This window comes from Cupriavidus sp. CER-90, from assembly GCF_057652055.1.
Map to the genome: position 1 here is coordinate 1,470,886 of NZ_JBYGYM010000002.1, position 456,843 is coordinate 1,927,728.

Below are 456,843 nucleotides of genomic sequence, written 5' to 3' on the forward strand. Positions count from 1 at the left end.
TGCGTCACGACCATGCCGCCCGCGTAGCCGGCGCCCAGGATCTCGCGCGCCGCCGACGGACTGACCGCCGAAAGGCCGACCAGAAACCCGTACCAGTTTTGCGCCGCCAGTGCGCGGCCCAGGCTGCCATAGGCCAGCGTGTCGCCCGCGACGATCACTGCGCCCGGCCGGGCCGCGGCAATGCGCCGTGCGCTGTCGTCGACATTGCCAATCAGCGCCACGGCGCGCGTCGAGATGTCCTTTTCCAGGCGCGCCAGCCACGGGGTGCCGACGCCGAGCGTGCCGGCCGCGAAGTCGGGCGACACCGCCAATGCGATGCCGGTCAGCCCGTAGCTGCGCAGCTGATGCACGGCGGCGTCGAGTTCGGCCTGATAGTCGGCGCGCGTGAACCATACGTTGTCGGCGCTCAGCGCCAGCCCCGACAGCGGCGCGACGATCTGCACCCCGCGCCGCGTCAGGTCGGCCGAGCCGGCCAGCGTGGGCAGCAGGCTGTCGCCAGGCCCGAACAGCACCTCGGCACGTTCGTTGTCGGCCAGCGCCACGGCCTGTGCGACGGCGGCGCGCGGGTTCGAGGCGTCCGCATCGCGCACCACGTGCACGATGCGCAGCCCGCCATTGCCGGCCGGCGACGCATTGAAGGCATCAAACATCACCTTGGCGCCGGCCAGATAATCGCGCGCCTGATCGGCCTGCGGCCCCACGCGGTCCACCAGGTGGCCCACTACGAGCTGGCGGCGCAGGACCTGGCCAGCCGGCTGCGCCATCGCGGGCAGCACGGCGGCGGACGTCAGGGCGCCGAGTCTCTGCAAGGCGCGGCGGCGGCCCGTCGAAGCGGGCGGACACGCGGGGGGCGACTGCGGCAAGGCTGGGCGCATGGCATTGAGAGTCGGATGGACAGGATGTACGGCGGAAGCGAGTGCGGCTGGACTTGGTACTCGGCGAGCCGGGCCCGAGACTATCGGCCCTTCATGACGCTTCCGTGACTTTTGCCCGACATGAGGCCCCCCGTTGGCGGGGCTGGCAGGTGTAGGGGCGCCATGATCTTGATGCGCATCAAGGTTGTTGCACCGTGCGAGGCATAGCATCGATTGTCATTCCGCCCACAAATCGAGTTTCCGCATGTCCGCCCCCATTCCAGACGCCGCCGGCACGGCTTTCGACCGCCGCGCGCTTGCCGATTTCCGCAGCCTGGCCGGCCGTATCGACGGCAACGGCCCCCGCTATACCTCCTATCCCACCGCCGACCGCTTCCACCATGACGTGGGCGACGCCGGCTACCAGACTGCGCTGCAGGCGTGCCGCGCCGATTCGCCGGCCCCGCTGTCGCTGTATCTCCATATCCCGTTCTGCGAAAACATCTGCTACTACTGCGGCTGCAACAAGATCATCACCAAGGATCACAGCCGCAGCGCGCAGTATGTCGACTACCTGTCGCGCGAAATGGCGATGGTCGCCGGGCGCCTGGGCGAGCGACGCGCCGTGATGCAGTCGCACTGGGGCGGCGGCACGCCGACCTTCCTCGACCCCGATGAAATGCGCCGGGTCATGGCGGCGCTGCACACACATTTCGTGCTGCTGCCGGAGGGCGAACATTCGATCGAGATCGATCCGCGCCGCGTCACCGACGAACGCATGGACCTGCTGGCCGAACTCGGCTTCAACCGCATCAGCCTGGGCGTGCAGGATTTCGACCAAGAGGTGCAGGAAGCCGTGCACCGGGTGCAGTCGTATGAAGACACGCGCGCCGTGGTGGAGGCGGCGCGGCGCCTGGGATTCCAGTCGGTCAGCGTGGACCTGATCTACGGCCTGCCGCACCAGACCACGGCGCGCTTTGGCAAGACCATCGAAAAGGTGCTGGCGCTGCGGCCCAACCGGCTGTCGGTGTACAGCTACGCCCACCTGCCGCATGTGTTCAAGCCGCAACGCCGTATCGATGCCGCAACACTGCCGCCGGCGGCCGAGAAGCTCGACATCCTGGTGTCGACGATCGAACGGCTGACCGCCGCCGGCTACGTCTATATCGGCATGGATCACTTTGCGCTGCCCGACGACGACCTGGCGATCGCCCAGCGCGAAGGCCGGCTGCAACGCAATTTCCAGGGCTATGCCACGCACGCCGGCTACGACCAGATCGGTCTTGGCGTATCGGCCATCGGCGCCGTGGCCGGGCACTATGTCCAGAACGCCCGCACCACGGACGACTACTACGCCGCGATCGATGCCGGGCGCCTGCCGGTGGTGCGCGGTTTCGAGATGTCCGCCGACGATCATCTGCGCAAGGCCATCATCGGCGCGCTGATGTGCAACGGCACGCTGGACATTGCCGAGGTGGAAAAGACCTACGGCATCGACTTTGCCACCACCTTCGCCGCCGAGCTGGCCGACCTGGACAGGCTGGCGGAGGACCACCTGGTACGCCGCACGCCGGCCCGCATCGACATTACCGAACTGGGACGCCTGCTGGTACGCCGCGTGGCCATGGTCTTCGACCGCTACCTGCGCGACGACGCCGCCCGCCCGCAACCGGCGCCCAGCGCCGCCAACGATGCCCAGGCGATTCCGCTGGTGCGCTATTCGCGCGTGGTCTAGCGACAGCGGCCACGCCAGAAACGAAAAAGCCCGCGACAGATTCGCGGGCTTTTTGCTGGGCGCGGGCCCGGTGGGCCGGGCCTGGTCTGAAGCGACGCTTATTTGGCTGCGTTGGCCATGTAGTCCGATGCGGCGATCACGTCCGCATCCGGACCGGCGTAGCCACCCTTGGGCGGCATCACACCCTTGCCCTTGAGCGCGTAGTTGTGAACCACGTCCATGCCTTCCTTGAGGCGCGGAGCCCAGGCGGCCTTGTCGCCGAACTTCGGCGCACCGGCCACGCCGGCAGCGTGGCACGCGGCGCAAACCTGTTCGTAGACCTTCTTGCCCGTGTCGGCCGACGCCGCAGCCGGGGCAGCGGCGGGTGCAGCCGGTGCTGCGGCTGCCGGAGCAGGGGCTGCCGCGGGTGCGGGCGCTGCGGCGGCCGGTGCCGCAGCCGCCTCGGGCGCCGAGGCCGCAGCCTGGGCGGTGGCACCCTGGGCCGGAGCAGCCGGCTCGGGGAACTTGGCACCGCCGGCATCGGCCATGTAGACCACGGCGCGGGCCAGTTCGTAATCGCTGAGATCGTCCGGCGACGTGCCGGCGCGGGCGGGCATCGCGCCCTTGCCGTTCAGCACCGACTTCAGCAGGCCATCAAAGCCCTGGCCGATCCGGGCCGTCCAGTCACCCGCCGTGCCGTACTTCGGCGCACCGGCCGCGCCCGTGGCGTGGCACGCGGCGCAAACTTCCTTGTAGACCTGCTCGCCCGTCTTGAAGACGCGCGGGGCATTGGGATCCTTGATTTCGAGTGACGCTACCGGCGCGATACGGGTGTTCACCGCCTCCACGCTCTGGGTGGAGCCGGCGCCCTCGCGGGTGCCATGTCCGACAAAATTGACCAGCAGGATGATGACGATGATCGGCACCAGAAAGGCGGCGATCACAACAGCGACAAGCTGCTTAGGGGTCTTGATTGGCGACTCGTGGTGGTCGTTTTGATGGACGTCACTCATACAGAACTCTCGATTTTGCGGGAAACCTATTGCACAGCACGTGGGGGCGGCTTGCTTGTCTGGCCCTGTCTTCGGGGATGCATCTGTCGGTCTTCGCGTCCGGGGCGTCTCCAGCCCCGCTACGTCTCTGGTACGACGCAAATAGCTGCCGATTATAGACCCAAGACTCGGCCACGGGGGCCAAAAGCGACGGCTCAGAGACCTGTGAAAACCCGGGTTCGGCGGCCCCCGGCGCATCCCGCATGGACGGCCACGGACAAGTCGGGTATCCTATGCGACTTTCCGACGATGGCACTCGCCGTTGTCAACGCAGCTCACAACGCGCCCGTAGCTCAATGGATAGAGTACTGCCCTCCGAAGGCAGGGGTTGCTGGTTCGATCCCAGCCGGGCGCGCCAATCTCCATAAGTGTTTCCCGCTTTTACCAGCACCGCCGCGAAGGCGACTGTAGCTAACTTCGGTGCTGGCACCTCCGTTAGCGGCGCCACCCGCTGCGCCAGATGGTCCGCCGACAGGTGCGCATACCGCTGCACCATCTCCATCGTTTCCCAGCCGCCCAACTCTTTGAGCACCTGCAGCGGCGTTGCCCCGTTGCACGTGCCAGCTCGCCCAAGTGTGCCGCAGATCGTGCCAGCGGAAGTTCCGGATCCGGGCGCGGTCCAGCGCCTTGCCCCACGCGGCAGTGCTCGTCTGATGCACCGGTTTGCCCCGGTAGAGGAACACCGCCGCGACGTGCTCGGCCTCGCGCTTCTTCTGTAGCTGCCGGCGCAGCACGGCCACCGCCGTGTCCGACAGCGGCACGGTGATGGCCTTGCGCGCCTTCGCCTGGTCGGGATGGATCCACGCCACACGCCGCGCCAGATCCACCTGTGACGATTGCAGCCCGGTCACGTTGGCCCGCCGCAGCCCCGTTTCGAGGCTGAAGCGGGCCATGTCACCCAGATGCTCGGGCAGCTCGGCCAGCAGGCGCTCGGCTTCGGCGGTAGTCAGCCAGCGGATCCGCTTGCTGGCCACCTTCGTGCGCATGCGCTTGGGCGCGCTGTCCAGCCACCCGCACTCCACCGCGGCATTGAGCACCGCCGTTAGCACGCCGATCACGCGCCGTACGGTGCCGGCGCTCACAGTGCCTTCCAGCTCCTTCAGGCCCTGCTGCGTCCGTACCGTGCGGCGCTCTGCCCGTTTGGCCCGGGCAATTGCATCCACGCGGTCGCGGTCGATCCGGTCCAGCTCTAAGCCACTCAGGTGCGCGTCGAGCCAGCGCAGGTGAATCTTGCTGGTTTCCAGACTGGCCAGGCCGGCCCGGTCCTCGACGTAGCGCACCACGGCGTCGTTCCACGTGTAGCGGGGCCGCGTCCCCAGCTTCGCCTGATTCCACAGATGCACCTTCAGGCGGTCGTGCAGTTCCTGTGCCTGCCTTTGGTTGCCGGTGCGAGTGCTTCCTTGTACCGGAGGCCCGCCGCCCGGGGGTGCAGCTTGTAATACCAGTTGTTGCCACCTTTGCGTTTGAAGAGCGACATGGCTCCCCTCCCTCTGCCTAGTCGCCTTGCGCAACTCGCGGGACCCATTCTCCAGCTAGGTAACTCTCCAGAGCAATGGTCGAGAACGTCCAGCGTTTGCCGACTTTGCAGCCTGGAAGCTCCCCGGCCTTCGCCTTGAGCCGCACGGTTTTCGGGGTGGGCGCCGAGAAATAGTGCGGCGGCTTGGAGATCAATTACTTTGTCTTCCATCGTCACAATGTTCACTGTCGTAAGCATGGCAATGCGACAAATGTGGCCGCCGCCTGACCGTAGGCTGCCGCGCGCTCTCTGTTCTCTGCACGGTGGCGCATCGGGTATTGCATTCGACGGAAACGGTGCGATCCGAATATCGATGCGACTACGTGCTTCCGAAGTGGTGTATCCCCGGTCAGTTGAATCTGAGTCAGCCTTGCTCTTTGCTGGGGTCCATCCCTTTGCTCACGACTAGCCCCATGAGCCACTGCCCCAGGGTCATGTGAACCTTGTCATTGTCATAGAGCGCATCTGCAGAATTGCAGGAGTAGCTACCGTCATTGTCTAAAGCGACAACCATGACGCCTTTTATAGTCCCGACAGAACGCGAGCACGCTCCTTCTGAAGAAGCTCAAGCGATGCTAGGGAAGAGGGGGCGTTGATCGGATCCACAGCATCGTTCGACGCGCAGATCAGCTGCTGTCGTGTTCCAGGCGTCCGCCGGCACGTCGACGGCCACGGCGCTGTAGATAGTGATTGGCGCGTTGCGCCGCAAATTAACGGGGGGGGGCCGTGCCTGGAGGAAGAGCGCCAGCGCCAGGCGGAAATAGACTGGTCGACCAAGCTGGCCGGGCAGGATCCGTGGGCACTCAAGCGTGAGGCTAGGCGGCGCCGGAACTGATAAGGAATCCGTGCGGCCGCGCGGGTCATCAAACGACTCGGCGGCCATTCAGTCCGGCGCCGGGCGGGCTAGTGCAAAGGCGAGGCCGTTGGAACACCCCACTGTCGCAGGGGCAGTCCTTTGACCTTTGTATGTATTACATCTCGCAGATTTCGATAGAATCGCGAATTATTCGATTCGGGAGGTGCTATGCCAGCGACAGAACTGATGCCAGTAACAAAACTCAAGCTGGACCTCGCTAATTATCGAACGATGCGGCAGAACGGGGAGCAAAAGGCGATTGAGGCCATAATTGCCATCAAGCCTGACTGGTTTTGGGCGCTAACTGAAAGTCTCTTGGACACTGGTTATCTCCCAACGGAAAATATCCTCGTCCAAAAGAGCGGTGGGTCTCGCCCCTCATTTGAGGTCAAGGAAGGAAATCGCCGGGTATCCGCCCTAAAGCTCATCCACGGAATTGTCCCGTTGGACGGACTACCGGTGCCATCGCACATCGCCGAGGCGATCCAGAATATCTCGCCGAAGTGGAAACGAGAAAACGCGAAAGTCCCTTGCGCCATTTATGAGCCTGAAGAGGCCGACACAGTAAATCGGATACGAAGTCTCACTCACGGCAAAGGCGAAAAAGCTGGTCGCGATGGATGGACCGCGGTGGCTCGCGCGCGTCATAACAGGGAAGAAAACGGGGTGTCCGAGCCGGCGCTAGATCTTCTGGAAAAGTACCTGGCCCAGGGCAAAAACCATACGGCACAGCAGGCCCAAAGATGGGCAGGCGAGTATCCGCTAACCGTCCTGGCGGAAGCGATCAAGAAATGTGCACCGCGTATCGGTCTTTCCTCGGGAAATGAGCTTGCAGCGGGCTACCCGAAGATCAAGTTCAAGACCGAAGTTGAGAACATCTTGCGCGATATCGGCTTGAGTGTGGTCAGGTTCGACTCGCTGCGTCACGGTGACGTGCTTACCATGTACGGTATTCCCGAGGCTGCTTCTGCCGCTGGTAAGGGTAAAGGTAAGGCTGACGCTGCCGGTAACGGGACAAGTGGCACTGCTGGCGATAGCGGTGCAGGGAAGGGCGATGGCAAAGGCAAGGTTGGCACCGCCGACGCGGCCGCAGGCGCTGGCTCAAGTGCTGGAACTGGCGCAACGAATGGGAACGGGAAGCCGAAAGAACGGGCGATCCCTCTTGAAGATCCCCGAAACGTTGCTCGCGCCCTGAAGAAATTCGTACCCCGTGGCCCGAACAGGGAGAAGGTGGTGTCTCTCTTGATCGAAATCCGCAAGCTGAAGCTGGATACGAACCCGATTGCCTTTTGCTTCCTGTTTCGCAGCATGTTCGAAATCGCAGCAAAGGCGTATTGCAAGGACCATGCAGCTGACGGCCTAGCAGCGGTAAAGTCCGACGGTAACGACAGATCACTCGTGGATGTGCTGCGCGATATCACCGCCCACCTCACCAATAACAAGAAGGACAAAGAGGCGACCCGCCGGTTGCATGGCGCTATGGTGGAACTCGGGCGCCCAGAGGGAATTCTGTCGGTGACATCGATGAATCAACTGGTGCACAATCCAAGGTTTGCCCAGCAAGAGCGGGACATCGCCATCCTTTTCGCCTCCGTCTTTCCGTTGCTAGAAGCAATGTGCGAATAACCCGTACGAACAATATTTATGAGTAGATTCCGCACCCCACTTCGATATCCTGGTGGCAAGCAAAAGTTGGCCCCATTCATCGTCGAGTTGTTGAGGGAGAACGATCTTGTCGGCGGCCACTATGCCGAGCCCTACGCTGGCGGTGCGGGCGTCGCGCTTGAACTGCTGCTGGACAACTTGGTCACCAAGATTCACCTAAACGACTCCTCAGTACCCGTGTATGCATTTTGGAAGTCAGTGCTTACAAAACCGGAAGAACTGTGCCGTCTCATATCCAGTGCATCACTTACGGTAGAGGAATGGCGTCGGCGTAGGGAAATCGTAAAGAATCCACGAGGTCACTGCCAGTTGGAGGTTGGATTCAGTACGTTTTATTTGAACCGCTGTAATCGATCGGGCGTTCTTTCTGGAGGGCTCATTGGCGGGTTGGCCCAAGACGGTGAGTGGAGAATGGATGCCCGTTTTCCAAGAAATGAACTGATTCGGCGCATTGAAGTCATTGCGACACGCAGTGATTCAATTGTTCTGAAAAATTGGGATGCCGAGCGTTTCATTCAGGAGCATATCCCTAAATTGCCGGAAAACTCTCTGGTATATTGCGATCCGCCATATTTTGAAAAGGCGAGCCGGCTATACCTAAATTCTTACCACCCGTCTGATCATGAAAGAATTTCTGAAATCATTCAGAAAGACCTCGTGAGAAAATGGGTTGTATCCTACGACAGTGCGCCCGAGATCCTTGCGTACTACGCCAACCGCCGCTCCTTCCTCTATGACCTCCAGTACAACGCATCCCGTGTGTACAAGGGCAAAGAGGTTTTCGTTTTCTCGGACGATCTCAGCTTGCCGGTGAGCTCCAAGCTTCCGTCCATCGACCACGCGCTCCACGCGTCCTCGGGCCTACTCGCTCAATGCAGCGTTGCTTGCGGGAAAGGTGGCACGAAGGCCAGAACAAAGTCGTCGGCAGCGAAGTCCGGCTCCGCGCGACTGTAGCTAGATTTCACCTAGGGCACGATTGATTGGTCTTGAGTGCCCTAGGTTAGCCTTGATTTTGCGAGTTGCGAGTTGCGAGTTGCGCAAGGCATTGATTTATAAAGCCCTTTAGCGCGTCACCAAAATTCCGAAGGCAGGGGTTGCTGGTTCGATCCCAGCCGGGCGCGCCAAGAATTTTCCCGCTTTCAGCAAGCCACAATGGCCGGCCGATCACCGGCGCCCGGCCACTGTTTCCCGCCTGTTTCCAGTCACATGGCCTGTTGCCCCTGTCCCGGGGTATGCGCTTGTCGGTCCGACATTGCGGCCGCGCCGCCGATCGCCTTCCGGATGTCGGACGCCATGTCCCGGGCAATCATGGAACTCGAGTAATACGAGAGGTGGTCCGAATAGCTGTACAGGAAATTTCCTTCCCGCATGATGTTGCAGCGGTCCTTTTGCAAATCGCAAAGCAACGGCGTGGGATCGTAGACGAAAAGACCAGGATTTTGCCGCCCCAGCTCGGCCACGAAATGCCGGTACGGCGCGGTGCCCGCCAAATGCCCGGTGTAGCTGCTGGAACAACGCGGATTCTGATGTCGCCAGAATATTCGGTTCAGCAGCGGGCTCGACGTCAGCCCACCCGACACGCAGCTGGTTGGGTCCGGGAGGGTGGGATTATCGATGACGAAAATCACCCGCTTGCCCGCGGCATGCGCCTTCCGGATGACTTCGCCATAGGCCGATAGCGGTGTGTCAATCGATGGATGTCCACGCACATGGCCGTTTTCATCCGCCGGGAGCGTGTGCCGTAGCGCCACCGCCCAGATGACGAGCTTTATCGACGGGGACGCCAGGACGGATTCCAGCGCGGCATGTATGGCCGCCTTCTTGTTTTCGGCCACGGAACTGTCGGCGCCAGGTGCGACGAAGGAGCCCATCAGCACGCCGGCTCCGTCGGACGCCAGTTCATTCGCCAGGCCGAAATAAAGCGCCTGCGCCTTGCTATCGCCCAGCACCGCGAAAGCCGGCGCGCCTTGCCCGCTTGTCTGGCAGAAGGCCAAATGCCTTGCATGCTCGGCAGAGACGCCGCATTCGTGTCGATAATGTCCAAATTCGGACCCGAAGGTCAGCGTTTTCAGGTCGCCATTCACCAGGTCATCCAGACGCCCTGGAAAGCCGTCCCGTTTCTTGATTGCCACACCCACCGCGATGACCGCGGCCATGGCCAGGCACAAGCCGCCGATTGCCCAGTTCGCGGCGCTGCCGCGGCGGTCCCGGATGGGCCGCTCGATAAACCGATAAGTTGCCCAGGCCAGCACAACGCTGGCTGCGATGGCCCACAGCCTCGCTTCGGCGGCGGGCGTCTCGCCGCGCAGAATACGCGCGAAGGCAAACAGCGGCCAATGCCAGAGATAAAGCGGATAGCTGATCAGGCCGATCCAGACCAGCGGTGGCGCGGCCAGGATGCGCTGGTTGAACGGCGCCCTCGTACCGCCCAGGATCAGCAAAGCCGCGCCGACCGTCGGCAACAGCGCCCAGGCGCCAGGAAAGGCCGACGCCGGCCGCAGGCCGACGAGAGCGGCAAGGATCAACGCCGCGCCGATCCAGCCCGCGCAACGCCGATGTGCCGAGCCGAATGCGGGCCGGTGCAGCGTGACCTGGCCCAGCCATGCGCCCACGGCCAATTCCCAGAATCGCGTGACCGGGGAATAAAAATCGGCGGTGATGTCGCGGAATACCGTGGCCATGCTGTAAGCGAACGACAGCACGATCAACACGACGATGCCTTTGACCAGCCATCGGCGTTTGCGGGACAGCGCCGCCAGGATCAGCGGCCATGCAATATAGAACTGCTCCTCCACGCCCAGCGACCACAGGTGCAGTAACGGCTTTGTGTCCGCCGCGCGATCGAAATAGCCGGCTTCCTTCCAGTTCTGGATATTGGCAAAGAAGCCCGCGCCGGAAATCATGTGCCGCCCCAGCGACTCATATTCCTCGGGGGTCAGGATGAGCCATCCAAGCGCGGCGGATGCGGCCAGCACCGAGATCAGGGCCGGAAAAATCCGCTTGACGCGCTTGGCGTAAAACCGGGCGGTGCTGTACCGGCCGTCCTCGATGTCCTTGAGAATGTGCCGGGTAATCAGGTACCCGGATATGACGAAGAAAATGTCCACACCGGCAAAGCCGCCTGGAATCAGGTCTGGAAAGGCGTGGAAGCCCACCACGGCCAAGATGGCCAGTGCGCGCATTCCGTCGATGTCGGGCCGATAGTCTAGCGCCCAGACGTGGGCTTTTTGTCCGGCAACACTTGCCGGCTGATCTGATAATGCTTGGGCTGACATTGGATTACCGGGGAGGGGACAGCAACCCGTGCAAAGGGAAGCCGCCCGCACGCCAACGCACTGTTCAAGTCAGTCACCTCACTGACTTAACGGTGCGTTTGGCGCGTGTAAAACCGTGCGTGCAAAGGGCATTGCAGGTCCGGCGACGGCCGGATCTGCATGTCTTCAGTGGCTGGAATGAGGATGCGCGACCCCATCACGTGCAGCCGGGCATTTGCCGGCGCCGTGATGCGGCGCGTGCAGAAGGGAAAAGGAGGAGGATTCCGCGACAGGATGACCGAATTTCATGTTCTATTTTCTCAGGGCACTTCTTTGAGTACCCGGGTGAAGCCACGACTGGCAATCTTCAAGCCCGACATAATAAGAATCTCGATGTGCCGAGAAAATCCCTCATGGGGAGGGATAAAGATTCGGAAAATCGCGCCGCCGAGTCCCGGCCACGCCGCCGCGCCGCGTTACCGCCCCATCCGCCGCTGATAGCTTTGCGTGATCCGGTTGACCAGCCCCGGGTCGCGGGAATCGGCCGCCTGGAATTCCACGCGCACGCTGCCATCCGACTGCTGCCGGATCATGGCCGCCACGGGGGTGCTGCCGTAGTAGCCGGTGATATTGCCGGTGGTCGGCTCCTGCGTCTGCACCGCCACACCCTGATCGCGCATGGCGTCGGCCGCCGCGTAGAACGAGCGGTCGAAGCTGGTCGGTCCCGGCCCTGGCGCGGGCGGATAGCCGTAATAGCAGCCGCCAAGCAGCAGGGCCGTCCAGAGGGCAAGGATCAATGGCAGGCGTTTCATGGCATCCCCTTCAATCTGTCGGCGCCGAGTTTCCGTTCTAGCACCAGGGCGGGGGCGCTGGATATTGGGCGGAAGGCCCGGATGCGGAACGGCCCGGCAAGCGGCAGGCCCAATGGACAGGGGAATCGATGCACCGCGCATCGAGGCCGGGACAGAAAAGGGACAGAGAGGTGCCAGGATGAGTGAAACGACCGACTACCAGGTGATGGCGCTGGCCAACGGCAAGCCAGTCAAGATGTGGACGGTTGGCGTGCCCGTCGAGGAAGATGCCCGGCGGCAGTTGCAGAACACGGCGCGCATGCCCTTCGTGTTCCGCCATCTGGCCGTGATGCCGGACGTACATCTGGGTAAGGGATCGACGATAGGGACGGTTATTCCTACCCAGGGAGCCATTATCCCGGCGGCGGTCGGGGTCGATATTGGCTGCGGCATGATGGCTGCGCGCACGACGCTGAAGGCGGCGGACCTGCCCGATTCATTGCACCGGCTGCGCAGCGCCATCGAGCGCGCGGTGCCGCACGGCCGGGCGCCGGGACGGCGCGATCCGGGTGCCTGGGGGGATCGTCCGCCCCACCACGTGGACGAAATGTGGAAGACGCTGATGCCGGGCTTCGAGCGAATCTGCCAGAAGTACCCAAAGCTCACGCGGACGAATAACCATGTCCATCTGGGAACGCTCGGCACGGGCAATCACTTCATCGAAGTCTGCCTCGACGAAAGCGACACGGTCTGGCTCATGCTCCATAGCGGGTCACGTGGCGTGGGCAATGCCATCGGCACGCAGTTTATCGAACTGGCGCAGCAGGACATGCGGCAGCACATTGCCAACCTGCCCGATCGCGACCTGGCGTATTTCGAAGAAGGCAGCGCGCATTTCGACGACTACGTCGAGGCCGTGGGCTGGGCGCAGGAATATGCGCGCCGAAATCGTGAAGTGATGATGGCCGCCGTGGTCGAGGCGGCGCGGGCTGTCATCGGCAAGCCATTCGCGATGGATGAACACGCAGTGAACTGCCACCACAACTATGTGCAGAAGGAGCGCCACTTTGGCGCCGATGTCTTCGTGACGCGCAAGGGCGCGGTCTCGGCCCAGAAGGGACAGCTCGGCATCATCCCGGGGTCGATGGGCGCCAGGAGCTTCATCGTGCGCGGGCTGGGGAACGCCGAGAGCTTCTGCTCCTGCAGCCACGGCGCCGGCCGGACCATGAGCCGCAACGAAGCCAGGCGCCGCTATACGGTGGCAGACCAGGTCCAGGCCACCGCGCACGTGGAATGCCGCAAGGACGCCGCCGTGATCGACGAGATTCCGATGGCCTACAAGGACATCGACGCCGTCATGGCCGCCCAGAGCAGCCTGGTCGAAGTCGTCCACACGCTGCGGCAGGTGGTCTGCGTGAAGGGGTAGGCGGGGCCGGGCGGCGGGCAGATGTCGCTCCGTCCTATTCAATGCGCCGGCTGACATACCCCGTCAGCGAACTCGATAGCACGGCCGGCGCCAGCAAGGTTTGCAAGCGCACCTGCTGCGAGTCATCAAGAAAGTGTCATAGCAGCGGGGTCATCAAATGCCAGCTATAGACGACGATGCCGCCCGCCAGGGCTGTGCAGAGGATCCAGAACATGCCGATCATCGCCCAGTTGACCTGGTCGCGGAATGATTGGTGGCGTTTGTGCTCGCGGACACGGCCGTCATGCGCCAGGTCGCCGGGACCCATCAGTCCATGCTCTTCCGGATAGCCCGCTGGAGCACCGTCCGTTTCGCCTCCGTCAAACTCAAGATCCTGAGGGAATGCGGAGATCCTCATGGCTTCGTCGTTCATCCTGGACCTCACAGCGCGTGATGCCGGCCTTTGCGCAAGATCTGCCTATAGAAATGGGCAAGCAGGTTATTGGAAATGGGCCCGTTCTTCCCTATTTCGTCACGCGTGATACGCCAGGGTGTTCCTGGATGATGCATGGCGCCGGCCAGGGCAATTCCGTCAAGACGACCATACATGTCGGCAACCCAATCCATGAGAGCGATCTCATGCGGATCAAAATCGACAACTGGCGCGCCAGGCACCGCGTCGATGAACCGGCTGCAATAGTGCCGCACGGCGTAGTAGACACTCGGCACCATGGGTCCGAGCGGCCACGCCTGAACCTCCTCGTCGAAGAGCGGCCGCATGTGCCTCGCCAACATATGACCGTGTGCGATGTACGTAAGCTTGGTCAACTGCAAGGGAGTCAGTCCCGCTCCCGCGTCCTGACGGCGCTTTAGCATGTACTGGGCAACGGCCAGCGCCTTCCCGTCATGCGCTCTCGCATCGTATTTCGTCCAGTTCTCTCGCTTCCAGAATTTCCACATGGCGACCCCTCTGTTCTGCGTGCTTGTTTGTGATCCGGCATGAAGGCGACCATACCGTGCAGCCACACCCCAGGCCAAGTAAACATGTGTGTCATCTGCACGGCCGTGTCTCGCCCACGCCGCCTCAAGACTGCAACAAATTGTGCTACCCGCACGATCGTCAGCACGCACGTCATTGCCGCAACCGTTGCTGCGAAGCCGTTCGCCGGTGCCTGGCGCGTGCCTTGCATCCGTATCCTCGCCCGGGAAGACCGTTGTTGAAAAAGGGGAGGGTTCATCATGCCCACGCTTGCCGCCGACCACATCGATATGCTGCGCAAGGCCGTGCGCGGCAAGGTGCTGCTGCCGCACGACGCCGGTTACGACGTGGCGCGCACCGTCTGGAACGCCACGGTCGATCGCCGGCCTGCGGTCATCGTCCAATGCACGGGCACGGCCGACGTGATGCAGGCCGTCAATTTCGCGCGCGATCATGGCCTGCCGGTCGCCGTGCGCGGCGGGGGCCACAACATTGCCGGCAGCGCCATCTGTCATGACGGGCTGGTGGTCGACCTGTCAGGGTTGCGCAGCGTCCATATCGATCCGCGCGACAAGGTTGCGTGGGTGAGCCCCGGCGCCACGCTGGGTGATTTTGACCATGAGGCACAGGCTCTCGGTCTGGCCACGCCGCTCGGCATCAACTCGACGACGGGCGTGGCGGGGCTGACGCTTGGCGGCGGATTCGGCTGGCTGACGCGCCAGTACGGCATGACGGTCGATAACTTGCGGGGCTGCGAGGTGGTGACGGCCGATGGCCAGCGGCGCTGGGCCGATGCCAACCACGAGCCGGAACTGTTCTGGGCCCTGCGCGGTGGCGGCGGCAATTTCGGCGTGGTCACGCTGTTCGAATTCCAGCTGCATGCGGTGGGACCGCTGGTGACGGCCGGGCTGATCGTGTTCCCCGCCGTCGAAGGCAAGTCGGTGCTGCGCCAGTACCGCGCCTTTACGGAATCGGCCATGCCCGACGATATGAACGTCTGGGTCGTCCTGCGCAAGGCGCCGCCGCTGCCGTTCCTGCCGTCGTCGGCACACGGCGCCAATGTGGTGGTGCTGGCGGTCTTTTATACCGGCGACCCGGGGAAGGCCGACAGGGCGATCGACCCGCTGCGCCGATTCGGCCAGCCCATCGGGGAGCACGTGGGCCAGATGCCCTACACGGCCTGGCAACAGGCGTTCGACCCCTTGCTGACACCGGGCGCGCGCAATTACTGGAAGTCGCACAACTTCACGCGGCTGGACGATGCCGCCATCGACCTGATGACCGATTACGCGGCGCGCGGGCCGTCGGCCCATGCCGAGATCTTTATCGGCCAGGTGGGCGGCGTGGCCAACCGCGTGGCACCCGACGCCACGGCATACCATCATCGCGACGCGCGCTATGTGATGAATGTGCATTCGCGCTGGGACCGTACCGACGAGGACACTGCCTGCATCGGCTGGGCGCGCGATTTCTTCGACGCCACCGCGCCCTATGCCACCGGCGGCGTGTATGTGAATTTCATGACCGAGGACGAAGGCGCGCGGGTCAACGCCGCGTATGGCCACAACTTCGACCGCCTGGCGCGCGCCAAGCGCACTTACGATCCGCAGAACCTGTTCTGCTCGAACCAGAACATCAAGCCGGCGCCGTGACACGATGCGCCGCACACCGCCCGACCATGCATTGCTATGATGCGGCGCATGGCCGACGACCTGTTCATCCCTCACCACGAGTACGAGATCACCGCCATCCGCGCCCAGGGCGCGGGCGGGCAGAACATCAACAAGGTGTCCAATGCGGTACACCTGCGTTATGACGTGCGCACATCCTCGCTGGCCGCCGATCACAAGGAACGCCTGCTGGCGCTGCACGACCACCGCATCACGCGAGACGGGGTGATCGTCATCAAGGCGCAGCAGCATCGCAGCCTGGAGATGAATCGCGAGGAAGCCATCCGGCGCCTGCATGACCTGGTACGCAGCGTGGCCGAGCCGCCGCGCGTCCGGCGCGCCACCCGGCCCACCCGGGCGTCGAAGGTGCGCCGGCTCGACGCCAAGGTGCAGCGCGGGCAGATCAAGGCGCTGCGGGGGCGGGTGGTCGATTAGCGGGGCGCCTCGGAAGTCGAACAAATATTTCAAACGCAGGGAGACCGGGCGGGACAAGGCGGCGATAGACAGGCATGCTCTGGCATCGCGCTGCCCAGCCATTTCCGATTTCGACAAGGAATGCCCCCATCCATGTCATCCGTCACGCCCGCCGTTACCCTGGAACCGATTCCGCGCGATCCGGGCTGGCCCCTCGTCGGCAACCTGTTCCAGATCACGCCCGGCGAAGTCGGGCAGCACTTGCTGGCGCGCAGCCGTCATCACGACGGCATCTTCGAACTGGATTTCGCGGGGCGGCGCGTGCCGTTCGTGTCGTCGGTGGCGCTGGCGGCCGAAGTGTGCGACCCGGCGCGCTTTCGCAAGATCATCGGCCCGCCGCTGTCGTATCTGCGCGACATGGCCGGCGACGGCCTGTTCACCGCCCACAGCGACGAGCCGAACTGGGGCTGCGCGCACCGCATCCTGATGCCGGCCTTCAGCCAGCGCGCCATGAAGGGCTACTTCGACGTGATGCTGCGCGTGGCCAACCGGCTGGTGGACAAGTGGGACCACAAGGGGCCCGATGCCGATATCGCCGTGGCCGACGACATGACGCGGCTGACGCTCGACACCATCGCGCTGTCCGGCTTTGGCTACGACTTCGAGTCGTTCGCCAGCGACCAGCTTGACCCGTTTATCGTGGCAATGGTGGGCGCGCTGGAAGAGGCGATGCGCAAGCTCACGCGGCTGCCGATCCAGGACCGCTTCATGGGCCGCGCGCACCGCCAGTTCGCCGACGACGTGGCCTACATGCGCAACCTGGTGGACGACGTGATCCGCCAGCGCCGGGCCGCGCCCCGGCCGGGCATGGACCTGCTGAACCTGATGCTCGAAGCGCGCGACCCCGAAACGGACCGCCAGCTCGACGACGCCAATATCCGCAACCAGGTCATCACATTCCTGATCGCCGGCCACGAGACCACCAGCGGCCTGCTGACCTTCGCGCTGTACGAACTGCTGCGCAACCCGGCCGTATTGGCGCAGGCCTATGCCGAAGTCGATGCCGTGCTGCCCGGCGACGCCCCGCCCGTCCATGCCGACCTGGCCCGCCTGCCTGTGCTGGATCGCGTTTTGAAGGAAACACTACGCCTGTGGCCGACCGCGCCGGCCTTCGCCGTGGCGCCGTTCGACGATGTGGTGATCGGCGGCCGCTACCGGTTGCGGCAGAACCGTCGCGTCTCGGTGGTGCTGACGGCGCTGCATCGCGATCCGAAGGTGTGGGCGCACCCGGAGCGGTTCGATATCGACCGTTTCCTGCCAGAGAATGAAGCGGCGCTGCCGGCGCACGCCTATATGCCGTTCGGCCATGGCGAACGCGCCTGTATCGGCCGCCAGTTCGCGCTGACCGAGGCCAAGCTGGCACTGGCGCTGATGCTGCGCAACTTCGCCTTCCACGATCCGTACGACTACCAGTTCCGGCTCAAGGAAACGCTGACGATCAAGCCCGACAACTTCGTGCTGCGCGCCCGGCGCCGGCGCCCGCATGAGCGGATCGCGGTCCAGGCGGCCGCCGAAGTGGTGGCCGATGCCGCGCAGGCCGACGTACGCGGCAATGGCCAGGCCATGACCGTGCTGTGCGCGTCGAGCCTGGGCACGGCACGCGAGCTGGCCGAGCAGATCCATGACGGCGCGGTGGCGGTGGGGTTCGAGGCCACACTGGCCGATCTGGACGACGTGGCGGATGCCCTGCCCACATCGGGCCTGCTGGTGGTGGTGGCGGCCACCTATAACGGCCGCGCACCGGATTCCGGCCGTCGGTTCGAAGCCATGCTCGATGCCGGCGGTGCCAGCGGCTACCGCGCCGAGGGCTTGCGGCTGGCGCTGCTTGGCTGCGGCAACTCGCAATGGGCGACGTACCAGGCCTTTCCGCGCCGCGTGTTCGACTTCTTCACGGCCGCCGGCGCGGTGCCGTTGCTGCCGCGCGGCGAGGCCGATGGCAATGCCGATTTCGACCGGGCGGCGGAACGCTGGCTGGCGCAATTGTGGCAGGCGCTGCAGGCCGATGGCGCCAGCACGGGCGGCATCAGCGTGGACGTGCAGTGGCGCAGTGTCGAAGCCATGCGTGCCGACACCCTGCCGGCCGGCACGCAGACCTTCACGGTGCTGGCCAATGCCGAGCTGGTTGCCGATCCCGCCGGGCTATGGGACTTCGCCATCGAAGCGCCGCGCACATCGACGCGCGACATCCGGCTGCAACTGCCACCCGGTGCCACCTACCGGACCGGCGATCACGTTGCGGTCTGGCCGCAGAATGACGCGGCAGCGGTGACGACGCTCTGCGAGCGGCTCGACCTTGACCCCGAGGCGCTGGTCACGCTGTCGGCCCGCCAGGGCGCCGGGCGCGGGCTGCCGATCGGCGAGACGCTGCCGCTGCGGCAACTGCTGACGCACTTCGTCGAACTGCAGGACGTGGTGTCGCGCCAGACGCTCCGTTCGCTGGCCCAGGCCACGCGCTGCCCGTTCACACGGCAGTCGCTGGAGCAGCTTGCCGCCGACGATGCCGATTCCGGCTATGCCGCCCAGGTGGCCGCGCGGCGGCTCAACCTGCTCGATGTGCTGATCCGCTTTCCGGCCATCGCCCTCACGCTCCCGCAACTGCTGGCCTGCACGGTGCCGATGCGGCCGCGCTTCTATTCGATTGCATCGTCGCCGCGGGTGTCGCCCGATGTGGCCACGCTGCTGGTGGGTACGGTCTGGGCCCCGGCGCTGTCAGGGCGCGGCCAGTTCCGCGGCGTTGCGTCCACGTGGCTGCAGGGCCTGCCGCCGGGCGCGCAAATATCGGCGTCGATCCGCACGCCGAATCCGCCGTTCGCGCCGCCTGACGATCCATCGGTGCCGATGCTGCTGATCGGCCCGGGTACGGGCATCGCGCCGTTCCGGGGCTTCCTGGAAGAGCGCGCCGCCCAGCAGGCGGCCGGGCAGGCCATCACGCCGGTGCAGCTGTATTTCGGCTGCCGCCATCCCCGGCACGACTGGCTGTTCCACGACGACATCGCAGCCTGGGCCGACGCGGGTGTCGCCGAGGTCCACACCGCGTACTCGGTGCTGCCGGGCGCCGCGCGCTATGTGCAGGATCTGCTCTGGCAGCGGCGCGCGCAGGTCTGGGATCAACTGCGGGCCGGGGCGATGGTCTACGTCTGCGGCGACGGCCGCCGCATGGCGCCCGCCGTGCGGCAGGTGCTGATCGAGATCGGCGCGCAGCAGGGTGGCATGACAGCCGACGCGGCATCGGACTGGTTCGCCGGTCTGGTGGCGCAGGGCCGCTACCGCCAGGACGTATTCAACTGACAACCACGCGGTATCGGACGGCCTGCCGGACAGTCCGCCGGGTTTGGCAGGATTCCACTGAACATTGTCAGTCGGCCGCCCGGCCGGGCCCGTACGCTGGAATCCATCCCCATTCCAGAATCCGGAGACCCCCGATGGCTTCCCCCGCGATGCGCCAGGCGCGCGTGCTGGCGCTGTGCCAGGCGCTGTTCACGTCCGCCATATCTGTCGACCTGACGCTGACCGGGCTGGTCGGCTACACGCTCGCGCCAGCCAAGGCGCTGGCCACGCTGCCGTTCGCGCTGATTACGGTAGCGGGCGCGGCCACGGCGCTGGGCGTGCCGTTCGTGATCGAACGATTCGGACGCCGCTTCGCGTTCTGCCTGGGCGGCGTGGCCTGCATGCTCGGCGGATGGGTGTCGGTGGCGGCAATCTGGCGCCATGATTTCTGGCTGTTCTGCGCCGGTACGGCCCTGGTCGGCGTGTTCCAGTCGTTTGCCCGCTTCTACCGGCTGGCCGCCGCCGACGCCGCACCGTTACCGGAAAAGCCGCGCGTGATTTCGGTGGTGCTGACCGGCGGTGTGGTGGCTGCCGTGTGCGGGCCGGCCATCGCCGCGTGGAGTGCCGACATGATGCTGCCGACGCCATTTGCCGGCTCCTACGCCGTGGTGGCGGCCTTCGGGGCGCTGACCGTGATGCTGCTGATGCTGGCGTACCGCGAATCGCCGGCCGCCTTGGCCGCCGCCGCTGCCGATACCCGGCCCGCGCGCCCGCTGGGCGAGATCGTCCGGCAGCCGGTGTTCCTGGCGTCGTTTGCCAATAACGGCATCGGCAACGCGGTGATGATGTTCGTGATGACGGCCACGCCCATTGCCGCCATCGCCTGCAACCACACGATCGCGCAGGGCGCGCAGATCATCGAATGGCACCTGGTGGGCATGTACGCACCGTCGTTCTTCTCGGGGTGGCTGCTGCAGCGGTTCGGCAATCCGGTGATGCTGGTGGCGGGCATCGCGCTGTCCGCGCTGGCTGCGGGGGTGGCGCTGTGCTCGACGTCGCTGGTGGCGTTCTACGTGGCGCTGCTGTGCCTGGGCATGGGCTGGAATTTCATGTCGGTGGGCGGCACGACGCTGCTGGCTGGCAGCTACCGGCCCAGCGAACGGGCGCGCACGCAGTCGGCCAGCGAGTTTTCGTCGGCCGTGCTGACGGCGGCGGCCACGCTGGCGGCGGGTCAGGTGCTGACCGTCTGGGGCTGGCAGGGCGTGAACCTGGCGGTGCTGCCGGCGCTGGGCATCGCGCTGGCGGTGACGCTGGCGTGGCAGCGCCGGGAACGGGCAGCGGCGATGGCCGCGGCAGTATGATCTTGGGAACGCCAGCGCAGCCCGTCACTCACCCATCCCGCAAGCCATCATGCATCTCGTCCCAGACCCGCCGCGCGTGGTGGTGATCGTCGCGCCAGATCCGTCGCAGGAACTTGACGTGACCGGGCCCACGGCAGTCTTCAGCACGGCCAACAAGCTGTGCGGCCGCGACCAGCCGGCGTACGCGGTGCACGTGGCCAGTGTCAGCGACGATGCCATCGTGCATACCGAATGCGGGCTGCGGCTGCTGGCCGAGGCGCCGTACCACCAGATCGCCGGACGGATCGGCAAGCCCATCGATTCGCTGCTGATCTCCGGCGGCGCGGGCTCGCGCGCCGCGGCCGACGACGCGCGGCTGATCGACTGGCTGCGCGAGCAGGCCGGCACGGTGCGGCGCATGGGTGCCGTGTGCACGGGCGCCTTCGCGCTGTGCCGCACCGGCCTGCTCGACAGCCAGCGCGTGACCACGCATTGGCGCCACGCCGAGCGGCTGGCGCAGCGTCACCCCGAACTGACCGTCGATGCCGATCCGATCTGGATTCGCGCCGGACGCTTCTACACGTCGGCCGGCGTCACGGCAGGCATGGACCTGTCGCTGGCGCTGGTCGAGGAAGACCTGGGCCACGCGGTGTCGCTGGAAGTGGCGCGCGAACTGGTGATGTTCCTGCGGCGCCCCGGCAGCCAGGCGCAGTTTTCCACCGTGCTGCGCGCGCAGGCCGCGCAAAGCCCGGAGCTGCGCGCGCTGCAGACGTGGATCGCCGACAACCTCGGCCGCGACCTGTCGGTGGGCGTGCTGGCCGAGCAGGCGGCCATGAGCCCCCGCAACTTTGCCCGGGTTTTCGTCAAGCAGGTAGGAGAAACGCCAGCGCGCTATGTGGAGCGGCTGCGCGTGGAAGCCGTGCGGCGGCTGCTGGAAGGCAGCGACCGCCGGCTGGAAGCGATCGCCCACGCCACGGGGTTCGGCAATGCCGATGTCATGCGGCAGGCGTTCCTGCGCCATGTGCAGACCACGCCCGAACGCTACCGGGCGGCGTTCCGGTCTGACGCGGCGGCGGGGGAAGACGGGCTGGCGGCGTAGCGGTAAGGGCCACGCCGCCGGCCGACCCCGCATCAGCGGGCGTTTTGCAGCGCGGCGATACGCGATTCGATCGGCGGGTGGCTGGCGAACAGCGCCAGCCACGACTTGCCGCCCGAGATGCCCATGGCCTGCATGTTCTGCGGCAGGCCGTCGGCGTTCAGGCCGCCCAGGCGGCGCAGCGCGCCCACCATCGGCACGGGCGTGCCCATCAGGCCCGCCGCGCCGGCGTCGGCCCGGTACTCGCGATGCCGCGAGAAGGCCGCCACGATGATGCTGGCCAGGATGCCGAACACGATCTCGCAGACCACCACCGTGATCATGTAGCCGATGCCGGGGCCGCTGGACTCCTCGTCATTGCGGCGCAGCCAAGAGTCGACAAAGTAGCCGACCACGCGCGCCATGAAGATCACGAACGTGTTCACCACGCCCTGGATCAGCGTCAGCGTGACCATGTCGCCATTGGCGATGTGGGCCACTTCGTGCGCCAGCACGGCCTCCACCTCGTCATGCGACATCGATTGCAGCAGGCCCGTGGACACGGCCACCAGCGAACTGTTCTTCGACGCGCCCGTGGCAAAGGCGTTGGGCTCGCCGTCGTAGATGGCCACCTCGGGCATCGGCAGGCCGGCACGCGTGGCCAGCTTCTGGACGGTCTGCACCAGCCAGAGTTCGGTGCTGGTGCTCGGATGGGTGATGACCTGGGCACCGGTGGACCACTTGGCGATGGTCTTGGACATCAGCAGCGAGATGAACGAGCCGCCAAAGCCCATCAGCGCGGCAAAGGCCAGCAGCATGCCAAGGTTCAGGCCGTTGGACGTCAGGAAGCGGTTCACGCCCAGCAGGCTGGCGGTGATGCTGAGGACGAGCATGACGGCGAGGTTGGTCGCCAGGAACAGGAAAATGCGTTTCATGGTTGTGGGGCAGTGCAGGTAAGGACGCGGACAGGGCCGCAGGCGCGCACGGCACGCATCGGGCGTGCCACGCGACAAGGATCGGCGCGGCCCATGTCGGCCGCGCGAAAGCGGGATCAGCCGCGCGGCGGGCGCGGCAGCCGGGGCAGGTCGGGATCGGGCAGCGGGGCGGCCGCGTAGCGCGGCACGGCGCCGCGCGCCGCCGATGTCACCACGCGCGGCAGGGGCGCGGGCAGCAGTTGCTCGGCAAAGTCGGCGCCGGGTGGCGTCGGCTCCGCACTATCGGCAGGCAGCGAGGAATCGGACGAAACCGGTGTGGCAGATGGCTGGGAAACCTCAGCGGGGTCCGCGGCCACCGCCACGTTGCCTGGCGCCATGACGGCCGCGTGCGGCGCCTGCATGCCGGGGCCTGCCGTGGACATGCCAATGCCGGCCCAAGCCTGCAGCGGCAGGAAGGCAAGCAGCACGATCATCATCAGGAGGCGAAGCGGATGCACGGGGGCGGGTGATGCGCAAGACAAGAAACGATGGCGTCGATTCTACAGGATGGCTCGCCGGCCGCAGGGGAAGCGATTGCCGTGCCGACGCCCGGTACTGCAAGCCCGGCGCGACAGGTCTACACTATCGGGAAACCCTGTAATGGCTACAGGGTGGATCATCGATCCAGTTCGGAGATTTGGGCCATGCGCATCGGCGAACTGTCGCGCCATAGCGGCTGCGACGTGGAAACCATCCGGTATTACGAACGCGAAGGGCTGCTCGACGCCCCGCAACGCGAAGACAACGGCTACCGCCGCTATGGCGACGGTCATCTGGTGCAGCTGAATTTCGTGCGGCACTGCCGCTCGCTGGGCATGAGCCTGGCCGATGTGCGCCGGCTGCGCGACTTCCAGCGCAACCCGTCGCTCGCATGTGACGATATCAACACGCTGCTGGATCGCCAGATCGAGCAGATCCACGCGCAGCGTGTGGCGCTTGAGGCACTGGAGGCGCAACTCCGTACGCTGCGCCATACCTGCGAGAACCCGCACCCGCATCCGGCCAGCGAGTGCGGCATCCTCCAGAACCTGCAGCAGGCGGCCGAAGGGGCCGGCTGCGAGTGCCATCCGGCGCCGGCGCGACACTGAACTGCCTGGCAGTCCACGCGAACCCATCCCCGCCAGAGCAGGGATGTTTCTCATCGGCCATGTCGCGATGGCTGTGCTAGCATGGCCGTTCGCGTCCCAGAGACGCTCTTTTTCTCAGAAATTTCCTACGATGTCTCGCCACCTTCCGTCCGCCGCCCTTGTCCTGGTTCGCACCATGCGACCGGCGCGCGCGCGCATGGTGGCGCAGCCCATCACCGCCACCCGCCGGATCAACGCCCCGCTTGATCCTGCCCGGTTCCCGGCCTGACCGACCCCACTCCTGAGCAGCAAGGGTCCGGTGCCGAACCGGGCCCGAGCCACCACGCGAATCCGCTGTAACGCCGCCGGTGCCAGTTGCGCGCCGGCCCGACCGACATTTCCACGGCTGCCGCCTGCGCCGGGGTTTCATCCCGACGCGCGGCCGCCGCTTTTGCGAGAGGCACTGCCATGGCAAAGACCAAGAACCCGACCCTCTACCTGACCGAACTCGACGTGACCCGCCTGGAGGGCATCGCCAGCCGTGCCGGCACGGCCGAACTGGACGAGATGCTCGACGACCTGCTGGCCCGCGCGGCCATCGTGTCGCCCGATGCCATTCCCAAGGATGTCGTGACGATGAATTCGCGCGTCGTCTGCACGCTGGAAGGTGAAGCCGCGCCACGTGAGTGGACACTGGCTTATCCCGACGACGCCGACCTGGCGGCGGGCCGCCTGTCGGTGCTGTCGCCCATCGGTCAGGCGCTGCTCGGCGCCCGCGCCGGCAAGACCGTGGACTATCGCCTGCCTAACGGCGGCGCGCAGCGCGTGACCATTGTCAGCATCGCGTTCCAGCCCGAGGCCAGCGGCCAGTACACGCTCTGAACCCACGCCCGCGCTGCGTGACGCCAGACGTCCCGCGGCGCGCGCCGCCTGCCCCAGCGCGTACCGCGGGGTAGGTGGCCAGTTCCGTACAGCGGAATACCCCTCCTGGCCGCCATCCGGTCGCCAACCCCTACCGTTCATCCACAGACCCGGCATTTCACGGCGAGCAACGCACCATTCGTCGCAGCGGTGTTTCTCGTGGAAGTGCTAGCCACTAACCTTCAGTCCGTGCTCGCATCGCTACACAGATGGCGCGTCCGGGCAGTAGTCAGCTGTATCCATAAAAAAGTTGTGAATCAGTTGAAGGAGTCCCAGATGAACGCCAAACGTATCCTTGGCGGCGCTCTTGTGCTTGCCACGTTGGCGGCGTCGGCCGCTTTTGCCGCGCCCGCCACGACCAAGAAGGTCGGAAAGTTCGACGTGTATGCCGATGCCGCGCGCCAAGGCAAGTTCGACACGTACAGTGAAGGCTCGAAGATCGGCAAGTACGATTTCTTCACCGACGGCCAACGCAAGTTCGACAGCTTCACGGACGGCGCCCGCCAGGGCAAGTTCGACAGCTTCGGCGAAGGCGCACGCAGCTTCAGCGGCGAGATTTCCGGCTCCGCGCTGGACAACTCGCGCAACGGCGATCTGTACGGCTACAAGGTCTGATGACCTGCCAGCCCGCCAGAACGCAAATCGGCGGCCCCGGGTCACCTCCGGGCCGCCGATTCTGATTTCCGGTTTCTCTCCCACCTGCGCGGCCGACCTCCTCCTTCTCTCTGAAGTCGCGCAGGTGATTTTTCCCCCGCCCGCCCCCGCCGCTGTCGCATTTCTTCCCGTAGTTCTTTCCTGATTTTTCCGAAGTACCGTCAGAGTTGCCGCTGCGCGAAGGTGTCGCACTTGCGGATGTCGCCGGTCGTCAGGCCCTGGCGCAGCCAGCGCACGCGTTGTTCGCTGGTGCCGTGCGTGAACGCCTCGGGCACCACATAGCCCTGCGACTGCTTCTGCAGGCGGTCGTCGCCGATGGCGGCCGCGGCTTTCAGACCCTGTTCGATATCGCCGGGCTCGATCAGCTGCTGGTTGAGCTTGCCCGCCGTGGCGGCCCACACGCCGGCCAGGCAGTCGGCCTGTAGTTCCATGCGCACCGACAGCTGATTGGCCTGCGCCTCGTTCATGCGACGCCGCGCGGCGTCCACCTTGTTCGACACGCCGAGCAGATTCTGTACGTGATGGCCAACTTCGTGGGCAATCACATAGGCCTGGGCGAAGTCGCCGCCCGCGCCGAACCGCTGGCGCAGTTCGTTATAGAACGACAGGTCGATATAGACCTTCTGGTCGGCGGGGCAATAGAACGGCCCCATGGCCGACTGGCCCGTGCCGCACGCGGTAGGCGTGGCGCCCGTGAACATCACCAGCGTCGGCGGCGCATAGCGGCGGTTCAGGTCGGTCTCGAAGATGTGTTCCCACGTGCGCTCGGTACTGCCCAGCACCTTGCGCGTGAACACCGAAAGCTGGTCGGTGGCCGGCGGCCGGTGCGACTGCGATTGCGGTGCCTCCTGCTGTTGCTGCTGCAGCGCCGAGCCGCCCTGCAGGATCAGCCTGGGGTCGATGCCGAAGAAGTACGACGCGGCCAGCGCGACGATGATCGTGCCGATGCCGATCGATTTGCCGCCGATGCCGAATCCGCCACCTCCACCACGGCGGTCTTCCACATTCTGGCTTTCGGCTTCGTCATCGAGACGCATGTTGTTACGCTCCGGGGTCTGTTATGCCAATGGAGTATAGCAACGGCTATGCCACCGGCTCCGGCGCCCCCAGGCACACCCGCAAGGATGCCCCGCGCGCATCGCGATGCGTAAAAAAGAGCGCCGCCCACGCCAATCGGGCTGAGGATTGGCGCGGGCGGCGGGTGAACGGGGGGTCAGCCCGTCCGACGCAAGGGAAACCGGCGATGTGGGGAGCAGTCGTCAGGCGGTGGCCGTGGCGGGCGCCTTGCTGATATCCAGCCCGGCCACCTCCGTGCCGACCTCGGCCACGCGCAGCAGGTTGGTCGTGCCGCCCTGGCCGAACGGCATGCCGGCCGCAATCGTGATCTGGTCGCCCGGTGCGGCATAGCCTTCCACCAGCGCGGCGCGGGCCGCGGCTTCGACCATCTCGTCCACGCTCTGCACGTCCGGGCTCACCGTCGAATGCACGCCCCAGGTGATGGCCAGGCGGCGAGCGATATCCAGGTTCGGCGTGATGCTGACGATCGGCGCGCACGGCCGCTCGCGGGCGGCGCGCAGCGCGGTGGCGCCCGACGACGTGTACGTCACCGTGGCCTTGGCGCCGATGATATGCGTGACCTCGCGCAGCGCGGCGCAGATCGCATCCTGGCGCGTGGAAAGCGGCACCTCGTGCTGGGCGTCGATCATGTTGCGGTAGAGCGGATCGCGCTCCACCTCGGTGATGATGCGATCCATCATCGACACGGCCGGCACCGGATGGCGGCCGTTGGCCGACTCGGCCGACAGCATCACCGCATCGGCGCCGTCGTAGATGGCGCTGGCCACGTCCGACGCTTCGGCGCGCGTGGGCACCGGCGAATCGATCATCGACTCCAGCATCTGCGTGGCGATCACCACGGGCTTGCCCAGCTGGCGGCAGATGCGCAGGATGCGCTTCTGCACGCCGGGCACGCGCTCTGGCGGCAGTTCCACGCCCAGGTCGCCACGGGCCACCATGACGGAATCGGACACGCGCACGATCTCGTCGAGCTGCTGCAGCGCGGCCGGCTTCTCGATCTTCGACAGCACGCCGGCACGCGTGCCGATGATCTCGCGCGCCTCGACGATGTCCGACGGCCGCTGCACGAACGACAGCGCGATCCAGTCGGCGCCCAGTTCCAGCGCAAATGCCAGATCGCGGCGGTCCTTGTCGGTGAGCGCGGGAATCGGGATCACGGCGTCGGGCACGTTCACGCCCTTGCGGTCGGACAGCGTGCCGTTGTTGGCCACCCGCGTGGTGATGCTGCCGCTGGACACCGCCTCGATGTTCAGGCGCACCTTGCCATCGTCGATCAGCAGCGACTGGCCCTCGCTGGCCGCCTTGAACAGCTCGGGGTGCGGCAGGTAGACGCGCGTCGCGTCGCCGGGCGTGGGGTCGCTGTCCAGCACGAACGTGTCGCCGGCGCGCACGGCCACCTTGCCCACGGCAAAGGTGCCGATGCGCAGCTTGGGGCCCTGCAGGTCGGCCAGGATCGCGATGGGGCGGCCCGTCTCGGCCTCCACCTGCCGCACGGCGTCGTAGCGGGCCCGGTGGTCATCGTGCGTGCCGTGGCTGAAGTTCAGGCGGAACACGTCGGCTCCGGCATCGAACAGCTGGCGGATCACCGCGATGTCCGAGCTGGCCGGGCCCAGGGTGGCCACGATCTTGGCTTTGCGCTGGCGTCTCATGAAAGTCTCCTTCTCCATCCTCTTTTATGCTGCAGCTCGCGATCTCAAACGATCAGGATCGCGCGGAAATCGTTGACGTTGGTACGGGTCGGGCCGGTGACGACCAGATCGTCGAGTCCGGCAAAGAAGCCGTAGCCGTCGTTGTTGTCCAGGTGCGCGCGGGCCGACAGGCCACGCGATGCGGCACGCGTCAGCGTGTCGGGGCCCAGCAGCGCACCGGCGTTGTCTTCGGAACCGTCGATGCCGTCGGTGTCGGCCGCCATCGCGTGCACACCGGGCAGGCCGTCGAGTGCCACCGCCAGCGACAGCAGGAACTCCGCGTTGCGGCCGCCCCGGCCGTTGCCGCGCACGGTGACCGTGGTCTCGCCGCCGGACAGGATCACGCATGGCTTCTGGAACGGCTGCCCTTGCGCGACGATCTGGCGCGCGATGGCGGCATGCACTTCGGCCACGTCGCGGGCCTCGCCCTCGATGCTGTCCGACAGGATGTGCGCGGTCAGGCCCAGTTCGCGGGCACGGGCCGCGGCAGCTTCCAGCGACTGCTGCGCGCTGGCCAGCGTGACGCTGCGGTGGCCTGCGAAGCGGGCATCGCCGGGCTTGGGTGTTTCACCGGCGCCGGACTCCAGGTGCGCACGCACGTTGGCCGGTACGTCGATGTCGTACTTGGCGATGACCGCCAGCGCGTCGGCGCACGTGGTGGCGTCGGGCAGCGTCGGGCCGCTGGCGATCAGCGTCGGATCGTCGCCGGGAATATCGGAAATCAGCAGCGTCTCCACACGGGCCGGTGCGCAGGCCAGGGCCAGGCGGCCGCCCTTGAGCGCGGACAGGTGCTTCCGCACGCAGTTCATCTCGCCGATGCTGGCGCCGCTGCGCAGCAGCGCCTTGTTCACGGCCTGCTTGTCGGCCAGCGTGATGCCGGGCGCGGGCGCGGCCAGCAGTGCCGAGCCGCCACCGGAAATTAGGCAAAGTACGAGGTCATCGGCCGTCAGGCCCTGCACCAGTTCCACCATGCGCTGCGCGGCCTGCTGGCCCGCTGCATCGGGCACCGGATGGGCGGCCTCGACCACCTCGATGCGGTGGCAATCGGCGCCATGGTCGTAGCGCGTCACCACCAGCCCCGACAGGTCGCCTTGCCAGTGCGCGTCCACCGTCTGCGCCATCGCCGCGGCGGCCTTGCCCGCGCCGATCACCACGGTGCGGCCCTTCGGCGGTGGCGGCAGGTGCGGCGGCAGGCAGTGGCTGGCACTCACGGCGGCCACGGCCGTATCGAACAGATCGCGCAGCAACGCGCGGGCCTGGGCAGGGTTGCGATAGTCGGTCTGCCGCTGGGGCGAAAGCAGGGCGGCGTTGGCGTCGGTGGCGAACATGCGAATCCTGAGGAATCTTGGGAAAAACGATGCAATCGCCTTCACGCGAAGGCGATTGCAATACTGCTATTGCATTTACTTCGCGGCTTTGGCGATTTCGTGATTCGACATGATCTCGATCGCACGGCACAGCGCCGAGTGGTCGAGCTTGCCGTAGCCGTTGGCGGCGCACGCATTGAACAGTTCCTGCGCGGCCGACGTGTTCGGCAGCGACACGCCAAGCGTCTTGGCACCCTGCAGGGCCAGGTTCAGGTCCTTCTGGTGCAGTTCGATGCGGAAGCCCGGATCGAACGTACGCTTGACCATGCGCTCGCCATGAACTTCAAGAATCCGCGATGCCGCAAAGCCGCCCATCAGTGCCTGGCGCACCTTGGCCGGATCGGCGCCGGCCTTGGAGGCGAACAGCAGGGCCTCGGACACGGCCTGGATGTTCAGCGCCACGATGATCTGGTTGGCCACCTTGGTGGTCTGGCCGTCGCCGTTGCCGCCCACCAGCGTGATGTTCTTGCCCATCAGCTCGAACAGCGGCTTGACCTCGTCGAACGCTTCCGACGGGCCGCCCACCATGATCGTCAGCGAGGCGGCCTTGGCCCCGACTTCGCCGCCCGACACGGGGGCGTCCAGGTACGAAGCGCCGAGCTTGTTGATGCGCGCGGCAAAGTCCTTGGTGGCGATGGGCGAGATCGAGCTCATGTCGACCACGATCTTGCCGTAGGTGGCTTCCTTGCCGGCGGCCTTGAACGCGGCGGCGATGCCCTTTTCGGCGAACAGCACGGCTTCCACGTGCGGGGTGTCCGGCACCATGACGATCACGATGTCGGCGCGCTTGGCCACTTCCTCGGCGCTGGTGCAGACGGTGACGCCGGCATCGACCAGGGCCTGCGGGGCCGGGTTCACGTCATGCACGAACAGCGTGTGGCCGGCGGCGCGCAGGTGGCCCGCCATGGGCGCGCCCATGATGCCCAGGCCGATAAAGCCGACGTTGCGTTGGTTTGCCATGTTTGTCTCCAGTAAGTAAAAAAATCTGTAGGTCTTTTCTCCCCTCTCCCATTCATGGGAGAGGGGCGGGGGAGAGGGCCAGCGGTTCAAGTTGCGACGATCGGCAAGCAGAGCCTTGTTGCCCTCTCCCCCAACCCCTCTCCCGCAAGGCGGGAGAGGGGAGCGAACATTCCGTTCTTCAGACGCCGTGCGCGGCGCGCCAGCCCAGGCCGGCTTCGGTCGTGGTCTTCGGCTTGTACTCGCAGCCGATCCAGCCCTGGTAGCCGATCTCGTCGAGCAAGCGGAACAGGTAGGGGTAGTTCAGTTCGCCGGTGCCCGGTTCGTTGCGGCCCGGGTTGTCGGCCAGCTGCACGTGGCGGATCTTCGGCAGGTGGGCGCGGATGGTGTTGGCGATCTCGCCTTCCATGCGCTGCATGTGATAGATGTCGTACTGCACGTAGAGGTTGGGCGCGTTGACCTGGCCGATCAGGTCGACGGCCTGCTGCGTGCGCGACAGGAAGAAGCCGGGAATGTCGAACGTGTTGATCGGCTCGACCAGCAGGTCGATCTGTTCCCTGGCCAGCGCGTTGGCGGCAAAGCGCAGGTTCTCGACCAGCGTCTCGTTGGCCTGCTCGCGCTTGACGTTCTGCGGCAGGATGCCCACCAGGCAGTTCAGCTGCCGCACGCCCAGCACCTTGGCGTACTTGATGGCTTCGCCCACGCCGTCCTGGAACTCGCCCACGCGGTCGGGGTGGCAGGCGATGCCGCGCTCGCCGGCATCCCACTTGCCGGCCGGCAGGTTGTGCAGCACCAGGTCCAGCTGGAAGCGGCTCAGGCGGTCGGCGATCTGGTCGGCGTGGAACGCGAACGGGAACAGGAACTCCACGCCACGGAATCCGGCGCGGGCGGCGGCCTCGAAGCGGTCCAGGAAGCCCACTTCGTTGAACAGCATCGTCAGGTTGGCTGCGAGCTTTGGCATTGTGATGTCTCTCTCGGTGTTGGGAAAAACGGTGGCCCGCCCGCCCCGGTGGAGCGGGGCGGTGGGCGGACTGCTGAAACGGCGGGTGCCTGGGGCGTGTTGCCCGCGACTTACGCGGTGACGGTCTCTTCGGCCAGGATCGCTTCTTCCGCGTCTTCCAGGTCTTCGATCGGCTCGAACTCGTTGATGTTGTCGATCTCGGTGCCCATCGCGATGTTGGTCACGCGCTCCAGGATCACCTCCACGACGACCGGCACCGAGAACTCGGCCATCAGGTCGCGCGCTTCGGCAAAGGCCGGGGCGATGTCCTCGGGCTTGAACACGCGGATCGCCTTGCAGCCCAGGCCTTCCACGACCTTGACGTGGTCCACGCCGTAGCCTTCCAGTTCGGGCGCGTTGACGTTGTCGAAGGCCAGCTGCACGCAGTAGTCCATCTCGAAGTTGCGCTGCGCCTGGCGGATCAGGCCCAGGTACGAGTTGTTCACCACCACGTGGATGTACGGCACCTTGAACTGGGCGGCCACGGCCAGTTCCTCGATCATGAACTGGAAGTCGTAGTCGCCGGAGATGGCCACGATGTCCGAGTTCGGCGACGCGGTCTTCACGCCGATGGCGGCCGGAATGGTCCAGCCCAGCGGGCCGGCCTGGCCGCAGTTGATCCAATGGCGCGGCTGGTTCACCGACAGGAACTGCGCGGCGGCGATCTGCGACAGGCCGATCGTCGTCACGTAGCGCACGTCGCGCGGGAAGTACTGGTTCATCTCGCGGTACACGCGCTGCGGCTTGACCGGCACGTTGTCGAAGTCGCTCTTGCGCTTCATGGTGCGGCGGCGCTTCTGCACGTCGGCCACCCAGGCCTTGCGGCATGGCAGGCGGCCGGCCATCTTCATTTCGCGCGCCACTTCCACGAACAGCTCCAGCGCGGCTTTGGCATCGGACACGATGCCCAGGTCCGGGCCGAACACGCGGCCGATCTGGGTGGGCTCGATATCGACGTGCACGAACTTGCGGCCCTTCGTGTACACATCGACGCTGCCGGTGTGGCGGTTGGCCCAGCGGTTGCCGATGCCCATCACGAAGTCCGACGCCAGCAGCGTGGCGTTGCCGTAGCGGTGCGACGTCTGCAGGCCCACCATGCCGGCCTGCAGCGGGTGGTCGTCGGCCAGCACGCCCCAGCCCATCAGGGTCGGCACGACCGGCACGTTGACCAGTTCGGCAAACTCGACCAGCAGTTCGTCGGCGTTGGCGTTGATCACGCCGCCCCCGCAGACGATCAGCGGACGCTCCGCCTGGTTCAGCATCGAGATGGCTTTCTCGATCTGGGCGCGCGAGGCGGCCGGCTTGTACGGCTGCAGCGGCTGGTACGTTTCCGGATCGAATTCGATCTCGGCCACCTGCACGTCGAACGGCAGGTCGATCAGCACCGGACCCGGGCGGCCCGAGCGCATCAGGTGGAACGCCTGCTGGAATACCTGCGGCACCAGCGCCGGTTCACGCACGGTGACGGCCCACTTGGTCACCGGCTTGGCGATCGATTCGATATCGACGGCCTGGAAGTCTTCCTTGTACAGGCGCGCGCGCGGCGCCTGGCCCGTGATGCAGAGGATGGGGATCGAATCGGCCCAGGCCGAGTACAGGCCCGTGATCATGTCGGTGCCGGCGGGGCCCGACGTGCCGACGCAGACGCCGATGTTGCCGGGTTCGGCACGGGTGTAGCCTTCGGCCATGTGCGAGGCGCCTTCCACGTGGCGGGCCAGCAGGTGGCGGATCGACCCAGCCTTGCGCATGGCCGAGTAGAACGGGTTGATGGCGGCGCCGGGCACGCCGAACGCGGTGGTGATGCCTTCCTTTTCCAGCACGGCAATGGCCGCGTCGACTGCTCTCATCTTCGGCATGTCTCTCTCCAGTACGCTCAAAAACAATGGTTGGGATTTCGTTCTGGCGTTGACTTTATGCCCGGGGAGGGGGGCGGATAAACAGAAGGGCGATCAGTTGATTCGATACCTGGGGTAAGGAATTCCGCAGCAACTCGCCCGGAAATGTGCATTTTCAGAGACACGTCGGGACGGCCACACGGCACCCCCCGATACGTGGGGTTGGGATGATTTGCCACGGTTTTCCCCTATCGGCGGCAACGGGGCCCGGGTCAAAATAGCGGGTTTGGAATTGCCCTGTTTCGCCATGTACACGCGGCTGCCGACCACCTACGAACTGATGGAAGCGTTGCAGACGGCGCCGGCCGAAAAATCGCCCGACGGCCGGCTGCCTGGGGTCCTGTGGGCCACCTTCGTCCTGGCGCTGGTGCCGACGCTGGCGGCCGGCGGGGCGCTGGTCTGGTGGCACCACGTACTGGTGCAGGCGCCGCCCGCCTGGCTGCCGCAGGCGTTCCACGTGCTGCTGGCCGTCAGCGGGGCGTTCTATGCCGGCGCGTGGCTGTCGCGGCTGCTGGCCGGCCGTGATGCACTGCGTCATCCGCTGCGCTGGCTGAGCCGCCGTGTCGATGCCCAAAGCGAAGTCGAGAATGCGCTGCTGCTGCGCCTGGGCCGCATTCCGGTGCTGCAACTGCGCGCGCGGCAGCGGCGCGTGCTGCTGCAGGCGCGGCTGTGGGAAGGCGGCGCGCGCACGGTGGCGATGATCGTGGCGCTGTTGCCGGCCGCCGTCGTGCTGGCCGATGGCCTGGCGGTCATGGCCCCGGGCCATGGCCCGTCGGTGGTGGCGCTCTACGGCGTGGTGCTGGTCGGCGGCGGCGCGCTGGCGCTGTTCGCGCAGCTGCAATGCAGCGCGCCACTGCGGCGCCTGGCCCACGTGCTGGGCGAGGCCGCCGAGATCAACGAAAAGCTGGGCCGCTAGCCAGGCGCGGTACGTCCAGCCGCGTCCAGGCGCCATCCTCGGCGCCCTGCATGGCGTGCGACGGATGCACGGCATCGCTGTGCGGGGATGCGCACCATGGCGTCCATGCCTCACAATGTGTCGGCAGGAGACAAATGGCGTTATGGACAAACTCAAACAAATCGAAGCATTTATCGCCGTGGTGGAACACGGCAGCATGGCCGCCGCGGCGCTCACGCAGAACGTGACGCCGGTCATGATCGGCCGGCGCATCAACGCGCTGGAAGCGCGCATCGGCGTGAAGCTGCTGCACCGGTCCACCCGGCGCATCGTGGTGACGGAGCAGGGCGCGGCGTTCATGGAGCAGTGCAAGAAGGCGCTGTCGGATCTGGACCGCGCCGAGATGCTGATCGCCGAGGGCAAGCACAAGGCCACCGGGCACCTGATCGTGTCGGCGCCGGCCGCGTTTGGCCGCAAGCACGTGGCGCCGCATGCGCCAGCGTTCCTGGCGGCCAATCCCGAAGTCCAGATCTCGTTCAACCTGACCGACCGTGTGGTGGACCTGGTGCGCGAGGGCTACGACCTGGGCATCCGCATCGGCGGCGCCATCGACCCGAACTTCGTGGCGATCAAGCTGGCCACCAACAAGCGCGTGGTGTGCGGCACCCCGGCCTACTTCGCCCGGCATGGCGTGCCACATACGCTGGAAGACCTGGAAAAGCACAACTGCCTGGCGTTCAACCTGCAGGGCGGGCAGCAGCGCGGCTGGTACTTCCAGCAGAACGGCAAGACCGTGACCGTGCGGGTGCGCGGCAACCTCGACTGCAACGACGGCGAACTGCTGCACCGCTGGACCGGCGAAAGCCTGGGGCTGGGTTGGCGCTCGACGTGGGAAATCCTGCCGCAGCTCGAAAGCGGCGAGCTGATCACCGTGCTCGATGAATTCGCGCTGCCCGACTACGACATCCTGGCGGTGTACCCGCAACAGCGGCCGGTGCCGGCCAAGATCCGCTTCTTTATCGAACACCTGAAGCAGGCATTCGCCAAGCCGGGCTACTGGACCGAGCGCGGCAGCAGCTGGACCGACGCCGCGCAGCGGCAGTCGGCCTGAGGCCAGGAGATCGGGCGGGAAAGAAGGCGAAGACCGGGAAGCAGCGGAGACAGCAGCGATGCCGGAAGGGCAGCCCAAAAGAAAAAGCCCGCAGCCATTGCGGTCTGCGGGCAGCCCTTCTTGCGAAGGACGGGGAGAGCTCATGAAGTGCGCCCCCGCAACTTCATGGCGAGAGGAATGATGCGCCTCCCATCCCGTCCTCGTCCTTGATGGCGATCAAGCCAGATGCACTGTCCTACGCCAGCAGCGCGGCGACCAGATCCTTGCCCCGTGCGGCGGCCGGTACTTCCTCGAAGTGCAGCGCGCTTTCGACGTGATTCAGGTGCTCCACCATCAGCGCCACGGCGCGGTCGGCGTCGCCTGCGCGGGCGGCCTCGATGAATGCCCGGTGCTCGTCGGACGAGCACGTGGCATCGCGCCGGCTCTGGTAGAGCATGGTGATGACCGCGCTGCGCATCGACAGCTCGCGCATGATTTCCGTCAGCACGTTGTTCCCCGCCACTTCCGCCAGCACGATGTGGAAATCGCCCAGCAGGCGCGTGCGCGTCTGCGCGTCGTTGCCGGCCAGCGACTTCCGTTCGGCGGCCAGATGCTTTTCGATGCGCTTGTAGTCGGCCGGCGTGGCGCGGGCCACGAATTCGCGCGCCAGTGCGGCTTCCAGGATGCGGCGCACGGCAAAGACCTCGCGCGCCTCTTCGGCGCTGGGCTTGGCCACGAACGCACCCTTGTCCGGCACGATCTGGATGACCTTGTCCTTGGACAGCATCAGCAGCGCCGCGCGCACCTTGGTGCGGCTGACGCGGTACACGCTGGCCAGGGCTTCCTCGCGCAGCTTGGTGCCGGGCGGCAGCCGGTGCGAGACGATGGCCGCGACGATATCGTCGGCAATCGCCTCGGCGGTCATGTCTGGATCGATGTGCTCGGGCATGGTGTGCGCGTCTCTTGCCGGACCTGCGCGTTGACTGGGATGGCGCGATTCTACCGCCCCGACGCCGCCCCCGGCAGCGGCGCCGGCACAGGGACTTCCCCGACGCTGTCCACCAGCGCCGACAGTCCTTCGTCCAGTTCGCTGGCCGGGATGGTTCCGTTGAGCACGCCGTGGGCGCGTTCGCGGTCGATATCGCGTTCCCAGGCGGCCACCACCACGGTCGCCACGCAGTTGCCGATCAGGTTGCCCACGGCGCGGGCGATGCCGATGAACCAGTCCACCGACAGCACCAGCACCAGGCCGATGGCGGGGATGGCCGGGTGGGCCGACAGCGTGGCCGCCAGGATCACGATGGCCGACCCCGGAATGCCGTGCGCGCCCTTGGACGTGACCAGCGCCACGGCCAGGATGCCGAGCAGGTCGCCCAGCGCCAGCGGCGTATTGGTGGCCTGCGCGATGAACACGGCTGCCAGCGTCAGGTAGATCGAGAACGCGTCCAGGTTGAACGAATAGCCGGTCGGAATCACCAGGCCCACCACCGACTTCTTGATGCCCATGAATTCGAGCTTCTTCATGACCTGCGGCAGCACGCTGTCCGACGACGCCGTGCCCAGCACCACCAGCAGTTCGGCGCGCAGGTAGCGGATCAGCTTCAGCACCGAGAAGCCGCACAGGCGCAGGATCAGGCCCAGCACCCCCAGCACGAAGACCACCACGGCGCCGTAGAACAGGATCACCAGGAAGCCCAGCTGCTTGAGCGATCCGATGCCGTACTTGCCCACCGTGAAGGCCACCGCGCCCAGCACGCCCAGCGGCGCCAGCTTGATGATGAAGCCCATCATCTTGAACAGCGTGGCCGAGAAGTTGTCGATCATCCGCACCAGCGGCTTGCCCGGTTCGCCCACCACCGACAGCGCGCAGCCGAACAGCACCGACACCAGCAGCACCTGCAGCACGTCGCCGCTGGTGAACGCGCCCATGATCGTGTTCGGGATCAGCTTCATCAGGAAGTCCACCGTGCCGGCGCTCTTCACCTTGTCGGCCGATTCGATGTAGGCCGCCATGGCCGAGATATCGAGGCTGCGCGGGTTCACGTTCATGCCGGTGCCCGGCTGGAACACGTAGGCCAGCACGATGCCCAGCGCCAGTGCGATGGTCGTGACGATCTCGAAGTAGACCACCGCCTTGATGCCCACGCGGCCCACCTTCTTGAGTTCGCCGGCGCCGCAGATGCCGGCCACCACCACGCAGAAGACCACCGGGCCGATCAGCATCTTGATCAGCTTGATGAAGCCGTCGCCCAGGGGCTTGAGCTTGGCGGCGAATTCGGGAAAGGCGAGGCCCAGCAGGGTGCCGAGCGCCAGGGCTATCAGTACCTGGCCAAACAACGAACGGGTGAAGCGCGTGTGCAGGCGGCCTGCGGCGCGCTGCGTGGGTACGGCATGCTGCATTGTTGTCTCCGTGCCGGGCGGGTCCGTGGCGCATCGGTTGCCATCGGCCTGCCCTGATCTGGTTCAGGGGTGCCCGCCGTCACATGCCTGCCGACGCCGGGATGGTTGCACTGCTGGAAGGACCGGGGGCCAATCGGCCCGCCCGCCTTGCCCCACGCGGAAAGCCCCCCTGTTGAGGCGGAATCCACGCCATCCACTTGTCCGGACCGGATTGTCCGCGGCGGATTGTCGGTGCGTGGAAGCCAATATAGTGCATATCATTTTTGTATGCAATTTTTGAATTCACTGTGCTAACATGAATCGCACAGAATAGAGAGCACGGTCCCGGGCGCCCGCCCGGACTGGCAGGATTGCCAGGCATCCTTGAACCGGGCTCAGGCACCAAGCAGGAGAGACACGCACATGGCAGCAACCCCTACGCCGTTGTCCGCTGACACCGGCACCCGCATCATGGCCTGGGCCGACAGCCTGGCCGTCCATACCGATCAGCCCGGACTGCTCACCCGCACCTACCTGACCGACGCCCACCACGGCGCTGCCGCGCAGCTGACGGAATGGATGCAGGCGGCCGGCATGACCGTGCGCCGCGACGCCGCCGGCAACGTGATCGGGCGCTACGAAGGCACCGAACCCAATGCCCCGGCGCTGCTGACCGGCTCGCACTTCGACACCGTGCGCGACGCCGGCCGCTTCGACGGCAACCTGGGCGTGATCCTGCCGATTGCCTGCGTGGCCGAGTGGAACCGCCAGGGCAGGCGCTTTCCGTTCGCGCTGGAAGTGGTCGGGTTTGCCGAGGAAGAGGGCGTGCGCTTCAAGGCCACGCTGCTGGGCAGCCGCGCCATCGCCGGCACGTTCGACGCCAACGTGCTCGACAACGTGGACGACTCCGGCAAGACCATGCGCGAAGTAATGCGCGCCGCCGGCTTCGAGCCCGACCAGCTGCCCGCCGCCCGCCACGATCGCAGCCGCGTGCTGGCCTTTGTCGAGGTGCATATCGAACAGGGTCCCGTGCTGCTGAACGAGGGCCTCCCCGTGGGCGTGGTCACCGCGATCTCGGGCGCCACGCGCTTCATCGTCGAACTGGAAGGCCTGGCCGGCCACGCCGGCACGGTGCCGATGGACATGCGCCGCGACGCCGCGATGGCCGGCGCCGAGATCGGCCTGTTCATCGAGAAGCGCTGCGGCGGCAAGCCGGGCCTGGTGGGCACGGTGGGCCAGTTCAACGTGCCGAATGGCGCCACCAACGTGGTGCCGGGCCGCGCGACGTTCTCCATCGACATCCGCGCCGGCATCGATGCCGAGCGCGAGGCCGCCGTCAACGACGTGCTGGCCGAAATCGAACGTGTCTGCGCGCGCCGCAACGTGCGCGCGCAGATCCGCAAGACGCACGAGGCCGCCAGCGTGCCGTGCGCGCCGTGGCTGCAGTCGCAATGGGCTGCCGCCGTGGCGCGCCAGGGCGTACCCGTGCGCCACCTGCCCTCCGGTGCCGGCCATGACGCCATGGCCATCGCCGCCATCGCCGATGTGGCCATGCTGTTCGTTCGCTGCGGCAACGGCGGCATCAGCCACCATCCCACCGAGACCATGACGGCCGAAGATGCCCAGACCGCCGCGCGCGTGTTCGCGGACTTCGTCGAGCACTTTCACCGTCCCCAATAAGCCTGCCTGCAACCCGAAGACTCCCGAGATACGAAGATGACCGCACGAGACAACATGAACCCGATCGAATCCACGCTGACCCAGTACATCGACCAGCACCGTCCGCAGCAGGAAGCGTTCCTGGCCGAACTGGTCAAGGTGCCGTCGGACAACCCCGCCGGCGATTGCGCGGCCCACGGCAAGCGTGCCAAGGAACTGCTGGAAGGGCTGGGCTTCAAGGTGGAAGCGCACAAGGTGCCCGACGAACTGGTCAAGGCGGCCGGCATGATCAGCGCCACGAACCTGCTGGTGCGCAAGACGTTCGGCAGCGGCGGCCCCACCATCGCCATGAACGCGCACGGCGACGTGGTGCCGCCGGGCCTGGGCTGGACCAAGGACCCGTACGGCGGCGAGATCGCCGACAGCGAACACGGCCCGGTCATGTACGGGCGCGGCGTGGCCGTGTCGAAGTCGGACTTCGCCACCTACGCCTACGCCGTGCTGGCGCTGCAGGAAGCCGAGAAGCAGGGCGCGAAGATCAACGGCACCGTGGAACTGCAATTCACGTACGACGAGGAAACCGGCGGCGACATCGGCCCGAAGTTCCTGCTCGACGAAGGCCTGACCAAGCCCGACTATGCGATCTCGGCCGGCTTCTCGTACGGCATCACGTCGGCGCACAACGGCTGCCTGCACGTGGAAGTGACCGTCAAGGGCAAGCAGGGCCACGCCGCCATGCCGCACACCGGCGTGGACGCCATCGAGGCCGCCACGCACATCCTGCACGCGGTCTACGGCCTGCGCGCCGAACTGGCCACGCGCAAGAGCAAGGTGCCGGGTATCGACACCGCCACGCTGAACGTCGGCCTGATCAAGGGCGGCATCAACACCAACGTGGTGCCTGACCTGGTGACGTTCCGCGTGGACCGCCGCATGATTCCGGAGGAGATCGGCTTCGACGCCGAAGGCGAACTGCGCGCCGTGGTGGAAAAGGCCGCCAAGGATCGTCCGGGCATCGAGGTCAAGGTCGAGCGCATCATCCTGGCCGAGCCGCTGTCGGAACTGCCGGGCGTGGACAAGCTGATCGGTGCGCTGAAGACGCGTGCCGAATCGGTGTTCGGCGTGGAGATTCCGGTGCAGGGCGTGCCGCTCTACACCGACGCGCGCCACTACACGAGCCGTGGCATCCCGACCGTGCTGTACGGCGCCGGCCCGCGCACGCTGATGGAAGCCCGTGGCCATAACTCCGACGAGAACCTGCGCCTGAACGACCTGAACCGCGCCACCAAGGTGGTGGCCCTGGCGCTGTCCGACCTGATGGGCTGAGCCGCCGGCATCGGCAACCACGCAGAACCCTGTAGCACCCCCTTGTTGTGATGATGGCCCGTACGGCGTTTGCCGGCGGGCCTTTTTTCATGGGCGGTCGATATCGCTATTCCGCCAGATCCTCACCGGGCACGGCCAGGCTCACCAGCCAGCGCCGCACCACGGCTTCCTCGTCGGGCGTCAGCCCCGCACGCAACTGCTTGTCCACCTCGGTGGCGCGTACCTTGCACTGCGCCAGCAACGCGCGGCCGGCATCGGACAGCGCGATGGTCTGGATGCGTCCATGCACCGGATGCGGCTGGCGCACGATCGCGCCCATCTTCTCCAGATTGCCCATGATGACGCTGACCGTCTGCGGCGTCAGCATCGCCAGCCGCGCCACCTCGGCGCCCGAGATGCCGGGGTAGGCCCCGAGCATCGTCAGCACGAAGAACTGCGGCAGCGTCACGCCCAGGTCGGCCAGCGCGCGTTCCATATGCAGCCGGTTGGCCGCGCTGGCTTGCCGCAGCAGGTACGCCAGATAGCCGCTTTCGCCGCGCTTGCCTTCGCCCGGTGCCGGAATCGCCACGGCATGGGCAGGCTCGCTGTCCCGTCGCGCCGGGTGCTTCCCCTCGATTTTCCCTTTGGACGGCAGGGTCTTTGCCATAATATCAGAGCTCTTACATTAATCTTCGAACTCTGACATCTTACCCGAAGGAGTTCGACATGGATTTCCAGGCTTTCACGCAGACCGCGCCCGACGTGTACGCGTCGCTGGGGGGCGTCAGCAAGGCGGTCACCGCGTCCGGCATGGACAAGGCGCTGACCGAACTGGTCAAGCTGCGCGTCTCGCAGATCAACGGCTGTGCCTTTTGCCTGCAGTTCCACCTGAACATCGCGCGCAAGCTCGACATCGACCCGCGCAAGTTCGACCTGCTGGCCGGCTGGCGTGACGCCGGCATCTATGCCGAACGGGAAATGGCCGCGCTGGACTGGGCCGAGGCCCTGACGCAGCTGACCGATCCATCGGCCCGCGACGCCGCGCTGGCCCGGGCCCGGGCGGTGTTCGACGACAAGGAGCTGGTGTTCCTGGCCGCGACCATTGCGTCGATCAACGCCTGGAACCGTATCGCCGTCGGGCTGCACTTTCCGCCGCCGGCCGCCGAACCGCATCGGAGCCCGGCATGAGCACCACCACCGTCGCGGCCGCCGGGCACATCACCGGAATGAGCACCGGGCAGATCGCAATCCGCCGGCTGGAAACGGCCGCCGAGGTGGCCGATGCCTTCCCGCTGATGCACCAGCTGCGCCCGCACCTGACAGATGCCGCCGAACTGGTCACGCGCTGGCGCCGCCAGACCGGCGATGGCTACCATCTGGCCGGACTGTGGGACGACGGCCGCCTGGTGGCCCTGGCCGGCTATCGCTTCGCCGACAACCTGATCGTCGGCCACCATCTGTACGTGGATGATCTGGTCACCGATGCCAACGCGCGCAGCGGTGGGTACGGCCGGCAACTGATGGACTGGCTCAAGGCCGAGACCGAAGCGGCAGGCTGCACCCAGCTCGTGCTCGATACCCCGCTGACCAATGTGCTGGGGCACCGCTTCTATTACCGAAACGGCCTGCTGGCGCGGGCCCTGCGCTTCTATTTTCCGATCGGCTGATCCGGTCCACCCGAGCAACACATGGCAACCCTGCTTCACCTGAACGTCAGCCCGCGTGGCGACGCCTCCACCAGCCGCCGCGCGGGCCAGCTCGTGCGCGCGGAACTGGCTGCCCGACATGGCGAACTGACCGTGATCGAACGCGATCTGGGCGCCCAGCCGCTGCCGCCCATCGACGCGGCCTTTACCGACGCCAACATGGCGGTGGCCGCCGGCCGCACCGACGCCGATCCGGCCGCGCTGGCGCTCTCGGAAACACTGATCGCCGAACTGCAGGCCGCCGACGTGGTGCTGATCACCACGCCGATGCACAACTTCACGGTGCCGGCATCGCTGAAGACGTGGATCGACCTGGTCGTCCGGACCGACCGCACGTTCGCCCGGACGCCGCAAGGCAAGCAGGGCCTGCTGCGCGATCGCCCGGTGCTGGCCGTGGTGTCGTGCGGCGGCCGGTTCTCGGACGATGCCGCGAGCCAGCGCGATTTTTTCAGCCCGTACCTGACCTATGTGCTGGAGACGATCGGGCTGAAGCAGGTGGAGATCCTGCGCATGGAAAGTACGTCGCGCGGCCCCGACCACGTGGCCCGGGCTTTCGACAAGCTGCAGTCCTGGTGCACCACCGTGGTGCCGACGCTCCCGGCCTGGCGGCCGGGCCGCTAGCGCAGGGCGTCCGGGTCGGGCAGCGTCGCGTCGCCCGCCCCGAGCGGGCGCTGCATCAGCAGGGTGTCGATCCACTGGCCATGCTTGAGGCCGACCGATTCCAGCCGGCCAACGGTGCGAAACCCCAGCCGCTCGTGCACGGCCACCGAGCCCGCGCCTTCGCCGCTGGACGTCAGCGCCACCACGGCCACCATCTGGCGCCACGGTCCGGTCTCGCAACGCGCAATCAGCTCGGCCAGCAGCGCGCGGCCCAGGCCTTCGCCGGTATGGCGGTGGTCGATATAGATCGAGTCCTCGATCGCGAAGCGGTAGGCGCTGCGGGCGCGGTAGCTCGACGCATAGGCGTACCCCAGGATCTCGCCATCGCGCTCGGCCACGATATAGGGCAGGCCCTTGCGCAAGACTTCGGCAAAGCGCATCCGCATGTCGTCGGGCGTGGGCGCGACCTCCTCGAACGAGGCACGGCCGTGCTGCACGTGGTGGGCGTAGATGGCGTGGATGGCGGGCACGTCGGCAGGGGTGGCATCGCGCAGGCTGAAGGGCTTGCGGACGGGCACGGCAGTGGTTTCGGGCAGCGCGGACACGGTTTCTCTAATTAGTGCAGGGCGGCGCCGGCAAGGTGCCGGCGACCCTGGAAGACGGGTGGTCATGCCCATGCAGGATGCATGCCCGCCACATCCCGTACCTGAGCGCGCCAGCGTGGTGCATGCGCGCGTCGCGGCGGTATAGTGCGGGATATTTGAACGCCCCGGCAAGCGGGCAGGAGGAAGCCGCCATGATCACGATCTACCATAACCCCCGTTGCTCCAAGTCGCGCGAAACGCTGGCGCTGGTGGAGACCGCTGCGCAGCGGCTGGGCGAGCCGGTGGAGATCGTCGAATACCTGAAGTCGCCGCCCTCGCTGTCCACGCTGCGCCAGCTCCATACGATGCTGGGCGTGCCGGTGCGCGACATGATCCGCGACGGCGAGTCCGTCTACAAGGAACTGGATCTGGCCGATTCGGGCCTGACCGACGCCGAACTGCTGGCCGCCGTGGCCGACAACCCGATCCTGCTGCAGCGTCCGGTGGTGGTGCGCAACCGCCGCGCCGTCATCGGCCGCCCGCCCGAGAACGTGGCCCCGCTGCTGGCCTGATCCATGATGTTGCGGCGCACAAAATAGAACCGGCCTCCCCAGGGGAGGCCGGCCGGTCAGTTGGCGATTCGCTTCAGGCGAGTCGTCGTTTATTCAACACCCAGCCAGTGCATGGCCTCCTGACCGAAACTGATGCCTGCCAATACGACCAGCAGCACGATCGCGGTGACCGCGCTCACATAGATCAGCGCCTTGGCGACTTCGGCATCTTCCGTCGAGGAATGGAAATGCGAAACGACGTTGGTGCGCGCGTGGGAGCGATGCGGCCAATGCAGCCTGCCTGACAGGTCCTTGAGATGAAGGTCTGGATGGAAACGCATGGTCACACCTCCTGGGCATGCCGCCGCGCATCGGGGTCGGCCGTTCTCGTGGCCCCGGTGGGCCACCGCACACTTCCAATATAGGAGACGCCGCGCAAATGTGGTGCCCTTGCCGCCACTGGCGGCCGCCGATGGCCCCCGGCGCTTGTGGGCTAGCGCACCGATTTACCCGGGCCGGACGATGGATGTGAGGCTTCGCTTTCGCTGCCGTCCGCGTCAGATAATGCATCAGGCGATGATGCAAGCGCCGCCAGACGCGCTTCGCGCGTGCGCAGTTCTGCGAGCATGTTGCAGAACAGGGCGCCTTGTTCCAGGGCATCGTCCAGCGCCACATGGGTGTGCGGCAACGGGTCGTGCCAGTGCGCCGGGAAGGCTGCCTTGACCGACTTCCGGTACGGCCGGCCGGTCAGCGCGAAGCCCAGCGTCTTGATGTCCAGCGCGGCCCAGCCAAACGGCGAGCGGCCGGCAAAGCGCATCATGTACCAGAACATCCAGGTGAAATCGAACCCGGCCGGAAAGGCGATGAACACCGGCTTGCCCGGCAGCTTCTCCACCCATTCGACGTAGCGGGGCAGCACGTCCTCGGGGCGCTCCAGGTCGCGCCGGCAAGCCGCCCAGGCGTCGGGCTGGGTTTTCCACCACTGCATCTGCACCGGATGGCCCGCCGCGCCCGGCAGGGTTTCCAGGTTGGCGGAGAACGTGCCGATCACGGTCTTGTCCGCCAGCATCGCGGCCGACGCGAACGACAGCATCGAATGCGGCCCCGGAATCGGGCCATCGGCCTCGACGTCGGTGCTGACGTAAATCTCCGGTCGCGTGTCGGGCGGCTGCTTCTTGGCCATGCGTCAGGCCACGTCGATCAGGTGATCGGCCACAAACGGGTTGTTGCGGCGTTCCTGGCCGAACGTCGATGCCGGGCCGTGGCCGGGCACGAAGGTCACGTCATCGCCCAGCGGCCAGAGCCGCGTGCGGATCGAGCGGACCAGATCGGCGTGATTGCCGCGCGGAAAGTCGGTGCGGCCGATCGATCCGGCGAACAGCACGTCGCCCACGATGGCCAGCCGGTTTGCCCGCGAAAAGAACACCACGTGGCCCGGCGTATGGCCGGGGCAATGGTAGACCTCGAGCGTTTCGTTGCCGAAGGTCACGGTGTCGCCGTTCTCCAGCCAGCGGTCCGGTTCGAAGACTTCCGCGTGGCCAAAGCCGAAGCGGCGCGTCTGCTCGGGCAGTTGCTCGATCCAGAATCGTTCGTCTTCCTGTGGGCCTTCGATCGGCACGCCGTACTGACGCGCCAGCGCGGCGGCGCCTGCGCAGTGGTCCACGTGCCCATGGGTCAGGAAAATCTTCTCCAGCGTCACGCCCTGTTCGTTGATGGCCTCGGTGATGCGATTCAGGTCGCCCCCGGGATCGCAGACGGCGGCGCGCTGCGTGGCTTCATCGATCAGCAGCGAACAGTTCTGCTGGAAAGGCGTCACGGGGATCAGAAGGACTTTCATTTTTGTGATCGGTAAGCCTGTTCGGGCGGGTGCCTTCGAGGGGGTGAAGGGGGCCCGGAGGGTGGTCCATTGTAGCCGCCGAACACGCGCCCGACAGATGGTGAAACGTTTGAATCGGCGATGAGAGTCGTCTGAAAGTTGCGTTACCAGCACCCGGATTTTGCGCCGCGGCAACGGCGCAATCCCTTGCCAGGCGGTGGATTGCGGGGAATTGCGCGGCGTTGTAACAGATTTCGTAACAAAATCAAGGCACTAGCTTCAAACGACCAGTGTTAGACTGCGCGCCTATGTTCAGCCTGCCCCTTTCCCGTCCGGGGTCCGTGCGCGAGACAGCGCCCGGCTCCAACCGCTTCCTGCGTCAGTGCGCGATCCTCGTATCGGCGCTGGTGCTGGCTGCGTGCGCGACGCCGCCGGGCGGCGACACCGACAACGCATCGGGCACCACCGGCGCGCTGTCCACGAAGGCGGCCAAGCCGGCGAGACCCAGCGCCAACGTCGCGAAGACCGACGATCGCGGCAACTGGAACCTGTTCGGCTGGCAGGACGAGAATGCCCCGTCGCAGTCGTCGATCGACGGCCTGCGCGCTGACATGGGTACGTTCGAGCAGCGTGGCACGGCATCGTGGTACGGCAAGGGCTTTCATGGCCGCAAGACGGCCAACGGCGAACGCTTCGACATGCGCGCCATGACGGCGGCGCACCCGTCGCTGCCGCTCGATAGCTGGGTGCTGGTGCGCAACCTGCGCAACAACAAGGTGGCCGTGGTCCGTATCAACGACCGTGGCCCGTACCACGGCAACCGGATTCTCGACCTGTCCTACGCCGCGGCCAAGCGCCTGAGCTTTGTCGACCACGGCGCCACCCAGGTGGAAATCCGCCGGCTGTCGCGCACCGAGGTGGCGGCGCTGGGTCCGAACCTGGAAGCGGGTGGCATGGAAGCCGGTGACGGCAGCGGCGCCGACGAGGTGCCCGACACCGCCAATACGCTGGTCCCGGCGAAATCGAAGGCCAGGGCCAGGTCCGGCAAGGCCGTGGTCAAGCACAAGCACAAGTAAGGCGATGGGCACCGGCCGGAACCCGATTCTCGCGCTCCCGACCCTCCGCCCGCTGCTTCCCTCGCAAGTAAGAAAATTCTCAAAAGGCACGATCTCCCCGATCGTGCCTTTTGTGCTTTCAGGCGTCGTTGTCGCCGTCGTCCGCCCCGCCCGCCCCGTCAGCGCGCTGCGCCAGCGCCAGCTTGTACAGCGCGTCGGTCCTGGCGCCGGTCACGGCTGCCGCCAGCTTGGCGGCGCGCTTGGCCGGCAGCTCCGCCAGCAGGAGCTTCAGCACCCGCTGGGCCTCCGCGTCAGGGGTATCGGTGTCGCCGCCGTCGGCGCGGCCCGCGCCTTCCACCACCAGCACGAACTCCCCCTTGCCGCGCGTGGCTTCGGCGGCCAGCCAGGCGGGCGCTTCGGCCACCGTCAGCACCGGCGTTTCTTCAAACAGCTTGGTCAGTTCGCGCCCGATCAGCAGCCGCCGCGTGCCGGGCAGGCCGGCGGCCAGCGCCGCCAGGGTTTCGGCGATACGGTGCGGGGCTTCGTAACACACCCACGCGTGATCGAGCGCCGCCAGCCCCGCGATGGCGTCCTGGCGGGCCTTGGGCTTGCCGGGCAGGAAGCCGACAAACGTGAAGCGGCCTTCGCCGGCCTCCAGCATGGCGCCGGCCACCGACAGCGCCGTCACGGCCGCGCTGGGGCCCGGCAGCGGCACCACGTTCAGGCCGGCCGCGCGCACGGCTTCGACGAGCCGGGCGCCGGGATCGGAAATGCCGGGCGTGCCGGCATCGGATACATACGCAATGCGCTCGCCAGCCGACAGCCGTTCGACGATGCGCACGGCCGCCTCGCGCTCGTTGTGCTCATGGACGGCCACCAGCGGCCGCTGCAGCCCCACCCGGGACAGCAACTGGCCGGTGTTGCGCGTGTCTTCGCAGGCAATGGCGTCGGCCAGGCCGAGCACGTGCAGCGCGCGCAGCGACAGGTCGGCCACGTTGCCGATGGGCGTGGCCACCACGTAAAGCGTGCCGGCGGGGTACGTCTGGCCGGCGGCCAGCTGGGTCCAGTCACTCATGCTTGAGAACTTCCGTTGAATCACTCATTCAAATCCACCACGCACGCCGACGTGCGTAGTACGACGCAGCGCGGCGCGCTGGCCGAAGACCGCGCGCTGGCCTATCTTCAGCGGCAGGGGCTCGCGCCAGTCGTCCGCAATTATCGCTGCAAAGGCGGGGAGATCGACCTGATCATGCGTGCCGCCGACGGTACGCTGGTGTTCGTCGAGGTCAGGCAGCGCCGCAGCCGGGGGTTTGGCGGGGCGGCGCAGAGCGTGACGCCGGCCAAGCAGCGGCGCGTGCTGCATGCGGCGGCGCACTATCTGGCCACGCTGGACGGCGTACCGCCCTGCCGCATGGACGTGGTGGCCATGGACGCCGGCCGGATCGACTGGCTGCCCGGCGCGTTCGATCTCACGTCGGCCGATGGGCACAGCGGCGCGGGCGCTGCGTCATAATGCGCAGGATTGTGCAGATGTCACCAGACCATGAGTATTGAAAGTATCGAGCAGCATTTCCTGGACAGTGCCGACACCAAGCGGCTGGCCGCGACGCTGATGGCGCCGCATATCGATGCCGCGGTGGAGCGGATGGTGACGGCGCTGACCAGCGGCAACAAGATCCTGGTGTGCGGCAACGGCGGGTCGGCTGCCGACGCGCAGCACTTTGCCGCCGAACTGATCGGCCGCTTCGAGCGCGAGCGCCCGGGCCTGGCCGCCATCGCCCTGACCACCGACAGTTCGATCCTGACCGCCATCGGCAACGACTACGATTTCTCGGTGGTGTTTTCCAAGCAGGTGGAGGCGCTGGGCCAGCCCGGCGACATCCTGCTGGCGCTGTCCACGTCTGGCGATTCGGCCAATGTGGTAGCCGCCATCCAGGCCGCCCACCAGCGCGACATGGGCGTGGTGGCGCTGACCGGCAAGGGCGGCGGGCGGATCGCCACCCTGCTCGACGAATTCGATATCCACCTGTGCGTGCCCAGCGACCGCACGGCCCGCATCCAGGAAGTGCATCTGCTGACACTGCATTGCCTGTGCGACGGCATCGACGAAGCGTTGCTGGGCGAAGCATGACGCCCAGGCAGCCCGGACCGGCAAGTGTTATCCCGGGATATCCACAAGGCTGCCCACAATCTATGCACAGGAATCGCCATGTCTTCCACAGCCTTATCCACAGACATGGCAAAAACCTGAAACTGCAACCTGTTTCACGCATCCTTTCGGCATCCACCCAGAACCCAAGAACCGCATGACGAACGTGACCCATCCAAACAAGACCTCTCCCGCCCGCCTGGCCCGTACCGCTGTCACCGTGGCCGCACTGCTGGTGTCCGCCACGCAGCTGGCCGGCTGCTTCCCCGTCCTGGCCGGCGCCGTGGGCACCGGCGTGGTGATGGCCACCGATCGCCGCCCGACCGGCACGCAAGCCATCGACCGCGGCCTGCAGGTGGAGATCGACAGCACGCTGGGCCAGCGTTACAGCGACAGCCAGGCGCGCGTGAGCACGACCGTGTTCAACCGCAAGGTGCTGCTGACCGGCGAGGCCGCGAACGCCCAGATCAAGCAGCAGATCGAGCAGTACGTGCGTGGGCTGTCGAACACGCGCGAGGTGGTCAACGAACTGGAAATCACGGCGTCGCCGGGTTTCATGACCCGTAGCAACGACACCTACCTGACCAGCAAGGTGAAAACGTTCCTGGTCACGGCCGATGGCGTGCCGGCCAATTCGATCAAGGTCACCACCGAGAAGAGCGTCGTGTACCTGATGGGCGTGGTCACCACGGCCGAGGGCGACAAGGCCACCGACGTGGCCCGCAACGCCAGCGGCGTGCAGAAGGTGGTCAAGGTGTTCGACTACGTGAGCGAAGCCGAGCGTGCGCGCCTGGATCAAGCCGCATCGTCGCAGAACGGCAACGCCGGCAGCGATGCCGTGGGGACGCCTGCGCCGGTGCAAACCGTGCCGGGCAGCCAGCCGAACGCGCCGGTCACGTCGGATGCGCCGGCGTCGATGGGCACGTCGGGCGCCACCACCAGCCCGGTGGCCGCCCCGGTATCGTCGCCGGTGGCGCTGCCGCCGGGACGCAATCTCCCCTGATCCTTTTAAGGAAAGTGCCATGAAAACCCTGTCGCGATTCCCGATCTCCCTGCGTTGGATGGCCGGTGTCGCGGCCGGGCTGTGTGCCGCGCCGCTGCTGGCACAGTCGCCGGCATCCGCGCCTGCCCCAGCGCCTTCGGCACCGATGACCACCGGCCCCGCCGACGCGGGCAAGATGTCGATCGAGGTCCAGCGCGCGCGTACCGAGCAGGCGCGCAACCAGGCGGCGTCATGCGCCGTCTGCCATGGCCCGGACGGCCGCGCGCCCGCCGATAGTCCCGTGCCCGGCCTGGCTGGCCGCCCGCAGGCCGAACTGGTCGAACTGATGCTCAACTTCAAGAACGGCCGGCGCCCCGGCACGGTGATGCCGCAGATTGCCAAGGGCTATAGCGACACCGAGATCATCGCCATTTCCGCGTGGTTCGCGGACCAGAAATAGACCGATGCACCGACGCTCCGTACTGAAGGCGGCGCTGGCCGCCACGGCGTTGGGCGGACTGACCGTGCGCCAGGCGCGCGCCGCCGCCCCGGCCAGGGTGGTGGTCATCGGCGGCGGCTACGGCGGCGCCACGGCGGCCCGCTACCTGCGCACCTGGAGCCGCGGCGCGGTGGACGTGACGCTGGTGGAACCCGATGCCGCCTTCGTGTCGTGCCCGCTCTCGAACCTCGTCGTGGCCGGCTATCGCCAGATGGCCGATATCACGGTGCCTTACGACGCGCTGGTCAGGCGTCACGGCGTGAAGCACGTGCGCGATACGGCGACCGCCATCGACCTTGGCCGGCGCACCGTGCGGCTGGCCGGCGGCGCGACGCTGCCCTATGACCGGCTGGTCCTGTCGCCCGGCGTGGAAATGCAGTCCGGCGCGATCGACGGCCTGTCGGCGCCCGGCGGCGAGCAGATCGTCCATGCCTGGAAGGCCGGTCCGCAGACCGATGTCCTGCGCCGGCAACTGGCGGCCATGCCGGACGGCGGCACCTTTGCCATCACCATTCCGCTGGCGCCATACCGCTGCCCGCCCGGCCCCTACGAGCGCGCCTGCCTGGTGGCGGATTACCTGAAGCAGCACAAGCCGCGCAGCAAGGTGCTGGTGTTCGATGCCAATCCCGATATCACGTCGAAGGGCGCGCTGTTCCGCCAGGTCTGGCAGACGCGCTACGCGGGCATGATCGAGTACCGGCCCCAGCACGACACAGTGGGCGTCGACCCGGCCACCCGTACCATCCGGTTCGACGTGCAGGACGACGAGCGCGTGGACGTGCTCAACCTGCTGCCGCCGCAGCGGGCCGGTGCCATCGCGGTCGCGGCCGGACTGGCCACCGCCAACGGCCGCTGGTGCGAGGTCGATTTCCTGACGATGGCGTCGCGGGTGGCGCCGGACATCCATGTGCTGGGCGACGCGGTCCAGATCGCGCCGCTGATGCCAAAATCGGGCACCATGGCCAACCAGCACGGCAAGGTGGCCGCCGCGGCCATCCTGCAGCTGCTGGCCGGGCGGGCGCCAGATCCGGTGCCGCTCTATACGAATACCTGCTACAGCTTCACGTCGTCGACCGAGGCCATCCACATCGCCAGCGTGCATCGCTACGACCCCGCCGAGCGGACGATGCTGACGGTGCCGGGATCGGGCGGGCTGTCCACGGCCCCAAGCGCCCTGGAAGGCCAGTACGGATTCGCATGGGCCCGCAGCGTCTGGGCCGACATGCTGGCGTAACGCGGCACAGCTCGGAACAGCAGGAGCGCAGAAGACCGGAAGGGACGCGGGCGCCACAAACAAACCGCAGGATCGTGCAATGCCTGGCCGGCGCGGGCTGCTACGCTAGTCGTGCCGAACGTCCATGCCCCCTTGTCTGGCCACAACCAGGACGCGGCTTTCTCTCCACGATCATGCAAGCCAAAGACCGTCTGCTCGCCCTCGCCATCATCGTGGTGTGGGGTGTCAATTTCGTCGTCATCAAGGTGGGCCTGTCCGGCGTGCCCCCGATGCTGCTGGGTACGCTGCGGTTCAGCCTGGTGGTATTCCCGGCCATCTTCTTCATCCCGCGCCCGCGCATTCCGCTGCGCATGCTGGTGGCCTATGGCGCGTCGATCAGCCTGGGCCAGTTCGCGTTCCTGTTCTATGCGATGGCCGTCGGCATGCCGGCCGGGCTGGCATCGCTGGTGCTGCAGTCGCAGGTGTTCTTCACGGTGGCCATCGCCGCGCTGTGGCTGGGCGAACCGCTGCGCTGGCACAACCTGGCCGGCATGGCGATTGCTGCCGGCGGGCTGGCACTGATCGGCAGCGCCGCTGCGCACGGCCCCGGCGGCATGACGGCGGCGGGCTTCCTGCTGACGCTGTGCGCGGCGCTGTGCTGGGCCACCGGCAATATCGTCAGCAAGAAGATCGGCCCCGTGGACCTGCTGGGCCTGGTGGTGTGGGGCGCGCTGATCCCCATCGTGCCGTTTGCGCTGCTGTCGCTCTGGTTCGAGGGGCCGGCACGCATCGCCGACGCGCTGACCCATGTCTCGGGCAAGGCCGTGTTCGCGGTCGCCTACCTGGCGTTTGCCGCCACGCTCTTCGGCTACACGATGTGGGGCCGCCTGCTGACGCGCTACGCGGCCAGCAAGGTGGCGCCGCTGACGCTGCTGGTGCCGGTGGTGGGGCTGCTGTCGGCCCACCTGCTGCTGGGCGAAGACCTGGCGGCCGCGCAATGGGCCGGCGCCGTGGTGGTCATGGCCGGCCTGCTGCTGAACGTGTTCGGCAACCGGCTCTGGGCGGGCAGGACGCTGGCACGCCGATAGCGGCACCTGCGGGTACGGTGCCAGCCGATCCAAGGGTTAACCCGTAATAAGGCGACAATTCCCACCTGTTTTGTGCATATGGTTATCACTGTCGCGTCCGTATACGGGCTTTGACTTCAGGCAAAATAGCGGCCTGGCCGCATCTGCCCGGGAGCCCTCGACGATCACCGCAGGGCGCTCCTGAGAAGCCCGCCCCAACGGCGGCCAGCACGCGCCGCGCCGTGGAGCAATCCGAGCGCGGGCATTTGCCGTCCCCACGGCTCTCATTCAGTTTGGAGCACAACACATGAAGCAGTTTGTCATCGCCGCCGCGCTGCTGGCCGCCGCCGCGTCCGCGCACGCCGCCGTCGACGCCGCCAAGGCCCAGGCCATCGCCAACAAGAACGCCTGCATGGGCTGCCACCAGGTGGACAAGAAGCTGGTTGGCCCGGCCTTCAAGGACGTGGCCGCCAAGTACAAGGGTGACAAGGACGCCCTGACCAAGTTGTCGGCCAAGGTGAAAAACGGCGGTTCGGGCGTCTGGGGCCCGGTGCCGATGCCGGCCAACGCCGCCGTCAGCGACGCCGATATCAAGACCGTGGTGGAGTGGGTTCTGGCCGGCGCACCGGCCAAGTAATCCGGGCTATGGCCTGGGCGGGCGGCTGGCAATGCCGGGCGCCCGCCACGTTTGACGTATTCGCAAGATGCATGCATGGGCCGGCGACGCACCGGCGCGGCAGGGGTCGACAGGAAACCGGGTAGTACGGGAACACAGCAAGATGAACGTAAAACGACGAGATGTACTGCGGATGACCGCCGTACTGTCGCTGATGGCCGCCACCGGCCTGATCAGCGAGGCACAGGCCGCGGAATGGAACAAGACTGCCTTCGACGGCAAGAGCGTGGCCGACGTGATCAAGGCACTGGGCGGCAGCGGCACCGAGAAGAGCAGCGCCATCACCTTCAACGCCCCGGACATCGCCGAAAACGGCGCCGTGGTGCCCGTGGCGGTGACCAGCAACATCCCGGATACCGAGCAGATCGCCATCCTGGTGGAAAAGAACCCGAACACGCTGGCCGCCGATTTCACGATCCCGGCCGGCACCGAGCCATTCGTGTCCACGCGCGTGAAGATGGGCCAGACGTCGGTGGTGCATGCCGCGGTCAAGGCCGGCGGCAAGTGGTACGTCGCATCGAAGGAAATCAAGGTCACGCTGGGCGGCTGCGGCGGCTAGGCGCCGCCGGACCGTTGCACCGTTCGAGACCAGATTTCCAGATGACTGCTGACAGGAGAAACACATGGCAGACCCGATGCGCGTTCGCGCCACCGAAAACGGCGGCGTCGTAGACGTCAAGATTCTGATGAAGCACGACATGGAGACCGGCCAGCGCAAGGATTCGGCCGGCAAGACCATTCCGGCCTGGCATATCCAGACCGTGGTGGCATCGTGCAAGGGCAAGGAAGTGTTCCACGCCCAGTTCGGCGCGGCGGTGTCGAAGGACCCGTTCCTGAACTTCAAGTTCAAGGGCGGCGCCAAGGGCGACAAGGTCACCGTGACCTGGGTCGACAACCGCGGCGACAAGCGTACCGACGAAGCCACCATCGCCTGATGGCCTGAAACCGGCCTGATACGGGCGAAGGAGAAGCAGCATGCGTCGAGCATTCATTCGTGCCACGGCGGCCCTGGCCGCCATCGGACTGTCCGCCAGGGCGGGGGCCCAGCAGGCTCCGGCCGCCACGTCCGCGGCGTCGGGCAAGGGCCGCGTCAAGGTGGTGTACCAGCTGTCGGACGGTATCGACCAGGCCGTGCGCGCCATGTCGAACCTGCGCAACCACCTGAACGGGGCGCCCGATACGAAGATCGTGGTCGTGGCATTCGGCTATGGGGTGGACTTCCTGGTGGAAGGCGCCAAGGATGCGCGCGGCAACACGTTCGAGGCCGCGGTGGCGTCGCTGACGTCGTCAGGCGTGGAATTCCGCGCCTGCCGCAACACGCTGACCGCACGGCGCATCTCCGAGCAGAGCCTGCTGATGGACGCCAAGGTGGTGCCCGCGGGCGTGGTGGAAATCGCGCGCCTGCAGTTCGACGAAGGCTACGCCTACATCAAGCCGTGACGGACCAGGGCGGCCGCTGCGTATTGTCGCGGCCTGCCCGGGTTCACTGACAAGCCGTCCGGCAACGAGCCGCCGGACCCGCACAAGAAGGCCGTCCGCCCGCCAGCCATGCGGCGCGATGGCGAGGAGAATCCCCCAATGGTTACCGTGCGCAACATTCGCCGTCTGCGCCGCACCGTGGCCCCCGCGCTGGTGGCGCTGGGCGCCGTGGCGGCCGCCGTCACCGCGACGCTGTCCGGCCCCGCGCTGGCGCAGGACAACACCGCCGAGGAAATCGCCAAGTACCGCCAGATGCTGGCCGAAGGCAATCCCGCCGAACTGTGGGAAGCCGCTGGCGAGGAACTGTGGAAAAAGCCGGCCGGCCCGAAGAACGCATCGCTGGAGCAATGCGACCTGGGCAAGGGCCCGGGCGTGACCAAGGGGGCCTACGCCGAACTGCCGCGCTACTTCAAGGACGCCAACAAGGTGATGGACCTGGAACAGCGCCTGGCGTACTGCCGCGTGACGCTGCAGGGCCTGACGCAGGAAGAGGCTACCAGGAACCCGTTCGCGTCGCAGGGCAAGCCGTCCGACATCGAACGACTGGCCGCCTTTCTGACCGGCGAATCGCGCGGCGTGACGATGAACGTCCAGCTCACGCACCCCGAGGAAAAGCGCGTCTACGCGCTGGGGCAGAAGATGTTCTTCTACCGTGCCGGCGCCTATGACTTTGCCTGCGCCACCTGCCACGCCGTGGACGGCCAGCGCATCCGCCTGCAGGATCTGCCGAACCTGATGACCCAGAAGGGCGCCCAGGCTGCGTACACCACCTGGCCCGCGTACCGCGTGTCGCAGGGCGAGGTCCGCACCATGCAGCACCGCCTGTACGACTGCCTGCGCCAGCAGCGATTCCCCGAACCGGCCTACGGCTCCGACGTGATTACCGCCCTGACGATGTTCCTGGCGAAGAACGCCAACGGCGGCACGTACGACGGCCCGAACATGAAGCGCTGAGCACGGAGCAGAACAACATGAAGACACTCCATACGATGGCCGCCGCCGCGCTGGTGCTGCTGGCCGCCTCGGGCGCGCACGCGCAGACCGCCGCCAAGGGCGCCAGGGCCGACAAGCCCGTCAAGGTCACCGACGCCGACGTGCGCCAGATGATCGAATCGTCGTTCACGTCGAAGGGCCCGGCCACGGTCGAGGGCGTGATCCACCAGGACGCCACGCAGAAGGCCTGCAGCCAGTACCCGGACCGCCTGCACGTGCCCGCCGCCGTGTCCAAGAAGGTCGAGGCCGCCGAGCTCAAGCAGGTGAAGTACCCGGCCGACAACCACTTCATCGGCGACTGGAAGGAAGGCGAGAAGATCGCCCAGAACGGCCGCGGCATGCAGTTCTCGGACCAGGCGGGCGCGCCCAACGGTGCCAACTGCTACGCCTGCCACCAGCTGACCAAGGCAGAGATCTCGTTCGGCAATATCGGCCCGTCGCTCTATCAATACGGCAAGCTGCGCGGCAATGCGCCGGACGTGGTGCGCTACACGTGGGGCAAGATCTGGGATTCGAACGCGTACAGCGCGTGCTCGAACATGCCACGCTTTGGCCACAAGGGCATCCTGACCGAACAGCAGATCCGCGACGTCATGGCGCTGTTGCTGGACCCGGCCTCGCCGGTCAACCAGTAAGGGCGGCATGATGCGGGCGTGGCGCGTGGCGATGATATGGCTGCTGGCCGTGCTGGGCATGGCCAGCGCGCTCGCCCATGCCGCCGAGGTGGGCGACACCATCCGCCTGCCCGACGTAAAACTGCTGGACGGCCGCACGGTGCCTGCCTCCCAATGGGCGGGCAAGCCGGTGGTGATCGAGTTCTGGGCGTCGTGGTGCCCGTTCTGCGCGCTGCAGAACCCGCGCCTGCAGGCGCTCTACGACAAGACGCGCGGCACGACACTGCAGGTGCTGACCGTCAGCATCGACCGGCAGCCGCAGGAAGCCCTGGCGTACCTGAAGCAGCGCGGCCATACCTTCCCGGCCACGATGGATTCCGACGCGCTGCGCCGCGCCTTTGGCGCCCGCAAGGGCCTGCCCGAGCTGTACGTGCTGGATGGGCAAGGGCGTGTGGTGCAGAAGGAAGTCGGCGAGATGATCGACGACGACGTGGCCGCGCTGGCACGCTACGGCAAGCCCTGAGCCGGCGCGCCGGCGAATCAACGGACAACAGCATGAACCGACGCGAGTTCCTGCAGGTGCTGGCGGTGGCCGGCGCCGGAGGCATGACATTCCCTGGCGGCGACGCCCAGGCGGCCCAGGCCGCCACGCGGCTCTACGACGTGCCGCGCTTCGGCAACGTCCACCTGCTGCACTTCACCGATTGCCACGCGCAGTTGCGGCCCGTGCATTTCCGCGAGCCGAACGTGAACCTGGGCGTGGCCCAGTGGGCCGGCAAGCCGCCGCATCTGGTGGGCGACGCGTTCCTGCGCCAGTACGGCATCGCCCCGGGCAGCGCCACCGCGCACGCGTTCACATATCTGGATTTCACGGAAGCGGCGCGCCGTTACGGCAAGGTGGGCGGGTTTGCCCATCTGTCGACGCTGATCCAGCGCATGAAGGCCAGCCGGCCCGGCGCGCTGCTGCTGGACGGCGGCGATACCTGGCAGGGGTCGGCCACGGCGCTGTGGACCCGGGGGCAGGACATGGTCGATGCCGCGCTGCAGCTTGGCGTCGACGTGATGACGCCGCACTGGGAAATGACGCTCGGCGCGGATCGCGTGAAGCAGATCGTCGACAACGACTTCAAGGGCAAGGTGGCGTTTCTGGCCCAGAACGTGAAGACCAACGACTTCGGCGATCCGGTCTTCGATCCTTACGTGATTCGCGAGATGAATGGTGTGCCGGTGGCCATCATCGGCCAGGCGTTTCCGTACACGCCCATCGCCAACCCGCGCTACCTGGTGCCGGACTGGACCTTCGGCATCCAGGAAGAGAACCTGCAGCAGGTGATCGACGAAGTGCGCGGCAAGGGCGCCAAGGTGGTGGTGCTGCTGTCGCACAACGGCATGGATGTCGATTTGAAGCTGGCGTCGCGCGTGCGCGGGCTCGACGCCATCCTGGGCGGCCACACCCACGACGGCGTGCCGGCCCCGGTGCCGGTGAAGAACGCCGGCGGTGTCACGCTGGTGACCAATGCCGGGTCCAATGGCAAGTTCCTCGGCGTGCTGGACTTCGACGTGCGCAATGGCAAGGTGGCCGACTTCCGCTACAAGCTGCTGCCGGTCTTCGCCAATTACCTGCCGGCCGATCCGACGATGAACGCGCTGATCCAGAAGGTGCGCGCGCCCTACGAGAGCAAGCTGGCCGAAGTGCTGGCCGTGAATCGCGGCCTGCTGTACCGGCGCGGCAACTTCAATGGCACCTTCGACCAGCTGATCCTGGATGGCCTGATGGCCGTGCAAGACGCCCAGATCGCATTTTCGCCAGGTTTCCGCTGGGGCACCACGCTGCTGCCGGGCCAGAACATCACGATGGAAGCCCTGATGGACCAGACCGCCATCACGTACCCGTACACCACCGTGACGCCGATGACCGGCGAGACGATCAAGACCATCCTCGAAGACGTGGCCGACAACCTGTTCAACCCCGATCCGTACTACCAGCAGGGCGGCGACATGGTGCGCGTGGGCGGCCTGCAATACACGATCGACCCCAACCAGCCGATCGGCAAGCGCATCACCGACATGCGCCTGGCCGGCCAGCCGCTGGACGCCAGCAAGACGTACAAGGTAGCCGGCTGGGCCCCGGTGTCCGAGGAAGCCCGCCAGACCGGCGGCGCCCCGATCTGGGACGTGATGGCCCAGTGGCTGCGCGCCACCAAGGAAGTCAGCGCCCGCCCACTGAACCTGCCCACGGTGCGCGGCATGGACGGCAATCCCGGCATGGCGGCGACCTGAAACGCGGGCCAAAGTGTTGGTTCGATGCGATTGAAAGGCCGCTCGCGATTCGGCTACAATCAGTCGCGACGGGCCGATAGCTCAGCTGGGAGAGCGCTGCGTTCGCAATGCAGAGGTCGGGAGTTCGATCCTCCTTCGGTCCACCAGGATTTTCCTTGTAAAACAACGCACTACGTCGAAAGATGTGGTGCGTTGTTTTGCTTTGGAATGCGGGTTTTAGCACTTCGGGCGTGGCAGATTTGTGGCATTTGACCAACGCGCCACATCTGACGCGATGCATGACACTGCGCAACACTGCTGCTAGACTTTGCTCGCCCGCCACGCGCGAGCGTCTGTACCTGACACCGTGACTTCACACCCACAAGGCCAGGCTTCGGTGTCGCCCAGGTCAACTACCGGCCAGCTGCGCTCTGCGCGGTTGGTTCGATGACTACAGAGCCCCTGTTGCATTGCGGGCTCGCCTCGACATCGTGATTTCACACACACAAGGCCGGGCCCCGGTGTCGCCCTGGTCAATCACCGAGTAGTCCAACGGCGCAACTGCTCGATGACCCTAGCCGGCTTATTGGGTTATCGAAATGAGACAGCCATCTGTCGCGATGCCGGCCGTCCTCCTGACGGTCGATCAACTGGCGCAATGCCTCCACAAGTCCGTCGCAAGTGTTCGTAGCGACGCTACGCGCAATCCGCGATCCCTTCCTCCGATTTGTCGTCTGCTTGGTACGAAACGGCTGCTGTGGCGTGCGGAGGATGTCGAGCGTTGGCTGGCCGAACATGTCGCCGGTGTCCCCACAGTCCTTCATGCTCCTAGCGACGGTGTTAAGCATCGGCGCAGGGGAAGGCCAACAAAGACCGAGCAGGTCGCCAAACTGCGGTTACAGGGCTCCGCAGCTAACCAGCAAGCCAATGTCGGGGATTGATCGATGCCCGACGACTTTAACTTGGGCGCGCCATGGCTTCCGTCAACGGAAGATGAGCAATGGCTTTCTCTCCCCGCATCTTCGGCTCGCCTTGCACCACGCCGCCATCTTCAAGGTGACTTCTTTCTTGCGGACATTGCTGATGCGTCCCCCAAGGACGACCTCCTCAGCATTGAGCATCCGTTTTTTGCATTGCGCGCTGGCGACCGGCGTATCCGTACTTACGAACGCAATGGCAATTCCATAACGATCAAGCCAGGCGCAGACGGCTGCGCTACCATCTTTGACAAGGATCTTTGGATCTATTGCATCAGCCAGTTAGTCGAGGCCATAAATCGGGGCCGAACAGATGTGGGAGCAACTGTACGCTTCACCGCGTACGATTTCCTTGTTACGACGAATCGTCCGACTTCCGGCGTTGGCTATCGACGGTTGCTAGGGGCACTTGAACGCCTAAAAGGAACGGTGATTCAGACGAACATAGCCACTGACGGCAAACGAGAGCAGCGCGGTTTCAACATGATAGATGAATACGGTGCGGCCGAAGTTCTCAACAAGCGCTCACCAGCCATTGAGGTCATCCTTCCTGATTGGCTCTGGCACAGCATCAGGGAACGCCGCGTCCTCACCCTGAGCCGCGACTATTTTCGGTTGCGCAAGCCGCTGGACAGGCGAATCTACGAACTAGCACGCAAGCATTGCGGGTCCCAGGCAAGATGGCGAGCCAGGCTGTCGACGCTCCATGCCAAAAGCGGGAGCACGGACACCCTTCCCAAGTTTCGAGCAGCTATCAAGGCAACTGCCGAAGGAAATGAGTTGCCAGTCTATCTGCTCGCGTTGGATCCACACACCGACACGGCTACCTTCTATCCGCGATCCACAGCCGGCCGAAAAGCACAGCTCGCAGATCTCATGAGTTCTCTGAAGAAATCAACAAAGCGAGGTTGTGGATAAGTAGATGCGTCTGTGAAAGACACGTACCTTTACGGACGCTAGACCTGTGAATTGGCACGTACGTTCAGGGACGCTCCTACACGTACGTTCACGGACGCAGATGGCCGGCAAAGGTCGTGTCTTGGCGGGATCCCGCACCCGTAACACGCGCGCGGTTAACGAACTACATATCTATTAACGCTGGATCGAACGCCATGAAGGCTGCGGGAGCGACGGTTCCTCGTGTACATGGCGACCTGGATGGAAGGGCGCCCTACGCAGATTGAAGCCGGATGAGCGTTCAAAAAGCGTCGTGTCACCTCAATGGCGTCCCCTCTTTGCTTGTCTCTCACGGAGTTGCAATAGCACGTGCTTCGTGCGGAGGACCACCCGTCGGCGCGAATGTTGGCGCAGCCAACGCGACAGGCCGCTGCGCTTCTTTTTGAAGACTCTCGGGCCAAGCAGTTGATGGATCTCCCGTTCTTCGCGGATGCGTTCCGCCAGGTGTCTGCGAGTGGTCATTTTGTTGGGTGGCACCGATGCGCCTAGGCGGAGTGGAAAGAAGCGCACGTACGCGAATCCGCCCGTGCACACGTGACACCATCATCCCACGCCGAATCCACCCCCCTGTGTGCCCTATCCCGGGACGTCAGTTCGCTCAGCGAGGTTTGGCAGTGTGTGAGTCGCCGATAAAGCCGCTGCAAAGGCTAAGTGCCAACCCGCTAAAGCTGCGATGTGGGCTCGATAAAGCTTCCGGGCGATGGCCTCAAGAAGGACAAAGATAATGCAAAGCGACGAACGTGGGCAGGATATGTGAAGATAGCTAACCGGAGCCGGTTAGCTATCTTCACTCTCGCTTATTCGCGCCGGTGGCACTCAACGGGTGGATCCTCGCTCCGCGAGGGACCACTTTCTAGCCGCTAAAATTCTCGCTGGACAACGCCCCTGAGCAAGTGCCTCCGTTGTTGGTGCAGGCGGGCCAAGCGGCAAGGTGAGAAGTTACTAGCATCCAGAACAGGCCGACACGTCATCCGATCCGCGTAATCAATGCCTCAGTAGTGAGGAGAGGCCGACTCGCTCGCCAACGCCATACGTAACTTCCCTGCGGTGAAATCGCCGGCCGGTGCAATCGATTGGATGGAATATGTTAGTCGCGACGGGCGCAGCCTGCTTACCGGCCGAACGGAGAACGCATCGGATCCGCTTCGGAAGGAGTTGACCGGTTATACTCGTGTGCCCATTGTTGTCGAGGTATTGGCGCCCCCGCAGCTCGCGAACAGTTTGTGTACGATGGGTTCGGTACCGCAACAGATCTGCACCTGCTACACACTCGACTGAACGAATTTCTATTGAGACTATCGTGCGGCACACACCAGATATATGGCAACTTTAGACTATAAAAAGCACGCTCTAGATGCCGCAGCGAAAAAAGATTCAAGCTCGAAAATCGCACGTAGAATTTATCTATCGTATCCGACTTTCGCATTTTCCGAATGCCCGGAGCGGGAGTTTGAATTAAAAGACAAAATTTCCGATCAATACAAAATTGACATCTTCTCGATTCACTTTTGCGGCTCCGGAAAGACAGGGGAGAGCTATCACAAAGAAAGCACATTTTCACCGGGGAAATCTGACCTTGACGCGGCAATCATCAGTCCAGAACTTTATCTGAAGTATCTAGAAGTCGCCTCGGAGGTGACGGACGAGTTCAGAGACAGGACAAAATTCGCGGATGTTGATGAATTCAAGAGGTTCATCAGTTATCTCCATCGTGGCATATTGATTCCGGAATCTATGCCGAGCTGCGCTGAAAAATTGGAATGGAACAGTTTTTTCAATAACGTCTCGGCCGGCTACGCCGATCTTTTCGATAATGTAAATTGCTGGATATATTCAACCCAAAAAATATTTGAGTTGAAATTTTCCAAAACCATCAACTTAATCAGCAAATCCAAATGATTAGATATCAAGTCAGATCAAAAGAACTCATTGATATCGCCAATGATCTTCGTGAAGGTCGATTAGTAAAATCGCCGTATTTTCAGCGCGACTTGGTTTGGCGCGAAATTCACAAGGTGGATTTCATAAAAACCATTCTAATGGGCCTGCCATTTCCGCAGATATTCATCGCGAAAGGTGAAATTGACGTCGATTCGATGACAACATACTCATGCGTCGTCGATGGACAGCAACGACTAACGGCAATCCAAGAGTTCATTGCCGGGCAGTTCGACGTCGACGGAAAGCATTTCGCCGATCTAGGGGCTGGTGATAAAGAGGAGTTTTTGAAGTACCAAGTCCCAATCATTGACCTCGACATCAAGCAAAACGATCCGACGCTGAAAGAGATTTTCAAGAGACTTAATCGCACATTCTACGCGCTATCGAACATCGAAAAGCTGTCAACCGAATATGCGGCATCTGATTTCATGATCGTAGCCAAAATCTTGGCTGATCAACTTTTCATAATTGACAAGGATGACGAAGAAAACAGCAAGCACCGTGATATTGATCCGCTAATATCAAAAGAAGTCGTAAGAAAGGCGAAGCGTTTCAAGCCAACCGATTTCCAGCATCTCTTGCTTAATTCGGGGGTATTCTCGCCACACGAGATATCCAGAAAAGTTCATCTGAATTTCGCGCTCAACGTGATGGCAACGGTGATAATTGGATGGTATAACAGAAATTCTGGTGTGACGCAGCTTCTGGATTCTTGTACCATGGACTTTGATGAACTTTCCAAGGTGGCAAAGGATCTAGACAATGCCGCTCGATATATCAATGCAATAGGTCTGAACGAAGACTCCTATTGGCTCAATAAGGCTAATCTATACTCGTTGATTGTCGTCCTATACGCAAATTTGGCGGCATTGAAAAGCATGAAGCCTGCAGATACTCACTCGGCACTAAAGAAAGCGGAAAAGAGAATTCCGGACGACTATGCCCTTGCAGCAAAAGAGGCCGTCAACAACAAGCGCGAGAGAGTTATTCGGCACGGTTTCCTGGAGGGTATCCTCATTCCGTAGCGCCGAGTTAGGTCAGTGAGCCCGCCTCGTCTGATAGGACGGTAAGGGTAAAGTTTCTCTGGAGCTACCTGGCGGCCGCCAGGTGCCAGAATCCCACTTATTCCATCAGGCATCAGAAAGGGCCAAGATTAGGCGAGGCGTTTCGCCAACTCCTCGGCGCGCGGATGATAGTAGCGCATCAACATGCGTGGGTCTCTATGGCCAGTGATCTTCTTCAGTTCGTGCATTGGGAAAATCGAGGCCAGGCGCGATGTCGCTTCATGCCGCAAGTCGTGAAAGCGCAGGTCGGTTAGGAACTTCCCATCCGGCGGCTGCTTGGCCGCCTTGCGTTCATCGACGTAGAGCTTACGGGCTCGCGCTACTGCCCGCTCAAAGGCCCTAGTAACGTAAGCGGTGCGTGAGCACCGTATTGACGTAGTCGAGAGCAGCGTTATGAGCGGGCCGGAAGCTGGTCAGTCACAGCCCAAGGCATGAGTTCGTCGACGCGATTGATTGGATGGTCGGCGATGTGCGCCAGCACGAAGCGGAGGTAGGCTTCGGGATCGACGTTGTTGAGCTTGGCCGTTCCGACCAGGCTGTAGATTGCAGCGGCGCGCTCACCACCGGAGTCTGCGCCAGCGAAGAGATAGTTGCGCCGGCCTATGGCAACACCGCGCAACGCACGTTCGACAGGCAAGTTGTCTATTTCCAACCTACCGTCGTCGCAATAGCGAGTCAGCGCCTGCCACCTGTTTAAGGCGTAGAGGATCGCCCGACTCGTATCGGACTTCTTGGAGAGTGTCTCCAGTGTCGCCGCTAACCATGCGCGGAATTGTTCAAGCAAAGGTCCTGCGTGCTCTTGCCGGTAGGCCCGTCGCTCGTCAGGAGGCTTGCCACGGATCGTTTCCTCTACTCCATACAGTTCGCCTATGCGCTGTAGTGCTTCGGTATTCAAGGCATTGGGCCGGGCCGCGTGCAACTCGTAAAACTGTCGTCTTGCATGCGCCCAGCAAGCGGCTTCGGACACTCGCTGGCTCTCATAGATGGCCTGGTATCCGCCGTAGGCGTCGGCCTGCAGCGTACCGCTGAACGATTCGAGGTGCCGCTGAGGGTGGATGCCCTTGCGATCCGGGGTGTAGGCGAACCAGACCGCTGGCGGCGTCATGTCACACGATGCTCGGTCGTCGCGGACGTAGACCCACAGTCGTCCCGTCTTCGTCCTGCCGTTACCCGGGGCAAGCACAGGAACCGGCGTATCGTCAGCATGCAACTTCGACGCCGCCATCACGTGACGGCGCAGCGCCTCCACTAGCGGCTGCAACAACGCGGCGCTGTGACCCACCCACTTCGCAAGCAGCGAGCGATCGAGTTCCACACCTTCGCGTGCGTAGATGACCGATTGCCGATAGAGCGGAAGGTGGTCGGCGAACTTCGAGACCAATACGTGGGCTAGCAGACCAGGACCCGCCATGCCTCGGTCGATCGGTCGGCTTGGGGCCGGTGCCTGCACAATGCTGTCGCAGCAAGAGCATGCGAACTTCGGGCGCACGTGGTGGATGACGCGGAAGCTTGCCGGCACATACTCGAGTTGCTCGGCGACGTCCTCACCTAGCGGCTTCATTGGAGCACCGCAGTCTGCGCAACGCTCAGCCGACACGGGAAGGTGCACTTGGACGTCGCGCGGGAGATGCGCGGGCAACGGCTTGCGCTGTGTCTGTTCAGCCAGTATGCGGGGCGTACGGGGAATCTTGTTCGGCACCGCGCCCTCATCCGCCTCGAGTTCCTCCAGTCGTAGTTCGAGCTGTTCGATCTGATGGTCCAGCTTCTCCGACTTGCGGCCGAATTGCATGCGACGCAGCTTTGCGATCAGCAGCTTCAGGTGCTCGATCTCGGCTTTGCTTGTCGCGATGGCACATTGCTGGGAGTCGACAACATCCTGCAACTGCCTGAGCTTCTCGTCGCGTTCGAGCAGGAGACTCTTGAGGGTCTCGATGTCGTCGGGAAGGATGTCGGCAGAAGTCATGCCGACAGTCTAGGTGCCAGTGCCGAGGTTTACAACGCCGAGATGGGCTGCGCAGTGCGCATCGGCTGGCGCCAGTCGATACCTTCAAGAAGCATCGCGAGTTGTGCGGGGCTCAGGCACACCGTACCACTCGTTGCCTGTGGCCAGATGAAGCGGCCCTTCTCGAGCCGTTTCATAAGCAGGCACATTCCATCGCCGCTCCACCACAGAACCTTCAGAAGGTCCCCGCGTCTACCGCGGAAGACAAAGACATGCCCGCTGAATGGGTCACGCTCGAGAACAGTCTGAACCTTTGCGGCAAGACTATTGAAGCCGGCTCGCATGTCCGTCACGCCTGCAGCTAGCCAGACCCGTGTGCCAGCAGGCAATCCCAGCATCATGGCACGTCTCGCAGACTGGCCAGAACGACGCGCAATGCATCGAGGTCGGTGGGACCTTCAAAGCGCACGCGAAGGACTCCGCATTCAACTATGACAACCGATTGCCGCGTAGACAGCGGTGCAATTTGTACAGGAAGGAACGATTGCTCTGGGGCTTGCGGTAACGCTTCCGGCTGGGCGCGGCCCGCCCGGTCACGTCGCCACTTGGCCACCAGGTTCGCGTTTAGCCCATGCTCCTTGGCGACCTCGGAGATCGAGCGCTCTGGATGGTTTGCCTCGGAGACAACCATCTCCCGAAACTCCCTGGAGTAGTTCTTCGAACCCGGGCGCCGCCCTCGTGCACGTGCTTCCATTTTTCTGATTCCCACCAGATCTGGTGGGAATCAGAATGCCTAAGCAATCCCCATGTGAACAGACGGCCTTCAGGACACGCTTACCTAGTAACAGCATCACCGCGAATTTTGAACACGCGGCCTAGGTCGGCCCCCTCGCCATCGCGGGCTATATCCTTGGCCTCACCGTATGTGATTTGCAGGGTCTGAAACACCGCAATGGCGCGCGAGGACAGTGGCACGTCCCGAGCGCTGCCGTTCTTTGTAGAAGGCAGATGTGCGACACGCCGTTTCAAGTCCACATGTTCCCAGCGTAACGCTACGATTTCGCCGCGGCGCATTGCCGTTTCGACGGCCAGCCAGATGATAGATGGCAGCAGAACCGAGCCACTAGCCGCCACAACACGTTCAAGCTCACCATCCTGCGCGCCACGATCCGAGTCGACATCGTCCGCCCCAGGTGCATCGGCAGCGGGATTACCAACGACAATGCGACGCGTCCGCGCATTGTCGGGCTGCGGCTTACGTACCAACTCTACCGGGTTAAACAGGCTCCCCATTCCTTGCGGGCGATGCTGAACACGTGCGATGCCACAGCCAATCGGCGAAGAATCGTTGCTGGCCGATACACTTTCAACCATTCGTCGCGAAGCCTCGCCACATCGGCGCTACGAATTGACGCCAAGGGGCGTGCGGCGAGATTTGTGGCTTTGAGAGTCCTGAGGACCGAAGTTTCGGGGCCTGCGCCCTTCTTGGCGGCCGAAATTTCCTCTTCATAGCGAGTTAGCGCTTCATAGAAGGTAGTCGCTTCCGCCTCCCCGCGGCTAAGCCATACGCCGCGCGACATTTCAGATTCAATCATGCAGGCCCAAGCCTCCGCTTCGGCCTTCGTATTGAATGTCTTACTTTGGGCCGGATATCCACGTCGGCGTATCTGGGCCTCCCACTGATACTGGCCTCGCTTACGGATGGTTGCCAATTTCTTAGAATCTTCCAGTTAGTGTGGCAAGATTGTGGTAAATAAGGCTCTATATGGCTAGATCCATTGATTCTATTGGCTCTATTTTTACATTCGCAATGCAGAGGTCGGGAGTTCGATCCTCCTTCGGTCCACCAGGATTTTCCTTGTAAAACAACGTACTACGTCGAAAGATGTGGTGCGTTGTTTTGCTTTGGGGGCAAGGTGTTTGCTCATTGTCAGGTGCCAATGGCGCGCATTTGATCTGCCCGACGCCGCCGCCGTCATTCCACCATCCCTCCGTCACTATTCAAGCGAACGGCGATTGATCACTCTGCATTCCTCCGGTCGCATAGAGGGCGCTCTTCAGCGCACAACCGGAGGATCCCAATGTGGAACGAAAAGCTTGCTAAATCGATCACCTATGCGTTCGCCACGATCGGCGCACAGACGGAACGCGGTGGAACCGTAACCAAGGTCAGCACGCAAGCCGCGATCAATGGACTTGGACTTGCGTGCGTCGGCGACACCGTGACATACGCCGATGGGACCACGGCCTTCATTAGCGATGGTGCGGGCTCGGCCGCCGTCTGGGAAGGCAAGCCGGTGGCGCTCGTCGGCTCGACTCTGAGTAACGGCGACAAAATGACAAAGGGTGCGCAGGACGGCGCCGGAATTGCCGTCTGCGATGGTGAATCGATCCCTGGTCTGTTCGACCCGTCCTATGTCTCGCCATCGCGCACCAGTACGGAGATCGGAGGCGGGGATGCGTAAAGCCGCTATCAGACATGCTGACCCAACCACCACAGGCGGTGTCGTGCTCGCTCTTTCATCGACCATTTTTGACGACGGAAAGCGTGTTGCACTGAGCGGGGATGAAGCCACTTGTGGCAAATGTAAAGGCACGCACCGCATTTTGGGGACTGGCAAGGGTATATCAGAGCAAGGGCGGGATGTCGTAGTCGACGGTGACCATGTGCTTTGCCCCTGCGGAAAGAATCGCGTCATGGTCGGTGTGGCGCCTGGGATGTTTCTTCAACTTGGAGATCTACCCGATCGCCGGGCAGCGACGGAGGAGCCTTCCAAAACCGTCGCTAACACACCGCAGCCATACGACCAGCGTATTCAAATACTCGACGAACTCTCCGGCCGACCACTGGCGGGCCTGCATTACCGCCTGTCATATGAAATCGAGACGCTTGAAGGCATCACGGACGAACAAGGAATGACAGCGCGCATCGCGGCCGATTACGCGGCAACGATTAACGTCGAGATCTTCGGTAAGGAAGGCTGATGCAACCGATCAAGACAATTCAGGTTCGCCTCACCCCCGCGCAAGACCGAGCTCCGGCCCAGGTCTATGTGCTCCGCCCTCGGGGCACCTTGTATTGGGATGGCGCGGGTCTCGATGGGGACTACATATCGCCGACTGCGAAGGCGTTCAAATTGGCCGGTATTTCCTCGTTTCGTGTCGGGCTCACGAATACCGCCACAAAGACTTTCCTGGGCGATGCTGGCACGTTTGTCGATGCGCTCCGGGCTGGCCTCACCATCCGGTACGAGGATAGCGGCGAGTGGGTAATCAAGTCGGGGATGAGCCCATCGGCCGAGCAGTTCAATTTGATCGGCTACAGCTATGGCTCTCTCCTGGCTGCGCAGACTGCGAACTTTTACGCGTCACGTGGTCACTCTGTGGATCATCTGGTCTTGATTGGTAGTCCGATCGATGCGAAGTTTCTGCGCAAGCTGCGCACTCACAAGCACATCCGCAAGGTGATCGTGATCGATCTTCTGGAGCACGGCGATCCGATCTACGCAGGAATATCGCAATTGGAACTGATCGCAGTTTCGCCGGTGCTCGCGGCTCAGATGCGAGCGCGCACAGGATATGGTCATTTTTACTATGCAGACATGACGTCAGACCTGCCAGCAAGGCTTGATGCGCTTGCAGCGCGAATCGTTGCCGAAGGGGTTGCCTGACCATGGGACGATCGCTCTTCCTGCTCGCAGCCACCCTGATTCCGGGGTCCTTTATCGGTCTGGCGCTCTACTACATCGCCGCAAGGCCAACCAAGAACGACTTCTTCGTCGGGCCCGTTGGCTTCTATACGGCGCTGGTACTCTTGTTGGACCTTGTCATCGGCATTGCAGGCCTGGCCGGATTCCTGCACTTGCTGTGGGTGAGTCCAGCCGAACGTAGCAAGGCTTGCCTGATTGCGGGGCTCGCCCTGGTTGCGCTCGTCGGCACCTATGGCCTGGCGATGCAAATCCTGCGATTCGTGCGTCCGCAGGTATTGTGACGACGGCGGGGTGGCAGCGGACCCGACCGTCAATTCTTGTGCATTTTCATCCCGCGATTCGTGGTTCGCACAAGAAATGCTACCGTTCCACCTATCGCCCACCCTCTGTCTTCACCCATGCGTGAACCGCACGTCGCTCCCGCCCTTGGCGCCGACAACCTTGATGCCGAAGCCCGCCATCTGGCTGGGCGGCGGTCCACGCTGGTCAGCGTTTTTGTCAATATTGGCCTGACGATTGCCCAGGGCGTGATTGGGGTCGTCGCCGGCTCACAGGCGCTGGTGGCCGATTCGCTTCATTCGCTGTCCGACCTCGTTTCCGATTTTGTCGTGCTGTTTGCCGGCCATCACAGCCGCAAGGGGGCCGATACCGATCACCCGTACGGGCATCAGCGGTTCGAGACGGCGGCCTCGCTGGCGCTGGGCGCGCTGCTGCTGGCAGTGGGCGTGGGCATGCTGTGGGCGGCGGTTGGCAAGATCCAGCATCCGGACGGGGCGCAGCCGGTGCAGACGGTGGCGTTGTGGGTGGCGCTGGCGGCGCTGGCGGCCAAGGAGGGGCTGTTCCGCTACATGCTGCGCGTGGCGGAGCGGGTCAGGTCGAGCATGCTGGTGGCCAATGCCTGGCATGCGCGGTCCGATGCGGCGTCGTCACTGGTGGTGGCGCTGGGCATTGGCGGCAACCTGCTCGGGTATCACGTGCTCGATCCCGTGGCGGCCATCGTGGTGGGCTTGATGGTGTCGCGCATGGGCCTGCGATTTGGCTGGGATGCGATGAACGACCTGATGGACCGCGCCGCCGACGAGGATGTAGTGGCCAGCCTGCGCGACGCGATGCTGGCTACCCCCGGCGTGCTGGGCCTGCATGACCTGAAGACCCGCAAGATGGGGGACATGATCCTGGTCGACGTGCACCTGGAGATCCAGGCCGACCTGACCGTCGAGCAGGGCCACGCGATTGCCACCGAGGCGCGCCGTCGCGCGATGGCGCGCGACGACGTCCTGAACGTCATGACGCATGTGGACCCGGTCCGGGTGCCACGCACGCAGCCGGCGCCGGCCGCGTCAGCGTAGGTCGCTGCGCCGGTACAGGCTCAGGCCCACGGCCAGGAAGGCCAGCATGCCGGCACAGCCCCGGTTGATCCACTGCACGGCCCGCGCCGACAGCGTCCGCACCGCGTGGCGGCCGCCGAACGCGTAGATCGCCATCATCACCATATCCATCAGCGCGGCAATCACGGCCAGGATCACGTACTGGATGGCCACGGGCTTGTCCGCGTGGACGAACTGCGGCACGAAGGCCGACGTGAACAGGATGGTCTTGGGGTTCGACAGGGCCACGAACAGCGCGCGCAGGAAGGCCGCGCGGCCGCTGGCCGACGTGGCGTCCGACGTTGCCACCAGTTCCCGCGTGGGCGCCCGCCACATCGAGACCGCCAGGAAGAACAGGTAGGCGGCGCCGATCCACTTGATCGCCGTGAAGAGGTGCTCGGATGCCTGCAGCACCGCGCCAAGCCCGCAGCCCACGGCGCCGATCAGGATCAGGTCGGCCAGCGCGGCCCCGGCGATGCCACAGGCGGCCACGCGCATCGGGCGGGTGGCGCCGTTGCTCAGGGCCAGCAACATCGTCGGGCCCGGTGTGACCATGACGGCGGCTACCGCAATCAGGTAGAGAAAGAGAGTTGTGCTGTCCATCGAACGCGCTCCGGAAAGGCGCCGCATTGGCGACGCGTCAGTGTGAGCCGATTTGCGCCGATATGCACGTGCTTCCTGTGGATAACCGCGTGAACAAACCTGTGGGCGGGCCTGGGGGCGGCTTGTGGGACGGCTGTGGGGTGGCTGTGGACGTATACGCACAACCCGGCACGTATACGTCAGCGCCCTGGCCCAATCCTGCGGTTACCCACCCCCGTCCACGTCCGCGCCGCACGGTTTCCCATAGGGTTATCTGTTCTGTAACCCATTGATTGAAAAGGAAGAAGCGGGGTTATCCACGGCCGCGGACTGGTGTTAACCATTACTACTACTATGTATGTATACGTAAACAATATCGGTATACGTATACGGACCGTTGCGCGAAACGCGCCGGGGCAGCCCGCCGCCCACCCATAGACCCCTAGCGCGGCACCTTGAAGGCCTTGCGCGCCCGGAGCACCGCGGCACGCGTCGAGCAGCCGTCCATGTGATCGTTGACCAGCCCCATGGCCTGCATCAGCGCGTACATCGTGGTCGGGCCGACAAACTTCCAGCCGCGCTTCTTGAGATCTTTCGACAGCGCCGTCGATTCCGGGCTGACGGCCATCGTGCGCAGCACGTCGGGCGTCAGCGTCTTGGGTCGGCTTTTCGGGTCGGGCTCGAACTTCCAGAAATAGGCCGCCAGCGACGGCTCGGTCTTCAGCAGTTCCTGGGCGCACTTGGCGTTGTGGATGGCGGCCTCGATCTTGCCGCGATGGCGCACGATGCCGGCATCGCCCAGCAGCCGCTCCACGTCGCGCTCGGTAAATCGCGCCACCTTGTCGATCTCGAAATTGGCGAAGGCCTTGCGGAAGGCCTCGCGCTTGCGCAGGATGGTCAGCCAGCTCAGGCCGGACTGGAAGCCTTCCAGGCACAGCTTTTCGAACAGGCGCCGGTCGTCGTCCACCGGAAAGCCCCATTCGTTGTCGTGATAGTGGCAGTAGTCCTCCAGATCCCCGCACCAGCCGCAGCGTACCGGGGTCTGCGGCGCGGATGTCGTCGTCATTCGTCTTCGCTCCTTGGGTCCATGGCGCACACGGCGCCGCAGCGATCATGCGCCCGGAAGGCCACGCCGTAAAGACCGCGACCGGCCGGATCCGGACATCCAACTGACATACGGCGGCGCATCGCGGGCGAAAAAAAGCCAACCCGGAGGTTGGCTTCTCTTGTGGTGGGGAAACTGCCGGGTCAGGCCAGCTTCTTGCCCGTACGGTCGTGCATGAACGCCAGCGCAACCAGGCTGATGGCCGCGGCGGCAATCACGTAGTACGCCGGGGCCAGCTTGTTGTGGGTGGACTCGATCAGCCACGTCACGATCAGCGGGGCGAAGCCGCCGAAGATCGTCACGGCGAAGTTGTAGGCCAGCGACAGGCCGGTGGAGCGCACTTCGGTCGGGAACTGCTCGGCCAGCACGGCCGGCGCCGGGCCCGTGAAGGCGGCCAGCAGGATGCCCAGCACGATCTGCACCTGCAGCAGCGTGGCGGTGGTCGGCGACACGTTGAGCCAGTGGAACAGCGGGTAGGCCAGCACCAGGATGGCCAGCGCCACCACGCTCAGCATGCGCTTGCGGCCCACGCGGTCGGACAGCATGCCCATCAGCGGGCACAGCACCAGGATGATGGCACCGCAGATGGCGGTGGACTGGAACGTCGCGCCCAGCGGCAGGCCCAGCTGCTGCTTGGCGTACGACGGCATGTAGAACACCAGCACATAGGTGCAGACCGTCCACAGGATGGTCACGCCCAGGCCGGCCAGCACTTCGCGCGGATGGTCGCGCAGCACCTGCGACAGCGGCGAGAACTTCACATTGTTGGCGCGACGCTCGGCCTGGCGCTGCTCGAACTCGGGCGGCTCTTCCAGGTGCGAGCGGATGTACATGCCCACCGGGCCGATCAGCAGGCCAAACAGGAACGGGATGCGCCAGCCCCATGCGTCGATCTGGGCCTGGTCCAGGCCGTTCGTGACCAGCGCGCCCATGGCGGCGCCGAGCATGAACGAAATGCCCTGGCTGGCTTGCTGCCAGCTGGCGTAGGCGCCGCGCTCCTCGTCGGGCGCATGCTCGATCAGGAACGCCGTGGCGCCGCCCACTTCGCCGCCGGCCGAGAAGCCCTGGATCAGGCGGGCCAGCACGATCAGCGCCGGTGCCCAGAGGCCGATCGATGCATAGGTGGGGGCCAGGCCGATGATGGCCGTACCCAGCGCCATCAGCAGGATGGTCAGCGTCAGCGCGGCCTTGCGGCCCACGCGGTCGGCGTAGACGCCCAGCACGATGGCGCCCACCGGGCGCATGAAGAAGCCCACGCCGAACGTGGCCACGGTCAGCAGGAACGACGTCAGGTCGTTGCCGGTGGGGAAGAACAGCTTGGCGATGATGACCGCGAAGAAGCTGTAGACGGTGAAATCGAACCATTCCAGGCCATTGCCGATGGTGGCGGCGATGATCGCGCGTCGTCGGGTGGCTTTGGACAGGTCGTTGGCGGATGCTGCAGTAACGGACATAAGGCTGGCTACAACGATGAAGGAACCGGTGGATGCCCCCGCCAGTGTGCCCCGGCGGTGACGCAAGCCAGCATCTTAAGGGATTCCTTACATCGATTCGTCATACGGATGTTCCGACAAAGGTTGTCGATGCATCACCTGTTGCCCAGGCTCCCGAACCGCGACGGCCCTAGCCGGCGCCGTGCCCATGATGGTTGGGCGTGTGGGGCGTCTGGGTGGGCGCGGTCAGGTCGAGCGGGGTCATGTCGCGGGCCGGCAACGGGCGCTTGCGCGTGAACCACAGCCAGGCGGCGCTCGAGAGCCAGCCGATGACGAAGACGGTGTCGCCGGCATGGTTGAGCAGGGCCGGCGCCAGCGGCGTGCCGAACGCGTCGGCCAGCATTTCGGCCGGCAGGCGCGCGACGATCCAGAGCAGCACGGCCGGGCCGCTGCCGTAAACGCCGGGCTGCCACCACAGCGCGTGGGGCAGGGCGTGCAGGGGATCGAAACGCTTTGACACGGGCTTTCTCCGGCGGATGCGTGAGCCGCATCTCTGGAGCACATCATAGGCCGATTCCTGTTACGGCCGCTGTCGGTGTTTGGGGAAACCGTTCGGGGTGTGTGCGGTATCCAACGCCCAGGGGCGCCGGACCTTCAAGTTTTTTGCAGGACTTGTCCGCAAAAGCCATGTGTCACGGCGTGACATCTTTGCCACACTGCGTCCATTGGATATCTCCGCTGAACGGCCCGACGCCATGACTACCCTCTTGCCCGCCATCTATGTGTCACACGGATCGCCGATGCTGGCGATCGATCCCGGCCCCACCGGCGCCGCGTTCGACGCGCTGGGCGTGCGCCTGCGCGCGTTGAAACCGAAGGCCGTGCTGGTGATTTCCGCCCACTGGATCTACAGCACGCTGGCCGTCAGCACGCGCGCGCGCCAGGAAGCCTGGCACGACTTCGGCGGTTTTCCGCGCGAGCTGTACGCGCTGCGCTACGACGCCCCGGGATCGCCCGACCTGGCCGCGCGCGTGAAATCGCTGATCGAGGCCGCCGCCATTCCGGGCGCCGGATTCGTGGCGGAAGACGAGGAACGTCCGCTCGACCACGGCGCCTGGATGCCGCTGCGCCATTTTTTCCCCGATGCCGATGTGCCGGTGGTGCAGCTGGCCTTCAACCCTTACCTGAGCCCGGCGACCCAGATCGAGATCGGCCGCGCGCTGGCGCCGCTGCGCGCCGAAGGCGTGCTGGTGATCGGATCGGGCAGCTTCACCCATAACCTGCAGGAAGTGTTCGGCGGCGGCGCCCGCAAGGCCCAGCATGGCCCGGAGACCGAGCCCTATGTGGACGCCTTCCGTGACTGGATGGCCGATGCACTGAACGATGCGCTGGCCACCGGCGACGTGAGCCGGATTGCCGACTACCGCGCGCAGGCGCCGTTTGCGCGCCGGGCCCATCCGACCGACGAGCACCTGCTGCCGTTCTACGTGACGCTGGGTGCGGCCATTGGCCCGGCCGCGACGGCAGGCAAGGACGCCAGCGTGGCCCGTGTGGCCGACGAAGTCACGTACGGCGTGCTGGCCATGGACACCTTCGTGTTCGACGGCATCGGCACCGGCCACGCACCGCTGCCCAAGGCGGCCTGATGGCGGCCTGATGGCTGCCTGATCCCGGCCGGCCCCGCGCTGGCGCCGGTCAGGTCGTCAGATAGCGCCGCACCGACCGCGCGCCGAACAGCGCGATATAGCCCATCGTCAGCGCCACCACGGCGATGCCGATGCGCAGGCTGGCCAGGTGCGCCACGCCGCCGATCATCACGGGGCCCAGCAGCAGGCCCACGTAGGCAAAGCGCGCCACGCGCGCGATGGCTTCGGCAGCGGTCACGCCGGGCAGGCGCGACGCCGCCACGAAGAAGATCGGCACCATGTTGGCGGCGCCCAGGCCCATCAGGCTGAAGCCGATCAGCGCGGCCAGCGGCCAGGGCACGGCAATGGCCAGGGCGATACCGGCAAAGCCCAGCCAGGCGCTGCCGGTCAGCGTGCGGGCATCGCCAAAACGGGCCCGCAGGCCGTCGCCGCCGAAGCGGCCGCAGGCCATGCCGCCCGAAAAGGCCGCGTAGCCGAAGCTGATCCATGCCAGCGGCGCCTCGGTGACCTCGCGCATGTAGACCGTGGTCCAGTCGTACATCGCCCCTTCGCCCACCAGCCCCAGAAACGCCATCAGGCCCAGCAGCCACAGGCCGCGCGTGGCGTGGTCCTTGTGATGATCGGCCGTGGGCAGCACCGGATGGTCGGCCAGCAGCCCGCGATGCGTGCCCAGCGCCACGGACGCCGTCATGGCCGCGATCAGCGCCGTGTGCAGCAGCGGCGGCACCTGCAGGCTCAGCATCAGCCCGCCAAATGCCGCGCCGATCATGCCGCCCAGGCTGAACATGCCGTGCAGCGCCGACATCACGGGCCGCGTGCTGCGGCTGGCCTCGACGGTGGCGGCCTGCGCATTCATCCCGACATCGAACATCGCATTGGCCATGCCGAATACCAGCAGCGCGGGCAGCAGCAGCGCGAAACTGGGCATGGCCAGGATCATCAGCGTCATGCAGGCAAACGCGACACCGCCCAGCATCGACGCCCGCGCGCTGCCCATTTTGCCCACCCAGCGGCCCACCGGCCCCATGACCAGGATCGCGCCGCCGGCCACGGCCAGCATGGCCAGCGACAGCATGGCGTCGGACAGCCCGAAACGGGCCTTGATGGTGGGAATGTGGACCCCCCAGGTGGCAAACGTGGCGCCATTGGCAAAGAACAGCGCCATGGTGCCGCGCGTGGCGCGCGAGACGGCCGACGGGGACGGGGCGGGAACGGAGACGGAGGGCGAAGGGGTTTCGATCGAATAATCAGACATCAGGAATCAGGACAATCGGCTACGGCCGGGTTCGGCCGGGTTCGGCCGGGACAACGAGGCACCGAGGCACGGATCGGAAACATTCAGGCCGGCGCGGCGCCAGGCCACAGCAGGCCGCGCTGGTGCAGGGCGAAGGCAAATGCGGCCAGTGCACCGATGGCCAGCGCCACCATGACCCACAGCATCAGCCAGTAGCCGCCGGCCACGCGCCAGAGCAGGGCGCCAATCCACGGCGCGGCGGCTTGCATCAGCAACACCGGGGTCATCATCAGCCCGTTCAGCGTTGCATAGTGATGACGCGAGATCAACTCGGGCATGGCCATCGCGCGCAGCATGGTGTTGACGCCGTTGGCGCAGCCATAGCAGACCGCCGCCACCATCAGCCAGTAGCCGTCGCCGAGCGTCAGGCACAGCAGGCCCAGGCTCATGACGATATACACCGGCATCGACAGCCGCACGGGATGATCGATGGGCAACCGCGCCATGGCCAGACGGCCCGCCACCTGGGCCGGACCGATCAGCGCCGCCACGACCAGTTGCTGGCCCACCGGCAGGCCCTTTTCGGTCAGCATCGGAATCAGGTGGGCGCCCAGCAGCGACGCGATCACGGCGGTGGCCGTGAAGGCCAGTACCACGGCCCAGAATACGGGCTGGCGCAGCGTGGTGCGCGTGATGCTGGGCGACGCGGCGGCGGCCAGCGGGGTGTGTGCGCCGGTATGTGAATAGCTGGGGTGCACCGCGTAGCGCAGCCGGGCGTGCAGCGGCGCGCAGACAAACAGGTTCAGCGCCGCGAAGATGACCAGCGTCTCGCGCCAGCCCAGATGCAGCACCAGCCACTGCCCGATCGGAATGAAGATGGTGCTGGCAAAGCCGGCGAACAGCGTCACCTGGACAATCGGCGTCTGGTAGCCATCGCCGAACGCCTGCCGCAGGACCACGAAGGCCGGTTCGTAGAGCGTGGACGCCATGGCCAGCCCCAGCGGCAGCCACATCAGCAGGAACAGCGCCGGCGACGGGCACCAGGCCCACAGCAGCAGCCCGATGGCGGCTAGCACCGACCCGATGCCCATCACCTTGCGCGCCGGCACGCGGTCGAGCAGGCGGCCCACCGCGAACGAGCACATCGCCCACACCAGCAGTCCGAGCGAGAAACCGCCGGCCAGGAACGGCTTGCCGTAGCCGAGCGAGTCGTTCATCGGGCCGATGAAGACGGTGAACGTGAAGTACAGCGTGCCCCAGCTGATGATTTCGGTGATGCCGAGGGTCCAGACGATCTGGCGAGGCGATAGCTGGGCCGGGGCTGCGGCGGAATCGGGGGCGGCGGAAGCGGTCATGGCGCGCCCGGCGCGATGGGGGGCGCCGGTGGCGGTGCGGTCAGTGGAGCGGAAATTGTATCGGCGCAGCCACGGGTGAGGGAAGGCGCACGCCGGGGGGTATCGAGCAGTCAGCCGCCAGAACCGCCGCTGTCCGGCGGGCCCTTCAGTTCGACGGTGTTGCCGTCGGGGTCCTTCACGTAGATCGACGGACCCTCGCCTTCGGCGCCATAACGGCGTTGCACCGGACTGGCATCTACATGATGAATACGCAGGTGTTCAAAAACCGAATCGGCATCGAACGGATCGATACGCAGGCAGAAATGGTCGAGATTGCGGCCTTCCGTACCCGGCCCTGCGCCGCCGGCCTTGCCGATGGGCCCGTCCAGCGACACCAGGTCGATCAGGCTGCCGCCGGCCCGCAACTGGGTGAGGCCAAAGGCGGGCTGTTCCTTTTCCACCGTGCAGCCCAGCACATCGACATAGAAACGCACCAGCCGCGCGACGTCGGCGGTGCGCAACACCAGGTGGTCGATGCCCCGGATCGCGAACATGGCGCGTGAATCCCGTGCGTGGCTACTTGTGCAGCCCGTCGTACTCGATCACCTTGAGGCTGGCCAGGTCCACGCCGTCCAGGCAGCGCGCGTTCACGGCGGCCGTGGGATTGCCCTGCGGATCGGTGGCCTCGGAGTACGGCCCGACGCCGCAGGTGGGGCAGAAGCGGTGGGCGATCTTCATCGTGTTGAAGCGGTAGGTGGACGCGTTCGCGTCGGGCGTCTTCAGCCGGAAGTTCGCCTTGGGCACGAACCAGAGCAGGTGGCCGCGCCGGCGGCACATCGTGCAGTTGCATTGCAGTACCTGCGTGAGCTCGCCGTCCGCCTCGAAGGCGACGCGGCCGCAGTGGCAGCTTCCCTGATACGTGGTCATGGTGTCTCCGGTTTGCCGTGTCTCGTGATGGGGGTCACTGGTCCGGGATCAGCCGCTTGCCCAGACTGACCGCCGCATCGCGGCCATAGCCGAGCCGGTCGTAGAACGCCAGCACGGCGTCGTTGGTCTCGCGCACCAGCAGGTTGATCTTCGGGCAGCCGCGCTCGATCAGCAGGGCCTCGGCGTGCGCCATCAGCATACGCCCGTAGCCGCGGCCCTGGAACCCGGGATGCACGGCCAGGTAGTAGACCCAGCCGCGGTGGCCGTCGTAGCCGATCATCGCCGTGGCTACCAGCTGGCCGTCCACTTCGCCCACGCGGAACAGCTCGGGCTGGGTGGTCAGCTTGCGCGCGATGTCCTTGTGCGGGTCGTTCCACGGCCGGGTCAGGCCGCAGGCCTTCCACAGGTCGACAACGGCGGTTTCATCGGCGGGGCGGTAGGGGCGGAGTTGCATGGGTCGGCCGGGAGTCATACGGGTTCCCAGTGTAGCCATGGCCGAACGGATGTTGAAAGGCCCCCCTCTTCTCCGGCCCCTCTTCGCCGGCCCCTCTCCCGCCGAGGCGGGAGAGGGCGAAAACCGTTGGCATTCGGAGGGGAGACCCCACGACGATCGACTACGCCGCCTGCTGCCCTGCCTGCGGATCGCGGAACCGCTTCAGCAGGCGGTCCCACTTGCCGCGAGCGGCCTTGAGGTTGTTGTCCTTGACGTGGCCGAAGCCGCGGATGTCGTCGGGCACGTTGGCCAGCTCCACGGCGGTGCCGTGGTTGGCGGCCGTCAGGCCCTTCGACAGCTCGTCCAGCAGCGCCCGGTATTCGCCGATCAGCGCGCGTTCGGTGCGGCGTTCCTCGGTCTTGCCGAAGATGTCGAGCGCACCGCCGCGCAGGCCCTTGAGTCTGGCCAGGATGCGGAACAGCGTCATGGTCGATGGGCCGAAGCGGCGCTTGACCAGGTTGCCCTTGTCGTCGCGCTTGGCCGTGGTCGGCGGCGCCAGCCAGAAATTCAGCTGGTAGTCGCGGCCCGGCTCGCCCTCGAACTGCGCGCGCAGCTTGTCGAGGAAGATCGGGTCGGTGTACAGCCGCGCCACCTCGTACTCGTCCTTGTAGGCCATCAGCTTGGCCAGGTTGCGCGCCGCCGCCTCGGTCAGCGGCAGGGGCTTGCCGGTGCCCACCAGCGCGCTTTCGGCCGCACGCACGCGGTTCACGACATCCCGATACTGCTCGGCGTAGGCCGCGTTCTGGTACTTGGTCAGCAGGTCCACGCGGTTGGCGATCAGCTTTTCGAGCAGCGCGCCGCTCGACGTCGGCAGCTTCACCACGTCGGCGCCCTCGGTCTGCGTCTTGAGCTTGCCGGCCAGCGACAGCACGTGGTCCGGGTCGTGGGCCATGTGGCGGCCCCAGTCAAAGGCGGCCTTGTTCTTGTCCACCGACACGCCGTTCAGTTCGATGGCGCGCTCCAGGGCCTCTAGCGTCAGCGGAATCCAGCCCTTCTGCCACGCGTAGCCCAGCACCAGCGGGTTGGTGTAGATCGTGTCGCCCAGCAAGGCCACGGCCAGCGCGCTGGCGTTGAGGAAGTCGCACTGCTCGCCCACGGCGTTGCGGATATCCTGCTCCGCCGACAGGCCCGGGAACTGCCACTTCGGGTCCTTGATGAATGCGGCGGTCGGGGTTTGCGCCGTGTTCACCACGGCGCGCGTGCGGCCCGACTGCGTTTTCGAGATGACCTCGTCGGTGGCCGACACGATGGCATCGCAGCCGATCACCAGGTCGGCCTCGCCCATGGCGATGCGCGTGGCGTGCAGGTCGTCGGGCCTGGCCGCGATCTGCACGTGCGACAGCACCGCGCCACCCTTTTGCGCCAGGCCCGCCATGTCGAGCACCGTCACCCCCTTGCTTTCCAGGTGCGCCGCCATCCCCAGCAGACCGCCGATGGTCACCACGCCCGTGCCGCCCACGCCCGTCACCAGGATGCCGTATGCGCGCCGGATCTGCGGCAGCGCCGGCAGCGGCAGGTCGGGCAGGCCGCTCATCGACACGCCACTGGCCTTGGGCTTGCGCACCTGCGCGCCTTCGGCCGTGACAAAGCTCGGGCAGAAGCCGTTCACGCACGAGAAGTCCTTGTTGCACGACGACTGGTTGATCTGGCGCTTGGTGCCCAGTTCGGTTTCCAGCGGCTCCACGGACAGGCAGTTCGACTTGACCGAGCAGTCGCCGCAGCCTTCGCAGACGGCGTCGTTGATGAACGCACGGCGTGCCGGGTCGGGGAACGTGCCGCGCTTGCGGCGGCGGCGCTTCTCGGTGGCGCAGGTCTGGTCGTAGATCAGGATGGTGCAGCCCAGCACCTCGCGCAGTTCGCGCTGGATCGTGTCGAGCTGTTCGCGCGGATGCACGGTCAGCCCTTCGGGCAGCCTGATCGCACTGTTGTACTTCTCGGGCTGGTCCGTGACGATGACGATCTTCTTCGCGCCTTCGGCGGCCACCTGGAACGCGATGTCCTGCACCGACAGCTGGCCGTCCACCGGCTGGCCGCCGGTCATGGCCACGGCGTCGTTGTAGAGGATCTTGTAGGTGATGTTCACGCCGGCCGCGATCGATGCCCGGATCGCCAGCAGGCCCGAATGGAAGTAGGTGCCGTCGCCCAGGTTGGCAAACACGTGCTGGTCGCCGGCAAACGGCGCCTGGCCGATCCAGGCCACGCCTTCGCCGCCCATCTGGCTGAAAGTGCTGGTGTTGCGGTCCATCCACACCGTCATGTAGTGGCAGCCGATGCCGGCCAGCGCACGCGAGCCCTCGGGCACGTTGGTGGACGTGTTGTGCGGGCAGCCCGAGCAGAACCACGGCTTGCGCTCGGCGGTCACGCGCGGCGTGGCCAGGGCGCGTTCCTTGGCGTGGATGATGGCCAGCCGCGATTCGATCCGCGCGCGGATATCGGCGGGCAGGTCGAACTTTTCCAGGCGCGTGGCGATGGCCTTGGCGATGATCGCCGGCGACAGTTCATAGTGCGCCGGCAGCAGCCAGTTGTTCTGCGGGATCGACCATTCGCCGCCCGCGTTGTCCTTTTCGTCGAACTTGCCGTAGACCTTGGGGCGCACGTCGTCGCGCCAGTTGTACAGCTCTTCCTTGAGCGCGTACTCCATGATCTGGCGCTTTTCTTCGACCACCAGGATTTCCTGCAGGCCTTCGGCAAACGCGCGCGCGCCGTGGGCTTCCAGCGGCCAGACGCAGCCCACCTTGTACAGCCGGATGCCCAGCTGGGCGCAGGTGGCGTCGTCGAGGCCCAGGTCGGACAGCGCCTGGCGCGTGTCGAGGTAGGCCTTGCCCGCGGTCATGATGCCGAAGCGCGCGTGCGGCGAATCGATCTCGATACGGTCGATCTTGTTGGCCCGCACGTAGGCCAGGCCGGCGTACCACTTGAAGTCCAGCAGCCGGGCTTCCTGCTCCAGCGGCGGATCGGGCCAGCGGATATTGAGCCCGCCCTGCGGCAGGATGAAATCGTCGGGCAGCACGATCTGCACGCGGTGCGGATCGAGTTCGACCGAGGCGGACGATTCCACCACGTCGGTCACGCACTTCATGGCCACCCACAGGCCCGAGTAGCGGCTCATGGCCCAGGCGTGCAGGCCGTAGTCCAGGTATTCCTGCACGTTGGACGGGTAGAGCACGGGCAGGCCGCAGGCCTTGAAGATGTGCTCGGACTGGTGCGCCAGCGTGGAGGACTTGGCCGAGTGATCGTCGCCGGCCAGCACCAGTACGCCACCATGCTTGCTGGAACCGGCCGAGTTGGCATGCTTGAAGACGTCGCCGGTGCGATCGACGCCGGGGCCCTTGCCGTACCACATGCCGAACACGCCATCGAACTTGGCGTCCGGATACATGTTGACCTGCTGCGAGCCCCACACCGCCGTGGCGGCCAGGTCTTCGTTCAGCCCGGCCTGGAACACGACGTTGTGCGCCGCCAGGTGCTTCTTGGCCTTCCAGAGCGACTGGTCGAGTGCGCCGAGCGGGGAACCGCGATAGCCGGAAATGAAGCCGGCGGTATTCAGGCCGGCGGCGCGGTCGCGTTCCTGCTGCAGCATCGGCAGACGTACCAGTGCCTGCGTGCCGCTGATGTAGATGCGGCCTCGCTCCAGCGTGTACTTGTCTTCGAGGGAAACGTTTTCGAGCGCGCGGCGGATGGCGTCGCTGACCGGTGGGGTCAGGGGGGCATTCATATGTGCTCCTCTTTGGGCCCTGCGTGGGGCATGCTGTCGGGATCACCGACACATCATTGATGGGCAGCCGTCCGTGGTCTCTTGTGGAGGCGTCGGGCGGCCGTGTCTCTGCGCGGCATGGTAGCACCGGCGTGCAGGCCGCGGTACCGTGCGATGCAGCATAAAACGCGCCAGATACCCCCGTGCTTTCCCGTATACGCCTATGCTGCACGTGTACACTGCGGTGCATCCAAATGGCGCGCGCGTCAGATCGATGATGTCTGCGCGCCACACGCCGGGAACGCCGCCATGGTGCAACCCGGCCCCATCCAGAAGAACCGAACATGACCAATTCCCCCCGCCAGGGCGCTACCCTGGCCGTGCTGATCGACGCCGACAACGCGGCGCCCGCCATCGTCGAAGGCCTGCTGGCCGAAGTGGCCAAGTACGGCGTGGCCGCCGTCAAGCGCATCTACGGTGACTGGACGCGCCCGAACCTGTCGGGCTGGAAGGACCGCCTGCTGGCCCACTCGATCCAGCCGATCCAGCAGTTCCGCTACACGGTGGGCAAGAACGCCACCGACAGCGCCATGATCATCGACGCCATGGACCTGCTCTACACGGGCCGCTTCGATGGGTTCTGCATCGTGTCGAGCGACAGCGACTTCACCCGCCTGGCGTCGCGCATCCGCGAGCAGGGCCTGACCGTCTACGGCTTCGGCGAGCGCAAGACGCCCAAGCCGTTCGTCACCGCCTGCGACAAGTTCATCTACGCGGACGTGCTGCGCGGCGATGCCGACACGGACGCCGATGCCGACACCGACACCGGCACGGCGCCGACGCGCCGCCGCAGTTCGCAGGAGCTGCGGCAGGACTCGCGCCTGGTGCGGCTGCTGCAGAGCGCATCGCAGGCCGTATCGGACGAGGACGGCTGGTCCACGCTGGGCGGCATCGGCAACTACATCGCCAAGCAGGCCCCCGAATTCGATTCGCGCAACTACGGCTACGGCAAGCTGTCGGAGCTGGTTGCCGCCACCAACCTGTTCGAAGTGGAAGCCCGCAACGGCGGCAACAACAAGACGATCTGGGTGCGGCTGAAGAAGCGAGGCAAGGGCGAGGGCGGCCAAGGCGGCCAGCAGGGTGGCCAGGCCCAGCAGGGCGGCCAGCCGCAGCAGGCCCAGCCGCAACCCCAGGCCCAGCGCCCGGCTCAGGTGAAGCCGGCACCGGCACCCATTCCCACGCAGACCGTGGCGCAGCCGGTGCCCCCGGTGGAAACGCCCGCGCCGGTGGTGGACATGGAAGCCCTTCCCGAACCCGCGCCCGCGCTGTCGGCAGACGACGAGGCAGCCGGCTCGGCCTCGACGCTGATCCCGGAGACCGTGGAAGCCGCCGACGAGATGCCGGCACCGCGCGGCAGGCGTTCCCGGCGTCCGGACGTGACGCTCAGCGAAACGCCATGGCCGATCGATCAGTCGGTATTCGCCGCACCGGGCACGACGGTCCTGGCGGCGCAGGTGACGGAGGCAGCGCCGGCGGTCTCGGCCGAGCCTGCCGCCGATGTCGCCGAGGCATCGTCGCCCGAAGCCGATACGGAGACCAAGGCACCCGCCAAGCGGAAGCCCGCCGCCAAGAAGGCCGCCCCGCGCAAGCGTGCGCCGGCGAAGAAGGCGGCCAAGGCTGCGGAATAAGCGTTAGCGGGCCCGCGCGGGCGCCGCGCCCTCTCCCCCGGCCCCTCTCCCGCTGTGCGGGAGAGGGGAGAACCCACGAGGTATTTCGAATGCTGGTGGTTTGCTCCCCTCTCCCGCCATGCGGGAGAGGGGTTGGGGGAGAGGGCCAGGCGCTTGAACGGCTACCGCTTTACCGCACCAGCTGATTGATCTCGATGATCGGCATCAGCACCGCCAGCACGATCAGCAGCACCACCACCCCCATCGTCAGGATCAGCAGCGGCTCCAGCAGGCTGGTCAGGAACAGCGTGCGGCGCTCCAGTTCCTGCCCTTCTCCGATGGCGGCGCGCTCCAGCATGATGGGCAGGTTGCCCGTGGCTTCACCGGATCGGATCAGGTGCACCAGCACCGGCGGAAACTGGTTCTGCGCGGCCAGCGCGCGGGCCAGCGACGCGCCTTCGCGCACGCGCGTGGTGGCGTCGTCGACGTTGTTCCTGAGCGCCACGTTCGTCAGCGTTTCGCCTGCGGCCTGCAGGCTGCGCAGGATCGGCACCCCGGCCGACACCAGGATGGCCAGCGTACTGGCAAAGCGCGCGGTGTTGTAGCCGCGAATCAGCTTGCCCACCAGCGGCGCGGTCAGCAGCCAGCGATGCCACGACAGCTTGATGTCGGGCTGCTTCAGCAAGCTGCGGATGATCGCCGAAATCACCGCGATCACGGCCACCGCGGCCCACCACCAGTTGCGCACGAAATCGGACAGCCACAGCATGATGATGGTCAGCATGGGCAGCTTCTGCTTGGTGTTGGCGAACACGCTGACCACCTGCGGCACCACGTACGACAGCAGGAAGATCACGATGGCAAACGCCACGAACGTGACGATGGCCGGATAGGTGAACGCCAGGCGGATCTTCGACGTCAGCTGGTTGCGCGTCTCGATATAGGTGGCCAGCCGCTCCAGCACCACGCCCAGATGGCCCGAGTGCTCGCCCGCCGACACCAGCGCACGATAGATATCCGGGAAGTCCTTGGGATGCTGGGCCAGCGCCACGGACAGCGAACTGCCGCCCATGACCTCGGCCCGGATGCCAGCCAGCAGTTCGTGCACGTACTGGCGCTCCGCCTGGTCGGCCAGCGCGCCCAGCGCTTCGTCGAGCGGCAGGCCCGACACGATCAGGCTGGCCAGCTGGCGGGTGAACAGCGCCTGCTCCTGCGTCGACAGTCGCCGCACAAAAAGGGTACTGCTGCTGCGCTGGGCCAGGCCGGCACCGGCCAGCGGATCGACGGTAAGCGGCGTCAGGCCGCGCGCACGCAACTGGGCGCGCGCCTGCTTGGGACTGTCGGCCTCGACGACGCCCCGGTCGGCGCGGCCGGTGGCATCGGCAGCTTCGTAGCGATAGGCAGGCATGCTGCGGTCCCCGGATTATTCGCGCGTCACGCGCAGCACCTCTTCCAGCGAGGTGGCGCCGCTGTCGATCCAGCGTTGCGCATCGCCGCGCATCGTGTGCATGCCCTTGGTCAGCGCCACCTGCTTGATCTCGGATTCCGGCTGCTGGCGATGGATCATGGTCTGGATCTCGTTGTCCACGGTCAGCAGCTCGTAGACGCCCATCCGGCCCTGGTAGCCCGAATGGCCGCACTTGTCGCAGCCCACCGCGTGCCACACGCGCTGCAGCGGCTTGCCCTGCGCGTGCAAGGCTTCCGACTCCGTCGCCTTGACCTCGATCACTTCCTCGCGCTTGCAGTGCGGGCACAGGCGCCGTACCAGCCGCTGCGCCAGCACGCCAAGCAGCGACGACGACAGCAGGAACGGCTCGATACCCATGTCCACCAGCCGCGTGACGGCCGATGCCGAATCGTTGGTGTGCAGCGTGGCCAGCACCAGATGGCCGGTCAGCGATGCCTGCACCGCGATCTGCGCGGTCTCCAGGTCGCGGATTTCACCGATCATCACCACGTCCGGGTCCTGGCGCAGGATGGCGCGCAGCGCCTTGCCGAACGTCATGTCGATACGCGGGTTGATCTGCGTCTGGCCGATGCCGTCGAGGTCGTACTCGATCGGATCTTCCACGGTCATGATGTTGGTCGTGTGCGAATCGAGCCGCGACAGCGCCGCGTAGAGCGTGGTGGTCTTGCCGGAGCCGGTCGGCCCCGTCACCAGCACGATGCCGTGGGGCTGGCGTACCAGGTGGTCGAAACCGGCCAGCGTTTCGGGTGCCATGCCCAGCCTGGCCAGGTCCAGCCGGCCGGCTTCCTTGTCCAGCAGACGCAGCACCGCGCGCTCGCCGTGGCCGGTGGGCAGTGTCGAGACGCGCACATCCACCGGGCGGCCGCCCACGCGCAGCGTGATGCGGCCGTCCTGGGGCAGGCGTTTCTCGGCAATGTCCAGCTGCGCCATGATCTTGATCCGCGAGATCAGCGCGCCGTGCAGCGCCTTCTTGGGCCGCACCACGTCACGCAGCGTGCCGTCCACGCGGAATCGCACCACCGACGACGACTCGAACGGCTCGATGTGGATATCCGATGCCTGCTCGCGCGCGGCCTGGGTCAGCAGCGCATTGATCATGCGGATGATCGGCGCGTCGTCCTCGGATTCCAGCAGGTCTTCGACGGCGGGAATGTCCTGCATCAGGCGCGACAGGTCCACCTCGCCCTCGACCTCGCCCACCACCTGCGCGGCCGAACCATCCTGGCGGTTGTAGGCATCCGACATCGCCGCGTCCAGCGCCGCCGGCTCCAGCACGCGCAGGTGCAGCGCGCCATGCACGCGTGCCACTTCGGCCAGCGCGGCCGGCGACGTCTGGCGGCTGACCCAGACTTCGAGCCCGTCCGGGCGCTGGTGCGCAATCAGCAGCGGCGCCTCGCGCGAGAACGAATACGGCACGAGCCGCGCCGCCATCGGCGACGGCGGCTCCAGGGGCGCTTCGGCTCCGGCGGCGGTGGCGAGTGTTTCGGTGGCCATGTCGATGATGCTCAGCTCTGCGAGGCCTGACGCGTCGCGAACGACTTGTCATTGAACGACAGCGGCCGCGGTGTCGCGGACTGGGGCGCCTGTTGCGGCGCTTGTTGCGGCAGCGGTTGCGGCGCCGGCTGCGAACCCGGCTGCGAACCCGGCTGCGAACCCGGCTGGCCGGGTGTCTGGTCCAGCGGCAGCGGACCCTGCTGCAGGGTGCCGCCGCGCGGATCCACGAACGGCGTGGTCGGCGCGTTGGCCGGCGGCAGCACCGGCGTCACCGCGTCATGCACGATCATGTTAGGCGACACGAAGCCTTGCTGCTGCGTGCGCATGTAGTCGTAGCGGTCCTGCGTCAGGCGGTCGGTGGCGGCCGTCGTACGCATCACATATGGGCGCAGGAACACCAGCAGGTTGGTCTTGGCGCGGTTCTTGTTTTCGTAGCGGAACAGCGAGCCGATCCAGGGGATATCGCCCAGCAGCGGCACCTTCTGCACGCCGTCGCCGTAGTTGTCCTCGATCAGGCCGCCCAGCACGATGATCTGGCCGTCGTCCACCAGCACGTTCGTCTCGATCGAGCGGACGTTGGTGGTCGGGCCCGAGGTATTGGCGAGCGTGCCGGCGACCACCGACGACGATTCCTGGTAGATCTGCATCTTGACCAGCCCGCCTTCGCTGATCTGCGGGCGCACGCGCAACGTGATACCGACGTCCTTGCGGTCGAAGGTCTGGAACGGCGTCACCGAGGCGCTGCTGCCGGTCTGCGCATAGGAACCGGTCGTGATCGGAATGTTCTGGCCGATCAGGATCTTGGCCTCTTCGTTCTCGAGCGTGATGAGGTTCGGCGTGGACAGCAGGTTGACGCTGCCATTGGTGCCCAGCGCCCGCAGCAGCGCGCCAAGGCCCAGGGCCTTGTTCACGACGCCCAGGTTCAGGCCGCCCGCCGTGGGCAGCAGCTGCTGGATCGCCGCCAGCCCGGCGGTCTTGTTCTCGCCGTAGAGCACGCCGGCCGCGGTCAGGTTGACGATGTTCTGGCCGCCCGTCCCGAAGTTCGTGCCGGCAAAGCCGGTCACGCTGCCGCCGCTGTTGACCAGGCCCTGCCACTGGATGCCCAGTTCGCTGGCCTGCGTGGACGTCACCTCGACGATCATCGATTCGATGTAGACCTGGGCACGGCGCGCGTCCAGATCGTCGATCACGCCGCGCAGGTTGCGGTAGACCGGTTCGCTGGCCGTGATGATCAGCGAATTGGTCGACGGATCGGCCTGGATGATGCCGCCCGTGGTGGGCTGCTGGTTCACGGCAAACGACGACGAGAACGCATTCGATCCGCCGCCCGAGCTGCCAAAGCCCGACGAGCCCGACCCGCTGCGGTTGTAGCCGCTGCTGCTGCCGCCGGTGTACTGGCCGCCTTGCGGCAGCGAGGTGGTCTGCGACATGGCCCCCGTGGCGCCGGCGATGCCGCCGGCCTGACCGCCCTGCGTCGAACTCGTGAAACTGCTATCCGCCGCGACGATGGCGCGCAGCGTGGCCGCCAGTTTCACCGCATCGGCATTCTTCAGCGGCACCACCCAGATATTGCCGGGGCGCGCATAGGGCTGGTCGATCTTCTCGATCAGCTGGCGCGCCTGCTGCACCCGGGCGCGGCTGGTGGCGCGAATAATCAGCGAATTGCTACGTGGCTCGGCGACGACGGTCGTGCGCAGCGACGCATCGCCGGCTGCCGCGCCGCCCCCGGCACCACCGGCCGCCGATGGGTCGAGCAGCTTCTGCAGCACCACGGCCGCATCGCTGGCCACGGCGTTCTTGAGCGGAACCAGTTCGACTTCGCCCGATGCCGGCGCATCCACGGCCGCGATGATGCGGGCCAGGCGGCGCAGGTTGTCGGCGTAGTCGGTGATCACCAGCGTGTTGTTGGCCGGGTAGGCGGTGATGGTGTTGTTGGGCGCGATCATCGGCCGCAGCACCGGCACCAGGTTGTTGGCCGACTCGTAGTTCAGCCGAAACACCTGCGTCACCACCTGGTCACCGCGGCCGACGCCGGCGCCGATCACGGTCGGCGACCCCTGCAGCTTGGCATCGGCTTCGGGCACCACCTTCGTGAAACCGTTGGATTCCACCATCGCGTAGCCCTGCATGCGCAGGACCGATCCCAGCGTTTCCAGCGCCTGGGCACGCGACACCGGCTGCTCGGTCACCAGGTTCACGGTGCCCTTCACGCGCGGGTCGATCACGAAATTCTTGCCCGTGGCCTGGCCCACCGCCTTCACCACCGATTCGAGATCGGCGTTGACGAAGTTCAACACCACCTGGTCACGGTTGCGTGGCGAGATGTCGTTGGGTTGCGGTACCTGCTGCTGCGGCTGCGCCCACGCCATGGCGGGCGACAGCAGCGACAGGGTGCACAGCAGCGCGGTAGCGCGGGCGCAGACGGTGCGGACGAGGTGGTGGTGTGCTTGCGTTGTCATCATCGGTTTCAGGCCCGGGCTTCGGCGATCAGAAGCGCAGCCTTGTCACGTTGTTTTCTGTTCGTCCCAGCAGGCTCAGCAGGCCCGCCAGCTGGGTGGCCGCCTCGGGGTCGGCATGGGCCGTACCTTCGAAGCGGGACTGCCGGCCGAGCGTGCCGCTGCCCTCCAGATGCAGCGGTCCGGCCGTGGTCTTCAATTGCAGGCGGCCGGCGGCGCCGGCCAGGTCGACTTCCGCGCGATAGCTGCCCAGCGGGCGCAGGCGACTCACCGCCGCCGACATCTGATCCAGTTGCAAGGTCAGATGCCCGAATGTCTGGTTGCCGGCAAACTTGCCCTGCAGCGCCGTCCAGTCGATCCGCATCGTGCCGTCCGGCCGCAGCGTGTTGAACGGGGCGCCAATGCCTTCCAGCAGCGACGCCGGCAGGCGGATGCCGCCCGACTGCACGGTCCAGCCGGCGGGCGTCACCGCCACCGCTACCGGCGCGGCCATCGTCATGTCCTGTTCCAGCACCAGCCGCAGCGTGCCGGTCAGCAATGGCCAGAACGCCACGTCCCAGGTCAGCCGGCCCGGCAGCACGGTCGATGTCTGGCTGCCCGCGCCGGCGGATAGCGCCAGCGTGGCGCTGCCATGCCACAGCGTGCCGGCCGCATCGGCCAGCAGCACGCGGCGTCCGCTTTCCGTGGCAATGCGTTCGGCCATCCACGTGGCGGGCAACGAAGCCGTCACCGTCACCACCACGGTTGCCGCGCCCAGCAGCGCCCAGCGCAGCCATAGCGAGCCGCGCGACGCGCGGACGCGCCGACGGGGCAGGCGCAGGGCCTCGAGCCGCGCCATCAGTTGCGGCCACCGGCACCGGGGCCTTGCAGCGTTGCCGTGACATTGACCAGCGCCGTGGCGCCGACATAGCTGATGCGGGCGTCCGTGACCTTGAGCCGCTGCTGGGCGCGCACATCCTGCAGCCAGCTGGCCACGGCGCCAAAGGCCACCTTGTCCAGCTGGACCTGCACGGCGTTGTCGCCGGTGGCCGCCAGGCGCGTGGCCTTCAGGCCGTGCTGCCCGAGGTTGTCCTGCAGCGCCTGGGTCAGCGCATCGCCGCGCAGCGACGGCGCCGGGCTGGCCTGCAGGCCGCGCGCTTCCTGCGCCAGCGTTTCCATTTCGGCCAGGTCGGCGCGCTGCGCCGGCAGGTTGCGCATCAGGCGGTCGCGGCCGGTCGCGGCCGGCTCCCACAGCACCAGGTAGCCGAACACCAGCACCAGCACCACCGCGCCACCGCCCAGGATGGCCTGTTCGCGCGGATTGCGGGCGTTCCAGAACGTGTCGAAGCGTTCGCGCCACGCGTCGGGCACGCGCGGGCGCAGCCGGCCAAGGCGGCCGAGGCGGCCAGCGGACGTACCCGTTGCGGCGGTGCCGGCGGCGGGGCGCTTGGCGGATGGACCGAACTTCATGCGCCGGCCCTGCCTTGCGCCGGACTGTCGGCGCGCGCTTCGCTCTTGATCGTCCAGCGCGAGCCGGGCGGGGTCGGGGCGCCGCCCGCACGCACGGCGGCGTCCGGCGGCGTCTTGTCTTCTTCCATCTGCAGGCCTGCTTGCCGCGCCGCACTGCGCAGCGCATTGGTATTGGTGCCCGGCTTGAGCGTGACATAGAGCGCCCCGGCGCGATAGTCGAGCTGCAGCAGCGCGTCGGGGGGCAGGCTGTGGGCGGCGCGTGCGAAGCCATCGGCCAGCGGCAGGAAATCGCTCGGTGTGCTGCGGCCGCTGGCGGTGCGCAGCTGTTCCATCTGGCGGCGCATCAGCAGCGGCGGCTCGGCCACCGGCGGCACGTTCGGAAAGGCGGTATGGAGGATATCGATCTGGGCGGCATCGATGCGCTTCGACTCCTGCCGCAACATCAGCCATTGGGCGTTCATGCCGATGATCTGCACCAGTGCCAGCCCGACGGCCAGCGCCACCGGCAGGCGCCAGGCCAGCACGTTCCAGCGGTCCATGCGGCCCTGCGCGAACTCGAACTGCGCCAGGTCGACCTGCGGATCGCGCAGGCAGGCTTCGGCGCCCGCCAGCCAGATGCGCCAGTTTTCGGAAATCCGCGATGCACGTGCGACCGGCCGCTGCGCACGCAGCGCGGGGACCGGCGCGTGGGCCAGTGCGGCAGGGTCGCCGTGCCATACGCCGGCCGGGGCCAGCACCTGCCAGGCGGCCAGGGCCTGGTCATTGAGCAACAGGCCGTAGCCGTCGTAAGGGCCGGTCCGGACCGTCAGCTGCCAGAGTCGGGCCGTGTCGGCGGCGGCCGGCGGCGGCGCGGCGGCGTCCAGCAGCGAGGCCGACTGGGCCAGCGCCGATGTCGCGGCTTCCACCACCAGCGTGGCCGGCTGGGCCGCGTCATCGGCCGTGGCGGGCGCCTCGGGGACAGAAGGCTGCGGTGCGGGGGCGGGCGCGGCGTCTCCGGCCATCGCCGGTTCCGGTGTCGGTGTCGGCGCCGGGACATCGACGACATCGACGACATCGACGACATCGGCGGGTGCCGGCGCCGGCGCGGTGGCTTCCTCCAGTGGCAGGCACAACTGGGCCGGCAGCACGTTGCGCCGGCGGTGCTTGTGTTCGGTGAACTGGTCGAGCGCGGCGCGCAGCCAGGCGCGGTCGGTGACCATCAGCAGGCGACGGCGCGGGCCGCGCGCCGGGGCGGCGGGATCGAGCGCCGGGCCCAGGGCGATATGGCAGGGCGCGGCGTCCGTGGCCAGCATGTCTTCCACCAGGTTCGGCAGGGCCAGCCGCAGCCGGGCGGGCGGCAGCGGCGGCACCATGGCTGCCGTGAGCAGCACATCGCTGGCGGCCACAATCAGGACCAGGCGGTCCGCCGCCGGCATTTCCGCCGCCAGGGCGTGGCCTTCGCGCAACAGCTCGGGCGCCGCAGACAGGCCGCCGGCGCGGCTTTTTTCCGCGGATGCCCGTACCAGCGCAAAAGGCATCGCGCCAAACTGCCACGGTTGCGGCTGGTCATGCGGCCGGTGCGGCAGGCGGACGTAGAGCGTGGTACTCAAGATTTCCCTGTTGTCTGTGGCGAAGATGCGCTGGAGGCGCGTGACGGGCCGGTCAGCCGCCCGCTGGCGCCCCTGGCGCCATGCGCCGGCGCAGGCTGGCGGGCACAATCCCCGGGCTGGCGGCAGTTGGCGGCACCGGACCCGGCTCGGCGCAGCAGCATACCTTGCCTGTGTGACTTACGCGCGTCAATAGTGGTCCGACTGATTCTGCAGAACGTTGATTCCTACACGCATCCGGGCAAAAACGGCTTGCGGGCTGGCCCCGTTTCAGCGTTGCTCGGGCATGGCGTCGGCGTCGCGGGTCCAGATGATCCTGGTGGTGTTTCCGCTGCCCAGCACGTCGGCCCGGAACACCAGCGACACCTTCAGGCGGCGCGCCCGCTCGTGCCGGACCAGTCCGTAGATCAGGAAATAGTGCGTGCGCACGTCCACCGCGTCGCCGGGGTTGACCGCCTGTGGGGCAATACCTTGCAGTTGGGACGTCACGTCGCCGGTGTTGTTGAAGTAGCTGCGGTCGCGCTGGCGCACCAGCTCGCGCGCCCGGTCGAGCGGCAACTTGTCGATCACGGCGGACAGGACTTCGGCTTCGGCGGTGTTGGCGTTGACCTTGGACCGTTCGGGCAACACCGTGACGAACGGCTCGAGCACCGCCACCATTGCCGGCGTATAGCCGGGCACGGCGAGCAGGTCTTCCACGCTGTCGGGCGGACGCGGCGCGGGCTGGCCATTCGCCGAAACCCCACGGGCCGCGCGCAGGAAATACTGCGCGGTCGGCTCGGCCAGGCCGGCGTTCATGCCCAGCGTTTGAAGCAGGCGCCGGAAGGCCAGCAGCGACGGCTGGTCGATATTGGCCACGCGGCCCGTGCCATCGGCCTGCCAGATATAGAGGTTGGTCAGGTTGAAGCGCGCCTGCGCGTCGAGGATGCGGCCGGACACGAACGATGTCTCGCCGCCTTCGGACGTGCTGACGCCCGCGCCCAGGAAGTCGGACAGCCGGGTCTCGGCCACGGGCACCGACCACGGTTCGCCCAGGTAGTCCACCTGCGAGCGGCGCTGGTCGTCGCGCAGGATCAGGCGCGACCAGTCCACCGCCGCCCGTTCGATCCAGGCAGCCTGGGCCACCAGCCGCTGGTTCTCGATCGAGCGGATCTGCACCTGCTGGCGCCACAGCATGCCGGATACCACCACCACGGCCAGCGTCACCATCAGCAGGGCCGTCACCACGGCGGCGCCTTGCTGGCGGCGCGGGCGCATGCGAAACGATGCGGGGAAGGGCGCGCGTGTCATCACATCCCCGTCATGCAGATTTTCTGGAACTGCCGCGTGGCATCGCCGTCGCCCATGCGCGCAAACACGTTCAGTTCGACGGCACGCACGGCCACGCTGTTCGAGATCGTGCCGAGTCCGGCCTGGGCATCGCTGGCGCCCGTGGCGGCCGCCGCGGCCGCTGCCGCCGCCTCGGCCGCGTTGGCCACGGCGCTGCCCTGCATCAGCGCGGCACGTATGCGGCCGGTATCGATCAGCCAGCCTGCCGGCTCGACCCAGGCACGCGCCGACAACTGGTCGGCGTTGCCCAGCAGCGGGCGAATCTGCAGGCCTGCGCTGCCCGGCTGGCGCAGGGCCATCAGCGCGCCCTGCACGTCGTTGCGGGAATAGGCGGCGCGGCTGGCCGCGCGTACGACGGTATTGCCGTCGAGCCGGTAGGCCACCACCTGCCAGGACGGCGGCTGGCCTTCGTCGCGGCGGTCGCGCACCAGCAGCAGCTGGTTGGCGCCGATCTCCACGGGGCTGGCCTGCAGCTGGGCCGGTTGGGCCAGGTGCTCGCAATCGGACTGGAACTGGCCGTAAAGCACCTTCAGCGCATCGAGCCGGGCGTCGTGGTCGGTCAGCCGTTCGCGGCTGCGGGTCAGGGAATCGAGCGCGCGCCAGCCGATGACGGCCATCACCGCCAGCAGCGTGATGGCGACCAGCATCTCCAGCAGCGTGAACCCGCGCCGGGCACCGGGCCGCATGCGGCGCTCAGAGAACATTGCGGGTTTCATTGGGCACCAGCGTGACCAGCCACGCCAGCCGCACCGACTTGTTGCCGGCGGATGGATAAACGGCGACTTCCACGCGACGGAACGACGGGTTGGGCGTGGCCGAGACCAATTCCTCGCACCACAATGCCACGCCGCCCTGGGGGCAGTCGTAGCCGCGCGTGCCCGGTTCGGGCCAGGTCTTGGACAGCCGCAGCGTGGCCAGGTGGTTTTCGGCGCTGAACTCGGCCAGCATGCGCTGCTGCAGCGACGCGCTGGACTCGACCATCGATCCCATCGCGCGCATGGCGGCGGTGAGCGCCACGGCCAGGATGGTCAGCGCGACCAGCACTTCGATCAGCGTGAAGCCCCGGGCCGGGGGGCGGTTGGGGAAGGGCGGGCGGATCATTGCGTCACCGTCGCCACGTAGCGGCCGCTGCCGTCGCCGGTCACGTCCACGCGGATGTCGCCGCGCGTCAGCACCAGCCGCTGCGGTTCGTCGATCAGTTCGCGTCCGAAGACCAGCCGTATCGGGCCGGTGCCCAGCTGGCGGCCGCCCTGTACCACGACCGCGCCATCCAGCGGAATGCGCCAGTGGCCCGGCGCAAAGACGTCGGTGCGCATCGGCACCCAGCCTTGCGGCGTGGATTCCAGAAAACGCCATCCCGAAGCGTCGCCTTCCCAGGCCAGCGGCCGGGCGCCGAGCTGGGCATCTTCCTGGGCCAGTTCGAACAGGCGGGCGATGCGCTGGCCATCGTCGAGTACGCGGCCGCGATCATTGGGGGTGGCGTTGACCGCCACCAGGGAGATGACGATGCCGGCGATCACCATGACCACCAGCAGTTCGAGCAGCGTGAAGCCGTGCAGCCGGCGGCGCTGGAGTAGGGCGGACTGGCCGCGCGGCGTCGCCGGAGTCATGAAGGGAAGGGGTGGGGTTTATTCCCAGTTGCCGATATCCGCGTCGTTGCCGCTGCCGCCGGCCTGGCCGTCGGCGGCAAAGCTGAACACGTCGATCTCGCCGCGCACACCCGGGTTCAGGTACTGGTACGGATGGCCCCAGGGGTCCTTGGGCAGCTTTTCCAGATAGCCGCCGCCCTTCCAGTTGTTGGGGATCGGCTCGGTCGTGGGCTTGTTGACCAGCGCCGCCAGGCCTTGCTCGGTGGTCGGGTAGCGGCCGTTATCCAGGCGATAGAGCTTGAGCGCCTGCATGATCGACGAGATATCCTGACGCGCGGCAACGATACGTGCCTCGTCGGGACGGCTCATGATCTTGGGCACCACCAGCGCCGCCAGCACGCCCAGGATCACGATCACCACCATGATTTCGATCAGGGTGAAGCCGCGGGCGAGGCGGCGATGAAGTTGCGTCCGGAGGGCGGCAGTCTGGGTCACGGTTCTGCGCATCGGTTGTATGCCTTGAGGGTCGAGGTATGGTCGGAGAGTATAACCCCCGCCAGATGACCGTTTGGTGTGCTGCCGGGGTATCCGGGCCGGATAAATGTACCAATGTGCAACTGCAATAAAAATATTGCATTCAAGATGCATGTTATCTATGATTCGAGGCACGATGCAACTGACCCGATTCTCCGACTATGCCTTGCGCCTGCTGATGTATGTGTCACGCGGCGACGGCACCCGTCCGATCACGATTGCCGAAGTCGGCCAGCAGTTTGACATATCGCACAATCACCTCGTGAAGGTGGCGGCGCGGCTGTCGAAGCTGGGCTGGATTTCGGCCACGCGTGGGCGGCATGGCGGGCTGCAACTGGGCCCGGGCGCGGAGACGCTGTCGATCGGTACGATCCTGCGCGAGCTGGAAGGGCACAAGTCGGTGATCGACTGTGCCGACCCGCCGTGCGCGCTGCACGGCAATTGCCGGCTGAAGCGGGCGCTGGAGCAGGCCGAAGAGGCGTTCTACCAGGCGCTGGACGGTGTCACGCTGGCCGAAGTCTCCGGCAACAGCCGGACGGCCGAGTCGATCATCAGTCTGCATCGCGATTTCCTGAGCCGGCGCGTGGCCTGAGGCAGCGGGGCGAGACCCCAGCCGCAGTCTAAAGCCGGCTTTATCGTGCCCAAAAACATGCATTTGCAATGCATGAATACACAGGAGTTTTTGCTGATGTTGTCCGCTGCTTCCCGCCCCTATATCGATGCCAGCGTCCCCGTGCTGCGCGAGCACGGTCTTGCGATTACCACGCACTTCTACCGCGAGATGTTCGCGGCGCGCCCCGAGCTCAGGCGTCTGTTCAACATGGGCAACCAGGCCAACGGTTCGCAGCAGCAGTCGCTGGCGTCCGCGGTGTTTGCCTATGCCGCCAATGTCGACCGTGCCGATGTGCTGGCGCCCGTGGTGGAGCGCATTGTCCACAAGCACGTGGCTGTCGGCCTGACCTCGGCCCACTATCCGATCGTCGGCAAGTATCTGCTCGAAGCCATTGCCGCCGTGCTGGGCGATGCCGCCACCCCGCCGCTACTGGCCGCCTGGGACGAAGCCTACTGGCTGCTGGCCGGCGAACTGATCGCGGCCGAAGCGCGCCTGTATGAGCGGCACGGCGTCAAGGCCGGCGAACTGCAGCGTGTGCGCGTGATCGCCCGCGAGCAGCAAGACGAGCAGGTGGTCTCGCTCACGCTGGCGGCCGCCGACGGCAAGCCGCTGCGCGACTTTGCCCCGGGCCAGTACATCAGCGTGGAAGCCATGCTTGCCGACGGTCATCGCCAGCTGCGCCAGTACTCGCTGTCTGGCGAGCGCGGCCTGCCCACGTGGCGCATTTCGGTCAAGCGCGAGGACGGCAGCGCCGAAACCCCGGCCGGGGCGGTATCGAACTGGCTGCACGACAACGCGCATGTCGACACCACGCTGCATGTCAGCACGCCGTGGGGCGAGTTTGCGCCGGCCATCGACGACCGCCGCCCGATCGTGCTGATGTCGGCCGGCATCGGCGTCACCCCGATGGTGTCGGTGCTGCGCACGCTGGCCAGGGAAAATCCGCACCGCCCCGTGCTGTTCGCGCATGCGGCGCGCCATGGCCGGCACCACGCACATCGCGACGACCTGAGCTGGGCGCGCGAACGGATGCCGAACCTGCGTACCCACATCAGCTACGAAACCCCGCAGGCTGCCGATGTATCGGGCCGCGACTACGACCACGCCGGCACGATGCCGATCGAATCGCTGCTCAAGGCCGAAGACACCTCGGCATTCAACGATGCGCGCTTCTATCTGTGCGGCCCGCTGGGCTTCATGCAAGCCCAGCGTCATGCGCTGATCAATGCGGGGATTCCGGTGGGTCATATCCACCGCGAAGTGTTCGGTCCCGACCTGCTCGACGACCTGCTCTGATCCTGGTCGCCCCGGCCAGCCGCGGGCGGGCACGACGGACAGACAATCGACACCGGCGTCTGGTACGCTAGGCGACCTCCTGCATTCCGCCGCCTGGCGTACCGCTCGTGCCAACCCTGACCCGGCCTGCCTTCCGCTTCGACCTTTCCGCCGCCTGGCTGCCGCGCGCAGCCGGTCTGTTGCTATTTGTCGCACTGTGCGCACTGGCCACGCACTGGGTGCTGGCGTTCAGCGCGATGCGGACGATTCCCGTCCCCAAATCGGCGCGTATCGCCCAGACCGAGGCCGTGGAAACCGGTGCGGTGGCCACGCTGTTCGGCGGCAGTGCGCAAGCGGGGGTGCGGGATATCCAGTTGATCGGCGTGGTGGCGGACCTCGATGGCGTGGGGCCGGCGGCAGCCATCCTGTCGCTGGATGGCGGGCCGCCCAAGGCCGTGCGCGCCGGTGCCTCGCTTTCGCCCCAGATCCGCCTGACCGAAATTCATGGCCGCAATATCGTGATCGAGCGCAATGGTGTGCGCCAGGAAATTGCGCTGCCGCTACAGAACACCGTATCGGTCGGTCGTCCGGGCAATGCGCCGGCGGCGCCGCCGTCCGGTGCGGCCGCACCGCTGTCCACGCCGATGCCGCCCCCCATGCAGTCGCCGCCGCCGGTGGCCAGTGCGCCGATACAGCAGCCTCAGCAGCCTCAGCAGTTCCAGCCGCCGGCACCCCAACAGCAGGGCTTCGCGCCGCAGGACTTCCAGTCAATGCCGCCGCACGGGGCCGAGAACCTGCTGCCGAAAGACTGATCAAATCGTAAAAATACGAGTTTCACAATATTGCGCAATCTTTGACTGTATTGCGGCGGTTTACGGCCCGAGTCGATTCTGTGAGGCCAGTAACATCGTATTAAAACTGCCAACTTGGCGTGGTTGTCTGCGTTCTAATCCGTACATGCCCAACGTGATGACAAGGAGCACAGACATGCAACGCAATCACAAGACGCACATCCTCAAGAGCCTTATTGCTGCCTCGGCCGTGTTCATGGCTGCCGGTGCCGCCTTCGCGCAAACCACGCCAGCCCCGGCTGCCCCGCAGGGTGGTCCCGCGCCTCACCACCGCATGGGCGGACCGGGCGAGCACCATCATGGCGGCATGATGTGGATGAAGTCGGTCGACACCGACGGCGATGGCGCGATCTCGAAGGCCGAAGCCGACGCGCTGTTCAACAAGATCGACACCAACCACGACGGCAAGCTCGACAAGACCGAACTGGCTGCCTATCGCAAGGCCGCCTGGGAGCAGCGTCGCGCCGAGATGAAGGCCGAATTCGAAGCCAAGTTCAAGGCGGCGGACAAGAACAACGACGGTGCGCTGACGCGCGACGAGTTCAAGGCCGCCTTCCCGCGCATGGCCGACCGCTTCGACAAGCTCGACGCGAACCATGACGGCAAGGTGACCATGGCTGAAATCCAGTCGGACATGCAGAAGATGCACAAGGACCGGATGGATCGCATGCAGCGTCGCGGCCCTGACGGCGCCTCGGCTCCGGCCGTTCCGTCGCCGAGCGGCAACTAAGCCATCGCCCCGGCACTGCCAGGCGCGGCCTTCGGGCCGCGCTTTTTTGTTTGGCTGGCACCATCCTTGCCTCCCCCCACGTGACGCATGCGCCCGCTGCAAATGGCTGCCGTACTCGTCCCTGCATGAAATAAATTGCGGACTTGTGCACGACTTGCTAAATTTGCGCAAAAAAATTGCCGACAAACATATTGCGGAGCAACAAAACGTGAGCAAGGTGGAGCTGGACAAGATCGACCGGAAGATTCTGGAGGTCCTGCAGACCAACGGGAGGCTGACCAATCTGGAAGTGGCGGAGCGCGTGAATCTGTCGCCGAGCCCCTGCCTGCGCCGCATCCGTCGGCTTGAGGAAATTGGCGTGATTCGCCAGTATGCGGCGCTGCTCGAACCGAACAAGATCGGGCTGGGCCTGCTTGCCTATATCAATGTGCGGCTGGAAAAGCAGGGCGGCACACCCAAGGGCAAGGCGCCGCTGGACCTGTTCCGGGCCGCCATCCAGACCTGGCCGGAAGTGGCCGCCTGCCACGCCATGACGGGCGAGATGGATCTGTTGCTGAAGGTCTACGTCGAAGACATGGAGCACTTTGCGCGCTTCATGCAGGAACAATTGCTGGCGCATCCGTCGGTGATCGATGTGCGTTCCAGCTTTGCGCTGGAATCGATCAAGGACACCACGGCGCTGCCCGTGGCCGGCGGCGCCTGACAGCGGCTCAGGCTGCGCTTCGCTCCGCACCAAACAGAAACGGCGCACCTTGCGGGTGCGCCGTTCTTCATTCGGGGCGGCCGGAACGGGTCAGGCGGTGCCCTTCTGCGGCACCAGCGAGCGCCAGAAGCGCAGGCCAAAGCGGCGGACATCGCGCAGGTTGCGGCGGACCATATAGTCAAGGTCGGCCACCTGTTCGTCGATGGCCTCGGTCAGGCGGCTCACCGTGTCGGCGGGCGGCAGTTCCAGGTAGGCATCGGCCTCGCCATAGGCATATTGCACCTTCATGCCGGCCTTCTTGGCGATATGCATCATCGCGGCGTTGCGCGACAGGCAGTGCATGTACAGCGTGCGGACGTTGGTATTGCGGCCATGGATGGCGGCGCGCTGGAACAGGGCGCTGCCGATGCCGCGTCCCCGGGCGCTCTTGGACACCGACACGCCGAACTCTGCCACGCGGCCCTGGGCGTTGTCGCGCAGGTTTGCGAAGTGGCCCACGCCCACCAGTTCCAGGTGCTCGTCATAGACGCCAAACACGCTGTCGTGGTCGAAATCGATGCTTTCCACATACGCCTCGATCACGTGGTTGCCAACCGACTGGCCAAAACGGAGCAGGCGATCTTCCTCGCCCAGGGCGAGAAAATGCTTCTGCAGACGCGAGCGATGATGGGCAGCCAGTTCGCGCACCAGGGTGGTGGGACGCTGGGTTGCCTGGCTCGCCTCGGCGGCACGGCGAAGATCTTCGTCGGTGACTGCGCCGACGGCCTTGCTCAGTTCGAGCGGGTTCACTTGGTTTCCTTCTTCAGTGATCGGTATAAAAATAGCACCGTCGCGGTGGTCGTCCCTGCTCTTTCATCAAACTCTGTGCGGCATGCGTTGGATTTGTGATCCAGAATGCGGGATTCGGGCAAACACTAGGTTGCTGCGGCGCGAAAAGTATTGTAGTGGAATTGTCAGTAACGCGTAAGCTACCCGTCCGCCGAACTGTGGCGCGAAAGCGATGCATATCAAAAAACGCTGACAATTCAACAGGTTATGAACGCGGCTGGGACGCCGCTGGTGTGTGGGTTGTGGATTTGCTGCAACGCCGCACCGGCTGGCTTGTCTGTCGCATCGATCCCTCAAGGGAAAGACAACGCCCCATTCATGAACGAGCCACCGATTGTTGTGATCTATGCGCATCCCGCGCCTCGACGCTCGCGCGTCAACCATCCCCTTGCCGAAGCGCTTGCCCAACTGCCCCATGTGGCAGTGCGCGAGCTCTACAACCTTTATGTCGACTACGACATCGACGTCGTAGCGGAACAGCGGCTGCTGTCCACGGCTGAGACCGTGGTGCTGCTGTTTCCGGTGCGCTGGTACAGCGTGCCGGCGCTGATGAAGCTCTGGCTCGACGACGTGCTCGAATTGGGTTGGGCCTACGGTCCGGGCGGCACGGCGCTGCGCGGCAAGTCGATGCTGGCCGTGGTCAGCGCGGGCGGCCAGGCCGATGCTTATGGTCCCGACGGCGCCCATGGCCATCCGATCGGCGATTTCCTGCTGCCGCTGGAGCAGACCGCCCTGCAGTGCGGCATGAGCTGGATGCCCCCGGTCGTGCTGCACGATGCCGACCGCGCCGACACCGACGCCGTGGCGCTGCACATCGAACATGTGGCGCGCCATCTGGCAGCCCCGCCGCTGCCCCCGGAAACACAGGACTGGCCCGCAACCGAGGTCAGCGGGGAGGACGCGCCATGAACCAGCATGACTTCCTGATTGCCCTGCTGGTGTTCCTGGTGGCGGCCGTGGTGGCCGTGCCGGTCGCGCGCCGGTTCCAGCTGGGCGCGGTGCTGGGCTACCTGATCGCGGGTGCCGCCATCGGTCCCTTTGCCTTGCGCCTGGTGACCAACGTCGAGTCGATCCTCCATTTCTCGGAATTCGGCGTCGTGCTGATGATGTTCGTGATCGGGCTCGAACTGGAGCCGCGCAAGCTCAAGGCGCTGAAGCAGAGCATCTTTGGCTACGGTTCGATACAGATGGCGGCGTGCGCGCTGGCCATCGGCATCGTTGCGGCGCTGTTCGGCGCGCCCTGGCAGGTGGCCATCGTCGCCGGGCTGGGCCTGGCGCTGTCGTCCACGGCGATTGCGTTCGCCACGCTGGCCGAGCGCAACCTGATGCAGACCGGCGCCGGCGCCGCCAGCTTCGGCATTCTGCTATTCCAGGATATCGCCGCGATTCCGATGATCGCGCTGTTGCCGCTGCTGGCCGCGGACGGCGCGGGTGCCACGGCCCACGGCCCGGAGAACTGGCAGACCGCCGCCAAGGCGGTGGCCGTGATTGGCGCGGTGGTCGTAGGCGGCCGCTACCTGGTGCGGCCGGCCTTGCGCGTGATTGCCCGCACCGGCATGCGCGAGATGTTCACCGCGTTTTCGCTGCTGCTGGTGGTCGGCATCGCGCTGATGATGGACGCCGTGGGCCTGTCGATGGCGCTTGGCACCTTCGTGGCCGGCGTGCTGCTGGCGGACTCGGAATATCGCCATGCGCTGGAGGCCGACATCGAGCCGTTCAAGGGCCTGCTGCTCGGACTGTTCTTCATGGCGGTGGGCATGTCGATCGATTTCGCCATCCTCGCGCAGCAGCCCGGCAAGGTGATGGGCTTCGTGGCGGCGTTCGTGCTGATCAAGACGGCGGTGCTGACGCTGCTGGCCAAGCGTTTCAGGGTGTCGCGCGGGCAGTGGCTACTGTTTGGCCTGCTGATCTCGCAGGGCGGCGAGTTTGCGTTCGTGGTGTTTGCCGAGGCGCGTACGGTCGGCCTGCTGCCCAAGGAAACCGAGGCGCTGCTGGTGCTGATCGTGGCGCTGTCGATGGTGGCCACGCCGCTGTTGCTGCTGCTGTTCGACCAGTTGCTGGCGCCGCGTCTGAACGCGATGTCGAAGCGGCCCGACGACGAGATCACCAATCATCACAATCCTGTGATCATTGCCGGGTTTGGCCGTTTCGGCCAGATCATCGGGCGCCTGCTGTATGCGCAGGGCATCGGCGTGACCGTGCTGGACCATGATCCCGACCAGATCGAATTCCTGCGCCAGTACGGCTTCAAGATCTTCTATGGCGATGCCACGCGCATGGACCTGCTCGAAGCGGCTGGCGCCGGCGAGGCGAAGATCATGATCGTGGCGATCGAGGACCTGGACGACAACCTGAGCCTGATCGACAAGGTGCGCCACCGCTGGCCGGACCTGAAGATCTACACGCGCGCGCGGCATGTGTCGCACGTCTACCAGCTCATGGATCGCGGCATCGGCATCGACAACTACGAGCGCGAGATGTTTGAAGGTTCGCTGATGCTGGGACGCAAGGTGCTGGAGGGACTGGGCTTTGACCGGGTGGAGGCGCGCAGCGTGGCGCTGCGCTTCCGGCGCCACAATATCGAGGCCATCGACCGCTTCTACCCGTACTACAAGGATCAGAAAAAGCTGGTCTCGATGGCCAAGCAGGCGCGCGACGAACTGGAGGAGATGTTCCGCCAGGACCGCGACCAGCGGCGCAAGCTGGAAGACGCCGAATGGTCCTGAGGCTGCCCCGGCAGCCGTGCGCCCGGCCGGCCCGACGGGCTCAGCGGGCGCCCGGCATGCCCGGTGCCAGGCCGTGCTCGAGCAGCCCGACCACCATCTCGGCGAAGGCCGCATAGGACAGCCGGCCACCGGGCTTGAGCCAGGTGAAGGTCCAGTTGATCATGCCGAACACGGTCATGGTCAGCGCGGTCTGGTTGTCGCGTGTCACGCGCTCCGGATAGGCGCGCTGCAGCAGGCGCGCGAACGCCGCCACCACGTCGCGCTCGCGTTGCAGGATCTGGTCGCGCTGCTCCTCGGCCAGAAACTTCACATCGTTGATCAGCGCGATATGGCGCGTTTGCGATGTCTCGTATTCCGCCAGGAAGGCGCGCAGCAGATGGCCGAATGTCTCGCGATGACTGCGCGACTGGCGCGTGCCTTCGGCCTCCACATCGGTGACGATCTGCATCAGCTGCCGGGTGTAGCGGTCCAGCAGGTCGAACAGGATCGCTTCCTTGCTCTCGTAATAGTGATAGAGCCGGGCCTTGGACGTACCGCAGGCCGCAGCCAGGTCGGCCATCGAGGTGCTGGGGTAGCTGGAGGCGGCAAAGGCGGCGGCCGCCAGGTCGAGAATCTGTTCGCGTTGCGCCTCGAAATCGGGCGCCTTGGTTCGTGCCATAGGGGTCGGATCGATCCGCCTGTTGTTCTGTTATCGGTACGGCGTCAATCGGTGTGGGCGGCGAGACGGTTGCGGCGGATCTCGCATGATTCGAGGCTTTGCGGGTCGCCGCGCAGCGCCAGCGGCCCGGTGCTGACCAGCTCGCGGCAGCGCCAGAAGACGAACCAGTCGCTGGCCAGCAGGCCTTCGATGGCACCCATCACGCTGCCCACCACCTGCGCGGCCGGCGTCCAGTCGTCGGGGGCGCGCTCCAGGATCACGTCGTCGACGTTGTGATAGGCCGCCGGCACCAGCGTATTGCCCTTCCACAGCCGCACATCGGCGTTTTCCTTGACGTTCTGCTGCCACTCGTAGCCGAGCCGGCCCAGGCGCAGCACCGAGACCGGCGCGATCGTCGAAAAGCGACGTGCCAGGCGGGCGGACGGATACATGCCGATGGCGGTCAGGCTGCCGTGCGTGGGGGCTTCCAGCTCGCGCAGGTCCATCGCCACTTCGTTGATGCGCTGCGGGGCCTGGTAGAGGTGGAACACCACCCGGCGCAGCATCAGCTGGTCCGATGCGCTCTGGCCATGCCAGATGGCCACTTCCATGTCGTCGCGACGCAGTTGCTGGAGCTGATCCAGCGCCTGGCGCATCTCGGCCGCGAAGTCGATATCGGTGTGCGGCGCCACGCGCTGCCAGAAGCCCGAGCGGATCAGGCCGGTACTGTCGATATCGGCGATCGGGCCCACGGCAAGATCGTCGCGCAGGACGACCACCGGGTCGGGCCGGGCAGCCTGGGCCAGCGCCTGGCGCAGCGTGTTGCCCGCGACATCGCCGTTGACGACATGTATGTATTGCATGACCGTGATTGTATAGGGTGCGACGGGTGCCGGACCTCCGCATGCGGCCGCCGCCACCGCCGGCAGGCGGCCGCCCGGCGGGCGATGCGACGCATGAAGCGTGTTCCGCCATTGTAATCACGGTGCGACGCCGGCCGGGCATCGGCGGCAGTCTGACATGTGGGATTCCCGCCATAGGCCCGACACCCTTGACATCGGTCAGCCCCGCTGGTCGGCTCTTACCGTTCGTCGTAGCTGACCACCACCCGGGGCGTCAGCGCGCGCGCCTGGCATGTCAGGACAAAGCCCTTTTCCATCTCCCACGGTTCGAGCGTGTAGTTCTTTTCCATTTCGACCTTGCCCTCCAGCACCTTGGCGCGGCAGGTACAGCAGACGCCGCCCTTGCAGGCATAAGGCAGGTCCAGCCCGGCCGCCAGCGCGGTGTCCAGCACTTTGCCATCGGTCAAAGGCAGGCGCATCTTGTGCTGCTTGCCGTCCAGTACCACCACCAGTTCGGCGGTGCCCGCCTGGTCGGCATGGGCGGGCGGGGCCGGGCGGGGCTGGGTCAGCGGCACGCCGAATCGCTCGGCGTGGATGCGGTGCGGGTCCAGCCCGGCGGCCTTGAGGGCTTCCTCGACTTCGTCGATCATCGATGCGGGGCCGCACACGAAGGCCGCGTCGATGTCGTCCACGGGCAGCAGGGTTTGCAGGAACGTGGTCACGCGGTCGCGGTCGAGCCGGCCATGCAGCAGATCCACCTCCTGCGGCTGGCGCGACAGCACGTGGTACAGCGTGAAGCGCGACAGATACTGGTTCTTCAGGTCTTCGAGCGCCTCGGAGAAGATGATCGAATCGACGCTGCGGTTGCCATAGACCAGCGTGAAGCGGCTGCGCGGCTCCTGCGCCAGCGTGGTGCGGATCAGCGACAGCACCGGCGTGATGCCGCTGCCGGCCGCAAAGGCCACGTAATGGCGCGATGCATCGGGATCGAGCGGCACGTGGAAGCGGCCATCGGGTGTCATGACGTCGAGCACCTGGCCGACGGCCACGGTGTCATGGATCCACGTGGAAAATACGCCGTCGTCCACCAGCTTTACGGCCACGCGCAGTTCGCCGTGATCGTCGTAATCCTGCACGCCGCAGCAGATCGAGTACGAGCGGCGCACGTCCTTGCCCTCGACGGGGGCCTTGATCGTCAGGAACTGGCCCTGCGTGAAGCGGTAGGCATCGCGCAGGTCCGGCGGGACATCGAAGGCAATCGAAACCGTGTCCGGCGTCTCGGGGCGAACCTGCGCCACGCGTAGCGGATGGAACTGTGGGGTCATGGGCCGGCGGTGCTCAATAGGGTTTGAAGTAGTCGAACGGCTCGCGGCAATCCAGGCAGCGGTAGAGCGCCTTGCAGGCCGTGGAGGCAAAGCGCGACAGCTCCTGCGTGTGGACGCTGCCGCAGCGCGGGCATGCAATGGCCGGCGCCTGCGGCTGGCGCGCCACGAAGCGCAATGGCTGGACGTTGCCACCGTGCGTGGCCGGGCTGGCGCACCGGCCCGGCGGCGCGATGCCAAATGCGCGCAGGCTGGCGCGGCCGGCTTCGGTGATCCAGTCGGTGGTCCAGGCCGGTGCCAGCACGGTGCGCACGCGCCACGGCGCCAGGCCGGCGGCTTCGAGCGCGCGGCCGGCGTCTTCCTCGATCTGCGACATCGCGGGGCAGCCCGAATACGTGGGGGTGATGATGGCCTCGATGGTCTGGCCGTCATCGGCCAGCGCCACGTCGCGCAGGATGCCGAGGTCGCGGATCGACACGACCGGGATTTCGGGGTCGGGCACGGCTTCCAGCGCGGCCCAGGCGCGGGCCAGCCGGTCTTCGGGCGAAACCGCGGAACCGGCGGGCGTGGAGGCGCCGCCGTGGGTGAATGTTGGCGCGAATGTCGGCGCGAATGGCGATGCCGGAGCCGGTGTCATCGGTGCGGGAACGGTGCGCATGGCCGGCCTCGCATTACCACTGCGCGCCCGGATGGGCCCGCGCCAGCCCCTGCAGTTCGGCCAGCAGGTAGCTCATGTGTTCGGAATGCACGCCGTGCTTGCCGGTGGACACGAAGGCCGACGGGGCCGGCCGCCGCAGGGTGGCGTCATCGAGCGTGGCGGCAACGGTGGCCTCCCAGGCCGGACGCAGGCTGGACGTCAGCACGCCCACGCCCTGCGCCGCCACTTGCTGCTCCACCGCGTCATCGACGAAGCACTCGTTCATATAGGGCAGCAGGTGATCGAGCGCCCGTTGCATGCGCGCGTGCGACGTATCGGTACCGTCGCCCAGGCGCACCACCCAGTCGGCGGCATGGTGCAGGTGGTAGCGCACCTCCTTGGCCGACTTTGCCGCGATGGCCGCCAGCTCGGTGTCGGTGCTGCGCGCCAGCGCCGGCCAGAGTTCGGCCATCAGCGCGCTGTACAGGAAGTTGCGCATGAGGGTGACCGCGTAGTCGCGGTCGGCGCGCGCCGTGCCGGCCAGTGGGCCGTGGTGCGGCAGTTCCTGCAGCGTCCAGTTGCGGAATTCCGGTTCGCTGCGCCAGTAGGCGTAGTCGTCCTCGTGGCGCACGCGGCCGGTCAGCCGGCCTTCCAGCGCGCCGGCGTGGCTGTACAGCAGGCGTGCCTGGCCGATCAGGTCGAGGCTGATATTGGCCAGCGCGATGTCTTCTTCCAGCACCGGGCCGTGGCCGCACCATTCGGCGTTGCGCTGACCCAGGATCAGCGCGTTGTCGGCCAGGCGCAGCACGTATTGCAGGGGGGCCGTCTGCACCAGGGGCAGGCGTGCCAGGGCGATGCCGTCGGCTACGTTGGGTTGCGTCATGGGGCCGGCCTTACATATGGTTCACTTCGTCGGGCAACTGGTAGAACGTGGGGTGGCGGTAGATCTTGTCGGCGGCCGGGTCGAACAGCTCCGCCTTTTCGGCCGGCGCGCTGGCCGTGATGGCCGCCGACGGCACCACCCAGATCGACACGCCTTCCTGCCGGCGCGTGTAGACATCGCGCGCCATGTGCAGCGCCTGCTGCGCGTCGGCGGCGTGCAGGCTGCCGCAGTGCTTGTGTTCCAGGCCCTGCTTGCTGCGGACGAAAACTTCCCACAGCGGCCATTCCTTTTGTTGTGTCATGGTGGTCTCCGGGTCAGGCCGCCTTGGCCGGGGATGCGCGCCTGGCGCGCTTTTCGGCATGGGCCAGCGCCGCCTCGCGTACCCAGGCGCCGTCTTCGTGCGCCTTCACGCGCGTGGCCAGCCGCTCGCGATTGCAGGGGCCGTCGCCATGGATCACGCGCCAGAATTCTTCCCAGTCCAGCGGGCTGTAGTCGTAGTGGCCGCGCTCGTCGTTCCAGACCAGGCCGGGGTCGGGCAGCGTCACGCCAAGCACCCTGGCCTGCTCGACGGTGGCATCGACAAACTTCTGGCGCAGGTCGTCGTTCGAAATGCGCTTGATGCCCCAGGCCATGGTCTGGGTGCTGTTGGTGGACGCCGCGTCCGGCGGCCCGAACATCATCAGCACCGGAAACCACCAGCGGTCCACGGCGTCCTGCACCATGGCGCGCTGGGCTTCGGTGCCGCGCATCATGCTGAGCAGCGCGTCAAAGCCCTGGCGCTGGTGGAACGACTCTTCCTTGCAGATGCGGATCATGGCCCGCGCGTAAGGGCCGTACGAGCAGCGGCACAGCGGGATCTGGTTCATGATCGCCGCGCCATCGACGAGCCAGCCGATCACGCCGACGTCGGCCCAGGTCAGCGTGGGGTAGTTGAAGATCGACGAATATTTGGCGCGGCCGCTGTGCAGGCCATCGAGCAGGTCGTCGCGCGATGCATCGAGCGTTTCGGCCGCACTATATAGATAGAGGCCATGGCCGCCTTCGTCCTGCACCTTGGCCAGCAGGATGGCCTTGCGCTTGAGCGACGGGGCGCGGCTGATCCAGTTGCCCTCGGGCTGCATGCCGATGATTTCCGAATGCGCATGTTGCGAGATCTGCCGCACCAGCGTCTTGCGGTAGGCCTCGGGCATCCAGTCCATCGGCTCGATCTTGGCGTCTTCGGCGATGCGCGCGTCAAAGGCGGCCTGCCGCGTGGCCTGGTCGGCGTCGGCCGATATGGGCCCATGCTGCGGCTGGCCTGGCAGGTCGAGGCTCTGTGTGTACATCACGTCTCCTTGACGTTCGTCTTGGGCGGGGGCCGACCTGTTTGGGGTGCGCGGGCGCGATACGGCCGAGAACGGCGCGGACTGTTGTGGGGTCGGTCAGTCGGCTAAATATAAATATAAACCGACTGGTCGGTCAATTTATAGTTTTCTGATGGACACGTGGATTCGGCGCCACGTGTAGTATCGAGCTTCCACGTCTTAATGGAGGGCAAGGCTATGTCGAGCAAGGCTTACGGCAAGATCGCGGTGGCTGTGGATGGCAGCAGCACGTCGGATCTGGCACTGCAGGAGGCGATTCGGGTGGCCAGCGGCGGCGGCACCGTGCTGGCGCTCTATGTGGTCGATAACGGCGTGATGCTGTTCGATGCGGGTTTCTACGATCCCACGCAGATCGAACGGCCCTATGTGGACAGCGGCAAGAAGGCGCTCGAGGCCGCCAGCCGGGTGCTCGGCAATGCCGGCGTGCCCTTCGAGACGAAGCTGGTGACCGATCCGGCCGTGATCGGCGACATCGCGGGATCGATCAATGCGGCCGCCAGCGAATGGGGCGCGGACCTGCTGGTCATCGGCACCCATGGCCGCCGGGGCGTACGTCGTCTGGTGCTGGGCAGCGTGGCCGAGGCCGTGATTCGCCAATCGACGACGCCGGTGCTGCTGGTGCGCGGCCAGGCATCCGCCGATTGACCGTCGGCGGGCAGCCAGCCATGCCGGGCCGCCGGCGCCAGCGCGGAGGTCAGCCGGCGAACCGGAAATGGCCGCCGCGCAGCACGATCTCGCGGGCTTCGGTCAGCTCGAATAGCGTTTCCGCGAGCTGTTCGATACGCCTGCGGTTGCTGGTGAAGGCGCGGACGAGATCCTCCTCGCGTGCCGATTGCGCCCCGCAATAGGCTTCCAGTGCTTCTGCCGTGACCGAGTATTGCGACCGGGTGCCGTTCACGGTGGCGGGGCAGGACAGCGTCAGGCTGGCCCCGCAATAGGTGGGAACGGCGCTGGGGAAGGTGATATCGACCATGGCGTACCTCGTCTTGCCGGGAACGGGGAAATCGCGGATATCCGTTCAATATAGGCAATCGCGGTGGCCAGGCAAGTGGGCAGGCCCGTGTCTCAGGGCAAGCCCCGATCCGCTGCGTCAGCCGGCCCGCGCGCCCGGCAGCCGGACGCGCCCCGCCTCGGCCTGCTCGGCCGCCAGCGCGCGCAGGTGCGAAACGGTTTGATGGGCGCTATCGATATGCGCATCCGCGTAGGCGCACTGTTCGGCCAGGAAGTGTTCGAACGGGGCATCGGACGGCGTCAGCGGCGCCATGCGCGCGGAGGCAATCGCGGCACTGACCCCGGTGCGACCCGGCCGCACGGCCACTTCGGCCAGGCGGGCTTCCAGATCGGTCAGCAACGACTGCATGGCGGCACCGGGCGCGGCATGCACTTCTCCCGATTCCGCGCCCGCCCGGACCAGGCCGGCCAGCGACGCCATGCGTCGCGCCGTGACGTGCAGGGCGGCATGGGCCGCGCCAAGGCGTGGGTCGAGGTCTGCGGCGCACTGGGCCAGCGTGTCTTCGGCACGGGTGGAAGCCCGGCCGGCCGCCACGCGCAGGGCTTCCAGCCGCATGCGGGCCGGCGTGACGCTGCGGGCAGTGCTGATCGCGGCACGCAGGTAGACGGCATTGACGGACAGCGCGTCCAGGCTGTGCCGGTACGCGCGCGACAACTCGGCGCGCGGGGCCAGTATGTAATAGCTGGCCAGCGCGATCAGGCAGCCGATGGCGGTATCCATGCCGCGCAGCGCGGCCACATGGCTGCTGCTCGACGCGGGCTCGCCCAGCCCCGAAAACAGAATGACCGCCGGCGTCAGGCAGAATGCGAAGCCGCCGGCGCTGCCGGCGAGCCGCAGGGCGTAGGCGGCGGCCAGGAACATGGCGCTCAGCCCGAGCGCCAGTGTCGGGCTCGGATGGGCCAGGCCGACCAGGCAAGCCAGCAAGGCGCCAGCCAGCGAGCCGGCAAAGCGGTGGAACGAGATCTGCCGCGTGGTCTGCAGGCGCGGACTCAATACCATGATCACCGTGACGGCCACCCAATAGCCATGATCGACCTGCAGCAGTTGCGATGGCAGCAGGCTCAGGCCGCCGGCGAACGCCATCCGCAGCGCATGTCTCGTGATTCTGGCATCACGTGCCGCGATATCGGCAAGCGTATGGCCGATCCGGTCGACGATTCCGGCCAGTCCGGCATTGGGCCAGGCAAACGATTCGCGCCAGCGATCGAATGAAGGATGCTGGGCCAGCGCCGCCAGGGCGGACTGATAGGCCGGCGGGGCGCCGGCGTTGGCGCGCTGGCCGATCAGCCTGCGCACATCGCGATCGAGCATGGCGCTCAGGGCGGGCAGATCGGGCGCATGGCGGGTCAGCGCCTGCCGTACCTGCGCCTGCGTATCGGCCAGGCACCGCGCGGCATATGCCAGAGGCAGGCTGTGCTCTCCGCCCGCCCGCTCGCGCAGTTCGCCGGCGACGATCAGCAGCGCAAAGATGGCGTCGGCCACCGTGACCGCGTAGGCGTAGTGCAGCATGCCCACCGGATCGACCATGCCGCGCCGGCCCATGACGGCGGTGCGCGCGGCTTCGATCCGCAGGCGGATTTCTTTCTTGTATAGCGAGGTGTCTTGCAGCCCCGGCGCCGCCAGGTGCTCGGCAAAGCGCCGGAGCGCGTCGTAGACGGCGGTGATCTCGGGCCGGGGTCGTGCATCGCGCTGCGAGGGAATCAGCACCAGCGAAATCAGGCACGCAAACACGCCGCCGCGCAGATAATCCACGCCCGCCGTCCAGGCATGAACCAGCACCGACGGTTCGGCCACCGGCTGCAGGCACGCGGCGATCAGCACGACATAGAGCAGCTTGAAGCACAGTGCGGCGGCGGGGCCGCGTATTTCCGCCAGACCGGCGACCAGGCCCGCGCAGACCACGACCGCCAGCGCGATCAGAGGCGACGACGCCAGGCTGGCGCCGAGCACGCTGGCCGCGGCCCCGCCGACCCCCACCGCGCCAAGCCCCCGCATGCGAGCGCCAGCCGTACCCTGCCGATCTGCCAGACACGTCCAGATCGAAGCCGTGGCCGACCACAGATAGCCGTTGTCTCCCGTCAGCCAGGCAATGCTGGCCAGGGCGAAAAACGAAACGGCATAGACCACGCCGCGCTGCAGGAAGGCGGAATCGGGCCAGAAGGAGAGTGAGCGCGGGACGCGGCGCATGGTCGGGGGCGTTGGCGTGGACGTCTCAGGGTGAGTACGGAGTCCACTCTACGGGGACTATTGCTGCGTCGCAACATTTCCGTCAATCCGGACGCCTTTGCCCGGCAAGTGTGCGGTATCGCACCAGCGGCGGGAAATGTGACGCAACACGGTGCAATTGTCACATTTCCGAAGTTCTACGATTGAAAGAACTTCGGTCGGGGCGGGATTCCCCAGATTTTGGGTAAAAAAAACCCGCGCAGGTTGTGCGCGGGTTGGAATCCACCGAGGTGGTGGAGGAGACAGACTTCACTATACACGACTTGTTGCGACGCACCAAGCAGCATCGAAAAAAATGACTGCAAACCAGCACAATCACCGTTGTTGTCGTACAACACGGGCGGGAACGTCACCGAAACAGGTAGGCAATCCACACCGCGGCACCCATGCCGACGATGTCGGCGAACAGCGCGCAACCCAGGGCGTGCCGGGTATTACGCACATTGACGCTGCCGAAGTAGACCGCCAGCACATAGAAGGTGGTTTCCGTCGATCCCTGGATGATGGCGGCAAGCCGCGCCTGGAAGGAATCCACGCCGTAGGTGGTCATCACATCGACCATCAGGCCGCGGGCGCCGGCCCCGGACAGGATCTTCATCAGCCCCACGGGCAGTGCCGGCACAAAATCGGTGTTGACCCCGAGCCACGTAAAGCCGGCGGTCAGCCCATGCATGACCACGTCCATGCAGCCGCTGGCCCGGAAAAGTCCTATCGCCACCAGGATCGCGACCAGATAAGGAATGATCTGCACGGCCACGCCGAAACCTTCCTTGGCGCCGTCGATAAAGGCATCGTAGACATTGACGCGCCGGAGCGCGCCGCAGACCAGGAACAGCGTGATCAGCGACAGGATAAAGCCGCTACCGGCCAGCGCCGTCATCTGGCTGACCTGCTCGGACGGGGCGTGCCGCAGCCAGGCAAACAGGCCGGCCACGCCCAGGCCCGCCACCGCAAAGGCGACCAGCACGGCGGGCTTGAGCAGGTTCAGTCGCTGGACCCACGCCACGGCCAGCAACCCGGCCAGGCACGACGCGCCCGTGGCCAGCAGCGTGGGCAGGAAGATGTCGGCGGCATTGAAATTGACCAACCCCTGCTTGACGGCCATGGCCTGGCGAATGGCGATGACCGAGGTCGGAATCAGCGTCAGACCGGCCGTGTTCAGCACGATGAACATGATCTGGGCGTTGGTCGCCGTGTCCGGCTGCCGGTTCAGCGACTGCAGTTCGCGCATCGCGTTCAGCCCCAGCGGCGTGGCCGCGTTGTCCAGCCCGAGCATATTGGCGGACACATTCATCATCATCGCGCCCTGCGCCGGATGCCCCTGCGGCACGCCCGGGAAGAAATGGCGCAGCAACGGGTTCACCAGCCGCGCGAACAGGTCGATGACCCCGGCGCGTTCGCCAATCCGCATGATGCCGATCCACAGGCTCATCACGCCGACCAGGCCGAGAGAAATCTCAAACGCAGTGCGGGAGCTGTCGAAAAGGCTGGTCAGCAGGGCCGGGAACACCGTGGTGTCGCCGCCAATGAGCCGCACACAGGCGGCCAGGAAGGAAAGTAGGAAGAATCCGAGCCAGACGAGGTTCAGTGCCATCGACGTAAATAAGGCCAGTGGAGGACTTCGCCACGTGGGTCGCGGCGAAGCCCAGCATCATAGCCTGCCGGTCTCACGCGATGTCGGCCCCGCGTTCCGCCAGCAACGCCCGCAGGATCGAGCGATGGCAGTGCGACGCATCCTCGCAATAGCAACCGAGCGAGAAATTCGTCTGATGGGAGAAGGCGGCCAGCAGATCGAGCGTGCGGCTGGCATCGGGCTGGGCCATCTCGGCACGAAAGTGCTTCTCGAAGGCGCGCCATGCCTTGGGATCGTTGGTAGCCTGGGCTGCCAGGGCTTCACACACCAGTTCGGCGGACGGCGAGAGCACGGGATACCAGACATCGTAGAAATCCCGGCTGGCGAATTCGGCTTTCGGCACCCCGCGCGGCGGGCGGCGAACGGTGCCCATGCGCAGGCCTTCGCCCTGGGTGCGCGGTTCGCCGAGCCTGACGATGCGGATGGTCATCGTAATCTCTCCAGAATCTCAAGAATTACGCCGTGACGGCCTGCTGCAGCCCGAGGTCGTGAATCATGGTGTCACGCATGACAAACTTCTGCACCTTTCCCGTCACAGTCATCGGCATTTCTTCAACAAAGCGGATATAGCGCGGAATCTTGTAATGCGCGATCTGGTCGCGGCAGAAGGCACGGATATCGTCCTCGGTGGCGGACTGTCCGGGTTTGAGCACGATCCATGCGCAGACTTCCTCGCCGTATTTAGGGTCGGGCACGCCGAACACCTGTACCGCCTGCACTTTGGGATGGCGGAACAGGAATTCCTCGATCTCGCGCGGATAGATGTTCTCGCCGCCACGGATCAGCATGTCCTTGACGCGTCCGACGATGTTGCAATAGCCGTCCGCATCGATGGTGGCCAGGTCGCCCGTATGCATCCAGCCGTCGCGGATGGCCTCGCGCGTGCGTTGGTCGTCGTCCCAGTAGCCCCGCATCACGGAGTAGCCACGGGTGCAAAGTTCGCCGGTCTCGCCGCGCGGTACGATGGCGCCCGTGGCATCGACCACCTTGCATTCCAGGTGCGGCTGGACGCGGCCCACCGTGGCCACGCGCTTGTCGAGCGGATCGTCGGTGGCGCTCTGAAACGACACCGGGCTGGTTTCCGTCATGCCGTAGGCAATTGTCACCTCCGCCATATGCATGTCATTGACCACTCGCTTCATCACTTCGATCGGGCACGGGGCGCCAGCCATGATACCGGTGCGCAGGGTCGAGAAATCGAACTGGCGGAAGTCCGGATGATCGAGCTGGGCGATGAACATGGTCGGCACGCCATGCAGCGCGGTGCACCGCTCTTCGGAAACGGCCTGCATGGTCGCCAGTGGATCGAATGCCTCGCCCGGAAAGACCATGCAGGCGCCGACTGACACGCAGGCCAGCACGGACAGGACCATGCCGAAGCAGTGATATAGCGGGACGGGAATGCAAAGGCGGTCGGCGGCACCCAGCCGCATGGCCATGGCCACGAAGCGGCCGTTGTTGACCACGTTGTGATGCGTCAGCGTCGCGCCCTTGGGGTTGCCGGTGGTGCCGCTGGTGAACTGGATATTGATCGGGTCCTGGGCATCCAGCTGGCGAGTGACGGTATCGAGCACGCCGCGTTCGGGCGGCTGCAGCAGGCTGGCATAGTTGAGCATGCCCGGCGTCGGGTCTTCGCCCAGACGAACCACTGACTTCAGATGGGGCAGGCGGGCGGCGCGCAACTGGCCAGGCGTCGCATCGGACAATTCTGGTGCCAGCGCCTGCAGCATGCCTAGATAGTCACTCGACTTGAATCGCGTCGCCGTGATCAGCATCCGCACGCCGGCCTTGTTTAGCGCGTATTCCAGCTCTGCCTGACGGTAGGCGGGGTTGATGTTGACCAGGATCGCGCCAATCCGGGCGGTCGCGAATTGCGTCACCAGCCATTCCGCCCGGTTTGGCGACCAGATGCCGACCCGGTCGCCGGGGGAGATCCCTCTGGCCAGCAGGCCGGTGGCCAGCCGGTCGACCTGATCGGAAAATTCCCGCCAGGTCCAGCGGATGGACTGCTCCCGGAAGACCACTGCGTCACCGTCGGGGTTTGCCGTGACGGCACGCGCCAGCAGTGCGGGGATCGTATCGTCGGACAGCGGGATATCGGTCGCACCAACCACGTGTGAACGGTCGATGGGCACGGATGGCTTCATGGGTGTCTCCTTCAACAGCGTCTTCTGATAGGTTGGCTGCCAGCTTAGGACAGTTCCGAAACCAAGGCTGTCTCCCCCGTGACAGTTGGGCCGATTCGGGCGCTTTGAACTTTTCGCGGAAAGCGCTTGCGCCCCCGGCCAATCCCATCTAATATTCGCCCCCTCGCAACACAAAGCGCGCTGCAAACGCAGCGGCGACAACGGTTGCGGGGTTGGCAGAAGGTTGGGGTTGCGAGGTTCGCGGCACCGGCCGGCAGAAAAAAGTTCTGCAAAAACTGTTGACGAAACGTTGAATGCTCTGCATAATCTCGTTTCTCCGCTGCGACGAAAGACGCGGCGACAGCGAACGGCAAAGCCGGTCGCTCGGGTTCTTTAACAAACAAACAACCGATAAGTGTGGGCGCTTGATGGCGAACGCCACGGAGCTTCGGCTTCGTGATGCTTCAAAAGTTATCAGTGCTCGCACAGTAAAACATGTTGGTTTGCGTCGCGAGACGTGAACCAGTCAGTTTTCTGAGAGTGAGCGACCGCTCGAAAGAGCGAGGTGCTTCGGCACCACACAGAGATTGAACTGAAGAGTTTGATCCTGGCTCAGATTGAACGCTGGCGGCATGCCTTACACATGCAAGTCGAACGGCAGCGCGGACTTCGGTCTGGCGGCGAGTGGCGAACGGGTGAGTAATACATCGGAACGTACCCTGTTGTGGGGGATAACTAGTCGAAAGATTAGCTAATACCGCATACGACCTGAGGGTGAAAGCGGGGGACCGCAAGGCCTCGCGCAGCAGGAGCGGCCGATGTCTGATTAGCTAGTTGGTGGGGTAAAGGCCCACCAAGGCGACGATCAGTAGCTGGTCTGAGAGGACGATCAGCCACACTGGGACTGAGACACGGCCCAGACTCCTACGGGAGGCAGCAGTGGGGAATTTTGGACAATGGGGGCAACCCTGATCCAGCAATGCCGCGTGTGTGAAGAAGGCCTTCGGGTTGTAAAGCACTTTTGTCCGGAAAGAAAACGCTCTGGTTAATACCTGGGGCGGATGACGGTACCGGAAGAATAAGCACCGGCTAACTACGTGCCAGCAGCCGCGGTAATACGTAGGGTGCGAGCGTTAATCGGAATTACTGGGCGTAAAGCGTGCGCAGGCGGTTTTGTAAGACAGGCGTGAAATCCCCGAGCTCAACTTGGGAATTGCGCTTGTGACTGCAAGGCTAGAGTATGTCAGAGGGGGGTAGAATTCCACGTGTAGCAGTGAAATGCGTAGAGATGTGGAGGAATACCGATGGCGAAGGCAGCCCCCTGGGACGTCACTGACGCTCATGCACGAAAGCGTGGGGAGCAAACAGGATTAGATACCCTGGTAGTCCACGCCCTAAACGATGTCAACTAGTTGTTGGGGATTCATTTCTTCAGTAACGTAGCTAACGCGTGAAGTTGACCGCCTGGGGAGTACGGTCGCAAGATTAAAACTCAAAGGAATTGACGGGGACCCGCACAAGCGGTGGATGATGTGGATTAATTCGATGCAACGCGAAAAACCTTACCTACCCTTGACATGCCACTAACGAAGCAGAGATGCATCAGGTGCCCGAAAGGGAAAGTGGACACAGGTGCTGCATGGCTGTCGTCAGCTCGTGTCGTGAGATGTTGGGTTAAGTCCCGCAACGAGCGCAACCCTTATCTTTAGTTGCTACGCAAGGGCACTCTAGAGAGACTGCCGGTGACAAACCGGAGGAAGGTGGGGATGACGTCAAGTCCTCATGGCCCTTATGGGTAGGGCTTCACACGTCATACAATGGTGCGTACAGAGGGTTGCCAACCCGCGAGGGGGAGCTAATCCCAGAAAACGCATCGTAGTCCGGATCGTAGTCTGCAACTCGACTACGTGAAGCTGGAATCGCTAGTAATCGCGGATCAGCATGCCGCGGTGAATACGTTCCCGGGTCTTGTACACACCGCCCGTCACACCATGGGAGTGGGTTTTGCCAGAAGTAGTTAGCCTAACCGCAAGGAGGGCGATTACCACGGCAGGGTTCATGACTGGGGTGAAGTCGTAACAAGGTAGCCGTATCGGAAGGTGCGGCTGGATCACCTCCTTTCCAGAGGCTTGTGTTCACAAGTCAAGCGTTCACACTTATCGGTTTGTTTGCTGTTACAGCCAAGGGTCTGTAGCTCAGGTGGTTAGAGCACCGTCTTGATAAGGCGGGGGTCGTAGGTTCAAGTCCTACCAGACCCACCAAGTTATCTACGCGGGGGATTAGCTCAGCTGGGAGAGCACCTGCTTTGCAAGCAGGGGGTCGTCGGTTCGATCCCGTCATCCTCCACCACTTACCTTGATCGAGGATCGGGGTAACGAGACGACCTGGTTGGTAGTCAAATGAAAGCATTCAGTGCCGAGTGCTTTCATTTGGCATTGCCAAGCGACGATAAGTCGGCTGTTCTTTAACAATATGGGATGTAGTAAAGGTGTCGCGAAGCGTTGATGAGACGCTGCAGTACAAACGCGATACCGGGTTGTGATTGTATCAACCAAAATGTATTTAAGTGATCGAAAGATGACTTGGAATACGGCACAAACGCGAGAACTCAGACCTGTAGCCAGCGTGGATAGCGGAGACGTTAGACACACTCGTTATAGGGTCAAGCGAACAAGTGCATGTGGTGGATGCCTTGGCGATCACAGGCGATGAAGGACGCGGTAGCCTGCGAAAAGCTTCGGGGAGCTGGCAAACAAGCTTTGATCCGGAGATGTCCGAATGGGGAAACCCGGCCCGAATGGGTCATCCCTTGCTGAATACATAGGCAAGGGAAGCGAACGCGGCGAACTGAAACATCTAAGTAGCTGCAGGAACAGAAATCAACCGAGATTCCCAGAGTAGTGGCGAACGAAATGGGAAGAGCCTTGCACTCTTTAGCAGAACTGTTAGCAAAACGGGATGGAAAGCCCGGCCATAGCAGGTGATAGCCCTGTATGCGAAAACAGATTTGTGGAACTAGGTGTGCGACAAGTAGGGCGGGACACGTGAAATCCTGTCTGAAGATGGGGGGACCATCCTCCAAGGCTAAATACTCGTGATCGACCGATAGTGAACCAGTACCGTGAGGGAAAGGCGAAAAGAACCCCGGGAGGGGAGTGAAATAGATCCTGAAACCGCATGCATACAAACAGTCGGAGCCTGGCAACGGGTGACGGCGTACCTTTTGTATAATGGGTCAGCGACTTACATTCAGTGGCAAGCTTAACCGATTAGGGAAGGCGTAGCGAAAGCGAGTCCGAACAGGGCGTTGAGTCGCTGGGTGTAGACCCGAAACCAGATGATCTATCCATGGCCAGGTTGAAGGTGCGGTAACACGTACTGGAGGACCGAACCCACTAACGTTGAAAAGTTAGGGGATGAGCTGTGGATAGGGGTGAAAGGCTAAACAAATCTGGAAATAGCTGGTTCTCTCCGAAAACTATTTAGGTAGTGCCTCGTGTCTCACCTTCGGGGGTAGAGCACTGTCATGGTTGGGGGGTCTATTGCTGATTACCCCGCCATAGCAAACTCCGAATACCGAAGAGTGCAATCACGGGAGACAGACATCGGGTGCTAACGTCCGGTGTCAAGAGGGAAACAACCCAGACCGCCAGCTAAGGTCCCCAAATATAGCTAAGTGGGAAACGAAGTGGGAAGGCTAAAACAGTCAGGAGGTTGGCTTAGAAGCAGCCACCCTTTAAAGAAAGCGTAATAGCTCACTGATCGAGTCGTCCTGCGCGGAAGATGTAACGGGGCTAAGCTATATACCGAAGCTGCGGACGCACAGCAATGTGCGTGGTAGGAGAGCGTTCTGTAAGCCTGTGAAGGTGTCTTGTAAAGGATGCTGGAGGTATCAGAAGTGCGAATGCTGACATGAGTAGCGATAAAGGGGGTGAAAGGCCCCCTCGCCGTAAGCCCAAGGTTTCCTACGCAACGTTCATCGGCGTAGGGTGAGTCGGCCCCTAAGGCGAGGCAGAGATGCGTAGCTGATGGGAAGCAGGTTAATATTCCTGCACCGTCGTATGATGCGATGGGGGGACGGATCGCGGAAGGTTGTCCGGGTGTTGGAAGTCCCGGTCCCTGCATTGGAGAAGGCGCTTAGGCAAATCCGGGCGCGGAATTCAAGGATGTGGGGCGAGCGGCCTAGTGCTGCGAAGCAATCGGAAGTGGTTCCAAGAAAAGCCTCTAAGCTTCAGTCATACGAGACCGTACCGCAAACCGACACAGGTGGGCGAGATGAGTATTCTAAGGCGCTTGAGAGAACTCGGGAGAAGGAACTCGGCAAATTGGTACCGTAACTTCGGGATAAGGTACGCCCTGGTAGCTTGACTGGCCTGCGCCAGAAGGGTGAAGGGGTTGCAATAAAATGGTGGCTGCGACTGTTTAATAAAAACACAGCACTCTGCAAACACGAAAGTGGACGTATAGGGTGTGACGCCTGCCCGGTGCCGGAAGATTAAATGATGGGGTGCAAGCTCTTGATTGAAGTCCCGGTAAACGGCGGCCGTAACTATAACGGTCCTAAGGTAGCGAAATTCCTTGTCGGGTAAGTTCCGACCTGCACGAATGGCGTAACGATGGCCACACTGTCTCCTCCCGAGACTCAGCGAAGTTGAAGTGTTTGTGATGATGCAATCTCCCCGCGGCTAGACGGAAAGACCCCATGAACCTTTACTGTAGCTTTGCATTGGACTTTGAGCCGATCTGTGTAGGATAGGTGGGAGGCTTTGAAGCGTGGACGCCAGTTCACGTGGAGCCGTCCTTGAAATACCACCCTGGTTTGTTTGAGGTTCTAACCTTGGCCCGTGAATCCGGGTCGGGGACAGTGCATGGTAGGCAGTTTGACTGGGGCGGTCTCCTCCCAAAGTGTAACGGAGGAGTTCGAAGGTACGCTTGGTACGGTCGGACATCGTACCTAAAGTGCAATGGCAAAAGCGTGCTTAACTGCGAGACCGACAAGTCGAGCAGGTGCGAAAGCAGGACATAGTGATCCGGTGGTTCTGAATGGAAGGGCCATCGCTCAACGGATAAAAGGTACTCTGGGGATAACAGGCTGATACCGCCCAAGAGTTCATATCGACGGCGGTGTTTGGCACCTCGATGTCGGCTCATCTCATCCTGGGGCTGTAGCCGGTCCCAAGGGTATGGCTGTTCGCCATTTAAAGAGGTACGTGAGCTGGGTTTAAAACGTCGTGAGACAGTTTGGTCCCTATCTGCCGTGGGCGTTGGAATCTTGACGGGGGCTGCTCCTAGTACGAGAGGACCGGAGTGGACGTACCGCTGGTGTACCTGTTGTCTCGCCAGAGGCATCGCAGGGTAGCTATGTACGGAAGAGATAACCGCTGAAAGCATCTAAGCGGGAAACTCGCCTGAAGATGAGGATTCCCTGGAGGCTTGACCTCCTTGAAGGGTCGTTCGAGACCAGGACGTTGATAGGCTGGGTGTGGAAGCGCAGTAATGCGTTAAGCTAACCAGTACTAATTGCCCGTAAGGCTTGATCCTATAACCAGTGTGTTTGACCTGGTTGGACCAGAGTCCGCGTGTGCCACAGGCATACAACACAACCCCTTTACTACACCCCAGATTCGCTGCGCTGATGCATGTCAGCGCGGCAACCCCTCATGCCTGGTGACCATAGCGAGTTGGAACCACCCCTTCCCATCCCGAACAGGACCGTGAAACGACTTTGCGCCGATGATAGTGCGGACTACCCGTGTGAAAGTAGGTCATCGCCAGGCTCTTATACCCAGAACCCCCAAGCCCCAAAAGCTTGGGGGTTTTGCTTTTGCGGGCGTGAAACGCAAAAGCGACAGATCGGCCTCTCAGAGGCGCCGGAAGCGGCTTCCAGCGTGCCCTATAGGGTGAGAGCGTCGATTTCAGATCGATGATTCTGGTCCGCAAACGAAGCCTTCTGGCGACGTATTGCAGGCTTCTGGAGCGATCCGCAAAGTTGCTTTCTTCAACGGAAAGCACTTGACAGCCCCGGTAAGTTACACCATAATCACAAGTTCTCTGCGGAGAGGTGCCCGAGTGGCTAAAGGGGGCAGACTGTAAATCTGTTGGCTTACGCCTACGCTGGTTCGAATCCAGCCCTCTCCACCAGAATGCAAGACAACAACCTGGCGAAAGCCGGTGAAGCAGGAAGTAACCGGGCGGGTGTAGCTCAATGGTAGAGCAGAAGCCTTCCAAGCTTACGACGAGGGTTCGATTCCCTTCACCCGCTCCAGTCTCCAGGTTGCCGTCGCAAAAGTAAGTCAAGATTCGCCCATGTGGCTCAGTGGTAGAGCACTCCCTTGGTAAGGGAGAGGTCGGCAGTTCGATCCTGCCCATGGGCACCATCAATACCCGCACTGGCAATTGCTACCGAGACAGGAGTCGCGAAATGGCAAAGGAAAAGTTCGAGCGGACCAAGCCGCACGTGAACGTAGGTACGATTGGTCACGTTGACCACGGCAAGACGACGCTGACGGCAGCGATTGCCACGGTGCTGGCTGCGAAGTTCGGCGGCGCGGCCAAGAAGTACGACGAAATCGACGCAGCGCCGGAAGAGAAGGCACGCGGCATCACGATCAACACCGCACACGTGGAATACGAGACGGCCAACCGCCACTACGCCCACGTTGACTGCCCGGGCCACGCTGACTATGTGAAGAACATGATCACGGGCGCCGCGCAGATGGACGGCGCGATCCTGGTTTGCTCGGCTGCCGACGGCCCGATGCCGCAAACGCGCGAGCACATCCTGCTGGCCCGTCAGGTTGGCGTGCCGTACATCATCGTGTTCCTGAACAAGTGCGACATGGTCGATGACGCCGAGCTGCTGGAACTGGTGGAAATGGAAGTGCGCGAACTTCTGTCGAAGTACGACTTCCCGGGCGACGACACCCCGATCATCAAGGGTTCGGCCAAGCTGGCGCTGGAAGGCGACAAGGGCGAGCTGGGCGAAGTGGCCATCATGAACCTGGCCGACGCACTGGACTCGTACATCCCGACGCCGGAGCGCGCCGTTGACGGTACGTTCCTGATGCCGGTGGAAGACGTGTTCTCGATCTCGGGTCGCGGCACGGTGGTGACCGGCCGTATCGAGCGTGGCGTGGTCAAGGTCGGTGAGGAAATCGAAATCGTGGGTATCCGCCCGACGGTGAAGACGACCTGCACGGGCGTGGAAATGTTCCGCAAGCTGCTGGACCAAGGTCAAGCCGGCGACAACGTGGGTCTGCTGCTGCGCGGCACGAAGCGCGAAGACGTTGAGCGTGGTCAAGTCCTGTGCAAGCCGGGCTCGATCAAGCCGCACACGCACTTCACGGGTGAGGTCTACATCCTGTCGAAGGACGAAGGTGGCCGTCACACGCCGTTCTTCAACAACTACCGCCCGCAGTTCTACTTCCGTACGACCGACGTGACTGGCTCGATCGAGCTGCCGAAGGACAAGGAAATGGTCATGCCGGGTGACAACGTGTCGATCACCGTCAAGCTGATCGCCCCGATCGCCATGGAAGAAGGCCTGCGCTTCGCAATCCGCGAAGGTGGCCGTACCGTCGGCGCCGGCGTTGTGGCAAAGATCCTCGACTAAGCAATTGGTCGAACTGGCGAGCGCGATACCAACCTGTCGCGTTCGTTTGCCAGAGGGGTTGGCTTGAAGCCGGCCCCAAAGTTGTTTTAGGGGTATAGCTCAACTGGCAGAGCGTCGGTCTCCAAAACCGAAGGTTGGGGGTTCGATTCCCTCTGCCCCTGCCAAATCAATCAGCCGCGTCGCGAGTAAGACTTGTGACGCGGCTTAGTCTCGTTTGCGAAACATGGCTAATCCCAATGTCGAAACCGTAGGCGCCTCGAGCGGCAAGTGGATGCTCGTCGCTGCGGTGCTCCTGGTGGTTGCCGGAGTCATCGGTTTCTACGCGCTGGCTCAGCAGCCGTCGTACGTACGTGGCGCCGCGCTTTTTGCCGGCCTCGCCCTGGGCGTCGTCGTGGCGCTGGTCTCCGCGCCGGGCAAGGACTTTGTGGGATTCGCACGTGAATCGTACCGGGAAGTTCGCAAGGTCGTTTGGCCGACGCGCAAGGAAGCCGGTCAGATGACGGGCCTCGTGTTTGCCTTTGTGGTGATCATGGCGCTGTTCCTGTGGTCGGCCGACAAGCTCATCGAGTGGGTGATCTTCTCCCTTGTCCTGGGCTGGAAATAAGAGGTAGCACATGACGGATAACGCTCAGCAGGAAACCACGGCCGCAGAATCGCCTTCGTCGAAGAAGCGCTGGTACGTGGTGCACGCCTACTCCGGCATGGAAAAGAGCGTGCAGCGCGCGCTGCAGGAGCGCATCGAGCGCGCCGAGATGCAAGACAAGTTCGGTCGCATCCTGGTGCCTTCGGAAGAAGTGGTAGAGATCAAGGGCGGTCACAAGTCGGTGACCGAGCGTCGTTTCTTCCCCGGCTACGTCCTGGTGGAAATGGAAATGACCGACGAAACCTGGCACCTGGTGAAGAACACCAGCAAGGTGACCGGCTTCGTGGGCGGTGCACGTAACCGTCCGAGCCCGATTTCCCAGCGGGAAGTCGACAAGATCATGACCCAGATGCAGGAAGGGGTCGAGAAGCCGCGTCCCAAGACGCTGTTCGAAGTGGGCGAAATGGTGCGCGTCAAGGACGGCCCGTTCACCGACTTCAACGGCAACGTCGAAGAAGTGAACTACGAAAAGTCGCGCCTGCGCGTGACGGTCACGATCTTCGGGCGCGCAACGCCGGTCGAGCTCGAGTTCGGCCAGGTCGAAAAGGTTTAAGGATTTCTCCGCGGCGGCCCGCAAGGGTGGCGGCGGAAGGATAGGGCGGCCGGAAGGCCGGCCCGAAGAGGAGCGTGAGGCCCTGCCCCGGCATGGCGATAGCGCGTTACGACTCAACAGGATCTGATTTCCGCAACAGGAACAGGTCCGGATTGGAGTAAAGATGGCCAAGAAGATCATTGGCTTTATCAAGCTGCAGATTCCGGCTGGTAAGGCAAATCCCTCCCCGCCCGTTGGTCCCGCACTGGGTCAGCGTGGTCTGAACATCATGGAGTTCTGCAAGGCGTTCAACGCCCAGACCCAGGGTATGGAACCCGGTCTGCCGGTGCCGGTGGTGATTACCGCCTTCGCCGACAAGAGCTTCACGTTCGTGATGAAGTCGCCGCCGGCGACCGTGCTGATCAAGAAGGCAGCAGGCATCACCAAGGGTTCGCCGAAGCCCCATACCGACAAGGTTGGCAAGATTACCCGCGCCCAGGCTGAAGAAATCGCCAAGGCCAAGAACGCTGACCTCACCGCCGCCGACCTCGACGCCGCCGTGCGTACGATCGCTGGTTCGGCGCGTTCGATGGGCATCACCGTGGAGGGTCTGTAAATGGCTAAGGTTTCGAAGCGCGTCGCCGCCAACAAGGCGAAGATCGAGCGTACCAAGTTTTACCCGATCGACGAGGCCCTGGGCCTGGTGAAGAGCTGCGCCTCGGCGAAGTTCGACGAGTCGATCGACGTGTCCGTGCAACTGGGCATCGACGCCAAGAAGTCGGACCAGGTTGTTCGCGGTTCCGTCGTGCTGCCGGCTGGTACCGGCAAGAGCGTCCGTGTGGCCGTGTTCGCCCAGGGCGAAAAGGCCGAGGCCGCCAAGGCTGCTGGCGCCGAAGTGGTCGGCATGGAAGACCTGGCCGAGCAAGTCAAGGCCGGTAACCTGAACTTCGACGTCGTGATCGCTTCGCCGGACACGATGCGTATCGTCGGTACGCTGGGCCAGATCCTCGGCCCGCGCGGCCTGATGCCGAACCCGAAGGTTGGCACCGTGACGCCGGACGTGGCCCAGGCCGTGAAGAACGCCAAGGCTGGTCAGGTGCAATTCCGTGTCGACAAGGCCGGTATCATCCACGCCACCATCGGTCGCCGTTCGTTCGACGACGCCGCTCTGAAGAGCAACCTGAGCGCCCTGCTGGACGCCCTGGTCAAGGCCAAGCCGGCAACCAGCAAGGGTGTGTACTTGCGCAAGGTGGCCGTGTCGTCGACGATGGGCGTTGGTGTTCGCGTCGAACAGACCTCGCTGTCGGCCTGAGCTGACGGCAATCCTCTGACCGGATCCCGATAACACCGGCCAGGGCAGGAATTGAGGATCGTGGCAGTGCCGCGATCGTCGCAAGGCTTTGGGCAGTGGCATCAGCGGCGCGCATGGCGCGCGGCAGGTGCTGCTGGTTATCAAAGACCGCTGGTGTTCACACCGCCTCTGGCAGCGTGGACTTAATCGGTCGGCACATGCGGGGCTTGCCCCGATGGCAGCCGGCCCGCCAGCGCAGATGGCGCACCCGAAGGGATTGATGACGCCGGAGCAATCCTGTGGATTCGGGCCAATCGGACGCCGTTCGTTTGGACTGATGCGCCGTTTGGCGGGCAACCGTCGAATACGCATCGTTTTGGAGCTTAACCGTGCCACTCAATATTGAAGATAAGAAGGCCGTCGTTGCTGAGGTCTCGGCGCAAGTCGCCAAGGCCCAGACTATCGTCGTGGCCGAATATCGCGGCATTGCGGTTGGCGATCTGACCAAGCTGCGTGCCAACGCTCGTCAGCAAGGCGTGTACCTGCGCGTTCTGAAGAACACGCTGGCTCGCCGTGCCGTCGAAGGTACGCCGTTTGCAGCCCTCGCAGAGCAGATGACCGGTCCGCTAATCTACGGTATTTCCGAAGATGCAGTGGCCTCGGCCAAGGTTCTGAACGACTTTGCCAAGACCAACGACAAGCTGGTCCTGCGCGCTGGGTCGTACGACGGCAAGGTGCTCGACGCTGGTGCCGTGAAGGCCCTGGCTTCGATCCCGAGCCGTGAAGAACTGATCTCGCAGCTGCTTGGCGTGATGCAGGCGCCGGTGTCGGGCTTCGCCCGCCTGCTGGCCGCACTGGCTGCCAAGAACGCCGAAGGCGCTCCCGCGGAAGCGGAAGCCCCGGCCGCCTGAGCTGCCGCATAGACAGATCGCAATACCGATCCCGAATCAAATCTAGTAGGAGTAATCCAAATGGCAATCACTAAAGACGACATCCTGGAAGCCGTTGGCGCGATGTCCGTGATGGAACTGAACGACCTGGTCAAGGCGTTCGAAGAGAAGTTTGGCGTGTCGGCTGCTGCCATGGCTGTGGCTGCTGCCCCGGGCGCTGGCGGTGCTGCCGCTGCTGAAGAAAAGACCGAGTTCAACGTGATCCTGGCCGAAGTCGGCGCCAACAAGGTTGGCGTGATCAAGGCCGTGCGCGAAATCACCGGTCTGGGCCTGAAGGAAGCCAAGGACCTGGTCGATGGCGCACCGAAGCCCGTGAAGGAAGGCGTGGACAAGGCCGCTGCCGACGAAGCCAAGAAGAAGCTGGAAGACGCCGGCGCCAAGGTCGACGTCAAGTAAGTGGTACCGCGCGTGCCTCTGTGGCACGCGGCAGGGGCTGGCAAAGGGAAATTCCCGGCGCCAGCCTTTTTGCGCTTCTGCGGAGGTGTTCGATCCGGCACCCGAGAAGCGGCGCAAACCGGCCCGGATGGGTGAAATGTGAATTAAGCTTTGCTTGGCAGGCGATAATCCATCGCTGCCTCAGCAGAAGCCAAACATCAGTGGCACACTAGGTGGTTGCTGATGTTTGTCTTCTGAACCGACTGCAGAAGACAAGTTTGGTCGGGTGTCCCCCGGACGTGTGCAGGCATTGCGCCGTGCAATGACCACACCGTCCGCAGCGTGCGGGCACCGTCAGCCAGAGGTTGGTAGCGGCCAACCGCCAAATCCCCTCCCAGTCGCTGAACACCTCAGGTGCCGGCCAGGTCCAGCCAGCCCTGCGATGATTCGGAGATCCCATGGCGTACAGCTTCACCGAAAAGAAGCGCATTCGCAAATCCTTTGCGAAGCGCGCGACGGTTCATCAGGTTCCATTCCTGCTTGCCACACAGATTGAATCCTACACCCAGTTCTTGCAAGCGGAAACGCCGACCGCGCGTCGCAAAAGCGAGGGTCTGCAGGCCGCTTTCAACGCGATTTTCCCAATCTCCTCCCATAACGGGCTTGCCCGTATGGAGTTTGTCTCGTATCACCTGTCCAACCCGCCGTTCGACGTCAAGGAATGCCAGCAGCGTGGCCTGACGTTCCACTCGGCGCTGCGTGCCAAGGTTCGCCTGATCATCAACGATCGCGAAAATCCGGGCAAGGTGAAGGAAGTGAAGGAGCAGGAAGTCTACATGGGCGAAATTCCGCTCATGACGTCGACCGGTTCTTTCGTGATTAACGGTACCGAGCGTGTCATCGTTAGCCAGCTGCACCGCTCGCCGGGCGTGTTCTTCGAGCACGACAAGGGCAAGACGCACAGCTCGGGCAAGCTGCTGTTCTCGGCACGGATCATCCCGTACCGCGGCTCGTGGCTCGACTTCGAATTCGATCCGAAGGACATCCTGTACTTCCGCGTCGACCGCCGCCGCAAGATGCCGGTGACGATCCTGCTGAAGTCGATCGGCCTGACGCCGGAACAGATCCTGGCGCACTTCTTCGTGTTCGACAACTTCACGCTGCAGGGCGAAGGCGCGCAACTCGAGTTCGTGCCCGAGCGTCTGCGCGGTGAAGTCGCGCGCTTCGACATCGCCGACAAGAACGGCCGCGTCGTCGTGGAGAAGGACAAGCGTATCAACGCCAAGCACATCCGTGACCTGGATTCCGCCGGCACCAAGCTGATCAGCGTGCCCGAGGACTACCTGCTGGGCCGCGTGCTGGCCAAGAACATCATCGACCCGGATACCGGCGAGGTGATTGCCAACGCCAACGACGAGCTGACCGAGACGCTGCTGGAAAACCTGCGCGAAGCCGGTGTCAAGCAGATCCAGACGCTGTACACGAACGATCTCGACCAGGGTCCGTACATCTCGCAGACGCTGCGCGTGGACGATACCGCCGACCAGACGGCCGCGCGTATTGCCATCTACCGCATGATGCGTCCGGGCGAGCCGCCCACCGAGGACGCCGTGGAAGCCCTGTTCCAGCGCCTGTTCTACAGCGAAGAGTCGTACGACCTGTCGCGCGTTGGCCGCATGAAGGTCAACAGCCGTCTGTCGCGCCCGAGCGGCGAGGGCAGCATGGTGCTGCAGGACGAGGACATCCTCGAGACGATCAAGATCCTGGTGAACCTGCGTAACGGCAAGGGCGAAGTCGATGATATCGACCACCTGGGCAATCGTCGCGTGCGTTGCGTCGGCGAGCTGGCCGAGAACCAGTTCCGCGCTGGCCTGTCGCGCGTGGAGCGCGCCGTCAAGGAACGTCTGGGCCAGGCCGAGACCGAGAACCTGATGCCGCACGACCTGATCAACTCGAAGCCGATTTCGTCGGCGATTCGCGAGTTCTTCGGTTCGTCGCAGCTGTCGCAGTTCATGGACCAGACCAACCCGCTGTCGGAAATCACCCACAAGCGCCGTGTTTCGGCCCTTGGCCCGGGCGGTCTGACGCGCGAGCGCGCCGGCTTTGAAGTCCGTGACGTGCACCCGACCCACTATGGCCGCGTGTGCCCGATCGAAACGCCGGAAGGCCCGAACATCGGTCTGATCAACTCGCTGGCACTGTATGCCCGCCTGAACGAATACGGCTTCCTGGAAACGCCGTACCGCAAGGTGGAAAACAGCAAGCTGACCGACCAGGTGGATTACCTGTCGGCCATCGAGGAAGGCAAGTACGTGGTGGCGCAGGCCAACGCGACCGTTGACGCCGACGGCAACCTGACCGACGAACTGGTGTCGGCGCGTGAAGGTTCCGAGCGTGAAACGCGTATGGTCACGCCGGACCGCGTGCAGTACATCGACGTGGCGCCGTCGCAGATCGTGTCGGCCGCCGCATCGCTGGTGCCGTTCCTGGAACACGATGACGCGAACCGTGCACTGATGGGCGCGAACATGCAGCGTCAGGCCGTGCCTTGCCTGCGTCCGGACAAGCCGCTGGTGGGTACCGGCATCGAGCGCACCGTGGCCGTTGACTCGGGTACGGCCGTGCAGGCGATGCGTGGCGGCGTGGTGGACTACGTCGACGCCATGCGTGTGGTGATTCGCGTGAACGACGACGAAGCCGTGGCCGGCGAAGTTGGCGTGGACATCTACAACCTGATCAAGTACACGCGTTCGAACCAGAACACCAACATCAACCAGCGTCCGATGGTGAAGGTTGGCGATATCGTTGCCCGCGGCGACGTGATCGCTGACGGCGCCTCGACCGACCTGGGCGAGCTGGCACTGGGCCAGAACATGCTGGTGGCGTTCATGCCGTGGAACGGCTACAACTTCGAGGATTCGATCCTGATCTCGGAGCGTGTGGTTGCCGAAGACCGCTACACCTCGATCCACATCGAGGAACTGTCGGTCGTGGCCCGCGACACGAAGCTCGGACCGGAAGAAATCACGCGCGACATCTCGAACCTGGCCGAAGCGCAACTGGCGCGTCTGGACGAGTCGGGCATCACGTACATCGGCGCCGAAGTGGAAGCCGGCGACGTGCTGGTGGGCAAGGTCACGCCGAAGGGCGAGACCCAGCTGACGCCGGAAGAGAAGCTGCTGCGCGCGATCTTCGGCGAGAAGGCTTCGGACGTGAAGGACACGTCGCTGCGCGTGCCGTCGGGCATGAGCGGTATCGTGATCGACGTGCAGGTCTTCACGCGTGAAGGCGTGACGCGCGACAAGCGCGCCCAGTCGATCATCGACGACGAACTGAAGCGTTACCGCCTGGACCTGAACGACCAGCTGCGTATCGTGGAAGGCGATGCCTTCCAGCGTCTGGAGCGCCTGCTGCTCGACAAGACCGTCAACGGCGGTCCGAAGAAGCTGGCCAAGGGCGCCAAGCTGACCCGCGAGTACCTGGCCGACCTGGACAAGTACCACTGGTTCGACATCCGTCCGGCCGACGAGGAAGTGGCTGCCCAGCTGGAAGCCGTGAAGGAAGCCATCGAGCAGAAGCGTCACGAGTTCGACCTGGCTTTCGAAGAGAAGCGCAAGAAGCTGACGCAGGGCGACGAACTGCCGCCGGGCGTGATCAAGATGGTCAAGGTGTATCTGGCCGTCAAGCGCCGCCTGCAGCCTGGCGACAAGATGGCCGGCCGTCACGGTAACAAGGGTGTCGTGTCGAAGATCGTCCCGATCGAAGACATGCCGTACATGGCCGACGGTACGCCGGCGGACATCGTGCTGAACCCGCTGGGCGTGCCGTCGCGGATGAACGTGGGCCAGATTCTGGAAACCCACCTGGGCTGGGCCGCGCGCGGTCTGGGCCAGCGCATCGGCGACATGCTCAAGGCGTCGGCCAAGGCGCAGGAACTCCGTCCGCTGCTCGCGCAGATCTACAACGAGAGCGGCAAGGCGGAAGACCTGGACAGCCTGAGCGATGCCGAAGTGCTGGAGCTGGCAGGCAACCTGAAAAAGGGTGTGCCGTTCGCCACGCCGGTGTTCGATGGTGCGCACGAGGCCGAAATCCGCCGCATGCTGGACCTGGCCTACCCGGACGAGATCGCCCGGGAGAAGGGCCTCACGGCATCGAAGCAGCAGGTCACGCTGTACGACGGCCGCACCGGCGAAGCGTTCGAGCGTCCGGTCACGCTGGGTGTGATGCACATGCTGAAGCTGCATCACCTGGTGGACGACAAGATGCACGCCCGTTCCACCGGCCCGTACTCGCTGGTGACGCAGCAGCCGCTGGGCGGTAAGGCCCAGTTCGGTGGCCAGCGTTTCGGTGAGATGGAAGTGTGGGCACTGGAAGCCTACGGCGCATCGTACGTGCTGCAGGAAATGCTGACGGTCAAGTCCGATGACGTGAACGGCCGTACCAAGGTGTACGAAAACATCGTCAAGGGCGAGCACTCGATCGATGCCGGCATGCCGGAATCGTTCAACGTGCTGGTGAAGGAAATCCGCTCGCTGGGTATCGACATCGATCTGGATCGCTACTGATTCGCCGATTGATGCGGGTGCCGGCCACGGCGGGCACCCACCAGCGCAGGTTTCCCACAGGATTGAATGCCGCCGCTCCGGACAGACTCCGGACCGGCGGCGAAACAAGGAGTTGCAATGAAAGCATTGCTCGATCTCTTTAAGCAGGTTCAGCAGGAAGAGCAGTTCGACGCGATCAAGATCGGTCTGGCCTCGCCGGAGAAGATCCGTTCGTGGTCGTACGGCGAAGTGAAGAAGCCGGAAACGATCAACTACCGTACGTTCAAGCCGGAACGCGATGGTCTGTTCTGCGCCAAGATCTTTGGCCCGATCAAGGACTACGAGTGCCTGTGCGGCAAGTACAAGCGCCTGAAGCACCGTGGCGTGATCTGCGAGAAGTGCGGCGTCGAAGTGACGCTGGCCAAGGTGCGCCGCGAGCGCATGGGCCACATCGAACTGGCCGCGCCGACCGCGCACATCTGGTTCCTGAAGTCGCTGCCGTCGCGTCTGGGCATGGTGCTCGACATGACGCTGCGCGACATCGAGCGCGTGCTGTATTTCGAAGCGTTCGTGGTGCTGGAACCCGGCATGACCCCGCTCAAGAAGAGCCAGATCATGTCGGAAGACGACTACCTGGCCAAGTGCGACGAGTACGGCGAGGGCGAGTTTGTGGCCATGATGGGTGCCGAGGGCATCCGTGAACTGCTGCGCGGCATCGACATCGAGAAGCAGATCGAACAGATCCGCGCCGAGCTGCAGGCCACCGGTTCCGAAGCCAAGATCAAGAAGTTCGCCAAGCGCCTGAAGGTGCTGGAGGCGTTCCAGCGTTCGGGCATCAAGCCCGAGTGGATGATTCTGGAAGTGCTGCCGGTGCTGCCGCCCGAACTGCGTCCGCTGGTGCCGCTCGATGGTGGCCGTTTCGCCACGTCGGACCTGAACGACCTGTATCGCCGCGTCATCAACCGTAACAACCGTCTGAAGCGCCTGCTGGAGCTGAAGGCCCCTGAAATCATCGTGCGCAACGAAAAGCGCATGCTGCAGGAAGCCGTCGACTCGCTGCTGGACAACGGCCGTCGCGGCAAGGCGATGACGGGCGCCAACAAGCGTCCGCTGAAGTCGCTGGCCGAGATGATCAAGGGTAAGGGCGGTCGTTTCCGTCAGAACCTGCTGGGCAAGCGCGTGGACTACTCGGGCCGTTCGGTCATCGTGGTGGGCCCGACGCTGAAGCTGCATCAGTGCGGTCTGCCCAAGCTGATGGCGCTGGAGCTGTTCAAGCCGTTCATCTTCCACAAGCTGGAAACGATGGGCATCGCCACCACCATCAAGGCGGCGAAGAAGGAAGTGGAAAGCCAGACGCCGGTGGTGTGGGACATCCTCGAAGAGGTGATCCGCGAGCACCCGGTGATGCTGAACCGCGCGCCGACGCTGCACCGCCTGGGTATCCAGGCGTTCGAGCCGGTGCTGATCGAAGGCAAGGCCATCCAGCTGCACCCGCTGGTCTGCGCGGCATTCAACGCCGACTTCGACGGTGACCAGATGGCCGTTCACGTGCCGCTGTCGCTGGAAGCCCAGATGGAAGCCCGCACGCTGATGCTGGCGTCGAACAACGTGCTGTTCCCGGCCAACGGCGATCCGTCGATCGTGCCGTCGCAGGACGTTGTGCTGGGTCTGTACTACACGACCCGCGACAAGATCAACGGCAAGGGCGAAGGCATGACGTTTGCTGACATCAGCGAAGTCATCCGTGCCTACGAAAACAAGGAAGTCGAGCTCGCATCGCGCGTGAACGTCCGTATCACCGAGTATGAAGTGGTGAACAAGGACGCCGACGGCGACGCACGTTTCGCACCCAAGATCACGCTGCAGGCCACCACGGTCGGCCGCGCGATCCTGTCCGAGATCCTCCCGAAGGGCCTGCCGTTCTCGGTGCTGAACAAGCCGCTGAAGAAGAAGGAAATCTCGCGCCTGATCAACACGGCATTCCGCAAGTGCGGTCTGCGCGAGACCGTGATCTTCGCCGACAAGCTGCTGCAGTCGGGCTTCCGCCTGGCAACGCGCGCCGGTATCTCGATCGCCATCGACGACATGCTGGTGCCGCCGCAGAAGGAGAAGATCATCTCCGACGCGGCCGCCAAGGTGAAGGAATACGACAAGCAGTACATGTCGGGTCTGGTGACGGACCAGGAGCGTTACAACAACGTCGTGGACATCTGGGGTGCCGCTGGCGACCAGGTGGGCAAGGCGATGATGGAGCAGCTCCAGCACGAAGATACGGTCGATCGCAACGGCAATACCGTCAAGCAGGAATCGTTCAACTCGATCTACATGATGGCGGACTCGGGTGCTCGCGGTAGCGCGGCCCAGATTCGTCAGCTGGCAGGTATGCGTGGCCTGATGGCCAAGCCGGATGGCTCGATCATCGAAACGCCGATTACGGCGAACTTCCGTGAAGGCCTGAACGTTCTGCAGTACTTCATCTCGACCCACGGCGCGCGTAAGGGCCTGGCCGATACGGCACTGAAGACCGCAAACTCGGGTTACCTGACCCGTCGTCTGGTCGACGTGACGCAGGATCTGGTCGTGGTGGAAGACGATTGCGGCACGACCAACGGCGTGGCCATGAAGGCCCTGGTCGAAGGCGGTGAAGTGATCGAAGCCCTGCGCGACCGTATTCTGGGCCGTGTGACGGTGGGTGACGTGGTGAACCCTGAAACCCAGGAAACCGCGATCGAAAACGGCACGCTGCTGGACGAAGACCTGGTCGAGCTGATCGACAACATCGGCGTGGACGAAGTCAAGGTCCGCACGCCGCTGTCGTGCGACACGCGCTACGGCCTGTGCGCCAAGTGCTACGGCCGCGACCTGGGCCGCGGCGTGCTGGTGAACTCGGGCGAAGCGGTGGGCGTGATCGCTGCACAGTCGATTGGCGAGCCGGGTACCCAGCTGACCATGCGTACGTTCCACATCGGTGGTGCGGCATCGCGTGCGGCAGTGGCATCGAGCGTGGAAGCCAAGGCCACCGGTACGGTGCGCTTCACGGCGACCATGCGCTACGTGACGAACGCCAAGGGCGAACTGATCGTGATCTCGCGTTCGGGCGAGGCACTGATCACGGACGACCACGGCCGCGAGCGCGAGCGCCACAAGATCCCGTACGGCGCCACGCTGCTGGTGCAGGACGGCCAGGCCATCAAGGCCGGTACGCAGCTGGCCACTTGGGACGCACTGACTCGTCCGATCGTTTCCGAATACTCGGGCACGATCAAGTTCGAGAACGTGGAAGAAGGCGTGACCGTTGCCAAGCAGATGGACGAAGTCACGGGCCTGTCGACCCTCGTGGTGATCGACGCCAAGCGCCGTACGGCTGCCACCAAGGGCCTGCGCCCGCAGGTGAAGCTGCTCGACGCGAACAACCAGGAAGTCAAGATTCCGGGCACGGACCACTCCGTGACCATCGGCTTCCAGGTGGGCGCGCTGATTACCGTGAAGGATGGTCAGCAGGTGCACGTGGGTGAAGTGCTGGCACGTATCCCGACCGAATCGCAGAAGACCCGTGACATTACCGGTGGTCTGCCGCGAGTGGCCGAGCTGTTCGAAGCCCGTTCGCCGAAGGACGCCGCCGTGCTGGCGGAAGTCACCGGTACGGTGTCGTTCGGCAAGGACACGAAGGGCAAGCAGCGCCTGGTGATCACGGACCTGGACGGCAACGCCCACGAGTTCCTGATCGCGAAGGAAAAGCAGGTGCTGGTGCACGACGGCCAGGTGGTGAACAAGGGCGAAATGATCGTGGAAGGTCCGGCGGACCCGCACGACATCCTGCGCCTGAAGGGCATCGAAGAGCTGGCGCACTACATCGTGGACGAAGTGCAGGACGTGTACCGTCTGCAGGGCGTGAAGATCAACGACAAGCACATCGAAGTGATTGTTCGTCAGATGCTGCGCCGCGTGCAGATCCAGGACGTGGGCGATACCAAGTTCATCCCGGGTGAACAGGTGGAGCGTTCGGAACTGCTGGACGAAAACGATCGCGTGATCGCCGAGGGCAAGCGTCCGGCCATCCACGAGAACCTGCTGCTGGGTATTACCAAGGCGTCGCTGTCGACCGACAGCTTCATCTCGGCGGCATCGTTCCAGGAAACGACGCGCGTGCTGACCGAAGCCGCGATCATGGGCAAGACCGACGACCTGCGTGGTCTGAAGGAAAACGTGATCGTGGGTCGTCTGATCCCGGCCGGTACCGGCCTGGCCTACCACCGTGCCCGCAAGGCACGCGAGGCAGCCGAGCGCGAACGCGCCCAGGCGATCAGCGACGAAGAGCAATCGCTCTTCATCGAGCCGCCGGTGGTGCAAGCCACCGAGGGCGACGGCGACGCAGTCTGATCGCGATCCTCGCAGTTACGCAGCAATGAAGAACCCGGCTCGATCGAGCCGGGTTTTTTTTCGTCTCGCGCCGATCGGTTCGATCGCTTGGTATGGATCAAACCAGCAGATCGGAAGCAGCGATACGGTGTGGAATCTTTCATTCCGCTCGCCCGGCAGCGCTTCGATCATGACGCTACAGATGCCTGCACGTTGGATTTGTCGCCTGCTGAACGCGGCCGCATGCGGTGCCATGATCGCCACGGCGTCGGTGGCCCATGCGTTTCCGTTGGACCTGCCCCTAAATCCGCCACAAACCATGGAAGACGAGCGCCAACTGCGCTTCACGCAGCAGCACGATTGCGCCGCCGGCAAGGGCAATGCGAATCTGTGCGCCATGCTTGAGCAGCAGGCGCGGCAGCAGCAAATCGACGCCGTGCGTCGAGACACATCGCCGGCCGCCATGCCTCGTCCCGTCGATCCCCATCCGCTGTCCGGGCGGGGCATCCCGCTGCCTGGTGGCCTTCAGTAAGGCCACCGCATCTGCGTATCCACGCGTCAGGCATCCGCCGAAGATGCCGGCGCGATCATGACCACCAGACTGCCCACGTCGATCACCGGTTCATCGGCGATCAGGATGCGCCCTCCGAACACCACCATGTTCGACCGCAGTCGGTCGATCCTGACGTCTAGCGTCAGGACCGTGTCGTAAGGGATAGGCCGATGCAGCGTGACATCGCGCATCAACCCCACCAATGCGTGCGTCGGGGTGTCGGGTGTCTGACCCAGATAGAACAGCGTGACGCCGGCTTGCCCGAATGACTCGATGGCCAACGTCGCGGGATATGCCGTGGGTGGCTGGCGTCCGAGTATTGGCGATTCGCGGTTGACGACCTTGGTGGCCAGGATGTGCTCGCCCGGCCGATAGGTTGCCACGGTGTCGAGCAGCAGGAACGGATGGCGATGCGGCAGCAGGCTCGCGATCTGCTGGTGCGTCAGCGCCGGTGCAACCGTGCCTACCGGCGGCACGGCGGCCGGCGTCGCATCGAGCGTGCCGATACGGCACACGATGGTCGCCCGGACGCGCGCATCGCCCGCCACGCTGGCAACGGCCTCGCACGTCAGGTCGTCACCGGCGCGCGACGGGATCGTGACTTCCAGCACCACCACGTCGCCGGGCACAACCGCCCCCAGATACTGCACGCGCTGGACGGAAGCGGCGTGGGCGGCCTGGCCCAGCGTGGCGCCTGCTAGGTTGGCGGCCATCGTCAGCATCCGGTCAAGCATGAGCGCCCCGGGGTACACCGGGTGGCCGGGGTAGTGGCCGAGCGCGAACAGATCGCTGCCGCTGACGAACAGTGTTTCGCGGCTGGCAGGTGCGGAACAGGGCGAAAGGGACGGGGGATTCAGGGCGGGCATACAAATGGCACGGGCGTAGATCGTGGGATCGTAGTCCGCGTCGGCAGACCCGCGCTTGCGCTATCGCAAATTCTTCAGGATTGCTCGGGCGTAAGTCCGGGGAATGATGCCGATCCGCGACATCGGCGAAACCGTACCCATCGGAATTCCCGTTGCATCCCCCAGGCGTGGAGGAAACGCGATGGCACATTGATCGCATCGTTACTACTCAAACTACCCACGGAGGATCCGGACGATGCTTGCCAGGACTTTTGTTGCCGCCATGCTCGCCAGTGTGTCTGGCGCGTTGTACGCCATGACGGCAGACGCGCTGAAACGCGCTGACGACCTTTACCAGGCCAATTGCGCGGTCTGCCATTCCGCCAGCCGGGGCGGCTACGTCGGGCCCGCGCTGCACAAGGACCGGCTGGTGCAAAGCGATGCCGCGCTGCGGGGCGCGATCATGACCGGCATCCCCGATACGCTGATGCCGCCGTTCCATTCGCGCATGTCCGATGAGGACATCCGGCTGGTGGCCGAGTACATCCGGACCCAGCCCGTGGGCAAGCCGGAATGGTCGATGCAGCAGATTCGCGACAGCCTCGAAGTGCTGGTGGATGAATCCACGCTCCCGTCGAAGCCCACATATCAGATCGGCTCGGTCTATGACCTGATGGTGGTCATGGCGCGCGGGCGCTACGGGCGCGGTACGGGCAGCGACAACGCGAAGACGGTCTTCCTGGATGGCACGACCAACCAGGTAGTTGGCGAAATTGCTACGCCGATCGCACCGCACATCATGGAGTTCAGCCCCGTCAGCGAGCGATGGGCCTGGCTGAAGAGCGATGACGGCCACGTCTACAAGATCGACCTCTACTCGCTCAAGGTCGTGCGCAAGGTCAAGACAGGGTTGACCGGGCCGGGCATCGCCGTGTCCATGGACGGCAAATGGCTGGCGGCCAGTTCTTTCGTGCCGAACCTGGTGGTGATTCTGAAGGCGGACACGCTGGAGCCCGTGAAGTACCTGCGGCTCGAAGGCAAGGACCCCGACGGCAAGTTCATCCAGTCGGCGGGTGGCCCGGTCATCGGCAGCCGCATCAATAACAAGTTTGCGCTGACGCTGCGTCAGGCGGGCCAGATCTGGATCGTCGATCCGGACCGCGAAGGCATGCCGGTGACGAAGCTGGAAGGCGTGGGCCGCATGCTGCACGACACATTCCTGACGCCAGATGGGCGCTACTCGATGGTGGCGTCCTACGGCGACAACAAGATCGTGGCCATCGACCTCAAGGAAAACAAGGTGGCGCGCGATATTCCGGCGGGCTGCCAGCCCCATGTGGGCTCCGGAGCCGTGACCCCGGTGGGTGGCCGGATGCTGGCGTTCGGCACGAATATCGGCAAATGCGACAAGGGCGATGTCGTGACGGTGTGGGACACGAGCGACTTCTCGGTGGTGAAGAACATCAAGGTGGATGGCCCAACGGAATCGCCAGCCGCGCATCCCGACGCACCCTACGTGGCCGTGGACATCGTCTCGAAGGACAAGAAGGCCGCGCACATCCAGCTGATCGACAAGCAGTCGCTCGAAGTCGTGCGCACGCTGGATGCCGGCGGCCATGCGTTCTTCCCGGAATACACCCGGAACGGCCAGTACCTGTACGTCAGCGCCGGCTACTACGGCGATCGCCTGCGCGTGTACGACAGCAAGACGCTTGCCCTGGTGGCCGAACACAAGATGGAAAGCCCTGCCGGCATCTTCTCGCGTGCGCGCACGCAGTGGATCTCGGTGGGTTTGCCGGCGACGCGCAAGAACTGAGGAGAGTGGCCATGATCAAGTCTCGATGGAACAAGCCGGCCGCGCTGCTCGCCCTGATGACGGCGGCCATGAGCGTGCATGCGGCGACGCCTGCCACAGCTGCGGCGCCGTCCGCACCGACTGCGCCGGCAGCGCAGAAGCTGCCCGATCAGGTGGCGGCCATCCTGCCGCTGTGCGCGTCTTGCCATGGGATCGACGGCATCAGTAGCGTCGCCCTGTATCCCAATCTTGCCGGGCAGAAGCCGGAATACCTGGCCAAGCAACTGCGCGACTTCAAGGCCGCGCGGCGAGATGATGCCGTGATGCGACCGATGGCGGAGCCGCTGGACGACGCCGCCATCGACGCGTTGTCACGCCATTTCGGCACGATGCCCGGGGCGCGTTGAGGCATCCCCGGCCAGGCTGACCGATGTGCTGGAAGCCGGTTGTCGCGCGTGGCAACCGGCCACCGTCAGCTTTACCCTGGACATTGCCTCGCGGATCTGAGCAACGTTCTGCGAGGCGTAGCCCAGCAGCAGCACGCGGTTGCCGGCTGCAGGAATGTGGGCACAGGCGGCTTCTTCCATGGTGTAGAGCCTCACGCCTTGCGCCAGGGCGCGGTTCGCGATACTGGTGGCGTCCGGGGTGCCGGGCGGCAAGTGCAGTGCCACATGCATGCCGGTGCCGGCGCCGCTGATCTGGCAGTGGGCGCCCCAGATGTCGCGCAAGCCGGAGAGCAGGGCATCGCGTTGCTCGCGATAGCGGCGGCGCAGCCGGTACAGATGCCGGCTGTAGTCGCCATACTCGAACAGCCGTGCCAGCACGGCCTGCTCGAGCCAGGGACATCCATGATTCAGCAGCGCCTTGCGACGCGCGATGGCGTCGGTCAGCCAGGGCGGACACACCATGAATCCGAGTCGCAGGCCCGGCCCGAGTACCTTCGAGAACGATCCGACGTAGACCACGCGCGATGGATCGAGCGCCATGAGCGGCGGTGGCGGCGCGCTGTCGTACGCGAAGTCGCCGTCGTAGTCGTCCTCGATCACGCAGGCGCCGACTTGCGCGGCCCAATCCAGCAACGCGCGGCGCCGGTCCGTCGACATCGTGTAGCCGAGCGGATACTGATGCGACGGCGTGGTGTACGCCAGTTGCACCGGCCCATGCGGCAGCGCGTGCGTGCACAGGCCGTCCGCGTCGACAGGTACCGCGATGCGTACCGCGTGCCGGAGGTGGGGCAAATTGCAGAAGCCCGCATAGCCGGGCGATTCCACCACGACGCGGTCACCATGGTGGACGAGTTGCGCGGCAAGCAGGTGCAGTGCCTCCTGGACTCCGGCGACGATCAGGATCTGCGTCGGATCGACGGCCAGCGCACGCGTCGCGGCAAGGAAGTCGGCGATCTGCATGCGCAGGCCCCAGAGGCCCTCCGCCGGCGGATATTCGCTGATGGCGTGCCGCATCTGGCGCAGCAGCGGGTTCGACAACATGGCCCAGCGGCGCGTCGGAAAGGCATCCGGCGCGGGACGTCCGATCTTGAAATCGAACGTCACGGGATAGCGAGGCGGTGCGGCATGCACGCCGGGCGGCGATATGCCGGCACTCGCCTGCGAGGATCGGGGAGGCACCGCTGGCGCTTCGGGCATGGCCGGGACGGGCGGTGGCGCCGGCGATGCGCGCGGAATCGCTTCCGCCACATAGAAGCCGCGACCCGGCTCGCCCCGCAGCAGGCCGGCGTCGGTCAGGCCTTCATAGGCGCCGACCACGGTGTTGCGCGAGACGCGCAGCATGGCAACCAGGCAGGCGATGGACGGTAGCCGATCGTCCGGCTGCAGACGGCCGGACAGGATCATGTGTTCCACCTGCCGCATGATCTGCCGCTTGTACGGTTCCGATCCATCGCGCAGGATCTCGATGGGCAGGGAAAAGGAATGGCGCTGCATGTTGCGATGTTGGGGACCTCGCCTGCCATCCTATGACCGGCGTGCCGCACGGTGCTTGTGCTGGCGCAAGACTGTCGGCGGCGCGGCCAAATCGCGTGTGGCGATTGGCGCCAGTGCCACACCGGCGCAGACACATTCCGTCCGATCGGGCATGGAGTGGTATGGTTACGCCTTTCCCGCTTTCCGATCTGCTGCTGTCCCATGTCGCGCGCCCTGGCGATCCTCAAAGAAGTCTTCGGCTACCACGCATTCCGTGGCACGCAAGCGGAGATCATCGACCATGTGGCGGACGGCGGCGATTGCCTGGTGCTGATGCCGACCGGCGGTGGCAAGTCGCTTTGCTATCAGATTCCGGCGTTGCTGCGCCAGCAGGCCGGCCAGGGCGTGGGCATCGTGGTGTCGCCGCTGATCGCGCTGATGCAGGACCAGGTGGCGGCGCTGACCGAAGCCGGCGTGCGCGCCGCGGTGCTGAACTCCACGCTGAGCAGCAGCGAGGCCTCGGCGGTCGAGCGCGACCTGCTGGCCGGGCGGCTGGACATCCTCTATGTGGCGCCCGAGCGGCTGATGACGCCGCGCTTTCTGGATCTGCTGGATCGCACGCGCGTGGGTTTGTTCGCCATCGACGAGGCGCATTGCGTGTCGCAATGGGGCCACGACTTCCGGCCGGAATATATCCAGCTGTCTGTGCTGCACGAGCGATTCCCGAATGTGCCGCGCATTGCGCTGACCGCCACGGCCGACGCGCTGACGCGTAACGAGATCATCGAGCGGCTGGCGCTCGACGATGCGCGTGTCTTTATTTCCAGCTTCGATCGTCCCAATATCCGCTACCGCATCGTCGAAAAGGACAACGCGCGGAACCAGCTGCTGGCGTTCATCAAGGCCGAGCACATGAACGGCGACGGCGGCTACGACAGCGGCATTGTCTATTGCCTGTCGCGCAAGAAGGTCGAAGACACCGCGCAATGGCTGGCCAGTCACGGCATCAACGCGCTGGGCTACCACGCCGGCATGGATGCCCAGGTGCGGCAGCATCACCAGGCGCGCTTCCGCGAGGAAGAGGGCATCGTGATGGTGGCCACCATTGCCTTCGGCATGGGCATCGACAAGCCCGATGTGCGGTTCGTGGCGCATCTGGATCTGCCCAAGAGCATGGAAGGCTACTACCAGGAAACCGGGCGCGCCGGCCGCGACGGCCTGCCGGCGAATGCCTGGATGGCCTACGGGCTTGGCGATGTCGTCCAGCAGAAGCGCATGATCGACGAGTCGGAGGCCGACGACGCGCACAAGCGCGTGTCGTCGTCCAAGCTCGACGCGCTGCTGGGACTGTGCGAAACGGCGGGCTGCCGGCGCGTGCGGATTCTGGCCTATTTTGAAGAATCGGCGGGCCCTTGCGGCAACTGCGATACCTGCCTGGAGCCGCCCGCCACCTGGGACGGCACACGCGAGGCGCAGATGGCGCTGTCCTGCGTGTACCGCACGGCGCAGGCCAGCCGCGTGCATTTTGGCGCGACCCACCTGATCGACGTGCTGCGCGGCAATGCCAGCGAGAAGATCCGGCAGTGGGGCCACGACAAGGTGTCGACGTTCGGCATCGGCAAGGATCTGTCGGTGGCCGAATGGCATGCCATCTTCCGCCAGTTGATTGCCCACGGCCTGCTGGTGATCGATCACGGCGGCCATGGCGCGCTGCTGCTGGGCGATCCGGCGCGGGCCGTGCTCAAGGGCGAGCAGTCGGTCACGCTGCGCCGGCAGGTCAGCAAGCCGGGCAAGTCCGGCGAACGGGCGGGGCGCGGCGGCCCGCGTACCGATCACACGGCCACGATGGATGCCGACACGCTGTCCAACTGGGAGGCGCTGCGGGCCTGGCGCACGGCCACCGCCAAATCGCACGGCGTGCCGGCCTATGTGATTTTCCACGACGCCACGCTGGCCGAGCTGGCGCGCAGCGCGCCGGAATCGCTCGATGAACTGGCGGAGGTGCCCGGAATCGGTGCATCCAAGCTCGAGCGTTACGGCGAGGAAATCCTCGAAACGCTGCGCGGCGGCTGAGCAGGCGGGTCGGCCCGGGCGACGCAGAGGATGCAAGGTATACGTCGCGTATACCCCTTGACCGTTGCCAGCGCCCCTGCTAGAGTGCCAGATTCGAGTTTTTGGCTTTGGATTTCGCACGTCCCTCGGAATTGTGCCCTCAGCGGCGCAACCAGGCAGGCGGCAGCGGGATCCGGGCGAGCTCGCGCTCTTTGGCAAGTCTGTCACTTCACAGCCCTTCCTTCAGAGCGTCCGCTCACCTTTCCCGTCCAAAACCCGTAGTTGCCCCTTGGTCAGAGCCTGGCGAAGGGGTGTTTTTGTAAAACCAAGCTGGATTGAACAATGCCAACTATCAACCAACTGGTTCGCAAGCCGCGCGTCTCTGAAGTCGTCAAGAGCAAGAGCCCGGCGCTTGAGAACTGCCCCCAGCGTCGCGGCGTGTGCACCCGTGTGTACACCACGACGCCGAAGAAGCCGAACTCGGCACTGCGTAAGGTTGCCAAGGTGCGCCTGACCAACGGTTTCGAAGTCATTTCGTATATCGGCGGTGAAGGCCACAACCTGCAGGAACACTCGGTCGTGCTGATCCGCGGCGGCCGTGTGAAGGATCTGCCGGGTGTGCGTTACCACATCGTCCGTGGTTCGCTGGATCTGCAAGGCGTGAAGGACCGCAAGCAGGCCCGTTCGAAGTACGGTGCGAAGCGTCCGAAGGCTGCCTAAGCTTTTACGCAAAGCAATATCCGACAGCCATGACAGGGCGTCATGGAGCTGTCACCAGGCGGCGGTACAACGGAGCGTTTTTTGTGCGCCGTGCCGTCGAGTAAGTGGTCACCCGGCGAATTTGTCCAGCCAGTCGTGCTGGCAAGCTAGTTGGTGGCCGGAGAGCGCGATTATTCAGACCGCCTCTCAACTGAATCTTAAGGAAAGAAGATGCCACGTCGTCGTGAAGTCCCCAAGCGGGACGTTTTGCCTGATCCGAAGTTCGGTAACGTTGAAGTTGCCAAGTTCATGAACGTGCTGATGCTGGACGGCAAGAAGTCGGTTGCCGAACGTATCGTGTACGGCGCGTTCGACCAGATCGAAAAGAAGGCAGGCAAGGCCCCCATCGAAGTGTTCTCCGTTGCCATCAACAACGTGAAGCCGGTGGTGGAAGTGAAGAGCCGTCGCGTGGGCGGCGCCAACTATCAGGTTCCGGTCGAAGTCCGTCCGTCGCGTCGTTTGGCATTGGCGATGCGTTGGCTGCGCGAGGCCGCGAAAAAACGCAGCGAGAAGTCGATGGCGCTGCGCCTGGCAGGTGAGCTGATGGAAGCTGCAGAAGGCCGCGGCGGCGCAATGAAGAAGCGCGACGAAGTACACCGCATGGCCGAAGCCAACAAGGCGTTCTCGCACTTCCGCTTCTAAAGCGCGCGAAAAACGCTGTTGGTTGCCGGGCGGGCTGTGTTTTCACACATCTCGCCCGTTTGTGTTAAAGGCGCAGACCATGAGATTTCTGCGCCTCATGGACGAATAGAGGATTAAAGTGGCTCGTAAGACTCCCATTGAGCGTTACCGTAACATCGGTATTTCGGCTCACATTGACGCGGGTAAAACCACCACGACCGAGCGGATCCTGTTCTACACCGGTGTGAACCACAAGATCGGTGAAGTGCATGATGGCGCGGCCACCATGGACTGGATGGAGCAGGAGCAGGAGCGTGGCATCACGATTACCTCCGCTGCTACCACCGCCTTCTGGAAGGGCATGGGCGGCAACTATCCCGAGCACCGCTTCAACATCATCGACACCCCGGGGCACGTGGACTTCACCATCGAGGTGGAGCGTTCCATGCGCGTGCTGGATGGCGCCTGCATGGTGTACTGCGCAGTGGGTGGCGTGCAGCCCCAGTCGGAAACCGTCTGGCGTCAGGCCAACAAGTACGGCGTGCCGCGTCTGGCGTTCGTCAACAAGATGGACCGTACCGGCGCGAACTTCTTCAAGGTTTACGACCAGCTGAAGACCCGCCTGAAGGCCAACCCGGTGCCCGTCGTGGTGCCTATCGGCGCTGAAGACGGCTTCCAGGGCGTGATCGACCTGCTGGAAATGAAGGCGATCATCTGGGACGAAGCCAGCCAGGGCGTGAAGTTCGAATACCAGGACATCCCGGGCGAACTGCAGGCCGTCGCTGACGAATGGCGCGAGAAGATGGTCGAGTCCGCCGCCGAAGCCAGCGAAGAGCTGATGGAAAAGTACCTGGGCGGCGAAGAGCTGACCCGCGCCGAGATCGTCAAGGCGCTGCGTGACCGTACCATCGCCTGCGAAATCCAGCCGATGCTGTGCGGCACCGCGTTCAAGAACAAGGGCGTGCAGCGTATGCTGGACGCCGTGATCGACTTCCTGCCGTCGCCGGTGGACATTCCGCCGGTCAAGGGCGTGGACGAAAGCGACGACGAGAAGAAGCTCGAGCGCAAGGCCGACGACAACGAGAAGTTCTCGGCGCTGGCATTCAAGATCATGACCGACCCGTTCGTCGGCCAGCTGATCTTCTTCCGCGTCTACTCGGGCAAGATCAATTCGGGCGACACCGTGTACAACCCGGTGAAGCAGAAGAAGGAGCGTCTGGGCCGTATTCTGCAGATGCACGCCAACCAGCGCGAAGAAATCAAGGAAGTGCTGGCCGGCGACATCGCCGCTGCCGTGGGCCTGAAGGACGCGACCACCGGCGACACGCTGTGCGATCCGGCTGCCCCGATCGTGCTCGAGCGCATGGTGTTCCCGGAGCCGGTGATCTCGCAGGCTGTCGAGCCGAAGACCAAGGCTGACCAGGAAAAGATGGGTATCGCCCTGAACCGCCTGGCCGCCGAAGATCCGTCGTTCCGCGTGCGTACCGATGAAGAATCGGGCCAGACCATCATTTCGGGCATGGGCGAGCTCCATCTGGAAATTCTGGTCGACCGCATGAAGCGCGAATTCGGCGTGGAAGCCAACATCGGCGCGCCGCAGGTGGCCTACCGCGAAACCATTCGCAAGAAGGCCGAGGACGTCGAAGGCAAGTTCGTCAAGCAGTCGGGCGGCCGCGGCCAGTATGGCCACGCCGTGATCACGCTGGAACCGCAAGAGCCGGGCAAGGGCTTCGAGTTCATCGACGCCATCAAGGGCGGTGTGATTCCTCGCGAATACATCCCGGCGGTCGAGAAGGGTATCGTCGACACGCTGCCGGCCGGTATCCTGGCTGGCTTCCCGGTGGTGGACGTGAAGGTCACGCTGACGTTCGGTTCGTACCACGACGTGGACTCGAACGAAAACGCGTTCCGCATGGCCGGCTCGATGGCTTTCAAGGAAGCCATGCGCAAGGCCAGCCCGGTTCTGCTGGAGCCGATGATGGCCGTGGAAGTGGAAACGCCGGAAGACTACACGGGTACCGTGATGGGCGATCTGTCGTCCCGCCGCGGCATCGTGCAGGGCATGGACGACATGGTTGGCGGCGGCAAGATCATCAAGGCCGAAGTTCCGCTGTCGGAAATGTTCGGTTACTCGACCGCGCTGCGCTCGGCCACGCAAGGCCGCGCCACGTACACCATGGAATTCAAGCACTACGCCGAGGCACCGAAGAATATCGCCGAAGCTGTGATGACGGCCAAGGGCAAGTAATAAAGCTTCGCCGCCACGCATGACCTGCGTGGCGGCGCAAAGAATTGAATCTGACTGTATTCCATTAGGAGCTGAAACATGGCAAAGGAAAAGTTCGAGCGGACCAAGCCGCACGTGAACGTAGGTACGATTGGTCACGTTGACCACGGCAAGACGACGCTGACGGCAGCGATTGCCACGGTGCTGGCTGCGAAGTTCGGCGGCGCGGCCAAGAAGTACGACGAAATCGACGCAGCGCCGGAAGAGAAGGCACGCGGCATCACGATCAACACCGCACACGTGGAATACGAGACGGCCAACCGCCACTACGCCCACGTTGACTGCCCGGGCCACGCTGACTATGTGAAGAACATGATCACGGGCGCCGCGCAGATGGACGGCGCGATCCTGGTTTGCTCGGCTGCCGACGGCCCGATGCCGCAAACGCGCGAGCACATCCTGCTGGCCCGTCAGGTTGGCGTGCCGTACATCATCGTGTTCCTGAACAAGTGCGACATGGTCGATGACGCCGAGCTGCTGGAACTGGTGGAAATGGAAGTGCGCGAACTTCTGTCGAAGTACGACTTCCCGGGCGACGACACCCCGATCATCAAGGGTTCGGCCAAGCTGGCGCTGGAAGGCGACAAGGGCGAGCTGGGCGAAGTGGCCATCATGAACCTGGCCGACGCACTGGACTCGTACATCCCGACGCCGGAGCGCGCCGTTGACGGTACGTTCCTGATGCCGGTGGAAGACGTGTTCTCGATCTCGGGTCGCGGCACGGTGGTGACCGGCCGTATCGAGCGTGGCGTGGTCAAGGTCGGTGAGGAAATCGAAATCGTGGGTATCCGCCCGACGGTGAAGACGACCTGCACGGGCGTGGAAATGTTCCGCAAGCTGCTGGACCAAGGTCAAGCCGGCGACAACGTGGGTCTGCTGCTGCGCGGCACGAAGCGCGAAGACGTTGAGCGTGGTCAAGTCCTGTGCAAGCCGGGCTCGATCAAGCCGCACACGCACTTCACGGGTGAGGTCTACATCCTGTCGAAGGACGAAGGTGGCCGTCACACGCCGTTCTTCAACAACTACCGCCCGCAGTTCTACTTCCGTACGACCGACGTGACTGGCTCGATCGAGCTGCCGAAGGACAAGGAAATGGTCATGCCGGGTGACAACGTGTCGATCACCGTCAAGCTGATCGCCCCGATCGCCATGGAAGAAGGCCTGCGCTTCGCAATCCGCGAAGGTGGCCGTACCGTCGGCGCCGGCGTTGTGGCAAAGATCCTCGACTAAGCAACCTTCCTGGGACATGCCTGCGGGCATGTCCCCTATAATCCGGGCTCACTGCCCATCGCTCTTTTAAGGAACAATCATGCAGAACCAGAAGATCCGTATCCGCCTGAAGGCTTTCGACTACCGCCTGATCGACCAGTCGGCCGCCGAAATCGTGGATACCGCCAAGCGTACCGGCGCGATCGTCAAGGGCCCGGTGCCCCTGCCGACCCGCATCCAGCGCTTCGACATCCTGCGTTCGCCGCACGTCAACAAGACCAGCCGCGATCAGTTCGAGATCCGCACTCACCAGCGCCTGATGGACATCGTCGATCCGACGGACAAGACCGTCGACGCGCTGATGAAGCTCGACCTGCCGGCCGGCGTGGACGTCGAGATCAAGGTGTAAGTATGTTTCGGACCGCTCCGGCGGCCTGATGCAGCAAAAAACGGCGAGCTTCGGTTCGCCGTTTTTCTTTTTGTGGGCGCCAACGATGGGTCAATGCCGATCCGCTCGTGTCTGGCGATGGGTTTCGGCCCCCGACGGCTATCCCCTGCTGTCAAATTGCGGCGATTTCGCCCGCGTGGCCCCCTGAATTGCCTGCTTCGGCGGACATCGCGCCGCGCCAAGTCGGCTTCGCGCCGCAATTTCGCCAAATTCTGTCGCCAGGCACACGGTCAGGCGCGGAAATCGGCAAATCATCTTGCCCTTTCCAAACCGCTGGGTTATATTGTAAGGCTACCCGTTTCTCCGGGTAGTGGGGACCGTTTTGGTCAGCGCAATCCTTTTCGCGCAACCCGCAAATCGCACAGTTTCGTGTATCAATCAGCCCCGGCCAATCGCAGCTGGGAATGGAGCAAACCATGAGCCTTGGCCTTGTAGGTCGCAAGGTTGGCATGACCCGTATTTTCACGGACGACGGTGATTCGATTCCCGTTACCGTGGTCGAGGTCGGCGACAACCGCGTGACGCAAATCAAGACGGACGAGACCGACGGTTATACCGCGGTTCAAGTCACCTTCGGCAGCCGGCGCGCAAGCCGCGTCACCAAGCCGCTGGCGGGTCATCTCGCCAAAGCCGGCGTGGAAGCTGGCGAAATCATCAAAGAATTCCGCATCGATGCAGCCAAGGCTGCCGAACTGCAAGCTGGCGGTTCGCTGTCGGTCGACCTGTTCCAGGTCGGTCAGAAGATCGACGTGCAGGGCGTGACCATCGGTAAGGGCTACGCCGGTACCATCAAGCGCTACCACTTCGCTTCGGGTCGTGCCACCCACGGTAACTCGCGTTCGCACAACGTGCCGGGTTCCATCGGTATGGCGCAGGATCCGGGCCGCGTGTTCCCGGGCAAGCGCATGACGGGTCACCTCGGTGACGTCACCCGCACGGTGCAAAACCTCGAGATCGCCAAGATCGACGCAGAGCGCAAGCTGCTGCTGGTCAAGGGCGCCATCCCCGGTTCCAAGGGCGGCAAGGTCATCGTGACCCCGGCCGTCAAGGCCAAAGCTTAAGGAGCGCATGTAATGGAACTCAAGCTCCTCCAGGACAACGGTCAAGTCGGCGCAGGCGTTGCAGCCTCGGCCGAAGTGTTCGGCCGTGACTACAACGAAGCTCTGGTTCACCAGATCGTCGTTGCCTATCAGGCTAACGCCCGTAGCGGTAACCGCAAGCAGAAGGACCGCGAAGAGGTCAAGCACACGACCAAGAAGCCGTGGCGCCAGAAGGGTACGGGCCGTGCTCGTGCCGGTATGTCGTCCTCGCCGCTGTGGCGTGGCGGTGGCCGTATCTTCCCGAATTCGCCGGAAGAGAACTTCAGCCAGAAGGTCAACAAGAAGATGTTCCGTGCCGGTATGCGCTCGATTTACTCGCAGCTCGCACGTGAAGGTCGTATCAACGTAGTGGACGGTTTCGCTGTCGACGCACCCAAGACCAAGCTGCTGGCCGACAAGTTCAAGGCCATGGGCCTGGACTCGGTGCTGATCATTACCGACAGCCTCGACGAAAACCTCTACCTGGCTTCGCGCAACCTGCCGAACGTGGCAGTCGTGGAGCCGCGTCACGCTGATCCGCTGTCGCTGGTGCACTACAAGAAGGTGCTCGTGACGAAGGCAGCTGTCGCGCAGATCGAGGAGTTGCTGAAATGACGCAAGTCGCCAAGAACGATCATCGTTTGATGCAGGTGCTGCTCGCGCCGGTGGTTTCCGAAAAGGCAACCCTGGTGGCCGACAAGAACGAACAGGTTGTGTTCGAAGTGGCTCGCGATGCCAACAAGGCAGAAGTGAAGGCCGCCGTCGAACTGCTGTTCAAGGTCGAGGTGCAGTCCGTTCAGATCCTGAACCAGAAGGGCAAGCAAAAGCGCTTTGGCCGCTTCATGGGCCGTCGCAACCACGTCAAGAAGGCATACGTGGCGCTGAAGCCGGGTCAGGAAATCAATTTTGAAGCGGAGGCCAAGTAATCATGGCACTCGTCAAGACCAAGCCGACTTCCCCGGGTCGTCGCTCGATGGTGAAGGTGGTCAACAAGGACCTTCACAAGGGCGCCCCGCACGCTCCGCTGCTGGAAAAGCAATTCCAGAAGTCGGGTCGTAACAACAACGGTCATATCACCACCCGCCACAAGGGCGGTGGTCATAAGCACCACTACCGCGTGGTCGACTTCAAGCGCAGCGACAAGGACGGCATCGCCGCCAAGGTCGAGCGCCTGGAATACGATCCGAACCGCAGCGCGAACATCGCGCTGGTGCTGTTCGCCGACGGCGAGCGCCGCTACATCATCGCCACCAAGGGCATGGTAGCTGGCCAGGCCCTGATGAACGGCTCGGAAGCCCCGATCAAGGCCGGTAACAACCTGCCGATCCGCAACATCCCGGTTGGTACCACGATCAACAACGTGGAAATCCTGCCTGGCAAGGGCGCGCAAGTTGCCCGTGCCGCCGGTGGTTCCGCCGTGCTGCTGGCCCGTGAAGGCCTGTACGCTCAGGTTCGTCTGCGCTCCGGTGAAGTGCGTCGCGTGCATATCGAATGCCGCGCCACCATCGGTGAAGTGGGCAACGAAGAGCACAGCCTGCGTGTGATCGGCAAGGCCGGTGCCACGCGCTGGCGCGGTATTCGCCCGACCGTTCGCGGCGTGGTGATGAACCCGGTGGACCACCCGCATGGTGGTGGTGAAGGCAAGACTGCTGCTGGTCGCGACCCGGTTTCGCCGTGGGGTACCCCGGCCAAGGGTTACCGTACCCGCAGCAACAAGCGCACGGACAGCATGATCGTCCAGCGCCGCCACAAGCGCTAATCGGTAGGTAGGAGCTAAAGATATGACTCGTTCCGCAAAAAAGGGTCCGTTCTGCGACGACCACCTGCTGAAGAAGGTGGAAACGGCCGTAGCCGGCAAGGACAAGAAGCCCATCAAGACATGGTCGCGCCGTTCGACGATCATGCCTGATTTCATCGGCCTGACGATCGCCGTGCACAACGGCCGTCAACACGTGCCGGTGTACGTGACGGAAAACATGGTCGGCCACAAGCTCGGCGAATTTGCGATCACTCGCACGTTCAAGGGCCACGCGGCTGACAAGAAAGCGAAGAGGTAAGGTGCCATCATGGAAGTGAAAGCGATTCATCGCGGTGCCCGTATCTCCGCCCAGAAGACGCGTCTGGTCGCTGACCAGATCCGCGGTCTGCCGATCGAGCGCGCGCTCAACATCCTGACGTTCAGCCCGAAAAAGGCTGCCGGGATCGTGAAGAAGGTGGTCGAATCGGCCATCGCCAACGCCGAGCACAACGAAGGCGCCGACATCGACGAACTGAAGGTCAAATCGATCTTCGTCGACAAGGCAACCTCGCTCAAGCGCTTCACCGCACGGGCGAAGGGCCGCGGCAACCGCATCGAGAAACAAACCTGTCACATCACTGTGACGCTCGGCAACTAAGGAGTCACGATGGGACAGAAGATTCATCCGACTGGCTTCCGTCTGGCCGTCAGCCGTAACTGGGCTTCGCGTTGGTACGCCAACAACACGAAGTTCGCCGGCATGCTGAAAGAAGACATCGAAGTTCGCGACTTCCTGAAGAAGAAGCTCAAGAACGCATCGGTTGGCCGTGTTGTGATCGAGCGTCCGGCCCGTAATGCACGTATCACCATTTACAGCTCGCGTCCGGGCGTGGTGATCGGCAAGAAGGGTGAGGACATCGAACTGCTGAAGGCCGAGCTGCAACGTCGCATGGGCGTGCCCGTGCACGTGAACATCGAGGAAATCCGCAAGCCGGAAACCGATGCGCAGCTGATCGCCGATTCGATCACGCAGCAGCTCGAGCGCCGCATCATGTTCCGTCGCGCCATGAAGCGCGCGATGCAGAACGCGATGCGTCTGGGTGCCCAGGGCATCAAGATCATGAGCTCGGGCCGTCTGAACGGTATTGAAATCGCACGTACCGAGTGGTACCGCGAAGGCCGTGTGCCCCTGCACACCCTGCGCGCCGACATCGACTACGGCTTCTCGGAAGCCGAAACCACCTACGGCATCATCGGTGTCAAGGTGTGGGTCTACAAGGGCGATCACCTGGGCCGCAACGACGCGCCTGTGGTGGAAGAGCCGCAAGAAGACCGTCGTCGTCGTCCGGGTCGCCCGGAAGGCCGCCGCCGTGAAGGCGAAGGCCGTCCGTCGGGCAACCGCCGCGGTGGTGCCGGTGCTGGTCGTCGCGCTGCGCCTGGCGCAGACGCGAAGAGTGGAGAATAAGAATGCTGCAACCGAAGCGTAGGAAGTATCGCAAGGAGCAGAAGGGCCGCAACACGGGTAAGGCTACCCGTGGTAACGCCGTGTCTTTCGGCGAATTCGGCCTGAAGGCAATGGGCCGTGGCCGTCTGACCGCTCGTCAGATCGAGTCGGCACGTCGTGCGATGACCCGTCACATCAAGCGTGGCGGCCGCATCTGGATCCGGATTTTCCCGGACAAGCCGATTTCGAAGAAGCCTGCCGAAGTCCGTATGGGTAACGGTAAGGGCAACCCGGAATACTACGTGGCTGAAATTCAGCCGGGCAAGATGCTGTACGAAATGGATGGCGTGAGCGAAGAGCTGGCACGTGAGGCGTTCCGCCTCGCCGCCGCCAAGCTGCCGATCGCCACGAATTTCGTGGTGCGTCAGGTCGGTACGTAAGGAGATTGGGATGAAAGCATCCGAACTGCGCGGCAAGGACGCCGCAGGCCTGAACCAGGAGCTCTCCGAGCTGCTGAAGGCCCAATTTAGCCTGCGCATGCAAAAGGCCACCCAACAGCTGCAGAACACCAGCCAGCTGAAGAAGGTGCGCAAGGACATCGCGCGCGTGCAAACCGTGCTGAACGAGAAGGCGAACGCGAAATGACCGAAGCTGCGAAGACTGAAGCAAAGCTTCACCGGACCCTCGTGGGCCGTGTCGTGAGCGACAAGATGGACAAGACCGTCACGGTCCTGATCGAAAACCGCGTCAAGCATCCTCTGTACGGCAAGTACGTGCTGCGTTCGAAGAAGTACCACGCACACGATGAAGCCAACCAGTACAAGGAAGGCGACAAGGTCGAAATCCAGGAAACGCGTCCGCTGTCGCGGACCAAGTCCTGGGTGGTTTCCCGGCTGGTAGAAGCTGCGCGCGTCATCTAAGTACAACAGTACTTTGCTGACTTGCAAGTCCAGGATTATGTTGCTATAATCCTGGACTTCCGCTTTATTGCGTTCGCCTTAGCAGTACCACCCGGGCGGGCCTGTTGAGCGAGCAAGGGCTGGCATCCGGTAATTCAGGGTGCGGGCACTACCGACTTCCAAGTTGATCAACCCAAGCGGCGCTGGCGCAATGCCTGGCTCCGACGGGACCAAGACTGACCGACGGGCTTCATATCCGAAGACCTGACGGATTAAGTTGGGAAGATAACACCATGATTCAGACAGAAAGCCGGCTCGAAGTGGCCGATAACACCGGTGCGCGCGAAGTGCTGTGCATCAAGGTACTGGGTGGGTCCAAGCGCCGCTATGCGAGCGTGGGCGACATCATCAAGGTGACCGTGAAGGACGCAGCGCCGCGCGGTCGCGTGAAGAAGGGCGACATCTATAACGCAGTCGTCGTGCGTACCGCCAAGGGCGTGCGCCGCGCTGACGGTTCGCTCGTCAAGTTCGACGGCAATGCCGCCGTACTGCTGAACAACAAGCTCGAGCCGATCGGCACCCGTATCTTCGGGCCGGTGACTCGTGAACTCCGTACCGAGCGATTCATGAAGATCGTGTCGCTCGCTCCGGAAGTGCTGTAAGGAGCCGCCATGAACAAGATTCGTAAAGGCGACGAAGTCATCGTGCTGACCGGCAAGGACAAGGGCAAGCGCGGTGCCGTCCAGGCAGTGCAAGGCGACAAGGTCGTGGTTGAAGGCGTGAACGTTGCCAAGAAGCACGCTCGCCCGAACCCGATGCTGGGCACCACCGGTGGCGTGGTCGACAAGCTGATGCCGCTGCATATTTCCAACGTTGCGCTCGTGGATGCCAATGGCAAGCCGTCGCGTGTCGGTATCAAGGTCGAAGACGGCAAGCGCGTGCGCGTGCTGAAGACGACCGGTGCCGTCCTGGCCGCTTGATTCTGGGCACAGATAGGAGTTGAGCATGACAGCACGTCTGCAAGAGTTTTACAAAGAACAGGTTGTGCCGGCGCTGATGAAGCAGTTCGGCTACAAGTCGGTCATGGAAGTGCCGCGTTTCACCAAGATCACCCTGAACATGGGCCTGGGCGAAGCGATCAATGACAAGAAGGTCATTGAGCTGGCAGTCGGTGACCTGACCAAGATCGCCGGTCAGAAGCCCGTTGTGACGAAGGCCAAGAAGGCCATCGCCGGCTTCAAGATCCGTCAGGGCTACCCCATCGGCGCGATGGTGACCCTGCGCGGTGAGCGTATGTTCGAATTCCTGGACCGTTTCGTGACCGTGGCCCTGCCGCGCGTGCGTGACTTCCGTGGTGTGTCGGGCAAATCGTTCGACGGTCGTGGCAACTACAACATCGGTGTGAAAGAGCAGATCATTTTCCCCGAAATCGAGTACGACAAGATCGACGCACTGCGTGGTCTGAACATCAGCATCACGACGACGGCTAAGAACGACGAGGAAGCCAAGGCTCTCCTGAACGCGTTCAAGTTCCCGTTCCGTAATTAAGGGGTAACCGTGGCTAAACTGGCTCTGATTGAACGTGAGAAGAAGCGCGCAAAGCTCGTGGCGAAGTACGCCGACAAGCGCGCAAACCTCAAGGCCATTATTGACGACCAAGAAAAGTCGGAAGAAGAGCGTTATCTGGCGCGTCTCGAGCTGCAGAAGCTCCCGCGCAACGCTAACCCGACTCGCCAGCGCAACCGCTGCGCGATCACCGGTCGTCCCCGCGGTACCTTCCGCAAGTTTGGCCTGGCGCGTAACAAGATCCGCGAAATCGCCTTCAAGGGCGAAATCCCGGGTCTGACGAAAGCCAGCTGGTAATTACGCACAGGCTACAGGAGAAACAGTATGAGCATGAGCGATCCTATCGCCGATATGCTGACGCGCATTCGCAACGCCCAGGGCGTGCAGAAGGCGTCGGTGGTCATGCCCTCGTCCAAACTGAAGGTTGCGATCGCCAAAGTCCTGAAGGACGAAGGCTACGTCGATGACTACTCGGTTCAGGAAGATGGCGGCAAGGCGCAACTGACCATTGGTCTGAAGTACTACGCCGGCCGTCCGGTGATCGAGCGCATCGAGCGCGTTTCGAAGCCCGGTCTGCGCGTGTACAAGGGCCGCAGCGACATCCCCCAAGTGATGAACGGGCTGGGTGTGGCGATCATCTCGACCCCGCAGGGTCTGATGACCGACCGCAAGGCACGTGCCACTGGCGTGGGCGGCGAAGTTCTCTGCTACGTCGCGTAAGGAGCAAACATGTCCCGTGTAGGTAAGGCTCCCATCGCGCTGCCGAAAGGCGCGGAAGTAAATGTGGCGGCTGGCGTGCTCTCCGTTAAGGGCCCGCTCGGTACGCTGACCCAGCCGATTCACAGCCTGGTGAAGGCCAACGTTGCCGATGGCACGCTGACTTTCGAACCGGCTGACGAATCGCGTGAAGCAAACGCCCTGCAAGGCACCATGCGCGCCCTGGCGGCAAACATGGTCAAGGGCGTGACCACCGGTTTCGAGCGCAAGCTGCAGCTGGTTGGCGTGGGTTACCGCGCTCAACTGCAAGGCGCCGCGCTGAAGCTCCAGCTTGGTTTCTCGCACGATGTGATTCACGAAATGCCGGAAGGCGTGAAGGCCGAAACGCCGACGCAGACCGAAATCGTGATCAAGGGTGCTGACAAGCAGAAAGTCGGTCAGGTTGCCGCGGAAGTCCGCGCGTACCGTCCGCCCGAGCCCTACAAGGGCAAGGGTGTTCGCTACGCTGACGAGCGCGTCATCCTGAAGGAAACCAAGAAGAAGTAAGGGGTCCAGAGATGAACAAGAAAGACGCTCGTTTGCGCCGTGCACGTCAGACCCGCGCGAAAATCGCGGAATTGAAGATCAATCGTCTGACCGTGTTCCGTACGAATACGCATATTTACGCTCAGGTGTACTCGCCGTGCGGCACGCAAGTGCTGGCTTCGGCTTCGACCGCCGAGGCAGAAGTGCGCAAGGAACTGACTGGCAGCGGTGCTACCGTTGCCGCCGCCACCCTGGTGGGCAAGCGCGTTGCCGAGAAGGCAAAGGCAGCTGGCGTGGAAACCGTCGCGTTCGATCGTGGTGGCTTCCGCTTCCACGGCCGCGTGAAGGCCCTGGCTGACGCCGCGCGTGAAGCCGGCCTCAAGTTCTAAGCGCTCAAAGAGAGATACGTCATGGCAAAGATGCAAGCAAAAGTCCAACAGGACGAACGCGACGACGGCCTCCGCGAGAAGATGATCTCGGTCAACCGTGTCACCAAGGTGGTGAAGGGTGGCCGTATCCTCGGTTTCGCTGCGCTGACCGTGGTGGGTGACGGCGATGGCCGCATCGGCATGGGCAAGGGCAAGGCCAAGGAAGTTCCGGTGGCCGTGCAGAAGGCAATGGACGAAGCCCGTCGCAAGATGGTCAAGGTCTCGCTGAAGAACGGCACGCTGCAACACGAAGTTGTTGGCCGTCACGGCGCCGCCAAGGTGCTGATGATGCCCGCCAAGGAAGGTACCGGCGTGATCGCCGGTGGTCCGATGCGCGCGATCTTCGAAGTGATGGGTGTGACGAACGTTGTGACCAAGTCGCACGGTTCGACGAACCCGTACAACATGGTTCGCGCCACCATCGATGGTCTGACCAAGATGAGCACGCCGGGCGAGATCGCCGCCAAGCGTGGCAAGTCGGTCGAAGACATCCTCGGCTAAGGTGAACGAAATGTCGCAGAAAACCGTAAAAGTGCAACTCGTGCGTAGCCTGATCGGTACGCGCGAGGATCATCGCGCCACCGTACGTGGCCTGGGCCTGCGTCGCCTGAACTCCGTTTCGGAGCTGCAGGACACGCCCGCCGTGCGCGGCATGATCAACAAGGTCTCGTACCTGGTCAAGGTTCTGGCCTGATCGGGACTCGGAGAGCAACATGCAACTGAACAACCTGAAACCGGCCGACGGTTCGAAGCACGCCAAGCGTCGCGTCGGCCGCGGTATCGGCTCCGGCCTGGGCAAGACGGCTGGTCGTGGTCACAAGGGTCAGAAGTCGCGTTCGGGCGGCTTCCACAAGGTTGGCTTCGAAGGCGGTCAAATGCCGCTGTATCGTCGCCTGCCGAAGCGTGGTTTTACCTCGCTGACCAAGGCCTTCACCGCTGAAGTGACCCTGCGCGACATCGAACGCCTGGAAGCTGCCGAAGTGGACCTGCTGGTCCTGAAGCAAGCTGGCCTGGTGGGCGAGCTGGTCAAGAGCGCGAAGGTCATCAAGGCCGGTGAACTGTCCCGCAAGGTGACGATCAAGGGTCTGGGTGCCACCGCTGGCGCCAAGGCTGCGATCGAAGCCGCTGGCGGCCAGATCGAAGCGTAATTACGCAGTAGCATTCGCAGCATAGGCGAAGTCACAGTCGGAGCATCGTTTGGCCACGGCGAAACCCAATGCAAGCGCGCAGGCCAGGAATACGGCGAAGTACGGCGATCTCAAGCGCCGGCTGATGTTCCTGGTGCTGGCCCTGATCGTCTACCGCATCGGTGCACATATTCCGGTGCCGGGAATCGATCCGGATCAGCTTGCGAAGCTTTTCCAGAGTCAGTCGGGTGGCATCCTCGGGATGTTCAACCTGTTCTCGGGCGGTGCGCTGTCGCGCTTTACCGTCTTCGCGCTCGGCATCATGCCGTACATCTCGGCGTCGATCATCATGCAATTGCTGACGATCGTGCTGCCGCAGCTGGAGTCGTTGAAGAAGGAAGGGCAGGCAGGGCAACGTAAGATTACGCAGTACACACGCTACGGCACCGTGGTTCTGGCCACGTTCCAGGCGTTGTCGATTGCGGTGGCGCTGGAGTCGCAGCCAGGGCTGGTTATCGATCCGGGTCTGATGTTCCGGGCCACGGCGGTAATCACGCTGGTGACCGGCACGATGTTCCTGATGTGGCTGGGTGAGCAGATTACCGAGCGCGGTCTGGGCAACGGTATTTCGATCATCATCTTCGGTGGTATCGCGGCGGGCCTGCCCAATGCGATCGGCGGACTGTTCGAACTGGTCCGTACGGGTTCCATGAGCATCATCGCGGCGATCCTGATCGTGGCGATCGTGGCTGGTGTGACCTACGCCGTGGTGTTTATCGAGCGTGGCCAGCGCAAGATCCTGGTGAACTATGCCAAGCGTCAGGTCGGCAACAAGGTGTACGGCGGTCAGTCGTCGCACCTGCCGCTGAAGCTGAACATGGCAGGGGTGATTCCGCCGATCTTTGCATCGTCGATCATCCTGTTCCCGGCGACGATTGCAGGCTGGTTCACGTCTGACTCGACGGGTGCGGTTGGCCGGTTCATCAAGGACTTGGCTGCCACGCTGTCGCCGGGCCAGCCGGTCTACATCCTGCTGTATGCGACTGCGATTGTATTTTTCTGCTTCTTCTATACGGCTCTGGTCTATAACAGCCGGGAAGTGGCAGACAACCTGAAGAAAAGTGGAGCCTTCATTCCGGGCATCCGTCCGGGCGAGCAAACGACGCGCTATATCGACAAGATCCTGGTGCGCCTGACGCTGGCCGGTGCGATTTACATCACACTGGTCTGCCTGTTGCCGGAATTCCTGGTGCTGCGCTGGAACGTTCCGTTCTATTTCGGCGGAACCTCGCTGCTGATCATCGTGGTCGTCACGATGGACTTCATGGCACAGGTACAGTCCTATGTCATGTCGCAGCAGTACGAGTCGCTGCTGAAGAAGGCGAATTTCAAGGGTAACCTGACCTTGCGCTAAGGAAAGCTGGGGTCGGGGCGGGCACCAGGTATGGCAAAAGACGACGTCATCCAGATGCACGGGGAGGTCCTGGAAAATCTCCCCAACGCGACGTTCCGCATCAAACTGGAGAACGGCCACGTAGTACTCGGCCACATCTCCGGCAAGATGCGAATGAACTACATCCGGATTCTTCCGGGTGACAAGGTGACGGTTGAGCTGACTCCATATGATCTGTCTCGCGCACGTATCGTCTTCCGGACGAAGTGAAGCGAACTGGAATTGAAGGAAGAGGAAAATCATGAAAGTGCTGGCTTCTGTTAAGCGCATTTGCCGCAACTGCAAAATCATCAAGCGCAACGGTGTCGTGCGCGTGATCTGCTCGTCGGATCCCCGCCACAAGCAACGCCAAGGCTAATCGGAAAGAGGATTGACGAATGGCACGTATCGCAGGGGTTAACATCCCGAACCACAAGCACACCGAAATCGGCCTGACGGCTATTTATGGTGTCGGCCGCTCGCGCGCCCGCAAGATTTGCGAGGCCACCGGTGTACCGTTTGACAAGAAGGTCAAGGATCTGACCGACGCCGACCTGGAAAAGCTTCGTGACGAAGTGGGCAAGGTCACGGTCGAGGGTGACCTGCGTCGTGAAACCACGATGAACATCAAGCGTCTGATGGACCTTGGTTGCTATCGTGGCATGCGTCACCGCAAAGGTCTGCCGCTCCGCGGCCAGCGTACCCGCACCAATGCCCGTACCCGTAAGGGTCCGCGCAAGGCCGGCGTGGCACTGAAGAAGTAAAGCCGAAGGCAGAGGAATAGACGAATGGCAAAAGGTCCGAATAACGCCGCCCAGCGCGCGCGTAAGAAGGTCAAGAAGAACGTTGCCGACGGCATTGCGCACGTCCACGCTTCGTTCAACAACACCATCATCACGATCACCGACCGTCAGGGCAACGCCCTGTCGTGGGCGACCGCTGGTGGCCAGGGCTTCAAGGGTTCGCGCAAGTCGACCCCGTTCGCAGCCCAGGTTGCCGCCGAAAACGCCGGCCGCGTTGCGCAAGACCAGGGTATCAAGAACCTGGAAGTGCGCATCAAGGGCCCGGGCCCGGGTCGCGAATCGGCTGTCCGTGCGCTGAACGCGCTGGGCATCAAGATTTCGGTGATCGAAGACGTGACGCCGGTGCCACACAACGGCTGCCGTCCGCCGAAGCGCCGCCGTATCTAAGCGCCAGGCTTGCCGGGGATACGATCAGGGTCTTACCCCGTATCTCCGGAGTGTGGTAGTATCCCACGTTGGCCTGCTGCAATTTTTTGCGGCGGGCTTTCGTTTTGCGTCCGCGTCTTGAGGCTGCCGCCTCGGCGAGGACGATATTCATCATGCTTTTGCGTTGCCTCCGCGTGGCTGTGGCCATTGCGGATGAAGAACCATAAGCCCACCGTCCGTCACGACAGGTGACGGACTCGCGGCGCGTCCTGATGGCGCCGTGATCGATCAAAGGAAGATAAAGTGGCACGTTATACCGGCCCGAAGGCCAAACTTTCCCGCCGCGAAGGCACCGATCTGTTCCTGAAGAGCGCCCGTCGCTCGCTGGCTGACAAGTGCAAGCTGGACAGCAAGCCGGGCCAGCACGGCCGCACCTCGGGTGCCCGTACGTCCGACTACGGCAACCAGCTGCGCGAAAAGCAGAAGGTCAAGCGCATTTATGGCGTGCTGGAGCGTCAGTTCCGCCGCTACTTCGCTGAAGCCGACCGCCGCAAGGGCAACACCGGCGAGAAGCTGCTGCAACTGCTGGAATCGCGCCTGGACAACGTCGTGTACCGCATGGGCTTCGGCTCGACCCGCGCCGAAGCGCGCCAGCTGGTTTCGCACAAGGCGATCCTGGTGAACGGTCAGCCGCTGAACGTGCCGTCGGCCCAGGTCAAGGCTGGCGACATCGTGTCGATCCGCGAACAGTCGAAGAAGCAGGTCCGTATCGCCGAGGCGCTGTCGCTGGCCGAGCAGTCGGGCTTCCCGACCTGGGTGAACGTGGATGCCAAGAAGTTCGAAGGCACGTTCAAGCAGGCTCCGGATCGCGCCGATATTTCGGGCGACATCAACGAAAGCCTGATCGTCGAACTGTATTCGCGTTAATCGCGGACCGAGATTCGAACGGTTCATCGCTTGCCTTATCCACAAGGCTTCGCTTTCAGCCCGGCGCGCCACGCGGCGCGCCGGGCTTATTGCCCATCATACGATGGGTTTTTTCAGGTTCCAAACGTCAGCCTTATCGGTGTAACGAGCCGAGGGTATTGAAAAGGACAACCTAATGCAAACAGCACTCCTCAAGCCAAAAATCATCGCCGTCGAACCGCTGGGCGACCACCACGCCAAAGTCGTGATGGAGCCGTTTGAACGCGGTTACGGGCATACGCTTGGTAACGCGCTGCGTCGCGTCCTGCTGTCGTCGATGGTCGGCTATGCGCCGACTGAAGTCACGATCGCTGGGGTCGTCCACGAGTATTCCACCATCGATGGCGTTCAGGAAGACGTCGTCAACCTGCTCCTCAACCTGAAGGGCGTGGTCTTCAAGCTGCACAACCGCGACGAAGTCACGGTGTCGCTGCGCAAGGATGGCGAAGGCGTGGTCACGGCAGCCGATATCGAGCTGCCGCACGATGTCGAGATCATCAACCCGGGTCACGTCATTGCCCACCTGTCCGCAGGCGGCAAGCTGGACATGCAGATCAAGGTCGAGCAAGGCCGTGGTTATGTGCCGGGCAACGTGCGCAAGTTCGGCGACGAGTCGGGCAAGGTGATCGGCCGCATCGTGCTGGACGCCTCGTTCTCGCCGGTCCGCCGCGTTTCGTACGCCGTGGAATCGGCGCGTGTGGAACAGCGTACCGATCTGGACAAGCTGGTGATGAACATCGAAACCGACGGCGTGATCTCGCCGGAGGAAGCGATTCGCCAGTCGGCCCGTATCCTGGTAGACCAGCTGTCGGTGTTTGCCGCGCTGGAAGGCACCGAATCGGCCGCCGAGGCGGCTTCGAGCCGCGCTCCGCAGATCGATCCGATCCTGCTGCGCCCGGTGGACGACCTCGAGCTGACGGTGCGTTCGGCCAACTGCCTGAAGGCCGAAAACATCTACTACATCGGCGACCTGATCCAGCGTACCGAGAACGAACTGCTCAAGACCCCGAACCTGGGTCGCAAGTCGCTCAACGAGATCAAGGAAGTCCTGGCTTCGCGTGGCCTGACGCTCGGCATGAAGCTCGAGAACTGGCCGCCCGCAGGTCTGGAGAAGTAATTGGCGGGTGGAGCTGCCGAAAGGCGGCTCCACTGTCAACGCGCCACAGGCAATTCCGCCCGTGGCACCGTAGCACTACCGGCCCGCGCCCGAGCCCGCTTCCAGCGGCCAAGGCGATAGAAGAGCTGGTCAAACACTGTCATCGAAAGGAATCATCATGCGTCACCGTCATGGTCTGCGGAAACTGAACCGCACCTCGTCGCACCGTCTCGCGATGCTGCGCAACATGTCCAACTCGCTGTTCCAGCACGAGCTGATCAAGACCACCCTGCCCAAGGCCAAGGAACTGCGCAAGGTTGTCGAGCCGCTCATCACGCTGGCCAAGAAGGACACCGTTGCCAACCGCCGTCTGGCTTTCGCCCGTCTGCGCGACCGCGACATGGTCACCAAGCTGTTCACCGAACTGGGCCCGCGTTACGCCACCCGTCCGGGCGGCTACACCCGTATCCTGAAGTTCGGCTTCCGTCAGGGCGACAACGCGCCGATGGCGCTGGTCGAGCTGGTGGACCGTCCGGAAATCACCGAAGCCCCGGCTGAAGAAGCTGCGGAATAAGTGATGACCGAACCCGTCCCCGCTGACGGGTTATCGGACACGGCACTACAATCGAGCCAGGCTTTTGCCTGGCTCTTTTGTTTTGTGCCCCGATCCACGCATGACAAGTTCAGACTCCTCCCATAGCGCGACGCGCCCGGACCCGGCAGAATCGGTCTGGATGGCGATGACCAACCTGCCTGACGAGGCGTCGGCGGCGCGGGTGGCTCGGGCCGTCCTGGAAGCCCGGGTCGCGGCCTGCGTGAACCGGCTGGCACCGTGCCAGTCCGAGTACTGGTGGCAAGGCAAGCTCGAGCAGGCGCAGGAATGGCCGCTGCTGATCAAGACCACGCAGGGCCAGTACGCGGCGCTGGAAGCCGTGATCCGCGCCGAGCACCCCTACGACGTGCCAGAACTGATTGCGTGGCCGCTGGTGGCGGGGCTGCCCGCCTATCTGGGCTGGGTCCGGGCGGAAGCCAGCGGGGCCGCAAGCCAGCCTTGAAGTCAGAACAACAAGTATCGGAACAACTCATGGGAACGACGGGGATCAGCGGGAACGGAACGTGGCTTGACGGTGCCACGCCAGCCATCGGACAACGGCCCGGTGCGGCGTGCGGCGGACGTCTGTCGGTGCGTTCGGGGTTGCGACAAATCGTCGCAATCGCGCTGATCTTCCTCGTGTGTCTGGTGACCTGGGGCAGCGCCCGTGCGGCGTCGGAAGACGACTTCCTGCCGCCAGAACAGGCGTTCAAGTTTGCCGCCAGGCAGGTCGATCCCCAGACCATTGAAGTCCGGTTCGATGTGGCCGACGGCTACTACCTGTACCGCGAGCGATTTGCCTTTGCCGCACAGCCGGCCGGCGTGAAGCTGGGTACTCCGGCCATGCCGCAGGGCAAGGTGCATTTCGACGAGACCTTTGGCAAGGACATGGAGACCTACCGCGGCGCCGTCGTCGTCAAGGTCCCTGTCGAACAGGCGCCGGCCGATGGCCGCTGGACGCTGGTGGTGACGTCGCAGGGCTGCGCCGACAAGGGCCTGTGCTACCCGCCGATGGAAAGCGTCTACAAGGTAGGCGGGTCGGCGCTGGGCAATCTTTTTGGCGATCGCGGCGCGCCCGCACGGTCGACGCCCGCCGCGCCGCAGGCGGACAGTCCAGCCAGCGAGCCGCCCAGGACGCCAGCCGTCCGGGGTCCGCAAATCGACGAGAACGACCGTATCGCCGGCGCGCTGGCCAGCCGCAACCTGCCGCTGATCGGCGCGCTGTTCTTCGGGCTCGGGCTGTTGCTGACCTTCACCCCTTGCGTGTTGCCGATGGTGCCCATCCTGTCGTCGATCGTGGTCGGCGAGCACGTGACGCGGGGCCGCGCTTTCGTCGTGTCGCTGGCCTATGTGCTGGGCATGGCCGTGGTCTATACCGCCGTGGGCGTGGCTGCGGGACTGGCCGGCGAAGGCCTGTCCGCCGCGCTGCAGACGCCCTGGGTGCTGGGCCTGTTCGCGTTGCTGATGATCGGGCTGGCGCTGTCGATGTTCGGCCTCTACGAACTCCAGCTGCCGCAGCACTGGCAGACGCGGCTGACCCAGTCTTCCAACCGCAGGCAGGGTGGCCAGGTGGCGGGCGCCGTGGCGATGGGCGCGATTTCGGCGCTGATCGTCGGGCCATGCGTGACCGCCCCCCTGGCTGGCGCGCTGGCCTATATCGCTCAGACCGGCGATGCCCTGACCGGCGGCGCGGCGCTGCTGGCCATGGCGCTGGGCATGGGCGTGCCGTTGTTGCTGGTCGGCGTCGGCGCGGGCAACCTGCTGCCGCGCGCGGGCAAATGGATGGAGGCGACCAAGCGATTCTTCGGGTTCCTGCTGCTTGGGGTGGCGATCTGGATGGTGACCCCAGTGCTGCCGGCGTGGGTGGTGATGATCGCGTGGGCGGCCCTGCTGATCGTCGCGGCCGTGTATCTTGGCGCGTTCGACTCGCTCGGTCCTGACCCGCGCGGGTTGCTGCGCCTGGGCAAGGGCCTGGGCCTGGTTGCCGCGCTGGCGGGCGCCATCCAGATCGTCGGGGTGGCTTCCGGGGGACGCGATCCGCTCCAGCCGTTGTCCCATCTCGGCAGCTTCCCGGGGCCGTCGGCGGCAGGGGCCGCCGGCAAGGACGCAGCCGTCCGTTTCGAACGCGTGCGAAGCGTTGCCGAACTGGACGCGCGCGTGGCACAGGCCGCGGCAGCGGGCCGCCCGGTGCTGCTGGATTTCTATGCTGACTGGTGCGTCTCCTGCAAGGAGATGGAAAAGCTGACGTTCCCCGACGCCAAGGTCAGGGCGCGTCTGGCCAACGTCGTGCTGCTGCAGGCCGATGTGACGGCCAATAACGCCGACGACAAGGCGCTGCTCAAGCGATTCGGCCTGTTCGGCCCGCCGGGCATCATCCTGTTCGGATCGGACGGCCGCGAGCGCCCGGTTCGCGTGATCGGCTATCAGTCGGCGAACCGCTTCCTGGACAGCCTGGAGCGTGCGTTCGGCAAGGCGCCGCAGACCTGAGTCCGCACCCCGGGGCGCCGGATCGGGCGGCGGCTATCGGTCCAGCCAGCGTCCCAGCGCCCAGATGCCACCGATGGCGGCCACCACCCCGCCCATCAATCCGATCGACCACCAGAACCCGTTCGGCTCCTGCAGCCACGGCATGCGGGCGAAGTTCATGCCGAACACGCCCGTAATCAGCGTGAGCGGCATAAACAGGGCCGTGATGATCGTCAGCGCCCGCATGGTGCGGTTGGTGCGGTGCGCCACGGCCGAGAAGTGGATCTGCACGGCCGATTCGATCGAATCCTCCAACCGCCGCGCGTGCGCGAGAACCCGCATGATGTGCTCCATCAGGTCGGTCAGCCGCACGAGCAGCACTTCATCGCGGCTGGCCGCGCCGGGGTCGCCGTCGCCGGCGCTGTAGCGGTTGTCCAGCAGGCTGTCGCGGAATTCCTGCAACGCGTCGCGCTGTTCCTCGCTCAGGTTCTCAAGCCGGCGCAGCTGGATACGTGCGTCGAGCAGTCCTTCCCAGCTCGAGAAGCTCTGCCGGGCGCTCAACAGGGCGCGCTGCCAGCGGTCCAGCTGACGCGTCAGCGGCGTGCGCAGGTCCAGGTAGCGGTCCACCATGGCGTTCAGCAGCCGCAGCATCAGGTCTTCCGGGCGCGTGGGCGGGCGAACGCCATGCATCAGCGACGCCGCGCCGTTGGCCCGTGCCGGTGCGGATTGCGGCGCGCCGCAGGTATCCAGCAGCCGCTGCCGGACCTGATCGATGGTGCGAGACGGCGATGGCCGCACCGTGATCAGCACATTGTCGAATACGAAAAAGGCCACCGGCTGCGTGTCGATGCGCGCCAGCGCGGGCAGGAAGCCCGGCGCGTACTTGCGCGAGGCCTTGCGCGGGGCGGGCATCGGTGCCGCTTCCGGGCCGGTCTGCGGCGGCGTTGCGGTGCCGCTAGCCGGGGCTACCAGGGTGGCGGCCATCGTACCCGGCGCGGCCGTGTCACCGCCGGCCTGCGCGGCATCGGCCTCGGCAAACTGGCGGCTGGTCTCGAAGGTGAGCTTGCGGAAGATCACCATGTCATACGCATTGGTCGTGTCGAAGAACGACGGATGCGCAGGGTTGGTGGCATCAGCCAGATGCAGGTCGAGGATGGGCGCGCCGGTCAGGGCCACCAGGCGGTCGCGCCACGCGCCGGGCGCGGGCGACACCTCCTCGGTGGCAAAGTCGGCCCAGACAAAGCGCGCGGCGGCGTTGCCGGAAAGAAAGTCCCGTGCGGCGTCGAGCGTCGCGAGCGGGTGTACCTGGCTGGCCGAAAAGCCCAGGAGTTGCATGCGGCAGCGTTGGCCGGTCAGCCGGCGGCCTTCAGCAGGCGCGCGGCATCGCGGGCGAAGTACGTGAGGACGCCGTCGGCGCCGGCGCGGCGGAATGCCAGCAGCGATTCCATCATGACCTTGTCGTGGTCCAGCCAGCCGTTCTGGGCGGCGGCCTTCAGCATCGCGTATTCGCCACTGACCTGGTAGACGTAGGTCGGGTAGCGAAATTCGTCCTTCACGCGGCGCACGATGTCCAGGTACGGCATGCCCGGCTTCACCATCACCATGTCGGCGCCTTCCATGATGTCCTGGCCCACTTCGCGCAGCGCCTCGTCGGTGTTGGACGGGTCCATCTGGTAGGTCATCTTGTTGCCCTTGCCCAGATTGGCCGCCGAGCCGACTGCATCGCGGAACGGGCCGTAGAAGGCCGACGCGTACTTGGCCGAGTAGGCCATGATGCGCGTGTGGATGTGGTTGGCCTCTTCCAGCGCGGCGCGCACGGCGCCGATGCGGCCGTCCATCATGTCGGACGGCGCGACGATATCGACGCCGGCTTCGGCCTGCACCAGCGCCTGCCTGACCAGGATGTCGACGGTGATGTCGTTGATCACATAGCCGTTGTCGTCCAGCACGCCGTCCTGGCCGTGGCTGGTGTACGGGTCGAGCGCCACGTCGGTCAGCACCCCGAGTTCGGGGAAGCGGTCCTTCAGCGCGCGCACGGCGCGGGGCACCAGGCCTTCCGCGCGCGTGGCCTCGATGCCATCGGGCGTCTTGAGCGACGGATCGATGACCGGGAACAGGGCGATCACCGGGATGCCCAGCTTCACGCAGTCTTCGGCCACCGGCAGCAGCAGGTCCACCGACACGCGCTCCACGCCGGGCATCGACGCCACGGATTCGCGCCTGTTCTGGCCGTCCAGAATGAACACCGGATAAATCAGGTTATCGGGCGACAGGCGGTTCTCGCGCATCATGCGGCGCGAGAAGTCATCGCGACGCATGCGGCGGGGACGGTACTCGGGAAACGTGGACATGGCGGAATCGGGGGAGGAGAAAGTCGTGGACGGATGCGTGGCGCACGTCACCGCAGCGGGCTGCGGGCCATGAAGACATGCGTGCGCCAAAAGAAGAAAGAACTTTTGTGCGTGCCCGCTATCATACTCGCGGACACTCTGTGTTGCTTCGCGCAGCGCGGTGTCCCCCGCTACTCCTCCCTGAGCGGGTACCCGCCCTGAACCGGTGGGAAAGTTCGTCCCCGTTGCTTGCAACGGGGCTTTTTTTTGGTCGGTCCAGATGCGGATGCGTGGAATTCGGGCGTGCCTACGCCTGCGGGGCGCCAGCCGGCGCCTCGGGTGCCTCGGGCGGCTGGGCCTCGGGCAGCGCCAGCCATCCCGCCACCACGCGCTGGGCTTCCTCGATGCCGCGCCGCTTCAGGCTGGAGAACAGCTGGGCGGTCATGGCCGGCGGATTGTCCATCTGGGCCGCATAGTCGGCCAGCATCCGCTTCGTTTCGCGCAATGCCGTGGCGTTTTCGCTATTGGTCAACTTGTCGGCCTTGGTCAGCAGCACGTGGATCGGCTTGCCGGTGGGCAGAAACCACTCGACCATCTGGCAATCGAGATCCGTAAACGGGCGGCGCGCGTCCATCATCAGGATCAGGCCGGCCAGCTGGGTGCGGCTCTGGACGTAGTCCGACAGCAGGCCCTGCCAGTGGTACTTGGCGCTGCCGGAGACCTCGGCGTAGCCATAGCCCGGCAGGTCCACCAGGAATCCGAGCGGATCCGGCGCCTTGACCGGGGCCACGGTGAAGAAGTTGATATGCTGCGTGCGGCCCGGCGTGCGGGACGAGAATGCCAGCCGTTTCTGGCTGCACAGCGTGTTGATCGCCGTCGACTTGCCGGCGTTGGAACGCCCGGCGAACGCCACCTCGGGCACTGCCGTGGCCGGCAGGTCGCGCAGATGGTTGACGGTATTGAAGAAACGGGCCTGCTGTAGAAGGGACATGCGTGATTACTTGGAGCCGGCGGACAGGGCGCTGGCAAGGGGCCAGTGCAGACGTCGCCACAGACACTGACCTAAGTCAATCCGGAAAGCGATTTATTGTACAATAACCCGGTTTACGGTCTCCTGAGCGGGTGACGTGTGGCATCCTTGCCGGATGTCATCGGCGAACTCTGAAATTGGGTCGGGAATATTGTCCCCGATCAAGAATAGGACGTCGCGCATACGCGTTTCCAGCTCCTGCCCCATGGCGCTTCCTCACCGCCGGCAGGGGACAAAGGCGACCGGCATGCATTACGGTGTTCATAACAAAATCTGACAAGGTGTAAGGATGAACCGCATTGCGAAACTTTTGGGAGTCATGGCGCTGGCAGTTCCGCTGGGCGCAATGACAGGGCTGGTATCTGCCGCAGAGCAGGCCGCCGCCAAGGCGGATCCCGCCAAGGGCGAGACGCTTTACACGCAAGGTGTTCCCGATCGCAATGTCCCGGCATGCTTCTCCTGCCACGGCACCGCCGGCAACAGCACGGCTGCCGTCAATCCCAAGCTGGCTGGCCAGCAGGGCGATTACGTTCACAAGCAGCTCGCGGATTTCAAGGCCAAGTCGCGTGACAACCCCATCATGTCGCTGTACGCCCAGGCGCTGAGCGACCAGGACATGAAGGACATCGGCGCCTACCTGGCCAAGCAGCAGCTCAAGCCTGCCACGGCCAAGAACAAGGCGACGATCGAGGAAGGCCAGAAGATCTACCGCGGGGGGATCGCCGCCAAGGGCGTGCCGGCCTGTGCAGGCTGCCACGGCCCGACCGGCGCCGGCATTCCGGCCCAGTATCCGCGCATTGGAGGCCAGTATTCCGAGTACACCGAAGCGCAACTGGTGGCGTTCCGCCAGGGCACCCGAAAGAACAATTCGGTCATGAGCACGATTACCGCCAGGATGTCGGATGCCGAGATCAAGGCGGTGGCGGATTACGTCGCCGGCGTCCGTTAAGTCGTATCAGGCCTGTGTGTCCGGCGCATCCCTCGGGGGATGAACCGGACGCGTGGGCAACAATCGAAGAGGGTGGCCTGCTTGCCAAAGCATGTCCACCCTTTTTCATTTTGAGCGGCACCACATCGCGTCACATCGGCGCGCAACCCTGGCGCCAACATAATTGGCGCCACACGGCTTTCAGGCTTTACCGCACATGTCGACCCCATCCACTTCAGGGCTGCACCTGAAGACCCAACACCGCGTGCTGCGCGATGCCGTCGAGCTGCTGTCCTCGATGCGCTTCGCGATCACGCTGCTGACGGTGATTGCCATTGCCAGCATCATCGGCACCGTGCTCAAGCAGAACGAACCGTACCCGAACTACGTGAACCAGTTCGGGCCGTTCTGGGCGGACCTGTTCCACGCGCTGTCGCTGCAGAAGGTGTACAGCTCGTGGTGGTTCCTGCTGATCCTGGCATTCCTGGTGATCTCCACGTCGTTGTGTATCGCGCGCAACGCCCCGAAGATGATCGTCGACATGCGCTCGTGGAAGGATCATGTGCGCGAGCGCAGCCTGCGGGCGTTCCATCATCGCGGCGAATATGAGGTGCCGCGCGGCCGTGCGGAAGCGGCAGGCCGCCTGGGTGCGCTGCTGCGCAACCGCGGATACCGCGTCAAGCCGGTGGAGCATGACGGCGCAACGCTGCTGGCGGCCAAGGCGGGCGCTGCCAACAAGCTGGGCTACATCCTGGCGCACACGGCCATCGTCGTGATCTGCGTGGGTGGCCTGCTGGACGGCGACATGCTGATCCGTGCCCAGATGTGGTTCGGCGGCAAGACACCGATCGCCGGCAACGCCATCATCAGCGAGATTCCTGCCAGGCACCGGCTGTCGCCCGCCAATCCGGGATTCCGCGGCAATGCGTTCGTGCCGGAGGGGGCCACCGTCTCCACGGCCATCCTGAACATCGCCGATGGCGCGCTGGTGCAGGACCTGCCGTTCACGATCATGCTCAAGAAGTTCACGGTCGACTACTACTCCACCGGCATGCCCAAGCTGTTCGCGTCGGATGTGGTCGTGACCGATCGTGCCACGGGCAAGCGCACCGAGGCGACGATCAAGGTGAACGAACCGCTGATCGTCGATGGCGTGGCCATCTACCAGTCCAGCTTCGAGGACGGCGGCTCGAAACTGAAGTTCGTCGGCTACCCGATGACGGGCAGCAGCCATGGCACTTTCCCGATCGCGGGCACGGTGGGCGGCAATGTGGCGCTGACCGGCACCGGCACGGCTGCCGACCAGGACAGCCTGACCGTCGAATTCAGCGATTTCCGGCAAATCAACGTCGAGACCGTGACCGATGCGTCGGGCAAGGCCGATGTGCGCGGGGTGGCGCGCAAGTCGTCGCTGGGTGCGCTGGAGCAGCATCTGGGTGCGGCGGCCAGCCTGGACAAGGACAAGAACCTGCGCAATGTCGGCCCGTCGGTCCAGTACAAGCTGCGCGACCGCACCGGGCAGGCGCGCGAGTTCAACAACTACATGCTGCCGGTGCAGCTCGACGGCCAGACCGTGTTCCTGGCCGGCATGCGCGATTCGCCGAGCGAACCGTTCCGCTACCTGCGTATTCCCGCCGACGACCAGCGCAGCGTGGCCGACTGGATGCGCCTGCGCGCCGCGTTGCAAAGCAGTGCCATGCGCGGCGAGGCGGCGCGTCGCTTTGCGGCCGTGTCGATGCCCGGCGACGACAAGGCGACGCTGCGCAAGCAACTGGCCGAAAGCGCCCAGCGGGCCATGGACCTGTTTGCCGGCGCCACGCGCGCGTCGGCCGATGCGCCCCCCGGAGGCTTCACCGCGATCGCGGCCTTCCTCGAAAAATCGGTGCCGCAGAGCGAGCAGCAGAAGGCGGCCGACGTCCTGCTGAAGATTCTCAATGGATCGATGTGGGAACTGTGGCAACTGGCACGCGAGCAGGACAAGCTGCCCGTGATTGCCAACGACGCCCAGAGCGGCCAGTTCCTGCAGCAGGCGATCAACGCGCTGTCGGACAGTTTCTTCTACGCGGCGCCCGTATTTCTGCAGCTCGACGACTTCCAGGAGGTCAAGGCCAGCGTGTTCCAGATGACCCGTGCGCCGGGCAAGAACATCGTGTATCTTGGCTGCCTGCTGCTGGTGCTGGGCGTGTTCGCGATGTTCTATATCCGCGAACGCCGCGTCTGGATCTGGATCAAGGACAAGCCATCTGACGACGCCGGAAACTCCGCTGGCAGCCATGTGCTGATGGCCATGTCGACGCAGCGCCGCACGATGGATTTCGAGAAGGAATTCGTCACATTGCGCGACGATGTCGGCCGTGCCGTGGGCGCGGAAGTGACGCCGGTGCCAGCGGATGGCGCCTCGGCGATGCCGCCCCCGGCACCGCAATCCGATGCATCAGGGCCCGATGATAGGCAAAGGCCGTCGCTATAGTAGAAAGAGGGCTTTCCGGCGGCCGGAAGTACCAGAACCCCGGCCTGCCGCGCCACGTTGATACCGCAGACATTACAGGTGCATCGCACCGCAGAGCAGGAATGCCATGTCCTCCAATCTCAACCACGCCTCCTCGGGCCTGACGCCGCGACAAAATGCCGCAGCCGGCAATGTGTCGCACGACCCGCTGCAGCTCGAGGCCGATTTCCTCGAACCGTCCTTTCTGCGCCGCCTGACCTGGGTTGACTGGGCGTTTGCCGTGCTGCTGGTGTTGGGCGCCGGCTTTGCGCTGACGCGCTATGGCCACTGGATGAACGTGTACGACAAGGCCGTGCTGATTGCCGCCGTGCCCACGTTCGCGCTGCTTGGCTGGCACTGGAAGGCGGTGCGGCCGCTGATGGTCGGCATCGCGGTGCTGTCGCTGCTTGCCATCCAGATGTACCAGGGCAACCTGGCGCGCGCCGAGCAGGCGTTCTTCCTCAAGTACTTCCTGTCGAGCCAGTCGGCCATCCTGTGGATGAGCGCCCTGGTCTTCCTGTCGACGATGTTCTACTGGGTCGGCTTTGCCTCCCGCTCGGATACTGGGTCCAGCCTTGGCAGCAAGCTGTGCTGGGCGGCCGTGGTGCTGGGCTTTACGGGCCTGATGGTGCGCTGGTACGAGTCGTACCTGATCGGCGCCGATATTGGCCATATTCCTATCTCGAACCTCTACGAGGTCTTTGTCCTCTTCACGCTGATCACGTCGCTGTTCTACCTGTACTACGAGCGCCGCTACGCCACGCGGGCGTTGGGACCGTTCGTGATGCTTGTGGTGTCGGCGGCCGTGGGCTTCCTGCTGTGGTACACGGTCACCCGCAATGCGCAGGAGATCCAGCCGCTGGTGCCGGCACTGCAAAGCTGGTGGATGAAGATCCACGTCCCGGCCAACTTCATCGGCTATGGCACGTTCGCGCTGGCGGCGATGGTGTCGGTGGCGTACCTGCTCAAGCAGCGGGGCATCCTGGCGGAGCGCCTGCCGTCGCTGGAGCTGCTCGATGATGTGATGTACAAGGCCATCGCCGTGGGGTTTGCCTTCTTCACGATTGCCACGATCCTTGGCGCGCTGTGGGCGGCCGAGGCATGGGGCGGCTACTGGAGCTGGGACCCGAAGGAGACCTGGGCGCTGATCGTCTGGCTGAACTACGCGGCATGGCTGCACATGCGGCTGATGAAGGGGCTGCGCGGTACCGTGGCAGCCTGGTGGGCGCTGGTCGGCCTGCTGGTCACGACCTTTGCGTTCCTGGGCGTGAACATGTTCCTGTCCGGCCTGCATAGCTACGGCGAACTCTGATTCGCCTGCCGTCTCCGGATTCCAAAAGCCTGTCCTCGCGACAGGCTTTTTGTTTTTCAATGCGGCTTGAACTGCACGTGAAGCGGGAAGGCGCCACTTTTTTTCAGCCCAAACGGAATAAGGACGTCACATCCGGTGTTTACTGAAGGGACACGGCGCCGACGGTCGGCACCGCCCGGAGAAGGAGACCTGAAGATGAATACTCGTCACACTGCTGCATCCGTACTTCGCCCGCTCGTTATTGCCGCTGGCGCCGCAACGGTCCTGCTGGCCGGCTGTTCCAGCATGGGCATGGGTGGGGCCGGCGAAATGCCGCCGACCGTCAAGGTAACCAACGGCGTGCTGACCGATCCGCAGGGCCTGACGCTCTACACGTTCGATCGCGACCCGGCCAACGGCGGCAAGAGCGTCTGCAACGGCATGTGCGCCACCAACTGGCCGCCGCTGCTGGCTGAGCCGGGCAAGACGGCGTCGGGCAGCTACTCGGTCATCACGCGTGACGACGGTACGCGCCAGTACGCCTACAAGGGCATGCCGCTGTACCGCTTTGCCAAAGATGCCAAGCCGGGCGACCGCACTGGCGACAACCTCAACAACGTCTGGCACGTGGCGAAGCCCTGATTTTTCGGGCGCCTGAACGCAAGGCAACCCGCGCATGGATGGATTCGAGCGCCAACTGGTGGCGCTGGCGCCGCGGCTGCGGCGCCACGCGCGCGGCCTGACCGGCGACGCCACGCTGGCCGACGATCTGGTGCAGGACACGCTGGAGCGGGCCCTGCGCTACCGTTGGCGATTCCGCCTGCGTCCCGGATCGCTCTGGGGCGACGGTGCCGACGGCCTGTTGCCCTGGTTGCTGACGCTGATGCACCGGTTGCGCCTGAACGGGCTGCGCCGCGCGGATCTGGTCAGCGTGACCGACGAACCGCCGGACGTGGCGGCGCCCGGCGACGACCCCGGCCTGCGGCGCGACCTGATCAGGGCGCTGGCCGCCTTGTCGGAGGCCCAGCGGGCCGTTTTGCTGCTGGTCAGCCTGGAGCAGTTTTCGTATGCGGAAGCGGCCCAGGTGCTTGAAATCCCGGCCGGCACGGTGATGTCACGCCTGAGCCGTGCCCGTGAACAGATGCGCCGCCTGCTCGACGTCGACGCGAAGGACGTTGCGGCGCCGAATGTGCTGCAACGGGTGAAATGATGAGCCCCCAGACGCCGGTGAGCGAAGCCGATCTTCACGCCTATGCCGATGGCCAGTTGCACGGTCCGCGCCGCGCCGCCGTCGAGGCATTCCTGGCGGCCGATGCCGAGGCGGCGAGCAAGGTGGAAGCCTGGCGGCAGCAGGCCGCCGCGCTGCACGCCGGACTGGATGGCGTGCTGAACGAGGCCGTGCCGCTGGCTGCGCTGCCGCGCGCACTGCACGGCCAGGGCGGCCGCGCGACCACGGCGCGCCTGGCGTGGCCGCTGGCGCTGGCTGCCAGCGTGTGTGCGCTGGTACTGGGTGCCGCCGGCGGCTGGTACGCCCGCGATCATGTCGGGGCCGATGCCGTGGCCGCCGCGCCGATGGAGCGTTTTGCGCGCGAGGCGCTGGCCAGCTATGTGGTCTATGCGCCCGAAGTCAGGCACGTTGTCGAAGTGCCCGCCAGCGACGAGGCCCATCTGGTTGCCTGGCTGTCGAAACGGCTCGGTGCATCGTTGCAGGTGCCCGACCTCCACCCGCAGGGATTCCGGTTGATTGGCGGGCGGCTTGGCGCGTCGGAGGGCGGCCCGATGGCTATCCTGATGTACGAGGACGACGCTGGCACGCGCGTGTCGCTGCAACTGCGACGCATGGCGCAGGGCACGCCCGACACCGCATTCCGCCTCGAACGCCTGCCGCCGCGCACGCCGGCGCGAAATCCCGCCGGACACCCAACCATGGCGTTCTACTGGGCCGATCGCGATCTCGGCTTCGCCTTGGCGGGTCCGCTGGAGCGCGACCGGCTGCTGGCACTGGCCCAGGTGGTCTACCAGCAATACCAGCGGGGTTAGCCCGGGCATATGACCGTCCGCTTGGCCGGCCGATACCCGGGGCGGCGCCGCACCTTCCCGCCGCTTTTGATGTCCAATGCTGCAAGTCCCACCCAACGCTGCGAAACATGCTGATTCCTTCCCCCAAATGGTTGCGCGGTGACGATGTCGCCGCGTCGGAAATCACGCCCGAGCCGTTGTATCGGTCGCGCCGGCGCCTGCTGACGATGGGCGGTGCCGCTGCCGCAGCGGGCCTGGCTTCACCGTGGTTCTCGCGCCAGGCGTTCGCCCAGGAAGCGCCGGGCAAGCTGCCGAAGCTGCCCGCCACGCTCAACAACGCCTATGCCGTGACCGAAAAACGTACGCCGTACACGGACGTCACGACCTACAACAATTTCTACGAGTTCGGCACCGACAAATCCGACCCGGCCCGCAACGCCGGCACGCTGCGGCCGCGCCCGTGGCAGGTGGCCGTGGAAGGGCTGGTCAAGCACCCCAAGGTGTACGACCTGGACGAACTGCTGAAAATCGCGCCGATGGAAGAACGCGTCTACCGCCTGCGCTGCGTGGAAGGCTGGTCGATGGTGATTCCGTGGATCGGCTATCCGCTGGCCGAGCTGATCAAGCGCGTCGAGCCGCAGCCGGGGGCGAAGTTCGTGCAATTCATCACGCTGGCGGACAAGAAGCAGATGCCCGGCCTGAGCAGCGGCGTGCTCGACTGGCCGTATAGCGAGGGCCTGCGCATGGACGAGGCGATGCATCCGCTGGCGCTGCTGACGTTCGGCCTCTATGGCGAGGTGCTGCCGAACCAGAACGGCGCGCCAGTGCGGATGGTCCTGCCGTGGAAATACGGCTTCAAGAGCGCCAAGTCGATCGTGAAGATCCGCTTCGTCGACAAGCAGCCGCCCACCAGCTGGAACCTGGCCGCCGCCAACGAGTACGGCTTCTATTCGAACGTGAACCCCGACGTCGATCACCCGCGCTGGAGCCAGGCCACCGAACGCCGCATCGGCGAAGACAAGGGCGGCGGCGGGTTCTCCGCGCTATTCGCGCCCAAGCGCAAGACGCTGCCGTTCAACGGCTATGGCGCGCAGGTGGCATCGCTCTACCAGGGCATGGATTTGAGGAAGAACTTCTGATGGCCGAGCGCGATCCGCGCGCGGCGGCGCAGGCACGCACGCCCCGGGGCAGCCGGCCCGGGCCCGGCGGTCTGGCCATGCTCGCGCCTGCGCGCGTGAAGACGCTGAAGGGGCTGGTCTGGCTGTTGGCGCTGCTGCCGTTCCTGCGGCTGATGTATCTCGGGGCGACGTCGCAGTTCGGCGCCAATCCACTGGAATTCGTGACCCGGTCCACGGGGACGTGGACGCTCGTCATGCTCTGCGTGACGCTGGCCATCACGCCGCTGCGCCGGCTCACGGGCTGGCACTGGCTGCTGCGCCTGCGCCGGATGCTGGGCCTGTTCACGTTCTTCTACGCGGTGCAGCATTTCCTGCTCTGGCTCGCCGTGGACCGCGGGTTTGACGTGGCCTACATGATCAAGGACATCGGCAAACGGCCATTTATCACGATGGGGTTCGCGGCGTTCATGCTGATGATTCCGCTGGCCGCCACGTCGGCCAATGCCATGGTCCGCTGGCTCGGCGGCAAGCGTTGGCAGGCGCTGCATCGGTCGATCTACGCCATCGCCGTGCTGGCCATCCTGCACTACTGGTGGCACAAGGCCGGCAAGCACGATTTTGGAGAAGTTTCGATCTACGCGGCCGTGGTCTTCGTGCTGCTGGCCATGCGGATCTGGTGGTGGTTGCGCAAGCCGCGCGCCGCCGCCGTGGCCACGCAATAGAAAAAAAGGGCGACACCAACGATGTCGCCCTTTCCTTATTTTTCGGCTTGCGTTGGCGCGGTCAGTCCTTCAGCAGGCGCTCGGTGCGGAACAGGTCCGCCGGCAGTTCGCGCTCGCGCACCAGGTGCACCGTGTCGCCATCGACCATCACTTCGGCCGCGCGGCCGCGCGTGTTGTAATTCGAACTCATCACGAAGCCGTAGGCGCCGGCCGACATCACGGCCAGCAGGTCGCCGGGCTGCACCGCCAGCGCGCGGTCGCGGCCGAGCCAGTCGCCCGATTCGCATACCGGACCCACCACGTCATACGTGACGGCGGTGTCGGCACGCGGCGCCACCGGCTCGATGCGGTGGTAGGCCTCGTACATGGCCGGTCGGGCCAGGTCGTTCATTGCCGCATCGACGATGCAGAAGTTCTTGGCCGCGCCGGGCTTCAGGAATTCCACGCGCGTCAGCAGCGCGCCGGCATTGCCCACCAGCGAGCGGCCCGGCTCGAACAGTACTTCGCGATGGCCATGGCCGCGTGCGGCCACGCGGTCGATCAGCGTCGTGGCAAAGCCGGTGATGTCCGGCGGGGTCTCGTCGTCATAGGTGATGCCCAGGCCGCCCCCTACGTCGATATGTTCGAGCTTGATGCCCTCGGCCTCGAGCGATTCCACCACGTCGAGCACCTTGTCCAGCGCCTCCAGGTACGGCGCCACTTCGGTGATCTGCGATCCGATATGGCAATCGATGCCGGTCACTTCCAGGTGCGGCAGCGCGGCGGCGGCGCGGTAGGTGGACAGCACGTCCTCGAACGCCACGCCGAACTTGTTGCCCTTGAGGCCGGTGGAAATATAGGGGTGGGTCTTCGCGTCGACGTCGGGATTGATGCGCAGCGACACGCGGGCGCGCTTGCCCAGGCGGCCGGCCACCGCGTTCAGGCGATCCAGTTCCGGAATCGATTCCACGTTGAAGCCGCGCACGTCGTGCTCGAGCGCCAGCGCCATGTCGGCTTCGCTCTTGGCCACGCCCGAAAACACCACCTTGCGCGGGTCGCCGCCGGCGGCAATCACGCGCAGCAGCTCGCCGCCCGACACGATGTCGAAGCCGGCGCCCAGCTTTGCGAACACCTGCAGCACGGCCAGGTTGGAGTTGGCCTTGACCGCGTACTGGACGTGCGCGTTGCGTCCCTTGCAGGCGGCGGCATACGCGTTGTACGCCTTGGTCAGCGCCGCGCGCGAATAGACGTAGGCAGGCGTGCCGAATTCGGCGGCAATGCGCGCCAGCGGTACCTGTTCGACGGTCAGGGTGCCGTCTTCGCGGCGATGGAAAAAATCATTCATGGTCTGGCATGCACTCAGCGTGCGGAGGGGGCGGAACTGCCCTTGGCGGGCTCGGCGACGGCGGGCGTCGATGTGGCGGGCTCGCCCATCGGACGCGCCGCGGGCGGGGTTGCGCCTGGCTGGCCCAGGCCCGGATCGGCCACCGTGGGCGGCGTGGGCTCGGGCGGCACGCGGGGCATATAGAGCGGGCCGCGAATGCCGCACCCGGCAAGGGGCATCGCGAGCAGGGCGGCAAAGGCCGATACAATCGCACCACGACGCAGCATCGGGGAGTCCTTCATTGTCTGGATGGCTTTCGGATGGCTGTGGAAAGCGCACGGCTTTCCCGTTTTCCATCAATCTGATTTGCCGGTCCGAATGCCCGTGGAAACGGGCTGCCGGCGGCCTTGGAGTGTAGCATGCCCCCCCTCAACGAGACCGAGTTCCTGGCACTGGCCGGCGCGGCCCTGGACAAGCTGGAAGCCGATATCGAAGCGGCTGCCGATGCCGCCGACGCCGACGTGGAAATCAACCGTACCGGCAACGTGATGGAACTGGAGTTCGAGGACGGCTCCAAGATCATCGTCAACAGCCAGGCGCCGATGCAGGAGCTGTGGGTGGCGGCCAAGGCCGGCGGCTTCCATTTTCGCCACGATGGCGCCCGCTGGGTGGACACGCGCAGCGGCGCCGAGCTGTACGCGGCGCTGTCCGGCTACATGAGCCTGCAGGCCGGCACCACGCTGACGCTGAAGTAAGCCCGCGCGGCACAACGAAAAACCGGCCGCCAGGGCCGGTTTTTTTTGTTGGGAGGCCGTCAGGCGCCGCCGAACATTTCCAGGATCTTCTTCTTTTCCTGCTCGGTATCCTGCGGCGGACGCGAGCTTTCTTCCGGCTTGCCCGGCCACGGATCGCCCAGGCCCACCGACGCCACGCCGGCGCCGGCTGCGTTCTCTTCCAGCGTCCAGTCGCCGGCCGCCATGACCACGCCCTCCGGCGGCTGGCGGTCCGGGCTCTCGGGCACGCCCTTGAGCGCCTTGCCCATGTAGCCGACCCAGATCGGCAGCGCCAGGCCACCGCCCGTTTCGCGCACGCCCAGGCTCTTGGGCTGGTCGTAACCCATCCACGCGATGGCCACCAGCTTGGGCGTGTAGCCTGCAAACCAGGCATCGACGGCGTCGTTGGTGGTACCGGTCTTGCCCGCCAGGTCATTGCGGCCCAGGCGCTGCTTGGCCGGGTTGGCCGTGCCGCTGCGCACCACTTCACGCAGCATGCTGTCGGCGATGAACGCGGTGCGGGCGTCCAGCACACGCACGGCGTCTTCGCCGGCCTTCTGCGGATGGGTCTCGGAAATGACCTTGCCGCGCGAGTCTTCCACACGCTGGATCAGGTACGGATTCACGCGATAGCCGCCGTTGGCGAATACCGAATAGGCGCCGGCCATCTGCAGCGGTGTCACGCTGCCGGCACCGAGCGCCATCGGCAGATAGGCCGGGTGCTTGTCGGCCTCGAAGCCGAAGCGCGTGATGTAGTCCTGGGCGTACTGCGTGCCGATGGCGCGCAGGATGCGCACCGACACCAGGTTCTTCGACTTGGCCAGGGCGCGGCGCATGGTCATCGGACCTTCGAACTTGCCGTCGTAGTTCTTCGGTTCCCAGACCTGCCCGCCGGTGTCCGGGCCGATCGTCAGCGGTGCATCATTGATCACCGTGGCCGGCGAGAACCCCTTTTCCAGCGCCGCCGTGTAGATGAACGGCTTGAAGCTGGAACCGGGCTGGCGCCAGGCCTGCGTCACATGGTTGAACTTGTTGCGGTTGTAGTCGAAGCCGCCCACCATCGAACGGATCGAACCGTCCTCGGGGCTCAGCGAGATAAACGCGGCAGCCACTTCGGGCAGCTGCGTGACCGACCACGTGTTGTCCTTCGGGTCCTGCGTCACGCGAATGATCGCACCCGGACGGATCTTCACCTTCGGCTGGGCACTGGCCGACAGCGACGGCGCGATGAAACGCAGCGCCGTGCCTTCGATGGTGGCCACTTCGCCGGACAGCAGCGTGGCCTTCACCTGCTTGGGCGACACGCTGGTCACCACGGCGGACCGCAGATCGTCGCTGCCCGGATGCTCCACCAGCGCGTCGTCGATGGCCTGCTCGCGGTCGGCCGGATCGGACGGCAGGTCGATGAAGGCCTCGGGGCCGCGGTAGCCGTGCTTGCGCTCGTAGGTCATGATGCCGTTGCGCACGGACTCGTAGGCGGCGTCCTGGTCGGCCTTGTTCAGTGTGGTGTAGACGGTCAGGCCGCGCGTGTAGGTCTCTTCGCGGTACTGCGCGTACATCAGCTGGCGCACGATTTCGGCCACGTACTCGGCGTGCGTCGAGAATTCGTTGCCTTCGCTGCGCACCTTCAGTTCCTCGCGCACGGCCTGCTCATACTGCTCGGGCGTGATGTAGCGCAGGTCGCGCATGCGCTGCAGGATGTACTCCTGGCGTACCTTGGCGCGGCGCGGATTCACCACCGGGTTGTAGGCCGACGGCGCCTTCGGCAGCCCGGCCAGCATCGCCGCCTCTGCCGGGGTGACGTCCTTGATCGACTTGCCGAAGTACACGCGCGCGGCGCTGGCAAAGCCGTAGGCGCGCTGACCCAGGTAGATCTGGTTCATGTACAGCTCGAGGATCTGGTCCTTGGTCAGGTTCGCCTCGATCTTGTACGCCAGCAGCATCTCGTAGATCTTGCGCGTGTAGGTTTTCTCGCTCGACAGGAAGAAGTTGCGCGCCACCTGCATCGTGATGGTCGATGCACCCTGCGACAGGCCGCCGCGCAGGTTGGCCAGCCCGGCACGCATCACGCCGACGAAGTCCACGCCGCCGTGCTCGTAGAAGCGGTCGTCCTCGATGGCCAGCACGGCCTTCTTCATGACGTCGGGGATTTCGGTGATCGGCACGAAGTTACGGCGCTCTTCGCCAAACTCGCCAATCAGCACGTTGTCGGCCGTATAGATGCGCAACGGGATCTTCGGCCGGTAGTCGGTGATGGTGTCCAGCGACGGCAGGTTGGGGGCGGCCACGACCAGCGCATAGCCCACCAGCAGCGCCACGGCGACGACGCCGGCAGCAAGCAGCCCGAATACCCAGAACGCGATGCGCGCCCACAACGGACGGCGGACGGGAAGGGACGGCTTCTGTTGTGCTGTGGCCATAAGGGTTTACCTAACAAGAGTGCCCGGATTATATCGTCGGTACCAGGCCGCTCCCGCGGGCCAGTGGCGCGAAAGTCGCTACCGTGCTGTTACAAGATGTAATGCCGTTGAGATCAGTCTGTCACGGGCTGCAGGACGCAGGCGTGGCGCGGGCTGGCGGGCAATGCCTCAGGGCGGGGTGCGCGTGGCGGTGGCGAGGGCGAGCTGGCGTGCCGGGATCCTGTCAGGCCGATGCCACCCGACGGCGGGGTTGCAGACCGTCGGATTTTGGCAACGGATTTCCGGGGACCTTCCGAAAAAGAAAGCGTGGTCAAACCGGCACATTGCCAGCGCCTCCGGATTTTGTAAGAATCGACGAACATAAAAGAGCAAACGTTTCATCCAAGAAACTGGCTCGCACCATTAGAGCGGACATGCCGTGGGCGAGTTCAAATGTCAGGGGGTCAACCTTGCGACGGGGCATCTTGTCGGGTCTTCTGCGCCAGACTACGGTCGGCGTGGATATTGGTTCGTCCAGCGTCAAGGTCGTTGAGCTGTCCGTTGGGATGGGCAAAAACGACTATCGGCTGGAGAAATGCGCCAGCGAACTGCTGGACCGCAACGCCGTTGCCGATGGCAACGTGGTCAACATCGAAGCCGTCGGGATTGCGCTCAAGCGCGCGCTCGGCAAGGCCGGCATCCGCACCCGGGACGTGGTCCTGGGCGTGCCGTCCATGCTGACGGAATCCCAGACGGTCAGTCTGCCGGACAACCTGTCCGAAGACGAACTCTATTCGCAGGTCGAATCCGAGGCGCACCGCCTCTATCCGCCGTCGCAGGCGGTGAATTTCGACTTCGCGGTGATTGGTCCCAGCGAAACGGAAGGCGGCATTGGCGTACGCGTCACGGCTGCCAACAGTGATCGTGTCCAGGAGCGCGTGACGGCTGCCGAACTGGCAGGCCTGAAGCCGCAGGTGATGGACGTGGAAGAGTACGCCGTGCAGCGATCGGTCGTGCAGATGCTCGGCGTTCCCGCCGGCCTGAACGAAACCGATGCCAAGGACCTGCCCGTGGTGGCCGTGGTCCATCTGGGCGGCAGCCGTTCCAAGGCCATCTTCTACCAGGGCTGGAAGGAACTCTACGAGCAGCCGCTGAACAGCTACGGCGACCAGCTGACGCAAAGCGCCGCACGCATGTTCACGCTCGATGCGCTCAAGGCCGAAATCAAGAAGCGCAAGAACACGCTGCCCGAAGCGTGGCGAGGGCAACTGCTCAAGCCGTCGCTGGAGGCGCTGGCCATGGAGGTGCAGGGCGCCATCGGCAACTTCATCGCCAGCTCCAGCCTCGGCCGCGTCGACGAGATCCTGCTCTCCGGCGGGCACGCCTCGCTGCTGGGTGTCCAGGCGGCGATCCAGCAACAGACACAGATCACGACCACGCTGGCCAATCCCTTCGCAAACATGACGACCGCCGGCAAGGTCAACGAGCGCTATCTCCAGCGCGACCTGCCTGCCTACATCGTCAGTGCGGGACTGGCGCTGCGCGGCCTCCAATAAGTCACCGGGGGGACTCGCATGTCCACGACGACGAATACCGTTCCGTCGGTCAACCTGCTGCCGTATCACGAAGCGCGCAAGGCAGCCCGGCGCAAGAAGGTCTACAGCATGCTGGGCGGTGCGGCGGGCGCGGGCGCGCTCGTGGTGCTGATCGGCGGCTTCTACATCGATTCCAAGATCGATGAGATGACCCATCTCAATCAGACGCTGACGACCGAGAACGCCCGCATGGACGGGCAGATCAGGGAGGTCACGACGCTCAAGAAGGACATCGAGGCGCTGCTGGATCGCCAGCGCGCCATCGAAAGCCTGCAGGCCGAGCGCAACATGCCCGTGCAGTTGCTTGAGGAACTGGTGCGCCAGGTGCCCGAGGGCGTGTACTTGACCACGCTCAAGCAGTCGGGGGACACATTCGTCATCACCGGCGTGGCGCAGTCCAACGAACGCGTGTCGGAACTGCTGCGCAACTTCAGCCAGGTGCAATGGCTGGACCACGCCGAGCTGGTGGAGTCGAAGGCCATCATGATGACCAACAACCTGCGCGAACAGCGCCGGCTGTTCGATTTCTCGATGCGTTTCGCCTATCGCGCGCCGGAGCCACCGGCTGACAAGAAGCGGGCCGGCGCATCGGCTGCCGCGGCCAAGCCGGCGGGAGGCCAGGTCTGATCATGGCGCTGAATTCCAATATCTCCCTGCAGGACCTGACCACGCAGTTCCGTGGCCTGAACCTGAACGAGCCCGAAACCTGGCCGGCCGCCCCCCGCGTGCTGTTCTCGATCCTGGCGGCCGTGATCGTGCTGGTGCTGGGCTGGCAGTTCTACTGGAGCGACAAGAGCGACGAACTCGACCGCAAGCACGCCGAGCACGAACAGCTGAAGCAGCAGTTCAAGTCGAAGGTGGCGCAGGTGGCCAATCTGGACGCACTGCGCACGCAGAAGGCCGAAGTCGAAAAACGCGTGGCGCTGGCCGAGCGGCAATTGCCGAACAGCACGGAAATGGACGCGCTGCTGGCCGACGTCAACCACGCCGGTGTGGCGCGGGGTCTCCAGTTCGAACTGTTCAAGCCGCAGCCGGCGGCCATCAAGCCGTACTTTGCCGAAATTCCGGTCAACCTGAAGGTCACCGGCCGCTACCACGACGTCGCGCTGTTCAACGCCGACGTGGCGGCGCTGTCGCGGATCGTCTCCATGCGTAACCTGAACATGTCGGTCGCCAAGGACGGCACGCTGTCGATGGAAGGGGTGGCGATGGCCTATCGCGCACTGGATCCGGACGAGCAGGCCGCGCAGCGCAAGGCTGCCGCCGACGCCGCCGCGAAGAACAAGAAGGGAGGCGCCAAGTGAGCCGCCTGACCCGACCCCAGCCTGCCATGCTGCAGGCGCTGGCCGCCGCCGCGCTGGCCGTGGCGGCCCTGGCCGGCTGCGGCCAGAGCGACGACGATGGCCTGCACCAATGGATGGCGCAGACACGCGCCGCCAAGGCCCCGCCGCCGGAACCATTGCCCGAGGTCAAGTCGTACACGCCACGCGAGTACGGCGGGCGCGCATCGCCGGAACCGTTTGCGCAGACGAAGATCGGCGAACTGAACAAGACGATGTCTGAGTCGCCGGAGGCCGGACGGCGACACGAGCCGCTTGAAGACTATCCGCTGGAGAACTTCAAGATGCTCGGCATGCTGAAGAAAAACGGCGAGACCTACGGTGTCGTACGCGTAGATAACAAGATCCATCACGTCAAGGTGGGTCAGTATCTCGGCCAGAGCTATGGCCGGGTGGTCCGCATCAGCGATCAAGAGATCGTGTTGCGCGAATTGGTTCGGGAAGGGGTCTCAGATTGGAAAGAGAAAATGACCAGCCTGAAGCTGGAGGCATCCGCATGATCACGGCACGTTGGGTCCGGGCGCTTGCGGGCGCTTCAGCGATGGCGTTGGTGCTGGCCTCTCCGGCCGCACTGGCACAACACAACCAGCTCAGGCAGGTGGAAGCCAACGTGGTTGGCGAGCAGACCGTTTTCACGGTCGACCTGCAGGGTCCGCTTGCGCAGAAGCCGGTGGACTTCTCCACGCAGAATCCGGCAAAGATCGCGATCGATTTCTTCGATACGGGATTCGCGCAGGGCCGCGCGCAGTATGAATACGCCGGCAAGCTGCTTAAGAGCGCCAACGTGATGCAGATCGGGGACCGCACCCGCGTGGTGCTGAACCTGGCCCGCAATGCCACGTATCGCACGGAAATGCGCGGCAAGCAGTTCGTGGTGCTGATGGACAACGTGACGCAGTCGGCGGCCGCGGCCGCGCCGACGTTCGCGCCGGCGGCGCCCGCGATGCAGCCCGTGGCGGCCAACCGCACGCTGATCCGCAATATCGACTTCCGGCGTGGCAGCGACGGTTCGGGCCGCGTGGTGGTGGACCTGTCGTCGCGCGATTCGGGCGTCAATATCCAGCAGCAGGGCCAGAACCTGGTGGTCGACTTCATTGGCACCGGGCTGCCGAACGACCTGCGCCGCCGCTTCGACGTGACCGACTTCGGCACGCCGGTGCAGGCCATGCGCGCCAGCGACGCCAACGGCGCCGCACGGCTGACGATCGAGCCGCGCGGCAACTGGGAATACAGCTCGTACCAGACGGACAACCAGTTCGTGGTCGAGGTGCGCCAGGTCAAGGAAGACCCGAACAAGCTGATCTCCGGCCAGGGCTACCGGGGCGAGCGCCTGTCGCTGAACTTCCAGAACATCGACATCCGTTCGCTGCTGCAGGTCTTTGCCGACTTCACGAACCTGAACATCATCACCAGCGACACCGTGCAGGGCAACCTGACGCTGCGCCTGAAGGATGTGCCGTGGGATCAGGCGCTGCAGATCGTGCTCGATTCCAAGGGGCTGGCTTCGCGCCGCAACGGCAACGTGCTGTGGGTGGCGCCCAAGGCCGAACTGGCCACGAAGGAAAAGCTCGAGCTCGAAGCGCAGCAGCAGATCAACGAGCTTGAGCCGATCCGCAGCCAGGTGTTCCAGCTGAACTACCAGCGTGCCGACGACGTGCGCCGCATGCTGCTGGGCCTGGCGGTCACCGGTGGTGCCGGTGGTGGATCGGCGGTCCCGGCGGCTGGCGGCGGGGCGGGTGCTGCGGGCGTCACGCGCATGCTGTCCAAGCGCGGCTCCCTGACGGCGGACCCGCGTACCAACCAGCTGTTCGTGTCCGACATCGGTTCGAAGCTCGAGGAAGTGCAGGGATTCCTCCAGAAGATCGATATTCCGGTGCGCCAGGTGATCATCGAGGCACGTATCGTCGAGGCGAGCGACACCTTCAGCCGTAACCTCGGCGTGAAGCTGGGCTTTGCGTTGCCGAAGGCGGGCAGTTCGCTGAGCACCAACTACGGCAATTCGCTGCCGGGGCAGCCGAACGACCTGTCGCCGGCGCTGAGCCTGCCGGCAGCGGCCATCAACGGCACGAATCCGGCCACCGCGGCATTCAGCATCTTCAATGCCGCAGCAGGCCGGTTCCTGGATGTGGAGCTGTCCGCGCTGGAAGCCGATGGCAAGGGCAAGATCATCTCCAGCCCGCGAGTCGTGACCGCCAACAACATCAAGGCGCTGATCGAGCAGGGTACCGAACTGCCGTACCAGTCCGCCACGTCGAGCGGCGCCACGTCGGTCCAGTTCCGCAAGGCGAACCTGAAACTGGAGGTCACGCCGCAGATCACGCCGGAAGGCAACGTGCTGCTGGACGTCGACGTCAACAAGGACAGCGTGGGTATCCAGACCGTCAGCGGCTTCGCCATCGACACCAAGCACGTGCAGACGCAGGTGCTGGTGGAGAACGGCGGCACCGTGGTGATCGGCGGCATCTACAGCCAGGATGAGTCGAATACCGTCAACAAGGTGCCCTGGCTGGGCGATATCCCGGTGCTGGGCAACCTGTTCAAGAACAACGCCAAGGTCAATAACCGGACGGAACTGCTGGTGTTCCTGACGCCGCGTATCCTGAACGACAGCGTATCGTTGAAATAACACCGTTCGGGTGCAGCAGGGCGCCCGGATGCAGTAGACTGGCAGGCCGCGTCGGTATGCGACGCGGCCTTTTTCCTTTTCGCGGCATCGTTGGCGGAACCGACGGCCAGCCGGAACCGGACCGCAATGATGCACAATGGCGTATGCATCACGCCAGCGAGGTGGGCCGGGCGGCGTGCCAGATGCCCCGAGCCTTTTCGCGCAAGACAGTCCAGTGACAGCCAATCGCCCGAATCTTTTCTTTGTTGGCCTGATGGGCGCCGGCAAGACCACCGTCGGCCGCTCGGTGGCCCGACGCCTCGACTACCCGTTCTTCGACTCCGACCACGAGCTCGAAGCGCGTTGCGGCGTGAAGATTCCGGTGATTTTCGAGCACGAGGGCGAGACCGGGTTTCGGGACCGCGAAGCGCAGATGATTGCCGAGCTGACCAGCCGCACCGGCATCGTGCTGGCCACGGGCGGCGGCGCCGTGCTGCGCGAAGCCAACCGGGCGGCCCTGAAGGCCAACGGCACCGTGGTCTACCTGCGCGCGAGTCCACATGACCTGTGGCTGCGTACGCGCCATGACCGCAACCGTCCGCTGCTCCAGACCGAAGACCCCAAAGGCCGGCTGGAGGCGCTCTACGCCCAGCGCGACCCGCTCTACCGCGAAGTGGCGGATTTCATTATCGAAACCGGCAAGCCGACCGTGGCGCAGCTTGCTAATATGGTTCTCATGCAACTCGAAATGGCCGGCTTCACGTTTCCGTCCGTGGAAGCGGTGCCCGACACCGATCCGGTGGCCGGGCAGCCGGCGCAGGACACCCATTCATGATCACGCTGGAAGTCGATCTCGGGGCGCGTAGCTACCCCATTCATATCGGCGGCGGCCTGCTGGACCGCGCCGACCTGCTGCAGCCGCACGTGCGCGGCCAGCATGCCGTCATCGTCACCAACGAGACCGTCGGCCCGCTGTATGCGGCCCGCGTCGAAGCGGTGCTGGCCGGCCTGGGCAAGACCGTCCGGACGGTAGTGCTGCCGGACGGCGAACGCTTCAAGCAGTGGGAAACGCTGAACCTGATTTTCGATGCACTGCTGCAGGCGGGCGCCGACCGCAAGACCACGCTGATCGCGCTGGGCGGCGGCGTGGTGGGCGACATGACCGGCTTTGCCGCCGCCTGCTACATGCGCGGGGTGCCGTTCGTCCAGATGCCGACCACGCTGCTGTCACAGGTGGATTCGTCGGTCGGCGGCAAGACCGGCATCAACCATCCGCTCGGCAAGAACATGATCGGGGCGTTCCACCAGCCCAATGCGGTGATTGCCGATATCGACACGCTGAAGACGCTGCCGCCGCGCGAGCTGGCCGCCGGCCTGGCCGAGGTGATCAAGCACGGCGCGATTGCCGATGCGGATTACTTTGCCTGGATCGAGGACAACATCGCCGCGCTCAATGCCTGCGACACTGGCATGATGGCCGAGGCGGTGCGGCGCTCGTGCGAGATCAAGGCCGGCGTGGTGGCCCAGGACGAGCGCGAAGGCGGCCTGCGGGTGATTCTGAATTTCGGCCACACGTTCGGCCATGCCATCGAAGCCGGCATGGGCTATGGCGAGTGGCTCCACGGCGAGGCGGTGGGCTGCGGCATGGTGATGGCGGCCGATCTGTCGCATCGGCTGGGATTCATCGACGTCGAGACCCGCGCGCGCATCCGTACGCTGACGCAGGCGGCGATGCTGCCCGTGGTGGCGCCGGACCTGGGCATCGACCGCTATATCGAACTGATGAAGGTGGACAAGAAGGCCGAGGCCGGCAGCATCAAGTTCATTCTGCTGCGCAAGCTTGGCGAGGCGTTCATTACCACCGTACCGGCCCCGGATCTGCGTGACACGCTGCGCCACGCCGTCCTGAAACCTCCCGCAGAGGCACCGGTCGCGTAAGCGCCAGGTTATGCCTTGCAACCCTGAACCAGCAACGGAATAACGGATTGCCCGCATGACCACCGCTCCAGCGACTGACCTCGAAGCCCATCTCGCCCCTTATGCCGCGCGCTCCGCCAAGACGCGCGGCCGGGTGCATGCCGAACCGGCCTCGTCCTCGCGCAGTGAATTCCAGCGCGACCGCGACCGCGTGATCCACAGCACGGCCTTCCGGCGGCTCGAATACAAGACGCAGGTCTTCGTCAACCACGAGGGCGACCTGTTCCGCACGCGGCTGACGCACAGCCTGGAGGTGGCGCAGATCGCCCGCTCCATCGCGCGCAACCTGCGGCTCAACGAGGATCTGGTCGAGGCGATCTCGCTGGCCCACGACCTGGGCCACACGCCGTTTGGCCACGCCGGACAGGACGCGCTGAACGGCTGCATGAAGAACCATGGCGGATTCGAGCACAACCTGCAGAGCCTGCTGGTGGTCGACGAGCTGGAGGAACGCTATGGCGGCTTCAACGGGCTTAACCTGACGTTCGAGACGCGCGAAGGCATTCTCAAGCATTGCTCGCGCGTCAATGCGGCGGCGCTGGGCGAGCTGGGGCGGCGTTTCCTGGAGGGCGCGCAGCCGTCGCTCGAAGCTCAGCTGGCCAATCTGGCCGACGAGATTGCCTACAACAACCACGATATCGACGACGGCCTGCGCTCCGGCCTGCTGACGCTGGAGCAGCTGGACGAAGTGCCGATGTGGGGCCGCCATCGCGCGGAGGTGGCAGCGGCGTTCCCCGGCATCAACGGGCGCCGGGCGATCAACGAGACGGTCCGGCGCATGATCAATACGCTGATCGTCGATCTGATCGAGACCACCGGCCGCAATATCGCCGCCGCCAATCCGAAGTCGATTGCCGACGTGCGCGCTGCCGGGCCGCTGGTCTCGTTCAGCCCGAAGATCCACGAGGAAGCCGCGGCGCTCAAGCGTTTCCTGTTCCGCCACCTGTACCGGCATTACCTGGTCATGCGCATGTCGGCCAAGGCGCAGCGCATCATCACCGACCTGTTCGGCGCCTTCATGCAGGATTCGCGTCTGCTGCCGCCCCAGTACCAGGCTGGCCACGGCGCCGACCAGCCGCGCCTGATCGCCCACTACATCGCCGGCATGACGGATCGCTATGCCATCCGCGAGCACCGGCGCATCTTCGCGGTCAGCGAGAGCAACTCGATCGGCTGAGCTGAAGGTAGTCCGCCAAAAACGGGGACAGATCAGGTTATCATGCGGGCATCTTTTATCCGGGATGCCCGATGGCCCGCCTTCCCCGTTTCTCTCCCGCCGGGTTGCCGGCCATGGTGTTGCAGCGCGGCAACAACCGCCAGCCCGTCTTTCTGGGTACGGACGACTACCTGCACTACCTCGATTGCCTGCGCATGGCGGCTCGCGAGCATGAGCTGGCCATCCACGCCTATGCACTGCGGCCCAACCACATCCACCTGGTAGCCACGCCCAAGGGCCCCGATTCGCTGAGCCTGACCATGCAGGCGGTAGGGCGCCGCTACGCCCGCCATTTCAACCGCGTGGCCGATCGCACGGGCACCCTCTGGGAAGGCCGCTTCCGCTCGGCGGTCATCGAGCCCGAGACGTGGCTGCTGCCGGCCATGCTCTATACGGAAGGCAATGCCGTGCGCGCCGGCGACGTGACGACGCCCGAGGCGGATCGCTGGAGCAGCTATCGGCACCACGCTGGCTTCGAATCCCAACCGATTGTGAGTGATCACTCCATTTACTGGGATCTGGGCAATACGCCGTTCGAGCGGCAGTCCAACTACCGCGCATTGACTGCGGAGGGTTTGTCGGGCCGCACGCTCGCCACGCTGCAGAAGCACGCCCATAGCGGCTGGCCGCTGGGCGGCGATGCCTTCCTGATGCAACTTGAGCGTCACGCCACGCGACGCGTCCAGCCGCTGCCTAAAGGTCGACCAAGAAAGTCGGTTATTTCGGATGCCGAAGGTGCAGACAGCGTCTCCGCACTGGAGACCTGATGGCGTGCACCGTATCGGTGCAAATATGCCGGGAAATTAATGTGTCCCCATTTAAAATGGCGATCGCGATGGTGCAATATTTAATGTGTTCTGACCCCATTTAATAATTTTGCGAGGCTCGGACGATTCTCTTATAGTTGCTCCACCCACAGTCATTGTGCGGCGCGTCACGCTCGTGTACGCCGCTGCGGTCCCAGCTGTCTGCCACGCCCGATCAAGAGGCCCCCGCGACAGCCCATCCCGTTCGGTCTATGCCCTTGCTGGCTGCGCAGCCTTCACCGGAATTCAGCCCGTGGACCACTCGCAACAATCTTCCGATCTCGCCGCCCGCCCCCAGGCCCAGGGCCTGTACGACCCCACCAACGAGCATGATGCCTGCGGCGTCGGCATGGTGGCGCATATCAAGGGCAAGAAATCCCACGAGATCATTTCGCAGGGTCTGAAGATCCTTGAGAACCTGGACCACCGGGGCGCAGTCGGCGCAGACGCGCTGATGGGCGACGGCGCCGGTATCCTGATCCAGATCCCGGACCAGTTCTACCGCGAAGAAATGGCCAAGCAGGGCGTGACGCTGCCGCCCAACGGCGAATACGGCGTCGGCATGATCTTCCTGCCGAAGGAACACGCCTCGCGCCTGGCCTGCGAGCAGGAGCTCGAGCGCACCGTGCGCCTGGAAGGCCAGGTCGTACTGGGCTGGCGCGACGTGCCGGTGGACTGCAACATGCCGATGTCCCCGACCGTGCGCACCACCGAGCCGGTGATCCGCCAGATCTTCATCGGTCGTGGCCGCGACATCATGACCACGGACGCGCTGGAACGTAAGCTCTACGTGATCCGCAAGACGGCCAGCCACGCCATCCAGGCGCTCAAGCTCAAGCACGGCAAGGAGTACTTCGTGCCGTCGATGTCGGCCCGTACCGTCGTGTACAAGGGCCTGCTGCTGGCCAACCAGGTGGGCGAGTACTACCTGGACCTGCAGGATTCGCGCGCCGTCTCGGCCCTGGCCCTGGTGCACCAGCGTTTCTCGACCAACACGTTCCCCGCCTGGGAACTGGCCCACCCGTACCGCATGGTTGCCCACAACGGCGAAATCAACACGGTCAAGGGCAACGTGAACTGGGTCAACGCACGGACCGGCGCGATCTCGTCGCCGGTGCTGGGCGACGACCTGCCCAAGCTGTGGCCGCTGATCTATCCGGGCCAGTCGGATACGGCATCGTTCGACAACTGCCTCGAACTGCTGACGATGGCGGGCTACCCGCTCGTCCACGCGATGATGATGATGATCCCGGAAGCCTGGGAACAGCACACGCTGATGGACGACAACCGTCGCGCCTTCTACGAATACCACGCCGCGATGATGGAGCCGTGGGACGGCCCCGCCGCCATCTGCTTCACCGACGGCCGCCAGATCGGTGCCACGCTGGACCGTAACGGCCTGCGTCCGGCCCGCTTCTACGTGACCGACGACGACTTCGTCGTGCTGGCGTCGGAAGCCGGCGTGCTGCCGTTCCCCGAGTCGCGCATCGTCAACAAGTGGCGCCTGCAGCCGGGCAAGATGTTCCTGATCGACATGGAGCAGGGCCGCATCATCGACGACAAGGAACTCAAGGACAACCTGGCCAACGCCAAGCCGTACAAGAGCTGGATCGACGCCGTGCGGATCAAGCTCGACGAGCTGGAAGCCAAGCCGGAAGACGTGGCCGCCGAAAAGAAGCCGGTGTCGCCGCTGCTGGACCGCCAGCAGGCGTTCGGCTACACGCAGGAAGACGTCAAGTTCCTGATGGCGCCGATGGCGCTGGCCGGCGAGGAAGCCACGGGCTCGATGGGCAACGACTCGCCCCTGGCCGTGCTGTCGTCGAAGAACAAGACGCTGTACCACTACTTCCGCCAGCTGTTCGCGCAGGTGACCAACCCGCCGATCGACCCGATCCGCGAGAACATGGTCATGTCGCTGGTGTCGTTCATCGGTCCGAAGCCGAACCTGCTGGAACTGAACAACATCAACCCGCCGATGCGCCTCGAAGTGTCCCAGCCCGTGCTGGACTTCAAGGACATCGCCAAGATCCGCAACATCGAGCACTACACCGGCGGCAAGTTCCGTTCGTACGAACTGAACATCTGCTACCCGGTGGCGTGGGGCAAGGAAGGCATCGAGGCCCGCCTGGCATCGCTGTGCGCCGAAGCCGTGGACGCCGTGCGTTCGGGCTACAACATCCTGATCGTGTCGGACCGCCGCGTCGACGACACCCAGGTGGCCATTCCGGCGCTACTGGCCACGTCGGCCATCCACCATCACCTGGTGGAAAAGGGCCTGCGCACGTCGGCCGGCCTGGTCGTCGAAACCGGCTCGGCCCGTGAAGTGCATCACTTCGCGCTGCTGGCCGGCTACGGCGCCGAAGCCGTGCACCCGTACCTGGCCATGGAAACGCTGGCCGACATGGCCTCGGGCCTGTCGGGCGACCTGTCGCCGGAAAAGGCGGTCAAGAACTTCGTCAAGGCGATCGGCAAGGGCCTGTTCAAGGTGATGTCGAAGATGGGCATCTCCACGTACATGTCGTACACGGGCGCCCAGATCTTCGAGGCCATCGGCCTGTCGCGCGAACTGGTGCAGAAGTACTTCCACGGCACGCCGTCGAACGTCGAGGGCATCGGCATCTTCGAGGTGGCCGAAGAGGCGCTGCGCCTGCATACCGACGCGTTCGGCAGCAACCCGGTGCTGAGCAACATGCTCGACGCCGGCGGCGAGTACGCGTTCCGTGTGCGCGGTGAAGAACACATGTGGACGCCGGACTCCATCGCCAAGCTGCAGCACTCGGTGCGCGCCGACGATGGCCGCGGCCAGTACCAGACGTACAAGGAATACGCCAACATCATCAACGACCAGAGCCGCCGTCACATGACGCTGCGCGGCCTGTTCGAGTTCAAGGTCGACCCGGCCCGCGCGATTCCGCTGGAAGAAGTGGAGCCGGCCAAGGAAATCGTCAAGCGTTTTGCCACGGGCGCCATGTCGCTCGGCTCGATCTCGACCGAAGCCCACGCCACGCTGGCCGTGGCGATGAACCGCATCGGCGGCAAGTCGAACACCGGCGAAGGCGGCGAGGACGAGAAGCGTTATCGCAACGAACTGCGCGGCATCCCCATCAAGCAGGGCGACTCGCTCAAGAGCATCCTGGGCGACCACGTGATCGAGAAAGACCTGGCACTCCAGGCCGGCGATTCGCTGCGCTCGAAGATCAAGCAGGTGGCGTCGGGCCGTTTCGGCGTGACCGCCGAATACCTGGCATCGGCCGACCAGATCCAGATCAAGATGGCGCAGGGCGCCAAGCCGGGCGAAGGCGGCCAGCTGCCGGGCCACAAGGTGTCCGACTACATCGGCAAGCTGCGTTACTCGGTGCCGGGCGTGGGCCTGATTTCGCCGCCGCCGCACCACGACATCTACTCGATCGAGGATCTGGCACAGCTGATCCACGACCTGAAGAACGTGAATCCGGTGGCCGACATCTCGGTCAAGCTGGTGTCCGAAGTGGGCGTGGGTACCGTGGCCGCTGGCGTGGCCAAGGCCAAGGCCGATCACGTGGTGATCGCCGGCCATGACGGCGGCACTGGCGCCTCGCCGTGGTCGTCGATCAAGTACGCCGGTTCGCCGTGGGAACTGGGCCTGGCCGAAACGCAGCAGACGCTGATGCTGAACGGCCTGCGCAACCGCATCCGCGTGCAGGCCGACGGCCAGATGAAGACCGGCCGCGACGTGGTGATCGGCGCGCTGCTGGGTGCGGACGAGTTCGGCTTCGCCACCGCGCCGCTGGTGGCCGAGGGCTGCATCATGATGCGCAAGTGCCACCTGAACACCTGCCCGGTGGGCGTGGCCACGCAGGATCCGGCGCTGCGCAAGAAATTCCAGGGCAAGCCCGAGCACGTGGTGAACTTCTTCTTCTTCGTTGCGGAAGAAGCGCGTGAAATCATGGCCCAGCTGGGCATCCGCACGTTCGACGAACTGATCGGCCGCGCCGACCTGCTCGACATCCGTCACGGCATCGGACACTGGAAGGCACGCGGCCTGGACTTCAGCCGTATCTTCTTCCAGGCACCGATCCCGGCCGACGTGCCGCGCTACCACACCGACGTGCAGGATCACGGCCTGTCGGTGGAAGCCGGCAAGGCGCTGGACCACACGCTGATCGCCAAGGCCCGCCCGGCCATCGACAAGGGTGAGCGCGTGTCGTTCATCCAGCCGGTCAAGAACGTGAACCGCACGGTGGGCGCGATGCTGTCCGGCGTGGTGGCCAAGCAGTACGGCCACGAGGGCCTGCCCGACGACACGATCCACATCCAGTTCCAGGGCACGGCCGGCCAGTCGTTTGCCGCGTTCCTGGCGCACGGCATCACGATGGACCTGGTGGGCGACGCCAACGACTACGTGGGCAAGGGCCTGTCGGGCGGCCGCGTGATCGTGCGCGCACCGCACGAATTCCGTGGCGACCCGACCCGCAACATCATCGTGGGCAACACCGTGCTGTACGGCGCGCTGGCTGGCGAGGCGTTCTTCAACGGCGTGGGCGGCGAGCGTTTCGCGGTGCGTAACTCGGGTGCAACCGCCGTGGTGGAAGGCACCGGCGACCATGGCTGCGAATACATGACCGGCGGTACCGTGGTCGTGCTGGGCGGCACGGGCCGCAACTTCGCGGCCGGCATGTCGGGCGGCGTGGCCTACGTCTATGACGAGGACGGCCTGTTCGACAAGCGTTGCAACACGTCGATGGTGGCGCTGGAGGCGGTGCTTGCCTCGGCCGACCAGCAGAAGGGCCAGCCGGAATCGCAATGGCACAAGTTCAACGGCACGCGCCAGCTGGACGAAGTGATCCTGCGCAACCTGATCGAGCAGCATTTCCGCTACACCGGTTCGGAGCGCGCCAAGGCGCTGCTGGCCGACTGGACCACGGCTCGCCGCAAGTTCGTCAAGGTCTTCCCGACCGAGTACAAGCGCGCCCTGGGCGAGATGTTCGAAAAGGAACAGGCAGCCCGCGACAGCGACCGCGAAGCGGTAGCCGCCTGACCGGCAGCCACACCACGAGAGAGGCGCCGCGGCAACGGCTGCGGCGCCAACAAGATACTGACCCCACGCGAGGCCGGCCCGGCCGCCTCGCGCCAGCAAGACCAAGGATGCAACATGGGTAAGGCGACAGGCTTTCTCGAATTTCCGCGCCAGAACGAAGGCTACGAACCGGTAGTCAAGCGCGTGAAGCACTACAAGGAATTCGTGTTCGCGCTCTCCGACAGCGAAGCGAAGGTCCAGGGTGCCCGCTGCATGGACTGCGGTATCCCGTTCTGCAACAACGGCTGCCCGGTCAACAACATCATTCCGGACTTCAACGACCTGGTGTACCGCCAGGACTGGAAGTCGGCGATCGAGGTCCTGCACCAGACCAACAACTTCCCCGAGTTCACGGGCCGTATCTGCCCGGCGCCGTGCGAGGCTGCCTGCACGCTGGGCATCAACGAGCTGCCGGTGGGCATCAAGTCGATCGAGCACGCGATCATCGACAAGGCCTGGGAAGAAGGCTGGGTGGCGCCGCAGGTGCCGAAGCACAAGACCGGCAAGACCGTGGCCGTGGTCGGCTCGGGCCCCGCTGGCATGGCCGCCGCGCAGCAACTGGCGCGCGCCGGCCACGACGTGACCGTGTTCGAGAAGAACGACCGCATCGGCGGCCTGCTGCGCTACGGCATCCCCGACTTCAAGATGGAGAAGGACCTGATCGACCGCCGCATCGAGCAGATGCAGGCCGAAGGCGTGACCTTCCGCGCGGGCGTGATGGTGACCGACGGCGCGCTGCCGGCCGGCATCAAGAACTACGCGCGTGAAACCATCTCGGCGCAGGCGCTGATGGACCAGTTCGACGCCGTGGTGCTGGCGGGCGGCTCGGAAGTGCCCCGCGACCTCCCCGTGCCGGGCCGCGAACTGGCCGGCGTCCACTACGCGCTGGAATTCCTGATCCCGCAGAACAAGGAAGTGGCCGGCGACGGCGTCAACGAGATCCGCGCCGAAGGCAAGCACGTGATCGTGATTGGCGGCGGCGATACGGGTTCGGACTGCGTCGGCACGTCGAACCGCCATGGCGCCGAATCGGTCACGCAGTTCGAACTGCTGCCGCAGCCGCCGGAAGAAGAGAACAAGCCGCTGGTGTGGCCGTACTGGCCGATCAAGCTGCGCACGTCGTCGTCGCATGACGAAGGCTGCTCGCGCGACTGGTCGGTGGCCACCAAGGAACTGATCGGCGAGAACGGCAAGGTCACGGCGCTGAAGGCCTGCCGCGTGGAGTGGAAGGACGGCAAGATGCAGGAAGTGCCGGGCAGCGAATTCGTGCTGAAGGCCGACCTGGTGCTGCTGGCCATGGGCTTCACGAACCCGGTGGGCTCGATGCTGGAAGCCTTCGGCGTGGACACCGACGCGCGCAAGAACGCCAAGGCATCGACCGAAGGCGATCGCGCCTACCAGACGAACGTGCCGAAGGTCTTCGCCGCAGGCGACGTGCGCCGCGGCCAGTCGCTGGTGGTCTGGGCCATCCGCGAAGGCCGCCAGGCCGCCCGCTCGGTGGACGCCTTCCTGATGGGCCACAGCGAACTGCCGCGCTAAGCCGCCGGTTCCTACGCTGGCTCGAAAACACCCCCGCATGCCGGAAGGCTGCGGGGGTTTTTGTTCTGGCCTATGGGTTCGGCAAGCTTGGACCTACAGTTGACACCCCATCAACACCGCCCCCTCTCCATACGCTGCCAGCTTGTCTGCATGCCTGCCGGCGGCCAGCGGCGCGTACCCGAGCCTGCGCCAGTACGCATCGGCTGACTGGACGGCGATAAGGCGCGACGCCCGCAGGCCGTCGGTCATCGCCACGTTGCGTGCCGCGTCGTGGAGGCGGGTAGCGAGTCCCGCGCCGCGCCCGATCGGTGCCACGGCCATGTCGTGAATGAACCACGTCAGCGGCTCGGTATCGGGCCAGTCGCGGGCAAGCCGGCCGTTCCAGGGTGGCAGCGACGCCTCTGGCCATGCATGGGTGAACAGGTAGGCGGCCAGGGCAGGGCTGGATTGGCCGTTTTGCGATGGTGTGGACAGGTCTGCGACCCAGCAGGTGGCGGGCGATAGCGTGAGCCGGCTTTCCAGGGCATCGGCGGACTCCACCAGCGCATCGCCATAGCACTGTGCCTGGATGGCAAGCACGGCGGGCAGGTCGGCGGCACGCATGGGCCGCAGGGTGAATTCGGGCATCGGCCGATTATACGGGCGCTCACATTGGGGTCCGCCCGGAGAGCGTTTACGCGGTCTGGGCGCTGCCAGGCAATGTCCTTACAATTTCCTCAAACTAGATAAGAAGAGACTGCCTCGAAATCCCTTTCAGCCGATTTGGTGCCGTAGCGGTGGGTACGGCCCGGAGGAAATTGATGCCCGAAGTACGCAATTGCATGCGGCTTTGGCGAGGTATAGCGACGTTGCCAATACTCGCTGCCAGATGGACGGGGTGCGCGGTTGCCGTTGCGCTATGCACGGCGACGGCCCTCGCTCAGCCTCCCGCGGTCGCCCAGCTTGCCAGCATTCCGTCTGCCACGCGCACGGAATCGCCGGCCCGTCAGGTCTCGTTCCCCGCCCGGCCGCTGCGCATGATCGTGCCGTTCCCGGCCGGCGGTGTCGCCGATGCCGTGGCGCGACTGGTGGCCGAACGGCTATCCCAGCGGCTGGGCGTGCCTGTCGATGTGGACAATCGTCCCGGCGCGGCGGGCACCATGGCTGGCGACCTCGTGGCCAAGGCCAGTTCCGACGGCCACACGCTGCTGTTCCATCAGGCCAACATGCTGATCCAGCCAGGGCTCGAACCGGTGCCCTATGACGTGACGCGCGATTTCACCCCGGTTGCGCGGGTGGCCGCCATGCCGTTGTTCCTGGTGATCGATGGCCATTTGCCGATGACGACACCCCAGCAGTGGGTCACGGCCGTGCGGTCGAGCCCGGCATCGTACAGCTATGGCTATGGCCAGCCGGGCAGCCCGCAGCATCTGTACGCCGAATACGCGGTGCGGGGCATGCCGACCAGCGTGCCACTCGTGATGGCCAAGGGCGAGAGCGCGGTGGTGCAGGAAATGCTCGCCGGCCGGATCAGCGCCTGCTTCTGTTCGTGGGCCGCGGTGCAGACCCATGTGCGCTCGGGTGCACTGCGAATCCTGGGCGTGACCGGGCCTGTGCGCTCGCCGCTGTCGCCGCAGGTGCCGACGCTGCAGGAGACGGGCATGGAGGGCTACGGGGCGCTCGCCTGGTATGGCGTGATGGCCCCGGCCAAGACGCCCCGGGCCATCGTGGCGCGACTGGCTACCGAGCTGGACAGTGTGACCAGCGAACGCGGCGTGCAGGCCCAGTTGATGGCTGCCGGCCTTACGCCAGTTCGCGATTCGCCCGACGCCTTTGCCACCGCCATCCGCTCGGAATCGGTGCAATGGCAGGTGATTCTGCGCCAGGCGGGTCCGCGCAGCGAGCCCTGAAGTGCGCGGTCGGGCCAGTTTGTCCGGCCGGCATCACACGAATGCATCGGATTGTTGTCGGCCATGCAATGGTGAGATCACCACACGGGACGGCGACCGATAGGTAGTAGCCCTTATAATGGCGGCCTGTCCAAATCCGGTGACATTGTGACCGCTACCGTGCCGAACCCGTCTGGCCAGGCTTTTACAGGCCCCAACGTCGTCGAACTCGCGGATGTCGATTTTGCATACGCGGCTGGCGACAAGCCCATCCTATCCGGCCTTTCCATGCGCTTTCCGCGCGGGAAAGTGGTGGCCGTCATGGGCGGTTCGGGCTGTGGCAAGACCACGGTGATGCGCCTGGTGGGCGGCATGGTTCGCCCGCAGCGCGGCCGTGTGACGTTCAACGGCGCCGACATCGACGTCATGGACCAGACCGCGCTGTACGCGGTGCGCCGCCAGATGGGCATGCTGTTCCAGTTTGGCGCGCTGTTCACTGACTTGTCGGTATTCGACAACGTCGCATTTCCGCTACGCGAGCACACCGACCTGCCCGAATCGATGATCCGGGATCTGGTGCTGATGAAGCTCAACGCGGTGGGGCTGCGCGGGGCACGCGACCTGATGCCGGCGCAGATCTCGGGCGGCATGGCGCGGCGCGTGGCGCTGGCGCGGGCCATCGCGCTGGACCCGGCCCTGCTGATGTACGACGAACCGTTCGCCGGCCTGGACCCGATCTCGCTCGGCCTGACGGCCAACCTGATCCGCGACCTCAACGACGCGCTGGGTGCCAGCACCATCATCGTCTCGCACGACGTGCAGGAAACCTTCCAGATCGCCGATTACGTGTATTTCATTGCGAACGGCAGGATTGCTGCCGAAGGCGCGCCCGACGACCTGCGGGCGTCCAGCGACCCGTTCGTGCGCCAGTTCGTGCACGCCGAGGCCGACGGCCCGGTACCTTTCCATTACGCCGGCCCCACGCTGGCCGAAGATTTCCTGGCCGGAGGCGCGCGTTGACCGGCTTCTTCACTACCATCGGCGCCGCGGTGCGCCAGTTCGTGGGCGGCCTGGGCCGTGCCACGCGCATGTTCCTGGCCGTGCTGGCGCTGTCGCCGGCACTGCTGCGCCGATTCCGGCTGATTTCCGACCAGGTGTTCTTCGTCGGCAACCTGTCGCTGGTGATCATCGCCGTGTCGGGCCTGTTCGTCGGCTTCGTGCTGGGCCTGCAGGGCTACTACACGCTGAACCGCTATGGGTCCGAGCAGGCGCTGGGCCTGCTGGTGGCGCTGTCGCTGGTGCGCGAACTCGGGCCGGTGGTGTCGGCGCTGCTGTTCGCGGGCCGCGCCGGCACGTCGCTGACCGCTGAAATCGGCCTGATGAAGGCTGGCGAGCAGCTGACCGCCATGGAAATGATGGCCGTCAACCCGTTGCAGCGCGTGATCGCGCCGCGTTTCTGGGCCGGTGTCATCGCCATGCCGATCCTGGCCGCGATCTTCAGCGCGGTGGGCATCCTGGGCGGCTACCTGGTTGGCGTGCAGCTGATCGGCGTGGATGCCGGCGCGTTCTGGTCGCAGATGCAGGGCGGCGTGGATGTGCGTGCCGACGTGCTGAACGGGGTGATCAAGAGCTTTATTTTTGGCATTGCGGTGACGTTCATCGCGCTGTACCAGGGGTTCGAGGCGAACCCGACGCCCGAAGGCGTTTCACGCGCCACCACGCGGACCGTGGTGATGGCGTCGCTGGCCGTGCTCGGCCTGGATTTCCTGCTGACCGCGCTGATGTTCAGCTGACAAGCATTCGACAAGAGACTCGCATGAAGAAAAATTCGCTCGACTACTGGGTGGGGTTGTTCGTGGTGGTGGGCTTCGCCGCCCTGCTGTTCCTGGCGCTGAAGGCCGGCAACATGAGCAGCCTGTCGTTCCAGGACACCTACGCGGTGACCGCGCAGTTCGACAACATCGGCGGACTGAAGCCGCGTGCGCCGGTAAAGAGTGCCGGCGTGGTGGTGGGCCGCGTGGCGTCGATCAACTTCGACGACAAGCAATACCAGGCCACGGTGACGATGAATCTGGATAAACGCTACGAATTTCCGCGCGACACGTCGGCCAAGATCCTGACGTCGGGGCTGCTTGGCGAGCAGTACATCGGGCTGGAAGCCGGCGGCGACGACAAGATGCTGGCCCAGGGCAGCAAGATCACGATGACGCAGTCGGCCGTGGTGCTGGAAAACCTGATCGGTCAGTTCCTGTACAACAAGGCGGCCGATGCCGGCGCCGGCGGCAACAGCGGCAACGGCAACGCGTCGGCCCCGGCACCGTCTCCGTCGGCGAATGCGTCCGGCGCGGGTGCGGCGGCCTTGCCGGCCGCGCCGGGAATGGGCGGCGGCAAATGAGCACTTTTCATCGCCTGAGCGCGGCTCCGCTGGTCGCGCTGGCCCTGGCTGGCTGCGCCACCGGGCCCAACGCCAACCCGGCAGACCCGCTGGAGCCGTTCAACCGCGGCGTTTCCACGTTCAACGACAATCTGGACAAATACGCGCTGAAGCCGGTGGCCGAGGGCTACCAGGACTACATCCCGTCGCCGGTGCGCACGGCGGTGGGTAACTTCTTCTCGAATGTCAGCGATGTCTACTCGGCGGCCAACAACCTGCTGCAAGGCAAGCCGTCGCGGGCAGCGGAAGATACGATGCGCGTGGCCATCAACAGCGTGCTCGGCCTGGGTGGCCTGATCGATATCGCCACGCCGGCAGGCCTGCCCAAGTACAAGGAAGACTTCGGCCAGACCATGGGCGTGTGGGGCGTGCCGCCGGGCCCGTACCTGGTGCTGCCGCTGTTCGGACCGAGCAGCGTGCGCGACGGCACCGGCATGGTGGTGGACCGCTTCATGGACCCGACCACCTATATTTCACCGTGGTACGCGAGCCTGTCGGTGTCCACCGTGCGCGTGGTCGACGGCCGGGCCCAACTGCTGGGTGCCACCAGCCTGATCGAGGCGGCCGCGCTGGACAAGTACGCGTTCCTGCGCGATTCGTACCTGCAGCGCCGCGAATACCTGATCCACGACGGCAATCCGCCGTCGCAGGATGACGAGGACGCACCGCAGCAACCCCAGCAGAAGACGCCCCCGGACCAGGACGGCGGCGGCAAGCCCGCGCCGGCCGGCGCCGATACCAAAGAGGGCTGAGGCGGCGTGGGCAGCCCGAAGGTCTGCCCGCCAGCCTTGTCCCGACAGTGCCTGGGCGGCCTGTGAGCGCGCTGTGAGGCCTGAAACAAAGTGTATGAAAGTGGCGTTCCATGCATGTGCAGGTACCATGCCCGGCTGACGCCTGTGTTTCAATGATTTCCGATGGCGGTGCGTTGTTGCCCTGTCGGATGGGCGCGAACCTGCCGATACCCTGCAGGTGACGTCCCCGGAAAGAAAGGAAAAAATTCACATGATCAAGCGACTGCTGCTTCCCTTCCTCACTGTTGTTGCCTTTGCCGGCGCGGGCGCCGCGCACGCGCAGCAGGCTGACGCCTCGACGCCGGACGGCCTGGTCAAGGCCGTGGTGAACGACGTGATGTCCACCGTGCAGTCCGACAAGGACATGCAGGCCGGCAATATCGGCAAGATTACCCAGCTCGTCGAGCAGAAGATCCTGCCGCACGCCAACTTCACGCGCACCACGCAGATCGCCATGGGCCGCAACTGGTCGAAGGCCACGCCGGAACAGCAGAAGGTGATTACCGACGAGTTCAAGACGCTGCTGATCCGTACCTACGCCGGCGCCATCGCCCAGATCCGCGACCAGAAGGTGCAGTTCCGTCCCTATCGCGGCACGGCTGACGACACCGACGCCACGATCCGCACCCAGGTCATCAACAAGGGCGAGCCGATCCAGATGGATTACCGCCTGGAAAAGACGGCCGAGGGCTGGAAGGTCTATGACATCAACGTGCTGGGCGCCTGGCTGACCGAGGCGTACAAGGGCAGCTTCAACACCATCGCCAACCAGCAGGGCGTGGACGGCGTCATCAAGACGCTGCAGGACCGCAACCGCCAGCTGGCCAACGCCAAGGGCTGAGCGGCAGATCCGCGCGATTCTGGTTGCGCCGCAGCACGGCGCGGCCAAACTGGTCTACAATGGCCAGACGCTCCCGCCTCCGGGCGGGAGTTTTCATTTCGACAAGCCCGTTTCACGTTTCCAGCTCCCATCCATCCATGCCTGCCCTTGGCGCCTCGCTGACCAACCGCAACGCCGCCGTCGTGCTGCGTGACGGCCTGTCGCGCGTGCAGCAGGGCGACGTGACGGTGGATTGCAGCGCGCTGACGCAGGTGGATTCCTCCGCCGTCGCCGTGCTGCTGGCCTGGCAACGGGCTGCCGCCGAGCGCGGCCAGTCGTTGACTGTCGCCGGCGCGTCGCCGCAGCTGCGGTCGCTGGCCACCCTCTATGGGGTCGAAGGCCTGCTGGGCCTGGCTGCCGCCACCGCTACCCACCCGGAACACCACCACCACCGACATTGAACCGGCATCCGTCGCCGCGCGTGCCTTTGCGTGCGGCCATGCGATGCCACGGCGTCGGGCCGATGGCCTGGCGCCGCGCCGGGCAGAGCGGGGGAACCCCCTCATCCCCTATAATTCCGGGTTGTTCGTCCCCAAGTCGCCCCCAAGTGTCCTGACACGATCCACAGGTGCTGCGCGGCTAACCTCAGGGGCGCCCCCCCAATCCAGGTAAGGCTGACCGCCAAGCGGCCCCATCCCAAGACATTCGGCCATGAAAGCCATCGAAATTACCGATGTCCGCAAGCGTTACCGCAACCTGCAGGCGCTCAAGGGTGTCAGTTTCAGCGTCGAGCGCGGGGAATTCTTCGGCCTGCTCGGCCCCAACGGCGCGGGCAAGACCACGCTGATATCCATTCTGGCCGGCCTGAACCGCGCCGATTCGGGTACGGTCAGCGTGCTGGGCCACGATGTGGTGGACGACTACCGCATGGCGCGCCGCATGCTGGGCGTGGTGCCCCAGGAGCTGGTTTTCGATCCGTTCTTCACGGTGCGCGAGACGCTGCGGCTGCAGTCGGGCTATTTCGGCCTGTCGCGCAACGACGACTGGATCGACGAGATCATGGCCAACCTCGATCTCACCAACAAGGCCGACAGCAACATGCGCCAGCTTTCGGGCGGCATGAAGCGCCGCGTACTGGTGGCCCAGGCGCTGGTGCACCGTCCGCCCGTGATCGTGCTGGACGAACCCACCGCCGGCGTGGACGTGGAACTGCGCCAGACCCTGTGGAAATTCATTTCGCGCCTGAACCGCGAAGGCCACACGATCATCCTGACCACCCACTACCTGGAAGAAGCCGAGGCACTGTGCGACCGCATCGCCATGCTCAAGTTCGGCGAGGTGGTGGCGCTGGACCGCACCAGCAGCCTGCTCAACCAGTTCGCGGGCCTGCAACTGGTTCTGACCCTGTCGAAGGGGACGCTGCCGGCCGAACTGGACGCACTGCGCACGCCGGGCAACCCGGGCGAGCGCGCGCATCGCCTGCGGCTGTCGGGCTACGAGGCCGTGGAACCCATCCTGGCCGCGCTGCGCGCCGCCGGCTGTGAAATCGAAGACATGGAAATCAGCAAGGCCGACCTGGAGGACGTGTTCGTGCAGATCATGCGCCGCGAGGGCGAGATGCCCGGCAGCACGCCGAACGCCGCCATGGAGGCCGCGGCATGAAGAATCCCGCCGAGATCAATGTGGCCCAGCGCGAGGAACAGCGTCTGGCATCGATGAAAGTCGGCGGCCTGGTCGGCTTCCGCACGCTGCTCTACAAGGAAGTGCTGCGCTTCTGGAAGGTGTCGTTCCAGACCGTGGCCGCGCCGGTGCTGACCGCCGTGCTGTACCTGCTGATCTTCGGCCATGTGCTCGAAGACCGCGTGCGCGTCTACGACCAGATCAGCTATACCGCCTTCCTGGTGCCGGGCCTGGTGATGATGAGCGTGCTGCAGAATGCGTTCGCCAACAGCTCGTCGTCGCTGATCCAGTCCAAGATTACCGGCAACCTGGTGTTCATCCTGCTGCCGCCGCTGTCGCACTGGGAGATGTTCGGCGCCTACGTCGCGGCGTCGATCATCCGCGGGCTCTGCGTGGGCCTGGGCGTGCTGCTGGTGACCGCCTGGTTTGCACACCTGCATTTTGCGCATCCGCTCTGGATCCTGGTGTTCGGGCTGGCCGGCGCGGGCATCCTGGGCACGCTGGGCCTGATCGCCGGCATCTGGGCCGAGAAGTTCGACCAGCTGGCCGCGTTTCAGAACTTTCTGATCATGCCGGCCACGTTCCTGTCCGGCGTGTTCTATTCGATTCACTCCTTGCCGCCGTTCTGGCAGGCCGTGTCGCACGCCAACCCGTTCTTCTACATGATCGACGGCTTCCGCTTCGGCTTCTTCGGCGTGTCCGACGTGCCGCCGCTGCACAGCCTGGCCGTGGTGGTCGTGGCGTTCGTGGTGCTGGCCGCGCTGGCGCTGCGCCTGCTGCGCAAGGGTTACAAGCTGCGGCACTGATTTGCCGCAATTCACCGAATTCTCAGAGACAGACATGCTGCCTACTCCGGAACAAGTCAGGGATTACATTGCCCAAGGATTGCCCTGCGAACATCTGCACGTGGAGGGCGATGGCCAGCACTTCTTCGCCACGATCGTGAGCGGGGAGTTCGAGGGCAAGCGCCTGATCCAGCGGCACCAGCGCGTCTACGCGGCGCTGGGCGACCGCATGCGCGCCGAGATCCATGCGCTGTCGATGAAGACGCTGACGCCGGCCGAATGGCAGGCCGACGGCGCCAAATAAGGCGTCGATCCCTCACAAGACAACATACCGGCGGGTCCGACCCCGCCGGCTGACAAGACAGAAACATGGACAAATTCCAGATCCAGGGCAACGGGCCGCTCAAGGGCGAAGTCCGCGTCTCGGGCGCCAAGAACGCCGCCCTGCCCATCCTGTGTGCCGGCCTGCTGACCGCAGATACCGTATCGCTTTCCAACGTGCCCGACCTGCAGGACACGCGCACCATGCTCAAGCTGCTGCGCCAGATGGGCATGCAGGCCGACATGGTCAATGGCGTGGCCACGCTGAACGGCGCAGACATCAATTCGCCGGAAGCGTCCTACGACCTCGTGAAGACCATGCGCGCGTCGATCCTGGTGCTCGGCCCGCTGGTGGCCCGCTTCGGCGAGGCCCGCGTGTCGTTGCCGGGCGGCTGCGGCATTGGCGCACGGCCCGTGGACCAGCACATCAAGGGCCTGCAGGCCATGGGTGCGGAAATCAACATCGAGCACGGCTTCATCCACGCCCGCGCCAGCCGCCTGAAGGGCGCCCGCGTGGTGACGGACATGATCACCGTGACCGGCACCGAGAACCTGCTGATGGCCGCCACGCTGGCCGAAGGCGAGACCGTGCTGGAAAACGCCGCCCGCGAGCCCGAGGTGACCGATCTGGCCGAACTGCTGGTCAAGATGGGCGCGAAAATCGAGGGCATCGGCACCGACCGCCTGATCGTGCAGGGCGTCGACAAGCTCCACGGCGCGCAGCACAGCGTGGTGGCCGACCGTATCGAGGCCGGCACGTTCCTGTGCGCGGCCGCCGCGTCGCTGGGCGACATCGTCGTGCGCGACGTCCCGCCGCTGATCCTGGACGCCGTGCTGATCAAGCTGCGCGAGACCGGTGCCACGGTCGAGACCGGCGACGACTGGATCCGCCTGGCCATGGCGCAACGCCCGCAGGCCGTGAGCTTCCGGACGTCGGAATACCCGGCCTTCCCGACCGACATGCAGGCCCAGTTCATGGCCCTGAACGCGGTGGCCGAAGGCACGGCGCGCATCACCGAGACGATCTTCGAAAACCGCTTCATGCACGTGCAGGAGCTGAACCGTCTGGGCGCGAACATCACGGCCGAGGGCAATACCGCGGTGGTGACCGGCGTGCCGCGCCTGTCGGGCGCCAACGTGATGGCCACCGACCTGCGTGCGTCGGCCAGTCTCGTCATTGCCGGCCTGGTGGCCGATGGCGAAACGACGATCGACCGCATCTACCACCTGGATCGCGGCTACGACCGCATGGAAGACAAGCTGTCGGCCGTCGGCGCGAAGATCCGCCGGATCGCCTGAACCAGCCGCCGCCGCCCCAAGCCGCCCCGAACCTTGAAGAACTGACGATGAGTCCCGCTTTCAACGCCTCGCCCAACCAGCTGACGCTGGCACTGTCCAAGGGCCGCATCTTTACCGAAACGCTGCCGCTGCTGGCCGCGGCCGGCATTCAGGTGACCGAGGACCCCGAGACCTCGCGCAAGCTGATCCTGCCGACGTCGGACCCGGCCGTGCGCGTGATCATCGTGCGCGCGTCGGACGTGCCGACCTACGTGCAGTATGGCGCGGCCGACTTCGGCGTGGCCGGCAAGGACGTGCTGATGGAGCACGGCATGACCGGCCTGTACGCGCCGATCGACCTGAACATCGCGCGCTGCCGCATGTCGGTGGCGGTGCCTGCCGGCTTCGACTACGCCAACGCGGTGCGGCAGGGTGCGCGCCTGGCCGTGGCCACCAAGTACGTGCAGACCGCACGCGAGCACTTCGCCAAGAAGGGCGTGCACGTGGACCTGATCAAGCTGTACGGCTCGATGGAGCTGGGCCCGCTGGTGGGGCTGTCCGATGCCATCGTCGACCTGGTCAGTACCGGCGGCACGCTGCGCGCGAACAACCTGGTGGAAGTGGAGGAGATCGTGCAGATCTCGTCGCGCCTGGTGGTCAACCAGGCGGCGCTGAAGCTGAAACGGGAACGGCTGACGCCGATTCTGGAAGCATTTGAACGGGCCTCGGCGGCGCTCGCCTGAGGTACGCACAAGTTGAACCCGACCGGGCATCCGTCAGGGATTCCCCGAGGACAAGCAGTCATGAACGACACCGATATGGAGAACCTGTCGATCCGCCGGCTCGACTCGACCGAGCCCGGCTTTGCCGATGCCCTGCGCCAGGTGCTGGCGTTCGAGGCGTCGGAAGACGAGGCCATCGATCGCGCCGCTGCCGATATCCTGGCTGACGTGCGCCGCCGCGGCGACGAGGCCGTGCTCGAATACACGCGCCGTTTCGACCGCCTGGAAGCCCCCTCGATGGGCGCGCTGGAACTGTCGCAATCCCAGCTGGAAGCGGCGCTGGAAGACCTGGAGCCGAAGCGCCGCGCCGCGCTGGAGGCCGCCGCCGCCCGCGTACGCGCCTACCACGAGAAGCAGAAGATCGAATGCGGCAGCCATAGCTGGGAATACACCGAGGCCGACGGCACGATGCTGGGCCAGAAGGTGACCCCGCTGGACCGCGTGGGCCTGTACGTGCCCGGCGGCAAGGCCGCATACCCGTCGTCGGTGCTGATGAATGCGATCCCCGCGCGCGTGGCCGGCGTCAAGGAAGTGATCATGGTCGTGCCCACGCCCGGTGGCGTGCGCAACGAACTGGTGCTGGCCGCCGCGCAGATCGCCGGCGTGGACCGGGTGTTCACGATCGGCGGCGCGCAGGCCGTGGGCGCGCTGGCCTTCGGTACCGCCACGCTGCCGCAGGTGGACAAGATCGTCGGCCCGGGCAATGCCTATGTGGCGGCCGCCAAGCGCCGCGTGTTCGGCACGGTCGGCATCGACATGATCGCCGGCCCGTCGGAAATCCTGGTGATCTGCGACGGCACGACCGATCCGGACTGGGTGGCCATGGACCTGTTCTCGCAGGCCGAGCACGACGAACTGGCGCAGTCGATCCTGCTGTGCCCGGACGAGGCCTACCTGAACCGCGTGGAAGAGAGCATCCAGCGCCAGCTGCCGACGATGCCGCGCCGCGAAGTCATCGCCGCCTCGCTGGCCGGACGCGGTGCGCTGGTCAAGGTGCGCGACATGGAAGAAGCCTGCGAGATCGCCAACGCCATCGCGCCCGAGCACCTGGAGATTTCCGCCGAACACCCGCGCCAGTGGAGCGAGAAGATCCGCCATGCGGGCGCCATCTTCCTGGGCCGCTATACCAGCGAGTCGCTGGGCGACTACTGCGCGGGCCCGAACCACGTGCTGCCCACCTCGCGCACCGCGCGCTTCTCGTCGCCGCTGGGCGTGTACGACTTCCAGAAGCGTTCGAGCCTGATCGAGGTCAGCGAGGGCGGGGCGCAGATGCTGGGCCAGATCGCCGCCGAACTGGCCTATGGCGAGGGGCTGCAGGCCCACGCGCGCAGCGCCGAGTACCGATTCAAGCGTTAAGACATGCCGCAAGGCACGAAACCACAGGACCATCATGCCAGCCGTAGACCCATCTTTGATCGAACGCATCATCCGTGACGACGTGCGCGCCATGGGCGCCTATCATGTCGCCGACTCGCACGGACTGGTGAAGCTCGACGCGATGGAGAACCCGTACCGGCTGCCGCCCGACCTGCGCGCGCAACTGGCCGCGCGGCTGGGCGAGGTGGCCCTGAACCGCTACCCGGTCCCCAGCAGCGAGGCCCTGCGCGCGCAGCTCAAGTCGGTCATGAAGGTGCCGGCCGGCATGGAGGTGATGCTGGGCAACGGTTCGGACGAACTGATCAGCATCATTTCGCTGGCCGCATCGAAGCCGGGCGCCAAGGTGCTGGCGCCGGTGCCGGGCTTCGTCATGTATGCGATGTCGGCGCAGTTTGCGGGCCTCGGGTTTGTCGGCGTGCCGCTGCGCGCCGATTTCACGCTGGACCGCGCCGCCATGCTGGCCGCGATGGCCGAGCACAAGCCCGCCGTCATCTATCTGGCCTACCCGAACAACCCCACCGGCAACCTGTTCGACGCCGCCGACATGGAAGCGATCGTGCGCGCCGCGCAGGGCGAGGTATGCCAGAGCCTGGTGGTGGTGGACGAGGCCTACCAGCCGTTCGCCCAGGAAAGCTGGATGCCGCGCCTGACCGAGTTCGGCAATTTGCTGGTGATGCGCACGGTGTCGAAGCTGGGCCTCGCCGGTATCCGCCTGGGCTACATGGCGGGGTCGCCGGAATGGCTGTCGCAACTGGACAAGGTGCGGCCGCCGTACAACGTCAACGTGCTGACCGAAGCCACCGCGCTGTTCGCGCTCGAACATGTGGATGTGCTGGACGACCAGGCCGCCCAGCTGCGTGCCGAGCGCACGAAGCTGGCCGACGCCATGGCGGCCATGCCGGGCGTGACGGTCTACCCGAGCGCCGCCAACTTCCTGCTGGTGCGCGTGCCGGATGCGGCACAGGCGTTCGCGCGCGTGCTGGCGCGGAAGGTATTAATCAAGAACGTGAGTAAAATGCACGCATTGCTGGCCAACTGTCTGCGCGTGACGGTCAGCACCCCCGAAGAAAACGCGCAGTTTCTTGAGGCATTCCGTGCCTCATTGCAGGATTAACCCCACCATGCGTGTTGCAGAGGTCACCCGCAATACCTCGGAAACGCAGATCCGCGTTTCGCTGAACCTTGATGGCACGGGCCGCCAGAAGCTGGCTTCCGGCGTGCCGTTCCTCGACCACATGCTGGACCAGATTGCCCGGCATGGCATGTTCGACCTGGAGGTGGAGGCCACGGGCGACACCCATATCGACGACCATCACACGGTGGAAGACGTCGGCATTACGCTGGGCCAGGCCGTGGCGCGCGCCATCGGCGACAAGAAGGGCATCACCCGCTACGGCCACAGCTACGTGCCGCTGGACGAGTGCCTGTCGCGCGTGGTGATCGACTTCTCGGGCCGCCCGGGGCTGGAATTCCACGTGCCGTTCACGCGCGCCCGGGTGGGCAGCTTCGACGTCGACCTGACGATCGAGTTCTTCCGCGGTTTCGTCAACCACGCCGGGGTGACGCTCCATATCGACAACCTGCGCGGCATCAACGCCCACCACCAGTGCGAAACGGTGTTCAAGGCCTTTGGCCGTGCGTTGCGCATGGCGGTGGAGCTGGATCCGCGTGCGGCCAACCAGATTCCATCGACCAAGGGTACGCTCTGACCCATACTGGTGTCTGACCTGAAACACTGACCTGCGCCCCATATAGCAGGCGTGCCGGCTGGCTGCGGCGACGCTGACAACCCCGACACACCCGCATCCGATGGATACGCTCAAGTCTTTCATCTCGCTGCTGGCGCTGATCAATCCGATCGGGGCGATCCCGTTCTTCATCAGCCTGACCAGCCAGCAGACCGAGGCGGAGAAGCTGAAGACGATCAAGACGGCGTCGATTGCCGTGGCGATCGTGGTGGGCTTGTCGGCGTTGCTGGGCCAGCAGATCATCGAGTTCTTCAATATCTCGGTGGCGTCGCTGCAGGTGGGCGGCGGGCTGATCATGATCATGATGGCCATGAACATGCTCAACGCCCAGACGGGCCGGACCAAGGCCACGCCCGAGGAAGAGGACGAGGCGGAGGCCAAGACCAGTATCGCGGTGGTGCCGCTGGCGCTGCCGTTGCTGACCGGGCCGGGATCGATCAGCACCGTGATCGTGTATGCGGGCAAGACGCATCACTGGTACGAGCTGCTGATCCTGGTCGGGATCGGCGTGCTGCTGGGGCTGGTGGTGTATGGCACGTTCCGTGCGGCGGACCCCATCGCACGGGTGGTTGGCAGGACCGGGATCAATATCGGCACGCGCCTGATGGGGTTGATCCTGTCGGCGCTGGCCGTTGAATTCATTGTGGACGGGCTGAAGACATTGTTGCCTGTTTTGAAATCATGACTACCATAGCAATTGTGGATTACGGCATGGGCAACCTGCGCTCGGTGGCGCAGGCTCTGCGTGCCGCGGCACCGGAAGCGGACGTGCAGGTTGTGGACCGCCCCGAGGCGATCCGCGCGGCCGACCGCGTGGTGCTGCCGGGGCAGGGTGCGATGCCCGACTGCATGGGCGCCCTGGGAGATTCGGGGCTCCAGCAGGCCGTGCTGGAGGCCGCGGCGTCGAAGCCGATGCTGGGTGTGTGCGTTGGCGAACAGATGCTGTTCGAACGCAGCAGTGAAGTCAGGTCGGGTGCGGCCAGCACGCCGGCCCTGGGCCTGATGCCGGGCGAGGTGATCCGCTTTGAACTGGAAGGGATGACGCAGCCGGATGGCTCGCGCTTCAAGGTGCCGCAGATGGGCTGGAACCGCGTGCGGCAGGCAATGGCGCACCCGATGTGGCAGGGCGTCCCGGACAACAGCTGGTTTTACTTCGTGCACAGCTATTATGTGCAGGCGCAGGAGCCCGCGCATATTGCCGGCGAGACGGACTATGGCGTCGTGTTTACCAGCGCGGTGGCACGCGATAATATTTTCGCCACGCAGTTCCACCCGGAGAAGAGCGCCGCGATGGGTTTGCAGCTATACCGGAATTTCGTGCACTGGAATCCGTAAAGCGTCAGAAGCACCTGTTACCAGAAGCGCCACAAGATCAACAGCGATACCTGCCGTTCAGAGCCACCGACCCAGACTGCATCCACTGCAAAACTGACATGACCTGAGCGCCCGCGCAGCCCGCGCTGGCATCGCTGCCCTTTTCCTTTACACAACCACCACGCTCGTTACGCTATGTTGCTCATTCCGGCCATCGACCTGAAGGACGGTCAGTGTGTACGCCTCAAACAAGGCGATATGGACCAGGCTACCGTCTTTTCCGAAGATCCCGCCGCCATGGCACGTCACTGGGTGAACCAGGGCGCGCGTCGCCTGCATCTGGTCGACCTGAACGGCGCCTTTGTTGGCAAGCCCCGCAACGAGGCCGCCATCAAGGCCATCATCGCGGAAGTCGGCGACGAGATTCCGGTCCAGCTCGGCGGGGGGATCCGCGATCTGAACACGATCGAACGCTGGCTCGACGACGGCCTGTCGTACGTGATCATCGGCACCGCGGCCGTGAAGAACCCCGGATTCCTGAAGGACGCCTGCTCGGCGTTCGGCGGCCACATCATCGTCGGGCTCGATGCCAAGGACGGCAAGGTGGCCACCGATGGCTGGAGCAAGCTGACCGGCCATGAAGTGGCGGATCTGGCACGCAAGTACGAAGACTACGGCGTGGAAGCCATCATCTACACCGACATCGGCCGCGACGGCATGCTGCAGGGCATCAACATCGACGCCACGGTCAAGCTGGCCCAGTCGATGTCGATTCCGGTGATCGCCAGCGGCGGCCTGTCGAACATGGCGGACATCGACCAGCTCTGCGCCGTGGAAGGCGAGGGCGTGGAAGGTGTGATCTGCGGCCGCGCGATCTATTCGGGCGACCTGGTCTTTGCCGACGCCCAGGCGCACGCGGACAAGCTGACGGCCGAGTAACGGGCGGCCGCGTCACGCCACCCGGCAGGACGCCACAACCAGCCGTGCCCCGGGCGGGCGCGGCAGGCAAGGAACCACATGCTAGCCAAACGTATCATCCCCTGCCTCGACGTCACCAACGGGCGGGTGGTCAAGGGTGTCAACTTCGTCGAACTGCGCGATGCTGGCGACCCCGTGGAAATCGCTCGCCGCTATGACGAGCAAGGTGCCGATGAAATCACTTTTCTCGACATTACCGCGACCAGCGACGGCCGCGACCTGATCCTTCATATCATCGAGGCCGTGGCTTCGCAGGTGTTCATCCCGCTGACCGTGGGCGGCGGCGTGCGCGCCGTGGAAGACGTGCGCCGGCTGCTCAATGCCGGGGCGGACAAGATCAGCGTGAATTCGTCGGCCATCGCCAATCCGCAACTGGTTTCAGATGCAACCGGCAAGTACGGCTCGCAGTGCATCGTGGTGGCCATCGATGCCAAGCGCAGCTCGGCGCCGGGCGAGCCGGCCCGCTGGGAAGTCTTTACCCACGGCGGACGCAAGGCGACCGGTCTGGACGCCGTGGAGTGGGCCCGCGAGATGGCGCGCCGCGGCGCCGGCGAAATCCTGCTGACCAGCATGGACCGCGACGGCACCAGGAGCGGATTCGACCTGGAACTGACGCGCGCGGTCAGCGACGCCGTGCCGGTACCCGTTATTGCATCAGGTGGCGTGGGCGGCCTGCAGGATCTGGCCGACGGCATCAAGCTCGGTCACGCCGATGCGGTGCTGGCCGCCAGCATCTTCCACTACGGCCAGCACACCGTTGGCGAAGCAAAGGCATTCATGGCCCGCGAGGGCATCCCCGTCCGGATCTGATCATGGCAAAGAAGTGGTTGAACAAGGTGAAGTGGGACGACAACGGCCTGGTGCCGGTGATCGTCCAGGAGACGGGCTCCAATGACGTGCTGATGTTCGCGTTCATGAACCGGGAGGCGCTGCAGCGCACGGTTGAGCTGGGCGAGGCCGTGTTCTGGTCGCGTTCGCGCAAGCGCCTGTGGCACAAGGGCGAGGAGTCGGGCCACGTGCAGAAGGTGCACGAAATCCGCCTGGATTGCGACGAGGACGTGGTCCTGCTGAAGGTCACCCAGATCGACAGCATTGCCTGCCATACCGGCCGGCACTCGTGTTTCTTCCAGAAGTTCGAAGGCGACGTCGAGTCGGGCGACTGGCATACCGTCGAGCCGGTGCTCAAGGACCCGTCGGCGATCTACGCGGCCAAGCCATGAGCCAGAACACGCAAACGACTGGCTCGGCAGACGTGCTGGCCCGCGTGGCCGCCACGCTGGAATCGCGCAAGCCCGAAAACGGCGGCGACCCCGACAAATCCTATGTGGCCAAGCTGTTCAGGAAGGGCGACGACGCCATCCTGAAGAAGATCGGCGAGGAAGCCACCGAAACCGTGATGGCGGCCAAGGACGCCCGCGCGGCCGGCCTGGGCGACGAAGCCGTGGGCAAGGTGGTCTACGAAGTGGCCGATCTGTGGTTCCACACGATGGTGCTGCTCTCGCATATCGGCGCCACGCCGGCCGACGTGGTCAATGAACTGGCGCGCCGCGAGGGGCTGTCGGGGCTGGTCGAGAAAGCCAGTCGCAAGGAGTAGCATTGAGCCTATGGCCTCCCGGAATGTTCCGGACACGGCATAACGCGGTACAACGCTGGAGGGCACGATGGCGACGGACTACACCACGCAGGTGACGACAACCGCTGATGCGGACAAGCTCGACGGACTGCGCAAGCTGACGCACATCCTTTATGCGCTGTATGCGATCCACTGGTTTACAGGCGGCATTACGGCGCTGATCGCGATCATCGTCAACTACGTAAAGCGCGATGACACCCGGGGAACGGTGTATGCCTCGCACTTTGCGTGGCAGATCCGCACATTCTGGTGGTCGATTGTCTGGTACGTGGCGGGCGGCATCCTGTTCGCAACAGTGGTGCTGATCCCGGTGGCAATCGCCGTTTTCTGCATTTTGTCACTGTGGATACTGTATCGTATCGTCAAGGGCTGGCTGTACCTGAACGACCGCAGGCCGATGTATCCGGGCGAGCCGTTCTGAAGCCAGACCGGCAAGATCGCGACAAAAGTGGCAGCAGGACGGCACAATTTGGTGCAGTGTGCTGACAAGCTGCAACAAGAACTTCATGAAATCCCAGGACAATTGCATTTTCTGCAAGATCGTGGCCGGTCAGATCCCGTCCAGCAAGCTGTACGAGGACGACGATCTGCTGGCGTTTCACGATATCCATCCCAAGGCGCCGGTACACTTCCTGGTCATTCCGAAATCGCATGTCGATTCGCTGGCTGACTGCGGGTCCGGCGATGCGGATGTGCTTGCTAGAATAATGCTCAAGGTGCCCGAACTGGCACGCCTTGCCGGCTGCGACAACGGCTTCCGTACGGTTATCAACACCGGCACGGACGGCGGACAGGAGGTGTTCCATCTCCACCTGCACGTACTCGGCGGCCCGCGCGACCAGTGGAAGTCACCGGCGTTCTGAACGCAGGTTCGGGAAGCCTGGCATGAGAAAGGGGCTGGGACAGCGATGTTCCGGCCAGATGTTGCGTCGGGTACCGTCGCCCCGACGCGGCCTTTGAAGGACGGAACTACGGGGCCGGGCGATCATATTCCGACGCCCGCGGCTTTATCAGGAGCAAGAAATGGGTTCGTTTAGCATTTGGCACTGGCTGATCGTGCTGGTGATCGTCATGCTCGTCTTCGGTACCAAGAAGCTGCGCAATATCGGCCAGGACCTGGGTGGCGCGGTGAAGGGCTTCAAGGATGGCATGAAGGACGGCAACGCCGAGGAACCTGGCGCCAAGCCCGCCGCGGCCAAGGAACTGCGCGACGCCACCACGATCGACGTGGAAGCCAAGGAAAAGCAGCGCCAGGAATAATCCGCCGGCCGTTTTTTCTTGTCAGCCATCCTCCCGGCGGCCGCGCACGGCGCGGCCCGCCAATCCTGTGTCTCAGTTCCGGTTTTCGCATGATCGATCTCGGCATTTCCAAGCTGGCACTGATCGGCGCCGTGGCGCTGATCGTGATCGGCCCCGAGCGTCTGCCAAAGGTGGCGCGCACGGTCGGCGCCCTGGTCGGTCGCGCACAACGCTATATCAATGACGTCAAGGCCGAGGTCAGCCGCGAGGTCGAACTCGAGGAACTGCGCAAGATGCGCACGGAATTCGAGAACGCCGCGCGCGACGTCGAGCAGACCATCCATAAGGAAGTCAACGAACACACCCAGGCGCTGAACGAGGCACTGGGCGGTGTGGAGGCTTCCGGCACGGGCGGATCCGACGCCAGCGGCGTCAGCGCCGGCTATGTGCCCAGCTGGGACAGCGCGCACAAATCCCATAACGGCCGCAAGAGCTGGCGCGTCAAGCAGGGCGCGCGGCCGATCTGGTTCAAGCGCCAGCAGAACGTGCGCGTGTGGGTGCAGTCCGGCGCGGCCCGCGTCAAGCGTCATCGCCCGGCCAGCGGCCGTAACCGTTCCTTCTTCGAGTAAGCATGGCGGGCACCCAAGACCCCAACGACTCCCACGATCCCAACGACGAGTCCCAGCAAGAGACCTTCATTTCCCACCTGATCGAGCTGCGCGAGCGGCTGGTGAAGGCGGTGGCGGGGGTCATCATCGTCTTTCTTGGCCTGGTCTACTGGGCGGCGGAAATCTTCAACCTGTTTTCGGCGCCGCTGACGCAATCGCTGCCCAAGAACGGCCGCATGATCGTGACCGATGTGACCGGTTCGTTTTTCGTGCCGATGAAGGTGACGATGCTGGTGTCGTTCCTGATCGCGCTGCCATGGGTGCTCTACCAGATCTGGCGCTTTGTCGCGCCGGGACTGTACCAGCATGAGAAGAAGCTGATCCTGCCGCTGGTGAGCAGCAGCTACGTGCTGTTCCTGTGCGGCGTGGCCTTCGCATACTTTCTGGTGTTCCCGACGGTGTTCCACTTCATGGCGCACTACAACGCGCCGCTCGGGGCCGAGATGTCGACCGACATCGACAAGTACCTGAGCTTTGCCATGACGACCTTCCTGGCATTCGGTATTACGTTCGAAGTGCCGGTGGTGGTGATCGTGCTGGTGAAATTCGGCGTGGTGGAACTGGAAAAACTCAAGCAGATCCGTCCGTACGTGATTGTTGGCGCATTCATCATCGCCGCCGTGGTCACGCCGCCTGATGTGATGTCACAACTGTTGCTGGCCGTTCCGCTAGTGGCCCTGTACGAGCTGGGCCTCTTGATGGCCCGTTTTGTGACAAAGCAGCCACTTGGTACCCCTGCCGAGGGCGAAACCCAGCCAGACTGAGTTCCGGGACAGTTGTTAACGGGCTGTATCCCGGTAGTCTGATTGCTGCGTTTTGCACCAAATTGGTGAAATCCCCCGTGTTTGCTGTTGCTTCGTCACAACAAGAAGCGTCGGTAAACCGTGTTTACGGCGAAAAAGACTTCTGACGCGCTAGGGGGGTGACACATAATACGACGCAGACGTGAAGGTTAATGCGTCGCCCAAGCACTTGGGCAACCAAGATTTCCCAATCAGTTGACAAGGAAAGTGTCGATATGAAGATGAAACTGTTTGCAGCTGCCGTTGCCGCTCTGGCCGCCGGCGGTGCCTATGCCCAGTCGAGCGTGACCCTGTACGGTGTGGTTGACGCTGGCGTTGAGTACGCTAACCACCAGCCGGGCGTGACCGGCAGCCACGACGTCGTGCGCCTGACCTCGGGCAACATGTCCGGCAGCCGTTGGGGCCTGCGCGGCGTGGAAGACCTGGGCGGTGGCCTGAAGGGCGTCTTCGTGCTGGAAAGCGGTTTCAACCTTGACACCGGCACGTCGGGCCAAAGTGGCCGTCTGTTCGGTCGTCAAGCTTTCGTGGGTCTGCAAAGCCAGTACGGCACGCTGAGCCTGGGTCGTCATCAGACGCCGTTCTATGACTTCGGTCTGGCCTTCGATCCGATGGCCATTTCGTCGAACTACTCGATCACCGCTCAAGACTCGGCTTTCGCCAGCCGCGCTGACAACTCGATCAAGTACACCGGCACGTTCGGTGGTCTGACCGCCTCGCTGCTGTACAGCACCGGCGCGAACATGCCTGGTGGCACGGCTACGGCGAGCGCCTACCAAGGTATTTCGGGTGAAGTCCCGGGTTCGTACAAGACCGGCCGTGAGTACAGCGCCAGCCTGATTTACAACGGCGGCCCGTTCTCGATCGGTGCAGTCTTCGACGAAACCAACCTGGGCAACCCGGCTGTGGCAGGTGTGAACACCGCCAGCGCCAAGGTTCAGCGCGCTTCGGTCGCAGGTACGTACGCCTTCGGTCCGGCCAAGATCTTCGGTGGCTACCGCTACGCTCACGCCCTGCAAGGCGCAATTCTGCCGGGTTCGATCCCGGCCGGTGGCTCCACCGCTGGTGGTTCGGCTGTGAACGTGTCGAACCTGTACTGGCTGGGTGCTGGCTACCAGCTGACGCCGGCTCTGTCGCTGACGGGCGCCGCTTACTACCAAGACTTCCGCAACACCAAGGCTGATCCGTGGTCGTTCGTGGTGTCGACGGACTACGCCTTCTCGAAGCGCACCGACGCGTACTTCAACGTGTCGTACGCCAAGAACAAGGACGGCTCGACCCTGGGCGTTTCGTCGATCGGCCCGAGCTCGATCAACAGCACTGGCTTCGGTACGACCCAAGGTTCGTACAACCAGTTCGGCGCTGTGGTTGGTGTTCGCCACAAGTTCTAATTTGATGCGGGTGTAAGCCCGCTTCAGATTCGGCTTGATCAAAACGCCGGTATCCGAAAGGATGCCGGCGTTTTGTTTTTGGCGGGGCGAACAGGTCTGCGCGTCACGGTTCACGGCGCCCGTATTGGTGCGCTGGCAGGCGAGGCGAAATGCGGAGTGGGCCCATATCGTGACGCAGTGGCGGCCCCCATCGACAACCTGCGCGCTCGCGGTCGCCCCGGGTGATCATTCCGGAGGGCCTCTGTACAGTATCAAGGCGGTAGGAATGGTCGGCGCGCAATTCGATCTCGTGTAGCGTTCCTGTCCTGCGCCCTTGTGGCAGCACACCTGGCACGAGGGGAGATCGATCGCCGCGACAGTCGGCACGCCTGGTCGGCTCGCGGCCCACTTCGATCGTAGGCCGGTTCATCCACGCTGGACACCTGCCGGAATACAAAAAGCCCCGGCCATCACTGGCGGGGGCTTTTGCTTTGAAGCCGTAACGCTAAGGGTCCGGCAGATCGTCAGCGAGCCGTAGGGCGGCTACGAAACTGCCTGCTAAACGTCATTCTTCCTCGTCCAGCGGCATGGCGCGGCGCGGCGGTGGCGGGCGCTTGCCGATCATCACCGCGATGTCGGCCGGCTTGCCACGGCGAATGACCTTCATCTTGACTTCGGCACCCGGCTTGAGCTGCGCGATGGCATTGAGCAGTGCAGTCGTATCCGAAATCACCTGGTTGTCGACCGATACCAGTACGTCGCCAGGCTTCACGCCGGCCTTGTCGGCTGGCCCGCCCTGGACCACTGCGGCGATCAGCGCGCCTTCCTTCGCATCCAGGCCGAACGATTCGGCGATCTCCGGGGTCAGGTCCTGGGGCTCCACGCCGATCCAGCCGCGCGTCACGCTGCCCGTCGAGATGATCGATTCCATCACCTGCTTGGCCGTCGATACGGGAATGGCAAAACCGATACCCAGCGAGCCGCCGGAGCGTGAATAGATCGCGGTGTTGATACCCAGCAGGTTGCCCTGCGCATCCACCAATGCGCCGCCCGAGTTGCCCGGGTTGATGGCTGCGTCGGTCTGGATGAAGTTTTCGAAGGTATTGATGCCCAGGTGGCTGCGTCCCAGCGCCGAGACGATACCCATCGTCACCGTCTGGCCCACGCCGAACGGATTGCCGATGGCCAGCACCACATCGCCCACCTTCACGTTCTCGATGCGGCCCAGCGTGATCGCAGGCAGATCCTTGAGCGTGATCTTCAGGACGGCCAGATCGGTCTCGGGATCGGAACCCACGACCTTGGCGTTGGCCTTGCGGCCGTCGGTCAGCGCCACCTCGATTTCATCGGCGCCATCCACCACATGGTGGTTGGTTAGAATGTAACCCTCGGCGCTGACGATCACGCCCGAACCCAGGCTGGACACCGGCTCCTGGCGCTCCGGCAGCCGATCGCCAAAGAAGAACCGGAACCACGGATCCTCCGCTTGCGGATTGGGCGACCGTTTCGTGCCGTTCTTGCTGGTGAAGATGTTGACCACCGCAGGCATGGCTTCCTTGGCGGCATCGCTATAGGAACCCTGGGCTGCAGAGCCGGCCACGCTGGGCACGACTTCCTTCAGTGCCACGATAGGCGACCCCGACTGCACGGCCACCCGCCCGCGTTGCAGCCATTCGGGTTTGAGCGTGGCTATCACAAACCACACGGCCAGCACGACCGTGACGGCCTGAGCAAAGAACAGCCAGAATCGGCGCAACATATCGGAGTTTTGACCAGAAAATGAAAACCAAAGAGCTGGAATTGTACTTGAACGACCTGCTGGAAGTTTCCCGCTTCAAGGACTATTGCCCGAATGGGCTCCAAGTGCAAGGTCGCCCCGAAGTCACCCACATCGTGACGGGCGTCACCGCCAGCCTGGCGCTGATCGACGCGGCCATCGAGGCCGGCGCCGACGCCATCCTGGTGCATCACGGTTACTTCTGGAAGAACGAAGATGCACGTGTCATCGGTCAAAAACACGCAAGACTGAAGAAACTCCTGGCGGCCGACATCAACCTGATGGCCTTCCACCTGCCGCTGGATAATCACCCGGAACTGGGCAACAACGCGCAACTGGGCCTGCAGCTGGGCATCGCACCGAACGGTCGTTTCAGCGACGACCAACTGGGCTGGACGGGCACATTGCCGCAGCCGATGCCGCTGCACGCCTTCGCCGCCCACGTGGGCGGCGTGCTCGACCGCGAACCGCTCACCCTTGGCGATCCGGATCAGATGGTTCGCAGCGTGGGCTGGTGCACCGGCGGCGCGCAGGGATATTTCGCGGCCGCCGTCGCGGCGGGCGTGGATGTTTACCTGAGCGGGGAAGTGTCGGAGCCCACCACGCATCTGGCGCAGGAGAGCGGGGTAGCCTATATCGCGGCCGGCCACCACGCCACGGAGCGGTATGGCATCCGGGCCGTGGGCGAACATCTGGCGCAACGTTTCGACCTGCGCCACACCTTCATCGATATTCCGAACCCGGTCTGAGCAGCCGGGCCCGGAACTTTCAGCCAGCCAGATCGGGCGATCAGGCGCGCGGGGCCTTCAGGCTGTCGCGAATTTCGCGCAGCAGCTGGATGTCCTCGGGCGTTTCGGCCGGCTTCGGCGCTTCCTGCTCCTTCTCGCGCATCTTGTTGAACGCCCGGACCATCAGGAAGATGATGAACGCGAGGATGACAAAGTTGACCACAATGGTCAGGAAATTGCCGTAGGCGAACACCGGCACGCCGGCCTTCTTCAAGGCATCGAGGGTGTGCGGCACACCCGGCGGCGGCTCGGCCAGCATGACGAACATGTTGGAAAAATCGAGCTTACCCACGACGCGGCCCACCAGCGGCATGATCAGGTCGTTGACAACAGAATCGACGATCTTCCCGAACGCAGCGCCGATGATCACACCCACAGCCAGGTCGATCACGTTGCCGCGCATCGCGAAAGTTCGGAACTCGCTCATCATTCCCATCGGTTTTTCTCCAATTTGTTGTTCCAGATTAACGTTTGTATTTGACAAAGCCTGCATCATCGCAACCTCGAGTGCAAGTCTGGATGCCGCATTAGAACGCTTTCCGCTGCGATTCCACATCCGATCCCATGAACGATTATCGGCGCCACGGCTATCAGTAGTTCGCCTATCGTCGCCAGATGTGCCTCAGGTATAATTTTTTGTTGACGCAGGATTCAATTGATGACATCCCCTGGGGTTTGGAATGAGTGACCAGCAAGACGTGAAGAACGTAGACAAAGGTCGCCGCAATTGGTTGATCGCGACTTCAGTCGCGGGCGGCGTAGGAGGCGTTGCAGTAGCAGTACCGTTCGTCAGCACCTTTGCACCCTCGGAAAAGGCCAAGGCCGCCGGGGCGCCCGTCGAAGCCGACGTGGGCGGCCTGAAGCCGGGCGAGATGATGACGGTTGAATGGCGCGGCAAACCGGTCTGGATCCTGCGCCGTACCCCCGAAATGCTTGCCTCGCTCAAGAAGACCGACGCAGAGGTAGCGGACCCCGGTTCGGACGTTCCCTTCACCATGAAGACGCCGGACTATTGCAAGAACGAGACCCGTTCGCGCGCCGAACACAAGGACCTGCTGGTCGTGGTCGGCATCTGCTCCCATCTTGGCTGTTCTCCCTCGGGCCCGTTTGCCTCGGGCGCCAACCCGCAGCTTGGCGCGGACCCCGGCTTCCTGTGCCCGTGCCACGGTTCCACCTTCGATCTGGCAGGCCGCGTGTTCAAGAACAAGCCTGCCCCGCAGAATCTTGACGTACCCCCGTACCAGTTCCTGTCCGATACCAAGATCGTGATCGGCAAGGACGAGAAAGGAGAAGCGTGATCATGGCGGCCGAAAAAGAAGTCAAGACTACCGGGCTGCTGGGCTGGATCGACGCCCGTTTCCCCGCGACGCAGCTTTGGGAAGACCACCTCTCCAAGTATTACGCACCGAAGAACTTCAACTTCTGGTACTTCTTCGGATCGCTGGCGCTGCTGGTGCTGGTCATCCAGATCGTCACCGGCATCTTCCTGGTGATGAACTACAAGCCGGACGGCACGCTCAACGCGGCCGGCATTCCTGTGGCGTTCGCCAGCGTGGAATTCATCATGCGCGAGGTCCCGTGGGGCTGGCTGGTGCGCTACATGCATTCCACCGGCGCGTCGGCGTTCTTCGTCGTGGTGTACCTGCACATGTTCCGCGGGCTGCTGTACGGCTCGTACCGCAAGCCGCGCGAGCTGGTCTGGATCTTCGGCTGCCTGATCTTCCTGTGCCTGATGGCCGAAGCATTCATGGGCTACCTGCTGCCGTGGGGCCAGATGTCGTACTGGGGCGCGCAGGTGATCGTGAACCTGTTCTCGGCGATCCCGGTGATCGGCCAGGACCTGTCGCTGTTCATCCGCGGCGACTACGTGGTGAGCGATGCCACGCTGAACCGCTTCTTCTCGTTCCACGTCATTGCCGTGCCGCTGGTGCTGCTGGGCCTGGTGGTGGCGCACATCATCGCGCTGCACGAAGTGGGTTCGAACAACCCGGACGGCGTGGAGATCAAGGCGAAGAAGGACGAGAACGGCATCCCGCTGGATGGTATCCCGTTCCACCCGTACTACTCGGTGCATGACCTGCTGGGCGTGACCGGCTTCCTGATCATTTTCTCGGCCGTGATCTTCTTCTTCCCGGAAGTTGGCGGCTACTTCCTGGAAGCCAACAACTTCTTCCCGGCCGATCCGCTGAAGACGCCGCCGCACATCGCGCCGGTGTGGTACTTCACGCCGTTCTACTCGATGCTGCGCGCCACGACGTCGAACTTCCTGCCGATCCTGTGGCTGTTCTTCGCGGTCGTACTGGGCATGGTGTTCCTGCGCACGAAGGACGCACGCATCCGCATCGGGTCGATCGCGGTGCTGGTGGTGCTGGCCGTCGGCTTCTATTTCATCGACGCCAAGTTCTGGGGCGTGCTGGTGATGGGCGGCTCGGTCATCGTGCTGTTCTTCATGCCGTGGCTCGACTGCTCGCCGGTCAAGTCCATCCGCTATCGTCCCGCTTTCCACAAGTCGATCCTGATCGTCTTCGTGGTGGTGTTCCTGGTCCTCGGCTACCTCGGCGTGCAACCGCCGTCGCCGGTGGGCGAGAAGGTGTCGCAGCTCGGTACGCTGCTGTACTTCGCCTTCTTCCTGACCATGCCGCTGTGGAGCCGTGCCGGCACGTTCAAGCCGGTGCCGGAGCGCGTCACGTTCCATCCGCACTAAGACGCTGCGCGACCCTACAAGAGGACAAGGACACAAGATGAAAAAGTTGCTTTCGATCTTCGCACTGGTCGGCGCATGCCTTGCCGCGCTGCCCGCGATGGCCTCAGAAGGCGGTTATCCGCTGGAACCGGCTCCGCTGGACACGAGCGACGTGTCGTCGCTGCAGCGTGGCGCCAAGCTGTTCGTCAACTACTGCCTGAACTGCCACGGCGCGTCAATGATGCGCTACAACCGGCTCAAGGACCTGGACCTGACGGACGATCAGATCCGCCAGAACCTGCTGTTCTCGGCCGACAAGGTTGGCGAAACGATGACGATCGCCATGCCGCCGAAGGATGCCAAGGCCTTCTTCGGCGCCATTCCGCCGGACCTGTCGGTCATCGCCCGTGCCCGCGGCAACGACTGGCTCTACACGTACCTGCGCACCTTCTACCGCGACGACGCGCGCGCCACGGGCTGGAACAACCTGGTCTTCCCGAGCGTGGGCATGCCGCACGTGCTGTGGGAACTGCAGGGTCAGCGCGCGCCCAAGTACACCGAGGTGGAAGAACACGGCGAAAAGGTGCACAAGCTGGCCGGATGGGAGCAGATCACGCCGGGCAAGATGAGCACGCAGGAATACGACCAAGCCGTGGCCGATCTGGTGAACTACCTGAACTGGATGGCCGAGCCGGCCCAGAGCCACCGCAAGCGCCTGGGGGTCTGGGTGCTGCTGTTCCTGGGCGTGCTCACCGTGTTCGCCTGGCGCCTGAACGCCGCGTACTGGAAAGACGTGAAGTAAGCCCGCCGCGCGCGAGGGCCGGCAGTTGTAACGGAATATGTAACAACGCAGGACTCGCCACCCAAAGGGCCGGCGCGGAAGTTGCAGCAGTGCAGCACCGCGCCGGCCCTTTCTTTTGCGCTATCCGGGTCGAAAGCGTCGCAAAAGACACCTGCTGGCCCGATCGGCTATTTGTAACTAATTTGCTTTTCAATGGGCCGTTCTGACAGAATGTTTGCCCTGTCCAGAGTTAGCACCGCCAAGTTCGTCAAATTTCCATAGATTTGGCGCACTTCACACCCAAGGAATTCAACCATGATGGTGTTGTATTCGGGTACCACTTGCCCGTTTTCCCAACGTTGCCGCCTTGTCCTGTTCGAAAAGGGCATGGATTTCGAGATTCGCGACGTTGACCTGTTCAACAAGCCGGAAGACATTTCGGTGATGAACCCGTACGGCCAGGTGCCGATCCTCGTCGAGCGCGACCTGATCCTGTACGAATCGAACATCATCAACGAGTACATCGACGAGCGATTCCCGCACCCGCAGTTGATGCCGGCCGACCCGGTGCAGCGTGCGCGCGCGCGCCTGTTCCTGTTCAACTTCGAAAAGGAACTGTTCACCCACGTCTACGTGCTGGAGAACGAAAAGGGCAAGGCCGCCGAGAAGAACCACGAGCGTGCCCGCGCCGCCATCCGCGACCGCCTGACGCAGCTTGCGCCGATCTTCGTCAAGAACAAGTACATGCTGGGCGAAGAGTTCTCGATGCTCGACGTGGCCATCGCCCCGCTGCTGTGGCGCCTGGACCATTACGGTATCGAACTGTCGAAGAACGCCGCGCCGCTGCTGAAGTACGCGGAACGCATCTTCAGCCGCCCGGCCTACATCGAAGCACTGACCCCGTCTGAAAAGGTCATGCGTCGCTAAGACGGACCCGACGCCACCGCACAAGCGTAATGCCAGAAACTTCCACCAAGCCCTACCTGATCCGCGCCATTTACGAATGGTGTACCGATAACGGCTTCACGCCGTATATCGCAGTCTTTGTCGACGGCAACACCAACGTGCCGCGCGAGTTCGTAAAGAACAACGAAATCGTGCTGAACGTGAGCTTCGACGCGACCAGCGGCCTGGACATGGGCAACGAGTGGATTACCTTCAGCGCACGCTTCGGTGGCGTTTCGCGCAAGATCGACGTGCCCGTGGAAAACGTGCTGGCGATCTATGCGCGCGAAAACGGCCAGGGCATGGCATTCCCGGTGGAACGCAGCGTCCCCGAAACCCAGGCCGCCACCGAACGCGAAAACAACCCGCCCCCCAAACTGGCCCCGGTAGACGCCGACACGCCAGCACCGGTCACGGCGGAAGAGGGCGCAGACGGCTCGGACGACGACCCGAACCCGCCGCCCGTCCCCCGCATCGGCGGCAAGAAGCCCTCCCTGAAAGTGGTCAAATAAGCCATCGCCAAGACACACCGCATGCAGTAGAATCGCGGTCTGCACCAAACATGCCGGCTTAGCTCATCAGGTAGAGCAGTTGATTTGTAATCATCAGGTGGCGGGTTCGAGTCCTGCAGCCGGCACCAAATAAATCAAGGGGTTACAGCATCCTACGCTGTAACCCCTTGTCCGTTTTTGCTTTCATGTAATCACTATGTAAGCGGTTCTCGTCAACTGCTGGCCCCATCAGCGCGACCGCGTGGGGCGCGCTGATGTTTAGTGATTATTAGGTGGGGGCGCGCTCGGATGCCCATCAGTTCCTAACCAAGTTTGTCTTCATAGAAGAAAAACTTTCCGGAGGCTCGCTCGGCTGGTTCCCAGCTGTTCCCGTGCATGCCACTCCGCACCATCGCAAAAATCAAAGCTCAGAGGTTCCAAGTTTGAGGGAGGCTGCATGTCGAACGTAGCGCTTGCAATTACGGCGCTTGTAGTTCTCATGAAGCAACATGTCCGCAAATCAAAAGTAGATCCATGGACATGCTCTATCGCAAACCGTATGCTCCACGGAGCATATGGAAGGAGGTGTGCGTGATCGAAAAGCTAGAGCGTCTAGTCGATGAAGTTGGGGCACTCCACAGCAAGCTCATCCTGCTTATCGGGCCGCCCCACTCTGGCAAGACGGCACTGCTGCAAGCCCTCGCAGCAAAAAGGGACGTCAAGCCGTTAAATGTAGGGGCTGAATTGGGTGGTCGTTTAACTGGCATGCCGCAAAGGAACCGCCCCCTGCAGACGACAACGATCCTGCGTGAGTTGGTGGATCACCATACCACTGGTGATTTGCTGCTGCTAGACAATATCGAGCTCCTTTTCGATCGATCGCTCCAGCTTGATCCACTCGAATCGTTGAAACGTCACGCACACGCAAAATGCGTCGTGGCTGTTTGGCCAGGTGAGTTGCAGGGCGACTCAAGAGCCGGCCGGCTCACATACGCCGGCTTGGGGCATCCAGAACACCAGGACTACAGCCTTGCTGGTTTGGTCCCCTTTGAAATCCAGTAATAGGGAGAGAGGAAGGCATGCGCTACGGCGATCTCATTCAATTCGAACCGATCGAGTCGGTCATCCAATTGCTCGACGCCAATCGTCCGGACGAGGCTAAAAAGCTTGTCGCGACCTACGTCATGTCGGATGACATGGCCGAGCGAATCGCCAAGCTAATGATTCCGCAACTCTCCTTCGACGAGTCTGTGGACCACATGGGCGTGCTGGTGGTCGGCAACTACGGCACGGGTAAATCGCACATGATGTCGGTGCTGTCCCTTGTTGCTGAGGACGCAGCCTACCAACCCATGATCCGCCATCCCAAAGTTGCGGAAGCAGCGAAAAAAATCGCGGGCAAATTCAAGGTCCACCGTATCGAGATCTCCAGCCAGATGTCGCTGCGGGACATCATCACTCAAGAGCTTGAACTCTTCCTTGAAGAGAACGGTGTCACCTACTCGTTTCCGGCCGCCGACAAGGTGGTCAACAACAAGGCGGCGTTCGAAGAGATGATGGCCGCTTTCGCCGAGGTACACCCCAACCACGGCGTTCTCTTGGTGGTCGACGAGTTTCTCGACTATCTGCGATCCCGCAAGGATCACGACCTGGTTCTGGACCTGTCGTTCCTACGTGAGATCGGTGAGGTCACCAAGCACCTGCGTTTCCGTTTCGTGGCCGGCGTACAGGAAGCCATCTTTGACAGCAACCGGTTCCAGCATGTCGCTGACAGTCTGCGTCGCGTTAAGGACCGCTTCACCCAAGTGTTGCTGGCTCGGCAAGATGTCAGTTTCGTCGTCGCCGAGCGTCTGCTAAAGAAAACTGCAGACCAGCAAAACAAGATTCGGATCTACCTCACAAAGTTCGCCAAGTTCTACAGCTCGATGAACGAGCGCATGGACGAGTACGTGCGGCTATTCCCCGTTCATCCTGAGTACATTGGCACCTTCGAGCGGCTGATCTTCACTGAGAAGCGCGGCGCTCTGGTCACCCTGCGTGACCAGATCCAGGCCGTCCTGAGCCACGAGGTTACCAACGATCGCCCAGGGCTCATTGGATACGACAAGTTTTGGGACAGTGTGACGTCCAACTCTGTGCTGCGCTCCGACCCCAGCATCGGCCCTGTTCTGAAGGTATCTGAGGTACTGGCTGAGCGGGTACTGAAGGCCTTTACTCGTCCGGCTTACAAGCCTATGGCGCTGCGCGTGATCGCTGGTCTGTCGGTACATCGGCTCACCACGGGCGGAGACATCTACGTACCGGTCGGGCCAACCGCTGCCGAGCTGCGCGACACGCTGTGCCTGTACCAGCCCGGTATTGAAGACATGGGCGGTGACCCGGCCGACGATCTGCTCACCGCTGTCCAGACCACCCTGCGGGAGATTGTCAAAACGGTCAACGGCCAGTTCATCTCCAAGGCTCCGGACACCGAGCAATACTACCTCGACCTCAAGAAGGACGTGGACTACGACGCGCAGATCGAAAAGCGTGCCGAGGCCTTGTCGGACGACGCACTGGACCGCGCCTATTACGGCGCGATAAAGCAGTTGATGGAACGCACCGACGAAAGCACTTACGTCACCGGACATCAGATCTGGCAATACCAGATTGAGTGGCAAGACCGTCGAGTCGACCGCAATGGCTACCTGTTCTTTGGTGCCCCGAACGATCGGCCAACCGCCCAGCCAGAGCGTGATTTCTATGTCTATTTTGTCCAGCCCTTCGAGCCGCCACGTTTTCGCGACGAGAACAAGTCGGATGAGGTGTTCGTCCGCCTAAAGGGCCTGGACGACGCCATCAAGCGCCACCTCGCCTTCTATGCGGCTGCTCAGGACCTTGCTTCCACCGCCAGCGGCGGCGCAAAGTCCGTCTACCTGGACAAAGCCAAAGACGCGCTGCGCGACATGAGCAAGTGGCTGCAGGAAAAGCAGATGGCCGCGTTCGAGGTCACGTACCAGGGAAAATCCAAGCCCCTGCAGGAGTGGGCCAAAGGCGTCTCTATCCGCGACAAGCTGCGCTTGGGATCTGATGAGCGTGCCAACTTCCGCGACATCATCAACGTCGTCTCTGGCCTGGCGCTCAATCAGCAGTTTGCCGAAGTCTCACCTGAGTACCCGACGTTCCCGGTGCTCGTTACCGAGTCCAACCGCAAGCAGTTGGTGGGGAATGCGCTGAAAGCGCTCGCCGGTGGCACCCGCACCAAGGACGCCAATGCCGTGCTCGACGCGTTGGAGATGCTAGATGGCGACCGCATCGATCCCGGCCGCTCACGGTACTCGCAAGAAGTATTGAGTCGCCTCAAGGCCAAAGGACATGGTCAGGTGCTCAACCGTAGTGAGCTGCTGAACGGACAAATCGACGTGGAGTACTTCCACCCCGTTAAGTTTCGGTTGGAGCCTGACCTGCTGGTAGTAGTGCTGGGCGGCCTCGTTTACTCCGGCGATATCGTCTTGGCGATCACTGGCGACAAGATCGACTCCGGCAAGATTACCCTGTTGGCCGAGCGCGGCCTCGAAGAACTCAAGCAGTTCAAGCATGTCGAAGCACCGAAGGAGATCAACGTCTCCATTCTGCGGTCGTTGTTCGAACTGCTTGGCCTTTCACCAGGCTTGGCGCAACTGGCCACACAAGGCTCCGAAGAACCCGTCAAGCAGCTTCTCGAGGCCGCCTCTAAGCTGGTCAGTCGAGTGTTGGCGGCAGGCACCGACATGCAGGGCAAGCTAACCTTCTGGGGCAAGCCTCTGCTCACGGACGACGAAATCCGTGACTGGCGCACCCGCCTTGAAGCACTCAAGACCTTCACCGAGGGTCTGACGCCGTACAACATGGTCGGCAAGCTGAAGAACCTGCGCATTGGTTCCGACGATATTGACTCCCAGAAGAAGAACCTCGAGGTCCTGGCCGCTGTAGAAAAACTGCTGGAGCTCGTGACGGAGTTGGGCAGTACGGCAGCCTACCTGTCACAAGCAGAGATGGTGCTGTCCAACGATCACGCTTGGATCAAGCAGGCGCAAAGCGTACGCAAGGAGATCCTAGACAAGCTGGCGCTGGACCGCAACGCACGGCATGCCACCGAATACCGACAGACCCTGGCCCAGCTCAAGAAGGACTACCTCAGCGCCTACATCGCTCAGCACAGCAAGGCACGCTTGGGCGTGCCGGAGGACAAGACCAAGTCCGCCTTACGCAAAGACTCCCGTCTTGTCGCGATGCGGGCCCTGGCCGGCATCTCCCTGATGCCGACCAGCCAGCTCTCTACCTTCGACGACAAGCTCGACAAGCTAAAGAGTTGCGCGTCTTTGGTGGAATCGGAGCTTTCTGCCAGCCCTTATTGCCCGCACTGCAGCTTCCGGCCTGCCAACGAGCAAGGAGACTTCCTGCCGGCCGCCAATGTCCTCAAGCAGCTGGATGAGGAACTGGACCGGTTGCTCGACGACTGGCAGCAAACGCTGCTCGATAACCTGGACGACCCGATCATTCAGGCCAACCTTGATCTGCTAAAGGCATCCGCTCGCGAGCTGATCAAGACGTTTGTCGCATCGAAAAAGTTGGCTGACCCCGTTACCCCGGACTTTGTCAGCGCCGTGCAGGAAGCCCTGTCAGGGCTGGAAAAGATCGGTGTTAGCGGCGACGACATCAAGAAGGCCTTGCTGCAAGGCGGCTCACCGGCGACGCCGGACGACCTCCGCAAGCGGTTCGAAGCCTTCCTGAATGACCGCTGCAAGGGCAAGGACGCTAGCAAGCTGCGGTTCGTGGTGGAGTGACGAATGGCCATGACAACCCACGGAGTGACTGACATCGATGTTCTTGCCCTTTCGGTACGCGACCGAGAGTCGCGTCGCCTCATTCTCGAAGCCATTACGGCATACCGGGGCGGCGCATTACGCTCCTCCATCATGTCGATCTGGATTGCTGTCGTTCATGACACTTTCTCAAAAGCCCGCGAGTTGGCAGCCCAGGGGGACCCTGCTGCTGCAGCTTTTGTAGGCGTTCTCGACGCAGCCATCGAGCACAAGAGCGTTTCCCAGATGCAGGCGATCGAACGCGATTTGCTCAACACAGCACGTACAGAGCTGCAGCTCGTCACTCAACATGAGTTTGACGTACTCAAGCGAATACAAGACGATCGGAATCTTTGCGCGCACCCAGCGTTCATCACCGAAGACGAATTGTTCCAGCCGGCACCTGACTTGGTCCGTTCTCACCTTGTTCATTCACTGCAATGCCTTTTGATTCACGCGCCGCTGCAGGGTAAGAGTGCGTTGAACCGAATACGAGGCGACATTCTCAGCCCTTCATACCCAGTCACGCGCGATAGCATTGGCACCTACGTGGCAGCCAAATATCTAAATCGGTCTAAGGATGCGTTGGTCTCGAACCTGGTGAAAGTCTTGCTCAAGGCCTTGTTCCTTCCGGATGGGCAAGACTTTTTTGCTAAGCGTAGGCAACTTGCCTGGACACTCAGCGAAGTCGCTACGTCCAAGACTGCCATTTTCGAAGAAGTGGCGCGTCCAATGGTCGCTACGTTTTTTGACGGTGTCGACGATCAGAGCCTCCTGCATTTGTGCGTGTACTTGGGCGCTGAGCCCAGAATTTGGGGGTGGCTATCGGAGCCGGCCCGCATGCGCGTGACTAAGCTTCTGGAGGACGCCGATGTGCCGACACTCAAGTCGTTCATGGCTTTCGATGCCTTTTCTGTTCCAGACTTGACTGACTTCTTATTGGCAAAGTTCTCTGGACTGGAACAAGAAGGCCAGATTGAGCTGATCTCCGATACGCCACGAAGAGAATTCGTAGGCAGGGCTATCGCAATCTATTCGTCAGCGGGCAATTACAGGTCAGCGGAAGTGCATGGCCAGGCTTTAGTCGTGCCGCTTGCCTCGTATTTCGCCGCGGAAGATGTCCAGCGGACGCTCGACGCCGTTTTAGGGAACAGCCAAATTTCGTATGCATCGAGTACGCCGGATGTGTTGCTTGAGGTCTTCAAGTTGACTCAACACCTACTTGAGACAACTCGCCCATATTGGCAACGTTTCGTTGATGAGATGACCGCCCAACACGGTGGAAAGATCGACGCGCATTACTCGTACCCAAACATCCGGGCAAAGCTTGCTGCCTGAAGTACAAAAAGCATTGGACTGACTGATGAATGACCTCTTCGGCCAACACCACAAGGAAAAACAGACGCCTGTTGAATGCCTTGGACAGACATTTGAAAGCGAGCGAACTCGACGCGAGCACTTCACGAAGCTCTTGGCTGAGAAGCTGAAAGATCCGGCGTTCCGCAAGATCGAAGGATTCCCCCAAGGCACGGATGAAGCCATTCTGGCGATGTCGGACCCGCCGTATTACACCGCATGTCCGAACCCGTTTCTTGAAGAGTTCGCGCGCCACTACGGCAAGCCCTACGACCCCAGCGTGAAGTACAGCCGAGAGCCGCAGACGATCGACGTATCGGTCGGCAAGACGGACCCACTCTACAAGGCGCACGCGTACCACACCAAAGTGCCGCATCTGGCGATCGTGCCATCCATCCTGCACTACACGGAGCCGGGCGACATCGTGCTCGACGGCTTTGGTGGCTCAGGCATGACTGGCGTTGCCGCGCAGTGGTGCGGATTAGCGCCTGCCACGTACCGCCACGAATTGGAAATGGAGTGGAAGAAGCAAGGCAAGTCCGCACCCAAGTGGGGCTCACGTCGAGTGATCCTCAACGACCTGTCGCCTGCCGCGACCTTCATCGCAGCGAACTACAACCTGCCGTTCGACGTTGAGGCCTTTGCAAAGGCGGGCAAGCAACTGCTCAAGGATGTGCAGCAGGAGCTTGGCTGGATGTACGAAACGACAGATAAGGACGGAAGAACGAAGGGCCGAATTGAGTACACCGTTTGGAGCGAGATATTTACCTGCCCGCATTGCGCTGGTGAGGTCAACTTTCTTGACGAAGCACTTGACGACGACAGCAAGCAGGTAAAAGGCACCTTCCCGTGCCCACACTGCGGAGCGGATCTGAACAAGGACAACCTCGATCGAGTGATGGAGTCGCGGGTCGACCCTGCCACCGGATTGGCGTGGAAACGTGTCAAATTTCGGCCTTCAATCATCTTTTATGACGTGGACGGGCAACGGCGGCAGAAGGTCCCCGATCAATTCGATCTTGCCGCACTTGAGCGCGTAGAAGCGCTGCCATTCCCGAACGGTCTTCCGACAACTAGATTTCCTATCGAGCAGATGTACCACGGCTCGCGAATTCAGCCCAAAGGGTTCGAGTGCATCCACCATTTATTTCTGCCACGCGCTGCTCACGCGATGGCGGCGCTTTGGAGGAAGGCAGAGGCGGAGCCGGATGCACGTACAAGGCAAATGCTCATCTTCTTTGTCGAGCAGGCGCTCTGGACGGCATCGCTGCTGAACCGATATAGGCCGACAGGTTTCTCACAGGTGAACCAATTCCTGACTGGCGTCTACTACGTCGCATCTCAACATGCCGAATGCAGTCCTTGGTACATCCTTGAAGGAAAGCTTGGGCGCCTCGCGAAGACCTTCCAGGCATTCAAGACTGAAGCAGGCCGAGCGGCAGTTACGACGGGTACGGCTGCCCGAATTCCGACATTGGATTCATCGATTGACTACATCTTCACAGACCCACCTTTCGGTGAAAACATTTACTACGCCGATCTCAACTTCCTTGTGGAGTCTTGGCACCACGTAACGACAGACGCGAAGCCGGAAGCCATCGTCGACAAATTTAAGAAGAAGGCGCTTCCAGAGTATCAGCACCTTATGCAGTGCTGCTTCGCCGAGTACTACCGCGTACTCAAGCCCGGGCGCTGGATGACCGTGGTCTTTTCCAACAGCAAAGCGGCGGTCTGGAACTCGATTCAAGTCGCACTGCAGCAAGCGGGCTTTGTGGTGGCCGAGGTCACGGCGCTCGACAAGGTGCAAGGAAGCTACCGCCAAGTCACCTCCACTACAGCGGTGAAGCAGGACTTGGTGATCTCGGCCTACAAACCAAATGGAGGCCTTGAGGATCGGTTCAATCAACACGGACCGAGCGTTGACTCGGCGTGGGACTTCGTGCAGACGCACTTGAAGCAGCTGCCAGCCGTCAAAGTTACGTCGGGCTACCCGCAGGAGTTGCAGGCCATCGTTGAACGCGATCCACGTCGCATCTACGACCGGATGGCGTCCTGGTTCATCCGCCACGGCACGATGGTGCCGATCTCAACGCGCGAGTTCCTGGCGGAGCTGCCGGTTCGATTCCGTGAGACGGATGGCATGGTGTTCCTGCCCGAACAACTCGTCGAGTACGAGAAGGCGCGTGCCCGCATTCCGCAGATTAAGCAAGCCGAGTTGTTTGTTTCCGACGAACGCAGTGCCATCGACTGGCTGACCAACTTCTTGCTCAAGCGTCCGTCTACGCGTTCAGAAATCCACCCGGAGTACATCCCACAGATCGGCTCGGCCAAGCGCAAGGGCGAGATCATCCCGGAGTTGGACCAGTTGCTGGAGGACAACTTCATCCAGTACGACGGCATTGGCGATGTGCCGAGCCAGATCCACAGCTACCTCTCCACCAATCACAAGGACCTGCGCAGCCTCGAAAAAAGCGCCCCTGCGCTCGTAGCTAAGGCAAAGGACCGCTGGTACGTGCCCGACCCAAACAAGGCTCAGGACTTGGAGAAGAAGCGCGAGAGGACGCTGCTCAGGGAATTCGAGACCTACAAGGCTTTCACGGGCCGCAAGATCAAGGAGTCTCGGCTTGAGGTACTACGCGCAGGCTTCCGTGCTGCGTGGGCTGCCAAGGATTACAAAACCATCATGAACGTGGCTAGCAAACTCCCCGAAGAAACCTTGCAAGAAGACGAGAAGCTGCTGCTCTGGTATGACCAAGCGCTCACGCGCATGGAGGCCGGGGCCTGATGGCAGGGAGAGGCCAGTCTTCAACTGGGCATGCGGTCGGCGCATGGTGCTGGCACGCGCGCCACGCCACGCCCTGCCGCGTGGTGGACAGGCAGGACATGTGGGGAGAAACCGCTTACCGCGTGTGGCTGCCCATCAAAGACGCGGTGGTGCGCGCGCGCTCGCAGGACTTGGCACAGCTCGATAGTATTCAGCCAACGGTCGAGCACATCCTCCACACTGCAGCGGCGGCCAAGTTGCTGGATGCTTTGGAAGACAACCTGCTGCTGGCGCCCATCCAGTCCAGCGTGGTCCCGTTGCCTCACCAGCTCTACGCGCTCAACCGCGCGATGAGCCAGCACCGCATTCGCTACCTGCTGGCAGACGAGGTGGGCCTGGGCAAAACCATCGAGGCCGGATTGATCCTGCGCGAGCTGAAGTTGCGCGGCATGGCCAAGCGCGTGTTGGTCGTCGCACCCAAGGGGCTGGTGCGCCAGTGGCAGGCCGAGATGCGTCTGCACTTCGGGGAGAAGCTGCAGTTCGTTGACCCGGCCGAACTCGCCACCTTCCGACAATGGCGCAACGATGAGGAAAACCTCTGGCGGCTGCACGACCAGGTAATCTGCTCACTGGACTCCGTCAAGCCGATTGAAGGCCGCAAAGGGTGGAGCCTTGAACAGCTGAACAACTACAACCGCGAGCGGTTCGAGGACCTGATTTCGGCGTCGTGGGATCTGGTGATCATCGACGAGTCCCACCGCATGGGTGGCAGCACCGACCAGGTGGCGCGCTACAAGCTGGGGGCTGCCCTGGCCGAAGCGGCGCCCTACCTGCTGCTGCTGTCGGCCACACCGCACCAGGGCAAGACCGACCAGTTCATGCGCCTGATGCAGTTGATTGACCGGGACTCCTTCCCGGATGAAGGCAGCGTTAGCCGAGATCGCGTGCGGCCGTTCGTCATCCGTACCGAAAAGCGCAATGCGATCGACGCGGAGGGCCAGCCGCTGTTCAAGCCTCGCGTCACGCGGCTCCAGGCCGTGGCGTGGCAAGACCGGCACGGCGCGCAGCAGCGGCTGTACGAGGCGGTCACCGACTATGTGCGCCATGGCTACAACCAGGCATTGGCGGCCAAGCAGCGGCACATCGGGTTCTTGATGATCTTGATGCAGCGGCTGGTGACGTCCAGCACTGCGGCCATCCGAACCACGCTGGAGAAGCGGCAGGCGTTGCTCAATGAGCCCCAGCCGCAGGCATCACTGTTTGATTCGACCGAGATGGACGAATGGGTAGAACTGGACGGCCAGAGCCAAGTGGACATCGCGGTGCAGACATCGGGCTGGGCACAAGAGAAAGCCGAAGTTGATCTTCTGTTAACGCTGGCCCGGGAAACCGAGGCTCAGGGCACGGACGCGAAGGCCGAAGCCCTGCTTGAACTGATCTACAAGCTGCAGCAGGAAGAGAACGCCCCGACCTTGAAGGTCTTGATCTTCACGGAGTTCGTGCCAACACAGGTCATGCTCGCGGGCCTTTTGGAAAGCCGTGGATTCTCGGTCGCCCTGCTCAACGGCAGCATGGACCTGGACACGCGCACCAAAGCGCAGCAGGCCTTCATGCGGGACGTTCGGGTACTGGTCTCGACCGATGCTGGGGGTGAGGGTCTGAACTTGCAGTTTTGCCATATCATCGTCAACTTCGACATGCCGTGGAACCCGATGCGGATCGAGCAGCGCATTGGCCGCGTGGACCGTATCGGCCAGCGCAGTGTGGTGCGAGCCATCAACTTCGTTCTCGAAGACACGGTGGAACACCGCGTCCGCCAGGTACTGGAGACCAAGCTCGAAGTCATCGCTCAGGAATTCGGCGTGGACAAAGCCTCCGATGTGATGGATTCGGTCGAGGCGGAGGCGTTGTTCGACGAGGTGTTCGTGCAGGGCCTGCAAGACCCAGGTTCGATCGACAAGGCGTGCGACGCAGTGATCAATCAGGTCCGTGACAAGGTGGCAGATGAACGCAAGAACAGCGACCTGCTGGCGGATGCCCATGCGCTGGATGCCGACGATGCCCGCAAATGGCGGGACCACCCGGCGCAGTTTTGGCTGGAGCGTGCCATCGCATCCGGTTTGGCGGCACGTGGCGGCAGTGCTGTGAAGACAGGGGACACATGGCACGTGAAATGGGTCGATGGAAGCGAGTCGGCCAAGCTTTGCTTTGACGCCAGGACGGCGGAGAGGAACCCAGACCTGGAATGGGTTACCTTGGAAGACCCTCGCGCCAGAGCGGTGATCAGTGAGCTATCCCGCTGCGTTGCTGGGCAGCCTTTGCCGGTGGTCAAGATTGCCGGCCTGCCTGAGGCTCTGCAGGGTGTCTGGTCACTCTGGAAGATCAGCCTTTCCGCAGAAGCTCTCAGCCGAAAGCGCTTCCTGCCAGTCTTTGTAACCGACGATGGAAGGACATTTGTGCCCACTGCTAAGCGCATCTGGGACCTGCTGTTGACTGAGGCAGTCGAGATCAAGGGGGCCATCACGACCGAGCAGGCTGTGCAATGGTTCGAGGTTTCCTTTACGGCAGCCAAGACTCAAGGCGAGCGCCTGTTCTCAGAACTGCTCGGGGAGCACCATGCACGGCTGAAGGAAGAGCGGGACCGCGCCAAGTACGCCTACGACGCGCGCTACCAGGCCATTGGTCGAATTGGATTGCCCGCTGTTCGCGAGTATCGCCGCAGCCGGCTTGACGCCGAACACCGGGCGCGGATGGCCTCGTTGGATGACGCAGAGGCCAGCGTGCCGGATCTCTTTGCCGTGATGATACTTCGGGTGGGGGCGGTATGAGCCTGTGGATTGACCGTATCCTCAAGGAATTTCCTGCAGACCTATCGCGTCTCTGGATTGCCGCCGACCCCGACGATGTGCTGTTGGATGAGCAGATATTGTCAGGTCTGCGAGAGCGCGGCTTCGAACTGATGCCATTTGAGGACTCAGTTGCGTTTCGTGCTGAATATGAGGATCGGTACCGTAGCGCTTGGGACCGGGGCGAAGCAGCGTCCGTCAAGGCTCTGGTGCTGCACCTGCGTGGCACCGACATGGGTGATTTGCCATGGGACTACCTGCGGCAGGCGCGCCGCGTGAGCCTGAGCCTTGCCAACCTGTTCCCGAGGCTCAGTTATCCCGTCGTTCGACAGATTGGCGCAGAGCACCATGAGGCGCTGTTCGCGGCGCAGGCGAAGCATGCATCGCAGGCCTTGGGTGAATCCGCGACGAAAGAGTTCGTCCTGACCCACATCTTCAAGATCAGTCCGCACCTTATTTCACGCTCTGAGGACCTGTGGCGAGAGTTGTTGCGGTTGCACTACCGCGACTCCGGTCTGCCATCGGTCCTGGTAGACCATGTTGCGCACGTGCTTGGGGACCATTCGGCGTTCAGGGATCTACCGATCAGCGAGCTTTTCGCATCGAAAGGCACGTTCCTTCGCGTCGTGCAGGACGCTTGGTACCGCTACCTGTCGCGTCATGGATTGACGGGAACGCATACAGGTGAGCCCATCCCAGCAGACTTCGTTGCCAAGGTCGACGTGCCATTTGAGCACCCTGACGTTCGGGCGCTTGTCGACTCCATGTTCCTGGATGGACTGCTTCACCCACTCGCTGTTCGGGACGCCGCTGTCAGTATCCCTGAGTGGGCGAAGGTGGGTATCGTTCAGGATCCGCTCGCACTAAGGGACCTGGTCGCCGAAGGCATCAAGGGCATTCTTCAGTCGCTGCCAACGATAGAATCGTCCCACCGCGACTGGGCCAACTTGTCCCGCCGATTTGGTGAGGTGCTTGCGCGGTTTCATGCCTTGGACACGGATTGTGCTGAGGGGGTGAAGGCCGGAATTGCAGAGCTGCAAGCCGCCACCGACGAGCGTCTGCGGCAATGGGTGGCAAAGCACTATGCCGACCTGCCATCGTTGCCAGTCGCCAAGGGGCCGGTCATGGTGCACCACGTGCCGCGCTTTCTTTCGATGCGGCGCGGTGCTGGCGAGGCCAAGATTGCCTTGCTGGTGTTCGATGGTCTTGCTGTCGACCAGTGGGTTCAGATCCGCGAAGCCCTGACCAAACGAGCCCCTAAGCTCGGGTTCGAGGAAAGCGCGTGCTTTGCCTGGCTCCCCACCCTGACGTCGGTATCCCGGCAGGCGCTTTTCTCTGGACTGAAACCAAGGGAGTTCGCCGACACGATCGAGTCCACTTCGCCGGAGCCGACGCAGTGGTCGCGGTTTTGGCATGACCAGGGGCTGCGCGCCAACGAAGTCATGTACCGCAAGGGCATCAAGCGAACGGATCAGCTGACGGATCTGGGTGCGAGCATCTCAGCGCCATCGATCCAGGTGGCTGGCATTGTGGTGGACACGGTCGATGAGATCGTGCACGGCGCTGTGTTGGGCAAGCGCGGCATCGCCGCCCAACTAGAGAGCTGGTGTGAGAGCGGCTTCGTTGATCAACTGTTCTCGCAGCTACTTGACAAGGGCTTCCACGTCTACCTGACTGCCGACCACGGAAATGTGGAGGCGGTTGGCCAGGGACGGCCCAACCAAGGGGTGGTCCCAGAGTTGCGTGGTGAGCGCGTTCGGACTTACCGCAGCGAGACCCTAGTGTCCGAGTCGGCTGCCGCAAATCCGAACACATACCGTCTCGATGTCGCTGGACTCCCGGCGAACTTCATGGCCTTATTCGCAGGCGGACGCGCTGCCTTCATGCAACAGGGAGAACCAGCCGTCGTCCACGGCGGCATATCGCTCGAAGAGCTGTTGGTGCCTTTCGTTAAAATTAGTTATGTGAGTTGAACTGAATGATTCCCGCAGCCCCTCAAATTGGCTTCGACCGGTTCATCAAGCTGGATTGGGTAGCTGCCGCGCTGAAGGTTCGTGCGGGGGTGACTAGTCTCGATGAACTGAACGAACTGCTGGATGCTGCCGGCCTTGGGAAAGAAGCCAAAGCAAAGACACGAACAAAGTTGAACGCTCTCGCGCTCGAACCGCGAACGGAACTGGCTGATCTCATTGATCGTGGCGTCAATATCGTCAAGGGTACTGACAATGCCGGAAATCTAGTTGCTTTCGCATGGGGTGCAGCAATTGCTACCTACCCTTATTTTGGACAGGTCGCCGAGTTCACCGGGCGCTTGACGTCGATCCAAGGCGATTGCTCGGTGTCTGAAATTCACCGCCGCATCAGCGAGTTATACGGCGACCGCGAGGTGACGAAGCGCGCCACACAGGCTGTAATTCAAACGCAAGCGAACTGGGGCGCGATCGAGCGGGTGGAAAAGGGCAAGCGCATTGTCCGTTTGCAGGCCACACGCCTGAACGACGACGAGATGGTCGCATGGCTGGTTGAGTCCGCCCTGCGCTATCAGCGGAAGGCTATCCCGTTGGCGACGCTGCACTCACTGGCAGTTATCTATCCGTTCTTGCTCGACCACCCTCTCGGCTATGTAATGTCGAATAGCGCGACGGTAGAGGTGAGATCTGAAGGTCCAGGCAACCAGTTTGTCGCGCTGCGCACTCCGCTATGAGATTGCAAGTCGGCAGACCAGCGCGCGCCCTTCTGCGGCTGGAACTTGCTGGCGAGGATGTCTCCAGGATGTCGTCAAAGCTCTTGTCCATGCGAGCGGCGCCTCGTGTCAGCGCTGGCCAATTCGCTGCCCCAGGCGGCCCAACTTGAGCTGTTCGCACAGGGCAGCGGAAATTTCACGTTGCAGACTGGTCAATCAACGTCGGCAGCTGGAAAAACCATCATCATCTTAGTGGGTCTCATTTAGTCGGAAGTGCCAAAGTAGATCGAAGAAATTCTCAGCTATATATCACTCCATGGCGAGCGGTGGAAAAATTCATCGCCGCCGGACCTCCCGGTCCTTCCTATTTTCAGCCATGGAGCCATCGTGATACCCAACAACTCCCTTCTCGAAAGCCTCGCCACACTTGCCCTCGTCTTCTTGGTCGGTATCTGCTGGGGCCACTTCCGCAGTTGCGGCCGGGAGACCGCCCCAAAGGCCACACCCTATGACGCCGCCCTGTCCGCAATGCCAGTCGACCCGGGTGGCTCCACGCCACCACGCGCGCAAGGCAGGCGGCACCGTCGGTGCTATCGCTGGCGCAACCAGTAGCGTTGCCGCTGCCATAAAGGGGGCGCGGGCAGGTGGTCGGATTGGCAGTCGGCTCGGCGGGATTGCTGGTCCCACCGGCATGTCACTGGGCATTATTGAGGCGCTTCAGATCGAGCAATAGGGACGCCAGATAGGGCGTGAGGGGAATTACGCGGCCAGTTTCGATCTTGTCTGCGATACGGAGGCTTCGCCACTGCAGGTCGACATCTTCCCAACGCAGTGCTGCCAGTTCCTCCCGGCGCGCGCCGGTGATGAGCAAGCCTTGCAGATACGCAGACTGTACTGGATTGTGCAAGGCGCGGACGGCCGAAAACCATGCGCCGAACTGCTCCCTCTGGAGGCTGTCACCGTCTTTGGTGCTGGTGCCAGGCAGTGCCCCCGTGACCTTCGGGGACGTGCAGCAATCCGACGGAATGATCCCTGCATACTTGTCCTCCCCTTCGCACCATCGGGAAAAGGCTTTGAGAACTCGGAAGCCATAGGCAACGCTGGTCGGTCGAGCGGGTACCTCTAATTCCAGCCATGCGCCGACCGTTTTGGCGGTGAGGTCGGAAAGCTTCAGCGACATTAAGGGGTAAAGCGGCCCGCGCTCTGTTTTTCTATCGCCACGCTTGGTCGGGCTCCCGCCCGGAGCGGCCAGTTTAATGTGGTCGTTTATATAGCTGGCGGACCTGGGCTTCTTGGTCTTCGGCGAGATCTTGATGCGTAGGCCATCGAGATAGTCAGCCCACGCCTCGGCCACTGTCACGCTTTCCCGGACCGCTGCTGCCCGCCTGGCCTCGTGACTGGCGCGCTGTTCCGCCTTGACTTCCCGCGGGTCGAGACCGGCGTCGACGAGCGTCTGCAACTGGCTGCGGATTCAACCGGTCGATGCAACACACTGAAGGCTTTGCGAGCCTGAGGGGTGCTGCAAATGAAACAAAGACGGCGGATCTACTACACCGAGACTCAAAAGGCATTAATGTGGGAGCGGTGGCGCAAAGGTGACACGCTTGCGCAGATCGCCCGACTGTTCGATCGCTACCACTCATCGATACAAGGGGTTCTCGCGAGGACTGGCGGAATACAGCCAGCGCAACGACACCGCTCCAGGCTAGCCTTGACACTGGCCGAACGAGAGGAGATATCTCGCGCAGTGGTCGTAGGCCACTCCATCCGATCCGTAGCAGACCGGCTAGGGCGTGCTCCATCTACTATCAGCCGCGAGGTCCGGCGCAATGGTGGCAGACAGGGCTATCTGGCAAACCAGGCTGACCAGCTCGCCTGGGAGCGAGCACGGCGCCCAAAGACATGTAAGCTCGTCAGGAATCCGACACTCGCCCAGGTGGTGGCAAGCAAGCTTCGATTGCAGTGGTCGCCAGAGCAGATCGCGGGTTGGCTTAAGCACGTGTATGCGGTCAACAAGGACTATCAGGTGTCGCACGAGACAATCTATCGGAGCCTCTACATCCAGGCCCGTGGTGCGCTTAAAAGAGAGCTGCTGGAACACCTACGGCGTACTCGAGCGATGCGTCGGTCGCGCCAACACACACTGAAGAGCGACGACCGTACGAACATCCGGGATGCCGTATCGATCAGTGAACGCCCTGCCACGGCAGAGGATCGCGCGATACCCGGGCACTGGGAAGGTGACTTGCTGTTCGGCAGCGCCAACAGCCAGATTGCAACACTCGTCGAACGCCAGACCCGGTTCGTGATGCTTGTGAAGCTTGCTAGCAAGGACTCCGAGGTTGTAGTCAACGCGCTGATCAAGCACGCCGGCAAGCTGCCGCAGGAACTGTACAAGTCGCTAACTTGGGATCGTGGCACGGAGATGGCTGGTCACAAGCGTTTCACTGTGGCCACGGACATCCAGGTCTACTTCTGCGATCCCCAGCATCCGTGGCAACGCGGCTCCAACGAGAACACGAATGGCCTCTTGAGACAGTACTTACCGAAAGGCACCGATCTCTCGGTCTATTCGCAAGCCAAGCTCAACGCCATTGCCAGGCGGCTCAATGAACGTCCGCGCAAGACACTAAACTTCGATACACCGGCTGAACGATTCCATCAAGCTGTTGCGTTGACCGGTTGAATCCGCAGCGCGCTTCCTCCTGGGCCTTGCTGATGGTCCAGCTACGTGGGTCGCCAATCGTGAGGCGAACGGTCTGCCCGTGAATCCTTCCTTGGAAGATGTAGGTCTTGGCGCCCCCTGCGGTGGCACGTAGGCCCAGCCCCGGCGACGCGGAGTCCCATAGAAAAGCTTGTGCCTTGCCCTCGGGACATCTGTGGGCCTCTACGCGTGCTGCCGTGAAGTTGACCTTGGCCATTCTGAGTCCGGGTATCGGGTTACATGACTTCATGTAACTGCCGTGTAACCGAATTGTGAGGTATTCAATCCATCTCGGTCAACGCGAAATCATTAGGTATTGGCTAAAATCCTTTTATCCATGCAGAGTTAGGCGGCTACAGGGATGTCGGTCAACCTCAAGAAATTCGGTTCTCCGGTGATTTGTAATCATCAGGTGGCGGGTTCGAGCCCTGCAGCCGGCACCAAAAATTCAAGGGGTTACGCGAATTTCGCGTGACCCCTTTGCTTTTGTGGGTGACGGAAATTACAGGTTCGGCACAGTGTTGAGGTTCGGACGCTATTTGACGAGCGCCCGTGGAGCCGAGGCCGATCCGCGACCACAAATCGTGCTCCTGTAGCTATATCCTCCAAAGCCTCCCCTACTCAGGGGATCAGTGGCTTTGTTTGCGACGTTTGCAGCGTCGCTCGTCTGTCACGCGCTCTGTCTGAGAAGCCCACAGTATCCGCAGCGCAGAAGCGCTACATGGAGTCGGTTTCGGTAACACAGAAGCCGACAACCCAGCGTAGCGAGCGTTTTACCTCCGAGCACCTGGAGGCGTTGCCGGTCTAGGCCACAAAATACGAGGCGTTAAGATTGACCGCTCACCGCATCGCCACCAATGCCTTGCGCCTTGAGCGAACGATAGTCGACCGGGGCTCCATGGCCATATCTGCGGCGCCGCGTTTTGCAAGTGAGCGTCTTTTTATATCGTCTCTCTACTTGTCATTTGTGCTTGGTTATCTGCTATTACCCTGAATGAATCCCTCCCACAACATATCGGCGGAGTTTTAATAATACCTGTAGAGGCAATCACCATGAATTCATGGCAGCACTGCCAATGCTGCTAACGGCGGGAAGACGGCCAGCAAGCCTGCCGGCGCATGGTAGATTAGAGGACTGAAATTCCAAGGTCCTGGTTTATGGCAACGGCAACCATCGTTCCCTCACTCTCCTCTTGTGTTGGCAAAATGTGGCCGGGTGAGAGGCGGCTTGCGGAGCGACTCGAGCAGAAGCTCGATGACGATTACAAGATCTGGTACGACGTACGTATCGCCTCGCTCGAGAAATATCCGGATTTTGTAATCCTGCACCCATTACATGGTCTGCTTGTGCTCGAAGTGAAGGACTGGAAGCCGAGCACCATTGCTCGGGCGACGCTCGGAGACTGGACTATACAAGGTGATTATGGCCTGAAGGATGTCACCAATCCGCTGGAGCAGGCCAGACGTTACACCACGGATATTATTCACGCGCTCGAACGTGATCCGCAGCTTGTGAACCCGCCAGGACACCCGTATCAAGGAAAGTTGCGGTTTCCCTGGACGTACGGTGTGGTGTTTCCGTTCATGACGCGCAAGCAGTTCACGGATGGGCATTTGGATAATGCAATTCCGCCAGCTCGCGTGATCTGCTCCGATGAGATGACCGAATCGGTGGATGCGGAGCGTTTCCAGGAGCGCCTGTGGAACATGTTCCCGTACCGGTTTCGAGATAAGCTGACCGTGCCGCAAATTGACCGGATTCGCTGGATTCTTTTTCCGGAGGTCCGCATATCGGCCAAGCAGCAAGAACTGTTTGGCGATGAGCCAGAGTTGCCGGACATCATGGCGGTGATGGATATTCAGCAGGAGCAGCTTGCACGAAGCTTGGGTGACGGCCATCGTGTCATCCATGGCGTCGCCGGGTCGGGCAAGACGATGATCCTGGGCTACCGTGCCGAGTACCTTGCCGGCACGTCAGAGAAGCCAGTCTTGATTCTGTGCTTCAGCGAACCGCTGTCGAAGCGGCTGAAAAGCTGGATGGAGGCCAGGGGCCTGTCGGAGAAAGTCTCCGTCCGCCACTTCCACGGCTGGTGCTTCGATCAACTAAAGACCTACAACCAGCCTCGTCCCAATGCGGAAGGCGAGGCCTTCTTTCCGGCGTTGGTCCAGCGTGTGATCGACAGTGTTGATCGTGGCCATATCCCGAAGAATCAGTACGGAGCGGTGCTGATTGATGAGGGGCACGATTTTGAGCCGGGCTGGTTCAAGCTCGTGGTGCAGATGGTATCGCCCGAGAGCAATCACCTGCTGGTCCTGTATGACGATGCGCAATCGATCTTCAAGCGGTCAACCCATCGCGGCTTCAGCTTCAAGAGTGTCGGCGTGCAGGCGCAAGGTCGCACGACGATCCTCAAGATCAACTACCGCAACACCCGGCAGATCCTCGAATTGGCAGCCCTGATCGCCAAGGACATCCTTGACCCGAAGGCCACCGATGACGACGGCGTGCCGCTGATCCGACCGGTCAGCTGCGGCCGTGACGGACCACCTCCGCAGCTGATCAAGCTGCCGTCCATCAAAGACGAGGCGGCTGAGATCGCTCGCCGTATGGCGCAGGCCCATCAACAAGGGGTTGCGTGGCAGGACATGGCGATCGTGTATCGCACCTGGTCGGTGGGGCAAACCTGCGTTGATGCATTGGCTCGAGCCAAGATCCCTCACCAATGGCAGCAGCGTGACAAGAAATCCTATTCACCGACAGCTGACGCCGTGACAGTGCTGACGATGCATGCCAGCAAGGGGTTGGAGTACCCGTTTGTCGCGATCCCTGGGGTGGGGTTGCTGTCGGCTGAAGAAGCCGAGCTCGAACAGGAGGCGCGATTGTTCTATATCGCCGCCACACGGGCTACGCATCAATTGGTGGTGACGGGCAGCGGCGATTCCTTGTTCATGACGAAGCTGTTTCCAGCGGCGGCATAGGGTGTTATGCCATGAGTGCAAGGGCACGCACGCGTTGTGCTGGGCTGTCATAGCGTAGCGGCCCGCAAGGAACGTCGGCCAGCCGCATTGAAAGATCATGAAGATCAAGCACACCGTGCTGATCACGCCACACCTGTGCCAGGAACGTGAACTCGTTGAGCATGCCCACTACGCTTCGGTTGGTGGTCTTAGCAATTGCGCATTCCCGCATGTGCTGTAATTCCGGTTCAATCTGTATGTCGCCCCAACCGTGCGATCGGAGTGCGGCCGCCAGTGAGGCAGGAAAGCGTGTCGTCAGTGTTGTGACGGGTGCCAGCGGCATCAGCACCGGCAGGAGGGTGTGCTCGTTAACAAATAGCGCCACCTGTGGCCGCCAAAACAAAGCCGTTGCATACCAGTTTCCCAGTGTTGACGCTGCCGCATCGCCGGTTGTATCGACAGGCTTCTGGTTCAACCGGTTCAGTAGCTTGCGTGTGCAGTGAAGATGGAACATGGCTGGGGCCGTTCTTGTTGGTTGAGATCCTATGGTGCTCTGACGATTCGCCGCAAGTTGCGCTTGACCTGCCACTTGTCGGCAACCAGTTTGATTCGATGACCGATACGCCCACCGATGACAGTGCGATGCGCTTCTGCTCGGCGGTAGCCGTGGCCGGATTGTACGAGCCAGCCATCAGGATAGCCGCGTCCGGCCCCTCGTCATTGCCCCCGGCCTGCTGCTCGATCTCCAAAATGTGTCCGTTTAGTGACCGAACGACTGCTCATTCAGGCCAATGTCAGCCGTTGCCTGCCCCCCCTTCGAAGAATGCTTCAGTTTCCATCGGCCCATCCGATATCGCTAAAGCAGGCAAGCCCCAACGGGGATGGCGGAGTCCGGTGCCATGGCTGAGGCGGTCAACCTCAAGGCGATGGCATCGGCGCTTGTCTCGCGCATAATCGGCGTCACGCCAGATCGACCCTTTCCAAAAAGGGCAAGACATCAGTGGTAGTGCTTTGTTGGGTACAACAGGAGAGGTCAAACATGCATAGCAAACTGGCAGGCCGTCGCCCGGTGCGACTGGCCCTGGCAAGTCTCGTCGCCACGCTGGCCGCTTGCGGCGGGGGTGGGGACGATAGTGGCGGATCGGTGGTGCGCGTGTCCGAGGCGTCCACGCTTTCCAGGCAGGCCGTCAGCAGCAATGTCACGGCCAATGTCACGGCCAGTCCCGCGCGGTGGATGCCGTCGCTCACCGATACGTGGCAGCTTCAGCTGCAAGGCACGATCAACACTAGCTACAACGTCGCGGTGTACGACATCGACCTGTTTGATACACCGCAAGCCACCATCGATGCGCTGAAGGCGCAGGGCAAGCGGGTGGTGTGCTATTTCTCTGCGGGCAGCAGCGAGGACTGGCGCCCCGACTACGCGAAGTTCAAGCCGGCGGACATGGGCAACGCGCTCGATGGCTGGGCGGGCGAACGCTGGCTCGATACGCGCTCGGCCAACGTGCGCGCCATCATGCAGGCGCGCATGGACCTGGCTATTTCGAAGGGCTGCGATGGTATCGACGCCGACAACGTCGACGGCTATACCAACAACCCGGGCCTGCCGCTCACCGCCGCCACGCAGCTCGACTACAACCGTTTCCTGGCCGATCAGGCGCATGCCCGGGGGCTGGCCATCGGCCTGAAAAACGCCGTTGCGCAGCTGAGCGACCTGGCGCCGTCGTTCGATTTCGCGGTCAACGAGCAGTGCTTCCAGTACAACGAGTGCAGCGGCTATTCGGCCTTCACCGTGCAGGGCAAGCCCGTGTTCAACGTCGAATACCAGTCGAAGTGGAAAGATGCCGCCACGCGGCAGAAGCTCTGTGCCAAGGCCCAGGCGCTGAACCTGCACACGCTGGTGCTGCCGCTGGCCCTGAACGACAGGTTCCGCTACAGCTGCGACTGAGGATCTGAAAATTTGGAGAATCGACTACGAAGCAGTAGTCGAAGGACTCAGGGGCGGGCGGCTTCGCGGCTGTCCGCCTTGTCCGTTTCCCGCCACGCCAGGAACAGGCGCGTATCGAATTCCAGCTGGTGATACTGCGGTTCCATATGCTCGCAGAGCCGATAGAACGCCTTGTTGTGGTCCGATTCCTTCAGGTGTGCCAGTTCGTGCACCACGATCATCCGCAGGAATTCGGGCGGCGCCTCCTTGAATAGCGACGCCACGCGGATTTCCTTCTTCGCCTTCAGCTTGCCGCCCTGCACGCGCGAAATGGCCGTGTGCAGGCCCAGCGCGTGCTGCGCGGTGTCGAGCCGCGCGTCGTAGCCCACCTTGTGCAGCGGCGGGGCGCTGCGCAGGTATTCCTGCTTGATCTCGGCCGTGTATTCGTAGAGCGCGCGGTCGGTCTGGATCGTGTGACGCCCGGGGTAGCGGCGCGCGATGTGGTCGCCCAGCGTGCCGGCCGCCATCGCGGCGCGCACCTGGTCGAGCACGTTGGGCGGATAGCCGCCCAGGAATCGCATCGGGTCTTTCACGCCCGGCCGCCAGCCTTCGGTCATGTCAGTGGTGGTGATGGTGGTGATGCATCCAGCTGTTATCCATCGAATGCACGAACGACTCCACGGCATCCTTGTCGCCCAGGGCGTGGCGCATCATCTCGCCGCACTTGCAGAAGCCCTGGTACGGGGTGATGTGCGAGCACGCGGACGTCTTCTGCAGATACAGCGTGACGGGTTTTGCGCACTTCTTGCACTTGAACTTGAGGGTCAGGGCGGGTTTGCTCATGGGAATCGGGGTAAAAACTGCGTCGATGCGAAACCCGCCATTGTACCGGCCGCGGCCATCGGCCGCCGGGGCGGGCGAGTGGGGGCCGATGGGGCCGGTCCGTTTGCTACACTCCCGCCATTCCCCGCATTCCAACCGAATCCAACCGAACACGCTCCATGGCACAGTACGTTTTCACCATGAACCGCGTGGGCAAGATCGTTCCGCCCAAGCGTCACATTCTCAAGGACATCTCGCTGTCCTTCTTCCCCGGTGCCAAGATCGGCGTGCTGGGCCTGAACGGCTCGGGCAAGTCCACGCTGCTGAAGATCATGGCCGGTCTCGACAAGGAGATCGAAGGCGATGCCACGCCGATGCCGAACCTGAACATCGGCTACCTGCCGCAGGAACCGCAGCTCGACCCCGAGCAGACCGTCCGCGAATCGGTGGAAGAAGCCCTGGGCGGCGTGTTCGAGGCCCGCAAGAAGCTTGACGAGATCTACGCCGCGTACGCCGAGCCGGACGCAGACTTCGACGCGCTGGCCGCCGACCAGGCCAAGTACGAGGCGATCCTGGCCGCCAGCGACGGCAACAACGTCGAACTGCAGCTGGAAATTGCCGCCGACGCGCTGCGCCTGCCGCCGTGGGACGCCAGGATCGGCCATCTGTCCGGTGGCGAGAAGCGCCGCGTGGCGCTGTGCCGCCTGCTGCTGTCGCGCCCCGACATGCTGCTGCTCGACGAACCGACCAACCACCTGGACGCCGAATCGGTGGACTGGCTCGAACAGTTCCTGACGCGCTTCCCGGGCACCGTGGTGGCCGTCACCCACGATCGCTACTTCCTGGACAACGCCGCCGAGTGGATTCTGGAACTGGACCGCGGCCACGGCATCCCCTGGAAGGGCAATTACAGCTCGTGGCTGGAGCAGAAGGAAGACCGCCTGAAGCAGGAAGAGGCCACCGAGTCGGCCCGCCAGAAGGCGCTGAACAAGGAACTGGAGTGGGTGCGCCAGAACCCCAAGGGCCGCCAGGCCAAGTCCAAGGCGCGTCTGGCCCGCTTCGACGAACTGAACAGCCAGGAATACCAGAAGCGCAACGAAACTCAGGAAATCTTCATCCCCGTGGGCGAGCGCCTGGGTAACGAGGTCATCGAGTTCGACAACGTCAGCAAGGGCTTTGGCGACCGCATGCTGATCGAAAACCTGAGCTTCAAGGTGCCGCCGGGCGCCATCGTCGGCATCATCGGGCCGAACGGCGCCGGCAAGTCGACGTTCTTCAAGATGCTGACCGGCAAGGAACAGCCGGACAGCGGCGAGATCAAGATCGGGCCGACCGTGAAGATGGCATTTGTCGACCAGAGCCGCGACGCGCTGGATGGCAGCAAGACCGTGTTCGAGGAAATCTCGGGCGGGTCGGACATCCTGACCGTGGGCCGCTACGAAACGCCGTCGCGCGCGTACATCGGCCGCTTCAACTTCAAGGGCGGCGACCAGCAGAAGACCGTCGGCACGCTATCGGGCGGTGAACGCGGCCGGCTGCACATGGCCAAGACGCTGATCGCGGGCGGCAACGTGCTGCTGCTCGATGAACCGTCGAACGACCTCGATGTGGAAACGCTGCGTGCGCTGGAAGACGCGCTGCTGGAATTCGCCGGCTGCGTCATGGTGATCTCCCACGACCGCTGGTTCCTGGACCGCATCGCCACCCACATCCTCGCCTTCGAAGGCGATTCGCATGTGGAATTCTTCCCCGGCAACTACCAGGAATACGAAGCCGACAAGAAGAAGCGCCTGGGCGAAGAAGCCGCCAAGCCGAAGCGCATCCGCTACAAGCCGATTACGCGCTGATCGGCCAGATAGTGTTGATTGGCTCCCCTCTCCCACTTGTGGGAGAGGGGTTGGGGGAGAGGGCCCGGCGGTTCAAACTGCCACGCGTCGCATCGTGAGGCGCTTGCCCTCTCCCCCGCCCCTCTCCCGCACGCGGGAGAGGGGAGCCCCCAAGCCTCAAGCCCGAACAAGTCGCACCAGCGTGATCTCCGACGGCGCGCCAAACCGCATTGGCGGACCCCAGTAGCCCGTTCCGCGGCTCACGTAGACCCACATGTTTTCATGCCGGTTCAGCCCATGCACATAGGGCTGCTGCATCGGCACGAACAGGTTCCACGGCCAGAACTGGCCGCCATGGGTGTGTCCGGACAGTTGCAGGTCGAATCCGGCCGCGGCGGCCGCTGGGGCCGAGCGGGGCTGGTGGGCCAGCAGCACCCGTGCCGCGGCGTTGGCCGGTGCCCCGTGCAGCGCGCGTACGGGGTCGCTGCGATGGCTCTCGATAAAGCCGCCGGCCGTGAAATCGGTCACGCCGCCCAGCACCAGCGATGCCTCGCCGCGCGCCACCACCACGTGCTCGTTCATCAGCACGCGCAGGCCCAGCCGGGTCAGCTCCTCGATCCACGGCTCCGCGCCCGAGTAGTACTCGTGGTTGCCCGTCACCACGTAGGCGCCATGCGGCGCCGACAGCCGTGCAAACGGCGCCGTATGGGCAGACAGCTCGCGCACCGAACCATCCACAAGATCGCCGGTAATGGCGATGGCGTCGGGCTTCAGCGCGTTCACGCCGTCGACGATGCGGTTCAGGTAGGGCGCCTTGATGGTCGGCCCCACGTGAATATCGCTGATCTGCGCGATCGTAAAACCTTCAAATTCCTGCGGCAGGTTGGCGATCGGCACATCGACCCGCTTCACCCGCGCCAGGCCGCGCGCATTGAAGTAGCCGATCACCGACACGGCCACCGCCAGCCCCACCACCGCCGACGCGCTGTAGAACGCCAGCCCCGCCGGCTGCCAGCGGGCCAGCATGGCCACCACCAGGAAGATGTCGCGCGCAAAGGTCAACACCAGCAGCGATGAGAAGAATCCCATCGCGAGCATGCCGAGCCAGCTTAGCCGGTCGGCCCAGTCGCCGGCCAGGCGCCGCGCCATCAGCGCGGCCGGAATCAGCAATGTCGAAGCGATCAGCCACAGCACGGCCAGCATATGGACAACGGCCGGCAGCGGCAGGGCGGGCAGCAGCCGCGCGCCGATATAGGCGTGCAGCGCGGCAACGATCGCAGTGGGAACCAGCAGGGAACGGCGGGAGCGCCTGGTACTCATGGCAGGGGCGTCAGAGTCGGATTCGAGTGTAGGTGAGGCTGCGCAGGCCGTGCTTCAAGGGCGCGCTTCCAACGAAAAATGCACCGTGCACCACTTTGAGGCACCCATGTGATCTGTCCGGTTTGCGCAGGGCCGATGAATGTTTTTGCCGCACATTGTTCCGGCCACCGCACTAATTTAGATTCATCTGACGCCCCGAATGTTGGAGATTCCATGTCCTGTGCGAAGCCCGCCCGTCTGGGCCTGACCTTGCTTGCCGTGGCGCTGTTGGCCGCCCTGCCGCCGGCGGGGGTGTCCGCCAAGTCCGCGTCTGCCGCCAGTGCCGCGCAAAAGCTGGCGCCGCTGACCTGGCCGCGCAATTTCGAGGTGGCAGGCGACCACGTGGAGCTCTACCAGCCCGACATCGAGAAATGGGACGGCAACCGGCTGTCGGGCCGGGCCGCCGTGGCCATCGGCGCCAGGCAGGGCACGCCGGTCTATGGCGTGGTGCGCTTCTCGGCGCAGGCCGATATCGACAAGCCGTCATCGCTGGTGCAACTGACGAATATCCAGATCGACAGCGTGGACGTGCCCACCCGCCCCGACGCCGCCGACAAGGTACGGCAGGCCCTGATCGGCCGGCTGTCGCCCCAGGGGCTGACCGTGCCGCTGGAAGAACTGCAAGCCAGCTACGCGGTGTCGCAGCAGCTGGCAAAGGCGCAGCGCGTGCCGGTAAGGAACGACGCGCCGGAGATCCTGTTTGCCACCACGCCCACGCTGATGGTCCATGTCGATGGCGACCCGGCCTGGCGCCAGGTGGCCGGCACGTCGTACGAGCGGGCCATCAACAGCCGCGCGCTGCTGCTGCGCGATACCGGCGGCGAACTCTGGCTGCAGGCGGCCGGCTACTGGTATCGCTCGGAATCGGCCGGCGGCACGTGGGAGCCCGTGCCCAGCCCGCCTGCCGCGCTGCTGGGGGCGGCCAGCAAGATCACCGCATCGAAGGACGAACCGAAGCCCGACGCGATGATGCCCGCCGACGGCAAGAAGCCGCCGCGCGCCCCGGTGGTGCTGATGGCCACGCGGCCGGCCGAACTGATCCAGACGTCGGGCGAACCGCAGATGACGCCCGTGGGCGGCACCAGCCTGCTGACGATGTCGAACGCCGACCATGCGGTGCTTATCGATCCGTCGAGCAACCAGACCTACGTGCTGATCTCGGGCCGCTGGTTCCGCGCGGCGATGCTCAATGGCCCGTGGGAATACGTGCCGGGCGCCCAATTGCCGGCCGAGTTCGCGAAGATCTCGCCGCAGGACCCGAAGGCCAACGTGCTGGTGTCGGTGCCTGGCACGCCGCAGGCCCGCGAGGCCGAGATCGCGGCGACGATTCCGCAGACGGCGTCGGTGTCGCGCACCAAGGCGGCAACGGCCGTGACCTACGACGGCACGCCGAAGTTCGAGTCGATCGCCGGCACGTCGCTGCGCTACGCGGTCAACACGGCCACGCCCGTGATCGAGGTGGATTCGTCGCACTACTTCGCGGTGGTCAACGGCGTCTGGTTCACGGCCGGCACGCCGGGCGGCCCCTGGCAAGTGGCCACCGAGGTGCCATCGGCCATCTACACGATCCCGCCCAGCTCGCCGCTGTACTACGTGACCTACGTCCGCATCTACTCGGTCACGCCGACCACGGTGGTGGTTGGCTACACGCCGGGCTACCTGGGCGTGGTGGTGAACCCGGACGGCACGGTGGTCTACGGCACCGGCTATGTCTATCCGCCGTATGTCGGCGCGTACTACTACGGCTACCCGGTGACCTACGGCTATGGCGCGGGATTCGGCATCGGCGTGGCCGAAGGATTCGCCTTCGGCTTCGCGGCCGGCGCGATCTGGGGCGCGGCGGCGCCGTACTGGGGCCCGTACTGGTATGGGGGCGGCAGCTTCGTCAATATCAACCAGGCGAACTTCTACGGCCGCTGGGGGCAGGGCACCGTGACCCATGCCGAAGGCTGGAACGCCTGGACGGGCACGCAGTGGCGCGGCACGGCCGGCGCCGGCTACAACCCGGCCACGGGCGCGCGCTTCCAGGGCAGCCAGGGCGCCGCGTTCAATCCATACTCGGGCAACTACGCGGCGGGGCGGCAGGGATCGTTCGCCAACCCGTCAACGGGACGCGAGGGTGCCGGGCGCGGCGGCGTGGCCGGCAACGAATACACGGGCAACTATGCGGCAGGCCGCCAGGCGGCCGGATATAACGCCCAGACCGGCCGCATCGGCGCCGGCGAAGCGGGCATCGCCGGCAACACGCAGACCGGCCAGTACACAGCCGGCAGCCGTGGCTTTGTCGCCAATCCGGGCAAGGACAACGCCGTGGTCTGGAACAACGGCAACGTCTACGCAGGCCATGACGGCAACGTCTACCAGCATACCGACGACGGCTGGCAGAAGCACACCACCAATGGCTGGGAACCGATGCAGCAGAACAGCGAAATGCAGGGCCGGCTCGATCAGCAGCGCCAGGCGCGGCAGGCCGGGCAGCAACGCTTCAACACCGCGGCGGCCCAGCAGTGGCAGGGACGTTTTGCCGGCGGCGGCGGAAGATTCGGCGGCGGTGGCGGCCGCTTCCATGGCGGGTTCCGACGGTAGCTACCGCACGCGCGAGCGTCTTTCTCCCCTCTCCCGCCCAGCGGGAGAGGGGCCGGGGGAGAGGGCAAAGCGGCGCAAATGCCAGAGGAAAAAGAAAAGCCAAGAGCCTCGGCAACACCGCTGTCTTTCTCCCCTCTCCCGCCCAGCGGGAGAGGGGCCGGGGGAGAGGGCAAAGCGGCGCAAATGCCAGAGGAAAAAGAAAAAGCCAAGAGCCTCGGCAACACCGCTGTCTTTCTCCCCTCTCCCGCCCAGCGGGAGAGGGCCCGGGGGAGAGGGCAAAGCGGCGCAAATGTCCGAGGAAAAAGAAAAAGCCAAGAGCCTTGAAAACACCGCCGTCTTTCTCCCCTCTCCCGCCCGGCGGGAGAGGGGCCGGGGGAGAGGGCAAAGCGGCACAAATCGAGACTCCCCGCAACCACCCCCCCCCAAATCGAAAAGCCCACCAATCATCCATTACGCGGCGACCACTCCCCCTTGCGCACCCCCATCGCCGTGACCAGCCCATAAGCGGTAATCCCCAGCGCAACGCCCAGGAAATGGCCGTCGAGGCCCATCCCGGCCACATTGGCCAGCACCCACCCGCCGCCCGCGGCCAGGCCGATCCGGCTCAGGCCGGCGACGATCGGCCAGCGCATGCGCGCGGCGCCCAGCGACGCAAAGTACAGCGCCATGCCCAGCCCGAATCCGCCGAATGCCGGGCCGACCCACGACAGCGCCCGCGCCGCGATGGCGGCCACTTCCACATCCTTGGTGAACAGGGCGGCGAACTGCGCTGGCGCCAGCCCCACGGCGGCGCCGACGCTGCCCGCCAGCAGCAGTGCCAGCAGCGCCCCCACCCAGGCGGTACGGCGCGCCGTGTGCCAGTCGCCAGCGCCCACCGAGCGGCCCACCAGCGCCGTGAGCGCCGAGCCCACGCCGAATGCCAGCGGAATCATCAGGAATTCCAGCCGCGCCGAAATGCCATAGGCCGCCACGGCCGTAGTGCCGTAGTGACGCAGTTGCGCCGTGACCAGGATCGTCGTCAGGTTGGCCACCGATGCCAGCGCGCAGGCAATCAGGCCGACCGCCAGAATGCGATGGAACAGCGCACCCGACAGCTTCACGCGCAGCGTCGGCACAAAGCCGGCGCCGCCGCGCATCACCACCCAGGCCATCATCAGCGCCGCCGCCCACGATGCCGCCGCCAGCCCCGCACCAATGCCCGCCAGTCCCATGCCCAGTCCTTCGGCAAACCACCACGCCAGCATGGGGAACACGATCCACATGCCGGCCAGCACGCGCGCGGCCAGCGCATGGCGTCCGCCGCCGCGCAGCACCGACGCCAGCGTATTGGCCAGCCACGCCGGCACCGCACCCAGGCCGAACAGCCAGATCGCGTAGGTCGCGGCCGCTTCGGCGGCCGTGCTGCCGCCTACGGCGCCGAACACCTGATGCGGGAAGCCGGCCAGCGCAATGGCGAAGACCAGGCCCGCTGTCAGCGCGATGATCATCGCGTGCATGACCAGCGACGACGCATCGTCGCGCTTGCCGGCACCGAGCGCGCGGGCGATGGCCGACACCACGCCGCCGCCCATCGCCCCGGTCGACATCTGCTGCAGCAGCAGCGCGAACGGCAGCACCACCGCCCAGCCGGCCAGCGCCTCCGTGCCCTGGCGCGCGGCCAGCCACGTTTCGATCAGTTGGGAACCGGCCTGCAGGAAGGCCACCAGGCTGGTGGGCGCGGCCAGCACGGCGATGCGCCGGGCGATCTCGCCGTTGGAGACCGGCTCCGCGGCGGCGGCCCGGCCGTCCAGCGTCAATGCGTCAGGCTTGCTCATCGGCGGCCTCCGTGGCGGGTTGCGTGCCAAAACGTTCGCGCAGATACCGGCCGGCGCCGGGACCGGGCCGCACACGCAGGTCATCGACGGTGATCGTGCTGCCATCGGGCCGGGTCAGGCACCCGGCCACGATCTCGCGGCCGTCGCGCTTGTCTTCCAGCACGGTCAGCGGCCCCTTGTCGTCGGCCAGCCAGCGGTCGGCCCAGGCCTTGAGCGACACGTAGACGGGGAAGAAGTCGCGCCCCATCGCGGTCAGCTGGTACACCTGCCGCGCGCCGCCGCCCGGTGCCGGCACCTTTTCCAGCAGCCCATGCTCGACCAGCGTCTTGAGCCGCGCGCTCAGGATGTTGGGCGCAATGCCCAGGTGCTTCTCGAAATCGTCGAATCGCGCGCTGCCGTAGTAGGCCTCCCGCATCAGCAGGATCGCCCATCGCTCGCCCAGCACCGCCATCGACCGCGCCACCGGGCACGGCATATTGGCAAAGTCCGTATGTGCCATCGTCTCCTCGTTTTACTTTTGATATGCAAGTAAAAGAGATAATAGCTTGCGATTTGAAAGTCGGCAGGCGATTTTTGTCAGGCTTGTGCGAATACCGGCAACCCCGTCACCGCCTCGCGCAGGAAGCCGATCAGCGCCCGCGTGGCCATCGACAGATGCGGGTTTGGCGTGGTGATGATGTACAGCCGGTTGCCGAGGCCTTCGGGCTTCCAGTCGGGCAGCACCGGCACCAGCGTGCCCCGGCGCACATCTTCCCAGCCCATGTAGACCGGCAGCAGGCTGATGCCGTGGCCCTGGCGCACGGCGTTCATCAGGAACGGAAAGTGTTCGGATTGCAGGTAGGGCGTGATCTCCACATCGTGGCGTTCCGGCCCGCACGCGGAATCGCGGCCCAGCGTCAAGAGGAAACGCCTGGAAGTGTAGGGCGGGCAAACGAACCGGCACGCCGACAGATCGGACGGCTTTTGCAGCGGCGGGGTGCGCGCCAGGTATTCCGGCGACGCGCACAGCTGCCAGCGGATGGCGCAGACCTCGCGCGCCACGGTGTCCAGCGGCGGCAGCGACGTCACTTTCAGCGCCACATCGATCTCGGCGGCGATCAGGTCGGTCACGCGGTTGGCAAAGAACACGCGCAGCGAGATGCCCGGGTGCAGTTCGGCAAAGCGCAGCAGCAGCGGGGCGATAAAGGCATCGCCCAGCCCGGTGGGCACGCTCACGCGCACATGGCCGCGCAGCGTCTTGCCCAGGCTGTCGATCTCGGCCTGCGCGGCAGCCATCTCCTGCAGGATGCGCAGGCCGTGTTCGTAAAGCGACTGGCCCGCATCGGTCATCTCCAGGTGGCGCGTAGTCCGGCGCAGCAGCATGGCACCGGCCTGTTCTTCCAGCTGCCCCAGTTGCCGGCTGACCTGCGACCGCGTGACGCCGCGCCGGCGTCCCGCTTCGGCCAGGTTGCCCGCTTCGACGATATCCACGAAGGCCTGCACAAGGTTGAGGTCCATGCGACGACTCTGAAAGCAATGTCAAGTTTGACGCAACATTGTGATTCGGTCAGATGGGATTGTCGATGCTGGCGTGCATCGCTAAAGTGGCCAGTCATCGGCAGACATTCGCGATCCCATCGCCGCCGGCAGCCAATACAAGGAGACCCCGCATGCCCGCAGACCTCTGGTTCGAATCGTTGCAGCGCCCCGGCGCGGAGGTGCTGGACCGCGGCATGCGGCTGGCCGGGGGGCTGAGGCGGCTCGGGCTGGAAGAGGGCAACGTGGTGGGGGTGCTGCTGCGCAATGATCCGGTATTCGCCGACGTGGTGTTCGCGTGCCGCGCGGCCGGCACCTATTACTGCCCGATCAACTGGCATTTCATGGCCGAGGAAGTGCGCTACCTGCTGGAAGACAGCGGTGCACGCGCGCTGATCGTCCATGCCGATCTGCTGCCGGCCGTGCGGGCGGTGGTACCTGACGGCGTTGCGGTGCTGGTGGTGGGCGGCGCGCATCCCGACGCGATCGAATACGAGCCGTGGCTGGCCGCGCAGACCGCCTACGACGGGCCGCGCGTGGCGCCGCGCGGACACCTGGCTTACACGTCGGGCACCACCGGCCGGCCCAAGGGCGTGTTGCGCCAGGCGATGCCGCTGGCGGACCTGGACGCGCAGCAGGACCGCCTGCGCTCGCTGATCCGGCAGGCCTACGGCATCGTGCCCGGCTGCCGTGCGCTGATGTCGGCGCCGCTCTATCACAGCGCGCCGAGCGTGTACGTGCAGAACGCGCTGCAGATGGCCGAGCGGCTGGTGCTGGCGCCGCGCTTCGATGCCGAGCAGGTGCTGGCGCTGGTGGAAAAGCACCGCATCGACGTGCTCTACCTGGTGCCGATCATGTACGTGCGGCTGCTGAAGCTGCCGCCCGACGTGCGCGCGAAGTACGATCTGTCGTCGATCCGCTTTGTCGCGTCCACCGGCTCGCCGTGCTCGCCGGAGGTGAAGCGTGCGATGCTCGACTGGTTCGGGCCGGTGATCCATGAAACCTACGCGTCGAGCGAAGCCGGCCTGGTCACCGTGGCCACGCCAGAGGACGCCGCGGCCCGCCCCGGTACGGCCGGGCGCCCCGTGGGCGACGCCAGCGTGCGCATCATCGACGAGAACGGCCGGCCGTGCGCGCCGGGCGAGGTGGGCCTGGTCTACGTGCGGCAGCCCGCCTACCCCGACTTCACCTATCTGAACAACGACAAGGCGCGCCGTGCGATCGACATCGACGGGCGCGTCACGCTGGGCGACATGGGCTACGTCGATGCCGACGGCTATCTGTTCATCTGCGACCGGGCGTCGGACATGGTCATCTCGGGCGGCGTGAACATCTATCCGGCCGAGATCGAACATGAACTGGTGCGCTATCCGGGCGTGGCGGACTGCGTGGTGTTCGGCGTGCCGGACGACGAGTACGGCGAACGCCTGCACGGCGTGATCGAGCCGGTGGCGGGCGCCGACGTGGAGTCCGCTGCGGTGATCGAATGGCTGCGCGGCCGGCTGTCGGGCTTCAAGGTGCCGCGCTCGATCGAGGTCGTCCAGCGGCTGCCGCGCGACGAAACCGGCAAGCTGGCCAAGCGCCGGCTGCGGGACCAGCACTGGGCTGGCCGCCAGCGGCGGGTCTGATCGCGACTTGCCCCACGGTTCTTGCCGTTCTCCCGCTCGACGGGAGAAGGGCGGGAGAGAGGGCAGGCGCGGCATCGCCATTCCATTCCGATAAAGCAGGAGACAACCATGCACCGTATTTCCCTCACCCTCTGCGCCGCCTTGTTGGGGGTCGCGTTCACTGCGCCCAGCCTGGCCGCCTATCCCGACCGGCCGGTCAAGCTCGTCGTCCCCTATACGCCGGGCGGCTCGACCGACCAGTTTGGCCGCGCGATGGCCGAAGGCATGGCGCGCGAGCTGAAGCAGCCCGTGGTGGTGGAGAACCGCCCCGGCGCCAATACGATGGTGGGCACGCAGGGCGTGGCACGGGCGCAGCCGGATGGCTATACGGTGCTGATGGGCAGCAGCGCCAGCATGGTGCTGAACCCGATGCTCTACAAGAAGACCGGCTACGACCCGAAGGACTTCAAGGTCATCCTGATCGGCATCGAGGTGCCGCTGGTGGTGGTCACCAACAACCAGGTGCCGGCCAGCAGCATCAAGGACTTTGCCGCATACGCCAGGGCGGCGGGCGGCAAGCTCAACTATTCGTCGGTAGGGCTTGGCAATCCGCTGCAACTGGCCACGGAAATGCTGAAGTCCGAGCTTGGGATCGAGATGACGCACGTGCCGTACAACGGCAGCGCGCCGGCGCTGGCGTCGCTGCTGGCCAACGACACACAGCTGATGGTGGACGTGGTCAGCACCTCGCTGCCGCATATCAAGGCCGGCAAGCTCAAGGCGCTGGCCGTGACGGGCCGCTCGCGCCTCGATGTCCTGCCCAATGTGCCGACGGTGGCCGAAAGCGGATACCCCAACTTCCATGCGGCGACATGGTTCGGCCTGGCCGTGCCGGCCCAGACGCCGCCGGAGGCCGTCGCCAAACTGCAGGCAGCCGCGTCGCACGTGCTGACCGAGACGCCGTTTCGCAACACGTTCAACGCGCTGGGACTGATCGTGCAACAGCCGCGCAGCCAGGCCGAGATCGACCGCTACGTGCAAGCCGATCGCGACAACTGGGGCAAGGTGATTCGCGCCAACAGCATCAGCCTGGACTGATCCGGTGCGGCGGACCCGTGCGTGGCGGAAAATCAGGGGCGTATAGTTGAGGGCGTTTTTTACGCCCCCGCATGCTTTCCGCATCGACGCCATGACCGACCCTGTCGAGCCGCCTGATTCGAACCTTCCCGACGCCAACGCGCCATCCGAACCTGCCGCGCGCCGCGACCGGCTTGGCGAACTCCGCGTTCACGCGCGCCGCGCGGCGAATCGCAAGACGCGCCAGGTGGGCCGTATCTCGCGCACGTCGATGCGCTATGCGGCGTTCCTGTGCGGTGCGGGCGGGGTGGCGCTGTTCTCGATGGTCTTTGCCTACATCGCCGAGATTGCGCTGCGCTGGAACGCGAAGCTGACCACGGCCACGCCGTGGCTGGCGTTCGTGATGCTGCCCTTCGGGCTGGCCGCGCTGCGCTGGCTGACGATCCGGCTGGCGCCGCAGGCGCGCGGCTCCGGCATTCCGCAGGTGATCGCGGCCGTAACGCTGCCACCGGCCGGCGTGGCGCAGACCGTGCTGGTGTCGTTCCGGCAGTCGATGTGGAAGGTGCTGCTGACCGCCGGGGCGCTGCTGGCGGGCGCGTCGGTGGGGCGCGAGGGGCCCTCGGTCCAGGTGGGCGCCGCTGCCATGCTGGCCTGGGGACAGTGGTGCCAGCAGAAGCTGCGCTTCCGCATCGGCTTTCATCCCAGTTCGCTGATCGCGGCCGGCGCGGCGGGCGGCCTGGCGGCTGCGTTCAACACGCCGCTGGCCGGCGTGGTCTTCGCCATCGAGGAGCTGGGTCGCGGCACGTCCGTGCGGTGGGACAGGCTGGTGCTGTCGGGCGTGCTGACAGCGGGCTTCCTGTCGCTGGCCGTGCTGGGCAACAACCCGTACTTCAGCGTGAAGGTGCCGATGCTGGTGCTGCACGACGCGTGGGGCCCGGTCCTGCTGTGCGCGGTGGTCAACGGCGTGGCCGGCGGCCTGTTCGCCAAGCTGCTGATTCGCGGCGTGCCCGGCCTGGTGCCGTCGGCCTGGCGCGGGTGGACGACCGCGCATCCGGTCTGGCTGGCCTTCCTGTGCGGGCTGGTCGTGGCCGTGGTGGGCTGGGCCACCGCCGGCGCCACGTTCGGCACGGGCTACGAGCAGGCGTCCGGGCTGATCAATGGCGAGCCGCACAGCACGCTGTGGTTCGGGCTGGCCAAGTTCGTGGCCACGGTGGTGTCGTACTTCGCGGGCATCCCGGGCGGGATCTTTACCCCGGCGCTGGCCATCGGTGCCGGCATCGGCGCGAACATTGCCGATTTCGTTACCCATTTCATGTCCGGCATGGCCGAGCCGCGCGTGCTGGCCCTGGTGTCGATGGCGGCCTTCCTGGCGGCGGCTACCCAGGCGCCCATCACCGCCAGCGTGATCGTGATGGAAATGACGCGCACGCAGGACCTGACCATCTTCCTGCTGGCGGCATCGTTGCTGGCGTCGTTCCTGTCGCGCCAGTTCAACCCGCATCCGTTCTATCACCATATGGGTCATGCGTTCCGCCGTGAAGCGATGGCCATCGCACGGAAGGACCCACCGGCATGACGCCCCTTTGAGCGGGCGCGGATAGTGGCGCAAGCGGCCCTTCATCGGGGCCGTAACAGCTGGTTACAAACTTCCCTGGGCGTGCCCTCGCCAAAGTGTGGGGTCGGCATTGAAGCGCCGTAGCGGACGCATGGCCGATGTCTTAACATCTGCTGCGCATTGGACGGCGGCAGCAGATTGGCCGGCAACGCATGTGTACCGGCGGCACAAGACCTCGTCGGACAGGCATTCGATGCATTTTCGGGGAGCAGAAGATGGCCACACAACGACCGGGCGGCACGCGCCCGACCACGCCGCGCGCCGACAAGCCGCACACCAGCACGTCCCGTGACAGCGCCACATGGCGCGACCTTGGCGCGGATACCGCCATCTGGCACACGCGCGGGCTGCAGTCCAGCACCCGCATGCGCGCACCCGCCCCCCGACGCACGCCGGCGCAGCCATTGCCGCCGAGCCCGGTGCCGAAGCTGATCCTGTGGGCGGTGCTGATCGGCATCGCGCTGGTATGCTTCCATGCCGTGAAGCGTATGCTCTGACCCCCCTGTCGATCCGGCATCACATCGCCGATGCCCGGTATTTCCCCGGCAGGAACCCTCGGGACGGAGCCGGCTCCAATGCGGAGCCGTTTTCAGGAGTGTGTTTTGAGATTTCCTCTTGCCGGGCTGGCAGTTGCCGCCCTGCTGGCGACGTCTGTCGCCCAAGCCGCCACGGCTGCACCGGCCGCACCGGCCGCGCAGCCTGCCACCAAGGCCCCCAATGCCGCCGCCACGCCGGCCACCGACGGCAAGGACCGTTTTTCGACGATGCTCGATACGCTCGAGATCGGCAGCCCGCTGCCCGCGTTGCCCGATTGCGCCGACCACCGGACCCCGGATGGCAAGGATGTGACCGCGTACTGCGTGGAACTGCGTGGCGACGGCGTGATGCGCCAGGTCGGCGTGCCGCGCGACCAGCGGCCCGCGTTCATGGACGGACCGCGCCTGGTGGCGCTGGTCGATGGCAATGCGCTGGTGGGCGTCATCGTGCCGACCGACGGCATCCGCTCGCAGGACGCCGCCGCCCAGGCGCTCAACGCCCGCTATGGCAAGCCGTTCCGCCAGGAAATGGTGGACATGAAGGACAAGGCCGGCAAGGACGTGCGAAGCATCCACGCGGGCTGGATGCGCAAGCCGCTGACCGTCGAGCTCTACGCGATTCCCGAGAACCCGGCCGAAGGCACGATCGAACTGCTGCTGCCGCAGGCGCGCGCGCTGATGGCCAACCGCGATGCCGAAGTGGCCAAGTCGCTGGCGCCGCCTCCCGCGCCGGCAGGCAAGGGCGGCAAGGCCGACAAGGCTGAAAAGACGGACAAGGCCGAGAAGACGGACAAAGCCGACAAGGCCGAAAAGAAAGCCCCGGCCAAGCCGATCAATCCGGGCAGCTGGTAAATCGCCCGCCTGGCGGCAGCGCAACGCGCCGTCAGGCCGTCAGATCGATGGACCGGGGGCGCGCCAGCGTCAGAGGCCTTCCATCACCTTGTCCAGCCCGCGCACCACACCGCGCACGGTATGCACCTTGCGGATGGCCAGCAGCGCGCCGGACACATAGGGCTTGGAGCCGTCGCCGGCTTCGTGCCGGATGTGCAGGCGCTGGCCGTCGGCGCCGAAGATCACCTCGACCCCCAGCTGGTATCCCGGCAGCCGCACGGCGTGGACCTGCGTGCCGGACATCATGGCACCGCGCGTCTCCTTCGGACCGCTGACCTGGTCCACGGGCACGGCCTGCGCCGCCTGCTTGACCTGGCCTAGCCGGAACGCCAGTTCGCGCACCGTGCCGGACGGCACATCCACCTTGCCCGCCTTGGCGTAGTCGATGATCTCCCAGTGGTCGAGATGGCGCGCCGCCATCTCGGCAAACTTTTGCAGCAAGACGACCGTGATCGCAAAGTTGCCGCAGGCCAGCACGCCACGGTCGGCCTTGCGCGCCGCGGCGTCGATCTCGGCATAGTCGTCGTCCGACAGCCCCGACGTGCCCACCACCACATGCGCGCCGTGCGCCAGGGCCTGCAGGATGTTGTGCTTGGCGATCACCGGCTTGGTGTATTCGACATAGACGTCATACGGCGTCTTGCCCAGTTCCTCGACGCTGGCCGCCGCCACGCCGGGCGTGTCCTTGTGGCCCGTCAGGCTGGCCAGCGTCTGGCCCGCCGCGCCGCGCGACAGGCCGGCCACCAGCGTCATGTCGGCGGCGTGGGCCACGCCCCGCGCCAGCTCGCCGCCAGCCCAGCCGGTGACGCCGCCCACGGCAACGCGAATCTTTTCGTTCATCGTTCTCTCCCGCTCCGGTTGCAAGGAGGGCAAGCATAGCGCGCCCGTTTCAATCGCGCTGGGGATGCCTGGCGATGCCGGGCGATGTCGAACGCTTCGGCCCGGCACCGGCACCGGCATCGGCTACCCGGCCGCGCGCCGCCGGTCGATCTTGCGCGCCAGCACGATCGACGTGGTGGTGTGGTTCACGCCGTCGAGCATGCCGATCTCGTCGAGCAGCTTGTCCAGCCGCGCGTGGGTATCGCACCGGATCACGGCCATGTAGTCCACCGGGCCGCTGACCGAATTCAGTTCCTCCACCTCGGGGAACCGCCGCAGCGCGCGCACCACGGCCGGCGCCGCCTTCGGCTGCACCGACAGCCCGCAGAACGCCAGGATGGCGTTGTCCTCCATCTGGCTGCCCAGCCGCACGCCGTAGCCGGCGATCACGCCCGTGCGTTCCAGCCGCGCGATGCGGGCCACCACGGTCGTGCGCGCAATGCCCAGCGCGCGCGACAGATTGGCCGCGCTCTCCCGGGCGTTGGCCTGCAGCAGGGCCAGCAGGTGGCGGTCGGTCTGGTCAAGGTCAGCCATGGGGATCGATGACGATTCGTCAAAATACTATGTCGATGTGACCGATTATGCCGGGGTTTCGTCAATCTTGTGGCTATAAAACGTGCGCGCGGCTGCCCATACTTCAGTCACCCCCCACACGTTTTCTGACGGAGTCCGCCATGCAAGCTTCCACGCTCGGTCCCGCCGCGGTGCGCGACCTGACGCTCGTCCCCCGTCCGCTTTCGGTGGTCGTGCTCGGTGCCGGCAAGATCGGCCGCGTGATAGCCACGATGCTGGCCCATAGCGGCGACTACCGTGTATGCCTGGTCGATCGCGACGCGCAGCGGCTCGAGGGCGTGCCGCGCGGCATCGACGTCCGGGCCGGCGATCCGACCGAACCCGGCACCTGCGCGGCGCTGCTGGCCGGGGCCGATGCCGTGATGAACGCGCTGCCGTTCCATGCCGCCATCCCCGTGGCCACGGTGGCCGCGCGCCTGGGCGTGCATTACTTCGACCTGACCGAGGACGTGGCGGCCACCCATGCCATTCGCGCGCTGGCCGGCGGCGCGCGGTCGGTGCTGATGCCGCAGTGCGGGCTGGCGCCGGGCTTTATCGGCGTGGTGGGGCACGACCTCGCGCAACGCTTCCTGCGCGGCGGCGGTGAACTGCACGACCTGCGCATGCGCGTGGGCGCGCTGCCGCGCTACCCCAGCAACGCGCTCAAGTACAACCTGACGTGGAGCACCGAGGGGCTGATCAACGAATACTGCAATCCGTGCGAGGCCATCGTGGACGGGCGCCGCGTGGAACTGCCCGCGCTGGAGGGGCACGAGTCCTTCGCACTGGACGGCGTCGAGTACGAAGCGTTTAATACCTCTGGAGGGCTGGGCACGTTGCCCGATACGCTGGCCGGACGCGCGCGCCAGGTCGATTACAAGTCGATCCGCTATCCCGGCCACTGCGCCCAGATGAAGCTGCTGCTGAACGACCTGCGGTTGCGCGAACGGCGCGACTGGTTGCGCGAGATCTTCGAGCACGCCATTCCGGTGACGGCGCAGGATGTGGTGGTGGTGTTTGCCAGCGCCACCGGCCATCCGCCCGGCGCGCACGGCGACGGCAGGCGCGGGCCGCTGACGCAGGCGTCGTTTTCCGCGCGGATCGGCGGCATGGACGATTTCGCCGGCATTGGCCATGTCAATGCGATCCAGCTGACCACGGCGGCCGGCATCTGTACCGCGCTGGATCTGGTGGCCACCGGGGTGTTGCCGCAGTCCGGATTCGTGAAACAGGAAGCCATGCCGCTCGACAGCTTTCTGGCCAACCGCTTCGGCCAGCATTACGCGCGGCACCCCCTTCAGGAGACGCTCGCATGAAAGCGCAGGAATTTGCCGATTGCTGGCAGGCGATGGGCCTGCCGTTGCCATGGCGCTCGACCGGTGCCGCCGCGGCGGGCACGCTGGACGTGCGTTCCCCGATCGACGGCGAGGTGTTCGGCCAGGTGCCGGTGAGCTCGCCCGCCGATGCCGACGCCCGCATCGCCCGCGCCCGCACGGCGCAGAGCGTCTGGGCGCTGATGCCGGCGCCGGCGCGCGGCGAGGTGGTACGCCGCCTGGGCGAGGCGCTGCGCGTCCACAAGGTGGCGCTGGGCCGGCTGGTGTCGCTGGAGACCGGCAAGATCCTGCAGGAAGGGCTGGGCGAAGTGCAGGAGATGATCGATATCTGCGACTTTGCCGTGGGTCTGTCGCGCCAGTTGCACGGGCTGACGATTGCCTCCGAGCGGCCCGCGCATGCCATGCGCGAGACCTGGCATCCGTACGGGCTGTGCGGCGTGATCTCCGCGTTCAACTTTCCGGTGGCGGTGTGGGCCTGGAATGCCGCGCTGGCGCTGGTGTGTGGCAATGGCGTGGTGTGGAAGCCTTCGGAAAAGACGCCGCTGTGCGCGCTGGCCGTGCAGGGCCTGCTCGACCGGGTGTTCGACGACCATGCGCCGCAGCTTGCGGGGCTGTGCTGTGTGCTGACCGGCGGGCGCCAGCTGGGTCAGGCACTGGTGCAGCATCCTTCGGTGCGGTTGATGAGCGCGACCGGCTCCACGCGCATGGGCCGCGAGGTCGGCATGGCCTGCGCCGCCCACTTCAAGCGCGCCATCCTGGAGCTGGGGGGCAACAACGCGGCGATCGTCGCGCCATCGGCCGACCTGGAACTGACCATCCGTGCGATGACGTTCGCGGCGGCGGGCACGGCCGGGCAGCGTTGCACCACGTTGCGCCGCGCGTTCGTGCACGCGGACCGGATCGAGGCCGTGACGCAGCGTCTGCGCCAGGTATATGCGCGCCTGCCGGTGGGCGATCCGCTACAGGACGGCACGCTGGTCGGGCCGTTGATCGATGCGCCGGCCGGCGACGCCATGGCCAATGCGCTGGCCAGTTGCCGTGCGCAGGGCAACGTCGTGCATGGCGGCGAACGGCTGCTGGCCGACCGCTTCCCGCGTGCCTGCTACGTGCGGCCGGCGCTGGTGCTGACCGATACCCAGCATGACACGATGCTGACCGAGACCTTCGCGCCCATCCTCTATTTGATGCCGTACACATCGCTGGACGAAGCCATCGCGCTGAACAACGCGGCATCGCATGGCCTGTCGTCGTGCATCTTTACCGAGTCGTTGCGCGAGGCGGAGGTGTTCCTGTCGGCGGCGGGCAGCGACTGCGGCATCGCCAATGTCAACATCGGCACCAGTGGGGCGGAGATCGGCGGCGCGTTCGGCGGCGAAAAGGCGACGGGCGGCGGCCGGGAGTCGGGCTCCGACGCGTGGAAGGGCTATATGCGCCGGGCCACCAATACGATCAACTACGGCGACACTCTGCCGCTGGCGCAGGGCATTCGCTTCGACGTCTGAAACGGCATGCCGCTTACATGCATGAAGACGTTGCGAATCGTAACAAGGGTTACAGCGCCTTGACGCTGTATTACCAGAGGCACCCGTATAACGTTCTTGAAGACAGCGCATTGAGATGACGCAATGCCTGGGACAAAAAGGACGTTGTGATGAAAACGAAAGCGATTGTGTTGGGTCTGGCAGTGACTGGCGCAGCCATGCTTGGCGGCTGCGCGGTATATCCCACGCCGTACGGGCCGGAGGTCGGCCCGGCCCCGGTCGCGGTGGCGCCCGCGCCCGTGTACGTGTCGCCGCCGCCGGTGGTGGTGCGGCCATCGTATGGCTACTACGGTGGCGGGTACTACGGTGGCTATTACGGGCGCCGGTACCGGCACTGGTAAGCCGTTGGAAAGGTTGCCAAGAAAGAGCGACCTTGCTTAGTCGCTCGCGCCGCTGTTCAGCCCGCCCCATCCCGGCGCGAGCGTTTCACCGATGTCGCGCAGGTCCACCAGGTCGAGCACGCGGCCGACGGTATGGTCGACCAGCTCGGCGATGCTTTGCGGCTTTTGATAGAACCCCGGCACTGGCGGAAATACGATGCCGCCCATCTCGGTGACGGCGGTCATATTGCGCAGGTGGGCCAGGTTCAGCGGGGTTTCCCGCACCATCAGCACCAGCTTGCGGCGTTCCTTGAGCGTGACGTCGGCCGCGCGGGTGATCAGGTTGTCCGAGAGGCCGTGGGCTACGGCGGCCAGCGTGCGCATCGAGCACGGCGCCACGATCATCGCGTGGGCGCGGAACGATCCGCTGGCAATGGTGGCGCCGATATCGCGCACGTTGTGAACCACATCGGCCAGCGCCTCGACTTCCGCGCGGCCGATGTCGAGTTCGTGCTGCAGATTCATGACGCCGGCCGGCGACATCAGCAGGTGGGTTTCCACGCCGCGCACATCGCGCAGCACCTGTAGCAGCCGGACGCCGTAGACGGCGCCCGTGGCACCCGTGATGGCGACGATCAGCCGTTGCGGCACGCCGCCCTGATTCACAGGCATGGCAGTTCCAGACAGGCTCAGGCCTTCAGCAGCGATTGCAGTTCGCCGTTCTGGTACATCTCCATCATGATGTCCGAGCCGCCGACGAACTCGCCGTTCACGTACAGCTGCGGAATGGTCGGCCAGCTTGCGTATTCCTTGATGCCCTGGCGGATGGCGTCGTCTTCGAGCACGTTGACCGTGGTCGGCGCGTCAACGCCGCAGGCCTTCAGGATCTGGATCGCACGGCCCGAGAAACCGCACATCGGAAACTGGGCGGTGCCCTTCATGAACAGCACGACGGGGCTGCCCTTCACGATCTGGTCGATCTTCTGTTGTACGTCACTCATGATGAAAACGGTCCGGTTGCATGGGGATCAGCGGATTTTACCGGAATCGGGCGCCGGCATCAGGTAGGGGTATCAGCCAGGCGTCAGCCCGGCAGCCGCCCGCCGCTGCAGCGTTCGTTGCCGCCCAGGTCGCGTGCCGTGAACACCTCGGCAAAACCCGCGCTGGTCAGCAGGTGGCGGGTGGCGTAGCCCTGGTCGTAGCCGTGCTCCATCAGCAGCCAGCCCTGTGGCAGCAGCCGCTGCGTGGCGCCGGCGACGATGGCCCGCAGGTCGGCCAGGCCGTCCTCGTGATCGGTCAGCGCGTCGATCGGCTCGAAGCGCAGGTCGCCTTCGGCCAGGTGCGGGTCGCCCGCCGCGATATAGGGCGGATTGCTGACGATGAGATGAAACCGCTGCCCGGGCGGCAGCGCGTGATACCAGTCAGACACCAGGAAGCGGATATTGTCCGCCTGCAGCGCACGGGCGTTGTCCTGCGCCACCATCAGCGCACCGGGCGAAATGTCGGTGGCCCAGACCTCGGCGTCGGGCCGCTCGCGGGCGATGGTCACGGCCAGGATGCCCGAGCCGGTGCCCATGTCCAGCACGCGCGGCGTATGGATGCCGGCCAGGCGGGCCAGCGATGCCTCGGCCGCCACTTCGGTGTCGGGGCGCGGAATCAGCACATCGGGCGTGACCCGGAACGTGCGGCCGAAGAACTCGCGTTCGCCCAGCAGGTACGCCATCGGCACCCCGGTCAGCCGCCGCGCCAGCAACGTGGAAAATGCATCACGTTGTGCATCGTTGAGATGGTCCTGGTCGCGGGTGATCAGCTGGGTGCGCGTCAGCCCGGTGACGTGGGACAGCAGCATGCGTGCCTCCAGCGCCGGCAGGCCGGCCATGGCGGCAAGCGTCTGCGCTTCGCGCAGGGTGGGCGTGGACGGCAGGGGCGGAAAATCGCCCGGAGGGTTCGAGGACATCGGCGGTGCGTCTGGACAATCGGCGGCCGGTTCGCAAAAAACCCCGTCGGACCTGGGCCTGACGGGGTTTTCGCGTGGCTCTGCTTTCAGGCGCCTAGTGTAAGCCCATTCGGGGCCAGCATCTCGCGCGCCTGCGTAGGGCATTACTTGTTGACGGCGTCCTTGGCCTTGTCGGCCGTGGTGTTGACGGCGTCCTTGGTGGCTTCCTTGGCGTGGGCCATGGCATTGCCGGCGTCCTGGCGGGCCTTGTCGGCGGCGGCCGAGACATCCGAGGCCACGCCGCTGGCGGCGGCCTTGGCGGCGTCGGCGGCATTTGCGGCGGCAGCGGCGGCGTCGCTGGCAGCGGCCTTGGCCGATTCGGCGGCGCTCTGCATGGCGGTGTCGGCGTTGGTTTGCGGGGCCTCTTCCTTCTTGCCGCAGGCGGCAACGGAAATGGCGGCGGTCAGCATCAGCACGGCGAGCAGCTTGTTCATGATTTCGTCCTTGTGTGTCTGTTGGAGGAGTGACATCCACCCAGACTTCGATGCCCCCAACGCGCCGGTCTCAGCAAAGTGACGTATTGGGGTGGTCTGGTCGAAATCGATTATAGACAGCGCGTTTTTACAATCCAGTGCTGTTTCAAGCATTTACCTAGGTTACAAAGTTCCGGCGCGGCCCGATCCGCGCTCAGGCATCGTCGCCCAGCGCCGCCAGCTGGTCGGCCTGGTGCTCGGCGGCCAGCGATCCCAGCAGTTCGTCGAGGTCGCCGTCCATGATCATGTCGATCTTGTACAGCGTCAGGTTGATGCGATGGTCGGTCACCCGGCCCTGCGGGAAGTTGTACGTGCGGATGCGGTCGCTGCGGTCGCCGGAGCCGATCAGGTTGCGCCGCGTGCTGGCTTCCTTGGCCTGCGCGGCACGCATCTGACCGTCCTTGATGCGCGCGGCCAGCACCTTCATGGCTTTTTCCTTGTTGCGGTGCTGGCTGCGGTCGTCCTGGCACTCCACCACGATGCCGGTGGGCAGGTGGGTCAGGCGCACGGCGGAGTCGGTCTTGTTCACGTGCTGGCCGCCCGCGCCCGACGCGCGGAACGTATCGACACGCAGGTCTGATGGATGGATCTCGACCTCGCCCACTTCGTCGGCCTCGGGCATCACGGCCACGGTGCAGGCCGACGTATGGATGCGGCCCTGCGCTTCGGTGGCCGGCACGCGCTGCACGCGATGGCCGCCCGACTCGAACTTGAGCTTCGAGAACGCGGCATCGCCGGCAATGCGCACGATCACTTCCTTGTAGCCGCCCAGGTCGGACGCGGATTCGCTCATGACTTCCACCTGCCAGCGCCGGCGTTCCGCATAGCGCGTGTACATGCGCAGCAGGTCGGCCGCGAACAGCGCGCTTTCCTCGCCGCCGGTGCCGGCGCGGATTTCGAGCAGCAGGTTGCGGTCGTCGTTGGGGTCCCGGGGCAGCAGCAGCGTCTGCAAAGACGTTTCCAGCGCTGCGAGCCGGTCGCGCGCGGCGGCGATCTCGTCGGCGGCAAAGTCCTTCATCTCGGGATCGTCCAGCAGCGCCTGCGCGGTGGCCAGGTCGTCCTGCGCCTGGCGATACTGCGCGTACTGCTCGGCCACCGGCGACAGTTCGGCATGTTCGCGCGACAGCTTGCGGTACTGGTCCATGTCTGCCGTGGCCGTTTCGCTGGCAAGCAGGGCGTTGACTTCGTCGAGTCGCTCGGCCAGCTGGTCGAGCTTGTGGAGCATGCTGGGTTTCATCGGTAGCGGAATCGGGAGGCTGGGGGACGCGGTGGCGTGGCCACGGCGCGGATCGGCGGGCGGATGCCCGGCGGCGCCGGCGGACGCCAGCGCGGGATGGACAACGCGGCTAGCGTTCCGAGTGACTGCTGTGGCGGAACAGGCCCGGCACTAGGCGCAGCAGCGCCTCGCGGTCTTCGCCCTGGGTGTGGTTCAGCGCGTGCGTGGGGCCGTGCAGGAACTTGCGGGTCAGCGCGCCGGACAGGGCTTCGAGCACGGCGGCCGGATCGTCGCCACGCGCCAGCATGCGGCGCGCGCGCTCCATTTCGGCCTGGCGGATGGCTTCGCCGCTGGCCTGCAGGTCGCGGATGACGGGTACCACGCTGCGTGTTTCGAGCCAGTGCATGAAGTTCTGCACGCGCGATTCGATGATGGCCTCGGCCTGGGCCACGGCGGCCTGGCGCATCGCGTTGCCCTCGCGCACCACGGCGCCCAGGTCATCGACGGTATAGAGGAACACGTCGTTCAGGCGCGCCACTTCGGGTTCGACGTCGCGCGGCACGGCCAGATCGACCATCATGATCGGGCGGTGCTTGCGGCGCTTGACCGCGCGCTCCACCGCACCCAGGCCGATGATCGGCAGCGAGCTTGCCGTGCACGACACGACGATGTCGAACTCGTGCAGGCGCTCGCCCAGGTCCTGCAGGCGGATGGCCTGCGTGGTCAGGCCCTGCCCGGCCAGCTGCTCGGCCAGCTTCTCGCCGCGTTCCACGGTGCGGTTGGCCACCACCACCTGGCGCGGCTTCTGCGCGGCGAAGTGCGTGGCGCACAGCTCGATCATTTCGCCGGCGCCGATGAACAGCACGCGCTGCGTCGACACACTTTCGAAAATCCGCTGGGCCAGGCGCACGGCGGCGGCCGCCATCGATACGGAGTGCGCGCCGATCTCGGTCTGGCCGCGCACTTCCTTGGCCACCGCGAACGTGCGCTGGAACAGCTGGTTCAGGTAGGTGCCCAGCGCGCCGGCTTCGCCAGCGGTACGCACGGCGTCCTTGAGCTGCCCCAGAATCTGGGTTTCGCCCAGCACCATCGAATCGAGCCCGCTGGCCACGCGGAAGGCATGGCGCACGGCTTCGGACTGGGGCAGGGCGTACAAATGCGGCGCCAGATCTCCTGCGGGCACGTTGTGATGCTGGGCCAGCCAGCGCAGCGTGTGCTCGAAACCTTCCTGACCCGGCTGCAGCACATCGGTGGCGCAGTAGATCTCGGTACGGTTGCAGGTGGAAAGAATGGCGGCCTCGGTGCCGTTGCGCCCAGCCAGGTGGGTGCGCAGCGCGCCGAGCGCGGGTTTGATCTGCTCAAGCGGAAACGCCACACGCTCGCGGAGCGAGACGGGTGCCGTGGTGTGATTGATACCGATCGCGAGCAGTTGCATTTGTGGGGTTGGATTGCCATCCGGAACGGTGCCGGAAGCGGTGGTCATTATACCGCCCCGTTACAAAGTTGCAGGGAACCCCGAGCGGCGCCGGCCACCTGCAGTATCGTTACGACCCATCCACTTTTGCTGTGGATCAAAAGACAGGAGCGTTGTGATGTTGGGACTGGCAGTGGTGGGCGCAGTGGTGGGATTCGCCGGACGGCTGCTGCACCCGGCTGGGCGCGTGGTCACGGTGCCGACCGCGCTAGGGCTGGGCGTGCTGGGCGCGCTGGCCGCGTTCTACGGCGGGCGCGCCGCGCATCTGTTTACCGACGGGCAGATATTCGGATGGGCCGCCGCGATGGCCGGTGCGGCGCTGCTGGTGGCGGTCTGGGGCGTGGCCCGCCCGCGCCGGTAAGTTCAGAACGGACAAATCGGTCAGGAATCGGCGCCCCGCCCGATATGCCTTATCAGCCTCTTGCGTCCAGAAAGCGGCGCAGGATGGCGCTGGAGTAGTGGCTGGCCACGTCGCGCAAAAACGACGAAAAATCCACATGTGCCGTATCGTCCGCACGGTCGGACACGGTGCGCATCAATGCGTAGGGCACGCCATATTCGTGGCAGATCTGCGCCAGCGCGGCGCCTTCCATCTCCACGGCCAGCAGGCCGGGCAACGCCTGTCGCAAATCGGCCACGGCCCCGGGCGCATTGATGAACTGGTCGCCGCTGGCAATCATGCCGACGTGCAGGCGCGGCTGATCGACGCCGAAGCGGGCCAGCACGCCATCGGGCACCTCGGTGGCCAGATCGACGCGCAGAAAGTCTTCCGCCGCGCGGCGCAACGCCGCGGTGAGTCCGGGGTCGGCCGAAAATTCGGCCTGGTCCAGCAGCGGCACCTCGTGGCGCGGAAACAGCGGACGGGCATCCATGTCGTGCTGGACGGTGCGGTCGGCCACCACGATGTCGCCGACCCGTACGTCAGCGCCCACTCCGCCTGCGAGGCCGGTAAAGACGATCTCCTCAACACCAAATTCCCGGATCAATGTGACCGTGGTGGCCGCTGCGGCCACCTTGCCGACGCGCGCCAGCACCAGCACCACGGGCTGGCCATGCAGCGTGCCGCGGTAGTAGTCACGCATGCCGATGGTCTGCATGGTGGCGCGCGCGTCTTCGTGGCGCATGGCGGCGATCAGGCCGTCGACTTCGTGATGCAGGGCGGCGAGGATGCCTAGGGTCATGGTGCTTTGAGGGGGACGGAATCGAAACGGCGCCAGCTTACCGGCGACCGGATCGATGCGGAAGCCGGCGCCGGACTGTGGGCAGTGTGCGACATTCGAACATGACAAGGGTGTTCGATTGTGTGCTGCGCAATACATGGCGTTACAATCTGTTGCGATTAATGCGATTCATTCGCATTCGTATTTCCGATAAGCAACGAGAGAGAAATCCATGTCAGTCCGCGCCCGGGGCCGCGTTCGCCGCTCGCACGTCCTTCAGATGACCACCCTTGCCCTGAGCCTGCAGGCCGCCAGCCTGGCCCACGCCCAGGAACAGGTGCCCGCCGCCGCCGAGCCGGCCCATCACAGCCTGCCCGTGGTGACGGTCAGCGGCAGCCGCGGCGAGGCGTCGCCCACGGGCCCGGTGCAGGGCTTTGTGGCCACGCGCGCCGTGACGGCCACCAAGACCGATACGCCGATCCTCGAAACGCCGCAGTCGATCACGGTCATCACGCGGGATCGCATGGAGCTGCAAGGTGCGCAGTCGGTGGCGCAGGCGGTGGGCTATACGGCCGGCGTGACCACGGCCGGCTTTGCCAACGACAACCGTACCGATACGATCAAGATCCGCGGCACCGATTCCACCCAGTACCTGGACGGCCTGCTGAACGCGGTCGGCTTCTATAACAACACCCGCCCCGACCCGTACGCGCTGGAGCGCATCGAAGTGCTGAAGGGGCCGTCGGGCATGCTGTACGGCCAGGGCGCCGTGGGCGGCATCGTGAACCTGGTGTCGAAACGGCCCCAGGCCGAAGCGGCGCGCGAGATCGGCGTGAGCTTCGGCAACTACAACCGCAAGCAGATCCAGGCCGACCTGACCGGCCCGATCGATGCGGATGGCAAGTGGCTGTACCGCTTCGTGGCGATGGCCCGCGACAGCGATGCGTCGGTGGACTACGTCAAGGACAACCGCTACTTCATCGCGCCGTCGCTGACGTATCGGCCGAACGCCGACACCGAATTCACGCTGCTGGCCAACTTCCAGAAGGACGACAGCGGCACGATGATCGGCTTCTTCCCGTGGCGCGGCACGCTGATCGAGAACCCGGCCGGCCAGATTCCGCAGAACTTCTTCGTCAGCGAACCGGGATTCGACAAATACACGGCCGAGCAGCACGCCGTGGGCTACCAGTTCTCGCACCGCTTCAACGACACCTTCACGGTGCGCCAGAACCTGCGCTACGCGCACAGCACGGTGGACTACCGCAGCATCTACACCACCGGCTTCACCGGCGCCACGCACGGCTGGGTGCCGGGCAGCGACACCCTGCTGCGCCGCGTGCTCTACCTGAACCAGCCCACGCTGAACCAGTTCGCCGTCGATACCCAGGGCCAGGCGAAATTCCGCACCGGCCCGGTGGGCCACACGTTCCTGGCCGGGATGGACTACCAGAACAGCGAAAGCACGGGCCGCACCAATGCCAACGGGTCGGCCGCGCCGATCAACGTGTTCCACCCGGTCTACGGCAACTACGTGGCGCCCACGGCGTTCCGCGACCTGCCCCCGGCCAAGCAGATCCAGACCGGCGTGTACCTGCAGGACCAGATCGAATGGGACAAGTGGCTGCTGATGGTGGGGCTGCGCTACGACTGGTCGCGCGCGGCGCAGGACAACACGCCGTCGGCCTCGCGTGACGACAACGAACTGACCAAGCGATTCGGCCTGATGTACCGCTCCGACTTCGGGCTGAACCCGTATGTCAGCTATGCCGAATCGTTCCAGGGCCAGGCCGGCTTCAATGTCGACGGCACCGCGTTCAAGCCGCTGCGCGGCAAGCAGTGGGAAGCCGGTATCAAGTACCAGCCGCCGGGCAGGAACATGACGCTGACGGCGGCCGTGTTCGACATGCGCGAGGAAAACCGCAAGGTGGCCGGGGTGGTCAACGGCATGGCCGGCACGGTGCAGATCGGCGAGGCCCGCACGCGCGGCGCCGAACTGGAGGCGCTGGTGTCGCTGGGCCGGCTGGACCTGATCGCCGCCTACACCTTCCTGAACGCCCGGACGCTCGAAGGCACGGCGGCCGAGCAGGGACAGCGGCTGGCCAGCGTGCCGGCCAACACGGCGTCGCTGTGGGCCAACTATCGCTTCAGCCTGTTCGATATCCCCGGCTTCCTGGCCGGCGCCGGCGCGCGGTACAACGGCCCGAGCACCGACGGCACGGGCAACAACCGGGTGGGCGGCTTCACGGTGTTCGACGCCGTGGTGGCCTACGATCGCGGCCCGGTGCGCGTATCGCTGAACATGAACAACGTGTTCGGCAAGCAGTACGTCTATAGCTGTATCGCACGCGGCGACTGCTTCTTCGGCACGCAGCGTTCGATCATCGGCAACGTGACCTACCGCTTCTGACACGTCAGGTTCCGGCCCGCGGCACCCCCGGGAGACTTCGGCGGGCCGGTTTGCTAGCATGCAGCCCATGCCGACTCTTCGGGGGATCGCCGGTTGGAAACTTTCACGTCTCGCCGCACCATCCAGCAGGCGCTGGCCGACTGGCGCGCCCAGGGCCGCCTTGGCGCCGCCGACCTGCTGGCCGCCTGGGCGCCCACGCTGCCCCGCCGCACCCACTGGCATGACTGGCTGGACCGCGCGCTGCTGATCCTCGGCACGGCGCTGCTGTGCGCGGGCGTCATCGTCTTCTTCGCCTTCAACTGGGCGTCACTTCATAAATTCTCCAAATTTGGACTGCTGGCCGGGCTGCTGACCGTGCTGGCCGGGTTTGCCGCGTGGCGACCGGCAGGCGACATGGCGGGCCGGGCCGCGCTGGGCGGTGCGCAGATGGTGTCCGGTGTGCTGATGGCCGTGATCGGGCAGACGTACCAGACCGGCGCCGATGCCTGGCAGCTGTTCGCGCTGTGGACGGTGATCGCCGTGCCCTGGGCACTGGCGGCGCGCGCGGCGCCGCACTGGTGGATCGTGCTGGTCATCGGCAACGTGGCGCTGCTGCGGTTCTGCAGCGTGCGGCTGGGTATCGGCGGCATGTTCGACCTGCTGTTCTCGGCCCGCTTCGCGCGCGAAACGATGATGTTCCTGCTTGGGGCGTCGATCGCGCAGCTGGCGGTCTGGTACGTGCTGGCCGGCCGGGCCGGGCGCTGGGGCTTCGTGGGTGCCACCGGTCCCAGGCTGCAGGGCCTGCTGGCCTGCGGCTATGCGGCATGGGTGGGACTGATGAGCGTGCTGACCGGGCAAGTGAATGCCACGGGCCTGCTGGTCAGCGCGGCGGCGCTGGTGGGTCTGGCCGCCTGGTTCCGCTGGCGCGCGTTCGACATCGTGGTGCTGAGCCTGGTGTGCCTGACCGGCATCGGCGTGATCGTCTCGGCGGTGGGCCGCTGGCTCGCCGACTTCCACGGCGATTTCGGCGCCTTCCTGCTGCTGGCGCTGCTGACCATCGGCCTGGCCGTGGCGGCCGCCACGTGGCTGCTGCGCGCCTGGCGCGAGACCTCGGGGAGCCCGGCATGAGCCAGCATCCGATCGACCGGATAGATCCGACCGAACAGACCGAACGCGGGCTCTGGAACCAGCTGGCCGCGCGCGGCACGGTGCAGGGCGACTATGCGCCGACCTTGCGCACGCCGTGGCCGATCCGCCTGCTGATGGGCGGCGCAGGCTGGCTGGGGGCGCTGTTCTTCCAGATGTTCCTGGTCGGCACCGTGTTTGCCACCACGCGCGGCAACGGCCCGGCCATGGCCGTCACGGGCTTGGTGATGATCGGCATCGCCGTCGCCCTGTACCGCGTGACCGGCCGCGAAAGCGGCCGCATCGCGCTGGGGCAGTTTGCGCTGGCCCTGAGCCTGGGCGGCCAAGGCATGGTCATCGCCGGCGTGGGCGAGGCGATGGGCTTCCAGCGATTCCTGGAAACGGCGCCGTTCTGGCTAGGTGTCGCCCTGTTTGAAGCGGTGCTGTTCGTGCTGGTGCCCGACCGGCTGCACCGCCTTCTGGCGATGCTCGCGCTGTGGCTGGCGCTGGCCATCGCCGCATGCGTGGCGTTGGGCGACCTGATCGCGCCGCCCTGGACCGCCATTCCGATGGCGCTCGGGCCGATGACGGCGCTGGCATTTGCCGCGCTGCTGGCCTTCGTCATGCACGAGGACCGGCTTGCGGCGGCGGGGCGCCTGCAGATGGCCGGGCCGGCCGCCGATGCCACCCTGCTGATGGCGCTGCTGGGCGCGCTGGTGGTGACTGGCTTTGCGCATCCAGCCGACCTGATCTTCGGCGTCGATACGCCCTGGCGTGCGCAGGGCGGCTGGCTGGCCGGCGCGCTGCTTGGCGCGGCGCTGGTGGCCATGACGCTGCTGGAGTGCCGGCGGCTGGCGTGCAGCACGCCGGCTGGCGTGGCAACGGTGGCGGTGGCCGTCGCGTTCAGCGCCTTGATGGTGTACGCGCCAGCCGTGACGGCCGGCGCGCTGGCACTGGCCATGGCGCTGCGGCGCGGTTCGCTGCCATGGCTCGGGCTGGCCATCGCCACGGTGCTGATCGGCTTTGTCTGGTACTACAGCACGCTGCAATGGACGCTGCTGGCCAAGTCCGCCACGCTGGCCGCCGCCGGCGCGCTGCTGCTGGCCGCCCGCGCGGCGCTTGGCCGCATCGCCAACACGGAGGCCGTGGCATGAAACGCTGGATCATCGTGGGATGGCTGCTGACGGTTGGCGTCGCCCTGGCGGGCATCGTCGGCAAGGAGCGGCTGCTGGCGCGCGGCGATGTGGTCTACCTGCGCCTGGCGCCGGTGGACCCGCGCTCGCTGATGCAGGGCGACTACATGGCGCTGAATTTTTCGATCGCCAACGAGGTGCGCGTGGCGCATGGCACGGCGCCGACCCGCCTGGCACGCGAGGAAATCATCGTGATCCGCCGCGACGCGCGCAACGAAGGCCACTTCGCCCGCCTGCACAAGGGCGAGCCGCTGGCCCCCGACGAGCGCCTGCTGCGTGTGCAGAACGTGCCCGCGCGCTGGGGCGGCACCGGCGTGCAGGTGTCGACGGACGCCTGGTTCTTCCAGGAGGGGCAGGCGGAACGCTATGCCAAGGCGAAATTCGGAGAATTCCGAGTCGATGCCGATGGCCAGGCGTTGCTGGTGGGGATGCGGGACGAGGCGCTGCGCGGCATGTAGCGGGGCCCCGGCCGCTGCAATGAAAAATCGCCCGCAACCTTCACGGCTGCGGGCGATTGTCGTGGGCTGCCGGCAGGGGAGACGGCTCCCCGCGCGGCTTAGACGTTGAACAGGAAGTTCATCACGTCGCCGTCCTGCACCACGTATTCCTTGCCTTCGGCGCGCATCTTGCCGGCTTCCTTGGCGCCCGTTTCGCCCTTGTACTGGATGTAGTCGGCGTAGGCGATGGTCTGGGCGCGAATGAAGCCGCGTTCGAAGTCGGTGTGGATCACGCCGGCGGCCTTCGGGGCGGTGTCGCCCACGTGGATCGTCCAGGCGCGCACTTCCTTCACGCCAGCCGTGAAGTACGTCTGCAGGCCCAGCAGCGTGAAGCCGGCGCGGATCACGCGGTCCAGGCCCGGTTCTTCCATGCCCAGGTCGGCCAGGAACTCCGCCTTGTCGGCGTCGTCCAGGTCGGCGATCTCGGCCTCGATGGCGGCGCAGACGGCCACCACCGGCGAACCGGTGGCCTTGGCGTATTCGCGCACGGCGTCCAGGTGCGGATTGTTCTCGAAGCCGTCTTCACGCACGTTGGCCACGTACATGGTGGGCTTGGCGGTGATCAGGCAGAACGGGCGCAGGGCTTCCCACTCTTCCGGCGACAGGTCCAGCGTGCGCACGGCCTTGGCCTGGTCCAGCACGGCCTGCGATTTTTCCAGCACGGCCACCAGGCGCTGGGCTTCCTTGTCGCCGGCGCGGGCCGGCTTGATATAGCGCGCCAGCGCCTTCTCGACGGTGGCCAGGTCGGCCAGCGCCAGTTCGGTGTTGATGACTTCGATGTCCGACAGCGGATCGACCTTGCCCGCCACGTGGATCACGTTATCGTCCTCGAAGCAGCGCACCACGTGCGTGATGGCGTCGGTTTCGCGGATGTTGGCCAGGAACTGGTTGCCCAGGCCTTCACCCTTGGACGCGCCGGCCACCAGGCCCGCGATATCGACGAACTCGACCGTCGCCGGCAGGATGCGCTCGGGCTTGACGATCTCCGCCAGCTTGGCCAGCCGCGGATCCGGCACTTCCACCACGCCCACGTTGGGCTCGATGGTGCAGAACGGGTAGTTCTCGGCGGCGATGCCGGCCTTGGTCAGGGCATTGAACAGCGTGGACTTGCCGACGTTGGGCAGGCCGACGATGCCGCATTTGAGGCTCATGGGAAACCTTTAACAATCAATGGGTTGCAGTGCGTCTGACGCGCGGCGGGCGGTCGCGCGGGCGACCTGCGACAAGCCGGGGCAGAGTGGGTCAGGCGGGACAGGACCAGCGGATCGGGGCATTGCTCGACGATCCGTGCCGGGTGCTGCCGCCGGAAAAACCGCCATTGTACCCCTGCGGGACGCCGCGCTGGCGCGGGCTGCGCCGGTGCGGCCCGGCGTCACGCGGCCAATGCCGCACCCGTCACGTCGCTATAATCCAGCCATGTCCGGACCTGCCGTGCCGGCGCCCAGCGCCGCCGCCCCATCGATGTCGTCGAATCCTTCCTCCCGCTTCCAGATCGCCGTGGTCGGCGGTGGCATTGTCGGCAAGGCCTGTGCGCTGCTGCTGGCGCAACAGGGCATGCAAGTGGCGCTGGTGGCGCCGCGCCCCGCCGGCGACACCGCGCGCACCGGCGACGACGACTGGGACAGCCGCATCTACGCGTTCTCGGCCAGTTCCCAGGCGCTGCTGGAACGGCTGCGGGTCTGGGAGGCGCTGGACCCGGCGCGGGTGCAGCCGGTGCGCGACATGCGCATCTATGGCGACGAAAGTGCCTGCGAGAGCGATCCCTCGCCGCATGGCGACCTCCATTTCTCGGCGTATGCCGCCGCCGTGCCGCAACTGGCCTGGATCATCGAATCGGGCCACGTCGAGCGTGTGCTCGATACCGCGCTGCGCTTCCAGCACCAGGTGAAACGGTTCGACGACACCGCCGGGCAGCTGGAGCGCGATATCGACGGTGTGACGCTCACGCTGGCCAGCGGCGAGCGCGTGCGCGCCAACTGCCTGGTGGGCGCCGACGGCGCGCGGTCCTGGGTGCGCCAGCAATGCCATATTGGCACCACGCAGCGGCGCTACCGCCAGCTGGGCGTGGTGGCCAATTTCCGCTGCGAACTGCCGCATCAGGAAACGGCCTGGCAGTGGTTCCTGGGCTGCCCCGAAAAGCTGATGGCCGACGAGGAGTCCGCCAATGGCGAGATCCTGGCCATGCTGCCGCTGCCGGGCAACCGGGTGTCGATGGTGTGGTCGGCCGAAGAGGCCCATGCGCGGGACCTGCTGGCCCTGTCGCCCGAAGCCCTGGCCGCCACCGTGGCCCAGGTGGCCAGCGGCGCGGTGGGCGCCCGGTTCGGCGCGCTGCGCTGCATCACGCCGGCGCAGGGTTTTCCGCTGGTGCTGCAGCGGGCAGATCACTTTGCCCAGCCGCACGTGGTGCTGGTGGGCGATGCGGCGCACGTGGTGCATCCGCTGGCCGGGCAGGGCATGAACCTGGGCCTGCGCGACGTGGTGGAACTTGGCCGGGTGATGGCCGACAAAGAGTCGTTTCGCCATGAAGGCGACTTGCGCCTGCTGCGCCGCTACGAGCGGGCCCGCGCCACTGACCTGCTGTCGCTGACGGCGGCCACTGACGGCCTGCACCGGCTCTTTTCGCTACCCGGCACGCCTGCCCGGGTGGTGCGCAACCTGGGCATTCGCGCGGTGGGCAGCCAGGGGCTGCTCAAGCGGTTCCTGATCGGCCGCGCGCTCGGGTAGTCCGGCCGGCCCGGATCACCGGGATACACCGGGTTTCCCGGAACGCGCGACAATCTCTCCATCGGCGCGCCGAATGCGGCCAATCACGCATTCGGCGATTTACCGATGACATGCAAAGCCGGCACACTGACCGGCATATCGTTACCTGGAGTCAATATGTTGCAACTGTTCCGCCGCCGATCCGCACGCGTTGCCGCGATCGCCGCCTTTGCCAGCGGCGTGGCCGCAGCGGGCTATGCCGTCCACGCGCTGGGCGCGGACGAACCGGGCACGGACAAGATCCGGCAGTCCATCCAGAAGATGCTGGGCGGCCGTGCCGAGGTGAAGAGCGTGACCCGCGCGCCCGTGCCGGGCCTGTACGAGGTCAACGTCGGCGGCCAGCTGGTCTACACGGACTCCACCGGCCGCTACATCCTCAATGGCGAGCTGATCGACACCAAGACCAATACCAACCTGACCGAAGAGCGGCTGGCCGAGATCAACAAGATCAAGTGGTCGGACCTGCCGCTGACGCGCGCCATCAAGTGGACCAAGGGCGACGGCAGTCGCACCGTGGCCGTGTTCTCCGACCCGAACTGCGGGTACTGCAAGAAGATCGAGCAGACCTTCCAGCAGATGGACAACATCACCGTCTACACCTTCCTGTACCCGGTGCTGTCGCCGGACTCGTCGGTCAAGGCAAAGCAGGTCTGGTGCGCGGCGGACCGCACCAAGGTGTGGCGCGACTGGATGCTGAACCACGTGGCGCTGGTGGGTAATGGCAGCTGCAAGACGCCGATCGACGACAACCTGGCGCTGGGCCAGAGCCTGAATATCTCGGGCACGCCGGCGGTGTTCTTTACCGACGGCACGCGTATCCCGGGCGCGGCGGACGCCGCCACGCTCGAACGCAAGCTCGCAAGCCTCAAGAAATAACGACGACGCCGGACCGCAGCCGGCTGTCAGGAACGGCCGGCACTGTCCGGCCGTTTTTTATTGCCGGATGCCCCTGTCCGGACGCCCCTTTGTCCATCCACAAGAAAACGGGAGACGCCATCATGACCTTCCAGGCTTTGCTGCTGACCCAGGCCGACGACAAATCCACGCAGGCGCAGATCGCCCAGCTTGACGAAAGCCAGTTGCCCGAGGACGGCAACGTGCTGGTGGCCGTCGACTATTCCACGATCAACTTCAAGGACGGGCTGGCGATCACGGGCCGCTCGCCCGTGGTGCGCAAGTGGCCGATGGTGGCCGGCATCGACGGCGCGGGCACGGTGCTCGATTCCAGCGATCCGCGCTGGAAGACCGGCGACCGCGTGGTGCTGAACGGCTACGGCGTGGGCGAGACGCATTGGGGCTGCCTGGCCCAGCGCGCGCGGCTCAAGGGCGAATGGCTCGTGAAGCTGCCGGACGCCTTCACCACGCGCCAGGCCATGGCCATCGGCACGGCTGGCTATACGGCCATGCTGTCGGTGCTGGCGCTGGAGCGCGGCGGCGTGCACGGCCCGGTGCGGCCCGGCGATGGCGACGTGCTGGTGACCGGCGCGTCGGGCGGGGTGGGGTCGGTGGCAATCGCCATCCTGTCGAAGCTCGGGTATCGCGTGACGGCCTCGACGGGCAAGTCGTCGGAAGCCGACTTCCTGCGCGCACTGGGCGCCGCCGACGTGATCGACCGCGCCGAACTGGGCGTGCCCGGCAAGCCGCTGCAGAAGGAACGCTGGGCAGCCGTGGTGGATTCGGTGGGCTCGCACACGCTGGTCAATGCCTGCGCCCAGGTGCGCTACGGCGGCGTGGTCACCGCGTGCGGGCTGGCGCAGGGCATGGATTTTCCGGCATCGGTGGCGCCGTTCATCCTGCGCGGCGTGACGCTGGCCGGCATCGACAGCGTGATGGCCGCGATGCCGCTGCGCGAGACGGCGTGGAAGCGGCTGGCGCAGGACCTGGCGCCCGACCGGCTGCAGGCCATCACGCGCGAGATCCGTCTGGGCGAGGCCATCGAGGCGGGCCGCAAGATCATGGAAGGGGGCATGCGCGGGCGCGTGGTGGTCGACGTGAACGGCTGACGCGCGCGGCTCGGAGATATCGCACGCCCCGGATAGGCCGGGGCGTGACGCTACAATCGTGACCATGACGCCGATCCGCTACGCCATTGCCCCGCTTCAACCCGAAGCCCACCTGTTCGCCGTGACCGTGACGGTGGACGTTCCCGACCCGGCCGGCCAGGTCTTCACGCTGCCCGCGTGGATTCCGGGCAGCTACATGATCAGAGACTTCGCACGCAACATCGTCCGCATCCGCGCCGACGCGGGCCGCGTGCGCGTGCCGCTGACCAAGCTCGACAAGCAGACCTGGCAGGCCGCCCCGGTGCCAGCCCAGGCCGGCCCGCTGACGCTGAGCTACGAGGTCTACGCGTGGGACCTGTCGGTGCGCAGCGCGCACCTGGACACCACCCACGGCTTCTACAACGGCAGCTCGGTGTTCCTGCGCGTGGTGGGGCAGGACGCGCATCCGTGCACGGTCGATATCCATCCGCCCGCCGGCGAGGCCTATGCCGGCTGGCGCGTGGCCACGTCGCTGCCCGAGGCCCGCGGCCCGGGCGGTGCGCGCCGCTACGGGTTCGGGCGTTACCAGGCGGCCGACTACGACGAGCTGATCGACCATCCCGTGGAAATGGGCACGTTTGCGCTGGGCACCTTCCGCGCCTGCGGCGCGCAGCACGACGTGGTGTTCACGGGCCGCGTGCCGCAGCTGGACATGACGCGCATCTGCCGCGACCTGAAGCAGATCTGCGAGGCGCAGATCAGGCTGTTCGAGCCGCGTTCGGCCCGCGCGCCGTTCCTGGACAGCAATCGCCGCTACGTCTTCATGACGATGGTCACCACCGACGGCTACGGCGGCCTGGAGCACCGCGCCAGCACGGCGCTGATGTGCGCGCGCAACGACCTGCCCGTGCGCGGCAACAGCGAGACCAGCGAGGGCTATCGCACCTTCCTGGGACTGTGCAGCCACGAGTACTTCCACACCTGGAACGTCAAGCGCATCAAGCCGGCGGCATACGTGCCGTACGACCTGACGCAGGAAACCTACACGCCGCTGCTGTGGCTGTTCGAGGGCTTCACCAGCTACTACGACGACCTGATCCTGGTGCGCACCGGGCTGGTCTCGCCGCAGCAGTACGTGGACATGCTGGCCAAGACCTGGAACGGCGTGCTGCGCGGCAACGGCCGCACCAAGCAGAGCGTGGCCGAAAGCGCCTTCGATGCCTGGACGAAATACTATCGCCAGGACGAGAACGCACCGAATGCCATCGTCAGCTATTACACCAAGGGGGCGCTGGTGGCGCTGGCGCTGGACCTGACCATCCGCGCACAGACACGCGGCCGCCGGTCGCTGGACGACATCATGCGCACGCTGTGGCAACGCTATGGCCGCGACTTCTACGCGCCGGGCGCCAACCAGCGCGGCGTGACCGAAGCCGAGGTGCATGCGTTGTTCGACGACGTGACCGGCCTGCGCCTGGGCCGGCTGCTGCGTGCGCTGACCGAAGGCACCGACGAGATCGGCCTGCCGGCGCTGTTGCGCGACTTCGGCATCGTGGCCGAGCCGCAGAATCCGAACGGCAGCGCCGCGCTGGGCATCAAGACCCGTACCGATGACGGCTGGGTGCGCGTGAGCCAGGTGCTCGATGGCGGCGCGGGCCAGCGGGCCGGCGTGTCGGCGGGCGACCTGATCGCCGCCGTGGACGGCCTGCGCGTGGCGCCTGGCCAGCTCGACAAGCTGCTGTCGCGCTACCGCCCGGGCGACCGGGCCGAGCTGCACGTATTCCGGCGCGACGAACTGCAGGTGCTGCCGGTGACACTGGCGCGCGAGCCGGCCGCGCAGTACAAGGTCAAGCTGGAACCGGGCAAACATGCGGGGCGCGCGCGCTGGCTGGGCCAGTAACCTGCCTGTCACGGCGCCGTGGCCACCATGGTGACGGCGCCGGCCCCCCGGCTGCCCCCCATTTATCCGTTTTTGCCCGGCCTCTGGCCTCTGCTCCATGGAATACGCGCACGACCCCCGCACATTCCTGTTTTCGCATTACATCTACCGTGGCCTGCGGTCGGCCACGGGCGTGATCGGCCTGACACTGATCGCGATGCAGTTCATGGACCTGCCCAGCGCCATGGTGGTGTCGGTGGGGGCGCTCTGCACGAGCCTGATGGACCTGCCCAGCCCGTTGCCGCACAAGTTCAACGAAATGCTGGCCAGCGTGCTGCTGTGTACGGCCGTGACCGCGCTGGTGGCGCTGGCCACGCCGTTTCCGCGCGTGATGCCGGTCGTGTTGGTACTGGTGACATTCCTGGCCGGCATGATGACGGTCTACGGCAACAAGACCATGCCGCTGCAGTTCTCGATGCTGTTCGTCATGTCGCTGACGATCAACGAGGAATTCGTGGTGCGCAAGGCGCTGGAGCACTCGGCGCTGTTCGGCGCCGGCGCGCTGGGCTACCTGCTGTATGCGATGACCGTCAGCTGGATCACGGAGCGCCGCACACGTCAGCAGATTCTGGCCGAATCCCTATACGAGATGGCCGGCTACCTGGAGATCAAGGCGGCCTTCTACGACGCCGGCACCGACTACGACGAGCAGTTCAACCAGCTGGTGCGTCAGCAGATCGTGGTGGCCGAGCGCCAGCAGGCCGCCCGCGACATGGTGCTGCGCGGCAACAAGACGCCGCATGACGGGCTGCTGGTGCAGGTGCACCTGCGCATGCTAGACCTCTACGAATACCTGCTGTCGACCAATACGGACTACGCGCTGCTGCGCCAGACCTTCGGCGGCACGCCGGTGCTGGACGGGCTGCGCCGGCTGGTGCTGGGCCTGTGCAAGGATCTGGAGGAAATCGCCTACGACGTCACGCGCGGCCGGCCTTCGTACAGCGCGTTCGACTATCGTCCGGACCTGCGCAAGGTGGAAGAGGAGATCGACCAGCTGCGCCATCACCATGTATCCCCGGCCGCGATGAACGCGCTGCGCGACACGCTGGAGATGATTCGCGGCGCCATCACGCTGGTGGGCCAGCTGCACGAGGCCTCGCGCACGCCGGTCGAGCCGGCCAAGGTGCTGCCGGGCTCGGACATGACGCCGTTCCTGACACGGCAGAAATACGAATTTGGCGTGGTGCGCGACAACCTGCACTGGCGCTCGCCCGCCTTCCGCTTTGCGCTGCGCATCACGATGGCGGTGGCGGTGGGACTGTGGCTGGGCGACCGGCTGCCGTATGCGTCGCACAGCTACTGGATTTTGCTGACCATCGTCGTGATCCTGAAGCCGAACTTCAGCATGACCAAGCAGCGATACAACGACCGCCTGGTCGGTACGCTGATCGGCTGCATCGTCAGCGTGGGCATCCTGCGCTGGGTCCACGAGCCGCTGTTGCTGATCGGCATCCTGTACCTGGCGCTGGTGGCCAGCGCCGCGTTCGTGCAGATCAAGTATCGCTATACGGCCATTGCCGCCTGCATCCAGGTGCTTATCCAGATCAACCTGCTGATGCCGGGCAGCCAGACCGTGGTGGGCGAGCGGCTGGTGGATACGGTGATCGGCGGCATCATCGCGTCGATTTTCAGCTTTGTACTACCTAGCTGGGAGTACCGGGCGATCCCGAAGCTGGTGGAGAACGTGCTGCAGGCCAATCGCCGCTATATCGCGGCCACGCGCGACCTGCTGACGCGCAAGGCCAAGGACGACTTTGCCTATCGCGTGCAGCGCAAGCAGTTCATGGACAACCTGTCGGCGCTGATCGGGTCGTTCCAGCGCATGCTCGACGAACCGCGCAGCCGGCATCGTGCCGTGGACAACCTGAACCGCTTCATCGTGCAGAACTACCTGGTGGCGGCCCACGTGGCGGCGGCGCGTATCCAGGTGCGGCAACACTTCGGCGACATGGACGTGCCGGCCGCCGAGGCCGCGATCGAGCAGGCCACCGATGCCGCGCTGCGTTCGCTGACGCTGGCCAGCGAGCGTCTGGCGGGCGAGGAACGGCACGGCCCGCGTGGCGCGGGCTTTATCCGTACGCCTGCCGAGACGGCGGTGGCAGGGGTGGGGCTGGTGCATGAGGCCGCGCCGGCATCGGCCCCGGCCGGGGCCGGGTCGCCTGCGCCGGAGGCGTCGGCCGACGACGCCAGCGAGCGCCGCGCCCGCATCGCCGATTCGGCGGACAAGCGCAAGGCCGACGTGCTGACCCAGGCGGCCGCAGCCGGCGAGATCGGCGCCAACGAACCGCTGCAGAAGACGCAGGACCAGCACGCGGCCACATCGGCCAGCGCATCGGGCCGCGCCGCAAATGCGCTGCTGGAACGTCGCCTGCGCGCGCTGCGCGAAGACGCGGCCAAGATCGCGCTACGGACCGGCGCGATCGGCCGCGCGATCCGGATGCCGCTGAAGACTTGATGGTTGATCTGCCTTGAGGGTTTTGCTCCCCTCTCCCGCGCGCGGGAGAGGGGCGGGGGAGAGGGCAGGCGCATGGGGTGCTAACCCGGCTGGGCAAGTGCGGACACGCTGGCCCTCTCCCCCAACCCCTCTCCCGCAGGCGGGAGAGGGGAGCCGCGTCCTCCGGGGCAAGCAAAGGGGGCCGCCATCTTCAAGCGCCCTGAAAGCAAAGCAAATCCGTCCCCCCTGCGCTGCCGCGACGGTTTACTCCCCCAAAGATTCGCTGCCGCGACGGTTTTCTCCCCCGAAGATTCGCTACCGCGACGGTTTTCTTCCCCGAAGATCCGCTGCCGCGACGGTTTTCTTCCCCCGAAGACTCGCGACCGCGACGGTTTTCTCTGTAGTGGTCAAGTTTTTTCAGACAGGTGTTAGGGTGGTCTGTTGGAACTTGTCCTCGTAGTCTGTTGGCGACGCGTAGCCCAGTGTCGAATGCAAGCGCACCGGGTTGTAGAAGTCCACGATGTACTGTGTGATGTCGCGCCGGGCTTCGGCCCGGTCGGTGTACCGCCTCTGCCAGACCCGCTCCATCTTCAGGTTTAGGAAGAAGCGTTCGGCTACGGCGTTATCCCAGCAATCGCCCGACCGGCTCATGCTACAAACCAGGCCGTGGCGCGCCAGCAATCCCTGGTACTCCTCGCTTGCATACTGGCTGCCCCGGTCCGAATGCACGATCAGTCCGGGCGCCGGATTGCGCTGCACGATGGCCATCCTCAAGGCCGACGCCACCAGCGCGGCGGGCATGGCCGCTGCGCTGGCCCAGCCCACTACCTTGCGCGAATACAGGTCCAACACCACCGCCAGATACAACCAGCCTTCCCCCGTGCGCACATACGTGATGTCCGACACCCAGGCCCGGTTGGGCTGTGCGGGCCTGAACTGCCTGCTCAGCACGTTCGGCGCCATCGGTTTGCCATGCCGACTGTCAGTCGTCGCCACGAACTTGCGCTTCCACACCGGGCGCAGATTCTCCTGGCGCATCAGCGTGCGGGCTCGATAGCGCCCGATCTTCATCCCCTGTTTGTCCAGATCCTGCGCCACGCGCCGGCTGCCGTAGGTACGTCCGCTGGCCTCGAACGCCGCCCGTACATACACCGCCTGCCGCAAGGCCTTCTCCTTGGCGGCAGGCGCGCGCCCGGCCGCGTAATAACCCGCCCGGCTCACGCCCAGCACCCGGCATGCCCGACTGATTGAGATCGCCTCCTTCTGCAATCCGCTAACCACTCGATAGATCACTTGAGTTCGCGGGCGAAGAAGGCCGATGCCTTTTTTAGGATCAGATTGTCCTCCTTCAGGCGGCGGTTTTCCTCTTCGAGCTGGCGAATGCGCTGCTGCTCAGGCGTCAGCGGCTTGCCCACTCCCTTGCCGCCAGCCACTTCAAGGTCGTACTGGACCAGCCACCGGCGTAAGGCGGTCTCCCCAATCGCCATCGTGTGGCAAACCTCGGCGACCGATAGGCCCTGATTCCGGACCATCCGGACTACCTCCAGCTTGAAGGTAGCGTCAAACTTGCGGCGTTGCTTTGTCATGTCGTCTTTCCTCGTCGATCGTGATTTTCCACCTATCGACCTGTCTGAGGAAATTGGACCACTACACTCCCCTCTCCCGCGCGCGGGAGAGGGGCGGGGGAGAGGGCAGGCGCATGGGGTGCTAACCCGGCCCGGCAAGTGCGGACACGCTAGCCCTCTCCCCCAACCCCTCTCCCGCAGGCGGGAGAGGGTAGCCGCGTCCTCCGGTGCAAGCATGGGCCGCAATCTTCAAGCGCCCTGAATCCCTCACCCCTGCGCTGCAGCGCCGCCGTTCTCCTCCGCTTGCGGCAGCGTCAGCATCCCGCTGTTGAAGGAATAGCCATACACCTCGCCGTAGCGGCCCCAGTCGATGGCGATCTTGAGCACGCGCTCGGCTTCCTCGGGCTTCAGGTAGGCCTCCATCGCGCGCAGGATCGCTTCTTCGCCGACTTCGCCGTTCTCGCTCTGCTCCAGTTCGCGCCGGATGTGCGCGGCCAGCGCCACGTGGGCCAGCAACTGCTGGCCGAACAGCACCTTGCGTTCCGGCGGCTCGGTCTCGTAGTAGCTGCGGCCCAGCGCCGTGGCCGTGATGTCGCCGCGCTCGATGGTGGCCAGGCCCAGCAGCTGCATGGCTTCGCAGGCGGGCAGCAGGTCGTCGTCGGTCAGGCCGGCCTCTTCGGCCAGGTGCGGCAGGTCGGCGCGGCCGAAGAACGGCGATTCGTGCAGCAGGTCGAGCACGGCTTCCATCTGGCTGATATCGGCGTCCGGCAGGCGGTAGCCGATCTGCGCGGCGGCCGGGGCCGGCACGCGTGGCCCCAGTGCGGCGGGCGACGTCATCAGCATGTAGACCTCGTCGATCAGCGCGCGCACCCGGGCGTCGTCGCGGTTGCGCGGACGCGGGAACGGCACTGGCACCTCGGCGCGCACGCGGCCCGGATCGCTGGACAGGATCACGATGCGGTCGGCCATCATCACCGCTTCCTCGATGTTGTGCGACACGATCAGGATGCTCTTGATATTGGTGCGGCCCGATTCCCAGAGGTCGAGCATCTCGTCGCGCAGCGTCTCGCCGGTCAGTACATCCAGTGCGGAGAACGCCTCGTCCATCAGCAGCAGGTCGGGCTCGGTCACCAGCGCACGGGCGATCCCCACGCGCTGGCGCATGCCGCCCGACAGCTCGCGCGGCAGCGCGCTGTTGAAGCCGGACAGCCCGATCATGTCGATGGCCGCTTCGGCGCGGCGCGTGCGCTCGGCGCGGGCCACGCCCTGTGCCTCCAGCCCCAGCTCCACGTTCTGCTGCACCGTCAGCCACGGGAACAGCGCGAATGACTGGAATACCATCGCTATGCCTTCGGCCGTGCCGGCCAGCCGCTGGCCACGAAAATGCACCTCGCCGCGATCGGCCCCGACCAGGCCGGCCATGATGCGCAACAGCGTGGACTTGCCCGAGCCCGACTTGCCAAGCATGGCCACGATCTCGCCTTCGCGCAGGGTCAGGTTCACGCCTTCGAGGACGGCGCGGTCGGTGTGGTCGGCGGTGCGGAACATCTTGCCCACGCCGCGCAGGTCGATCACCGGATCGGCGTTGCCTTGCAGTGCCATCGTAAATTCCTTAGTTCCGGTCGTTGATACCGGCTGTCAGAGCCGGGTGCGCGCCTGCGCGAGGTCGTAGAGCCGGTTCCACAGCAGCCGGTTGAAGCCCACCACGAACAGCGCCATCACGCCGATGCCCAGTGCAATGCGCGGAAAGTCGCCGCGCGCGGTCATTTCGGCGATGTAGCTGCCCAGGCCCGTGGCGACCAGCGTGCGGTCGCCCCACGTCACGTATTCGGACACGATGCTCGCGTTCCACGACCCGCCCGCCGCCGTCACCAGCCCGGTCAGCAGGCTCGGGAACACGGCCGGCACCAGAAAGCGCCGCCACATCAGCCAGCCCTTGAGCCCGAAGTTGCGCGCGGCCAGCCGCAGTTCGGTGGGAATGCCCGATGCGCCCGCCACCACATTGAACAGGATGTACCACTGCGTGCCGAAGATCATCAGCGGGCTGAGCCAGATCTCGGGGTTCAGGCCGAATCGGGCGATGGCCTGGGCGATCGGCTGGGCAATCCGCGCCAGCGACGGATTCAGCCCGATGCGGATGCCCACCGGCACCCAGACCAGTGCGGCCAGCGCAATCAGCACGATCACGCGCACCATCGTCAGCGTGCCCAGCCACAGCACATGCGCGGCCTCGGCCCAGCCCACTTCGCTGTGCACGAAGTGGAACACGCGATAGAGCGCGGCCAGGGCGATGGCGATGATGATGGCGTCGCGCAGGCGGTCCAGCCAGGGCGCCCAGCGCACCGGCGGCGCGGGCAGTGCCACCACGTTGCGATGGCGCGCGCTCCAGGCCAGCGTGCGGCCAGCCAGCGCGGCGGTGCGCTTCAGCACCGCATGCACCCAGGCCGAGCGGCGCAGCAGGTCGAGCAGCCACGACTGCGGCACGGTGTCCTGCGCCAGCGTCTCGAAGCGGAAACGGTCGGCCCAGGCCACCAGCGGGCGGAACAGGAACTGGTCATAGAGCACGATGCCCACCAGCATCGCCAGGATCGCCCAGCCGATGGCGGCCAGGTTTTGTTGCTGGATGGCCAGCGCGATATACGAGCCGATGCCCGGCAGGCGGATATCGTGGCCCGACACGGCAATGGCCTCGGACGCCACCACGAAGAACCAGCCGCCCGACATCGACATCATCATGTTCCACAGCAGGCCCGGCATGGCGTAGGGCACTTCGAGCCGCCAGAACCGCTGCCACGGCGACAGCCGGAACATGGCCGCCGCTTCGAGCAGGTCGCCCGGAATCGTGCGGAACGACTGGTACAGGCTGAACGCCATGTTCCAGGCCTGCGAGGTAAAGATCGCGAAGATGGCCGCGCATTCCACACCGGCCAGATTGCCGGGGAACAGCGCGATAAAGCCAGTCACGGTGATCGACAGGAAGCCGAGGACGGGGATCGACTGGAGGATATCCAGCGCCGGTACCATCACTTTTTCGGCGGTCCGACTGCGCGAGGCCAGCGCGGCAAACGCGAACGAGAACACCAGTGACGCGCCCAGCGCGGCCAGCATGCGGATGCTGGTGCGCATGAGGTAGTAAGGCAGCCATGCCACGTCCAGATGGATGGCCAGCGACTCGCCCGGCTGGTACGGCACGTCCATCTGGCGTGCGGCATAGGCCACGATGACGATGGCGGCCAGGATGATCGGCAGCAGCGCGAGGTCGAAGCGGTTTGGCGGGGCGGTCAACAGGGGGCCGACGTAGCCGGGCGCCTGATTGTCTTGCGTTGGTGGCATGGGCACGGCCTCGGTGGTGTGTCATGCGCCATGCCCGCTCCCCGGGCCCCTTTCCCGCATGGCGGGACGGGGCTGGGGGAGCGGGCGAAGGCATCGTATGCTGACGTCCTAACGCCCAACCGGGCTAGGTAGTTTACCTAGGGGATGAAACGAATCATGACAGGATCGACGGAAACCTGGCGGCTGGTTGCCCACGGCCGCGTCCAGGGCGTGGGCTATCGCGGCCACTGCGCGGACCGGGCAAGGGCGCTGGGGCTGGGCGGATGGGTGCGCAATCGCATGGATGGCACGGTGGAAGTCATCGCCACAGGCGCGCGGGAACACCTGGAAGCATTGCGGGTATGGATGGAGCAGGGCCCGCCGGCCGCGCAGGTGTCACGCGTGGACGTGAAGGCGGCCCCGCCCGAATCCTTCGATGGCTTCGAATGGCGCCCGACGGCTTAGGTTTTCTGCCAGTCGATGCCGGGCCGGCCGTGGCGTTCCAGCCAGTCGTTGGCCAGTTTGAAGTGCCCGCAACCGAGGAACCCGCGATGCGCCGATAGCGGCGACGGATGTGGCGCTTCCAGCACGCAATGGGTCTGGCCTTCCAGCAGCGCGCGTTTGGCCTGGGCATGGCTGCCCCACAGCATGAAGACGAGGTTGGGTCGCGACATGGCCAGCGCGTGGATCACGCAGTCGGTCACGGCTTCCCAGCCGCGCCGGGCGTGGCTGGCGGCACTGGCCTGCTCCACGGTCAGCACCGTGTTCAGCAACAGCACACCCTGGCGCGCCCAGCCTTCGAGATTGCCCGAGGCGCGCACCGGCTCGCCGCCATACTCGGCGGCAATTTCCTTGAAGATATTGCGCAGGCTCGGCGGCACCTTGATGCCATCGGGCACCGAGAACGCCAGCCCGTGCGCCTGCGGAATCTCCACGCCGCCGACCATGCCGGTGCCGTGATACGGGTCCTGGCCCAGGATGACGACCTGCACCGCGTCGGGCGGCGTCAGGTGCAGCGCGTGGAAGACGGCGTGCGGAAAGACCGGCTTGCCGGCGGCGCGCTCGCCATCGACGAAATCGCATAGCGATGCCCAGTCGGCATTGCCCAGGCACGGCGCCAGCAGCTTGCGCCACGCGGCGGGCAGGGCATCGACCTGATCTTGCAGGCAGTCGACGGTCGGGGCGGATTTTGAAGGTTCGGTGACGAAGAGGTCAGCTTGCATCGGACGCGTCGGTAAGTCGGTAGCCGCGAGCGGCCTTGCTGAGATCGATGGGGACCAACGGTGCCACGTGGCCCAGGCGCTGGCTGAAGGCGCGCAGCACGGATTCGGCGTGCGCTTCGTCCTTGTCAGACGGCGCGCCTGTTTTCGGCAGCCATTCGAGTTCGAGTTCCTGGATCGGCTCGGTCCGGGTGGTGCCGGGGGCGCTGATGGTGCCGGTGTCGATGGCGGCCTCGATCCGCTCGCCATCCTGCTCGACGATCCACGTGCGGCGCACGAAATCGGTACGGAAGACCGGCTTCAGCCGGTCGGCCAGCGGCGCCACCACGGCGCGTGCCTGGGCGTCGAAGCGGTCCAGTTCGATGGCTTCGCCGCCAATCTCGGTTTCCCACTCGTGGCGCGCGGCCAGGCCGCCGCCGCTCTTGCCGGCGGTCTTCAGCGTCTGCAGCCACTGGCTGTCTTTCCGGCGCAGCCGCAGCGCGGCGCGCGCACGGGCAAGCTCGCGCGTGGGCGTGTCCAGGTAGACGTTCAGCATCGTGACTTCGCCACGCGCGTCGCCGTGGGCGTCGAGCCACGCCGCCACGGCTGCCAGCGCGGCATCGGGCAGGGCCAGCTTCAGTTCGATCTCTTTTGCCATCGCCGTGCTCCGTCGTGGGTCGGTCAGTCGTGGATCGGTCGCGGACGAATCGTCGATCAGCCAAACAGCCGCGCCAGTTCCACACCCGGTTCGGGCGCGCGCATGAACGCTTCGCCCACCAGGAACGCATGGACGTTGGCGTCGCGCATGCGCTGCACGTCGGCCGGGCCAAGAATGCCCGATTCGGTCACCACCAGACGGTTGTCCGGCATGTGCGGCAGCAGGCCCAGCGTGTTGTCCAGCGACACCTCGAACGTGCGCAGGTTGCGGTTGTTCACGCCCACCAGCGGCGTCTGGAGCTTGAGCGCGGCGTCGAGTTCGTCGTTGCCATGCACTTCCACCAGCACGTCCATGCCCAGTTCGAGCGCGCAGGCTTCCAGCTCGGCCATCAGCCCGTGGTCCAGCGCGGCCACGATCAGCAGGATGCAGTCGGCGCCCCAGGTGCGCGCTTCGTAGACCTGATACAGGTCCATCATGAAGTCCTTGCGCAGGACCGGCACGTCGCAGGCGGCGCGGGCGCGCTTCAGGTAATCGGCGTGGCCCTGGAAGAAGTTCACGTCGGTCAGCACGGACAGGCAGGCTGCGCCATGCGTGGCGTAGCTCTCGGCAATGGCTTCGGGCACGAAGTTCTCGCGCAGCACGCCCTTGGACGGCGACGCCTTCTTGACCTCGGCAATCACCGCGGCGTGGCCGGCGGCAATCTTCTCGCGCAGCGCGCGCGCGAAGCCGCGCGGCGCCAGCCCGGGCTCGCCGCGCAGGCTCTCGGCTTCTGCGCGCAGGCTTGGCAGGTCGCGCTTCTTGCGCGCCGCGTTGACTTCGTCGGCCTTGACGGCCAGGATCTTTTCGAGAATGTCGGACATGGCGATTTACTTAAATTGCTGCGTGGCGCGCACGAACTGGTCGAGCTTCTCGCGGGCGGCGCCGCTGGCGATGGCGTCGCGCGCACGCTGGATGCCATCTTCGATCGAACTGGCCACGTTGGCTGCGTAGAGCGCGGTGCCGGCGTTGAGCGAGACGATCTCGCGCGGCGTGCCCGGTACGTTGCCCAGTGCTTCGAGTAGCATTTCCTTTGATTCGGCGGCGTCGGCCACCTTGAGGCCCCGGTTCGAGATCATCGACAGGCCGAAGTCTTCCGGATGGATCTCGTACTCGCGCACTTCGCCATCCTTCAGTTCGCCCACCAGCGTGGCGGCGCCCAGCGATACCTCGTCCATGCCGTCCTTGCCGTAGACCACGATGGCGTGCTGCGCGCCCAGGCGCTGCATCACACGCACCTGGATACCGACCAGGTCGGGGTGGAACACGCCCATCAGGATGTTCGGCGCATCGGCCGGGTTGGTCAGCGGGCCCAGGATGTTGAAGATCGTGCGCACGCCCATTTCCTTGCGGATCGGCGCCACGTTCTTCATGGCCGGGTGGTGCGTGGGCGCGAACATGAAGCCGATGCCGGTCTGCTCGATGCACTGCCCCACCTGATCTGGCGTGAGCATGATGTTCACGCCGAGCGCCTCCAGCACGTCGGCGCTGCCCGATTTGGACGAAACGCCACGGTTGCCGTGCTTGGCGATCTTCGCGCCGGCCGCGGCGGCCACGAACATCGACGCCGTGGAGATATTGAACGTATGCGACCCATCGCCGCCGGTGCCGACGATGTCGACGAAGTTCTGGCGGTCCTTCACCTCCACGTGGTTGGCAAACTCGCGCATCACTTGCGCGGCGGCCGAGATCTCGCCGATGGTTTCCTTCTTCACGCGCAGGCCGGTCAGGATGGCGGCGGCCATCACCGGGCTGATCTGGCCCTGCATGATCTGCCGCATCAGGTGCAGCATTTCGTCATGAAAGATCTCGCGGTGCTCGATGCAGCGCGTCAGTGCTTCCTGGGGCGTGATGGACATGGCGGAATCTTCAATATTGGGGGCGGCTGGAAGGTCGAAGGTGCAGGCGGTATAGTCGGCGCGCCTCATCTTGGCGCCTTGATGAAGTTGGCCAGCAGCGCGTGGCCGTGCTCGGACAGGATCGACTCGGGGTGGAACTGCACGCCTTCCACATTCAGCGTCTTGTGGCGCACGCCCATGATCTCGCCATCCGGCGTCCAGGCCGTGACGGCCAGGCAATCGGGCAGCGTCTCGCGCTCGATGGCCAGCGAATGATAGCGCGTCACGTCGAAGTGTTTCGGCAGGCCCGCGAACACGCCTTCCTGCGTGGTTTCGATCGTGCTGACCTTGCCGTGCATCACCTGCTTGGCGCGGATCACCTTGCCGCCGAACGCCTCGCCGATGGCCTGGTGGCCCAGGCACACGCCCAGCAGCGGCACCTTGCCGGCGAAGTGCCTGAGCACATCGACCGAGATGCCGGCCTCGTGCGGGCTGCACGGGCCCGGCGACACGCAGATGTGGTCCGGCTTCAGCGCCTCGATCTCCCCGATCGAGATTTCATCGTTGCGATAGGTCCGCACGTCGGCGCCCAGTTCGCCAAAGTACTGCACGAGGTTGTAGGTGAACGAATCGTAGTTGTCGATCATCAGCAGCATGTCATCTCTCCCGGGGGGCTCAGAGGTCGGCGTCGAGGCCGTCCTGGACCTGTTCGGCGGCACGGATCACGGCGCGCGCCTTCGCCTCGGTTTCCCTCCATTCGGCCTCGGGGTCCGAGTCCGCCACGATGCCGGCCGCGGCCTGCACGTAGAGATTGCCGTCCTTGATCACGCCGGTGCGGATGGCGATGGCCAGATCCATCTCGCCGCCGAACGACAGGTAGCCCACGGCGCCGCCGTAGATGCCGCGCTTGCGCGGTTCCAGTTCGTCGATGATTTCCATCGCGCGCACCTTGGGCGCGCCCGACAGCGTGCCGGCCGGGAAGGTGGCGCGCAGCACGTCGAGGTTGCTCATGCCCTCGCGCAGCGTGCCTTCCACCGAGCTGACGATGTGCTGCACGTGCGAGTACTTCTCGATCACCATCTTGTCGGTGACCTTGACCGAACCGGTCTCGGCAATGCGGCCGATGTCGTTGCGCGCCAGGTCGATCAGCATCACGTGCTCGGCGATCTCCTTCGGATCGTTGAGCAGTTCGGTGGCCAGCTGGGCGTCGCGGTCGGGCGTGCTGCCGCGCGGGCGCGTGCCGGCCAGCGGGCGGATCGTGACGATGCGCGCGGTCTCGGTGTCGCCGTTCTGGGGCGTGCCGACCTTGCGGGTTTCCTGGCGCACCAGGATTTCGGGCGACGCGCCCACCACCTGGAAGTCGCCGAAGTTGTAGAAATACATGTACGGCGACGGGTTCAGCGAGCGCAGGGCGCGGTACAGCGACAGCGGCGAGTCGCGGTACGGCTTCATCAGGCGCTGGCCCACCTGCACCTGCATCATGTCGCCGGCCATGATGTATTCCTTGGCCTTGTGGACGGCCGTCAGGTAGTCGGCCTTGGCGAATTCACGATAGACGTCGGTCTGCACCGACGGGCTGGTCACGGGCACGTCCACCGGCTGGCGCAGCTTCATGCGCAGTTCGCGCAGGCGCTGGCGGGCGCGGGAATAGGCTTCGGGCGTGGTCGGGTCGGCGTAGACGATCAGGTAGAGCTTGCCGGACAGGTTGTCGATCACGGCCAGTTCTTCGCACAGCAGCAGCTGGATATCGGGCAGGCCGAGGTCGTCGGGCATCTGCTTGTCGGCCAGCTTCTTTTCGATATAGCGCACCGCGTCGTAGCCGAAGTAGCCGGCCAGGCCGCCGCAGAAGCGGGGCAGGCCCGGGCGCAGCGCCACCTTGAAGCGGCTTTCGAACGCGGCGATGAAGTCCAGCGGGTTGCCTTCGTGCGTTTCCACGACCTTGCCGTCGGTCACGACCTCGGCGCGCTGGCCGAAGGCGCGGATCAGCGTGCGCGCGTGCAGGCCGATAAACGAGTAGCGGCCGAAACGCTCGCCGCCCACCACCGATTCCAGCAGGAAGGTGTTCACGCCGCGCGTCTGCGACTGCGCCAGCTTCAGGTACAGCGACAGCGGGGTTTCCAGGTCGGCCAGCGCCTCGGCAATGATCGGGATGCGGTTGTAGCCCTGGTCGGCCAGCGATTTGAATTCCAGTTCGGTCATGTCGATCCTCTACTTGCGGCGCCGGCCAGTCTGGACGGGTCGGGCGGCACCGTGATGTCGTCTGCGGGATGGGAGGGCGACAAGCTGCATCAACCCGCCTCCCCGGGGGGGCGGACCGTGGCGCACACGTGAATCGATGAGGCTGCACACGGCCAGGGGCGGCGCGTGGCACGTTCTCGAGGCTAACCGTAGCACAGGCGCAAGCAGGAGCAACCGGAACTACGGCGCTGGCGGAAGGTTCTGCCGGGGAGGCCGGTCGTCAGGACATCTGGACCGGTCCGGCGGAGCCTGGGTGGGAGGGCAGTCCGCAGACCGCGGATGTCCGGGCGACCCAGGCCCGTCAGGAAACTCGCGAACGCACTTTACGCCTGTTCAGAGGCGCGCCAGCGACGCCAGGGCCAGGCCTGCCGATCACTGCCAGAAAAGATGCGTTTGCGGTTGAGGAACATTGATGTGTTCAGGGATTAACCGTGAGGGTTTGACCGGTGTGCAGCAAGGATCGCTGCCACGCGGGCAATGTCGCCGACTATACCATCGGCGTCAACGCCTTGTACAGGGTTGCCATGGTTGTAGCCATAGGGCATCAAGAGCACACCCATGCCCGCCGCGCGGGCCGCGCGGGCGTCGTTCTCGGAGTCGCCAATGGCCAGCACGGCGGCCGGTTCCAGGCGGAAGGCCTCGGCCACCTTGAGCAGCGGATAGGGGTCGGGCTTGCGCAGCGCAAAGGCGTCGCCGCCGTAGACCAGCTCGAAATAGGGGGCCAGGCCGGTCTTGGCCAGCAGCGGCTCGGTGAAATTCCAGGGCTTGTTGGTCACGCAGGCCATGCGCAGGCCAAGCGCCTTCAACGCCGCCAGGCCCTCGCGGACATTGGGGTAGACATTGGAGAACTGGCCATTGATGCGCACGTACTCGCGGTCATAGAGCGCGTAGGCGTCGGCAAACAGCCCGTTGGCGTGCAGCGGGCTGAAGCGGGCGTCCAGCACGCGGCGGATCAGGTTCTCCGACCCCTTGCCGACGAAGCTGACGATCTCCTGTGCGGACATCGGCTCCACCGGACCCAGGTGCGGATGCTGGTGCACCAGCGCCAGCAGCATCGCGTTGACCGACGCATGGAAGTCGCCGGCGGTATCGACCATGGTGCCGTCCAGGTCGACGATCACCGCCTGGATGCCGCGCCAGTCGGTGCGGCGCAGGATTTCGCTTGTCATCGTTCGCGCCCGCCTTACTTGCCCACGCCGGCCAGCACGTCGCGGAACTTGCCGATGATGCCCTTGTAGCCGCCGTCGGCGTCAGGCTTGCCGAACACGGCCGAGCCGGCCACGAAGGTGTCGGCGCCCGCCGCCGCGATCTCGGCGATGTTGTCCGGCTTCACCCCGCCGTCCACTTCCAGCAGGATCTGGCGGCCGGTGCGCGCCGTGTAGGCGTCGATCCGGGCACGCACGGCGCGCAGCTTGTTCAAGGTCTCGGGGATGAACGACTGGCCGCCGAAGCCCGGGTTCACGCTCATCAGCAGGATCACGTCCAGGCGATCCATCACGTGGTCCAGGTGGTGCAGCGGCGTGGCCGGGTTGAACACCAGGCCGGCCTGGCAGCCGTTGTCGCGGATCAGCGCCAGCGAGCGGTCGATGTGATCGCTGGCTTCCGGGTGGAACGTGATGATATTGGCGCCCGCCTTGGCAAAGTCGGGAATGATGCGGTCCACGGGGCGCACCATCAGGTGGACGTCGATCGGGGCGGTCACGTGCGGGCGGATGGCCTCGCAGACCAGCGGGCCCACGGTCAGGTTGGGCACGTAGTGGTTGTCCATCACGTCGAAGTGGATCCAGTCGGCACCGGCCTCGGTGACGCGGCGCACTTCCTCGCCCAGGCGGGCGAAGTCGGCGGACAGGATGGACGGGGCGATGCGGTAGGTGGGCTGGCTCATGGCTGGTCTGACGCTGGATTGAGGCGCTGAAGGCGGCGGATACGGGGGCGATCCGCGAGAATGGCGCGTATTTTACGCCGGTCCGGCCCGATCCTGCCCGGCAAGGCGCGCTTGCCCCTGCCCAGCCCTTGCCGCACAATGCGACACACCCGGCCGCGCCCCCAGGCGGGACGCCGGCCAGCCGACCATCCTCATCCGTCGAACAATGAGCGAGTACGCTTTTTCCGTGGCCGTACGCACCCAGTACATGGCCGACCAATCGGACCCGGACCGCGGGCGCTATGCGTTCGCCTACACCATCACCATCCACAACATCGGTGAAGTGGCCGCGCAGCTGATCTCGCGCCACTGGATCATCACCGACAGCGACAACGTCACGCAGGAAGTGGCGGGGCTGGGCGTGGTGGGCCACCAGCCGCTGCTCAAGCCGGGCGAGCACTTCGAGTATTCGAGCTGGGCCACGATCTCCACCCCGGTGGGATCGATGAAGGGTGAGTATTTCTGCGTGGCCGAGGACGGCCACCGCTTCGAGGTGCCGATTCCCGAATTCGCGCTGGTGCTGCCGCGCATGCTCCACTGAGCGGGCGGCGGCGCGGCGGCGTGCGGGACGCCCCCGGGGAACCTAGGCGTCCGGCGCCTTGTCGGTCTCCTGCGGCGCCTGGCCGGCGCGCGACGGATGGTCCTGCGGCGCGCGGGTGGGACGCGGATGCTTCTTCGCGGTGCCCATCGTCCAGACCACGATGAATATCAGCAGCAGCAACGCCAGGCCGGCTTCGGCGGCCAGCAGCAGGGTGGGGTGGTTTTCGAAGAACTGGCTCATCGCGTGGGGGCAGGCTGTGACAGTCGGCGGATCGGGTTGAGATCGGTTGAGATCGGGTTGAGATTGTAGGCAAAGAACGAACAAGATGGCATATCAGTATTCCCCGCGCGCCCCGCGTGCGTCTTCCCCAGGCTGGCTGGCGCTGGCCGCTTCCGCCGTGGGCGCCGCACTGCTGGCCGGCTGCATGAGCGGCGGCCCGATCCGCGTGCAGCCGGGCGGCACGGCCGGCACCCCCGCACCATCGACCTCGCCGAACGCCGGCAAGCTGCAGCCCGCCACCTGGGCCGAGATCGGCGGCTGGAGCCAGGACGACGTGCGCGCCGCCTGGCCGGCCCTGCAGGCCAGCTGCCAGGCACTGAAGAAGAAGCCCGAATGGAGCCGCGTGTGCGCCACCGGCCTGATGGTGGACGCCGGCGACCTGCCGGCCATGCGCGCCTACTTCGAAACCAATTTCCAGCCGTTCCGCGTGGTCAACGTCGATGGCACCGATAGTGGTCTGATCACCGGGTACTACGAGCCCATCCTGCATGGATCGCGCACCCGCCAGGGCCAGTACCAGGTGCCGCTGTACCGCCGCCCGGCGCAACTGCGCGGCGCGCTACCCGCGCGGGCCGAGCTGCTGCAGATGCCGGCGATGCGCGGCAACGAACTGGTCTATGTCGATGATGCCGTCGAGGCGGCCTTCCTGCAGATCCAGGGTTCGGGGCGTATCCGCCTGCAAGACGGCACGATGATGCGCGTGGGGTTTGGCGGCACCAACGACCAGCCGTTCCGGTCCTTCGGCAAATGGCTGCTCGACCGTGGCGAGATCACGCCTGCGCAGGCGACGATGCAGGGCATCAAGGCCTGGGCGCGCAACAACCCGGCGCGCGTCGAGGAAATGCTGAACGTCAACCCGCGTTTCGTATTTTTCCGAGAACTGCCGGCGAACAACGACGGCCCGGTCGGCGCGCTCGGCGTGCCGCTTACCGCGGAACGCTCGATCGCCGTCGATCCGGCCACGATCCCGCTGGGCGTGCCGGTGTTCCTGTCCACCACGCGCCCGCTGTCCACCGAGCCGATCCAGCGCCTGATGTTCGCCCAGGACACGGGCTCCGCCATCAAGGGCGGCGTACGCGCCGACTTCTTCTGGGGCGCCGGCGACGCCGCCGGCGAAACTGCCGGCCGCATGAAGCAGGGCGGCCGCATGTGGGTGCTGATGCCGCGCAGCTGATGGCGATGGTTGTCTTCCTTCGCCCACCGGGCAGGACACGGCAGGACGCATGGCCTATTGCCGAATTGCGACAAACGTCCCCTCTCCTCGCGCGCATATCACGCCGGAGCAGGCTGTTATTTTCGTTCGGACGACACCTGGCCTGGGCGCGTAGCAGCCGGTAAAGCCGTCGACCTGATGGTGCCCAGGCCGGATTCGTCCTTGCCACCGCCAATGGCAGTTCAAGGCAGGAATGCTTGATTCGACCCTGCCGCTATGTCCGCCGGCAAAGTCGGTGAACCTTGCATAGGACGCAGCATGAAACAGTGTCTTCGTCTTCACGGTATAGCCGTTGTTGGGGTAGACGCTGATAGTGGGAATCTTTGGGCCACGCCACCACTCCGAAGTCGGGGGGGGTGAAGCCACGCGGCGGAGACTGTTGGTCCTCCAGCTCTTCACGCGTTGATGCGGGTGGGATATTCGGGCCAATCGTCGGCGCCGTTTCAAGGCGATTGTCAGGTGTAATGACCGTTACCAACGCTTCCTATCCCTCTCCACGCCCAGGGTCTTTCCCGTTCCCGGCGCGTCCGTTTCGCATTTCTCCAACACCTCTTTGCGCATTCCGTCACGCTGTGACGCATCCCTCGGGCCGAGTTCCGTGTGAACTGTCGTCGGCTTGACTGCCATCAATCCCTGGTCATCGCATTTTCACGATGATGGGCACATCCGACGTGCACCAGCACGCCCCGCATTCCCCACTCGCGCTGAGCAGAGACATGAAGGCGAAACACAGGATGTTCCCCGCAATGGTGGCGCTGCCGCTGTTCCTCTGGATGGCCCCTGGCCAGGCCGGGACGGCGCCTGCGCCCGGCCCGGTTCCCACCTTGACTGCGGACGAGTTCAACCACGCCAGACAGATCTACTTCGAGCGGTGCGCGGGCTGCCACGGCGTGCTGCGCAAGGGCGCCACGGGCAAGGCGCTGACGCCCGACATCACCCGGGCACAAGGCACCGAATACCTGAAGACCTTCATCAAGTACGGCAGCCCGGCCGGCATGCCGAACTGGGGCACGTCGGGCGACCTGTCCGACAGCGAGGTGGACCTGATGGCCCGCTACGTGCAGCTGGAGCCGCCGACCCCGCCGGAATTCTCGCTGGCCGATATCGAGGCATCGCGCAAGGACATCGTGCCCGTGGCCAAGCGGCCCACGCGCAAGATGAACCACTACAACCTCGACAACCTGTTCTCGGTGACGCTGCGCGATTCGGGCGAGGTGGCGCTGATCGACGGCGATTCCAAGACGATCATCAATATCGTCAAGACCGGGTACGCGGTGCATATCTCTCGCATGTCGGCATCGGGCCGCTACCTGTACGTGATCGGCCGCGACGCGCGCCTGAACCTGATCGACCTGTGGATGCCGGTGCCCGACAACGTGGCCGAGGTCAAGATCGGCCTGGAGGCGCGCTCGGTGGAAACCTCGAAATACAAGGGCTACGAGGACAAGTACGCCGTGGCGGGCTCCTACTGGCCGCCGCAGTACGTGATCATGGAAGGCGACACGCTCAAGCCGCTGAAGGTGGTGTCCACGCGTGGCATGACGGTCGATAACGAGTACCACCCCGAGCCGCGCGTGGCATCGATCGTGGCCAGCCACTACCGGCCCGAGTTTGTCATCAATGCCAAGGAGACCGGCAAGATCCTGATGGTGGATTACTCGGACCTGAAGAACCTGAAGACCACCACGATCGACTCGGCCAAGTTCCTGCATGACGGCGGCTTCGATTCCACGGGCCGCTACTTCCTGGTGGCTGCCAATGCGTCGGACAAGATCGCCGTCGTTGACACCAAGGAAGACCGCCTGGCCGCCCTGGTGGATGTGGGCAAGACCCCGCACCCCGGCCGGGGCGCCAACTTTGTCCATCCGAAATACGGTCCGGTCTGGGCCACGAGCCACCTTGGCGATGAAACCGTGAGCCTGATCGGCACCGATCCGGTGAAGCACAAGGCCAACGCCTGGAAGGTGGTGCAGACGCTCAAGGGGCAGGGGGGCGGATCGCTGTTCATCAAGACCCATCCGAAGTCCCGCAACCTGTGGGTGGACACGCCGCTGAACCCCGACGCCAGGCTGAACCAGTCGGTGGCCGTGTTCGACACCCGGAAGCTCGAAGGCGGCTACGACGTGCTGCCGATTGCCGAATGGGCCAACCTGAAGGGCGAGGGCGCCAAGCGCGTGGTGCAGGCCGAATACAACAAGGCCGGCGACGAGGTGTGGTTCTCGGTCTGGGGCACCAAGGACCAGGAATCGGCGCTGGTTGTGGTCGACGACAAGACGCGCAAGCTCAAGGCCGTCATCAAGGACCCGCGCCTGATCACGCCGACCGGCAAGTTCAACACCCATAACACCCAGCACGACGTTTATTGAGGTCCGGCAGTCGGCGCCCCGGCGGCGCCGGCTGCTTGGCCGGTATGAGCATCAGGAGAACGATATGCATCCCGCAAAAGTGATTGGCGCCGCCTTGCTGGCGGCCGCGCTGCCGATGGCCGCCCACGCCAATGCCGACCTGGCCAAAAGCAAGAACTGCATGGCCTGCCACAGCGTCGACAAGAAGCTGATCGGCCCGGCGTTCAAGGACGTGGCCGCCAAGTACAAGAGCGACAAGGACGCCGCGGCGAAGCTGTCGCAAAGCATCCAGAAAGGCAGTACCGGCAAGTGGGGCCCGATCCCGATGCCGCCCAACGCGATCAGCGATGCCGATGCCAGCGCGCTGGCCAAGTGGGTACTGACGCTCTGATCGTTCGAGCCCTCGGACCCACCGATCCCTTGATCCGACGATTCATGGCCCGATCCCTCGCACGGCACCTGGTGCTGCTCGGCATGCTGGCCGCGCCGGGTGCCCTGGTGCATGCGGAACCGTCCGCGGCACGTCAGGCGCAACTGGCGCGCTGGCTGCGCGACGACTGCGGTGCCTGCCACGGCATGACGCTGCAAGGCGGGCTGGGATCGCCGCTGACAGCCGAGGCGCTGGCCGGCAAGCCGCGTGACGGCCTGGTGGCCACCGTGCTGCAGGGCCGGCCCGGCACCGCCATGCCGCCGTGGCAACCGTTCATGACGCAGGAAGAAGCCCAATGGCTGATCGACAGACTCCAGGCGGGCGAACCGCCGCCCGTGCTCCCCACATCGTCCGCCAGCGCGTCGCACGACTGATTCGTTTGGCGGCCGTTGCGCTGGGGGCGGCGTCGCTGGTGGCCGCCTGCGCCGGCTCGCCCGCGACGCCGGAAGCCGCCTTGCGCGGCACTGGCGACCTGGGCGTGGTTATCGAACGCGCCGCCGGCCGGGTGCAGGTAGTGGAAACATCCGGCATGACGCGCCTGGGCACCATCGCCGGCCTGGGCGATCTCTCGCACGCCAGCGTGGTGTTCTCGCGCGATGGGCGATATGCCTATGTCTTTGGCCGGGACGGCGGCCTGTCCCGCCTGGATCTGCTGGCGCAGCGCATCACCCATCGTGTGAAGCAGGCTGGCAACAGCATCGGCGGCGCCATGCTGCAGAACGGCAAGGTGGTGGCCGCGCAGAACTACGCGCCGGGCGGCATCAAGCTGTTCGATGCCGGGACGCTCGAACTGCTCTCCGACATTCCCGCCATCGGCCCCGACGGCCGCCGCTCCAAGGTGGTGGGCCTGGCCGACTTGCCCGGCCAGCGGCTGGCGGCCAGCCTGTTCGAGGCCGGCGAAATCTGGATCATCGATGCATCGGATCCGCGTCAGCCGCAGGTCACGCGCCTGCCTGCCGGCCGCGAGCCCTACGACGGCCTGGTGACGCCCGACGGACGCTGGTACCTGGCCGGCCTGTTCGGCGAAGATGGCCTGTCGCTGGTGGACCTGTGGCAGACGCCGCCCACCGCGCGCAAGGTGCTGTCCGGCTACGGCCGGGGCGAGGCGCCACTGCCGGTCTACAAGATGCCGCACCTGCGCGGCTGGGCCATGGCGCAGGGGCAGGCGTGGCTGCCGGCCATCGGCCGCCACGAACTGCTGGTGGCCGACCCCGCGCACGACTGGCAGGAACAGGCGCGCGTGGCCGTGGCCGGCCAGCCCGTGTTTGCGATGGCGCGTCCCGACGGCCGCCAGGTGTGGGTCAACTTCGCGTTTCCGAAGAACGACACCGTGCAGGTGGTGGATACCGCCACGCGTCAGGTGGTGAAGACGCTGACGCCCTGCCACGGCGTGCTGCACATGGAGTTCACGCCGAAGGGTGAGGCGCTGTGGCTGTCCTGCCGCGACGACAACCGCGTGGAGGTCTACGACACGGCCACGTTCCAGCGCATCGCCACGCTCAAGGCCGACCAGCCCAGCGGCATCTTCTTCACGGTGCGCGCACAGCGCATCGGCATGTAATTGCGATGTGACAGCCATGTTCGACGAGCAACGCTTCTACGACAGCATCCAGCGCGACTTCCCGATCGTGCCGCGCCCGTTCCAGAGCGCGGGCGCCGCGCTGGACCTGAACGAACACACGGTACTGAGCCTGCTGGCGCGCGACGTGGGTGCCGGCCGCGTCAGCCGGATCGGCGCCGTGTTCGCGCCCAACGTGATCGGCGCCAGTACGCTGGCGGCGCTGGCCGTGCCGCCCGATGCGCTGCCCCGCGTGGCGGCACGCGTCAATGCCTATGGCGCGGTCAGCCACAACTACGCGCGGCATGGCCACCGCTACAACCTCTGGTTCGTGGCCGGCGCGCGCAATCGTGCCGCGCTGGATGTGGTGCTGGGCAGCATTGCCGATGACGTGGACCAGTTACCGCTGGACCTGCCGATGGAGCGCGAATACCACATCGACCTGGGCTTTTCGATGTCTGGCGCGTCGGGCACGCCGCGTGGCAGGCGTACGCCATCGGCCGCGCCGGTACAGCTGGACGACGACGACTGGCGCCTGGTGGCGGCGCTGGAAATGGGGCTGCCGCTGACGCCGCAGCCGTTCCACGCGCTGGCCCGGCGTTGTGGCATGCCGCTGCACCGGGTGCTGTCGCGCATCGCGCAGTGGCACGCCAGCGGTGTGATCCGCCGCTTCGGCGTGATCCTGCATCACCGCCACTTTGGGTATCGTCATAACGCCATGTGTGTGTGGAATGTGCCGGATGCCCGCGTGGACGCCATTGGTACGCGGCTGGCGCGGGTGGCGCCGGTGTCGCTGTGCTACCGCCGCTCGCGCCGGCTGCCCGGCTGGCCGTACAACCTGTTCGCGATGGTGCACGCGCGCAGCGAAGCCGAGCTGCAATCCGCGCTGGAACACTTCGACCACCAGGGCGGCATGGGCGGGCTGCCCGGCAGGGTCTTGCGCAGCGGCACGTGCTTCAAGCAGTGCGGCACGCGCTATAGCTGGGAGGTGCCGCCGACATGACCGACCCCGCCACCGACCTGGACGCGCCCGCCGCCATCCCCACGCTCGATACGCTCGACCGGCAGATCGTCAACACGCTGCAACGCGGGCTGCCGCTGACGCCCCGACCCTACGCCGATGCCGCCGCCGCGCTGGATATCAGCGAGGCCGCACTGATCGCCCGCTTGCGCGCGCTGCTGGCGCGGGGCGTGCTGACACGCTTCGGCCCGCTGTTCCAGATCGAGCGGGCGGGCGGACAGTTCGTGCTGTGCGCCTGCCATGCCCCGGCCGACCGGCTGGACGCGGTAATCGCGGCCATCAATGCCTTTCCGGAGGTGGCCCATCACTACGCCCGCACCCATCACCTGAACCTGTGGTTCGTGCTGGCCGTCTCCAACGCGGACGACGTGCCCGCCGTGCTGGCGCGCGTGGCGGCCAGCGCCGGCGTCGAGATCCTGCCTTTCCCGAAGGAACGCGAATTCTTCGTCAACCTGTATCTGCCGGTGTAGCACCCATGCCGATCGCCCCAAGCCACCCCCTTGCCGTTGCCGCCCGCGCCAGCGAACTGGACCCCATCGACCGCGCGCTGATCCAGGCCACGCAGGCCGGCCTGCCGCTGGTGCCGGCGCCGTGGCACGCGCTGGGAGCGTTGATCGGCATTCCCGAAGCCGAGGTGCTGGCCCGCTTCGCGGCCATGCGCGACCGTGGGGTGCTGCGCCGGATTGGCGCGGTGCCGAACCATTACGCGCTGGGTTGGCGCGCCAACGGCATGACGGTGTGGGATGTCGACGACGCGCGGATGGCCGAACTGGGCCCGCGCGTGGGCGCGTTGCCGTGCGTCAGCCATTGCTACCAGCGGCCGCGCCGGCTGCCGGACTGGCCCTACAACCTGTTTGCGATGGTCCATGCGCGCACGCAGGAAGAAGCCGCCCCGCACATCGCAGAAATACGAGATCTGCTGGGCCAGGCATGCCGGTCGCACGACGTGCTGTGGTCCACCCACATCCTCAAGAAAACCGGCCTGCGCCTGCGGGCCTCCGGAGATTGATCATGTTCAGAGTTTCCCGCTTCATGGAGGCATTGCGCGATGGCGGCCCTGTACCGCCGGCGCCGCGCCGCACCGGAGGCCCGGTGGTGATCTGGAATCTGGTGCGGCGCTGCAACCTCAACTGCAAGCACTGCTATTCCACGTCCGCCGATACCGACTTCAAGGGCGAGCTGTCCACCGCCGAAGCCATCGGCGTGCTGGAACAGCTGAAGGCGGCCAGGGTGCCGGCACTGATCCTGTCCGGCGGCGAGCCGTTGCTGCGGCCGGACCTGTACGAGATTGCCGCGCACGCCAAGCGGCTTGGCTTTCATCTGTCGCTGTCGTCGAACGGCACGCTGCTCGACACCCGGCATGCGGCCCGGCTGCTGGTGGCCGGCTTCGACTACGTGGGCGTGAGCCTGGACGGCCTGGAAGCCACGCACGACCGCTTCCGGCGCTGCCCCGGCGCGTTCCGGCAGGCGCTGGACGGGCTGCGCGTGGCCCGGCAATGCGGCCTGCGCGTGGGCGTGCGGATGACGCTGACCGAAGCCAATGCCGACGAATTGCCCGATGTGGTGGCGCTGACCGAAGCCGAAGGCATCGACAAGTTCTATCTCTCGCATTTCAACTATGCGGGCCGTGGCAGCAGCCACCGGGGCGACGATGCCCATCACGCCCATACGCGTGTGGCCGTGGATTGGCTGTTCGACCATGTCTGGGCGCGTGCGCAGGAAGGCCGGGCCGGCGATTTCGTCACGGGCAACAACGATGCCGATGGCGTGAGCCTGCTGCACTGGATCGCCCGGCGCCAGCCCGGTCGGCTGGCGGACATGCGCCAGCGCCTGGTCAACTGGGGCGGCAACGCCACCGGGGTGGGCGTGGCCAATATCGACAACCTCGGCAATGTGCATCCGGACACCATGTGGTGGCATGTGTCGATCGGCAATGTCCGACAGCGCGCGTTTGGCGATATCTGGGCCGATCGCAGCCATCCGCTGATGCGCGGGCTCAAGTCGAGCCCCCGGCCGCTGGAAGGGCGCTGCGCCACCTGCGCCCATCGCGAGATCTGCAATGGCAACACGCGCGTGCGCGCCTATGCCGTCAGCGGCAATCCGTGGGCCGAGGATCCGGGCTGCTATTTGTCCGACGAGGAAATCGCCGATCCGCTCGGCCGGGAGATTGCCGCATGAAACGCCTGATTGCGGGGCTGGCGATGGCTGCCTGCGCGTGGACGGGGGTACTTGCCGCTAGCGCGTCCGGTCCGGCGTCCGGTCCGTCGTCCGTCCCGGCGGCCGTATTCCAGCAGCATTGCGCGGCCTGCCACGGCGCCGACCGGCTCGGCGGCATGGGGCCGGCGCTGCTGCCGGAAAGCCTGGAACGGCTCAAGCCCGATGCCTTGCGCGATGTCCTGCGCCATGGCAGGGCCGCCACGCAGATGCCGGGCTTTGCCGGCCAGTTGCCGGAGGCCACGCTGGACCAGATCGCCACCTGGCTGCGCACGGCGCCGGCGCAGGCGCCGCACTGGGGGGCGGCAGACATCCGCGCGTCGCGCGTGGTGTATCACGCACCGGGCAGCCTGCCGGACAAGCCGGTGTTCCGCGCCGATCCATCGAACCTGTTCCTGGTGGTGGAATCGGGCAGCCATCATCTGCGCGTGCTCGATGGCGACAAGCTGGAGCCGATCCACCGGTTCCAGACGCGCTTTGCGCTGCACGGCGGCCCCAAGTTCAGCCGTGACGGCCGCTATGTCTATGTGGCCAGCCGTGACGGCTGGATCAGCAAGTACGACCTGTGGAACCTGACGCTGGTGGCCGAGACACGCGCGGGGCTGAACACGCGCAATGTGGCGGTCAGCGACGACGGCAAATGGGTGCTGGCCGGCAACACGCTGCCGCAGACCATGGTGCTGCTGCGTGCCGACGACCTGTCGCTGGAAAGGGTGTATCCCGTGACCGGGGCAAACGGCAAGGCGTCGCGCGTTTCGGCGGTTTACGATGCCGCGCCGCGCGGCGCGTTTATCGCCGCGCTGCGCGATATCCCCGAAGTCTGGGAGATTCCCTACGCCCCGCTGGAACCGCGCGTGATCGCGCTGGACGACGTGCTCGACGACTTCTTCTTCGACCAGCCGTATCGCCATATCCTGGGCGCCTCGCGCGGCGGTGCCGGCCAGGTGATCGATCTCGATGCCGGGCGCAAGGTGGCGGACCTGGCCCTGTCCGGCATGCCACACCTGGGCAGCGGCATCACGTGGCAGCGCGACGGGCGCGACGTGATGGCGTCGCCCAACCTCAAGCAGGGCGCGCTGAGCGTGATCGACATGCAGACCTGGCAGACCGTGGCCACCATCGCCACGAATGGCCCGGGCTTCTTCCTGCGCAGCCACGAGGCCACGCCCTATGCCTGGACCGACGCCATGATGAGCCCGCGCCGCGACACGCTCCAGATCATCGACAAGCAGACGCTGAAGGTGGTGGGCAGCGTCACGCCGTCGCCGGGCCGGACGGCGGCACACGTGGAGTTCACGCGCGATGGGCGCTATGCGCTGGTCAGCCTGATGGAAGACAAGGGCGCCATCGTGGTCTACGACGCGGCGACGCTGCAGGAAATCAAGCGATTGCCGATGGACAAGCCGGTGGGCAAGTACAACGTCTTCAACAAGACCACGCGTTCTTCGGGCACGAGCCATTGAACTGAGAGATGACATGATGACACGGTGGAACATGGATGGCCCGCGCCAGGCGCGAGCGGGGCAGCAGCGGGAAGTGCGGCACGGCGCGCAGTGCCGGCAGACGGGCAAGGTCTGGCTGGTCGGTGTCGGCCCCGGCGATCCGGACCTGGTGACGGTCAAGGCCGCGCGGGCCTTGTCGGAAGCGCAGGTCTGGCTGATCGACGATCTGGTGCCCGAGACGATGGCGTGCTACGCCAGCCCCGGCACCGAGATCATTGCCGTCGGCAAGCGCGGCGGGCGCTGCTCGGTCAGCCAGGCCAGCATCCACGCCCAGACCCTCGCGCATGCATTGGCGGGCCGCTGCGTGGCGCGCGTGAAGGGCGGCGATCCGCTTATGTTCGGCCGGGGCGGCGAGGAAGTGGCGTTCCTGCGCGGGCACGGGCTCGATGTCGAGGTGGTGAACGGCATCAGCAGCGGACTGGCGGCCGCGCAGGCGCTGGGTGTTGCGCTGACCCATCGTGCCCATTGCCATGGGGTGACCTTCGTCACCGCGCATACGCGCGGCGATGGCGAACCGGACTGGCGGGCGCTGGCGGCCAGCGGCACCACGCTGGTGATCTATATGGGCATGCACCGCATCGCGTCGATCCGCGAGGCCCTGCTGCGGGCAGGGATGCGGGCGGACATGCCAGCCGGCGTGGTGATGCACGCCAGTTGCGCCGATCAGCGCAGCTGGGCCGGCACGCTGGGCACGCTGACCGATGCCGTGGGGGCCGGGCTGGCCAGCCCGTCGATCATCCTCGTCGGGGAAGTGGTGGCGATGGCGCAGCATCGCCCTACCGATGTCTCCACGCTCCAGCGAGCCGGGGAGGGGTCGGAGAGGGCGGGTAACTCAAGCTGCGAACTCGCCGCCTGAACGGCGCTTTCCGCTCCCCCTCACGCAAGGTTTTTTCATCCCCATTACAATAGCCGCCTGATCCCCCAACACAGAGGTATTGGTCCCATGCGCCATTGATGCCGCCGTCGAAAGACGGCCAGTCTCCACCCGCCCCCGCAAGCTGGGGGAGTTCCTGGCATCCCTGGAATCCACGCATGACCGATCCCTATCTCAGGCTCGAAGGCCTGTCCTATGTCCTGCCCGACGGCAGGCGCCTTTTCTCCGATCTCGACGAGACTTTCGACCAGCGCTCCACCGGCCTGGTCGGGCGCAATGGCGCGGGGAAATCCGTGCTGGCGCAGATTCTGGCTGGACAGTTGCCGCCCACGCGCGGGCGCTGCCTGCGCTCCGGCACCGTGCGCTATCTGGCCCAGCAGGTGGCGCCGCCTGCCGATGCGACCGTGGCCAGCCTGGCTGGGGTGCGGCATACGCTCGACGCGCTGGCGCGGATCGAGGCGGGCAGCAGCGCCCCGGAGGATTTCGATGCCGTGGGCAGCGACTGGGATGTGCGCCAGCGGCTGCAACAGGCACTCGACCGCAATGGCCTGGGCCATCTCGATGCCGCGGCGACGGCCGACACCCTGAGCGGCGGCGAGGCCATGCGGGTGGCGCTGGTCGGCGCCATGTTGTCCGATGCCGATTTCCTGATCCTCGACGAGCCCAGCAACCATCTCGACCGGCCCGCGCGTCGGGCGCTGATCGATCAGCTGCAGCAGTGGCCGCGCGGGTTGCTGGTGCTGAGCCACGACCGGGCGCTGCTGGACACCCTGTCGCGCATCGTGGAACTGTCCTCGCTGGGGCTGCGCAGCTACGGCGGCAACTACACGTTCTACGCCCAATGCAAGGCCGACGAGCGACAGCATGCGATCGACCAGCTCGCACAGCGCAAGCTCGAACGCAAGCGCGAGCAACGGTCGATGCTGGATCAGCGCGAGCGTCAGGCACGACGCCAGGCGCGCGGCAACCGGGAGGGGAAAACGTCGAACCAGGCCAAAATTCTGCTCGGCGGCCAGAAGGCGCGCAGCGAAGTGTCCGCCGGCAAGCTGCGCCAGCAACAAGCCGCCAGCCAGGCCGATCTGGACCAACGTGTGCGCGAAGCCGCGCAGCAGGTGGAGCAGGCGGCACACATCACACTTCACGGCGTGCCGGTCGGTCAGGTCGCTCAGGTCGCCCAGGCCGCGCACCGGCGTGTGGCCGAGCTTGACGCAGTGGCGCTACCGTTCGTGCCGGGCGCCACCCGCAGCGTCAGCCTGACCGTGACGGGCAAGCAGCGCGTGGGCGTGGTCGGGCCGAACGGCTGCGGGAAATCCACGCTGCTGAAGACGCTGGCGGGCCAGCTTGCGCCGTTGGCCGGGACCTGCAGGCGTTCCGCCGAGACGGTTTACCTGGACCAGCAACTGGCCAATCTCGATCCGGAGCAGTCAGTCCTGGCGCAGATGCGGGCGGCGAACGGCACGGCCACCGAGGCAAACCTGCGCATGCTGCTGGCGCACCTCGGGCTTGATGCGCAGAAGGTCGCCGCCCCCAGCGGCGCGTTGAGCGGCGGCGAACGGCTGAAGGCGGCGCTGGCCTGTACCCTGTACGCAGACCCGCCGCCGCAACTGCTGTTGCTCGACGAACCAAGCAACCATCTGGACCTGCCGTCGGCCCAGGCGCTGGAGGCGATGCTGCGCGGCTACCAGGGCGCCCTGGTGGTGGTATCGCACGACGATGCCTTCTTGGATGGTCTGGCATTGACCGACCGCCTGGTGGCCACCGACGAAGGCTGGCGGCTCGACGCCTGGTGAAATCCATCCGGTGATCGATGCAGGAAAGCCGCCGGGCCCCGACAGGCACCCGGCGGCTTCATGCCGGTGTCACGTCATGACTGACCAGCGAGGCGGCCTTCCGGCACGGCGCGCGCCGGGCCGCGCGACAGCAGTCCCAGCACCACTTGCAGCGCGAACGTCAGGGCGCCCGCCAGGAACACCACGTCGCCGAAGGTGCGTACCCAGCGCAGCGTCTGCAGGATCGGCTGCTGCACGAACGCTTCGCTGCGCGCGTACCAGAGCCCTTCGCGGATGCTGGCCAGCGCCTGGATGATGCCCACCGGCAGCAGGCTGGTGCCGATCATCAGCACCAGGCCGCCGTTCAGGCCCCAGAAGGCGATCGACATCATGCGCGGGCTTAGCTTGTAGTCCGGGCGGACGTAACGCAGCACCAGCAGCGTGAAGCCGAGCGCCAGGAAGCCATAGACCCCGAACAGCGCGGCGTGCGCGTGGACCGGCGTGGTATTGAGGCCCTGCACGTAATACAGCGAGATCGGCGGGTTGATCATGAAGCCGAACACGCCGGCGCCGAGCATGTTCCAGAACGCCACGGCCGTGAAGCACATCACCGGCCAGCGCAGGTGGTTCATCCACGGCGCGCGTTCCTTGAGGCGCCAGTTTTCCCAGGCTTCATGGCCCAGCACGATCAGCGGCATGACTTCCAGCGCCGAGAACGTGGCGCCGATGGCCATCACGGGCGTGGTGGTGCCGGCAAAGTACAGGTGGTGGAACGTGCCGGGGATGCCGCCGAGCATGAACAGCGAGGCCGAGGCCAGGCTGGCCGCGGTGGCCATCGGGCGCGATACCAGGCCCAGCGTGGAGAAGATGAAGGCCAGCGCCGTGGTGGCAAACACTTCGAAGAAGCCTTCCACCCACAGGTGGACCACCCACCAGCGCCAGTACTCCATCACCGTCAGGCTGGTGCGTTCGCCGTAGAACAGGCCCGCCCCGTAGAACAGGCCGATGGCCACCACCGACGACGTCAGCAGCGCCAGCAGGTTCTTGTCGCCACCGCTGCGTGCCCGGAGCGCCGGGGCGATGCCGCGCAGCATCAGCACCAGCCAGATCACGATCCCGGCCAGCTTGCCGATCTGCCACAGTCGGCCCAGGTCCACGTATTCGTAGCCCTGATGGCCCAGCCAGAAATTCAGGTTGGCTGGCATCGTCTGCGCGATGGCCAGATAGTTGCCCGTGAACGATCCCACCACGACCACCACCAGCGCCCAGAACAGGATATCCACGCCCAGCCGCTGATACTTCGGGTCCTTGCCGCCGTTGATCAGCGGTGCCAGGAACAGGCCGGCCGCCAGGAAGCCGGTGGCGATCCAGAACAGCGCGCTCTGGATATGCCAGGTGCGCACCAGCGCGTACGGGAACCACTGCGACACGTCGATGCCGTAGAACTTCTGGCCCTCGACCGTGTAGTGCGCGGTGAAGCCGCCAATCAGCACCTGGAACGCGAACAGCGCCACCACCAGGAACACGTACTTGCCCAGCGCGCGTTGCGACGGCGTCAGCGCAAAGGTCGACAGCGGATCGCGGGCCGGCGCCGCCGGCAGCGGCGCTTCCTTGCCGCGCAGGAAGGCCCACGCCCAGATCAGCAGCCCCACGCCGGCCAGCAGCACCACCACGCTGGCCACCGACCAGACCACGTTCTCGGCGGTCGGGCGATTGTCGATCAGCGGCTCATGCGGCCAGTTGTTGGTGTAGGTGGCGGTGTGGCCGGGACGATCGGTGGCGGCGGCCCACGCTGTCCAGAAGAAGAAATGCGTGAGCTGCACGCGGCGCGCGGGCGAGGGCAGCGTGTTTTCCTTCATCGCGAAGCTCTCCCGGCTCTTGTGCAGCTCGGGCGCGTCGGAGAACAGCCGCTGGTAATAGTCGGCCGTCATCTCGATGGCCTTGGCGCGGCGTGGCGACACGGTCAGCACGTTGCGGGCGTCGGTGTGGTTGCCGCGATATTCCGCTTTCAGGTGTGCGCGCAGCACGGCCTGGTCGCCGGCGTCGAGCGCGGCAAAGTCGTGGCCGAACCGCTCGCGTGCGGCCAGGTCCAGCCACGCGGTGAGTTCGCGGTGCAGCCAGTCGGCCGTCCAGTCGGGCGCCTGGTAGGCGCCGTGGCCCCAGATCGAGCCCAGCTGCATGCCGCCCACCGACTGCCAGGCGGTCTGGCCGTCGAGGATATCTTCGGCGGTGAACAGCGTCGTGCCGTCGGCGGTGACGACCTCAGCCGGGATGGGCGGCTGCTGCCGGTAGACCTCGGAACCGTAGTAGCCAAGGAGAGCGAACGTGATCGCCAGCACGGCGATCAGCGTGAACCATAGTTTCTTGTAGGGGCCCATGATGGAGGCGTATCGGTACGCGAGGATGGGTTGGCAGGATGCGGGATGGCTCGCCGGTCGGGCGCCGAGATCAGTGCGCCGGAGGCGCCGGACGCATCGGACGCGTCGGACACGCGGCGCGCTCGGACAGCGCGTTGTTTTCCAGATGGATGTGTTCCATCAGGTCTTCGCGGAACGTGCGCAGGCCCAGGTACAGCGCCCGCCACGGGTTGCACGCGTCGCGCGGGCCAACTGGCCCGGAGACTGGTCTTGCATGCTCATGATTTGCTCCTTCTCAATAGATGCCGACGCCTCTTGTGCGAATCTCGTGCCCACTAGAAAGATTCAAAGATTCAATGATTTACCTTTCGGCAGGGTCATTTGGACCGTGAGCCGGCGTGGTGAATCGAACCTGAAGAGGGTGTTTTTAACCATGATTGGCGAGCGACTACAGGCCGACCTGTGCGCGGATCTGCCGCAGGCGGAACGGATGCAGAGACTGGTGGGCAGCCTGCGTGCGCATTTCCGTTGCGGGGCGGTGGCGCTGCTGCGCCTGGAGGAAGACCAGTTGCGGCCCGTGGCCGTCGATGGTCTGGTGCGCGACGCGCTGGGGCGCCGCTTTGCCGTGAGCCTGCATCCCCGGCTGGCGGCCATCCTGGCGCGCCGGGGCGTGACGTGCTTCCACCATGACAGCGCGCTGCCCGACCCGTACGACGGCCTGATCGACGAACACGTGGGCGAGCCGCTGCCGGTGCACGACTGCATGGGCATCAGCCTGGAGGCCGAAGGCAAGACGTGGGGCGTGCTGACGCTCGATGCGCTGCGGGTGGGCACCTTCACCGATGCCGCCCAGGCTGCACTGCAACGGCTGACGCCGGTCATCGAGGCCGCCATCCGCATCACGCGGCTGGAGGCGGAGATCCGGGCGCTACGGCAGGGGCGGATCGACGCGCCCGTGGGCGACGTGGTGCGCGACGACGGCGAGATCATCGGCCAGAGCCAGGCCATCGGCCATCTGCTGCACGAACTGCGCGTGGTGGCCGATTCCGAACTGCCGGTGCTGCTGCTGGGCGAAACCGGCGTGGGCAAGGAACTGTTCGCGCACCGACTGCACCGGCTGTCGCGGCGCCGCAACCGGCCGCTGATCCACGTGAACTGCGCGGCGCTGCCCGAATCGCTGGCCGAGAGCGAACTGTTCGGCCATGTACGCGGCGCGTTCTCGGGCGCCACCGGCGAGCGGCCGGGCCGGTTCGAGGCTGCCGATGGCGGCACGCTGTTCCTGGACGAGGTGGGCGAACTGCCGCTGTCGATCCAGGCCAAGCTGTTGCGCACGCTGCAGAACGGCGAAATCCAGCGGCTCGGGTCCGACCGGCCGCGCCGCGTGGATGTGCGTGTGATCGCCGCCACCAATCGCCCGCTGCGCGAGCATGTGCGCGATGGCTCGTTCCGTGCCGACCTGTATCACCGGCTGTCGGTGTATCCGATCCCGATTCCGCCGCTGCGCGAGCGCGACAACGACGTGCTGCTGCTGGCCGGGCATTTCCTGGAACGGAACCGCGCGCGGCTGGGATTGCGCAGCCTGCGACTGTCCGCCGCCGCGCAGGACGCGCTGCGGCGTTATCCGTGGCCGGGCAATGTGCGGGAACTGGAACACGTGATCAGCCGCGCCGCGCTGAAGCGAGTCAGCCGGGGCGCCAATCGCGTGGACATCCTGACGCTCGATGTCGACCTGTTCCGCGATCTGTTCGATGCCGATGGGGTAGGGGGCGGGCTGGCCTTGGCCGCCGTGGCGCCGGTCGAGCCAGCGCCGCCGGTGGTGGTGCCGGCCGTGTCGCTGCGCGAGGCGGTGGATGCCTGCCAGCGCCGCTGCATCGAACAGGCCTTGCAGGCGCAGGACGGCAACTGGTCGCAGGCCGCGCGCCAGCTTGGCGTGGACGCCAGCAACCTGCACAAGCTGGCGCGCCGGCTGGGCGTCAAGCGCGCGACGCAGCGCACGGCCGGCGCCGGGTAGCGTGGGCGGGCGGCCGGCGCTGGCGCTGGCGGGTGACGGTCAGCGCGGCCGGTTGTCGACGATGCGCCGCGCCTTGCCCACCGACCGCTCGACCCCGCCTTCGGGCAGGATCTCGATGCCCGCCGTCACGCCGATATAGGCCTTGATGTCGTGCGTCAGCTGCTCGCGCGCCTGGGCCGCCACCGACGGCTCGGCGCCGTGGGCGCATTCCACGCGCACGGTCAGGGTGTCGAGCGGCCCCTCCTTGCCCAGCACGCACTGGTAATGCGGCGCCAGTTCGGTGTGCTTGAGGATCAGTTCCTCGATCTGCGACGGAAAGACGTTCACGCCGCGCACGATCATCATGTCGTCGGTGCGGCCCGTGATCTTCTCCATGCGGCGGAAGGCGGCCCGCGCGGTGCCCGGCAGCAGGCGCGTGAGGTCGCGCGTGCGATAGCGGATCACCGGCATCGCCTCCTTGCTGAGCGACGTGAAGACCAGTTCGCCGAATTCGCCATCGGGCAGCACGTCGCCAGTGTCGGGGTCGATGATCTCGGGATAGAAATGATCTTCCCAGATGGTGGGGCCGTCCTTGGTCTCGGCGCACTCGTTGGCCACGCCCGGGCCCATCACCTCGGACAGCCCATAGATGTCCACGGCCGAGATGCCCATGCGCTTTTCGATCGCCTGCCGCATTTCGGGCGTCCACGGCTCGGCGCCGAAGATGCCAATGCGCAGCGATGTCGATGCCGGGTCGATGCCCTGGCGCTCCAGTTCGTCGGCAATCGCCAGCATGTAGCTAGGCGTCACCATGATGACCTCGGGCTTGAAGTCCTGGATCAGCTGCACCTGGCGCTCGGTCTGGCCGCCGCCGAACGGGATGGCCGTCAGGCCAGCCTTCTCGACGCCGTAGTGCGCACCGAGCCCGCCCGTGAACAGCCCGTAGCCGTAGCTGATGTGCACCTTGTCGCCGCGCCGCGCCCCCGACGCGCGGATCGAACGCGCCATCACCGTGGCCCAGGTGTCGATATCCCGCAGCGTGTAGCCGACAACCGTGGGCTTGCCCGTGGTGCCCGACGAGGCATGGACGCGCGCCACGCGGTCCTGCGGCACCGCGAACATGCCGAACGGGTAGTTGTCGCGCAGATCCTTCTTCGTGGTGAACGGAAAGCGCGCCAGGTCGGCCAGCGACTGCAGCTGGTCGGGATGTACCCCTGCCTCGTCGAACTTGCGCCGGTACACGGGCGAATGGTCGTAGGCATGGCGCAGCGACCATTTCAGGCGTTCCAGCTGCAGGGCTAGCAGTTGCTGCCGGCTGGCAGTCTCGATCGGCTCCAGGGGCAGATCGGTCAGGCGCGTGCTCATGATGTCTCCACGTTTCCGGGATGGGTGCGCTACGTTGGCGCAGGGTACCGCGTTTGTCTGGGGTCAGGCCTCGGCCGGCGGGATGACGTGCCCCTTGATCTGGGCCGACTTGCCGCGGAACATCGCCACCGGCTCGCCGGCGCGGTTGGTCACCTTGATGTCGTACACGCCGTGCCGGCCGGACAGGATCTGCTCGACGGCTTCGGCCGTCAGCACGTCGCCGCCCTGCACGGGCCGCAGGAATTCGATGCTGCAGCCCGACGCCACGGTGTTGATGTTATGGCTGTTGCAGGCGAACGCGAAGGCCGAATCGGCCAGCGTGAACATCAGGCCGCCGTGGCAGATGGCATGGCCGTTCAGGAACTCGGGCCGTACCGGCATCGACAGGCGGGCGTAGCCGGGGCGGACTTCCTCGATCACCATGCCCAGCCAGCGGCTGCAGGCGTCGGACTCGTACATGGCATGCGCCGTGGCCTGGGCAAGGGCCTGGGGGTCTTGGGTCAAGCGGGTCTCCTTCACGCGCGGGGCAGGGGATCAGGCGCCCTTGAAATGCGGGGCGCGCTTTTCAAGAAAGGCGTTCACGCCTTCGTTGTAATCGTGGGACTGGCCAAGCTGGCGCTGCAGGTCGCGTTCGAGGTCGAGCTGGGCGTCGAAGGTGTTCGTGGCGCTGGCGTGCATCGACTGTTTGATCGCCGCCAGGGCGCGCGTGGGCTGCGCGGCCAGATGGGTGGCCAGCGCCATGGCCTGTTCCATGAGCAGGGGATCGTCCATCGCTTCCCAGATCAGGCCCCATTTTTCGGCCTCCTCGGCGGTGAGCTTGTCGCCGGTCATCGCCAGCCCCAACGCGCGCGCCATGCCCAGCCGCTTGGGGAGCAGCCAGGTGCCGCCGGAATCGGGCACCAGGCCGATCTTGACGAATGCCTGGATAAAGCTGGCCGAGCGGGCCGCCAGCACGATGTCGCAAGCCAGCGCCAGATTGGCGCCCGCGCCGGCGGCCGTGCCGTTGACCGCGGCGATCACGGGCAGCGGCATCGCCTGCAGGCGGCGCACCAGCGGGTTGAACCAGGTATCGATCAGGTCGCCCAGATCGGTGGCCTGGCCGGGCGTGAAATCGAGATCGGCCAGGTCCTGCCCAGCACAGAAGCCCCGGCCGGCGCCCGTCAGCAGCAGCGCACGGGCCGCGCCGGCTTCGGTCTGATCCAGCGCCTGGACCAGCGCGCGATGCATGTCGCGCGTGAAGCTGTTGAGCTTGTCGGGCCGGTTGAGCGTGACGACGGCGACATCGCCGTGCCAGCGCAGCAGGATGGGGCCGGTTTCGAGACGCGCACGCGCGGGGGCGTGCGCGGGGCTGACCGGGCTGGCCGGGCTAACCTGTGACGGGGGCATGGTGGTCTCCTGCGCCATTTGATCTTCGGGTCGGTGTGCGGATCTGTTGCCGCGATGGATCGCACGGCCATTGTAGATAGCAGCGCGCGCGCTTTAAATTAACCGACCAGCCGGTCGGCAAATAGTAGTAGGGATGCCGGCATGGCGCAAGAGGTGGCAGCCCGCCTTGACCGCCGCCACAGCGGCGGGCGAGTATCGATCCGCTTCTGTATCAGACAGATCACCAATTCCTCTCATCGCAAGGAGAAGACATGCCGTACGAGAACATCCTGGTGGAGACGCGTGGCCGCGTCGGGCTGGTCACGCTCAATCGCCCCAAGGCGCTGAACGCGCTCAATGACGCGCTGATGGACGAACTGGGCGCCGCGCTGACCGCCTTCGACGCGGACGAGGCCATCGGCTGCATCGTCATCACGGGCAGCGAGCGCGCGTTCGCCGCCGGCGCCGACATCGGCATGATGGCCAGGTATTCCTATATGGATGTCTACAAGGGCGATTACATCACGCGCAACTGGGAAACCATCCGCCGCATCCGCAAGCCCGTGATTGCCGCGGTAGCCGGCTACGCGCTGGGCGGCGGGTGCGAGCTGGCGATGATGTGCGACATCGTGATTGCCGCCGACAGCGCGAAGTTCGGCCAGCCCGAGGTCAAGCTGGGCACCATGCCTGGTGCCGGCGGCACGCAGCGCCTGCCGCGCGCCGTATCGAAGGCGAAGGCCATGGACCTGTGCCTGACGGCGCGCATGATGGACGCCGCCGAGGCCGAGCGGGCCGGGCTGGTATCGCGCGTGGTGGCGGCCGACAAGCTGGTGGCCGAGGCCGTGTCGGCGGCGGAGACGATCGCCGGCTATTCGCTGCCGGTGGTCATGATGATCAAGGAATCGGTCAACGCCGCCTATGAGACAACGCTCAACGAAGGCGTCCATTTCGAGCGCCGCCTGTTCCACTCGACGTTCGCCACCGAAGATCAGAAGGAAGGGATGGCCGCATTTGTGGAGAAACGACCACCCGTTTTCAAGCATCGCTAAAACTTGAGTCAGGAGATACCCGACGCAAGTTGAGGGGTATTGGTCGGCCCGATAATAATTTGCCGGGCCGATTTTCCTTTGCGATCAACGGCTTGTGTCACAGATTCCGAATGTCTCGCCATGAATTTGTGACATGCGTGTTGCAAAGGTCGCGGAACGGGCCTAATATTCGCCCCCTCGCAACACAAAGCGCGCTGCAAACGCAGCAGCGACAACGGTTGCGGGGTTGGCAGGCGGTTGGCGTTGCGAGGGTTCGCGGCACCGGCCGGCAGAAAAAGTTCTGCAAAAACTGTTGACGAAACGTTGAATGCTCTGCATAATCTCGTTTCTCCGCTGCGACGAAAGACGCAGCGACAGCGAACGGCAAAGCCGGTCGCTTGAGTTCTTTAACAAACAAACAACCGATAAGTGTGGGCGCTTGATGGCGAACGCCACGGGGCTTTGGCTTCGTGATGCTTCAAAAGTTATCAGTGCTCGCACAGTAAAACATGTTGGTTTGCGTCGCGAGACGCGAGCCAGTCAGTTTTCTGAGAGTGAGCGACCGCTCGAAAGAGCGAGGTGCTTCGGCACCACACAGAGATTGAACTGAAGAGTTTGATCCTGGCTCAGATTGAACGCTGGCGGCATGCCTTACACATGCAAGTCGAACGGCAGCGCGGACTTCGGTCTGGCGGCGAGTGGCGAACGGGTGAGTAATACATCGGAACGTACCCTGTTGTGGGGGATAACTAGTCGAAAGATTAGCTAATACCGCATACGACCTGAGGGTGAAAGCGGGGGACCGCAAGGCCTCGCGCAGCAGGAGCGGCCGATGTCTGATTAGCTAGTTGGTGGGGTAAAGGCCCACCAAGGCGACGATCAGTAGCTGGTCTGAGAGGACGATCAGCCACACTGGGACTGAGACACGGCCCAGACTCCTACGGGAGGCAGCAGTGGGGAATTTTGGACAATGGGGGCAACCCTGATCCAGCAATGCCGCGTGTGTGAAGAAGGCCTTCGGGTTGTAAAGCACTTTTGTCCGGAAAGAAAACGCTCTGGTTAATACCTGGGGCGGATGACGGTACCGGAAGAATAAGCACCGGCTAACTACGTGCCAGCAGCCGCGGTAATACGTAGGGTGCGAGCGTTAATCGGAATTACTGGGCGTAAAGCGTGCGCAGGCGGTTTTGTAAGACAGGCGTGAAATCCCCGAGCTCAACTTGGGAATTGCGCTTGTGACTGCAAGGCTAGAGTATGTCAGAGGGGGGTAGAATTCCACGTGTAGCAGTGAAATGCGTAGAGATGTGGAGGAATACCGATGGCGAAGGCAGCCCCCTGGGACGTCACTGACGCTCATGCACGAAAGCGTGGGGAGCAAACAGGATTAGATACCCTGGTAGTCCACGCCCTAAACGATGTCAACTAGTTGTTGGGGATTCATTTCTTCAGTAACGTAGCTAACGCGTGAAGTTGACCGCCTGGGGAGTACGGTCGCAAGATTAAAACTCAAAGGAATTGACGGGGACCCGCACAAGCGGTGGATGATGTGGATTAATTCGATGCAACGCGAAAAACCTTACCTACCCTTGACATGCCACTAACGAAGCAGAGATGCATCAGGTGCCCGAAAGGGAAAGTGGACACAGGTGCTGCATGGCTGTCGTCAGCTCGTGTCGTGAGATGTTGGGTTAAGTCCCGCAACGAGCGCAACCCTTATCTTTAGTTGCTACGCAAGGGCACTCTAGAGAGACTGCCGGTGACAAACCGGAGGAAGGTGGGGATGACGTCAAGTCCTCATGGCCCTTATGGGTAGGGCTTCACACGTCATACAATGGTGCGTACAGAGGGTTGCCAACCCGCGAGGGGGAGCTAATCCCAGAAAACGCATCGTAGTCCGGATCGTAGTCTGCAACTCGACTACGTGAAGCTGGAATCGCTAGTAATCGCGGATCAGCATGCCGCGGTGAATACGTTCCCGGGTCTTGTACACACCGCCCGTCACACCATGGGAGTGGGTTTTGCCAGAAGTAGTTAGCCTAACCGCAAGGAGGGCGATTACCACGGCAGGGTTCATGACTGGGGTGAAGTCGTAACAAGGTAGCCGTATCGGAAGGTGCGGCTGGATCACCTCCTTTCCAGAGGCTTGTGTTCACAAGTCAAGCGTTCACACTTATCGGTTTGTTTGCTGTTACAGCCAAGGGTCTGTAGCTCAGGTGGTTAGAGCACCGTCTTGATAAGGCGGGGGTCGTAGGTTCAAGTCCTACCAGACCCACCAAGTTATCTACGCGGGGGATTAGCTCAGCTGGGAGAGCACCTGCTTTGCAAGCAGGGGGTCGTCGGTTCGATCCCGTCATCCTCCACCACTTACCTTGATCGAGGATCGGGGTAACGAGACGACCTGGTTGGTAGTCAAATGAAAGCATTCAGTGCCGAGTGCTTTCATTTGGCATTGCCAAGCGACGATAAGTCGGCTGTTCTTTAACAATATGGGATGTAGTAAAGGTGTCGCGAAGCGTTGATGAGACGCTGCAGTACAAACGCGATACCGGGTTGTGATTGTATCAACCAAAATGTATTTAAGTGATCGAAAGATGACTTGGAATACGGCACAAACGCGAGAACTCAGACCTGTAGCCAGCGTGGATAGCGGAGACGTTAGACACACTCGTTATAGGGTCAAGCGAACAAGTGCATGTGGTGGATGCCTTGGCGATCACAGGCGATGAAGGACGCGGTAGCCTGCGAAAAGCTTCGGGGAGCTGGCAAACAAGCTTTGATCCGGAGATGTCCGAATGGGGAAACCCGACCCGAATGGGTCATCCCTTGCTGAATACATAGGCAAGGGAAGCGAACGCGGCGAACTGAAACATCTAAGTAGCTGCAGGAACAGAAATCAACCGAGATTCCCAGAGTAGTGGCGAACGAAATGGGAAGAGCCTTGCACTCTTTAGCAGAACTGTTAGCAAAACGGGATGGAAAGCCCGGCCATAGCAGGTGATAGCCCTGTATGCGAAAACAGATTTGTGGAACTAGGTGTGCGACAAGTAGGGCGGGACACGTGAAATCCTGTCTGAAGATGGGGGGACCATCCTCCAAGGCTAAATACTCGTGATCGACCGATAGTGAACCAGTACCGTGAGGGAAAGGCGAAAAGAACCCCGGGAGGGGAGTGAAATAGATCCTGAAACCGCATGCATACAAACAGTCGGAGCCTGGCAACGGGTGACGGCGTACCTTTTGTATAATGGGTCAGCGACTTACATTCAGTGGCAAGCTTAACCGATTAGGGAAGGCGTAGCGAAAGCGAGTCCGAACAGGGCGTTGAGTCGCTGGGTGTAGACCCGAAACCAGATGATCTATCCATGGCCAGGTTGAAGGTGCGGTAACACGTACTGGAGGACCGAACCCACTAACGTTGAAAAGTTAGGGGATGAGCTGTGGATAGGGGTGAAAGGCTAAACAAATCTGGAAATAGCTGGTTCTCTCCGAAAACTATTTAGGTAGTGCCTCGTGTCTCACCTTCGGGGGTAGAGCACTGTCATGGTTGGGGGGTCTATTGCTGATTACCCCGCCATAGCAAACTCCGAATACCGAAGAGTGCAATCACGGGAGACAGACATCGGGTGCTAACGTCCGGTGTCAAGAGGGAAACAACCCAGACCGCCAGCTAAGGTCCCCAAATATAGCTAAGTGGGAAACGAAGTGGGAAGGCTAAAACAGTCAGGAGGTTGGCTTAGAAGCAGCCACCCTTTAAAGAAAGCGTAATAGCTCACTGATCGAGTCGTCCTGCGCGGAAGATGTAACGGGGCTAAGCTATATACCGAAGCTGCGGACGCACAGCAATGTGCGTGGTAGGAGAGCGTTCTGTAAGCCTGTGAAGGTGTCTTGTAAAGGATGCTGGAGGTATCAGAAGTGCGAATGCTGACATGAGTAGCGATAAAGGGGGTGAAAGGCCCCCTCGCCGTAAGCCCAAGGTTTCCTACGCAACGTTCATCGGCGTAGGGTGAGTCGGCCCCTAAGGCGAGGCAGAGATGCGTAGCTGATGGGAAGCAGGTTAATATTCCTGCACCGTCGTATGATGCGATGGGGGGACGGATCGCGGAAGGTTGTCCGGGTGTTGGAAGTCCCGGTCCCTGCATTGGAGAAGGCGCTTAGGCAAATCCGGGCGCGGAATTCAAGGATGTGGGGCGAGCGGCCTAGTGCTGCGAAGCAATCGGAAGTGGTTCCAAGAAAAGCCTCTAAGCTTCAGTCATACGAGACCGTACCGCAAACCGACACAGGTGGGCGAGATGAGTATTCTAAGGCGCTTGAGAGAACTCGGGAGAAGGAACTCGGCAAATTGGTACCGTAACTTCGGGATAAGGTACGCCCTGGTAGCTTGACTGGCCTGCGCCAGAAGGGTGAAGGGGTTGCAATAAAATGGTGGCTGCGACTGTTTAATAAAAACACAGCACTCTGCAAACACGAAAGTGGACGTATAGGGTGTGACGCCTGCCCGGTGCCGGAAGATTAAATGATGGGGTGCAAGCTCTTGATTGAAGTCCCGGTAAACGGCGGCCGTAACTATAACGGTCCTAAGGTAGCGAAATTCCTTGTCGGGTAAGTTCCGACCTGCACGAATGGCGTAACGATGGCCACACTGTCTCCTCCCGAGACTCAGCGAAGTTGAAGTGTTTGTGATGATGCAATCTCCCCGCGGCTAGACGGAAAGACCCCATGAACCTTTACTGTAGCTTTGCATTGGACTTTGAGCCGATCTGTGTAGGATAGGTGGGAGGCTTTGAAGCGTGGACGCCAGTTCACGTGGAGCCGTCCTTGAAATACCACCCTGGTTTGTTTGAGGTTCTAACCTTGGCCCGTGAATCCGGGTCGGGGACAGTGCATGGTAGGCAGTTTGACTGGGGCGGTCTCCTCCCAAAGTGTAACGGAGGAGTTCGAAGGTACGCTTGGTACGGTCGGACATCGTACCTAAAGTGCAATGGCAAAAGCGTGCTTAACTGCGAGACCGACAAGTCGAGCAGGTGCGAAAGCAGGACATAGTGATCCGGTGGTTCTGAATGGAAGGGCCATCGCTCAACGGATAAAAGGTACTCTGGGGATAACAGGCTGATACCGCCCAAGAGTTCATATCGACGGCGGTGTTTGGCACCTCGATGTCGGCTCATCTCATCCTGGGGCTGTAGCCGGTCCCAAGGGTATGGCTGTTCGCCATTTAAAGAGGTACGTGAGCTGGGTTTAAAACGTCGTGAGACAGTTTGGTCCCTATCTGCCGTGGGCGTTGGAATCTTGACGGGGGCTGCTCCTAGTACGAGAGGACCGGAGTGGACGTACCGCTGGTGTACCTGTTGTCTCGCCAGAGGCATCGCAGGGTAGCTATGTACGGAAGAGATAACCGCTGAAAGCATCTAAGCGGGAAACTCGCCTGAAGATGAGGATTCCCTGGAGGCTTGACCTCCTTGAAGGGTCGTTCGAGACCAGGACGTTGATAGGCTGGGTGTGGAAGCGCAGTAATGCGTTAAGCTAACCAGTACTAATTGCCCGTAAGGCTTGATCCTATAACCAGTGTGTTTGACCTGGTTGGACCAGAGTCCGCGTGTGCCACAGGCATACAACACAACCCCCTTACTACACCCAGATTCGCTGCGCTGATGCATGTCAGCGCGGCAACCCCTCATGCCTGGTGACCATAGCGAGTTGGAACCACCCCTTCCCATCCCGAACAGGACCGTGAAACGACTTTGCGCCGATGATAGTGCGGACTACCCGTGTGAAAGTAGGTCATCGCCAGGCTCTTATACCCAGAACCCCCAAGCCCAAAAGCTTGGGGGTTTTGCTTTTACGCGGGCGAAACGCAAAAGCAGGCAAATCCCCCCGCAAGCATGCAAATCCCCCTTTGGCCCCCGGCGCACACGCCGTGGCTGCGCCCACTGTCCATAGAACAAATTCGAAAAGCACAGCCCGTCATGTTGGCTGTTGTATTCAGGGTACCCGAGCATTCCGGGTCAGCAAGGCATCTGATATCTTCTGCCTTCAAGTGCTGAAAAATTCAGCACGAAGCAGTCTGCAATACCAAGCCTCGGCGCCGAATAGCCAGGATGTTGGGATTTCGACGAACGGGTAAGTATCGGGTTATCAGGGTCCAGGGGGGTATCGTGGCCATGAAGTTTCGGCCAGCACTGGCTTGTGTGGTGAGCGCGCTCGCGCTCGCCGGTTGTGCATCATCGACGGTCGCACCGACCGATCCATCAAGGTTGGCCACCGTCTCGGACGGAAATTGCGCGACGTTCGCGGAAAAAGGCTTGTTGAACGCGGCCGTTCGAGGCCAGCCGGCCGACCTGCTGGAGCAGGCGAATCGGACGGCGAGCGGCGCAGCCGATTCGGACGCGGGCGGCGACAGCGAGGCCGAATCCGACGCCACGTCGTTGCCGTTGCTGGCAGAACCGCCGCTATTCTCGGCCTTCGCGACCCCTGCGGGTCCCACGGCCAGCCCGACCGGCTGGCAGCCCTGGAAGGTCAATCGCAACAAGACACCCACCCGTTATTCGCTGGCCGAAGTCGACCAGCGCACCGTACTGCATGCCGAGGCCGACGGGTCCGCGTCGGGCCTGTACGTCCCGCTGGAACAGCGCGATCCTGGCACGCTGCGCTGGATGTGGAAGACGCGGGATGTGATTCGTGTCGCGGATAACGCGGTCAGCCATCGCGAGGACGCCCCATTGCGAATTTTCGTCGCGTTCGATGGGGATCGCAGCACGTTGTCGCTGAAAGACCAGTTGATGTACGAAATGGCGCGCATCACCACGGGTCGGGAAATGCCTTATGCCACGTTGATGTACATCTGGGGCGGCAAGCGTCCGGTGGGCAGCGTCCTGAACAATCCCCACACGGACCGCGTCCGCATGATCATCGTGGATTCGGGCACGCGCCATACCAACGAATGGCGATGCCATGAACGCGATCTGCGTGCCGACTACCGCAAGGCGTTCGGCGCCGATCCCGGCAAGATCCTCGCGGTCGGCCTGATGACCGATACCGACAACACCAAGAGCCGCGCCGAAGCCTGGTACGGCGATATCGCGCTGGACTAACGCGAACCCAGCAGAACCCCGCCGAGCCCCCCTGGGCGGCCGCTACCCGACGCTCAGGTCTTCCAGCGCCAGCAGCGCGAACGAGGCAAGCCAGTGCGTCGCCACGTAGTGGCCATCCACGGCCTGCGGCAGGGACACTTCCAGATGATCGGACCAGGCCCGCACGGCCAGCGGCTGCAGGGGCGATGGCAAGGCCGGACCCAGCAGCCGCCAGCACCAGGCGCGCGACAGATTCAGACCGTCCAGATGAGACATCTTCGGATCGGTCCGATCCGCGACCGCCACAGGGGTCAGCCAGGTCCCGAGTTCGGCCTGTCCCGGCGAAAACAGGTCCCACCATTCCGCAAAGCCGCAGTCATCCATGACCTGCCGCATCAGCACGGCCTCCGTCAGGCCGCCCGACAGGAATTCGTCGCCGCCCGGCTCGTAGCGGGCCGGATAGCGCAGGTCATGCGCGAACCAGCGATGCGCCCGACGCACGATCGATTTGCGCAGGGCCGGATGCTGGTCCTGCCGCGCATAGAACAGCGCCATCACCAGCGCAAACGCACTATTGAAATGGGTGCCGGTGCGAACCGGGAAATCGGCTACGTCGATGTAGTCCATCAGACGTTGGGCCAGATGGTTGGCCAGCGGCGCGCAAGCGGCAGCCCACCTGGCCGCCTGCGGGTCTTTGAGACCCAGCGCGCCCAGCTCGGCCTGCAGCCGCAGCACCCATGCCCAGCCGTAAGGCCGTTCGAAGGTCCGGGAGGCGGGCCGTTCGAAATAGGCCAGCTCCGTGGCGAAGGCCTCCGGGCGGAACTGGGTATCGAGTGTTTCGCGGATGCGGCCGGCATCGGGCAGGTTCGGACGCAAGACCAGCAGCCGCACCAGCAGCCAGTGCATGTGCACCGACGAATGCCAGTCGTAGCTGCCGTAGAAGACCGGGTGACTGACCGCCGGCGCGGCCAGGTCGCCCGCATCCACCATCAGGTGGTCCAGCTTGTGCGGATACGGACGCACGATGTTGTCGAGCGCCACCCGGGCAAATCGCGACGCCACGGCGTCGTCCAGCAGCGTATGGGGCATCGTGCGTCGCCTGAAACGTCGATCAGTGCCGGATCAGGCCGGCGCGAGCCATTTCTCCACCAGCTTGACGAAGAACGTGGAGCCCACCGGCAGCAGTTCGTCGTTGAAGTCGTAGCTGGGGTTGTGCAGCATGCACGGGCCCATGCCGTGGCCAGCCTCGCGGTGCGAGCCCTCGCCGTTGCCGATGAACAGGTAGCAGCCCGGCTTTTCCTGCAGCATGAACGAGAAGTCCTCGGCGCCCATGGTCGGTTCCACGTTGCCGTCGACGTTGTCGGCGCCCACCAGTTCGCTGGCGATGCCCACCGCGAACTCGGCTTCGGCCGCGCTGTTGATGGTGGGCGGATAGTTGCGGCGGAATTCGAAATCGATCGTGCAATCGAACGCCTGCGCCACCGCGCGCGACACTTCTTCCATGCGCCGTTCGATCAGATCGAGCACTTCCACGGTGAAGGTGCGCACCGTGCCGCCCAGCCAGACTTCATTGGGCACGATGTTGGTGGCGTCGCCGCCGTGGAACTGCGTCACCGAGATCACGGCGGTGTCGATCGGCCGCTTGTTGCGCGTGATGATGCCCTGCAGCGCCGATACGATCTGGGCCCCCGTGAACACCGGGTCGGCGCCATTGTGCGGCATGGCTGCATGCGCGCCCTTGCCTCGCACGGTGATCTTGAATTCGTTGCTCGATGCCATCAGCGGGCCGGCCGTGGTGCCGAACGAGCCGACCGGCATGCCCGGCCAGTTGTGCATGCCGAACACGGCATCGCACGGAAAACGCTCGAACAGGCCGTCCTTGATCATCTCGCGCGCGCCGCCGCCGCCTTCTTCGGCCGGCTGGAAGATCAGGTGCACGGTGCCGTCGAAATTGCGATGCTCGGCCAGATAGCGCGCGGCGCCCAGCAGCATCGCCGTATGGCCATCATGGCCGCACGCGTGCATCTTGCCTGCGTGCTGCGAGCGATGGCCGAAGGTGTTGGCTTCCTGCAGCGGCAGCGCATCCATGTCGGCACGCAGGCCGATGGTTCTGGCGCTATTGCCATGGCGGATGACGCCGACCAGGCCGGTGGTGCCCAGGCCGCGGTGGACCTCGATGCCCCAGGATTCCAGGTTCTTGGCCACCACGTCGGCGGTGCGCTGTTCCTCGAAACACAGTTCGGGATGCGCGTGGATGTCACGTCGAATGGTGCGGATTTCGGCTTGCGCCTGCAGGATTTCGGGGATGAGCTTCATGATGCCGGTCCGGGCAAATGGGGCAATTGGATATCCCAGATCATACGACGCCTATCGTAGAAGCGCCAAAACAAGGCGTTCCCGGCACCTGCCGCCGGCCCCGGTCACGTATCGGTGCGGGGCCGGCCGCGGCGGGCATACATTGGCTCCGGCAGCGGTACCGGCCCGGCGCCGCCCGCCTCCCTGCTGGCGCGGCGCAGCATCGGGCGATGCTGCAGGGCGGGTGGGTTTCCCCGCATGGCGGACGCCGTGCACTGCTGGAACAGTTCATGCTTGAACTGCCCGGCCGGTTGCGCGCCACGTTGCCCAGCGGAATGCCGCACCAAAATGCGGCGCTCCTGCATGAGACATTCGGGACGCGCGCGACCGATCCTTATCGTCATTTCAAGACTTCCCACTGGGAGAATCGTGCGATGTTCCTTCGTCACGTCAAGAAGGCTGTCGGCAAGGCGGTCGGTACTGTCCTGCTGACCGGTGCGCTCGGCCTGGCCACTCCGGCCCAGGCGGTCGATCTCAAGATCGCCATGAGCTCGCCGCCGACCTCAATGGATCCGCATTTCTACAACCTGTTCTCGAACATCAATGTGTCCGAGCACGTGTTCGAGACGCTGATCAAGCTCGACCCCGACAGCAAGGTGGTGCCGGGCCTGGCCGAATCGTGGAAGCTGGTCAACAACCTCACGTGGGAATTCAAGATCCGCAAGGGCGTGAAGTGGCATGACGGGACGGAACTGACCACCGAAGACATCGCGTGGTCGCTGGACCGCCCGGCTACCATCGTCAACAGCCCGGGCAAGTTCGATGTGTACACCAAGGCGATCATCAACAAGAAGATCATCGACAAGTACACGATCCAGGTGACCACCAACCAGCCGTACCCGCTGATGCTCAACGACCTGACATCGGTGTTCATGGTCCAGAAGAAGGCCACCCAGGGCCTGTCTTCCGACGACTTTGCACAGGGCAAGGGCATGGTCGGCACCGGGCCGTTCAAGTTCGTCAGCTATGCGCGCGACGACCGGGTGGAACTGGTCAAGAACCCCGACTACTGGGGAGCCAAACCGGCCTGGGACAAGGTGACGCTGCGCTTCATCCCCAACCCGGCCACGCGCCTGGCCGCGCTGCTGTCGGGCGACGTGCAGGCCATCGAGAACGTGCCCACGCCCGACCTGCCGAAGGTGCGAAGCGATCCCAAGCTGTCGTTCTTCTCGAAGATCTCGCACCGCGTGATCTACCTGTACTTCGACGTCAAGCGCGACAAGTCGCCGTTCGTGACGACCAAGGACGGCCAGCCGATGGACAAGAACCCGCTGAAGGACGCGCGCGTGCGCATCGCCATCAGCACGGCCATCAACCGCCAGGGCATCAAGGACCGCCTGATGGAAGGCCTGTCCGAGCCGACCAACAACCTGGTGCCGCCCACGCTGTTCGGCCATAACCCGGCGCTGAAGACGCTGAAATACGATCCGGAAGCGGCAAAGAAGATGCTGGCCGACGCCGGTTATCCGAACGGCTTCGGGCTGACGCTGCATACGCCGAACAACCGATACGTCAACGACGAGAAGATTGCGCAGACCATCGCGCAGAACCTGACCCGCATCGGCATCAATACCAAGGTGGAAGGCATGCCGATGGCCACGTATTCGTCGAAGGCGATCAAGCGCGAATGGTCGTTCGGCCTGGTGGGCTGGGGCGCCCAGACCGGCGAGGTCAGCTCGCCGCTGCGCGCGCTGGTGGCGTGCGAAGACTCGAAGAAGGGCTTCGGCACGACCAACTGGGGCGAGTACTGCAATCCGAAGATGGACGCGGTGCTGGAAAAGGCGCTGGCCACCGTGGATGACAACGAGCGGTCCAAGCTGCTGCAGGAAGCCACGGCCATCGTGGTGCTGGACGGCGGCATCATCCCGATCCACCATCAGGTGACCACGTGGGCCACGCAGAAGGGCATCACCTATGTGCCGCGTACCGACGAACGCACCTACGCGCACCTGTTCAAGCCTGCCCAGTAAGCCAGCAGGGCAGGACGGCGCCGCCAGCGGCTGGCGGCTCCGGTATGATCGCGGCCCCGGTCTTCCACGAGAAGCCGGGGCGATGTTCCCACGATCTTCCCCGTGGGCCGCGAACCCGCCGGCAGTGCGCCACCGCGCGCCGGCGAAAGGATAGGCGTCTGGAAAATGCTGGTCTTCATCATCCGGCGACTGATGCAGAGCGTGGTTGTGCTGCTGGTCATGTCGTTGCTCGTGTTTCTTGGCGTTTTTGCGATCGGCAACCCGATCGACATCCTGATCAGCCCGCAGGCCGACCAGGAAGACATCAAACGCACCATCGCCGCGCTTGGCCTCGACAAGCCACTCTGGGAGCAATACTGGATCTTCCTGCAGAACGCGCTGCACGGAAATCTGGGCACGTCGTTCGCGCATGGCACCCCGGCGCTGAAACTGATCTTCGAACGCATGCCGGCCACGATGGAGCTGGCGGTGTGCGCCATCCTGCTGGCCATCGTGCTGGGCATCCCGCTGGGCCTGTGGGCGGGGCTGCGGCCGAACGGCGTGGCCGGCAAGACCATCATGACGGTGTCGATCCTGGGCTTCTCGCTGCCCACGTTCTGGGTCGGGCTGATGCTGATCATGGTGTTCGCCGTGCAGCTGGGCTGGCTGCCGTCGAACGGGCGGGGTGAGACCGTCAGCGTGCTGGGCGTGCCGCTGAGCTTCCTGACCGGGGACGGCATCCGGCACCTGATCCTGCCCGCCGTGACGTTGTCGCTGCTGAATATCGCCATGGTGATCCGGCTCACGCGCGCCGGCACGCAGGAGGCGATGCTGCAGGACTACGTGAAGTTCGCCCGTGCCAAGGGGTTGTCGAACACGCGCATCGTCGGTGTCCACGTTCTTAAGAATATTCTGATCCCGATCGTCACCGTGATCGCGCTGCAGTTCGGCTCGATCATCGCGTTCGCGATCGTGACCGAGTCGATCTTCGCGTGGCCCGGCATGGGCAAGCTGATCATCGATTCGATCCAGTTGCTGGACCGCCCGGTGATCGTCGCCTACCTGATGGTGATCGTGACGCTGTTCATCCTGATCAACCTGGTGGTGGATATCGTCTACAGCATGCTCGATCCGCGCGTGCGCATTGCCGACAACAAGGGCTGAGCCATGAGCACATCGACCGTCCCCCAGCAAGCCCCGGCCCAGCCGACGCCGGCGGCCAGGGAACAGACCCCCTGGCGCCGCTTCGCGCGGCAGTTCTTCGAAAGCAAGCTGGCGGTGCTGGGCCTGGTGACGCTGCTGCTGATCATTCTGATCGCGATTTTCGCGCCGCTGCTGGCACCGCAGAATCCTTATGACCTGGCCACCCTGGACGTGCTCGACGCGCGCCTGGCGCCAGGCGAGCAGGCCGGCAGCGGCATGACGTTCATCATGGGCTCCGACGAGCAGGGCCGCGACATGCTGTCGGCCGTGATGTACGGCCTGCGCATCAGCGTGGGCGTGGGCGTGGTCAGCACGGTGATTGCCCTGCTGCTGGGCGCCACGCTGGGGCTGCTGGCCGGCTTTCTCGGCGGGCGCACCGAGGCGTTCATCATGCGCGTGGCCGATCTGCAGCTGTCGTTCCCGCCGATCCTGCTCGCGCTGATCCTTCTGGCGTTTCTACGACCCGGCATCGGCAATATCGTGATCGCGCTGGTGGCGGTGCAGTGGGCCTACTACGCCCGCACCACGCGCAGCGCGGCGCTGGTGGAGCGCCGCAAGGAATACATCGAGGCCGCCACCTGCCTGGGGCTGCCGCCGCAGCGCATCATGTTCCGGCACCTGCTGCCGAACTGCCTGCCGCCGCTGATCGTGATCGCCGCGCTGCAGGTGGCATCGGCCATCACGCTCGAAGCCACGCTGTCGTTCCTGGGGCTGGGCGTGCCGGTCACCGAGCCGTCGCTGGGCATGCTGATTGCCAACGGACAGCAATACATGCTGTCCGGCAAGTACTGGATCAGCTTCTTCCCGGGCATCGCGCTGGTCGTCACCATCGTGTCGATGAATCTGGTGGCCGACCAGTTGCGCGACGTGCTGAACCCCCGCCTGCAGACGCAGTAACACACCAGGAGCGCCGATATGACCCAGCCAACCCTGGTCGTAGAAAATCTAAAAACACAGTTCTTCACCCGCGCTGGCGTGGCCCGGGCCGTGGACGATGTGTCGTTCTCGGTGGGCCGTGGCGAAATCATGGGCCTGGTCGGTGAATCGGGCTCCGGCAAGTCGATGACCGGCTATTCGATCATGGGCTTGATCGATCCGCCGGGCCGGGTCGTGGACGGCCGCATCGCCCTGACCAGCCGCGACGGCGTGACGCGAGACCTCCGCGCCCTGACCCCGGCCCAGCAGCGCGACGTGCGCGGCAACCGCATCGCCATGATTTTCCAGGACCCGATGATGACGCTGAACCCGGTCCTGCGCATCGACACGCAGATGATCGAGGCCGTGCGCGCGCACGACGACGTCAGCAAGGCCGCCGCCCGCGAGCGCGCCCGCAATGCACTGGCGCGCGTGGGCATCCCGTCGCCGGACGAGCGCCTGCACGCCTACCCGCACCAGTTCTCGGGCGGCATGCGCCAGCGCGTGGCCATTGCCATCGCGCTGCTGAACAAGCCCGACCTGATCATCGCCGACGAGCCGACCACGGCGCTGGACGTGACCATCCAGGGCCAGATCCTCTATGAAATGCAGACGCTGTGCCGGGAATCGGGCACGGCGCTGATCTGGATTACCCATGACCTGTCGGTGGTGGCCGGCCTGGCCGACAAGGTCTGCGTGATGTACGCGGGCAAGATCGTCGAATCGGGCGATGTGCGCCAGGTGCTGGAGCAGCCCCATCATCCCTATACGCACGGACTGATCGGCTCGGCGCCGTCGCGCAATCCGCGCGGTGCGCCGCTGCGGCAGATCCCTGGCATGACGCCGTCGCTGCTGAACCTGCCCGGCGGCTGCTCGTTCCGCAACCGCTGCCCGTACGCCACCGACGTGTGCAAGAACGATCCGCCGCTGGCCGTTTCGCCAGATGGCCGGCAGTTGCGCTGCTTCCACCCGGTGCACGCCCAGCAGGAGGCCGCATGAGTACGCCCGTGATCGAAACGCCGAAGGCCGCCGCCGTGGACGCGTCGCCCGACGCCGCCACGCCGCCGGCGCCGCTGCTGGAACTGCGCGGGGTGTCCAAGCGATTCGTCAAGTCGCTGGACGTGGCCGCCCGGGTGGCCAATGTGTTTGGCGCAAAGCAGAAGATGGAAGTGGTGCATGCCGTTGACAGGGTGGACCTGGCCATCCGCACCGGCGAGGTCGTGGGGCTGGTCGGCGAGTCGGGCTGTGGCAAGTCCACGCTGGGCCGCATGGCCGTGGGCCTGCATTCGCTGACCGAAGGCGAGCGGCTCTGGCGTGGCACCGACCTGGACCGCCTGCCGCCCGACAAGCGGCGCGAGAAACAGCTGGCGATCCAGATGATCTTCCAGGACCCGTACGCGTCGCTGAACCCGCGCCTGCGCGTGCTCGACATCGTCGGCGAGGCGCCGGTCGTGCATGGCATGGTCGAAAAGGGCGCGCAGAAGGCTTATGTGGAAGACATGCTCGTGCGCGTGGGCATGGACCCCACGGTGCTGCGCCGTTTTCCGCACCAGTTCTCGGGTGGCCAGCGGGCGCGCATCGGCATTGCCCGGGCCCTGGCCGTGAAGCCGGAATTCCTGGTCTGCGATGAGTCGGTGGCGGCGCTGGACGTGTCGATCCAGGCCCAGGTGCTGAACCTGTTCATCCGCCTGCGCGAAGAACTGAACCTGACCTACCTGTTCATCAGCCACGACCTGGGAGTGGTCAAACACATCAGCGACCGCGTGGTGATCATGTACCTGGGGCGTGTGGTGGAATCGGCGCCGACCGAGGAAGTGTTCGCGTCGCCGAACCATCCGTACACCCAGGCGCTGCTGGCCGAGGCGCCGAAGCTGGAGGTGGGCAAGAAGACGTATGTGGCGATCCGGGGCGAAATCCCGTCGCCGCTCAATCCGCCGATGGGCTGTCACTTCCACCCGCGCTGCCCGCACGCGATGCCGCGCTGCAAGGCGGAACAGCCGGCGCTCAAGGAGATCGCGCCGCTACGGTGGTCGGCATGTCACCTGAATGACATGGGGTGAGCGGAGGGGGTGGGTGGTTTTCTCCCCTCTCCCGCGTGCGGGAGAGGGGCGGGGGAGAGGGCAAGGCGGTTCCATTCACGACAAGCCGCAACTTGAACCTCGACACCCTCTCCCCCAACCCCTCTCCCACAAGCGGGAGAGGGGAGAAAACCGTGGCACCACAACCCTCACCGAATCACCACACCCCGCGAGTTGATGATCGTCATTTCGACGAATTTCGAGCCCACGTGGTTGTCCGGGCCGAACTGGACGATGAATCCGCCCAGGTCCACGTTGCGCATGCTCTCCAGCGCCATCACGAAGCGTTCGCGCGTCAGGTCCTTGCCGGCGCGGCGCAGGCCTTCCACGAATGCCTTGGCGGCGATGAAGCCTTCGATACTGGCGTAGTCGAAGTCGTTCTGCTTGCCGGCCGCCTGCAGCAGGCGCAGGTATTCGCGCACCACCGGCAGCGTGGCATTGCCCGGATGCGGCATCACCTGCGAGATGATCACGCCGCTGCCCTGGGGGCCGACTTCCCTGGCCAGCGCCTGGGTGCCCACGAACGACACGTTATAGAACTGTCCGCTGTAGCTGCGGCGCAGGGCCTCCTTCACGAAGGCGCCGGCCGTGCGATAGGCGCTGATCAGCACCACGGCATCGGGCTTGGCCTTCATGGCCTCCTGCATCGCGTCGCCGATTTCCACCGTATTGCGCACCACGCTCGATTGCGCCACCAGCTTCACGCCGCTGTCGCCCGGCAGCGCCTTGATGGCGTGCTCGATGCCCGCCAGGCCGGCCTTGCCGTAGCCGTCGTCGTTGTAGACCACGGCAATGCGCTTCAGGCCGGTGGTGCGGATCTGGCGCACGATGGCGGCGGTTTCTTCCTCGTAGCCCGCGCGCACGTGGAAGACGTAGCGGTTGGACCCGTCGCGCAGCGTCTGCGCGCCGCTGAACGGGGCGAAGAACGGAATGCGGGCCTGGCTGACCAGCGGCAGCGCGGCCTGGCTGGTGGGCGTGCCCACATAGCCGAACAGCGCAAAGACGCGGTCTTCCTCGATCAGCTTCTTCGTGTTCTTGACGGCCTCGTCGGGCTCGTAGGCATCGTCCAGCGCCTTGAGTTCGATCTTGCGGCCGAACACGCCGCCATGGCTGTTGATGTAGTCGAAGTAAAGGCGCGCGCCGGCGTTCATCTGCTTGCCCAGCACGGCCGTGGGGCCGGTCAGCGCGGCCGATTGTCCCAGCAGGATCGTATCGGCGGACACGCCAGCCTCGGCGGGCGCGGTGTTGGCGCCAGACGCGGCGCCTGGTATGCCGCTGGCCGCGAGCGCGGCCGCCATCATCAGGCCGACCAGCTGCCGGCGCTTGACCCCAGAAGTGAAACCCATGTGAATCCCCGTCAAAAATCCGTAAAACGTTCTTCGTTGCGTCTTGGCTGCTTTCGGACCCCGCGGATGCCGTCCGGATCTTGTGCCGGTACGGCTCCCGGCCCTGCGGGGCCGGACAGTTGCCGGCCTTGGCCGGACTGCGCCGGCACATCATAATCGAATACAATCGGAGCCAAACAATTTCTCCCGGTCAGCAATGTTTGGCCGACGCCACTGCGCCACAGTCACGCCGTTGACAAACGCCACGCCGTCGGCCCGCCGAATGCCTGGACCGGGCGCCCCCACCGCCGTATCTGCCTGCCCGAGCCCACCATGGCCACCCGCATCGTCCGCGCCGCCTGCCCCCATGATTGTCCCGACACCTGTGCGTTGCTCGTCACCGTCGAGGACGGCCGCGCCACCAAGGTGGCCGGCGATCCCGACCATCCCACCACGGGCGGCGTGCTCTGCACCAAGGTGTCGCGCTACACCGAACGCACGTACCACGCCGACCGCCTGCTGACGCCGCTGCGTCGCGTAGGCAGGAAGGGCGAGGGCAAGTTCGAGCCGATCTCCTGGGAAGCCGCGCTCGACGAGATCGCCACGCGGCTGGGCGCCATCGCCGCACGCAACCCCGAGGCCATCGTCCCGTACAGCTACGCGGGCACGATGGGCCTGGTGCAGGGCGAAAGCATGGCCGCGCGGTTCTTTCACAAGCTCGGGGCGTCGCTGCTGGATCGCACGATCTGTGCCAGTGCCGGCGCCACGGCGCTGCGCTACACCTATGGCGCCAGCGTCGGCATGGACATCGAGCACGTGGTCGATGCGAAGCTGGTGATCATCTGGGGCGGCAACCCGATTGCGTCGAACCTGCATTTCTGGACCCGCGCGCAGGAAGCCAAGCGCCGCGGCGCCACGCTGGTGGCGATCGATCCGTACCGCTCGCTGACGGCGGAGAAGTGCCATCGCCATATCGCACCGATGCCGGGCACCGACGGCGCGCTGGCGCTGGCGATGATCCATATCCTGATCCGGGACGGCCTGCTGGACCACGACTACATCGCGCAGCACACGGTCGGTTTCGACGCGCTGCGCGAGCGGGCCATGGACTATCCGCCGGCCCGGGCAGCCGACATCTGCGGCGTGCCCGTGGAAGACATCGAATGGCTGGCCGGCCTGTACGGCCAGCTGGCGGTCACGGAACGCCAGCCCGTGGCCATCCGCCTGAACTACGGCATGCAGCGCGTGCGCGGCGGCGGCCAGGCGGTACGCGCCGTGGCCTGCCTGCCGTCGCTGGTGGGCGCCTGGCGCCAGCCGGCGGGCGGCCTGCAGCTGTCCACGTCGGGGTTCTTCCCGGTCGATACGGCGTCGCTGCAGCGCCCGGACCTGCTGCCGACGTGGCCCGCACTGCCGCGCACCGTGAACATGAGCACGATCGGCGATGCGCTGCTGGACGACGGCACGCGCGGCAACGGCCCGAAGATCGAAGCCGTGGTCGTCTACAACAGCAATCCCGTGGCGGTGGCGCCCGAGTCGGCCAAGGTGGCGCAGGGGTTTGCGCGCGAGGACCTGTTCACGGTGGTGCTGGAACACTTCCGCACCGATACGGCCGACTATGCCGATATCGTGCTGCCGGCCACCACGCAGCTGGAACACGTGGACGTCCACAAGACCTACGGCCACGTCTACTTCATGGCCAACAACCAGGCCGTGGCCCCGCTGGGCCAGGCGCTGCCGAACACCGAGATCTTCCGCCGGCTGGCCGCGCGCATGGGGTTTGCCGAGCCGTGCTTTGCCGATACCGACGAGGAAATCGCCAGCCAGGCCATCCTGCGCGACGACAAGCGCGCCGAGGGCATCAGCTGGGACACGCTGAAGGCGCGCGGCTGGCAACGGCTCAATATCGATGCGGCGCCGTTCGCCAACGGCGGCTTCCCGACGGCTTCGGGAAAGTGCGAGTTCTATTCGGCAGCCATGGCGCGCGACGGGCTCGACCCGCTGCCGGCCCATGTGGCGCCGTACGAGACGGCGTCGTCGGCGCCGGAACTGGCGGCACGGTATCCGCTGTCGATGATCTCGCCGCCGGCGCGCAATTTCCTGAACAGCACGTTCGTCAATGTGGACAGCCTGCGCAGCACCGAAGGCGAGCCCCATCTGGACATCCATCCGGTGGACGCCGCCGCGCGCAACATCGCCCACGGCGACATGGTCCGGGTCTACAACGACCGCGGCAGCATGCAGGCGCGTGCCCGCGTGACCGATCGCGCCAGGCAGGGGCTGGTGGTGGGCCTGTCGATCTGGTGGAAGAAGCTGGCCCCGGATGGCAAGAACGCCAACGAACTGACCAGCCAGCAGCTGACCGACCTGGGCCGCGCGCCGGTGTTCTATGACTGCCTCGTGGAAGTGGAGGCGGTGCGGACCGAGGCCCTGGCATCATGAAACGGTGGCCGGCCCGCCGGCGCCTGGCGGGTATCCTCGCGATACTCGCTGGTGCGACGCTGGCGGCCGGCTGCGATACGGTCGGCTATTACTATCAGTCGATCGGCGGACATCTGGGCGTGATGGCTTCGGCGCAGTCGCTGGACGACGCCATCGCCACGGCCAACGGCGCCAACGACCGGAAGCTGGCGCAGCGGCTGGAACTGGCGCGCCGCATCCGCGACTACGCATCGCGCGAACTGAAACTTCCCGACAACGGCAGTTATCGCCGTTACGCCAATTTGCACCGGCCCTATGTGGTGTGGAGCGTGTTCGCCACGCCCGAACTGTCGCTCGACCTGCGCAAGTGGTGCTTCCCGATCGTCGGCTGCATTACCTATCGCGGCTACTACAGCCAGGACGATGCCGATCACTATGCCAAGGGGCTGCGCCGCGACGGCTTCGAGACCTACGTGGCGGGCATCCCGGCCTATTCCACGCTCGGTTATTTCGACGATCCGCTACTCAATACCTTCGTCTACCAGCCCGAGGGCGAACTGGCCCGGCTGATCTTCCACGAACTGGCGCACCAGGTGGTGTACGTGCGCAACGACACCGCGTTCAACGAGTCGTTTGCCACCGCCGTGGAAGTGGCCGGCGTGGAGCACTGGCTGGCGCAGGAGGGTTCGGCCGACGCGCGCGCCAGCTACAAGATCTATGACGGCCGGCGCCGCCAGTTCCGCGCGATGCTGCTCGGCACGCGCGACAAGCTGGTGGCGCTGTACAAGTCACCGCTGACCGACGAAGCCAAGCGCCAGGGCAAGGCCCGCATCTTCGACGAACTGCGACAGGAGTACGCCGCGCTGAAGGTCGAATGGGCCGGCTATACCGGCTACGACCGCTGGTTCGACCAGCCGCTGACCAACGCCCACCTGGCCGCCGTGGCCACGTACCAGCAATGGGTGCCGGCCTTCACGGCGCTGCTGGCGCAGTGCGGCGGCGACTGGGAACGCTTCTATGCCGCCGCGCGCAAGATCGGCGATCTGCCGCCGGCCGAACGCGACGCGGCGTTGCGCAAGCTGGCGCCGCCGGCCACCGAAGTCACGCCGCTGACCGCCCGTGGCACCACGGGGGCCGTGGCCGATACGCCAAAACCCTGACGCGGGAGTTTCCCGATGGTGACGCACGCCCCGCATGCGAAAATGGCGGCCATGTCTCATGCCCCCAAGAAATCCGGCAATCTGCCGCGCGCCACCGCCGCCGCCACGCTGAGCGACGACGGCCCCGCCCGCTCGCACGTGGCCGAGCGCCAGGAAATGCGCCGCCGCCAGATCCTGGATACGGCCGCGCAGCTTTTCTACACGAAAGGCTATCCGGGCATGACGATGAACGACCTGTGCCGGGCCCTGGGCGTGACCAAGCCGGCGGTCTACTACTATTTCGCGGACAAGTACGAGATCTTCGACATCCTGTGCCGCGAATCGGCGCAGACCTGCCTCCCGGTGATTCGGGAAACGGCCAACCCGGCGCTGCCGGTGCGCGAGCGCCTGCATGCCTGCCTGCTGGAAATGGCGCGCCGCTGCGTCCGGTGCCATGTGGCGGCGGCGCTGAGCTTCCGTGACAACCAGTATCTGAAGAGCGATACGGTCGCGTGGCTCAACAGCATGGCGCGCGAGTTCTACCGCGACCTGTACGTGCTGCTGGAGGAAGGGCGCGCCGCAGGCGTGTTCGCATTCGGCGATGCGCGGGTGACGGCCCATTCCATGGGGGGCGTGATCGGCTTCATGTACACCTGGCATGAACCGGGACGCATGGACCCCGAGGCGCTGGCGCATGAGCTGGCGCAAAACATGATGAAGCTGGTGCTGCCGCCGGCTTGATCGGCGGCAGGGATCGCGGCTTTCTCCGCCGTTTTCGTCAGGGTATTCCCTCGATCCCGCCGATGGGTGGCGGATAATTCACCATTTCGACGGTCCAATTCGTGGAGGACTTCGTCTAACGGGTTGTCTTCACATGGGGCACGCGTTTAGCATTCCCCAAAAATCGAACGACCATTCAGAAATTCAGGAGACGGTATGGAAAAGCTGTGGCTGAAACACTATCCGGCAGGCGTACCGGCAGAGATCGACGCCAGCCAGTTCCGTTCGCTGGCCCAGTTGCTCGAGCATTCGTTCCGTACCTACGCCGACCGCCGCGCGTTCATCTGCATGGACCGCGCCATGACCTATGGCGAACTGGACCAGCTGTCGCGCCAGTTCGCGGCCTGGCTGCAGTCGCGCGGCCTGCGCCCGGGCGCCCGCGTGGCCATCATGATGCCGAACGTGCTGCAGTATCCGGTGGTGCTGGCCGCGGTGCTGCGTGCCGGCTACGTGGTGGTCAACGTGAATCCGCTGTACACGCCGCGCGAACTGGAGCACCAGCTCAAGGACAGCGGCGCCGAAGCGATCGTCATCCTTGAGAATTTCGCCGCCACGCTGCAGGCCGTGCTGCCGGCCACGCCGGTCAAGCACGTGGTGGTGGCCAGCATGGGCGACATGCTCGGCGGCCTGAAGGGCGCCATCGTCAATTTCGTGGTGCGCAACGTCAAGAAGATGGTGCCGGCCTGGGAACTGCCCAACTGCGTGCGCTTCAACGACGTGCTGGCCGAAGGGCGCAAGATGGAACTGAAGCCCGTCAGCACGGGCCCGGACGACATCGCGTTCCTGCAGTACACGGGCGGCACCACGGGGGTGTCGAAGGGCGCCACGCTGCTGCACCGGAATATCGTGGCCAACGTGCTGCAGTCCGAGGCCTGGATGCAGCCGGCGCTGGCCAAGGGCGCCCATATCGACCAGGTGGTGACGATCACCGCGCTGCCGCTGTACCACATCTTCGCGCTGACGGTCTGCTGCCTGCTGGGCATGCGCAGCGGCGGGCTGAGCATCCTGATTCCGAATCCGCGCGACATCCCGGGCTTCATCAAGGAACTGCAGAAGTACAAGTTCCATATGTTCCCGGCCGTGAACACGCTGTACAACGCGCTGCTGAACCATCCCGACTTCGCCAAGGTGGACTGCTCAGGCCTGCGCGTGGCCAACGGCGGCGGCATGGCCGTGCAGGAAGCGGTGGCCAAGAACTGGCTGGCCAAGACGGGCTGCCCGATCATCGAGGGCTACGGCCTGTCGGAAACCTCGCCGTCAGCCACCTGCAATCCGACAGATTCCGACGCGTTCTCGGGCACCATCGGCCTGCCGCTGCCTTCCACGGAAGTGTCGATCCGCGACGACGACGGCAACGAACTGCCGCTGGGCCAGCCGGGCGAAATCTGCCTGCGCGGCCCGCAGGTGATGGCCGGCTACTGGAACCGCCCCGACGAGACCGCCAAGGTCATGACCCCGGATGGCTTCTTCAAGACCGGCGACATCGGCGTGATGGACGAGCGCGGCTACACGAAGATCGTCGATCGCAAGAAGGACATGATCCTGGTGTCGGGCTTCAACGTGTATCCGAACGAGGTGGAAGGCGTGGTTGCCGAATGCCCGGGCGTGCTTGAAGTGGCGGCGGTTGGCGTGCCCGACCAGCACTCGGGCGAGGTGGTGAAGCTGTTCGTGGTCAAGAAGGACCCGGCGTTGTCGGAAGCCGACGTGATCGCGTTCTGCAAGGAGCGCCTGACCGGCTACAAGCGGCCGAAGTACGTCGAATTCCGCACCGAGCTGCCGAAGACCAATGTCGGCAAGATCCTGCGGCGCGAACTGCGCGACAGCCGCAAGGCCGCCTGAACGGGCAGGGCGTGCGTCGTCAGCATTCGTTCGACGGCGCCATCTGGGGCTGGGTCGATCCATCGGGATAGATCAGCCGCACGCACGTGCCGGGCTCCAGCCCCGGCGCGGCCGGCCCGTTCACCTGGGCCACCATGCCATCGGTGGTCCGCACCTTGTACTGGTACAGGTCCATCTGCATGGGCGGCGGCGGCGGATTCAGCAGCCGCGTCAGGTCGACCGAGAAACCCACCCCCACACCACCGCCTCCGCCTCCGCCGCCGGCGGCCACACCGCCAACCCCCATCCCGTAGCCGCCGTAGCTGCTGCCTTGCGGCACCTCCACGCGCGACAGGAAGGTCTTTTCGGTCACACGGCCGAGCTTGATCGTGGCATTGACCGGCGTGACCTGCGGGCCGGCCGGTGCGCTGCTGCAACCCGCGGCCAGCGCGGCTAGCGCGGCCGCGCACAGCGTGGGCATCCATCGAAATACGGAAATGGCGATTCGGGTCATGGCGTGCTCGTCAGGCTGGACTTGAGGCGGCCCAGCAGTCGGAAGAGGGCGCGCCGATCGGTTTCGGCAAGGCCCGAGAACAATTGTTCCACCCAGGTCTCGTGGGCGCGTGCCATGCGCGAGAACGCCTCGCGCCCGGCCGGCGTCAGGCGGATCAGATAGGCCCGGCGGTCCGTGGGCAGCGCCTCGCGCGTGACCAGGCCTTCCTGCTGAAGCTGGTCGGTGATACCCGTGACATTGCCGCCGGTCACCATCATGCGGCGCGATAGCTCGCCCATCTTGAGCCCTTCGGGATGACGGTCCAGTTGCGACATCAGGTCGAAGCGCGGCAGCGTGACCGCAAAGTCCTGGCGCAGCCGCGAGCGGATGTCGCCCTCGATCAGCGTGGTGCAGGTCAGCAGGCGCAGCCAGAGCCGCAGCGCCTCGTGGTCCGATTCGCCGGCGCTGGTTTCCAGATCGACTGGGGTGTCATCGGCGGCGCTGCTGGCGACGGAACGATTTGGCATCGGGATTCGGGCAGCATGAACATTTGATGCCTCAAGTATATGCGCTGCCCGGCGTTCCCCGTATCGCCGCCATTCCGGTGGTGGGAGACGGTCAATCCACCTTGGCGCCCGAATCCTTGACGACCTTGGCCCACTTGGTGGTCTCGGAGCGGATCAGCGCGGCGAACTGCTCGGGCGTGTTGCCCACCGGATCGGCGCCCTGCGCCATCAGCCGCTCGCGCACGGCCGGCGTGTTCAGACTCCTGGCCACTTCCTGCTGGATGCGATGGATGATCTCCGGCGGCGTCCCGGCCGGCGCCAGCAGGCCAAACCACGAGCTGGCCTCGAAGCCCGGCAGGTTGGCCGCCTGCGCCACGGTGGGCACGCCGGGCAGGGCCGGCGACGGCTTGGCGCTGGTCACGGCCAGCGCCTTGAGCTTGCCCGACTTGATCAGCTGCATCGACGACGGCAGGTTGTCGAACATCACCTGCATGGTGCCGCCGGACAGGTCGGTCAGGGCCGGGCCGCTGCCGCGGTACGGAAAATGGACCATGAAGGTCTTGGTCTGCGTCTTGAACAGCTCGCCGGCCAGGTGGATCGACGTGCCATTGCCGCTCGACGCCATGTTGAGCTTGCCCGGATTGGCGCGCGCGTAGGCGATCAGGTCGTTGACGCTTTGGATCTTGTTCTGCTGGGCGAAGGCGGGATTGACCACCAGCACGTTGGGCACCGCGGCCACCAGCGTGATCGGCGCGAAGTCCTTGATCGGGTCGAACGGCAGCTTGCCGTAGAGCGACTGGTTGATGCCGTGCGTGCCGACCGTACCCATCAGCAGTGTGTAGCCGTCCGGGGCCGACTTGGCCACGATGTCCGAGCCGATGTTGCCGCCCGCGCCGGGTTTGTTGTCGACCACCACGTTCCAGCCGGGCAGCTTCGACAGCTCTGCCGACACCGCGCGCGCCATGATGTCCGTGGTGCCGCCGGCCGGGAAGGGCACGACCAGCCGGATCGGCCGGGTCGGGTAGGCGTCGTTGGCGAGCGCAGGGGCCGCGGCCAGCGGGCCCAGGGCAACCGACAGGAGCAGGGCGAGGGTGCGCCGGCGAGGTGGATGCATGGCAATGTCTCCAGGTAAGGCGGCCGGGTGTTCCGGTCTGCAGGCCATTCTAGTCGGGTCCGCGCCACTTCGCGGATGAGGTGAAACCCGTTGAGACATTTGTGCCTGGCCGACGCAAAAAAGGCGCCCGGAGGCGCCTTGAAGAAAGGAACAATGTCGAACGCGTGAAGCGGATCAGAACTTGTGGCGGACACCCACGGCCACGCCAACCTGGCTGGTCTTGCCCTGCTGCAGCGGGTAGCCGTTGGCAAAGCTGACTGCCGAGGTGTCGAAGTTCAGGCCCGAGTTCTTCACGTAGCCGGCCGTCAGGTAGACGTCGGTGCGCTTCGAGAAGTTGTAGTCGGCCACGAAGCTGATCTGCCACGGGTTCTTCGGGTTGTCCGCCACGAACGCCGACGATGCGCGCATCGTCTTCACGTCGTCGTAGAAGTACGCCAGGGTCAGGCCCAGCGGCGCCGATACCTGGTAGTTCACACCGAACCAGTAGTAGTTGTCGCGCAGCAGTTCGGCGCCCGTGTTGTCGGTCGTGCGGCCGTAGCGGTAGCCCGCCATCAGCTTGGCCGGTCCGACCGTGTAGCTGCCGGCGGCACCCACCTTGCGCGAACGGCCAGGCTGGCCGATCGTGATCGCCGGACGCCATTCGTCGTACGCCAGCGTCAGGCCCAGCGGGCCGCTCATGTACAGCACGCCGGCACCGCCGCCCGCGTTGTTGTTGAAGTTGCCCGGGGTTTCGCCCGCGCCCGCGGCGGCCAGCGGTACCGGACCGATCGCGGCCACGCCCGTGCCAAAGCTCCAGTGCGCCTCGGCGGTGACCGGGCCGAACACGGCCGTGTACTTGACGGTGTTGTCCGAGCGGAAGTTGGTGCCCAGCTGGGCCACCACCGGTTCGTAGAGCGTCGCGTAGCCGGTCGGCGAGAAGTTCGCGAACATGTCGAACATGGTCGTGTACTGACGACCCATGGTCAGACGGCCGTAGCTGTCGCTCTGCAGACCCAGGAATGCCTGACGACCGAACAGGCGGCCGCCTTGCTGCGACCTGCCGTCGTCGAGGCCGAAGCCGCTTTCCAGCACGAACAGTGCCTTCAGGCCGCCGCCCAGGTCTTCCGTGCCACGCAGACCCCAGCGCGAGCCGGACAGGCCGCCGCCGGTCTGCAGGCCCACACGGCTGCCGCCACCGGGCAGCGAAGGCGGACGGCCATTCGGGCCCCACGTTGCGGGATTGGTGTTGAAGCCGGGTGCCAGGTTGTTGTTGTATTCGATAGGCAGGTCGACAACGCCGTACAGGGTCACGCTGGTTTGCGCATTTGCAGCCGTGGCAAAAGCGCTCATCGCGGCAAGCGCGAGTAGCGATTTTTTCATGCTGGGTGATCTCCACTTAAGAATTATTAGTTGAAGCTATGCGGAAGGACCTCCTGTCAGCCCTCTTCATCCTTCCGTGCTTGACTTCCATGGAAGCTGCCGATCACTCTAGCAAAATCACTATTTTTTTGACCCTGTGGTAAACGTCTTGTCTGGTTTTCACAACTCAGGGTTATCCGGGACCCAGGCTTAGCGAAACCGCGCGGGGGCATGTCGATGCGCAAACCTGCACAAAATCCCGCGGGTACAATGCGGGAAATCCCGGTGCGCCATCGAGGAAAAGCTCTACCCATCAGTGGGGCACGCGCGTATGGCGGCCGCAGACCTTCCATTGACACCCATGGACACGTTGATCCACGAATTCGATGTCGCGCTGCGCGCGATTGCCGGTGCGACACGCGCGGGCCGCGACAATCCCGCAGACCGCCTGACGCCCGATACGGAACAGATGAGTGCAGAGGAGCGCCGCCACGTGGCCGGACTCATGCGCATCAACCATGTGGGCGAAGTGTGTGCGCAGGCCCTGTACCAGGCGCAGAAGCTCACGGCCCGCAGCGCGCCGGTGCGCGCGCAGATGGATGCCGCGGCGCGCGAGGAGGAAGATCACCTGGCATGGTGCGCCGAGCGCCTGCGCGAACTCGGTTCGCGGCCGAGCCTGCTCAATCCGCTCTGGTATGCCGGCGCCTTTGCCATCGGCGTCGTGGCGGGCCGCGCGGGCGACCGCGTCAGCCTGGGCTTCGTGGCCGAGACCGAACGCCAGGTCGAGCATCACCTGACCGGGCATCTGGACCGCCTGCCGCCGGCTGACGGCCGCTCGCGCGCCATCCTGGAACAGATGCGCGACGACGAGATCCGCCATGGCGATGCCGCCCGCGATGCCGGCGGCGTGCCGCTGCCCGGCCCGGTGCGTGCCCTGATGCGCGCCGCCTCGAAGATCATGACCACCACGGCCTATCGCATCTAGCCGCGACAACCGGGGCGCATGACAAATGGCGACGGGCGTGTACGCATCGTTGCCATTTTCATTTTCGGCGGACATCTGAACGCTGCCTCGCACAGCTGTGGAAAACTGCCGTGAGCCCTTGGTCGGGCGGGGCTGGCGGCAAAACGTTGTATCCTTCCCGACGGCGCGGAACTGGATGCGATTCCCGTCGTCGGCAGTCCTCCCTCAGATAGTTCTCAGGTGGTTTCTCTGCTTTCTTCCCCAAGTGCTTCATTTCATTAAGGATTCACTGTTGCGGTGCGTGAAGTTGGCGCGCTAAGTCTTTGTTCTGATTAAAAAAACCCTGTTTTTTGCCCCATAGCGAGCCTTGACCGGCCAAAACGCTTCCTCTAAAGTGGGAAATAGTGTGAGGAAGTGTATTTTTGTGTGAAATACCGCCTTGTCTCTGCGATGATTCGCATCGGACCGGGCGGTTGCGGACAAGGACGAATCGACCTGCCAAAGGCTGAAATAGCCGGCGGTTACCGGGGGAAAGAGCTTGTTTCAGGGAGCATCGGCGCTGTCGCTCGATGCCAAGGGCCGGATGTCCATTCCGGCCAGGCACCGCGAGGCGCTGCAAACGCAGGCCGAGGGCCGGGTAACGCTGACCAAGCACCCGGATGGCTGCCTGCTGCTCTTTCCCAGGCCCGAGTGGGAGGTTTTCCGCGGCCGCATCGCGGCGCTGCCCATGGATGCCCACTGGTGGAAGCGGATCTTCCTTGGTAACGCCGCCGACGTGGAAATGGACGGCGCGGGCCGCGTGCTCATTGCACCGGAACTGCGCACGGCCGCCCTGCTCGACAAGGAAGTGATGCTGCTCGGCATGGGCAGCCATTTCGAAGTCTGGGATGCCGCCACCTACGCCGCCAAGGAACAGGCGGCGATGGCGCAAGGCATGCCGGACGCATTGAAGAATTTCTCTTTCTGAAGAGGTCATGACCCCTACCGAAACGCCGGGGACCACCGCCCTGCGCCATCGCACCGTGTTGCTGGACGAGGCCGTCGACGCGCTCGTCTGGCGGCCCGACGGCGCCTACGTGGACGGCACCTTCGGAAGAGGCGGTCACAGCCGTGCCGTGCTGGCGCGGCTGGGGCCCGCCGGCAGCCTCGTCGCATTCGACAAGGATCCGGCAGCAATCGCAGAAGCGGGCACCATCGAGGATGCCCGCTTCTCCATTGAGCACGCGAGCTTTGCGGAGATGGGCGACCGGCTGGCCGGGCGCCCGCCCGTGGCTGGCGTGCTGCTCGACCTGGGCATCAGCTCGCCCCAGATCGACGAGGCGGCGAGGGGATTTTCCTTTCGTTTCGAGGGCCCGCTGGACATGCGCATGGACACCACGCGCGGCGTCACTGCCGCCGAGTGGCTCGCACAGGCGGACGAGCAGGACATTGCCAGGGTGATACGAGACTATGGGGAAGAACGGTTTGCTGTACAGATTGCAAAGGCGATTGTTGCTCGCCGGAGCGAACCCGGCGATGGCGGACCTGTCGCCACTACTTCAGAGCTTGCCGCGCTCGTGGCGAAAACCGTCAAGACACGCGAGAAGGGTCAGGACCCTGCGACCCGCACCTTTCAAGCTCTACGGATTCACGTCAATCAAGAGCTTGCGGACCTCGAAAGAGGCCTGAAGGCGGCGTACGAGCTGCTGCAGGTCGGAGGCCGCCTCGTGGTGATCAGCTTTCACTCGCTCGAGGACCGCATCGTCAAGCGGTTCATGCAGGCGCACGCCCATCCGGACCGCGACGCGGACCCGGCGCTGCGCCGCGCGCCGCTGCGTGCCGCGGACCTGCCGCAGCCGACCATGAAGCTGCTGGGCCGCTTCAAGCCCGGCACCCAGGAAGTGGCCGATAACCCGCGCGCGCGCTCGGCCGTGATGCGCGTGGCCGAAAAGCTCGGAGGCCAGCCGGCATGAACCGCCTGACCTTCTTCCTGCTTGCCGCGCTGATGCTGTGCGCGCTGTCGCTGGTGAGCGCCCAGCACCAGGCCCGCACGCTGTTCGTGGCGCTGGAGCGCGCGCAGACCGAGGAAAAGCAGCTCGACATCGACTGGTCGCGCCTGCAATACCAGCAAAGCTCGCTCAGCAAGAGCGCGCGGATTGCCGATTCGGCGCGTGCGCAGCTGAAGATGGCGCCGGCCATGGCCGGCCGTACCCAATACCTGCAGGGCGTGGTGCTGCCTGATACCCCGCCCGATGCCCAGCAACCCGCCGGGGGACCCGCCAAATGAGCCTGGCCCGCCCGAGCCTGAACCGCGCCCGCGCCGGCAACAAGCCGCGCGGCGAGGCCGCGCGCCCGCGCACCGGCCAGTTCTCGGCCAGCCCGGTGCTGGGCCTGCGCCTGCCGATGTGGCGCTCGAAGTTCGTGGTGTTCCTGATGTTCGCCGCGTTTGTGGCACTGGCCGCGCGGGCGATGTGGATCCAGGGCCCGGGCAACCAGTTCTACGAGATGGAGGGCAAGAAGCGTTTCCAGCGCACGCTGGAACTGCCCGCCACGCGCGGCAAGATCCTGGACCGCAACGGCCTGGTGCTGGCCACCAGCCTGCCGGTCAAGGCGATCTGGGCCGTGCCCGAAGACGTGCCCGATCTCGATCCCCAGCGCATGCGCCAGCTGGCCAAACTGCTGGACATGTCCGAGAAGGACCTGCGCGCCAAGTTCAATGAAGACAAGAGCTTTGTCTACCTGAAGCGCCAGGTGCTGCCCGACGCCGCCGACAAGATCGCGGCGCTCAAGATCGAGGGCGTGCACCAGACCCGCGAGTACAAGCGTTTCTACCCGGAAGGCGAGGCGATGGCGCACATCGTCGGCTTTACCAACGTCGAGGACAAGGGCCAGGAAGGCGTGGAACTGGCGCGCGAAAGCGTGCTGGCCGGCAGCCCCGGTGCGCGCCAGGTGATCAAGGACCGCCTGGGCCGCGTGGTCGAAGACGTCGGCATCCTGAAGACGCCGCGCGACGGCCAGGACATGCAGTTGTCGATCGACGCCAAGATCCAGTACCTGGCCTACAACGAGGTCAAGGCCGTGGTGGAGCGCAACAAGGCCAAGGCCGCCAGCGCCGTGGTGCTGGACGCCCAGACCGGCGAGGTGCTGGCGCTGGCCAACTGGCCCACCTACAACCCGAACGACCGCAGCCGCCTGTCGGGCGAACAGCTGCGCAACCGCGTGCTGACCGACACCTTCGAGCCCGGCTCGATGATGAAGCCGATCACCATCGGCCTGGCGCTGCAGCTGGGCCGCGTGACGCCGGCCACGACGGTGGTCACCACCGGCAAGTTCAACTTCGAAGGCGCCACGATCTCGGATACCCACAACTACGGCACGCTCACGGTGGGCGGCGTGATCCAGAAGTCGAGCAACATCGGCACGACCAAGATCGCGATGATGATGAAGCCGCAGGAGATGTGGGACATGTTCACCAGCGTGGGCCTGGGCCAGGCGCCGAAGATTGGCTTCCCGGGCGCGGTGGCTGGCCGCGTGCGGCCCTGGAAGAGCTGGCGCCCGATCGAGCAGGCCACCATGTCTTACGGCTACGGCCTGTCGGTGTCGCTGTTCCAGGTGGCGCACGCCTATACGATCTTTGCCCATGACGGCGAGCTGATTCCGGTGTCGATGTTCAAGACCAACGGTCCGGTCAGCGGCGAACGCATCCTGACGCCCCAGATCGCACGTGAAGTGCGCGGCATGCTGGAAACCGTGACCGCTCCGGGCGGCACCGCGCCGGAAGCCCAGGTGATGGGCTACCGCGTGGGCGGCAAGACCGGTACTGCATACAAGCACGTGGGCCGTGGCTATGACCGCAGCAAGTACCGCGCGTCGTTTATCGGCCTGGCGCCGATGTCGAACCCGCGCGTGATCGTGGCGGTCAGCGTCGATGAGCCGACCGCCGGCAGCCACTACGGCGGGGCCGTGGCCGGCCCGGTCTTCTCGGCCATTACCGGCGGTGCGCTGCGCTCGCTGAACGTCCAGCCCGATTCGCCGATCCGCCAGCTGATGGTCACCGACAAGGTCCAGGAAAGCGAACCACCGTGGAGCGCCACGCCATGACGGCCAAGCCGCTGCTCCCGCTCGAGGTGTCCACTCAGGCCAGCAACACGCTGGCCTGGCTGCATTCGCACGCGCCGGCCAGTGCCAAACTGACCGGCGACACGCGCCGCCTGCAGCCGGGCGACGTGTTCTTTGCCTACGTGCTGGGTAACGAACGCCTGGCGACCGACGGCCGCCCGCATATCGACAAGGCCATCGCCGCCGGCGCCTCGGCCGTGATCTACGAGGCCGATGGCTTCGACTGGCCGCACGGCGACGCCGTGCCGCACCTGGCCGTGTCGCAGCTGCACTGGCTGGCCGGCCCGATCGCGGCCGGCTGGTACGGCATCGGCGCCCGCAACCTGGCGGTGACCGGCATCACCGGCACCAACGGCAAGACATCGTGCGCGCAGTGGCTGGCGCGCCTGCTGCAGGGCACCGGCACGCCGTGCGCGACGATCGGCACGCTGGGCACGGGCTTCCCCGATGCACTGCGCATCACCGGTTTCACCACGCCCGATGCCGTGCAGCTGCAGGCCAGTCTGGCCGAGCTGAACGATGCGGGCGCGCGCGCCATCGCCATGGAAGTGTCGTCGCACGGCCTGGAGCAGGGCCGCGTGGCCGGCACCGGCTTTGGCGTGGCGGTGCTGACCAACCTGACGCAGGATCACCTCGACTACCACGGCACGATGGCCGAGTACGAGGCCGCCAAGGCGCTGCTGTTCCAGTGGGATGGCCTGCGCGCGGCCGTGATCAACCGCGACGACGCCATGGGCGGCCGCCTGCTGGCCGGCAATGCCGCCGCCGTCAGCGCGCCGCAGGTGATCGAATATGGCATCGACGGCAAGGCCGGTGCCTCGGCGGCACGCGGCCAGTGGCTGCGGGCCACCGATGTGCGCGCCACGGCCTCGGGCACGGCGTTCCATGTCGATGGCAGCTTCGGCAGCGCCGATGTGGCCACGCCGATGATCGGCGCCTTCAACGTCAGCAATCTGCTGGCGGTGCTGGGTGCCGCGCTGGCGCAGGGCGTGGCCTGGGACGCGGCGATTGCCGCCCTTCGCCAGCTGACGCCGGTCGATGGCCGCATGGAGCTGTTCGGCGGCCATGAGGCGCCGCTGGCCGTGGTGGACTACGCCCACACGCCCGACGCGCTGGTGCAGACGCTGACCGCGCTGCGCCCGGTGGCCGATGCCCGCCAGGGCCGCCTCTGGTGCGTATTCGGCTGCGGCGGCGACCGCGACGCCACCAAGCGCCCGCTGATGGGCGGCGTGGCCGAACGCCTGGCCGACGACGTGGTGCTGACCAGCGACAACCCGCGCAGCGAAGATCCGCTCGATATCCTCGAACAGATCGCCGACGGCATGCAGGACCGCAGCCGCGTGCGGCTGATCGAAGACCGCGCCGCGGCCATTCTTTACGCAATCAAGCACGCCGCCCCGGCCGATGTGGTGCTCGTGGCCGGCAAGGGCCATGAAGCCACGCAGGAGATCCAGGGCCGCAAGCGGCCGTTCTCGGACCGCGAACATGTGCGCCTGACCCTGGGCACGCGGGGGGTGTCGGCATGAACGGACACCAGATGACGAATTTGCAGCAAGCCGCCGGCTGGATGGCCGGCGCACGTATTTCCGGGGATGCCACGCGCACGTTTTCGCGCGTGCACACCGACAGCCGTACCGTACAGCCGGGCGATCTGTTCGTGGCGCTCAAGGGCGACCGCTTCGACGCCCATGACTTCCTGGCCGATGTGGTGGCGCGCGGCGCCGCCGCCGTGCTGGTGAGCCGCGACATCGACCTCGACGTGCCGGCGCTGATCGTGCCGGACACGCGCATCGGCCTGGGCGAACTCGGTGCCGGCTGGCGCCGCCAGTTCACGCCGCCGACGGTGGCCGTCACCGGCAGCAACGGCAAGACCACGGTCAAGGAAATGATCGCGGCGATCTTTGCCGCGGCCGTGGGCGAGGACGACCGGCTGGCCACGGGCGGCAACCTGAACAACGATATCGGCCTGCCGCTGACGGTGCTGCGCCTGCGCGCACACCACAAGCTGGCGGTGCTGGAACTGGGCATGAACCATCCGGGCGAGACGGTCTACCTGGCCGCCATCGCCCAGCCGACCGTGGCCGTGATCACCAACGCGCAGCGCGAGCACCAGGAATTCATGGTCAGCGTGGAAGCGGTGGCCCACGAGCACGCCAGCGCCATCGCCGCGCTGCCGGCCGATGGCGTGGCGGTGTTCCCGGTGGATGCCGAGAGCGGCGGCGCGCATGCCGCGATCTGGCGCCAGGCGGCCGGCGCGCGCCGCGTGCTGGCGTTCGGCACCGACGCGTCGGCCGATGTGCGCGCGACCGTGACGCTGGACGACGGCGTGCAGGTGCTGCACGTGACGGCGCCAAACCAGACCTTCGATCTGCGGCTGCAGCTGCTGGGCGCGCACAACGTGCGCAACGCGCTGGCCGCCACGGCCTGCGCGCTGGCGGCCGGGGTGGCGGTGGATGCGATCCAGCGCGGCATCGCGGGCTTCTCGGCCGTGAAGGGCCGCCTGCAGGTCAAGCACACGCCGGCCGGCACGGTGGTCATCGACGATACGTACAACGCGAATCCCGATTCCGTGCGCGCCGCCATCGACGTGCTGGCCGGGTTTGCCGCCCCGCGCGTGCTGGTGCTGGGCGACATGGGCGAAGTGGGCGACCAGGGCCCGGCGTTCCATGCCGAGATTGGCGCCTACGCACGCGACCGCGGCATCGAGACGCTGTGGGCGCTGGGCGATCTGGCGACGCATGCCGTGCAGGCCTACGGCCCGGGCGCGCGCCATTTTGCCGATGCGGAAGCCCTGGCGCAGGCGCTGAAGGAAGACAAGGAGGGCGTGGTGGCTGGTGCAGCCGCCGTGCTCGTGAAGGGATCGCGCTTCATGCGCATGGAACGGATGGTCGATGCGCTGGTCGCATCCCCTTCCGCTCACTAAGAAAGACGAACGATGTTATTGGCACTGGCCCAGTGGCTGCAAAACGATTACAGCTTTCTGCGGGTCGTTAACTACCTGACCTTCCGCGCGGTGATGGCCAACCTCACCGCGCTGGTGATCGGCCTCGGTTTCGGGCCGTGGGTCATCCGTCGCCTGACCGAACTGAAGATCGGCCAGGCCGTGCGTACCATCGGCCCGCAGACGCACCTGGTCAAGTCCGGCACGCCCACCATGGGCGGCGTGCTGGTGCTGATCTCGATCTGCGTGTCGACGCTGCTCTGGTGCGACTGGGGCAACCGCTTCATCTGGGTGGTGCTGCTGGTGACGCTAGGCTACGGCGCCGTGGGCTGGGTCGACGACTACCGCAAGGTGGTGTATCGCGACCCGCGCGGCATGTCGAGCCGCGAGAAGTTCTTCTGGCAGACGCTGATTGGCCTGGTGGCCGCCGTGTACCTGGCCTTCTCGGTGACCGAGGCCAGCAACGTGCGGGTCTGGAGCCTGTTCCTGAGCTGGATCGAAGGCGGCATGTTCGCCGATGTGCCGTACAAGACGAACCTGATCGTCCCGTTCTTCAAGGAAATCAGCTACCCGCTGGGCGTGACCGGCTTCATCGTGCTGACGTACCTGGTGATTGTGGGCTCCAGCAACGCGGTGAACCTGACCGACGGGCTGGACGGCCTGGTAATCATGCCCGTGGTGCTGGTCGGGGGCGGCCTGGGCGTGTTCGCCTACGTGATGGGCAACGCGGTCTACAGCAAGTACCTGCTGTTCCCGCATATCCCGGGCGCCGGCGAACTGCTGATCTTCTGCTCGGCGATGGCCGGCGCGGGCCTGGCCTTCCTCTGGTTCAACGCGCACCCGGCGCGGGTGTTCATGGGCGATGTCGGCGCGCTGGCGCTGGGCGGCGCGCTGGGCACCATTGCCGTGATCGTGCGCCAGGAAATCGTGCTGTTCGTGATGGGCGGCATCTTCGTGGTGGAAACGCTGTCGGTGATGCTGCAGGTGACGTGGTTCAAGTTCACGAAGAAACGCTATGGCGAAGGCCGGCGCCTGTTCCGCATGGCGCCGCTGCACCACCACTTCGAACTGAGTGGCTGGAAGGAAACACAGGTCACCGTGCGGTTCTGGATCATCACGATGCTGCTGGTGCTGATTGGCCTGTCGACGCTGAAGCTGCGCTGAGCGTCCCCCAAAACTGAAGCTCTCTATATATATAGGCAGGAAATCGAAGTGTTCGGCGTGTTGCAGAAACCTCATGTGCTGGTACTTGGCCTCGGTGAATCGGGGCTGGCCATGGCACGCTGGTGCGGCCTGAACGGCTGCCGCGTGCGCGTGGCCGACACACGCGAGGCGCCCGCCAACCTTGCCTTCCTGCAGGCCGAACTGACCACGGCGCAGTTCGTGGGCGGACCGTTCGCCGACAGCCTGCTCGACGATATCGGCCTGGTGGCGATCAGCCCCGGCCTGTCGCCGCTGCAAGCCGGTACGAAGGCGCTGCTCGATGCGGCCCAGGCGCGCGGCATCCCGGTCTGGGGCGAGATCGAACTGTTCGCCCAGGCGCTGGGGTATCTGGAAGCCACGTCGGGCTACGCGCCGCGCGTGCTGGCCATTACCGGCACCAACGGCAAGACCACCACCACGGCGCTGACCGGCCGGCTGATCGAGCGCGCGGGCAAGACCGTGGGCGTGGCCGGCAATATCAGCCCGTCGGCGCTGGACAAGCTGTCGGCCTGCATCGCCAGCGCCACGCTGCCCGATGTCTGGGTGCTGGAGCTGTCGAGCTTCCAGCTGGAATACACGTTCTCGCTGGCGCCCCACGCCGCGACGGTGCTCAACGTCACGCAGGATCACCTGGACTGGCACGGCAGCATGCAAGCCTACGCCGCCGCCAAGGCCCGCATCTTCGGCCCGGACGGCAAAGGCTGCGTGCAGGTGCTGAACCGCCAGGACAAGCTGACGCTGGACATGGCCCGCCCGGGCGCGACGCCGGTCACCTTCGGCACCGACCTGCCCGAGACCGCCGGCAGCTACGGCGTGCTGCGCGACGGCGGCATGCCGTGGCTGATCGTGGCCGAGCCCGATACGGAAGCCGAAGCGGAGCAGAAGCCGCGCCGCCGCAGGAAGGACGAGGCGGTCACGGAAGCCGTGCCGGTGCGCCACAAGCGCCTGATGCCGGCCGATGCGCTGCATATCCGTGGCCTGCACAACGCCACGAACGCCATGGCGGCGCTGGCGCTGTGCCGGGCGATCGACCTGCCGCTGAACGCGCTGCTGCATGGCCTGCGCGAGTATCGCGGCGAGCCGCACCGCGTGGAGTGGGTGGCGACCATCGACGAGGTCGAGTACTTCGACGACAGCAAGGGCACCAATGTGGGCGCCACCGTGGCCGCGCTGAACGGGCTGGACAAGCGCGTGGTGCTGATCGCCGGCGGCGAAGGCAAAGGCCAGGACTTTTCTCCGCTGGCCGCGCCGGTGACGCAATATGCACGCGCCGTGGTGCTGATCGGCAAGGACGCCGGCGCCATCCGCGAGGCACTGGCCGCCACGGGCACGCAGATCGTTGACGCCGCCACGCTGGAAGCGGCGGTAGAGAAATCGGCGGGCCTGGCTGAAGCGGGCGATGTCGTACTGCTGTCGCCGGCCTGTGCCAGCCTCGACATGTTCCGCAATTACGTGCATCGCGCGCAGGTGTTTCGCGGCGCGGTGGAAGAACTGGCCCTGTCCCGGGGGATCATGCCATGAGCGATTCGCAGGTCAAGCGCAGCGGATTCATCGGCGCCACCATCGGCAACGCCTGGGGTGGCCTGCGCGACGCGGTGTCGGGCGTCAAGCCAACCCGTTCGCGGATGATGGAGTACGACCAGCCCCTGCTGTGGGTGGCCATCGTGCTGCTGACGTTCGGCCTTGTGATGGTCTATTCGGCATCGATCGCGCTGCCAGACTCGCCGCGCTACGCCAACTACCGCGAGGCGCACTTCCTGGTGCGCCATGCGTTCGCGCTGTTCATCGGCCTGTCGGTGGGCCTGGCGGCGTTCCAGGTGCCGGTCAAGGTGTGGGACAAGTACGCGCCCAAGCTGTTCATCATCGCGCTGGTGCTGCTGGTGCTGGTGCTGGTGCCGTTCGTGGGCAAGGGCGTGAACGGCGCGCGGCGCTGGATTCCGCTGGGCGTGATGAACTTCCAGCCGTCGGAACTGATGAAGCTGGCCGTGGTGCTGTACGCGGCCAACTACACGGTGCGCAAGCAGGAATGGATGCAGACCGTCAGCAAGGGCTTCCTGCCGATGGGCGTGGCGGTGGTGGTGGTGGGCATGCTGCTGCTGCTGGAACCCGACATGGGCGCCTTCCTGGTGATCGCGGCCGTGGCCATGGGCATCCTGTTCCTGGGCGGCATCAACGGCAAGCTGTTCGCCGGCCTGGTGGGCGTGGCCGTGGGCGCGTTCGCGCTGCTGATCACGGCATCGCCCTGGCGCCGCGAGCGGATCTTCGCGTACCTGAACCCGTGGGAAGAGAGCAACGCGCTGGGCAAGGCGTATCAGCTGACGCACTCGCTGATCGCGTTCGGCCGTGGCGAATGGACGGGCGTGGGCCTGGGCGGCAGCATCGAGAAGCTGCACTACCTGCCCGAGGCGCATACCGACTTCATCCTGGCGGTGATCGGCGAGGAATTCGGCTTTATCGGCGTGCTGGTGATGATCGTGCTGTTCTACTGGCTGGTGCGCCGCTGCTTCAACATCGGCCGCACCGCGCTGCAGCTCGACCGCACGTTTGCCGGGCTGGTGGCCAAGGGCATCGGCGTGTGGGTCGGCTGGCAGACCTTCATCAACATGGGCGTGAACCTGGGCCTGCTGCCCACCAAGGGGCTGACGCTGCCGCTGGTGAGCTACGGCGGCTCGGGCATCCTGATGAATTGCGTGGCGCTGGCGATCGTTCTGCGGATCGACTATGAAAATCGAGTGTTGATGCGCGGAGGGAAGGTATGACCGGAGTGCGTCAACGCTCGATTTCGGCGAAGGCTAACTTTCTGCGCAAGCAGGAAGTTAAGCGCAGCGGCCGAAGCCAGAATCGCCGGGCGCGCGGAGGGAAGGTATGACCGGAGTGCGTCAACGCTCGATTTCGGCGAAGGCTAACTTCCTGCGCAAGCAGGAAGTTAAGCGCAGCGGCCGAAGCCAGAATCGCCGGATGCGTGGGGGGAAGGTATGACCGACCGCACCCTTCTCGTCATGGCTGGCGGCACCGGGGGACACGTGTTCCCGGGGTTGGCGGTCGCGCGCGCGCTGCGCGACGAGGGCTGGCGCGTGGTCTGGCTGGGCAATCGCTCGGGCATGGAAGCCGCGCTGGTGCCGAAGCACGACATTCCGATGGAGTACATCCAGTTCGGCGGCCTGCGCGGCAAGGGCCTGGTGACCAAGCTGCTGCTGCCGCTGAACCTGCTGCGCGCGTTCTGGCAGAGCATCGGCGCGCTGCGCCGGGTGAAGCCCGACGTGGTGCTGGGCATGGGCGGCTACATCACGTTCCCGGCCGGGATGATGGCGTCGCTGCTGGGCCGGCCGCTGGTGCTGCACGAGCAGAATTCCATCGCCGGGCTGGCCAACAAGGTGCTGGCCAAGGTGGCCGACCGCGTGCTGTGCGCGTTCCCGGACGCGCTGCCGGACAGCGAATGGACCGGCAACCCGGTCCGCGCCGAACTGGCGGCGATCCCGGAGCCGGCATCTCGCTACGACCATCGCACCGGGCCGCTGCGCATCCTGGTGGTGGGCGGCAGCCTCGGCGCGGCGGCGCTGAACGACGTGGTGCCGAAGGCGCTGGCCCTGCTGCCCGAGGCCACCCGGCCGACGGTAAAGCATCAGGCCGGCGCGAAACAGATCGACCAGCTGCGCGCGAACTACGCGGCGGCGGGCGTGGCCGGCGAGACCGTGCCATTTATCGACGACATGGCGGCGGCCTACGCCGACGCCGACCTGGTCATCTGCCGCGCGGGCGCGATGACGGTCTCGGAAGTGGCGGCCGCCGGGGTGGCCGCGCTGTTCGTGCCGTTCCCGCACGCGGTGGACGACCACCAGACCACCAACGCCAGCTTCCTGTCGAAGCAGGGTGCGGCGTTGCTGGTGCAACAGAACGCATTGACCGCGGAGGGCCTGGCGCAAACGATCGCCGGCCTGGACCGCGGCCAGTTGAAGGACATGGCGCGCGCGGCGCGCAGCCTGGCCAAACCTGAGGCAACCCGGCGAGTGGCCGAGATCTGCCGTCAGATGGCGGGCGAAAAATGAAACGGAAGCAATGAAGCATATCGTCAAGAACATCCACTTCGTAGGCATTGGCGGGGCCGGCATGAGCGGCATCGCCGAGGTCCTGCTGAACCTGGGCTACAAGGTCTCGGGCTCCGACATGGGCAGCAACGCTGCCACGCGGCGCCTGGCCTCGCTCGGCGCCCGCGTGTGCCACGGCCATGATGCGGCCAACGTGGAAGGCGCCAACGCCGTGGTCGTGTCGACCGCGGTGACCCACGACAACCCGGAAGTGCTGGCCGCGCGCGCCAAGCGCATTCCGGTGGTGCCGCGCGCCGTGATGCTGGCCGAACTGATGCGCCTGAAGCAGGGCGTGGCCATCGCCGGCACGCATGGCAAGACCACGACCACCAGCCTGGTGGCGTCGGTGCTGGCCGAGGGCGGGCTCGACCCGACCTTCGTGATCGGCGGCCGGCTGAATTCGGCCGGTGCCAACGCGCGCCTGGGCACGGGCGATTTCATCGTGGCCGAGGCCGACGAGTCCGATGCGTCGTTCCTGAACCTGTTCCCGGTGATGGAAGTCATCACCAATATCGACGCCGACCACATGGACACGTACGGGCATGACTTTGCCCGTCTGAAGCAGGCGTTCGTGGAATTCACCCAGCGCCTGCCGTTCTACGGCATTGCCGTGCTGTGCGTGGATGACCCGAACGTGCGCGAGATCATGCCGTTCGTGTCCAAGCCCGTGGTGCGCTACGGCTTTGCCGAGGATGCCCAGATCCGCGCGATCAACGCCCGCGCGGTGGACGGCCAGATGCATTTCACGGTGCTGCGCCAGCTCAACGGCCACGCCGAGCCGCCGCTGGACGTGGTGCTGAACCTGCCGGGCCTGCACAACGTGCAGAACGCGCTGGCCGCCATCGCCATCGCCACCGAACTGGAGGTGCCCGACGCCGCCATCGTCAAGGCGCTGCGCGAATTCCACGGCGTGGGCCGCCGCTTCCAGCGCTACGGCGAGGTGGCGACGCCCGATGGCGCCGGCACGTTCACGCTGGTGGACGACTACGGCCACCACCCGGTGGAAATGGCCGCCACGCTGGCCGCCGCGCGCGGTGCATTCCCGGACCGCCGGCTGGTGCTGGCCTTCCAGCCGCACCGGTTCACGCGGACGCGCGACTGCTTCGAGGATTTCGTGAAGGTGCTGGGCACCGTCGACGCGCTGCTGCTGGCCGAGGTGTATGCGGCCGGCGAGGCCCCCATCGTGGCCGCCGACGGCCGCGCGCTGACCCGCGCGCTGCGGGTGGCCAACAAGGTAGAACCCGTTTTTGTGGAACAGATCGAAGACATGCCCCAATCGATCATGGATGCCGTGCGACCTGGCGATGTGGTCGTGACCATGGGTGCCGGCACGATCGGTGCGGTGCCGGGACAACTTGTGTCGCACCAGGCGGGAGGTCAGCAATGAGCTTCGTGGCCCATCCCAATATCGATCCGAAATCGCTGGGCAAGGTTGGCGTGCTGCTGGGCGGGCGCTCGGCCGAGCGCGAAATCTCGCTGATGTCCGGCAACGGCGTGCTGGCGGCACTGCAGTCGCGCGGCGTGGACGCCCGCGCGTTCGACCCGGCGCTGCAGTCCGTGGCGGAACTGGCCGCGGCCAAGTTCGACCGTGTCTTCATCGCGCTGCATGGCCGTTACGGCGAGGACGGCACGATGCAGGGCCTGCTGGAACAGCTGGGCGTGCCCTATACGGGCAGCGGCGTGCTGGCGTCGGCGCTGGCCATGGACAAGCAGGCCACCAAGCGCCTGTGGATGACGCACGGCCTGGCCACGCCGCGCTTTGCGATGCTGTACGCCGATACCGATTTCGACGCCGTGGTGCGGGATCTGGGCCTGCCGCTGATCGTCAAGCCGGCCCGCGAGGGGTCGTCGATCGGCCTGACCAAGGTCACCGACGCCGGCCAGATGCGCGAGGCGTTCGAGAAGGCGGCGGGGCTCGATGCCGACGTCATCGCCGAGACGTTCATCGATGGCGACGAGCTGACCTGCCCCGTGGTGGGCGAGGGCGCAACGGCCGAAGCACTGCCCGTTATCAAGATTGTCGCGCCCGAGTCGAACTACGACTATCAAAATAAGTACTTTACTGACGTTACCCAATACCTGTGCCCGTCAACTTTGCCTGAGGCACTGGAGAACGAAGTGCGGGCGCTGGCCGTCGAAGCGTTTCGCGTGCTGGGTTGCCGTGGCTGGGCCCGTGCGGACGTCATGCTGACCCGCGACGGCCGCCCGCATCTGCTCGAAATGAATACGTCGCCCGGCATGACCGGCCATTCGCTCGTGCCGATGGCGGCGCGGGCGGCGGGCATCAGCTACGAGGATTTCGTGATGCAGGTGCTGGCCGCCGCGACGCTCGACCTGCATCCGAACGAGCACTGGAAACCCGAATAACCGCATCACCAACGGCTGACCGCCCCACCAAACGACCATGTGGCACAACGCGCGCCTGCTCAACCTGATCGCCTCAGCGCTTTACGCGCTGGTGGCGCTCATGGCGCTTGGCGCCGGCCTGTTGTGGCTGGCGCAGCGGCCCGTGTTCGCCATTACCCACGTGGAACTGACGTCGCTGGACGGCAGCCAGCTGCGCCACGTGAACGCGCCGAGCGTGCGGGCCAACGCGCTGAACAAGCTGTCGGGCAATTTCTTCACGCTCGACCTGAACGCGGCGCGCCAGGCGTTCGAGTCGGTGCCCTGGGTGCGCCATGCCAGCGTGCGGCGCGAATGGCCGAACGGCCTGGCGGTACAGGTGGAAGAACACGAGGCGCTGGGCACGTGGGGCGGGTCGGACAGCGGCCGGCTGATCAATACCTACGGCGAGGTATTCGTGGCCAACACGGCCGAAGCCGAGGAAGACGCGCAGTTGCTGGCGCTGGACGGCCCGCCGGACAGCGAGGAAGACGTGGTCGAGAAGCTGGAAACCATGCGTGAGTGGTTCAAGCCGATCAAGGCCGAACCGCTGGCCGTGGCCCTTTCCGGCCGCTATGCCTGGCGGGCCAAGCTGTCCAACGGCACGGTGATCGAGTTCGGGCGCGAGCAGAACGACGAGGATCGCGCCGCCATGGAGGCGCGGGTCAAGCGTTTCGTGGCGTCGTGGCCGCAGTTGACCCAGCAGTGGGGCAAGCAGATCGAGTACGCCGACCTGCGGTATCCCAACGGTTTTGCCATCCGCACGGCCAGCGTGCGCTTCCTGACCGATGCCCAGGCGCAGGCGGCGGCCAAGGCAGCGGCCAAGGCGGCAGCGGGTGCGGCAGGTTCCCAGGCGGCTTCGGCCGGCAACACCAACAACAATCCGACGCGACTCAAGAGTAAGAACGCGGAGAAAACTCGATGAGCAAGGAATACAAGGACCTTCTGGTCGGTCTCGACATCGGCACCTCGAAGGTGGCGGCCGTGGTGGCGGAACTGCGCCCCGACGGCAGCTATGAGGTCATCGGGATGGGCCAGTCAGAGTCCAAGGGTTTGAAGAAGGGGGTCGTGGTCAACATCGAGGCCACCGTGCAGTCGATCCAGCGGGCGCTGGAAGAGGCCGAACTGATGGCCGATTGCAAGATTGCCGAGGTATTTACGGGCATTGCCGGCAGCCATATCCGCAGCTTCAACTCCAGCGGCATGGTGGCGATCAAGGACAAGGAGGTCACGCAGACGGACGTGGCCCGCGTGATCGAGACCGCCAAGGCGGTGAACATCCCGACCGACCAGCAGATCCTGCACATCCTGACGCAGGAATTCATCATCGACGGCCAGGAAGACGTGCGCGAGCCCATCGGCATGAGCGGTATCCGCCTGGAAGTGAAGGTGCATATCGTCACGGGCGCGGTCAGCGCGGCGCAGAACATCGTCAAGTGCGTGCGCCGTTGCGGCCTGGAAGTGCATGACCTGATCCTGCAGCCGCTGGCGTCGAGCCTGGCGGTGCTGACCGAGGACGAGAAGGAACTGGGCGTGGTGCTGGTCGACATCGGCGGCGGCACCACCGACATCGCCATCTTCAGCGAGGGCGCGATCCGCCACACGGCCGTGATCCCCATCGCCGGCGACCAGATCACCAACGACATCGCCATGGCGCTGCGCACGCCGACGCCCGATGCCGAGGACATCAAGATGCAGTACGGCATTGCCAAGCAGGCGATTGCCGACCCGGAAGACATGATCGAGGTGCCCGGCGTGGGCGACCGCGGCACGCGCACGCTGAGCCGCCAGGCGCTGGCCGCCGTGATCGAGCCGCGTATCGAGGAACTGTATTCGCTGGTGCACCAGGTGGTGCGCGAGTCGGGCTACGAGGAACTGCTGTCGTCGGGCGTGGTGATTACCGGCGGTACGGCGATGATGCCGGGCATGGTCGAGCTGGGCGAGGACATTTTCCTGAAGCCCGTGCGCGTGGGCGTGCCCGAGTACCGCGGCAATCTGCACGAAGTCGTGAAGAGTCCGCGCTATTCGACCGTTATGGGTCTGCTGCAGGAAGGCTGCGTGCAGCGCATGCGCGGCCGCAAGGTGGCCGTGCAGAGCGGCCAGGTGAAGCAGGTGTGGACGCGCATGAAGGAATGGTTTGTCGGCAACTTCTGAGCCGCAAGCTTGTCAGGACTTTTTTAAGTGTGACGATCCTGTTGCAGTCAGCCGAACGGATCGTGGCACGTTGAGCAGGTCAAGCAGTTTTGCTGTGGTATTGGCTAGTCATTTTTTGATGGTTTCTTGTTCAGAAACCAAGGGTTGCGGCGGGGAGGCCGCAGCGTTTGGGGACTGATTTTTCTCGGAGGCAGTGATGGACTTTGACATGATCGAAACGGAGATTCAGGACGGCACCATCATCAAGGTGGTGGGCGTGGGCGGTGCGGGCGGCAACGCCGTGCAGCACATGATCAGCCGTGGGGTGCAGGGCGTGGAATTCATCTGCATGAACACCGATGCCCAGGCGCTGAAGCGTTCGAGCGCATCGCGCGTGCTGCAGCTTGGCAATTCCGGGCTGGGTGCCGGCGCCAAGCCTGAAGTGGGCCGCAACTGCGCGGAGCAGGCGCGCGAACAGATTGCCGATTCGCTGCGCGGCGCCCACATGGTCTTCATCACTGCCGGCATGGGCGGCGGCACCGGTACCGGTGCTGCGCCGATCGTGGCGCAGGTGGCCAAGGAAATGGGCATCCTGACCGTGGGCGTGGTCAGCAAGCCGTTCGACTTCGAAGGCGCGCGCCGCGCCAAGGTGGCCGAACATGGCTCGGGCGAGCTGGAATCGTCGGTGGACTCGCTGATCGTTGTGCTCAACGAGAAGCTGTTCGAAGTGATGGGCGACGACGCCGAGATGGACAAGTGCTTCCAGTGCGCCGATGACGTGCTGCACAACGCCGTGGCCGGCATCGCCGAGATCATCAATGTCGATGGTCTGGTGAACGTCGACTTCGAAGACGTGAAGACGGTGATGGGCGAGCAGGGCAAGGCCATGATGGGCACGGCAACCGTGTCGGGCGTGGATCGCGCCCGTCTGGCAGCCGAGCAGGCCGTGGCCAGCCCGCTGCTGGAAGGCGTGGACCTGTCCGGCGCGCGCGGCGTGCTGGTCAACATCACGGCCAGCCGTTCGCTGAAGCTGTCGGAAACCAAGGAAGTCATGAACACGATCCGCAGCTATGCCGCGGAAGACGCGACCGTGATCTTCGGTACGGTGTACGACGACTCGATGGGTGACGCCCTGCGCGTGACCGTGGTGGCCACGGGCCTGGGCCGTTCGGCCAAGAAGCAGCAGCCGATGACGCTGCTGAAGACCGGCACGGACAACATCCCGGTGCAGATGATGGCAGGCCTGACGGCCGCGCCGGCCCATGCATCGCCGGACTACAGCAACCTGGATACCCCGGCGGTGTGGCGCAGTTCGCGTGAGTCGGCATCGGCTCACGTGGCGGCGTTGCAAGAAAAGGGTGTGGATACGTACGACATCCCGGCCTTCCTGCGCAAGCAGGCGGACTAAGTTGGGAACCGGCAGGGCAGCGGCATCCGCCGCGCGCCTGGCAGGCTGTCAGCGGTCCGTCACGCATCGCCTGGGCGCTCCCTATCCGCCCGGCGTTTGCCTGGACTGACGTAACCCGTCAGTGCGTGCGGCTGTGCCGCGCCACGCCACATGTTGTCCGTCGCATCCCGTTGCCGGGCAGGCAGGCCATCGGCCGCCTCCCCGGACTGGTTTCCCGCCCCCGGCGGCGGGATGTCTCCGTCCGCGCGGCGCGTTGACCCAACGCGCCGCGCGGCGTTTCGAATCCCAGGTAATTCCTGCTGCACCCGCATGCCGCGCCGCTTGGTGGCGACGGCATCCGCCCCTATGATGCAGGCAGGTTTTTCCGATACACGCCAGACACCACGCTGGAGGAATGTCCAAAATGATCGCCGTTGGCCAGCGCGTCCCCGACGCCACGTTGTACGAATTCTTTGAAACCGAGACCGGCGGCTGCGCGCTCGGCCCCAATGCCTTTCCGGTGGCCGAACTGGTCAAGGGCAAGAAGATCGTGGTGTTCGGCCTGCCCGGCGCATTCACGCCCACCTGCTCGGCCAAGCATGTGCCGGGCTTCGTCAAGCTCAACGACGAGCTGCGCGCGGCGGGCGTGGACGAGGTCTGGTGCCATGCGGTCAACGACGCCTTCGTGATGGGCGCCTGGGGCCGCGAGCAGAAGACCGACGGAAAGGTCCGCATGATGGCCGACGGTGCCGCCCAGTGGGCAAAGGCGCTGGGCCTGGACCAGGACCTGAGCCAGCGCGGCCTGGGCGTGCGCGCCAAGCGTTATGCCATGGTCATCGACGATGGCGTGGTGACGCACCTGGCCGTGGAAGAACCGGGCGAATTCAAGGTCAGCAGCGCCGAAGCCGTTCTGGAAGCGTTGCGCGCCTGACACGAAGCGTGTCAGTAAAGGTGATGTATTGGGCGCTTCATTAACATTGCATAACACCCGGACACAAAGTGGTGCAGCGCAATACATCCAGTAATGGTAGTATCGCGTTATTGGAAATTACGCCCAATAGCTTTTAATAATAGTTGAGGCCGTCATGCTCAAACAGCGCACTATCAAATCCGTGGTGAAGACGGTCGGCATCGGTTTGCACTCGGGTCGCAAGGTGACGCTGTCGCTGAGGCCGGCCCCCGCCGATACCGGCATCGTCTTCACGCGCGTCGATCTGCCCGAAGCGGTGGAAATTCCGGTGGCCGCCAGCGCCATCGGCGACACCCGTCTGGCGTCGGTCCTGCAGAAGGACGGCGCCCGCGTTTCGACGGTCGAGCACCTGATGTCGGCCTGCGCCGGCCTGGGCATCGACAACCTCTACGTCGACGTCGATGCAGAGGAAATCCCGATCATGGACGGCAGCGCGGCTTCGTTCGTGTTCCTGCTGCAGTCCGCGGGCATCGAGGAACAACCGGCCGCCAAGCGTTTCATCCGCGTCAAGAAGGCGGTGGAAGTGCGCGAGGGCGACAAGCTGGCCCGCCTGGAGCCGTTCTTCGGTTTCAAGCTAGCGTTCACGATCGACTTCCGCCATCCGGCGGTCGACAAGACCGGCCAGACTTTCTCGATCGACTTTGCCGATACCAGCTATGTCCGCGAAATCGCGCGTGCCCGCACGTTCGGCTTTGCCCACGAGGTGGAAGCGTTGCGCGAGATGGGCCTGGCCCGTGGCGGCAGCCTGGACAACGCGATCGTGCTCGACGAGCACCGCATGCTGAACAACGAGGAACTGCGCTACGGCGACGAGTTCGTGCGTCACAAGATCCTCGATGCCATTGGCGATCTGTACGTGGTGGGCCATCCGCTGATTGGCTCGTACGTTGCCCACAAGTCGGGCCACGGCCTGAACAACCAGCTGCTGCGCGCACTGCTGGCCGACCAGGAAGCGTACGAGATCGTGACCTTCGACAAGGTCGAGGAAGCGCCCACGGCCTTCCTGCCGCAGGCGCAACCGGCGTTTGCCTGATCGACCCTGGCGGTTCCGCCAGATTGAAAAACCCCCGTTCGTGAGAGCGGGGGTTTTTTGTTGCGATCGCCGATCAGGCCGGCATGGGTTTCGCAGGTTTGGGGCCTGCCAGGGCCAGCACGATACCCAGGGCGACACCGAGCAATGCCGCAAACAGGATCTGGGAATCGGGGGGCAGCAGGAAGGTCAGCCCATGGGCGGGAATCCAGAAGAACGGAATGGTCTTCTTGAACACGAAGCCCCACTGCGTCTGCCAGTCGAGCGCCTTCAGGTGTTCCGCGACGGCAATCGGCCGGTACAGCGACCGCAACGAGCCCTGATGGCGGACGATATGCATGTCCGTGACCTTATGGGCGGTCATCATGACCGGAGAGAAGGTCAGGTTCAGCAAGGTACTGATAATCAAGGCGCCCAGCAGTTTGAGCATCGTGAAACCGCCCGCCATGGCCGCGACGATGCCGTCGATGCCCAGGTATTCCGCAAAATAGGGCGAGCCGACGGCAAAGACCTTGAACGCCATGCTGATGAACAGGCCGAGAATCCCCCAGACGACCATTCTCGGCAGGATGCCGAACCCCTTCCTGAAATAATGCCCGGTGCGTATGCGCTGCCCGATGACCTCGCCCAACGTCGCCAGCACGCCGAACTTGATAAATGCCATGACCATGCCGTGCTGCCCGTTGAAGGTCTTGTAGGCATCGAGCCATGCCGGAAACACCGCGAACGGCAGAAGTATCAGGCAGAGCAGCGCGACCAGCGCCAGATCCTGTGTTTTCATGGGATAACCTCGAATCCAGCCTGAATTGGGCTTACTTCAGGTATCGCTCGGTCAGCGCGCACCAGTATGCGGCGGCAGGGACCAGGCATTTGTCGTTGAAGTCATAACCGGAGTTATGCACCATGCAATAGCCCGGCTCGTCGCCGCCGCCGATCAGCATGTAGCTGCCATTCGGATTGGCTTCCAGCATGAACGCAAAATCCTCGCTGCCGGGCAGCTGAGGCGCGTCGGTATGGACCTTGTTCCTGCCAAACAGGTCCTGCGCGACCTCGGCGGCGAACTCGGTGGCCTGGTCGTCATTGACCAGCACCGGGCTGCCGTTCACATGAAAGACTTCGGCAGTCGCGCCAAAACTCTGCGCCTGCAGCTGCGCGACGTCGCCGATCCGCTTGAGCAGCAGGGTGCGGATGGACGGATTCAACGACCGGACGCTCAGTTTCATAAGGGCCTTGGCGTTGATGATGTTTGGCGCCTCTCCGGACTGGATGCTGCCGATGGTGATAACCGCCGCCTCGAACGGCGACACATTACGCGAGACAATGGTTTGCAGCGCGGTGCCGATATGGCAGGCAACCAGCGTGGCATCGACCGTTTTCTCCGGAATCGCACCATGCCCGCCGACCCCGGTAATCTCGATATGCAAGGTGTCGGACGATGCCATGAATGCGCCCTTCCTGAAATAGAATTCGCATTCCTTGAATCCCGGCATGTTGTGCATGGCGAAAATCGCATCGCAGGGAAACTGTTCGAACAATCCGTCATGCACCATGACTTTGCCGCCATAAAGCAATTCCTCGGCCGGCTGGAATATCAGATGCAGCGTGCCGTCGAAATTCCGGGTCTTTGCCAGATATTCCGCCGCACATAACAGAATCGCGGTATGTCCGTCGTGGCCGCAGCCGTGGAATTTGCCGGGAACGGTGCTGCTCCATTCCTTTTGGCTGTTTTCGGTCATCGGCAAGGCGTCCATATCGGCGCGGATGCCCAGGCGCCTGCTGCCATGGCCCACCTTCAGCGTGCCGACTACGCCGGTCCGGGCCAAGCCGCGATGGACCGCGTAGCCCCAGCCTTTTAGCATTTCTGCTACGAGATCGCTGGTCCCGGTTTCCTCGAATCCGATTTCCGGGTGTTGGTGGATCTGACGCCGAATTCGGATAAATCTGTCTTTGCTTTCGGAAATGGCTTCCAGAATGCGCTGGTACATGATGTTTCTCCTTTGAACAATGCAAAGGGTCGTGATGTACGCCCGAGGCCATTCTATGAGCCGGACAGCATGATCAAATTGCCCGGCGTCATGGTTTTGCCGACAGCGGGCCCGATGCGCGGGCCGGCACCGGTACATCAAAATCGCGGGGAAATATCAGGATTTGCGATGACCGTCGCATCTGCCCGATTGGCGCAACGATGCGGGATTATCGTGAAGGGCTCGACTGAAGCGTTTTGGGGCTGTTGGTCTTCAGCGGTGACGCGCCAGCAATGCCTGCACGGCATCCTTCAGCGGCGAATCCTCGAGGGTGCGCGCCAGCGCGTCCATGCTCTGCATGCCGGCTTGCGACAGATTCTGCGTGCGCGGCTTGCGCTCGACCGGCTCGGTGTCCCAGTCGCCGCGTCCCACCTCGGGTTGTACCCGTACCCGGATTGCAGTAACCTGCGAGCCTCGTTGTTGCAACCGGGAAAGCAATGTGGGCACCACTTGCCTGACCCGTGCGGCGGCCGCGCCATGGGCGGCCAGCAACAGCAGCGTCTGCTCCGCCTGCGGGCCGCGGTTGTCGGTCTTGATGCCGCCCACCGCAATGCCGCTGCGCAAGGCCGGTGGCAGCAACGCAAAGACTTCCGCTTCCAGTGACGCCAGTTGCCGCGCGGTCTGCATCAGCGCGGAAACCGGGCCGGACTTGGCCAGCCAATCATTGAGAGGCTTGGCGTTCGGGGTCTGGTGAGCGTGGTGGGTGAACAAGCGCATGCAAGCATTCTAGCGCGCAATCCTTGCCCGTCCGAGAGCCGGGATGCGATGCCTGCCAGCGCGCCGGTGCCTTGATGGCGCCGTCCTTGAAATTGGGGAACGGTCATGCAGATCATCGTGCTGCATCCGCGCGAGCCGCGGGTGTTTCGCTTCCAGTTGACGCGGGCGCGTGTCGTGCTCTTCGGCCTGGCGCTGTGCGCGCTGGTGGCGGCGGCGGCGTCGGGTTTGACCTGGCTGGTTGCCCGTCACGCGTCGGCGCCGGAAATCACCCGCCAGGCGCGGGACAATGCCTACTTGCGCGAGAACCTGGCCGTGATGGCCACGCGGCTGGGCGAATTGCAGGCCCAGATGGTGCGCCTGGACGCGCTCGGCGAGCGCGTGTCCGGCCTGGCCGGCATCTCTCCCCAGGATTTCGATTTCCGCCATCGGCCGGCGCGCGGCGGCCCGGCCCACCCCGCACAGTCCAGCGACCTGACGATGCCCGAGCTCAGCGACGAACTGGCGCGGCTGGGCCGCCAGGCCGACCATCGCGTCGACTATTTCGACGTGATCGAGACCGCGCTGATGGATCGCCAGTTGCGTGAGCGCCGCCAGCCCAGCGTGCTGCCGGTGGCGTCGGGCTACGATGGATCGAGCTTCGGCACGCGCATCGATCCCTTTAGCGGCCGCCGCTCGCAGCACGATGGCGTGGATTTCGTCGCGCCGGCCGGCACGCCGGTCGTGGCCGCCGCTGGCGGGGTGGTGGTGGCCGCCGAATGGCACCACGAGTACGGCAACATGATCGATATCGACCATGGCAACGGCCTCAAGACCCGCTACGCCCACGCGTCGAAAGTGCTGGTCAAGGCCGGCGACCTGGTCCGGCCGGGCCAGCCGATCGCCCGGGTGGGCAGCACGGGCCGCTCCACAGGGGCGCACCTGCATTTCGAGGTCCATGTGAACGGCGTGCCACGCAACCCGGGCGGCTTCCTGACCGCCGCGGTGCCGGCGCCGGCGCAGCTCCCCCTGGCGGCCGCCCCTGCGCCGGCCGACCGGCGCGCCATCCGATGACGACCCCGGCCGCCATCGGGCCCGATGGCCGGAACATTGAAGCCGCCGCGTCTGTCCCAACCTGCTGCACGGGCCGCCGGTCAATGGGGCCGGGCTGTTGCACCTGTACAGAAACTGTGCTGGTGACAGGTCCGGTCAGGACATCGGCACATGATAAACTCGGCGTTTTGCGCCAATCTACCCATTCCTCGCGCGGATTTGGCGGGTCTCGTACCGGTCTGCCGCGCAGGTGAAAGCACTCGATGATCACGGGCCTTCTCAAGAAAGTCTTCGGCAGCCGCAATGAGCGGCTGATCAAACAATATCGCCGCACGGTCACGCAGATCAACGCGCTCGAGCCGAAGTTCGAGGTGCTTTCGGACGACGAACTGCGTGGCATGACCGAGACGTTCCGCCAGCGCCATGCCGGCGGCGAATCGCTCGAATCCCTGCTGCCCGAAGCCTTTGCCGTGTGCCGCGAAGCCAGCAAGCGCGTCATGAAGATGCGCCACTTCGACGTGCAGATGATTGGCGGCATGGTGCTGAACGACAACAAGATCGCCGAAATGCGAACCGGCGAAGGCAAGACGCTGACCGCCACGCTGCCCGTGTACCTGAACGCGCTGACCGGCAAGGGTGTGCACGTGGTGACGGTGAACGACTACCTGGCCCAGCGTGACGCCGAGTGGATGGGGCGCCTGTACAACTTCCTGGGGCTGTCGGTGGGTGTGAACCTGTCGCAGATGCCGCACGACCAGAAGCAGGTGGCCTACAACGCCGACATCACGTACGGCACGAACAACGAGTTCGGCTTCGACTACCTGCGCGACAACATGGTCTACGACCCGTCGCAGCGCGTGCAGCGCCCGCTGCACTACGCGATCGTCGACGAAGTGGACTCGATCCTGATCGATGAGGCGCGTACGCCGCTGATCATCTCGGGCCAGGCCGAGAACCAGACCGACCTCTACCAGCGCATGAACGGCATTCCGAAGCTGCTCGAGCGCCAGATCGGCGAGGAAAAGGCCGATGGCACGGGCGTCGAGAAGCCCGGTGACTACTACGTGGACGAGAAGGGCCACCAGGTCTACCTGACCGAGGCCGGCCACGAGAAGGCCGAACAGATCCTGGCCGCGCAAGGGCTGATCGGCGAGGGCGAATCGCTCTACGCGCCGCAGAACATCACGCTGATGCACCACCTGTACGCCGCCCTGCGTGCGCAAAGCCTGTTCCATCGCGACCAGCATTACGTGGTGCAGAACGACGAAGTGGTGATCGTCGACGAATTCACGGGCCGCCTGATGACGGGCCGCCGCTGGTCCGACGGCCTGCACCAGGCCGTGGAGGCCAAGGAAGGCGTGACGATCCAGCAGGAAAACCAGACGCTGGCCACCATCACGTTCCAGAACTACTTCCGCATGTACGAGAAGCTGGCCGGCATGACCGGCACGGCCGATACCGAAGCGTACGAATTCCAGGAAATCTACGGCCTGGAAGTGGTGGTGATCCCGACCAACCGCCAGGCCCAGCGCAAGGACCTGCAGGACCAGATCTACAAGACGTCGAAGGAACGCTACGACGCCGTGGTGCGCGATATCCGCGACTGCTACGAGCGTGGCCAGCCGGTGCTGGTGGGCACGACGTCGATCGAGACGTCCGAGTACCTGTCGGACCTCCTGAACAAGGAAAAGCTGCCGCACCAGGTGCTGAACGCCAAGCAGCACGAGCGCGAAGCCGAGATCGTGGCGCAGGCCGGCCGGCCGAAGATGATCACGATCGCCACGAACATGGCCGGCCGCGGTACCGACATCGTGCTGGGCGGCAACGTCGAGAAGCAATCGGGCTTCATCCAGGCCGACCCGAACCTGTCGGATGCCGAGAAGGCCGCCAGGATCGCGCAGCTCGAAGGGGAATGGCAGTCGCTGCACGAGCAGGTCAAGGCATCGGGCGGCCTGCATATCGTGGGCACCGAGCGCCATGAGTCGCGCCGGATCGACAACCAGCTGCGGGGCCGTGCCGGCCGCCAGGGCGACCCGGGTTCGTCGCGCTTCTACCTGTCGCTGGACGACCAGCTGCTGCGCATCTTCGCCGGCGACCGCGTGCGCGCGATCATGGAACGCCTGAAGATGCCCGAGGGCGAGCCGATCGAGGCCGGCATCGTCACGCGTTCGATCGAATCGGCGCAGCGCAAGGTGGAAGGCCGCAACTTCGACATCCGCAAGCAGCTGCTGCAGTACGACGACGTTGCCAACGACCAGCGCAAGGAAATCTACAAGCTCCGTAACGACGTGCTGGAAGCCAAGGACGTCGGCGACATGGTGGCCAACCTGCGCGAAAGCGTGATTGTGGAAATGTTCCGCGACTACGTGCCCGCCGAAAGCATGGAAGAGCAGTGGGATATCGCCGGGCTGGAGCAGCGTCTGCGTGACGACTGGAGCCTGGACGTGCCGCTGGCCAAGACCATCGAGGGCGCCCAGAGCATCGAGGACGAGGAGCTGCTGAACCTGATCCTGAAGACCGCGCGCGAGACTTACGACGCCAAGGTGGAACAGGTTGGCCGCGATTCGTTCGCGGGCTTCGAGCGGTCGGTCATGCTGCAGAGCATCGACACGCACTGGCGCGAGCACCTGGCCGCGCTGGATCACCTGCGCCAGGGTATTCACCTGCGCGGCTATGCGCAGAAGGACCCGAAGCAGGAATACAAGCGCGAGTCGTTCGAACTGTTCGCCCGCCTGCTGGACGTCATCAAGAACGAAGTCACGCGCGTGGTGTTCAACGTGCAGATCCAGTCGCCGGAGCAGCTGGAGCAGGCATCCGAGGAAATCGAGGAAGGCCTGTCGCACCTGGCCAACGTGCAGTACAAGCACGACGAATTCGCCGACGGCGGCGAGCCGGTGGAAGAGGCGTCGCCGCGCAGCAGCACGGCCGCCGCCGCGATGGCCGCGATGGGCGGCGACGTGGCGCTGGCCGGCATGCCCAAGGTTGGCCGCAACGACCCCTGCCCGTGCGGATCGGGCAAGAAGTTCAAGCAGTGCCACGGCAAGCTGAGCTGAAGCCGGCCCGCCACTGCCGGTGACGCGCCCCGAGCGGCGCGTCATCGACCGAATCCCTGGACATGCCCGCTTGAGCCGCCCGCTCAAGCGGGCATGTTCATCAGGTGCATCACACAATTTGCAGCAAAGGAAACGAACATGCCCGTGAACTTGCCCCTGCCGCAGGCAGACAACCTGAAATCCGTCGCTGGCGTCGAACTCGGCTGGGCCGAGGGCGGTATCCGCAAGGCCAATCGCAAGGACGTGCTGGTGGTCAAGGTGGCCGAAGGCAGCACGGTGGCGGGCGTCTTTACCCAGAACCGCTTCTGCGCCGCGCCGGTGCAGCTCTGCCGCGAGCATCTGGCCGCGGGCGCCGGCATCCGCGCGCTGGTGGTCAACACGGGCAATGCCAACGCCGGCACCGGCGAACCGGGCCTGGCCGCCGCGCGCGCCACCTGCGACGCGCTGGCCAGGCAGCTGGGCATCGCCGCCAACCAGGTGCTGCCGTTCTCGACCGGCGTGATTCTGGAGCCGCTGCCTGTGGATCGCCTGACCGCCGCGCTGCCCACGGCCATCGCCAACGCGCGCGCCGACAACTGGCTGGCCGCCGCCGAATCGATCATGACCACCGACACGCAGCCCAAGGCCGCGTCGCGCACGGTGCAGATCGACGGCAAGACCGTGACCCTGTCGGGCATCAGCAAGGGCGCTGGCATGATCCGTCCCAACATGGCGACGATGCTTGGCTTTATTGCGATGGACGCCGCCGTGGCCCAGCCGGTGCTGCAGACGCTGGTGTCGCATGCGGCCGATCACTCGTTCAACAGCATCACGATCGATGGCGATACGTCGACCAATGACTCGTTCGTGCTGATTGCCTCGGGCAAGTCGGGCGCCAGCGTGACCGCCGCCGAAGGCCCGGCGTTTGACGCGCTGCGCGACGCGGTGACGTCGCTGGCCCAGGAACTGGCCCAGATGATCGTGCGCGATGGCGAAGGCGCCACCAAGCTGATGACGATTCGCGTGGAAGGCGGCAAGGATGTGGCCGAATGCCGCCAGATCGCCTATGCCGTGGCCCATTCGCCGCTGGTCAAGACCGCTTTCTATGCGTCGGACCCCAACCTGGGCCGTATCCTGGCCGCCGTCGGCTATGCCGGTGTGAACGATCTCGATGTGAACCGCGTCAACCTGTGGCTCGACGACGTCTGGGTAGCACGCGATGGCGGCCGCAATCCCGACTATCGCGAGGAAGACGGCCAGCGCGTGATGAAGCAGGCCGAAATCACGGTGCGTATCGCGCTGGGCCGTGGCAATGCCGACGCCACGGTGTGGACCTGCGATCTGTCGCACGACTACGTGTCGATCAACGCCGATTACCGTTCGTAAGTCGTAGAACCTTCAAATTCTCGACTTTCGCCCGTCGCCTTTCGTATTCCGTCATTCGTCTGAGAAGAAGCGCCCCATGTCCGACCTTGCTGCCCGCCTCGACAACTTCCTCGCCCGCCTTGAACAATGGCTGCCGCCCGAACTGACCGAGGCGGACTGGAAGGAGGCGGTGGCATTCCGCTGGCGCAAGCGGCAGAGCCTGTTCGGCAACATCGGCTATCTGCAGGCTATCCGCCAGCTGCCGCCGATCCACCTGAACGACCTGAAGAACATCGATCGCCAGAAGGACGCGATCGTGGCCAACTCGCGCCAGTTCGTGAAGGGACTGCCGGCCAACAACGTGCTGCTGACCGGCGCACGCGGCACGGGCAAGTCGTCGCTGATCAAGGCCATCCTGAATGAATTCGTGAAGGATGGGCTGCGCCTGGTGGAAGTGGACAAGGACGACCTGGGCGACCTGGGCGACATCGTCGAAAGGCTGGCTTCGCGGCCGGAACGCTTCGTGATTTTCTGCGACGACCTGTCGTTCGAAGACGGCGAGTCGGGCTACAAGTCGCTGAAGTCGGCGCTCGACGGTTCGGTGGCCGCGCAGTCGGACAACGTGCTGATCTATGCCACGTCGAACCGCCGCCATCTGCTGCCCGAGTACATGAAGGACAACGAGACGTACCAGCACACGTCCGATGGCGAGATCCATCCGGGCGAGGTGGTGGAAGAGAAGATCTCGCTGTCCGAGCGTTTCGGCCTGTGGCTGTCGTTCTACCCGCCGAAGCAGGACGAGTACCTGGCGATCGTCGGGCACTGGCTGTCGCACTTCGGCTGCACGCCGGCCGATATCGAGGCGGCGCGCGGCGATGCGCTGATCTGGGCACTGGAGCGCGGCTCGCGTTCGGGCCGGGTGGCCTGGCAATTTGCGCGCGACTGGGGCGGCAAGCATGGCCAGCCGTTCGTGGCGGACAAGGAATAACCGGGCATGACGGCGCAGGTGGAAACCGTGACGACGGCCGACGGCCAGACCCGCAAGGTCACGGAGGTGGCCGTGGGCGTGATGATCCAGCCCGATGGCCGCTTCCTGCTGGCACAGCGCCCGGCGGGCAAGCCGTACGAGGGCTACTGGGAATTTCCGGGCGGCAAGCTGGAACCGGGCGAAACGGTGGAAGACGCGCTGGCGCGCGAACTGCACGAGGAACTGGGGCTCGACATCGTGCGCAGCGAACGCTGGCACACGCTCGAACATGATTACCCGCACGCCTATGTGCGGCTGTATTTCTGCAAGATCACCGACTGGCGCGGCGAGCCGGTCGGCAGGGAGGGCCAGGCATTTTCCTGGCAGGCGGTACCCGTGGACGTGGGGCCGCTGCTACCCGCGACCATCCCGGTCGTCGAATGGCTGGCGGAGGAATCCCGCGCCAGCTGAACGCAGGCAAGGCATGCCCGGCGACAAGCTAGGCATTTCCGTTAGAGACGGGAGGGACTACGGGAGCGTGCTACCTGCAATCCCTTCTGCCGCCAAGCGGGCGAGGGGAGCCAGCCCTGCGACGCGTCGTCAGTCTTCCTCGTCCGCCGGCAGGTCTGGCGATGGCGATTCGTCCGGCTTGCCGCCGATGACATACTTCTCGGACGCCCAGGCGCCCAGGTCGATCTGCTTGCAGCGATCGGAGCAGAACGGGCGGAACTTGTTTTCCGGCACCCAGGCGACATCCTTGCCGCAGGTGGGACACTTGACGACGGCTGGCATCGCGAACTTCAGAAATTACAGAGTTTGAGCAGGAAGGGGATATCCGCGTCCACCGAGCGCGGCCGCATGTCGCCGTCCTGCTGGGTAAAGCGGACCCAGAGCATGTACTTGTTGGCGCTCATCTCGGGGATGAAGGCCAGCAGCGATTCGTCCAGGTACACCTGCATCAGCTGGTAGCTGCGGCCGGACAGCATCTGCTGATAGCTGCCGCCCGTGGCGATGACCTTGCCGCTCTGGCCGGACTCGCGCAGCAGGCGCAGCACGATGGTCGCGCCCATGCGCAGCGAGGCCAGCGGCCGGGCCCACTTGAGGATATCGGCCTGGCGGTCTTCGGCGGGACGGTGTTGCCAGGCGTAGTAGGCCGGCAGGTCGAATTCGCAGGTGCCGCCCGGGATGATGGCCCGGCTGCGGATGCTGGTGAGCCACTCGTTGTCGGTCAGCAGCTGGCCGGCCTTGCCAACGGTCTGGCTCAGTGCCGCAATGCCCTGTTCGACTTCGGTGATCACGCTGACCAGCGCGTCCTGATCGATCTGCGGATTGGCACGCAGCGGCGCCAGGGCCTGGCGCTGACGCTCCAGTTCCTTGATCAGGTCGGTCTTGAGATCGGCACGGCCGGCCACGTCGATGATCTCGAAGATCGTGGTGATGGCAACGTGGTGCTGCAGCGGATGTTCCTGCCCGAGGAAATAATCCAGCCGATCGAACAGGTCTTCCAGGCGCAGGAGCGTCCTGATGCGTTCGTTGAAAGGATATTCGTACAGGATCAAGTCGGTATCCGTGCTGCGCGCCGAATGGCGGTTCGTAGGCGAGGGCGCCCGGCGGTGCTGCCGCCGGTTTCTCCGCGCACGCTGGTGGTCCAGCCGTGGCGCAGAGGCCGGGAGCCGTCACTCGGTGCTTTTTCCCCGGCATGTTTCAGCGCATTCTATGCGAGTCGGAGCCCAACCACAAATCGAAAGTTCCCCGGGCGGCGCAGACCGGACAGCCCAGGCGCCGTGCGAAACCCAACCGGGTGATCCTTGGGTCGTCTTATGCGCTTGCCGGGCGTGCCGACAGACGGCGATACAGCGCATCGAGCCGCGCCACTTGCGGCGCGAGTGCGTCGGGCGGGCCGTCGTTATCGATCACGTCGTCGGCCACGGCCAGGCGTGCCGCCCGGGTGGCCTGCTTGTGCATGATGGCCAGCACCTGGTCACGCGTGAACCCGTTCCGGCCCATGACCCGCGCCACCTGCGTCTCTTCCTGGCAATCGACCACCAGCACGCGCCCGACGCGCGCCCGCCACGTGCCCGATTCCACGAGCAGCGGCACCACGTAGATCAGATACGGATGCTGGCCGGCAGACCGGATGGCGGCCGCGCGCGCTTCGGTCAGCTGGCGGATCAGGGGGTGGGTGATGCCTTCGAGCCGGGCCTTGGCGGTGGGGTCGGAAAACACCAGCGCGCGCATGGCGTCGCGGTCCATCGCGCCGTCGGACCGCAGGCAGCGCGGGCCGAAGGCTTCCACCAGCGGTGCGATGGCCGCGCCGCCGGGCGCGGTGATCTCGTGGGCAAGCAGATCGGTATCGATCAACGCGGCACCGCGCTCGGCAAACATGTCCGCGACGCGGGTCTTGCCGGAGCCGATACCGCCGGTAAGGCCGATTTCCAGCATGGGGGCGGGCAGGGGAGTCATTGGGGAATGGTGCCCACGATACCAGTTTTGCACTGCCGGGATTGCGATGCGGGCGGGTCTGGCGACGCTAGTGGCCCGCGATCAGCTCCAGCGGCAGCACGTCCGGGCCCAGGAACAGCACGATCAGGCCGGCCCCGGCGATATACGGGCCGTACGGAAACGCCGTGTCGCGGCCCTTGCGCTGGACCACCAGCATCAGCCCGCCGATGATCGCGCCGACAATCGACGACATCAGAATCAGCGCAGGCAGTGCCTGCCAGCCAAACCATGCGCCCAGCGCGCCCATGAGCTTGAAGTCGCCATGGCCCATGCCGGCCTGGCCGCGCACCAGCGTGAACAGCAGGTTGACCGTCCACAGCACCAGATACCCGGCGGCGGCACCGATCACGGCATCGGCCAGCGGCGCAAACCATCCTTGCAGGTTCAGCAGCAGCCCCAGCCAGAGCAGCGGCAGCGTGATCTGGTCAGGCAGCAACTGGGTATCGGCATCGATCAGGAACAGTGCCACCAGGGCCCAGATCATGACGATGGCGGCCAGGGCCTGGGCGGTCGGGCCGAAATGCCACATCGCCAGTGCGGTCAGGACCCCGCTCACCGCTTCCACCAGCGGGTAGCGGATGCTGATCGGCGCCTTGCACGACGAGCACTTGCCCCGCAGGAACAGGTAACTGACGATTGGCACGTTTTCCCACGCCGCGATCTGGTGCCCACAGTGCGGGCAGGCCGAGCGCGGCACCATGAGGTTGTAACGCCCGGGATGCGGCAGGGGCTCGCCGCGCAGTTCGGCAATGTAGTTGGCCTCTTCGTGATCCATCATCTTTGGCAGGCGATGGATCACGACATTGAGAAAACTGCCCACGAGCAGGCCCAGCAGACCGGCCACGACGATCAGGAAAGGCGCCGGCACCAGCGCCAGGGCATCCAGCGTGACGGCCCCGGCCGGTCCAAAAACTGCTTGCATGCGAGATACCTGTTGTTAAACCACCTGGCCAAGCTTGAAGATGGGCAGGTACATGGCCACCACCATGCCGCCGATCAGCACACCCAGGATCACGATGATCAGCGGCTCGATCAGGCTCGAAATGGCAGCCACGGCGTCGTCCACCTCACGCTCGTAGAATTCCGCCACCTTCAGCAGCATGTTGTCCAGCGCACCCGATTCCTCGCCGATCTGCGTCATCTGCAGCACCATGTTGTCGAACAGGTGCGTGGCCTGCATGGCGTTGGTCAGGCTGGTACCGATGCGCACGGCCTGCTCGATTTCACGCGTGGCATCGTAATACAGCCAGTTCCCGGCCGCACCGCCCACGGATTCCATCGACTCCACCAGCGGCGTGCCGGCCGCGAACATCGTGGCCAGCGTGCGGGTCCAGCGTGCGACCACGGCCTTGCGGAACAGGCTGCCGAAGATCGGCATCTTCAGCAGCATCTTGTCGTGCCACCGCTGGACTTTTTCCGATGTCTTGCGGGCGCGGAAGTAGGCGACGATCGACAGGATCGGCGCGCCGACGATCAGATACCAGTATTCGACGAAGAAATCGGACATGCCGATCACGACCTGCGTGGGCGCCGGCAGCGCCGCGCCGAAGCTGGAGAACACGCCCTTGAAGGCCGGGATCACGAACAGCATCAGCACCACGGTCACGGCAAAGGCCACCGACAGCACGGCGATCGGGTAGATCATCGCCGACTTGATCTGGCTCTTCAGCGCGATGCTCTTTTCCATGTACAGCGACAGGCGCTCGAGCAGCGCGTCGAGAATACCGCCCTGTTCACCGGCATCGATCAGGTTGCAGTACAGCGTGTCGAAGTACTTCGGCTGGCGCCGGAAGGCCTGTGCCATGCTGCTGCCGGACTCGATATCGAAGCGGATGTCGTTCAGCAGCTGGGTGAAGTTGGGATTGGCGTGGCCGCGCGCGATGATGTCGATCGATTGCAGCAGCGGAATGCCGGCCTTCAGCATGGTCGACAGCTGGCGCGTGAAGTACGCGATGTCCTTTTCGGTGATCTTCTTGCCGCGCGCCGCCTTGCGCTTCTTCATCTTGACGACGGTCAGGCCCTGCTTGCGCAGGGTGGTGGTGACCTCCGCCTGGCTCTCGGCCCGTTGCTCGCCCTTGAAGGACTTGCCCTTGCGGTCCTTGGCCTCCCACTCGAAGATGTATTGCGTGGGCGCCTTCCGCCCTGTCCTGGCCCGTGACGGCGCTGCCGTCCGGGCGCCCGCCGCTGGTGCGCGCGTCGCCATGATTTGACCCCCGAAGTATTGCTATTGCTATTGTTTTTGGACCTCCGCAACCCGATGCGGAGGCCCGTATGCGCGGCCGGCTCTGTCTTTCGTACTGTCCCCGGCCGCGCGCCTGGTCAGTACCGCCTTGTCCGTGACTAGCTGTTCGTGGTCGCCAGCACCTCTTCCAGCGACGTGATGCCCTGTTTCACCTTCTGCAGCCCGGCCTCGCGCAACGATAGCACGCCCTCTTTACGGGCCTGTTCGGCGATCTGCAACGCCGTGCCGTGCGACAGGATGATCTGCTGGATGGCTTCGGTGATGGGCATGACCTGGTAGATGCCGCAGCGCCCCTTGTAGCCGCTGCCGTTGCAGCGTTCGCAGCCCACCGGGTGGTACGACTTCCAGCTGCCGTCGATATCGGCTTGCGTGAAGCCGGCATCGAGCAGCACCTGCGGCGCCAGGTCGCCCGCGCGCTTGCACGAGCACAGGCGGCGCGCCAGGCGCTGCGCGGTGATCATCAGCACCGACGACGCGATGTTGAACGGGGCCACCCCCATGTTCATCAGGCGCGTCAGCGTGGTGGGCGCGTCGTTGGTGTGCAGCGTCGACAGCACCAGGTGGCCGGTCTGCGCGGCCTTGATCGAGATATCGGCGGTTTCCAGGTCGCGGATTTCGCCGACCATGATGATGTCCGGGTCCTGCCGCAGGAACGACTTGAGCGCGGCCGCGAAGGTCAGGCCGGCCTTGTCGTTGACGTTCACCTGGTTGACGCCGGGCAGCTGGATTTCCGCCGGGTCCTCCGCGGTGGAAATATTGATGTCGCCCTGGTTCAGCATGTTCAGGAACGTGTAGAGCGACACGGTCTTGCCGCTGCCGGTCGGGCCGGTGACCAGCACCATCCCGTACGGGCGCTTGATGACGTCGAGCAGCAGTTCCTTCTGCGCCGGCTCGTAGCCAAGCTGGTCGATGTCGAGCTTGTCGGTGGACGAATCGAGAATCCGCATCACGATCTTCTCGCCGAACAGGGTCGGCAGGGTCGATACCCGGAAGTCGATCGCCTTCTCGATGGTTTCCTTGCTGTCCTTGTCCTTGGGCACCGAGATCAGCAACTTCATCCGGCCGTCCTGCGGCACGCGCTTTTCGGAAATGTCCAGCCGCGACAGCACCTTGATGCGGGTGGCGATCTTGTCGCGGATGTCCAGCGGCGGGCGCGCAACTTCCTGCAGCACGCCGTCCACGCGGAAGCGGATGCGGTAGAAGAACTCGAACGGCTCGAAATGCAGGTCCGATGCGCCGCGATTGAACGCTTCGTTCAGCAGCTTCTGCAGGAAGCGCACCACCGGGGCGTCGTCGATGTCGTTGCCCGGCCCCTTGCGCGCGGCAGCCGCGGCCGACGGGTCGTACTCGATCATCTTCTGCGCGGTTGGCGTCACCGGCGAGATGTTCTTGAGCGTGCCGAGCGTTTCACCGGCGGCCTGCACATGCTTCATGAGCTTGTCGTGCTCGACCACGACCGTTTCGACCGTCAGGTTCATTTTCTGACGGATGGCCTCCACGCCGGCCTGGTTGGCCGGGTCGGACGTCGCCACGATCAGCCGGTTCTCGCGCCGGCCCAGCGGCAGCAGGCGGTGGGCGTGGAATTCGCGGTTGCCGGCCAGTACCGATGGCACGCGGTCCAGGCTGTATTGCGACAGGTCCAGCAGCGGCAGCCGGTATTTGTCGGCAGCGAAGATCGCCACGTCGTGGGCGGACATCGTGCCGCTGCCGATGATCTCGTCGATCAGCTGCGTTTTCTTTTCCCGTGCCGATTGCTCCAGCTGGGCGAGCAGCGCCGGAGCGATCCGCCGGCTCTGGGCAAGCGCAAGACCTAGTGTCATGGTCGAAAGTCGATGCAAGGTGCGCAGGCTGCCGAAGGCTGGGCGGAAAACGGCGGACGGCGCGGTTGACAGCGTCGGGACGGCGGGCGCGGGTCCCAGGATCGGGGCAGTTTGCCGCCGGGGTCACTTTTTGTAAAGCTGGCGCGCGTGCGCGTTGGCGTTTGCGCGACACGGCTGCAACCCTACTTGCGCGGGGGGCGGAAAGAGGGGTGGCGCGGTCCGGCGGAAATAGGGGGAAAGCGGGGGAGGGGCGGGAGACAAAAACAAAAAAGCCGCACATCGCTGTGCGGCTTTCTGCTGATACCTTGATGTCCGGCAATGCCCTGCATCACCTTGCATCGAAATCTGGTCGGGGTGAGAGGATTCGAACCTCCGGCCTCTACGTCCCGAACGTAGCGCTCTACCAGGCTAAGCTACACCCCGATTTCTGTTGCCCGCTGACAGTGTGTCGTCAGCAGCAAAGAACAAAATTCTAGCGGCGTTTCCCGGAGTTGGCAAGCACCATCTCAAGAAAAAGTATCGCCCGCCGTCAGCTCTGCCGCTGCAGCGAGAACGCGCACAGCTCGATCAGCGTGTTCTTGAGCGGCGAGTCCGGAAACTGCATGGCGGCCCGCTCGGCGGCTTCGGCCTCGTGGCGCGCGGCCGCGAACGTGACTTCAAGCGCGCCGCTGGCGTGGATGGCCGAGAAGACGGCGTCGAAGTGCTCGGTGCCGCCTTGCACGATGGCGTCGCGCGCCAGTTCGCGCTGCTCGGCGGTGCCATGCTCCAGCAGGTGCAGCAGTGGCAGCGTGGGCTTGCCTTCGCGCAGATCGTCGCCGGCGTTCTTGCCCATCTGCTCGGCGCTGGCCGTGTAGTCGAGCATGTCGTCGATCAGCTGGAATGCCGTGCCGATGCGCCGGCCGTACTCGGCGGCCGCCTCTTCCATGGCGGCGTCCGCGCCGGCCAGTACCGCGCCCAGTTGCGCCGAAGCCTCGAACAGCTTGGCCGTCTTGTACCGGATCACCTGCAGGTAGCGTTCCACGGTGACATCGGGGTCGTGCATGTTCAGCAACTGCAGCACCTCGCCCTCGGCGATCACATTGGTGGCGTTGGAGAGAATCTCCATGATGCGCATGCTGCCGGCGTCGACCATCATCTGGAACGCGCGCGAGTAGAGGAAATCGCCGACCAGCACGCTGGCGGCATTGCCGAACACGGCGTTGGCGGTCTGGCGGCCCCGGCGCAGTTCGGATTCGTCCACCACGTCGTCATGCAGCAGCGTGGCGGTGTGGATGAACTCCACCACCGCGGCCAGTTCGTGATGGCGATGGCCCTCGTAGCCGAACGCGCGCGCCGACAGCAGCAGGATGACCGGGCGCAGGCGCTTGCCGCCCGCGCTGATGATGTATTCGCCAATCTGTTCGACCAGCGGGACTTCCGACGACAGGCGTCGGCGGATCACGGCGTCAACGGCGCGCATGTCGGCAGCGACCGGGGCAAGCAAGGCAGTGGCGGAAGACTGGGACAAGATGAGATCACCGTTTCGCAAAACCGGAGGATTATATGCGATGCCGATGTGACTATGGCTGTCGCTGGCGCGGGATGGAAGGGAATGTCAGGCGCGGCGGCGCAAGGGTGTCTGCGGCGGCGCTGGCGCCCCTATAATGCCGCCATGGACAAGCCCCATGCATCCCGCCGGCATGTCCGCCGCACCGCCTGGTGGGTGGCGTTCGCTGCCCTGGCCGGGTTTCTGCTGGCCGACCTGACCTGATCCTGCGCGCAACGCCGGAAGTGCGCCGCCCGCCTCAACCGGCGTCCGGCCGGCTATCCCGTTGTTTTCTTTGCGCTTTTCCGTAAACCGGATTATAATTTGCGGTTCCTTCGGTCGCGTTTCATGCGCGCACCGTCTGCGGCGCACGAAACGGCGCCGGCGCCGGGCCTCCCGGGGCAGCATTCATCGTTTCAATCAACATCGAGAGGTTCGACAATGTACGCGGTCGTAAAAACCGGCGGCAAGCAATACAAGGTTGCTGCTGGCGAAAAACTGAAAGTAGAACAGATACCGGCTGACATTGGCGCAGAAATCACGCTGGACCAGGTGCTCGCAGTGGGCGCTGGCGACCAAATCAAGTTTGGTACGCCGCTGGTGAGCGGGGCTTCCGTCAAGGCTACCGTTATCGCCCAAGGTCGTCACGACAAGGTGAAGATCTTCAAGATGCGCCGTCGCAAGCACTACCAGAAGCGCCAGGGCCATCGTCAGAATTACACCGAACTGCGCATCGAAGCCATCGTTGCCTGAGCCACGGCTCGGAAACAGGTTTCCTCGCAATAGGTCAACAGGAGTTAAGACATGGCACAGAAAAAAGGCGGCGGCTCTACGCGGAACGGACGTGATTCGGAATCGAAGCGTCTGGGCGTGAAGGTGTACGGTGGTCAGGCCATCAACGCCGGCGGCATCATCGTTCGTCAACGCGGCACGCGCGTGCACGCTGGCGACAACGTGGGTGTCGGCAAGGACCACACGCTGTTTGCACTGGTCGACGGCCACGTGCAGTTTGCAGTCAAGGGCGCTGCCAAGAAGCAGCAAGTCAGCGTCGTTCCGGCGGCCTGATAACAGCCTTTGCAGCACGAAAGGCCCCGCAAGCATGCGGGGCTTTTTTATTTTTGACGCGCCGGCAAAACGTTTCTGGCGTCGTTGCGCGGCCTTGCCGTAACATTTGTATTATCTGCGGCCACGCGCCCTGGCCCGAACCGCTTCGCTCCGTTTGCTGGCGTTTCGCGGGTGCAAGCCGGATCCTCATCGGAAAACCAACATGAAGTTCATTGACGAAGCCCGTATCGAAGCGATCGCCGGCAATGGCGGCAACGGAAGTGCTTCGTTCCGGCGCGAGAAATTTGTGCCCTTCGGTGGCCCCGATGGCGGCGACGGCGGCCGTGGCGGCAGCGTGTTCGCGCAGGCCGACCGCAATATCAATACGCTGATCGACTTCCGCTACGCCAAGAAGCACGTGGCCCGCAACGGCGAGAACGGCCGCGGCTCCGACTGCTATGGCGCCGCCGGCGAAGACGTCACGCTGCGCATGCCGGTGGGGACGCTGATCACCGACATGGATACCGGCGAGGTCATCGCCGACCTGACCGAGCACGGCCAGCGCGTCTGCCTGGCCGAAGGGGGCATGGGCGGCTGGGGCAACCTGCACTTCAAGTCCAGTACCAACCGCGCGCCGCGCCAGCAGGTCGACGGCAAGCCGGGCGAGCGCCGCATGCTCAAGCTGGAACTGAAGGTGCTGGCCGACGTGGGCCTGCTGGGCATGCCCAACGCGGGCAAGTCCACCTTCATCTCGCACGTGTCGAACGCCCGTCCGAAGGTGGCGGACTACCCGTTCACGACGCTGCATCCGAACCTTGGCGTGGTCCGCGTGGACCATGAGCAGTCGTTCGTGGTGGCGGATATCCCCGGCCTGATCGAAGGCGCCGCCGAGGGTGCCGGCCTGGGCCACCAGTTCCTGCGCCACCTGCAGCGCACCGGGCTGCTGCTGCATATCGTCGATATCGCGCCGTTCGACGAGAATGTCGATCCCGTTGCCGAGGCCAGGGCCATCGTCAACGAACTGAAGAAGTACGACGAGACGCTGTACAACAAGCCGCGCTGGCTGGTGCTGAACAAGCTCGACGTGGTGCCCGAGGAAGAGCGCGCCACACGGGTGAAGGACTTCATCAAGTGTTACAAGTGGAAGGGCCCGGTGTTCCATATCTCGGCGCTGACCGGCGAGGGCTGCCGCGAGCTGGTCTACGCGATCAAGGACCATCTGGCCGCGCTCAAGGCCGAAGAGGCCGCCGCGCTGGCCGAGCCCGACATCCGGCTGGACGACCGCCTGCACAACGTCGACCGGGGCGACCAGCCGGCGTAAGCTGTCACACCTCAACACAACCACCACGGCTCGGAGACAGGGAACTCGTCATGCAATCGGTCATCGCCCAGGCAAAGCGTATCGTCGTCAAAGTGGGTTCGAGCCTGGTCACCAACGACGGCAAGGGGCTGGATCACGACGCCATTGCGCGCTGGGCCGCCCAGATCGCCAAGCTGCGCGGGACGGGCAAGGAAGTGGTGCTGGTCAGTTCCGGGGCCATTGCCGAAGGCATGCAGCGGCTGGGCTGGATCCGCCGGCCGAAGGAAATCCATGAACTGCAGGCCGCCGCCGCGGTGGGCCAGATGGGCCTGGCCCAGGTCTACGAGAGCCAGTTCGGCCGGTATGGCATCCGCACGGCGCAGGTATTGCTGACCCACGCCGACCTGGCCGACCGCGAACGCTATCTCAATGCGCGCTCCACGCTGCTGACGCTCCTGAGCCTGGGCGTGGTACCGATCATCAACGAGAACGACACCGTGGTCACCGACGAAATCAAGTTCGGCGATAACGACACGCTGGGCGCGCTGGTCACGAACCTGATCGAAGGCGATGCGCTGGTGATCCTGACCGACCAGCGTGGCCTGTACACGGCCGACCCGCGCAAGGACCCGGATGCCGAGTTCGTCCACGAGGCGCTGGCCGGCACGCCGGAGCTGGAAGCCATGGCGGGCGGCGCGGGCACGTCCATCGGGCGCGGCGGCATGCTGACCAAGATCTTGGCGGCCAAGCGGGCCGCCAAGTCGGGCGCGCACACCACGATTGCATCGGGCCGCGAGCAGGACGTGCTGGGCCGCCTGGCGGCAGGCGAAGCCATCGGCACGCAGCTGCTGGCGCCCACGGGCCGGCTGACGGCGCGCAAGCAATGGATGGCCGATCATCTGCAGCTGCGCGGCCGCGTGGTCATCGATGCCGGCGCCGTCGAAAAGCTGACGGGCGGCGGCAAGTCGCTGCTGCCGATCGGCGTGACCGAGGTGCAGGGCGAGTTCGCGCGCGGCGAAGTGGTGGCCTGTGTCGACAGCAGCGGCCGCGAGGTGGCGCGCGGCATCACCAACTATTCAAGCGCCGAGGCGAGGTTGATCGCCCGCAAGCCGTCGTCGGAAATCGAGTCGGTACTGGGGCATCTGAACGAGCCCGAGCTGATCCATCGCGACAACCTCGTGCTGGTCTGACGCGCGTCCGGCGCAGGCCGGATCGGGCCGGTGCCCATGAAAAAAGGCGAGTCCCGTCGGGTACTCGCCTTTTTTTGTGCCGAAGGGCCGCTCAGCGGCTGGGCGCGTAGGCCTTCAGGTCGCGGATCATTTGCTCCGGCTTGCCGGCCACCGTGCGGCCTTCGCAGAAGTAGTCAGTGGCCAGCGTGGCCGCATAGGCGTTGCGGGAGCGGGTCTGCATGCGGATCCACAGGTCGCGGTCCTCGCCCAGGTTCGGCACCCAGGCCGTGGCGCCCTTGGGCAGCGTGGCGTAGATGCGGCGCTCGAACGCATCGCAGCGCATGCCTTCATAGCTGACATTGCGGCCGCCGCCGGCGCTTGTGATGACCACCGTATAGCGCACCACGCGGTCCGGGCCGACCGAGATCGACTTCGGATCGACCATGAAGCGGAAGTCCGACGAATCGTTGACCTTGAACGGGATCAGGTCCGCATCCTGGGGCAGGGCCGGCAGCGCCGTCTGGACTTCCTTGAACGGCCGGTCCTCGAACGGGTTGATGAAGCCGCTGTCGGACGCCGGCTGTTCTTCCTCGGGCATGCCCTTGCTGGTGGTCTTGCAGCCGGCAAGCGCCAGGCAGGCTGCCGCCAGCAACAGGCCGGAGCGAAGACTCCGGCCGCTGAAACTAGTCATCCATGACTCCGTTTGTTGGTCGCCGGCTGGTCCGGCGAAAGAGAGGTTTCGGGCACGATGGCCGCCGCGTCCATGGCAGCCGTCTCATCGACGGCATGGGCGGGCTGGCCGTTGCCGGCCGTGGCCGCCTGCAAGGCCGCTGGCGCGGTCTCGGGCTGCCGGGGCGCACGCGCGCCCTCGCCGTGCCGGCCGTGTCCCATATGGTGATGCCCATAGGGGCTCAGCGGCACGCGTCCACGGTTCAGGAACCGCGACAGCTCGGTCAGCGCCAGCTGGTAGACATCGCGCTTGAATTCGATCACGGCGTCGAGCGGTACCCAGTACTCGCTCCAGCGCCAGGCATCGAATTCCGGATGGTCGCTCGCGCGCAGGTGGATGTCGCAATCGCGACACACCATGCGCAGCAGAAACCAGATCTGCTTCTGGCCCTTGTAGTGGCCGCGGATCTCGCGGCGAATGAACTTGTCCGGCACCTCATAACGCAGCCAGTCGCGCGTGCGACCGACGATCCTGACGTGCTCCGGAAGCAGCCCGACTTCTTCTTGCAGCTCGCGGAACATGGCCTGTTCCGGCGTCTCGCCGTACTTGATGCCACCTTGCGGAAACTGCCAGGAGTGTTCGCCGATTCGCTTGCCCCAGAAAACCTCGTTACGTGCGTTGATGAGGATGATGCCGACGTTCGGGCGAAAGCCTTCACGATCGAGCATGACTGCACCTCGAATCCTTTAGAATTACGTCGATTATAAGGGATGCGCGCGCGTCGGCCCGACCCCGGGAATGCTGGTTTTCCCGAGCAGATGGGCAGTTTCAGGCGCGTCCCCCCGTGAACCGAAAGTCCTATGCTGCCGTCCGGCGGCGCGGCCGATATGGCCCGCCACGACCAGCCTTACGAGAAACCAACGGATGAAAGCCTCGCATTTCTTCATTTCCACCCTCAAGGAAGCCCCCGCCGACGCGGAAATCGTGTCGCACAAACTGATGATGCGGGCCGGCATGATCAAGAAGCTGGGCGCCGGGATCTACAGCTACATGCCGGTGGGCCTGCGCGTGATCCGCAAGGTGGAGAACATCGTTCGCGAGGAAATGAACCGCGCCGGCGCCGTGGAACTGCTGATGCCGGTGGTCCAGCCGGCCGAGCTGTGGCAGGAAACCGGCCGCTGGGACAAGATGGGCCCCGAGCTGCTGCGCCTGAAAGACCGCCACGAGCGTGACTTCGCCATGCAGCCGACGTCGGAAGAGGTCGTCACCGACATCGCCCGGGGCGAAATCCGCAGCTACAAGCAGCTGCCGGTGAACTTCTATCAGATTCAGACCAAGTTCCGCGACGAGCGCCGTCCGCGCTTCGGCATCATGCGCGGCCGCGAATTCACGATGAAGGACGCCTATTCGTTCGACCGTGACGTCGAGGGCCTGAAGGTCTCGTACCAGAAGATGTACGACGCCTACCAGCGCATTTTCACGCGTTTCGGCCTGGAGTTCCGCGCCGTGGCGGCCGATAACGGCGCCATCGGGGGCTCCGGCTCGCACGAATTCCACGTGATCGCCGACACCGGCGAAGACGCCATCGTCTACTGCCCCACGTCGGATTACGCCGCCAACATGGAAGCCGCCGAGGCGCTGCCGCTCACGGCACAGCGCGCCGCGCCGGCCGAGGCCCTGGCCAAAACGTCCACGCCGGGCAAGGCCAAGTGCGAGCACGTGGCCGAATTCCTGGGCATGCCGCTGGACCGCACGGTCAAGTCCATCGTGCTGGCCACCGATGGCGATGCCGGCGCGCAGATCTGGCTGCTGCTGATCCGTGGCGACCACGAACTGAACGAGGTCAAGGCGTCGAAGGTGCCGGGCCTGGCCGAATTCCGATTTGCCACCGAGACCGAGATTGTCGATGCGTTCGGCTCGCCCCCGGGCTACCTGGGCCCGATCGGCACGAAGAAGCCCGTCAAGGTGGTGGCTGACCGCACCGTGGCCAACATGGCCGATTTCTGCTGCGGCGCCAACGAGCGTGACTACCACTACACCGGCGTGAACTGGGGCCGCGACCTGCCCGAGCCGGTGGTGGCGGACCTGCGCAACGTGGTGGCCGGCGACGCGTCGCCGGACGGCAAGGGCACGCTGGAAATCTGCCGCGGCATCGAGGTGGGCCACGTGTTCATGCTGGGCACCCGCTATTCGGCGTCGATGAATGCCGTGTTCCTGGACGAAACCGGCAAGAACCAGCCGATGCAGATGGGCTGCTATGGCATTGGCGTCACCCGGATTCTGGGCGCGGCCATCGAGCAGAACTATGACGAGCGCGGCATCATCTGGCCGGCGTCGATTGCCCCGTTCGCGGTGGTGGTGTGCCCGGTCGGCTACGACCGCAACGAAGCCGTGAAGGCCGAGGCCGACCGTATCCATGCCGAACTGCTGGCGGCCGGCGTGGACGTGATCCTGGACGACCGTGGCGAGCGCCCGGGCGTGATGTTTGCCGACTGGGAACTGATCGGCGTGCCGCATCGCGTGGTGGTCGGCGACCGTGGCCTCAAGGAAGGCAAGGTCGAGTACCAGGGCCGCCGCGACGCGCAGGCGACCCCGGTAGCCGTGACCGACGTGGTGGCGCACGTGCGCCACCTGCTGGCCAGCTAAGCGACGGTCGACGTCATGCGCGCCGCTGGCCTGCCGATGTCCCGCCGCTGGGCTGCCGCCCTGGCCGGCGGCGTGTTATGTGCCGCATTGTCCACGGCAGCCCAGGCCGGCGCACAGAAGGAAGAGGCGCTGGCCGATTCCGTGCGGGGCGCGCTGGCGGCGGCCATTGCCGATAACCGGCCGGTGCGGCCGACGTTCGCGTCGGGCGGCGAGAAGCTCGGCTATCTGAAATGGCTGGGCGAGATGTCGCGCCGGCTGGAGTCGAAGCTGCCCGACCCGCAGACGCGCGTCGAACTGATCGAGACCGTCTATTACGAGGCCAAGCGCGCCGGGCTGGAGCCGTCGCTGGTGCTGGGCCTGGTGCAGGTGGAAAGCGGCTTCCGCAAGTACGCCATCAGTTCGGCCGATGCGCGCGGGCTGATGCAGGTGATGCCGTTCTGGGTACGCTCGATCGGTGACGGCGACACCCGCAAGCTGTTCCACCTGCAAAGCAACCTGCGTTACGGGTGCACCATCCTGCGCCACTATCTGGATCGCGAGAACGGCGACCTGTTCCTGGCGCTGGGCCGGTACAACGGCAGCCGCGGCCGTCCCGAGTATCCGAATGCGGTGCTGGGGGCCTGGAAACGCTGGCAGTATTCCGAGGCCACGGTCACGATTGCTGGCGACCCGGACGGCGCGGCCCCGGCGGCCACGGCGCCGGCACGCCGCACGCTGCCGCCCGAATCGCCCGCGCGCAACCCGTTCTCGCCCCAGCGGCTGGCCAATCCGTCATGACACGTGAGTCCCGCGCAGGGTATAGCGCCACGTCTCCCGAGCTCGAACTATGGCTGGCACGCCATATCGAACAGGGCTTCGATGCCGAATCGCTGGTGCTGTCGATGCTGCGGTCCGGCTACGACGCCACGTTTGCCCGCGATACCGTCAATGGCGCACTGGGCCATCGCCCGCGCGCCAGGCAGGTGCCGGCGCCCGCGCCGGCGGTGACGCGCGCGGCGGCGCTGCCTGCGGGGGCCGCGGCCACGGCGGCAACCACGGCTGCAGAGGTGGCGGCGCAAGCGGCGGCAGAAGCGGCCATGCCGGCCGCCGGCCGCAACGCGTTCCGCCACGAAGGGCGCGAGGTGCCTATCCTGTTCGCGCTGGAGGCGCCGCGCATCCTGCTGTTGCAGAATCTGCTCGATGGTACCGAGTGTGATGCGTTGATCACGCTGGCGCGCGACCGCCTGCAGCGTTCGCCCGTGGTCAATCCCGACACCGGCGACGAAAACCTGATCGACGCCCGCACCAGCATGGGGGCGATGTTCCAGGTGGGCGAGCATGCGCTGATCCAGCGGATCGAGGCGCGCATTGCCGCCATCACCGGCCTGCCGGTCGAGCATGGCGAGGGCCTGCAAATCCTCAACTACAAGCCCGGCGGCGAGTATCAGCCGCATTTCGATTTCTTCAACCCGCAGCGCCCCGGCGAAGCGCGCCAGTTGCGGGTGGGCGGCCAGCGCGTGGCCACGCTGGTGATCTACCTGAACAGCCCGCCGGCCGGTGGCGCCACGGCGTTTCCGCGTCTTGGGCTGGAAGTGGCGCCGGTCAAGGGCAACGCGGTGTTGTTCCATTACAAGCAGCCCGACGGCACGCTCGACGACCGGACGCTGCACGCCGGCCTGCCCGTGGAATCGGGCGAGAAGTGGATCGCCACCAAATGGCTGCGCGAGCAACCGTATCGCAGCCGGGGCTGAGCCGCGTCTGGTTCGACCCGGCCCTGCCGGTGGTCGAAAGCCGGCGCGCCTGCGATAGCCGGGCCGCCTATCTGCCGCACACGCATTCCACGCTGTCGGTGGGCGCCGTCGATGGCGGTGCCAGTGTCTTCAGTCATGACCTGCGCGGTGCGCGCCACGACACCCGGCTGGCCCCGGGCGCAGTGGTGTGGGTGCCCGCCGGCTGCGTGCATGCCTGCAACCCGGTGCCCGACGGGCGCTGGAGCTACCAGATGATCCACGTCGATGCGGCATGGGCCGATGCGGTGCTCGACGAAGCGGGCCGGGCCCGGGTACGCCGGGTGCACGTCAGCGCCAATGCCGCGCCCTACGCACTGGTCTGCGCGCTGAACGCCACGCTGTTTTCGGAGGCCGACCTGGTGGAAAAGGAGGCCGCACTGGTGGCGTTCGTGGGAGACATGCAAGGCTGGCTCGGGCAGCCTCGCCTGCGGCACGGCGTGCCCGACGATGGCCCGCCAGCCGATGGTCGGCTCGATCGCGTCACGGCGCTGCTGCGCGACCGCCATGGCGACGCACTGCCGCTGGCCGAACTGGCCGCGGTGGCGGGCATGAGCCGCTACCAGTTGATCCGCCATTTCCGGGCCCGGTTCGGCATGACGCCGCATGCGTTCCAGATCGACATCCGCATTCAGCACGCGCGCCGGCTGCTGCGCCGTGGCGATGCGCCGGCCGACGTGGCCCAGCAGCTCGGGTTTGCCGACCAGAGCCACTTCCATCGCGCGTTTCGCCAGCGCGTGGCACTGACGCCGCGCGCGTATCAGCGGGCCGGCTAGCCGGCGAGCCGCCTTGCAGGCGGCCCGCAGTCTTTCCGCGCGCCCGCGCAATTTTCTTCAATCCTTGCCGTGCCGATCCAGCCAGACTGCCGCCTTTGCCGGTGCATACCGGCTGGGAGGCAAGGATGGCATTCGATCAGGCATCGTGGCAGCAGTTTGCGATGGTGGCCGGCGCGCACGGGTTGGCGCTGCTAAGTCCGGGGCCCGATTTTTTTCTGGTGGTGCGTGCGTCGATGGTCGATGGCGTGCGCAGCGCCACCGGCGTATGCCTGGGCATCGCGCTGGGCAACGGCGTCTATATTGCGCTGGCGCTGGCCGGTCTGGCCGCCACGGCTGGCATGCATGGCCTGTTCGGCGCGCTGCAGTGGGCCGGCTGCGCCTATCTGGCGTGGATGGGATGGAAATTCCTGCGCGCGCGCGGCGCCGTGCGGCTGCCGTCCGGCCCTGCCGAGGCCCCGGGGGCAGCGGGCGGAATGACCGGGCCCGCCTATCTGGCGCAGGTCGGCACGGGGTTTCTGTCGGCGGTCCTCAATCCCAAGAACGGACTGTTTTACGCCAGCCTGTTCGCGGTGCTGGCGGGGCGGTCTACCCCGCTGGCCACGCAAGCGGCCTATGGTGTGTGGATGTTCGGGGCGGTCCTGCTGTGGGACATCGCCGTGGCGGCCGCCGTGCGCCACCCGGCCGTGATGCGGCGCTTTGTCCGGTCGGTGCGCACCGTGGAGCGGGCGACCGGCGTCGTGCTGTGGGGCATGGCCGTGGCGGTCGCGATCCATGCCGCCGGACGATAGCCGACCGGCCTGACCGATGCCGTACCGGCAGCTTTCGCCTCAACTGTATCGGTACTGTACTGAGCAGTGTCCTTAGACTGAGCGCCTGTTTTCGAATTCTGGAGCGCCGTCATGGCTCTGACCCTTCCCCCCGAATTTGCCGCCAGTACCGGCGCGTTGATGGCCTACAGCGCCTTCGTGCTGGTTTCGTCGATCACCCCGGGCCCGAACAACACGATGCTGCTGGCGTCGGGTGTGAACTTCGGCCTGCGCCGTACCGTGCCGCACCTGCTCGGCATCTGCATCGGCATGGTGGTCATGATGGTCATCGTGGGGCTGGGCCTGGGCTCGGTGTTCACGGCGATTCCGTGGACGTGGAGCGTGCTGCGCGTCGCCGCTACGGCCTACCTTGTCTGGCTGGCGTGGAAGCTGGCCACGGCGGGCGGGCTGCAGGACCGCGAAGTGGCGCAGCCGATGACCTTCCTGCGCGCGGCGGCGTTCCAGTGGGTGAATCCGAAAGCCTGGGTGATGGCGGTGGGCGCATGCAGCGCCTATGTGCTGCATCCCAACCTGTGGACCAACGCGGCCCTGATGGCGGTGCTGTGCGGGGTGGTGAACCTGCCCAGCATCACGACGTGGGCGGTGTTCGGCGCGGCGTTGCGCCGCTGGCTGGCAAATCCGCGCGTGCTGCGCGTATTCAATGTGACGATGGCAATACTTTTACTGGCATCGCTCTGGCCCATCCTGGGCGCCCACCCGCACGGAGCGTAGCGCCAGGACGGCGACCCCTGCGGATCAGACCAGGGCGCGGATGGCGCCGAGGTTGCGCCAGTAGCCCTTGACGTCCATGCCGCAGCCGAAGACGTAGCGGTCGGGCACCTGGAAGCCGCAGAAGTCGGGGTGCATCGGCTTGAGTTTGGTCAGCGTCTTTTCGCACAGCACGGCGGCGTGGAATTCCCTGGCGCCCATGTCCATGATGCGCTGGCGGATGGCCGCCATGGTTTCGCCTTCGTCGAGGATGTCGTCGAGCACCAGCACCACGCGATCCTTGACCGATTCGCGCGGCGCCACGCGCCATTGCATCTCGCCGCCCACCGTCTTGTTGTTGTAGCGCGACAGGTGGATGTAGTCGAATTCCAGCGGGAACTGCAGCTTGGGCAGCAGCATGCCCGTGAACACCACGGCGCCGCCCATCACAGACAGCACCAGCGGGAAGTCGTTGCCCATCTTGTCGGTAATCTCGCTGGCCATGCGGTCCAGCGAGTCCTGCACCTCCTGGGCGCTGACGATTTCCTCGGAGCTGGCCCAGAGTTCGCGGGCCTGATCGGCGGTCATCATGATCGGTGTCCTGTTACTTGTCTTTTGCGGGAATCAGGGTAGGGGGCGGGTCAGCGGTTGAAGAGGCCCTTCATGCCGCCCTTCATGGCACCCATCTGGCGCATCATCTTCATCATGCCGCCGCCCTTGAGCTTCTTCATCATGCCCTGCATCTGGTCGAACTGGTTCAGCAGGCGGTTCACTTCCTGCACCGGCACGCCGGCGCCCGCCGCGATACGGCGCTTGCGGCTGGCCTTGATCAGTTCCGGCTTGGCGCGTTCGGCGGCGGTCATGCTGTTGATGATGCCTTCCATGCGGCGCACCTGCTTTTCGGCCTGGTCCATGTTGGCGCCCTGCGCCTGCTGCGCAAACTGGGCCGGCAGCTTGTCGACCAGGCTGCCCAGGCCGCCCATCTTCTTCATCTGGCCGATCTGTGCCTTGAAGTCTTCCAGGTCGAAACCGCCCGTCTTCTTGATCTTCTTGGCCAGCTTCTCGGCCGCTTCCATGTCCACGCCGCGCTGGGCTTCCTCCACCAGCGCGAGGATGTCGCCCATGCCCAGAATGCGCTGGGCCATGCGGTCAGGATAGAAGGGCTCCAGGCCGTCGAGCTTTTCGGCCACGCCGACGAACTTGATCGGCCGGCCGGTGATGTGACGGACGGACAACGCGGCACCGCCCCGGGCGTCGCCGTCCAGCTTGGTCAGCACCACGCCGGTCAGCGGCAGGGCGTCGTTGAACGCCTTGGCCGTGTTCACGGCGTCCTGGCCCAGCATGGCGTCGACCACGAACAGCGTCTCGGCGGGCTTCAGTTCGGCGTGCAGGGCGGCGATTTCCTGCATCATCGCCTCGTCGATACCGAGCCGGCCGGCCGTATCGACGATCAGCACGTCGTGGTAGTGCTTGCGGGCCCAGTCCAGCGCCGCGCGGGCGATGTCCACCGGCTTCTGGTCGGGCTGCGACGGGAAGAAGTCCGCGCCCACCTGTTCGGACACGGTCTTGAGCTGGGCGATGGCGGCGGGGCGATACACGTCGCACGACACCGTCAGCACCTTCTTCTTCCTGTTTTCCTTGAGCCACTTGGCCAGCTTGCCGGACGTCGTGGTCTTGCCCGCACCCTGCAGGCCGGCCATCAGGATCACGGCGGGCGGCTGGACGTTCAGGTTCAGCTCGGTGAGCTTCGGATCGGCAATGGCGTCGTCACCGCCGATGATCGCGGTCAGCTCGCGCTGCACCACGCCGACCAGGGCCTGTCCCGGGGTCAGGCTGGTGACCACGTCCTCGCCAAGCGCCTTTTCCTTGACGCGGGCGATGAAGTCACGCACGACCGGCAGCGCCACGTCGGCTTCGAGCATGGCAAGGCGCACTTCGCGCAGCATCTCGGCGGTGTTGGCCTCGGTCAGTCGGGCCTCGCCGCGCATGGTCTTGACGACCCGCGCCAGGCGTTGTGTGAGGTTATCCAGCATGGCAGAAAAGGGGAGGAAATCGGCTTGAATGCGGGGCGCAGCCGGCTCGGGGCAAGAGGGTGTGGCGGGAATCCCATCGCCAGAACCACCCGTGATGGCACTAAGGTAAACTGCGCAAATGGCCATTGTACTGTATGCCTTGACGGCAATTCTCTACTGCGGCCTGGCCTTTCACGGCTGGGCGACGCGCAACCCGCAACTGGCGGCAGCCGGCGGGGCCACGGTCGGGCCATCCGGGCGTCCCGGCGGCGGCGCCACGGCGGTGCTGATGCCATCGCCCACGTCCAACGGCGGGCGCATCGACGGCCAGCCGGCCTGGTGGCATGGGCTGGTGCTGGCCGCGCTGGTCAGCCACGGCGTGCTGCTGCACGAGACCATCTTCCCGGCCGACCACATGATGTTCGGCTTCGCCTTCGCGCTGTCGGCCATGCTCTGGCTGGGCGTGGGGATCTACTGGATCGAAAGCTTCTTCTTCTCGCTGGCCGGGCTGGGGCTGATCGTGTTCCCGGTGGCGATGCTGGCCAGCCTGATACCGCTGGCGTTTCCGGGGGCGCAGATCCTGGGCTACGCGGCGCGGCCGCTGTTCAAGCTGCATTTCGTGATCGCCAACGTGGCCTACGGGCTGTTCACGCTGGCCGCCTTCCACGCCTTCCTGATGCTGCTGGCCGAGCGCCGCCTGCATGGCTTTACCCGCCCGGCGGCGGGCGAGGCGGCGTCCGGGCAGTGGCTGGGCCGCTGGCTCGACCTGCTGCCGCCGCTGCTGACGCTCGAAAAACTGCTGTTCCGCCTGATCGCGGCCGGCTTCGTGCTGCTGACGCTGACCATCGCGTCGGGCTTCCTGTTCTCGGAGCAGCTGTTCGCCCGCGCATTCCGGGTGGATCACAAGACCGTCTTCGCGATCATCTCCTGGCTGATGTTCGGCGGTATCCTGATCGGCCGGCATTTCCGCGGCTGGCGCGGCCGCACGGCGCTGCGCTGGGTCATCGCGTCGTTCGGCATCCTGCTGCTGGCCTATGTGGGCAGCCGCTTCGTGATCGAAGTGGTGCTGCACCGGATCACCTGACCGGATCCATCGTCCTTTCTCCAGGCCAACCCGTTCCTGTATTTCCGATCCATGGCAAGAATCTTCATCCTGCTGGCTGTCGTGCTGGGCGTCCTCTGGTGGCTGCGCCAGCGTGCCAGCGCACGCCAGGCATCCGGCGCGGCACGGCGCGATGCCGCCGCGGGCCGCGAACCGGCGAGCCCGGAGGCCACCCAGCCGATGGTGCAATGCGCGCAATGCGGCGTGCACCTGCCGCGCACTGACGCCATTGCCTGGCAGGGGCAGCACTACTGCCGCCGCAGCCATCTGCCCGATTCGGCCGGCGAGGGCGGGGCATGAAGCGGCGGGCGTCGGTCTGGTCCCGGTTGAGCGGCTGGCATACGCTGTCCGATCTCTGGCGCCAGCCCGAGCCGCCCGACTTCCACTGGCGCCTGCTGCGCTACTTCTGCTGGACCCGCGCCACCGTGGCCGTGCTGCTGCTGGGCTACGCCTGGCTGCCGCTGGAGCGTGGCGGTGCCGGCGTGGCCGTGGCGGACCTGGCCGCCAGTGCGCGCACGGCCGCCGCGATTCCCGTCGTGGTGCCGTACCTGTGCATCGGGCTGGCCACGCTGCTGGGCACGTTATGGCGGCGCCATTTCCATGTGCGGGTGCGCGCGCAGGTCATCGTCGACCTGGCGCTGCTGGCTGCCATCTATATGGTGCTGGGCCGCAGCGGCAATCACGGCGAGGGGCTGGCGATGATTTTCCTGCTGCCCGCGCTGGAGGCCGGGGCGCTGACCAGCCTGATGTTCGCGCTGCTGACCGCCGCGGTGTCGGCCATGTTGGTGATGGCCAATCCGTTCGTCCAGACGCTGCTGGTGCGCCAGGCCGACGCCAACCTGCTGGGCTCCGGCCTGTTCGGCCTGGTGTTCATGATCGCCGCGCTGCTGATGTACATGCTGGCGAACCGCCAGCTGGCGCAGGAACAGCTGGCGCTGGCGCGCGAGCAGGAACTGCGCATGCAGCAGCTGGTGAACCGGCTGATGGTGAACGACATGCAGGACGGCGTGATGCTGGTGCGCGCCCACGGCGCGGTGGTGGCCGCCAACCCGGCGGCGTTCGTGCTGCTGGGCGTGCAGCCGCACGAACGGGTCAGGCAGGGCCAGGTGCGCGCGGGCGAGCGCGACAACGTGCTGTTCGACCTGCGCCGCATCCCGCGCCTGCAGCCGCTGATGGAGATGCTGCGCGACTGGATCCAGCGCAAGGACGACGTGCCGCGCATCCTGCAGTTGCTGCCGCTGCCGTCGCGCCCGACGGCCAGCCGGACGCCGATGCTGCACACCCGGCTGCGCCTGCGCTTCGTGCTGCCGGGCCTGGCCGGGCTGCGGGCCACGCTGAACGGCGTGTCGTCGCTGGGGGGCGATACCACGGGCCTGCACGACATGTCGGCCGAAGGCGCGGCCCGGCTGCGGCTGGCGATTGCCCAGAACGAGGCCATGGCCTGGAGCCCCGAAGACGAGACGCTGCTGCGCAGCGAGATGCGCGACACGGTGCTGGTCCATATCGAAAGCTGGGAGCGGATCGCCGAGCAGGTGCAGCAGGAAAAGCTGGCGGCCATGGGCCGGCTGGTGGCCAGCGTGGCGCACCAGATCCGCAATCCGCTGGCCGCCATCAGCCAGGCCAACGAGCTGCTCGCCGATTCGGGCGGCGGCGAGGGGTCGGCCATCGATGCCCGGCTGCTGCGCATCATCAGCGACAACGTGCGCCGGCTGGACCAGGTGGTGTCCGACGTGCTGCAGTTGTCGCGCCGCCCCAAGGCCGGCCATAGCGCGGTGGATCTGGGGCAGGCGCTGCCCGAGATCGTCGATCGCTGGCGGCTGGAGATGCGCTCGCGCGCCGGCGCCCGTGCCGAGGTCAATCCCAATGCGGTGCGCGTGGCCGTGGAACTGCAGGGACCGGTGATCTTCGATGCCTCGCAGCTGCAACAGGTGCTGGGCAACCTGCTCGACAACGCCTGGCGCTATTGCAGCCGGCTGCCGGGATCGATCCGGCTGCTGGCCCACGCGCTGGACCAGCACCACGCCGAACTGATCGTCTGGAACGATGGGGCCGAAGTCACGCGCGAGCAGCAGCGCAGCCTGTTCGAGCCGTTCTTCACCAGCAATCCGCAGGGCACCGGGCTGGGCCTGTTCATGGCGCGCGAACTGTGCGGGGCGAACGACGCCCAGGTGCGTTACGGGGCGATCGTGCTCGACGCGTTGCTGGATCGCACCGGCATGCTGGCGGGCGGGGCTCGCGATACACTGCCGGCCAAGGCATTCGTGCTGACGATGCGCATCGAGACCCCGGACGTGGTCGATGCGGCCATCGCCGGCTAGTTCGCATCGCCACAACAACAACCGGACATCCCTTCGTCATGCCACCCAGACCGCCCGCCCCCGCCCCGATTCTCGTCATCGACGACGAGGCCGACCTGCGCGAGCTGCTGGACATTTCGCTGCGCCGCATGGGCCATGACGTGGTGATGGCCGGTTCGCTGGCCGAGGCGCGCCTGCGCCTGGCCGAGCGCCGCTACAGCCTGGTGCTGACCGACATGCGCCTGGGCGACGGGCTGGGCATCGACATCGTGCGCCAGCTGTCGGCGTCGCCCGAGCGGACGCCGGTGGCGGTGATCACGGCCTATGGCAGCGCCGACAACGCCGTGGATGCGCTGAAGGCGGGCGCATTCGACTACATCGCCAAGCCGGTTTCGCTGGAACAGCTGCGCACGCTGATCCTCAACGCGCTGGGGCGGCAACACCGCGCGCCGGCCGATGGCGGCAGCCCGGCGGAGTCGTCGGAACTGGCCGACCGCGCGGCGCAGCTGCTGCCCGGCGTGTCCGCGGCCGTCAGCGAGGTGCGGCGCTCGCTGTCGCGGCTGGCGCGCAGCATGGCGCCCGTGGTGATCAGCGGAGAGTCCGGCAGCGGCAAGGAGCGCGCCGCGCGCGCCATCCACGCCATCAGCGCCCGGTCGGCGCACCCGTTCGTGGCCGTGAACTGTGGCGCGATCCCCGAAACGCTGATGGAGTCGGAGTTCTTCGGCTATGTGAAGGGCGCCTTCACCGGCGCCGACGCCGAGCGCGGGGGCTTCTTCCAGGCTGCCCATGGCGGCACGCTGATGCTGGACGAGGTGGCCGACCTGCCGCTGGCCATGCAGGTCAAGCTGCTGCGCGCGCTGCAGGAACGCCGTGTGCGCAAGATCGGCGCCAGCAAGGAAGACAGCGTGGACGTGCGCGTGATGTGCGCCAGCCACAAGGATCTGGCCGCGATGGTGGCGGCCGGCCTGTTCCGGCAGGACTTGTACTACCGGCTCAACGTGCTGGAACTGCGCATGCCGACGCTGCGCGAGCGCAGCGAGGACGTGCCCGTGCTGGCGCATGCCATCCTGGAACACCTGGCCACGCGTTATGGCGATGCCCATCCCAAGCGGCTGTCGCGCGCCGCGCTGGAGCGCCTGGCGGCGTATCCGTTCCCGGGCAACGTGCGGGAACTGGAAAACCTGCTGGAGCGCGCCTACGCGTTTGCGGAGACCGACGAGATCGCCGTGGCCGATCTGGGGCCGCTCGACGCCGGCATGGAGCGCGCCAGCCTGTTGCAGGCGGGCATGGCGCCGATGCCTGCCGTCGCGCCCGTGCCGGCGCCGGCCGGCTATCACGCGTGGGGCAGTTCGACGACCTGGCCGGCCGCCGGCGCAGCGCCATCGATGGGCGGTCTTTCCGAAGGGGCGCCCGAACCCGGCGCGGAGGCGGGCGAAGCCGGGCAGGGCGGCGACGGCGCGGCGACCGACCCGCTGGGCGCGGCGATGGCCGACCTCGAATTTCCGATCGACCTGCCCGCGCGGCTGGAAGCCGTGGAGCGCGCGCTGATCCTGCGTGCGCTGCGCCAGACCGGCTTCAACCGCACGGCTGCCGCGCCGCTGCTGGGCCTGAACTTCCGCCAGTTGCGCTACCGCATCCAGCAACTGGGCATTCGCGACGAGCGCGATGGCCGGGATGGCCGCGACCCCGCCGACGATGGCGAACCGCTGGCCGAGGGCGAGGGACGCGATGTCTGACGCGGCTGCCGGCGCCCGCGACTTCAGGCCCGACGCGCAAGGCTGGGTGCCCGCCGCCCGCCGCGTGCCGTCGCCGAATTTCGATGCCCGGCCCGACGGCGTGCCGCTGGACGTGGTGGTCATCCACAACATCAGCCTGCCGCCCGGCCAGTTCGGCACCGGTGACATCGAGGCGTTCTTCCAGAACCGGCTCGATGCGTCGCGCCATCCGTTCTTCGAGACCATCCGCGATGTGCGCGTGTCGGCCCACTTCCTGATCGCCCGCGACGGCGAACTGGTGCAGTTCGTGGCCTGCACACAGCGCGCGTGGCATGCGGGGCAATCCGAATACTGCGGACGGCCACGCTGCAACGACTTCTCGATCGGCATCGAGATCGAGGGCGCCGACGATCAGCCGTTCACGCTGGCCCAATACGACACCGCCGCCGCGCTGGTGGCCGCGCTGGTGGACGCGTACGCGATCCAGGGCGTGGCGGGGCACAGCGACATTGCCCCGGGGCGCAAGACCGATCCGGGGCCGCATTTCGACTGGGACCGGTTCGCCACCCTGGCGGGCCTGCCTGCCGCGCTGCTGCCCTATCGCCCGCAATCGGGGGATCGATAGACCGATCGCGTGGGCCGTATCGGCACGGCCGGGCGAATCTGTGTAGGGATAATCACTGTGTTGCACAAACGCCGCACACGCCCAGTGGCGTCAAAACGGCGAATGTGGCGCCGGCAAAACCTCACGCACCGCAGGGTGTCATCGCGCTGAAAAATCACTGTGCAGTTGCGTGTCCGCCGCTTCATTTCGGCGCAAGGGCGGCTACAATCGCGCCCCCGGCGGTCGCGGGCGCGCCCCATCCTGGGTCACCTATCGGTGATCCATTCCCATTAAAAAATTTTCGGAATTTTGTGCGCCACCGAACGTGACGCCGCCAAGCCTTGAGGCAGCGCGCTTTGCGGGAATGTGGCGCCGCCGCACCGGGCGGCCAAGACCCCAGGCCGCACTTGTCAAGACTGGTCATGTGGTCTCTTTTCACTATACTTAGGCCCAGTTTTGAACGGCACCACAACATCTAGTGGTGCCACCGGGGAACCGGCCCGCAGGTGCAGTAATCGTCGCAGCAAGATGCGCGATCCACTGCACAGGGATTGACGAGCCGGCGCAGTACCGAAAGTCCCTAGCAAAGTGTCCGCCCAAGCAGTTTGGTTCGCCTCTGGCCTCGCCTGAATCAAGTGACTTATATAGCGCATTTTGCTAGGGACTTTGTCGTCTCAGTACAAGAACAGCAGTATTCATTTTCAGGGTTAATACCGGAGTTACCTCATGCAAACGGCCCAAAACGAACAACAAACCACCGGCGTGACTGGCGCAACCGGCATCGGTGGCGCAGCAGCCGGTAGCTCGCAGCAGAGCCCTGCCGCTGCAGGTGTGTCGTACCAGGATTACAAGCTGATCCGCCGCAACGGCGCCGTGGTGGCGTTCGAGCCGAACAAGATTGCCGTGGCCGTGACCAAGGCCTTCCTGGCCGTCAACGGTGGCCAGGGCGCGGCATCGGCCCGCGTGCGCGAGCTGGTGGAACAACTGACGCAGTCCGTGGTGCGCGCGCTGGTGCGCAGCCGTCCGAATGGCGGCACCTTCCATATCGAGGACGTGCAGGACCACGTGGAACTGGCGCTGATGCGCTCGGGCGAGCATGAGGTGGCCCGTGCCTATGTGCTGTACCGCGAAAAGCGCACGCAGGAGCGCGCCCAGGCCAACGCGCAGGCCGTGGCCCGCGTGCAGGAATCGGGGGCGTCGTTCAACGTGACGGACAACGGCGTCACGCGTCCGCTGGACCTGGCGGCGCTGCACGCGCTGATCGACAATGCCTGCAGCGGCCTGGGCAATGCGGTCAGCGCCGAGCCGATCCTGAAGGAAACGCTCAAGAACCTGTACGACGGCGTGCCGATGACGCAGGTCTACGATTCGGCCATCCTGGCCGCGCGTACGCTGATCGAGAAGGACCCGGCCTACAGCCAGGTGACCGCCCGCATCCTGCTGCACACGATCCGCAAGGAAATCCTGGGCGCCGAAGTGACCCAGGCCGAAATGTCGACGAAGTACGCCGAGTACTTCCCGAAGTTCATCGCCCGCGGCATCGAAGCCGAACTGCTGGACGAAAAGCTGGCCACGTACGACCTGGCCCGCCTGGGTGCCGCGCTGGACGCCTCGCGCGACTTCCAGTTCAACTATCTGGGCCTGCAGACGCTGTACGACCGCTACTTCCTGCACGTGGACGAAGTGCGCATCGAAATGCCGCAGGCATTCTTCATGCGCGTGGCCATGGGCCTGGCGCTGGAAGAAAAGGATCGCGAAGCCCGCGCCATCGAGTTCTACCAGCTGCTGTCGTCGTTCGACTTCATGTCGTCCACGCCCACGCTGTTCAACTCGGGCACGCGCCGCTCGCAGCTGTCGTCGTGCTACCTGACCACGGTGTCGGACGACCTGGAAGGCATCTACGAAGCCCTGAAGGAAAACGCGCTGCTGTCGAAGTTCGCCGGCGGCCTGGGCAACGACTGGACCAACGTGCGCGCGCTGGGCTCGCACATCAAGGGCACCAACGGCAAGTCGCAGGGCGTGGTGCCGTTCCTGAAGGTGGTCAACGACACGGCCGTGGCCGTGAACCAGGGCGGCAAGCGCAAGGGCGCGGTCTGCGCCTACCTGGAAACGTGGCACCTGGACATCGAAGAATTCCTGGAACTGCGCAAGAACACCGGCGACGACCGCCGCCGCACGCACGACATGAACACGGCCAACTGGATTCCGGACCTGTTCATGAAGCGCGTGATGGAAAACGGCGAATGGACGCTGTTCTCGCCGGCCACCTGCCCGGACCTGCACGACAAGGTCGGCAAGGCCTTCGAGCAGGCTTACCTGGGCTACGAAGCCAAGGCTGCCAACGGCGAACTGAAGCTGTTCAAGAAGGTGCCGGCCATGCAGCTGTGGCGCAAGATGCTGGGCATGCTGTTCGAGACCGGCCATCCGTGGATCACGTTCAAGGACCCGTGCAACATCCGCAGCCCGCAGCAGCACGTGGGTGTGGTGCATAGCTCGAACCTGTGCACGGAAATCACGCTGAACACGAACGAAAGCGAAATCGCCGTGTGCAACCTGGGTTCGGTGAACCTGGTGGCCCACCTAAAGCAGCAGGCCGACGGCACGCACGTGCTGGACCACGCCAAGCTGCAGAAGACGATCCGCACCGCGATGCGCATGCTCGACAACGTGATCGACATCAACTACTACGCGGTGGAGAAGGCGCGCAATTCGAACCTGCGCCACCGTCCGGTGGGCATGGGCATCATGGGCTTCCAGGACTGCCTGCACGTGCTGCGCACGCCGTACGCCAGCGACGCCGCGGTGAAGTTTGCCGATACGTCGATGGAAGCGGTCTGCTACTACGCCTACCAGGCTTCGACCGAGCTGGCCGAAGAGCGCGGCCGCTACAGCACCTACGAAGGTTCGCTGTGGGACCGTGGCATCCTGCCGCAGGACTCGCTGAAGCTGCTGGCCGAAGAGCGTGGCGGCTACCTGGACGTGGACCTGTCGTCGACGATGGACTGGGACAGCCTGCGCGCCCGCATCAAGCAGCACGGCATGCGCAATTCGAACTGCATCGCGATCGCCCCGACCGCGACCATTTCGAACATCATCGGCGTGTCCGCCTGCATCGAGCCGACGTTCCAGAACCTGTACGTGAAGTCGAACCTGTCGGGCGAATTCACGGTGGTGAACGACTACCTGGTGCGCGACCTGAAGGACCGCGGCCTGTGGGACGAAGTGATGGTTGCCGACCTGAAGTACTTCGACGGTTCGCTGGCCCGCATCGACCGCATCCCGCAAGACCTGCGCGACATCTACGCCACGGCCTTCGAAGTGGAGCCGACCTGGCTGGTGGAGGCCGCAAGCCGCCGCCAGAAGTGGATCGACCAGGCCCAGTCGCTGAACATCTACATGGCCGGCGCATCGGGCAAGAAGCTGGACGACACGTACAAGCTGGCCTGGCTGCGTGGCCTGAAGACCACGTACTACCTGCGCACGATGGCCGCCACGCACGTGGAGAAGTCCACCGTGACGCGCGGTTCGCTGAACGCGGTGTCGTCGGGTGCGGACGGCCAGTCGGCCATCGACGCCGCCGCCGCCGCCGCCGCGGCCCCGGCCATGCCGGAAGCCGAAGGCGCGGTCTGCACGATGCGTCCGGGCGACCCCGGCTTCGAAGAGTGCGAAGCCTGCCAGTAAGGAGTCAGCTATGACGAGAGAGACCTCGAAAAGCGTTGCCACTAAAGCTTCGCTAGCTTTGAAGACGTCCAGCAGCCAGGATGTAAAGAAGGTTGCTGCGAGCGTTCTAACTCAGAGCAAGGCTCCTGCTGAAGGAACTTCGGCAAAAGTGGCCGCGACGGCGGCAAAGATACTGAACGATGGTCGATTCGGCGTAAATGCCAAATCAATTGCCGGCAGTGCCTTGTCGCAGAAGGCAAAGAAGTAAATGGTGTTGCCCCCGTACCAAGTTTGGTGCGGGGTGTTGAACGCGGAGGCACACGTGAGTACGCAACTGATTCAACAAGCAATCAGGGAAAAGAGGCTCCTGAGCTTCTTGTACGACGGACATACTCGAATTGCGGAGCCCCATATCCTGGGGCTTCAGGCGGGGCGGTACGGAATTTTGGGATATCAAGTGCGCGGAGCTAGCTCGCGCGGAGTCCTTCCAGACTGGCGCCGCTTTTACATCGATGGTATGGCGAGGCTAATGCTGTTGGATGATCAGTTCCCCGGTAAGCGGCCAGTATCTGGGCCACACAGTAGCTGGGATCGCGTGATTCTGATCGTAAGCTGAGTCGCTAAGACATTTGGAGAACACAACATGCTGAGCTGGGACGACGACGTTCAAGCCACGCCGCAAGCTGCCCCGCAGCCTGCCCTGCAACCCGCCGCGCCGTCCGCCACGCCCGACCAGCAAGGCGTGCTGCCGCCGGCCGCCACCGCGCCGACGGGCATCCTCGGCAACAACCCGAACGCCGCCGCCGCCCAGAGCACGCGCCGCGTGAACGCCGCCGACAAGCGCGTGATCAACGGCGCCACCGACGTGAACCAGCTGGTGCCGTTCAAGTACAAGTGGGCGTGGGAAAAGTACCTGGCCGGCTGCGCCAACCACTGGATGCCGCAGGAAATCAACATGTCGCGCGACATCGCCCTGTGGAAGGACCCGAATGGTCTGACCGAGGACGAGCGCCGCATCATCAAGCGCAACCTGGGCTTCTTCGTGACGGCCGACTCGCTGGCCGCCAACAACATCGTGCTGGGCACCTACCGCCAGATCACGGCGCCGGAATGCCGCCAGTACCTGCTGCGCCAGGCCTTCGAAGAGGCGATCCACACGCACGCGTACCAGTACATCGTGGAATCGCTGGGCCTGAACGAGGCCGAGATCTTCAACGCGTACCATGAAGTGCAGTCGATCCGCGACAAGGACGAGTTCCTGATCCCGTTCATCGACACGCTGACCGATCCGTCGTTCAAGACCGGCACGCCGGAGAACGACCAGAAGCTGCTGAAGAGCCTGATCGTCTTCGCCTGCATCATGGAAGGCCTGTTCTTCTACGTGGGCTTCACGCAGATCCTGGCCATGGGCCGCCAGAACAAGATGACCGGCGCCGCCGAGCAGTACCAGTACATCCTGCGCGACGAATCGCTGCACTGCAACTTCGGCATCGACCTGATCAACCAGATCAAGCTCGAGAACCCGCACCTGTGGACGCCCGAGTTCAAGGCCGAGATCACCGAACTGTTCAAGAAGGCCGTGGATCTGGAATACCGCTACGCCGAGGACACCATGCCGCGCGGCGTGCTGGGTCTGAACGCGCCGATGTTCAAGGGCTACCTGCGCTACATCTGCAACCGCCGCTGCCAGCAGATCGGCCTGGAGCAGCTGTTCCCGAACGAGGAAAACCCGTTCCCCTGGATGAGCGAGATGATCGACCTGAAGAAGGAACGCAACTTCTTCGAAACGCGCGTGATCGAGTACCAGACCGGCGGCGCGTTGTCGTGGGACTGACCGGTTGAAGGGTCGGCTGCACGGCGGGAACTACATGCGTTGAACAGTCCACGCAGCCAGGACGGGTGAGGAGCGGCCATCGGGTGAGAACCCGGTGGCCGTTTTTCTTTGGCCGGGAGCCGGTCGATAACGGCCCCGAGAAAACCATCAGTCCGCCGTCGCTCCCGACCGTTTCACCACGGCCGACCACTTCTTGATCTCGCTGTCGACGAACTTGCCGGTTTCGGCCGGGGTCATCGGCATTGGCTCGGATCCCCGGTCAGTGATGAACTTGTGCAGGTCGGGCGATTGCAGCGCCTTCACCGTCTCCGTGTTGAGCTGGGTGACGATGGCCGGCGGGGTGCCGGCGGGCGCCATCATCACGGCCCAGCCCAGCGCCTCGAACCCCGGCACGCCCTGTTCGCGCACGGTGGGCACCGATGGCAACTGGGGCACCCGCCTGGCCGTGGTCACCGCCAGCGGCAGCGCCTTGTTGGTCTGGATCAGCGGCATGGCGGCGGTGACGGAGTCCACCATCAGCGGAATCTGGTTGCCCAGGAAGTCGGCCTGGGCCGGGCCGCTGCCCTTGTACGGGATATGGACGATAAAGGTGCCGGTCTGCGCCTTGAGCATCTCGGCGGACAGGTGCTGCGTGCCGCCGATGCCCGCGCTGGCGTAGCTGTACTTGCCCGGCGCGGCCTTGGCCTTGGCAATCAGGTCGCGCAGCGACGTGAACCCCGATTGCGGCGTGGCCAGGAACACCAGCGGCACCGAGAACACGCCCGTCACCGGCGCAAAGTCCTGGCGCGGATCGTAATTGAGCTTCTTGTACAGCGTCTGGTTGATGGCCATGGCGCTGCCGGCCATCACGATCGTGTAGCCGTCGGCCGGGGCCTTGGCGGCCACTTCCATGCCGATGTTGCCGCCGGCGCCGGCGCGGTTTTCCACGATCACGGGCTGGCCCAGCTGCTTGCCGAGCTTTTCGGCCAGCGCGCGGGCGAAGATGTCGGTGGCCTGCCCGGGCGGGAACGGCACGATGAGCTTGATGGGGCGGTCTGGCCAGGCGGCGTGGGCCGTGCCGGCGGCGGCCAGCAGCAGGGCAGCCAGCGTACGGGCCGCAAAAGCGGGGCTGGCAAAGGGGCGCAACGACTTCAAGGGGGTCTCCTCAACGGGTTTGGATGGCGATGACGTCTTTGTCCGTGGCGTCTTTTTGCTCGTTTGACCCGATTCTACGCGTGCTTCGCTTTCAGAATCGCCTCAAAGACGCTGGGCAAATGGCCGCATACGATCGTTCGTGGATTTCAACCAAGGAGAACGACACGATGCGAGCCGTAGTAGTGCAACAGCTGGGCGAAGTCCCGCGCTTTACCGAATTCCGCGATCCCGAGCCGCGCGCCGGCGAAGTCATGGTGCGCGTCTGCGCGGCGGTGATCCGGCAGGCGGACCTGGCCATCGCGCGCGGGCACCATGCCTGCATGCCGCTGGAATTGCCCTATGTCTGCGGGCGAGACGGCGTTGGCTACCTGGCCGATGGCCGGCGCGTCTATTTCCGCGCGGGCCGCAGTCCGTTTGGTGCGATGGCGGAGTTCGTACCGGCGCAATGGGCGGTGCCGATCCCCGACCCGGTGGCATCCGCCGACGCCGCCGCATTGGTGGGGCCGGCGCTGGCGGCGTGGCTGCCGCTGGCGGCGCGTGCGGACCTGGCGCCGGGGGAGACGGTGCTGATTCTGGGGGCGGCCGGGCTGGCGGGGCGCCTGGCCATGCAGGCGGCGCGGCTGCAGGGCGCCGGGCGTGTCATCGTGGCGGCACACCGGATCGACCTGCAGACCATGCCGGGCGCCGATGCGCAGATCGACCTCGGCCAGGCGCCCAGCCTGTTGCAGCATGCGTTTGCCACCCATGCCGCCGATGGCATCGACGTCGTGCTCGATTTTGTCTGGGGCGAGACGCTGGAGCTGCTGCTGTCGGCGCTGGTCCAGGCGGATGGCGTGTCGGCCCTGCCGGCCGACCACGCCACGCGTGTGGTGTCCGTGGTCGATCGCCGGGCGGCCAGCGTCATGCTGGCGCCGATGGCGCTGCGCGATTCACGCGCGGTGCTGATGGGGTGCGGCGCCGCCAGCCATCCGCCGGCCGAAGACCTGCGCTACCTGGTGGAGGATGTCCTGGGATGCATGCACGCCGGCTACCTGTCGATCGACCCGCCCGGGCAGGTGCCGATGCGCGAAGTGGCGTCCGCCTGGCGCCAGGCGGGCGAGCCCGGCCAGCGCGTGGTGCTGACGCTGGACTGAGCGCGCTGCTCCGACCCCGGCCCGGCGAATGTACCGACCGGGCGGGGCGGGGGACGGTCCGGGGAACGGCGGGACGGGGCTCAGGCGGCCTTGCGCAGGTCAGCCGGCATCGCGCCTTCGGCCTTGCGCTCGCCGCCGAGCGCGTCGGTCAGGTCGGCCAGCATGCCCGCGAGTTCGCCGGCCATCAGCGCGAAATCGGCGTCAAAGCGTTCGTTCTCGTCGTGGAGCGTGGCGTCGGCCTGTTCCTTGATCACGTCGAGCGGATTCACGCGCTTGACCGCCAGCGCGTCGGTCAGCACGAACGACACGCGGTCGTTCCAGGTCATGGCCAGCCGCGTGCATCGCTTGCCGGCTTCGATATGGCGCCGCAGGTCCTCGGGGTCGAGCGGGTGACGCACGTAGCGCACGGTGGCCTTGGTCTCGCTGCTCGATTGCAGTTCGATTTCCTGATCGACCGTGAAACCGGCCGGTGCGGTGTCGGTGGCCAGCCACTCGGTCATGGCCGCAACCGGCGACAGGTTGACCTGCAGGCCCACCACGGGCAGCGGGTCGATAGCCTTGAACAGCATGCCGCGCACTTCGTCGGCCTTGGCCGTGCCGGCTGCGTCGATGGCCAGCCAGCCGTTGACCGGGTCGATCCATACGCGGGTGTCGCGGCGGATGCTGAAGGCGCGCGGCAGCAGTTCCTCGGTGACCTGCTCCTTCAGTTCCTTCAGCTGCTTGCGGCCCGGCTTGAAGCCTTGCTGCTCCTCGATCTCGGCGGCGCGCGCCTTGGTCACCTGATTGACCACGGTGGCCGGCAGCAGCTTCTTTTCGGTGCGCAGCACCAGCAGCATCTGCTTGTTGACGCAATGCACAAGCTGGTCGTTGTCGCGCGGCGACGCCCAGCCCTGGGTCTGCATTTCCAGGCTGGTGCCCGGATAGAACGCATGTTTGGCCAGGCAGGCCTCAACATCGTCTGCACTCAGCGTCCACGGGGCGGAGAAACGATGAATCTGGAGATTCTTGAACCACATGAGAATTCGGCCTCGCGTGCGGGTTGGAAAATTGGCAAGGGACGAATTCTAACGGCTTGGCGCGGGGGTGAAACGAAGAAAAGCGGCGCCCATGTTACGGAATGCAAGTGTTCCGCAACGTGGGCGCCGTGTGGTACGCAACGGATGGGCGCCGGGCGGGCGCCGGACCCGCCTGTCAGATATTGAGCTTCGAGATCTTGGTGCCTTCCAGACTCAGGCCGGCCATCAGGCCCGCGTTGGTCATGGCAAAGCCGATGATCGGCTGCTGGGCGGTGTTGGTGTCGATCTGGCCATTGGCACCGATCGTGGCCAGCGCCACCGTGGCGTCGGCGCCAACCTGCCAGCCGCTGCTGCGCACGAACTTGTCGTAGGCGTCCTGGGTCATGAACATCAGGATGAAGGCCTTGGACTGTGCGCCGATCTGCCAGCCGACCGAGCCCGAAATGGCCCGGTAGTAGCCGCGGTCCGCACCGCCGGAACGGAGCACGCCGTCGCCGTACTCGCCGCCGACGATAAAGCCCGCCGACAGCAGTTTCGGGAAGATCAGGATGCCCTTGGCCTTGGCGCCCAGATCCCGCGCGCCGTTGGTCGTGGAATAGAGGCGGTTCAGCGTGTCAGTGGCGCCCGTATCGATCTCGCGGCGTTTGGACGCCGCGTCGCCCGAGTCTTTGGGACCGGTGAAGCTGCATCCTGCAAGCGACAGGGCGCCCACGGACAGACCGGTGAGGCCGACAACCCCGGCACTGCCGGCGGACAGGAAGGTTCGACGTTTCATTATTTCCTCCAGGAGGGTTCATGTGTTGCAACCGCCTCTAAAGCATAGGCTGGCAAGGCACATCCGCAAATGCGATTTTGTCTGACACGGAGGGGACAGGCCTCTGACATGACTTGGTCATACTTTCTTGCAAATCGGCGGAACTTGTTCCGGAACCGGGCAGATACCATACCGGTCTGTCGAGCATCTATCCGCCAACCGCCCCCATACCCATGTCATTCCAGAAGTCCAACGTCCAGCCCGATTCCCGTCTGTCGAACCCTCATGCTGCAGTGCAGCGTCCGCGTGGATGGCGGCGTGCCGGCGCGCTGGCCATGCCGCTGGCGGCACTGCTGCTGGCCGCCTGTGCGTCCCAGCCGGCGGTCGAAACGGCCGAAGCCAAGCAGGAATCGGCCCAGATGAACGCCGGCTGGCAGGCCGAGCGCGCCAAATATATGGATTGCGTGCAGGACCGCGCCAGCGACGGCGCCAAGGGCAAGGGCACCTCGAAGGAGGTGGCTGCCGGCGCGATCGACGCGTGCAAGGGCCAGCTGAAGGTCATGCACGACGCCTTCCAGTCGTACCTGTCGGCGCAGATGAGCAGCGCGCACGGCCAGACCAGCGCCCGCCAGGCCGCCGAGCGCGTGACCACGGACACCCGCGAGAAGGCCCGCACCTACCTGACCCGCTACGTGGAAGTGGAACGCTACAAGGCCGGCCAGCACTGAGCGAGGATTCCACCGCGTCCTTTCCGCCTGAAACCGCCCCGCGTCACAGCATGGCCAGCGGCTGCGCGTGACGCGGCGGCGCGAACAGCGTGTCCAGTTCGGCCAGCTGGCCGGGCGTGAGCGTGATATCGAGCGCGCCCATGTTCTCGCGCAGGCGGTCGCGCTGGCCGGTCTTGGGAATCGCAATGATGTCGTCCGACGCCAGCAGCCAGGCCAGCGCCGCCTGCGCGGGCGTCATGCCATGCTCTGCCGCAAAGCCCTTCAGACCGGCGTTGCGCAGCAGCCGCGCCTGCTCGATGGGCGAATAGGCCATCACCGGCACGTTGCGTTCGCGCAACCATGGCAGCAGGTCGAACTCGATGCCGCGCCGGCTCAGGTTGTAGAGCAGCTGGTTCACCGCCACGGCATCGCCCCCCGGGGTGTCCCAGAATTCCTCCATATCGGACAGGTCCAGGTTGCTGACGCCAAAATAACGGATCTTGCCGGCCGCTTGCAGCGCCTGGAATGCCTCGATCGTGTCCTCGAACGGCACGTCGCCGCGCCAGTGCAACAAATACAGGTCCAGATGGTCGGTGCCCAGCCGGCGCAGGCTGCGCTCGCACGCTGCCACCGCGCCCTTGCGGCTGGCATTGTGCGGATAGACCTTGCTGACCAGGAAGGCGTCGTCGCGGCGGCCCGCCAGGGCCTCGCCGATCAGCGATTCGGACTGGCCTTCGCCATACATCTCGGCGGTATCGACCAGCCGCAGGCCCATATCCAGGCCCATCTGTAGCGTGGCGATTTCCTCGGCGCGCGTGGCGCGGTGGTCGCCGATATTCCAGGTGCCCATACCCAGCGCGGGCACGCGCTCGCCGCCGGGTAGCGTGACTTGTTTCATGCGATGCCTCCGGTATCGGGAAAACTGCCCTCCACACTAGTGAACATCGCCACGCAGCACAAGCGCACCGCCCGCACGGTACTTTTTACCTGACTGCAGCAATCAGTGTCGCGCGGGCCGCGCCCGCCATCAGCGGTGCTGGTGCCGAAATTCCTGGGTCTTGCCGCCATAGCCATAGGCGGCCGCGCGCGCGTCGATCACATGGATATAGGACACCTCGTTGACGTCGCCGATCAGTTCGGACAGCGCGGCATGCGACTGGCGCAGGTATTCGGCTTTCTCGGCCTTGGTATTGGTCTCGTCGGTCACGCTGATGTCGAGCTGGAAGGCGTTGCGCCCCTTGTCATAGTCGGACAGCGGCTTGCCGCCAATAAACCACTGCTCGCGCGGGATGAACGTCACGGTGGTGGCAATCACGGGGGCTTCCTTGCCCAGCACGCGCTGGGTCAGTTCACCCACCACGGCCACGGCGCGGCGCGTCAGTTCGGTATCGGGATGGCCGGAAATCTGCAGGGATACGTGGGGCATGACTGGCTCCTTTCGGGTTTGGGTTTCACTTGCGGCGCGCTTGCCGGTTGGCGTATTGGCGTGCTGCGGTGATGTCATCGTAGGCGTTGCCTTGAAATCGGAAAAGCGGGAATATACGATGCCATCTATCGGAATAGCCGAAACTTCAAATCATGCGCGGATTCGAAACGGACCAGCTCCGGACCTTTGTGGCCGTGGCCGAGAGCGGCAGCCTGTCGGCGGCGGCGCCCCGGCTATTCCTGTCGCAATCGTCGGTCAGCGAGCAGTTGCGCAAGCTGGAGGAGCGTGCCGGCGTGCCGCTGCTGACGCGCGGCAAGAAGGGCGCGGCGGTGACGCCGGCCGGGGCGCGGCTGCTGGACTATGCCCGGCGCATCCTGTCGCTGAACGAACAGGCGCTGGCCGAACTGCGCGGCCAGACGCTCGATGGCGAATTGCGGCTGGCGGTGACCGACTATTTCCGGCCCGGAGAGATTGCCGGCATGCTGCGGCGCCTGCGTGACCGCTATCCCTACCTGAAGCTGCACGTCACGGTCATGAAGAGCGCCGCCATCGAAGCGGCGGCCGAGATGGATGCGTTCGACATCGGCCTGAGCATGCGGCTGATCGGCGCGCGCGGCGCCGAAAAGACGTCGGGCGCCACACGCGGCGGCACGGTGCTGCGGCGCGAGGCGCTGGCCTGGGTGGCCGCACCGGAAATTTCCGAAGAACCGCAGGCGACGCTGCCGCTCGTGTTGCTGCCCGATACCTGCTCGATGCACCAGTTCGTCGTGCAGTTGCTGATGCGGCGCCGGCGCGAATTCGAGATCGCACACTCGGCCTCGGGCGTGGCGGGCCTGCATCTGGCGCTGGCGGCCGGGCTGGGCGTGTCGTGCCTCAACGCATCGGCCATCGGACCCGGCGTGACGCCGCTGGATGCAGCGGGCGTGGCCGGCTGGAAGCTGCCGGCACTGCCTTCGGCGGAGTTCTATCTATTAGGGGCGCGCCGGGGCGAGAGCGAATTCATCGGCCAGGCGCGGCAGGCACTGGCGGAGCAATTTGGCTGAACGGCCAGATGGCGGCAGGGGGCGCCAGGGGGCGCCAGAGGGGGCCAGGTCGGATCGGGGCGGGCCAGGGCGGCCGCGCTCAGGTCTCGCTCCACTGCCGCAGCAGGTTGTGATAGCAGCCGACCAGGCTGCGCCGCGCGCGCGCGTCGGCGTCGGTCTGGTTGAGCGTCTGGATGGCGTTGTCCATGTCGAACAGCAGCGCGCGCTGGCCGTCGTCGCGGATCAGGCTCTGGATCCAGAAAAAGCTGGCCACCCGCGTGCCGCGCGTGATCGGTGTCACCTGGTGCAGGCTCGTGGCCGGGTAGACCACCATGTCGCCGGCGGCCAGCTTGACCGCGTGCACGCCGTACGTGTCTTCCACCTGCAATTCGCCGCCGTCGTAGCTGTCGGGGTCCGACAGGAACAGCGTGGCGGACACATCGGTGCGCAACTTGCGCCCGGTGTGCGGATGGATGCGCACGCCGCCATCGACATGGGCGCCGAAGGTCATGCCCTCGCTGTAGCGGTTGAACATTGGCGGATAGACGATGTTCGGCAGCACCGCACTAATAAATAGCGGATGGCGTTCCAGCGCGGACAGGATCAGGTGCTGGCACTGGGCGGCCACTTCGGATCGTTCGTCGATCTGCTGGTTGAACTTGACCGGCGCGCCGGAATAGCCGGCCGACACGCGGCCGTCCACCCAGGCATCGCCGGCATGTTCCAGCTGCGCCAGCACCACGGCCACCTGTTCGGCGTTGAGAACCTTCGGAATACGAACCAGCATCGGAGACATCCGGTTGGGGCCGGGGGCCGGCCATGGCGAAACGGCCAGGCCCGGCGTGCGGCCCCGGCGGCGCTTACATGCGATAGGTGAACGACAGCATTGCGGTACGGCCCGTGCCCGGCACCGACCGGCCGCCGTCCGACTGGATCAGCGCATCGTAATACTTCTTGTCGAAGATGTTGAACAGATTCAGGCGCACGTCGTACTTGGGCTGGTGGTAGGCGATCATGCCGTCCCAGCGCACAAAGCCGCCAACCTGCACCGTATTGGTATTGTTGGCATAACGCTGTGACATGTAGAACGCCCCGCCGCCCACTTCCCAGCTTGGCAGGATGGCATAGCTGGTCCATGCCGTGGCCGTGTGCTTGGGCGTGTTGGTCGGCACCATGCCCTGCGTGCCGGCCGCGATGCCGCTCTTGATCTCGGCATCCAGGTACGTATAGCCCGCGAACACCTGCCACTTGGGCGTGATGCGCCCGGTCACGCCGGCGCGGAAGCCATCCACCTGGATCTTGCCGGTCAGCGCGTACGTGGTGGCGTCGATCTGGCTGCGCGCGTTGTCCTTGGTGATGCGGAAGATGGCCGACGTCACCGACAGGTTGCCGCTCATCAGATCCCACTTGCCGCCCGCCTCGTAGGCCTTGTTCTTCTCGGGGTCCAGCGACTGCTGCCCCACCGTGCCGACCAGCTGTTCCAGCGACGGGTTGAACGACGTGCCGTAGGAAATGTAGTACGACTGCGTCTCGGTCGGCTGCCAGATGCCGCCCAGGCGCACGCTGGTGAAGTGGACGTCCTGGCTGGCGTTGGGCAGCACCGTGCTGCCGGCCGTGTTGCCGGAATTGACCGAGTTGCTGATGCTGGCGATGTACTTGTCGTAGCGCAGGCCGGCCACCGCCTTCCACTGCTTCGAGAATTCGATCGAATCGTTGGCATAGACGGCCACCGTGTTGGCCGAGCCGCCCTGCAGGTTGCCGGTGCGGGTGGCCACGCTGGCCGGCGAATCCTGGTACGGCGGATCGATGACCGGCGTGCAGGCCACGAAGCCGGACGTGCCCGTGGCCGGGTTCAGTGCCGTGCTGCCGCAACTGCCGTTGCGGTAGTAGTTCTGGTTGTTGTAGCCGTCGTGGCCCAGCTCCAGGCCGGTCAGCAGCGTGTGCTTGACCGGGCCCGTGTCGAACTTCGCGGTCAGCTCGGTCTGGTTGAAGATCGAGTAGTCGCGGATGTTGCGGTCATGGCTCTGCTGGCGCACGTACAGCTGCGACAGCGGCAGGTTGGTGGTGGTCAGCGCGGTAAAGGCGCCGGCCGCGTTGATCGATCCCACCGCGTTCGGCGCGGTCTCGCGCGCATCGGTTTCCACATAGTTGAACGCCGTGACGTTGCGCAGGCGCAGGTTGGGCGAGAGCTTGTGGTCGATGGCGCCATTCAGCGACACGATGTTCTGGCGCGTCCGGTCGTTGTTGAAGCCGTAGTGCGTATTGCGATCGACGTTGACCGGATGACCGTTGATGGCGGGCAGGCCGTAGTCGGGCATGTCCTCGTTGTGCTGGAGCAACGCCGACAGGGTGATCTCCGTCGAGGTGCCGATGCCAAAACGCCACGACGGCGCGATGCCGAAATCCTGCACGGTCATCTCGTCGCGCGTGCTCGGCTTGCCGTCCTGGGCCATGGCCGAGATGCGGAAGGCCGAGGTGTCGCCGGTGGGCGTGTTCACATCGGCCGTGGCCCGGACCAGGCCGTTGGTGGTGACCGATCCGGTGACCTCGGTGGCTGCCTGCAGCTTGGGCTTCTTGGTGACCTGATTGATCACGCCACCCGTGGAGCCGCGCCCGAACAGCATCGACGACGGGCCCATCAGCACTTCGACCTGGTCCAGCGCGAAGGTGTCGCGGTAGTACTGCCCGCGATCGCGGAAGCCGTCCAGGTAGATGTCGGTGCGCGCCGAGAAGCCGTTCAGGTTGATGTTGTTGCCAATCTGGCCGCCCTCGGCGCCGCCGATGGTGATGCCGGGCACGTTGCGCAGCGCATCGGCCAGCGAGCTGGCGCCCTGCGATTCCATCAGCGCGCGGTTCACGATCGTCACCGATTGCGGCACATCGCGCAGGTCGGCCGGCAGCTTCGACAGCTGACTGCCGATCGGGTTGAAGTCGTCGCGGGCGGCGGCGCCCTGGACCGTCACCTCACGCAGGGTCTGCGGCACGGATTCGCCCTTTTGCGGCGCCGATGGGGCGGTCGATGGGGCGGTCGATGGGGCGGTCGATGGGGCAGGGGCTGCGGCGGGCGCCGCGGGCGCCTGCTGCGCCGGCTGAGCGGCTTGCTGCGCGAAGACGGCGGGTGCGGCAAAGAGGGCCACCAGCGCGGTAGCCACAGGGGTGCGACGGAGCATTGTCAGTTCCAGTGCGCCCCGTACTGCCGGGCCCTTTACCGGCTTCACCACCGGGGCTAAATGTTCGGGCGATCGGCAATATAAATAGGAACCATTCTCGTTGCAATCGCGTTGCGTGGCGATCACAGACACGCTGGCATGCGGTCAGATGTCTGCAAGATCAAACATCGAAAGCGGCTCGACGGGGCGTTCTGGGCAGAGTCGTGCACATTGCGTGCGCGATCTGTCAAATTTGACAGGGTCCGGCAGCATGCAAACGGCCCGCATGTCGCGGGCCGCTTGCAGACATAGGATCACCGGGGCCGGTGATCGCATCCAAAAAAATTTCGGATGGGGCGTTGGCCGACCATTGGCCGGCCCATTGCCTGCCGATCAGTCGGCCGTCATGTTGGCGTTCTTGGCGATACGGCCAAGACGTTCGCGCTCCGTCTTGATGAAGGAAACGAAGCTCTCCACCGAACCGCCGGCCGGCTCGATCCCGTTCTGGATCAGGCGCTCGCGAATCTCGGGGTTCTGCATGCCGGCGCTCAGCTCGGCATTGAGCTTCTTGATGATCGCGGGATCGGTGCCCTTCGGCGCGAAGATGCCGGCCCAATGGCCGATGCGCACTTCAGGCAGGCCCTGCTCGGCGGTGGTGGGGATGTTCGGTGCGGCGGGCATGTGCTTGTCCCACGTTGCACCCAGCGCCTTGAGCTTGCCGGCCTTGATCTGCGGCAGCACCACGATCGATGCCTCGGACGTGGCGGCCACCTGGTTGCCGATCACGGCGGTGATGCTTTCCGAGCCGCTCTTGTACGGCACCACGGTCAGCTGCGCACCTTTTTCCTTAAGCATTTCTTCAACGAAATGCGGTGTGCTGCCGCTGCCAGCGGTGGCAAACGGCACGCCGCCCTGCTTCTTCGAATATTCGATCAGTTCCTTCACGTTGTTCGCCGGCAGCGACGGCGATGCCACGATCACCGACGGGCTGACCGCGATCAGGCCGACGGGCACGAGGTCGTCGGGCTGGTAGGGCATCTTCGTGCGAATCAGGCTGTTGGTGACGGTGCCCACGGCACCCACCAGGAACGTGTAGCCATCGGGCTTGCTCTTGGCCACGTAGTCGGCGCCGACGATGCCGCCGGCACCGGGACGGTTTTCGATCACCACGGGCTGGCCAATCCGTTTGCTGACGGCGTCGGCACCGGCGCGTGCCACGAGGTCATTGGCCCCGCCGGCCGTGAACGGCACGACAAACTTGATCACGTGGTTGGGCCAGGCATCGGCGGCGTGGGCGGTGGTGGCGATCAGCGAGGTGGCGGCGAGCGCCAGGGCCAGCGTGCGGCCGCGAGGGGACAATGGCATGCTTAGTCTCCGGTAGTTGTTGTCAAGAGGATCGGGGGATCGATCTTACCGAACTAAGCTGTCAGTTTGCTGAATGACGTGGGTGGCGTCGTTCTTGCTGCGCTTTTCCGTATCGCCCGTGCGCCGTTCGTGCGCTACAGCAAGAGCGGCGCGCGGGCGATGGCATCAGCACGTCACTGCTGGCGCACCCAGGTCTGCGTCCGGCCGATCAGGCTGATGCCGATGAAGCCGCGCACGTTGAGCTTCTTGCCGTCGTCGGCCATCGACATCTTGCACTTGTACAGCTTGCCGGTCTCGGGGTCCAGGATCTCGCCGCCGGTCCATTCGTTGTCGCCGGTCTTGCGCAATCCGGTCAGCAGCGTCATGCCGATGATGGGCTGGTCCTTGCGCGCGTCGGTGCATTTGTCGCACACCTTGGGCGGGCCTTCGGACGGCACCAGGCTCTTCACGAGCTTGCCGCTGTACACGCCATCCTTCTCGGTAATCTCGATCACGCCGCGCGGCTTGCCGGTGGCGTCGTCAATCGTTTGCCATGTGCCCGCCGGGGTGGCTTGCGCCATCGCCCAGGCACTGGCGGTGAGTGCGGCGGCGAACACGGCGGCACGGGCAGTATGGCGAAGCAGGGCGCGGGGGTCGGTCATGCGCATGAAGATCTCCAGTTCAGTGTCGCGATGGCGGATTCGCCAGTTCGCGGCGCGGGTTATGTCCGGTCGGTAAGGTTGCAGCCAGCCTGCAGGTCTGACATGCAAGTCGTACACGACGTGCTGGATGCCGGCTTCCGGTCAGGACGTTTGCAACGGTCCGCAATGAACCGCATGCCGCGCTGGCCGGCATCGGCATCGCGCGACGCCAATCTACTGGGGCGCGTCGTTCGCTGCAATCTCCCGCTTCCGTTTGCGTACGCACCAGAGCGTACCGCGGCACCCCCTGCAATCGCCCGCCTGGCGGCGGCTGGCCTCGATTTTGTCCTGCAACAAGCACCGCGCGGGAACCGTTCCCGAGACATTCCTCTAGCCGGCCCGTGGCGCACGCGCGCCACACCCGAGCGCGCCACCGACGCCCGGACCTGCGCTCGCCCGGTGTACCTGGCGACGTCGGCCGACCGGCTGCGCGGCGGCGGTGACGGCATCGGTAGGAACCCCAATGCGCGCATCGTCAGCAGATCAATGATCGTGCCTGGTGGATGGTTGACAGCGCAGCAGTTTGCCGGCGGCGACCGACGCGTCGAACGACGGACAACCGATGCGCGCCGACCGATGCGACGCCGCCGCGCACGGTGTGTCGATGGCAGGCGCACCGGTTGCCGAGACGCCGACGGTGCACGGCGATCGCTCGGTCCGCACGATGGCCCGACCGGCCGAGCGACGACACGACGCGCGATGCGATGGCGGACGAGCGCGGAGCAGTGCGACCGCCAGTTCGTACGCGCGTCGACACATCATCCATCGCACGACTGATGTCAAAACGCGGGTGTCGATACGCGTCGAAGAGGGAAACCGTTGCGTAGGCGCATCACTCTTTCGTCGTGCTCGCGCAACTGTCTGATCGACGCACGCGCGGCGCACCGACACATCGACGCGACCGTCGCGCGACCGGCTTGTCGAAGGGCGCGCGCGCGTCTTGCCAAGGCACCGGCGCGTGACCGCCGGCGTCCCGGGATCGCACTGTGCGATGCCATGGGGCGGCGCGCTGCCGCGCCCCTGCGTGTGTGTCGGAAAGCCAATATTCACGCGGGTTTCCAGTCGGCACCGATCCATGCGAAGCGTCGCCGCGATGTCGCGCATCGGCGTGCCGCACCCGCTGTTGGACGACGCGCGCGGAGGGTGCGAACACACGCTGCGCAGTCGCGTCGCCAGGTGTTCTTCCACCATCGAAACACACGCGTGATGGAACTTCATTTGGTGTACGCGCGTCTCGATGAGAGAGCGTATCGATGGTGTTGTGATCGGCGTGCGCGCGTGAATTAGATCGATTCGTTCTTGCGCGCAAGTTTTTTTGCACTTTTTTCTTAACATCATCGAGCAAACGAATTATGATTCGCCTTGACAAGAGTCTCACTTCATTGCATCGATGTGTTTGACGAAGCGGGCGTCGCAAGAAGGCAAGCAAGAAGCAACGATGACGCGATGCTTTGTCGCAGTGAATGCGGGTAGCCGAGGAGCACCAGAACTTTGACGCAGACCGGGCCGATCAGGCTTCTTACAACGCGTGCAGTCTCCTGTGGCCCAGTGACGGGATGGGCGAGCTACCCCCGTGGAATTACCGTCTGCAGTGCGCGAGGCCAAGCCCGTGCTGCAGGCCTGCTGACCGATATCTCCTCTATTCAGGCTGCGCGCCGACACGATGTGCGGCGCGGGCCGATCGGATATTCCAGGGCACGGCATGCCCCGGAAATCCGCCTGGAAGCTGGCTTTGCAGCCAGCGCGCGGATTTTGCGCTGCCGTGAAAACACCGCGGTGCGCGACACGGGTTGTGCCGGTATCCCTGCCACCGAATTCATTAGCGTGCGGTTCAAGCTGTCGTGCGCCGATGAATCGCTCGCTCGATTGGGGCATGCCTCCATGCGCCTCGGATCGGTCGGGTCGTCCATTTAGGTCATTCGATATTTCACGCTAGTGAAGGAGTTATCCATGGCAACTGCTGCAAAGAAAAAGCCGGCCGCCAAGAAGGCTGCCAAGCCGGCCGCCAAGAAGGCCGCTGTGAAGAAGGTCGCCGCCAAGAAGGCAGCGCCGGCCGCCAAGAAGGCTGCTGTGAAGAAGGTTGCGACGAAGAAGGTAGCCGCCAAGAAGGCTGCGCCGGCTGCCAAGAAGGCCGCTGTGAAGAAGGTTGCCGCCAAGAAGGTCGCAACCAAGAAGGTCGCCGCCAAGAAGGCAGCACCGGCCAAGAAGGCTGCAGTGAAGAAGGTCGCCGCCAAGAAGGTTGCAACCAAGAAGGTCGCCGCCAAGAAGGCAGCACCGGCCAAGAAGGCCGCGGTGAAGAAGGTTGCCGCCAAGAAGGCCGCACCGGCCAAGAAGGCGGCTGCTGCCAAGAAGCCGGCCGCCAAGAAGGCTGCTGCCAAGCCTGCCGCGAAGAAGGCTGCTGCAAAGCCGGCTGCCAAGAAGGCCGCCGCCAAGCCGGCTGCGAAGCCTGCTGCCAAGAAGGCTGCCGCCAAGAAGCCGGCTGCCCGCAAGGCTGCCAAGCCCGCTGCTGCGCCCGCCGTTGCACCGGCTGCTGCCGCACCTGCCAAGACCGCGCTGAACCCGGCAGCGGCCTGGCCGTTCCCGACGGGCAACCGTCCGTAATTGCCTCGCCTTCGTGCGAGCGATCACCACCGGGAAACGCCTGGGCACGCATCGCGTGCCACACTGACCGGATACGCCGTATCCGGTCTGCAAGACAGCAGGTCTTGCCAACCCGCCGATGGCATCCGTGCCCGGCGGGTTTTTTATTGGCCGTGCGCGCCGATGCCGCATCAAATGAAAAACGCCGCGGCCCGAGGGCACGCGGCGTTTCTTTCTGACGGCTTGTCATCTTTTCAGTGCGAGACGCGTGTCACGCCTCCCGAAGACAGCAGGCGCACCCGGTCGCCGGGCCGGAACACCTCGTCGGCTTCCTGGGTGATGGCGCGCATGTCGCCGTCCTCGAGTTGCACCGTGATCTCCAGGCCGCGGCGCTGCGTGATGCGGTTCTCTGCCGCGCTGCCCGCAATGCCGCCCAGCACGGCGCCCAGCAGGCCGGCTGCCACGGAGCCTCCGCCGCTGCCGATGGTGCTGCCCGCCGCGACGCCGCCGATGGCGCCCCCGGCAAGCGTGCCGGCGCCCGTCGAGCCGCCCTGGATCATCACTTCGCGCACACCCTGGACCACGCCATAGCGCACGGTCTGCTCGCGTTGTGCCTGCCCCGGTGCGTAGACGCTGCCGGAATTGGAGTAGTTGGCACAGCCGCTGACCAGCGCCACGGTAGCCAGCACCGCGACACCGCCGATTCGAAGGATCTGATTCATCGCAACTCCCGTCTGAATGCCGCGCCCTTCGTCGTCGTCCGGTGTGCGCGGTTCACCTTTTCATCTTAGGCGTATTGGTAACCGAACGCCGCCGCGAAGCGGCTGCCGATTTCCTCACGCGAAATCCAGTGGTTCTGAGGGCCCTGCTGGGCAATCTTGAGCGCACCCATCAGCGAGGCGAGGCGACCGGTGGTTTCCCAGTCCATGCCCTGCTCGATGCCGTAGAGGAGGCCGCCGCGGAAGGCGTCGCCACAGCCGGTGGGGTCCACCACGCGCTCGGCCTGCACGGCCGGGATGGCGTACTGCTGGCCATCGGCGAAGATGCTGGCGCCACGTTCGCCGTGCGTCACGATGAACGCGCGCACCTTGGCGGCCACTTCTGCGCTGGTCCAGGCGGTACGGGACAGCATGACCTGTGCTTCGTAGTCATTGACCGTCACGTAACTGGCGAGTTCAATGAACGCCCGCAGGTCCTCGCCGTTGAACAGCGGCATGGCCTGGCCCAGGTCGAAGATGAACGGAATGCCCGCATCGGCGAACTGCTGTGCGTGGTGCAGCATGCCTTCGCGGCTGTCCGGGGCCACGATGCCCAGTGCGGGGCGCTTGCCGGCGCCCAGCGCGTCCTGCACGCTGTTGAGCTGCGACTGGCCCATGGCGCCCGGGTGGAATGCGGTAATCTGGTTGTTGTCCAGGTCGGTCGTGATCATCGCCTGCGCGGTGAACGTGTCGGGCAGCGTGCGGATATGGTCGGTGGCAATGCCCAGGTCGCGCAGGTACTGCAGGTACGGGCCGGCGTCCTGGCCCACGGTGGCCATCACGATCGGATCGCCGCCCAGCATCTTGAGCGTGTAGCCGATGTTGCCGGCGCAGCCGCCGAACTCGCGCCGCATGCCCGGCACCAGGAACGAGACGTTCAGCATGTGGATCTGGTCCGGAAGAATGTGTTCACGGAACCGGCCGTCGAACGTCATGATGGTGTCGTAGGCGACGGAACCGCAGATCAGGCTGGACATCTCTTCTCCAAATGGCCCGGCGAAGGGCCGCAACAGATACGTTAAATAATTCCGCCCGTGCATGACGGGCGGAAACGCTGGGACGACTGTGTTCTACCGCACAGATTATTTCAGTGCAGCCAGAGCAGCGTCGTAATTCGGCTCCTGCTTGATTTCCGGCACCAGTTCGCTGTACTTCACGGTGTCGTTCTCGTCGACCACCACCACGGCACGCGCGCAGACGCCGGCCAGCGGGCCGCTCTTGATATCTACGCCATAAGCGTTTTTGAAGTCGGCGCCGCGCATCGTCGACAGCGTCACCACGTTGGTCAGGCCTTCGGCGGTGCAGAAGCGGCCCATGGCGAACGGCAGGTCGGCCGAGATGGTCAGCACCACGGTGTTGGCCAGGCTGCTGGCAGCCTCGTTGAACTTGCGTGCCGACGCCTGACAGACGGGCGTGTCCAGGCTCGGGACGATATTCAGCACCTTGCGCTTGCCTGCGAAGTCAGCCAGCGTCACGTCCTTCAGGTCCTTGCCGACCAGCGTGAAAGCCGGTGCCTTGTCGCCAGCATGGGGAAACTTGCCGCCAACTTCGATGGCGTTGCCGCCAAGGGTCACATTGCTCATGGTTGCTCCTGTCAGAAAAGTACAGCCCGCCGGCCCGGTGCATTGCCGGCCGGCGTGGCGTGGGGGCGATGGAATTCAGGGGTAGAAGATCAGCACGCGGTAATTGGCAGCCGCCTGCTGTGTCCGGAATCGTACCCGAACCGGCAGCTCGCTGCCCGCGCGCAGGCCCGTGGCCGCGAAGCCGCGCTGGACGGGCTCCAGGTACTCGGCCGGCAGTAGCACGCGGCGCAGCAGCAACTGGTCCTGCAGATCGGTCATGACCAGCTCGATCGCCGGCAGCGCCGTGGTGGCGCGCCCCTGGTTGCGCAGGGTGACCGCCAGCAGATACACGTCGCTGGCCTCGTCCTGCTTCTGCAGTTGCGAACTGTCGATGCGCAGCGCATCAAGGTCGCGCCACGGCGGCACATCGCAGCCAATCGGAGCGCAAGCCGCCTCAAGTACCGGACGCAGCACCGGCATGCTGCCGGCAATCTGGCTGCGGGCCAGGTAGACGCCCTGCAGCAGGATGCCGAGGCCCAGCAAAACGGCCCCCGCGCCCATCCAGGTGCGCCGGCTGCCGGGCACCGAGACCTTCACGCCGGGCGCGCGAGACTGTTCGCGTTCGCGCGTATGGCGCAGGAAATCGGGCGCGAAGACCGGCCCGCTTGCTGCCGTGCCCGCCGATGCGGATGGCGATCCCGCCGATGCGCCGGGCCGGTTCAGCCAGTGGCGTGTGGCGGTCTCGCGTGCCACGGCATTGGGCGTGCCATCGCGCAACGTGACGCCGAGGTCGTGTTCGATGACGTCCTTGGCCTGTGCGGCCCAGGCCTCGGCCTCGGGGTCTGCCGGATCCTCGGCGCGCAGGAAACCGCTGGCGCTGGGCACCGGATCTGCCTGCGGGAACGGTTCGGGCGTGGGCAATGCATCGGCCGGCACATGGGGCCCATCCGAATCCTGCGATGCAGCCGATGCGTCCAATGCGTCGGATGCGTCCGATGCATCGGACGCGGTCCCGGCGCCTGCGTCCTCCGGCACCGCATCGGCGGCCGGAGCCGCTTCGGTGGCGGGCGTCTCGGGCGTTGCACCGGCTTCGTCCATGGGCTGGGTCGACGGCGCATTGCCCGGGCGCAGCGGCGGCCAGCTGGCCTTGGCGCTGTACGCGCCGTAGGGCGGCATGCCCGACGGGTTTTTCGGCGCGAAGGCCGCAGCCGGGTCCAGCGAAGAGTGCGATGCCTGCGACGCGTGCGCGGCCGGCGATGGCGTCTGCACCGGCTCATCGTCGAATGCCGAATGGTCGAGCATCGGCCACGGCGTCGGCGGATCGGTCAGCGGGGTTTCCGCTGGCGGCGCGGTGTCGGCCGATGCGGGCGTCGATGCAACGGACACCGGCTCACCCTCGCCGGCGGGCATTGCGGCCTCGACGGCGGGCGTCAGGTCGGGTTCGATGTCGGCGTCGGCGTCGGCGTCGGCGTCGGCGTCGGCGTCGGCGTCGGCGTCGGCGTCGGCGTCGGCGTCGGCATCGGCGTCGGCATCGGCATCGGCATCGGCTTCCGCAGCCGCTTCCTGACGCGCGTCGCCGGCGACCGTCGCGGCGCCCGGCGCCTGCGCCACTGCATCGGGCAACGGCTCCGACATCATCGTCGTCGGCGAATCGAGCGCGGGGACTTCGTAGCCCGGATCAAAGCCTGGGTCGAATGGGGCCTCGTTTTCGCGCGCGCGGGCCGTTGCCTGGGTCTGCTCGGCGTGGGCCAGCGCGGCCGCCATCGTCACGGCGGCGGCCGATGGGTTCGATGCAGCCGTTGGGGCCGATTGGGCCGATTGGGCCGATCGGGCTGGCGCGGGCACCTCGATCAGGTGTTCGCGTGCATCGAAGACGGTATCGCATTGTCCGCAGCGGACCAGGCCCTGGCGCAGCCGCAGCTGATCCGCAACGAGCCGGAACGCGGTGCGGCAGGCCGGGCAGCGCGTGACGAGCTTGGCGGCGGCCATGATGACGAATCAGGAACGGTTGGCCGTCAACGGCCGCGTGCCGTGCAGGCACACCCAGCCTTCCTCGCTGCGCCAGACCGACATGGCCAGCCACGGCGCGTAGGCCGCGGCCACTTCATCGGCCTGCCGTTCCAGTACGCCGGACAGCACCAGCCGGCCGCCGGGGCGCACGCGCGCCGACAGCATCGCGGCCATCAGCTTGAGCGGATTGGAAAGAATATTGGCCACCACCAGGTCGTAGGTGGCTTCGGACACCGACTCCGGCAGCGCGAAGCTGGCCTGCACCTGGTTGCGTTCGGCGTTGTAGCGCGAGGCCTCGACCGCGTTCGGATCAATGTCGATGCCGATGGTCTCGCCCGCGCCGAGCTTCTTTGCCACGATGGCCAGGATGCCCGAGCCGCAGCCGTAATCCAGCACGGTCTCGCCGGCCTGCACGTTCTGCTCCAGCCACTGCATGCACAGGCGCGTGGTCGGATGGCTGCCCGTGCCGAAGGCCAGGCCCGGATCGAGTTCCAGGATCACCGCGTCGGGCTCCGGCGCGTCGTGCCACGACGGCACGACCCAGATCTTCTCGCCCACGCGGATCGGTTCGAATTGCGACTGGGTCAGGCGCACCCAGTCCTGGTCTTCCACCGCGCGCAGCACGAACGGCGGCACGGGGTCGACCTTGAGCGCGTTCGCGGCAGCGGTCACCACCAGCGCGGGGTCGGTCTCTTCGTCGAAGAGCGCCACCACGCGCGAGCGGTTCCACGCCAGCCGCGTCGGCTCCAGCCCGGGCTCTCCAAAGAGCGGTTGCTCGTCAGGCGTATCGGCGTCGGCGTCTTCCACCGATACCGACAGCGCGCCGAGGTCGAACAATGCATCGGACCAGGCTTCAGCTTGATCCTGCGCAATTTCGATCACACATTCCTGGAATGCCACGGGTTTCCTTTTGACTGCAATGCCGGCCGGTCAGGCCCCGCTTCAGGGTTTTTCGCCCTGGGCGTTGGCCTTCTGGGCCAGGCGGTGTTCAAGATAATGGATGCTGGTGCCGCCTTCCACGAAGTTGGCGTCGAGCATCAGTTCGCGGTGCAGGGGCACGTTGGTCAGGATGCCGTCCACCACCATTTCCGACAGCGCGATGCGCATGCGGGCGATGGCCTGGTCACGCGTGGCGCCGTACGTGATGATCTTGCCGATCATCGAGTCGTAGTTGGGCGGCACGAAGTAGCCATCATACGCGTGCGAGTCCACGCGGACACCGGGGCCGCCGGGCATGTGCCAGGCGGTGATGCGGCCCGGCGACGGCGTGAACTTGAACGGGTCCTCGGCGTTGATCCGGCATTCGATCGCGTGGCCGCGCAGTTCCACGTCCTTCTGGCGGTAGCGCAGCTTTTCGCCGTAGGCGATGCGGATCTGTTCCTGCACGATGTCGATGCCCGTGATCATCTCGGTGACCGGGTGCTCGACCTGCACGCGCGTGTTCATCTCGATGAAGTAGAACTCGTTGTTCTCGTACAGGAATTCGAACGTGCCGGCGCCACGGTAGCCGATCTTCTTGCAGGCCTCGGCGCAGCGGTCGCCGATGCGCTCGATCAGGCGGCGCGGAATGTGCGGCGCCGGCGCTTCCTCGATCACCTTCTGGTGGCGGCGCTGCATCGAGCAGTCGCGTTCGCCCAGCCAGATGGCCTGCTTGTGCTGGTCGGCCAGGATCTGGATTTCCACATGGCGCGGGTTCTCGAGGAACTTCTCCATGTAGACCTCGGGGTTGCCGAAGGCACGGCCCGCTTCTTCGCGCGTCATGTTGACGGCGTTGATCAGCGCGGCCTCGGTATGCACCACGCGCATGCCACGGCCACCACCACCGCCGGCGGCCTTGATGATCACCGGATAGCCCACGCGACGCGCGGTGGCCAGGATTTCCTTGGGATCGTCGGGCAGGGCGCCTTCCGAGCCCGGCACGCACGGCACGCCGGACTTGATCATGGCCTGCTTGGCCGACACCTTGTCGCCCATCAGGCGGATGCTGTCGGACGTCGGGCCGATGAACACGAAGCCGGACTTCTCCACGCGCTCGGCAAAGTCGGCGTTTTCCGACAGGAAGCCGTAGCCCGGGTGGATGGCCTGGGCGTCGGTGACTTCGGCGGCCGAGATGATGGCCGGCATGTTCAGGTACGACAGCGGCGACGGGGCCGGGCCGATACAGACGGCTTCATCGGCCAGCTTGACGTACTTGGCTTCCTTGTCGGCTTCCGAGTACACCACCACGGTCTTGATGCCCAGCTCGCGGCAGGCGCGCTGGATGCGAAGGGCGATTTCGCCGCGGTTCGCGATCAGAATTTTTTCAAACATGGTCTCTCTCTGCGAGAACAGGGGCGGGCCCGCGCACGCCAGGGTGGCGCACCGGGCCAACGCATGCGGCAGGGGCCTTTCGGGGCCCTGCCGCGTCAGCCGGCTGACGGCTTAGCCGATCACGAACAGCGGCTGGCCGTATTCCACAGCCTGGCCGTTTTCGACGAGGATTTCCTTGATCACGCCAGCCTTGTCGCACTCGATCTCGTTGAGCAGCTTCATGGCTTCGATGATGCAGACGGTCTGGCCTTCCTTGACGGTATCGCCCACGTTCACGAACGGCGCGGCGCCCGGCGACGGTGCGCGGTAGAACGTGCCCACCATCGGCGACGTCACCACGTGGCCGGCCGGCAGTTGCGGGGCGGCTTCGGCGGCGGCAGCCGGGGCGGCAGCGCCCGCCACGGGGGCGGCGGCGCCGGCGGCCGGCGGCAGGGCCTGGAACTGGGGCATGGCAACCGGCGCCAGCACCTGCGGCGGTTGCTTGACGATGCGAACCTTGCCGTCGCCCTCGGTCACTTCGAGCTCCGAAATGCCGGATTCGGCCACCAGGTCGATCAGCGTCTTCAGCTTGCGCAGGTCCATCTTCTTATCCTCCAGAATCGGGTTGTCCGGTCACCTTCATGTCAGGGAAGGGGACGGCGGCGGTCAGTCATGATTGATTTGGCCTGCCACGCAAGCGTGCCAGGCCGCGGTTTTCTCGCGTTTGCAGAGGCGGTGCGGGTGCTAGCTGTCCTGTTCCTGCGCCAGCGCGTATTCCAGCGCCAGCAGGTATCCCTGCCAGCCCAGGCCGCAGATCACCCCGATCGCCTGATCGGAAAAATACGAGTGATGGCGGAACGGCTCGCGGCGGTGCACGTTGGACAGGTGAACCTCGACAAATGGGATTGCCACGCCGGCCAGCGCATCGCGCAGCGCCACGCTGGTATGCGTGAAGGCCGCGGGATTGATGATGACGAGATCTACCCCTTCGCCGCGCGCGGCATGAACGCGATCTACCAGAGCGCCCTCATGATTGGACTGGAACGTATCCAGCCCGATGCCTGCGGACGCCGCGCGTTTTGCCAGCGCATCGTTGATGTCGGCCAGCGTGGTATGTCCGTAGGTCTGCGGCTCGCGCGTACCCAGCAAATTGAGGTTCGGGCCATGCAGAACCAGCACTTTGCGGTAGCGGGCGGAGCGGCTGACGGTAGGGGCGGTAGACACGGCGGCTCGACCAGTTCAACGAAATTGCGCGGAGATTACCGTAGCTTAGAGGGATTTGTCTAGCACGGGATACAAGGCGGGATGTCGCCTTTAAGACATTTCCGGGCCTCAAAGCGCCGTTTCAGGCGCAAAACCGGTTCTGATGGGGGTTTGCCCGCAGGTTGGCAGCCAGTTCGGTGCGTGTTTGGTGAAGTTCGGCACAGATCCCGGCTAGTTGGCATGTAGACCGTGCCGGCCGTCTCAGGCGCCGGGCAGCGCCTTGCGCAGTTCGTCGGCGTGGACCCGGCCCATCTTGCGGTACTTCACAGCGCCTTCGGGGGTAATGATCACCGTGTAGGGCAGGCCGCCTTGCGCATTGCCAAAGCTTTTGGCCAGTTCGGTGCCAGTAAAGCCGGCCACCGCCAGCGGATAATTCACCGGTACTTTTTTGAGAAATTCCTGGATGTTGCTGGCAGAATCGATGCCGATGCCGATGAATTCGACGTTGCGCTGGGCATATTCGCCATGCAGCGCGGTCAGCTCGGGCATTTCTTCGACGCAGGGCCCGCACCAGGGCGCCCAGAAGTTGACGACCAGCGTCTTGCCCCGAAACTTCGCCAGATCCAGCTCGGTGCCTGACGGATCGGGCATTTTTGCCTGGAACAGCGATTCCACGGCCTGGTCGGACGCCTGTTTGGGGGCCAGTGCGAAGTTCGCCACCAGGACGCCGGCGGCCGCGGCGACAATGGCCACGACGATCCAGATGACGAGGGATGAACGGGGAGCGGGTGCGGAACCGGGCGTCGTTGCAGTCATGGTGGGTGACGTGGATGGCAGTTCTATATAGATAAGGCGATCGGGCCGGCATGGACCCGAGCGGGGATCAATGGTCGCGGGCCTCGCCCAGCAGGGTGCGCACGGCGTTGGCGTCGGCGCGGACCGCGCGGCCGCTGGCGTCGGCCCGCGCCGCGCCGCGTTCGTCGTCGGCATCATACAGCGCGATATGGATGCCCACCGGGGCGCCCAGCGTAGAGCGCACCTCGCCGGCCAGCTGGCGCGCTTCGCGCAGGGCCGGCCACTGGCCGCGCCACAGGAAGCTCAGGGTCTCCACATCGGCCCGCCCGGCGAAGTGCCGGCTCTCGCTGGTCTCGAAATCGACCCCGGCGTTGAGCAGATGCAGCGCCACGTCCTTGGGGCTGTCGCAGAAGCACTGTATATAGACGTCGGAATGCTCGGTAGCCGTGCCGTTGAGCACGGCGCCCACCAGATAGGGCCGGAACGGGGCCAGGTCGCCCATGGCCAGCAGCGCCAGTTGCCGCAGCAGGGCCAGGATGCGTGGCTGCGCCTCGCTGTGGAACAGCGCCTGGTAGGCCCGCACCTCCTCCTCGATCATGTCGTTGTCGGGCAGCCATTCGCCGGCCACGCGCAAGTCGCCAAGCAGCTGGCGCGCGGCCTTGCGCTTGGCGGTGGCGTAATCGGCGCCATCTTCGGCGATCATGCGCGCGGCGGCCTGGGCGATTTCCTCGCGCAGGCGGCCGGGGTCGGAGGGGGTACGTCTGGACATGGTGTCGATGATACCCGCATGGCTGGACAACGAAGTCCGCGGCACGGTGGCGCAGCCCGGGGAACCTGCCGCATGCAGGTACAATCAGAGCCTTCTTTCCAGTGCCGTGCGGCCCGGCCGCCGCGGCCCCACGCATTCCCGAAGCTCCCATGCATATTCATATCCTTGGCATCTGCGGTACGTTCATGGGCGGCCTTGCGGTCCTGGCGCGCCAGGCGGGTCACCGCGTGACCGGCTGCGACGCCAACGTCTATCCGCCGATGAGCACCCAGCTCGAAGCCCAGGGCATCGACCTGATCGAAGGATTCGATCCGGAGCAACTGTCGCTGAACCCCGACCTGTACGTGATCGGCAACGTGGTGTCGCGCGGCAACCCGCTGATGGAAGCCATCCTGGACCGCAACCTGCCGTACGTGTCGGGCCCGCAATGGCTGGGCGAGCACGTGCTGAACGGCAAGTGGACGCTGGCCGTGGCCGGCACGCATGGCAAGACCACCACCACGTCGATGCTGTCCTGGCTGCTCGAGGATGCCGGCTACAACCCCGGTTTCCTGGTGGGCGGGGTGCCGCAGAACTTCGGCATCTCGGCCCGGCTGACGGAATCGGACTTCTTTGTCATCGAAGCCGACGAATACGACACCGCCTTCTTCGACAAGCGCAGCAAGTTCGTCCACTACCGCCCGCGCACGGCCATCCTGAACAATCTGGAATACGATCACGCCGACATCTTCCCCGATCTGGCGGCGATCGAGACGCAATTCCACCATCTGGTGCGTACGGTGCCGGGTCAGGGCCGCCTGGTCGTCAACGGCAACGAGCCGGCGCTGGCCCGCGTGCTGGAGCGCGGCTGCTGGAGCGAGGTGGAGCAGTTCGGCATGGGCGACTGGCGCGAGGGCGATGCCCGCACGGCCGCGCCGGCCGGCAAGGACGCCTTCGACGTGTACTTCCGCGAGGCACTGCAAGGCACGGTCGTCTGGGATCTGCAGGGCACGCACAACCGCATGAACGCGATTGCCGCGATTGCCGCCGCGCGCCACGTGGGCGTGCCGCCGGCCCAGGCCATCGAGTCGCTGGGCCGCTTTGCCAACGTCAAGCGCCGCATGGAAGTGCGGGGCGTGGCCAACGATGTCACGGTCTATGACGATTTCGCGCATCACCCCACCGCCATCCAGACCACGCTCGATGGCCTGCGCCGCCGCGTGGGCAACGCCCGCATCCTGGCCGTGCTGGAGCCGCGTTCCAATACGATGAAGCTGGGCGTGATGGCTGCCCAGCTGCCGGCCAGCCTGCAAGCCGCCGACCTGGTGTTCGGCTACGGCGCGCCGGCTGGCAAGGACGCCCTGGGCTGGAGCCTGGGCGAGGCCCTGGCGCCGCTGGGCGACCGGGCCGCCGCCTTCGACGACCTGGGCGCGCTGGTCGCGGCGGTCACCGCCGCCGCGCGGCCCGGCGACCAGGTGCTGGTGATGAGCAACGGCGGTTTCGGCGGCGTCCACCAGAAACTGCTCGACGCCATCAAGGCCCGCGCCTGACCACGGCAGGACATCACATGCTGCTGTACCTGCACGGTTTCCGGTCCTCGCCGCAGTCGATGAAGTCGCGGCTGGTGCAGGACCGGATGCGCGCCTGGGGCCTGGAGAAGTATTTCGCCTGCCCGATGCTCAACGTGTCGCCGTCCGAGGCGATCGCCCAGGCCGAGGCCGCCATCCGTGGCGCCCGCGCGGGCGGCGAGACCGATATCGCCATCGTCGGGTCGTCGCTTGGCGGCTTCTACGCGCGCTGGCTGGCCGAAAAGCACGGCTGCCGTGCCGTGCTGCTGAATCCGGCCATCCATCCGTGGACCGATCTGGAGAGATACCTGGGCGAGCAGCCGCTGTACCACGGCGGCGGCTCGGTCGTGGTGCGGCCCGAACATCTGCAGGAACTGCTGGCGCTGCGCGTGGACACCATCACGCGGCCCGACCGCTACTACCTGCTGGCCGCCACCGGGGACGAGGTGCTGGACTATCGCGAGATGGTCGCGGCCTGCCCGGGCGCCCATATCCGCATCATCGAAGGCAGCGATCACGGCATCAGCGAATTCGGCGACTACGTCGACGATGTCCTGGCCTTCTGCGGCTATGGGCCGGGCGGAAAACGCAAGGTATGACGGGCGCGAGCGGCCTCAAAGGCCTGCGCGCCGCCTGGCACGCCCATCTGCCGCATGACGCGGCGATTCCGCTGAACCAGCGCCGCTGGATTGCCGGCGAGGGGTCGCTGACCGCCCGGTTGATGTCGGCATCGTCGCGCTTCCGCGTGCAACGGCTGGCGCAGGCGCCCCAGTTGCCGTTTGCCGACGAATGGCAGGCGCTGGGCCTGATGCGCCCCGTACCGGCCATCACGCGCGAAGTGCTGCTCATCTGCGACGAAGTGCCGGCGGTCTTCGCCCATACCATCGTCGATCCCTACCGGGCGCGCCGCGACTGGCCGTTCCTGCGCGGGCTGGGCAACCGTCCGTTGGGCGGCGCGCTGTTCGTGGACCCGCGCGTGCGGCGCGAGCCGTTCCAGTTCGCGCGGCTATCGATCCACCACCCGCTGCGCCAGGCGCTGCAGCGGGTATTGCCGGCGTTTGCGTCGGTGCCGATGCTGCCCGCGCGGCGCTCGGTATTCCGGCGCGGCGGCGGCGCCATGCTCGTGACAGAGGTCTTTCTGCCAGACCTGCTGGTGCGGGCGGCGCCTGCCAACATTGGCGCGGGCGGCACCAGACTGCCCCGCCGTATCGACACACACAGCAAGGAAGAGAGACAAGCATCATGAAACTGCAAGGACGGGTCGCCATCATCACCGGCGCAGCTGCCGGTATCGGGTTTGCCACGGCGGAGCGATTTGCCGCCGAGGGTGCAAAGCTGGTGCTTTGCGATGTGAACGAAACGCGTGTGCGCGAGGCCGCCGACCGCCTGGCCGCCACGGGCGCCAGCGTCGACGCGCACAAGATCGACGTGACCAGCCGCGACCAGGTGGATGGCGTGGTCGCCGCCACGCTGGCGCGCCATGGCCGCATCGACATCCTGGTCAACAACGCCGGCATCACCAAGGACGCGCGGCTGGCCAAAATGACCGAAGCGCAGTTCGACGCCGTGATCGACGTCAATCTGAAGGGCGTGTTCCATTGCGCCCAGGCCGTGGCCGCCGTGATGACCGAGCAGGGCAAGGGGGTGATCCTGAACGCGTCGAGCGTGGTCGGCCTGTACGGCAATTTCGGCCAGACCAACTACGCGGCCAGCAAGTTCGGCGTGATCGGCTTCACCAAGACCTGGGCGCGCGAACTGGGCCCGAAGGGCGTGCGCGTGAACGCGGTGTGCCCCGGTTTCGTGAACACCGAGATCCTGCAGAGCGTGCCGGAAAAGGTGCTGGACGGCATGAAGGAACACTGCTGGATGCGCCGCCTGGCCGAGCCGGCGGAGATCGCCGCCATCTACGCGTTCCTGGCCAGCGACGATGCCAGTTATGTGAACGGCACGACGATCGAGGCCAGCGGCGGCATGTCGCTCTGACCCGCAAGGCCCCGGCCAGTCGTTTCTGACCCGGGGTGTGCCGCCGTTGCCGCAAGGCGGGGTGCGGTATCATCCCGGGTCGTATACCCGTCCGGACAGGCCGTGTTTTGCGCGTTGCAGCGCACATCGCGCGCGCCTGTCCCGGCACTTCTGAAAGTACCGATCCATGCAGTTGCTGTTCGAAGAAGGCGGCGAGATTCGCGCCGGCACCGTGCTCGCCCAACAGGGCGAGGCCTACCAGGTCGAGCTGCCTGCGGGCAAGCGCACCAAGGTCAAGGCCAAGGACGTGCTGCTGCAGTTTGCCCAGCCAACGGCGATCGAAATGGTGCGGCAAACCGGCGAACTGACCGCCGAGATCGATCTCGACTTCCTCTGGGAATGCGCGCCGGCCGAGGAATTCGGCTTCGGCGAGCTGGCTGCCGAGTACTACGGTGCCGATGCCGGCGCCGTGCAGCAGGCCGCGCTGGCCATGGCGCTGCATGGCAATCCGGTCTATTTCCGCCGCAAGGGCCGCGGCCGCTACATGCGCGCCCCGGAAGACCAGCTCAAGGCCGCGCTGGCCGCGGTGGAGCGCAAGAAGCAGCAACTGCTGGTGCAGGCCGAGTACGAGGCACAGCTCAAGGCGCGCAAGCTGCCCGACGCGTTCCGCGGCAAGGTGCTGCAGCTGCTGTTCAAGCCGGACAAGAACAGCCTTGAATTCAAGGCCATGGATGCCGCCTGCACCGCGCTGGGCATGACGCCGATGCGGCTGATGGTGGCGGTGGGCGGCGTGGAAAGCCCGCGCGCGCTGCACGAGGCCAAGTTCCTGGCCGACTGCTTCCCGAAAGGCACCGGCTTCCCCGACGTGGACGTGCCCGATCCGGCCGGCGACCTGCCCGTGGCCGACGTCCAGGCATTCTCGATCGACGATGTCACGACGACGGAAATCGACGATGCGCTGTCGGTGACGCGCATGCCCGACGGCAAGCTGCGGGTCGGCATCCACATCGCGGCGCCGGCGCTGGGTTTCAAGCGCGGCGAGCCGCTCGACGCCATCGCGCGCCAGCGGCTGTCCACCGTGTATTTCCCGGGCGACAAGATCACGATGCTGCCCGACAGCGTGGTGGACAAATACACGCTGCAGGAAGGCCGCACCTGTCCGGCCGTGTCGCTCTATGTGACGGTGGACATGGACGGTATCGACGGCGTGACCATCCTCGGCAGCGAAACGCGTGCCGAACTGGTGCCGATTGCCGCCAACCTGCGTCACAACCTGCTGGAAGACGTGGTGACCGAGCAGGCACTGGCGGCCGGCACGGGCGACTACCCGTTCCGCGAGGCGCTGACCGAGCTGTTCCGGCTGGCCAACCACCTGCATGACGAGCGCCAGAAGGCGCGTCTGGCCAGCGGCCTGCGTCCGGAAGCGCACAACCGCGCGGACTTCAATTTCTATATCGACCCCCTGGCGAACGGCGGCGAGCGGGTGCGCATCGAGCAGCGCCGCCGTGGGTCGCCGCTGGACAAGATCGTGGCCGAGCTGATGATCCTGGCCAACAGCACGTGGGGCAAGCTGCTGGCCGATCACGGCGTGCCGGGCATCTATCGCACGCAGAAGGCCTGGGGCATGCACCGCACGCGCATGCAGACCTATCCGGCGCCGCACGAGGGCCTGGGCGTGGCGCAGTACGCGTGGAGCACCTCGCCGCTGCGGCGCTATGTTGACCTGGTCAACCAGTGGCAGATCCTGGCGGTGGCCCAGCATGGCGTCACCGCCAAGCTGGTGGCGCCGTTCAAGCCCAAGGACGCCGACCTGCTGGCGGCCGTGGCCGATTTCGAAGGCACCTATGCCGCCTATGCCGACCACCAGTCGACCATGGAACGCTACTGGTGCCTGCGCTGGCTGGCCCAGGAAGGCCGCGACAAGCTGATGGCCACCGTGCTCAAGGACGGCGCGGTGCGCTTCACCGAGATTCCGCTGGTGACGCGCGTGCCGGAACTGGCGCAGGCCAACCGCGGCACCCAGGTGCTGCTGGAAATCGCGTCGACCGACGAGATTTCGCTCGATGTGTCGTGCCGCGTGCTGGAAATCTTCGCCGGTGAGGGCGAGGTGCCCGAGGAAGAGCTCGAAGGCGACAGCGACGAGGGCGACGACGACCTGGCCGAGGTGTCCGCCGAGGCCGCGGCCGAAGCGGCTGCCGAGGATGCCACGGAAGCCGCGGCGGAGGAGGGTGCCAGTCCGGCGCCCGGCCAGGATGGCGACGATGCGTCGGCGCCACGCGACACCGGCACCAACCCCCCCGCCTGAGTCCTTCGGTAAACGGGGCGGCTCCCGTACAATCGGAGTCGGTTCCGGCCCCCCCTCCGCCGTGGGGTGGCCGGCTTTCGAGCGAGCCCCCATTCCGACCGCCCAGGTTCCTGACCCATCGTGAACGCCGTTCTCCCTGCTCCCCGCCACGTGCACCTGCGCGACCGGTGGCAATCCAGCAACACGCTGGTCAAGGCGCTTGTCGTGTCCGTGGCCATCCACGCGGTGCTGCTGATGGTGCGGATCGCCGCGCCGGAGGTGTTCGAGATCAAGCGTTCCGATCCGCAGCTGGACGTGGTGCTGGTGAACGCGAAGTCCGCCGAGAAGCCGCGCAACCCGACCGTGCTGGCGCAGGCCAACCTCGACGGCGGCGGCGACCACGATGCCCAGCGTGCCACCACGCCGCTGCCGGCGCAGACCGAATCGAAGGAAGGCGACCTCGTCAGGCTCACGCAGCGCCGGCTCCAGGAGCTTGAAGAAGAGCAGCGCCGCCTGATGACGCAAGCCCGTATGGCCGCGCCGTCCGTGCGCAGCCAGCCGGTGAAGCCGGGCGAGCAGCGCACCGAAACCCCGACGCGCGGGCAGGACGACCGCACCTCCACCGACGAGATGGCCAAGCTCGAAGCCGAGATCGGCCGCAACCTGGAGCACTACGCCAAGCGGCCCAAGCGCATGCAGCTGACGGCCACCAGTGCCCAGGGGGTGGACTATGCCCAGTATTACGACCGCCTGCGCCGCAAGATCGAGGCGCGCGGCACGAGCGACTTCCCGCAGAAGAACGGCAAGCCGCTCTATGGCCAGCTGATCCTGGTGATCAACGTGAACCGCCAGGGCAAGCTGGGCTACAACCGCGACGGCTACAACGTCGAGGCGATCGACGTGGCCAAGAGCTCGGGGGACCCCGCGCTGGACCGCCAGGCCGTGGCCATTGTCCGTGCCGCTGCACCGTTCGGCGCCTTCACGGCCGAGATGCAGGCGAAGCAGGACATCCTCGAAGTCATTTCCACTTTCAAGTTCACGCGCAGCGGGCTCGACGTCCGCCTGCAAGGACGCTGATGACCGCAGAACAGCAATCCGCCGACCGCTATGTCGTGGTGGGCAACCCCGTATCGCACAGCCGCTCGCCGGCCATCCATGCCGCGTTTTCGCGCCAGACCGGCGAAGCCATCCAGTACGATCGCCTGGAGGCGCCGCTCGACGCGTTTGCCGACACCGTGCGCAGGTTCCTGGCCGACGGCGGCCATGGCTTCAACGTGACCACGCCGTTCAAGCTCGAGGCCTATGACCTGGCGGACCGCCTGACGCCGCGCGCGGAAGCCGCCGGCGCGGTCAACACGATGTGGATCGAGGACGGGCTGATCCATGGCGACAACACCGACGGCGTGGGCCTGGTGCGCGACATCCAGGACAACCTCGACGTGCTGCTGGAAGACAAGCGCATCCTGGTGCTGGGCGCCGGGGGCGCGGCCATGGGCGCGCTGCTGCCGCTGATCGAATGCCGCCCTGCGCGGATCGTGGTGGCCAACCGCACGGCGCAGAAGGCCAGCGACGTGGTCGAGCAGTTCGTGGAAGCGGCCGACCAGTACGGCGTGGAACTGTGGGCGGGCGGTCTGGACGCGCTGAGCGCGCTGTCCGAGGACGAAGCCTGCGACGTGGTCATCAACGCATCGGCCAGCAGCCTGCAGGGCGAACTGCCGCCGGTGCCGGAATACCTGCTGGGCGAAGGCGTGCTGGCCTACGACATGATGTACGGCGCCAGGCCGACCGTGTTCCTGGCCTATGCGGCCAAATGCGGCGCCCGCACGTCGGACGGCCTGGGCATGCTGGTGGAGCAGGCCGCCGAGGCGTTCTACAACTGGCGCGGCGTGCGTCCGAACACCGCCCCGGTCCTGGCCGAGCTGCGCGCCGCGCTGCAGGCCGAAGCGACCCGCTGATCCGCGCGCGGAGCCGACTTGGCACGCCAGCGAAGCGGCGCCGCGCGCGCACCGTCCAGGGCATCGGGCGCGGCCAATCCGCTGCGCTGGGTGGGCTATCTGGGCGAGTGTCTGATCCTTGGCGTGCTGGCGCTGCAGTTGTACTTCTTCCTGCAGATTGCCGCCTGGCAATACCTGAATCCGTCATCCACGTCGTTCATGCGCGCCGAAGGCTGGCGCCTGTGCGGCTTCAACTTCTGGAGCTGCGCGATCGACCACAAGTGGGTGGGCTATGACCAGATGTCGCGCAATATCAAGCGGGCAGTGATTGCCAGCGAGGATGCCGACTTCGTCAACCATCCGGGCTACGAACTCGACGCGATGCTGGACGCCTGGGAGCGCAACAAGAAGCGCGGCCATATCGAACGTGGCGGTTCTACGATTACCCAGCAGCTGGCCAAGAACCTGTTCCTGTCTTCGGAGCAATACTACGTGCGTAAGGGCCAGGAGCTGGCCATCACGTGGATGCTCGAATTCTGGCTCGACAAGCAGCGGATTTTCGAGATCTACCTGAACTCGGTGGAGTGGGGCGAGGGGGTGTTCGGCATCGAGGCGGCCGCGCAGCACTACTTCCACACCTCGGCCGCGAAGCTGACCGTGGGCCAGGCCGCACGGCTGGCGGCGGCGCTGCCGGCGCCGAAGTGCTTCGACAAGAAGGAATACTGCGCCAACGTGCGCGTCAATTTCCGCGTCAAGGCATCGATCATCGCGCGACGCATGGGCGCGGCGACATTGCCGGATTGACACCTGTTTTTCTCCCCTCTCCCATGGCATGGGAGAGGGGCGGGGGAGAGGGCCTTGCCGTTCAAATTGCGACAGGTCGGCAAGCAGAACCGCCGAGCCCTCTCCCCCAACCCCTCTCCCGCACGCGGGAGAGGGGAGGAATACACGGCCTCAGCTCAACCAGCCCTTGCGCTTGAAATACACCAGCGGGATGGCCGCCGAGACCGCCATCAGCGCGATGGCCCACGGGTAGCCGATGGCCCAGTCCAGTTCCGGCATCAGCTTGAAGTTCATGCCGTAGACGCTGGCGATCAGCGTGGGCGGCATCAGCGCCACCGACACCACCGAGAACAGCTTGATGATCTTGTTCTGGTTGATGTTGATGAAACCGACCGTGGCGTCCATCAGGAAGTTGATCTTGTCGAACAGGAACGCGGTGTGGTTCTCGATCGAATCGATGTCGCGCAGGATCTGGCGTGCCTCGTCCTGCTGCTCGGCCGACAATAGCTGGCTGCGCATCAGGAACGACACCGCCCGGCGCGTGTCCATGACGTTGCGGCGGATGCGGCCGTTCAAGTCTTCCTCGCGGGCGATGGTCTCCAGCACGTCGGCGGCGGCGGCATCGGTCACGTTCTCGGCCAGCACGCGGCGGCTGGCTTCTTCCAGCCGCTCGTAGATCTCCTCGATCGAATCGGCCGAATACTCGGCGTCGGTCGCGTAGAGGTCCATCAGCACGTCCTTGGCGTTGCGCACCGATCCGGGCCGCATCCGGGCGCGCAGCCGTACCAGGCGGAACACGGGCAGGTCTTCGTCGTGGATCGAGAACAGGACGTCGCGCGTGAGCACGAACGCCACGCGCACGTTGCGCGACGCCTCGTCTTCCGCCAGCAGGAAGTCGGTGCGGATATGGATGTTCTCGTCCTCGCCCTCGAAATAACGCGCCGATGCCTCCAGGTCACCGAGGTCTTCGAGTTCCGGCAGGACGACGCCGTAGGCTTCCTTGATCCACGCCAGCTCTTCGTCGTCGGGGCTGACCACGTCGATCCAGATGGGCTTGTGCTGCAGCAGCTCATTGCGCTCGTCGACCTGCTCCTGGGCGAGCCGACCTTTCTGCAGGACGAACAGATTGATCATCCCTTGGATTCCTTGTTACTGATTGCGCGTTTGTCCGGAAACAGGCGCAGGCAAGGCATCGCCAGCAAAGCGACCATGGGGCGGCCGGCAAGCGTGATCGCGCTGCGCGCGGACGGCGGCTGCCGGTCCGTTGCAAGGCGATGACGTTTGCCTGTTGCCTGTATCTGGCTGGCAAGCCGGGGGAGGGGGAAGATCCGCAGCGCGCGGCGGCCGGCAGGCGACCGCAGGAGAAACGGAAAGACACACTCACCCGCAGGTGTCTGCGGGCAAGTACGGCGACGAGCAGGGCAATGGCCCCGCGCGGATCGGCGTTACGCAGCCCGCAGTGACATGGCATCCGGCGATGACGCGGCCTGGCCGCTACAACCCGAACCCCCGATGCTACTGCCCACGTAGTTTCTCCGGGATTCTGATGGCCGCGAGTGTAATCCAACGCGGGGGGGCTTGTTAAGCGAAATCTCTGCGCCGGTGTTGCTCACAGGCGCCGCCGCAGCAGCGGGGCCAGCATCACGGACGACAGCGCCGCGAACATCAGCACGATGGCCGCGTAGTCCTGCCAGTGCGGCGTCTCGCCCAGCAGCCACATGCCCGAGAACACGCCCACCACGGGAATGAACATGATCGACAGGCTGGACACCACGGGCGGCAGGCTGCGCGCCAGCGCGAACCAGACCAGGTGGCAGTACGCGAAGACCACCACGGCGTTGTAGGCGATGGCGGCCCATTCGATGCCGGTGGGCATGCGCCAGCCGGTCTCGAACAGCAGCGATCCGACGCCCAGGAACGGCAGCGTGACGGCCAGCATCCAGAAGGTCAGCGCGCCGATCGGCACATCGGTCGGGGTGCGCTTCATCAGCTGGGTGCCGAAGCCCCAGCCGGCGGCCGCCACCAGCATCAGCAGCGTGCCGGCCGGGCCGCCGGTCAGCGCGGCGATCTCGCCCGACAGCAGGAGCACGGTGCCGGTCAGCGCGCAGCCGATGCCGATCCAGGCCGATAGCGCAATCCGCTCGCGGAAGACCACCAGGCCCCAGACCACGGCCCAGATCGGCATGGTGTAGCCCAGGATGGCCGCCCGGCCCGACGACAGCATCTTGACCGCGCAGATGGCGAACAAATGCCAGATCACCATGTTCGGGATGGCCAGCTTGACCACCGTGGCCCAGGCCTGGCGCGGCACCCGCAGCGAATCGCCGCGCAGCCTCAGGGCCAGGCCCAGCGCCACCAGCCCGCCGGCCATGCACAGCAGCCGGAATCCCATGGCCGGGAAGTGGGCGACGCCGACCTTCATGATCGGCCAGTTCAGGCCCCAGGCGATGGTCAGGATGACGAGCAGGACGAGACCGCGGCGGTCGAGGTGCATGGCGCAGGGAAGGGGGCGGCGGCCTGATGTGACGGGGTCGCTCTTTTCTGGCGGAAGCTCCAGACAATATCACGCCAGCAGGTAGAATGCCGCCCACGCCATATGTTGGGCCGCGGGATGCCTTGTTCGCCCCGCCGCGCCAACCGGCCGGCGCCGACCCGCGTTATGCTGTGAAGACTGTCGAACGCAGCCGGGCCGCCGGCTTCACCCGAATACCGAGCATCCCATGACCTTTACCGAGTTGCTGTCCAATGCGTGGCAGCGAAACGATTCCCTGCTGTGCGTCGGGCTCGATCCGGACCCGGCCAAGCTGCCGCTGTCGATGACCGGCACCGGCGGGGCGATCTTTTCGTTCTGTCGCGAAATCGTCGACGCCACGGCCGATCTGGTCTGCGCCTTCAAGCCGCAGATTGCCTATTTCCACTCCCAGCGCGCCGAAGACCAACTCGAGCAGCTGATCGAGTACATCCACGACGCCCATCCCGGGATTCCAGTGATTCTGGACGCCAAGCGCGGGGACATCGGCTCGACGGCCGAGCATTACGCCATCGAGGCGTTCGATCGCTACAAGGCCGACGCGGTGACCGTCAGCCCGTACATGGGCTTCGATTCGATGTCGCCGTACCTGGCACATCCTGGCCGTGGCGTGATCGTGCTGTGCCGCACGTCGAACCCGGGCGGTTCGGACGTGCAGTTCCTGCAGGTAGACGGCAAGCCGCTGTACCAGGTGGTGGCCGAAGCCGCGCGCGAACGCTGGAACACCAATGGCCAGATGGGCCTGGTGGTGGGCGCGACGTTCCCGAACGAAATCGCCAAGGTGCGCCAGATCGTGGGCGACATGCCGCTGCTGATTCCGGGCATCGGCGCCCAGGGCGGCGACATCGAGGCCACCGTGAAGGCGGGCCGCACGGCCGATGGCACCGGCATGATGATCAATTCGTCGCGCGCCATCCTGTACGCCAGCCGCGAGAAGGATTTTGCCGCCGCCGCCCGCAACGTGGCGCTGCAGACGCGCGAGACGATCAACCGGTATCGCCACGGCTGACGCGTTGACGCAAGATGGATAAGGCCGGCGGTTGCTCCCCTCTCCCGCATGGCGGGAGAGGGGTTGGGGGAGAGGGCGTCGAGGCTCTGCTTGCCGACGTATCTCAATCCGGCCCGCCTGGCCCTCTCCCCCGGCCCCTCTCCCATTGCATGGGAGAGGGGAGAAACCCACGCCTTCCCTTGACGATCAACCGGTATCGCCACGGCTGATGCGTTGACGCAAGATGGATAAGGCCGGCGGTTGCTCCCCTCTCCCGCATGGCGGGAGAGGGGCTGGGGGAGAGGGCGTCGAGCCTCTGCTTGCCGACGTATCTCAATCCGGCCCGCCTGGCCCTCTCCCCCGGGCCCTACGCCTTCCCTATACCTATTCCTCGTTCCGGATCAGTTCGATCAGCCCGCGCATCGCGTGCTCGGCCGCCTGGCGGCGGATCTGGGCGCGGTCGCCCTTGAATCGCTGGGTCTCTGTGCGGGTGGTGATGCGGTTGCTCCAGCCGAAGCAGACCATGCCCACCGGCTTTTCGGGCGAGCCGCCGTTCGGCCCGGCCACGCCGGTGATCGACAGCGACACCTGTGCGCGGCTGTTCAGCAGCGCACCCTCGGCCATGGCATGGGCCACCTCCTCGCTGACCGCGCCGTGGTCGCGGATCAGTTTGGCGGGCACGCCGATCATGGTGGTCTTGGCTTCGTTCGAGTAGGTCACGAAGCCCCGCTCGAACCAGCCCGACGACCCCGACACATCGGTGATGGCCGCCGCCACCAGCCCGCCCGTGCAGGACTCTGCGGTGGCCAGCATGAGCGAACGTTCCGCAAGGACGGCTCCGGCCTGGATGGCAAGCTGGTCGAGCAGGCGGCTGACGGACATGGCGACGGTTCCCCGAGATCCTGATGCAGTGATGAAGACGCGATGAAAAGGCGCGGGCGCTCAGAACGAGCGCCACAGGGCGAAGACGAGCAGCGTATAGAACGCCGCGAAGATATCGTCGAACATCACGCCGAACGCGCCGGTGAAACCGGGCCCCTTGAGCGTGCGGTCGTAGTACCGGATCGGCGCCGGCTTGACGATATCGAAGAAGCGGAACCACAGGAAGGCCGCGAACTGGCCCCAGAAGCCGGTGGGCATGACAAACACCAGCACCAGCCAGAAGGCGACGATCTCGTCCCAGACCATGCTGCCGTGGTCGTACACGCCCATGTCGCGCGCGGTACGCAGGCAGGCCCAGATGCCGACCAGGAATCCGCCGGCAATGATCCACAGCCACGTGTTCGGCGCGATCCACATCGAGATCACGACGTACGACAGCCAGCCATACAGCGTGCCGACCGTGCCCGGACTCACCGGCGACAGGCCGGAGCCAAAGCCCAGCGCAATCAGGCGGGCGGGATGGCCGAACATGAAGCGGGCGGTCGGGCGCATGACCTTGGCGGTCTGGCCGGCGTCCAGCGTGACGGGCTCGGCAGGATTGGCGGGATCGCGCGGCGCGGCCCCGGGGGGATAAGCGGACATCAAGAACCTGGCTCGACTTTTCTAGTGATATATGGCGCGCAAGCGTGCAGTTCTCCCTGTTGCGCGCATGCCTGGCATCATGACACGGCTTGCGTGCGAAGTGTCACGGGGCGCTGAAATGATCGAATGACGCACCCGTAAAGGCGAACGGGTCGCCCTGGCCATCGACGAGGCGCAGGCCGGCTTCCGATGTGATCGAACCGGCACGGGTGAGCGGCAGGCCGAGTTGCCGGCCGATGGCGGCGATGGCCTCGCGATGGCCCGCCGGGGCGGTGAAGCAGAGCTCGTAGTCGTCGCCGCCGGCCAGCACGCATTCGCGCTGCAGCGCCAGCGGCTGCGCACCGAGAATCTCGGAGCGGGGCAGCGCATCGACGTCCAGGATGGCGCCGACCGACGAGCGCGCCAGAATATGGCCCAGATCGCCGATCAGGCCGTCGGATATATCCAGTGCAGCATGCGCCACGCCACGCAAGGCCATGCCCAGCGCCACGCGCGGTGTCGGCGTATCCATGCGCGGGCGGATCACCGAGAAATCGGGTTCGGGCAGCAGCCACTCGCCGCGGCAGTCGCCCAGGGCCAGCCGGGCATCGCCCAGCGTGCCGGAGATCCAGATGTCGTCGCCGGGGCGTGCGGCGTCGCGGCGCAGGGCCTGGCGCGGCGGCACGTCGCCAAACACGGTGATCGACAGCGTCAGAGGCCCCTTGGTGGTATCGCCGCCGATCAGCTCGCAACCGTGGTCGTCGGCCAAGGCGAGCATGCCGCCCGCAAACGCTTCGAGCCAGGCGGGATCGGCCTCGGGCAACGCCAGCGCCAGCGTGAACGCGCGCGGTTCGGCGCCCATCGCGGCCAGGTCCGACAGGTTCACGGCCAGCGCCTTGTGCCCCAGCGAGCGCGGCGGCACGTCCGGAAAGAAGTGACGGCCGCTGACCAGCATGTCGGTGCTGATGGCAAGCTGATGGCCCGGCCGGGCGTCGATCAGCGCGCAGTCATCGCCCACCCCCAGCGCGGCCTTGCGGACGGGGCGCGTGAAGAATCGGCGAATCAGGTCGAATTCGGACAGGGAAGCGGGCGTGGGATCTGGCATCAGGTGGGGAGCATACCGGCTGGTCAAGCCCATCGGCATGCGGCATATTGTACCGAAACGCAAAGGTGCCCCGCGCAAAACGCCCATTGTGAAATAGTTTTTCACAATATAAAATGCGCCATCCTTAAGCGTGCAAATCTTAAGCGCGTACAAGCGGAGACGACGGGTTCGTGGAGCCGGCCCTTGATCTCCCAGCGTTATTCAGTGCGGCTCCACCGATCGGAAGATGCGCAGATGACAAGCCCTCAGCAGTCCCCGTCCCAAGACGATCTGAAACAGCAGCAGCGTGAGGCGCTGCGCAAGGCCGCACTCGAATATCACGAGTTTCCGACCCCCGGCAAGATTTCCGTCACCCCGACCAAGCCGCTGTCGAACCAGCGCGACCTGGCCCTGGCCTATTCGCCGGGCGTGGCCGCCGCGTGCGAGGAAATCGTCGCCAACCCGGCCGATTCGTTCCGTTACACCGCCCGGGGCAACCTCGTGGCCGTGATCACCAACGGCACCGCCGTGCTGGGCCTGGGCAATATCGGCGCCGCAGCGTCCAAGCCGGTGATGGAAGGCAAGGCCGGCCTGTTCAAGAAGTTCGCCGGTATCGACGTCTTCGACATCGAAATCGACGAGACGGACCCCGAAAAGCTGGTTGACATCATCGCGTCGCTGGAGCCGACGTTCGGCGGGATCAACCTGGAAGACATCAAGGCGCCGGAGTGCTTCTACGTGGAGCGCAAGCTGCGCGAACGGATGAAGATTCCCGTCTTCCACGACGATCAGCACGGTACCGCCATCGTGGTGGGCGCCGCCGTGATCAACGGCCTGAAGGTGGTGGGCAAGGACATCTCGAAGGTCAAGCTGGTGGCCTCGGGCGCTGGCGCCGCGGCGCTGGCCTGCCTGGACCTGCTCGTCGACCTGGGCCTGCCCATCGAGAACATCTGGGTGACGGACCTGGCCGGTGTGGTCTACGAAGGCCGTACCGAGCTGATGGACCCGGAAAAGGCACGCTTCGCGCAGAAGACCGACAAGCGCCGCCTGGGCGAAGTCATCGACGACGCAGACATCTTCCTGGGCCTGTCCGCCGCCGGCGTGCTGAAGCCCGAGATGGTGCAGAAGATGGCCGACAAGCCGCTGGTGCTGGCGCTGGCCAACCCGAATCCGGAAATCATGCCGGAACTGGTCAAGGAAATCCGTCCGGACGCCGTGATGGCCACGGGCCGCACCGACTACCCGAACCAGGTCAACAACGTTCTCTGCTTCCCGTTCATCTTCCGTGGCGCACTCGATTGCGGCGCCACCACGATCACGCGGGAAATGGAAATCGCCGCCGCCAATGCCGTGGCGGAGCTGGCGCGCCAGGAACAGAGCGATATCGTGGCCTCGGCCTACGGTATCCAGGACCTGTCGTTCGGCCCCGAATACCTGATCCCGAAGCCGTTCGATCCGCGCCTGATCGTCAAGATCGCACCGGCCGTGGCCGAAGCCGCCGCCAAGTCGGGCGTGGCCGCGCGTCCGATCGAGGACATGGACGCCTACCGCCTGCAGCTGCAGCAGTTCGTCTACCACTCGGGCACGCTGATGAAGCCGATCTACGCGGCCGCGCGCAAGGTGGAGATGGAAAAGAAGCGCATCGTCTTTGCCGAGGGCGAAGAAGAGCGCGTGCTGCGTGCCGTGCAGGTGATCGTCGACGAAAAGCTGGCCAACCCGATCCTGATCGGCCGTCCGGCCGTGCTGTCGCACCGCATCGAACGCTTCGGCCTGCGCCTGCGCATGGGTGTGGACTTCACCGTGGTCAACCCCGAGCACGACGACCGCTTCCGCGACTATTCGGACGCCTACTACCGCATGATG

The 456,843-nt window shown here is 65.2% G+C and carries 415 protein-coding genes, 13 tRNA genes, 6 rRNA genes and 4 pseudogenes (2 of these 438 cut by a window edge); 283 read left to right on the forward strand and 155 right to left on the reverse strand.

Annotated features, from left to right (window positions below; translation table 11 throughout):
* Positions 1–875 carry the 5' portion of an ABC transporter substrate-binding protein gene (locus AC24R4_RS17270; RefSeq protein WP_400392276.1) on the reverse strand. 298 nt of this gene lie to the left of the window's left edge, so only the first 875 of its 1,173 coding nucleotides appear in the window; its start codon is at positions 873–875; the stop codon falls past the left edge of the window.
* A gap of 244 nt (positions 876–1,119) precedes the next feature.
* On the opposite strand from AC24R4_RS17270, the gene hemN reads away from it, so the two are divergent.
* Positions 1,120–2,589: an oxygen-independent coproporphyrinogen III oxidase gene (gene hemN, locus AC24R4_RS17275; protein ID WP_400392273.1), complete on the forward strand. Its 1,470-nt coding sequence runs from the start codon at positions 1,120–1,122 to the stop codon at positions 2,587–2,589.
* A gap of 98 nt (positions 2,590–2,687) precedes the next feature.
* Here the strand turns inward: hemN and AC24R4_RS17280 are convergent, their stop codons facing one another.
* Positions 2,688–3,581 (reverse strand): c-type cytochrome, encoded by an 894-nt coding sequence (locus AC24R4_RS17280; protein ID WP_400392270.1) that lies wholly within the window; start codon positions 3,579–3,581, stop codon positions 2,688–2,690.
* Between the two features lie 321 nt (positions 3,582–3,902).
* Here AC24R4_RS17280 and AC24R4_RS17285 point away from each other — a divergent pair.
* A tRNA-Arg gene (locus AC24R4_RS17285) sits at positions 3,903–3,978 on the forward strand.
* A 48-nt stretch (positions 3,979–4,026) separates the two neighbouring features.
* Here AC24R4_RS17285 and AC24R4_RS17290 read toward each other — a convergent pair.
* A pseudogene (locus tag AC24R4_RS17290) lies at positions 4,027–5,097 on the reverse strand (tyrosine-type recombinase/integrase); the annotation flags it as partial.
* 1,063 nt (positions 5,098–6,160) lie between these two features.
* On the opposite strand from AC24R4_RS17290, the gene AC24R4_RS17295 reads away from it, so the two are divergent.
* Positions 6,161–7,618: a hypothetical protein gene (locus tag AC24R4_RS17295; RefSeq protein ID WP_487523398.1), complete on the forward strand. Its 1,458-nt coding sequence runs from the start codon at positions 6,161–6,163 to the stop codon at positions 7,616–7,618.
* An 18-nt stretch (positions 7,619–7,636) separates the two neighbouring features.
* Positions 7,637–8,611: a DNA adenine methylase gene (locus tag AC24R4_RS17300; RefSeq protein ID WP_487523399.1), complete on the forward strand. Its 975-nt coding sequence runs from the start codon at positions 7,637–7,639 to the stop codon at positions 8,609–8,611.
* 248 nt (positions 8,612–8,859) lie between these two features.
* Here AC24R4_RS17300 and AC24R4_RS17305 read toward each other — a convergent pair whose 3' ends face one another.
* Complete coding sequence (locus tag AC24R4_RS17305) at positions 8,860–10,932, reverse strand: acyltransferase family protein (RefSeq protein WP_487523400.1); 2,073 nt, start codon at positions 10,930–10,932, stop codon at positions 8,860–8,862.
* Positions 10,933–11,387: 455 nt separating this feature from the next.
* On the reverse strand, positions 11,388–11,723 hold the full coding sequence (locus AC24R4_RS17310; RefSeq protein WP_487523401.1) for a hypothetical protein: 336 nt from the start codon (positions 11,721–11,723) through the stop codon (positions 11,388–11,390).
* A 178-nt stretch (positions 11,724–11,901) separates the two neighbouring features.
* Here AC24R4_RS17310 and AC24R4_RS17315 point away from each other — a divergent pair, with 178 nt between their 5' ends.
* On the forward strand, positions 11,902–13,128 hold the full coding sequence (locus AC24R4_RS17315) for an RtcB family protein (RefSeq protein WP_487523402.1): 1,227 nt from the start codon (positions 11,902–11,904) through the stop codon (positions 13,126–13,128).
* A 136-nt stretch (positions 13,129–13,264) separates the two neighbouring features.
* On the opposite strand, the gene AC24R4_RS17320 is transcribed toward AC24R4_RS17315, so the two are convergent.
* The gene (locus AC24R4_RS17320; protein WP_487523403.1) at positions 13,265–13,540 is read right to left on the reverse strand and encodes a hypothetical protein; all 276 of its coding nucleotides are present in this window, start codon (positions 13,538–13,540) and stop codon (positions 13,265–13,267) included.
* Between the two features lie 8 nt (positions 13,541–13,548).
* Entirely contained in the window at positions 13,549–14,067 is a 519-nt protein-coding gene (locus AC24R4_RS17325) for a Panacea domain-containing protein (protein ID WP_487523404.1), read from the reverse strand.
* A 279-nt stretch (positions 14,068–14,346) separates the two neighbouring features.
* Here AC24R4_RS17325 and AC24R4_RS17330 point away from each other — a divergent pair, with 279 nt between their 5' ends.
* From AC24R4_RS17330 to AC24R4_RS17350, 5 genes are all read left to right on the forward strand, one after another.
* The gene (locus AC24R4_RS17330) at positions 14,347–15,738 is read left to right on the forward strand and encodes an FAD-binding oxidoreductase (RefSeq protein WP_487523405.1); all 1,392 of its coding nucleotides are present in this window, start codon (positions 14,347–14,349) and stop codon (positions 15,736–15,738) included.
* Between the two features lie 48 nt (positions 15,739–15,786).
* Positions 15,787–16,191 (forward strand): alternative ribosome rescue aminoacyl-tRNA hydrolase ArfB, encoded by a 405-nt coding sequence (gene arfB / locus AC24R4_RS17335; RefSeq protein ID WP_400395739.1) that lies wholly within the window; start codon positions 15,787–15,789, stop codon positions 16,189–16,191.
* Positions 16,192–16,323: 132 nt separating this feature from the next.
* Positions 16,324–19,518: a bifunctional cytochrome P450/NADPH--P450 reductase gene (locus AC24R4_RS17340; protein ID WP_487523406.1), complete on the forward strand. Its 3,195-nt coding sequence runs from the start codon at positions 16,324–16,326 to the stop codon at positions 19,516–19,518.
* Positions 19,519–19,652: 134 nt separating this feature from the next.
* Complete coding sequence (locus tag AC24R4_RS17345) at positions 19,653–20,858, forward strand: MFS transporter (protein ID WP_487523407.1); 1,206 nt, start codon at positions 19,653–19,655, stop codon at positions 20,856–20,858.
* Between the two features lie 49 nt (positions 20,859–20,907).
* Complete coding sequence (locus AC24R4_RS17350; protein WP_487523408.1) at positions 20,908–21,936, forward strand: GlxA family transcriptional regulator; 1,029 nt, start codon at positions 20,908–20,910, stop codon at positions 21,934–21,936.
* Positions 21,937–21,968: 32 nt separating this feature from the next.
* On the opposite strand, the gene htpX is transcribed toward AC24R4_RS17350, so the two are convergent.
* Together htpX and AC24R4_RS17360 are read right to left on the reverse strand one after the other, a co-directional pair.
* Positions 21,969–22,847, reverse strand: a complete 879-nt coding sequence (htpX, locus tag AC24R4_RS17355; RefSeq protein ID WP_400397651.1) for a protease HtpX — start codon at positions 22,845–22,847, stop codon at positions 21,969–21,971.
* Positions 22,848–22,963: 116 nt separating this feature from the next.
* A complete protein-coding gene (locus AC24R4_RS17360) occupies positions 22,964–23,344 on the reverse strand; it encodes a hypothetical protein (RefSeq protein WP_487523409.1) in 381 nt (126 codons plus the stop codon).
* Between the two features lie 186 nt (positions 23,345–23,530).
* On the opposite strand from AC24R4_RS17360, the gene AC24R4_RS17365 reads away from it, so the two are divergent.
* The 3 genes from AC24R4_RS17365 (at position 23,531) to AC24R4_RS17375 (ending at position 25,489) form a co-directional block, all read left to right on the forward strand.
* Positions 23,531–23,974: a Cd(II)/Pb(II)-responsive transcriptional regulator gene (locus AC24R4_RS17365; RefSeq protein ID WP_400395969.1), complete on the forward strand. Its 444-nt coding sequence runs from the start codon at positions 23,531–23,533 to the stop codon at positions 23,972–23,974.
* A 447-nt stretch (positions 23,975–24,421) separates the two neighbouring features.
* Positions 24,422–24,835, forward strand: coding sequence for a nucleoside diphosphate kinase regulator (gene rnk, locus AC24R4_RS17370; protein WP_153946373.1), 414 nt, complete (start codon positions 24,422–24,424; stop codon positions 24,833–24,835).
* A 315-nt stretch (positions 24,836–25,150) separates the two neighbouring features.
* Positions 25,151–25,489, forward strand: coding sequence for a hypothetical protein (locus AC24R4_RS17375; protein ID WP_400395967.1), 339 nt, complete (start codon positions 25,151–25,153; stop codon positions 25,487–25,489).
* Positions 25,490–25,689: 200 nt separating this feature from the next.
* Here the strand turns inward: AC24R4_RS17375 and ypfJ are convergent, their stop codons facing one another.
* From ypfJ to gcl, 6 genes are all read right to left on the reverse strand, one after another.
* Positions 25,690–26,565 carry a KPN_02809 family neutral zinc metallopeptidase gene (gene ypfJ / locus AC24R4_RS17380; protein ID WP_400395965.1) on the reverse strand — a complete coding sequence of 292 codons (876 nt, stop codon included), beginning with the start codon at positions 26,563–26,565 and terminating at the stop codon, positions 25,690–25,692.
* 222 nt (positions 26,566–26,787) lie between these two features.
* The gene (gene pyk / locus AC24R4_RS17385) at positions 26,788–28,254 is read right to left on the reverse strand and encodes a pyruvate kinase (protein WP_400392462.1); all 1,467 of its coding nucleotides are present in this window, start codon (positions 28,252–28,254) and stop codon (positions 26,788–26,790) included.
* Positions 28,255–28,298: 44 nt separating this feature from the next.
* Positions 28,299–29,621 carry a glycerate kinase type-2 family protein gene (locus tag AC24R4_RS17390; protein ID WP_400392465.1) on the reverse strand — a complete coding sequence of 441 codons (1,323 nt, stop codon included), beginning with the start codon at positions 29,619–29,621 and terminating at the stop codon, positions 28,299–28,301.
* Between the two features lie 75 nt (positions 29,622–29,696).
* Positions 29,697–30,620, reverse strand: coding sequence for a 2-hydroxy-3-oxopropionate reductase (locus tag AC24R4_RS17395; RefSeq protein ID WP_092602296.1), 924 nt, complete (start codon positions 30,618–30,620; stop codon positions 29,697–29,699).
* Between the two features lie 178 nt (positions 30,621–30,798).
* The gene (gene hyi / locus AC24R4_RS17400; protein WP_400392467.1) at positions 30,799–31,578 is read right to left on the reverse strand and encodes a hydroxypyruvate isomerase; all 780 of its coding nucleotides are present in this window, start codon (positions 31,576–31,578) and stop codon (positions 30,799–30,801) included.
* A 110-nt stretch (positions 31,579–31,688) separates the two neighbouring features.
* Positions 31,689–33,473, reverse strand: coding sequence for a glyoxylate carboligase (gene gcl, locus AC24R4_RS17405; protein WP_400392470.1), 1,785 nt, complete (start codon positions 33,471–33,473; stop codon positions 31,689–31,691).
* Positions 33,474–33,759: 286 nt separating this feature from the next.
* Here gcl and AC24R4_RS17410 point away from each other — a divergent pair, with 286 nt between their 5' ends.
* Both AC24R4_RS17410 and AC24R4_RS17415 read left to right on the forward strand, forming a co-directional pair.
* Positions 33,760–34,428, forward strand: coding sequence for a hypothetical protein (locus tag AC24R4_RS17410; protein WP_400392473.1), 669 nt, complete (start codon positions 33,760–33,762; stop codon positions 34,426–34,428).
* A gap of 142 nt (positions 34,429–34,570) precedes the next feature.
* Positions 34,571–35,518: a LysR family transcriptional regulator gene (locus AC24R4_RS17415; RefSeq protein ID WP_400392476.1), complete on the forward strand. Its 948-nt coding sequence runs from the start codon at positions 34,571–34,573 to the stop codon at positions 35,516–35,518.
* A gap of 235 nt (positions 35,519–35,753) precedes the next feature.
* Here AC24R4_RS17415 and AC24R4_RS17420 read toward each other — a convergent pair whose 3' ends face one another.
* Positions 35,754–36,446 (reverse strand): GntR family transcriptional regulator, encoded by a 693-nt coding sequence (locus AC24R4_RS17420; protein WP_400392479.1) that lies wholly within the window; start codon positions 36,444–36,446, stop codon positions 35,754–35,756.
* Positions 36,447–36,496: 50 nt separating this feature from the next.
* Positions 36,497–37,897 carry a C4-dicarboxylate transporter DctA gene (locus AC24R4_RS17425; protein ID WP_400392482.1) on the reverse strand — a complete coding sequence of 467 codons (1,401 nt, stop codon included), beginning with the start codon at positions 37,895–37,897 and terminating at the stop codon, positions 36,497–36,499.
* 402 nt (positions 37,898–38,299) lie between these two features.
* Between AC24R4_RS17425 and AC24R4_RS17430 the strand changes: the two genes are divergently transcribed.
* Positions 38,300–39,556, forward strand: coding sequence for an allantoate amidohydrolase (locus AC24R4_RS17430; protein ID WP_400392485.1), 1,257 nt, complete (start codon positions 38,300–38,302; stop codon positions 39,554–39,556).
* A 36-nt stretch (positions 39,557–39,592) separates the two neighbouring features.
* The gene (locus AC24R4_RS17435) at positions 39,593–40,861 is read left to right on the forward strand and encodes a M20/M25/M40 family metallo-hydrolase (RefSeq protein WP_400392488.1); all 1,269 of its coding nucleotides are present in this window, start codon (positions 39,593–39,595) and stop codon (positions 40,859–40,861) included.
* 106 nt (positions 40,862–40,967) lie between these two features.
* Here AC24R4_RS17435 and AC24R4_RS17440 read toward each other — a convergent pair whose 3' ends face one another.
* Positions 40,968–41,507 carry a MarR family winged helix-turn-helix transcriptional regulator gene (locus tag AC24R4_RS17440; RefSeq protein WP_400392491.1) on the reverse strand — a complete coding sequence of 180 codons (540 nt, stop codon included), beginning with the start codon at positions 41,505–41,507 and terminating at the stop codon, positions 40,968–40,970.
* Between the two features lie 59 nt (positions 41,508–41,566).
* On the opposite strand from AC24R4_RS17440, the gene AC24R4_RS17445 reads away from it, so the two are divergent.
* From AC24R4_RS17445 to AC24R4_RS17455, 3 genes are read left to right on the forward strand one after another with little or no spacing between them, the layout of a single operon-like run.
* Positions 41,567–42,028, forward strand: a complete 462-nt coding sequence (locus tag AC24R4_RS17445; RefSeq protein ID WP_400392494.1) for a carboxymuconolactone decarboxylase family protein — start codon at positions 41,567–41,569, stop codon at positions 42,026–42,028.
* Positions 42,025–42,507 (forward strand): GNAT family N-acetyltransferase, encoded by a 483-nt coding sequence (locus tag AC24R4_RS17450; RefSeq protein WP_487523410.1) that lies wholly within the window; start codon positions 42,025–42,027, stop codon positions 42,505–42,507. The genes AC24R4_RS17445 and AC24R4_RS17450 overlap by 4 nt, the downstream gene beginning before the upstream one ends.
* Before the next feature lie 21 nt (positions 42,508–42,528).
* Complete coding sequence (locus tag AC24R4_RS17455; RefSeq protein ID WP_487523411.1) at positions 42,529–43,167, forward strand: FMN-dependent NADH-azoreductase; 639 nt, start codon at positions 42,529–42,531, stop codon at positions 43,165–43,167.
* Here the strand turns inward: AC24R4_RS17455 and AC24R4_RS17460 are convergent.
* On the reverse strand, positions 43,164–43,823 hold the full coding sequence (locus tag AC24R4_RS17460) for an N-acetyltransferase family protein (RefSeq protein ID WP_487523412.1): 660 nt from the start codon (positions 43,821–43,823) through the stop codon (positions 43,164–43,166). The genes AC24R4_RS17455 and AC24R4_RS17460 overlap by 4 nt on opposite strands.
* A gap of 119 nt (positions 43,824–43,942) precedes the next feature.
* Here AC24R4_RS17460 and arsC point away from each other — a divergent pair, with 119 nt between their 5' ends.
* Positions 43,943–44,302: an arsenate reductase (glutaredoxin) gene (gene arsC, locus AC24R4_RS17465; RefSeq protein ID WP_153946390.1), complete on the forward strand. Its 360-nt coding sequence runs from the start codon at positions 43,943–43,945 to the stop codon at positions 44,300–44,302.
* An 89-nt stretch (positions 44,303–44,391) separates the two neighbouring features.
* On the opposite strand, the gene AC24R4_RS17470 is transcribed toward arsC, so the two are convergent.
* The 3 genes from AC24R4_RS17470 to AC24R4_RS17480 form a co-directional block, all read right to left on the reverse strand.
* Positions 44,392–44,622, reverse strand: coding sequence for a hypothetical protein (locus AC24R4_RS17470; protein ID WP_153946391.1), 231 nt, complete (start codon positions 44,620–44,622; stop codon positions 44,392–44,394).
* Positions 44,623–44,774: 152 nt separating this feature from the next.
* A complete protein-coding gene (locus AC24R4_RS17475; protein WP_487523413.1) occupies positions 44,775–45,464 on the reverse strand; it encodes a 3'-5' exonuclease family protein in 690 nt (229 codons plus the stop codon).
* Positions 45,465–45,467: 3 nt separating this feature from the next.
* Positions 45,468–46,118 (reverse strand): MBL fold metallo-hydrolase, encoded by a 651-nt coding sequence (locus AC24R4_RS17480; protein ID WP_400396518.1) that lies wholly within the window; start codon positions 46,116–46,118, stop codon positions 45,468–45,470.
* Positions 46,119–46,405: 287 nt separating this feature from the next.
* Between AC24R4_RS17480 and AC24R4_RS17485 the strand changes: the two genes are divergently transcribed.
* Complete coding sequence (locus AC24R4_RS17485) at positions 46,406–47,173, forward strand: septal ring lytic transglycosylase RlpA family protein (protein ID WP_487523414.1); 768 nt, start codon at positions 46,406–46,408, stop codon at positions 47,171–47,173.
* Between the two features lie 118 nt (positions 47,174–47,291).
* Here the strand turns inward: AC24R4_RS17485 and rsmI are convergent, their stop codons facing one another.
* Positions 47,292–48,227, reverse strand: coding sequence for a 16S rRNA (cytidine(1402)-2'-O)-methyltransferase (gene rsmI, locus AC24R4_RS17490; protein WP_400396073.1), 936 nt, complete (start codon positions 48,225–48,227; stop codon positions 47,292–47,294).
* Positions 48,228–48,242: 15 nt separating this feature from the next.
* Between rsmI and AC24R4_RS17495 the strand changes: the two genes are divergently transcribed.
* The 18 genes from AC24R4_RS17495 (at position 48,243) to AC24R4_RS17580 (ending at position 63,983) form a co-directional block, all read left to right on the forward strand.
* Entirely contained in the window at positions 48,243–48,665 is a 423-nt protein-coding gene (locus AC24R4_RS17495) for a YraN family protein (protein WP_400396071.1), read from the forward strand.
* 30 nt (positions 48,666–48,695) lie between these two features.
* Positions 48,696–49,283 (forward strand): phosphoheptose isomerase, encoded by a 588-nt coding sequence (locus AC24R4_RS17500; RefSeq protein ID WP_400396070.1) that lies wholly within the window; start codon positions 48,696–48,698, stop codon positions 49,281–49,283.
* Positions 49,284–49,458: 175 nt separating this feature from the next.
* Entirely contained in the window at positions 49,459–50,304 is an 846-nt protein-coding gene (locus AC24R4_RS17505; protein ID WP_400396069.1) for a BON domain-containing protein, read from the forward strand.
* Between the two features lie 19 nt (positions 50,305–50,323).
* Positions 50,324–50,743 (forward strand): c-type cytochrome, encoded by a 420-nt coding sequence (locus AC24R4_RS17510; RefSeq protein ID WP_487523415.1) that lies wholly within the window; start codon positions 50,324–50,326, stop codon positions 50,741–50,743.
* 4 nt (positions 50,744–50,747) lie between these two features.
* Positions 50,748–52,016, forward strand: a complete 1,269-nt coding sequence (locus tag AC24R4_RS17515; RefSeq protein ID WP_487523416.1) for an NAD(P)/FAD-dependent oxidoreductase — start codon at positions 50,748–50,750, stop codon at positions 52,014–52,016.
* Between the two features lie 173 nt (positions 52,017–52,189).
* The gene (locus AC24R4_RS17520; RefSeq protein ID WP_400394371.1) at positions 52,190–53,083 is read left to right on the forward strand and encodes an EamA family transporter; all 894 of its coding nucleotides are present in this window, start codon (positions 52,190–52,192) and stop codon (positions 53,081–53,083) included.
* A gap of 286 nt (positions 53,084–53,369) precedes the next feature.
* Positions 53,370–53,699 (forward strand): c-type cytochrome, encoded by a 330-nt coding sequence (locus AC24R4_RS17525; protein ID WP_066736677.1) that lies wholly within the window; start codon positions 53,370–53,372, stop codon positions 53,697–53,699.
* A gap of 142 nt (positions 53,700–53,841) precedes the next feature.
* Entirely contained in the window at positions 53,842–54,297 is a 456-nt protein-coding gene (gene soxY, locus AC24R4_RS17530; protein ID WP_400394369.1) for a thiosulfate oxidation carrier protein SoxY, read from the forward strand.
* A 64-nt stretch (positions 54,298–54,361) separates the two neighbouring features.
* The gene (gene soxZ / locus AC24R4_RS17535) at positions 54,362–54,673 is read left to right on the forward strand and encodes a thiosulfate oxidation carrier complex protein SoxZ (RefSeq protein ID WP_066736673.1); all 312 of its coding nucleotides are present in this window, start codon (positions 54,362–54,364) and stop codon (positions 54,671–54,673) included.
* 40 nt (positions 54,674–54,713) lie between these two features.
* On the forward strand, positions 54,714–55,178 hold the full coding sequence (locus AC24R4_RS17540) for a DsrE family protein (protein WP_400394366.1): 465 nt from the start codon (positions 54,714–54,716) through the stop codon (positions 55,176–55,178).
* A 138-nt stretch (positions 55,179–55,316) separates the two neighbouring features.
* The gene (soxA, locus tag AC24R4_RS17545; protein ID WP_400394365.1) at positions 55,317–56,171 is read left to right on the forward strand and encodes a sulfur oxidation c-type cytochrome SoxA; all 855 of its coding nucleotides are present in this window, start codon (positions 55,317–55,319) and stop codon (positions 56,169–56,171) included.
* Between the two features lie 17 nt (positions 56,172–56,188).
* Entirely contained in the window at positions 56,189–56,845 is a 657-nt protein-coding gene (gene soxX / locus AC24R4_RS17550) for a sulfur oxidation c-type cytochrome SoxX (RefSeq protein WP_400394363.1), read from the forward strand.
* 10 nt (positions 56,846–56,855) lie between these two features.
* The gene (locus tag AC24R4_RS17555; protein WP_400394372.1) at positions 56,856–57,347 is read left to right on the forward strand and encodes a TlpA disulfide reductase family protein; all 492 of its coding nucleotides are present in this window, start codon (positions 56,856–56,858) and stop codon (positions 57,345–57,347) included.
* Between the two features lie 32 nt (positions 57,348–57,379).
* The gene (soxB, locus tag AC24R4_RS17560) at positions 57,380–59,104 is read left to right on the forward strand and encodes a thiosulfohydrolase SoxB (protein WP_400394362.1); all 1,725 of its coding nucleotides are present in this window, start codon (positions 57,380–57,382) and stop codon (positions 59,102–59,104) included.
* Between the two features lie 70 nt (positions 59,105–59,174).
* Positions 59,175–59,250: transfer RNA gene (locus AC24R4_RS17565), tRNA-Ala, on the forward strand.
* A gap of 777 nt (positions 59,251–60,027) precedes the next feature.
* Complete coding sequence (locus AC24R4_RS17570) at positions 60,028–60,978, forward strand: replication initiator protein A (protein WP_487523417.1); 951 nt, start codon at positions 60,028–60,030, stop codon at positions 60,976–60,978.
* A gap of 1,359 nt (positions 60,979–62,337) precedes the next feature.
* Positions 62,338–62,916: a hypothetical protein gene (locus tag AC24R4_RS17575; protein WP_487523418.1), complete on the forward strand. Its 579-nt coding sequence runs from the start codon at positions 62,338–62,340 to the stop codon at positions 62,914–62,916.
* Positions 62,913–63,983, forward strand: coding sequence for a DUF262 domain-containing protein (locus AC24R4_RS17580; RefSeq protein WP_487523419.1), 1,071 nt, complete (start codon positions 62,913–62,915; stop codon positions 63,981–63,983). Before AC24R4_RS17575 ends, AC24R4_RS17580 begins: the two co-directional genes overlap by 4 nt.
* Before the next feature lie 128 nt (positions 63,984–64,111).
* Here the strand turns inward: AC24R4_RS17580 and AC24R4_RS17585 are convergent.
* From AC24R4_RS17585 to AC24R4_RS17605, 5 genes and pseudogenes are all read right to left on the reverse strand, one after another.
* Positions 64,112–64,369: pseudogene (locus AC24R4_RS17585) on the reverse strand (tyrosine-type recombinase/integrase); the annotation flags it as partial.
* A gap of 44 nt (positions 64,370–64,413) precedes the next feature.
* Entirely contained in the window at positions 64,414–65,985 is a 1,572-nt protein-coding gene (tnpC, locus tag AC24R4_RS17590) for an IS66 family transposase (RefSeq protein ID WP_487522327.1), read from the reverse strand.
* 29 nt (positions 65,986–66,014) lie between these two features.
* The gene (tnpB, locus tag AC24R4_RS17595) at positions 66,015–66,365 is read right to left on the reverse strand and encodes an IS66 family insertion sequence element accessory protein TnpB (protein ID WP_487522328.1); all 351 of its coding nucleotides are present in this window, start codon (positions 66,363–66,365) and stop codon (positions 66,015–66,017) included.
* Positions 66,362–66,718: an IS66-like element accessory protein TnpA gene (tnpA, locus tag AC24R4_RS17600; RefSeq protein ID WP_487522329.1), complete on the reverse strand. Its 357-nt coding sequence runs from the start codon at positions 66,716–66,718 to the stop codon at positions 66,362–66,364. The genes tnpB and tnpA overlap by 4 nt, the downstream gene beginning before the upstream one ends.
* Positions 66,719–66,801: 83 nt before the next feature.
* Positions 66,802–67,676: pseudogene (locus AC24R4_RS17605) on the reverse strand (tyrosine-type recombinase/integrase); the annotation flags it as partial.
* Positions 67,677–68,045: 369 nt separating this feature from the next.
* On the opposite strand from AC24R4_RS17605, the gene AC24R4_RS17610 reads away from it, so the two are divergent.
* From AC24R4_RS17610 to AC24R4_RS17630, 5 genes are all read left to right on the forward strand, one after another.
* Complete coding sequence (locus tag AC24R4_RS17610) at positions 68,046–68,429, forward strand: PAAR domain-containing protein (protein ID WP_487523420.1); 384 nt, start codon at positions 68,046–68,048, stop codon at positions 68,427–68,429.
* Positions 68,422–68,949, forward strand: coding sequence for a PAAR domain-containing protein (locus tag AC24R4_RS17615; RefSeq protein ID WP_487523421.1), 528 nt, complete (start codon positions 68,422–68,424; stop codon positions 68,947–68,949). The genes AC24R4_RS17610 and AC24R4_RS17615 overlap by 8 nt, the downstream gene beginning before the upstream one ends.
* Positions 68,949–69,635: a thioesterase domain-containing protein gene (locus AC24R4_RS17620; protein ID WP_487523422.1), complete on the forward strand. Its 687-nt coding sequence runs from the start codon at positions 68,949–68,951 to the stop codon at positions 69,633–69,635. Before AC24R4_RS17615 ends, AC24R4_RS17620 begins: the two co-directional genes overlap by 1 nt.
* Positions 69,636–69,637: 2 nt before the next feature.
* Entirely contained in the window at positions 69,638–69,955 is a 318-nt protein-coding gene (locus AC24R4_RS17625; protein ID WP_487523423.1) for a hypothetical protein, read from the forward strand.
* A 117-nt stretch (positions 69,956–70,072) separates the two neighbouring features.
* Positions 70,073–71,023, forward strand: a complete 951-nt coding sequence (locus AC24R4_RS17630; protein WP_487523424.1) for a cation diffusion facilitator family transporter — start codon at positions 70,073–70,075, stop codon at positions 71,021–71,023.
* Here AC24R4_RS17630 and AC24R4_RS17635 read toward each other — a convergent pair.
* From AC24R4_RS17635 to AC24R4_RS17650, 4 genes are all read right to left on the reverse strand, one after another.
* Positions 71,015–71,644 carry a LysE family translocator gene (locus tag AC24R4_RS17635; RefSeq protein ID WP_487523425.1) on the reverse strand — a complete coding sequence of 210 codons (630 nt, stop codon included), beginning with the start codon at positions 71,642–71,644 and terminating at the stop codon, positions 71,015–71,017. The two genes, AC24R4_RS17630 and AC24R4_RS17635, sit on opposite strands and share 9 nt — an antisense overlap.
* A gap of 421 nt (positions 71,645–72,065) precedes the next feature.
* Positions 72,066–72,689 carry a DNA-3-methyladenine glycosylase I gene (locus tag AC24R4_RS17640; protein WP_400395983.1) on the reverse strand — a complete coding sequence of 208 codons (624 nt, stop codon included), beginning with the start codon at positions 72,687–72,689 and terminating at the stop codon, positions 72,066–72,068.
* A gap of 182 nt (positions 72,690–72,871) precedes the next feature.
* Positions 72,872–74,182: an MFS transporter gene (locus AC24R4_RS17645; protein ID WP_092602366.1), complete on the reverse strand. Its 1,311-nt coding sequence runs from the start codon at positions 74,180–74,182 to the stop codon at positions 72,872–72,874.
* A gap of 169 nt (positions 74,183–74,351) precedes the next feature.
* Entirely contained in the window at positions 74,352–74,639 is a 288-nt protein-coding gene (locus tag AC24R4_RS17650) for a hypothetical protein (RefSeq protein ID WP_400395985.1), read from the reverse strand.
* Between the two features lie 277 nt (positions 74,640–74,916).
* Here AC24R4_RS17650 and AC24R4_RS17655 point away from each other — a divergent pair, with 277 nt between their 5' ends.
* On the forward strand, positions 74,917–75,807 hold the full coding sequence (locus AC24R4_RS17655) for a DODA-type extradiol aromatic ring-opening family dioxygenase (protein ID WP_400395195.1): 891 nt from the start codon (positions 74,917–74,919) through the stop codon (positions 75,805–75,807).
* Positions 75,808–75,856: 49 nt separating this feature from the next.
* On the opposite strand, the gene AC24R4_RS17660 is transcribed toward AC24R4_RS17655, so the two are convergent.
* The 6 genes from AC24R4_RS17660 to AC24R4_RS17685 form a co-directional block, all read right to left on the reverse strand.
* Positions 75,857–76,972 (reverse strand): MFS transporter, encoded by a 1,116-nt coding sequence (locus AC24R4_RS17660; protein WP_400395205.1) that lies wholly within the window; start codon positions 76,970–76,972, stop codon positions 75,857–75,859.
* Positions 76,973–77,145: 173 nt separating this feature from the next.
* A complete protein-coding gene (locus AC24R4_RS17665; RefSeq protein WP_400395197.1) occupies positions 77,146–78,396 on the reverse strand; it encodes an MFS transporter in 1,251 nt (416 codons plus the stop codon).
* Positions 78,397–78,506: 110 nt separating this feature from the next.
* A complete protein-coding gene (locus tag AC24R4_RS17670) occupies positions 78,507–78,929 on the reverse strand; it encodes a VOC family protein (RefSeq protein ID WP_400395199.1) in 423 nt (140 codons plus the stop codon).
* Between the two features lie 22 nt (positions 78,930–78,951).
* Positions 78,952–79,302: a GFA family protein gene (locus AC24R4_RS17675; protein WP_400395201.1), complete on the reverse strand. Its 351-nt coding sequence runs from the start codon at positions 79,300–79,302 to the stop codon at positions 78,952–78,954.
* Between the two features lie 34 nt (positions 79,303–79,336).
* Complete coding sequence (locus tag AC24R4_RS17680) at positions 79,337–79,756, reverse strand: GNAT family acetyltransferase (RefSeq protein WP_400395203.1); 420 nt, start codon at positions 79,754–79,756, stop codon at positions 79,337–79,339.
* A gap of 160 nt (positions 79,757–79,916) precedes the next feature.
* Complete coding sequence (locus tag AC24R4_RS17685; protein WP_400394125.1) at positions 79,917–83,510, reverse strand: indolepyruvate ferredoxin oxidoreductase family protein; 3,594 nt, start codon at positions 83,508–83,510, stop codon at positions 79,917–79,919.
* 323 nt (positions 83,511–83,833) lie between these two features.
* On the opposite strand from AC24R4_RS17685, the gene AC24R4_RS17690 reads away from it, so the two are divergent.
* A complete protein-coding gene (locus AC24R4_RS17690) occupies positions 83,834–85,177 on the forward strand; it encodes an NYN domain-containing protein (RefSeq protein ID WP_400394123.1) in 1,344 nt (447 codons plus the stop codon).
* Between the two features lie 169 nt (positions 85,178–85,346).
* Here AC24R4_RS17690 and gspF read toward each other — a convergent pair whose 3' ends face one another.
* From gspF to gspG, 11 genes are all read right to left on the reverse strand, one after another.
* Positions 85,347–86,564, reverse strand: a complete 1,218-nt coding sequence (gene gspF / locus AC24R4_RS17695; RefSeq protein WP_400394121.1) for a type II secretion system inner membrane protein GspF — start codon at positions 86,562–86,564, stop codon at positions 85,347–85,349.
* A 15-nt stretch (positions 86,565–86,579) separates the two neighbouring features.
* On the reverse strand, positions 86,580–88,055 hold the full coding sequence (gene gspE / locus AC24R4_RS17700) for a type II secretion system ATPase GspE (protein ID WP_400394127.1): 1,476 nt from the start codon (positions 88,053–88,055) through the stop codon (positions 86,580–86,582).
* A 74-nt stretch (positions 88,056–88,129) separates the two neighbouring features.
* The gene (gene gspD / locus AC24R4_RS17705) at positions 88,130–90,577 is read right to left on the reverse strand and encodes a type II secretion system secretin GspD (RefSeq protein ID WP_487523426.1); all 2,448 of its coding nucleotides are present in this window, start codon (positions 90,575–90,577) and stop codon (positions 88,130–88,132) included.
* A 28-nt stretch (positions 90,578–90,605) separates the two neighbouring features.
* A complete protein-coding gene (locus AC24R4_RS17710) occupies positions 90,606–91,412 on the reverse strand; it encodes a type II secretion system protein N (protein WP_400393948.1) in 807 nt (268 codons plus the stop codon).
* The gene (locus AC24R4_RS17715; protein WP_400393947.1) at positions 91,412–92,023 is read right to left on the reverse strand and encodes a type II secretion system protein M; all 612 of its coding nucleotides are present in this window, start codon (positions 92,021–92,023) and stop codon (positions 91,412–91,414) included. The genes AC24R4_RS17710 and AC24R4_RS17715 overlap by 1 nt, the downstream gene beginning before the upstream one ends.
* Positions 92,020–93,612 (reverse strand): type II secretion system protein GspL, encoded by a 1,593-nt coding sequence (gspL, locus tag AC24R4_RS17720; RefSeq protein WP_400393945.1) that lies wholly within the window; start codon positions 93,610–93,612, stop codon positions 92,020–92,022. Before gspL ends, AC24R4_RS17715 begins: the two co-directional genes overlap by 4 nt.
* Before the next feature lie 267 nt (positions 93,613–93,879).
* Positions 93,880–94,899 (reverse strand): type II secretion system minor pseudopilin GspK, encoded by a 1,020-nt coding sequence (gene gspK / locus AC24R4_RS17725; protein ID WP_400393943.1) that lies wholly within the window; start codon positions 94,897–94,899, stop codon positions 93,880–93,882.
* Positions 94,899–95,654, reverse strand: a complete 756-nt coding sequence (locus AC24R4_RS17730) for a PulJ/GspJ family protein (RefSeq protein WP_487523427.1) — start codon at positions 95,652–95,654, stop codon at positions 94,899–94,901. Before AC24R4_RS17730 ends, gspK begins: the two co-directional genes overlap by 1 nt.
* A complete protein-coding gene (gene gspI / locus AC24R4_RS17735; RefSeq protein WP_400393939.1) occupies positions 95,632–96,039 on the reverse strand; it encodes a type II secretion system minor pseudopilin GspI in 408 nt (135 codons plus the stop codon). The genes AC24R4_RS17730 and gspI overlap by 23 nt, the downstream gene beginning before the upstream one ends.
* On the reverse strand, positions 96,036–96,548 hold the full coding sequence (locus tag AC24R4_RS17740) for a prepilin-type N-terminal cleavage/methylation domain-containing protein (RefSeq protein WP_400393937.1): 513 nt from the start codon (positions 96,546–96,548) through the stop codon (positions 96,036–96,038). Before AC24R4_RS17740 ends, gspI begins: the two co-directional genes overlap by 4 nt.
* An 18-nt stretch (positions 96,549–96,566) precedes the next feature.
* Complete coding sequence (gspG, locus tag AC24R4_RS17745; RefSeq protein WP_400393935.1) at positions 96,567–97,022, reverse strand: type II secretion system major pseudopilin GspG; 456 nt, start codon at positions 97,020–97,022, stop codon at positions 96,567–96,569.
* 175 nt (positions 97,023–97,197) lie between these two features.
* Here gspG and AC24R4_RS17750 point away from each other — a divergent pair, with 175 nt between their 5' ends.
* The 5 genes from AC24R4_RS17750 (at position 97,198) to AC24R4_RS17770 (ending at position 101,233) form a co-directional block, all read left to right on the forward strand.
* On the forward strand, positions 97,198–97,653 hold the full coding sequence (locus AC24R4_RS17750; RefSeq protein ID WP_194946470.1) for an RrF2 family transcriptional regulator: 456 nt from the start codon (positions 97,198–97,200) through the stop codon (positions 97,651–97,653).
* Between the two features lie 96 nt (positions 97,654–97,749).
* Positions 97,750–98,970: a globin domain-containing protein gene (locus AC24R4_RS17755; RefSeq protein ID WP_487523428.1), complete on the forward strand. Its 1,221-nt coding sequence runs from the start codon at positions 97,750–97,752 to the stop codon at positions 98,968–98,970.
* A gap of 107 nt (positions 98,971–99,077) precedes the next feature.
* On the forward strand, positions 99,078–99,761 hold the full coding sequence (locus AC24R4_RS17760; protein WP_487523429.1) for a hypothetical protein: 684 nt from the start codon (positions 99,078–99,080) through the stop codon (positions 99,759–99,761).
* Positions 99,762–99,936: 175 nt separating this feature from the next.
* Positions 99,937–100,530, forward strand: coding sequence for an EF-hand domain-containing protein (locus tag AC24R4_RS17765; RefSeq protein WP_400394050.1), 594 nt, complete (start codon positions 99,937–99,939; stop codon positions 100,528–100,530).
* A gap of 208 nt (positions 100,531–100,738) precedes the next feature.
* Positions 100,739–101,233 (forward strand): Lrp/AsnC family transcriptional regulator, encoded by a 495-nt coding sequence (locus AC24R4_RS17770; protein WP_029051418.1) that lies wholly within the window; start codon positions 100,739–100,741, stop codon positions 101,231–101,233.
* Between the two features lie 90 nt (positions 101,234–101,323).
* Here AC24R4_RS17770 and AC24R4_RS17775 read toward each other — a convergent pair whose 3' ends face one another.
* Positions 101,324–102,022 carry a GNAT family N-acetyltransferase gene (locus AC24R4_RS17775; RefSeq protein WP_249640854.1) on the reverse strand — a complete coding sequence of 233 codons (699 nt, stop codon included), beginning with the start codon at positions 102,020–102,022 and terminating at the stop codon, positions 101,324–101,326.
* A 357-nt stretch (positions 102,023–102,379) separates the two neighbouring features.
* Here AC24R4_RS17775 and kefF point away from each other — a divergent pair, with 357 nt between their 5' ends.
* Both kefF and kefC read left to right on the forward strand, forming a co-directional pair.
* Entirely contained in the window at positions 102,380–102,970 is a 591-nt protein-coding gene (gene kefF, locus AC24R4_RS17780; RefSeq protein ID WP_400394048.1) for a glutathione-regulated potassium-efflux system oxidoreductase KefF, read from the forward strand.
* A complete protein-coding gene (kefC, locus tag AC24R4_RS17785) occupies positions 102,967–104,787 on the forward strand; it encodes a glutathione-regulated potassium-efflux system protein KefC (RefSeq protein WP_400394046.1) in 1,821 nt (606 codons plus the stop codon). Before kefF ends, kefC begins: the two co-directional genes overlap by 4 nt.
* 40 nt (positions 104,788–104,827) lie before the next feature.
* Here the strand turns inward: kefC and AC24R4_RS17790 are convergent, their stop codons facing one another.
* The 7 genes from AC24R4_RS17790 to paaA form a co-directional block, all read right to left on the reverse strand.
* Entirely contained in the window at positions 104,828–105,445 is a 618-nt protein-coding gene (locus AC24R4_RS17790) for a TetR/AcrR family transcriptional regulator (protein WP_400394045.1), read from the reverse strand.
* A gap of 44 nt (positions 105,446–105,489) precedes the next feature.
* Entirely contained in the window at positions 105,490–106,287 is a 798-nt protein-coding gene (locus AC24R4_RS17795; RefSeq protein WP_400394043.1) for a DUF1835 domain-containing protein, read from the reverse strand.
* A 218-nt stretch (positions 106,288–106,505) separates the two neighbouring features.
* Positions 106,506–107,591, reverse strand: a complete 1,086-nt coding sequence (gene paaE / locus AC24R4_RS17800; protein ID WP_400394041.1) for a 1,2-phenylacetyl-CoA epoxidase subunit PaaE — start codon at positions 107,589–107,591, stop codon at positions 106,506–106,508.
* A 13-nt stretch (positions 107,592–107,604) separates the two neighbouring features.
* Complete coding sequence (gene paaD, locus AC24R4_RS17805) at positions 107,605–108,246, reverse strand: 1,2-phenylacetyl-CoA epoxidase subunit PaaD (protein ID WP_487523430.1); 642 nt, start codon at positions 108,244–108,246, stop codon at positions 107,605–107,607.
* Positions 108,247–108,259: 13 nt separating this feature from the next.
* Entirely contained in the window at positions 108,260–109,108 is an 849-nt protein-coding gene (gene paaC / locus AC24R4_RS17810) for a 1,2-phenylacetyl-CoA epoxidase subunit PaaC (protein ID WP_487523431.1), read from the reverse strand.
* Between the two features lie 10 nt (positions 109,109–109,118).
* On the reverse strand, positions 109,119–109,409 hold the full coding sequence (paaB, locus tag AC24R4_RS17815; protein WP_153946435.1) for a 1,2-phenylacetyl-CoA epoxidase subunit PaaB: 291 nt from the start codon (positions 109,407–109,409) through the stop codon (positions 109,119–109,121).
* 13 nt (positions 109,410–109,422) lie between these two features.
* Positions 109,423–110,433, reverse strand: a complete 1,011-nt coding sequence (paaA, locus tag AC24R4_RS17820) for a 1,2-phenylacetyl-CoA epoxidase subunit PaaA (protein WP_400396108.1) — start codon at positions 110,431–110,433, stop codon at positions 109,423–109,425.
* Positions 110,434–110,649: 216 nt separating this feature from the next.
* On the opposite strand from paaA, the gene AC24R4_RS17825 reads away from it, so the two are divergent.
* Positions 110,650–111,117 carry a universal stress protein gene (locus AC24R4_RS17825; RefSeq protein WP_400396110.1) on the forward strand — a complete coding sequence of 156 codons (468 nt, stop codon included), beginning with the start codon at positions 110,650–110,652 and terminating at the stop codon, positions 111,115–111,117.
* 49 nt (positions 111,118–111,166) lie between these two features.
* On the opposite strand, the gene AC24R4_RS17830 is transcribed toward AC24R4_RS17825, so the two are convergent.
* The 5 genes from AC24R4_RS17830 to AC24R4_RS17850 form a co-directional block, all read right to left on the reverse strand.
* Entirely contained in the window at positions 111,167–111,445 is a 279-nt protein-coding gene (locus AC24R4_RS17830) for a DUF1488 family protein (protein WP_153946438.1), read from the reverse strand.
* A gap of 117 nt (positions 111,446–111,562) precedes the next feature.
* Positions 111,563–113,671: an FUSC family protein gene (locus AC24R4_RS17835; RefSeq protein WP_487523432.1), complete on the reverse strand. Its 2,109-nt coding sequence runs from the start codon at positions 113,669–113,671 to the stop codon at positions 111,563–111,565.
* Between the two features lie 388 nt (positions 113,672–114,059).
* Positions 114,060–115,304: a nucleoside recognition domain-containing protein gene (locus AC24R4_RS17840; protein ID WP_487523433.1), complete on the reverse strand. Its 1,245-nt coding sequence runs from the start codon at positions 115,302–115,304 to the stop codon at positions 114,060–114,062.
* A 73-nt stretch (positions 115,305–115,377) separates the two neighbouring features.
* Positions 115,378–115,773 (reverse strand): DUF488 domain-containing protein, encoded by a 396-nt coding sequence (locus AC24R4_RS17845; RefSeq protein ID WP_487523434.1) that lies wholly within the window; start codon positions 115,771–115,773, stop codon positions 115,378–115,380.
* Between the two features lie 25 nt (positions 115,774–115,798).
* Positions 115,799–117,490: an AMP-binding protein gene (locus tag AC24R4_RS17850; RefSeq protein ID WP_487523435.1), complete on the reverse strand. Its 1,692-nt coding sequence runs from the start codon at positions 117,488–117,490 to the stop codon at positions 115,799–115,801.
* Between the two features lie 568 nt (positions 117,491–118,058).
* Here AC24R4_RS17850 and AC24R4_RS17855 point away from each other — a divergent pair.
* The 19 genes from AC24R4_RS17855 (at position 118,059) to AC24R4_RS17945 (ending at position 138,307) form a co-directional block, all read left to right on the forward strand.
* Positions 118,059–119,590 (forward strand): 16S ribosomal RNA (locus AC24R4_RS17855).
* 63 nt (positions 119,591–119,653) lie between these two features.
* Positions 119,654–119,730, forward strand: a tRNA-Ile gene (locus AC24R4_RS17860).
* A 12-nt stretch (positions 119,731–119,742) separates the two neighbouring features.
* Positions 119,743–119,818 (forward strand) — tRNA-Ala (locus AC24R4_RS17865).
* Positions 119,819–120,129: 311 nt separating this feature from the next.
* Positions 120,130–123,010: ribosomal RNA gene (locus tag AC24R4_RS17870) — 23S ribosomal RNA — on the forward strand.
* Between the two features lie 122 nt (positions 123,011–123,132).
* Positions 123,133–123,246, forward strand: a 5S ribosomal RNA gene (gene rrf, locus AC24R4_RS17875).
* Together the 16S, 23S and 5S rRNA genes with 5 tRNA genes alongside form the textbook arrangement of a ribosomal RNA operon.
* Positions 123,247–123,524: 278 nt before the next feature.
* A tRNA-Tyr gene (locus tag AC24R4_RS17880) sits at positions 123,525–123,610 on the forward strand.
* Positions 123,611–123,660: 50 nt separating this feature from the next.
* Positions 123,661–123,734: transfer RNA gene (locus tag AC24R4_RS17885), tRNA-Gly, on the forward strand.
* 37 nt (positions 123,735–123,771) lie between these two features.
* Positions 123,772–123,846, forward strand: a tRNA-Thr gene (locus AC24R4_RS17890).
* 44 nt (positions 123,847–123,890) lie between these two features.
* The gene (tuf, locus tag AC24R4_RS17895; protein ID WP_029051586.1) at positions 123,891–125,081 is read left to right on the forward strand and encodes an elongation factor Tu; all 1,191 of its coding nucleotides are present in this window, start codon (positions 123,891–123,893) and stop codon (positions 125,079–125,081) included.
* 88 nt (positions 125,082–125,169) lie between these two features.
* Positions 125,170–125,245 (forward strand) — tRNA-Trp (locus AC24R4_RS17900).
* A gap of 59 nt (positions 125,246–125,304) precedes the next feature.
* Complete coding sequence (gene secE, locus AC24R4_RS17905) at positions 125,305–125,685, forward strand: preprotein translocase subunit SecE (RefSeq protein ID WP_029051587.1); 381 nt, start codon at positions 125,305–125,307, stop codon at positions 125,683–125,685.
* Positions 125,686–125,695: 10 nt separating this feature from the next.
* Positions 125,696–126,277 carry a transcription termination/antitermination protein NusG gene (gene nusG, locus AC24R4_RS17910; protein WP_008649197.1) on the forward strand — a complete coding sequence of 194 codons (582 nt, stop codon included), beginning with the start codon at positions 125,696–125,698 and terminating at the stop codon, positions 126,275–126,277.
* A 163-nt stretch (positions 126,278–126,440) separates the two neighbouring features.
* Entirely contained in the window at positions 126,441–126,872 is a 432-nt protein-coding gene (gene rplK, locus AC24R4_RS17915; protein WP_010810467.1) for a 50S ribosomal protein L11, read from the forward strand.
* Entirely contained in the window at positions 126,873–127,568 is a 696-nt protein-coding gene (gene rplA, locus AC24R4_RS17920) for a 50S ribosomal protein L1 (RefSeq protein ID WP_029051588.1), read from the forward strand. It abuts the gene before it with no gap.
* 368 nt (positions 127,569–127,936) lie between these two features.
* Entirely contained in the window at positions 127,937–128,458 is a 522-nt protein-coding gene (rplJ, locus tag AC24R4_RS17925; protein ID WP_029051589.1) for a 50S ribosomal protein L10, read from the forward strand.
* Between the two features lie 60 nt (positions 128,459–128,518).
* Complete coding sequence (gene rplL, locus AC24R4_RS17930) at positions 128,519–128,893, forward strand: 50S ribosomal protein L7/L12 (protein ID WP_029051590.1); 375 nt, start codon at positions 128,519–128,521, stop codon at positions 128,891–128,893.
* 437 nt (positions 128,894–129,330) lie between these two features.
* Entirely contained in the window at positions 129,331–133,437 is a 4,107-nt protein-coding gene (gene rpoB, locus AC24R4_RS17935; protein WP_400392774.1) for a DNA-directed RNA polymerase subunit beta, read from the forward strand.
* Between the two features lie 117 nt (positions 133,438–133,554).
* Entirely contained in the window at positions 133,555–137,796 is a 4,242-nt protein-coding gene (gene rpoC, locus AC24R4_RS17940) for a DNA-directed RNA polymerase subunit beta' (RefSeq protein WP_092603747.1), read from the forward strand.
* Positions 137,797–137,821: 25 nt separating this feature from the next.
* Entirely contained in the window at positions 137,822–138,307 is a 486-nt protein-coding gene (locus AC24R4_RS17945) for a hypothetical protein (RefSeq protein ID WP_487523436.1), read from the forward strand.
* A gap of 26 nt (positions 138,308–138,333) precedes the next feature.
* On the opposite strand, the gene AC24R4_RS17950 is transcribed toward AC24R4_RS17945, so the two are convergent.
* Positions 138,334–139,194, reverse strand: a complete 861-nt coding sequence (locus AC24R4_RS17950; protein WP_487523437.1) for a 3-hydroxyacyl-ACP dehydratase FabZ family protein — start codon at positions 139,192–139,194, stop codon at positions 138,334–138,336.
* 235 nt (positions 139,195–139,429) lie between these two features.
* On the opposite strand from AC24R4_RS17950, the gene AC24R4_RS17955 reads away from it, so the two are divergent.
* Together AC24R4_RS17955 and AC24R4_RS17960 are read left to right on the forward strand one after the other, a co-directional pair.
* Positions 139,430–140,989 carry a cytochrome D1 domain-containing protein gene (locus tag AC24R4_RS17955; RefSeq protein ID WP_487523438.1) on the forward strand — a complete coding sequence of 520 codons (1,560 nt, stop codon included), beginning with the start codon at positions 139,430–139,432 and terminating at the stop codon, positions 140,987–140,989.
* 11 nt (positions 140,990–141,000) lie between these two features.
* Positions 141,001–141,375, forward strand: a complete 375-nt coding sequence (locus AC24R4_RS17960; protein WP_487523439.1) for a c-type cytochrome — start codon at positions 141,001–141,003, stop codon at positions 141,373–141,375.
* On the opposite strand, the gene pdxR is transcribed toward AC24R4_RS17960, so the two are convergent.
* Positions 141,340–142,908, reverse strand: coding sequence for a MocR-like pyridoxine biosynthesis transcription factor PdxR (pdxR, locus tag AC24R4_RS17965; RefSeq protein ID WP_487523440.1), 1,569 nt, complete (start codon positions 142,906–142,908; stop codon positions 141,340–141,342). The genes AC24R4_RS17960 and pdxR overlap by 36 nt on opposite strands.
* A gap of 201 nt (positions 142,909–143,109) precedes the next feature.
* On the opposite strand from pdxR, the gene recQ reads away from it, so the two are divergent.
* From recQ to dsbD, 36 genes are all read left to right on the forward strand, one after another.
* Positions 143,110–144,960: a DNA helicase RecQ gene (gene recQ, locus AC24R4_RS17970; protein ID WP_487523441.1), complete on the forward strand. Its 1,851-nt coding sequence runs from the start codon at positions 143,110–143,112 to the stop codon at positions 144,958–144,960.
* A gap of 321 nt (positions 144,961–145,281) precedes the next feature.
* Positions 145,282–145,659 carry a 30S ribosomal protein S12 gene (gene rpsL / locus AC24R4_RS17975; protein ID WP_010810460.1) on the forward strand — a complete coding sequence of 126 codons (378 nt, stop codon included), beginning with the start codon at positions 145,282–145,284 and terminating at the stop codon, positions 145,657–145,659.
* Between the two features lie 210 nt (positions 145,660–145,869).
* Complete coding sequence (gene rpsG, locus AC24R4_RS17980; RefSeq protein ID WP_066734316.1) at positions 145,870–146,340, forward strand: 30S ribosomal protein S7; 471 nt, start codon at positions 145,870–145,872, stop codon at positions 146,338–146,340.
* A 118-nt stretch (positions 146,341–146,458) separates the two neighbouring features.
* On the forward strand, positions 146,459–148,567 hold the full coding sequence (gene fusA / locus AC24R4_RS17985; protein WP_400393460.1) for an elongation factor G: 2,109 nt from the start codon (positions 146,459–146,461) through the stop codon (positions 148,565–148,567).
* A gap of 78 nt (positions 148,568–148,645) precedes the next feature.
* Positions 148,646–149,836, forward strand: coding sequence for an elongation factor Tu (gene tuf / locus AC24R4_RS17990; protein ID WP_029051586.1), 1,191 nt, complete (start codon positions 148,646–148,648; stop codon positions 149,834–149,836).
* Positions 149,837–149,915: 79 nt separating this feature from the next.
* Positions 149,916–150,224: a 30S ribosomal protein S10 gene (gene rpsJ / locus AC24R4_RS17995; RefSeq protein WP_006160488.1), complete on the forward strand. Its 309-nt coding sequence runs from the start codon at positions 149,916–149,918 to the stop codon at positions 150,222–150,224.
* Between the two features lie 455 nt (positions 150,225–150,679).
* Entirely contained in the window at positions 150,680–151,324 is a 645-nt protein-coding gene (gene rplC, locus AC24R4_RS18000; RefSeq protein ID WP_066731279.1) for a 50S ribosomal protein L3, read from the forward strand.
* 12 nt (positions 151,325–151,336) lie between these two features.
* Complete coding sequence (rplD, locus tag AC24R4_RS18005) at positions 151,337–151,957, forward strand: 50S ribosomal protein L4 (protein WP_092602204.1); 621 nt, start codon at positions 151,337–151,339, stop codon at positions 151,955–151,957.
* Positions 151,954–152,268: a 50S ribosomal protein L23 gene (rplW, locus tag AC24R4_RS18010; RefSeq protein ID WP_061956557.1), complete on the forward strand. Its 315-nt coding sequence runs from the start codon at positions 151,954–151,956 to the stop codon at positions 152,266–152,268. The genes rplD and rplW overlap by 4 nt, the downstream gene beginning before the upstream one ends.
* A gap of 2 nt (positions 152,269–152,270) precedes the next feature.
* Positions 152,271–153,101 carry a 50S ribosomal protein L2 gene (rplB, locus tag AC24R4_RS18015; protein ID WP_092602202.1) on the forward strand — a complete coding sequence of 277 codons (831 nt, stop codon included), beginning with the start codon at positions 152,271–152,273 and terminating at the stop codon, positions 153,099–153,101.
* A 22-nt stretch (positions 153,102–153,123) separates the two neighbouring features.
* Positions 153,124–153,399 (forward strand): 30S ribosomal protein S19, encoded by a 276-nt coding sequence (gene rpsS / locus AC24R4_RS18020; RefSeq protein WP_092602200.1) that lies wholly within the window; start codon positions 153,124–153,126, stop codon positions 153,397–153,399.
* A 9-nt stretch (positions 153,400–153,408) separates the two neighbouring features.
* Positions 153,409–153,738, forward strand: a complete 330-nt coding sequence (gene rplV, locus AC24R4_RS18025) for a 50S ribosomal protein L22 (RefSeq protein ID WP_092602198.1) — start codon at positions 153,409–153,411, stop codon at positions 153,736–153,738.
* A 9-nt stretch (positions 153,739–153,747) separates the two neighbouring features.
* Positions 153,748–154,545, forward strand: a complete 798-nt coding sequence (gene rpsC / locus AC24R4_RS18030; protein WP_092602196.1) for a 30S ribosomal protein S3 — start codon at positions 153,748–153,750, stop codon at positions 154,543–154,545.
* Between the two features lie 2 nt (positions 154,546–154,547).
* On the forward strand, positions 154,548–154,964 hold the full coding sequence (gene rplP / locus AC24R4_RS18035; protein ID WP_006576240.1) for a 50S ribosomal protein L16: 417 nt from the start codon (positions 154,548–154,550) through the stop codon (positions 154,962–154,964).
* Between the two features lie 10 nt (positions 154,965–154,974).
* A complete protein-coding gene (gene rpmC / locus AC24R4_RS18040) occupies positions 154,975–155,169 on the forward strand; it encodes a 50S ribosomal protein L29 (RefSeq protein WP_039007569.1) in 195 nt (64 codons plus the stop codon).
* Positions 155,166–155,444, forward strand: a complete 279-nt coding sequence (rpsQ, locus tag AC24R4_RS18045) for a 30S ribosomal protein S17 (protein ID WP_066731249.1) — start codon at positions 155,166–155,168, stop codon at positions 155,442–155,444. The genes rpmC and rpsQ overlap by 4 nt, the downstream gene beginning before the upstream one ends.
* Positions 155,445–155,716: 272 nt before the next feature.
* Complete coding sequence (rplN, locus tag AC24R4_RS18050) at positions 155,717–156,085, forward strand: 50S ribosomal protein L14 (protein WP_006576237.1); 369 nt, start codon at positions 155,717–155,719, stop codon at positions 156,083–156,085.
* Positions 156,086–156,094: 9 nt separating this feature from the next.
* Positions 156,095–156,403 carry a 50S ribosomal protein L24 gene (gene rplX, locus AC24R4_RS18055; protein ID WP_066731247.1) on the forward strand — a complete coding sequence of 103 codons (309 nt, stop codon included), beginning with the start codon at positions 156,095–156,097 and terminating at the stop codon, positions 156,401–156,403.
* 25 nt (positions 156,404–156,428) lie between these two features.
* Positions 156,429–156,971, forward strand: a complete 543-nt coding sequence (rplE, locus tag AC24R4_RS18060; RefSeq protein ID WP_008642941.1) for a 50S ribosomal protein L5 — start codon at positions 156,429–156,431, stop codon at positions 156,969–156,971.
* Between the two features lie 9 nt (positions 156,972–156,980).
* Positions 156,981–157,286 (forward strand): 30S ribosomal protein S14, encoded by a 306-nt coding sequence (gene rpsN / locus AC24R4_RS18065; RefSeq protein ID WP_008642942.1) that lies wholly within the window; start codon positions 156,981–156,983, stop codon positions 157,284–157,286.
* A 27-nt stretch (positions 157,287–157,313) separates the two neighbouring features.
* On the forward strand, positions 157,314–157,709 hold the full coding sequence (rpsH, locus tag AC24R4_RS18070) for a 30S ribosomal protein S8 (protein WP_019451029.1): 396 nt from the start codon (positions 157,314–157,316) through the stop codon (positions 157,707–157,709).
* Between the two features lie 9 nt (positions 157,710–157,718).
* Positions 157,719–158,252 (forward strand): 50S ribosomal protein L6, encoded by a 534-nt coding sequence (rplF, locus tag AC24R4_RS18075; RefSeq protein ID WP_066731245.1) that lies wholly within the window; start codon positions 157,719–157,721, stop codon positions 158,250–158,252.
* A gap of 11 nt (positions 158,253–158,263) precedes the next feature.
* The gene (gene rplR, locus AC24R4_RS18080) at positions 158,264–158,620 is read left to right on the forward strand and encodes a 50S ribosomal protein L18 (protein ID WP_066731243.1); all 357 of its coding nucleotides are present in this window, start codon (positions 158,264–158,266) and stop codon (positions 158,618–158,620) included.
* 21 nt (positions 158,621–158,641) lie between these two features.
* A complete protein-coding gene (rpsE, locus tag AC24R4_RS18085; RefSeq protein ID WP_066731242.1) occupies positions 158,642–159,160 on the forward strand; it encodes a 30S ribosomal protein S5 in 519 nt (172 codons plus the stop codon).
* 10 nt (positions 159,161–159,170) lie between these two features.
* Positions 159,171–159,353: a 50S ribosomal protein L30 gene (gene rpmD, locus AC24R4_RS18090; RefSeq protein WP_008642953.1), complete on the forward strand. Its 183-nt coding sequence runs from the start codon at positions 159,171–159,173 to the stop codon at positions 159,351–159,353.
* A 19-nt stretch (positions 159,354–159,372) separates the two neighbouring features.
* Complete coding sequence (gene rplO / locus AC24R4_RS18095; RefSeq protein ID WP_008642954.1) at positions 159,373–159,807, forward strand: 50S ribosomal protein L15; 435 nt, start codon at positions 159,373–159,375, stop codon at positions 159,805–159,807.
* A gap of 49 nt (positions 159,808–159,856) precedes the next feature.
* A complete protein-coding gene (gene secY, locus AC24R4_RS18100; RefSeq protein WP_092602192.1) occupies positions 159,857–161,200 on the forward strand; it encodes a preprotein translocase subunit SecY in 1,344 nt (447 codons plus the stop codon).
* Positions 161,201–161,230: 30 nt separating this feature from the next.
* Positions 161,231–161,449, forward strand: coding sequence for a translation initiation factor IF-1 (gene infA / locus AC24R4_RS18105; RefSeq protein ID WP_019451035.1), 219 nt, complete (start codon positions 161,231–161,233; stop codon positions 161,447–161,449).
* 31 nt (positions 161,450–161,480) lie between these two features.
* The gene (gene rpmJ / locus AC24R4_RS18110) at positions 161,481–161,597 is read left to right on the forward strand and encodes a 50S ribosomal protein L36 (protein WP_008642959.1); all 117 of its coding nucleotides are present in this window, start codon (positions 161,481–161,483) and stop codon (positions 161,595–161,597) included.
* 19 nt (positions 161,598–161,616) lie between these two features.
* Entirely contained in the window at positions 161,617–161,982 is a 366-nt protein-coding gene (gene rpsM / locus AC24R4_RS18115; protein WP_011299299.1) for a 30S ribosomal protein S13, read from the forward strand.
* Positions 161,983–162,006: 24 nt separating this feature from the next.
* Positions 162,007–162,408, forward strand: coding sequence for a 30S ribosomal protein S11 (gene rpsK / locus AC24R4_RS18120; RefSeq protein ID WP_066731240.1), 402 nt, complete (start codon positions 162,007–162,009; stop codon positions 162,406–162,408).
* A gap of 282 nt (positions 162,409–162,690) precedes the next feature.
* Positions 162,691–163,314 carry a 30S ribosomal protein S4 gene (gene rpsD, locus AC24R4_RS18125; RefSeq protein WP_092602190.1) on the forward strand — a complete coding sequence of 208 codons (624 nt, stop codon included), beginning with the start codon at positions 162,691–162,693 and terminating at the stop codon, positions 163,312–163,314.
* 175 nt (positions 163,315–163,489) lie between these two features.
* Entirely contained in the window at positions 163,490–164,470 is a 981-nt protein-coding gene (locus AC24R4_RS18130; protein ID WP_066731234.1) for a DNA-directed RNA polymerase subunit alpha, read from the forward strand.
* 157 nt (positions 164,471–164,627) lie between these two features.
* Positions 164,628–165,023, forward strand: coding sequence for a 50S ribosomal protein L17 (gene rplQ, locus AC24R4_RS18135; RefSeq protein ID WP_008642987.1), 396 nt, complete (start codon positions 164,628–164,630; stop codon positions 165,021–165,023).
* A gap of 100 nt (positions 165,024–165,123) precedes the next feature.
* Positions 165,124–165,504 carry a divalent-cation tolerance protein CutA gene (cutA, locus tag AC24R4_RS18140; RefSeq protein WP_487523442.1) on the forward strand — a complete coding sequence of 127 codons (381 nt, stop codon included), beginning with the start codon at positions 165,124–165,126 and terminating at the stop codon, positions 165,502–165,504.
* Between the two features lie 29 nt (positions 165,505–165,533).
* Entirely contained in the window at positions 165,534–167,528 is a 1,995-nt protein-coding gene (gene dsbD / locus AC24R4_RS18145) for a protein-disulfide reductase DsbD (RefSeq protein ID WP_487523443.1), read from the forward strand.
* Between the two features lie 33 nt (positions 167,529–167,561).
* Here dsbD and AC24R4_RS18150 read toward each other — a convergent pair whose 3' ends face one another.
* From AC24R4_RS18150 to yihA, 3 genes are all read right to left on the reverse strand, one after another.
* Positions 167,562–168,842 carry a magnesium transporter CorA family protein gene (locus tag AC24R4_RS18150; protein WP_487523444.1) on the reverse strand — a complete coding sequence of 427 codons (1,281 nt, stop codon included), beginning with the start codon at positions 168,840–168,842 and terminating at the stop codon, positions 167,562–167,564.
* A 17-nt stretch (positions 168,843–168,859) separates the two neighbouring features.
* Complete coding sequence (hemB, locus tag AC24R4_RS18155) at positions 168,860–169,858, reverse strand: porphobilinogen synthase (protein ID WP_400394733.1); 999 nt, start codon at positions 169,856–169,858, stop codon at positions 168,860–168,862.
* Positions 169,859–170,144: 286 nt separating this feature from the next.
* A complete protein-coding gene (gene yihA, locus AC24R4_RS18160; protein ID WP_400394735.1) occupies positions 170,145–170,828 on the reverse strand; it encodes a ribosome biogenesis GTP-binding protein YihA/YsxC in 684 nt (227 codons plus the stop codon).
* A 328-nt stretch (positions 170,829–171,156) separates the two neighbouring features.
* On the opposite strand from yihA, the gene AC24R4_RS18165 reads away from it, so the two are divergent.
* From AC24R4_RS18165 to msrQ, 8 genes are all read left to right on the forward strand, one after another.
* Positions 171,157–171,816 (forward strand): c-type cytochrome, encoded by a 660-nt coding sequence (locus tag AC24R4_RS18165; RefSeq protein ID WP_153949088.1) that lies wholly within the window; start codon positions 171,157–171,159, stop codon positions 171,814–171,816.
* Positions 171,817–172,012: 196 nt separating this feature from the next.
* Positions 172,013–174,265, forward strand: a complete 2,253-nt coding sequence (locus tag AC24R4_RS18170) for a cytochrome c biogenesis protein ResB (RefSeq protein ID WP_487523445.1) — start codon at positions 172,013–172,015, stop codon at positions 174,263–174,265.
* 106 nt (positions 174,266–174,371) lie between these two features.
* Positions 174,372–175,595 carry a c-type cytochrome biogenesis protein CcsB gene (ccsB, locus tag AC24R4_RS18175; RefSeq protein WP_400397360.1) on the forward strand — a complete coding sequence of 408 codons (1,224 nt, stop codon included), beginning with the start codon at positions 174,372–174,374 and terminating at the stop codon, positions 175,593–175,595.
* Positions 175,596–175,790: 195 nt separating this feature from the next.
* Positions 175,791–176,216: a COG4315 family predicted lipoprotein gene (locus AC24R4_RS18180; protein WP_400396963.1), complete on the forward strand. Its 426-nt coding sequence runs from the start codon at positions 175,791–175,793 to the stop codon at positions 176,214–176,216.
* A gap of 34 nt (positions 176,217–176,250) precedes the next feature.
* The gene (locus AC24R4_RS18185; RefSeq protein WP_400396966.1) at positions 176,251–176,784 is read left to right on the forward strand and encodes an RNA polymerase sigma factor; all 534 of its coding nucleotides are present in this window, start codon (positions 176,251–176,253) and stop codon (positions 176,782–176,784) included.
* On the forward strand, positions 176,784–177,614 hold the full coding sequence (locus AC24R4_RS18190; RefSeq protein ID WP_487523966.1) for an anti-sigma factor family protein: 831 nt from the start codon (positions 176,784–176,786) through the stop codon (positions 177,612–177,614). Before AC24R4_RS18185 ends, AC24R4_RS18190 begins: the two co-directional genes overlap by 1 nt.
* Before the next feature lie 107 nt (positions 177,615–177,721).
* The gene (msrP, locus tag AC24R4_RS18195; protein WP_487523446.1) at positions 177,722–178,732 is read left to right on the forward strand and encodes a protein-methionine-sulfoxide reductase catalytic subunit MsrP; all 1,011 of its coding nucleotides are present in this window, start codon (positions 177,722–177,724) and stop codon (positions 178,730–178,732) included.
* The gene (msrQ, locus tag AC24R4_RS18200) at positions 178,732–179,433 is read left to right on the forward strand and encodes a protein-methionine-sulfoxide reductase heme-binding subunit MsrQ (protein ID WP_400392500.1); all 702 of its coding nucleotides are present in this window, start codon (positions 178,732–178,734) and stop codon (positions 179,431–179,433) included. Before msrP ends, msrQ begins: the two co-directional genes overlap by 1 nt.
* 61 nt (positions 179,434–179,494) lie before the next feature.
* Here the strand turns inward: msrQ and lysA are convergent, their stop codons facing one another.
* Positions 179,495–180,757, reverse strand: a complete 1,263-nt coding sequence (gene lysA / locus AC24R4_RS18205) for a diaminopimelate decarboxylase (protein WP_153949096.1) — start codon at positions 180,755–180,757, stop codon at positions 179,495–179,497.
* Positions 180,758–180,771: 14 nt separating this feature from the next.
* Positions 180,772–181,023, reverse strand: a complete 252-nt coding sequence (lptM, locus tag AC24R4_RS18210) for an LPS translocon maturation chaperone LptM (RefSeq protein WP_254776063.1) — start codon at positions 181,021–181,023, stop codon at positions 180,772–180,774.
* Positions 181,024–181,155: 132 nt separating this feature from the next.
* On the opposite strand from lptM, the gene cyaY reads away from it, so the two are divergent.
* Positions 181,156–181,491, forward strand: coding sequence for an iron donor protein CyaY (cyaY, locus tag AC24R4_RS18215; protein ID WP_101680491.1), 336 nt, complete (start codon positions 181,156–181,158; stop codon positions 181,489–181,491).
* 59 nt (positions 181,492–181,550) lie between these two features.
* Here the strand turns inward: cyaY and AC24R4_RS18220 are convergent, their stop codons facing one another.
* Entirely contained in the window at positions 181,551–183,929 is a 2,379-nt protein-coding gene (locus AC24R4_RS18220; RefSeq protein ID WP_400392504.1) for a penicillin-binding protein 1A, read from the reverse strand.
* Positions 183,930–184,393: 464 nt separating this feature from the next.
* On the opposite strand from AC24R4_RS18220, the gene pilM reads away from it, so the two are divergent.
* The 11 genes from pilM to AC24R4_RS18275 all read left to right on the forward strand — a co-directional run bounded on the left by pilM (position 184,394) and on the right by AC24R4_RS18275 (position 200,042).
* Positions 184,394–185,464, forward strand: a complete 1,071-nt coding sequence (gene pilM / locus AC24R4_RS18225; protein ID WP_153949099.1) for a type IV pilus assembly protein PilM — start codon at positions 184,394–184,396, stop codon at positions 185,462–185,464.
* A gap of 18 nt (positions 185,465–185,482) precedes the next feature.
* Positions 185,483–186,130 (forward strand): PilN domain-containing protein, encoded by a 648-nt coding sequence (locus AC24R4_RS18230; protein ID WP_400392507.1) that lies wholly within the window; start codon positions 185,483–185,485, stop codon positions 186,128–186,130.
* A gap of 2 nt (positions 186,131–186,132) precedes the next feature.
* A complete protein-coding gene (locus tag AC24R4_RS18235; protein ID WP_400392510.1) occupies positions 186,133–186,807 on the forward strand; it encodes a type IV pilus inner membrane component PilO in 675 nt (224 codons plus the stop codon).
* Between the two features lie 26 nt (positions 186,808–186,833).
* Entirely contained in the window at positions 186,834–187,343 is a 510-nt protein-coding gene (locus AC24R4_RS18240) for a pilus assembly protein PilP (RefSeq protein ID WP_400392521.1), read from the forward strand.
* A complete protein-coding gene (locus AC24R4_RS18245) occupies positions 187,340–189,469 on the forward strand; it encodes a type IV pilus secretin PilQ (RefSeq protein ID WP_400392513.1) in 2,130 nt (709 codons plus the stop codon). Before AC24R4_RS18240 ends, AC24R4_RS18245 begins: the two co-directional genes overlap by 4 nt.
* Before the next feature lie 253 nt (positions 189,470–189,722).
* Positions 189,723–190,283: a shikimate kinase gene (locus tag AC24R4_RS18250; RefSeq protein WP_400392524.1), complete on the forward strand. Its 561-nt coding sequence runs from the start codon at positions 189,723–189,725 to the stop codon at positions 190,281–190,283.
* On the forward strand, positions 190,280–191,386 hold the full coding sequence (gene aroB, locus AC24R4_RS18255; RefSeq protein ID WP_400392516.1) for a 3-dehydroquinate synthase: 1,107 nt from the start codon (positions 190,280–190,282) through the stop codon (positions 191,384–191,386). Before AC24R4_RS18250 ends, aroB begins: the two co-directional genes overlap by 4 nt.
* 55 nt (positions 191,387–191,441) lie before the next feature.
* Positions 191,442–192,602 (forward strand): deoxyguanosinetriphosphate triphosphohydrolase, encoded by a 1,161-nt coding sequence (locus AC24R4_RS18260; RefSeq protein WP_092602142.1) that lies wholly within the window; start codon positions 191,442–191,444, stop codon positions 192,600–192,602.
* Between the two features lie 71 nt (positions 192,603–192,673).
* A complete protein-coding gene (locus AC24R4_RS18265) occupies positions 192,674–193,408 on the forward strand; it encodes a transposase (RefSeq protein ID WP_487523447.1) in 735 nt (244 codons plus the stop codon).
* 388 nt (positions 193,409–193,796) lie between these two features.
* Positions 193,797–198,464 carry a glutamate synthase-related protein gene (locus AC24R4_RS18270; protein ID WP_400394570.1) on the forward strand — a complete coding sequence of 1,556 codons (4,668 nt, stop codon included), beginning with the start codon at positions 193,797–193,799 and terminating at the stop codon, positions 198,462–198,464.
* A gap of 114 nt (positions 198,465–198,578) precedes the next feature.
* Positions 198,579–200,042 (forward strand): glutamate synthase subunit beta, encoded by a 1,464-nt coding sequence (locus AC24R4_RS18275; RefSeq protein WP_400394569.1) that lies wholly within the window; start codon positions 198,579–198,581, stop codon positions 200,040–200,042.
* 93 nt (positions 200,043–200,135) lie between these two features.
* On the opposite strand, the gene AC24R4_RS18280 is transcribed toward AC24R4_RS18275, so the two are convergent.
* Positions 200,136–200,669 (reverse strand): GNAT family N-acetyltransferase, encoded by a 534-nt coding sequence (locus tag AC24R4_RS18280; RefSeq protein WP_487523448.1) that lies wholly within the window; start codon positions 200,667–200,669, stop codon positions 200,136–200,138.
* Positions 200,670–200,842: 173 nt separating this feature from the next.
* Between AC24R4_RS18280 and AC24R4_RS18285 the strand changes: the two genes are divergently transcribed.
* The 27 genes from AC24R4_RS18285 to AC24R4_RS18415 all read left to right on the forward strand — a co-directional run bounded on the left by AC24R4_RS18285 (position 200,843) and on the right by AC24R4_RS18415 (position 221,949).
* The gene (locus tag AC24R4_RS18285; protein ID WP_487523449.1) at positions 200,843–201,931 is read left to right on the forward strand and encodes a Bug family tripartite tricarboxylate transporter substrate binding protein; all 1,089 of its coding nucleotides are present in this window, start codon (positions 200,843–200,845) and stop codon (positions 201,929–201,931) included.
* 147 nt (positions 201,932–202,078) lie between these two features.
* Positions 202,079–202,930 (forward strand): ABC transporter ATP-binding protein, encoded by an 852-nt coding sequence (locus tag AC24R4_RS18290; RefSeq protein WP_400391767.1) that lies wholly within the window; start codon positions 202,079–202,081, stop codon positions 202,928–202,930.
* Complete coding sequence (mlaE, locus tag AC24R4_RS18295) at positions 202,927–203,703, forward strand: lipid asymmetry maintenance ABC transporter permease subunit MlaE (protein ID WP_101680505.1); 777 nt, start codon at positions 202,927–202,929, stop codon at positions 203,701–203,703. Before AC24R4_RS18290 ends, mlaE begins: the two co-directional genes overlap by 4 nt.
* A gap of 23 nt (positions 203,704–203,726) precedes the next feature.
* Entirely contained in the window at positions 203,727–204,305 is a 579-nt protein-coding gene (gene mlaD, locus AC24R4_RS18300) for an outer membrane lipid asymmetry maintenance protein MlaD (protein WP_400391772.1), read from the forward strand.
* Positions 204,302–205,096, forward strand: coding sequence for an MlaA family lipoprotein (locus AC24R4_RS18305; RefSeq protein ID WP_400391774.1), 795 nt, complete (start codon positions 204,302–204,304; stop codon positions 205,094–205,096). The genes mlaD and AC24R4_RS18305 overlap by 4 nt, the downstream gene beginning before the upstream one ends.
* A gap of 250 nt (positions 205,097–205,346) precedes the next feature.
* Positions 205,347–205,976 carry an MlaC/ttg2D family ABC transporter substrate-binding protein gene (locus tag AC24R4_RS18310; protein WP_400391777.1) on the forward strand — a complete coding sequence of 210 codons (630 nt, stop codon included), beginning with the start codon at positions 205,347–205,349 and terminating at the stop codon, positions 205,974–205,976.
* A 137-nt stretch (positions 205,977–206,113) separates the two neighbouring features.
* The gene (locus AC24R4_RS18315; RefSeq protein ID WP_400391780.1) at positions 206,114–206,416 is read left to right on the forward strand and encodes an STAS domain-containing protein; all 303 of its coding nucleotides are present in this window, start codon (positions 206,114–206,116) and stop codon (positions 206,414–206,416) included.
* Positions 206,417–206,666: 250 nt separating this feature from the next.
* Positions 206,667–207,617 carry an ABC transporter ATP-binding protein gene (locus AC24R4_RS18320; RefSeq protein WP_400391783.1) on the forward strand — a complete coding sequence of 317 codons (951 nt, stop codon included), beginning with the start codon at positions 206,667–206,669 and terminating at the stop codon, positions 207,615–207,617.
* Positions 207,614–208,441: an ABC transporter permease gene (locus AC24R4_RS18325; protein WP_400391786.1), complete on the forward strand. Its 828-nt coding sequence runs from the start codon at positions 207,614–207,616 to the stop codon at positions 208,439–208,441. Before AC24R4_RS18320 ends, AC24R4_RS18325 begins: the two co-directional genes overlap by 4 nt.
* Before the next feature lie 34 nt (positions 208,442–208,475).
* Entirely contained in the window at positions 208,476–208,724 is a 249-nt protein-coding gene (locus AC24R4_RS18330) for a BolA family protein (protein WP_092602220.1), read from the forward strand.
* A 65-nt stretch (positions 208,725–208,789) separates the two neighbouring features.
* Positions 208,790–210,040: a UDP-N-acetylglucosamine 1-carboxyvinyltransferase gene (gene murA / locus AC24R4_RS18335; protein ID WP_400391790.1), complete on the forward strand. Its 1,251-nt coding sequence runs from the start codon at positions 208,790–208,792 to the stop codon at positions 210,038–210,040.
* Positions 210,041–210,087: 47 nt separating this feature from the next.
* Positions 210,088–210,762, forward strand: coding sequence for an ATP phosphoribosyltransferase (hisG, locus tag AC24R4_RS18340; RefSeq protein ID WP_092602115.1), 675 nt, complete (start codon positions 210,088–210,090; stop codon positions 210,760–210,762).
* Between the two features lie 60 nt (positions 210,763–210,822).
* The gene (hisD, locus tag AC24R4_RS18345) at positions 210,823–212,157 is read left to right on the forward strand and encodes a histidinol dehydrogenase (RefSeq protein ID WP_400391793.1); all 1,335 of its coding nucleotides are present in this window, start codon (positions 210,823–210,825) and stop codon (positions 212,155–212,157) included.
* Between the two features lie 34 nt (positions 212,158–212,191).
* The gene (hisC, locus tag AC24R4_RS18350; RefSeq protein ID WP_400391796.1) at positions 212,192–213,292 is read left to right on the forward strand and encodes a histidinol-phosphate transaminase; all 1,101 of its coding nucleotides are present in this window, start codon (positions 212,192–212,194) and stop codon (positions 213,290–213,292) included.
* Positions 213,293–213,299: 7 nt separating this feature from the next.
* Positions 213,300–213,887 carry an imidazoleglycerol-phosphate dehydratase HisB gene (hisB, locus tag AC24R4_RS18355; RefSeq protein ID WP_066731163.1) on the forward strand — a complete coding sequence of 196 codons (588 nt, stop codon included), beginning with the start codon at positions 213,300–213,302 and terminating at the stop codon, positions 213,885–213,887.
* Between the two features lie 100 nt (positions 213,888–213,987).
* Positions 213,988–214,611 carry a YchE family NAAT transporter gene (locus tag AC24R4_RS18360; protein WP_153949119.1) on the forward strand — a complete coding sequence of 208 codons (624 nt, stop codon included), beginning with the start codon at positions 213,988–213,990 and terminating at the stop codon, positions 214,609–214,611.
* Entirely contained in the window at positions 214,608–215,261 is a 654-nt protein-coding gene (gene hisH / locus AC24R4_RS18365; protein WP_400391800.1) for an imidazole glycerol phosphate synthase subunit HisH, read from the forward strand. The genes AC24R4_RS18360 and hisH overlap by 4 nt, the downstream gene beginning before the upstream one ends.
* A gap of 174 nt (positions 215,262–215,435) precedes the next feature.
* Positions 215,436–216,179, forward strand: a complete 744-nt coding sequence (hisA, locus tag AC24R4_RS18370; protein WP_153949121.1) for a 1-(5-phosphoribosyl)-5-[(5-phosphoribosylamino)methylideneamino]imidazole-4-carboxamide isomerase — start codon at positions 215,436–215,438, stop codon at positions 216,177–216,179.
* 78 nt (positions 216,180–216,257) lie between these two features.
* Complete coding sequence (gene hisF / locus AC24R4_RS18375; RefSeq protein ID WP_400391804.1) at positions 216,258–217,028, forward strand: imidazole glycerol phosphate synthase subunit HisF; 771 nt, start codon at positions 216,258–216,260, stop codon at positions 217,026–217,028.
* Positions 217,029–217,030: 2 nt separating this feature from the next.
* Positions 217,031–217,438: a phosphoribosyl-AMP cyclohydrolase gene (gene hisI / locus AC24R4_RS18380; RefSeq protein ID WP_153949123.1), complete on the forward strand. Its 408-nt coding sequence runs from the start codon at positions 217,031–217,033 to the stop codon at positions 217,436–217,438.
* Positions 217,435–217,812 carry a phosphoribosyl-ATP diphosphatase gene (locus AC24R4_RS18385; RefSeq protein ID WP_400391808.1) on the forward strand — a complete coding sequence of 126 codons (378 nt, stop codon included), beginning with the start codon at positions 217,435–217,437 and terminating at the stop codon, positions 217,810–217,812. The genes hisI and AC24R4_RS18385 overlap by 4 nt, the downstream gene beginning before the upstream one ends.
* A gap of 67 nt (positions 217,813–217,879) precedes the next feature.
* Positions 217,880–218,272, forward strand: coding sequence for a DUF4870 family protein (locus AC24R4_RS18390; protein ID WP_400391811.1), 393 nt, complete (start codon positions 217,880–217,882; stop codon positions 218,270–218,272).
* An 85-nt stretch (positions 218,273–218,357) separates the two neighbouring features.
* Positions 218,358–218,714 (forward strand): histidine triad nucleotide-binding protein, encoded by a 357-nt coding sequence (locus AC24R4_RS18395; protein ID WP_400391814.1) that lies wholly within the window; start codon positions 218,358–218,360, stop codon positions 218,712–218,714.
* A 160-nt stretch (positions 218,715–218,874) separates the two neighbouring features.
* Positions 218,875–219,111, forward strand: a complete 237-nt coding sequence (gene tatA, locus AC24R4_RS18400; RefSeq protein ID WP_153949126.1) for a Sec-independent protein translocase subunit TatA — start codon at positions 218,875–218,877, stop codon at positions 219,109–219,111.
* A gap of 89 nt (positions 219,112–219,200) precedes the next feature.
* Positions 219,201–219,719: a Sec-independent protein translocase protein TatB gene (tatB, locus tag AC24R4_RS18405; RefSeq protein WP_400391817.1), complete on the forward strand. Its 519-nt coding sequence runs from the start codon at positions 219,201–219,203 to the stop codon at positions 219,717–219,719.
* A gap of 2 nt (positions 219,720–219,721) precedes the next feature.
* Entirely contained in the window at positions 219,722–220,522 is an 801-nt protein-coding gene (gene tatC / locus AC24R4_RS18410; protein WP_400391820.1) for a twin-arginine translocase subunit TatC, read from the forward strand.
* 254 nt (positions 220,523–220,776) lie between these two features.
* Positions 220,777–221,949 carry a porin gene (locus AC24R4_RS18415; RefSeq protein WP_400391822.1) on the forward strand — a complete coding sequence of 391 codons (1,173 nt, stop codon included), beginning with the start codon at positions 220,777–220,779 and terminating at the stop codon, positions 221,947–221,949.
* A 544-nt stretch (positions 221,950–222,493) separates the two neighbouring features.
* On the opposite strand, the gene AC24R4_RS18420 is transcribed toward AC24R4_RS18415, so the two are convergent.
* Complete coding sequence (locus AC24R4_RS18420; RefSeq protein ID WP_153949130.1) at positions 222,494–223,687, reverse strand: Do family serine endopeptidase; 1,194 nt, start codon at positions 223,685–223,687, stop codon at positions 222,494–222,496.
* 20 nt (positions 223,688–223,707) lie between these two features.
* Here AC24R4_RS18420 and AC24R4_RS18425 point away from each other — a divergent pair, with 20 nt between their 5' ends.
* Positions 223,708–224,454 (forward strand): Nif3-like dinuclear metal center hexameric protein, encoded by a 747-nt coding sequence (locus AC24R4_RS18425; protein ID WP_400394395.1) that lies wholly within the window; start codon positions 223,708–223,710, stop codon positions 224,452–224,454.
* A gap of 40 nt (positions 224,455–224,494) precedes the next feature.
* Here AC24R4_RS18425 and mscL read toward each other — a convergent pair whose 3' ends face one another.
* Positions 224,495–224,929 (reverse strand): large conductance mechanosensitive channel protein MscL, encoded by a 435-nt coding sequence (mscL, locus tag AC24R4_RS18430; RefSeq protein WP_400394397.1) that lies wholly within the window; start codon positions 224,927–224,929, stop codon positions 224,495–224,497.
* Between the two features lie 244 nt (positions 224,930–225,173).
* Here mscL and petA point away from each other — a divergent pair, with 244 nt between their 5' ends.
* The 13 genes from petA to AC24R4_RS18495 all read left to right on the forward strand — a co-directional run bounded on the left by petA (position 225,174) and on the right by AC24R4_RS18495 (position 243,886).
* Positions 225,174–225,791, forward strand: a complete 618-nt coding sequence (gene petA, locus AC24R4_RS18435; RefSeq protein ID WP_092602085.1) for a ubiquinol-cytochrome c reductase iron-sulfur subunit — start codon at positions 225,174–225,176, stop codon at positions 225,789–225,791.
* Positions 225,792–225,793: 2 nt separating this feature from the next.
* Complete coding sequence (locus AC24R4_RS18440) at positions 225,794–227,197, forward strand: cytochrome b (protein WP_092602083.1); 1,404 nt, start codon at positions 225,794–225,796, stop codon at positions 227,195–227,197.
* Between the two features lie 37 nt (positions 227,198–227,234).
* Positions 227,235–227,978 carry a cytochrome c1 gene (locus AC24R4_RS18445; RefSeq protein WP_400394392.1) on the forward strand — a complete coding sequence of 248 codons (744 nt, stop codon included), beginning with the start codon at positions 227,235–227,237 and terminating at the stop codon, positions 227,976–227,978.
* 294 nt (positions 227,979–228,272) lie between these two features.
* Entirely contained in the window at positions 228,273–228,884 is a 612-nt protein-coding gene (locus AC24R4_RS18450) for a glutathione S-transferase N-terminal domain-containing protein (RefSeq protein WP_008643086.1), read from the forward strand.
* 29 nt (positions 228,885–228,913) lie between these two features.
* Positions 228,914–229,414: a ClpXP protease specificity-enhancing factor gene (locus tag AC24R4_RS18455; protein ID WP_092602079.1), complete on the forward strand. Its 501-nt coding sequence runs from the start codon at positions 228,914–228,916 to the stop codon at positions 229,412–229,414.
* A gap of 52 nt (positions 229,415–229,466) precedes the next feature.
* A tRNA-Thr gene (locus AC24R4_RS18460) sits at positions 229,467–229,542 on the forward strand.
* Between the two features lie 385 nt (positions 229,543–229,927).
* Entirely contained in the window at positions 229,928–230,455 is a 528-nt protein-coding gene (brxF, locus tag AC24R4_RS18465; RefSeq protein ID WP_487523450.1) for a BREX-3 system P-loop-containing protein BrxF, read from the forward strand.
* A gap of 17 nt (positions 230,456–230,472) precedes the next feature.
* On the forward strand, positions 230,473–234,198 hold the full coding sequence (locus AC24R4_RS18470; RefSeq protein ID WP_487523451.1) for a DUF6079 family protein: 3,726 nt from the start codon (positions 230,473–230,475) through the stop codon (positions 234,196–234,198).
* A gap of 3 nt (positions 234,199–234,201) precedes the next feature.
* Positions 234,202–235,554, forward strand: a complete 1,353-nt coding sequence (locus AC24R4_RS18475) for a hypothetical protein (RefSeq protein WP_487523452.1) — start codon at positions 234,202–234,204, stop codon at positions 235,552–235,554.
* 25 nt (positions 235,555–235,579) lie between these two features.
* Positions 235,580–238,357 (forward strand): DNA methyltransferase, encoded by a 2,778-nt coding sequence (locus tag AC24R4_RS18480; RefSeq protein ID WP_487523453.1) that lies wholly within the window; start codon positions 235,580–235,582, stop codon positions 238,355–238,357.
* A 98-nt stretch (positions 238,358–238,455) separates the two neighbouring features.
* Positions 238,456–241,164: a DEAD/DEAH box helicase gene (locus AC24R4_RS18485; protein WP_487523454.1), complete on the forward strand. Its 2,709-nt coding sequence runs from the start codon at positions 238,456–238,458 to the stop codon at positions 241,162–241,164.
* On the forward strand, positions 241,161–243,155 hold the full coding sequence (pglZ, locus tag AC24R4_RS18490) for a BREX-3 system phosphatase PglZ (protein ID WP_487523455.1): 1,995 nt from the start codon (positions 241,161–241,163) through the stop codon (positions 243,153–243,155). Before AC24R4_RS18485 ends, pglZ begins: the two co-directional genes overlap by 4 nt.
* A 5-nt stretch (positions 243,156–243,160) precedes the next feature.
* On the forward strand, positions 243,161–243,886 hold the full coding sequence (locus AC24R4_RS18495; RefSeq protein ID WP_487523456.1) for a hypothetical protein: 726 nt from the start codon (positions 243,161–243,163) through the stop codon (positions 243,884–243,886).
* A 673-nt stretch (positions 243,887–244,559) separates the two neighbouring features.
* On the opposite strand, the gene AC24R4_RS18500 is transcribed toward AC24R4_RS18495, so the two are convergent.
* Positions 244,560–245,324 carry a hypothetical protein gene (locus tag AC24R4_RS18500; RefSeq protein WP_487523457.1) on the reverse strand — a complete coding sequence of 255 codons (765 nt, stop codon included), beginning with the start codon at positions 245,322–245,324 and terminating at the stop codon, positions 244,560–244,562.
* 66 nt (positions 245,325–245,390) lie between these two features.
* Between AC24R4_RS18500 and AC24R4_RS18505 the strand changes: the two genes are divergently transcribed.
* The 3 genes from AC24R4_RS18505 (at position 245,391) to AC24R4_RS18515 (ending at position 249,548) form a co-directional block, all read left to right on the forward strand.
* A complete protein-coding gene (locus tag AC24R4_RS18505) occupies positions 245,391–246,551 on the forward strand; it encodes an IS30 family transposase (RefSeq protein ID WP_487523458.1) in 1,161 nt (386 codons plus the stop codon).
* 366 nt (positions 246,552–246,917) lie between these two features.
* Positions 246,918–247,012, forward strand: a tRNA-Thr gene (locus AC24R4_RS18510).
* A gap of 715 nt (positions 247,013–247,727) precedes the next feature.
* On the forward strand, positions 247,728–249,548 hold the full coding sequence (locus AC24R4_RS18515) for a 3'-5' exonuclease (protein ID WP_487523459.1): 1,821 nt from the start codon (positions 247,728–247,730) through the stop codon (positions 249,546–249,548).
* A 4-nt stretch (positions 249,549–249,552) separates the two neighbouring features.
* Here the strand turns inward: AC24R4_RS18515 and AC24R4_RS18520 are convergent, their stop codons facing one another.
* Complete coding sequence (locus tag AC24R4_RS18520) at positions 249,553–250,041, reverse strand: DUF6933 domain-containing protein (protein ID WP_487523460.1); 489 nt, start codon at positions 250,039–250,041, stop codon at positions 249,553–249,555.
* Between the two features lie 525 nt (positions 250,042–250,566).
* Between AC24R4_RS18520 and AC24R4_RS18525 the strand changes: the two genes are divergently transcribed.
* Entirely contained in the window at positions 250,567–251,475 is a 909-nt protein-coding gene (locus AC24R4_RS18525) for an endo alpha-1,4 polygalactosaminidase (protein WP_487523461.1), read from the forward strand.
* Between the two features lie 47 nt (positions 251,476–251,522).
* Here AC24R4_RS18525 and AC24R4_RS18530 read toward each other — a convergent pair whose 3' ends face one another.
* Positions 251,523–252,035, reverse strand: coding sequence for a M48 family metallopeptidase (locus tag AC24R4_RS18530; protein WP_400396287.1), 513 nt, complete (start codon positions 252,033–252,035; stop codon positions 251,523–251,525).
* 37 nt (positions 252,036–252,072) lie between these two features.
* Complete coding sequence (locus AC24R4_RS18535) at positions 252,073–252,297, reverse strand: hypothetical protein (RefSeq protein ID WP_092602214.1); 225 nt, start codon at positions 252,295–252,297, stop codon at positions 252,073–252,075.
* A 158-nt stretch (positions 252,298–252,455) separates the two neighbouring features.
* On the opposite strand from AC24R4_RS18535, the gene ettA reads away from it, so the two are divergent.
* Complete coding sequence (gene ettA / locus AC24R4_RS18540; RefSeq protein ID WP_400396286.1) at positions 252,456–254,123, forward strand: energy-dependent translational throttle protein EttA; 1,668 nt, start codon at positions 252,456–252,458, stop codon at positions 254,121–254,123.
* Positions 254,124–254,279: 156 nt separating this feature from the next.
* On the opposite strand, the gene AC24R4_RS18545 is transcribed toward ettA, so the two are convergent.
* Positions 254,280–255,422: a metallophosphoesterase gene (locus tag AC24R4_RS18545; protein ID WP_487523462.1), complete on the reverse strand. Its 1,143-nt coding sequence runs from the start codon at positions 255,420–255,422 to the stop codon at positions 254,280–254,282.
* A 213-nt stretch (positions 255,423–255,635) separates the two neighbouring features.
* On the opposite strand from AC24R4_RS18545, the gene AC24R4_RS18550 reads away from it, so the two are divergent.
* Positions 255,636–258,047: a carbohydrate-binding family V/XII gene (locus AC24R4_RS18550; RefSeq protein ID WP_487523463.1), complete on the forward strand. Its 2,412-nt coding sequence runs from the start codon at positions 255,636–255,638 to the stop codon at positions 258,045–258,047.
* Positions 258,048–258,490: 443 nt separating this feature from the next.
* Here the strand turns inward: AC24R4_RS18550 and AC24R4_RS18555 are convergent, their stop codons facing one another.
* The 3 genes from AC24R4_RS18555 to AC24R4_RS18565 form a co-directional block, all read right to left on the reverse strand.
* Positions 258,491–259,861, reverse strand: coding sequence for an MATE family efflux transporter (locus AC24R4_RS18555; protein WP_487523464.1), 1,371 nt, complete (start codon positions 259,859–259,861; stop codon positions 258,491–258,493).
* A complete protein-coding gene (locus AC24R4_RS18560; RefSeq protein ID WP_400395418.1) occupies positions 259,848–260,360 on the reverse strand; it encodes a winged helix-turn-helix transcriptional regulator in 513 nt (170 codons plus the stop codon). Before AC24R4_RS18560 ends, AC24R4_RS18555 begins: the two co-directional genes overlap by 14 nt.
* Positions 260,361–260,437: 77 nt before the next feature.
* Positions 260,438–261,358, reverse strand: coding sequence for a LysR family transcriptional regulator (locus AC24R4_RS18565; RefSeq protein ID WP_400395420.1), 921 nt, complete (start codon positions 261,356–261,358; stop codon positions 260,438–260,440).
* Positions 261,359–261,510: 152 nt separating this feature from the next.
* Here AC24R4_RS18565 and AC24R4_RS18570 point away from each other — a divergent pair, with 152 nt between their 5' ends.
* The 5 genes from AC24R4_RS18570 to AC24R4_RS18590 all read left to right on the forward strand — a co-directional run bounded on the left by AC24R4_RS18570 (position 261,511) and on the right by AC24R4_RS18590 (position 267,063).
* Complete coding sequence (locus AC24R4_RS18570) at positions 261,511–263,004, forward strand: acyl-CoA synthetase (RefSeq protein ID WP_400395421.1); 1,494 nt, start codon at positions 261,511–261,513, stop codon at positions 263,002–263,004.
* 108 nt (positions 263,005–263,112) lie between these two features.
* Positions 263,113–264,081: a Bug family tripartite tricarboxylate transporter substrate binding protein gene (locus tag AC24R4_RS18575; RefSeq protein WP_487523465.1), complete on the forward strand. Its 969-nt coding sequence runs from the start codon at positions 263,113–263,115 to the stop codon at positions 264,079–264,081.
* Positions 264,082–264,172: 91 nt separating this feature from the next.
* Positions 264,173–265,636, forward strand: coding sequence for a chloride channel protein (locus tag AC24R4_RS18580; protein WP_400396374.1), 1,464 nt, complete (start codon positions 264,173–264,175; stop codon positions 265,634–265,636).
* Positions 265,637–265,890: 254 nt separating this feature from the next.
* A complete protein-coding gene (locus AC24R4_RS18585) occupies positions 265,891–266,172 on the forward strand; it encodes a hypothetical protein (protein WP_400396671.1) in 282 nt (93 codons plus the stop codon).
* A gap of 105 nt (positions 266,173–266,277) precedes the next feature.
* On the forward strand, positions 266,278–267,063 hold the full coding sequence (locus tag AC24R4_RS18590) for a hypothetical protein (protein ID WP_400396668.1): 786 nt from the start codon (positions 266,278–266,280) through the stop codon (positions 267,061–267,063).
* Positions 267,064–267,132: 69 nt separating this feature from the next.
* Here AC24R4_RS18590 and dapB read toward each other — a convergent pair whose 3' ends face one another.
* The gene (gene dapB, locus AC24R4_RS18595; RefSeq protein ID WP_487523466.1) at positions 267,133–267,942 is read right to left on the reverse strand and encodes a 4-hydroxy-tetrahydrodipicolinate reductase; all 810 of its coding nucleotides are present in this window, start codon (positions 267,940–267,942) and stop codon (positions 267,133–267,135) included.
* Between the two features lie 123 nt (positions 267,943–268,065).
* The gene (locus AC24R4_RS18600) at positions 268,066–268,515 is read right to left on the reverse strand and encodes an Lrp/AsnC family transcriptional regulator (protein WP_153949147.1); all 450 of its coding nucleotides are present in this window, start codon (positions 268,513–268,515) and stop codon (positions 268,066–268,068) included.
* A gap of 140 nt (positions 268,516–268,655) precedes the next feature.
* Between AC24R4_RS18600 and AC24R4_RS18605 the strand changes: the two genes are divergently transcribed.
* The 3 genes from AC24R4_RS18605 to AC24R4_RS18615 all read left to right on the forward strand — a co-directional run bounded on the left by AC24R4_RS18605 (position 268,656) and on the right by AC24R4_RS18615 (position 271,749).
* Positions 268,656–269,849 carry a saccharopine dehydrogenase family protein gene (locus tag AC24R4_RS18605; RefSeq protein WP_400393542.1) on the forward strand — a complete coding sequence of 398 codons (1,194 nt, stop codon included), beginning with the start codon at positions 268,656–268,658 and terminating at the stop codon, positions 269,847–269,849.
* On the forward strand, positions 269,846–271,369 hold the full coding sequence (gene amaB / locus AC24R4_RS18610; protein ID WP_400393543.1) for an L-piperidine-6-carboxylate dehydrogenase: 1,524 nt from the start codon (positions 269,846–269,848) through the stop codon (positions 271,367–271,369). Before AC24R4_RS18605 ends, amaB begins: the two co-directional genes overlap by 4 nt.
* A gap of 149 nt (positions 271,370–271,518) precedes the next feature.
* Entirely contained in the window at positions 271,519–271,749 is a 231-nt protein-coding gene (locus AC24R4_RS18615) for a hypothetical protein (protein WP_400393544.1), read from the forward strand.
* 36 nt (positions 271,750–271,785) lie between these two features.
* Here the strand turns inward: AC24R4_RS18615 and AC24R4_RS18620 are convergent, their stop codons facing one another.
* From AC24R4_RS18620 to hemA, 6 genes are all read right to left on the reverse strand, one after another.
* Positions 271,786–272,400, reverse strand: coding sequence for a UbiX family flavin prenyltransferase (locus AC24R4_RS18620; RefSeq protein WP_400393546.1), 615 nt, complete (start codon positions 272,398–272,400; stop codon positions 271,786–271,788).
* Positions 272,401–272,417: 17 nt separating this feature from the next.
* On the reverse strand, positions 272,418–272,729 hold the full coding sequence (gene grxD / locus AC24R4_RS18625; protein ID WP_153949151.1) for a Grx4 family monothiol glutaredoxin: 312 nt from the start codon (positions 272,727–272,729) through the stop codon (positions 272,418–272,420).
* 83 nt (positions 272,730–272,812) lie between these two features.
* Complete coding sequence (gene prmC, locus AC24R4_RS18630; protein ID WP_400393548.1) at positions 272,813–273,685, reverse strand: peptide chain release factor N(5)-glutamine methyltransferase; 873 nt, start codon at positions 273,683–273,685, stop codon at positions 272,813–272,815.
* Positions 273,686–273,828: 143 nt separating this feature from the next.
* The gene (locus AC24R4_RS18635; RefSeq protein WP_400393550.1) at positions 273,829–274,158 is read right to left on the reverse strand and encodes a hypothetical protein; all 330 of its coding nucleotides are present in this window, start codon (positions 274,156–274,158) and stop codon (positions 273,829–273,831) included.
* Between the two features lie 193 nt (positions 274,159–274,351).
* Positions 274,352–275,434 carry a peptide chain release factor 1 gene (gene prfA / locus AC24R4_RS18640; protein WP_400393551.1) on the reverse strand — a complete coding sequence of 361 codons (1,083 nt, stop codon included), beginning with the start codon at positions 275,432–275,434 and terminating at the stop codon, positions 274,352–274,354.
* Between the two features lie 109 nt (positions 275,435–275,543).
* On the reverse strand, positions 275,544–276,848 hold the full coding sequence (hemA, locus tag AC24R4_RS18645) for a glutamyl-tRNA reductase (RefSeq protein ID WP_400393553.1): 1,305 nt from the start codon (positions 276,846–276,848) through the stop codon (positions 275,544–275,546).
* A 157-nt stretch (positions 276,849–277,005) separates the two neighbouring features.
* Here hemA and AC24R4_RS18650 point away from each other — a divergent pair, with 157 nt between their 5' ends.
* A complete protein-coding gene (locus AC24R4_RS18650; protein WP_400393554.1) occupies positions 277,006–277,248 on the forward strand; it encodes a hypothetical protein in 243 nt (80 codons plus the stop codon).
* Between the two features lie 52 nt (positions 277,249–277,300).
* Here AC24R4_RS18650 and AC24R4_RS18655 read toward each other — a convergent pair whose 3' ends face one another.
* Complete coding sequence (locus AC24R4_RS18655; RefSeq protein WP_400393556.1) at positions 277,301–278,068, reverse strand: 5'-methylthioadenosine/adenosylhomocysteine nucleosidase; 768 nt, start codon at positions 278,066–278,068, stop codon at positions 277,301–277,303.
* 259 nt (positions 278,069–278,327) lie between these two features.
* Between AC24R4_RS18655 and AC24R4_RS18660 the strand changes: the two genes are divergently transcribed.
* From AC24R4_RS18660 to AC24R4_RS18675, 4 genes are all read left to right on the forward strand, one after another.
* Entirely contained in the window at positions 278,328–280,457 is a 2,130-nt protein-coding gene (locus tag AC24R4_RS18660; protein ID WP_487523467.1) for a TonB-dependent siderophore receptor, read from the forward strand.
* A 93-nt stretch (positions 280,458–280,550) separates the two neighbouring features.
* Positions 280,551–281,564, forward strand: coding sequence for a DUF2157 domain-containing protein (locus tag AC24R4_RS18665; protein ID WP_487523468.1), 1,014 nt, complete (start codon positions 280,551–280,553; stop codon positions 281,562–281,564).
* Complete coding sequence (locus tag AC24R4_RS18670) at positions 281,561–282,715, forward strand: DUF4401 domain-containing protein (protein ID WP_400393293.1); 1,155 nt, start codon at positions 281,561–281,563, stop codon at positions 282,713–282,715. Before AC24R4_RS18665 ends, AC24R4_RS18670 begins: the two co-directional genes overlap by 4 nt.
* Entirely contained in the window at positions 282,712–283,212 is a 501-nt protein-coding gene (locus AC24R4_RS18675) for a GDYXXLXY domain-containing protein (RefSeq protein ID WP_400393295.1), read from the forward strand. The genes AC24R4_RS18670 and AC24R4_RS18675 overlap by 4 nt, the downstream gene beginning before the upstream one ends.
* 98 nt (positions 283,213–283,310) lie before the next feature.
* On the opposite strand, the gene ychF is transcribed toward AC24R4_RS18675, so the two are convergent.
* Complete coding sequence (ychF, locus tag AC24R4_RS18680) at positions 283,311–284,402, reverse strand: redox-regulated ATPase YchF (RefSeq protein ID WP_153949162.1); 1,092 nt, start codon at positions 284,400–284,402, stop codon at positions 283,311–283,313.
* 265 nt (positions 284,403–284,667) lie between these two features.
* Here ychF and AC24R4_RS18685 point away from each other — a divergent pair, with 265 nt between their 5' ends.
* The 5 genes from AC24R4_RS18685 to AC24R4_RS18705 all read left to right on the forward strand — a co-directional run bounded on the left by AC24R4_RS18685 (position 284,668) and on the right by AC24R4_RS18705 (position 292,390).
* Positions 284,668–285,975, forward strand: coding sequence for a UbiH/UbiF family hydroxylase (locus AC24R4_RS18685; protein WP_400393297.1), 1,308 nt, complete (start codon positions 284,668–284,670; stop codon positions 285,973–285,975).
* Between the two features lie 156 nt (positions 285,976–286,131).
* A complete protein-coding gene (locus AC24R4_RS18690) occupies positions 286,132–286,890 on the forward strand; it encodes a DsbC family protein (protein WP_400393299.1) in 759 nt (252 codons plus the stop codon).
* A gap of 122 nt (positions 286,891–287,012) precedes the next feature.
* Complete coding sequence (gene acuI / locus AC24R4_RS18695; RefSeq protein WP_400393301.1) at positions 287,013–288,017, forward strand: acrylyl-CoA reductase (NADPH); 1,005 nt, start codon at positions 287,013–287,015, stop codon at positions 288,015–288,017.
* A 64-nt stretch (positions 288,018–288,081) separates the two neighbouring features.
* Positions 288,082–289,896 (forward strand): M61 family metallopeptidase, encoded by a 1,815-nt coding sequence (locus AC24R4_RS18700; RefSeq protein ID WP_400393303.1) that lies wholly within the window; start codon positions 288,082–288,084, stop codon positions 289,894–289,896.
* A 97-nt stretch (positions 289,897–289,993) separates the two neighbouring features.
* Complete coding sequence (locus AC24R4_RS18705; protein WP_400393304.1) at positions 289,994–292,390, forward strand: FUSC family protein; 2,397 nt, start codon at positions 289,994–289,996, stop codon at positions 292,388–292,390.
* Between the two features lie 396 nt (positions 292,391–292,786).
* Here AC24R4_RS18705 and AC24R4_RS18710 read toward each other — a convergent pair.
* The 3 genes from AC24R4_RS18710 to AC24R4_RS18720 all read right to left on the reverse strand — a co-directional run bounded on the left by AC24R4_RS18710 (position 292,787) and on the right by AC24R4_RS18720 (position 297,267).
* A protein-coding gene (locus tag AC24R4_RS18710; RefSeq protein ID WP_487523469.1) for an IS3 family transposase occupies positions 292,787–293,955 on the reverse strand; the annotation gives its coding sequence in 2 pieces (ribosomal slippage) (positions 292,787–293,688 and positions 293,688–293,955; 1,170 coding nt in all).
* A gap of 246 nt (positions 293,956–294,201) precedes the next feature.
* A complete protein-coding gene (locus tag AC24R4_RS18715; RefSeq protein WP_400395946.1) occupies positions 294,202–295,536 on the reverse strand; it encodes an ABC transporter ATP-binding protein in 1,335 nt (444 codons plus the stop codon).
* Positions 295,537–295,572: 36 nt separating this feature from the next.
* Entirely contained in the window at positions 295,573–297,267 is a 1,695-nt protein-coding gene (locus AC24R4_RS18720; protein ID WP_400395948.1) for an ABC transporter permease, read from the reverse strand.
* Between the two features lie 156 nt (positions 297,268–297,423).
* Between AC24R4_RS18720 and AC24R4_RS18725 the strand changes: the two genes are divergently transcribed.
* Positions 297,424–297,711, forward strand: a complete 288-nt coding sequence (locus AC24R4_RS18725; RefSeq protein WP_487523470.1) for an acylphosphatase — start codon at positions 297,424–297,426, stop codon at positions 297,709–297,711.
* Here AC24R4_RS18725 and AC24R4_RS18730 read toward each other — a convergent pair.
* The 8 genes from AC24R4_RS18730 to rpe all read right to left on the reverse strand — a co-directional run bounded on the left by AC24R4_RS18730 (position 297,708) and on the right by rpe (position 305,100).
* The gene (locus AC24R4_RS18730) at positions 297,708–298,469 is read right to left on the reverse strand and encodes a uracil-DNA glycosylase (protein ID WP_400393718.1); all 762 of its coding nucleotides are present in this window, start codon (positions 298,467–298,469) and stop codon (positions 297,708–297,710) included. The two genes, AC24R4_RS18725 and AC24R4_RS18730, sit on opposite strands and share 4 nt — an antisense overlap.
* Entirely contained in the window at positions 298,459–299,103 is a 645-nt protein-coding gene (locus tag AC24R4_RS18735; protein WP_400393720.1) for a CYTH domain-containing protein, read from the reverse strand. The genes AC24R4_RS18730 and AC24R4_RS18735 overlap by 11 nt, the downstream gene beginning before the upstream one ends.
* Before the next feature lie 56 nt (positions 299,104–299,159).
* On the reverse strand, positions 299,160–299,963 hold the full coding sequence (trpC, locus tag AC24R4_RS18740; RefSeq protein ID WP_400393722.1) for an indole-3-glycerol phosphate synthase TrpC: 804 nt from the start codon (positions 299,961–299,963) through the stop codon (positions 299,160–299,162).
* A gap of 6 nt (positions 299,964–299,969) precedes the next feature.
* Complete coding sequence (gene trpD, locus AC24R4_RS18745) at positions 299,970–300,998, reverse strand: anthranilate phosphoribosyltransferase (protein ID WP_400393724.1); 1,029 nt, start codon at positions 300,996–300,998, stop codon at positions 299,970–299,972.
* Between the two features lie 65 nt (positions 300,999–301,063).
* A complete protein-coding gene (locus AC24R4_RS18750) occupies positions 301,064–301,633 on the reverse strand; it encodes an aminodeoxychorismate/anthranilate synthase component II (RefSeq protein WP_400393726.1) in 570 nt (189 codons plus the stop codon).
* A 19-nt stretch (positions 301,634–301,652) separates the two neighbouring features.
* Positions 301,653–303,176, reverse strand: coding sequence for an anthranilate synthase component I (gene trpE, locus AC24R4_RS18755; protein ID WP_400393728.1), 1,524 nt, complete (start codon positions 303,174–303,176; stop codon positions 301,653–301,655).
* 464 nt (positions 303,177–303,640) lie between these two features.
* The gene (gene gph / locus AC24R4_RS18760; protein ID WP_400393730.1) at positions 303,641–304,384 is read right to left on the reverse strand and encodes a phosphoglycolate phosphatase; all 744 of its coding nucleotides are present in this window, start codon (positions 304,382–304,384) and stop codon (positions 303,641–303,643) included.
* 14 nt (positions 304,385–304,398) lie between these two features.
* Entirely contained in the window at positions 304,399–305,100 is a 702-nt protein-coding gene (gene rpe / locus AC24R4_RS18765) for a ribulose-phosphate 3-epimerase (RefSeq protein ID WP_029050706.1), read from the reverse strand.
* Positions 305,101–305,305: 205 nt separating this feature from the next.
* Between rpe and apaG the strand changes: the two genes are divergently transcribed.
* Entirely contained in the window at positions 305,306–305,680 is a 375-nt protein-coding gene (gene apaG, locus AC24R4_RS18770) for a Co2+/Mg2+ efflux protein ApaG (RefSeq protein WP_400393733.1), read from the forward strand.
* A gap of 42 nt (positions 305,681–305,722) precedes the next feature.
* Here apaG and AC24R4_RS18775 read toward each other — a convergent pair whose 3' ends face one another.
* Positions 305,723–305,920: a hypothetical protein gene (locus tag AC24R4_RS18775; protein WP_400393734.1), complete on the reverse strand. Its 198-nt coding sequence runs from the start codon at positions 305,918–305,920 to the stop codon at positions 305,723–305,725.
* Positions 305,921–306,005: 85 nt separating this feature from the next.
* Between AC24R4_RS18775 and mltA the strand changes: the two genes are divergently transcribed.
* The 12 genes from mltA to AC24R4_RS18835 all read left to right on the forward strand — a co-directional run bounded on the left by mltA (position 306,006) and on the right by AC24R4_RS18835 (position 318,906).
* Positions 306,006–307,133 (forward strand): murein transglycosylase A, encoded by a 1,128-nt coding sequence (gene mltA, locus AC24R4_RS18780; RefSeq protein ID WP_400393736.1) that lies wholly within the window; start codon positions 306,006–306,008, stop codon positions 307,131–307,133.
* Between the two features lie 755 nt (positions 307,134–307,888).
* Positions 307,889–309,538, forward strand: coding sequence for a cytochrome D1 domain-containing protein (locus tag AC24R4_RS18785; RefSeq protein ID WP_487523471.1), 1,650 nt, complete (start codon positions 307,889–307,891; stop codon positions 309,536–309,538).
* Between the two features lie 64 nt (positions 309,539–309,602).
* Positions 309,603–309,908 carry a c-type cytochrome gene (locus tag AC24R4_RS18790; protein ID WP_487523472.1) on the forward strand — a complete coding sequence of 102 codons (306 nt, stop codon included), beginning with the start codon at positions 309,603–309,605 and terminating at the stop codon, positions 309,906–309,908.
* 83 nt (positions 309,909–309,991) lie between these two features.
* Positions 309,992–310,321, forward strand: a complete 330-nt coding sequence (locus AC24R4_RS18795; protein ID WP_487523967.1) for a c-type cytochrome — start codon at positions 309,992–309,994, stop codon at positions 310,319–310,321.
* Positions 310,243–311,508, forward strand: a complete 1,266-nt coding sequence (locus AC24R4_RS18800; RefSeq protein WP_487523473.1) for a cytochrome D1 domain-containing protein — start codon at positions 310,243–310,245, stop codon at positions 311,506–311,508. Before AC24R4_RS18795 ends, AC24R4_RS18800 begins: the two co-directional genes overlap by 79 nt.
* A gap of 16 nt (positions 311,509–311,524) precedes the next feature.
* Positions 311,525–312,508, forward strand: coding sequence for a siroheme decarboxylase subunit beta (ahbB, locus tag AC24R4_RS18805; protein WP_487523474.1), 984 nt, complete (start codon positions 311,525–311,527; stop codon positions 312,506–312,508).
* Positions 312,505–312,996 (forward strand): Lrp/AsnC family transcriptional regulator, encoded by a 492-nt coding sequence (locus AC24R4_RS18810; RefSeq protein WP_487523475.1) that lies wholly within the window; start codon positions 312,505–312,507, stop codon positions 312,994–312,996. The genes ahbB (AC24R4_RS18805) and AC24R4_RS18810 overlap by 4 nt, the downstream gene beginning before the upstream one ends.
* Positions 312,997–313,001: 5 nt before the next feature.
* Entirely contained in the window at positions 313,002–313,535 is a 534-nt protein-coding gene (gene ahbB, locus AC24R4_RS18815) for a siroheme decarboxylase subunit beta (RefSeq protein WP_487523476.1), read from the forward strand.
* A 2-nt stretch (positions 313,536–313,537) separates the two neighbouring features.
* Entirely contained in the window at positions 313,538–314,704 is a 1,167-nt protein-coding gene (nirJ, locus tag AC24R4_RS18820; protein WP_487523477.1) for a heme d1 biosynthesis radical SAM protein NirJ, read from the forward strand.
* Positions 314,701–316,203, forward strand: coding sequence for a cytochrome D1 domain-containing protein (locus AC24R4_RS18825; RefSeq protein ID WP_487523478.1), 1,503 nt, complete (start codon positions 314,701–314,703; stop codon positions 316,201–316,203). Before nirJ ends, AC24R4_RS18825 begins: the two co-directional genes overlap by 4 nt.
* A 13-nt stretch (positions 316,204–316,216) precedes the next feature.
* A complete protein-coding gene (gene cobA, locus AC24R4_RS18830) occupies positions 316,217–317,098 on the forward strand; it encodes a uroporphyrinogen-III C-methyltransferase (RefSeq protein WP_487523479.1) in 882 nt (293 codons plus the stop codon).
* Positions 317,099–317,274: 176 nt separating this feature from the next.
* Entirely contained in the window at positions 317,275–318,906 is a 1,632-nt protein-coding gene (locus AC24R4_RS18835; RefSeq protein ID WP_487523480.1) for an ABC-F family ATP-binding cassette domain-containing protein, read from the forward strand.
* A gap of 74 nt (positions 318,907–318,980) precedes the next feature.
* On the opposite strand, the gene AC24R4_RS18840 is transcribed toward AC24R4_RS18835, so the two are convergent.
* Positions 318,981–321,263 (reverse strand): nitric-oxide reductase large subunit, encoded by a 2,283-nt coding sequence (locus AC24R4_RS18840; RefSeq protein WP_487523481.1) that lies wholly within the window; start codon positions 321,261–321,263, stop codon positions 318,981–318,983.
* A 70-nt stretch (positions 321,264–321,333) separates the two neighbouring features.
* Positions 321,334–321,489: pseudogene (locus AC24R4_RS18845) on the reverse strand (iron-sulfur cluster repair di-iron protein); the annotation flags it as partial.
* A 186-nt stretch (positions 321,490–321,675) separates the two neighbouring features.
* Between AC24R4_RS18845 and norR the strand changes: the two are divergent.
* The gene (gene norR, locus AC24R4_RS18850) at positions 321,676–323,253 is read left to right on the forward strand and encodes a nitric oxide reductase transcriptional regulator NorR (RefSeq protein ID WP_487523482.1); all 1,578 of its coding nucleotides are present in this window, start codon (positions 321,676–321,678) and stop codon (positions 323,251–323,253) included.
* Positions 323,254–323,292: 39 nt separating this feature from the next.
* Here the strand turns inward: norR and paaK are convergent, their stop codons facing one another.
* The 3 genes from paaK to paaG form a co-directional block, all read right to left on the reverse strand.
* Positions 323,293–324,597 (reverse strand): phenylacetate--CoA ligase PaaK, encoded by a 1,305-nt coding sequence (paaK, locus tag AC24R4_RS18855; protein ID WP_400396828.1) that lies wholly within the window; start codon positions 324,595–324,597, stop codon positions 323,293–323,295.
* A gap of 63 nt (positions 324,598–324,660) precedes the next feature.
* Positions 324,661–325,101, reverse strand: a complete 441-nt coding sequence (paaI, locus tag AC24R4_RS18860) for a hydroxyphenylacetyl-CoA thioesterase PaaI (protein ID WP_400396831.1) — start codon at positions 325,099–325,101, stop codon at positions 324,661–324,663.
* Between the two features lie 30 nt (positions 325,102–325,131).
* Positions 325,132–325,983 (reverse strand): 2-(1,2-epoxy-1,2-dihydrophenyl)acetyl-CoA isomerase PaaG, encoded by an 852-nt coding sequence (paaG, locus tag AC24R4_RS18865; protein ID WP_487523483.1) that lies wholly within the window; start codon positions 325,981–325,983, stop codon positions 325,132–325,134.
* Between the two features lie 251 nt (positions 325,984–326,234).
* Between paaG and AC24R4_RS18870 the strand changes: the two genes are divergently transcribed.
* The 7 genes from AC24R4_RS18870 to AC24R4_RS18900 all read left to right on the forward strand — a co-directional run bounded on the left by AC24R4_RS18870 (position 326,235) and on the right by AC24R4_RS18900 (position 334,078).
* On the forward strand, positions 326,235–327,011 hold the full coding sequence (locus tag AC24R4_RS18870) for an enoyl-CoA hydratase (RefSeq protein ID WP_487523484.1): 777 nt from the start codon (positions 326,235–326,237) through the stop codon (positions 327,009–327,011).
* Positions 327,012–327,593: 582 nt separating this feature from the next.
* Positions 327,594–329,125: ribosomal RNA gene (locus tag AC24R4_RS18875) — 16S ribosomal RNA — on the forward strand.
* A 63-nt stretch (positions 329,126–329,188) separates the two neighbouring features.
* A tRNA-Ile gene (locus tag AC24R4_RS18880) sits at positions 329,189–329,265 on the forward strand.
* A gap of 12 nt (positions 329,266–329,277) precedes the next feature.
* Positions 329,278–329,353, forward strand: a tRNA-Ala gene (locus AC24R4_RS18885).
* A 311-nt stretch (positions 329,354–329,664) separates the two neighbouring features.
* Positions 329,665–332,545, forward strand: a 23S ribosomal RNA gene (locus AC24R4_RS18890).
* A gap of 121 nt (positions 332,546–332,666) precedes the next feature.
* Positions 332,667–332,780, forward strand: a 5S ribosomal RNA gene (gene rrf, locus AC24R4_RS18895).
* Between the two features lie 359 nt (positions 332,781–333,139).
* Complete coding sequence (locus AC24R4_RS18900; RefSeq protein WP_487523968.1) at positions 333,140–334,078, forward strand: DUF3047 domain-containing protein; 939 nt, start codon at positions 333,140–333,142, stop codon at positions 334,076–334,078.
* A 42-nt stretch (positions 334,079–334,120) separates the two neighbouring features.
* Here AC24R4_RS18900 and AC24R4_RS18905 read toward each other — a convergent pair whose 3' ends face one another.
* Together AC24R4_RS18905 and AC24R4_RS18910 are read right to left on the reverse strand one after the other, a co-directional pair.
* The gene (locus AC24R4_RS18905) at positions 334,121–335,146 is read right to left on the reverse strand and encodes a DUF2891 domain-containing protein (protein ID WP_487523485.1); all 1,026 of its coding nucleotides are present in this window, start codon (positions 335,144–335,146) and stop codon (positions 334,121–334,123) included.
* A gap of 33 nt (positions 335,147–335,179) precedes the next feature.
* Positions 335,180–336,373, reverse strand: coding sequence for a M20 aminoacylase family protein (locus AC24R4_RS18910; protein ID WP_400394244.1), 1,194 nt, complete (start codon positions 336,371–336,373; stop codon positions 335,180–335,182).
* A 413-nt stretch (positions 336,374–336,786) separates the two neighbouring features.
* Here AC24R4_RS18910 and AC24R4_RS18915 point away from each other — a divergent pair, with 413 nt between their 5' ends.
* The 5 genes from AC24R4_RS18915 to AC24R4_RS18935 all read left to right on the forward strand — a co-directional run bounded on the left by AC24R4_RS18915 (position 336,787) and on the right by AC24R4_RS18935 (position 342,539).
* Positions 336,787–338,382 carry an ABC transporter substrate-binding protein gene (locus AC24R4_RS18915; protein WP_400394242.1) on the forward strand — a complete coding sequence of 532 codons (1,596 nt, stop codon included), beginning with the start codon at positions 336,787–336,789 and terminating at the stop codon, positions 338,380–338,382.
* A 165-nt stretch (positions 338,383–338,547) separates the two neighbouring features.
* Positions 338,548–339,525 carry an ABC transporter permease gene (locus AC24R4_RS18920; RefSeq protein ID WP_153947169.1) on the forward strand — a complete coding sequence of 326 codons (978 nt, stop codon included), beginning with the start codon at positions 338,548–338,550 and terminating at the stop codon, positions 339,523–339,525.
* Between the two features lie 3 nt (positions 339,526–339,528).
* Entirely contained in the window at positions 339,529–340,461 is a 933-nt protein-coding gene (locus tag AC24R4_RS18925) for an ABC transporter permease (RefSeq protein WP_400394240.1), read from the forward strand.
* 18 nt (positions 340,462–340,479) lie between these two features.
* Entirely contained in the window at positions 340,480–341,478 is a 999-nt protein-coding gene (locus AC24R4_RS18930; protein WP_400394239.1) for an ABC transporter ATP-binding protein, read from the forward strand.
* Entirely contained in the window at positions 341,475–342,539 is a 1,065-nt protein-coding gene (locus AC24R4_RS18935; protein WP_400394237.1) for an ABC transporter ATP-binding protein, read from the forward strand. The genes AC24R4_RS18930 and AC24R4_RS18935 overlap by 4 nt, the downstream gene beginning before the upstream one ends.
* Positions 342,540–342,706: 167 nt before the next feature.
* Here the strand turns inward: AC24R4_RS18935 and AC24R4_RS18940 are convergent, their stop codons facing one another.
* A complete protein-coding gene (locus tag AC24R4_RS18940; protein ID WP_400391198.1) occupies positions 342,707–343,903 on the reverse strand; it encodes an ABC transporter substrate-binding protein in 1,197 nt (398 codons plus the stop codon).
* Between the two features lie 312 nt (positions 343,904–344,215).
* On the opposite strand from AC24R4_RS18940, the gene AC24R4_RS18945 reads away from it, so the two are divergent.
* The 4 genes from AC24R4_RS18945 to AC24R4_RS18960 all read left to right on the forward strand — a co-directional run bounded on the left by AC24R4_RS18945 (position 344,216) and on the right by AC24R4_RS18960 (position 350,058).
* Positions 344,216–346,321 (forward strand): molybdopterin-containing oxidoreductase family protein, encoded by a 2,106-nt coding sequence (locus AC24R4_RS18945; RefSeq protein WP_400391201.1) that lies wholly within the window; start codon positions 344,216–344,218, stop codon positions 346,319–346,321.
* A complete protein-coding gene (locus AC24R4_RS18950) occupies positions 346,318–347,460 on the forward strand; it encodes an aminopeptidase (RefSeq protein WP_400391204.1) in 1,143 nt (380 codons plus the stop codon). Before AC24R4_RS18945 ends, AC24R4_RS18950 begins: the two co-directional genes overlap by 4 nt.
* A gap of 51 nt (positions 347,461–347,511) precedes the next feature.
* Positions 347,512–348,180, forward strand: coding sequence for a TetR/AcrR family transcriptional regulator (locus AC24R4_RS18955; protein ID WP_400391207.1), 669 nt, complete (start codon positions 347,512–347,514; stop codon positions 348,178–348,180).
* Between the two features lie 195 nt (positions 348,181–348,375).
* Entirely contained in the window at positions 348,376–350,058 is a 1,683-nt protein-coding gene (locus tag AC24R4_RS18960; RefSeq protein ID WP_400391210.1) for a long-chain fatty acid--CoA ligase, read from the forward strand.
* A gap of 19 nt (positions 350,059–350,077) precedes the next feature.
* On the opposite strand, the gene AC24R4_RS18965 is transcribed toward AC24R4_RS18960, so the two are convergent.
* From AC24R4_RS18965 to AC24R4_RS18980, 4 genes are all read right to left on the reverse strand, one after another.
* A complete protein-coding gene (locus tag AC24R4_RS18965) occupies positions 350,078–350,551 on the reverse strand; it encodes a hypothetical protein (protein WP_400391212.1) in 474 nt (157 codons plus the stop codon).
* Complete coding sequence (locus AC24R4_RS18970; protein ID WP_400391214.1) at positions 350,548–351,057, reverse strand: MarR family winged helix-turn-helix transcriptional regulator; 510 nt, start codon at positions 351,055–351,057, stop codon at positions 350,548–350,550. The genes AC24R4_RS18965 and AC24R4_RS18970 overlap by 4 nt, the downstream gene beginning before the upstream one ends.
* 91 nt (positions 351,058–351,148) lie before the next feature.
* A complete protein-coding gene (locus AC24R4_RS18975; RefSeq protein ID WP_400391216.1) occupies positions 351,149–352,150 on the reverse strand; it encodes a Bug family tripartite tricarboxylate transporter substrate binding protein in 1,002 nt (333 codons plus the stop codon).
* A 174-nt stretch (positions 352,151–352,324) separates the two neighbouring features.
* A complete protein-coding gene (locus tag AC24R4_RS18980) occupies positions 352,325–353,509 on the reverse strand; it encodes a porin (protein ID WP_400391218.1) in 1,185 nt (394 codons plus the stop codon).
* A gap of 340 nt (positions 353,510–353,849) precedes the next feature.
* Here AC24R4_RS18980 and coq7 point away from each other — a divergent pair, with 340 nt between their 5' ends.
* From coq7 to lpxC, 18 genes are all read left to right on the forward strand, one after another.
* Positions 353,850–354,473, forward strand: a complete 624-nt coding sequence (gene coq7, locus AC24R4_RS18985; protein ID WP_400391221.1) for a 2-polyprenyl-3-methyl-6-methoxy-1,4-benzoquinone monooxygenase — start codon at positions 353,850–353,852, stop codon at positions 354,471–354,473.
* A gap of 517 nt (positions 354,474–354,990) precedes the next feature.
* Complete coding sequence (gene mraZ, locus AC24R4_RS18990) at positions 354,991–355,419, forward strand: division/cell wall cluster transcriptional repressor MraZ (RefSeq protein ID WP_400391224.1); 429 nt, start codon at positions 354,991–354,993, stop codon at positions 355,417–355,419.
* A gap of 7 nt (positions 355,420–355,426) precedes the next feature.
* Positions 355,427–356,404, forward strand: coding sequence for a 16S rRNA (cytosine(1402)-N(4))-methyltransferase RsmH (gene rsmH, locus AC24R4_RS18995; RefSeq protein ID WP_400391227.1), 978 nt, complete (start codon positions 355,427–355,429; stop codon positions 356,402–356,404).
* On the forward strand, positions 356,401–356,718 hold the full coding sequence (ftsL, locus tag AC24R4_RS19000; protein WP_092601229.1) for a cell division protein FtsL: 318 nt from the start codon (positions 356,401–356,403) through the stop codon (positions 356,716–356,718). The genes rsmH and ftsL overlap by 4 nt, the downstream gene beginning before the upstream one ends.
* On the forward strand, positions 356,715–358,532 hold the full coding sequence (locus AC24R4_RS19005) for a peptidoglycan D,D-transpeptidase FtsI family protein (protein ID WP_400391230.1): 1,818 nt from the start codon (positions 356,715–356,717) through the stop codon (positions 358,530–358,532). Before ftsL ends, AC24R4_RS19005 begins: the two co-directional genes overlap by 4 nt.
* Positions 358,529–360,076 carry a UDP-N-acetylmuramoyl-L-alanyl-D-glutamate--2,6-diaminopimelate ligase gene (locus AC24R4_RS19010; protein ID WP_400391233.1) on the forward strand — a complete coding sequence of 516 codons (1,548 nt, stop codon included), beginning with the start codon at positions 358,529–358,531 and terminating at the stop codon, positions 360,074–360,076. The genes AC24R4_RS19005 and AC24R4_RS19010 overlap by 4 nt, the downstream gene beginning before the upstream one ends.
* Positions 360,073–361,473 (forward strand): UDP-N-acetylmuramoyl-tripeptide--D-alanyl-D-alanine ligase, encoded by a 1,401-nt coding sequence (locus AC24R4_RS19015; protein WP_400391236.1) that lies wholly within the window; start codon positions 360,073–360,075, stop codon positions 361,471–361,473. Before AC24R4_RS19010 ends, AC24R4_RS19015 begins: the two co-directional genes overlap by 4 nt.
* Positions 361,474–361,485: 12 nt before the next feature.
* Positions 361,486–362,655, forward strand: a complete 1,170-nt coding sequence (gene mraY, locus AC24R4_RS19020; protein ID WP_066732432.1) for a phospho-N-acetylmuramoyl-pentapeptide-transferase — start codon at positions 361,486–361,488, stop codon at positions 362,653–362,655.
* 48 nt (positions 362,656–362,703) lie between these two features.
* Positions 362,704–364,215, forward strand: coding sequence for a UDP-N-acetylmuramoyl-L-alanine--D-glutamate ligase (gene murD / locus AC24R4_RS19025; RefSeq protein WP_400391239.1), 1,512 nt, complete (start codon positions 362,704–362,706; stop codon positions 364,213–364,215).
* Entirely contained in the window at positions 364,212–365,453 is a 1,242-nt protein-coding gene (gene ftsW / locus AC24R4_RS19030) for a putative lipid II flippase FtsW (RefSeq protein ID WP_092601237.1), read from the forward strand. The genes murD and ftsW overlap by 4 nt, the downstream gene beginning before the upstream one ends.
* A gap of 216 nt (positions 365,454–365,669) precedes the next feature.
* Positions 365,670–366,740, forward strand: coding sequence for an undecaprenyldiphospho-muramoylpentapeptide beta-N-acetylglucosaminyltransferase (murG, locus tag AC24R4_RS19035; protein WP_400391243.1), 1,071 nt, complete (start codon positions 365,670–365,672; stop codon positions 366,738–366,740).
* Between the two features lie 10 nt (positions 366,741–366,750).
* Positions 366,751–368,166 (forward strand): UDP-N-acetylmuramate--L-alanine ligase, encoded by a 1,416-nt coding sequence (gene murC, locus AC24R4_RS19040; protein ID WP_400391246.1) that lies wholly within the window; start codon positions 366,751–366,753, stop codon positions 368,164–368,166.
* On the forward strand, positions 368,163–369,146 hold the full coding sequence (locus tag AC24R4_RS19045; protein WP_400391249.1) for a D-alanine--D-alanine ligase: 984 nt from the start codon (positions 368,163–368,165) through the stop codon (positions 369,144–369,146). The genes murC and AC24R4_RS19045 overlap by 4 nt, the downstream gene beginning before the upstream one ends.
* A 37-nt stretch (positions 369,147–369,183) precedes the next feature.
* Positions 369,184–370,086: a cell division protein FtsQ/DivIB gene (locus AC24R4_RS19050; protein ID WP_400391252.1), complete on the forward strand. Its 903-nt coding sequence runs from the start codon at positions 369,184–369,186 to the stop codon at positions 370,084–370,086.
* The gene (gene ftsA / locus AC24R4_RS19055; protein WP_061955279.1) at positions 370,083–371,315 is read left to right on the forward strand and encodes a cell division protein FtsA; all 1,233 of its coding nucleotides are present in this window, start codon (positions 370,083–370,085) and stop codon (positions 371,313–371,315) included. The genes AC24R4_RS19050 and ftsA overlap by 4 nt, the downstream gene beginning before the upstream one ends.
* Positions 371,316–371,511: 196 nt before the next feature.
* A complete protein-coding gene (gene ftsZ / locus AC24R4_RS19060; protein WP_092601247.1) occupies positions 371,512–372,702 on the forward strand; it encodes a cell division protein FtsZ in 1,191 nt (396 codons plus the stop codon).
* A gap of 403 nt (positions 372,703–373,105) precedes the next feature.
* Positions 373,106–373,612, forward strand: coding sequence for a peroxiredoxin (locus AC24R4_RS19065; RefSeq protein WP_400391256.1), 507 nt, complete (start codon positions 373,106–373,108; stop codon positions 373,610–373,612).
* A gap of 154 nt (positions 373,613–373,766) precedes the next feature.
* Positions 373,767–374,684: a UDP-3-O-acyl-N-acetylglucosamine deacetylase gene (gene lpxC / locus AC24R4_RS19070; RefSeq protein ID WP_153947194.1), complete on the forward strand. Its 918-nt coding sequence runs from the start codon at positions 373,767–373,769 to the stop codon at positions 374,682–374,684.
* Between the two features lie 73 nt (positions 374,685–374,757).
* On the opposite strand, the gene AC24R4_RS19075 is transcribed toward lpxC, so the two are convergent.
* The 3 genes from AC24R4_RS19075 to AC24R4_RS19085 all read right to left on the reverse strand — a co-directional run bounded on the left by AC24R4_RS19075 (position 374,758) and on the right by AC24R4_RS19085 (position 377,422).
* Positions 374,758–375,462 (reverse strand): hypothetical protein, encoded by a 705-nt coding sequence (locus AC24R4_RS19075; RefSeq protein ID WP_487523486.1) that lies wholly within the window; start codon positions 375,460–375,462, stop codon positions 374,758–374,760.
* A gap of 31 nt (positions 375,463–375,493) precedes the next feature.
* Positions 375,494–376,666, reverse strand: coding sequence for a M20 aminoacylase family protein (locus tag AC24R4_RS19080; RefSeq protein ID WP_487523487.1), 1,173 nt, complete (start codon positions 376,664–376,666; stop codon positions 375,494–375,496).
* 252 nt (positions 376,667–376,918) lie between these two features.
* Positions 376,919–377,422, reverse strand: a complete 504-nt coding sequence (locus tag AC24R4_RS19085) for a DciA family protein (RefSeq protein WP_400397169.1) — start codon at positions 377,420–377,422, stop codon at positions 376,919–376,921.
* Positions 377,423–377,527: 105 nt separating this feature from the next.
* Here AC24R4_RS19085 and AC24R4_RS19090 point away from each other — a divergent pair, with 105 nt between their 5' ends.
* From AC24R4_RS19090 to mutT, 5 genes are all read left to right on the forward strand, one after another.
* The gene (locus AC24R4_RS19090; RefSeq protein WP_487523488.1) at positions 377,528–378,472 is read left to right on the forward strand and encodes a M23 family metallopeptidase; all 945 of its coding nucleotides are present in this window, start codon (positions 377,528–377,530) and stop codon (positions 378,470–378,472) included.
* A gap of 242 nt (positions 378,473–378,714) precedes the next feature.
* Positions 378,715–381,504, forward strand: a complete 2,790-nt coding sequence (secA, locus tag AC24R4_RS19095) for a preprotein translocase subunit SecA (protein ID WP_400392302.1) — start codon at positions 378,715–378,717, stop codon at positions 381,502–381,504.
* Between the two features lie 138 nt (positions 381,505–381,642).
* Entirely contained in the window at positions 381,643–382,869 is a 1,227-nt protein-coding gene (argJ, locus tag AC24R4_RS19100) for a bifunctional glutamate N-acetyltransferase/amino-acid acetyltransferase ArgJ (protein ID WP_400392305.1), read from the forward strand.
* 76 nt (positions 382,870–382,945) lie between these two features.
* The gene (locus AC24R4_RS19105; RefSeq protein ID WP_400392307.1) at positions 382,946–383,836 is read left to right on the forward strand and encodes an ATP-binding protein; all 891 of its coding nucleotides are present in this window, start codon (positions 382,946–382,948) and stop codon (positions 383,834–383,836) included.
* Positions 383,837–383,842: 6 nt separating this feature from the next.
* Positions 383,843–384,286 carry an 8-oxo-dGTP diphosphatase MutT gene (gene mutT / locus AC24R4_RS19110; protein ID WP_153947202.1) on the forward strand — a complete coding sequence of 148 codons (444 nt, stop codon included), beginning with the start codon at positions 383,843–383,845 and terminating at the stop codon, positions 384,284–384,286.
* Between the two features lie 129 nt (positions 384,287–384,415).
* Here the strand turns inward: mutT and AC24R4_RS19115 are convergent, their stop codons facing one another.
* From AC24R4_RS19115 to ispB, 8 genes are all read right to left on the reverse strand, one after another.
* Positions 384,416–384,607, reverse strand: a complete 192-nt coding sequence (locus tag AC24R4_RS19115; protein ID WP_400392310.1) for a DNA gyrase inhibitor YacG — start codon at positions 384,605–384,607, stop codon at positions 384,416–384,418.
* Positions 384,608–384,615: 8 nt separating this feature from the next.
* Positions 384,616–385,374: a cell division protein ZapD gene (gene zapD / locus AC24R4_RS19120; RefSeq protein WP_400392313.1), complete on the reverse strand. Its 759-nt coding sequence runs from the start codon at positions 385,372–385,374 to the stop codon at positions 384,616–384,618.
* 259 nt (positions 385,375–385,633) lie between these two features.
* Positions 385,634–386,257, reverse strand: coding sequence for a dephospho-CoA kinase (coaE, locus tag AC24R4_RS19125; RefSeq protein ID WP_400392331.1), 624 nt, complete (start codon positions 386,255–386,257; stop codon positions 385,634–385,636).
* Positions 386,258–386,345: 88 nt separating this feature from the next.
* Positions 386,346–387,239 (reverse strand): prepilin peptidase, encoded by an 894-nt coding sequence (locus tag AC24R4_RS19130; protein ID WP_400392315.1) that lies wholly within the window; start codon positions 387,237–387,239, stop codon positions 386,346–386,348.
* 15 nt (positions 387,240–387,254) lie between these two features.
* Entirely contained in the window at positions 387,255–388,520 is a 1,266-nt protein-coding gene (locus tag AC24R4_RS19135) for a type II secretion system F family protein (RefSeq protein ID WP_153947206.1), read from the reverse strand.
* A gap of 137 nt (positions 388,521–388,657) precedes the next feature.
* The gene (pilB, locus tag AC24R4_RS19140) at positions 388,658–390,379 is read right to left on the reverse strand and encodes a type IV-A pilus assembly ATPase PilB (RefSeq protein ID WP_400392318.1); all 1,722 of its coding nucleotides are present in this window, start codon (positions 390,377–390,379) and stop codon (positions 388,658–388,660) included.
* 346 nt (positions 390,380–390,725) lie between these two features.
* Positions 390,726–390,802 (reverse strand) — tRNA-Pro (locus tag AC24R4_RS19145).
* Positions 390,803–390,908: 106 nt separating this feature from the next.
* On the reverse strand, positions 390,909–391,838 hold the full coding sequence (ispB, locus tag AC24R4_RS19150) for an octaprenyl diphosphate synthase (RefSeq protein ID WP_153947425.1): 930 nt from the start codon (positions 391,836–391,838) through the stop codon (positions 390,909–390,911).
* A 507-nt stretch (positions 391,839–392,345) separates the two neighbouring features.
* On the opposite strand from ispB, the gene rplU reads away from it, so the two are divergent.
* From rplU to proB, 4 genes are all read left to right on the forward strand, one after another.
* Positions 392,346–392,657 (forward strand): 50S ribosomal protein L21, encoded by a 312-nt coding sequence (gene rplU, locus AC24R4_RS19155; protein WP_008647259.1) that lies wholly within the window; start codon positions 392,346–392,348, stop codon positions 392,655–392,657.
* Between the two features lie 51 nt (positions 392,658–392,708).
* Positions 392,709–392,969, forward strand: coding sequence for a 50S ribosomal protein L27 (rpmA, locus tag AC24R4_RS19160; RefSeq protein WP_066732378.1), 261 nt, complete (start codon positions 392,709–392,711; stop codon positions 392,967–392,969).
* Positions 392,970–393,171: 202 nt separating this feature from the next.
* The gene (gene obgE / locus AC24R4_RS19165; RefSeq protein WP_400392322.1) at positions 393,172–394,269 is read left to right on the forward strand and encodes a GTPase ObgE; all 1,098 of its coding nucleotides are present in this window, start codon (positions 393,172–393,174) and stop codon (positions 394,267–394,269) included.
* 50 nt (positions 394,270–394,319) lie between these two features.
* A complete protein-coding gene (gene proB / locus AC24R4_RS19170; RefSeq protein WP_400392325.1) occupies positions 394,320–395,438 on the forward strand; it encodes a glutamate 5-kinase in 1,119 nt (372 codons plus the stop codon).
* A gap of 91 nt (positions 395,439–395,529) precedes the next feature.
* Here the strand turns inward: proB and AC24R4_RS19175 are convergent, their stop codons facing one another.
* Together AC24R4_RS19175 and AC24R4_RS19180 are read right to left on the reverse strand one after the other, a co-directional pair.
* On the reverse strand, positions 395,530–396,108 hold the full coding sequence (locus AC24R4_RS19175; RefSeq protein ID WP_400392328.1) for a CNP1-like family protein: 579 nt from the start codon (positions 396,106–396,108) through the stop codon (positions 395,530–395,532).
* The gene (locus AC24R4_RS19180) at positions 396,105–396,815 is read right to left on the reverse strand and encodes an RNA pyrophosphohydrolase (protein WP_487523489.1); all 711 of its coding nucleotides are present in this window, start codon (positions 396,813–396,815) and stop codon (positions 396,105–396,107) included. The genes AC24R4_RS19175 and AC24R4_RS19180 overlap by 4 nt, the downstream gene beginning before the upstream one ends.
* A 196-nt stretch (positions 396,816–397,011) precedes the next feature.
* On the opposite strand from AC24R4_RS19180, the gene AC24R4_RS19185 reads away from it, so the two are divergent.
* From AC24R4_RS19185 to AC24R4_RS19210, 6 genes are all read left to right on the forward strand, one after another.
* Positions 397,012–398,733 (forward strand): proline--tRNA ligase, encoded by a 1,722-nt coding sequence (locus AC24R4_RS19185; RefSeq protein WP_400395393.1) that lies wholly within the window; start codon positions 397,012–397,014, stop codon positions 398,731–398,733.
* Positions 398,734–398,748: 15 nt separating this feature from the next.
* Positions 398,749–399,510 carry a lytic transglycosylase domain-containing protein gene (locus AC24R4_RS19190; protein ID WP_400395391.1) on the forward strand — a complete coding sequence of 254 codons (762 nt, stop codon included), beginning with the start codon at positions 398,749–398,751 and terminating at the stop codon, positions 399,508–399,510.
* A complete protein-coding gene (locus tag AC24R4_RS19195) occupies positions 399,507–400,463 on the forward strand; it encodes a 2OG-Fe(II) oxygenase (protein ID WP_400395389.1) in 957 nt (318 codons plus the stop codon). Before AC24R4_RS19190 ends, AC24R4_RS19195 begins: the two co-directional genes overlap by 4 nt.
* Positions 400,427–401,275, forward strand: a complete 849-nt coding sequence (locus AC24R4_RS19200; protein WP_487523490.1) for a helix-turn-helix transcriptional regulator — start codon at positions 400,427–400,429, stop codon at positions 401,273–401,275. Before AC24R4_RS19195 ends, AC24R4_RS19200 begins: the two co-directional genes overlap by 37 nt.
* 125 nt (positions 401,276–401,400) lie before the next feature.
* Positions 401,401–402,063, forward strand: coding sequence for a LysE family translocator (locus AC24R4_RS19205; protein WP_400393688.1), 663 nt, complete (start codon positions 401,401–401,403; stop codon positions 402,061–402,063).
* 111 nt (positions 402,064–402,174) lie between these two features.
* Positions 402,175–402,813, forward strand: a complete 639-nt coding sequence (locus AC24R4_RS19210) for a LysE family translocator (protein ID WP_153947217.1) — start codon at positions 402,175–402,177, stop codon at positions 402,811–402,813.
* Positions 402,814–402,837: 24 nt separating this feature from the next.
* Here AC24R4_RS19210 and AC24R4_RS19215 read toward each other — a convergent pair whose 3' ends face one another.
* Positions 402,838–403,380, reverse strand: a complete 543-nt coding sequence (locus tag AC24R4_RS19215; RefSeq protein WP_400393685.1) for a hypoxanthine-guanine phosphoribosyltransferase — start codon at positions 403,378–403,380, stop codon at positions 402,838–402,840.
* Between the two features lie 50 nt (positions 403,381–403,430).
* A complete protein-coding gene (gene ffh, locus AC24R4_RS19220) occupies positions 403,431–404,822 on the reverse strand; it encodes a signal recognition particle protein (RefSeq protein WP_400393683.1) in 1,392 nt (463 codons plus the stop codon).
* A 118-nt stretch (positions 404,823–404,940) separates the two neighbouring features.
* On the opposite strand from ffh, the gene AC24R4_RS19225 reads away from it, so the two are divergent.
* The 8 genes from AC24R4_RS19225 (at position 404,941) to AC24R4_RS19260 (ending at position 416,013) form a co-directional block, all read left to right on the forward strand.
* The gene (locus tag AC24R4_RS19225; protein WP_400393681.1) at positions 404,941–405,885 is read left to right on the forward strand and encodes a cytochrome C assembly family protein; all 945 of its coding nucleotides are present in this window, start codon (positions 404,941–404,943) and stop codon (positions 405,883–405,885) included.
* A 51-nt stretch (positions 405,886–405,936) separates the two neighbouring features.
* On the forward strand, positions 405,937–406,203 hold the full coding sequence (locus AC24R4_RS19230) for a PP0621 family protein (protein WP_400393679.1): 267 nt from the start codon (positions 405,937–405,939) through the stop codon (positions 406,201–406,203).
* Entirely contained in the window at positions 406,200–408,221 is a 2,022-nt protein-coding gene (locus AC24R4_RS19235) for a sensor histidine kinase (RefSeq protein ID WP_400393677.1), read from the forward strand. The genes AC24R4_RS19230 and AC24R4_RS19235 overlap by 4 nt, the downstream gene beginning before the upstream one ends.
* 38 nt (positions 408,222–408,259) lie before the next feature.
* Complete coding sequence (locus AC24R4_RS19240; protein WP_400393675.1) at positions 408,260–409,936, forward strand: sigma-54-dependent transcriptional regulator; 1,677 nt, start codon at positions 408,260–408,262, stop codon at positions 409,934–409,936.
* Complete coding sequence (gene ampD, locus AC24R4_RS19245) at positions 409,929–410,540, forward strand: 1,6-anhydro-N-acetylmuramyl-L-alanine amidase AmpD (protein WP_400393673.1); 612 nt, start codon at positions 409,929–409,931, stop codon at positions 410,538–410,540. The genes AC24R4_RS19240 and ampD overlap by 8 nt, the downstream gene beginning before the upstream one ends.
* A 705-nt stretch (positions 410,541–411,245) precedes the next feature.
* Entirely contained in the window at positions 411,246–414,200 is a 2,955-nt protein-coding gene (locus AC24R4_RS19250) for a ribonucleoside-diphosphate reductase subunit alpha (RefSeq protein ID WP_400395908.1), read from the forward strand.
* A 10-nt stretch (positions 414,201–414,210) separates the two neighbouring features.
* Complete coding sequence (locus AC24R4_RS19255; RefSeq protein ID WP_487523491.1) at positions 414,211–414,447, forward strand: hypothetical protein; 237 nt, start codon at positions 414,211–414,213, stop codon at positions 414,445–414,447.
* A 375-nt stretch (positions 414,448–414,822) separates the two neighbouring features.
* Positions 414,823–416,013, forward strand: a complete 1,191-nt coding sequence (locus AC24R4_RS19260) for a ribonucleotide-diphosphate reductase subunit beta (protein WP_092601321.1) — start codon at positions 414,823–414,825, stop codon at positions 416,011–416,013.
* 147 nt (positions 416,014–416,160) lie between these two features.
* Here AC24R4_RS19260 and AC24R4_RS19265 read toward each other — a convergent pair whose 3' ends face one another.
* Positions 416,161–417,147, reverse strand: a complete 987-nt coding sequence (locus tag AC24R4_RS19265; protein ID WP_400396311.1) for a tripartite tricarboxylate transporter substrate binding protein — start codon at positions 417,145–417,147, stop codon at positions 416,161–416,163.
* A gap of 167 nt (positions 417,148–417,314) precedes the next feature.
* Here AC24R4_RS19265 and AC24R4_RS19270 point away from each other — a divergent pair, with 167 nt between their 5' ends.
* Positions 417,315–418,280 (forward strand): quinone oxidoreductase family protein, encoded by a 966-nt coding sequence (locus AC24R4_RS19270; protein WP_487523492.1) that lies wholly within the window; start codon positions 417,315–417,317, stop codon positions 418,278–418,280.
* Between the two features lie 80 nt (positions 418,281–418,360).
* On the opposite strand, the gene AC24R4_RS19275 is transcribed toward AC24R4_RS19270, so the two are convergent.
* Together AC24R4_RS19275 and AC24R4_RS19280 are read right to left on the reverse strand one after the other, a co-directional pair.
* Complete coding sequence (locus AC24R4_RS19275; protein WP_400395996.1) at positions 418,361–419,296, reverse strand: recombination-associated protein RdgC; 936 nt, start codon at positions 419,294–419,296, stop codon at positions 418,361–418,363.
* A 175-nt stretch (positions 419,297–419,471) separates the two neighbouring features.
* Positions 419,472–420,071: a BPSL1445 family SYLF domain-containing lipoprotein gene (locus AC24R4_RS19280; protein WP_400395995.1), complete on the reverse strand. Its 600-nt coding sequence runs from the start codon at positions 420,069–420,071 to the stop codon at positions 419,472–419,474.
* Between the two features lie 212 nt (positions 420,072–420,283).
* Here AC24R4_RS19280 and AC24R4_RS19285 point away from each other — a divergent pair, with 212 nt between their 5' ends.
* Positions 420,284–420,778, forward strand: a complete 495-nt coding sequence (locus AC24R4_RS19285) for a hypothetical protein (RefSeq protein WP_400395993.1) — start codon at positions 420,284–420,286, stop codon at positions 420,776–420,778.
* A 43-nt stretch (positions 420,779–420,821) separates the two neighbouring features.
* On the opposite strand, the gene AC24R4_RS19290 is transcribed toward AC24R4_RS19285, so the two are convergent.
* A complete protein-coding gene (locus AC24R4_RS19290; protein WP_487523493.1) occupies positions 420,822–421,655 on the reverse strand; it encodes an aldo/keto reductase in 834 nt (277 codons plus the stop codon).
* Positions 421,656–421,784: 129 nt separating this feature from the next.
* Positions 421,785–422,183: a tautomerase family protein gene (locus tag AC24R4_RS19295; RefSeq protein ID WP_400395483.1), complete on the reverse strand. Its 399-nt coding sequence runs from the start codon at positions 422,181–422,183 to the stop codon at positions 421,785–421,787.
* A 152-nt stretch (positions 422,184–422,335) separates the two neighbouring features.
* Here AC24R4_RS19295 and AC24R4_RS19300 point away from each other — a divergent pair, with 152 nt between their 5' ends.
* Positions 422,336–423,226 (forward strand): LysR family transcriptional regulator, encoded by an 891-nt coding sequence (locus tag AC24R4_RS19300; RefSeq protein WP_400395481.1) that lies wholly within the window; start codon positions 422,336–422,338, stop codon positions 423,224–423,226.
* Positions 423,227–423,305: 79 nt separating this feature from the next.
* Here AC24R4_RS19300 and AC24R4_RS19305 read toward each other — a convergent pair whose 3' ends face one another.
* From AC24R4_RS19305 to AC24R4_RS19325, 5 genes are all read right to left on the reverse strand, one after another.
* Positions 423,306–423,992 carry a Fe2+-dependent dioxygenase gene (locus AC24R4_RS19305; RefSeq protein ID WP_400395479.1) on the reverse strand — a complete coding sequence of 229 codons (687 nt, stop codon included), beginning with the start codon at positions 423,990–423,992 and terminating at the stop codon, positions 423,306–423,308.
* A 73-nt stretch (positions 423,993–424,065) separates the two neighbouring features.
* The gene (locus AC24R4_RS19310; protein WP_487523494.1) at positions 424,066–426,375 is read right to left on the reverse strand and encodes a TonB-dependent receptor; all 2,310 of its coding nucleotides are present in this window, start codon (positions 426,373–426,375) and stop codon (positions 424,066–424,068) included.
* A 372-nt stretch (positions 426,376–426,747) separates the two neighbouring features.
* Positions 426,748–427,719, reverse strand: a complete 972-nt coding sequence (locus tag AC24R4_RS19315) for a Bug family tripartite tricarboxylate transporter substrate binding protein (RefSeq protein WP_400396425.1) — start codon at positions 427,717–427,719, stop codon at positions 426,748–426,750.
* A 173-nt stretch (positions 427,720–427,892) separates the two neighbouring features.
* Entirely contained in the window at positions 427,893–428,366 is a 474-nt protein-coding gene (locus tag AC24R4_RS19320; protein WP_400396422.1) for a DUF2147 domain-containing protein, read from the reverse strand.
* Between the two features lie 516 nt (positions 428,367–428,882).
* On the reverse strand, positions 428,883–429,617 hold the full coding sequence (locus AC24R4_RS19325; protein WP_487523495.1) for a hypothetical protein: 735 nt from the start codon (positions 429,615–429,617) through the stop codon (positions 428,883–428,885).
* 732 nt (positions 429,618–430,349) lie between these two features.
* Between AC24R4_RS19325 and AC24R4_RS19330 the strand changes: the two genes are divergently transcribed.
* Positions 430,350–431,000, forward strand: a complete 651-nt coding sequence (locus tag AC24R4_RS19330; protein ID WP_153947238.1) for a histone H1-like DNA-binding protein — start codon at positions 430,350–430,352, stop codon at positions 430,998–431,000.
* Positions 431,001–431,233: 233 nt separating this feature from the next.
* On the opposite strand, the gene AC24R4_RS19335 is transcribed toward AC24R4_RS19330, so the two are convergent.
* The 10 genes from AC24R4_RS19335 to AC24R4_RS19380 form a co-directional block, all read right to left on the reverse strand.
* Entirely contained in the window at positions 431,234–431,701 is a 468-nt protein-coding gene (locus AC24R4_RS19335) for an outer membrane lipoprotein (protein ID WP_092601343.1), read from the reverse strand.
* A gap of 65 nt (positions 431,702–431,766) precedes the next feature.
* The gene (locus AC24R4_RS19340; protein ID WP_400395572.1) at positions 431,767–432,714 is read right to left on the reverse strand and encodes a carbohydrate kinase family protein; all 948 of its coding nucleotides are present in this window, start codon (positions 432,712–432,714) and stop codon (positions 431,767–431,769) included.
* Positions 432,715–432,819: 105 nt separating this feature from the next.
* Positions 432,820–433,320 (reverse strand): thiol peroxidase, encoded by a 501-nt coding sequence (tpx, locus tag AC24R4_RS19345; protein ID WP_092601347.1) that lies wholly within the window; start codon positions 433,318–433,320, stop codon positions 432,820–432,822.
* Between the two features lie 75 nt (positions 433,321–433,395).
* Entirely contained in the window at positions 433,396–435,288 is a 1,893-nt protein-coding gene (locus tag AC24R4_RS19350; protein ID WP_487523496.1) for a DUF3426 domain-containing protein, read from the reverse strand.
* A gap of 9 nt (positions 435,289–435,297) precedes the next feature.
* Entirely contained in the window at positions 435,298–436,209 is a 912-nt protein-coding gene (prmA, locus tag AC24R4_RS19355) for a 50S ribosomal protein L11 methyltransferase (protein WP_400395243.1), read from the reverse strand.
* 42 nt (positions 436,210–436,251) lie between these two features.
* Complete coding sequence (accC, locus tag AC24R4_RS19360) at positions 436,252–437,619, reverse strand: acetyl-CoA carboxylase biotin carboxylase subunit (RefSeq protein ID WP_153947242.1); 1,368 nt, start codon at positions 437,617–437,619, stop codon at positions 436,252–436,254.
* Positions 437,620–437,730: 111 nt separating this feature from the next.
* Positions 437,731–438,201, reverse strand: a complete 471-nt coding sequence (gene accB / locus AC24R4_RS19365) for an acetyl-CoA carboxylase biotin carboxyl carrier protein (RefSeq protein ID WP_400395241.1) — start codon at positions 438,199–438,201, stop codon at positions 437,731–437,733.
* Between the two features lie 141 nt (positions 438,202–438,342).
* Positions 438,343–438,822 carry a type II 3-dehydroquinate dehydratase gene (aroQ, locus tag AC24R4_RS19370; protein ID WP_400395239.1) on the reverse strand — a complete coding sequence of 160 codons (480 nt, stop codon included), beginning with the start codon at positions 438,820–438,822 and terminating at the stop codon, positions 438,343–438,345.
* Between the two features lie 240 nt (positions 438,823–439,062).
* Complete coding sequence (locus AC24R4_RS19375) at positions 439,063–439,617, reverse strand: TlpA family protein disulfide reductase (RefSeq protein WP_487523497.1); 555 nt, start codon at positions 439,615–439,617, stop codon at positions 439,063–439,065.
* Positions 439,618–439,684: 67 nt separating this feature from the next.
* On the reverse strand, positions 439,685–440,365 hold the full coding sequence (locus AC24R4_RS19380) for a UDP-N-acetylmuramate--alanine ligase (RefSeq protein WP_400391478.1): 681 nt from the start codon (positions 440,363–440,365) through the stop codon (positions 439,685–439,687).
* 149 nt (positions 440,366–440,514) lie between these two features.
* Between AC24R4_RS19380 and mpl the strand changes: the two genes are divergently transcribed.
* The 8 genes from mpl (at position 440,515) to mtgA (ending at position 448,896) form a co-directional block, all read left to right on the forward strand.
* Entirely contained in the window at positions 440,515–441,894 is a 1,380-nt protein-coding gene (gene mpl, locus AC24R4_RS19385) for a UDP-N-acetylmuramate:L-alanyl-gamma-D-glutamyl-meso-diaminopimelate ligase (RefSeq protein WP_400391481.1), read from the forward strand.
* A 17-nt stretch (positions 441,895–441,911) separates the two neighbouring features.
* The gene (locus AC24R4_RS19390; RefSeq protein WP_400391484.1) at positions 441,912–442,511 is read left to right on the forward strand and encodes a YqiA/YcfP family alpha/beta fold hydrolase; all 600 of its coding nucleotides are present in this window, start codon (positions 441,912–441,914) and stop codon (positions 442,509–442,511) included.
* Positions 442,508–443,158, forward strand: a complete 651-nt coding sequence (locus AC24R4_RS19395; protein WP_400391486.1) for a chorismate--pyruvate lyase family protein — start codon at positions 442,508–442,510, stop codon at positions 443,156–443,158. The genes AC24R4_RS19390 and AC24R4_RS19395 overlap by 4 nt, the downstream gene beginning before the upstream one ends.
* Positions 443,155–443,895 carry a 3-oxoacyl-ACP reductase FabG gene (gene fabG / locus AC24R4_RS19400; protein WP_400391489.1) on the forward strand — a complete coding sequence of 247 codons (741 nt, stop codon included), beginning with the start codon at positions 443,155–443,157 and terminating at the stop codon, positions 443,893–443,895. Before AC24R4_RS19395 ends, fabG begins: the two co-directional genes overlap by 4 nt.
* 166 nt (positions 443,896–444,061) lie before the next feature.
* Positions 444,062–446,179 carry a ribonuclease catalytic domain-containing protein gene (locus AC24R4_RS19405; RefSeq protein ID WP_400391492.1) on the forward strand — a complete coding sequence of 706 codons (2,118 nt, stop codon included), beginning with the start codon at positions 444,062–444,064 and terminating at the stop codon, positions 446,177–446,179.
* 120 nt (positions 446,180–446,299) lie between these two features.
* On the forward strand, positions 446,300–447,235 hold the full coding sequence (locus AC24R4_RS19410) for an energy transducer TonB (protein ID WP_400391495.1): 936 nt from the start codon (positions 446,300–446,302) through the stop codon (positions 447,233–447,235).
* The gene (gene aroE / locus AC24R4_RS19415; protein ID WP_400391497.1) at positions 447,235–448,113 is read left to right on the forward strand and encodes a shikimate dehydrogenase; all 879 of its coding nucleotides are present in this window, start codon (positions 447,235–447,237) and stop codon (positions 448,111–448,113) included. The genes AC24R4_RS19410 and aroE overlap by 1 nt, the downstream gene beginning before the upstream one ends.
* 81 nt (positions 448,114–448,194) lie before the next feature.
* Complete coding sequence (mtgA, locus tag AC24R4_RS19420; protein WP_400391538.1) at positions 448,195–448,896, forward strand: monofunctional biosynthetic peptidoglycan transglycosylase; 702 nt, start codon at positions 448,195–448,197, stop codon at positions 448,894–448,896.
* Between the two features lie 150 nt (positions 448,897–449,046).
* Here mtgA and corA read toward each other — a convergent pair whose 3' ends face one another.
* Complete coding sequence (gene corA, locus AC24R4_RS19425) at positions 449,047–450,009, reverse strand: magnesium/cobalt transporter CorA (RefSeq protein ID WP_400391499.1); 963 nt, start codon at positions 450,007–450,009, stop codon at positions 449,047–449,049.
* Between the two features lie 475 nt (positions 450,010–450,484).
* Positions 450,485–451,369, reverse strand: coding sequence for a DMT family transporter (locus AC24R4_RS19430; protein ID WP_400391502.1), 885 nt, complete (start codon positions 451,367–451,369; stop codon positions 450,485–450,487).
* Positions 451,370–451,595: 226 nt separating this feature from the next.
* Here AC24R4_RS19430 and pyrF point away from each other — a divergent pair, with 226 nt between their 5' ends.
* A complete protein-coding gene (gene pyrF, locus AC24R4_RS19435) occupies positions 451,596–452,414 on the forward strand; it encodes an orotidine-5'-phosphate decarboxylase (RefSeq protein WP_153947253.1) in 819 nt (272 codons plus the stop codon).
* Between the two features lie 363 nt (positions 452,415–452,777).
* Here pyrF and AC24R4_RS19440 read toward each other — a convergent pair whose 3' ends face one another.
* The 3 genes from AC24R4_RS19440 to thiL form a co-directional block, all read right to left on the reverse strand.
* Complete coding sequence (locus tag AC24R4_RS19440; protein WP_153947254.1) at positions 452,778–453,275, reverse strand: CinA family protein; 498 nt, start codon at positions 453,273–453,275, stop codon at positions 452,778–452,780.
* Positions 453,276–453,335: 60 nt separating this feature from the next.
* Positions 453,336–453,917 (reverse strand): phosphatidylglycerophosphatase A family protein, encoded by a 582-nt coding sequence (locus AC24R4_RS19445; protein WP_400391505.1) that lies wholly within the window; start codon positions 453,915–453,917, stop codon positions 453,336–453,338.
* 103 nt (positions 453,918–454,020) lie between these two features.
* Positions 454,021–455,001: a thiamine-phosphate kinase gene (gene thiL / locus AC24R4_RS19450; RefSeq protein WP_400391507.1), complete on the reverse strand. Its 981-nt coding sequence runs from the start codon at positions 454,999–455,001 to the stop codon at positions 454,021–454,023.
* 234 nt (positions 455,002–455,235) lie between these two features.
* On the opposite strand from thiL, the gene AC24R4_RS19455 reads away from it, so the two are divergent.
* Positions 455,236–456,843, forward strand: the 5' portion of a protein-coding gene (locus AC24R4_RS19455; RefSeq protein WP_153947257.1) for an NADP-dependent malic enzyme. The gene runs 717 nt beyond the window's last position; only the first 1,608 of its 2,325 coding nucleotides appear in the window; it begins with the start codon at positions 455,236–455,238; its stop codon lies off the right edge, out of view.

Coding starts and splice junctions, on each gene's coding strand:
- hemN (WP_400392273.1), top strand. CDS start 1,120: ATGTCCGCCCCCATTCCAGACGCCGCCGGCACGGCTTTCGACCGCCGC.
- AC24R4_RS17280 (WP_400392270.1), bottom strand. CDS start 3,581: ATGAGTGACGTCCATCAAAACGACCACCACGAGTCGCCAATCAAGACC.
- AC24R4_RS17295 (WP_487523398.1), top strand. CDS start 6,161: ATGCCAGCGACAGAACTGATGCCAGTAACAAAACTCAAGCTGGACCTC.
- AC24R4_RS17300 (WP_487523399.1), top strand. CDS start 7,637: ATGAGTAGATTCCGCACCCCACTTCGATATCCTGGTGGCAAGCAAAAG.
- AC24R4_RS17305 (WP_487523400.1), bottom strand. CDS start 10,932: ATGTCAGCCCAAGCATTATCAGATCAGCCGGCAAGTGTTGCCGGACAA.
- AC24R4_RS17310 (WP_487523401.1), bottom strand. CDS start 11,723: ATGAAACGCCTGCCATTGATCCTTGCCCTCTGGACGGCCCTGCTGCTT.
- AC24R4_RS17315 (WP_487523402.1), top strand. CDS start 11,902: ATGAGTGAAACGACCGACTACCAGGTGATGGCGCTGGCCAACGGCAAG.
- AC24R4_RS17320 (WP_487523403.1), bottom strand. CDS start 13,540: ATGAACGACGAAGCCATGAGGATCTCCGCATTCCCTCAGGATCTTGAG.
- AC24R4_RS17325 (WP_487523404.1), bottom strand. CDS start 14,067: ATGTGGAAATTCTGGAAGCGAGAGAACTGGACGAAATACGATGCGAGA.
- AC24R4_RS17330 (WP_487523405.1), top strand. CDS start 14,347: ATGCCCACGCTTGCCGCCGACCACATCGATATGCTGCGCAAGGCCGTG.
- arfB (WP_400395739.1), top strand. CDS start 15,787: ATGGCCGACGACCTGTTCATCCCTCACCACGAGTACGAGATCACCGCC.
- AC24R4_RS17340 (WP_487523406.1), top strand. CDS start 16,324: ATGTCATCCGTCACGCCCGCCGTTACCCTGGAACCGATTCCGCGCGAT.
- AC24R4_RS17345 (WP_487523407.1), top strand. CDS start 19,653: ATGGCTTCCCCCGCGATGCGCCAGGCGCGCGTGCTGGCGCTGTGCCAG.
- AC24R4_RS17350 (WP_487523408.1), top strand. CDS start 20,908: ATGCATCTCGTCCCAGACCCGCCGCGCGTGGTGGTGATCGTCGCGCCA.
- htpX (WP_400397651.1), bottom strand. CDS start 22,847: ATGAAACGCATTTTCCTGTTCCTGGCGACCAACCTCGCCGTCATGCTC.
- AC24R4_RS17365 (WP_400395969.1), top strand. CDS start 23,531: ATGCGCATCGGCGAACTGTCGCGCCATAGCGGCTGCGACGTGGAAACC.
- rnk (WP_153946373.1), top strand. CDS start 24,422: ATGGCAAAGACCAAGAACCCGACCCTCTACCTGACCGAACTCGACGTG.
- AC24R4_RS17375 (WP_400395967.1), top strand. CDS start 25,151: ATGAACGCCAAACGTATCCTTGGCGGCGCTCTTGTGCTTGCCACGTTG.
- ypfJ (WP_400395965.1), bottom strand. CDS start 26,565: ATGCGTCTCGATGACGAAGCCGAAAGCCAGAATGTGGAAGACCGCCGT.
- pyk (WP_400392462.1), bottom strand. CDS start 28,254: ATGAGACGCCAGCGCAAAGCCAAGATCGTGGCCACCCTGGGCCCGGCC.
- AC24R4_RS17390 (WP_400392465.1), bottom strand. CDS start 29,621: ATGTTCGCCACCGACGCCAACGCCGCCCTGCTTTCGCCCCAGCGGCAG.
- AC24R4_RS17395 (WP_092602296.1), bottom strand. CDS start 30,620: ATGGCAAACCAACGCAACGTCGGCTTTATCGGCCTGGGCATCATGGGC.
- hyi (WP_400392467.1), bottom strand. CDS start 31,578: ATGCCAAAGCTCGCAGCCAACCTGACGATGCTGTTCAACGAAGTGGGC.
- gcl (WP_400392470.1), bottom strand. CDS start 33,473: ATGCCGAAGATGAGAGCAGTCGACGCGGCCATTGCCGTGCTGGAAAAG.
- AC24R4_RS17410 (WP_400392473.1), top strand. CDS start 33,760: ATGTACACGCGGCTGCCGACCACCTACGAACTGATGGAAGCGTTGCAG.
- AC24R4_RS17415 (WP_400392476.1), top strand. CDS start 34,571: ATGGACAAACTCAAACAAATCGAAGCATTTATCGCCGTGGTGGAACAC.
- AC24R4_RS17420 (WP_400392479.1), bottom strand. CDS start 36,446: ATGCCCGAGCACATCGATCCAGACATGACCGCCGAGGCGATTGCCGAC.
- AC24R4_RS17425 (WP_400392482.1), bottom strand. CDS start 37,897: ATGCAGCATGCCGTACCCACGCAGCGCGCCGCAGGCCGCCTGCACACG.
- AC24R4_RS17430 (WP_400392485.1), top strand. CDS start 38,300: ATGGCAGCAACCCCTACGCCGTTGTCCGCTGACACCGGCACCCGCATC.
- AC24R4_RS17435 (WP_400392488.1), top strand. CDS start 39,593: ATGACCGCACGAGACAACATGAACCCGATCGAATCCACGCTGACCCAG.
- AC24R4_RS17440 (WP_400392491.1), bottom strand. CDS start 41,507: ATGGCAAAGACCCTGCCGTCCAAAGGGAAAATCGAGGGGAAGCACCCG.
- AC24R4_RS17445 (WP_400392494.1), top strand. CDS start 41,567: ATGGATTTCCAGGCTTTCACGCAGACCGCGCCCGACGTGTACGCGTCG.
- AC24R4_RS17450 (WP_487523410.1), top strand. CDS start 42,025: ATGAGCACCACCACCGTCGCGGCCGCCGGGCACATCACCGGAATGAGC.
- AC24R4_RS17455 (WP_487523411.1), top strand. CDS start 42,529: ATGGCAACCCTGCTTCACCTGAACGTCAGCCCGCGTGGCGACGCCTCC.
- AC24R4_RS17460 (WP_487523412.1), bottom strand. CDS start 43,823: ATGGGCATGACCACCCGTCTTCCAGGGTCGCCGGCACCTTGCCGGCGC.
- arsC (WP_153946390.1), top strand. CDS start 43,943: ATGATCACGATCTACCATAACCCCCGTTGCTCCAAGTCGCGCGAAACG.
- AC24R4_RS17470 (WP_153946391.1), bottom strand. CDS start 44,622: ATGCGTTTCCATCCAGACCTTCATCTCAAGGACCTGTCAGGCAGGCTG.
- AC24R4_RS17475 (WP_487523413.1), bottom strand. CDS start 45,464: ATGGCCAAGAAGCAGCCGCCCGACACGCGACCGGAGATTTACGTCAGC.
- AC24R4_RS17480 (WP_400396518.1), bottom strand. CDS start 46,118: ATGAAAGTCCTTCTGATCCCCGTGACGCCTTTCCAGCAGAACTGTTCG.
- AC24R4_RS17485 (WP_487523414.1), top strand. CDS start 46,406: ATGTTCAGCCTGCCCCTTTCCCGTCCGGGGTCCGTGCGCGAGACAGCG.
- rsmI (WP_400396073.1), bottom strand. CDS start 48,227: ATGAGTGACTGGACCCAGCTGGCCGCCGGCCAGACGTACCCCGCCGGC.
- AC24R4_RS17500 (WP_400396070.1), top strand. CDS start 48,696: ATGAGTATTGAAAGTATCGAGCAGCATTTCCTGGACAGTGCCGACACC.
- AC24R4_RS17505 (WP_400396069.1), top strand. CDS start 49,459: ATGACGAACGTGACCCATCCAAACAAGACCTCTCCCGCCCGCCTGGCC.
- AC24R4_RS17510 (WP_487523415.1), top strand. CDS start 50,324: ATGAAAACCCTGTCGCGATTCCCGATCTCCCTGCGTTGGATGGCCGGT.
- AC24R4_RS17515 (WP_487523416.1), top strand. CDS start 50,748: ATGCACCGACGCTCCGTACTGAAGGCGGCGCTGGCCGCCACGGCGTTG.
- AC24R4_RS17520 (WP_400394371.1), top strand. CDS start 52,190: ATGCAAGCCAAAGACCGTCTGCTCGCCCTCGCCATCATCGTGGTGTGG.
- AC24R4_RS17525 (WP_066736677.1), top strand. CDS start 53,370: ATGAAGCAGTTTGTCATCGCCGCCGCGCTGCTGGCCGCCGCCGCGTCC.
- soxY (WP_400394369.1), top strand. CDS start 53,842: ATGAACGTAAAACGACGAGATGTACTGCGGATGACCGCCGTACTGTCG.
- soxZ (WP_066736673.1), top strand. CDS start 54,362: ATGGCAGACCCGATGCGCGTTCGCGCCACCGAAAACGGCGGCGTCGTA.
- AC24R4_RS17540 (WP_400394366.1), top strand. CDS start 54,714: ATGCGTCGAGCATTCATTCGTGCCACGGCGGCCCTGGCCGCCATCGGA.
- soxA (WP_400394365.1), top strand. CDS start 55,317: ATGGTTACCGTGCGCAACATTCGCCGTCTGCGCCGCACCGTGGCCCCC.
- soxX (WP_400394363.1), top strand. CDS start 56,189: ATGAAGACACTCCATACGATGGCCGCCGCCGCGCTGGTGCTGCTGGCC.
- AC24R4_RS17555 (WP_400394372.1), top strand. CDS start 56,856: ATGCGGGCGTGGCGCGTGGCGATGATATGGCTGCTGGCCGTGCTGGGC.
- soxB (WP_400394362.1), top strand. CDS start 57,380: ATGAACCGACGCGAGTTCCTGCAGGTGCTGGCGGTGGCCGGCGCCGGA.
- AC24R4_RS17570 (WP_487523417.1), top strand. CDS start 60,028: ATGCCCGACGACTTTAACTTGGGCGCGCCATGGCTTCCGTCAACGGAA.
- AC24R4_RS17575 (WP_487523418.1), top strand. CDS start 62,338: ATGGCAACTTTAGACTATAAAAAGCACGCTCTAGATGCCGCAGCGAAA.
- AC24R4_RS17580 (WP_487523419.1), top strand. CDS start 62,913: ATGATTAGATATCAAGTCAGATCAAAAGAACTCATTGATATCGCCAAT.
- tnpC (WP_487522327.1), bottom strand. CDS start 65,985: ATGACTTCTGCCGACATCCTTCCCGACGACATCGAGACCCTCAAGAGT.
- tnpB (WP_487522328.1), bottom strand. CDS start 66,365: ATGATGCTGGGATTGCCTGCTGGCACACGGGTCTGGCTAGCTGCAGGC.
- tnpA (WP_487522329.1), bottom strand. CDS start 66,718: ATGGAAGCACGTGCACGAGGGCGGCGCCCGGGTTCGAAGAACTACTCC.
- AC24R4_RS17610 (WP_487523420.1), top strand. CDS start 68,046: ATGTGGAACGAAAAGCTTGCTAAATCGATCACCTATGCGTTCGCCACG.
- AC24R4_RS17615 (WP_487523421.1), top strand. CDS start 68,422: ATGCGTAAAGCCGCTATCAGACATGCTGACCCAACCACCACAGGCGGT.
- AC24R4_RS17620 (WP_487523422.1), top strand. CDS start 68,949: ATGCAACCGATCAAGACAATTCAGGTTCGCCTCACCCCCGCGCAAGAC.
- AC24R4_RS17625 (WP_487523423.1), top strand. CDS start 69,638: ATGGGACGATCGCTCTTCCTGCTCGCAGCCACCCTGATTCCGGGGTCC.
- AC24R4_RS17630 (WP_487523424.1), top strand. CDS start 70,073: ATGCGTGAACCGCACGTCGCTCCCGCCCTTGGCGCCGACAACCTTGAT.
- AC24R4_RS17635 (WP_487523425.1), bottom strand. CDS start 71,644: ATGGACAGCACAACTCTCTTTCTCTACCTGATTGCGGTAGCCGCCGTC.
- AC24R4_RS17640 (WP_400395983.1), bottom strand. CDS start 72,689: ATGACGACGACATCCGCGCCGCAGACCCCGGTACGCTGCGGCTGGTGC.
- AC24R4_RS17645 (WP_092602366.1), bottom strand. CDS start 74,182: ATGTCCGTTACTGCAGCATCCGCCAACGACCTGTCCAAAGCCACCCGA.
- AC24R4_RS17655 (WP_400395195.1), top strand. CDS start 74,917: ATGACTACCCTCTTGCCCGCCATCTATGTGTCACACGGATCGCCGATG.
- AC24R4_RS17660 (WP_400395205.1), bottom strand. CDS start 76,972: ATGGCGCTGTTCTTTGCCAATGGCGCCACGTTTGCCACCTGGGGGGTC.
- AC24R4_RS17665 (WP_400395197.1), bottom strand. CDS start 78,396: ATGACCGCTTCCGCCGCCCCCGATTCCGCCGCAGCCCCGGCCCAGCTA.
- AC24R4_RS17670 (WP_400395199.1), bottom strand. CDS start 78,929: ATGTTCGCGATCCGGGGCATCGACCACCTGGTGTTGCGCACCGCCGAC.
- AC24R4_RS17675 (WP_400395201.1), bottom strand. CDS start 79,302: ATGACCACGTATCAGGGAAGCTGCCACTGCGGCCGCGTCGCCTTCGAG.
- AC24R4_RS17680 (WP_400395203.1), bottom strand. CDS start 79,756: ATGCAACTCCGCCCCTACCGCCCCGCCGATGAAACCGCCGTTGTCGAC.
- AC24R4_RS17685 (WP_400394125.1), bottom strand. CDS start 83,510: ATGAATGCCCCCCTGACCCCACCGGTCAGCGACGCCATCCGCCGCGCG.
- AC24R4_RS17690 (WP_400394123.1), top strand. CDS start 83,834: ATGACCAATTCCCCCCGCCAGGGCGCTACCCTGGCCGTGCTGATCGAC.
- gspF (WP_400394121.1), bottom strand. CDS start 86,564: ATGCCTGCCTATCGCTACGAAGCTGCCGATGCCACCGGCCGCGCCGAC.
- gspE (WP_400394127.1), bottom strand. CDS start 88,055: ATGGCGGCGCGGCTCGTGCCGTATTCGTTCTCGCGCGAGGCGCCGCTG.
- gspD (WP_487523426.1), bottom strand. CDS start 90,577: ATGACAACGCAAGCACACCACCACCTCGTCCGCACCGTCTGCGCCCGC.
- AC24R4_RS17710 (WP_400393948.1), bottom strand. CDS start 91,412: ATGGCGCGGCTCGAGGCCCTGCGCCTGCCCCGTCGGCGCGTCCGCGCG.
- AC24R4_RS17715 (WP_400393947.1), bottom strand. CDS start 92,023: ATGAAGTTCGGTCCATCCGCCAAGCGCCCCGCCGCCGGCACCGCCGCA.
- gspK (WP_400393943.1), bottom strand. CDS start 94,899: ATGACACGCGCGCCCTTCCCCGCATCGTTTCGCATGCGCCCGCGCCGC.
- AC24R4_RS17730 (WP_487523427.1), bottom strand. CDS start 95,654: ATGAAACCCGCAATGTTCTCTGAGCGCCGCATGCGGCCCGGTGCCCGG.
- gspI (WP_400393939.1), bottom strand. CDS start 96,039: ATGATCCGCCCGCCCTTCCCCAACCGCCCCCCGGCCCGGGGCTTCACG.
- AC24R4_RS17740 (WP_400393937.1), bottom strand. CDS start 96,548: ATGACTCCGGCGACGCCGCGCGGCCAGTCCGCCCTACTCCAGCGCCGC.
- AC24R4_RS17750 (WP_194946470.1), top strand. CDS start 97,198: ATGCAACTGACCCGATTCTCCGACTATGCCTTGCGCCTGCTGATGTAT.
- AC24R4_RS17755 (WP_487523428.1), top strand. CDS start 97,750: ATGTTGTCCGCTGCTTCCCGCCCCTATATCGATGCCAGCGTCCCCGTG.
- AC24R4_RS17765 (WP_400394050.1), top strand. CDS start 99,937: ATGCAACGCAATCACAAGACGCACATCCTCAAGAGCCTTATTGCTGCC.
- kefF (WP_400394048.1), top strand. CDS start 102,380: ATGAACGAGCCACCGATTGTTGTGATCTATGCGCATCCCGCGCCTCGA.
- kefC (WP_400394046.1), top strand. CDS start 102,967: ATGAACCAGCATGACTTCCTGATTGCCCTGCTGGTGTTCCTGGTGGCG.
- AC24R4_RS17790 (WP_400394045.1), bottom strand. CDS start 105,445: ATGGCACGAACCAAGGCGCCCGATTTCGAGGCGCAACGCGAACAGATT.
- AC24R4_RS17795 (WP_400394043.1), bottom strand. CDS start 106,287: ATGCAATACATACATGTCGTCAACGGCGATGTCGCGGGCAACACGCTG.
- paaE (WP_400394041.1), bottom strand. CDS start 107,591: ATGACCCCACAGTTCCATCCGCTACGCGTGGCGCAGGTTCGCCCCGAG.
- paaD (WP_487523430.1), bottom strand. CDS start 108,246: ATGCGCACCGTTCCCGCACCGATGACACCGGCTCCGGCATCGCCATTC.
- paaC (WP_487523431.1), bottom strand. CDS start 109,108: ATGACGCAACCCAACGTAGCCGACGGCATCGCCCTGGCACGCCTGCCC.
- paaB (WP_153946435.1), bottom strand. CDS start 109,409: ATGACACAACAAAAGGAATGGCCGCTGTGGGAAGTTTTCGTCCGCAGC.
- paaA (WP_400396108.1), bottom strand. CDS start 110,433: ATGTACACACAGAGCCTCGACCTGCCAGGCCAGCCGCAGCATGGGCCC.
- AC24R4_RS17825 (WP_400396110.1), top strand. CDS start 110,650: ATGTCGAGCAAGGCTTACGGCAAGATCGCGGTGGCTGTGGATGGCAGC.
- AC24R4_RS17830 (WP_153946438.1), bottom strand. CDS start 111,445: ATGGTCGATATCACCTTCCCCAGCGCCGTTCCCACCTATTGCGGGGCC.
- AC24R4_RS17835 (WP_487523432.1), bottom strand. CDS start 113,671: ATGCGCCGCGTCCCGCGCTCACTCTCCTTCTGGCCCGATTCCGCCTTC.
- AC24R4_RS17840 (WP_487523433.1), bottom strand. CDS start 115,304: ATGGCACTGAACCTCGTCTGGCTCGGATTCTTCCTACTTTCCTTCCTG.
- AC24R4_RS17845 (WP_487523434.1), bottom strand. CDS start 115,773: ATGACCATCCGCATCGTCAGGCTCGGCGAACCGCGCACCCAGGGCGAA.
- AC24R4_RS17850 (WP_487523435.1), bottom strand. CDS start 117,490: ATGAAGCCATCCGTGCCCATCGACCGTTCACACGTGGTTGGTGCGACC.
- tuf (WP_029051586.1), top strand. CDS start 123,891: ATGGCAAAGGAAAAGTTCGAGCGGACCAAGCCGCACGTGAACGTAGGT.
- secE (WP_029051587.1), top strand. CDS start 125,305: ATGGCTAATCCCAATGTCGAAACCGTAGGCGCCTCGAGCGGCAAGTGG.
- nusG (WP_008649197.1), top strand. CDS start 125,696: ATGACGGATAACGCTCAGCAGGAAACCACGGCCGCAGAATCGCCTTCG.
- rplK (WP_010810467.1), top strand. CDS start 126,441: ATGGCCAAGAAGATCATTGGCTTTATCAAGCTGCAGATTCCGGCTGGT.
- rplA (WP_029051588.1), top strand. CDS start 126,873: ATGGCTAAGGTTTCGAAGCGCGTCGCCGCCAACAAGGCGAAGATCGAG.
- rplL (WP_029051590.1), top strand. CDS start 128,519: ATGGCAATCACTAAAGACGACATCCTGGAAGCCGTTGGCGCGATGTCC.
- rpoB (WP_400392774.1), top strand. CDS start 129,331: ATGGCGTACAGCTTCACCGAAAAGAAGCGCATTCGCAAATCCTTTGCG.
- rpoC (WP_092603747.1), top strand. CDS start 133,555: ATGAAAGCATTGCTCGATCTCTTTAAGCAGGTTCAGCAGGAAGAGCAG.
- AC24R4_RS17945 (WP_487523436.1), top strand. CDS start 137,822: ATGAAGAACCCGGCTCGATCGAGCCGGGTTTTTTTTCGTCTCGCGCCG.
- AC24R4_RS17950 (WP_487523437.1), bottom strand. CDS start 139,194: ATGCCCGCCCTGAATCCCCCGTCCCTTTCGCCCTGTTCCGCACCTGCC.
- AC24R4_RS17955 (WP_487523438.1), top strand. CDS start 139,430: ATGCTTGCCAGGACTTTTGTTGCCGCCATGCTCGCCAGTGTGTCTGGC.
- AC24R4_RS17960 (WP_487523439.1), top strand. CDS start 141,001: ATGATCAAGTCTCGATGGAACAAGCCGGCCGCGCTGCTCGCCCTGATG.
- pdxR (WP_487523440.1), bottom strand. CDS start 142,908: ATGCAGCGCCATTCCTTTTCCCTGCCCATCGAGATCCTGCGCGATGGA.
- recQ (WP_487523441.1), top strand. CDS start 143,110: ATGTCGCGCGCCCTGGCGATCCTCAAAGAAGTCTTCGGCTACCACGCA.
- rpsL (WP_010810460.1), top strand. CDS start 145,282: ATGCCAACTATCAACCAACTGGTTCGCAAGCCGCGCGTCTCTGAAGTC.
- rpsG (WP_066734316.1), top strand. CDS start 145,870: ATGCCACGTCGTCGTGAAGTCCCCAAGCGGGACGTTTTGCCTGATCCG.
- tuf (WP_029051586.1), top strand. CDS start 148,646: ATGGCAAAGGAAAAGTTCGAGCGGACCAAGCCGCACGTGAACGTAGGT.
- rpsJ (WP_006160488.1), top strand. CDS start 149,916: ATGCAGAACCAGAAGATCCGTATCCGCCTGAAGGCTTTCGACTACCGC.
- rplC (WP_066731279.1), top strand. CDS start 150,680: ATGAGCCTTGGCCTTGTAGGTCGCAAGGTTGGCATGACCCGTATTTTC.
- rplD (WP_092602204.1), top strand. CDS start 151,337: ATGGAACTCAAGCTCCTCCAGGACAACGGTCAAGTCGGCGCAGGCGTT.
- rplW (WP_061956557.1), top strand. CDS start 151,954: ATGACGCAAGTCGCCAAGAACGATCATCGTTTGATGCAGGTGCTGCTC.
- rplB (WP_092602202.1), top strand. CDS start 152,271: ATGGCACTCGTCAAGACCAAGCCGACTTCCCCGGGTCGTCGCTCGATG.
- rpsS (WP_092602200.1), top strand. CDS start 153,124: ATGACTCGTTCCGCAAAAAAGGGTCCGTTCTGCGACGACCACCTGCTG.
- rplV (WP_092602198.1), top strand. CDS start 153,409: ATGGAAGTGAAAGCGATTCATCGCGGTGCCCGTATCTCCGCCCAGAAG.
- rpsC (WP_092602196.1), top strand. CDS start 153,748: ATGGGACAGAAGATTCATCCGACTGGCTTCCGTCTGGCCGTCAGCCGT.
- rplP (WP_006576240.1), top strand. CDS start 154,548: ATGCTGCAACCGAAGCGTAGGAAGTATCGCAAGGAGCAGAAGGGCCGC.
- rpmC (WP_039007569.1), top strand. CDS start 154,975: ATGAAAGCATCCGAACTGCGCGGCAAGGACGCCGCAGGCCTGAACCAG.
- rpsQ (WP_066731249.1), top strand. CDS start 155,166: ATGACCGAAGCTGCGAAGACTGAAGCAAAGCTTCACCGGACCCTCGTG.
- rplN (WP_006576237.1), top strand. CDS start 155,717: ATGATTCAGACAGAAAGCCGGCTCGAAGTGGCCGATAACACCGGTGCG.
- rplX (WP_066731247.1), top strand. CDS start 156,095: ATGAACAAGATTCGTAAAGGCGACGAAGTCATCGTGCTGACCGGCAAG.
- rplE (WP_008642941.1), top strand. CDS start 156,429: ATGACAGCACGTCTGCAAGAGTTTTACAAAGAACAGGTTGTGCCGGCG.
- rpsH (WP_019451029.1), top strand. CDS start 157,314: ATGAGCATGAGCGATCCTATCGCCGATATGCTGACGCGCATTCGCAAC.
- rplF (WP_066731245.1), top strand. CDS start 157,719: ATGTCCCGTGTAGGTAAGGCTCCCATCGCGCTGCCGAAAGGCGCGGAA.
- rplR (WP_066731243.1), top strand. CDS start 158,264: ATGAACAAGAAAGACGCTCGTTTGCGCCGTGCACGTCAGACCCGCGCG.
- rpsE (WP_066731242.1), top strand. CDS start 158,642: ATGGCAAAGATGCAAGCAAAAGTCCAACAGGACGAACGCGACGACGGC.
- rpmD (WP_008642953.1), top strand. CDS start 159,171: ATGTCGCAGAAAACCGTAAAAGTGCAACTCGTGCGTAGCCTGATCGGT.
- rplO (WP_008642954.1), top strand. CDS start 159,373: ATGCAACTGAACAACCTGAAACCGGCCGACGGTTCGAAGCACGCCAAG.
- infA (WP_019451035.1), top strand. CDS start 161,231: ATGGCAAAAGACGACGTCATCCAGATGCACGGGGAGGTCCTGGAAAAT.
- rpmJ (WP_008642959.1), top strand. CDS start 161,481: ATGAAAGTGCTGGCTTCTGTTAAGCGCATTTGCCGCAACTGCAAAATC.
- rpsM (WP_011299299.1), top strand. CDS start 161,617: ATGGCACGTATCGCAGGGGTTAACATCCCGAACCACAAGCACACCGAA.
- rpsK (WP_066731240.1), top strand. CDS start 162,007: ATGGCAAAAGGTCCGAATAACGCCGCCCAGCGCGCGCGTAAGAAGGTC.
- AC24R4_RS18130 (WP_066731234.1), top strand. CDS start 163,490: ATGCAAACAGCACTCCTCAAGCCAAAAATCATCGCCGTCGAACCGCTG.
- rplQ (WP_008642987.1), top strand. CDS start 164,628: ATGCGTCACCGTCATGGTCTGCGGAAACTGAACCGCACCTCGTCGCAC.
- cutA (WP_487523442.1), top strand. CDS start 165,124: ATGACAAGTTCAGACTCCTCCCATAGCGCGACGCGCCCGGACCCGGCA.
- dsbD (WP_487523443.1), top strand. CDS start 165,534: ATGGGAACGACGGGGATCAGCGGGAACGGAACGTGGCTTGACGGTGCC.
- AC24R4_RS18150 (WP_487523444.1), bottom strand. CDS start 168,842: ATGCAACTCCTGGGCTTTTCGGCCAGCCAGGTACACCCGCTCGCGACG.
- hemB (WP_400394733.1), bottom strand. CDS start 169,858: ATGTCCACGTTTCCCGAGTACCGTCCCCGCCGCATGCGTCGCGATGAC.
- yihA (WP_400394735.1), bottom strand. CDS start 170,828: ATGTCCCTTCTACAGCAGGCCCGTTTCTTCAATACCGTCAACCATCTG.
- AC24R4_RS18165 (WP_153949088.1), top strand. CDS start 171,157: ATGAACCGCATTGCGAAACTTTTGGGAGTCATGGCGCTGGCAGTTCCG.
- AC24R4_RS18170 (WP_487523445.1), top strand. CDS start 172,013: ATGTCGACCCCATCCACTTCAGGGCTGCACCTGAAGACCCAACACCGC.
- ccsB (WP_400397360.1), top strand. CDS start 174,372: ATGTCCTCCAATCTCAACCACGCCTCCTCGGGCCTGACGCCGCGACAA.
- AC24R4_RS18180 (WP_400396963.1), top strand. CDS start 175,791: ATGAATACTCGTCACACTGCTGCATCCGTACTTCGCCCGCTCGTTATT.
- AC24R4_RS18185 (WP_400396966.1), top strand. CDS start 176,251: ATGGATGGATTCGAGCGCCAACTGGTGGCGCTGGCGCCGCGGCTGCGG.
- AC24R4_RS18190 (WP_487523966.1), top strand. CDS start 176,784: ATGAGCCCCCAGACGCCGGTGAGCGAAGCCGATCTTCACGCCTATGCC.
- msrP (WP_487523446.1), top strand. CDS start 177,722: ATGCTGATTCCTTCCCCCAAATGGTTGCGCGGTGACGATGTCGCCGCG.
- msrQ (WP_400392500.1), top strand. CDS start 178,732: ATGGCCGAGCGCGATCCGCGCGCGGCGGCGCAGGCACGCACGCCCCGG.
- lysA (WP_153949096.1), bottom strand. CDS start 180,757: ATGAATGATTTTTTCCATCGCCGCGAAGACGGCACCCTGACCGTCGAA.
- lptM (WP_254776063.1), bottom strand. CDS start 181,023: ATGCTGCGTCGTGGTGCGATTGTATCGGCCTTTGCCGCCCTGCTCGCG.
- cyaY (WP_101680491.1), top strand. CDS start 181,156: ATGCCCCCCCTCAACGAGACCGAGTTCCTGGCACTGGCCGGCGCGGCC.
- AC24R4_RS18220 (WP_400392504.1), bottom strand. CDS start 183,929: ATGGCCACAGCACAACAGAAGCCGTCCCTTCCCGTCCGCCGTCCGTTG.
- AC24R4_RS18230 (WP_400392507.1), top strand. CDS start 185,483: ATGTCCACGACGACGAATACCGTTCCGTCGGTCAACCTGCTGCCGTAT.
- AC24R4_RS18235 (WP_400392510.1), top strand. CDS start 186,133: ATGGCGCTGAATTCCAATATCTCCCTGCAGGACCTGACCACGCAGTTC.
- AC24R4_RS18240 (WP_400392521.1), top strand. CDS start 186,834: ATGCTGCAGGCGCTGGCCGCCGCCGCGCTGGCCGTGGCGGCCCTGGCC.
- AC24R4_RS18245 (WP_400392513.1), top strand. CDS start 187,340: ATGATCACGGCACGTTGGGTCCGGGCGCTTGCGGGCGCTTCAGCGATG.
- AC24R4_RS18250 (WP_400392524.1), top strand. CDS start 189,723: ATGGGCGCCGGCAAGACCACCGTCGGCCGCTCGGTGGCCCGACGCCTC.
- aroB (WP_400392516.1), top strand. CDS start 190,280: ATGATCACGCTGGAAGTCGATCTCGGGGCGCGTAGCTACCCCATTCAT.
- AC24R4_RS18260 (WP_092602142.1), top strand. CDS start 191,442: ATGACCACCGCTCCAGCGACTGACCTCGAAGCCCATCTCGCCCCTTAT.
- AC24R4_RS18265 (WP_487523447.1), top strand. CDS start 192,674: ATGGCCCGCCTTCCCCGTTTCTCTCCCGCCGGGTTGCCGGCCATGGTG.
- AC24R4_RS18270 (WP_400394570.1), top strand. CDS start 193,797: ATGGTGGCGCATATCAAGGGCAAGAAATCCCACGAGATCATTTCGCAG.
- AC24R4_RS18275 (WP_400394569.1), top strand. CDS start 198,579: ATGGGTAAGGCGACAGGCTTTCTCGAATTTCCGCGCCAGAACGAAGGC.
- AC24R4_RS18280 (WP_487523448.1), bottom strand. CDS start 200,669: ATGCCCGAATTCACCCTGCGGCCCATGCGTGCCGCCGACCTGCCCGCC.
- AC24R4_RS18285 (WP_487523449.1), top strand. CDS start 200,843: ATGCCCGAAGTACGCAATTGCATGCGGCTTTGGCGAGGTATAGCGACG.
- mlaD (WP_400391772.1), top strand. CDS start 203,727: ATGAAGAAAAATTCGCTCGACTACTGGGTGGGGTTGTTCGTGGTGGTG.
- AC24R4_RS18305 (WP_400391774.1), top strand. CDS start 204,302: ATGAGCACTTTTCATCGCCTGAGCGCGGCTCCGCTGGTCGCGCTGGCC.
- AC24R4_RS18310 (WP_400391777.1), top strand. CDS start 205,347: ATGATCAAGCGACTGCTGCTTCCCTTCCTCACTGTTGTTGCCTTTGCC.
- AC24R4_RS18315 (WP_400391780.1), top strand. CDS start 206,114: ATGCCTGCCCTTGGCGCCTCGCTGACCAACCGCAACGCCGCCGTCGTG.
- AC24R4_RS18320 (WP_400391783.1), top strand. CDS start 206,667: ATGAAAGCCATCGAAATTACCGATGTCCGCAAGCGTTACCGCAACCTG.
- AC24R4_RS18325 (WP_400391786.1), top strand. CDS start 207,614: ATGAAGAATCCCGCCGAGATCAATGTGGCCCAGCGCGAGGAACAGCGT.
- AC24R4_RS18330 (WP_092602220.1), top strand. CDS start 208,476: ATGCTGCCTACTCCGGAACAAGTCAGGGATTACATTGCCCAAGGATTG.
- murA (WP_400391790.1), top strand. CDS start 208,790: ATGGACAAATTCCAGATCCAGGGCAACGGGCCGCTCAAGGGCGAAGTC.
- hisG (WP_092602115.1), top strand. CDS start 210,088: ATGAGTCCCGCTTTCAACGCCTCGCCCAACCAGCTGACGCTGGCACTG.
- hisD (WP_400391793.1), top strand. CDS start 210,823: ATGAACGACACCGATATGGAGAACCTGTCGATCCGCCGGCTCGACTCG.
- hisC (WP_400391796.1), top strand. CDS start 212,192: ATGCCAGCCGTAGACCCATCTTTGATCGAACGCATCATCCGTGACGAC.
- hisB (WP_066731163.1), top strand. CDS start 213,300: ATGCGTGTTGCAGAGGTCACCCGCAATACCTCGGAAACGCAGATCCGC.
- AC24R4_RS18360 (WP_153949119.1), top strand. CDS start 213,988: ATGGATACGCTCAAGTCTTTCATCTCGCTGCTGGCGCTGATCAATCCG.
- hisH (WP_400391800.1), top strand. CDS start 214,608: ATGACTACCATAGCAATTGTGGATTACGGCATGGGCAACCTGCGCTCG.
- hisA (WP_153949121.1), top strand. CDS start 215,436: ATGTTGCTCATTCCGGCCATCGACCTGAAGGACGGTCAGTGTGTACGC.
- hisF (WP_400391804.1), top strand. CDS start 216,258: ATGCTAGCCAAACGTATCATCCCCTGCCTCGACGTCACCAACGGGCGG.
- hisI (WP_153949123.1), top strand. CDS start 217,031: ATGGCAAAGAAGTGGTTGAACAAGGTGAAGTGGGACGACAACGGCCTG.
- AC24R4_RS18385 (WP_400391808.1), top strand. CDS start 217,435: ATGAGCCAGAACACGCAAACGACTGGCTCGGCAGACGTGCTGGCCCGC.
- AC24R4_RS18390 (WP_400391811.1), top strand. CDS start 217,880: ATGGCGACGGACTACACCACGCAGGTGACGACAACCGCTGATGCGGAC.
- AC24R4_RS18395 (WP_400391814.1), top strand. CDS start 218,358: ATGAAATCCCAGGACAATTGCATTTTCTGCAAGATCGTGGCCGGTCAG.
- tatA (WP_153949126.1), top strand. CDS start 218,875: ATGGGTTCGTTTAGCATTTGGCACTGGCTGATCGTGCTGGTGATCGTC.
- tatB (WP_400391817.1), top strand. CDS start 219,201: ATGATCGATCTCGGCATTTCCAAGCTGGCACTGATCGGCGCCGTGGCG.
- tatC (WP_400391820.1), top strand. CDS start 219,722: ATGGCGGGCACCCAAGACCCCAACGACTCCCACGATCCCAACGACGAG.
- AC24R4_RS18415 (WP_400391822.1), top strand. CDS start 220,777: ATGAAGATGAAACTGTTTGCAGCTGCCGTTGCCGCTCTGGCCGCCGGC.
- AC24R4_RS18420 (WP_153949130.1), bottom strand. CDS start 223,687: ATGTTGCGCCGATTCTGGCTGTTCTTTGCTCAGGCCGTCACGGTCGTG.
- AC24R4_RS18425 (WP_400394395.1), top strand. CDS start 223,708: ATGAAAACCAAAGAGCTGGAATTGTACTTGAACGACCTGCTGGAAGTT.
- mscL (WP_400394397.1), bottom strand. CDS start 224,929: ATGGGAATGATGAGCGAGTTCCGAACTTTCGCGATGCGCGGCAACGTG.
- petA (WP_092602085.1), top strand. CDS start 225,174: ATGAGTGACCAGCAAGACGTGAAGAACGTAGACAAAGGTCGCCGCAAT.
- AC24R4_RS18440 (WP_092602083.1), top strand. CDS start 225,794: ATGGCGGCCGAAAAAGAAGTCAAGACTACCGGGCTGCTGGGCTGGATC.
- AC24R4_RS18445 (WP_400394392.1), top strand. CDS start 227,235: ATGAAAAAGTTGCTTTCGATCTTCGCACTGGTCGGCGCATGCCTTGCC.
- AC24R4_RS18450 (WP_008643086.1), top strand. CDS start 228,273: ATGATGGTGTTGTATTCGGGTACCACTTGCCCGTTTTCCCAACGTTGC.
- AC24R4_RS18455 (WP_092602079.1), top strand. CDS start 228,914: ATGCCAGAAACTTCCACCAAGCCCTACCTGATCCGCGCCATTTACGAA.
- brxF (WP_487523450.1), top strand. CDS start 229,928: ATGGACATGCTCTATCGCAAACCGTATGCTCCACGGAGCATATGGAAG.
- AC24R4_RS18470 (WP_487523451.1), top strand. CDS start 230,473: ATGCGCTACGGCGATCTCATTCAATTCGAACCGATCGAGTCGGTCATC.
- AC24R4_RS18475 (WP_487523452.1), top strand. CDS start 234,202: ATGGCCATGACAACCCACGGAGTGACTGACATCGATGTTCTTGCCCTT.
- AC24R4_RS18480 (WP_487523453.1), top strand. CDS start 235,580: ATGAATGACCTCTTCGGCCAACACCACAAGGAAAAACAGACGCCTGTT.
- AC24R4_RS18485 (WP_487523454.1), top strand. CDS start 238,456: ATGTGGGGAGAAACCGCTTACCGCGTGTGGCTGCCCATCAAAGACGCG.
- pglZ (WP_487523455.1), top strand. CDS start 241,161: ATGAGCCTGTGGATTGACCGTATCCTCAAGGAATTTCCTGCAGACCTA.
- AC24R4_RS18495 (WP_487523456.1), top strand. CDS start 243,161: ATGATTCCCGCAGCCCCTCAAATTGGCTTCGACCGGTTCATCAAGCTG.
- AC24R4_RS18505 (WP_487523458.1), top strand. CDS start 245,391: ATGAAACAAAGACGGCGGATCTACTACACCGAGACTCAAAAGGCATTA.
- AC24R4_RS18515 (WP_487523459.1), top strand. CDS start 247,728: ATGGCAACGGCAACCATCGTTCCCTCACTCTCCTCTTGTGTTGGCAAA.
- AC24R4_RS18520 (WP_487523460.1), bottom strand. CDS start 250,041: ATGTTCCATCTTCACTGCACACGCAAGCTACTGAACCGGTTGAACCAG.
- AC24R4_RS18525 (WP_487523461.1), top strand. CDS start 250,567: ATGCATAGCAAACTGGCAGGCCGTCGCCCGGTGCGACTGGCCCTGGCA.
- AC24R4_RS18530 (WP_400396287.1), bottom strand. CDS start 252,035: ATGCGATTCCTGGGCGGCTATCCGCCCAACGTGCTCGACCAGGTGCGC.
- AC24R4_RS18535 (WP_092602214.1), bottom strand. CDS start 252,297: ATGAGCAAACCCGCCCTGACCCTCAAGTTCAAGTGCAAGAAGTGCGCA.
- ettA (WP_400396286.1), top strand. CDS start 252,456: ATGGCACAGTACGTTTTCACCATGAACCGCGTGGGCAAGATCGTTCCG.
- AC24R4_RS18545 (WP_487523462.1), bottom strand. CDS start 255,422: ATGAGTACCAGGCGCTCCCGCCGTTCCCTGCTGGTTCCCACTGCGATC.
- AC24R4_RS18550 (WP_487523463.1), top strand. CDS start 255,636: ATGTCCTGTGCGAAGCCCGCCCGTCTGGGCCTGACCTTGCTTGCCGTG.
- AC24R4_RS18555 (WP_487523464.1), bottom strand. CDS start 259,861: ATGAGCAAGCCTGACGCATTGACGCTGGACGGCCGGGCCGCCGCCGCG.
- AC24R4_RS18560 (WP_400395418.1), bottom strand. CDS start 260,360: ATGGCACATACGGACTTTGCCAATATGCCGTGCCCGGTGGCGCGGTCG.
- AC24R4_RS18565 (WP_400395420.1), bottom strand. CDS start 261,358: ATGGACCTCAACCTTGTGCAGGCCTTCGTGGATATCGTCGAAGCGGGC.
- AC24R4_RS18570 (WP_400395421.1), top strand. CDS start 261,511: ATGCCCGCAGACCTCTGGTTCGAATCGTTGCAGCGCCCCGGCGCGGAG.
- AC24R4_RS18575 (WP_487523465.1), top strand. CDS start 263,113: ATGCACCGTATTTCCCTCACCCTCTGCGCCGCCTTGTTGGGGGTCGCG.
- AC24R4_RS18580 (WP_400396374.1), top strand. CDS start 264,173: ATGACCGACCCTGTCGAGCCGCCTGATTCGAACCTTCCCGACGCCAAC.
- AC24R4_RS18585 (WP_400396671.1), top strand. CDS start 265,891: ATGGCCACACAACGACCGGGCGGCACGCGCCCGACCACGCCGCGCGCC.
- dapB (WP_487523466.1), bottom strand. CDS start 267,942: ATGAACGAAAAGATTCGCGTTGCCGTGGGCGGCGTCACCGGCTGGGCT.
- AC24R4_RS18600 (WP_153949147.1), bottom strand. CDS start 268,515: ATGGCTGACCTTGACCAGACCGACCGCCACCTGCTGGCCCTGCTGCAG.
- AC24R4_RS18605 (WP_400393542.1), top strand. CDS start 268,656: ATGCAAGCTTCCACGCTCGGTCCCGCCGCGGTGCGCGACCTGACGCTC.
- amaB (WP_400393543.1), top strand. CDS start 269,846: ATGAAAGCGCAGGAATTTGCCGATTGCTGGCAGGCGATGGGCCTGCCG.
- AC24R4_RS18615 (WP_400393544.1), top strand. CDS start 271,519: ATGAAAACGAAAGCGATTGTGTTGGGTCTGGCAGTGACTGGCGCAGCC.
- AC24R4_RS18620 (WP_400393546.1), bottom strand. CDS start 272,400: ATGCCTGTGAATCAGGGCGGCGTGCCGCAACGGCTGATCGTCGCCATC.
- grxD (WP_153949151.1), bottom strand. CDS start 272,729: ATGAGTGACGTACAACAGAAGATCGACCAGATCGTGAAGGGCAGCCCC.
- prmC (WP_400393548.1), bottom strand. CDS start 273,685: ATGTCCTCGAACCCTCCGGGCGATTTTCCGCCCCTGCCGTCCACGCCC.
- AC24R4_RS18635 (WP_400393550.1), bottom strand. CDS start 274,158: ATGAACAAGCTGCTCGCCGTGCTGATGCTGACCGCCGCCATTTCCGTT.
- prfA (WP_400393551.1), bottom strand. CDS start 275,434: ATGAAACCCAGCATGCTCCACAAGCTCGACCAGCTGGCCGAGCGACTC.
- hemA (WP_400393553.1), bottom strand. CDS start 276,848: ATGCAACTGCTCGCGATCGGTATCAATCACACCACGGCACCCGTCTCG.
- AC24R4_RS18650 (WP_400393554.1), top strand. CDS start 277,006: ATGTTGGGACTGGCAGTGGTGGGCGCAGTGGTGGGATTCGCCGGACGG.
- AC24R4_RS18655 (WP_400393556.1), bottom strand. CDS start 278,068: ATGACCCTAGGCATCCTCGCCGCCCTGCATCACGAAGTCGACGGCCTG.
- AC24R4_RS18660 (WP_487523467.1), top strand. CDS start 278,328: ATGACCACCCTTGCCCTGAGCCTGCAGGCCGCCAGCCTGGCCCACGCC.
- AC24R4_RS18670 (WP_400393293.1), top strand. CDS start 281,561: ATGAGCCAGCATCCGATCGACCGGATAGATCCGACCGAACAGACCGAA.
- AC24R4_RS18675 (WP_400393295.1), top strand. CDS start 282,712: ATGAAACGCTGGATCATCGTGGGATGGCTGCTGACGGTTGGCGTCGCC.
- ychF (WP_153949162.1), bottom strand. CDS start 284,402: ATGAGCCTCAAATGCGGCATCGTCGGCCTGCCCAACGTCGGCAAGTCC.
- AC24R4_RS18685 (WP_400393297.1), top strand. CDS start 284,668: ATGTCCGGACCTGCCGTGCCGGCGCCCAGCGCCGCCGCCCCATCGATG.
- AC24R4_RS18690 (WP_400393299.1), top strand. CDS start 286,132: ATGTTGCAACTGTTCCGCCGCCGATCCGCACGCGTTGCCGCGATCGCC.
- acuI (WP_400393301.1), top strand. CDS start 287,013: ATGACCTTCCAGGCTTTGCTGCTGACCCAGGCCGACGACAAATCCACG.
- AC24R4_RS18700 (WP_400393303.1), top strand. CDS start 288,082: ATGACGCCGATCCGCTACGCCATTGCCCCGCTTCAACCCGAAGCCCAC.
- AC24R4_RS18705 (WP_400393304.1), top strand. CDS start 289,994: ATGGAATACGCGCACGACCCCCGCACATTCCTGTTTTCGCATTACATC.
- AC24R4_RS18715 (WP_400395946.1), bottom strand. CDS start 295,536: ATGGCACTGCAAGGCAACGCCGATCCGGTGATCGACCTGCGCGGCGTG.
- AC24R4_RS18720 (WP_400395948.1), bottom strand. CDS start 297,267: ATGCCACCAACGCAAGACAATCAGGCGCCCGGCTACGTCGGCCCCCTG.
- AC24R4_RS18725 (WP_487523470.1), top strand. CDS start 297,424: ATGACAGGATCGACGGAAACCTGGCGGCTGGTTGCCCACGGCCGCGTC.
- AC24R4_RS18730 (WP_400393718.1), bottom strand. CDS start 298,469: ATGCAAGCTGACCTCTTCGTCACCGAACCTTCAAAATCCGCCCCGACC.
- AC24R4_RS18735 (WP_400393720.1), bottom strand. CDS start 299,103: ATGGCAAAAGAGATCGAACTGAAGCTGGCCCTGCCCGATGCCGCGCTG.
- trpC (WP_400393722.1), bottom strand. CDS start 299,963: ATGTCCGACATTCTCGAAAAGATCCTGGCCGTCAAGGCCGACGAAGTC.
- trpD (WP_400393724.1), bottom strand. CDS start 300,998: ATGTCCATCACGCCCCAGGAAGCACTGACGCGCTGCATCGAGCACCGC.
- AC24R4_RS18750 (WP_400393726.1), bottom strand. CDS start 301,633: ATGCTGCTGATGATCGACAACTACGATTCGTTCACCTACAACCTCGTG.
- trpE (WP_400393728.1), bottom strand. CDS start 303,176: ATGACCGAACTGGAATTCAAATCGCTGGCCGACCAGGGCTACAACCGC.
- gph (WP_400393730.1), bottom strand. CDS start 304,384: ATGACAAGCGAAATCCTGCGCCGCACCGACTGGCGCGGCATCCAGGCG.
- rpe (WP_029050706.1), bottom strand. CDS start 305,100: ATGAGCCAGCCCACCTACCGCATCGCCCCGTCCATCCTGTCCGCCGAC.
- apaG (WP_400393733.1), top strand. CDS start 305,306: ATGAGCGAGTACGCTTTTTCCGTGGCCGTACGCACCCAGTACATGGCC.
- AC24R4_RS18775 (WP_400393734.1), bottom strand. CDS start 305,920: ATGAGCCAGTTCTTCGAAAACCACCCCACCCTGCTGCTGGCCGCCGAA.
- mltA (WP_400393736.1), top strand. CDS start 306,006: ATGGCATATCAGTATTCCCCGCGCGCCCCGCGTGCGTCTTCCCCAGGC.
- AC24R4_RS18785 (WP_487523471.1), top strand. CDS start 307,889: ATGAAGGCGAAACACAGGATGTTCCCCGCAATGGTGGCGCTGCCGCTG.
- AC24R4_RS18790 (WP_487523472.1), top strand. CDS start 309,603: ATGCATCCCGCAAAAGTGATTGGCGCCGCCTTGCTGGCGGCCGCGCTG.
- AC24R4_RS18795 (WP_487523967.1), top strand. CDS start 309,992: ATGCTGGCCGCGCCGGGTGCCCTGGTGCATGCGGAACCGTCCGCGGCA.
- AC24R4_RS18800 (WP_487523473.1), top strand. CDS start 310,243: ATGGCTGATCGACAGACTCCAGGCGGGCGAACCGCCGCCCGTGCTCCC.
- ahbB (WP_487523474.1), top strand. CDS start 311,525: ATGTTCGACGAGCAACGCTTCTACGACAGCATCCAGCGCGACTTCCCG.
- AC24R4_RS18810 (WP_487523475.1), top strand. CDS start 312,505: ATGACCGACCCCGCCACCGACCTGGACGCGCCCGCCGCCATCCCCACG.
- ahbB (WP_487523476.1), top strand. CDS start 313,002: ATGCCGATCGCCCCAAGCCACCCCCTTGCCGTTGCCGCCCGCGCCAGC.
- nirJ (WP_487523477.1), top strand. CDS start 313,538: ATGTTCAGAGTTTCCCGCTTCATGGAGGCATTGCGCGATGGCGGCCCT.
- AC24R4_RS18825 (WP_487523478.1), top strand. CDS start 314,701: ATGAAACGCCTGATTGCGGGGCTGGCGATGGCTGCCTGCGCGTGGACG.
- cobA (WP_487523479.1), top strand. CDS start 316,217: ATGATGACACGGTGGAACATGGATGGCCCGCGCCAGGCGCGAGCGGGG.
- AC24R4_RS18835 (WP_487523480.1), top strand. CDS start 317,275: ATGACCGATCCCTATCTCAGGCTCGAAGGCCTGTCCTATGTCCTGCCC.
- AC24R4_RS18840 (WP_487523481.1), bottom strand. CDS start 321,263: ATGGGCCCCTACAAGAAACTATGGTTCACGCTGATCGCCGTGCTGGCG.
- norR (WP_487523482.1), top strand. CDS start 321,676: ATGATTGGCGAGCGACTACAGGCCGACCTGTGCGCGGATCTGCCGCAG.
- paaK (WP_400396828.1), bottom strand. CDS start 324,597: ATGAGCACGCGCCTGACCGATCTGCCCCTGGAGCCGATCGAGACTGCC.
- paaG (WP_487523483.1), bottom strand. CDS start 325,983: ATGCCCCCGTCACAGGTTAGCCCGGCCAGCCCGGTCAGCCCCGCGCAC.
- AC24R4_RS18870 (WP_487523484.1), top strand. CDS start 326,235: ATGCCGTACGAGAACATCCTGGTGGAGACGCGTGGCCGCGTCGGGCTG.
- AC24R4_RS18905 (WP_487523485.1), bottom strand. CDS start 335,146: ATGCCCCATACGCTGCTGGACGACGCCGTGGCGTCGCGATTTGCCCGG.
- AC24R4_RS18910 (WP_400394244.1), bottom strand. CDS start 336,373: ATGAAGCTCATCCCCGAAATCCTGCAGGCGCAAGCCGAAATCCGCACC.
- AC24R4_RS18915 (WP_400394242.1), top strand. CDS start 336,787: ATGTTCCTTCGTCACGTCAAGAAGGCTGTCGGCAAGGCGGTCGGTACT.
- AC24R4_RS18920 (WP_153947169.1), top strand. CDS start 338,548: ATGCTGGTCTTCATCATCCGGCGACTGATGCAGAGCGTGGTTGTGCTG.
- AC24R4_RS18925 (WP_400394240.1), top strand. CDS start 339,529: ATGAGCACATCGACCGTCCCCCAGCAAGCCCCGGCCCAGCCGACGCCG.
- AC24R4_RS18930 (WP_400394239.1), top strand. CDS start 340,480: ATGACCCAGCCAACCCTGGTCGTAGAAAATCTAAAAACACAGTTCTTC.
- AC24R4_RS18935 (WP_400394237.1), top strand. CDS start 341,475: ATGAGTACGCCCGTGATCGAAACGCCGAAGGCCGCCGCCGTGGACGCG.
- AC24R4_RS18940 (WP_400391198.1), bottom strand. CDS start 343,903: ATGGGTTTCACTTCTGGGGTCAAGCGCCGGCAGCTGGTCGGCCTGATG.
- AC24R4_RS18945 (WP_400391201.1), top strand. CDS start 344,216: ATGGCCACCCGCATCGTCCGCGCCGCCTGCCCCCATGATTGTCCCGAC.
- AC24R4_RS18950 (WP_400391204.1), top strand. CDS start 346,318: ATGAAACGGTGGCCGGCCCGCCGGCGCCTGGCGGGTATCCTCGCGATA.
- AC24R4_RS18955 (WP_400391207.1), top strand. CDS start 347,512: ATGTCTCATGCCCCCAAGAAATCCGGCAATCTGCCGCGCGCCACCGCC.
- AC24R4_RS18960 (WP_400391210.1), top strand. CDS start 348,376: ATGGAAAAGCTGTGGCTGAAACACTATCCGGCAGGCGTACCGGCAGAG.
- AC24R4_RS18965 (WP_400391212.1), bottom strand. CDS start 350,551: ATGACCCGAATCGCCATTTCCGTATTTCGATGGATGCCCACGCTGTGC.
- AC24R4_RS18970 (WP_400391214.1), bottom strand. CDS start 351,057: ATGCCAAATCGTTCCGTCGCCAGCAGCGCCGCCGATGACACCCCAGTC.
- AC24R4_RS18975 (WP_400391216.1), bottom strand. CDS start 352,150: ATGCATCCACCTCGCCGGCGCACCCTCGCCCTGCTCCTGTCGGTTGCC.
- AC24R4_RS18980 (WP_400391218.1), bottom strand. CDS start 353,509: ATGAAAAAATCGCTACTCGCGCTTGCCGCGATGAGCGCTTTTGCCACG.
- coq7 (WP_400391221.1), top strand. CDS start 353,850: ATGGACACGTTGATCCACGAATTCGATGTCGCGCTGCGCGCGATTGCC.
- rsmH (WP_400391227.1), top strand. CDS start 355,427: ATGACCCCTACCGAAACGCCGGGGACCACCGCCCTGCGCCATCGCACC.
- ftsL (WP_092601229.1), top strand. CDS start 356,401: ATGAACCGCCTGACCTTCTTCCTGCTTGCCGCGCTGATGCTGTGCGCG.
- AC24R4_RS19005 (WP_400391230.1), top strand. CDS start 356,715: ATGAGCCTGGCCCGCCCGAGCCTGAACCGCGCCCGCGCCGGCAACAAG.
- AC24R4_RS19010 (WP_400391233.1), top strand. CDS start 358,529: ATGACGGCCAAGCCGCTGCTCCCGCTCGAGGTGTCCACTCAGGCCAGC.
- AC24R4_RS19015 (WP_400391236.1), top strand. CDS start 360,073: ATGAACGGACACCAGATGACGAATTTGCAGCAAGCCGCCGGCTGGATG.
- mraY (WP_066732432.1), top strand. CDS start 361,486: ATGTTATTGGCACTGGCCCAGTGGCTGCAAAACGATTACAGCTTTCTG.
- ftsW (WP_092601237.1), top strand. CDS start 364,212: ATGAGCGATTCGCAGGTCAAGCGCAGCGGATTCATCGGCGCCACCATC.
- murG (WP_400391243.1), top strand. CDS start 365,670: ATGACCGACCGCACCCTTCTCGTCATGGCTGGCGGCACCGGGGGACAC.
- murC (WP_400391246.1), top strand. CDS start 366,751: ATGAAGCATATCGTCAAGAACATCCACTTCGTAGGCATTGGCGGGGCC.
- AC24R4_RS19045 (WP_400391249.1), top strand. CDS start 368,163: ATGAGCTTCGTGGCCCATCCCAATATCGATCCGAAATCGCTGGGCAAG.
- AC24R4_RS19050 (WP_400391252.1), top strand. CDS start 369,184: ATGTGGCACAACGCGCGCCTGCTCAACCTGATCGCCTCAGCGCTTTAC.
- ftsA (WP_061955279.1), top strand. CDS start 370,083: ATGAGCAAGGAATACAAGGACCTTCTGGTCGGTCTCGACATCGGCACC.
- ftsZ (WP_092601247.1), top strand. CDS start 371,512: ATGGACTTTGACATGATCGAAACGGAGATTCAGGACGGCACCATCATC.
- AC24R4_RS19065 (WP_400391256.1), top strand. CDS start 373,106: ATGATCGCCGTTGGCCAGCGCGTCCCCGACGCCACGTTGTACGAATTC.
- lpxC (WP_153947194.1), top strand. CDS start 373,767: ATGCTCAAACAGCGCACTATCAAATCCGTGGTGAAGACGGTCGGCATC.
- AC24R4_RS19075 (WP_487523486.1), bottom strand. CDS start 375,462: ATGAAAACACAGGATCTGGCGCTGGTCGCGCTGCTCTGCCTGATACTT.
- AC24R4_RS19080 (WP_487523487.1), bottom strand. CDS start 376,666: ATGTACCAGCGCATTCTGGAAGCCATTTCCGAAAGCAAAGACAGATTT.
- AC24R4_RS19085 (WP_400397169.1), bottom strand. CDS start 377,422: ATGCGCTTGTTCACCCACCACGCTCACCAGACCCCGAACGCCAAGCCT.
- AC24R4_RS19090 (WP_487523488.1), top strand. CDS start 377,528: ATGCAGATCATCGTGCTGCATCCGCGCGAGCCGCGGGTGTTTCGCTTC.
- secA (WP_400392302.1), top strand. CDS start 378,715: ATGATCACGGGCCTTCTCAAGAAAGTCTTCGGCAGCCGCAATGAGCGG.
- argJ (WP_400392305.1), top strand. CDS start 381,643: ATGCCCGTGAACTTGCCCCTGCCGCAGGCAGACAACCTGAAATCCGTC.
- AC24R4_RS19105 (WP_400392307.1), top strand. CDS start 382,946: ATGTCCGACCTTGCTGCCCGCCTCGACAACTTCCTCGCCCGCCTTGAA.
- mutT (WP_153947202.1), top strand. CDS start 383,843: ATGACGGCGCAGGTGGAAACCGTGACGACGGCCGACGGCCAGACCCGC.
- AC24R4_RS19115 (WP_400392310.1), bottom strand. CDS start 384,607: ATGCCAGCCGTCGTCAAGTGTCCCACCTGCGGCAAGGATGTCGCCTGG.
- coaE (WP_400392331.1), bottom strand. CDS start 386,257: ATGCTGGAAATCGGCCTTACCGGCGGTATCGGCTCCGGCAAGACCCGC.
- AC24R4_RS19130 (WP_400392315.1), bottom strand. CDS start 387,239: ATGCAAGCAGTTTTTGGACCGGCCGGGGCCGTCACGCTGGATGCCCTG.
- AC24R4_RS19135 (WP_153947206.1), bottom strand. CDS start 388,520: ATGGCGACGCGCGCACCAGCGGCGGGCGCCCGGACGGCAGCGCCGTCA.
- pilB (WP_400392318.1), bottom strand. CDS start 390,379: ATGACACTAGGTCTTGCGCTTGCCCAGAGCCGGCGGATCGCTCCGGCG.
- ispB (WP_153947425.1), bottom strand. CDS start 391,838: ATGCGCGCCGTTGACGCCGTGATCCGCCGACGCCTGTCGTCGGAAGTC.
- rplU (WP_008647259.1), top strand. CDS start 392,346: ATGTACGCGGTCGTAAAAACCGGCGGCAAGCAATACAAGGTTGCTGCT.
- rpmA (WP_066732378.1), top strand. CDS start 392,709: ATGGCACAGAAAAAAGGCGGCGGCTCTACGCGGAACGGACGTGATTCG.
- obgE (WP_400392322.1), top strand. CDS start 393,172: ATGAAGTTCATTGACGAAGCCCGTATCGAAGCGATCGCCGGCAATGGC.
- proB (WP_400392325.1), top strand. CDS start 394,320: ATGCAATCGGTCATCGCCCAGGCAAAGCGTATCGTCGTCAAAGTGGGT.
- AC24R4_RS19175 (WP_400392328.1), bottom strand. CDS start 396,108: ATGACTAGTTTCAGCGGCCGGAGTCTTCGCTCCGGCCTGTTGCTGGCG.
- AC24R4_RS19180 (WP_487523489.1), bottom strand. CDS start 396,815: ATGCTCGATCGTGAAGGCTTTCGCCCGAACGTCGGCATCATCCTCATC.
- AC24R4_RS19185 (WP_400395393.1), top strand. CDS start 397,012: ATGAAAGCCTCGCATTTCTTCATTTCCACCCTCAAGGAAGCCCCCGCC.
- AC24R4_RS19190 (WP_400395391.1), top strand. CDS start 398,749: ATGCGCGCCGCTGGCCTGCCGATGTCCCGCCGCTGGGCTGCCGCCCTG.
- AC24R4_RS19195 (WP_400395389.1), top strand. CDS start 399,507: ATGACACGTGAGTCCCGCGCAGGGTATAGCGCCACGTCTCCCGAGCTC.
- AC24R4_RS19200 (WP_487523490.1), top strand. CDS start 400,427: ATGGCTGCGCGAGCAACCGTATCGCAGCCGGGGCTGAGCCGCGTCTGG.
- AC24R4_RS19205 (WP_400393688.1), top strand. CDS start 401,401: ATGGCATTCGATCAGGCATCGTGGCAGCAGTTTGCGATGGTGGCCGGC.
- AC24R4_RS19210 (WP_153947217.1), top strand. CDS start 402,175: ATGGCTCTGACCCTTCCCCCCGAATTTGCCGCCAGTACCGGCGCGTTG.
- AC24R4_RS19215 (WP_400393685.1), bottom strand. CDS start 403,380: ATGATGACCGCCGATCAGGCCCGCGAACTCTGGGCCAGCTCCGAGGAA.
- ffh (WP_400393683.1), bottom strand. CDS start 404,822: ATGCTGGATAACCTCACACAACGCCTGGCGCGGGTCGTCAAGACCATG.
- AC24R4_RS19225 (WP_400393681.1), top strand. CDS start 404,941: ATGGCCATTGTACTGTATGCCTTGACGGCAATTCTCTACTGCGGCCTG.
- AC24R4_RS19230 (WP_400393679.1), top strand. CDS start 405,937: ATGGCAAGAATCTTCATCCTGCTGGCTGTCGTGCTGGGCGTCCTCTGG.
- AC24R4_RS19235 (WP_400393677.1), top strand. CDS start 406,200: ATGAAGCGGCGGGCGTCGGTCTGGTCCCGGTTGAGCGGCTGGCATACG.
- AC24R4_RS19240 (WP_400393675.1), top strand. CDS start 408,260: ATGCCACCCAGACCGCCCGCCCCCGCCCCGATTCTCGTCATCGACGAC.
- ampD (WP_400393673.1), top strand. CDS start 409,929: ATGTCTGACGCGGCTGCCGGCGCCCGCGACTTCAGGCCCGACGCGCAA.
- AC24R4_RS19250 (WP_400395908.1), top strand. CDS start 411,246: ATGCAAACGGCCCAAAACGAACAACAAACCACCGGCGTGACTGGCGCA.
- AC24R4_RS19255 (WP_487523491.1), top strand. CDS start 414,211: ATGACGAGAGAGACCTCGAAAAGCGTTGCCACTAAAGCTTCGCTAGCT.
- AC24R4_RS19260 (WP_092601321.1), top strand. CDS start 414,823: ATGCTGAGCTGGGACGACGACGTTCAAGCCACGCCGCAAGCTGCCCCG.
- AC24R4_RS19270 (WP_487523492.1), top strand. CDS start 417,315: ATGCGAGCCGTAGTAGTGCAACAGCTGGGCGAAGTCCCGCGCTTTACC.
- AC24R4_RS19275 (WP_400395996.1), bottom strand. CDS start 419,296: ATGTGGTTCAAGAATCTCCAGATTCATCGTTTCTCCGCCCCGTGGACG.
- AC24R4_RS19280 (WP_400395995.1), bottom strand. CDS start 420,071: ATGAAACGTCGAACCTTCCTGTCCGCCGGCAGTGCCGGGGTTGTCGGC.
- AC24R4_RS19285 (WP_400395993.1), top strand. CDS start 420,284: ATGTCATTCCAGAAGTCCAACGTCCAGCCCGATTCCCGTCTGTCGAAC.
- AC24R4_RS19290 (WP_487523493.1), bottom strand. CDS start 421,655: ATGAAACAAGTCACGCTACCCGGCGGCGAGCGCGTGCCCGCGCTGGGT.
- AC24R4_RS19295 (WP_400395483.1), bottom strand. CDS start 422,183: ATGCCCCACGTATCCCTGCAGATTTCCGGCCATCCCGATACCGAACTG.
- AC24R4_RS19300 (WP_400395481.1), top strand. CDS start 422,336: ATGCGCGGATTCGAAACGGACCAGCTCCGGACCTTTGTGGCCGTGGCC.
- AC24R4_RS19305 (WP_400395479.1), bottom strand. CDS start 423,992: ATGCTGGTTCGTATTCCGAAGGTTCTCAACGCCGAACAGGTGGCCGTG.
- AC24R4_RS19310 (WP_487523494.1), bottom strand. CDS start 426,375: ATGCTCCGTCGCACCCCTGTGGCTACCGCGCTGGTGGCCCTCTTTGCC.
- AC24R4_RS19315 (WP_400396425.1), bottom strand. CDS start 427,719: ATGCCATTGTCCCCTCGCGGCCGCACGCTGGCCCTGGCGCTCGCCGCC.
- AC24R4_RS19320 (WP_400396422.1), bottom strand. CDS start 428,366: ATGCGCATGACCGACCCCCGCGCCCTGCTTCGCCATACTGCCCGTGCC.
- AC24R4_RS19325 (WP_487523495.1), bottom strand. CDS start 429,617: ATGAAGTTCCATCACGCGTGTGTTTCGATGGTGGAAGAACACCTGGCG.
- AC24R4_RS19330 (WP_153947238.1), top strand. CDS start 430,350: ATGGCAACTGCTGCAAAGAAAAAGCCGGCCGCCAAGAAGGCTGCCAAG.
- AC24R4_RS19335 (WP_092601343.1), bottom strand. CDS start 431,701: ATGAATCAGATCCTTCGAATCGGCGGTGTCGCGGTGCTGGCTACCGTG.
- AC24R4_RS19340 (WP_400395572.1), bottom strand. CDS start 432,714: ATGTCCAGCCTGATCTGCGGTTCCGTCGCCTACGACACCATCATGACG.
- tpx (WP_092601347.1), bottom strand. CDS start 433,320: ATGAGCAATGTGACCCTTGGCGGCAACGCCATCGAAGTTGGCGGCAAG.
- AC24R4_RS19350 (WP_487523496.1), bottom strand. CDS start 435,288: ATGGCCGCCGCCAAGCTCGTCACGCGCTGCCCGGCCTGCCGCACCGCG.
- accC (WP_153947242.1), bottom strand. CDS start 437,619: ATGTTTGAAAAAATTCTGATCGCGAACCGCGGCGAAATCGCCCTTCGC.
- accB (WP_400395241.1), bottom strand. CDS start 438,201: ATGGACCTGCGCAAGCTGAAGACGCTGATCGACCTGGTGGCCGAATCC.
- AC24R4_RS19375 (WP_487523497.1), bottom strand. CDS start 439,617: ATGACTGCAACGACGCCCGGTTCCGCACCCGCTCCCCGTTCATCCCTC.
- AC24R4_RS19380 (WP_400391478.1), bottom strand. CDS start 440,365: ATGTCCAGACGTACCCCCTCCGACCCCGGCCGCCTGCGCGAGGAAATC.
- mpl (WP_400391481.1), top strand. CDS start 440,515: ATGCATATTCATATCCTTGGCATCTGCGGTACGTTCATGGGCGGCCTT.
- AC24R4_RS19390 (WP_400391484.1), top strand. CDS start 441,912: ATGCTGCTGTACCTGCACGGTTTCCGGTCCTCGCCGCAGTCGATGAAG.
- AC24R4_RS19395 (WP_400391486.1), top strand. CDS start 442,508: ATGACGGGCGCGAGCGGCCTCAAAGGCCTGCGCGCCGCCTGGCACGCC.
- fabG (WP_400391489.1), top strand. CDS start 443,155: ATGAAACTGCAAGGACGGGTCGCCATCATCACCGGCGCAGCTGCCGGT.
- AC24R4_RS19405 (WP_400391492.1), top strand. CDS start 444,062: ATGCAGTTGCTGTTCGAAGAAGGCGGCGAGATTCGCGCCGGCACCGTG.
- aroE (WP_400391497.1), top strand. CDS start 447,235: ATGACCGCAGAACAGCAATCCGCCGACCGCTATGTCGTGGTGGGCAAC.
- corA (WP_400391499.1), bottom strand. CDS start 450,009: ATGATCAATCTGTTCGTCCTGCAGAAAGGTCGGCTCGCCCAGGAGCAG.
- AC24R4_RS19430 (WP_400391502.1), bottom strand. CDS start 451,369: ATGCACCTCGACCGCCGCGGTCTCGTCCTGCTCGTCATCCTGACCATC.
- pyrF (WP_153947253.1), top strand. CDS start 451,596: ATGACCTTTACCGAGTTGCTGTCCAATGCGTGGCAGCGAAACGATTCC.
- AC24R4_RS19440 (WP_153947254.1), bottom strand. CDS start 453,275: ATGTCCGTCAGCCGCCTGCTCGACCAGCTTGCCATCCAGGCCGGAGCC.
- AC24R4_RS19445 (WP_400391505.1), bottom strand. CDS start 453,917: ATGTCCGCTTATCCCCCCGGGGCCGCGCCGCGCGATCCCGCCAATCCT.
- thiL (WP_400391507.1), bottom strand. CDS start 455,001: ATGCCAGATCCCACGCCCGCTTCCCTGTCCGAATTCGACCTGATTCGC.